Genomic DNA, 374116 nt, shown 5'->3' on the forward strand with positions numbered 1-374116 from the left:
TCAAGAGATGAATCTCGGTCAATGACATGTAAAATTAAATCCGCTTGTTTAATTTCATCATGAGCTCGCCTTATCCCTTCTTGTTCAATTTCATCTGTGCTATCCCGCAACCCGGCTGTATCAATAATATGTAATGGGATGCCATCAATTAAAATAGATTGGCGCATTACATCACGGGTGGTTCCGGGAATAGACGTTACAATCGCAACTGCTTTGCAGCTTAGCGCATTCAGCAAACTAGATTTACCAACATTAGGACGTCCCGCAATAACTATATTAATCCCTTCACGCAAAAGACTCCCTTGATGCGATTTAATTTGTAATTGATCTAATTCAGCAAGGATGACGTGCCAACGTTGTAAGATGTTTTCATCTTTTAAAAAATCAATTTCTTCATCAGAAAAATCAATCGAGGCTTCTAAATAAATCCGTAATGATAAAATTTTTTCCTGCAGGGAAAAAATAGCATGCGAAAATTCCCCTTGGAGAGTGCGTTGGGCAGCACGCGTCGCTTCTTTAGAATTGGCTTGAATTAAATCTGCGATCGCTTCCGCTTGGGCGAGATCAATCTTACCATTTAAAAAAGCGCGCTCTGAAAATTCTCCCGGTTCAGCAAGACGAGCGCCAGCATGCAGTACAGATTCAATTATCAAATCAACGACAATCGGACCACCATGTCCTTGTAACTCTAAGACATCTTCGCCGGTAAAGGATTGCGGACCGGGGAAAAATAAAGCGATACCTGTATCGATGGTTTCACCATCAGCTGCGAGAAAAGTTCGAAGCGTTGCTTGACGAGGAGGAAGTGGTTGACCGGTTAACAGGGTCGCAATGCTTTTAACTTGCGGCCCTGAAACTCTAACAATCGCAACACCACCAAAACCTTTCGGTGTTGCTTGAGCGACGATCGTGTCATTTTTTAACATTGCTACTGTGGGTAAGCTGACGCATGACATGCCATTGTTGTAAGAATGAAAGTGTATTATTAACAAACCAATACAACATCAATCCAGCTGGAAAGTCTTTAAATAAGAAGGTAAAAACAATGGGCATCGCCATCATCACTTTAGCTTGCAAAGGATCGGGTGGTGGTGGATTCAACCGTTGTTGAACAAACATCGAAAGACCCATCAAAAGTGGCAAAATATAATAAGGGTCTTTTTGGGAAAGGTCATGAATCCACAAAATCCAAGGAGCTTGACGTAATTGCACGCTTTCAACCAAAACCCAGTAGAGTGCAATAAACACAGGAATTTGAATAAGAATAGGCAAACAACCGCTCATCGGATTTACTTTTTCGCTTCGATAAAGCTCAAGCGTTGCTTGGGTTAATTTCTGTTTATCCTCGCCAAAACGTTCCTTCAATAATTCGATCCGAGGTTGCAGCATTTTTAATGCACTCATTGAACGATAGCTTTTTGCGGATAGTTTGTAGAATAAAAGCTTGATGACGATCGTGACTAAAACAATGGACCAGCCCCAATTACCAACAACATCATAAATTTTTTGCATCATCCAAAAAATGATGCCGGAAATAAACCAAAACCAACCATAATCGATAGAGAGTTTTAAGGTTGGCGATGTCTTTTCCAATTCACTTGCAATCGTTGGCCCCGCATAAAACTTAGCTTCGGTGGTTAATTTTCCTTGGGGCGGCACAGTTAACGATGGACCCATCATGCCAATAGAATATAAACCAGTAGGGGTTACGTTAGAGTAATAGTGTGATTCTTCTGAGGTATCAGCAACCCATGCACTGATAAAGTAATGTTGGATCATCGCAGCCCACCCGTCTTTAGCAACGGTATTTACTTTACTCTGCTGCAAATCTTTGAATGTTAATTTTTCAAAAGGTTTTTGTGGTGTAGAAACCGCTGCCCCAAAGAAAGTTGTTAAGCTGATTAATCCGCCTTGGCTTTCTGGTGGTGTATTCATCCGTGCAAGTTGAGTGTAACGATTGCCCACCCAAGTTGTATTTGCCTGGTTATCAATATCGTAGGCTACTTTGACTTCATAACTATCACGCGTAAACGTAAATCGTTTCGTAACCTTAAGACCATCCTTTTCCCAATTTAACCGGACAGTTAATTCATTTTGGTTAGGGGCCAACGTGTAAGTTGTTTGCTCGGGTATAAATAAAGCTTGGCGTTCTTTCGTATCTGGCCCAAGCGCACTCAACAATCCACTTTCTGCGATATATCGAGTCTTCGGATCATCATTTAATAAAATATAAGGCGTCTTGGAACCTAACGATTCAGGATATTGCAGTAATTTAACCGCAAGAATATCGCCACCTAACGTGTCGATCGTGATGCCAAATCGATCGGTCGTGACCTCGACCAATTCTCCTTTAGCATCGCTGCTTACAGCTGGAACTGCCGTGGCTGGCATCGGTGTTTCAGCTTGAGTAACCTGGGTCACCCCTGCCGATAAATCGGGCACAAAATGATTGGCATTCGCAGCCATAGTTGGGGTTGGCAAAACAAGCGCTGGATGATCTTGGTCCCAAGCTTGAAAAACAAAAAAGCCAAGGATCAAAAGTAAGGTGAACAATGTAATGCGTAGGTAATCTAACATATTCTCTAACATAGCAATCTTCTATGGTTATAAAACAGGATCATGTCCCCCAGCGTGCCAAGGATGGCAGCGGAGTAAACGTCCCACAGTTAAATAAATTCCTTTCAAGCAGCCGTATTTTTTTATCGCCATCAAAGCATAAGCAGAGCAAGTTGGGTCGAATCGGCAACAATGACCGAATAAAGCACTGAAAGCGAAACGGTAAATTTTGATTAGTGCAATTAAGATGATTTGCATGCAGAAATTAAATCTAGCCATAACTTATCAGCGGCAACTCGAAGCGCTCTTTTATCTAAGGCTGTACAATTTGAACGCAAAACCAGTGCAATATCAAGCCCTTTTAACAATTCTTTTGATTGCCGAAAGCTTTCTCGAATCACACGCCGCACTTGATTGCGAAGTACGGCTTGAGTAACTGTATGCTTTTTAACGACAATACCGAGACGAGCTAATGAGCCATCATTTTTTTTATGGAGCGCGATAAAAAAATGGCTTTTAAGTTTGCGTTGGTTTGACTTATCGAAAAGTTGAGCAAAGTCGGTTTTACTGGAAAGCCGTTCGTGCCTAGAAAAGCAGGTGTTAAACTGCAAGTCGGGCGCGACCTTTTGCTCTTCTTCGGCTAAGCACAGCTCGACCGTTTTTGGTTGCCATTCTTGCGCGAAAGCCATGGGTTCTTTTTCTTTTTAAAACACTGGGTTGAAATGTTCTTTTCATTATATCCGATCCTCTCTAGAGGGGGCTTATGTTAGGTGCTTGAGAGGAGATTGTCAAATGAGAATATACTAGCTTCTAGCTTTGTTTAGTGACGGTTTTGGAATTAGGCTGGGCAATCTGGGGGCGTTTGGACTCACGGGCCGGTAACACTTTCGACGATTGATGTATACCATGGGTATCTAGAAGAGAGCTCAGTGAGTTTTTTGTGGATAATATCAGTTCTGAAGGGTTAATTTTTTTACCTTGTGGAGGAGAATTCGCTTCCGCTTTACCCTTGCTAACTAAGGGTCCATTTTCTTTGGATGAAGATTTTTTAATGCGATCTTCGTGATTTTTTTTGTAAGATTCATTCAGAAGCATCCCCGAAATACTCATATGGGATTTTTTAATTGGAATATTATTTTCTCCAGGGGTTTTTTGGCCAATAAGCTCATTAACCCCTTCTTTTCCTAACTCTTCTTTGTTGACGCCATTTCCAACAGGCCATAATTCAGTTAATTTTGCTGCTCCTTTGAGAAGGAAACTAACACCCACCGTCACCATACCCAAAATAATTCCGCCAACGGCAACGGTTTTTATAGTTAAAGATCCTACTGAGATAGAAGAAAGTGAAAAAGCTTGGGCAATCTGACTTAATCCGGCGGCAAGTGGACCAGAAAGAACAGCGGGTAGTTTTAATAAAAGAAGAGGGAAAAGCGTGAATATAGTAATCCAAGCAGCCGCGCTCATCAGTATGCTTATTCCAACCAACACAAAACCTAAGCCCGGGTAGATACGTTGTCCAGTTTGAAATGCAATTCTCGCAGAGCGTTGTGGAGAAGTGATCGTACGAATCAATGTCTTAACCGTTTTTGCTAACCAATACCCACTCAAAGTTAACGGTATTAGCGTTCCATAACCAATTTGTTTCAGCGCCACAATGATTGATTTATTGTTAATATTATTTAACTCTTTAAATTGATTACTAGCTTTTACAAAATTAACGTGGAATATCGTTTCTAATTTATAAGGAAGATACTCAGCAATATATTTGAATGCATTCTTTATAGGAAAGAGCGCCCATCCAAACAAAATATAATATACAATTGCTTCTACTAGATTAAATTTACCGTCTTTGATTGCCGGTTTCCCTAAAAAGGAATCTTTTAATGTTTGACCTTCTTTGCCAAAAGTTCGTATAAAAGCAATTTCACGAAGAATTTTTTTATCGGTACAATGTTTAAGGGCTAAATCAAAATTAACCCCGTTTGATTCATACCATAAAATTAAAGATTTAAGATGTTCACTACGAACTGATTCTGTCCCAGCCAGAGCAGTTAAATCATCTTTATCTTCTTTGGAATTAATTAAGACAAGCGTACTACGCCACAGAATTTCAGGACGTATAATCTTGGTTAAGTGTAATTTAAGCTGATTAAGTAAAAATTGTTGTGTTGGGCGATCAAACTGTGTAATAGCTGAATAAAATAAAGTTAATGGCGTTTCATATAATGGGGAGCGCATTAATAAATTAAATTGACGAAAAAACGAAACCATAAGCGAGTTTTTAATTTCGCTTTGGTTGTCAGATAAATTCACAACATTTTGCAAATAATTAGTTATATTAGCAATAGTCCCTTCATCTTTCTCCGGAACGTGAAATAATTTTTTTATAAAAGCTTCCTGATCAATTTCGGGTAAATTCAAAATAGCTTCATGATGTGCATTCAAAATAGAAGAATTTTTATTTGAATATATATAATGTAAAAGAGAATTAAATAAGGTTTGAGATACATTTAAATTTTCTAAAGATAAAATAGTTCGATAAAAGGCTTCTAAGGGTAAGCCACTATTAAATAATGCGCTAAACATCACGACGTGGTTAGCAGGACTTAATTCAGCAATAACTCTCCAGTTAGCTTCGTGAAAATAATCAGGGTTATAACTTGTAGAATCGTAACTTAAAGATTTAAATAAAGTACTAAAAGCAAAATCTCGATGTTCACTACTCAGCGTTAATATTGCTTCATAATGCTTTCGTAAAACTTTAGGATCCTTTTCCAATAAAATTATCGAGCATAATTTCTCAAGCAAATTCTGTTGAGGAGTATCACTTAATTTTGAAATAGCTTGATACAATGCTGGGATATCATTCCTTGCCAGATACGATTCAATATCTTGCAAAGATTTACTTTGACATTGATGCACGAGGGCTTTCATTAATATTAGTAAGTTGGTTTTTATTTCGCTATCCAAAAGAGGTTCGCATGAATCTAATAATTCATAATAATGAGCGATAAGTGTTGAATAAAAAGGGGTTTGAAAAATCTGGGTTGTAAAGTCTCGAACTATCGTTTCAAAAAGGATTGCATTTCGGATGGGTCGACTTTTATTAACTATAGCTGCAAATGTCTCAACAAAACTAGCATCTCTTTTTAATTTACTGATTGCAGCTTTTTGCTTCAAATCTTGTGTTTTACCTTGGTTATAATTTTTTAAATTTGTACTAAACCGTGCTGAGGTATCATCTAACCGTTGAAATGTAGCCGGTGAGGGAGGAGTAGTATCTTGAGCATCCGAGTTTAAAAGATTATGTATTGCCTCCCAAACCTCCTGCGTTTGTTGCGTTTGTTGAGAGAGATAAAATTTGAATTGCTGTTCTTCCTCTTCCTTTGCCTGAGCAATTATATTAAAAAAGTTTTCGGGCATTTTAGAAGGATCTACCATCGCAGCAATTTCTAAAAAGCTATTACTTGGCTTAATCCAGCAGAGTTTAAATCCTTCATTTGAATAGATATAACGGTATTGTAAAGTGCCTCGAATTTGTTGAGGTGCTGAAATGAGTTCGGGTAAATTTTCGCGTAATTCAAACTCACCCTGTATTACATCCAAGTAATAATGATTGTTTTCTAAAATTAAATTATTTGTAAACTTATATTTAAGCACCGTACTGATGGTATCGGGTAGTTTTTTAAAATTATCTTGATATGTCGTTGCAAAATAATCTGTGGAATTATCTAACAGAGCATAAAGTTTTTGATGATAAGCATTGTTCACCGACATTGCTTCTGAACGGGAAAAAAATTGATGAGGTATGATGAAACTTTTTGGGTCCTCGGCTTTGAATAGATATTGAGAGATAAACTCTTTTTTTGGATCATTGCTTTTTGCATCATCTTCGTCAAAATCGTAACCTTCTAAATTTTCACGCTCTTGATTGCAATAGCTTTGGCCGCCTACTTTTAGCGCTGATCCAATGTCTCGATACAGAGAAGGTTGGGGTGAGGGATAGACCCAATTATTTTCTTTTATGTTGAGTAGGATCTGACTGGTTGCATCCCGCATTTGCTGAGAATCTGGGTTTAATTTTTCAAAGACACGTGGAATCGATTTTTCTGGTTCACTGAGAGGAATATTATTATTATCTGATTGGGTCGCGTTCGATATCGGCTTAATTTGTTTAAGAAAATCAGGAAATACGGGCGCTTCTAAAGCAAGCTTTTCTTTCCAAGCTGAAATGTGTTGTTGAATTTCTTTTTTAAATCTTGATTTCAAATTACACCCCAACCTTCTAATATTCATGCCAAAAACTTACGAGTCGTACTATATAGTTTAGTTAAAAATTCTTAAGAAAGAATGATTTGGGGAGTTGTTTAATCAAAGGTTTTTTTTATAGATTTAGCATCTATTTGATTATTAAGGAGACTAGATTTTTCATCGTAAAACTCGGCATAAAATAAAGCCGTCTTAAGACGGCTTTAAGGTTTAATCTGAATGCTTTCAATCTCCATTTCCACAACCATCCCAACTTGCGTGTTATTTTCTAGCGTTATGATAGTTGTTGTAATTATTATTGTTGTTATTGTTATTATTATTTGGAATAGGCTTTTGCTGAGCCTCCTTAGCTTGACGACCATTCAATTGCAGATTTTGTGATTCTAACGCTTGAGCTATTTGCGCGACAGTGCCGTTGGGAATGATATCCAATCGAGAACCGATGATCACAGTTGAGGAAGAAGGCGATTTGCTTTGATTAATAAATTCACGGTCTGATCCACTATCTGACAACTCGGGTGATGAATCGGTGCTCCCAACAACATTTTCTTCCTGATCAGAATTTTGAAGGTTTGGGATTGTTTCAAAATGCTGGAAGTCCATTTGGTGTGCAGAAGATCCGAGCTCATACGGTTCTTTTTCCTCATCAGTAGTGGAATTGTTAGGGCTTGGTACAAGAAGCTGGACGTTAAAATCACTTGGAACAGCACTTGCTTGTTTTGCAGATAATTTTTTAAACCCAAAATTTACAGCAACCGCGGCTAACGATGCAGCAATACCAGTAATCGCACCTGCAAAAACTGTGCCGCTGACTCCGCTAACGTTTGCAACCGGCGCTAATAAAGCTGCAAATTTAGCAAGTCCAGTAAGCATTGTGGTTGTTGCGACACCAATGTAGGGGACGCCTGCAAGACCTAGCAAGCCCACAATAGGGGCTGCGAAAATAAAAGGGATGGTGTACGCTGCAGCGGTAACTAACACACTCAATGTTAAGGCCGCTCTTGCCAAACCTTTGCTTCCGGAGACTTGATAAACGTCAGCATATGAATTTTTAGCGGATTGGATAGGCGAGAATATCGCACGTGCAATCAACCAGGGCGTCGCGGTCAAACCATAAAAGAATCCTGCTACAGTGCTGGCAGCACCCCACCCCAACTTTGCAAACCCAGAAGTTTGTTGGTAATTATGTTTGGCAATATCAAAAACATAATGAGGTAACTCTTTAATGACAAAAAGACTCATTTGCACAACCAATTTTAATGCATTTTTTGCGAACATCAGTAGAAAGGTTGGTAGAAAAAAGAATAAAACTGTTTCGTACCCATTATTCTGTCTCGGATAACCCAAAAAGTTAAGAAGGTTAAATAAAGGTGACCCTTTCTTTACTTCACGACCAAAGAAATCGATATTTTGTTCATGAAAAACAAAAGCGTTACGAAAACCTTTGTTAATACGATCAAACAATGGCGAGCCTTCTTTGCTAGAAGGCAACACTTTATTGCTGGAATTGGCACTTCCTCTGAAGTTTTTCATAACTTTAAACAGTTCTATTTGCTCGCTTGGCGCGCTATTTACTATGCTAAAAATATTATTTAAGCGATATCTAAGATTGGTTTCTTCTATAGCATTCAAGTCACCCGTGTAACTAAACTCAGTCTTCATCATGCTGTGTATTTGTTGAATAAGTGATTGGGTGAGCTCATTCCCCGCAAGGGAATCCAGTTTGGCTAAAAATGCGATGTAATTATCATAATATTTAAGAATCTCGATATTTGGGTTATTCGGTTTTAAGATCGCTTTATTAATTGCTTCTAAAGCAACGATAATATGTTCATTCAAAGGAAAGTTTTTAATTGCTTTAATATTTTTAATTAAGACCAATCCAAACTCAACTGCTGCGTCTCTTTTAACTTCATAAGAGAAGGGTGATTCCGTTCGTTGCTGTTTAGCTTGTTTAGCCATTTTAATATTGAATAAAGCCAAGCTTTGTTCATAATTGAATTTGTTAACAATAGTGCTATCTTTTTCGATAAGATCTTTACCCAGCGCTACATTACGGATCAACAGCGTCACATCAGCCATCTCTTTTTCAATTTCTTTATAAGCCTGATGCTTTTCAGTGAAAGTAAGCTTTGTCTTTCTTAATGCTTCAATTTTTGGTTTTTGACTATCGTAGAAATCAATTATACCAGTACTTGTACTCCTGCGAGTTTTGAAATATGAGCTTGAAAGGAAGTAAGTCCCAGTTCGAAACTATAGTTCCATAAGGTATCTAGCTTAGTCTCATCGTCAATCTCCGATTGGTTTAACTCATCCAAAGCTTCTTTTTCTATTTTTAAAGTAGAAAATTCTTCATGGTCCTTAATCTGAGTAATTAAGTCTTCCAAGATTACTTGCTTATCCTGTTTTCTGGTATTTAAAATATTATTATTATTAACATTGTAATCAGGTGGGGATAGTTGATTAATACCTTGTAAACCATCATTGATATCGGTCAAGCCCATCTCACTGTTAACATCCTGAATTGCCTTTATAAAACTTTGTTTGCATTCTTCAGAAGGTTCATAACTAGGTGCTTCTGGGTTAGAAGAGGTTTTTAAACTAAAGTTGTTGAGACGAGCAATAGCTTGGAAAGGAGCATCTTTTAGCGTTTTGTTCCAGATAGAAATAGTGGTTTCGTACGCATTAATTTTTAACTGATATTGAGCTCTGGCTTCGTCCGTTGCATTGTCTCTAATAAGTGTGGGTGGCAAAATCTTTGCAAATTCCAATGTAAACTTATCATAATAATTTACGCCAGCTTCAAAATATAATGATGCAAAAATCAGTCTCTCTCGGAAACTTATTTTAAAGCTAACGTCCTCCACTAATTTATACTCATCACGCAATGCTTCCTTACAAAGACGATTGACATCCAGACTTAACTCACCTTCCACATACCTTGAAACCTTCTCCTTCCTCCCAGGATCGTCTAATTTTGCTAATCCCAACGCATCAGCTTCTGTTAAATTGAGGTACCTAATTTCATCAGCCACCTGTCTGCAAAAACCTGCCTTACCTACAGCGGTATTTAAACCTTCTTTTGTGCTAAGTAAACGATACATCCCGAGCAAATAAATTTTCTGTAGCTCTAATGAAGTAAAAGGCAATTTAACTGCATTTTCAGTGGGATGAGTATCATCACCCTTGGATACATCGTGAGTAGCAGACGATTTTGCGCTAATCTGCTGTTTTTTATTGGTATTTTTTTTAGTTGAACCAAACATAGTTATTGCCCCGTGGCCTTAAGATCAAGCTTTGTATTTATACCTATTGATTATAGACTCCTATCTTTAAAGCAAGCTTAAGAAATAAAATGATAACTAGCGGATTTTTTGTTAATTATTCATCAAAAATTTTATCAAAAACTAGTTATCTTGCGGAAATAAGGACTGATATCAAAAGTCATCCCTGCAAAAAAATTGAAAACCTTGTAAATACCCTTTAAAATTACCCACTTTACAAGCCCTTGATATCTTCCAATTAGCCATTTCTCTTAAGTATGCATTAAACATCTCATGCTTATAATGTAGGTAGCGGTTTAACCACATTGGGGTTACTGAAAGATGTTTAGAAAATTGAAAAAGTACGATGAAAATAACCTAAGCATTACGGCAAACGATATTGCTCATGCTGCGCCCGGTACTTACTCAAAAATATTTAATTGCTTACTACAAGGATATGAATTTTTCTCAACGCCTCCAAGCTTTAGTCCCAAAAGTTTGCGTGAAGATTTAATAGAAGGTGGTTTATTCGTGGATGGCCACTTATTTACTGATAACTTTCAAGGAGAAATTGAAGTATTCCTTCTTGAAAAGCTTTTTAATGCTCCTACTAATTTTGATGAAATCAACAAAGCCAAAACTACAATAAAAAAATTGTTAAAGAGTAGGAATTCAGATTGCCTTCAATTGGGCTATTTTTTACTCTTAAACATTACCGGTGAAGGTTTGATTCCCGGGTACGATACTGTTAAAAATATTCGTTTAAAGAATAGCCAAATTATTATTGAAGTCATAACTTATCAAATAGTTCCTAACCTTAATGGGGGTTTTGTCATTCCTATTCCTGGTGTTTTTGTGACAACCATTGTATTTGATGAATTAAATGAAATGTTAAAGTTTTCACAAATAGATTTTAGCTCTCCCTACATTAAAAAATTGTTTGTCCCAATAAAATCTACAAATAGAGACCTTCTTGAAGACACTTCGGATTACGAAGCTAAAAAAATTACAACTTTAACTCAAACTGCACATCCCGCTCTTGCGAAGTTGGCGAAGTCGATGCTAATAAAACTTCTTAGTTTAGAAATAACCTTTAGGGATCCTAGGAATTTAGAAAACAATGCTACCGTTCAAGACTTATTGTTTTTAACACGAAGCCTTGCGGACAATCCGTTAAACCCTACCGCGTTTTTAATGCTAAATAATATTATAAATAATTCCAACGATAAATTTAAATCTCAACCTTGGCCTCATCATTTCCATGATGAATTAATCACATTGCGAGAAGTATGCCATAAGCTGCAATTATACACTCCAGAAATAACCAGCATACAAAACCATCCTCAATTAAAAATGATTCCCAATGGGCAAGAATTATTATACATTTTAAAAAATAATATAAATGACAATTTGACAGCTAGCCGCAATAAAACTTTTGAGAATAGGAATAGAAATATTGAATTAGAAATTTGGGACTTTAAATTCAAATTACAAAGTCTTAAATTTCCTAAAACGTATCAAATAGAAATGATGGAGAACACGGCGAAACCAGAAGTTACAGCTGAAGTCGAAAAATTTCATGAGATCTATGCGTTAAAGGAAACCTGGGACAATGATGATTTGTTATGGGAAAAAAATGCTCAACTTTATCAAGCCCGCGAGGATATTATCGAAGCTTTAAAGCCAAGACAAGCGAATCCTCAATTATCGTTTTTAGCTGATATTTATATGACGCTAGACACCGTGTTAAGGGGTCAGGTCATTGGTTTGTTATTAACCCAGTCGCAAAAATTTTCCTTCGCGCATAAAATATTTGCTACATTTGCTAAGCTTGTACAAACGCCCACTCATGCCAGTATCGAAACATTAAAAATGTTACGAAGTTTACTCAGTCAAGAAACTGAAACGATAACTGAGATCGTCCTTCTAGAAAATTTATTAAAAGTCGCGGGTCAGTCAGGATCTCCTATTTCAAAATCTTTAGATCAATTACGAATTAAAATGCTTGAGCTTCGGCAAGATCGTGAGGATCTAGATGATCATGGGTATAAAGAAGCTTTACTTGCCATCATTAACTTTGCGGCTGATCCTACTACAAACAACCAAACAATTTTTGATTTTTATAGACTATATTTTGATGTGGTAGAACAATCATCAAAATCACCGCTCCCTCTCAAAACGCATGTTGGCGCTCTTTTAAAAACGATTCGAGATGCTTTTTCAACAGAATTTATTACGCCTGACCATCAACTTAAAGTAATGCCTAGCCTGAATAATCTATTAAACACATTAACTGGATATTTAAAGAATCCCGAAAAACATGAGCAAGATTATTTTTCTATTCTAAACCAGTTAAAAGTGCTTCCAAGGTACAAACAATTATTGACCCCCTTTACTCAGTGTTACCAACCCCTCCCCGTGGTCTCTTTTAAAGATAGAGTTAAAAAAGGATTTACAGATTCATTTGGAGGCAATGCAATCTCTCAATCTGATAGCCCGACAGTCTATGGCTATGGCTGCGAACCTTTTGCAGGCAATATCCAAGTCAACACGAAAATGGGTGATCGTTTAGCTTATGTTTTACCTTTATTAGGCTGGCCAAGAAAAGGTCGTGGTTTGGATTGGCTTTCCTATGTTGCCGGTGGTTGGATTTTATCTCCGTTAAAAAACATTCTTAAACTTGCTACAGAATTTTTATTATTTACTATTCAAGCAGGCTTTTCCTATCTTCGAGATATAAGCCTTGTCCATTCTAAAAATCCTACTTACTCAAATAGCAAACGATTCGCTTATGCATTTGCTTCGAAATTGACTGGCGCTTTGACTAATGCTGTCACTGTGCCCTTAGCAATTGTTCGCGCTCTTATCTCACCTGTTCGATCTGCACATCTTGCTTATGAATATGGTAGTCGCGTTAACCGTGCAGCAGGTTTAGCACTAATGAGTGTGAGTATGGCCGTTAGCTTAGTAGGGTATGCTACGTTAATGTTTTTTGCGCTTCCCCTCATTCCTTTTGTAGGTATAAAAATTATCGCGGCATTAGGTGGTCTCATGAAGGCCGGCGTCACAACACCTTTCATCCCCGGAGCGCTCGTTGGTACAGGCATGGCTGTTGCAGTAAGTGCATATGCTGGTCTAGATAAAATCGTAACGCCGAAGTCGGCACCCGCTTCGCCTCATCTAGATCAAGAGTCGAGCGCCACAACCCATAACAATATGCAATCAGGCTCCAATACAAGTTTATTGGAACAGATGAAAAAAGGAACCGTTCGTTCAAAAGCGCCAGTCGTCCCAAGCGCATGTGATTCGAACAGCAGCAAGATCCCCTCAAATGGGTCTCAAACTTCTTCAAGCCTATCCAGCTCTTCTACTTTCCATCATTCTAAAGTCAACGCTCCTAGAGAGCCGTTGGATTCTAACAACAATAATGTTCCATCCAACAAATAGACTAAGAAATTCCTATTTGAATAATACTCCATTGGGTTAGCTTATGATTTTCATCAAATAATAATCCCATTGGCATTCGTCATGATCTTCGATTAAGATGCGCTTCCATTTAGGGAAGTTCGACATATTAATCTGTTTGTGTGACAAAACTATCCATTGAACAGATCTCAGCCAACGTTACTAACTTCGCTTGGAATAAATTACTGTATTGGAATCACATATGGAATCAAGAAATATTGGGTCAAATCAAATTGAAGAATTACACACTAACGTATCGCTTAAAGCTTTGTTTTTAAGTGCCTTACGATTTTGTTATGGCATCAATCAAACCGATCAATCCATTTTGAAAATTTTGGCTGGCTGGCCGCGTAAAAATAATCCACTTGATTGGGCAGAATATTTATTAGGTGGCGCTTTATTAATTCCTGCTAAAAATGTCGTGAAGTTTTTTTCTGAATTTTTACTTTTTAGTCTCCAGCAGTCACTGTATTACGGATTTCGTCACTGTAGTAAACAATTTTTTGATCCCAAAACCTCTGGAGCGATGGCCACAGCTTACGGCTTGGCGAGTGTAGGTCTTGGCCTTGCTTTGATGGCAATCCTTCCCGCTTGGTTAACCGTACGCGCATTCACTTCGCCGATTCGCTCAGCCAAAGCTGCCTATCAAGCAGGGTGCAAATTGCATCCGATCGCAGGACCGGTGATCGGCGGGCTATTAAGTCTACTAAGCATGTCGGCAACCGCCGCTGCTTGCATTAGTTTGTTTATGTTTGCTGCACCCTACGCCATTGTTTATGGCTTACCAAAAATACCGAGCATTGGCATTAAGTCAGCCCTTTACCTCATTAATCATTTTGCAAAATTGAGCATTATGTTGGTTCCCGTTGCTAAAGCATTAGGGGTAAGTGTGCCGTTGGTAACAAGCTCAGTTTTAGGCTTGGCAGCATCAAGTTTATTTGTGATACAAGGCATTGCATCACAAATTTCTGATAAGCTAGCTATTAAAATTAACAAGCCAGCTCCTGAACAGGTCAAGCGTACTACCATTCTCGAAAGCTCCAAAAAACCTTCTCGACCTGCCTTTGCATCTACCCACCAAGCTTTGCGATCCAAATTTAGCCCGAACCCTGCTTCGATTAATGAAATAGAACTTGAAACATACTTAGATTCTGAAAATGTTCGGGAAGCAACACCGCCAACCTTTAACAATCAGCCTTCGATTCCTCACCGAAATCCGCACCGAGTCACCTTTGCAGACAAAGATGATAATGATGTTCCTGAGTTTTGTGTACGACCATAGATCATCGGGTGCACATTACTTCAGGCTGGTTTGGGTTCGTAAATTCTTTGAATGAGATCCTAAGTCAAAATAAAAAAACCGGGAAGATTATGAAGGTTCCTGCTGTTTGCAGGTCCCTTACAAAACTTCCCGGTCTAATGACTTAATTGAAAAAAACGTTATCCAACTTCTTTCATGCTTAATCGAATACGACCTTGACGATCGATTTCGAGAACTTTCACTTTAACTTGTTGGCCTTCGCTTAATTTATCGCTCACTTGCGCAATGCGTTCGTTGGCAATTTGTGAGATATGCACTAAGCCTTGTTTGCCCGGTAAAATATTGACAAGCGCACCGAAGTCCATCAACTTGGTAACCGTTCCTTCGTATACCGTGCCAACAATCACGTCTGCAGTTAACATCTCAATTTTGCGGATTGCATCTTCACACGCTGCAAGGTCAGCTGCTGCTACACGCACTTCACCATCATCGCTAATGTCGACAACTGTTCCGGTTTCTTCCGTTAAGGCGCGAATGGTGACACCGCCTTTGCCAATGACATCGCGGATTTTATCCGTTGGAATACGAATACTTAAAATGCGCGGTGCATAGGCTGACATTTCTTGACGCGGACCAGGTAAGGCTTTATTCATAATTTCTAAAATATGTAGCCGGCCATCGCGTGCTTGATTGAGCGCACGTTCCATAATCGTTTCGGTGATACCATCAATTTTAATATCCATTTGTAAGGCTGTGACACCTTCTGTCGTTCCGGCAACTTTAAAATCCATATCGCCTAAATGATCTTCATCACCCAAGATGTCGGTCAGTACAGCATATTGATCGCCTTCTTTAACTAAACCCATCGCTACACCGGCAACGTGTGTTTTAATTGGAATGCCGGCATCCATTAAAGCTAAGCTTGTTCCGCAAACTGTTGCCATGGAGCTTGAACCGTTAGATTCAGTAATTTCAGAAACAACACGCACGACGTAAGAAAAATCTTTGTGTCCAGGTAATACTGCTGCAAGACCGCGTTTTGCTAGATTGCCATGACCAATTTCACGACGCTTTGGACTGCCAACCATTCCCACTTCACCCACTGAGTAAGGAGGGAAATTGTAATGGAGCATAAAATTTTCTTTTCGCTCACCGGTTAAAGCATCAATCGTTTGCGCATCACGTTCCGTTCCTAATGTTGCAACAACAATAGCTTGGGTTTCGCCGCGTGTGAATAAAGCAGAACCATGTGCACGCGGTAACAAACCGACTTGCACAGAGATAGGACGAACCGTTGTCGTATCGCGACCATCTATACGGGGTTGACCTTGAAGGATGCGGCTTCTTACCACTTCACGTTCAAGTTTATTGAAAGTATGATTCGCATCGACAACCAACTGAACTTCATCTTCTTTATTTTTTTGATCCGCTAAAAGTTGATCGAGCATTTTATCGCGTAAATCTGCAATCGCTTGTTTGCGATCAATCTTATCGTGGATTTGGAATGCTTTTTCTAAGTCATCACGCACCAATGCACTGATTTGCGCTTTTAATGCGTCGCTAATCGTAATACCTGTCCAATCGGCTGGTGTACTTTCTGTATCATTTGCTAATTCTTTAATCGCGTTAATCGCAACTTGCATTTCTCGATGCGCAAACATCACGCCGCCCAACATGACAGCTTCCGGTAACTCTCGCGCTTCCGATTCAACCATAAGCACTGCATTTTCCGTACCTGCTACCACCATCTCTAAAGCTGAATTATTTAATTCACTGATGGTTGGATTTAAAATGTATTGGCCATCAATATAACCTACGCGTGCTGCAGCCAAATGACTTGAAACGGGCAACCCAGATAACGCAAGCGCCGCTGAAGCTCCTAACATGGCAGGAATGTCCGAATCAATTTCTGGATTCATCGATAAAACGGTTGCAATCACTTGGACATCAAAATTAAAGCCTTTGGGGAATAAAGGTCGTATCGGTCGGTCAATAAGACGGGATGTCAGGGTTTCTTTTTCGCTTGGTTTACCTTCACGCTTGAAATAACCACCGGGAATTCGACCAGCAGCATAGGTACGTTCTTGATAATTAACGGTTAAAGGGAAAAAGTCTTTAGTGCTAACACCGCTATCGTCACAAACAACAGTTACTAAAACAACTGTGTCATCCATCTTCACCACAACAGCTGCGGTAGCTTGTCGAGCAATGGTGCCCGTTTCCAGTGTTACAGTATGGTTCCCATACCGAAATGTTTTTTTAATCGCAGTCAAATTAATCACCTAATTTTTTAGTTTGAATTTCAAAATTGAGAAAAACCGCAGTTGCAGCGCAACTACGGCATATAGATTTTTATGAAAGAGACACTTGATCCTAGGATAAACCGCGGATGTCCAACGCTTTGATTATACTTAAATAACGTGGAGAGTTAGTGTTTTTCAAATAGCGCATTAGCTTTCTTCGCTGACTAACCATCTTTGTTAATCCAAAACGCGTGTGAAAATCATGTTTATGAATCTTTAAATGTTCGGTTAAAGCATTGATACGGGCAGTTAATAAAGCAATTTGTACTTCGGATGAACCGGTATCATTATTGCCTTTTTGTTGGTGTGTTTTAACAATCTCTGCCTTTTGAGCGGTTGATAACGACATGAATAACTCTCCACTGCCTTCTGAATCGATAAAAGTTTGCTATTGTAGCGAGGTGTACCCGTTCCCACAAGTAGGGATTGACTTACCTTCTTAATAAGATGGCAATGACAAGGGCCGACGGGTAAGATAGCGCAAAAAATATAAAGCGGTAAGCCTAAAACCATGTGGCGTTTTTTTGTATCACCAACATTACTGCTTTTAGTGCTGATGCTCCATCCCCTAAAAGCTTTTTCAACTGCCTCGGCACACCCAGTCGGAGGCACGGAACTCTATGATCATTATCGCTATTCTATTTTACTTTATTACGGCATTACTGTTTCCGACCCTTTAACACGAATTCTGCAAGGGGAGATTCACCGGTGGCCCGAGCAAATTCAATCGATCGAACTTGATTACACCCTCGATGAAGCTAATTTCCTTCGTCGCTTAGTTAAACCACTCGTTAGTATTGTGCAATTTGCCGGGGATTTTACTGTGCGCGGTGGTGCCAACCAACCTATTATTTATGAATTGGACCCTTATTTTGCTTTCCGCTGGGCTAATTGGTGTTGGAATGATCGAGTGAGTACCTCTCTTGCAGTGGGCGAAGGTATTTCGTATGTCACCTCGATTCCCTCTCTTGAAAATAAACATCACCATCACACCAAACGCTTACTTAATTTTTTAATGTTAGAAGCAACGTTAGCTTCTCCTCTCTATCCTCGTTTCCAAGGTGTAATTCGGATTCATCATCGCTCTGGTGCTTACGGTCTTTATCAAGCTGGCAACACCGGATCGAATGATATTGGTCTGGGTTTACGCTATCTCTTTTGATTAAATCGCCTATGTCGCAAGAATTTAATTTTAAAGCCTGTAAGATTAGTTTAAATCGTGCGCAAATGTTTATCTTTGAAAATTTAACCTTGGAATTATCAGCAGGTGAAGTCTTACTTATCGAAGGCGCAAATGGCAGTGGTAAAACCAGTTTACTGAAAATCTTGGCTGGATTAATGACCGCAACATCGGGAGTCATTTACTGGCAAGGAAAGATTATTGAAGAGGGTGTAGAAAATTATCGTGACAATTTTCATTACATCGGTCATCACCTCGGTATTAAAACTGATTTAACAGTAGAAGAAAATTTAACGCTCTTTGCAAAATTGGCAGGCAAAAAATACCATCCAGCTTGTTTAACGGTAATGCACTTAAATCATAAGCAACATTGTTTAGCGCGTTTTTTATCCGCTGGAGAAAAACGAAAAATTGCTTTAGCGAAACTCATCATGATACCCAAACGTTTGTGGATTTTAGACGAACCACTAACCGCTCTAGACCACGCTACGCAAACTTTGTTTATCACACTTCTTCGCCAGCATATTCACCAAGGTGGCATGGCGATTCTTTCTTCACATCAAAAAATTTCTTTGTTAGATTTACCCTGCTCAACAATCAAGTTATCGCCATGTTAGAAACCTTACGCTTTATCTTTTATAGTGAATTAATCATTCGTTTGCGTCGAACCCAAAGCGCGCTTTTTCCCCTTATCTTTTATTTAATTGTCATGCTTTTATTTCCCCTTGCACTAACAACGGATGATGCATTATTACAAAAACTCTTCCCTGGTTGTCTTTGGATTGCAGTTTTGTTTGCGAGCCTAATCGCCATTGATCATGCCTTTCATTCCGATTTGGAAGAAAGTCATCTTGAACAATGCGTATTGGGTCATGTGCCTTTTTTTCTTATTGTGCTGACTAAACTTTCTGTAGTGTGGATTACCAGTGCTTTGCCCTTGGTTATACTGACACCGATATTAGGTTTACTGTTTCATGTGTCTTTTGCGACAACCTTAATGTTGATGCTTACCTTATTAATGGGCACACCCATGCTTATTTTAATTGGTAGTTTAGGATGTGCTTTAACCCTTAAACTCAAACAGCAAAGTATTTTACTGGGGGTTTTAATTTTGCCGCTCTGCATTCCTATTTTAATTTTTGGCGTGAATATCACGCAACAATTTATAGCAGGAAATGCCATTGCTGGACCCCTTGCCTTAATGGGGGCTTTGCTAATGACTACCGTTTTATTTTTGCCGGTGGCGATTGCAAGTGTAATTAAAATTAGCTTGGATGATTAAAGAGGGAGAGCGTCAGTTTATTCACTAACGCCCAAAATTTGCATCGCGGATTAAATTACCCGTTTCCAAGCGGTTTAAATGCCTGAATATCGGTTTGAGATCGTCCTAAAATTAAGGCATGAATATCTGCCGTACCTTCATACGTTTTCACCGTTTCCAAATTCAACATATGCCGAATAACTTGGAAATCTTCTGTAATGCCATTGCCACCATGAATATCCCGTGCTTCACGCGCAATATCGAGAGCTGTGACGGTTGAGTAACGCTTCATCATGGAAATCATCGGTGTGTCAATGCGTCCTTCGTCTTTTAATCGTCCCATCCGCAAACATCCTTGCAAACCTAACGTAATGTTTGTTTGCATATTAGCTAATTTAAATTGAATGAGTTGATTAGCCGCAAGCGGTTGCCCAAATTGACGGCGATCCAAAGCGTACGAACGTGCTGCATGCCAACAAAATTCAGCTGCACCAAGCGCACCCCACGCGATACCATACCGCGCACTGTCTAAACAACCTAACGGACCGCGTAAACCATCGGCATCTGGCAATTCATTTTCTGCGGGAACAAATACATTATCCATAACGATTTCCCCAGTAATGGAAACACGTAAACTCAATTTGCCGTGCATCACCGGTGCAGTAAGCCCTTGCATCTCTTTTTCTAAAATAAAACCTCGAATGCGGCCCGCATCATTCTTAGCCCAAACGATAAAAACATCAGCAATGGGAGAATTGGTGATCCACATTTTTGTGCCTTTTAGAACAAAACCACCCTCTACTTTTTTGGCGCGTGTTTCCATGCCCGAAGGATCAGAACCATGATTGGGCTCAGTCAAACCAAAACATCCAACCCATTCACCGCGCCCCATCGGAGGTAAATATTTTTCTTTTTGAGCATCACTTCCATAAGCCGCAATGGCTTGCATGCTTAAACTGGATTGCACACTAACAACGGAACGGTAACCCGAATCAACGCGTTCAAGTTCACGCATCATTAATCCATAAGAAACATAATTGACACCTGCGCAACCATAACCATGAATGGTTGCACCTAATAAGCCAGCTTGGCCAAATTCAAGCATAAGATCGCGATCAAAATTTTCTTGATCAAACGCTTCGATAACAGTGGGTTGTAATTTTTTTTGAGCGAAATCACGAACCGAATCTCGAATCATGCGCTCTTCATTGCTAAGTTGTTCTTCAAAAAACAAAATATCATCCCAATGATATGGGTTTTCCATTCCTATTTCTCCTACTCCGAAAGCTTGCCATCTTGAATGGTAAGGGTGCGTTGACATTGTTGACTGATGCCTTGATCGTGCGTAATGATAACAATCGTTCGACCTTCATGGCGATTTAAATTAATAAATAAATCCATGACTTCTTTACCGGTTTGTGAATCAAGCGCCCCTGTGGGCTCATCTGCTAAGACAACTTCCGGATCACCAACGAGTGCGCGCGCAATGGCGACGCGTTGTTGTTGGCCACCCGATAATTGATTGGGGCGATGATGCGCAAGATGCGCAACTCCCACTTTTTCTAACATGGCCATGGCGCGTGTTTTCGCCGTAACGCGGTCTGTGCCGCGATAAAATAAAGGAAGCATCACATTTTGCAGTGCATTTGAACGAGCTAATAAAAAAAAGGATTGAAAAACAAAACCAATTTTTTGATTACGAATAGTTGCTAGGGCTTCATCCTTTAAAGCTGAAACATTTTCTCCAGAGAAATAGTAATGACCTGAAGTTGGATGATCGAGCATGCCAATAATATTCATTAAGGTGGATTTGCCAGAGCCTGAGACGCCAATAATTGCAGTCATTTCACCTTTTTTAATTTGCAAATCGACACCCGAAAGCGCCGTAAAAGTATTGACGCCCAAATCATATGTTTTGGTTACATGTTTTAAATCAATGAGCGAGGACAATTTTATCTCCTACATTTAAACCAGATAAAACTGCAACAGCGTTCATCGTGGTTTTACCCGTTTTGATTTCAGCGAGTTTTGATTTTTTGGTAGCAGGATCAAAAATATGCACAAAAGAGTTACCATCTTTTTCGGTGATGGCCGTCATTGGAATCATGATTTGCTGGTCTTCTTGAATATCAATTTCTACTTTGGCGCTCATGCCAACGTGAATAATCTTTTGTTGCATAGAATTTAATTTCGGAACAATGACCATTGCTGAGAAATTCGGTAATCCACCATTACTAGCCTCCCCTTGTCGATCAATGCGCTCAAGCACGCCCTCCAATACATAATCAGAAAAAGCAATACCGGAAACACGAACTTTTTGTCCCACTTTCAGTTGATTCACGGTCAATTCATTGACTTTAATCCGTACTGAAATTCCTTTCATATCGCCAATGACCGCCAAGACATCGCCTTGTTTGACCGGATCCCCTTTACCAACTTTTTTATTTTCTTCTTCACCTTTAACAGAAGCTAGAATGATGCCATCAGCAGGTGATACGATGCGCAAATTTTCTGAATTCATTTGTAAGTGCATTGCAGCGGTAACTTTTTCAATATTAGCAATATTTAAACTTTCTAAATTAATTTCACGATCAGCTAATTGTTGTAATAAATTTTCTAATGTGTCTTTAGCTTGAATGTAGCCTAGTTGCGAACCGTAATAATTTGATTGTTTCGTTTTAAATTCATCTAATGGAATTAATTTATTTTTATAAAGAAATTTAGCTTCATTCAATTGTAATTCAGCATTATTGAATTCACTTTTGGCTTTGACATAAGCCAGCAAGGCAGCTTTATAATCCGATAAATATTTAGCAGAGGAAATCATAAATAAAAGTTGACCACGCTTGACTGCTTCACCGTATTGAAAAGGCATTTCAATAATGACGCCTTCTGCAGGTGTTGTAATCACCGTGGCTTGCAACGGGGCAATCGTGCCAGAATAAAATAATGTATTAGCAACATTTTCACGATTGACGGTAATGATGTTGTCTTTGCTTTCCTTTTCTGTTTTTTGACATGCTGTCAATTGCATCATTTGCACCAATACAATGAGCTTAATGATCATCCACAGCCTAACTTTCAATTGACCTATTTTCATTAAATCCTCGTTTCAATATTCCAGGTTTTTAAAGTATGACCAATTAACATGTCAAAATTGACCAGCGCTTTTAAATAACTAATGCGTGTACCCAGTAAAGTTTGTTGTGAACGGGTTAAAGCATCTTGCGCAGTTTGTAATTCTAAACTATCAATTAAACCATGCAGATATTTTTGATAACTCACTTGATAGGTTTGTTCTTGTAGACGCTCCGCATCTTCAGCAAATGCAAGCGCACGCTTTGCTGCAGCGACTAAATTCCAACCATTGATTGCACCTGTTTCTTTACTCCACTTCGTTTGTTGCAATCCAAGCTTTGCTTGTTTTAATCCAATTTGCGCACCTAACAAAGCTTGCTTCGTTAATTGATTATCAATAGGAATTTGTAAGGTTAATCCCGCACTTTGATTCCAATTGGAACCATTGAATACACTATTGGTTCCTGCTTGAAAACCGCCTGCTTGGCCAGAACCTGAGCCTGCTTTAATATCTAAATCCAGCTGCCAACGGGTATCATCTTCTGCCTTTATTAAGGTACGGGTTGTTGTGCCTTCTAAAGTCAGCTTTTCTGTTTGGTATTGAATATCATTTAGTAAGACAAGTTCCTTGGTATCGGTGAGTGTGGGGTAATGGTATTTTTGAATGAGCTGTTGAATGTTCAAAGGGATGAATTGAATCATGGTATTGGGATCAATACCAATCGCAGTTAATAATGCATAACGCGATTGCACTAAGTTATTTTTATCATTTTCTAATTGCGTTTTGGCACTCGCAACATTTGCTTCCACTGTAATTAACTCATTGCCAGCTTTACGGCCAGAATCAATAAATATTTTAGTTTGCGTGACTGATTCTTCAGCGCGCTTTAAAGCTTTTTGATCAATCGCAACCGTTTGTTCAGCGGTAACAACATCGAGATAAGCATTAATAATAGCAGTGACGGTGCTCCGCAGCGTGCCTTCTAAATTAAGGCGGGAAACAAGCTCCGAATCTTGAGCATTATAGAGCGAAGCTTCAGTGATCGCTTTGCCAAAGCCGCGAATGAGCGGTTGTAGAATTGCAAGTGAAACACCAGGATTGTAATGTTTTCCTTTCGCGTTCGTTGCATTTAATGTCACTTGCGTCCCAATCGGTGATGTCCAGGTAACCGTGGGCGAAACATTAAGGTTGCTTGTTGGTTGTACAATTTGCCAAGCACTTCGCGTCTTTCCAACCCCTGCATTTGCCGTAAGAGCATAATGGGGTAAAAATTGCCAACGCTGCACCCAAACACTGAATTTTTGCAAGGTAAGACTGGTGCGGGCATTTTGCACCGTGGGATTTTCACGAATCCCTAGAAAAATAGCATCCGTTAATGAAAGTTTCGGAATAACTTCATCTGCATATAGACCCTGCATGCTTAGCAGGGTAAGCAAGGTAGAAAGTAAGGTGGAAAAAATATACGTTGGCCATAACTTCAAAGCTTTCATTATTATTGTAGTGTCTTTTTATAATTAGAATAGGTGGAAGACGCTTAGTGTAGTGGGCGGGAGGGGGAATTTCAAATTTCCCCAGATACGACAGAATGGGGTTTTTATTTCTGATCGATAATTTCTGAGTGCCTCCCCTAAACCAAAAGTCTAGTTACCTCGCTTGCCAAGACGAGAGCGAGGACAGCAACATGGGCTAGGTTGCTTTGTTTTGCAAAGCCGAGTTTCTATTCTTCTCTGTGTTAACCTTAGGCTTGGTTTTCCAAGCGTTGCAATTCACGCTTTTGGTAAAATCCATAACCCTTTAATTTAAGTTGTATAACTACGAATCAGTTGATTCTTAACCTTGAACCGTTTAATAGCCAAGTCAATCAAGTGACTTAGCAATTCGCTATATTCCATGCCCGAGGCATGCATGAGTTTTGGATACATACTTATCTCTGTAAAACCCGGTAACGTGTTAATTTCATTAAACACAATCTCCTGTGAATCCATATCCAGAAAGAGATCCACCCTCGCCATGCCCTCGCATTCTAAAATTTTAAACAAATCTTTGGCGATCTTCTGCACTTGTAAGGCAACTTCCGCTGAAAGTTGCGCAGGAATAACCAATGCTGCGCCATGTTCATCCAAATATTTAGCCTCATAAGAATAAAATTCATGGCTGGGTTTGATTTCCCCTACAACACTTACGATGGGTTCAACATTTTCATCCAAAGATTCTAGCACTGCCACTTCAAGCTCTTGAATATTTAAGGCTTTTTCGATCAAAATTTTATTATCAATGGTAAAAGCTAATTCCACCGCCTGGCGCAAATCCTTTTCATGTTTTACTTTGGATATACCAATACTCGACCCAGTATTAGCTGGTTTAACAAAAACGGGATAGCCCAGTTCTAACACTTTAGCGACAATACTACCCGAACTTTCCTTCCAAACCGTTTCTTTAACGACAAAATGGGGCGGGACAGTAATACCTGCGAGTTGAGCCAGCCGTTTAGAAACGTCTTTATCCATTCCAATCGCCGATGCCAGCACGCCACATCCCACATACGGCACATTAGCAAGTTCCAAAAGTCCTTGAAGCGTGCCATCCTCACAAAGCACCCCATGAACCACAGGAAAAATAACATCAATAACAGGTTGTTCGCTATTGGCTTTGATAACGGCCTGAGCCTCTTGTTTTGCAAAAGGTTTTCCGACCCACTCCGGCGTAAACCACGTGTCGGAGGGTAGGGCTTTAACTTGATTACAACTTAAGCTTTGCGAGAAAATATCTTTACCCATCAACCACTTGCCTTTTTTATCGATCCCAATGGGAATAACATCGAATCGCTTTGGATCTAAATGGCGAATAACATTGGCTGCTGATTTAATTGAAACTTCGTGCTCTGAGGAGCGGCCTCCGTACAATACAGCAACTCGAATTTTATCGGTTTGTTTCATAACCCAAGGAATCCCAATAAAAACAAATAGGTTGAACTATAACTGGTTTTTTTTGAGCAGGCTACAACATTGACAAGACCCAGGATAATGGTTAAAAATAAGTCCCCGATCGCTTGGCTGATTAATATTTGATCATGTTGTGTTAATCATTGGTGTCTAGAATAGATACTATCGCCGTTTTAACTGTAGGTTAAATACATGAAATTAAATCGATTACTCTTTATTTGTCTTTTGCTCAGCTTATTTGGTTTCACCCTGCAATATTCGCAGCTGCCCCGGGGTTTATCCAATGAAGCTTGGCTTAATCAACAAACGACGCTCATTCAAGCGCAAACGAACATTGATAAAAATGTCTTACGACTTGCTCTGCAAGCATACAGCCATGCACAAAAACAAGGTGTCATTACTCGGCCCCTCTTAACGGTTATCGATTATTCCAAACCTTCATCTGAAAAGCGATTGTGGGTTTTTGATTTAAGTTCAAGAAAAATCCTGTTCAATACTTGGGTCTCTCATGGTAAAAATAGCGGCGGTGCAAAAGCACTTTCTTTTTCCAATGCACCAGGAAGTTTGAAATCCAGTATCGGGGTCTTTGTCACTGATTTAACCTACATGGGCGGAAATGGTTATTCTTTACGGATAAAAGGATTGGAACGTGGCATCAATGATAATGCCTTTCGTCGCGATATTGTCTTCCATGGCGCACGATATGTGAATCCTGATAACATAAAGAAATACGGACAGGTTGGAAGAAGTTGGGGCTGTCCAGCAGTGAGAGTGGATATGGCGAAATCATTAATTAATACAATTAAAAATAAAACGTTGGTTTTTGCTTATTATCCGGATCAGAAATGGTTAACAAACTCACGGTATTTGGCTGGTTAACTCCATGTATAAGGATATGAAAAATGAACACAAAAATAGGATTGGCTCTTTCAGCCGTTTTGCTACTTTCTTCTTCCCAAATTTTTGCGACCTCCTACACTGTTCCGCCACCCAATAGATCTTTAATCGGGCAAGTAACTTACGGCGCTGTAGGTGGTGGAGAAACGACCACTAGTCTCGCCAAACGCTATGATTTAGGCCATAACGCAATGATTAGCGCAAATCCTCACCTTGATAGAAATAACAGTGGCGCAGTTAAAATACCTTCACAGCATCTACTCCCGAGCCAAGCCCGACAAGGAATCGTTATCAATTTGCCAGAGATGCGGATGTATTATTATCCACCGGGCAGTAATGTGGTTTTAACTTACCCCATTGGCATTGGTAAAATCGGCAAAACCATCCCGATTAAAAATGCGGTAATCACGCGTAAGACAGAAAATCCAACATGGGTACCACCTGACGATATTCGTGAATTTAATTTGCAACAAGGTATTGTCTTGCCCCAAGTCATGCCACCCGGACCTGATAATCCCTTAGGTCCTTATGCGATTTACATGAGCATCCCAACTTATCTCATTCACAGTACTATTTTTCCTGAGAGTATTGGTAAACGAGCAAGTTTTGGTTGCATTCGTATGTATGAATCAGACATTCAAGAATTCTTTCCTTCCATCCAAGGGGGAATTTCTGTGGCTATCATTAATTCGCCTGTCAAAGTAGGTTGGCAGGATGATCGGCTTTACATGGAAGCGCATGAAGCGTTAGAAGAACATAGTGATGCGCCTGACGCTTCTTTACCCGGTATGGTTCAAATGATTTCTAATAAAGCGAGCGACCAACCTGTTCTTGTTGATTGGCAAATGGTTTCCTACCTTGCTCGTGAACGTGATGGTTTGCCGCATGAGATCGGTGTTCGTATTCCACGAAACTAATTCCTTCATTGTTTTTTCTCTCTTCTCATTCACATCCCAGTACTTAACTGGGATGTCTTTCTTTATTTCATTCTTCTTGAATAACGTAAATTGATCTCTGCATGTCTCTCTTACTAATAAAAATATATTTAATTCTTTTAAAGCTTGAATTAGTTATATAATAGCGACAATTTTGTGGATTAACGCTTAAACGTTATAATTATCAAACGCTTACAAGAAAAATAACCTGTGGAAAACTTTTGTAATCGCGGCAAGTTAGTGGGGATAAAATGAGTGTGCGCGAAACGCAGCCATTTAAATACACTTTATACACAGCTTATACCTAGGTTTAGAGATGAAGTTATCCACAATCACTGAATGGCTTGCTTGGATTGAACAACAAACAGCCCATGCACCGATTCAATTAGGCTTGGAGCGCGTTATACACGTTGCAACCGCACTCCAACTTTTGCCGGTTAAGCCGCGGGTCATCACCGTAGCGGGAACGAATGGCAAAGGAACAACCAGCGCGACGCTTGAAAGCATTTATCGCCAGGCGGGCATGAAGGTTGGGCTGTTTACTTCGCCTATTTTGTTTAAACATAACGAACAAGTTCGAATTAATGGCAAATTCGCACAAGATGAATATTTTTGTGACGCATTCAATCAAGTCGCAGCGCATTGTGGCGACATTGTTTTAACGCCATTTGAATATCACACGTTGGCTGGTCTTATTATTTTTTCTCAATACACTTTGGATTTACTGATTTTAGAAGTCGGTTTGGGGGGACGTTTAGATGCGGTCAACGTTGTGGATGCAGATTTAGCCATCATTACCAGTATCGGCATTGATCATACGCAGTATTTAGGTACAACCCGCGACGCTATTGCTTTTGAAAAGGCAGGCATCTTGCGTAAGGGACGCCCCGTCATTTGTGGAGACCCTAATCCCCCGGCCAGCCTTTTACAGCAAGTGGAAGCGTTATCAACACCTTTTTTTGGATTTAATCGAGATTTTTTTGTTAAAGAAGATCGATCGGTCTGGAGCTGGAAGAGCACGCATCATTTTTTTGAAAATTTACCTTACAACGGTTTTTACTTACCCAATTTAGCTACAGCGATAATGGCAACCACAGTGCTGCAATCCCAACTCCCTGTTCCTGAATCGGCCATTCACACTGGCCTCAAAAGGATTGACTTACCCGCAAGACAAGAATGGGTTCAACACATTTGGCGAGAAATGCAAGATGTTGCCCACAATCCTGAGGCTTGTGCCTTGCTTGCACATACCTTGCGATTAACAAAAAAAACCGGTAAAACGTTTGCGGTTTTTTCCATGCTTGCCGATAAAGACATCGCGGGTAGTGTGAAAGCGTTAAAATCCAGCATTGATGAATGGTATGTTGCCCCGCTCTCGGTTGTTCGTGCAGCTCCTCTTACGCAGTTGCAACAAGCATTTGCTGAAGCAGGGATCGCACAGGTGCATTATTTTGCTGAAGTGAAAGAAGCGTATGAAGCAGTTTGTCAGATTGTGACAAAAGAAGATCTCGTTGTTATTTTTGGCTCCTTTCACACGGTGTCACAATGTCGAGTGAGAAAATCAGAACGATCCTAGCTCATGGGTAAAATATTTTCTAACCCCAAAGCCTTTACCCTGCACTTTAGTTTTCCCCACCCATCAAATCCATCACTTTTAAGGCTCTTGCTGTTGTTTCGGGTTGATGGATACGAAGGTAATCCACGCCTTGTTGAGCGAGATAGAGCGAAAGGGTGGCAGTTTCGATGTCGCGGTTTGCGAAAGGTTCTTTGGAGAAAAGTGAAAGGAAAGTTTTGCGTGAGTGGCCGATTAAAATTTTAGTGCCGAGTTGTTTGAAAGCAGGAATGTGTTTGATAACTTCCAAAGATTGCTCTGCCATTTTACCAAAACCAATGCCAGGATCAAAAATAAGTTGGTCTTGTGTTAAGCCGAACTCAAGCAGCAACGCAAGACGCTGTTGTCCCCAGGCGAGCAATGCCTGGATTGGGTCTTGATCACGGGGCAGAACGCAGTCACGACGCTCTGGGAGCATGAGGTGATGCATGATCACGCATGTTATCTTGGCTTCACGCACAATTTCCCGCATGCGCACATGATCGAGTCCACTTACATCGTTGATCCAGTCAATTGAATAGGCGAGCGCTTTTTCAGCAACTTCGGCATGCCGGGTATCGATGCTAATGAGTGGCGGCAATAAAAAATCTTTTTTTATCAGTGCAATTGCTTTTAAAACAGGCTCTAAACGTGTCCATTCTTCTTGCGCGGTTAACGCTTGTGCGCGGGGGGAAGTGGATTCAGCACCTATATCAATTATTTCAGCACCTGCTTTGACCAGTTCTAATGCATGTTGAACGGCGACGTCAACTTGCACGAATTGGCCACCGTCGGAAAAAGAATCAGGCGTCACATTAAGAATGCCCATTAATTGAGGATTTTCGAGACGCTGATTTAACTGCACGGTTCGTAACGGTGCTTCGCGGGTAAATCGCGAACCCCATTTTTCTACTAATTCCGCTGCAGTTTTGCCCTGATAAGGACCAGACAAGGGAAATCGCCAGAGCGGAGCAATATCGGCAAGTGGCCACAAAGCAAATGGCCGCTCAATTAAATTCATATGCGGAACAGTCAGTGCTTCGCTTGCGAGTGTAAAGTCTTCCCAAGCAAGAATATCAATATCAAGAATGCGCGGTCCCCAATGACGAACTTCAGGTTTTCGACCGATTGACCATTCAATATTTTTTAAAATGTGCAATAAGGCAAGCGGTTCGAGTGGGGTTTCACACCGAATCGCAAAATTGAGATGCGGCCTATCCCAGTCAGAGGGTGCATGGTCAGGAAGTAAGGCATCAGATAAGTAAAGCGGAGAAACTTGTTGAACGGTTAAATCTTTTTCTTCACGAATGGCACGCAGTGCTTTGCGTAAATGGCTCAGTCGATCCCCGACATTCGAACCTAAGCCCAAAATCACCATTTATTTTGTATCTCCGTAATATTCAAAAGCAACAAAACCGGCAAGCCCTGGAATTTTCGGATGCTTTTTAATGCGGACCATGATATTGCTTGCTACAAGCACCGTCTCACGGACATGGTCATAAATAAATTTGGCCAAGTGCTCAATCAAATTAAAAAATTGTCCTTTTAACTTTGTTCGCAATTGTTGCACTAAAGTTGCATAACAAATCGTATTTTCTAAATGATCTGTAAGACAAGCGCGAGGCGGTTCATGAAAAGTTATGTGCATGCCTAATAAAACAGTTTGCGGATCTTCACGTTCGAGTTGGGACCATCCTAAATAAACATGGAGTTCTAGATCTTCGATGATCAATTTTGCTGCTGATGCATTTGCTAACATGAATTTTATTCTACAATGGTATTAATTTTTTTAATGATTTCAGGCGTCAGCTGGGCTTTCACATCGATTGCGCCCAAGTTTTCCAGTAATTGCTCTTTTTTCGTAGCGCCTGTAATGACTGAGCTAACATAAGGATTTTTTAAACACCATGCAATAGCCAGTTGGGACAAGGTGCAATTTAATTCCTGGGCAAGGTTGGTGAGGGCTTTGGTTTTATCAATAATTTGCATGAAGTTTTCCGGCACGAGCCAGCTTTCTTTGGCAAGTCGACTATCAGAAGGAATACCTTGATTATATTTACCCGATAAAATCCCTGAAGCAAGTGGGCTCCAAATGGTGGTGCCAATGTCATATCTTTTAAAAACTGGCAACAAATCCGCTTCCATGTGTTCGCGCACCAATAAATTGTAGCGTGGTTGCTCCATGGTCGGTTCGATGCAGTGTAACGCCTTTGCAGTTTGAATCGCCGTTTCTATGTGCTCAGCGCTCCACATTGATGTTCCCCAATAAAACACTAAACCTTCGCGGACTAGGTAATCTAAAGCAAGAACGGTTTCTTCAATGGGTGTATTGGGATCAGGACGGTGGCAAAATAGTAAATCCACATAATCAAGCTGCAAGCGTTTAAGTGAATTTTTAGTGCCTTCAATCAAATGTTTGCGCGAAAGACCGGTGTCGTTGGGTCCATTACCTCCCCAGAAAATTTTAGTTGAAACTACCAAGTCTTCCCGACGAAATTCTTTCAGGGCTTTCCCCATTAGAATTTCTGCTTCGCCATGGGCGTACCCTTCAGCATTATCAAAAAAATTAATGCCATGGTCGACTGCAATATGCATTAATTCTTTAATTTCATTTAACCCAATTTGTTTGCCGAAGGTAATCCAAGAGCCATAAGAAATTTCACTTAAACGTATTCCAGCTTTACCAAGCTTGTTATACTGCATCGCGACCATGCTCCGTGGGCTAATGTTTTCGTTAATTTACTCTTTTTACAGCCAAATTGCATAGAGGTCCTGAAGCTAGACTCGGTTCGCTTGCTTCAATTAGGACAAATATGGTACTGTATCGCCAAATTATAAAATATAACAACCACCCATGCTTCGTATTAGTAAATTAACAGACTATGCCTTATTGATTATGGGGCACATGTCGATCGCGCCTGTTGCTACCTTGAGTGCATCTCAAATCGCACAAGCACTGAATTTAAATGCACCAACGGTTAGTAAGATTTTGAAAATGCTTGCTGAAGGTGACATTGTACTTTCCGTGCGCGGTAGTATTGGTGGCTATCATTTAGCGCGACCGCCGGGTGAAATTACCGTGGCGCAAGTGATCACGATCATGGAAGGCCGACTCATTAAAAGCGAATGCAGTCAGCATCATGATTGCACATTGCATTCGGTTTGCCTGATGCGTGAAAACTGGCAAAAAATAAATGGCTTAGTGCAAGCCTTATTACATCGTTTTACGTTGCTTGATTTATTAAAACCCTTGTCAATGTCGGGATTGATCGATGTCAAATAAACTGATCAAAGAAGTCGTCCAAAAAAATTATCGCTATGGTTTTGTAACAGCGATTGATTCAGATACGATTCCGCCTGGATTAACGGCGGATGTCGTGCGTCTCATTTCTGCAAAAAAAAATGAACCAGAATTTTTATTGGCTTGGCGATTAAAAGCGTTTGAACATTGGTTGACGTTAAGCCCGCCGACTTGGGCGCATCTCCATCATCCACCCATCGATTATCAAGATATGATTTATTATTCTTCACCTAAATCAAATAAAGATGGACCAAAAAGTTTAGATGAAGTGGATCCAAAGTTATTAGAAACGTATAACAAGTTAGGTATTCCACTTCACGAACAAAGTATTTTGGCGGGTGTGGCAGTTGATGCTGTATTTGATAGTATTTCTGTTGCAACTACCTTCAAAGCCAAGCTCGCCGAAGCGGGCGTCATTTTTTGCTCCTTTTCAGAGGCCGTACAAAATCATCCCGAACTCATCAAACAGTATTTAGGGACAGTCGTTCCTTATCGTGATAATTTTTTTGCTGCTTTAAATGCAGCAGTCTTTAGTGACGGCTCCTTTGTGTATATTCCGAAAGGCGTCCGTTGCCCTATGGAGTTATCGACCTACTTTCGTATTAATGCTGCAAAAACAGGTCAATTCGAACGTACTTTAATTGTCGCTGATGTCGGTAGTCATGTCAGTTATCTCGAAGGATGCACGGCACCGCAACGAGATGAAAATCAATTACACGCAGCGGTCGTTGAATTAATTGCTTTGGAAGATGCACAAATCAAATATTCAACTGTGCAAAATTGGTATCCCGGCGACGAAGAGGGCCGCGGGGGTATTTATAATTTTGTGACGAAACGCGGTCATTGTCGGGGTGCGCGCTCTAAAATTTCATGGACCCAAATTGAAACGGGTTCTGCGATTACTTGGAAATATCCAAGTGTTGTAATGCAAGGTGATGACTCGGTCGGCGAATTTTATTCCGTGGCTTTAACCAACCATTATCAGCAAGCTGATACGGGAACAAAAATGATTCATATCGGTAAAAATACGCGTAGCACCATTATCTCAAAAGGTATCTCTGCAGGGTTTGGCCAAAATACGTATCGGGGATTAGTGCGCATGATGCCAACTGCCCAAGGTGCGCGTAATTACACCCAGTGTGATTCTCTATTGTTAAGCGAACAATGTGGCGCCCATACTTTTCCTTACATCGAAGTTAAAAATAAAAGCGCACGCGTCGAGCATGAAGCATCAACTTCAAAAATTGGTGAAGAACAATTATTTTATTGTCGCCAACGTGGTTTGACGACAGAAGATGCCATTTCGATGATCGTCAATGGATTTTGTAAACAAGTATTTAAAGAATTGCCGATGGAGTTTGCTGTTGAAGCACAAAAGCTATTGGAAGTTAGTTTAGAAGGTGGGATTGGTTAGAATTATATAATTATTACAACGAAGGTTAATTAGTATGTTAGTGATAGAAAATCTTTGCGTCAGCATCTGCGATCAAAATCGTAGTGCAAAAGAAATTTTGCGGGGCGTGAATTTAACAATTCGCCCAGGCGAAGTGCATGCCATCATGGGACCCAATGGATCAGGCAAAAGTACGCTTGCCAATGTACTTGCGGGCCGGGAAGATTATCAAGTCACTGCGGGGACGGTCGAATTTAATGGGATTGATTTGCTCACCTTGACGCCTGAAGCACGAGCTAATTTGGGTTTATTTTTAGCTTTCCAATATCCCGCAGAAATTCCCGGCGTTAATAATACCTATTTTTTACGAACTGCTTTAAATAGTATACGTAAACAAAAAAATCTACCTCCCTTAGATGCAGCTGATTTTCTTTTGATGATTAAAGAAAAAATTAAAGCCGTAGGGCTCGATAATACTTTTTTACAACGTGCGTTGAACGAAGGCTTTTCCGGCGGTGAAAAAAAACGAAATGAAGTTTTACAAATGCTAACGCTCGAACCCAACTTTTTGATTCTCGATGAAACCGATTCCGGTCTTGATATTGATGCTTTGCAGCGCGTCGCAGCTTGTGTCAACAGTTTGCGCGATGGCAAGCGGAGCATTTTAGCGGTCACCCATTATCAACGTTTGTTAGATTATATTGTCCCAGATGTTGTGCACGTTATGTGTGATGGACTTATTTTAAAGTCGGGTGATAAAAGCTTAGCGCTTATGTTAGAAGCAAAAGGTTATGGCTGGATCAAGAGTGAAGCAAGACTATGATTAAAGCCGCAACCGTGCTTCCCCAACCCTCTTTACTTGCACCTTTGCCCTTAAAGGATGTGCCGTTATGGATGAATCAAAAGCGCGATGCGCATTGGCAAGCTTTTTTGCAACATGGATTGCCAACGCGTCAAGATGAACGTTGGAAGTATGTTGATCTTAATATTCGTGAAGCTTTGCAATTAGCATCGGCCAAATCTATTCATCCTGCGATACAAAAATCGGACGCAGTGCTGGATGACAGTATCAATGTATCCTTTGTAAATGGTTATTTTCAGCCCCTACCCGCACCTGATTCTATTATTGTTTGCTCAATTCGTGAAGCTTTGCAAAATCACGAAATTTTGATTAAACCTTATTTAGAAAAAACATTAGATGCAAAAGATGCAAAACGTTTTCCCTTAGCTAATTTAAATGCAGCTTCTTTTGAAGATGGTTTGTTTTTATATATTCCAGCGAATTGTAAAGTGGCGCTTCCTATTCAACTTTTATCTTCTGTGTGCCTGGCGGAAACTAAAATCGCACTGCACCATCTCATTGTCGTGGATAAAAATGCACACTTGGAATTTTTAGAAACGTATCATTCGAGCATTGAATCATTAACGGTACAAAATAATGCGACGCATATTTATTTAGAGGAAGGGTCAACGATAAATTATTACAAATTACAGCATGAAAATGCTGCAGCCATTCATATTGCTTATACCTACATTCATCAAAGTAAAGCCAGCATGTGTTCTTACTATAATTTTACTAATGGCGCACATTTTTCTCGCGATGATGTCGTAATTGATTTACAGGGTGAAGGAGCATTAGCAAAAGCATTTGGTTTTTATCAATTACATCACCCTGATCAATATGTCGATCAACACTTAGAAATTTTGCATCACGCATCGCATACGCAAAGTAGTATGTTTTACAAAGGTGTTTTGTATGCGCAGAACCGTGGCGTGTTTAACGGACGTTTATTGATTGCCAAAGACATTAAAAAGATTAAAGCCGAGCAAACCAATCATAATCTCTTACTCAATAATCGCGCAGAAATGAATTCTAAGCCCGAGTTAGAAATTTATGCCGATGATGTGCAGTGCAACCATGGCGCAACGATAGGCGAGCTTGATGAAGCTGCAATTTTCTATTTACGCGCGCGAGGATTATCGAAAGACGCGGCGATTCACACCTTATTAAAAGGTTTCAGTGAAGAAGTTTTTAATACGATTGAAAATATTTTAGTTAAAACGTATCTAAAAAAATGGTGCCAAAATGAAAACGATTCGAGTGAAGCCTAATGCACCCCTGGATCACTATTTTGCGTCCTTACGCAATGATTTTCCTATTTTGCGCCAAACGAATCGTGGCAAACCGCTTATTTATTTAGATAGCGCTTCATCTGCGCAAAAACCTCAACAAGTCATCGATGCAATCAGTTTTTTTTATTCCCATGATTACGCCAACATTCATCGTGGCATTTACGAACTCAGTGAACGCGCGACCCATCTTTATGAGCAAGTACGAAGCAAAGTAAAAACTTTAATTCATGCACAATATGCTGACGAAATTGTGTTTGTGCGCGGTACAACGGAAGCTTTTAATTTATTAGCAACAACCTTAGGTGAACATTATTTACAATCGGGTGATGAAATTATATTAAGTGTAATGGAACATCATGCCAATATTGTTCCTTGGTATTTTTTACAAAAAAAATTAGGCATTCATATTCGAGTCACCCCGCTTTTGCCAGACGGCAGCTTAGATATCGAAGCCTACAAAAAATTATTTTCAGCGCGCACGAAACTGGTGAGCTTGGCCCATGCTTCAAATGCATTAGGGATTATTAATCCTGTTAAGGAATTAACAACGATTGCGCATCAACATGATGTGCCCATTATCATTGATGGTGCGCAAGCTGTCCCGCATCTCCCCGTTGATGTAAGCGATATTGATTGTGATTTTTATATTTTTTCTGGCCATAAACTTTATGGACCAACTGGTGCTGGGGTTTTATATGGGAAAGCATCATGGCTTGCCAAATTACCGCCCTATCAAGGCGGCGGTGACATGATAGAAACTGTGGCATTCGATCACGTCACCTTTGCTAAGCCGCCGCAACGCTTTGAAGCGGGAACACAAGACTTAGCCAGTGTCGTCGGTTTGGGTGCTGCCATTGATTATGTCCAACAGATTGGTATGCAGGAAATTTATCACCATGAGCAAGCCCTATTGCATTATGCAACTGCGCGTCTCAATACGATCCCAGGTTTAAAAATCATTGGCACTGCAAAAGAAAAAATGGGCGTCATCTCCTTTGTTATAGAGGGCATTCATCCTCACGATGTTGGCACCATTTTGGATGACGAAGGTATTGCAGTGCGTGCATCGCATCATTGTGCCATGCCGCTCATGCAGTATTTACAAGTGCCTGCCACGATCCGAGCTTCATTAGGTTTGTATAACAATGAAAATGAAATTGATGCTCTAGTTGAAGCCATTTTGGTTGCGAAGAGGTTATTTAGCTGATGTCGTTACGAGAACTTTATCAAGAGATGATTATCGACCATGGCAAATCACCGCGTAACTTCGGGACACTTGCTCTTGCTAACCATCGGCAAGCTGGGCATAACCCTTTATGTGGTGACAAATTAATGATTTATGTTTTGGAAAAAGAAGGTTTAGTAGAAGATGTTCGTTTTGAAGGCGCGGGGTGCGCTATTTCCATGGCCTCAGCTTCCTTAATGACTGAAGCCATCAAAGGAAAAGAACTCGCAGCCATTGACCAACTTTTTACTCATTTTCATGAACTCGTGACGCAAGGGATAGAGCCTGAAACGTCTATCGGTAAGTTAGCGGTCTTAGCAGGTGTTGCGGCGTATCCTGTTCGGGTTAAATGCGCAACGCTTGCTTGGCATACTTTAAATGCTGCGTTAAAAAATGAATCGCAACCGGTCAGTACAGAATAGGAGGGGGTATGGATCAAACATTAGAAATTATGGTAAAAGCGGCAGCTTGTAAATATATCCAAGCCAAAGTGCAGCAAGAACAAGGTGCCGGTTTACGTCTTACGATTAAAAAAACAGGCTGTTCTGGTTTTTCCTATGCTCCTTCCATTGTGACAGAAGCTTTACCGGACGATGTCGTGATTAAAATCGAAGAAGGTCTCGTTTTATTTATCGATCCAAAATGGTTATCTGTATTTCATCACCTCATCATTGATTACGTTGAAGATGATAAGTCCGGTTTAAAACAAAAACGTCTCACTTTTACCAATCCCAATGAAGGCGAGCGCTGTGGATGTGGTGAAAGTTTTTATTTGGGGGATTAATTATGCATCGTCAAACTACCATAGAAGTAAAACGCGATGTCGAAGCAGTCTTAATTCCTACTGGCGTCAAAGTGACTTTGGTGCAAGGTACGCAAGTTCATGTAACGCAGGCCTTGGGCAATGCTTATACGCTTTATGTAAATGGTAATCTTGTGCGTTTGGCGGGCAGCGAGGGCGATGCAATTGGGTTAGTGGTTCTAACCGAACCTGATGTGGATGAAATGGAAGGAAGTTTAGAAGATAAAGTATGGGCACATTTACGTACATGCTTTGATCCTGAAATTCCAGTCAATATTGTTGATCTTGGTTTAGTGTATCAATGTGAAGTGACACAAGTTGAAAAGGGTAACCATGACATTCTCATTCAAATGACCCTGACTGCGCCGGGTTGCGGGATGGGCCCAGTTTTAGTTCAAGAAATTGAAGAAAAAATAAAGCGTCTTGATACGGTTAATACCGTGCAAATTGATTTAGTATTTGATCCACCTTGGGATCGAGACCGGATGACGGATGAAGCTAAATTACAACTCGGATTATTATAATTTTGATGTGGAGAATGTTATGAGTGGTCAAGAAAGAATAAAACAACAGATTGAAAATCATTCGATTGTTCTTTTCATGAAAGGCAATGCGGAAATGCCGTTATGTGGGTTTTCGGCGCGCGCGGTTAATATTTTAAAATCTTGCGGTGCACCTTTTGCAACTATTGATGTGTTACAAGATGATGAAATCCGCCAAGGGATCAAAGTTTATTCCAACTGGCCTACTATTCCTCAACTCTACATTAAGGGTGAATTCATTGGCGGTAGCGATATTATTGCTGAAATGTATGAAGCTGGAGAATTGCAAACGTTAATCCAAGATGTTGCAATCTCTTAAATCTGACTGCCTCTAAAAGAAAAAAAACTTCCCCCGATAAATCAGGGGAAGTTTTACGTTATTTTTTACCTAAGCCAGGTGAAGTCGGTGCCATTTTGCAATGAGGATTTGTCTCAGGACTTGATCTTTTAAACAAGGGTAGATCGTAATGAGAAGCAGGTCGATGCATCGGTTTGAACTCATGTTCGTATAAAGCCACTTTTGCTTTTAACGCGGTTAAGTCATGGTTTATTTCAGGATACAGATGAGGGGTAAAAATTAAAACTCGATCATAAATACTTTTCTTTTGTTCGGTTAAGATAGCAATTTGATCCGTATCCATGTTAAGAAGATCAATCCGTTTTTCAAGGTGCTTTAATTCTTTCAACCATTCTTCTTTTTTTGTCATCATCCCAGCTCCATTTAAATGAAGTATTGAGGATAAGAAATAAAACTTAACGAAATATTAAATTTAGTGAGAATATTTGGAAGAAATCTTTTTCCACCAGGTGAGTCGTGGTAAATAAAGTAATAAAAAAATTAACACGGCAGTAAAAACAGCAGTTAAATATAAGCCAACAGAAACTGCAAGACCTACCGCGGCCGTTGCCCACAATGTTGCAGCTGTGGTGAGGCCTGTTACATAATCACCTTGGCGAAAGATGATGCCGCCGCCTAAAAACCCAATACCACTGACAACTTGCGCTGCTACTCGAGAAGGATCGCCTTCCGTTAGATAGAGTCCGACAATACCAAATGCACACGAACCAAGAGAAATTGCCCCATAAGTTCGAATGCCGGCAGACACAATATTTCGGTGACGTTCCCGTTCCCAACCAATTAAAGCCCCGAGAAAACAGGCAAATATAATTCTAAAAAACATTTCCAAATCTGCTTGTAGCGTCTGTGCTATGAGCATTATCTTTTCCTTAAGATTTTTTTTATGCTACACCACCTTCATTCATTTCGCTATTGGCTAGAATATGCGCGCGCATGGCGTGACAAGTTGCTTGCATTACATGAATATTATGAATAGCAGAGAGATGAAAATACGCAATCAAGCCTTGTTTGAATAAATAATGTAAGTATGCGCGGGAAAAATGTTGGCAAGTGTAACAAGTGCATCCTTGCAAGATCGGTGTCTCATCGCACGCGTAACATGCTTTCTTAATATGAATATGTGCAGGACTTTCACCATTCGTAAATTTAAGCCAATTGCCATCGCTGACAATTTGACCGCAGTATAAAGTACCATGCCGCGCATTTCGGGTGGGGGCGACACAATCAAAGACATCCACGCCCCCTTTGACGACATCGAGTAAATCTTGTGGATTGAGCCCAACGCCCATCGTGTAGCGAATCTTTTCTTGTGGCAAAGCGGGTACGACCCAATCAAGAATTTCAACCGTTTTTGCCATATCAAAACCAATGACTTCGCCCCCAATGGCAATGCCATCCAAGGGTTGGTTCAAAATAAATTCGGTGCTGATTTCACGCAAGTCACGAAAACTGCCTCCCTGAATGATGCCAAATAAAGCTTGGCGGTGACCGTACGGCGTGCATGGGTGGGCTTGATGCTCTTCAATAGAAGCTGTTAACCAACGGTGCGTGCGTGCTAAAGCGGCCAAGGCACGTTCTCTTCCGCCGATTTCAGGCGTACATTCATCAAAGGCCATAATGATATCAGCGCCAATAATTTTTTGGGCATGGATCGAACTTTTTGGGGTAAGGTGTAAAATTTTACCCGTTACCGGATGTTTAAAATGTGCCCCTTCTTCATCAATAACACAGATGCTGCCTTTTTTAGCCAAGCTAAAGACTTGGAAGCCTCCACTGTCAGTTAGCATTGACTTGGGCCAACCCATAAACCGGTGCATGCCGCCTACTTTTTCAATAACCTCCAAGCCCGGTGTGCAAAGCATATGATACGTGTTGCCCCCTAAAATTATTTCACTACCATTTTGGGCTAAATCTTGTGGGGTAAGGTAATTAAGCATAGCGCGCGTGCCAACGGGCATAAATGCGGGCGTGAGTACATCACCATGCGGGGTGCTCATTTGCATGACCCGCGCTGGGAAATCTTTATGTTTTCTGACGAGTTTCGATTTAAAAGTATTCATGGGGCGCAAGTTTATTTTTATTTTTGGCCTTTGGGAATGGATTTCGATAAAATCTGGCCATGACAATGAAAAAACAATTTTCTCTGATCGATAAGCTTTGCTTACATGTTGATCAAGTGCTCCGTGCTTTAAGCAACAATGTGGAAACGACAGGTAAACCCTATCCTGCTGAAAACATGCCGGATTCAGCGCTAACTGATCTATCCCGCAAAGAAGCGGCTTCGCTCATGCGCATCAACCATGCGGGTGAAATTTGCGCTCAAGCCTTATATCACGGGCAATCCTTGGTTTCCAAAAATCCAAAGCTAGCCCAGCAATTACAGCATGCGGCAATGGAAGAAGGTGATCATTTGGCCTGGTGCTCACAACGCATTGAAGAACTTGGCAGCCATACAAGTTATCTCAATCCTTTTTGGTACGCAGGATCCTTTGGTATTGGGATCTTCGCAGGCTTGATGGGTGATGCGTGGAGTTTAGGTTTTGTTGCAGAGACTGAACAACAGGTGGTAAGCCATTTACAAAAACATGGGGCACAGCTGAAGACGTTGGATGCCAAGAGTTATTGCATTGTTCAACAGATGGAGCAGGATGAGAATCAACACCGCCAAGATGCGATTCTGTCCGGGGCGAAGATATTGCCGGATGCCGTGAAGAAAGCCATGGCGATGACGTCGAAAATCATGGTGAAAACGACATATTGGATTTGATAAGGTTAAAACGATTTACTCTTCTTTCTCCACCACGTTTTTATAAATTTTCGAGCATCCTGTAAAAACGCGGTGGTAGAGCGGTAAGTTTTTTAAGCCTGTGACATTAATAAAGCACCGGCTTGGACTAGCCAAACAACCCAAACAATTTCAAGAAAATAGGGAAACCAGTGTCGACGCACGGCCCAGTAAATTAAAGTGGGAACGAGAGCGATAAGAACGGGTATCGCTAAAATCGCAAGTAACCCACGAGCTATATTGCCCGCTTGGCCGACCGTAAAGACATCCGTTAAAACTTGTGCAACCCAATTATGGGCGTCCATCAGCCATTGTACAGCTTGCTGCGCATAATTCATCGCAAACACAATCAAGGTACTTAACAAAACCAAGGCAGCAATTTGTTTTAACATAAATGTTCCTTATTTCTGACACGGTTACGAAAAGGGTAATGGGACAAGCTGCATTTGTAAACTAATCTAAGCTTTTATGCCAACGCCTTTTTCTAATAGCTGCCAAGCCCAAATAAAGAGAACGACGTTGAACGCAATAACTAAAATGAATCCAAAATAAATATTGATGTCGGAGATCCCTAATAAGCCAAAACGAAAAGTATCAACCATATTTAGAATGGGATTGAATAAAGAAAAAGTGCGCCAAATGGGCGGTAATTGTTGCAGCGAGTAAAAAACACCACCAAGGTAAGTGAGTGGGGTTAAGACAAATGTTGGGATAAAGGAAATATCATCAAAACGTTTAGCATAAATGGCATTGATAAAACCGCCTAAAGAAAAAATCATGGCGACTAATAAAGCCATAGAAATAACAATCATAAAATTATGCACAGGAACATTCGTGAAGAGAAGTGAAATTAAAGTCACGATTGCACCAACTAGCAAGCCACGAATGGTCCCCCCTAAAATAAAACCCGCAAGCATGACCCAGTTTGGCATGGGGGCGACTAACATTTCTTCTATGCTCTTATTAAATTTGGATAAAAAGAAAGAAGAAGCTGTATTCGCATAAGCATTGGTCATGATTGACATCATTATTAAACCGGGAACGATGTACTGAATATAGGTAAAACCATGAATATCTTTAATTTGGGAACCGATAAATTTACCAAAAATGATAAAGTATAAAGCCATCGTAATCGCAGGCGGCAACAGGGTTTGCGACCAAATCCGCATAAACCGCCAAATTTCTTTACTGACAAGCGTTTGTAAAGCAATCAAGACAGGATAAAAACCAATATGCTGCATAAAACTCCTATTTATTATTATCCAGTATGAGATCCATAAACAATTCTTCTAAACGATTGGTTTTATTCCGCATACCAATGATAGGAATGGAAGCTGTAGAGAGTTGAGTGAATAATTCATTGAGCGTTTGGCCACGATGTAACTCCACTTCCAATGTTGTTTCATCAATAGGATGTAAAACAAATCCAACTAATTTTGGCAATGCTGCTAGCGCATTATCCAGTTCAAGAATAATAGTTTGTACATTTAAGCGGTTAATCAAAACCTTCATGTTGGTATTTTCAATAATTTCGCCACGATCAATGATCGCCACGTTTTTACATAAATGTTCAGCTTCTTCTAAGTAATGAGTGGTTAAAATGATGGTAGTACCTTCTTGATTACGCTTGGTTAAAAAGCGCCATAAGGTGTGACGTAATTCAATGTCGACACCCGCAGTAGGTTCATCAAGAATTAAAAGTTTAGGTTCGCTCATGAGGGCACGAGCAATCATTAAACGGCGTTTCATTCCACCAGAGAGACGAAAAGCTTGGGTATTACGCTTTTCCCAAATCCCCATTTCTTTGAGATAAGTTTCCATACGTTGGGTTGCGACATGGGCTGGAATGCCATAATAACCTGCTTGATTAATGAGAATATCAGAAATTTTTTCAAACAAGCTAAAGTTCATTTCTTGAGGTACGACTCCGATCAATGCTTTTGCCTGATGTGTTTGCGTATCAAGATCATATCCAAAGATTTTAATTTTGCCTTGGGTCTTAGTAATTAAAGAGCAGATAATGCCGATGGTTGTCGATTTTCCAGCGCCATTTTGCCCGAGCAGCGCAAAAAAATCGCCTTCTTTGACGGTAAAGTTAATTCCTTTAAGTGCGGTAACACCATTGCTATAAATTTTTTGCAAATGGGTTACAGCTAAAGCATCTGTCATAGTGTTTTGATCCGTTGCAAAAGATAATGGAGCGCCATCGCGCGATGGCTAATTTTATTTTTTTCAGCAGGAGCAAGTTCAGCAGCAGCGCAATTTTTAGAAGGAACAAAAAATATGGGATCGTAGCCGAAGCCTTCTGTTCCACAAGGTTCGGTTAAAATGGAACCTTCAAAGTATCCTTCGCAAACTATCGGTGCTGGATCATCAAATGATAGCATTAATACTAAGACGCAATAAAAATAAGCGTAACGATCCCCATCGGGAATAAAGCTCAATTCTTGCAATATTTTGCTCATGTTGTCTTTTGCGTTCGCCTCGGGACCTGCATAACGAGCAGAATAAATGCCTGGACGTCCGGCGAGTGCGGGAATGATTAATCCAGAATCATCAGCAAGCGCCGGTAATTGACTTTGTTCGGTAGCATGTCGTGCTTTAAGAATCGCATTTTCGATAAAAGTGGATCCTGTTTCTTCAGCACTTTGGATGTTAAATTGACTTTGCGGAATAATGTCGATTTTTAAAGGGGTTAAGAGTGTTTTAAATTCTCTTATCTTTCCCTCATTCGCACTCGCTAAAACTATTTGCATCCCGGTTCATCCTAAAAAGAAGCCGCATTAAAGCCTGCAGACATTAAGGGATTCACTAATAAAATAATGAGTAATTGCAAGATAATAAGAGCGGGGATGGGCGAAATGTCAACGCCTGCAACGGGCGGGATGACTCGTTGTAAAGGTCGAATTAAAGGCGAGGTGAGTTGCGCTAATAAAGCGTTAATGGGGGACCGAGGTTGGACCCAAGAAAGAATGGCTTGCAAAATAATGGCATAAAAAAAAGTAAGAATAATAAGTTTGATCGTATCACCCAACACTAAAAAAATTAATCCAGAAGCAACGGGTGTTCTGCCTAACAATAAAATGAGTAAGACAAATTTTAAAGTTTCAAGCAATAGAATAATGACGATGGTCGCCAATTCAAAACGACCCACGTTCGGCAAAACTCGACGCATTGGCTTGACTAAGCCATTGGTAAACTTCACAACGAACTGGACAAGAGGGCTGAAGTAATTCGCACCCGTGTACACTAAAATAATACGGATGACTAAAATAAAAATATATAAATCAAAAAGCGTATTAATTAAAAAGACTAAAGCCCCATTGAGTGATTCCGACATAACTTAAGCTCCTAGTTGATCTGCTAATTCTTCTGAACGTTTTTTTGCAGCTTGTAATGCTTTGCTGAACACAGTTGATAAATCAGCTTCTTGTAAAACGGCTAACGCTTGTTCTGTTGTGCCGCCGGGTGAAGTTACCGCTTTGCATAATTCATTTAAAGATTGACCACTTTCCATGGCCATTTTTATCGCACCCATGCCGGTCTGCAGCGTTAAAAGCTTAGCTGTTTCTTCTGACAAACCTAACTGGACTGCTGCATTTTGTAAACTCTCCATCATTTGAAAGAAATAAGCAGGTCCGCTGCCCGATAATGCCGTGACAACATCCATAAGTTTTTCTTGCTGGACCCAAAGCACTAAACCAACCGCACCCATAATTTCACTTGCGCGTTGTTTATCGACTTCATTCACGTTTGCATCAGCATACAACGCGGTAGCCCCTGCACCAATCAAAGCAGGCGTATTGGGCATGGCACGAATAATAGAAAGGTTTGCATCTAACCAATGATGCATACTTTCTGTTCGAATGCCGGCAGCAATGGAAATAATTAAAGGGCGGCGTGCACAAAGGATGGGGGCAAGACTTAGCAATATTTGTTTAAAAAACTGTGGCTTGATAGCAAAAATGATAACTTCTGCGGCCTTAATGGCTTTTTCGTTATCGATCGTAATATGGACGTTATATTGTTGATGAAGTGAGGATAATTTTTCCTCATTAACATCACTAACCCAAATATTGTGGGGTGCGATGCCATGGTTGATTAAGCCTGCCACGAGACTACCACCCATGTTGCCAGCACCGATCATTGCAATGGTATAAGAAGCCATCATTTCCCTTTGTACGAAAAATTTTGGTCATCTTAGCAGATTGTGGGGCTAAATTAAAAAAAACCCCTTTTGGGTAAAAGGGGTAAAGTGCAGTGCAAGTGGAACCGTGAATTAACGCTAAAGCTTTTATCGACTTTGTAACAATTTAAATAAATTGTCATAACGATTATGAGGACTCCATGCATACCACCCATCAGCTCCGGCTGCTTCAACTGCTTTTAATTGAGCACTAATGTATTTCATTGTATTTTCTTGTGACATCCGGAAATGATAATTTGATAATTCAATATAAGCATAAACTTTCATCGGAACTTGGTTGTTAAATTGCTTTTTTATACCATCTAACGAGTCAAACACAGTGTTGTAAGGTTTGTTGAAATGCACGGCAAAGGGCACATAGTGGGATGGATAAACCATGGGGCAAATGGCATCGACAGTTTGTGAGAAAAGTTTAATGTTTTGGCCAATGTGCTTTGACTCACCGAAGCTCGTTACCCCGAAAACATCGATTTGCAGAGGAACCTTTTGTGCAGCAAGTTTCGCCTTGTACCACTGAATAATAGTGTGAATGTCGTGTGAATTTTGCGCAGATGGTTTTTGCTTGGTATTGTAACGAATATAATCCAATTGAATTTCTTGAGCGCCCCAATCGACAGCTTGTTGCACTAGCTTGTATTTTTTTTGCCAAATAGCCGGATCCTTAATATGGGCAGGCGTTCCACCATCTGGAAACATAACGATTCGAGCTACATACTTAATGTGGTTATCGTGGAGTAATTCTAGGTTCGCTTGATAACGCTTGGATGGTATTTCTAAGTCAACAACGAAAGTATCGATCTTGGCAGCTTTCGCTTTACCAATTAAACTGCGCAAAAATGAAGTGTTTTCGAAGTTCCATTGGGTAATATAGATTCCCTTAATTGGCTTGGGACTTAATGGCTGCGGCGGTGATGCGTAACTTGTGAGCGAAAAAAAGAAAAGAGACCAAAAAACTATTGCCTTTCCTAGACATTTTTTGATCATGGTGGCTCGGCCTTATTGTCATTATTGTTAAATGATAATTAAGTTATAACCTAATTTGGCCTCTTGTGATTATGGTACAATTAGCCTACCGACACCCTTCCCTTGGTTTAAAAAAACTCACTCCTTTGTAAGTGTTTTAGATGAAATCAATCAATTTATTTTTTTCGTTCACCAAAAATAGCCGTACCAATTCGAACTTCTGTTGAACCTTCAGCAATTGCCGCTTCAAAATCTTGTGACATGCCCATGGATAAAATGTCGAGCGCAAATCCTTCTTGACGTAACGTTTGAAAAAGTTCGAATAGACGATGAAAATGTTCACGTTGTTTTGAAAAAACTAAAGCAGGCTCTGGTATCGACATGAGACCCCGAACTTTTAAGCGTGATAGTTTTAAACAAAAATTAAGTAAGGGACGTATTTCAATTTCACTTAATCCGGCTTTTGATTTTTCCTGATTAAGATTCACTTCTATTAAAATATTGATCGGTGGCAAATTTGAGGGTCGCTGTTCATTTAATCGTTTTGCAATTACGTCGCTCGCAACGCTTTCTACCCACGCAAAATGAGTAGCTATTTTTTTTGTTTTATTACTTTGCACTTCCCCAATAAAATGCCATTCAATAGATGGCTCATTCAAGCTTTTAATTTTTAGCAAAGCTTCTTGCAAATAATTTTCACCGAACGAAAGTTGCCCTTCCGAAAATGCTTCTCTGATTTTTTCGATGGATTGGCCTTTGCTAGCCGCAAGTAATTTGACAGCCCCTTTCGGTCTTGCATATTTTATTTCATGAAGACGAATTAACTTTTTAATTTCATTCAACTTTTCTTTAATCACTTTTAATCCTAATTCAAACTGATAAGTTAGCCTTAATTATCCCATAAGCTAAGTACTTTATAATAAGGCATTTTATAATACATGGTAACTATTGATGCCCTTCAACCAAAGCACTAAGTCTGATCAGCAGCCTTACGATGAAAATAATAATAATGCTATTTTAAATTTAACTTTGAGTGATATGTCGCCCGAAATATTGCTAGCGATCTTTTCTGAGCTATCTGTACCCCATCTCTTGAATCTCATAACAAACCATTATTATCTTCACTTTATTAATTCACTTTTTTCTGACCCATCTTTTTTCTTAAAAATACTTTGTAATTCGAGCCCAGCGGAACGATTTTTGTATTTACAACAATATCCTGACTACCCTGGCCTTGATGATTCGATCAAAGTATTGAGTAATAACGATGCCATTGTTGTAGCATGTCATGCATTAACGGGTCATTTTTTAAAATTAAATCCGCACCATTTAACACAAGCAGGAACAATTTTAAAATCATCATGGCTTACAAAGCAGCAAGTTGAACAACTCAAAGCTGCTTTGCTCATTATGGGAGATGCTTTAGACAAACGACTTACGAATAATAATTTGTCAGATTTACGATTGTTACGAAATATTTTAACGCATAAACAATATAATAATTATGTTAATTTAAATGGCTTGATTCTTGGAAAGGGCCAGTTTTTAAACGTCAGCGCTCCTTTTGCAAATTTGTGCGGTATTCATTTTAACAATCATTTCCGTGTATGTAATTTTCGTGGCGCTTATTTTGTGGGAAGTACGTTTGAGAATAATATTATGGAAGATCTTAATCTTAGCGGGGCAAATTTTAATAAGACTACCTTTATTAAAACAACATGGGCAAACAATAATTCTGTTAATATGAGTTTAAAGGAAAGTCTTTTCTCAGTTGTCATGGATTCATCCATTTCTCCCTCGCTTAATTTAAAAGATGTTGATTTAAGTCATCTCGTTTTATTAAATTCCGAATCTCTTGATTCAAACGCCTCATTTGCTATTCAACTTAAGGAAAGGTCCGACCAAATTCGAATCCATCCCCAATTCCATCAACTTTCTGATGCATTAAGAAATGAAGCTAAACTTTTTATTGAGAAATTAAGTAAACAAGGTTTGGTTGGATTAGCGAAAGAGAGCGAACTTATTTTTCAAAGCTATTTTTCTTCTTACGCATCGCCGCAGTGTTTATTTTCTTTTAAAAGATCTTTAGGTAGCGACGATGAAAATTCAGAAGATGAGGACGCTAACTTACTTTTAAACTTAAGCCACGCTAATAAAAAGAGTAAGTAATTTAAATTGTTCTATGAGCCTGAGTGATTGTTCGACTCAGGCTATTTCTCCGTTAATCTAAACTGGGTCCTGCATGACGAATCGCGTCACTTACTTCAAATTTTTTGAAATTATCGACGAATTGCTGAATTAAAGTACGTGCATGTTGGTCATGTTGTTTAGGATCAGCCCACATTTTACGCGGATTTAAAAGCTTGGTGTCGATCCCAGGTAAGGACGTGGGAATATCGAGGTTGAAACCAGGTAATTTTTCAAAAGGGGTATTATTAATTTCTCCGTTTAAGATAGCGTCCACGATGGCGCGCGTTACAGGAATGGGAAAACGTTCGCCCCCTAAACCGGAAGCGCCACCTGTCCAGCCGGTGTTGACTAAATAAACTTGACTATCGTGTCCTGCTAATCGTTTTAACAAGAGCTCAGCATAAACTGCTGCAGGTCGAGGAAAAAAGGGTGCACCAAAACATGTACTAAAAGTTGGTTTGATACCCGCACCTTGTCCCATTTCCGTACTGCCGACTAACGCAGTATAGCCACTTAAAAAATAATAAGCGGCTTGATCCGGGGAGAGACGTGCAACGGGAGGTAAGACACCGTACAAATCACACGTTAAAAAGATAACGGCATCGGGTTGTTTTCCATCATTACTTTTAACGCGATTTGGAATAAATTCTCGGGGATAAGCGGCGCGAGTATTTTGCGTTAAGGATGCATCAGTATAATCGGGCAATTTAGTTTCTGGATTAAGGATCACATTTTCAATAACCGTCCCGAAACGAATCGCATCCCAAATTAACGGTTCACGTTCTTGTGACAGATCGATGCATTTGGCATAACAACCCCCTTCGAAATTGAATACGCCAAATTCTCCCCAGCCATGCTCATCATCACCAATGAGAAATCGCTTCGTGTCAGCAGAGAGTGTAGTTTTACCCGTGCCTGATAAACCAAAAAATAAAGCAGTATTGCCAAGAGCATCTGCATTCGCTGCACAATGCATCGGTAAAATATCATATTTAGGTAATAGAAAATTGAGGGCAGAAAACATACCTTTCTTCATTTCACCGGCATAGTGGGTTCCACAAATCAGTAAACATTTTTTAGTAAAATTTAAAATGACTGCCGCGTCACTGTAAACCCCATCGTCTGCGCCACTGGGTTTAAAATTCGGTACACTTAAGATGGTCCATTGACCAGGTTGATTGGTGCGGGGCTGTTCATCATCGTGAATAAATAACACATGGGCGAATAGTTGATGCCAAGCAAGCTCGGTAATGACTTTAACGGGGACGCCATACTCATCATGAGCACCCACTTTAAGATACGAAACAAACGGAATCCCTTGCTCGGTTAAATAAGTTAAGGCTTTATGCCAAAGTTTATCAAAAACTTCTTCTGATACTGGTTGGTTTATCGTGTTCCAATCAACCTCAGTTTCGGTGATGGCATCACGTACGATGAATCGATCTTTCGGAGAGCGACCAGTGCGCCCTCCTGTTTTTACAACCAATGCTCGATTTTCAGCAAGTTCACCTTCTTGACGAAGCAATGCAGCTTCAACCAAGGCTTCCATGGAAAGATTAAGATGCGCAGGTAAATTATTTAGATCAAACATTGTTTCGGGACCAACCATAATCGGGCTCCACTAAGTTCACTACATTGGATGCACAGAGGGGGCAAAGCGTGTTAACGCTGGCCCCAAAAAGATATGGCGGCTATTGTACCCGAAATTAAAAAGAAGACACTAGGGTTGTTGTGTGTGAATTAGGCAGCGCGGCGACAGCGTCGTTGGTAAGCTTGAAATCCTCTTTCGCGATAAATTTGGGCGGCGGCGAAAGGATCATTAGCTTTGATGATGCCCCGGCCCACGATTATCACATCAGCGCCATTTGTTTCAATGGCAAGTTCAGGCGTTATATATTGTTGGCCGAAAGCATCTTTACCTGTTTCTAACTGCACGCCCGGCGTAAAATTAATCCATTTGGGATCCCCAGATAAAGCGCGTTGGGTGACAAATCCCATGACGTAATCCGAGTTTGCTTTAGCCAGTTGTAATGCATTTTCACGATCACTTTCATCCATAAAGTGGCCAGCGGAACTCAGTTCAGCAATCAGCAAGAGGCCTCGACCGAGTGGCATGCCTACTTGCCTTAAGCCTTGAATAATGCCGGGACCGGGAATGATGTGTGCATTAGTTATATGCGCCCAATCAGCAATGCGGTAAATGCCGCCTTGGTATTGATGCATGACTGTATTGCCGATATCAGCAAACTTTCGATCTTCGAATAATAAAAATTGATGACGTTCTGCAAGTTTCACCAAGTCATCAATCAAGGTAGGCGTAAAATCTTCAACAATATCGATGTGAGTTTTAAGTACGCAGAGATGCGGCCCCAACATCTCAGCCAGATCAAGTAAGTGTTGGGCTTGAGTAACATCTACAGACAAGGCTAAGTTCGTCTTTTTTTCATCCATTAAACGTAACAAGCGCGCAAGTATCGCCGATTGGCTTAGGGTTGCACGCTCGGTAAAAGATAAAGTTGAAGTCATGATGCAGATCTTGTTTGGATTAAGTCTTCCACGATAGCGCGCTCGACCGGCGATACTATTTTTTCTGCTAAGAGTGTCGTGAGAATGTCGGTAAGTTTAAGCACACTTTCCGCGGGGAAATGCGCGGTTAAATTAGCAATGCCGCCTTGTTGGCGGTCAATTAACGCAATGGCGCCGGTGATGATCAAGCCACTTGTTTTTAATACTTCGGCTGTTTCTAAAATACTTCCACCGGTGGTGATAATATCTTCAATGAGTAAACAAGACTGTCCTGATCGGTATTCACCTTCAACCATTTGTTTGGTTCCATAGTCCTTTTTTTCCTTACGACGCATGACCATCGGAATTTTTTGCTTGAGTGAAATGCAAGTCGCAATAGGTAAAGCAGTGTAAGGCACACCACAGATAAGGTCAGCAGAAAAATTTTTAGCGCGCAACCAAATGAGATGGGCGACTTTTTCTAATAATTCAGGATAAGAAATGATTTTACGAAGATTGATGTATAAGGGTGACGTTTCACCACTTTTCAAAACGAACTCACCAAATTGAATAGCACCAATTTGATAAAGCTCTGTAATTAAGGCTTTATTTGACATTGTGAGACCTGTAAAAAAAAGCCATCCCCTAGGGGATGGCTTAGCTCAATAATATTACGCTGCAGCTTCGTTTTCGTTATCAGCTTTTGGCGGATTGAGTAAACCTGCCAGTTTCATCGCTCTAGCTAAACGCGTTACTCCGATACCACCACCATATCGAGTAAACATAGGTAAGTTCAAATAAGCATCCAATTCTTTTAAGACCCGTTCTTCGCCAAAGGCACTGTAAAGTAATTTAGAGTAATTACCATCAGAAAGGGTAAAGAAGTTATCACGCATTTCTTGAACATTGGAGGAGCGTTGTGCTGAGCCAATGGTTTCAATACCGTAAAGAATGACGTCGACTTTATTGTAGATACCATCTGCATTATGATGCATGTTCCAGAATGGATGGGTATGTTGTGGAAAGTATTCTAAACTCACAACATTGCCATAATCCCGTTGCATAAAGAGTTCTTGTTCTGCTTTTAACTCTTGCACACCATATTGTAAACAAGCATCGTTATAGAGTAAGGAAACAGGTGCTGGGAATCCTAGATACTCAACCAATTCAGCTTCCATCTTTTTCAACTCATTAATATCCCCGCTTGCCTCAAACTCAAACATTGGAAATATTTTGTCGTGTCGGCCTGGGATTGGGAAAGGTTCATTGCGATAACTGGTGGTTATACAAAAAACCCCGGGAACGCCGGGGTTTTTTAGTAACTCTGCTTCTAACCACATTTGACCCGTCTGCGGAAGCGGATAATTGACCCCATTAAAAATGAATTGTGTAATAGTTTCTGGATCTTCACATGCGGCAAGGATAGATAAACGCGGCTGGGCTGGAACTTCTATAAACCCTCTTTTTTCTTGAAAAAAACAACGGAGCTTTTGGATAATTTCATTGTAAGCGAAGATATCTTGCACGATTTCTTACCCCCTTTGAATGTAGTTATATTAGGCAAAATCTTTGGGATTTTATAGACAGAATTCAATATTGGCAAGGCTTTATTGCGCACACGCTTGTAAGATATTGTATCTATTTATATAAACACTGATTTTCTTTAATCACCAATTTTGCAGTTTAAGTAAAATCGACCTTATTTTACACAAATTCACCCCAAAGCGATACAGTTAACGCGTCCATTTCTCAATAAGTTTCACCTCATTAAAAAATTAAATGCCCGCAGCAAAAGTTTAGAGAAAATGATATTGGGGATCCTCAAGTGGAGCGTTTAAACCAATCAGCCTCACCCTTTTTGGCGTAATAAGCGTAATCTACATTTCTTTCTATTAGCTTTAGCAGAAGGCGACACGGAGAGTTTCTTTATATGCAGTCCTTGTCTTGCAAACCCGCGATAACCTTGTTACTTTCAGCCATAAGTTAAAAGGAATTGATATGATAAATGGAATTAGATTCCTCAGCATTGCTACCTCTTTGCTATTCATTGCAAGTGTTAAGGCAGACGTTTTGCCAGGCCCTGCGATGCCCGAGCAAGTGAGTCGGGCGCTCACAGAAGAGCGAATTGCACCGACGCAGGCAGCCCCCTCTGTCATTACAGCGCCTGAAGAAACGAAGACGCCGGGCGGGGAAGCCGCTAAAAAAATCAAATTTGAATTAAATGGGATCATACTTGAAGGCAATCATGTCTATTCAGACGCGCAATTGCGCCCCATTTATGAAAATAAACTTCATAAAACAATTACCGTAGCCGACTTATTTAGTCTTGTTCAAGATATTACAAATTATTATCGCAATAATGGCTATGTCATTTCCCGAGCTATTTTACCGCCGCAGCATGTAAAAGGCGGCGTGGTTAAAGTCCGTATCATCGAAGGATTTTTAGGGAAAATTGATATTGGTGGGCATCCCAAGGGTGCGCGATGTATTGTCCTTGCATTTGGCGATAAAATTAAGCAATGTCCTCCGCTGCAAATCAAGCGCATGGAAAAGTATCTACTGTTAGCCAATGAAATTCCAGGTGTCGATGTACGCGCCGTTTTATCACCCTCCAAGACAACAACAGGCGCAGCTGATTTAACCTTAATGACTGAAACACAAACCGTTAATGGCTATTTGTCATACGATAATTACGGTACCCGTTATATCGGCCCGCAGCAAATGACTGCCAATGTGGGATTAAATTCTATTTTTGGATCAGGGGATTCGACCCAAATTACCGTCACTAAAACGCCGAAAGGGCAAGAACTTACTTACGTTGATATTAATTATGGTACGCCAATCAATGCGGAAGGCATGCGTTGGTTAGTCGGAGGAACCCGCGCTAAAACCCATCCTTTATTTGTATTAGCACCGGTTGATATTAATGGCTTAAATGTAAATTATTACACCTACCTTAATATTCCATGCATTCGATCTCGAACAGAAAGTTTGACGTTTCAACTTGGATTTAATTATTTAGACAGTCATGTTACAACTTTTAATGAACAGCTTTACACCGATCACCTTCGTCCTATTGGAGCCAATGTCACTTATAATTTTTCTGATAAGTACATGGGTGCCAATTTAATTTATTTAGATCTTCGTCAAGGCTTACCGATTTGGGGTTACACGCAAGATACAAACCCCGCCACAGCAACTACGTCACGTCCCGGTGGCCATGCTGTTTTTTCCAAAATGGATTTTCAGTTAAGTCGCATCCAGGGAATTAGGAATAATTTATCGCTTTACGGTGTGGTCAAAGGGCAATGGGCTTGGAGTGCATTGCTGTCATCTGAACAATTTACCTTCGGAGGACCGCAAATAGGTCGTGGTTACGATGTGGCGGAGCTAATTGGTGACACGGGCATCGCCGGAAGTTTAGAGCTTCGGTATGATTGGGCGATCGGAAAATTGGCGATTCAGGATTTACAACCTTATGTGTTTTACGACATAGGTGGCATTTGGAATTCACACACTTCTCCTTCTATTATTAAAAAGCAAACCGGCACTTCAGGGGGCATTGGCTTCCGAATTTATTTCACGAAAGTTATCAGCGGCAACTTTATGTGGACCCAAACTTTTACTAAGCCTGTTGCAGCCGAAGAATTAATTGGTCGAGGTCATAAACCACGCGTATGGTTTAGTGTTGTTGCCTCATTGTAAATGGGTATATCCGTTAAAATGAATAATCTCTCAAACGGTTGTTTGAGGGATTAATTTCGTCGTAGGAACTTTCATTAAATCTAAAAAAATAAGCAGTGCTAATTGTTCGCGTTCTGTTAATTTCTCAAAATAAGCATCTTCAAAAATAGCTTTTGCACGGTTCACAAGTTCAACAGGATCGACAAAATCAGCAATATGTTTAAGCTGCGATTCCCATGCTGGGTTTTTTTCGTATTTTTCAGCCGCCTCCGTAATGGCCTCGTGCAAGCCTGCCGCTAAAAAGATGACAAGCCCTTTATCATTTTTTATTGTGCGTTGTACATAGTCTCGACATGAGTGGTCGTTACTCCATGCTTGCCAAGCATACAATAGGCTTAATAATTTGGGATGATCAATTAATCTTTCGGTGTTGGCCCAATTTTGAATTCGACTTACCGTAAATTTTTTTAAGGATAACAGTTGATCCGTTGTTAAGTCGCGATAATCAAGCGGAATAAAACGATCGGATTCCTCTTGATGTTCACGGGATTGTTCATTCAATTCATGAACAATAATGTAAATACTTTTTTCAGCTTTAGCGATCGCAGTTTGTAAAACAGTGAAACGGGTTTCTGTATCTTTGTATCGTTGCAACACATTATGAATAATACGATGAATTCGCATTGCAGTGGATAATATTAAAGGGCCGGTTCTGCCCTGTGGAAAAAGATCGCCATTATCAAATAGTGCAATAATAATGGCTTGCGTTTCCTCAAGTGGAATTGAAGCAATAACACGACTATCCAACCGGGTTAGGAGTTTGATAATACGATCGTCTTGATTTAAACGAGTTAACGCTTGATCGAAAGCTTGAGCATTTTTTGCTAGTCCAAGAATCGTTTTAAATTCATTTTCCGGTAGCGCCCCTGATTGCATGGACAAGCGAAAATAGGCATCAAACAAATCAGGACTACAAAGTCGACGCAATTTTCTTGCGAGTGCGTCTGAATGATAAAAAGTCAACTGCGGTTCATAAATGCGACGCAAGCGAGGAAAGAGTTGTTCAAGTAATGTAATAATTTGGTCGTGCGGAAAATCATGTTCGCGCGAAAGAATTTCTTCTAGGCGTAGTCGATCTTTTTTAATTTGGTCTTCATCTAAGCGATAGACTTGATCTAATAAGTCGGTAAATAAATCTTTATTATCACGGATGCCGAAATAGAGTTTTGGTAAAAAGACTTCGATCGCAGTCAGTGCAAAAAAATCCATTGGGTTTACAACATCGCGCAGTCGCGGGTAACTAAAATTGAGCGTGTTAACATAGCGCGTAATATCCCGACAATTTTTGAAAAAATATTTCAAGCTACTGTAATAAATCGAGGCCCAATAATCGAGGTTCCATGTCCCTTCGGGAACCATGTCTAATACTGCTCTAAGACGGTCGGCAAAAATATTTTCTAAATCTTCGGACAGAATGGGTGGGACCTCAAAAGGGAGTTGCACCACTTTTTCAACTAAAGCTTTACCACCGCTGCCATCTAATAAGTCAATTGCTTGGATCACTTGGTTCTTATCAAATGAAAGGACATATATGGTATTTTTATAATCTCCAATTGATTTAACAATTTGAAAAATTTGTTTGATCTCATCTGGATAAAGTCTGGAAATATTATCGATGATGATGATAATTTTATGTTTTTGCTGACGTAATAATTCATTAAGCTCAGCTTTGACGAGCGTTAAATCTCTTCCTGATTCCCAGGCATAAGCTGATTCGCGATTTCTAAAAAATAATTTTTCCCAAAAGCTTCGCTGCATTCGATAAGCTTGCGGCACGGGTTTTTGGGTAAAAAATGAAACATATAATTCTAATAAATAAATGATGCGTGCTCCCTGCGGAAAATTCGCTAGAGGCTTGAGTGTTGATGAAAGGCGACGGAAAAAATTGTAAATTAATTGACCTTGCCCTGAGTAACTCCAGGCACTGAAATTTAAAATAATAGGTTGCTCAATTTCATCTAAGTTACTTGCAGCTACATCAATTTCTTCCAGCATCATGTTAATTAGGGAAGTTTTCCCCGAGCCAGGGCCCCCAGTTAAGCCCACGACTAAGCTATCCAAATCATGATGATCCAATAAGCAGCGCGCTAAATATTTAGCAAAGAGGGAGCGATTAAGCCGATCTTGTTCGCATAAGGTAATGGGACGATCGGCATCAAACACGCGTAATTCTCCTGGTTTGACTATTTATTCCTTATCTTAGATTATATCACTTCTTAAATTGGCCCATTTTTCAATAAATCAAATACTTAGTAAAAGAGGCACACCTTGTCTGTTGCATATCTCCCCCATCCTACTTGGCAGGATGCTCTTTCTGATTTAGTGACAGACCCAGAAGAAGTACTCTCCCTTTTGCAGCTTGATAGAGCGCTCTTACCTGATTTAAAAAAAGCTGCAGAATATTTTCCTTTGCGTATTCCACGTTACTTTTTAGAACGGATTGAAAAGGGGAATTTCCATGATCCCCTGTTACAACAAGTCTTACCAAGCGGTTTAGAATTAAATGAGGTTACAGGGTATAGTGCCGACCCTCTAGAGGAAAGTTCTAAAAATCCTATTCCGGGTTTGTTACACAAATATCCTTCGCGTGTTTTAATTACCTTAACAAATGCTTGCGCTGTCCATTGTCGTTATTGTTTTCGCAAAAATTTTCCTTACGCAGATAACAATCCTGGCAAGGTAGGTTTAGAAAAAATTTTTACTTACCTCGCAGCACATCCGGATGTTAATGAAGTTATTTTAAGCGGCGGTGATCCGCTCGCAACGAATGATAAAATGTTGCAACATGTATTCGAAGGTATAAGCGCAATATCCACGATTAAACGGTTACGCATTCACACACGCTTACCCATTGTTTTGCCCCAACGTATCACCCCAGCATTCATTACCATCCTCTCTTCAATAAAACTGCCGGTAATTATGGTGGTCCATTGTAACCATCCCCGTGAAATAAGCCACGAAGTTGTTTTTGCATTCCAACAATTGCGTGAAGCAAAAGTTATTTTACTGAATCAAAATGTGCTGTTAAAAGGCGTCAATGATAACGCAGTTATTCTTGCTGAACTAAGCGAAGCATTGTTTGCAGCAGGCGTGATGCCTTATTATTTGCATGTTCTCGATAAAGTGGCAGGAACAGCTCACTTTGATTTACCTGAGGATGCAGCTTTACAGATTTATCAGGAATTAAATACGTTACTGCCGGGATATTTAGTACCCAAACTTGTACGCGAAGAACCGGGCATGCTAAGTAAAACATTAATAGGGGTGTGACTTGGGCGTTGTTGTTGTAGCCTAGTCGTTACATTTGCTGCACCCTATTGTTCCTGACGCTGCATAATAAAAGTTCTGGGCTTGACCCAGCTTTTTAAACTGTTTCAGTGTTTATCTCTTAACCCATTTGCGTTTTTCACTTTGCATTTGCTTTACATCATTAAAAGTTTGGTGAGCAAATAAAAAATATGAATGCAGACAGGGCACATTCGTTTGCTCTCTAATCCGCCAGATGGGTATTATTTTAATCAAGAAGAGAGCAAAATTAATTCACTTTTGTAATAATAGATTTTTTTCTTTATAATGCCTGACTCAATGCAAATTCCTCTTTTAATCTGCATCATTTATGAGCGAGGTTACACATTAGTTATTTATTTTAAGGATAGGTAATCTTAACTGTTTACAAAGTTTAGAGAATAGAATATTGATGAATTGGAAGTTGCATTAGTAAATTTAAAGGGAAATTTTTTGATGCCATCATGGTGTTAATTGTTCTTCTGCACGCACAGAATAATTCATTGAAGTATCTTTTCTTTTTTTACCTTGCATCATTCATGACCGCGCAAATGCTTGTTGTTTTTTTTCTGAGTGATTTGTATATTGCGTTGTTTGCCTTAAAATAGTTAGCGCATTAGTTCTACAATAATATAAGGATTGGAGGTTTTATGAAGAAACAAAAAGTAGCTTTATTTTTAGCGTCTGCTTTGGCAATGTCTGCAAGCTTTGCTGACTGGAATCAACGGATCATGTTATGTACCAATGTGAGTGATAACACATCCCCACATAGTTACCAATCCTGGTTTGTGAGCAGTGATGTATTTGATGCCAGTCATACAATAGATATCAAAAATGGTCAAAAATGTGTAGAACACATCTATAAGCATGGCCCAAAAAATATTAAATTAGGCGTAGAAGTAAAAGATGGTGATGCTGTTAATGATGTTAAATTCGTGCCAGATGCATCTTGTGCCTTTTTATACTCAGAAAATAGCGGTCGCTTTTTAAGTGATTATCAAGTTACCAGCCAACACGCTGAAACTTGGAACATTAACCTTGTTCAATCTGCTCCCGAAAATGGTTTTAAGTACGTTTATAAAATGAACTGCGCCCACATGGCGAGCTAGTTTAAGTTGTCGTCAGGGTCACATTTTAAAATAATAAGGATAACAATATGAAGAAATTAAATTTAAGTTTATTGGCAGCTACAGCTTTAATTAGTACCGCAAGTTTTGCAAGTCATCCTCAAGTTATTAATCTTTGCTTGGATGTTCATGAAAACACTTCCAACAATGCTTTCACCGGCCGATTTGTAAGTACGGATGTATTTGATTTTGGCAGCAAAATTAAAGGCGTGGGCAACGGTCGAAGCTGTACAGCGCATCGCTACAAGCATGGTCCAAAGAATCATAAAGTTGAAATTGCTGTGCGTGGTAAGAGCGTAGAGAAGGATATCAAAATATTACCTGATCACACTTGCTTGTTCTTACATAAAAAGACTGACGGTCGTTATGAAAGTAATTACATGCGCTCCAATGCAACTAATATTGCTTGGAATATAACATTGACCCAAGCTGCGCCAATGAACGGTTCTAAGTATGCTTACTACATGCATTGTGAATTAGCAACGCAGTAAGGTTTTAATTAAACTGAAAGGGCCGCCTTTAAGCGGCCTTTTTTTTGCAAGATAGGTATTTCAAATGGCTAGGGTTACAAAAAGATTGTTTTTACTATGTTGGCTTGGTTTTTTTTATTCAACAGTATGCGCAAGTCCAGTGATGCCACCTTTACGCTTGCAAGTAATCCAATCGGAAATGGTATTTGATAGTCATAACATTGCTAAAGCGAGTATCACGCGTTTAGCGCAAGGAGGCATTGGGGTATTATTAACTTTGAAGCAACCTTTTGGCGACGACTTGCAACGGATGACTTACGATACCGTCGGAAAAAAAGCCACATTAACCTTTGGCGACCGCGTTATTTCCTTGTTCACCATTCAATCTCCTTTAAGTTACCAGCTTCTTTTAACCGGCTTCAGTCAAAACGAAGCGATGGTCTTAGTTCAATCACTGAATAAAATTAAAGCAAACCAAAATCGCCGACAGAACGCGCCAAGCCTGTTAAAAAAATTAAATGAAGCAGAACCTAAGCTTATTCAAATTCGGTAAAAAAAGTGAATACTTAGTTTGTAGTATAATGATGACATCATCTTAAGGGGAGAAAGAGGATGAAACGAGTGAAATGGATTTTGTTTTTTTACTTTCTCTTAGCAACGTGTTCGATTTTCGCTTGGAATATTGGCTCTAAGGGCCGTTCTACTGGGCCTGCTTTTCATACAACTTATTTTTTAACGCCCAATAATCAATCCTTCACTATTCATGCCACTGCATTTCTTGGAAAATGGATAGACAGTATTTGTCAACCTGAAGCGTTATTGGACATGGGACAAGATGAATTGAAGACAGGGAATTATGTCGATCTCGATGCTTTTGCATTGCGCTCCCGGGTGGGCATGGGTTATACGTGCATGACAATCAATTATTTTTATCGGCAAAAAGCCACAGAAACGTTTGCTCTCTTCTCCGATGGCGTAAATTATGTGGGCTCCTATCCTTACACTTCTGAGGTTTCCATATTGTAAGGTGAGCCATGGCTAATTGGCGAACAGTTGCAAGCAAATGCAATGGTTAATCGTCGAATGTTGAGCTACTCGCGCTCAAATTCTGCAAGCAATCGATTTAACTCATTTAAGCTTCGATAATGAATCACTAACTTTCCTTTGCCTTTTGCATTACATTGAATGGCAACCCGAAGTTTGAGATGGTTAGTGAGGTTATCTTGGACGAGTTTTAAATCGGGATTAAGTGATTTGTCTTTGGATTGTTCCTGGGGTTGTTGCAAACGCCTTACATACTGTTCGGTTTCGCGTACGGATAATTCGCGCGATGCAATGGCAAGGGCTGCTTCCAGTTGGGTTGCTTCTGGTAAGGTTATCAACGTACGAGCATGGCCCATTTCTAATTGGCCACGTTCGAGCATGGTCTTAACTTCTTCAGGCAGTACCAGTAAACGTAATAAATTAGTTACACTGGTGCGAGATTTTCCCACCGCTTCAGCAACTTGCTGATGCGTCATGCCAAATTCATCAATCAAACGCATGAGTGCAATGGCTTCCTCAATGGGATTTAAATTCTCGCGTTGAATGTTTTCAATGAGGGCAATAGCGAGAGCGGCTTCATCGGGAATAGTGCGAACAATGACGGGAACGGTTGTTAAGCCTGCCATCTTGGCAGCACGATAGCGTCGTTCACCCGCAATGATTTCATAGCGGTGCTTATCAACAGGACGCACAATGAGCGGCTGAATAATCCCTTGCGTGCGGATGGAATGCGCAAGTTCTTCCAAGGCTTCTTCATCCATCTCTCTACGGGGTTGATATTTGCCCCGGACCATTAAATCAACGGAAAGCTGGGTCAGTGTGTCTTGCACAAGATGTAACGAGGTATCATCTGGACTCGTAGACTCCTTGCTTGTATATGACAATAAGGCATCTAATGATTTACCGAGGCCGCGCTTTTTTACCATAATGAAATCCTATATGACTAGTATCTAACCTAGCATGGATCATCTTAATCAAACATGGGGAGAAATGGAATGCGCTCACCTTCTGTTATCAGGATTTTTTTTGCCGTCGAGTTAGCTCAAGCTATGAAGGAAAAAATAGGAGAATATGTAAGTCAATTAAAAAAAAATGCTAAATCTCACTCTATTAAATGGACTAAAAAGGCAAATTTGCACATTACTTTGCAATTTCTAGGCGAAATTAAAGGGGAGCATGTCCCTACAATCGTCGATAATGTAAAAAACCAATTGAAAGAATCCGTTGTGAAGACGCATATCAACTTAGGCGAGGTCACTTTATTTCCAAACCCTTTTCGTCCACGCGTCATTGTTTTTGATATTACGCCTCAAGACGAATTGGCCAAGATTAGTGAGCGCGTTGGGAATGGCATTCGATTATCTCAGTACGATACAGATACGCGACCCTTTCATGGGCACTTAACTTTAGGTCGTCTCAAGCACCCAAACACCAATTTACGCTTCTTATCCAAAGTCGATCATCCTGCTGTTGGCTATATTGAAGTCAATGAAGTCGTTCTCTTTCGCAGTGATCCTGTACCAGACGGGACGGAATATACTGTTTTAGAACGCATTGAACTCGCGGAGGAAAGGTGTGTCAATTTGTCCAAACCTGGATGAGTAAGACATAACTTAGCTCTGAACGAGGATGCTTTGGTTTCTTCAGGTCAAAGTTCAGACTGCATCACTTAGCTTGCAAAGTCGCAGCTACCTAACTTCGAATTTTAGTTTATCGCAGGACTTGCCTTAGCAAGCGCCATCTTTATTACAGAATGAAACGGCTGAATAATTTAATATGATGCGTCGTTCTTGTACAAGCAGCAGACTTCTCTCCGTACTTATCGAACAAGGCATAGTGATGTCAATCTAAGCTTTAAGGGTGGATATGAAGTCAGTCATTAAATTCTCTTTGAAATTAACCATTCAGTCATTTTATGCCAACCTACATATCTTCTCTTCAATAGGATAAAATCCTTCCCATGAGCACTTACCACGTTATCAAAGATCCAGTTCACGGGACGATGCAATTTACATCCTTTGAAGATCATTGGATTAAACCTTTCATTGACAGCCCTAATTGCCAGCGGTTGCGACATATTAAACAATTAGGGATGGGTGATTATATTTTCCCGGGAGCGGTACATACCCGCTTTAATCATTCTTTAGGTTGTTGTTATGTGGCGAGTCAAATTGCCCAAAAGATTGGATTGCCAGACGAAGAAAGGCAATTGGTGATGATAGCGGGGTTATTACACGATATTGGTCACGGTCCTTTTTCGCATACTTTTGAAGATTTATTTCATCAAAAATTAATTCGTCACGAAGATTGGACACCTTATTTTTTAAGTGATTACACCACCGATTATTTTTTTCAAACTTACAATGCTTTAAATCCAAATTATCCGCTGACTGATAAAAAATTTAATCGCATTGCACAAATGATTATGCATAAAACCAGTGTGAAAGACGTTTTAAGCGATATCGTTTCGTCGCAGTTGGATGCAGATCGATTAGATTACTTATTACGGGATAATCATTTTTGTGGTGTGCAATACGGTGAATTTGATTTTCGATGGATGTTGCATTGTCTTGCTATCGTACCGACACCTGAAGGAAGACGTTTAGGTATCACGCATAAAGGAATTGGGGTAGTCGAGCATTATGTTATGGCCCGCAGGTTAATGATTCGTAATATCTATCAGTCCCAAAAAAAATTAGCTTTAGAGAATTATTTAATTCAATTGTTAGTTTTACTCGCAGAACGTATTGAAACCCATACTGCTTTCGCTTCTTTGCAAAAAACCCGATTGGGACAGTTTCTTATTGCAGCTAATGCCTTCAATCATGCTGCACGCACAACATTGCAACCCAGTTTACTAAAACAACAATTTCTCGAAAGTAATTATCAACATTATAAAGCTCTTGATGATTATGATGTTTTTGCATTATTAAAACAAATCGTTGCGCTTAAAGCTGATGACCCCGTCACGCAAATCGCCGAACGTCTTGATCAACGTAAAATGCCAAAAGTCGTAAGACTTGAGCATGTTGATATAAAAATGGCTGAAGCAACGCTAAAGGAATTTAAGCAAACTCACCTTAATGTCTATCAAAATTGGCAACTTTCTCTGATTCGCAGTCCGCATCAAGCTTATTCGCGTAAAGAAGATCCTATTATGGTGCAAAATGAAGCGGGCTTAGTTCGTCCTATCAATGAATTGTCGCTGATGATTGATGCGCTTTCCGATCAATATGAACATATTGCTTTTTTTGCCTATGATCATGCACTTGCGCAAGATAAAAGAATTTTGCATTTAGTGAAGGAGTTAACAGCCCCACGTCAGCCGCAAATTGCAGAGCAAGGCACTTAAAGTAGAAGAAACTTACCCAAAGCGAATAGTATCGGTATAATCTCAATCTTTTAATGAATAGTTGGCAATCATGGCTATCCAAGTGGTTATTTTGGCGGCAGGTCGCGGCCAGCGTATGTGTTCTAAACTTCCCAAAGTATTACATCTCTTAGCAGGTAAACCGCTTTTACAGTACGTGCTTGAAGTTGCAGAGAAGCTCTCGCCTGCGAAAAAACCTATTGTTGTATTGGGCCATCAAGCTCCCCTGATTCGTAAAACTTTTTCGCACCTCCCTATTCATTTTGTGGAACAATCCGAACAATTAGGTACAGGGCATGCTGTTTTACAAGCGATGCCTCATATCGAACCCACCGATCAAGTTTTAATTCTTTGTGGTGATGTGCCCCTGATTTCATTACAAAGTTTGCAACGATTAACGCAAACTGCGGACGATGCTTTGCACATGTTGACAGCCCATCTCGAAAACCCACATGGGTATGGCAGAATCAAACGAAATGACGATCATCACATTGTCCGTATTATTGAAGAAAAAGATGCATCAGTTGAAGAGAAAAAAATAACTGAAGTTAACCCAGGTATTTATTGTTTATCAGCCCGTCTTTTAAATCGTTGGTTACCCAATATAAAAACAATGAATGCGCAAAATGAATTTTATCTGACTGATATTATTAATTTCGCCCATCAAGATAACGTGACGATACAAAGTCATGACGTGCATTGTGCGAAAGAAATTTTAGGTGTTAATGATCGCGCGCAACTCGCGCAACTTGAACGTTTTTTACAATTGCGTTTGGTTAAGAAATTGATGGCACAAGGTGTATCGTTTGCGGATCCTGCGCGGGTTGATATTCGGGGCGAAGTTATTGCAAGCATTGATGTCACAGTTGATGTGAACGTTATTTTTGAAGGACGTGTGGTGCTTGGTCAAGGTTGCCACATTGGTCCGCATTCTCTCTTGCGTAATACGATTTTAGGTGAGGGTGTTGAAATTAAGGCAAATAGTGTTTTAGATGGTGCCGAAGTTGCAGACCATTGTACGATTGGACCGTTTGCACGTCTTCGTCCGGGAACCGTGCTTGCATCCCATGTGCATATTGGTAATTTTGTGGAAGTGAAAAATTCGCAAGTTGGCATGCAAAGCAAAATTAATCATTTAAGCTACGTGGGAGATGCTGAAATTGGGCAGCGAGTCAACGTGGGTGCTGGTACCATCACTTGCAATTATGATGGGATGAACAAACATAAAACCATTATTGGTGATGACACTTTCATTGGATCAGATACACAACTCGTCGCACCTGTCACCATTGGCACAGGCGCGACGATCGGTGCGGGGTCAACCATTACCAAAGATGTCGCAGCTGACCAACTCACGATTACGCACCGCATTGAACAACGCACAATCAAAAATTGGCGTCGGCCAGATAAAAAAGAGAGGGGCGCAGTAACAAAGGCTTAGACCTAGACAATGCAACTCATTGTCCATACCTCAAGAGCCGTAAGATGACACTGATCAGTTTACGCGTATAATACGAGCAACTAATTCCTCAGAGGATAGGATCCCATGTGTGGCATCGTTGGTGCGGTTGCAAAGCGACCCATTGCTAGTATTTTGATTGATGGATTAAAAAAATTAGAATATCGGGGGTATGATTCAGCCGGCGTCGCTGTGATTGACCAGCAAGATCGATTGCATCGTCTACGCATGACGGGCAAAGTGCGCGAGCTAGAAACCGCCTTTGAAGCGCATCCATTTCAAGGACCAACGGGCATCGCTCATACACGTTGGGCCACACATGGCGTACCCTCCGAAGCTAATGCCCACCCCTTCATTTCCCATGATGAGTTTGCCATTGTGCATAATGGCATTATCGAAAATCACAATGCCATACGGGCTGATTTAATAACCAAGGGATATCAATTTCATTCCGAAACAGACACTGAAGTTGTCGTCCATTTAATTCATTGGCACTTTAAAAAAGATAATGATTTATTATCTGCCGTTCGAAACACGGTGAACGCCTTAGAGGGTGCTTATGCGCTCGGTGTTATTGCAAAACGTTTCCCCGGTCGATTAATTGCAGTACGCCAAGGGAGTCCCTTGGTTATTGGCAAAGGCAAAGAAGAAAATTTTATTGCCTCAGATCCTCTGGCTTTATTATCTCTCACGAAGCAATTTATTTATTTGGAAGATCATGACGTTGCAGATATCACGGCCAATGAAGTCACTATTTTCAATAAAGCAGATGATTTAATTACCCGGGAACAACATATTTTATCGATCGATACCGATATTACAGAACGGGGTCAATATCGTCATTACATGCAAAAAGAAATCATGGAACAACCGAAAGCGATTGCAGATTGTTTGGAAGGACGGTTGGCCGTTGATCATATCCTACCTGCTATCTTTGGCCCAAAAGCTGATGCTATTTTTGAAGCAATGGAACATATGCAATTAATTGCATGTGGAACGAGTTACCATGCTGCACTGGTGGCGAGATATTGGTTTGAAAATATTTTAGATATTCCCTGTTCCGTAGAAATCGCGAGTGAATTCCGTTATCGACCCATTGCGCAGCCAAAACAAAGTTTGTTCGTCACGCTTTCTCAGTCAGGAGAAACAGCCGATACCTTAGCAGCCTTACGCTTAGCCAAAAAAATGGAATTTTTGGGCACGCTTACATTATGTAATGTTCCAGGTAGCACGATGACCCGGGAAGCAGATTTACATTTTTTAACCCGTGCTGGCATTGAAATTGGCGTCGCTTCGACCAAAGCCTTCACTACACAACTTATCGCTTTATTACTATTGGGATTAAGTATTGCGAGAGCGAAGGGTAAAAAAATTCCGGAAGAAAACGAATTGATTGCTCAGTTACATCAACTTCCTGCGCTAATTTCACAAATCCTGCAACAAGATGCTTTTATCGCTGATTGGGCCAAAGCATTTATGTATAAGCAAAACGCATTATTCATGGCGCGCGGTTCTTTGTTCCCTATTGCGCTGGAAGGCGCATTAAAAATGAAGGAAATTTCCTACATCCACGCCGAAGGCTATCCTTCCGGTGAGTTAAAACATGGCCCACTAGCCCTGGTTGATAAAAACATGCCCGTGATTACCGCGGTTCCGAGCGACCGATTACAAGAAAAGTCATTGTCTAATTTGCATGAAGTATTAGCGCGCGGTGGACAGTTATTTGTTTTGACTGATCTTATCAATTTAACCAAAGACCACGCTTTTGCTGATGTACAAGTATTTCAACTACCCACAGCGCACCCGCTTTTGCACCCCATTATTTACACTATTCCTTTGCAAATGTTGGCTTATCATGTGGCAGTTTTAAAAGGCACAGATGTCGATCAGCCCCGTAATTTAGCAAAATCAGTGACCGTTGAATAACCGCGCACCCATCGGAGTTATTAAGTACCCTGGGTGAATTTCAAGGACGATGCGATTCGGCGGATCAAGCTCGGCCCTTGGTAGATTAAACCCGTGTAAAGTTGCACTAAGGTCGCGCCTGCTGCTAATTTTTTTTCCGCAGCAACCTGATCGATGACACCACCTGAGGCAATGATGGGAACATGATGTTGTAAAAGATGATGGAACTTTTGAATAACTTCAGTGCTCAGTTCTTCCAATGGTTTTCCGCTTAACCCCCCTGTTTCTTGTGCATTTTTTACTGCAGTCAAACCGGGTCGTGTGAGGGTTGTGTTTGTTGCAATTAATCCATCGACTTGCTGCTTCAAAATAATATCAGCAATGGTGGAGATTTCTGTATCGTTAAGATCGGGTGCAATTTTTATCACCAGGGGAACATATTTTTGATGTGTTTGAAAAAAGTGATGCTGAGCTTTTTTCAAAGCTTGTACGAGTGCTTGCAGGGGTTCACGCGCTTGGAGATCGCGTAAACCTTGCGTATTAGGAGAAGAAATATTAATGGTGATGTAGCTTGCGTAAGGTGCAAGTTTATTAAACCCTAATAAATAATCTTGGATGGCTTGATCATTAGGTGTGTTTTTATTTTTACCGATGTTAATGCCTAACACCCCGCTATATTGCATTTTTTTTAATTGCTGAATGACGTAATCCACGCCTAAACTCGCAAAACCAACGCGATTGATGAGTGCTTGTTGTTTGGGAAAGCGAAAGAGACGAGGCTTTTGATTCCCAACTTGCGGCATCGGTACCACAGTGCCAATTTCAATAAATCCAAAACCTAATGCCGATAATGCGTCAATATATTCCCCATTGCGATCGTAACCCGCTGCAAGTCCAACGGGGTTTGGAAAAGTGATTCCCATGACGATAAGGGGATTTTGGATGGGTTTAGGAATCAACCCAACAAGTTTAAGGCGATGCGCCCATTGCAGCGTATTCAAGGTGAGTTGGTGCGCTGTATCAGGATTCAACGTAAATAAGCAAGATCGAATGAGTGAATAAAGCATAGGGCATCTCTATAACATTAAATCAGCGGGCGAAAGCTGGTTTGAAATTAAAAATTACTTCGCACTTAAATAACTCGCAATTAAAAGCTTCGTACCGACATTGGTAAAGCGGACTTTGACTTTCATATCTTCACCATCTCCTTCGCAATCAAGGACAGTCCCTTCCCCAAAAACGCGATGGTAAACCTCTTGGCCAATGCGAAATTTTCCTTCTGATTCTGCACGGTATTGATTGGGCATAGCGACAGGACGGGAAATTTTTGTGCGGAAGCGAATTTCATTAATGAATTCCGCGGGGACTTCGTGCAAGAATCGAGAAGGGCGGTGATAAGATTCTTTACCATGCATTCGTCGAACTTCGGCATAAGTCATGAAAAGTTTCTCCATAGCGCGGGTAATACCCACATAACACAGTCGACGTTCTTCTTCCATTTGTTTAGGATCATTCATGGAGAGATAATGCGGGAAAAGTTCCTCTTCACAGCCGGCTAAAAAAACAACTTTAAATTCTAGACCTTTGGCAGTGTGCAACGTCATCAACTGCACAGAATCTTCGTATTCTTCTGCTTGATCGCCACTTGATTCTAATGATGCATAAGCTAAAAATGCGGTGAGGGGCAACATGTCATCGGGAACAGTCTCTTGGATAAATTGGTAAGCTGCATTAACTAATTCTTCTAAATTTTCGATGCGAGTTAAGCCTTTTTCACCTTTCTCTTTACGATAATGTTCAATTAAACCACTCGCAAATAAAACATATTCCACTTGTTTATTTAACGGTAACGCAGTTGTTTTATCTGTCATGTCGTTAATCAGCTTGATAAAGGCAAGCAAGGACGAAGCTGCGCGGGCGGGAAAAACTTGTTGTTGTAAAAGCGCCTCTGCTGCACTCCACAAACTAATATGCTGTACCTTGGCATGTTCGCGAATGGCAGTTAGCGTGCGATCACCCATACCGCGTGTGGGACGATTTACAATGCGTTCAAAAGCAGGGTCATCATGACGATTGGCGACTAAGCGTAAATAAGCTAAGGCATCTTTAATTTCTGCGCGATCAAAATAACGTAAACCACCATAAACGCGATACGGAAGACCAAACTGCATAAGTGCTTCTTCGATAACCCGCGATTGGGCATTGGATCGATAAAGAATAGCGATATCGCGTAGTGAAAAATCACTTTGTTTCATTTCCCGAATGCGATTGACGATAAAGAAGGCTTCATCGGTATCATTAAACGCAGCATAAACCGTAATGGGTTCTCCATCATGACCTTCGGTCCATAAGTTCTTACCCATCCGTCCGGTGTTGTGAGCGATTAAAGCATTGGCTGCTTTTAAAATTGTACCTGTGGAACGATAATTTTGTTCGAGACGAATGATCTTGGCTTGCGGATAATCTTTTGCAAATCGATCTAAATTTTCGATGCGTGCACCGCGCCACCCATAAATTGATTGATCATCATCGCCGACAATCATGACGAAATTAGAATCGCCTGCAAACATTTTCAACCAGGCATATTGAATGGTGTTGGTATCTTGGAATTCGTCAACGAGTAAACAACGAAAACGCGTTTGATAATGCGTGCGTAACTCAGCATTTTCATGCAGCAAATGATAACTTTTTAAAAGTAAGTCGGTAAAATCGATAACACCGGAACGCGCACAGGCTTCTTGATAGGCTTGATAAACTTTAACAAACAATTGCTGTGTAAAGCTGCCCGTATCAACTTGGTGCGGTAATAGCCCTTCTTCTTTCTGCGCATTAATAAACCACTGCAATTCTTTCGCAGGAAATTTATCTTCATCTAAATTAAGTGATTGAATAACACGACGGACTAGTCGATATTGATCGTCCGAATCGAGGATTTGAAACGCTTGCGGTAAATTGGCTTCTTGCCAATGCGCGCGTAAAAGACGATGAGCGAGTCCATGAAAGGTTCCAATCCACATGCTCTTGGTTGGAATGTGTAATAATGAGCCAACTCGTCCACGCATTTCATTAGCGGCTTTATTCGTAAAAGTCACAGCTAAAATGTTAAAGGGAGCAATGTTTTCTACCTCAATTAGCCAAGCGATGCGGTAAATTAAAACGCGCGTTTTACCACTGCCAGCACCGGCAAGAACTAATTGATGCCCCAAAGGTGCGCGTACTGCTTCTTGCTGGGCGGGGTTTAAAGAATTCAGTATCATATCCATTTCCATTAGAGAACCTCGCTGTCGGTGCGCCGATTGGTGTTAAAAAAGGGGGAGTCATTGTAGTATGGTTAATCCGTATCAAAAAGCTTATTTTTTATTAAGCGTGGCAGATGTTAAACAACTCCCTCCTGATGAAGGCTATGAAGTAGCCATTGTTGGTCGATCCAATGCTGGCAAATCAAGTACGCTGAATAAACTAACCAATCTAAAAGGTCTCGCTCGCGTTAGCAAAACTCCCGGTCGGACAAGATTGGTCAATATTTTTGTGATTGATGATACGCGTCGTCTAGCGGATTTACCGGGTTACGGTTACGCAAAAGCGCCCAGGCGCGAACGTGAAGCGTGGCAAAAAACCGTTGATCTTTATTTGCGGGGTAGGACGTGTCTCAAAGGTGTGTTATTAGTTATGGATGTTCGCCACGCTTTTAAAGAATTAGATTTGTTGTTACTTGATTTTTGTTCGCAGCTTGATATTCCCGTCCATATTTTACTAAATAAAGCTGATAAGTTGACGCAAGCAGAAGCGTATCAAGTTATAAAAAAAGCTAAATCGATTTTGACGCATTACGATAATTCTGTTACTTTGCAGCCCTTCTCCGCAACAAAAGGAACTGGTCTCAAAGCCCTGCATATGCAACTTAATCAATGGTATGGATTTAAGGAAGGAGAGTTAACGCATGACAAAAAAACAATTACAAAAAAGGATAGTCCCAGAAAGTCCAAACCTAAAAGCCATCGTTCGTAATAAAGAAGATGAACCCCTCATTGCAGCAGATCAATCACTTCCAGAAATTACATTTCGTGTCATTATTCTTGGTACCATTTTAACAATTGTGCTCGCAGCTGCGAATGCGTTTCTCGGCTTAAAAGTGGGGACAACCGTTTCAGCCTCCATTCCTGCTGCTGTTATTTCTATGGGTATCCTTCGTTTTTTTCGTAACGCTAATGTATTAGAAAATACGATGGTGCAAATCATGGCATCGGTGGGGGAAGCTTTAACCGCAGGTATTGCTTTCATTTTACCCGCCCTCATTATTTTACGGGTTTGGGAAGGATTTAATTATTGGCAAACCGTCGTTACAGGCTTGTTAGGCGGTGGGTTAGGCGTGCTTTTTACCATTCCTTTGCGCCGGGCATTATTGCAAGATAAAACATTACGTTTTCCTGAAGCAGTGGCCATTGGGAATGTCTTAAAAGCAAGTACCCAACGTGAAGATGGCGATTTACGCTCACTCACTTTCGGAGGATTGGTGGGTGCTGCTATTGCATTATTTCAATCAGGCTTTCAAATCCTAACGGATAGTTTTCAGTTTTGGATTAAAACACCCACGATCGTTTTTGGTTTTGGTTTGGGATTATCCCCTGCGTTAATTGCAGCGGGTTACATTGTGGGCGTAAATGTTGCGCTTAGTTTATTAGTGGGAATCCTATTGGGCTGGTTAGGTGGTGTGCCGGTATTGAGTTATATCTATGGCACGACTGCACTCGATGCCAATGTTGCAGCGCTTGATATCTGGCGAGACTACATTCGTTATATGGGTGTGGGGACTATGTTGATTGGTGGACTTTGGACGTTATGCACGTTGTTTAATCCTGTAATCAGCAGCATGGCGGCTTCCTTCTCAAGTCTGCGCGCCATCCGACTCGGCAAAAAAATTGAAACATTACGGACTGAGCGCGATATTCCCATCCATTATGTTTTTATGGGTGCCGCTTTATTACTGATCCCTATTTTCTTTTTGATCGCTCACACGATTATTCCCGCAGATTCTTCCATTACGACAACATTTCGTTATTTTTTATCCGGTTTTAGTACGCTTTATATTTTATTTGGAGGCTTTATTTTTTGTTCCATCATGGCCTATTTTGCAGGCTTGGTGGGTTCGACTAATAGCCCCGTTTCCGGTTTATTAGTTTGTGCACTTCTGGTCGTCAGTCTGATTTTTATGAGCTTTTTTAATTTCTTTGGCGGCATTGATCCTGCTGTTGCTGAAAATATTGGTGTGGTTGCGGCCATTGGCTGCATGGTGATTATTGGGGCTGCGTTATCCATATCAAACGACACGATGCAAGATTTGAAAGTTGGACACATTATTGGCGCCACACCTTGGAAGCAGCAAGTTATGTTAGTTTTAGGCGTTGTGGTGTCTGCTTTTGTGATTCCACCTATTCTTCAACTGCTTTTTAATGCTTATGGTATTGGTGGTGTTTTTCCTCGACCCAATATGAATCCGGCGCAAATGTTAGCAGCACCGCAGGCTGGGTTAATGGCTACAGTTGCAAAAGGAGCATTCAGTCATCAATTGCAATGGGGCATGATTAGTGTCGGCGCTGCAATCGCTTTTTTTAGCATTATCGCTGATGAAATTTTAAAAAAACGATATGGTACCCGCCTACCCGTGTTAGCTGTAGGATTGGGCATTTATTTACCGCTTGAAAGTTCTATGCCAGTTGTGATCGGCGGTTTACTTTCTTACATTGTAGGTAACCGTTTAACCAAACTGTATGCGCATGAACGATTACCTAAACAAGAAGCAAAAATGCAACCGCACCGGCATCGGGGTTTATTGCTAACTTGTGGGATTGTGGCAGGCGCATCCCTTATGGGCGTAATATTAGCAATTCCTTTTGCGCTAACGGAAAGTGCTGATGCACTCCGCATTATGCCTGAGGCCTACATGGGCTTTGCTGGGGTCCTCAGCATCTTTGTAACAGCGATGCTTTGTGTTTGGATTTATCGCGTCGTGATGGCCCGCTAGTGTAGAAAATTTGTCCTCTAGTGTGTTTTTTTTACTCGAAAGCTTCCTCCGGTACGATAGCCAGCATGATACAATGGTCCTTATCCCCGGAGGAGGCGTGATTAGATATGGAATATCTTGAAAATCGCACGTTTGACGAAATTCAGGTGGGTGATACCGCAAGCTTGACGCGTACCCTGACTGAAAATGATATTCAAGTCTTTGCCATCATGTCTGGCGATATCAATCCTGCGCATGTTGATGCTGAATACGCTAAAAGTGAAATGTTTCACCAAATTATCGGTCACGGGATGTGGGCGGGCGCGCTCATTTCAACCGTTCTAGGAACTCAATTACCCGGCCCCGGTACCATTTACATTAGTCAAACCATTCGGTTTAAAAAACCCGTGCTGATTGGTGATACCATCACGGTGGAAGTAATCATCACGGAAAAGATTCCAGAAAAAAAGCGCGTTATTTTAGCTTGTACTTGCCGCAATCAAAATGATCAAAATGTAGTTGAAGGGCAAGCGGAAGTGATTGCACCGACCAAAAAAATCAGACGTCCCAAAGCGCTGTTACCGCATTTAACTTTGCGTCGACCGTATTCGCTTTTTGAACCCTTTTTAGATCGAGCGAAAGCCATCGGTCCACTACGCGCGGGTGTTGTTTACCCGGTCCATCCCAAAATTATTGCAGCAGTAAGCGATGCGAAAGAACGGGGTTTAATTGAGCCGGTTTTGATTGGCCCCCGTGATCGAATTTACGCTGCAGCAAAAGAAGCTAAAATTAATATTGGTGGGTTTGCGCTGATTGAAACTGAGCATTGCCATGCAGCTATTGTGCGTGGTGTGCAATTAGCGAGAGATGGAGATATAGGACTTTTGATTCGCGGCGGCGCCACCCGTGAAGAATTCATTAGATTACTTCAGAAACCTGAAAAAGGCTTAACCTTCGATACCGTATTAAGTAATGCAACAGTGCTTGATGTTCCCACTTATCCAAAAGCTCTCATTTTGACAGATACGCTGATTAATATTGATCCTTCACTCGATGTGAAAAGAAGCATCACCCAAAACGCTATTGATTTTGCGCGGGCACTGGAGATTACGGAGCCCAAAGTTGCTATCTTAGCAGGGGTTGATGCAGTCAATTATCATATGCGTTCTACCGTTGATGCGGCTGCGCTTTGTAAAATGGCTGAGCGTGGTCAAATTCATGGGGGTATTTTAGACGGTCCCCTTACGTTTGATAATGTGATTTCGATCGAAGTCGCTCGGGAAAAAGGTATTGAATCACCTGTCGTTGGAAATGCCGACATCATTATTGTACCCAATGTAGAAACGGGTAATATCTTAGTTAAGCAACTTGAATACTTAGCTGAATCGAAAAATGCCGGTATTGTTTTAGGTGGTCGGGTGCCTGTATTAATGAGTCATATCAGTAATATTTATTTAAGTTCAGTTTCTTGTGCGCTCGCCATTCTTAATACGGATTATCAACGGCGGCGTTATCACTTAGACAAGGAGTCACTATGACCGATAATAAAGAAAAAAATCATCAGGATTATTCAGATTGGTACAATTTATGTATGCAACAAAGCAAAGAATTTTTTAGCTCTGCCGATGAAAATTTGAAGAATTTTTTTGCAACCGATGGTTATTTAAACCCAGAAGATAATTTAAAGAAAATCACCGAATGGTTGAATACGCTTAAAAATCAGTGGTCGTTTTTACAATTTCCAGATGATCAAGATGGCAACGCAATTTATTGGAAGAACATGAATAAAATGTGTCATGAAGCTTCTGATTTAATGGTTGAGCAATGGGTTAAACGGACACGCTCACAACGTCCTATCCGCAATGTGCACGAACTTTATCAGCTGTGGCTTGAATGTTGCCAAGAAGTATATCAACGTTCCTTGCAAACCAATGCTTCACCAGAAAAATACGGCGAGCTCATGAATGCGGCGTTTTATTTTTGGAAAAACAATATGCCGCAGTAGGCAGAATTGGCGTGATTTTTCCAGCTTGAAGCAATGGCGAGTAAGGATTTGCAAAGTAAAAGCTGCACTGAGCGATTTCGGTGCAGTATTGAACAATCTTTTCACTACCCCCCAGTACTCAATCCCGTTGCCCGACGACAGCCCCGGGGAAGTAAGTTGCCACGCCGGCTGCGTTCACCGACGTAGTATTGCCAATCTGAAGGTTTCAACACAAAAGGTTTGGCGCCGCCAACAATCAGCAAATTTTCTTTAGGTGACAAGATAGCAAGATCTAAAACAAATTCTTCCCCGCGTTCAAGTTTAGCACTTGAGATACTCATCATTTTATTTCCTTTACCTTTTGACAGTTCCGGCAGCTCTTGCAAAGAGAAAATTAATAAATGACCTGTATTTGAGAGCACTGCAACAAAATCTTTTTCTCGTGATTTCACTAAACGCGGTGTAAGCGGTTTAGAAAATTTTGGTAAAGAAAGGGCTGCTTTGCCGGCGCGATTTTTTCCGTAGAGTTCATTTAACTTTACGACAAAACCATACCCTGCGTTGGAGGCTAAGACATAATATTCATCTCCCTCACCCATGATCGCGCTGATGAATTCAGCACCCGGTGCAGGATTTAATTTACCCGTGAGTGGTTCGCCTTGACCACGCACTGAAGGCAGCGTATGCGCGGGTAAAGAATAAGCACGACCGTGCGAATCTAGAAAGACGCAAGCTTGGTTACTGCGGCCTAAGGCTTTGGTTAAAGGTGCATCGCCTGCTTTATAGCTTAAACTGGCGGGATCAATTTCGTGACCTTTCCCGGCTCGCACCCAACCTTTTATTGATAAAACAACCGTGGTGGGTTCGGTTGGAAGAATTTCCGTTTCTTTCATCGCTTGTGCTTCTTTGCGCGCAACAATCGGCGAGAGACGTTTATTACCAAATTTTTCTGCATCGCCTACCAATTCTTCACGAACCAATTTTTTTAAACGTGCTTTGGATCCTAACGTTTTTTCAATATCAGCTTGCTCAGTGGTTAACTCTTTTTGTTCACGCCGAATTTGAATTTCTTCAAGCTTTGCTAAATGGCGTAACTTTGTATCAAGAATGGCATCCGCTTGTTCTTCAGTTAATGCAAAGCGTTTAACTAACGCGGCTTTGGGTTTATCTTCCTTACGAATAATGCGAATGACTTCATCTAAATTTAAATAAACAATGATCAAGCCAGCCAAAATATGTAAACGACGATTAATAGCTTCTAACCGATAAGTTAAGCGGCGTCTGACCGTATCTAAACGAAAATCTAACCATTCATTAAGAATGGTCATCAATCCCTTCACTTGGGGACGACCATTAATACCAATCATATTCAAATTGACGCGATAAGATCTTTCAAGATCCGTTGTGGCGAAGAGATGATCCATCAAGCTTTCCGTATCAACGCGGGTAGAGCGCGGCACAATAACTAAACGCGTCGGATTTTCATGATCAGACTCATCGCGCAAATCAGAAACGAGCGGTAATTTTTTATCCTGAATTTGCTGAGCTATTTGTTCTAAAATTTTCCCACCAGAAACTTGGTGCGGAAGTGCATTAATAATAATTTCTTCCTCTTCGATGATATAGGTGGCGCGCATGCGCACCGAACCATTGCCCGTCCTATACATTTCTTTTAAGTCAGCTTTACTCGTAATGATTTCTGCTTCAGTTGGGTAGTCAGGTCCGGGAATCAATTTATAAATATCTGCAAAAGAGGCATCTGGATTATCTAATAAATAAATTAAACCTTTCACCACCTCGTTTAAATTATGCGGCGGAATATCAGTCGCCATGCCGACCGCAATACCTGTGGTGCCATTTAATAAAACATTCGGTAAGCGTGCTGGTAGTAAAGCAGGTTCCCATAAAGTACCGTCAAAATTGGGTACCCATTCCACGGTTCCTGAAGCTAATTCACTTAATAATAGTTCTGCATAACCCGCCAAGCGTGATTCGGTGTAACGCATCGCTGCAAAAGATTTGGGATCATCGGACGATCCAAAATTACCCTGGCCTTCGATGAGGGGATAACGATAAGAAAAAGGTTGTGCCATTAACACCATAGCTTCGTAACAAGCCATATCGCTGTGCGGATGGAATTTGCCTAAGACATCACCGACCGTACGTGCGGATTTTTTAAATTTGGCAGTCGCTTTTAAGCCAAGTTCTGACATGGCATAAACGATACGACGTTGGACTGGCTTTAAGCCATCACCAATATGCGGTAAAGCGCGATCCAAAATCACGTACATGGAATAATCGAGGTATGCTTTTTCGGCATAATCTCGAACGGGAATGTGTTCTATATTATTTGAAGTTGCCATAATTATATTTCTGCCAAGTTACCTTTCTGTTCTAACCAAGTTTTGCGATCGTGCGCGCGTTTTTTGGCGAGAAGCATATCTAACATTTCGTCGGTCTTATCTTTGTCGCGCAAAATCAATTGCATCAACCGACGAGTTTCTGGACTCATTGTTGTTTCACGTAATTGAATAGGGTTCATTTCGCCTAACCCTTTAAAACGAATGACATTGACACGCGGATTGCGTTCTTTATATTCAGCACTAATGCGATCGATGATGCCTTGTTTTTCAGCAACATCCAATGCGTAAAAAGTTTCTTTGCCATGATCAATTCGAAATAAAGGTGGCATGGCAATAAAGACATGGCCCGCTGTAACGAGCGGTCGAAAATGTTTGACGAATAAAGCACACAGTAAAGTTGCAATATGATTTCCATCCGAATCAGCATCCGCCAAAATGCAAATCTTGCCATAACGTAGTGAACTTAAGTCACTTGAGCCTGGCTCAACCCCGATTGCAACTGAGATGTGATTGATTTCTTGTGAAGATAAAATTTGATTGGAATCCACTTCCCATGTATTCAAAATTTTTCCGCGCAAAGGCATGACGGCTTGAAATTCACGATTGCGTGCTTGTTTTGCAGAGCCACCAGCGGAGTCTCCTTCTACTAAAAAGAGTTCACTCATACTTAAATCTTGTGAAGTGCAATCAACCAGTTTCCCGGGTAAAGCAGGACCACTGGTAATTTTTTTACGTGCGACGGTTTGAGCTGCTTTCAAACGCTTTTGCGCATTTGCAAGTGCAAGCGCTGCGAGCGTTTCGCCTAATGCAACATTTTGATTGAGCCATAAACTAAAAGCGTCTTTAATGACACCTGAAACAAAGGTTGAACATTCTCGAGAAGAAAGTCGCTCTTTCGTTTGGCCTGAAAATTGGGGATCATGCAATTTAACTGAAATGATATAAGCACATTGCGACCAAACATCATCCGGACTCAGTTTGATTCCACGCGGCAGTAAATTACGAAACTCACAAAAATCACGTAATGCATCAGACAATCCTAATCGGAAACCATTGACATGCGTTCCGCCTTGAACAGTTGGAATCAAATTAACATAACTTTCTTCAATAATGTCGCCACCGTCTGTCAACCAGCATACGGCAAAATCCACCGCTTCCCGTTCGCTTGCAAATGAACCGGTGAAGGGTATCTCTGGAAGCCGGGGAGTTTTTCCTAATGCTTCTTGCAAATAATGGCTTAAACCTTTTTCATACAGCCACTCATCTTTCTTGCCGGTATGTTCGTCGGTAAAGGTCACTGCCAAGCCAGGGCAGAGTACCGCTTTAGCACGCAAGGTATAACGCAGCTTATTAACTTGAAAACGATTCGTATCGAAATATTTATCAGCTGGCCAAAAGCGCACGCTCGTGCCTGTTTCACCTTTGCGAACAGTGCCGATGCTTTTTAAGTTTGATGTTTTATCCCCATTAGCAAACGCAATGGCATATTCTTTACCACCCCGTTTAATTTGCACTTCCAATTTTTTTGACAAAGCATTGACGACTGAAATACCTACGCCATGTAGTCCGCCGGAAAATCGATATTGCTTATTGGAGAATTTAGCGCCGCTATGCAGCCGTGTCATAATAAGTTCGACGCCGGTAACTTTTTCTTCGGGATGGACATCAATCGGCATACCGCGTCCATTATCAACCACAGCGAGCGAGCCATCTTTATAAAGCGTTACATCAATGCGGTTTGCATGCCCTTCTAAGGCTTCATCGACACTGTTATCAATAACTTCATGGGCCAAATGATTCGGGTTATCTGTATCTGTATACATTCCTGGTCGACGACGAACAGGTTCAAGCCCACTTAACACTTCAATTGCAGAAGCGGTGTATTGACCCCGCGCAGGTTTTGCTTTTGTAATTAATTTTTTTGCCATAACTGTCGTAACCATTCCCGATTGAGTTGTAACCATTGAAGGGAAATAATAGCTGGTGAGGTTTTGATTTTGCCTTCTTGTAACAAAATAAACGCTTCATCAGCAGGTAAAATTATTGTATGAATATCTTCATTTTCTTCTTTTAAACCGTAATCACCCTCGACGGTACTTGCATCCATTTGCCCGCAATACAAATGCAAATATTCATTGCAACCTCCGGGGCTTACGAAATATTCGTGAATTCTATACAAATTAAGCAAGTTGCATCCGGCTTCTTCTTTAGCTTCGCGGATAGCGACCTCAGTCATTTTTTCAGCAGGTTTGATGATGCCTGCAATGACTTCAAGCAACCAAGGACTTTGGGGATTCGCAAGTGCGCCCGGTCGAAATTGTTCTATCAGCATGACTTTGTCGGTCACTGGATCATACGGTAAGACAGCAACAGCTGATTGTCGTTCCATCAATTCGCGTAGCACAATATCGCTTTGTGAACCGTCAAACAAGCGAAAACGCAGTTGCAAGCGCACCATTCTAAAAACACCTTCATAAAGCACTTCCCGCTTTAAAATTTCATAATCATTGTGGGTAAAAGTATTTAAGGTTGGTTTTTTCATGGTGTATTCAATTAATCATGATGTTGATTGAGGGGCGGATTTTAAGTTTAAGGCTTCAATTTGCTTTTCAAGATCGGAAAGTTTTTTCCGGGTTCGCAGTAAAACTTTTGTTTGTGTATCAAACTCTTCCCGCGTTACTAATTCAAATTTATTAAAAATTTGTAATAATTGTGCGTGACAATTTTTTTCAAAATCTTTTTTAAGGGCTTCAATTTGGGTTGGAAGCAATTCACTCAATTGACTCGCTAGATTTTTTATAAAATTGGAGTTTGACATGTCGTATCTCTTTGATTAATGCCACATCAGCATACTTGCGTTTTACTTTTTTATAAAGGGGGGCAGTTTGACTGATTGGATTTTGAATTCGCCTAACCCGAAATTTGCAAAAATTCGTCTTTTGATGACTTTACATTATAATAACGGGCGATAACCAAAACAATAAAGGTACTCCTCTTGTCACGCCTCGTCATTGCAACCCGCAAAAGTCCTTTGGCCATAAAACAAACAGAGCAAGTAAGTCAGCGCTTACGTGCGTATCATCCTGATTTAACGATTGAATTACTTCCCATCACAACACTTGCCGATCAATTTCTGAAAGTACCACTTACGGAAATGGGAGGCAAAGGGGTGTTTGTCAAAGAATTAGAAGAAGCGCTTCTGGCCCACCACGCAGATATTGCTGTGCACTCCATGAAAGATGTACCAATGGAATTGCCGCCAGGATTAAGCTTGCCTGTGGTATGTCCGCGTGTCGATCCACGGGATGTTTTAGTGGCAAACGAATTTACCACTTTCGAAGCTTTACCGCCGGCAGCACTAATTGGCACCTCTAGTTTACGTCGGCAAAGTCAATTATTGGGATTGCGGCCGGATCTTAATATTGTTCATCTAAGAGGCAATGTTAATTCACGGCTGAAGCGGTTAGATCAAGGCGAATTTGCCGGGCTCATACTGGCAGCGGCTGGTCTTAAGCGATTAGAATTAGAGAGCCGTATTACGGATTATTTTAGCCCGCAAGCGATGTTACCTGCTGCAGGTCAGGGTGCCTTGGGAATCGAATGTCGCAGTGATGATAAGGACACGTTAGGCCTCATTGAATCTTTGCAGGATATATCGACGCTCCATTGTGTTCAAGCAGAACGTGCCATGTGTACAAAACTTGGCGCAGGATGCATGGTACCGGTCGCGGCTTATGCGGAAATGCATGAGGAAATGTTGCATCTGCGAGGTTTGGTTGCAGATGAAAGTGGAGCTATACAGCTTAGAGCGGAAGCAAAAGGACATTTTACCGAAGCGGAAATTTTAGGCACACGTGTCGCTGATGCTCTCTTAAAGCAAGGCGCTGCCGCTTTACTTGCAGCCCTCAAGCAATGATAACTTCTGTACTGGTTACGCGGCCTGATCCGCAAGGTAGTCATTTGTGTGCAACGTTGCGCGCAAAAGGGTTTGAATGCGTGCATTTACCAACGCTTGTGATTGGACCCCCTTCCAATATTGTACGAGTAGAACAGGCGCTCGAAAATCTTGCTAAGCAACAGTGGCTTATTTTGATTAGTCCGCAAGCTGTCTATGCACTCGAAGCGTTTTGCATCAAAAATGGCTTAATCATATCCGACTCTGTCAATTTAGCTGCGGTGGGTGCTGGGACTGCCACTTTATTGCGCGGACTGACCCATCGGGAAGTACATTTCCCCCCGACGGATTGGAGCGCTGAGGGGTTATTGGCACTTCCTGTCTTCCAAAACGTTGCGCAACAAAAAATCATGATGTTGCAAGGCAATGCGGGTCGAGATGTGTTACTTCGAACTTTTATTGAGCGTAAAGCCTACGTGGAAGTCGTTGAAGTATACCAACGACTTTTGCCGGAAATGGATATGGAGCCCTATCAGAAGCTGCTGCAAAATCACGCTTTTAATGTTATCGTGAGCACCTCCTTTTCAGGTGTAAAAAACTTAAAAACACTGTTTGGTACAATGCATTGGGAGCGTTTAAGGCAACTTCCAGTTATCGTAGTTAGTAATCGTATCAAAGCGCTAGCATTCGAATTAGGTTACAAAACCATATGGGTCGCTAAAAATGCAAGTGATGAGGCAATTTCGACTGTGCTTGAAGAAAAAAGGGAAAGTTTATGGCAGATGAGCAAATAGTAGAACCAGAGTTGACGCAACCAAAAATAAAGCCAAGAAATAAAGGTGTTATGGCCATTTTATTTTTATCGCTTTGCTTTGCTATTTTAATTTGCGTTTTTGGCGTGTACACCCTCATTAAATCCAACCGGTTGCTGACGCAAAATTTTGCTTTTTTACAAACGCAATCGGCATTTGATGCCAAAACTTTTACCAATCTCGCGCAATCCATTGCCAGAATAGACCAAGAGACAAAACAGTCTCAAGCTTTATCCACCGAAGGCGTGCGTCTCATTAAAGAATGGCAAGAAGCGCAAAATGGTGATTTAAAGCAGTGGCAAGTTGCGGAATCAATGTACTTAGTGCGCTTGGCTAATGATTTGGTTCAACTGAGCTATAACGCTGATTCGGCCCTTAAATTATTAGAGCGGGCAGAGCTTGTCTTACAAAATCAAAATGATCCGAGTTTATTTTCGATTAAGAAATCTCTCGCAGAAGATAAGGCGAAACTAAAAGCGTTACCCCAACTTGACGTTACTCAAGTTTTTTTACAAATAACTGCCTTGGCTACGCAATTGAACCAATTGCCTTTACCTGCTACACCTTTGCCCCCCACTGGTACAAACGCAAATGCAACCATGAACACGGAAGACCCGTGGTGGCAACGCGGCTTACAACAATCTCTTAATGTTTTAAGAAAAATTGTGATCATTCGTAAAACTGATGGCAATACGCCACCGCTGGTTTTACCTGACGAAAAATTATTCTTATATCAGAATTTACAAGCTCAAAGTGAAGCGACGAGTTGGGGTTTGTTGCATCGCAATCAAATGATCTACCAAACAAGTTTGAATAAAATGAACTATTGGATCAAAACTTATTTTGCACAAGATGCTCAAGCGACTCAATCGGTTCTCGAAACCATTGCAGCATTACAGCAATTAAATGTTGCTCCGCCTGATATTAATTTGGGTGAAACTTTACAACAATTCGATGCGTATTTTCGTAATCAGCAAACAGCGAAGGCACCATAAGGGACATTATGATACGTTTAATCGTTTTTTTAATTATTCTTATTGCCTCCGTTTGGTTAGGCATAGAAATCATGCGGCATCCGGGCTTTTTATTATTGGTCTATCAACCTTGGATGATTCAAATGCCTATTTGGTTTGCTTTACTTGCAACCCTTATCATTTTTATCACCTTCTATTTAGTGATTAATAGTTTTGATCAATTACAATTTACATGGTTTCGTATGAAAAATTGGTTACGTCATCGTCGCGAACATCAATTATTAAGTAAAACGCAACAAGGTTTTTCAGCGCTTATTGAAAGTCGATATAAACAAGCTGAGCAATTATTGGTAGGTAGTGTTGATCAAACACTTGAACCGTTAATTAATTATTTGAGTGCTGCAAAGGCAGCGCATGCGCAAGCTGCTTTTGAAAGACGCGATCAATATATTCAAAAAGCTTATGAAATGGCGCCGAGTGAAACGTTTGCTATTGGCTTAACCCAAGCAGAATTGGAATTTTCGCAAAATCAATCGGAGCATGCGCTTGCAACGTTAACGCACTTGCGTCAAAAAAATGCCCGTCATCCAGGCGTCCTAAAATTACTTAAAAAAATCTATGTGCATTTAGGTGATTGGCAACATTTGTTATTAATCCTTCCTGATTTACGTAAAGCTAAATTACTGACAGATGAAGAAACGCAATTATTTGAAAAAAACATTTATTGTGAAATGTTAAATGCTGCGCAATTTACAGATGCTAACGCTGCCAAATTGATGTGGGATACGGTTCCAAAGCATCTTAGAAAAAATCCGGCTGTGATTACCAGTTATCTTCAACAATTAGTTCGCTTTCCAGAAGCGCATCAACAAGTTGAAGATCTCATTCGTAAAGTTTTGAAAACTCATTATCAAAGCGAGCTCGTTTTGCTTTATGGCGATCTTAATTTCACTCAATTAAATCGCGAATTAATTACACTCGGCCATTGGTCAAAACAATATGGCATGCGCCCAGAGATTTTATTAACCCTAGGTAAGCTTTGTGTAAAATTAAAATTATGGGGTAAAGCAAGAGATTATTTTGAAAAATGTTTAAGTCTTGGACCTAATCCCGCAGCTTCACTTGCCTATGGTGAATTGATGGAAGCTTTAAACGACAGAGAGCAAGCATTACAAATTTACCGAACAAGTTTGGAAAATTTGTTGCAACCTGCGATCGTTGTTAAAAGCACGGTACAAATTATTTAGAGGAATATTGGTATGGCTATTCTACCCATTCTTAAGTTTCCGGATCCCCGCTTGCGGATTAAAGCGCAACCCATTCAGGAGATTACTCAAGAGATCCGTCAAATTGCAGAAGATATGCGCGAAACGATGTATGCCAACAATGGCGTGGGTTTAGCTGCAACGCAGGTCGGCATTAATTGGCGTATTTTTACGATGGACGTTTCTGAGGAACACAATCAACTTTATTACATTATTAATCCTGAAATCATTACCAAAGAAAGTACGCAAGAAGATATGGAAGGGTGTTTATCAGTGGGTGGCGGAGCTTACGATCGCGTGAGCCGTGCACGTTATGTGAAAATGCGCGGATTGGATTTGGAAGGCAAACCCATCGAGCTTGAAGGTCAGGATTTAATGGCTGCCTGTATCCAACATGAAATCGATCATTTAGACGGTATTTTATTTATCGATCATCTGTCGCGTTTAAAACAAGAACGCATTCGTAAAAAAATTGAAAAATATACGCGTCGTTAATGTAGGTCGTCATTTCTTCTACCCTAGATAGGATTAATGTTATGAAAGTGGTCTTTGCGGGGACGCCGCAGTTTGCTGCGATTGCACTTGATGCTCTTATAAAATCTAAACATCGAGTTATGGCTGTTTACACACAACCTGATCGTCCTTCTGGTCGTGGACTTAAGTTAAAAGCCCCTCCCGTGAAAGAACTTGCGCTACAATTTCAAATTCCTGTCTTTCAACCCGCTTCCTTAAAAAACGGCGCTGAAGTGGATGAACTTAAACAGTTGCAAGCCGATGCTATGGTGGTTGCGGCTTATGGATTATTATTACCAGCTGAGGTTTTGCATTTATTCCCACAAGGTTGTTTGAATATCCACCCTTCTCTTTTACCTAAGTGGCGTGGCGCGGCCCCGATTCCTCGAACCCTTGCTGCCGGCGAAAGTATAACTGGCGTCACCATCATGCAAATGGACCCAGGCTTAGATACGGGTCCGATGTTTTTACAAGAGCAATACATTTTAGAGCCGAATGAAACTGCGCAAACCCTCCATGATCAACTCGCTACAATAGGCGCGAGATTGATGGTGCAAACGCTGGATCAATTAGAAAGGAATGAAATTAAAGCCCTTGCCCAAGATAATGCTTTAGCAACGTATGCGCATAAAATTAGTAAAGAAGAGGCACTTATTGACTGGCAACGTAAGGCACAGGAGTTAGAATACGAAGTGCGAGCTTTTAATCCATGGCCGGTTTGTTATACAACGTGGGGGGGCGAAACCTTACGAGTGTGGGAAGCTAAAGCGATTGATCACTACCCCGTTTCACCACCACGAACCATTTTACATGCATCAGCTCAAGGACTGGATATTGCAACCGGCCAAGGTGCACTGCGTTTGTTAAAAGTGCAACTTCCCGGCGCCAAAGCTATTCCGATTGCTGATTTTTATCACGCGAAACAAAAGGATTTGATTGTTGGAGAACGTTTTATTTGAACAAGATCGAATCCCCTAAAAATAATCAAGCGCGTTTACTAGCAGCGCGTATTATTGAAGATGTTATTGGCGGGCATGCTTTATCAGATTTGCTGGCTAATCGATTGCAACATATTCCTGAGCGCGATGCGGCTTTTGTTAAAGCACTTTGTTATGGCGTTTGTCGTTACTACGAACGACTTGATTTGATGCTTTCGCAACTATTAAAAAAACCGATGCGCGAACGCGATGTCGACGTTTTTGCCTTGTTGTTAGTTGGACTTTATCAATTGAGCGAAATGGGGACACCCCAACATGCTGCAGTTGCCGAAACGGTTGAAGCTGCAAAGCTTTTAAAAAAACCTTGGTGTGTCAGCTTAGTGAATGCTTTGTTACGTGAATTTATTCGTAACCAAGCAACCATTACAGCGCATACCATGAAGGAATTAGAGGGCCACTATGCGCATCCGCTATGGTTCATTGAAAAAATAAAACAAGATTGGCCGAACCATTGGGAATCTATACTGACTGAAAATAATGCGCATCCTCCCTTAACTTTGCGTGTGAACCAAAGCATTATTTCGCGTGATGATTATCTGCAAAAAATACAAGCTGCAGGTATTCACGCTCATCGTTTACCTGAAACAGGTGCGGGTATCATTCTTGAAAAAAGTATGACTATCGAAGCGCTACCCGGTTTTAAGGCTGGCGAATTTTCTGTCCAAGATGGTGCAGCCCAATTATGCGCACCCCTGTTAGAACTTAAACCGCATTTACGTGTTTTAGATGCAGCTGCAGCGCCTGGTGGGAAGTTAACGCACTTAATTGAACTTGAACCACTACTTGATCTCACGGCGCTTGATAAAGACCCTATTCGCTTACAAACCATCAAAATTAATTTGCAACGCTTACAACAAAAAACACGTTGTATTTGTGCAGATGCTGCCAACACAAAAGGTTGGTGGGATGGAAAAATGTTTGATCGAATTTTGCTGGATGCTCCTTGCACGGGTAGCGGCGTTGTACGACGGCACTCCGATATGAAACTCTTAAAGCAACCAGGCGATGCCAAAAAATTAGCCCAAGAACAAACCCGTTTACTCGAAGGACTCTGGCCAACACTTGCCCCAGGTGGAATACTTTTATATACGACCTGTTCTATTTTCCCTGATGAGAATCAGGCGGTAATCAATAGTTTTTTAGCTAATCACCTCGACGCGATAGAAGAAAAGATTGAAGCCGATTGGGGTATTCCAATGCCAATGGGTCGTCAAATTCTGCCCGGCATGCACCAAATGGACGGCTTTTATTTTGCGAAAATAAAAAAGAAAACAGAGTTTTGATTTTTGGTAACGAAGAAGATAGGCTGGATGGCCGAAACTCATTTAAAAAGGGAGAAAAAATGAGAATTTTAAAATTTATTAATGGAATTGCAAATGCAACACTGGGACTTGGTTTAGCAGGATTTGCTTTGCTAAAAGGGATATTGTTCAACCGTCAACCAGAGGAAATGCAAACGTCGGAATTCACAGCTTACGGACGGGGCAGCATAATGGGGGTCGGCCTGTTTGCTTTGGGAACGCAGCAAATATTTGAAGCACTCAGTCTTAAAAGAGAACAAATGCCGCAAATCGTAAAACCTGCTGAAAAAAATAAGCAGGCCATAGAACCTCAAACTCAATCCGTGATCACCCCGGTAACTGTGCCAATCATGGCGGTAATGCCTGAAATTGAGGCGGTAAAGAAAGTGCCTTTTGAAAAAAGGAAAAAATTCCAAACGCTATTTTTAAAGAATACGGAACCGACTGTTCATCACCCGCAAGCCACTCATTTTAAAAACACGATAAGAATGACAAATAAATAACGAGTAATAGGGGAAGGCCCATGCGGATTGAGTACGACGTAAAACTAGACTTTCGTGACGTGTTAATTCGTCCGAAGCGTAGTGTATTAAAAACAAGAGCCGAAGTTTCACTCGATCGAGAATTTCGTTTTAAGCATACTAAAACCATCTGGCAAGGCGTGCCCATTATAGCAGCAAACATGGATCATACCGGTACGTTTGCGATGGCGGATGCCCTTTCCAAGCATAAATTATTAACTGCACTCGATAAATTCAGCACGCTTGCTGATTGGGAAGCGTTTGCAAAAAATTCACCTGAAAATTTAGCGTTTAGCTTTGTTTCTCTGGGCATTTCAGAAAGTGAATTTACCAAACTTGAAACGATTATTAACGCAGTCGATATTAAGTTCATTTGTTTAGATGTGGCAAATGGATATACCGAACGCTTTGTTGCATGTTTAGAGCATTTGCGTGAAAAGTATCCTGATATCGTCATTATGGCAGGGAATGTTGTCACCGGAGAAATGGTTGAAGAATTAATTTTATCCGGGGCTGATATTGTGAAAATTGGTATTGGTCCAGGTTCGGTGTGTACGACGCGAGAAAAAACGGGCGTCGGTTATCCGCAGCTTTCCGCCATTATTGAATGTGCAGATGCAGCGCATGGTTTAGGGGGGCAAGTCTGTGCTGATGGTGGTTGTGCAACACCTGGTGATGTTGCAAAAGCTTTTGCAGCGGGTGCAGATTTTGTGATGTTAGGCGGCATGCTTGCAGGTCACGATGAAGGATTAGGCGAAGTGATTGAAGAACACGGTAAGCAATTCAAACGCTTTTATGGGATGAGTTCTTCCGAAGCCATGGAACGTCATCATGGCAATGTGCCGAATTATCGTGCGAGCGAAGGTCGTTCGGTGAATGTGCCATATCGAGGTGCGGTGGAAAATACCGTTTTAGATATTCTTGGGGGCATTCGATCCACTTGTACCTATGTGGGTGCTCATCGGCTCAAAGAATTATCGAAGCGCACCACCTTCATTCGTGTGACACAGCAACTTAATGAAGTTTTTGTTCCATACGATGTTGATAAAGGTAAGTAGATGCTTGGGACGCGCCTTTGTTGCAAGGATAGCGTCTCATGATGTTGATCACCAGATATACATATGCCATCCAATTTTGGATTGTTTTGCAACGCTAAAATTCCTCAGCTATGATGGCCGGCTTCGTAGACCAAGAAAAAAGGAGTGTAGAAATATGTTAAAAAAATTCCTTATGACAAGTTTTGTTTTTGTCAGTGCGTTAAGTTTGGTGCATGCTAACCCCGCACCTTATGTGGGAGCGAGCTTAGGTATCGTGACAAATACTTCGCCTGATGCTTTTACCAGTTTAACAACTTCGGGCGGCTACCCCGTTCGATCACCTTCAAATTTTCGTGGCGTACCCTTTAGTGCCTTTCTTGGGTATGGCGGCATGCTTTACCAAAATTTTTACCTTGCTGGTGAGTTAGCGGCGACGATTGGGACGGCCACCATTTCTGAAAGCGGTAGCCTAAAAACCAGCTATGGTTTTGGTGCAAGTATATTACCCGGTGTTTATTTAAGTGATCATACGATGGCTTATGCTCGACTGGGCGTGGTGAATTCCAGATTCACGACATTACAAAAAAATGTGACCGGGGGACAAGCGGGTCTCGGTATGCAAACAAGTCTAACGCAAAATGTTGATGTACGAGGTGAATACGACTTTACGGCTTATCCATCTATTACCGGACCAACTGGCCAAGTGGATGCACCCCGTTCTGATGCTTACACCCTAGGTATTATTTATAAATTTGATTAATTTCGTGCCGTACTTGCGCTATCTTATGTATCTTAAATGGCTGTTAAGATAGCGACGGCCCATGCACACATTCAGGTAGAAAATGACTGCTATTATTCTTGATCGAGACGGTGTCATTAATTATGATTCAGATCATTATATTAAATCACCTGATGAGTGGCATCCGATTCCAGGAAGTTTAAATGCCATAGCAGAACTCAATCGCGCAGGATTTAAAATTTACGTTGCTACCAATCAATCCGGCATTTCACGGGGATTGTATACGCTTGATACGCTTGCTTTAATTCATGCTAAATTGCATGACGCGTTATCACCCTTAGGCGGCAAAATTGAAGAAATTTTCTTTTGTCCTCACCATCCTGACCTTAAGTGCTATTGCCGTAAACCTAATCCAGGGATGCTTTTCGAAATTCGAAATAAACATCATTTAAAGTTAGAGGAAACGTATTTCGTAGGAGATACGATAACTGATATCAAAGCTGCTTTAACTGCAGGGTGTAAACCGCTTCTTGTTTTAACCGGTAATGGTAAAACAACGCTCACTAAACACCCAGAATATGCTAGCATTCCTTATTTTGAAGATTTAGCGAGTGTCGCCTCTCATGTCATATCAAGTAAAAATGCCAGCTAAAACAGGCTATTCTACCTTTAATCTTTTCATTCGTTCGTTCCTTTTTTCAATTTATTCATTGACTAGCATTTTTTTATATAGTTTTGTCTGCCTCCTTTCGATGCCAGCACCTGTGCGGGTGCGTTGTTTATTGCTCAGGTGGTGGCTACAAGCGTATCTCTGGATGCTCAAAAAAGTATGTTTAATCGACCATGTCGTTGAAGGTCAAGAAAATATTTTTTCGGATCGGACAGGCATCATCATGAGTAAACACCAATCCACTTGGGAGACTTTCTTTCTACCGATTCTTTTTAATGAACCGGCCATTATCTTAAAACGTGAACTCCTATGGGTTCCCTTTTTTGGGTGGGGACTCGCGGCCTCTGATCCCATTGCAATTGATCGCCGCAATAAAGCGACAGCAATGAATCAGATTATTGCCGAAGGGAAAATCCGATTAGCCCAGGGTCGATGGATTTTAGTGTTTCCAGAAGGCACCCGCGTTCCTTATGGCGAAGTAGGACATTATCGTTTGGGCGGTGCACGTCTTGCCGTGGCTACGTCACATCCTATTCTTCCCGTTGCGCATAATGCTGGGCGTTTCTGGCCGCGTCGCCAATTTATTAAAACACCGGGGACGGTGCGCATTGTAGTGGGTCCGCCTATCGAAACCAAAGGACGAACTCCCGAAGAAGTTTTAGCTGAGACTAAAGCCTGGATTGAAACGACTGTGCGACGAATTGATGGCTTCGTCGATGAATCCCCCGGTCATTAATTGTTTACGTAAACATCGTTTTTTATTCTTACCTTGTGCGCAGGATCCAATGGCCGAATCCGGAGAAATCATGTCCCGTAGAATAGAGAAAGGTACAACAACCATTTGCGCGCCATACACATTGGGTGCGACTTGATCATCTTCAAATGTAAACATGATACCGTCAGGTTTGATGTTCCAATTCATAAAATTTTTTTCCGAAGGCTGCGTTCCGGTGCGCACCATTGCGTAATTGTTTAAACGCTGCATTAATTTAGTGGCTGTGTATTGGGAGAAAACATCGAGATATTCAGCTTGTGGATTAAATAAATCAGCAAGATTTAACACGACATCATTATCTAAATCATAATTTAAAACGCGATGGTAGTGATAAGGCCGTCCCCGGCCTGCGATATGGCCCTGAAAGCTCAACCGAATACTGAGTAAATGTGCTTTGTTGTTAGCAACCATAGAGCTTGCATAATCAATGTATAAATTATTTTTATTATGTTTGCGCGGAAGTGCATAGGTATTATCTACTTTATTTTTAAAATAAATTTTACCTTCTTCCACAAGCTGTTTTATTGCCTCGTTAAAATGATCCAGCGTTTGATGATTGAATTCACTTTGCAACTGGGGGTAAACAGCTTTAATTACAATTTGTTTTTTATCATAAAAAAATTTAATGGCTGAAACTAAATAAACATCATCATAAAGGTGATAAGTTTTGGGACCTTCTTTACTGGCATTATTAGCATCAAGTGCATAAGAAGCTGGGGATGCCAACGCCATAAGCAAGATAAAAATTCTTACGACCATTGAATAAGACCCTATGCCAAAAGATATCGTGATGGTTAACGACAACCATTGCCAGTAGCTTGTTTCGCGATCACGATACCACGGGCATCGGTTTCAAAAGTTAACGTGCAAGTTAAAGCAAGGTTACCTTGGTTAGCCGGACCTTCAATGGGATTGCGGGTGACAATGACCGGTTTATTGCCGGTGTTTGCCACAGCAACGGGTGGATTGCGGCCCACATTCGTTTTGTAAGTAACTGTTCTATAAGTATAAATTGAATGACCATTACGATGATTGATGACGGTTAAAGGTTGACCATAGCGAGCCGTCATGGCTTGAATGGGCGTCCCATCCATTCGTGCAGGCGTACTATTAGAATTATTCGTTGTAGTTGCACAGCTTGAGAGTAAAATAATACATCCTAAACCTAATAAGCGGTACATTGGCTTCCCTTTTATTTGATAATAGGTAATACAGTGTCTCATAGAAAAGTCGATTATGAAATTAGCCTTCTGTCTTTTTAAATATTTTCCCTTCGGTGGTTTGCAACGTGATTTTCTTCGCATCACGCAAGAATGTGCTGATCGCGGACACGACATTCATGTTTTCACAATGAAATGGGAAGGCAAACGTCCCAATTATACCATTAACGAAATGGCGCCACGGGGTTTGCAAAATCATCAACAAGGCGCACATTTTGTTAAGCAATTAAAAAAACATTTCTCTGTCAATCAATACGATTTAACAATCGGTTTTAATAAAATACCTGACTTAGATTGGTATTACGCTGCAGACATTTGTTATCAATCCCGCATCACGCATTCACGTTCGTTTCTTTATCGTTTGCTTCCCCGCTATCGCCGGTGGCAACAATTAGAAAACAGCGTTTTTAAACGCGGTGCTAAAACAAAAATAATGTTAATTGCGCATCAACAGCAAGAAGAATTCATACGTTATTATCAAACCGAACCTGAACGTTTCTTTCTTTTACCGCCAGGTATTGTAAAGAATCAATATGATCCTAATCAGTTTAAAGCACCTGATCAAGTCCGCAAAAGTGTGCGCGCGATGTATGATATTGCAGATCATACCCATTTACTTCTTATGGTGGGTTCCGGGTTTAAAACGAAAGGTTTAGATCGAACCTTGAAGGCGATTGCAGCCTTACCTTTAAAGATTCAAAGCCGTTGCCGATTATTTGTTATTGGTACCGGTAATCCGCGGCCTTTTTTGGAGTTGGCCAAGCAACTTTATGTTGATCACTTAATTCATTTTTTAGGTGGACGGTCTGATGTATCACAATTTTTATTGAGCGCTGATTTATTAATTCACCCCTCTTATCATGAAAATACAGGCACGGTTTTACTCGAAGCCATGGTCTCTGGTTTGCCCGTCTTAACGCTGAATAGCTGCGGCTATGGACAATACATTCATGAAGCCAAAGCAGGCGTTGTGTTGAATAATCCTTTTAACCAGAAAGAACTTAATCGCGCCTTAACTGAAATGTTAAGCTCTAATCAACACGATATTTGGCGACGTAATGGGCTTGCCTATGCGGAATTGCATGATTTGTATAGCATGCCGCAAAAAGCTGCTGATCTCATTGAACGCTTAGGTTAATTTGTGATTTTTTATCTGAAGTCAGAACTTGCTCCTTATTTTAATTCAGCAAAGCCTTTGTTCGATCAACTCATGGCCTGCGAAGGTGAGCTTTTTCGTGATCAAGATGGGCGTCGTACGAAGCGTATAGTGTTAGGCCAACATACTTATTTTATCAAACAACATTTTGGTGTGGGTTATAAAGAGATTTTCAAAAATATTTTGCAAGGACGTTTGCCTATCCTTTCTGCAAAAAATGAATGGTTGGCGTTACAAAAATTACAAGACTTGCAAATTTCAGCACCGCTTGTAGTAGGTTACGGGTCGCGCGGTTTTAACCCAGCGCGTTTAGAATCATTTGTGTTAATGAAAGCTATCCCTGATGCGATCAGCCTCGAAGATTTAGCCAAACATTGGCAAGAGCGAGCGCCTTTGTTTTCTGCTAAACGATTATTAATTAAACGCATTGCTTCAATTGCGGCGCAAATGCATAACAATGGTATGAATCATCGTGATTTTTATTTATGCCATTTTCTTTTACCGCAACGACATGACGATTTAAAGACTGCCCCTTTGTTTTTAATTGATTTACACCGGGCGGGTCTACGTCAACAGTGCACACGGCGCTGGATCATTAAAGATCTTGCGGGTTTATATTTTTCCAGTAAAGATTTAAAGTTAACTTTACGTGATTTTTTTTATTTTATAAAACATTACCGCCACACTAATTTGCGTGCAGTGTTGCGCAAAGAAAAGGATTTTTGGGAAGAAGTGCAACAACGTGGAGATAAATTATACCGTGATCATACCGTTTGAAAAAAGTTACAAAACACTTGATTGGCAAAGTTTGTATCAAGCTGCCTACGGTACGTTGAAGCGCTTTAATTTAGCGTTGTCTGCTGATGAGGACTTTACCGCCAAAACTGTTTTGCGCCATGTCCCACAACGGCGGGTGGTCGTTAGCGGTATATGGCGGGGTAAAAAAGTAGTCGCAAAAATATTTATTTCCCCTAAACATAGCAAAAAACACATGGAAAGGGAATTTAACGGTAATCGTTTGTTAGTCCAAAATAAAATCCCAACGCCTTCATTACTTTTTTATGGCGCGACGTGCGATAAGCGTATCCATATTTTAATTTTTCAATGCTTACAGCATGTGCGTAGTTTGCATGCTTTATGGATGGACCATGAGCATGGAGAAACGGCAAAGCCGCAATTAAAAGCAGTGGTCATCGAACTTGCGACACAGCATGTTTTAGGCATTATTCAAAAAGATTTGCATTTAAAAAATTTTCTGGTTGGCCGTAAAATTGTTTATACTTTGGATGGCGCTCAAATTACGCATCATGCTTTAAAAATAAATAAAAAAACCAGCATTAATCACTTAGCTTTATTTCTTTCACAATTGGGAGTCGGTTGCGAAGGGTTACAAAAAAAATTATTTGAAAGTTATGCTAAAGCCCGAGGTTGGTTATTAAAACCTGCAGATACCATTGAGCTTTTCCGTTTAATTAAGCAATGGCATGAAAAACGTTGGCAACATTTTGCTGAAAAAATTTTTCGCACGAGTAATGACTTTGTTAAGCGACATACGTGGTCCATGTTATGCATGAGTGATCGAGCGTTTATTAGCCCTGAATTTAATTTTTATTTAGAAAATCCTGAAGCTTTTTTTCATCATCCAACCTGTCAAGTTTTAAAGCAGGGTCGTTCGGCGACTGTGATAAAAATTAATTTAAATGGCAAAGCACTTGTAGTTAAACGATATAACTTAAAAAATTTATGGCATCGCATTCGGCGCATGACACGCGCAACTCGAGCGGCGGTCTCTTGGCGCTTGGCTCATAAATTACAATTATTTGGCATCAAAACCGCAAAGCCCATTGCATTCATTGAAAAGCGTTTTTTAGGTTTGCGTGGTACCTCTTATTATATTTCTGAATACATCCAAGGTGAAACGGCTGCTCAGTATTTCGAGCGTCATGAAGAAACAATAACGAGTCCCATGGTGGATCGGCTTGCTGATTTGCTACGCAATTTAGCTAAATTAACGATCACGCACGGCGATTTGAAAATAACTAATATTATTATTGATGAACATCTTGCTCCGGTACTGATTGACTTAGACGGTACACAAGAGCACTTATCTTTATCAAGTTTGCGCACTGCTTGGCGGTATGAAATTAAAAGGTTTTTAAATAACTTTAATCATCAGCAAGCCCTCTACGAACAATTTAAATTGAAATTGGAAAATTAAGGGAGCGTTTTATGCACGGTATTCGGCATGCGAGTCTGTTGAAAGAAGCTTGCTTGATTAATGGTGAATGGGTCGGTGCTGAAAATCAAAAAAAAATTCCGGTGCACAACCCTTTTGATGGACAAATACTGGGTCACGTGCCGGATTGTGGCGTGACAGAAACCAAGCGTGCCATTGAGGCAGCATCTACTGCCTGGTCAAGTTGGCGTGCACTCCCAGCGCTTAAGCGTTGCGAATTACTCTGGGCTTGGTCGCGTTTAATTGATCATCATCAAGAAGACTTAGCTCGCATCATGACGCTTGAGCAGGGAAAGCCGCTAAGCGAATCCATTAATGAAATGATTTATGCCAATGGATTTATCAAATGGTTTGCTGAAGAAGGACGTAGGAACGACGGGGATGTTATTCCTTCCAATAAACGTGATCAACATCTTGTGGTCATCAAGCAACCCATTGGTGTCGTTGCAGCGATTACGCCCTGGAATTTCCCAGCTGCCATGATTACCAGAAAAATTGCGCCTGCGCTTGCTGTCGGGTGTCCCGTTGTGGTTAAGCCGGACAGCAGCACACCCTTTACAGCGTTGGCGCTCGCATCCCTTGCGATGGAAGCTGGATTCCCGAAGGGTGTTTTGAACATGATTACAGGCGATGCGCGGTCCATTGGAGCTGAAATGACGGGCAGCACTACGGTGCGTAAAGTTTCGTTTACTGGTTCAACAGCGGTGGGACGTTTATTGATGCAACAATGTGCCCCTACGATTAAGAAAATAACCTTAGAGTTAGGCGGGAATGCACCTTTTATTGTTTTTGCCGATGCTGATTTGGATAAAGCCATAGCAGGAACGATTGCTTCAAAATTTCGTAATACGGGACAAACTTGTGTCTGTGCAAACCGCATTTTTGTTCAAGATACGATATACGCTGAATTTACCAAAAAATTAGTCCATGCCGTACGACAATTAAAAATGGGTAATGGTTTGGAGTCCGGCATTCAACTGGGACCTTTAATTAACGAGAAAGCGCTAGAGAAAGTTGAGCGGCACGTTAATGACGCCATTGCGAAAGGTGGCAATGTGATCACAGGGGGCAAACCGCATGCGCTCGGTGGCTTGTTTTTTGAACCCACTGTCATAACAGAAGCAAATGCGGACATGTTATTAGCAAAAGAAGAAACCTTCGGTCCAGTCGCAGCCTTGTTTCGCTTTCATACAGAAGAGGAAGTCTTATTGCGAGCCAATGATACGGAATATGGTTTGGCTTCGTATTTTTACACGCAAGATATTGATCGTATTTGGCGGGTCGCTGAATATTTAGAATGTGGCATCGTTGGCATTAATACGGGCATCATTTCGACTGAAGTTGCGCCCTTTGGTGGTGTAAAACAATCCGGCATCGGAAGGGAGGGTTCCAAATACGGTATTGATCCGTATGTGGAAATTAAATATTTGTGTATGGGCAAAGGAGAAGTTTAATTGTTACCTATCCCCAAGATGATGTGCAAGTGTTTCTGGCAACCCACTTGCACGCTATGTAAACTAAAATTTAAAGTTATAAGCAAGGTGTAGGAAGCAAAGTCCTTCCTAACTCATCTTTTTTGACGATGCATCCGGCAGTGTATCTTCAAGCAGCGGATGTGGTTCTTTCCCCAGGGTGCTGGGTACAGGTGGCTTACTTCGAAAAAATCCTGTCGTATATTGCCACACTTGGTCCGCTTTGCTCATCATAATGGCATCACTAATTCCCGACACAGTGTTATATAAAAGGGCGGAAGGCAAAGGTGCATCTAAGTTAAGCTGTAGCACATTCATGCCGTGATCTAGTTTTGCTTTGAAAGTTTCTAAGCGATGCGCAGCTTCGCTTAACTGATTCCGTTCCCAAGCCCGTGGTAAATAAGCCCGGGGGGAATTTCCTACGAGGGTATGATGTAAGTCGGTTAAAAAAGAATGATATTTCACAATCGCTGCAAGCGTGGGATGAGCCGGTGTGATATTGCATTCGTTATATTGTTCTAGTGCTTCAATCACGTTGGTATCGTTATTATAAATAAAAAAAAGCTTATCTTGTTTTAATAAAAGTTGACGCGCGGCTTCTCGCAAACCCGTCAGATACGTTTCACATATTTCAGTATAAATATTGATTAAATACCAATGCTGCCATTCGGATGCGATGAATAAAATTTTAGGCTTGTGCGATTCGAGATGATCGGCTTTTAGTTTTGTTGCAATTAATAAATTAGTGAGATGACAGGCTTGTTTTGAAAAATTAGAAAATTGAACCATTTGTTGCAATTTTTTTTGCAGCGCTGCAAGTACTGAGGAATCAGCGGGTAAAAATTGTAGGAAAAGTTCAAGCAGTGCACCTGAGCCGAAAGGCTTGCCCACAATTTCACCCCAAAGCGAATTAGGTAAAGCTACACGCTCTTTAAGTTTGTTGCCGACGATAAGCCATTGCTCAAGATAAGAACGAATAAAATCTTTGTGCGGTGTTGAAAAAAATTCACCACCTTCTTGAAGATAAGTTTGAAGCTGCTGAACAGTTCGGATTTTATTGGAATCTAAAAAATTGAAGATCTTTTGTTGATCAGCTGCATTTATTTTTTCTTTTAATTTGGGTGCAGCAAATTTCGCATCGTAGTCTGGTACTTTATTTAAAATTAATTCAATTAAATCATCTAACGGATTGCGCTCAATTATAATAAATTTTTTCATGAGGTTTATCTATTCATTAGGGATAGGATAAACCTCATCTTAGCGCTCTATGAATTACGCATTCAAATATTAAATTTGATTCCTTGCGCGAGGGGTAATAAATTACTCCAATTGATGGTGTTTGTTTGACGACGCATGTAAGCCTTCCAAGCATCGGATCCTGCTTCTCGCCCACCGCCTGTGTCTTTTTCTCCGCCAAATGCCCCACCAATTTCAGCACCCGAGGTACCAATGTTAATATTGGCTATACCGCAATCACTGCCACGACTTGATAAGAATAACTCAGCATGTTGGAGATTCTGCGTAAAGAGTGCAGAAGATAAACCAAACCGAGAGTGGTTTTGCATCGCGATCGCTTCTTCAATGGTGTGATAACGCATGACATATAAAACGGGAGCAAAGGTTTCATTTTGGACAATATCCCAATCATTGTGAGCTTCAATGATGGCAGGTTCGACAAAATAGCCGGGTCGATCTAAAACATTTCCCCCACATAAGATTTTGCCGCCTGCCGTTTTTGCATCATGAATTGCTTTAACGTAATGATCAACTGCACCTTGATCAATCAAAGGTCCTAACAAATTTTTTTGATCGAGGGGATCGCCAATGGTTACTTTTTTATAAGCATCGACCAAGATAGGAACAAGCTTGTCATAAATAGCATCATGTACAAATAAACGTCGCGTTGTGGTGCATCGTTGCCCTGCAGTTCCTATCGCCCCAAACACAATGGCTGGAACGGCTAATTTAAAATCAGCTGTTTCATCAACAATGATGGCATTGTTTCCACTCAATTCTAACAAGGATTTACCTAAGCGTGCTGCAACTTGGGTTTTAACATCACGTCCCACTGCAGTTGATCCCGTAAATGAAATTAAGGGCAGGCGCATATCTTGCGCCATCAATTTGACAATTTTATTGTCATCGGAAACAAGCAAAGAAAAAATGCCCTCATAACCATATTGCGCTAAGACTCGATTGCAAATATGTTGCACCGCAACAGCGCAAAGTGCAGTCTTGGGAGAAGGTTTCCAAATGACAGTGTTACCACAAATGGCAGCAATAAAAGCGTTCCAAGCCCAAACTGCTACGGGAAAATTAAAAGCACTAATGACACCGACCACACCCAGGGGTAACCATTGTTCATACATGCGATGATCAGGTCGTTCTGAATGCATGGTATGACCATAAAGCATGCGTGATTGACCGACTGCTAAATCAGCCATATCAATCATTTCTTGCACCTCACCATCCCCTTCTTGTTTAGATTTTCCCATTTCAAGAGAAACGAGACTGCCTAAAGAATCTTTGCAGCGGCGGAGTTCTTCACCGAGGGCTCGCACCACTTCGCCGCGCTTTGGTGCTGGAATCGTGCGCCATGTTAACTGGGCTTCCTTTGCCGTTTTGACAATGCGCTCATAATCTTCAAATGAGGTTCGATATACACTGGCGATAGGCTCGCCTGTCGCAGGATTAAAAGAAATAATTTCATCTCGGTTTTCATCGGACCACCAATTTGTTCCTGTACTTGCGCCTTTATTTTTAGCACCCAACTGAAGTGATTTAAGTAGCTCCATTCTTTTCTCCTATGCGTAATAATCACCAAAGCGATTATTAATTAATTCATCAAATGAAAATTCTTCTTGTTTAACAAAACCGCGATATTTTTGCGGATTATTCAAGACAATGTCTGCAACGGCACAAATACCTGAAGCTGTGGTCAATTGAATGGCTGACCACCGTTGACCATTAATAACTTTGGGATAAAACTTTTTGACGTAATTTTCCTCGATCAATAAATCATCTTGCATACCGGTCACTGAAACGTAAACCAAGACAACATCTTGATAAGTTTTAGGAATGGCATGTTCAAAAATACGTTTTAACGTTTCGCGATCATCATTCAATTTTAAATCATTCATGAGAAATTTTATTTTGGCGCAATGACCTGGATAGCGAATCGTTTTATAACTTAAGTGTTTAACTTTTTTATTATAAGTTTGCGCTAAACTGCCAATTCCTCCTGAAGTATTGAAAGCTTCGTAAGTTAAACCGTCTACTTTGATTTTTTCCAAGCCTTCAAGGGGTTGGAGAAGCACTTCTTCCCCGTGTTCAACGGCATAACACGGATTTCCATACTCATTAATCAAACCATCGGTTGACCAGGTTAAAGAGTATTGCAATGCATTACTAATATTAGTGGGTAAGGCACCGACGCGCATTTTTACCGTATCTAGTTTCGGAAAATTTTGCATGAGATGGTTTGCAATGATGCTAATAAAGCCAGGTGCCAATCCACATTGTGGAACAAAAGTGCTGGATGCATTTTTTGCAATGTTAAGAACCGTTTCTGTCGTTTCTACATCTTCGGTTAAATCAAAATAATGAATATTATTTTCTGCTGCAACACGGGCAATTGGAATATTGCAATAGTAAGGTAGTGAAGAAATGATTCCTTCAATTTTGTGTTCTTTAACAAATTGTGAAATAACTTCGGCATTACTTGCATCAAGTTGCACGTAGGTAAAGTTTTGTAAGTTATCTAATCGTTTAACGAGCTTATTGTCAGCTTGAATATCGGCAAGATAAACAAAATATTCATTTGAATTAGCTAATAAAAAGGTAATCAGCGTACCAATTTTTCCTGCACCGATTACTAATATCTGTCTCGTCATGACGCTCCCTCTCCTTTTTTTTAGAAGTCGATATCATAATGATGAAGGGCATGGGAGGGAAGATTTTGTTAATGCTGGTTTGATGTGAATAATTATTACGCGTGATTGTATACGTGTTGCGCGAAATAAAGTGGATTACTATGCATTGGTTGCCGAGTAGGAAAGAAAAGTTGTAGCCAAGGTGAAGCATAATTGGGGAAGAGAGTACTTATTCCCGGTTCATGTTGTGCCTAATACACCAGGATTGCTTGCAAAGCTTGCAAAGACAAGAGGGACTTCCCTACCTGCCGCAATGATTAACTCATTGCAGGCTCATCCCTTGCAAGGATAGCGTAATCGTCTTGGCATGAGGTTGAAGATGACTCGTGAAAAGGAAATGCCCCGTATTATCTTAGCGCGTAGGTTCCTGTTCCAGTTGCAAGCAAGATTTGATCTTGATTCCAAAGCTCCATACGTGCAAAGGCTAAATGGTGCCCGCTTTTGAGTAAATATGCTTTCGCAATAAAGGTTTCACCTTTACCTGGACGCAAATAACTAACTTGTAAATCTACGGTGCTGGTTTTACTCATTATCGCAATTTGTTCCTCAACTGAGCGCTCGCTCAGACGCACAGCTGAAGCTGCCATAACCACCATGCCACCAGCCATATCAAGCACAGCCGAGGTGACGCCGCCGTGCAATATGCCGTGGAAGATATTACCAATTAAGTCTTCTTTCATCTTAAAATGCATTTCGACATCGGTTGCACTCAAATGATCAAGCGTGAGCCCTAGCATGCGATTAAAAGGAATTGCCGTAACTGCTTGCGCAACTTGGGCAAGCATTGATTGATTGTGTTGATCAGATTGCATCATTAACCACTCATAGGATCATTAGGTTTAAGTGTTGTTTTAAAAGGACTCATGGAAGATGGGCTTTTAGGAACGAGGCCACTATCTACCATTTCTTTTTCAAGGGCAGGGTTATCAACATTGGCGGAAATAACATTTAATATCGCAGCAAACTTTAAACCCAAAGGATCGGGCACGCCTGCATCAGGGTTATTTGAATCTCCAGCAAAGGAAGGCGTGGGCGCGGTTTCTTGATCGAGCATGCCAATGATGTTGCCAAATGGATTTCCTAATACAGGGCGGGCAACACTGCCAGGATTTTGCGTGTCCGTTCCATAAAATTGGAGCCGTTGTTCTTTCAATTGATCACTTAGCAACGTGCTTGTGCTCGCCATCAAAGTTATCAATTCCTTATTTTCATGCAAGCTATCTTTATCATTCGTAATTCTTGAGTTAATCAAGAACTTTGCAACTTCTTCAAGTCGCTGTTCAAATTTGACTGGATCTTTCTCATATGCTTTTTTAAGTTTAGGATCATTTTTTACAAAGTGTAAAAGCATTTTCTTTAATTGTTTAATTAATTCTTTTTTATTTTCTTCAGTGCCGGGTTTAAACAATAAGCGCATATCAAATCGATCTTTCGGATCCATATTTTTTTGCGAATGTTGCGCCATACAAATTAGAGCTAAAACATCTTTTGCATTATATGCATCGTTGATTCCCCGATCTCGAACAAGATCTAACGCTGTCATTTTGAAATGAGGATCCTTCGTTAGCGTGTCGGCAATCGTTTTGGCTAAGGTGTGTGCGTCTTCAGGTTTAATGCCTGGTAACAAGTTGCGTTGCACCATTTGTTTAATTAATCGTTCGAGTGCCAGCATTAAATCTGGTTCAGAAATGGTCATGCCCATGGCGAAGCCTCTTTTTAACTTCTCAATTACTCATTATTATAGCGTGAACCTTAACTTATCCTGAAGGCTTTACCCTAATGCGCGTTAATCAATATCTTCGAATTGCTTTACCGACGCCATTACGTAGGCTATTTGACTATCTTCCACCGCAAGATATTGATTTCAGTACTTTAATGCCCGGCATGCGAATTAGAGTACCTTTCCAATCGCGCGAGCTTGTAGGGATATTGATCAATATTGTTAACGAAACTCCAGTATTGCCGCATAAACTAAAACTCGCCCATAGTGTTTTAGATGCAGAACCTATTCTAATGCCAGATATTTTCAAGCTATGCGCTTGGGCGGCCGACTATTATCAAGCCGCCTTGGGTGAAGTATTACACGCAGCGATTCCGGTCCATTTACGGAAGGGGAAAGACTTGAGCAAAGTGAAGTCACTTCCCGCCCATCAAAGTGTTGCGATCGATCGCCCCCCTTTAAATGTAATGCAGCAAGTGGCGATCGATAAAATACTTGCTGCGAAGCATACCTTTCAAACTTTTTTATTAGATGGCATTACCGGCAGCGGCAAAACGGAAGTTTATCTGCAAGTCATTGAAGTCTTGTTGAAAGAAGATCGACAAGTTTTAGTTTTATTACCCGAAATTAGTTTAACGCCTCAAACGCTAGCCCGATTTAGTGAACGTTTTCCCGTCAAAATTGCCGCACTTCATTCGAATTTGACTGAGCGCGAACGCATGGTAGGTTGGCTTGCAACCAAAACTGGGGAAGCGAAAATTGTCATTGGTACACGCTCTGCTATTTTTACCCCTTTTAAGAATTTAGGTTTAATCATTGTTGATGAAGAACATGATCAATCTTTCAAACAACAAGATCATATGCGTTACCAGGCTCGAGATTTAGCGGTGGTAAGAGCCAATTTTAGCAACATTCCCATTATCTTAGGATCGGCAACCCCCTCTCTTGAAACTTTATTTAATGCTGAACGAAAACGTTATACTCATTTAATTTTAAATGAACGTGCAGGCGATGCCATCCTTCCAACTTTTGAAATGATTGATTTGTCGCAAACTAAAAATTCTGATTGTCTCAGCAAACCTTTATTGGCAGCCATGCGCGCGCATTTGCAAGCTGGCAATCAAGTCATGCTCTTTTTAAACCGACGGGGTTATGCACCTCTTTTATATTGCACGGCGTGTCGCTCAGTCATGGAATGTAAGCGCTGTGCTGTACGGTTGGTTTATCACTTACAACCTGGCAAATTAATTTGTCATCAATGTGACAAAGCCTACCCAGCTCCTAAAATGTGTCAAGCGTGTGGTGCGGATGGATTAAAACCCGTGGGTGTGGGCACTGAGCGTTTAGAAGAGTTAGTCCAACAATACTTCCCTACCATTCCATTGTTGCGTTTCGATCGAGATAGCACCCAAAAAAAAGGCTCATTGCAAATTTTATTAGATCAGATTCATCAGGGCGAACCCGTCATTTTGTTAGGAACCCAAATGCTTGCGAAAGGACATCACTTTTCGCAAGTCACGCTAGTGGGAATCATCGATGGCGATAGCGGTTTTTTTAGCAGTGACTTTCGTGCAACCGAACAAATTGGCCAATTGATCACACAAGTTGCTGGACGCGCTGGTCGCGGTAAAGATGCAGGAACCGTCATGATTCAAACCCATCAGCCCGATGATCCGCTGTTAAAAACGCTCATTCACGAAGGCTATGCAGTATTCGCCAAAAAATTATTAGCGCAACGGCAACATAGTCACCTTCCACCTTATACTCACATTGCTCTATTACGTGCGGAGAGTTATCACCACGCTAAAACCATTGCCTTCTTAAAAGATATCAAAAAGCATCCAGCACCGACCGGTGTTGAAATTTTGGGACCCATGTCACCTTTGCTGCCCAAACGAAAAGGATTATTTTGCGAACAGTTATTAATCAAAACAAGTCAGCGAAAATTATTGCATCACTATCTTGCCCTATGTGGCGATTACATCAGCCAGTCGGATCTGACCGCGACCATTCGTTGGTCGATTGATGTTGACCCGGTTACGATTTGAACCATATTGCATTGACCTCGCTAATAACCTTCCTTATACTTGCGCGTGCATTGCCGGGGTGGCGGAATTGGTAGACGCGCCGGTCTCAAAAACCGGTGAGGGAAACTTCATGCCGGTTCGATTCCGGCCCTCGGCATGTCATAATTCATTCTTAGTATCGTTCTACATCCTTATTTTACGAATCAGTCCCGGTGGCACAGATGGATAGCGCAGCCCCCTCCTAAGGGGCAGGTCGGCGGTTCGAATCCGCCCCGGGACGGTATGATTAATAAGGGAATTTTCAATAGAAGCTGTCGGAAAAATCCAGATATTTAGTTTTGGTGACCAAAATTTTAAATTTACATTGGTGTGCATATGGATATGGCTAAGCAAAACAAAGAAAGAGTTTATGAATCCTATGAAGAAATCGTGCAGTGGTTTGATGATGCTCGTACTAAAACTCTTATGGAATCTGAATATCTTAATTTAATCGTAAATTCTGTTCCAGCCGGCGGTTCGGTTTTAGATTTAGGTTGTGGAACTGGAGAACCTCTCGCGCAATTTTTCATTGGGAAAGGTTTCAAAATCACCGGCATTGATGGTAGCAAAAAAATGATTGAGTTGTGCAAAAAACGTTTTCCAAGTGAACGATGGATAATTTCGGATATGCGCAACATTAATTTAAACCAGCAATTTGATGTAGTTCTAGCATGGCATAGTTTTTTTCACCTTGACCAAGATAGTCAACGGAAGATGTTTAAAATATTTAGCGCACATACTAAACATGGCGGGGTTTTGGCGTTCACTTCTGGTGAGGAAGAGGGAGAAGTATGGAGTAATAATGGTGGACAAGAACTTTACCATGCTTCTTTATCTACAAAAGAATATAACCAGCTTCTACAAGATGCGTCATTTGAAGTACTAGTTCACAAAGTACGTGATCCAGAGTGTGGTGATGCGACTGCGTGGGTGGCGCAGAAGGTCTAACTGCTTATAATCATTTACGTCTCGTTGAGTGCTTGCGCAATTGTAATACCTGCCATTTGCGGAAGAGCTTATCTTTCGAGCCAGAATAGTGTTCGCTCAATATTTCAATCGCGCTAATACGATTTATTTTAAAGTGTTGATAGTTTTTTTTCTTGTCACACTAGGCAACTAATATGCGTTCATTAGTGAAGTATCCAGTGGTGAATGAGCAGACTATGTGTGTGGTTTCTTTGCCATTCTCTGACTTGTATACCATGTAAATTTTCTTTTGATTAGCAATAGCATCTCTTAGCGCAGAAAGGTCTTCTTCTGTCACGAGTTTTGATGCTGGTGGGCCTACACGTAATGAAAAAACATTTGCATTATTGTTTATATTATTAGGTATAACATCGTGTATTTTATTTAATACCATCTGTTGCAGCTTTTGATAACGGCGTATCTCGATATTGAATAACCCAGCGTGCACCTAAAAGCAAAGATTCCATCTCTGTTTGTGCACATTAAAGGTGGTAAAAAGAAAGTTGGTTTAAGTATATATCCAATACCTACCTCTCTTTCGATTTCAGCCCTTGAACTTGTAAGGTAGCAATATCACGATATGATTCGAATGCTAATTTTTAATCGCTCTGCTAGACGCTGTCCGCTGACAGGATAGCGATAACCTCTTAAAATTAGTAATAAATTTAAAAGTCGTTCAGTTCTATTCATCACTCAATCACTACTGCCATATTTTGACAGTATTATCCCTTTAGCTTTGCAGTTAACCTCTTTAACCAACCTATTTACACAAAGTTACCCACAGAATTTGTGGGTCACTTTGTTGCGGTGACTATCAACTTTTAATTAAGTGATCTGTTGGTATTGGATAAAGTGATTTTTCTAAACACTAAAACTATACAAATAAACAAAAGCAAAAAACTTAAAAGCGTCATCCAAAATAAGTATGTCGTTCTTTATGATCGCATTGCAGAAGACCATTAGTCACAGCGAAGCAAGGCGTTGATATTGCTAAATTTGTAAAAGAATTTGCACGAGAAGTTATCCAGTTCTCTTCTTTGGAAGAAAAGGTAATGATATTCATGCCTGCTTAAAAAATGAAGTTAAGCACATGACCCCGGATATATTGGAAAATCGCTTGCGCGGACGGCGTTTAGCGAAACTGAGCCCGACATTAACAAATTGCGAGAAGCGACGAATGCCGCAAGAAGGCTGTTAAATATTTATTATGCTGAAATGAGCACGACCTATTGGAAAATTATTCTCGCTACTGTTGCTCCATCTATTTTGACGAGCTTATTGATAGTGTGGTTACTGATGCCTAAACCTACATTGCCTTGAGTGATCTACAGCTTGCTCGATATGAGCTTGGAAAAACTTTTTCAGATGTCTTCAATGGGTTGCTTAAAGAAAAGCAAGATTGGTTTTGGAATAGAGCAAATGATAAGAAAAAAGCTAATCTCAATCATCCCAAATAGTATCACAATTAACCCACCTATTCCTATTGTCGATAAAGTAATTGAGTAATCACTATCAGAAAAACACTACACGATTAAATCAGGACGCTACAGCTAACTAGCTCCCGCCAAAAACGACTTGGCGGGAGAAGCGAACTTCTAATGACCCATTCTTCTTGCTGTATTTGACGCTTGGCCAAAGGCACTTGCAGCTATCTGTTCGTCTGAAATAAGTTTTTCATTGTCGATGTCTCGACACTTCTTAGCAGAATTTCCAAAGAAAGAAGAGGTGTTATTGCTGAATTTACTAGGTACTGCCTCTGTTAACAATTGTAATTCTGCTAGCTGAATCTCGAGTATTAATCTTTCTAAGCCAGCGCCAAAACCATAAGCTGAGTCAAAGCCACCTAAACCACCGAATCCTAATCCGATCCCATCGATATCCATATCATCATTACTTTGTAGTAAATCAAAAACGCTTCTGTTATCGCTATTGGTTTTTACAGCGGTGTAACTTTGCTTAATATTGTTAGTGATGGTGTTTATTGATGGTTCAACAGCACTAATGATATTTAAAAACTGATTTAAAGCTGCTTCATTTGGGATGTCGATTTTATGAAATCCACAGTCTTTGTAGATAAAATCTGGTTTAGTAAAACCATTTGCGACTAAAGGATCAATAACTGCATCGTATTGTGATTTTTGTAAATTCAAAAAAATACAAATATCACCACTGTAATAACCCAGCAATTTCAATTTTTTTATTTTTGCATCTGGTAAGGTGCTTGTATAAGTTTCACAGCGATTTAACTCGGCGCCATAAGAATAAGTATTGGCAAAAGAACCACTTTTATTCCAGCCTGGTATCGTGGGCTCTTCTTTAGAGTATGGTTTAACGCTTACAATAATTTCTGGTGCAATCGTATTGATTGAAGGTTCAATAGCACCCAAAGTTTGTAGAAAAGAAGTTAAAAAATTAATATTAGGTACGTTGATTCTATAAATACCAAGGGATTTATCATTAAAATCAGGGGCTAAATACCCTTTATTCACCAATTCATTTGTGATTGTATCAAACTGCGGCTTTTTGGTTTTGAATGCGATAATAATATCGCCATCGCGGTGGCCGACAACTTTGAGTTGTTTAATTTTAGAATCCGGATTCGTTGTATCATACACTACTTGTTGATTTTTATAGCTTACATCAGCAAAGTCACCTTTCTTTTGCCATAAAATTTCATTGTTCTCATCTGTAACGTTTATTTTTCTATTTAGCATTCAATAGCCCTCGATTTTCTAACACTCCAGATTGTAAAAGTTTAACTAATTACATAAATGTAGTTATTTTTGCTAGGAGCAAAATATATTTATACCCGTTAAATTGCAACTCTCTTTCTTTTTTATCTGTGTGTCATTTCAAAATAGAAATGTCCGTTTGAGGTATGGCCGGAAATGCTCTTATGTATTTAAGATGACGTGGAGAAAAATTATTCATTTCAAGTAATTGTTCGCGCAAGTCAAAAGCTAGGCGATCAATAATTTTTACCCCTCATCCTCGATCTTGTTGTTTTCAAAAATGCCTTGCCCTATACCCAAGCATGATCATTCCTATGTTGCTAGCTATAATGATACGCAGACGTTCAGCCTCACATTTGCTTAAGTTCAGTTAGCCAATCAGAATAACCTTCTAGTAATGCAGCTTTAGGCGGAGCAATAGGAAGCATCACAGTACGATCAACTACAGGGTATAGTCTCAGTTATAGCCAAATAAGTTGTTACTTTAAATTCTAAAGTTAAATTATTCTTATTAATAACTAACCCAAACGTTAGGTTCGATGTATGTTCCTTGATTATTCATGAAATCAATTTCTATTGGGACTAGTGCATTTTTAATAATATAAGATCCATCATCTGGAAAGCACAATCCTGTCCATTGTTCCCATTGGCTTATCGTAGCAGTAATAAAAGCAGAGCGATGACAAACATTTAAAATATTAGCACCAACGGAGATATGAGTTCTTAACCAAGGATCAAAGATAAGACCTGCCTTATTTTTCCATTTAATATATTTATCAATAGAAATTAAAGGATATAAACATTTTAAACTTGGCCTGACAGGTACAATTAGAGAAGTATATTTTTTGCTATGTTTGATTTGATTAAGATACTGAAGAAGAATTTTACTTATTCCCCGATTACGGTATTTATCGCTAACTGTAATTGATATAGCACATAAAATATTTGCTAAATTAACGTCATAATTTTCATCAAGAACTGTATTAATGACCCAACTCACTCCGTCATTGGAAAGATCAATTAACGATTTGTTCCCTATAATAGGAAGCGAATTTGCTATAGCAATAAGTTCATTGTTCTTATCTAATAAGCTTACTTGGAAGTCGGGATATAATTTATAAATTTTAAAAATAATGTCATCAGCGAGACGAATGAAGTCAGGCCAAACTCTTTTTCGTAATGCAATAATATTTTTAATTAAGTTTAATTGTTCAATACCATTAACAATATTGTACTCAGCGTGTCGATCTATAATTGCATCATTCATTTTAAAGTTTCTGCATGCTTAAGTAATGCATCCCACCAAATTGTCATCGAATTGATAGCTTGATTGGCTCCTAAAGAAATTTCTCGTTTCTTAATAAAAAGACCACTAAGTGCTTCGTGCGACATGTAATAATTTTCTTTCGCAATATCAACAAACATACCGAGGCCATCTTTATGACCTTGTTCTACACCATTCAAATGCATATCATGAAATGCTTTCAATTTCGATTTTTCCCAAAGGTGTTTTCTTCGCTTAATAACTTCGTTTGAAATATCGTGAAACACTTCATGTTCAAATATTGCGGCTGTCTCAGTTGCGTACATAGCCCCAAGTGTATAGGAAGGACAATTAGAAATTAAGTGTGAAATAGTTTCAAAAAATGCAGTCGTTGGAGTAAATTCAGTGCGTTTATCTACATCCGTTCCAATTTCAAATAGTGCTTTTTTATAGATCGCGGCATGATTTTTTTCTTCATTAAAATTTCGTAGCAACTCGTCAGAAACGCCTTTCTCGTTAAATTGCTTTGTTGTGTTAACTGCGGTTAGTAAAAAACTAGTATTTCTAAAAGAAAATTGATAATGCTCCATCATCAGCCATTCTAAAGCTTCCTCGGAGAATAAGCTTAGATTTCTTAATTGATTTTTTACATTAGATGTAAACTGATAATTGGTATTATCAATTTGGTTCGATAAAGTAATTTCGGTATTCATAAAAGCCTCGCGAGGGGTTAAAATATTTGATTGGAATTTGCAAATTTTTCGGGAATATCTTGAGCTGTATCCCAGTGCTCAACACTTTTTCCGTTTTCTAATTTAAATAAATAGGGCGCGACTATAAGTATCTGGCTCTCAAATTGACTGCACATGCAGGATAACATTATCCCCTTCTGCGAATACCCGCTTCATTTCACTATGAGCATTAGGATATTTGTCACGTAGGAGCTGATAAAAGCCCTTAATACTCAGAGCCATCAGCTGCTGTTGGATTATGTTTGTGTATACCTTGGAACCAGATATAACGAGGTAGCTTCAAAATCTTTTTGGTTGATAGTCTTGTCATAAACTTCAATGACCTGTTGTTTATTTTTTTCCAATTGAAAATCTCTCAATGCATAAGAATTTTTAATTAAAAATATGAGTGCAAAAGTAGTAAACATTGATATAGTTTTTTTAAATAATCATTTTCAACAATTTAAGTGTCACGCTCAAATTTTGCATCATTCTGCAAGGGTTATAAATATACATAGCCAGCTATGTAATAGTCAATCATTTTTAGGTGTGTTTTATTTATGGTTTTAAAAATTGATGAACATACTGATATAATCATTGGTATAGATCATGTAGGAATTTTTCCGGCCATTATTACCCCCCCTTTTTTTAATGAATTAATACTACTTCTTTTGAGGTTTAGCTAGAAAATTTCACGCTCTACCATCACTGGTGGATGTCTAGAGGTACTCGGGCACTAGACTAAAACTAGTCCCTGGTCCCCCGGTTTATACCCCCTCGGAAAGAATCATTTTTAAAGTACGGGATCCCGAATGCGGGGAGACGACAATTTGGCTTGCACAAAAAGGTTTGAATAGTTTGGCAAAGCTTCGATCATTAACCTTAAAAAAAGTGATTTGCCACCGAAGTTTTAAGGTTGGATAAATTCAACTTTGGTTGTGCTGCAATTGTTGGTATTGATAATAGGGTTTGATATAAATATTAAAATATTGCCCCGCAGAGGGTGCGCTAAGAAGTTTATCATAAATATTTTTAGGCACATTAAGGTATTCATATTCATCATGATCAATAAAGCGGATATACAATGAACTGCCGCAGTATACGCTAGCGGAGATCACTGATGACTGAAGTCGAATCCACTTAAGTATTCGAAAAAACCCTCTCCAAATTAAACGAAATGACTTGGGGAAAAGATAATCTGGGTCTTAGTCATATTATATATCAGGTGCTATCTCCAAAGGCGGCGCATTATGTTGCACATTAACTGGTCATCACCATAGAAAATGGCATTGCTGGATTTGAAAATATAGTGCAAGAAGCATTAAGCGGCCTTGCAGGTAGAATACAAGAAGAGACATTCCGACAGTGATTAGTCATTTATTCTAAGGTAATCCGGTTATTTAACATTGAAGCTCAACTGTTTACTTAGAAAAAACTTCTCCCAAAAAATTGGATATACTTGCATAACGCATTCAATGAAGCCTATCAATAATTGTTGACGTGCTTGGGCTACAAATCTAACTGAGATTTATTTAGGCTTGCTGTTAAAACTATCGCAGGCGATAATTCTAGAACTCTAAAATAGGCCCATTTCACCTAATGACCCATAAATTAATAGTTTTTGATATTGATGGGACATTAACAAAGACTAATGATATTGACTCACTGCTATTTGAAAAGTCAATTTTAGAGGTTCTTCCAATTCATTCCTTGGATACCAACTGGGCAAATTATAAGTATTCAACCGATGCTGGCATCCTTGCTGAGATTACTCAATCGACATTGAACCGTAACCCACATACTTCCGAAGTTGTATCGATAAAGACTAAATTCTTTTCTTACCTCGCAAGTGCTTTTGCTAACCATCCTTCCCATTGTCTACCCATCCATGGAGCTAAGGAGATTTTTCAAAGGCTTTCACGACTTGGCTGGGATATTGCAATAGCTACGGGTGGGTGGAAAACATCGGCACTTTTGAAATTACGATCAGCTCAAATACCTTATCAAGCAATCCCCATAGCACACAGCGATGATCATGTGGAGAGGAGGCGTATTATCTCTCTGGCCATTGAAAGGTCCCAAAAACATTATAATAAGCCCTGTTTCAAAAAAATAATTTATGTAGGAGATAGACTTTGGGATGAGCGTGCTGCAATGGATCTTGGAATTGATTTTCTCGGGATTGGCGATGATCTAGGGAGTCTAGGTAATAGGGATTTTTTCCATATTTCTGATTATGCAGATGCGAGACTAGAAGATCATTTACGAAGTCTGACTCATAGCTGATTTTTTGCGACTCATTTTACACAGATATTTTTTTATCCTTTGTTGCAATAGCAGCAGTTGAATCCACTCCTTCCTATTTCCCTCACCCGTTGATTATATTACTATCATCGCATTTCGACCGTATTTTAAAGGGAAGTTTTGTTTTGAATTGTAATTATGAAGAGCTCGATCCTGCAGGCATCACGATTGGCATAGCGGCTTTCTTTTTAGCATTATTCTATGCTTACTACTTATTACAAAAATTTAAATTGAACTTCAAGTCGATCGGTCTGATTTTATTACTGAGTGCATTGGGCCATTTTGTTGGGGCTTATGCACTTTTTGAATTCGCGGTTAGAAATGGTGCGGATTCTTGTTTTTATTTTGCCAATGCCACGATGAAAAACCAAGGCGTGGGTTATTGGTTTGCATTTATGGTTTTAGGGTATGCAAGAGAATATTTATTAGGTGACTCCTTTTTAGGGGCTTTTTTAATATCAGGCGCTATTGGTTTAGTTGCCTCAACTTACCTCGTCGTTATTTATAAAATCTTGCTCGACAAAATTTCTGGTTTCAAGCCTTTTTACAAAATAGATCCACAACAATTAATTTATCCCGCATTTTTATTAATGTGTTGGCCTTCTTATTTATTCTGGAGCGCAGGGATCATTAAGGACAATTTCGCCTTTTTAGCAATTACGATGACATTGTTTGTTATTGTCCGTGGCAGTTTAGGATTCTCCAATTTGATAACATTAGCTGTTGCTTCAGTTTTAGGATTTGTGGTCAGGCCTTATCTTTTCATTATTTTTGGTGTATCAGGATTTCTTTATCTCTTAGCAGGAAGCAAGATTAAAATACAATATAAGTTGGGAATATTGGGTACGCTATGCATGCTTTTTTCAATGCTAACACCACTTTTGAGCAGCTATGCAGAAATGGTGCATTTTAATGGCATTACTACTATAAAAAATATTGGTGAATATGCTGTTCGTCAACAAGGCTACATGGCAATTGGTTCTAGCATTCCTGTTCCTACGTCCAACCCGTATTTAATGTTTTTGTTTATTCCTTATTTAGTGTTTGCCAACTTACTTTTACCCTTGGGAATAGGTGCAAGAAATTTTATTGGCATTGTAAGTTCAATTGAAAATGTCTACCTTTTGTGGTGGATACTCTATTTTATTAAACATAGAGCTTACTGGCGAGATTTATCTAGCCGCATTAGAATAACAAAATTTTTAATGATTTATTTCTTATTCGGCATGATGTGTCTCAGTATTATGTGTACTAATCTCGGCCTTGCGATGCGCGAAAAAATTATGTACGCCCCCGCTTTATTAATTTGTATGTTCTTATGCTATGCGTATCGACGGATGGTTTTGCTTGAGCATCACTTTACCACGCAAGAAATAGAGCAGTCGCCTCAACCGCTAGAACCACTTTCTGGGGCTTTAACCAGTAAACAATAAAATTATTTTTGTTGGGATCAGGATTAGCAGGGGCTGGACTAAAAAACCTCCGGCTATGCACATCTCAGCTGTCCCAGTTTTGACGAGAACATCATAAAAAATTACGAATGGACATTAACATTATTTGGCGAATGCTCATGGGGAAAGCTGTAACTTTCAAAAATTGGACTTGGCCATTTCATTTTATCGCAGTAATCATATGTTTTTCCCCCGCAGAATAAGTAACTTGTATATGCTGAAAACCAATATTTTGTAACCAAATGCCATATTCTGTTGCGCTTCGATGCGTGCCATGCATTTCTAATAGCATGGTTATATTTAACATAGCTGTTAAATAAGGGCCTGATTTATCATCTTCAAAAAATTTTTCTAAAATGACAATAATGCCATTAGGGGGTAAATGATCGTAGACTTTTTGTAGAAGTGAAACACATCTACTTTCTGGCCAATCTGATAAAAGATATCCAATTGAATAGACATCCCCTAGGGGTAAAGAATCTGTAAAAATATTGCCTGGATAAAATGTGCCTCGCGATTGACAATGATGTTCTGTCAGCTTCTTTTCTGCAGCATTTCGAACATGCGGGTAATCCATGATTACAGCCGTTAAATCAGGATTTTTATGCAGAGCGGCGATAGCAAATGATCCATTTGCACCGCCTAAATCAACCAATTTTTTGCAACCTTTAAATGTAAATTGATGGCATAAATCAACAGAATCGTTATACCCGGAAGCCCACATGGTGGATAAAAAATCTGTGGTGGATTGTTCATTTTCATAAATATGATCGATATAAACTGCATCAAGATTGCTCTGGGTTATAGCTTCTTTACCTATTTTTTCCCATTGGGGTTGATTAGTTTTGACAGCTGGTAATAAAAAATCAAAAATTTTATAACTCGTTTTGAAGTAATGGGTAAATTTCCCACCACAATAATGGTCACTGCTACGAGATAAAAAAGGGATCCAAATTGCGTTCACATTGTAGTAAGGACCCTCTTTTTCTAACAACTTGATGCAGTGTGCACCAATTAATAATCGTTCTAAGGAAGAAAGGGGCAAGCCCATGCGCTGACTTAATTGCTCAAGTGTGGCTGGGCCTTCAGTGATTAAGTCATCAAATAGTTTTAATTCGTCGCAGACAAAGAGTATCTGGCTTTCTACAAAACCAAACATCATTTTTTCGAGCAGGATGGGCATTTTCATTGGCTAACTCGCTATGTCCCAAACCACTTCAACGTAATCATTGCGAATACCGTAAATTTTTTTATGCAAAAAACCTAACGCATCGGTATACGCAGCAATAAGCACAACTTTATCACCGCGCATGAGATCGACTGAAGCAGGCGGGGTAACACTTTCTAATTTGGTATGTTCAGCACTTAAACCGATAACCCGTAAATCTTGCCGATCGCGAGGAGCTGGCAATCCCCCAAAAGGATGCCATCCTACTGCTTTAAAGCCTGCATTTCCGATTGCTCGACTTTGATCAGTGGGCACACTAATAATTTGCGTGAGGATTAATGACCCCATTTGGTGATCATAATCTTTTAAATTAGCTTGATGATAATAAAGCAAATCACCCAGTGCACCACCGCCTGCTTGAATTTCAGTTAATACGCCCGTTTGAAGGCAATCTATGTAGTTGCAACTGCCGCCACCACTAATGACATTAACGCATATCCCTGCTGATTCAATGGCAATTTTAACAGCAGCTAAGATGTTATGTGATAATTGTGTTTCATGCGTTTTGGTAGAAGGAGGTAGGATGGGTGTATGACCTTCATAACCGGTAATCCCATCGAAAATAATCGCTCCTGTCGTTATTTCGATTTGTTTTGCGAGTCGCGCTAAGTGAACTGCCTCGCTCACAGTGTTTACGCCGCAGCGATGATGGTTGACGTTAACTTCAATCAACACGTGGATGGGCGTCTGGATTTCCCATTGTTGAACCGCAGTTGCTAAATGATGAAGGTAATCGGCGTCATCGACTGCAACACATAAACGTTTTGTTTGTTTAGCTAATAAGGAAAGACGCTTAAGGTCCGCTTCTGTCCCAACTTGGTTGGCAAGATAAATGTTATCAATGCCTGCTTTTGCAAAAAGTTCAGCTTCAGTGAGGGTTAGTAATACGACTCCATCTGCGCTGCTGTGATTAAGAATATATTTCGCAAGGTCAGGACATTTATGAGCTTTACTGGGAATTTTCCATGCAACATTTTTGTCTAACATACGTGCAGACATGAGCTTGATATTATGATCGACACAATCTAAATCTACTAAAAAAGCAGGCGTGGGCAATTCAAAAATTGATTGACCGACGTATTGATTATTGATGGATCGTTGCTGCGCTTTAATGAGGGTACCGAGTGTTTTCGATTTACTCCAACAAGTGAGTTCAATCCACATTCCCCACGGCGAAACAAGAAAGGTGGAGGTGCAAACCTCGCCGCGTAAGGGAAATTGCATAGGCGGATCTTGAATTAATCGTACTCCTGGCCATTTCGGTATAACTTTGGATTTAAGGTGCGTGATAACTTGGTCAAGATCTTGAACGGTAAATGAAATATAACTATTACCAATATCACTAAATTTATGCCATCCATTTTCACCCTGCCTGGAAGGTTGATCAGGTGTCTTCCATTCAAAAATTTCAATATATTGGGCTAGAGGATGCGCCCCACATTTCAACATGATGACATGCGGCATGTAAGCATCGGGGTGCACATCAAAAAGGGTTGACCAGCCACGCATCCCAGCGGTTGGGGTGGCATCGCGTTTCACTTCCCAACCAAATTCAGCATCAAAAACTTCCATTAAGAAGGTTGTGGCTTGCTTAGCATCGGGTACAACTATTCCGACGTGATCTAAGCCCATGTTGGTAGGGATTCCGCTAGTCGCACTTTTTGGCATGGATATCTCCTTTTTGATAATGCAAATCTATGTTGCCACTATCAGTATTTATAATAGGAGGACTTTGAATACTAAGGAATAAAGTATGAGTTTTAGTGGTAAAGCCATGTAACACAGCCGCAGGAATAGTAAAACGCATGCCTGGTTTGTAATTGATAAATTTTTCTGCTAATTGAAAAATTCCTATACCTGAAATGATATAGATTACAGCAGCACTTTCTTCATGATAATGCGTTTGGTACGCTGACTCTGGTTGCAATGCGACTAATTCAACATTTTCCTCAGTAGCATGATTGTTAAATAATCCACATTGATAAAGATCAAAAATTTCTTCGTCATTACCTTGTTTGCTCACTACCCGTCGATGCGGAATGGTTTTAAATATTTCGTATTTCATTTTTAAATTTCCTTTGCTGGTCAATACTACACGATTTAAAAAAACTTTAAATCTGGCTTGTTAGTCAGTATCTTTAGTGCTTGAATTAATGGTTCATTAGTTGGGGGAGTGGTAAATATGGCTAAGACGATTTCAGTATATTTTAATGGCACTGATGACAATAACGATGTACCCGATGTGGGCGTGATAACGCTTGCAGCTTTGTTAAATGAAATAACGGTGAAAGACGAGAATAACATTTCGATATGCCTTACGGGATGCGGAATTGATAATTCTATTATCGTGATTTAGGGGAAATTTTTTCTTTTAACTTAGAAAGACAAGTTTTAGAAGTTGCAAAACAAATTCAAGGCATCATTAATCAAAGCGAAGAGCCGATCGTTCTTAATGTTTATGGTTTTAGTCGCGGCGGTGTGGCGGCATTTTTGTTAAGCCAAAAATTAAAACAGATCTCACCAGATCGTTTGACGATTAACATTGCATCTTTAGAACCTGTCCCGGGGAATTTTATTTCAAGTGTTAACAGTGATTTGTCCATGGGGATGAAAAAGACACTCGCAGCATCGGTTGCTGATCTAACCGATTGTAAAAATATGGCCAATTTACTGGTATTATTTACCAATAGACCCTTGCCAGATATTGCCTGTCAGGCTCCAATTTTGCCTTCCTACCCGCAAACCTGTCACGCGGAAGTTGATGTAACTCCCGGTTGTCATAAAACTGCTGTGTCGTTTATTAAAACAGGCGATGACATCATTGCTAGTAATGATGAAAGCAGAATTGCTTTTCATCGCATCATAGAATCCATGAAGCGGTGGGGAACTTCTTTTGATGCAACACGATTAAATTTTGAACCATTTTTAAAATTTTCAAATGATAGTTTGAATGATGCTAACAAAGACCAATTATTAAAATTATATGGACGCGTCTTACCCATTATGGATTTTTTTGGCGATGAACATCGTGCAATGCATTTACAAAATCATATTTATACTTGTGCTACCGATAAAAAATATTTGAATCGTCATCACCAACAGTTATCTGATGTACAGAATCCAAGTGATGATGATTGTGTCTTAACGATGCTAGATCGTAATCCTAAGCCTAAAGAGTCTCAGTCTCAAGTATCAGAAAGCATGATATCAACGTCATCATCTTTTTTCACTTGTGTCGGAAATTTATATAATAGACTGGCGAAGTCTTCGGTATGGATACGGATCCTGAGATTCGACCTAAATATTAATTTAAAAGCCCAGCAAGCTAAATATTGCTGGGCTTTTAAGATGAAATGACATGGCTCTTATTGCTCTTTTTTGCGCTGATCTTCAGTTCCAATAAATACAAACGACGATTGTCGCTATGTAATACTTTAAAGCGGAAATTTTGAATACGAATGGTTTCACCGCGGTGAGGAAGATGACCAAAGGCTTGCAACACAATCCCCCCAAGGGTATCAAATTCATCATCTGAAAATTGTGTATGAAAATAGTGATTAAATTCTTCGATGGGTGTTGATGCTTTAACAATGAATGCACCATCATCTAATTTTTTGATTTGAGTATCTTCTTCATCCACGTCATATTCATCTTCAATTTCACCCACAATTTGTTCAAGGACATCTTCAATTGTTACTAAACCCGCTACGTGTCCATATTCATCTAAAACAATTGCAATATGGTTGCGGTTGATACGAAATTCCCGCAAGAGGATATCAAGACGTTTACTTTGGGGCGTAAACATAACTTTACGAGTGAGCTGACTTAATTGAAAAGAGGGTTCTTTTTTATTAAAACAATAACGTAACAAATCTTTAGCGAGCAACATGCCAATAATATCTTTACTTTTCGCGTCAAAAACTGGAAAACGCGAATGACCTGATTCAATGACAATGGGTAAAATTTCATCGAGTTTTTGATTTTTATGCACAATAACCATTTGCGCTTTGGGCACCATGACTTCTCGAACTTGCATTTCAGATACTTGCAAAATTCTTTCAATCATCCCTAGCATTTCGGTACTCAAAACATCGCGATCTCCCGCTTCGCGCAGCATCATCATGAGTTGTTCACGATCTTTGGGCAAACGGCCGAGTAGCGTTGCAATACGTTCAAACCAACTACGTTGCTTTAATTTTTGTTGTTGCTCGTCTGGGTCATCGACCATACATACATCAAACCTTTATTTTGTGTAGGGATTAGGAAACTTAAGTTTTTCCATTATTGTAATTTCGCGTGTTTCCATGACATGGGCTTCGTCTTCATCTTCATGATCATAGCCTTGTAAATGGAGCATGCCATGAATCACCATATGGGCCCAATGGGCTTGCTTATCTTTTTGTTGCTGCAAAGCTTCATCATTCACAACGTCCGCGCAAATGACAATATCGCCTAAAATAGTATGTCCCAAATCGACATCTTCGTGGACTTCAAAGGGGAATGATAAAACATTCGTATGACCCACTTTTTTTCGATAACGTTCATTCAATGTTGTCATTTCTTCTCGACTAACAATGCGAATCGTGGTTTCAGTGGGAGTCGTGACATTTTCCAGGGTACTTTTAGCCCACGTCCGCAGGTCGGTATTTTTAGGTAAAAATACTTTGGCTACGGTACGCTGAATAATAAAACGATGCATATTTTTTTAATTATTTTTGTTGTTTTTTCTCATGTTGTTCATAAGCCTCTACAATGGTTTGTACCAAAGGATGGCGAACAACGTCTGAGACTTGAAATTGAGTAAAGCTAATACCGGGAACATTATCTAACACCACGCTTGCATGAATTAATCCAGAATCCCGGCGATTGATTAAATCGATTTGTGTGACATCACCCGTAATAACCGCTTTTGAGTTAAAACCAATGCGGGTTAAAAACATTTTCATTTGTTCAATGGTCGTATTTTGACCTTCATCTAAAATGATAAATGAATCATTGAGAGATCGACCGCGCATGTATGCTAAGGGTAAAAGTTCGATGATATCGCGTTCAATTAATTGATTTACTTTTTCAAAACCTATCATTTCATAGAGTGCATCATACAAGGGTCGTAAATAAGGATGAACTTTCTGGGCAATATCACCGGGTAAAAAGCCGAGTTTTTCACCCGCTTCAACGATCGGGCGAACTAAAATGATGCGGCTGACGCGTTCAGCCTCAAAGGCTTGTACCGCACAAGCAACGGCTAAAAAGGTTTTGCCCGTACCAGCAGGTCCAATCCCGAAATTAATATCGTGTTTTAAAATGTTTTGTAGATAATGCACTTGATTCAGTCCGCGCGCCGTAATCGGACCCTTTCTAATTAAGATATCCATATGCGCATGCTGTTCTTCAACAGGTTTCTTCGTCACAGTTTGCAAATACATGTGAATTTCCTTGGGCTCTAATAAACTTACTTTTTCCGTTTCGTTGTAAAGATTATTCAAAGTCAAACAAGCCTTCTGCACAGCACCTTCCTCACCCGTCACAGAAAATGTATGTCCGCGCTGTTTAATCATCACGCCTAAGCATTTTTCAATGAGTTTGAGATGTTCGTTTAATTTGCCACAGAGGTTGAAAAGACGATGGTTATCTTCAGGATCAAGCTTTAAAGTTTCCGAATGGAGTAGAGTATTCAACGTTTATTTAGGTCCTCATATCAACCTGGATACTTTAATTATAGCCGAAAGCACTAGGGTATTTACTAGTAAAATTTCTCTTTAAGAATGAAAAATTGAAGAAAAACAAAAATTTGAGCGGTATGTTGTTGATTATTGGAAAAATTTGAACTTAACTTATCCGCTCACCCACTAAAGCATATGTTTTTGCTTCAGTGATTCTAACTTCTATTATTGTATTGATCACGGTTAAGTCATCTTCAGCAAAATTAACAATACGATTATTTTCAGTCCGTCCACACATCCGTTGTGAGTCTTTGCTGGAAATGCCTGTTACCAAAATTTTTTGCACACTGCCAATCATGTTTTGACTAATGGTGTGTGCATTAAAAGTGAGTCGATCTTGTAATATTTTAAGTCTTTGCTTTTTGGTTTCAGTGGGCACTTCATCTGTTAAGTTCGCAGCCGGTGTGCCGGGACGCGGACTGTAAAGGAAACTGTAGGATTGATCAAAGCCGACATCATGGACCAGTGCCATCGTTGCTTCAAAATCTTGATCTGTTTCGCCAGGAAACCCAATAATAAAATCAGAAGAAATACTAATCTGAGGACGAACTTGGCGGAGCTTGCGAATTTTAGATTTATATTCTAGGGCTGTGTACCCTCGTTTCATAGCAGCAAGAATGCGATCAGAACCACTTTGTACGGGTAAGTGTAAATGATCAGCTAATTTATCCACACTAGCGTAAGCATCAATAAGTCGCTGGGAAAAAGCAACCGGATGCGACGTTGTAAAACGAATACGTGCTAAATCGTCTATCGCCGAAATATATTCTACAAGGGTGGTTAAATCTGCGTGAACATTTTCATGCATCAAACCTTGGTAGTCATTAACGTTTTGCCCGAGTAACGTAATTTCTTTAACACCTTGTTGAACGAGTAAGGCAACCTCGGTTAAAACATCATCAAAAGGTCGGCTAATTTCCTCGCCGCGTGTATAAGGAACCACACAAAAACTGCAATATTTACTGCAGCCTTCCATGATCGTTACATAAGCTTGCGGCCCATCAGCGACAGGTGTGGGAAGGCGATCAAATTTTTCTATTTCGGGAAAAGTAATATCAACAATAGGGCGTTGTTTTTTGATTCTTTCATTCAGCATTTCTCCCAAACGATGTAAAGTTTGGGGTCCAAAAATTAAGTCAACGTAAGGTGCGCGTGTTAAAATAGAACGACCTTCTTGACTCGCGACGCAACCGCCTACGCCAATAATGAGATGGGGTTTTTTTAACTTCAAAGCACGCCATCGCCCCAACTCTGAAAAAACTTTCTCTTGGGCTTTTTCACGAATTGAACACGTATTAAGAAGCAGGATATCTGCCTCATCTGGATTGGTTGTTTTTTGTACTTTATGACTCATCGATAAGACATCAAACATTTTGCTTGAGTCATATTCATTCATTTGACAGCCATGAGTTTGAATGTAAAGCTTGCTGACCATTGGACACCTATTCGAAAGTACCGCGTATAATAAGCTAACTTTTAATTGTAAGGTAGTTATCAAAGTGGATTCGCTAAAATATCGGGTTGAGAAAGTCGGGTTGCCGAGCATGCGGCATCACATTTTCCTTTGCTGTGATCAAACTGTACCCAAATGTTGTGATAAAAATGTTGGGCTCGTCGCTTGGGATTATTTAAAAGATCGCTTAAAGCAATTAGGTAAAGAAAAAGAAATTGGGATTAATCGTACCAAGGCCAATTGTTTGCGCATTTGTGAACGCGGGCCAATCGCGGTAGTTTACCCGGAAGGAATTTGGTATCACTCCTGTACCGAAGCGGTTCTTGAACGAATCATTACCGAACATTTAATCAATGGCACACCTGTTAAAGATTTTATCTTTTTTCCCGAACAATGCGAATAACTCGGATATACAGCGCGGAAAAACTTATACCTGGGGTTATCATTTCTCTAGAAAATGCTCCTACGCACTATTTAATGCGGGTGTTACGCGCACGAGTGGGCGATTCCCTTTTATTATTTGATGGTTCAGGGGGCGATTTTAAGAGTATTATTCACTCGATCTCTAAAAAAGAAATACAAGTCAAGATACTCGAATTTATTCCCAAAATAGTAGAATCACCCCTTAAAATTCATTTGGTCCAAGGCATCGCTAAAGGCGATAAAATGGATTTTATTATTCAAAAAGCTGTGGAGTTAGGGGTCACTGAGATTACCCCGCTTTGCACAGAATACACTCAGTCTCGGTTACCTCCAGAGAGAGAAGCCAAGCGACTCGCCCATTGGCAGGGTGTAATCGTGAGTGCATGTGAGCAATCTGCTCGTACGCAATTGCCTATTTTAAATGAACCCATCCGATTTGCAGATTGGATGAATGCAGGTTCGGTTGCAACTTCCTTTATGCTCACACCAGGCGCCCCCCAATCTTTGTTAACTACATTACGCTCCCATCCCACCGCCCCAACGTCGATAGCGTTGCTAATCGGCCCAGAAGGCGGTTTTTCCCCCGTAGAAATCGCCGCAAGTACGGCAACAAATAGAATCCCTGTTTCTCTGGGCCCACGGATTTTGCGCACGGAAACGGCTAGTATCGTCGCGCTTAGCATTATCCAAGCCGAAGCGGGTGACCTTTAATTCGTAAAAAAATTGCTCAGACTATTGACAGATTCCATCAGTTGAGTAAAATGTCCACCTTTTTCATAGATCGGAGAAGTGCATGGCTGATGAAATCGATTTAGCAAATGATCTTATTGATAGTGAAGTTTCCAGAGCTCTATCAAAATTAAGACAAAATACGCAGCAATCAGCAGAAGGGTCGAAACTCTGCTTGGAATGTGGGGAAAGTATTCCATTGGGTCGTCAAAAGCTTGGGTTTGTGCTGTGCGTTCCTTGTGCTGAAGAAGACGAACGTCGTAAAGCTTTATTTGCCTAAAATTCCTCGATTTATCTTATTTTCCAATACGATATTACTTTTCATCATTTTACCGTCGTGATTGGAAATCACTTATAATAAGAAATGGAATTTAATAAAAGGGACGGTAATGGCGAATGGAGAAGTTTTAGGAGAATACGCCCAGGCTATTCATGAGCTTTCCGAGCGCATGGTCGCTGCTCAAAAACCTATCCGAATTTTGGATGCCTTGAAATGGGATACTGAAACGGAATTTAATTTTTTCAAAAATAAGGGTAAGCAATTACCTGCAATTGATCGCGAATTTTATCTTAAAAAAAATCCTCTTACCTTTAATCCCGAAGAAAAATTAAAAGAATTTCAGGACATTGATCGCAACATTCGACGCAAATTAGGCCAATATAGTGGCGTAGGTAGCATCATGCAGCGCATGTGTTATGAATATTGTCGAGTCGTGCAAATGCTAGTAGCACGTGGTACGCCGCTTTTTTCAGAAATTTCACAAGAGTTATATGGCAGTGCCGAAGACGCTTTTCATGTGGGTGCACCGACGTTAAAAGATATGGCTCTCCTGGTTAGTGAAACACTTACCAACCTTAAAGACCAAGTGCGCAGTGAGGATGATGCCGAAATCTTTACGAGTGAACAAGCGGTCGAAATGTTACGCGAACGTTTAGCAAAATATTTTTACGATAATGATTCAATCCGCGTTGAGTTAAGCGATGGGATCATTGCCGATGCTGCAGCCGGTGCTGAACGTATAAAAATCCATGAAGGTTTATTATTTTCCTTACGCGAAATCCGCACATTCGAAATTCATGAAGGTTGGGTCCATTTGGGGACGACGCTAAATGGAATGGCTCAGCCTATTTGTACTTTTCTCAGTAAAGGGCCACCTTCCTCCACAGTCACGCAAGAAGGTTTGGCGATTATCACGGAAATTTTTACTTTTTCATCCTACCCAGGACGAGTTCGACAATTAACTAATCGTATTAATGCGGTGAGTATGGCCGAAGAAGGCGGTAATTTTTTTGATGTTTTTCAATTTTACCGAGAACAAGGCATGTCAGATTTGGAAAGTTATCAAGCTTCGGTTCGTGTGTTTCGCGGAAGCACACCTGATGGCGGGCCGTATACGAAAGATTTAGCTTATAGTAAAGGCTTTATTCTCATTTATAATTTCATGCGGCTCGCAGTACAGCGGGGTTTAGTGAATCGGATCCCTTTGCTTTTTGTAGGCAAAACAACTTTAGAAGATTTGCATATTCTCTCTGATTTACAAGACGAGGGAATTATTACGCCACCTAAATATATTCCGCCTCAATTTAGTGATTTGGCTGCCTTAAGTGCATGGATGGTCTACTCACTGTTTTTAAACCGGCTTGACTTACGCCGGCTTGCCATTGATTTTAAAGGGTTATTGCAGTAGTTGGATGATCGAGAGATTGAGTCTCCAGTCGAACTTGCAGCAACGGGTCACGAGAGACTCACTTTCTATCGCTCATTATCCTTTTCATTTCCCCGAACGCCTGATTCGATGAATTTAATAATATCCATCGCAACATTGATTGAAGTCGCTTTTTCTATGCCTTCTAACCCCGGGGATGCATTAACTTCCATAATTAACGGACCGCGATTTGATCTCACTATATCAATACCCGCAACATTAAGGCCAATAATATGCGCAGCACGGATGGCCATGTTTTCTTCTTCATCAGTAATATCAACCGCTGTTGCAACGCCGCCGCGATGTAAGTTGGAGCGGAATTCTTCCGGGGATTTAGCCTGCCTTTTCATGGCAGCGACCACTTTGCCGCCGACCACAAAACACCGTATGTCAGCACCGCCTGCTTCTTGAATATATTCTTGCACCATGATGTTAACTTTCAAGCCTAGAAACGCTTCCAAAACACTGCGGGCGGCTTTAGTGGTTTCAACTAAAATGACGCCAATCCCTTGCGTTCCCTCCAAAAATTTAATCACTAAAGGAGGACCGCCGACCATTTTAATTAAATCTTTGATTTCATCGAGCGAATGCGCAAAACCGGTAATGGGTAAGCCAATCCCTTTTTTTGAAAGCAGTTGCAAAGAGCGGAGTTTATCTCGGGCTCTTACAATTGCAACTGAATCATTGACACAAAAGACACCCATCATTTCCAATTGCCGAATAACTGCCGCACCATAAAAAGTAACGGAGGCACCAATTCTTGGAATGACGGCATCGTAATTTTCTAATTCATTGCCCTTGTAATGAATCGTCGGTTGAGATGAAGTGATATTCATGTAACAACGCATGGTATCAATCACGTGCGCTTCGTGACCGCGAATGGTCGCAGCATCAACTAAACGTTTCGTTGAATAAAGCGCTGCAGATCTTGATAAAATAGCAATCTTCATCTTGTTGAAATCCTAGTGGTCACAAATGATCGAGCTGGGTTTACAATAAATCGTTTTCGCAAAGCACTTCGACCGAGCAGCATGCGAAATAACATATTTTCTCGTTCAGTTAATGTAATTTCAATGGGCCAAGATTGGATACCAATGGTAATCATGGTTTGAATAACATAGCGTTCTTCCTCATGACCACCTGAGTCAGTTACAACCCGCCGATCAACAATATCCGCGACACAATTGGTTATATTCTTGACATCATGCTGAAAAGGGTGGATGGCGAATCGAATTTTTTCTTGGCCGTGCTCAGTAAATGGTTCTAAGGAAAAAGCATGAAGTGCAGACGTTCTAGCGCCTGTATCTATTTTTGCTTTAATTTGTGCGATATTGAGGTCGGGTAATTTTACCCATTCTCGCCAACCAATAAGCGGATATTTTCGCAAGGGCTTCATTAACTTGACGTTTTTTTCAAGCTCTTGCATAAATTTTCCCGTTTTTAAGCGGAGTTAAGGAGACAGACATGTCTATTTCTATCCTAGCATAATTTATTGTTATAAAAGGTTATCGAGTCAGGCGACGTATTATGCCACCGACAATTAAAAAAGCGATAAAAGGAAAGCTCCAAAGTAATAAAGTGGTAGGGTTAACGGGGGGTTGTAATAAAATAAACTCCCCATAACGGCTCACTAGAAATGTTTCTATCGTTTGATTTGTTTCATTATTTAAAATCATTTGATAAATTTTTTCACGCAAGTCTTTAGCCAGTGGCGCATTGGATTCATCTAAACTTTGATTTTGACACACGACACAACGTATTTGTTTTGTCATTAAATGGAAGCGTTGCGCTGCTTGTTGATTTTGAAAAGTATAAAGATCTTCTGCAGCCATAACTTGATAGGGAGCTAAAGCATAAAAGGTAAGCATCAATAAAAAAAATTTACGCATTGTTTTCTATTTGCTTAATGATGGGTAGTAATGTTTTTTGCCAAGTTTCTGCGTCAATCACACCCACATGGCGGTATTGAATGGTACCTGTTTGATCAATCACAAAAGTCTCCGGGGTTGCATAAACCCCTAATTCGATCGCAACCTGACCTTTCGCATCAACACCTGTTTTAAGATAAGGATTGCCTTGCTGATGAAGTAACATCGTTGCTTTTTTAGGATCATCTTTATAATTTAAGCTATAAATCGGAATGTGATAGTCGTTTGCTATTTTCAATAATTGGTCATGCTCAAGCGCGCAAGCATAGCACCATGACGCCCAAACATTAAATAAGGTTACGCGATTTTTAAAATCATTTTCAGTGAGGGTTTGATCTGGAGCAAGTAAATCGGGTAATGAAAATTTTGGAATTTTTTGTCCGATTAATTGCGAAGGAAGTTCACGTGGATTGTGGCTAACAATTTGCTGATAAAGAAAAACAACAAGGCCGAATAATAAGAGAAAAGGGATAAGTAGTTTAATTTTTTGTTTCATGCCTGCGCGCTCCTCTGCGATCGACGTTGCAACAAGCTGATGCAACCCCCTAAAATCATAATTAACCCACCAAACCAAACAAGCCGGATAAAAGGTTTGTAATAAATGCGGACTGACCAGTAGTCATTTTCTAAGGGTTCGCCTAAAGCGATATAAAGATCACGAAAAATGCCCGGGTGAATAGCCACCTTGCTCATGACCATTTCCCGTACTGTATAAACTCGCTTTTCTGGCTGTAAAGAAGTGATATAGCGTTTATTTTTTAAAACGGTAAATTCGGCACGAATTCCTTTGTAATTCGATCCATCATCCCGCTTTAAATCTGAAAATAAAAAATGATATGCATTGAGCTGGATGTGATCCCCCGGTTTCAAGCGCACTTCGCGTTCTTGATTAAGTAAAGCAGTTAAAGCAAGACCCAGTACAAATATTGCAAAACCAAAATGCGCAACCGACATGGCGCGATGTTTTTTACGGGTGGCAGGTACTGATAAGATAACCCAAACAGCGAGCGTCACGCACACTGTCGTTATCCAATCAAATGAGTCATGCAAGAAAAATAAAAAACTCAAAGTCAGTATTAAACTTAACGCTAATTTCTTCCAAACCTTTTGCCATGGTAGGGTGACCGGTTGATTTTGCCAGACGCAAGCGGGCCCAATCACCATCATAATCATGGTCAGACACACCAAGGGCAACATGACTAAATTGAAATACGGTGCACCAACAGAGATCGATTGAAAATGGAGCGCTTCAATCAAGATAGGATAAAGCGTTCCTAATAAAATGGTGAGCATGGCAATAATAAGTAAGCCAGAATTTAAATATAAACTTACTTCCCGAGAGACCAGGTTAAGAGCAGAATTTTTTTGCGTGAAATATCCAGTGGGCAGAAATAAATAAATTAAAAAAGAAAGTAAGCTAATACTTGTCAGCATGAGTAAAAGAAAAACCCCACGACCTGGGTCACTTGCAAAGGTATGCGCAGAAATTAAAATGCCAGAGCGAACGAGCAGCGTTCCTAACAAGCTTAACAGAAAACAAAAAATAGACAGTGTTGCGGCCCATGCAATACCGATGTTACGTTTTTCAGCAAGCAATAATATATGGATCAGCGCAGTTCCTGCCAACCAAGGAAGCAAGGATGCATTCTCAACCGGGTCCCAAAACCAAAATCCGCCCCATCCTAAAACGCGATAAGACCACCAACTGCCAAGCAAAATACCTAAGGTGAGGAAGCACCAAGCAGCGACAGCAAACCGCCGCGTCAGGGGCAACCACACAGAAGGTGGCGCTCGCATGAGCAATGCGGCCTGTGTGATTGCAAAAGTACATGCAAAACCAACGTAACCGGCATATAGCATCGGAGGGTGAATAACAAAGCCAGGATCTTGTAAGAGTGGATTTAAGTCTTGCCCAATGGCTGGTCCTAGATTTAAAAGAAAAGGATTCGAGGTAAAGATCAAAAAACATAAAAAGCAAAAACTTACAAAACCTAAAATAGCGAGCGTGAGCGTGCCAATATCAAGTTGCTGGGGATCAGCACGTAATTGCCAACGATTTACGATGTAAAAGATCATGGTCCAGAGATTTAAAATAAAAACCCATAATAAAATGGAACCTTCGTGCGCACCCCAGGCAGCCGTTGCGCGGTATAGCAAGGGTAACGTTTCATGAGAATTAGCTGCAACATAGGCAATAGAAAAATCATTCAAGATAAAGGCGCTGATCAGGAAGAGAAATGCAAGCGTGACAAAAATAAATTGGGCGATGGCGCTAACCCGGGCAAAAGCTAAAGCATAAATATTTTTACGAAAAAAACCATAGAGTGGTACAACACTTTGCAAGAAAGCAAAAAGGCAAGCGCACAAAAGGGCATCATGACCCAAAGTTGCAATCATGTCAGTTGCTCCTTCGCGAGGGTTTGCTGAATTTTTTGTGGCATATAATTTTCATCGTGCTTCGCTAAAATCATGTTGGCCATAAAAATTCCGTCTTTGTTAAGATACCCATCTGCTACCACGCCTTTACCTTCGCGAAAAAGATCGGGTAGAACGCCTGTGTAGTTAACGGTTACCTCGTGCTTTAAATCCGTAACGGTAAATTGCACGGCTAATGTATTTGGATTGCGAATGAGGCTATGTTGTTTCACCATGCCGCCTAAACGAAAAGCCGTAGTAGAAGTTTTTTTATGAACGAGATTGCTCGGTGTGACAAAAACGTTAAGGTTTTGGTTCAATGCATAAAGCACCAAGCCACCTGTTAACGTCAGTCCAATTGCGAAAGCCATGACTATATACACTTTACGCCAGTGATACTTATTCATGAGCGTGAGGCGTAGATTGCATTACTTTTTTATAACGTTGCCATTTTTTCCACGGTTTGAACCATTCCCATAACAACAAAATAAACACCAGACCATAAGCACTAAAAACATAACCACCGTAGCCACTCATATAAAAAAAGGTTTGGATGTTATGCATGCGCTTTATCCTTTAACCAATGATAATTTTGTTGTTGCGCGATGAGTTCATAACGCATTCGCAATAATAGCACCATGCCGTAATAAGCGAGGAAAGCAACGATCATAGCAAGCAGAGGATAAAGCATGCTTTTATCGATGGCTGAAGGTGAAAAGATTTTAAGCGTTGCACCTTGGTGCAGTGTATTCCACCACTCCACTGAGTAGTGAATAATGGGTAAGTCAAGACAACCCACGAGCGTTAAAATGGCCACAGCACGTTCGCCCTCTCGTTTTTCCGCAACCGCACTTTGAAAAAGCATAATACCGATATATAGGAAGAGTAAAATTAACTCAGATGTTAAGCGAGCATCCCAAATCCACCAGGTGCCCCACATGGGTTTACCCCAAATGCTGCCTGTTATCAACGCTAAAAAAGTAAATAAGGCCCCAATCGGCGCGCTATGCCGTAATGCGAGTCCTGCAATTTTCAGTCGAAAAATAATTAAGCTTGCGGCGCACATTCCCATGACGCCATAAATAAAAAGTGACAAAAAAGCACACGGTGCATGGACGTAAAGGATCCGGAAACCATCACTTTGTACGGCATCGGCGGGCGCCAAAAAAAGACCGGCAAGCGTTCCGTAAGTAAGGGAAACCACAAATATCGCCGTTAACCAGGGTAATAGGTTGTTTGCGAACACAAAAAATTTTTTCGGCGACATCAGGCAGTACAATATTTTATACATTATAGTTAGCCTTCGTGGCAGAGGGGGAAAAGCTAGAAATCCTATCAAAGGATAGGTTGTGTGACAACTATCCTTATTTTCGACTATCAATTAGTACCTTCATACGAAACCTACTTTACCCAAATCAATGCCGTATAATGTTAGGAAAGGGGAAATGCATTTCTCTGCATCCAGAAAAGGAATTCTGCTCATGAACGTTACCCATCAACTCATTCAGTCACATTTGCAGGAAGGCAAAATGCTTCCTGATCATGAAATCCATTTAAAAATTGATCAAACATTGTGCCAAGATGCGACGGGCACGTTGGTTATGTTAGAACTCGAGGCTATGGGATTGAAACGCGCGAAGACGGAACTCTCCGCCCAATACGTTGATCATAATTTGATTCAAGAAGATTACAAGAATGCGGATGATCACTTATTCCTGCAAAGTGCAGCGGAACGTTTTGGGTTGTGGTTCAGTCGTGCAGGAAATGGGGTCAGCCATCCTGTTCATATGGAGTTTTTTGGCAAGCCCGGTAAAACCATGGTCGGATCAGATAGCCATACTTGTGCAGCAGGCGCTTTAGGGATGCTTGCAATTGGTGCGGGAGGACTGGAGGTGGCGCTTGCTATTGCCGGCCATCCCTTCCCAGTCCAAATGCCACGCGTGTTGGGGGTGAAATTAAGCGGTAAGCTACCCGCTTGGGTTAGCGCTAAGGATATTGTGTTGGAAATGCTACGTCGTCGTGGCGTCAAGGGCGCGGTCAACTGTGTCATTGAATATTATGGTCCAGCCTTAATTGATTTAGACGTATGGGACCGTCATGTGATTGCCAATATGGGTGCGGAGATGGGCGCGACTACAACTGTTTTTCCAGCCGATGAAGTGACGCAGCATTTTTTACGTATCCAGGGTCGAGAAGAAGACTTTATTACGCTAAAAGCATCAGCGGATGCAACTTACGATCTCACCGATGAAATCGACTTAAGCAAACTTGAACCTTTAATCGCATTGCCATCAAGTCCGGGGAATGTCGTTCCCGTGAGTGAAATTGTTGGTCGCGATTTGTACCAAGCCTATATCGGTTCATCAGCGAATCCCAGTTATCGAGATATGGCCATGGCAGCCTTAATGGTCAAAGCCCGCGCAATTCATACCGGTGTTTCCTTCGATATTAATCCAGCTTCTCGCAATACTTTAGAAGAACTAGCAGAAGAAGGATTGTTAGCGCATTTAATTCATGCGGGTGCTCGTATTCATCAAGCGGGCTGTAACGGTTGCATTGGCATGGGTCAAGCTCCGGCCAGTGGTCGAAATAGCTTACGTACTGTGCCCCGTAATTTTCCTGGGCGATCTGGTACGAGAGAAGATAGCGTTTATTTGTGTAGCCCGGAAACCGCAACTGCTGCAGCCTTAACGGGAAAGATTACCGATCCTCGGACGCTTGATATGGCTTATCCGGAAGTAAAACCGCCCAAGAAAAAAGTTATTAATAAAACTATGTTGCAAGCGCCTTTAGCGGAAAAAGAGGCACTTGCAACTAAATTGATTAAAGGACCGAATATTGCATCCTTGCCTGTATTGGAACCTATTCCTGAAAGTTTGAAAATAGAAGTGCTTCTTAAAGTCGGTGATAATGTTTCCACCGATGAAATATTACCTGCCGGGGCGAGAATTCTTCCTTATCGCAGCAATATCCCCAAAATTAGCGAATTTACTTTTGATGTGCTTGATGAAACTTATGCAAAACGTGCCAGCCAGTTTCGTAAGGAAGGTCGAGCGCATGCTATTGTGGGTGGTGAAAATTATGGTCAAGGTTCAAGTCGCGAGCACGCAGCTTTAGCGCCCCGTTACTTAGGTTTACAACTGGTGATCACCAAAAGTTTTGCGCGGATTCACTGGGAAAATTTGATTAACTTTGGTGTTTTGCCCCTCACTTTTGTTAACCCAGAAGACTTTGCCCAAATTCAGCAAGGCGATGTCCTTGTGATTGATCATATTCTGCAAACGTTACGTCAGGGCAAAGAATTAACGGCCAAAATAGTCGGTCGCGATCAAGAAATTTTATTACATCATCGTCTTTCACACCGACAAATTAAAATTTTAGAGGCAGGCAGTCTCATTAATTTAATAAAAAATTCAGCACCCTAGGTCGTGAATACGGAAAACGTTTCCGCGTTGCTTAAAAACCAGTAAAATACCGCAATAATAATTAAAAGAGACGGTAATGAAGTACGTTGAACATGTGAAAGAAGGATTACGTAATCTCTATTTCTCCAAACTCCGCTCTGTTTTAGCACTTCTTGGGGTTTTGGTCGGGACCGCATCAGTTGTCGCTATGGTTCTGGGAGGCGAACTTGCAACGAATGAGGCATTGAAGCAATTTAAATCCTTAGGTACTGATTTATTTGCGATCTCGCTTAATAATTCTTCTGATGATAAAAATGTTGATAGTGGTAAAGCAGAAAATTTGACGTTGCAACAATCGTTTGATTTAGTTAAATCCGATAAAGATATTTTACAGTCCGCGCCTTATACCCAAATTTATTATCCTGTTTATTATCAATCCGTGCCATTGAACGCCATTATTTTAGGTGTTACCGATCGGTTTGCAGATATTGTGCATATCAAATTAACGCAAGGACGGTTTGTTTCTGTTGCAGATAAATACGAATTTTTCTGTGTAATTGGTCGTGATGTTTATAATGCAATGAAAGCCATTTCATATAAAGATCCGCTCGGTCAACAATTGCAAATTGGCAAACATATTTTTGTGATCGTTGGCGTTGCTGATAGTTGGCCGGAAAATAGTTTTCTTTACGCCAATATCGATACTTCTGTTTTAGTCCCTATTATGGCTTCAAGCATTATCAGTAAATACGCAACAATTAATAATATTATTATGCGTCTTACTAAAGACGCAGATATCGAACGCGTCGAAGTGAATGTGACGAATGCAATTAATAGTATGGTTTCTGGCAAGCAATTGACTTATCGCAGTGCCACCGAATTGATTGCAAAGATGCGTAATCAAAGTGATATCCTTACTGTCTTTTTAGGCTTAATTGGTAGTGTTTCATTACTGGTCGGCGGTATTGGCGTCATGAACATTATGCTGGTTTCAGTGATGGAGCGTCGCCGCGAAATTGGTATTCGTTTAGCCGTTGGGGCTAAGCGTCGTGATATTAGCGCTCTTTTTTTAATCGAAGCGATTATGCTTTCTCTCGTGGGCGGTTCGCTTGGCGTGTTAATTGGAATTATCGTGGCTTACATTATTGCCTTCTTTTGGCAATGGGAGTTTACCTTATTCCCCTTGCCACCCATTGCCGGATTTTCGGTTTCGGTCGCGGTCGGTATTTTTTTTGGTTTTTATCCTGCTTATCTGGCCTCAAGACTCAACCCAATCGATGCACTCCGTTCGGATTAAGCCTTAAAAACAACTCGCTAATAACTTTTCTTTGGTGAGTTGTTGTTTTTCGTCATAGGAAAAAGTTGTCAGCATTTTACCTTCAGCCAATACAATAATTTTATTTCCATAAGTTAGAGCAATATCTAAATCATGCGTCGTTAAAATACACGTGATATGGTGTTCTTTAATTTTACGTGCAGTGAGCATCATGATTTGTTGGGATGTTTTGGGGTCGAGTGCACTGGTATGTTCATCTAGAAGTAATAATTGTGGTGGTATTGATAAACACATGGCTAAGGCAAAAGCTTGTTTTTCACCACCAGATAATGCCGTCGTTAAACAATTTAATTTTTTGCAGAGATTCGGATTAAAGTCATGCAAGTAGTGTTGCAGCGCTTCAGGTTTTAAAGGATTACCCTGACTGTGTAACAAATAATTTTCATAAAGCGTCAATGAATTAAATAAAGATTCACTACAATTTTGCGTCAGCAAACTCACTTGTTTGGCATATTTGTTTAAAGCATATTGCGTAACACATCGCCCTGCAAAATGAATTTTGTTCTTTGGCGGTGTGTGAGTGCGATTTAATAATTTAAGTAAGGTACTTTTACCCGAGCCATTACTCCCAAGCAAAATGACAAAATCCCCGCGTTCAATGGTCAAATCTAAATGTGAAACTGCAGGATATTCGCGCTCTGGAAATTGAAAACAGAGTTGATCGAGCATTAATATTGTCATGATCCATTCCCCGTAAGTTGGGACTTCCCCGCGGTCCGCAGAAAAATGATTAATACAATGCCTAAGATCATTTTAAGATAGATCGGATCAACATTAAGTCGTAATAACAGTGAGAGTGAGAAAAAATAAATTAACACGCCAATTAAACAAGCAATGAATTCTGCCGTTAAGCGAAAATGCTTTTTATAAAAGCGTGAAAAAAGATGATGCCCTAAAATAATAGTGCCGATACCAGTTAACGTAACCCCTAAACCCATGCCAACGTCTGCAAAGCCGATGGTTTGTGCGGTTAAACAGCCAGCACTTGCGGCAAGCATATTAGTGATCGCAAAACCGATTAACCGGTAGGTTTCAATATTTCTTCCTTGCTGTTTAAAATAACGAGGATTATCACCAAATGCCCGCAAAAATAATCCTAAGCGAGTTTTCAATAGGAAGAGGACTGTCAGACAAAGTGAAATGACATAGAGTGAAACCACGAACCAGCCTAATAAATCGTCCTTGGCGAATGCGTTCGCAACCAGAGTGGGCTGTGAAAGTAAATTAATATTAGGTTTACCCATGATGCCTAGATTAAGACTACTCAAAATAAAAGCAGCCAGCACACCGGCAAGTAAAGGATCAACGCGATCATTACGTTGAATACTGGCAGTTAACATCCCAGCCAATGCACCGGCTGCGAGCGCACTGATAAAAGCAAGGTAAGGAGAATAGCCTAGGGTCACAAGACGTGCAAAAATGGCTGCACCCAGCACAAAGCTACCATCGAGCGTCATGTCGGTTGCGCGCAAAATGTTATAACTAATGCTTATTCCAAATGCTAACGGCACAAAAAGGAGTGCTTGGGTCAAGATGGCAAAAAGAGATTCAAACATTATTGATCACCTAAATAGCGGACGGGATAGTGAAATTTTTTGGCGATCGTTTCTAAACTTTGAATGTCTAAATTATTTTTTGGAAAACTTTTCTTATTCACAAAAACAAGGAAATGCTTCATATCGACCATAGGCATAGTGCAAATAGACGTGCCCGATAAAACTTTTGTTGCCATGGCAGCGCCTTCCATCCCTATTGCTTGCTCTCTGACGCCCAATGCAAAATCTGCCCCATCTTTTACTGAACCTTCATCCGAAGTAATAAGGGGGATGCCCCGTTTGTGAGCCGCTTGCACGATAGTTGCAATACCGCTGACAAGTAAGGGATCTTTTAACACTAAAATTGCTTGCGGATTTTTGAGTGATTGGGTTGCGCCGTATAATTCCTGCAAACTAGGAATCATAAGAGGGGTAATAGTCATACCCAAATTTTTTCCTTCAATAACCATTTTTTTTGCGTCATCAAAAATTTTGTCAGAAGGCGTATACAGTAAAGTCATTTGCTTCAATTCGGGATAAGTCGTATGAATGAAATGAAGCATCGTTTTAACTGGGATTTCGTCGTGGACAATGTTGATGTTACAAATTTTTTTCTTTTGACGATCTGCTTCCGTATAAACTGCGGCTAAACCAATGATAGGGACATGCGGAATCATCGCAGCGGCCATTTGCGTCGGACTCGTGGTCACGGGAACAATTAAATCATAACGCTCATTTTTCATTTGTTGCAAAATCGCACGTTGTATATTTAAGTCGCCTTGGGCGTTTGCAATTTTAAAGTGAGCTTGGGGGTATTGTTTCTTCAATGCATCTACGAAGCCTGCAACAATTTGATCGAGCGACTCGTGAGCGATAGGCATCACGATGCCAATTTGTTTTTGAGAAGATGATTGTTCACATCCGCTGATCAAAATAGTCAGCGAAAATAAAAGCGTAAATTTTACAAGATATTGAATTTGCAGATAAACTGATCGATACATCACGAAGTCCTCACTCAAGTTTTTATAAAAAAGCCACCGCTTGCGAACTTAACTTCGCCAACGCCAACCTGAACCTGAAATGAGTAAAGTGAATGTACACATAGCGGGTTACTATACAATAAAGGACTAAAACCTGTAAAGCGCCCTCGACCTTTTATAGCGACGCTTGTTGCCCCGGAAGACGCTTAAGCGGAAAAAGGCCTACTGCGCTTTTGCTTTTAACCACAAATCGTGCTGAATCCTAATCCTTTTTTCTTAATACCTTCGATAATGACCGGCAATGCTGCGACGGTTTGTTCTCTTTTGTTGTAACCGTCATGCATTAAAATGACTTGGCGAGCATACGCATTCTTGATGACCCAACTTGTAATTTTTTCGACACCGGGACGTTCATAATCAAACGAATTAAATCCCATGGCAACGGGCTGCATGCCATGCGCACGAATTTCTGCCCGAACATGTTCGTTGGATGCGCCAAACGGATAGCGTAAACATTTGGGTTTGGTGCCGATGATGTTATCTACAATGCGCATGGGGGCAACAATTTCATTTTGCAATTGACTTTCTTTAATTTTGGTCAGCATGGGATGCGTTTGTGAATGACTGGCAACCACATGACCTTGCTCGTAGATGGCTTTAACCAGCTCAGGATGAGATTGTGCATTAGCGCCCACAACAAAAAATGTAGCTTTGATGTTATATTTTTTCAATATCGCTAATATTTGCTCTGTGTATTCTACCGCAGGTCCGTCATCAAAAGTCAGTGCAACGGTTCCTGGTAAAGGTTGCGTACGAATTGGCGTTTCCATCCCTTGTTGGGCAGCAAAAACGGCCGGAGCAAACAAAGCTAAAGCGAAACTTCCTAGTTTACGGATCATGATTTTCTTCCTCGCTTTAAATCGCGGGTAATTTCAGCGACATGTTTGCCTTGGTATTTTGCAATGGCAAGTTCATTTTCCGAAGGTACCCGCTTACCATCATTACCTGCGAGTGTGCCTGCCCCATAAGGAGAACCTCCGGAAATTTCATTCATTTCCATGATACGTTTTTCAGAATAAGGTACGCCTACAATGATCATGCCTAAATGTAATAAAGTCGTGTGAAAGCTCGTAATCGTTGTTTCTTGCCCACCGTGCTGGGTGCCAGTGCTTGTATAAACACTACTGACTTTACCGACAAAAGCATTTTTCGCCCAGAGACCGCCCAGCTGGTCCAAAAAGTTGCGCATTTGTGAAGACATATTGCCGAAACGTGTGGGCGTGCCGAAGATATAGCCATCAGCTTCGTTAATACGATCGACAGTAATAATTGGAATGTGTGCAAACGTTTGTTGGGCCGCTTTAGCGCCTGATTTTTCTAACATTTCTTCAGGGATTAATTCGGGAACCCGGAAAATTTCAACAGTAACATCTTCTACTTCGCGCGCACCTTCTACGATCGCTTCGGTCATTTTAAAAATATGACCATACATGCTGTAAAAGATGACTTGTAATTTTGTCGACATCGAAGCTCCAATCCCTGTGAGTTTGATTAAGGTTACATCCTACAAAATATTGGTAGCTGAGGTAAAAGAATTTTTAATATAAAACTATGATTTTTTTACTTTATTGCAGGATAAGATTTCGTTAACCCCAGAGCTTTATAATGACAGTCGGTTCTTGTCCTAAGAGTCCTTTAGATATGTTAGGTAATCGTCACCATTTATATGAAAAATTTGAGTTAGTTAGTCTCTTCCAGTCAGAAGAAGCGACCAGTTCCTTTTCCCATAAAACTCAAATTATGCGTAAACTTCCCAAAGATAACCAAATTACAAATGATCCCTTATTTTCTGTTAACTGGGTCGTTAAAGAAGCGCTGATCGCGGGACAACCCGCTTGGTCTAATTGGGTCTCAGCCTATATTGAACTTGTGACACAAGAATTCTTGAGATTATTTAATCAATGGACTCAACCTAAAACGCGTTTGCTGCTTGATCTTAACCGAAATCCTTTTATTGCTTCAAAAAAGATATGTCTAAATCCTTATAAAAATTTGTCCCCGTTTGCATTTGATGATCGGATTAAAACAAGTGACATTAATAATTTAGGAAGGATATTGGTTTTAGCGTTATTTCAAAATGAAAGAGATTTAAAATTTGGCAACCTTAATGGGAATGCTTTCGATTGCATCGTAAAGATTGATGGCGATCATAGTTTATATGCCTTGGGATTACCCTTAGATCAAAGAAACTCACAAGAGTTTACTGCGCATGACTTACAAGCTCTTCCTGATGTTGTTAATTATACCCCTTACAATTGGCTTTATTATATTAAACAGGAGAAAAGAACTCTCCATGGTAGTTCGTTTCATGCAGACTTACCTTCTTCACCTTTTCGAATTGAAATTCATAAAACAACATTAGAATTACTTCTCCTGCCTGAAAAGATGTTCGAACAATTTTCTAGTTTTTACATTCCTGAGGATGAGGTTTTTGAAGCGATCTCTTCGAAATCATTTTTTAAAGCAGTTGCGGACATGTACTTAGCAAGACAACAAATATTATTAAAAGCAGCACTTGAATATGATGCTTTTAAACTTTATTTATTTAAAGAAAACCATCAGGAGCTCATTGAAGGACTGGCAGACATGCTTACGCGGTTTCAAGGTAAAGGCAAAATAAATCCATTTCCAATATTGAATAAAACGTCGTTGATAGAAGACTTAAATGATAACCTTGCCGCATTGATGATGAAGTATGAAGTAAGTCGGCCTTTACCCAGTCAAGTGAAAAACTTTCCTAAACAAAGTGATAATACATTTAAAAAAATAAAACATAATGATCAAGCTGAAGATCAACCTATCCTATTGATTGATTGTGTAACGCTGCAGCGCAACCTTTCGAAATACTCACCTACTTTGTTTAACAACAACATCAATAATAATAACACTGATCACAACAACAAGGTGCGATCATCCCCTTCGTTGAAATAAATGCCGTTGTTGTTGCTGCATCTCTATATTAATGGAACAAGCTAAGCGGTCCTTCTGTTCGAAGGGTTTGGATGCCCAAAAAACTTTTTGGAAAATTTTAAAAAAAGAACCTTCTGAATTTTTCTCTTCTAATTTTTGCAATAAATTGCGTATCTCATCAAGCGAATCTTTAAAAGAAGGTAAAGTGGGTTGATTAAAGAAAGCCAGGATGTCATGAACTTGATCGACTTCATCCGGTAGATAAGCGCTTTTTAGTAAGCCTGTTTTTATTCCCTCAATACTTGAACTAAATAACTGTAAAGTTGACTTCTTTTTATGACTAATGGGATAAGCTTTGAAAAAGATTTCCCCCGCAGTCAGTGCAATATTACGAAGATGCTTCAAGATTTCAGGCGCGTTAGTGTCTTGAATGGGCTCATGACTTTTATTAGTAAATTGCAAATGGTGTTTTTTTAAAGTGCGGAAATCAAATTTAAAATGTTGCGGATTTCTTAAACTACAAGTTAAGGTAACATAACCATTTTCAGTGAGGTAAGCGCCAGTGTAGGGGTGGCCTGCAAATAATTTTCTTCTTTGTAAATCACCGCCACCACCACCCGCACCAATTTGGCATACCGTAATTTTTGCCGGGTCATGCGTCAATTTCTCAGGTGAAATATAAAATGTGTTGTAATAACTTAAATTATGATCATGAGCCCCCAATAAAACATCAGGCATCGTTTTCAAATACATAAATAGCAATCCCAATAATTCATTATAGGAAGCGTTATGGGTATGAAGAAGCGTTTGTAATTGTGTTAATTCCTCGGGCGTAAGATAGAAAGGCGTATCATAACCCGATGGAAAGGCTCGCTTACTTTGTGTGTAAAATAAATGATGCATTCCTACAATAGTTTTCCGGCCGGCCGCTTTACCTAATGCAAATTGTTCGGTAAACCACTTCGCTTGATTGTTATTAAGTGCTGCAAGTTTTTCAGGCGCATTATCAGAATTGATCCATGTTAAAAAATCGGCCGGGAAGGTGTTTGAATCAAGTAAGAATATTTGTGTGTCACCGGCAATAAGAGAATAAAAATAATAAGGCATTGTCCATGCCTGCATATCTTTGAGAGGAAGCTTGAGCTTTGAAAAAGTTTGAATGAGCTCTGCGACAGAATTAAACTTCGTAGCATCTTCTTCTTTGAACCGCACATTGTCAGGGACATAGTTATGTGCGGTCTCATTTAGTGCAATGATTTTACCGCGTTGGAGAAAAGGAATTTTAAAGGCTTTAAGAAAATATCGATACTCATGATTGCCCTCAACTAAAACGCTTGGAACTTGATTTATTTCCTGCAAATCCTCGCGGTAATATTTTTCATTAAAACTAGGATTAAACTCGGGGTCAAGGGGCGATGATGCACCATATTCATAAATGTTATCACCAAGGAAAACCATAAGATCAGGGCGTCGTCCTGTTTCAATAGCAGTCTTATTCATAAGTTCTGCGACTTCTCGTTGGGCATCCTTTCCTGTTCCTTGGCAACCGACAAAATTAATGACTAAGTCATCATGTTTAAAACCTGTTAACTCATAAACGCGTGGGCCAACAAGTTCAACTGCCTGTTTTGCAGCATCAACCAAAGGCATTTTGTCGATGTCTGAAATCAAAGTATTTTTATTTTCGGCTGTGTTCAATTCGCACAGAGGTTGAGCAGATTGCTGGCTATGTCGTCCAGTGGTCATAGTAGTTCCATATTGGATGAGAGAATAATTTAATGGTTGCGATTTAACTTAGAGCGAAAGATTCGTATAATCCGGCAAGTCACCCACCGTTACAATTTTCATAGCATTTGTGCGACCATGAATACCGATGGTGTCACCTTTGGTAATAATGACTAAATCACCCATTTTCAAAATTTCACGCTTTTGCAAGCAAACGACTGCAGCATGATTTAACACGCGTCGATCGATAGGCGTTGCATCAAAAGGTATGGGGTAAACTCCGCGATACAGGGTCATGCGGCGTAATGCTGATTCATGACGACTCAAACCATAAATCGGAATGTTAGAATTAACACGCGACATTAAAAGTGGCGTCGTTCCCGATTCTGTCAGCGCAATAATGGCTTTAATGCTGAGATGATTGGCAGTAAACATCGTTGCCATAGCAATTGCTTCGTCTACATATTTTAAACGGTTTTCTCTACTGCGGGGACTCGTTTTTACGAGATGGTGTTTTTCCGCACTTAAACAAATTCGATCCATCGCGGCCACTGCAAGTTCAGGATAGAGTCCCACAGCTGTTTCTCCGGAGAGCATGACTGCATCCGTGCCATCTAATACCGCATTTGCGACATCTGATACTTCAGCGCGTGTTGGAATGGTATTGTGCGTCATCGTTTCGAGCATTTGGGTCGCAGTAATGACGGGTTTATTATAATTACGGGCTAATTTAATTATTTTTTTCTGCACGGCGGGTAGCTCTGCATCTCCAATTTCCACACCTAGATCACCGCGTGCAATCATGACAGCGTCTGATGCTTCTAAGATACCCACAATATTTTGTACGGCTTCCGCGCGTTCAATTTTTGCAATGATACGTGGATTGCCACCCGCTGCTTTTAATAAAATGCGTGCTTCTTTAATGTCATCGGCATAGCGAGGAAAAGAGACGGCAATAAAATCAGCTTGTAACCGCACTGCTTCTTTAATGTCACCGCGATCTTTTTCAGTGAGCGCAGCAGCAGAAAGACCACCGCCTAAGCGATTAATCCCTTTATTGTTCGATAACTCCCCACCCACAACAACTTGGCAATGAATTTGTGTTGGTTCAGTTTTGAGAACGCGCATGACGATGCGACCGTCATCGAGCAGTAACGTATCGTTGACTCTCACATCGCGTGGCAAATCAACATAAGCAAGTGAGACTGCGGATTCATCCCCCGCTTCTTCATCAAGCGTGGTATCTAAAACAAAGTGTTGATCTTCTTTTAACGTAATTTTTTTATGCTTGAAACGACCAATACGAATCTTCGGACCTTGTAAGTCAATTAAGATCGCCACAGTTCTTCCGTGTTGCGCTGCAATACTACGCACCATTTGAATGCGTGCTTCATGCATGCTAATTTCGCCGTGCGAAAAATTCGCGCGGAAAACAACGGCCCCCGCAAGAATAACCTTTTCCATTACGTCAGGGTTATCAAGCGAAGGGCCTAAAGTGACAACAATTTTAGTACGCCGAAGGTTCATGCAACTTTATCATTTTTTGCGACACGCTCTTCTAACGCCGTTAAGACCGGAAGTTTTTTACCTTCCAGGAAAGTTAGAAATGCGCCACCGCCAGTGGAAATATAATTTATTTTATCTGCGATTTTATATTTTTCTATTGCGGCGAGTGTATCACCACCACCTGCCACTTTAAAAGCTTTGCTTTCAGCAATCGCTTTAGCAATGGCTTGCGTTCCTTTAGAGAATTCTTCAACTTCGAATGCACCAACTGGGCCATTCCAGAGGATGGTCTTGGCCTTTTTGATAATACTGGTAAAATTTTTAATGGTGTCAGGACCGATATCAAAGATTTTTTCGTTATCATCAATTTGTGAAACTAAACGTACATAAGCTTCAACGCCTTCTGTTAATCGTTCTGCAACGACTACATCAATAGGCAAAGGAATTTCTGCATTACGTTGCTTGGCTTCGAGGGTGAGTCTTTCCGCTTCGTCAATTAAATCAGGTTCATGCAAAGATTTCCCTACCGTGTAACCTTCTGCTGCGAGAAAGGTATTGGCAATGCCGCCGCCAATGATTAAGTAATCCACTTTCTTAGATAGGGAATCAAGAATGGCTAATTTGGTTGAAACTTTAGAACCACCAACAATGGCAACCACAGGATGCACCGGTTTCTCTAAAATTTTATCTAAAGCGTCCAATTCTGAAAGTAATAAGGGGCCAAGACAAGCAATCTTCGCGTGTTTGATAATGCCGTAGGTAGAAGATTCCATGCGATGCGATGTCGCAAAAGCATCCATGACAAAAATATCGCACAACGATGACATTCTTTTAGCGAGCTCAACATTGTTATCAGTTTCGCCATGATGGAATCGTACGTTTTCTAATAGGACGAGTTGATGATCGCCCATGTTAATACCGTCTAACCAATGAGTAAGGAGCGGGACTTCCATACCGAGAAGCTTGGATAAATGGCGTGCTACAGGTGCAAGTGAAAAAATTTCTTCATTGACTCCCTCAGTTGGGCGTCCAAGATGGGACATGAGCATAACTTTGCCACCTGCCTTGAGCGCCTGCTGAATCGTCGGGATTGCTGCCCGAATACGCAAGTCGCTTGTGATATGACCCGCTTTTAATGGCACATTAAAGTCTTCTCGGATTAAGACCCGCTTTCCTTTCAGATCAAAATCAGACATTTTTGGCAGTGGCATTTACTACGCTCCATAAGATAAACATAATGTTGCTGAATTTATTTCATAACTGTCCGAAACACAATACTGCTAAACCCTTAAGGCGCTGCGATGAAGACAACTAATATTCTGAAACAATTTTTTCAAATGGAAGCTGCAAGCGGCATCATTTTATTTGGAGCGACGATTCTTTCCTTTTTATGGGTCAACTCGCCTTATTTTCTTAAGCCAAACGCTGGGAACGTTGTGCTGCATTTTATCGTTAATGAGGGATTGATGAGCGTTTTTTTCTTTCTTATTGGTATTGAATTGAAGCGCAGCTTTGGCCAAGGACAGTTGCGGGGAGAGCAACTTATTTTACCAGGAATCTGTGCATTATTAGGAATGGTTATCCCTGCGCTGATTTATTATGGAATTAATATTTCGCACGAAAATCACGTAAAAGGATGGGCAATTCCAGTTGCAACTGATATTGCTTTTGCTATTGGCATTCTATCTTTATTCGGAAAACGCGTGCCTGCTGTTTTAAAACTGTTCTTACTTTCACTCGCAATTTATGATGATTTGGGTGCCATCATTATCATCGCAACGTTCTATTCTCACGCCTTCACTTGGCTAGGAATGGCGTGGGTAGCACTGGCAATAGCGAGTCTTTTCATTTTAAATCGATATGCAATTCAATCACTAAGCCTCTATCTACTCTTCGGGGGGCTGCTCTGGGTTGCTTGCCTCAATGCCCATATTCATCCCACCATCTCGGGCTGTATACTCGCATTGATGCTGCCGAATCGACCGGCTAGCGGGGCGATAAGCTTACAAAAAATTGAGCAAACCCTCCACCCTTGGGTCGCTTATGGCATCATGCCACTCTTTGCTTTCCTTAATGCAGGTGTTTCCTTAACCCTATTTAATTGGGAAAACTTAACCGATACGCTGGTGTTAGGTATTATTTTAGGTCTCTTTCTCGGCAAGCAAATTGGCGTGATGACAGGTGTTGGGATAGTAGCTTGTTGGAGGAGAAAACTTCCCCGCGATACCACATGGTTGCGTTTTTACGGAATCGCTTTGCTCTGCGGTGTAGGTTTTACTATGAGCTTGTTTCTTGGTACCCTGTCCTTCCCAAATGACAGTGTATATTTTGCCAAAGTGCAACTGGGGGTCGTCATTGGCTCATTGCTCTCAGGCATAATGGGAGCCTTAATGTTGTGTGTGGCTTTTGCTAAAACGTCCAAAGAGAGGAGTAGACTCGTTTGACAGATGCGTATTTTTCACCCTCAGTAAGTTTATCAAGACGCATTACTGGGTGGTTAATCCATTGCTTTACAGCGAGCGGTGCATGCATTGGATTACTAGCTTTACTCGCCATCTATCAACATAATTGGTTGCTCGCTTTATGGTTAATGTGGGCTTCTATATTTATTGATGCAGTCGACGGCATGTTTGCACGTCGCGTTAGAATCAAAGAAGCTGTGCCGCAAATTGATGGTGCCTTACTTGATAATATTGTCGATTTTTTTACATATACTTTAGTCCCCTGTTTCTTTTTACTCGTGACTGATTTGTTACCTGAATATTGTCGAATTTTTTGTGTGATGATTGTAACTTTCTCCTCTGCTTATCAATTCACACAAGTCGATGCAAAAACAACTGATCATTTTTTTAAAGGCTTCCCCAGCTACTGGAACATTGTGGTTTTTTATCTCTTCTTTTGGCAAATGACTCCGTTAACCAACATGTTTATCGTCTTATTGCTCGCCGTATTAAGCTTTGTACCGATTAAATACGTCTATCCTTCTCGCTTGGATTATTTAACTAATAATAAATATCTACGTTTATGCATGATTGTTTTAACTGTCATATGGGGCGTTGCGACTTGTGGGTTGCTTTGGCTTTATCCCAAGTCTAATCATTTTTTAGTTGCCATTTCGGTAGGTTATTTGGTGCTTTATCTTGCGATAAGTTTGTATCGAACTTGGGTACCGCTCAATACTGCGGAGTAACATTTAAGTCTTCGGTTTATAATGATAATAAAAGGTGTTGTGATGGAAACCGATAAACAAGCGTGTACAAAACGACGTTACGAAATTTCTCACCAAGATTTGCCACTTTCTTGTCCGCCACGCGACCGACGCATTTGGGATGCCCATCCTCGGGTTTATTTACCCATCGAAGAATTAGGCTCAGTGGTTTGTCCTTACTGTGGTGCAGAATATGTATTACAAGGATTTAAGCCTCTTGAAAAGTAGTGTTTGCCATGGCTCGTAAAATTCTTGTCATCGGCCCCTCTTGGGTTGGTGATATGGTCATGGCTCAAACGTTATTTAAATTGCTGAAACAACAAAATCCCCTCCATCAAATCGATGTGCTTGCTTCTGATTGGACGTTTTCAATTTTATCCCGTATGCCTGAAATCAATCAGGCTATTCCTCTGCCTATGGCACACGGTGAGTTACACCTAAAAGCACGGTTCCATTTAGGATGTACTTTACGCACTGCTCAGTATGATCAAGCTATTATTCTTCCTAATTCTTTTAAGTCGGCCTTAATTCCCTGGTTTGCAAAAATCCCATGGCGCACAGGTTATCAACGGGAAGGTCGTCGTGTGTTATTAACCGATCCTCGCGTGCTTAATAAGCAAAGCCATCCACTTTTGATTGAACAATATATGGCGCTTGGTTTGCCTAAAAATTCTATATTACCGCAACCGTATGCCTATCCTGCCTTCTCGATTCAACAAGAATCAAGGCAACTGACGCTTGATCGATTACACCTTCATGCTACCCAAGCACCCATTCTTGCTTTATCGCCAGGAGCTGCTTTTGGTTCAGCCAAACGCTGGCCGACAGAATATTTTGCAGAAGTTGCGCAAGCTAAAGTTAAAGAAGGATGGCAAGTCTGGTTATTTGGATCAAAGCATGATGACGCTATTACGCAAGTGATTCAGCAGGGTTTAACTGGCGGATGTCATAATTTTGCCGGTAAAGTTACGCTTGCTGAAACCATTGATTTACTTTCCTATGCTACCGGTCTTGTAACCAATGACTCAGGTTTAATGCATGTCGCGGCAGCGCTTCAAAGACCTCTCGTTGCATTATATGGGCCGACCAGTCCCAAATTTACGCCGCCGCTTTCAACCTCGGCGCGCGTTTTAAAGCAGAATTTACCCTGTCAGCCTTGTTTTGAACGTGAATGTCCTTTGGGCCATCATCAATGCATGCGTGAACTTCGCCCCCAGCAAATTTTGTCACTGATCGCTGGCTGGGGGACACATTAATGCGAGTGTTACTGGTCAAAACATCGTCGATGGGCGACATCATTCACACGTTGCCAGCTTTAACGGATGCAACTCATGCCATAAAAAATATCCAATTTGATTGGATGGTCGAAGAATCATTTGCAAGTATACCAGCGTGGCATCCAAGTGTTAGCAAAGTCATTCCGGTTGCTTTACGAAGGTGGCGTAAAAATATTTTTTCTAAAGAAACCTATCAAGGTTTGCATGCATTGCGATCGCTTCTTAAAAATGAATCATATGATCTGATTCTAGATGCGCAGGGCTTAGTAAAAAGTGCATTCTTAACTTTTTTTGCCAAAGGTAAGCGGGCAGGATTAGATTTTAAATCAGCGCGCGAAAGTTATGCATCTTTTGCTTATCAGGAAAAATATCCAGTCAATTTTTATCAACACGCCGTTATTCGCATGCGCAATTTATTTAGTCTTGCGCTTAATTATCCGCTTAAAAATACCTTACCTCAATTTGGTATTACGCCAACAACAACACACAGAGAAAAAAATCCATATCTTGTTTTTTTACATGGTACGACATGGGAAAGTAAGCAATGGCCAGAGGCTTATTGGATTCAACTTGCGTCATTGGCGCAATCTGCAAATTTTCATATTAAGATTAGTGGTGGAAATGATGAAGAAGTTGCAAGAGCGAAACGAATCGCGCGCAATATAGAAAATGTCGAAGTTTTACCTTACGTTAAAATACCTCAAATGTTTACGATTTTAAGCGGTGCGCAAGCCGTGATAACGGTGGATACAGGTTTTGGACACTTGGCTGCGGCGCTTAATATTCCAACGGTATCACTTTATGGTTCAACGAATCCAATTTACACGGGCGCATTAGGAAATCACTCGCATCAACTTGCAGCGCAATTTCCCTGTGCACCATGTATTAATCGTCAATGTCATTTCAAAGGCACCCGTGATGTTGCGCCCGCTTGTTTTGAGACCATTAAACCGGCATTAGTTTGGCAAACTTTGCAAGCGTATTTGTGATTTTTCAGCGGTCCCTGCAAATTTTAGCAATCTCCATTTCCACGACAACGTTGCTTTGAATAATTGGATATTCCTGAATCATCGGTCGCGCCAATGTTATGCACGGTCATGTTACCTTGGTCTAACCTCAAATCGCAGTCAGAGGGATAGGAAGTAATTTGAATGCGGCTATTGCTGCGAAGACCTTCCTCTGTAAGGTCGCTTGCAATAGGGAAATAGTCACCGTGACCGACATAGTTGAGTTTTCGCATATCGGGTCCTGTGTCTTTAAAATTATTAATTCCAGCATTCCACAGGTACGCGCTAACCACTTTAGCGCGTTCTTCCGATAAACATTGCTCCCATTTAGAACGATAAAAACCGCTCGTATTGCCCGAAATAACAATATTATTTCGTGGCGTGCGGTTAAGTACTTGCACTGCACTATCTAAAATGGGTTCCGCTTGGGGTAATAAGATTGCCGTGTTTGTTTCAAACAGTTTATCGGTTTGCATGTAAATGCCAATAAATCCCCCGACTTTATAGACTTGACCACCCGCTTGGAAGATGCCACCAGCATCATAACGTAACGTCGTTACATAGTAACCCAGCATGCCACCACCAATCCCGGCAATCGCCATCACAGGTTTAGGGGCGTTTAGTAATGCTGTACCACCCACACCGACCCCTGCACCAATGGCCGCGCCTGCGGGAGAGCCCGTGAGATGATTATTTGCAATAAATGGATTATAGCTACAGCCACAGATCAATTGCGTTAAAGTAAAAAGGAGGAAATAAATCGATACGCGCTTCTTCATACGCAGTTTTTGCTCGCTTTTCTGAGGACTTCGAGATGGTTTCTTATTTTGCATGGAATTCTGACTCAGGCCAACCCCTCTTTTGGTTAAAGCAAGACCATAGCAATACGGAACGCATTTCAGTAGTATAAATTTTAGGATAAATTTTGTAGGGTAGTGATGAAACAATTAATTACCTCACGGCAATTTACAACCTGGCAAATCATTCGCGCCTACTGGCAATCTGACCAGCGTTATCTCGCATTTGTTTTATTCGCCGTGATCATCGGCATGACCATTGTTTTAGTGGCTTTCGATGTTGTATTTAATTATTGGTACAATTATTTTTATAATGCTTTGCAAGCTTACGATAAAAAAGCCGCCGTTCGATTACTCATTATTTTTTTTGCCTTAGCAGCCTTTTATATTGTCTTTGCTGTCTATCGTTTTTATCTTTCCCAAATGTTTGGATTACGTTGGCGGAAATGGCTGACCAACCAATTTATTAATCGTTGGTTAAAAAATCGTGGTTATTATTATCTTGAGCAATTCGACAAACGTGTAGATAACCCTGATCAACGTATTCAAGAAGATGCAGGTGCCTTAGTTAACTTTTCGTTGGATTTAGCCATTGGCATTGTGGGAGCGGTTACCACTTTTTTTGCTTTTATTTATATTCTTTGGCAGCTTTCCGGTGTATTGACCATTCCTATAGGGAGTTTAGGTCATTTAAATATTCCCGGGTATTTAGTCTGGGTCAGTTTAATCTATGCTTTGTTAGGGACTTTAATAACATTTAAAATTGGTCATCCCCTTATTTCCCTTAATTTTGAGCAACAACGACGTGAAGCTTCTTTTCGTTATGTTGCGATGGATTTACGGACCCATGCAGAACACGTTGCATTATATCGAGGTGAGGCGCATCAAAAGCATATTTTGAAAAATTCATTTCGCCGCGTTTTAGATAATTTTTATCTCATAATCATGCGGCAAAAAATGTTGTTATGGTTTACCGCAGGCTATAATCAAGCTGCCGTTATTCTGCCTCTCGCTGTTGCTTTACCTAATTATTTTGACAAAGTTTTTTTATTGGGCGGGTTGATGCAAAGCTTGCAAGCATTCGGGCGGGTGCAAGACTCTCTTTCTTATTTAGTTAATTCATACAATCAAATTGCAAATTGGAAAGCAATTTCAAATCGACTCACTAGTTTTCTTAATCATTTAGATGAGATTGAGCATAAAGCTGCGGCACAAAATCATTTGGTCACCACCAGACATGACGAAAATTCTATCATTACGCAAGACATTAATATCGAAACACCACGCAATGAAAAACTTTTAGTGAAAGTCGACACGACTTTCGAACATGGCCAAAATTATTTAATTACTGGACGATCTGGCATCGGTAAAAGTACTTTTATTCGCGCTTTAGCTGGCATTTGGCCCTATGCCTCCGGCAATATTATTTTGCCTCGCGATCAACAAATGATGTTTGTTCCTCAAAAACCTTATATGCCGCTTGGTTCTTTGGCTGATGCTATTTTATTTCCTCATAAACACGACGCTCATTGGCAGGATGAAATTAAGCAAGCTTTAGAAGAAACCAATTTGTCGAATTTAATCCCGCGCCTGAACGAAACAGCGGCATGGTCCGAGCAATTGTCTCCAGGAGAGCAGCAACGGATTGCTTTCGCCCGTATCTTGCTGCATAAACCCGATTGGGTCTTTCTCGATGAAAGCACATCGATGTTAGATTTAGCGAATGAAGCGTCACTTTATCAGCTGGTAAAAACCAAGCTCCCTCAGTGCTCTATCATCAGCATCGGCCACCGTCCGAGTATTAATGCATTCCACCACCATGTTGTAGATTTAGAGCAATTTAGTGCGCAGCATTAAGGTAAACGTACACTTGACGTGTAGTAAAGCAACTCACTCTAAACGTTTCTATTTCTGACAAAAATTACAATACACGGTACTCCGACCTGACATACGGATTGTTTTGAGCGTAGAGGCGCAAACGCTGCACGGCAGTCCTTCTTTTCCATACACTTTAAGTTTCAGCGAAAAATAACCACGGCTTCCATCGGGACTGCGGAAGTCTCGAAAAGTTGTGCCCCCGCTTTTGAGCGCTTTTTTTAAAACACTTTGAATGGCTTTTACGAGCCGTCCGCTTTGCGCAAGGGTCAAAAGGCCGGCAGCTTTGGTTGGTTTGATACCCGCTTCAAATAAGGCTTCTTGCGCATAAATATTTCCAATGCCAACAATCACTTTACTATCCATCAAGAGCGATTTTATAGGGAGTTTTCGACGTCTAGTTTGTTCAAACAAGTAAGCAGCGTTAAACGTTTTGATGAGAGGCTCAATGCCAAGATGTTTTAAAAGTTTATGTTCGGCAAATGGCGCCTCAGTCCAGAGTAGCGCACCAAAGCGCCGGGGGTCGGTAAATCGTAAAAATGTCCCATTCTGGAAATGTATATCAACGTGATCGTGAGCGCCGGGTGCGCACGGTTCTTGATGAAAATGAAGACGTCCTGACATGCCGAGATGAAGGAGTAAAGCACCGTTTTGAAAATGAAAAAGTAAATATTTACCCATTCTGGTTAAATCTAAGACGGTTTTATTGTGTAATTTTTTATCTAAATCTGCAGGAATAGGCCAGCGCAACTTGAGTTGGCGTAGCGTCACCGACTTAATAACTTGTTGAATAACAAAATTTTTCAATGCTAATCGGGTTGTTTCTACTTCGGGTAATTCAGGCATAGGTTTAAATTTCGATCTATATTATAATGATGCGAAACCCAGACTAACTTGTTTGGGCCCATTTTTTAAGAGGAATTTTGCATGCTTGGTCTGATCCAATTACCCTGGTGGGGCTATTTGCTGGTTCTACTTGGCTTTACTCAACTTACTATTCTTTCGGTTACGATTTATTTACATCGTTGCCAAGCTCATCGTTCTGTGGATTTGCATCCTATTGTTAGTCATATCTTCCGCTTTTGGTTATGGGTTTCAACAGGGATGGTGACCAAAGAATGGACTGCTATTCACCGCAAACATCATGCTCGTGTTGAAACGGATGAAGATCCTCATAGTCCACAAACACGCGGCATTAAAAAAGTCTTTTTTGAAGGGGCTGAACTTTACCGTAAAGAAGCGACCAATGCTGAGACTATGGAGCGATATGGTGAAGGTACACCCGATGATTGGATGGAGCGCAATGTTTATACTAAACATTCGATGCTTGGCATCCTCTCGATGTTAGCCACCAACATCATCCTTTTTGGTCCTTTAGGTTTGACAATTTGGGCACTTCAAATGGGCTGGATTCCTTTCTTTGCAGCCGGTGTTGTGAATGGGATTGGACATTTCTGGGGCTATCGAAATTATGAAAGTAAAGATGCTTCACGTAATGTAGTACCGCTCGGTATTTTTATTGGCGGTGAAGAGTTACACAATAATCATCATGCTTTCGCAAGTTCTGCTAAATTTTCTGCCAAATGGTGGGAGGTTGACGCAGGCTGGATGGTAATTCGTACTTTACAAGTTTTTGGCTTGGCTAAACCTAAAAGAAAAGTGCCGGAAATTAAAGTTATTCCAGATAAAACATCTATCGATTCCGATACACTCACCGCGCTTATCACGTACCGCTTACAAGTTATGGCGCGTTACACCCGCGATGTAATGTTGCCTGCTTTGCGTGAAGAGAAAAAACGTGCAACGAATGATGCAAATAAATCCTTACTGGATTCGGATGCCGAGACTGCTTTAGTGCGTGAAGCTTCCATTATGCATCCTTCTCACCGTGCTAAATTGGCTAAGGTTTTGGAACATTTTCAATCCTTACGCGTGCTGTATCAATTTAGACTGAAGTTGCAGGATATTTGGAGCAGAAGTACCGCAAGTCAAAAAGAGTTATTAGATGCGCTCCATGAATGGTGTCAGCAAGCTGAAGCCACGCGCATTGAAACGTTACATAATTTCGCGCGTCGATTGAAAACCTACGTTCCGCAAGAAGCTAGATAACCTCATGAAATTAAGAAGTAATCTGTTAACGATTGCTTCTTAATTCTTCTTCAATTTGTCTTTTTGAAAGTTTAAAGTCAACAGCTAATCGCTGCAAACCCAATCTTTTATAGAGTAAAAAAAGAGACAGGGGGTAAAAAAAGAGGTTGATTTACTGTAAAACCAACCTTCAAGACAATCTGGATAAAAAGCGCAGATGAAGCAATATTATTAAATCTTCGTTTCTTCAAACAAAACGTGCATGCCATTCTTGCCGGTCTCGGCATTGTAAGCACGGGGATCATAATGCTTCAGCTTTAATTTCTCTGTTGTTTTCTTTTTGTTTTTTGTGGTCGTCTTAAAGGTACCCGTAGTCTTACCGGCTTTAGTTTTACCCGTGGAGAGCATTTTAATTTTATCGCGCATGGAAAGTAACCTTTTGCTTAATTTACAATTTGACTGCGTAATTTCAAGTCGTTAAGTATGGTTTCAATACCATATTTATCGATAATCCGCATACCGCGCGTGCTCACGCGTAAACGCACAAAACGCTTTTCATTTTCTAACCAAAAACGCTTATATTGTAAATTGGGTAGATAACGACGCTTTGTTTTATTGTTGGCATGTGAGACATTATTTCCCACTAAAGGACCTTTGCCAGTGACTGGGCATTTTTTAGCCATGATGTAGTCTCTATAAAAAATTCATTAAACGAAGGATGATGTTATGAGGGTGCAACTTATACCAGAATCTCCTTGTGAGAGCAATATTTTAAAGCAACCTAGCCTCAATTCCATGGGGTGATAATTAACTAGATCGAGTCAGTTTTAGGTAGGTTTATATGACGTTAAATCTTGATCGTAAACATATTATTTTAGGGGTGACGGGAAGTATCGCAGCATTCAAAAGTGCTGATCTGACCCGTCGCTTGCGAGAAGCAGGCGCCATCGTGCGAGTCGTCATGACGGAGAACGCCAAACGGTTTATTACGCCCCTCACCATGCAAGCCCTTTCCGGATTCCCTATCCATGATGATTTATTTGATCTGCAGGCAGAAGCTGCAATGGGCCATATTGAGCTCGCGCGATGGGCGGACCTTATTTTGATTGCTCCAGCAACTGCAGATACGATGGCTCGCATTGCCCATGGTACGGCAAGTGATTTATTAACGACGCTGTGTCTTGCTACACTTGCACCCCTTATGATCGCGCCCGCCATGAATCAGCGCATGTGGCTTTCCGCACCCACGCAAAATAATTTACAAATCTTGCAAGCCAATCAAGTCCACCTTTTGCAACCGGATCAAGGTAGTCAAGCGTGTGGGGATGTGGGCCCTGGTCGGATGATGGAACCGCACGCCATTGTGGATGCAGTTGCAAATTTATTTAAAACAGGAAAACTGCAAGGACAGCGCGTTCTCATCACTGCAGGCCCGACGGTGGAAGCAATTGATCCCATCCGTTTTATCAGTAACAGCAGTTCTGGAAAAATGGGATATGCCTTAGCTGCGGCAGCACATGCAGCTGGCGCGAAAGTCACGCTCATCAGTGGTCCTGTGACCCTTAATCCGCCCGAAGGTGTCGATATTATTCCAGTCAAAAGTGCTCAAGAAATGTATGCAGCCGTTATGACGAGGGCGACAACTTGTCATTTGTTTATAGGCGTTGCTGCGGTGGGTGATTACCGCAGTGAAGCCATTGCGACTCAAAAAATTCATAAAACGGATGCGTCAATGCAACTGACACTTCACCGTAATCCAGATATTATTACGGCTGTGAGTCAATTAAAACCACGTCCTTTTGTTGTGGGATTTGCAGCAGAAACAGAGGATGTGGTTAATCAGGCGAGTGCAAAGCGTGTGCGTAAGCAAATGGATATCATTATTGCTAATCGTGTCGGAGAAAAAGTTGGTCTGGGATCCGATGATAACGAAGTGACGGTCATTGATGCACATGAGCACGTTGCTTTTCCCCGTATGCCGAAAGAAAAGCTCGCCCGCCAATTGATCGAATTGATTGCACACCGTTATCAAGCGAGACCCATTGTCTAATTCACTTTTAATAGATGAGTAATTCATTATGACTGAAAGTTTAAACCATCTATCCAAGCTATCTGATTTATCGTCCAACGTTCCTGTTAACAAAACGATACAACTTAAAATTTTGGATGCAAGAATCGGAACAACGTATCCTTTACCTCAATACGAAACAAGTCATGCAGCAGGTCTTGATTTACGCGCTTGCATTGACGCGCCTTTAGCAATATTGCCGAATCAAAGCGTTTTAATTAAAACCGGTATAGCTATCTATATTGCCGATCCTCAGCTTGCCGCCATTATTTTACCGCGCTCCGGTTTAGGTCATAAACATGGATTAGTATTAGGTAATTTAGTTGGGTTGATTGATGCAGACTATCAAGGCCCGCTGATGGTTTCTTGTTGGAACCGGAGTGAAATTGTTTATACAGTCGAACCAGGGGACCGCATTGCACAAATGGTCATCGTACCTATTGTGCGGACAAACTTCGAAGTCGTAGAAGAATTTGAAGAAACCTCGCGCGGGGAAGGTGGATTTGGTCATTCAGGAAAAAATTAAAATGATAAAGGACGTTTTAAGCCCGACGATTTTTCGAGCCTATGATATTAGAGGGATTGCAGGCGATACACTTAATGCCCAAACGATTTTTCAAATCGGTCAAGCCATCGGCTCCTTAATTCGAGAAAAAGGTGAAACGCAAATCGCACTGGCACGTGATGGGCGTTTGTCGGGTCCTGCATTAAGTCAGGCACTTCGCGAAGGGTTATTGGCGACGGGATGTGATGTTACTGATATAGGGCAAGCACCCACGCCTTTATTGTATTATGCAGCACATGTTTTTACTGAGCATTCAGGCGTAATGCTAACTGGCAGTCACAATCCACCGGATTATAACGGTTTAAAAATTGTCATCCAGGGTTGTACGCTCGCCGAGGAGGGCATTCGAAATTTATACCAACGCATTCTTGAAAAACGTTTTGTTGTCGGCGCGGGCGTTTATCGTCAAGTTAATATAGCCGAACGTTATATTTACCACATGACGCATAATGTTACTTTGGCGCGTCCTCTCAAAATTGTTATTGACGCGGGAAATGGCGTCACGGGAGAAATTGCGCCGGCGTTATTTAAACAATTAGGCTGCAATGTCATTCCATTATTTTGTGAAATAGACGGTACTTTCCCCAATCACCATCCCGATCCTTCGCAAGCTGAGAACATGCAAGATTTAATCAAGGCGGTACGTGAACATCAAGCTGATTTGGGTTTAGCATTTGATGGCGATGGTGATCGCTTAGGTGTTGTGACGAGTGCTGGAGAAATTATTAATCCAGATCGATTACTCATGGTCTTTGCCAAAGCTTTATTATTAAAAAAACCCCATTCCAAAATTATTTATGATATTAAATGTACGCAACATTTGGATAAATTAATCCGCGCTCATCACGGTGTCCCTTTAATGTGGAAAACGGGTCATTCGTTAATTAAAGCCAAAGTTGCAGAAACCGGAGCGCTATTAGCCGGTGAGATGAGTGGACATTTCTTTTTTAACGATCGGTGGTATGGCTTTGATGACGCACTTTATGCAGGTGCACGCCTACTTGAAATAGTGTCGGAACAAGCTGAGCTGAGTGCCGAATTTTTTGCAGCTGTCCCTAATAGTGTTAATACCCCCGAATTAAAGATATTAGTCGAAGAAGAAGAAAAGTTTGCCTTGATGGACCGTTTGCGTGAGCAAGCTCATTTTGCGGATGCAGAAGATATCATTACATTTGATGGAGTACGCGTTAATTTCGCTAAAGGTTGGGGTTTAGTTCGACCTTCCAATACAAGTCCGTATTTGATTTTACGATTTGAAGCCATCAATGAAACGATGTTAGTCAATATTCAAAACTTATTTCGGAGTTGGTTGTTATCAGTTAAACCTGATTTAGTTTTACCATTTTAAATGACAAATAAAAATTAATTAAAATAAGCGAGGCGACTTTAAAAGGTTGCCTTTAATCGAGTTACTTATGCAGTGTCATGATTATGATATGCTTATTGTCGGCGGCGGCATTGTAGGTTGTGCGCTTGCTGTCATGTTAGCCGCGCAGAAAAATAAAAAAATTGTAATTTTAGAAACCAATCCCTCTCCACCTACCTGGTCCTCTACTCCTTACCAGCATCGTGTTAGTGCGTTAACCTTATCAACCATGCGTATTTTAAAGCACGTGGGGGTGTGGGAAACAATTGCCCATCATCGCGTGAGTTCTTTTGCTGAAATGGTGGTTGTTGATGCTCATCATGCTGAACTACATTTTAAGGCTGAAATGATCGGGGAGCCAACGTTAGGCTTTATTGTTGAAAACCAACTCTTACATTGGGCATTAGCTGAAAAAGTAAAAGCATTCGACAACATTACGTGGGTGCGCCCAGTACAGTTAAACGCTGTGAGTTATGGGGAAGATAAAGTTACATTAACAACTGAACAAGGCGTGTGTTTTTCGGGAAAATTAGCCATTGCTTGCGATGGCTCAGGTTCGTGGTTGCGCAGTAAAGCTGGCATAGCGAACCACCAAGTTCATTATAATCAATCAGCACTTGTTACTAATATTAAAAGTTCAAAACCTCACACTGCCATTGCTCGCCAATTTTTTTTGCAGAACAGTATACTGGCTTTTCTTCCGCTGCAGGATCCTTATCTTTCTTCTATTGTGTGGTCATTACCCAAAGACGACGCCCTTCGGTTAGTTGATTGTGATGTTTCGTCATTTAAAACTACATTACAGGCTATTTGTTTTGAACAACTAGGCGAAGTGGAATGGGTCGCGGAACGACAAATTTTTCCACTCACTCGTGCCAGAGCTGCAAGCTATATTCGCGAACGAATTGCATTGGTGGGTGATGCAGCTCATCTTGTTCATCCTCTTGCGGGACAAGGTGTGAATTTAGGATTACTTGACGCCGCGTCCTTGGCGGAAGTCTTGAGCGAGACACGTGATCATGATATCGGCGGAATACGTCCTTTGCGTCGTTACGAGCGTTGGCGTAAAGCTGACAATTTACCGATGCTGATGATGATTGATAGCTTAGAAAAATTATATCAAAATCAATCTTCGTTTTTGCAAGCAGCCCGTGTAAAAGGGCTGCAAAGTGTAAACCGATGGGTAACCCTTAAATCTTTTTTAATTAATTATGCCGTAGGTAACCGTCGTTATTTACCTAAGATAGGAAGCTAAAAAAAGATTGATTGGGTTTTACTGCAATTTCCGCATGGGGATCAAGTATTGCGTGAAGTTCACTCAACCCTTTGCAAAGCTGATCTAAATTAATTTCAGATGACTGCTTTCCTTTAAAAAAACCGTCAGAGGGCATGCTTTTTTGTTTTTTAATTACAGGAGTATCTTGCGTTTCATTCAAAAATTCACTTGCCTTAAGGCTACATTGAATTAATTTATCTTTTGCAGAAAATCCATGCGAATGGGTAAGTATATGCTTTAATTCACGTAAACATTGAGCAGTATAATAAGGTAAAGTTTGATTTAGATTTTTTTTAAATTGATGCTTTAGTTTTTCCAAAAGAACATCATTAATAGCTTCGATAAGCTTTTCTTTAGTCACTTCAGCATGATACGCCGTTAAACGCATTTCTTTTTTAAGGCTAATCATAGAATCAATGTGATTAGAACACGTAAATGGTTTATTGTTAATAAGTGCTAGCAACCGATTTGCATACACTTCTGCATAGAAGTGTTTTAATTTTTTTGCATAAAGCGATGTATCATTAATGATGCCTTGTTTCAGCCAATCCGTAATGTAAGGATGTTCATCAACAAGCTTGATCCCGCTTAAAGGTAGACTATTTAATTGGTCGAGAGTGAGCAACCTATCTGTCAATAATTTTAAAATTTTAGGCCGAGTAATAGCTGCACGGGTTTCTGGTTCAAATTGATGGATATCTAAAAAATTAATTATATTTTTATCCATCAAATCTTGCATTTCTTTCGTTTGTAATAACTTAGCTTTTGCTTCATCTATTCTCGTCAATGCATAAATTGGGACATCATGTGTGGCTAAATACTCATTATTAAATTGTTTGCTTAAGATAGGTTTTAAGTAAGATGGTATTTTTTTTACATCGTTAAAATTATAATCATGTTTCATAATTTTATTAATAATGACTGGCATTTTAAATATTTTACTTTGGTCTTTGTCTATATCGATAATCTGATCGATCGTGATGGTATGAGTTAATAATAATTTATTGTAAGCAATAATAAGCGGTACATGGTGGGGTTGGATTAAAAGCAAATGATCATAGGTGCATAACTTGTTCTTGATTAAATCAATAACATTTGGATCGATAATTGCATCACTAACGTTATTAAAAAAATCAATGTCAATTTTATTATTGAGAAATAAATCCAAATAAAATTCATGGGTTAAAACAAAGCTATTATTTTTATTTGATAAAAGCGAAACAAATTCTACGAGCGAAATATATTTGTTTCCCAAAAAAAAATCGAGTACATATTCTTTGACCACTTTTGCGGCATATTTATTTGCTTTAGCAGAAATATGGAGAATGAAGGTTGCCACATTAAATGTTGGATCATGAATGGGCGCAGCTTGGAAAGATTTATGATAAGTATTCGTATTAAAATATTTTGTTATATGAAAATTTAAATAAGCCTGGTCTCCAGAAAAACTGATGGATGCATTATAAATTTGGCCGGGCTTTTCAATATGACTTCCAATGACCATTCCACCATCTGCGGCGGGATAAAGCGATTTAAAAACGTTTTGATTATCATGTTGATGACTCAATTCAAGCACCATTTTCTCAAAGGCTTGTTTTAGAGATTGAAAGTGCAACGAATTAGGCGTAATCAATCCAGACAAGGCATTTTGGCAAAGTTCGAGTAAGCAGCGTCTAGCTTCACCAATTGTAATTTGATGATCTTTATCATTCATGTTTTCAAGACCCAATAACGTTTCTTGGGGTTGAAGTAAATATTTACGGAAATGATAAAAACTATTCTCTACATTGACTGGTTGTGAAAGGGCTAAAATTAACTCGTCAATTTCCTTGCTCAATTCGCGTGGGTCTTCCGAGAAATCCAATAAATATCCAATCATTGTGTTTATATGATTTTTATGTCCATCTTTTATTGTCATTATCTGCTCCATGAATATGATTTAACAAACCCGATCATATGGTCTTTTTCTTAAGAAAGACTTAAGAAAAGAAAAATGTTTCTTTCTTTTAAGCATCTTTCAAGGCGTTCATTTTAGATTGGAATCGTTATATACTTCTGCACGCAAGTCTAATCTAGAAAAGGGTAAAAAACGTGGGTAAACAAACACCATTTTATGCGCAGCATGTCAAAGCGCAGGCCAAAATTGTTGATTTCGCTGGGTGGGACATGCCGTTACATTATGGTTCGCAAATTGAAGAGCATCATATTGTTCGTCGTGAAGTAGGGATGTTCGATGTTTCTCATATGGGAGTTGTCGATATTTCTGGAAAAGATGCTGCACCTTATTTACGTTATTTGCTTGCAAATAATATTGATCGTATTACACCGGGGCGAGCAATTTATACATGCATGCTGAATGAAAAGGGTGGTGTGATCGATGATTTAATTGTTTATAAATTATCGGAAACAGATTTCCGCATTGTGATCAATGCCGGTACACGTGAAAAAGATTTAGCATGGATGCGAAAACAAAGTAATGCGTTTGAGTTAACCATCCAGGAACGTCTCGACTTGTGCATGCTTGCAATTCAAGGTCCACTTGCTTATCAGAAAGTTGCTGAGATGGATGTGATCAGTAAAGAAGATCTTTCTGCCCTCAAAAATTTTTCTTTCCTTACGTTTGACGACTGGCTGATAGCGCGAACAGGTTATACAGGTGAAGAAGGCGTTGAAATGATTTTTCCCGTGGCTTTTGCTGAATCCATTTGGGAAAAAGCCCTCGTCGCCGGCATCAAGCCATGCGGGTTGGGGTCCCGTGATACATTGCGTTTGGAAGCGGGTTTAAATTTATATGGCAATGATATGGATGAAACGGTTACGCCCTTGGAATCAAATTTAAGTTGGACGGTTGCAATGGAACCAACAGATCGTGATTTCATTGGCCGCAAGGCACTTTCCTTGTTGCAAAATCAAAACCCAGCAGGCCATATGGTCGGTCTGGTATTAGAAGGACCCGGTGTTATTCGCAACCATCAACGGGTTGTTTTTGCGAACGGTCCAGAAGGGTATGTTACAAGTGGTGGATATTCACCGACGCTTGCTAAAAGCATTGCGTTAGCCCGCGTGCCCGTGCAGATTAGTGAGACTTGTACCGTAGAGATTCGTAATAAAGCTATTCCTGCCAAAATTGTTAAACCACCTTTTGTGCGCAAAGGTAAAAAAATGTTTGAATAAGCGTTACCCATACAGATTTAATTTGGAGCATTGCAATGAGTAAAATTCCACCACAATTACAGTACACGAAAACCCATGAATGGATCAAAAAAGAAAATGAGATGCTAACCATTGGCATTACCGATCATGCTCAAACAATGTTAGGTGATCTTGTTTATGTAGAGCTGCCGGAATTGGAAAGTAATTTTGAAATGGGACAAGAATGCGCTGTGGTTGAATCGGTTAAAGCTGCTGCAGATATTTATTGTCCTGTACCAGGCGAAATCATTGAAATTAATGACGCTGTCATTGAAAATCCGCAACTTATTAATGAAGATCCTTATGGGAAAGGTTGGTTGGTACGCGTGCGTCCTTTCGATCGTCAAAAGCCTGAACTTCTTAATGCTGATGAATATACTAAAGTAGTGGCATCAGAAGCTCACTAATGCATTTATTTTTTCCTTTCACTAGCTGGTAATGAGTATGCCTTTTATCCCCCATACGAAAAAAGATGTGCAAGAAATGCTTGCTACTATTGGCATTGATAAAGTCGATACACTTTTTGAAGAAATTCCTAAAAATTTACGCATTGCAAAACTTGACAATGTTTTGGAAGGGTTATCAGAACTCGAACTCAGTCAACAAATGGAAGTGCGAGCTGAAAGCGATGCGCAATTGTTATGTTTTATCGGTGCCGGTGCTTATGAACATTTTATACCAGCGGCGGTTTGGCAAATAGCTACCCGTGGCGAGTTCATGACGGCTTATACACCTTATCAAGCAGAAGCAAGTCAGGGTAGTTTGCAATTAATTTATGAATATCAAACCATGATGGCCAACTTGATGCAGCTGGATGTTTCAAATGCATCATTGTATGAGGGCGCATCAGCGCTTGCTGAAGCTATTTTAATGGCTGCAAGGTTACATAAAAAAGACAAAGTAAAAATATTATTACCACGAACTGTTCATCCACATTATCGCCATACTGTAGAAACAATTGTTAAGCAACAAGCAATCGAATTAATTGAAGTTCCTTATCATAAGACGACAGGTAGAATTGATCTTAATCTATTAGCAAAATTTGCGACTGAAGACGTCGCGGCTTTAGTCATTCCTCAACCTAATTTTTTTGGTGCATTGGAAGCCGTTGATGAACTAACCGATTGGGCACGGGATCATAAAATTTTTTCAATTGGCGTCGTCAATCCTTTAGCAATGACGCTTCTCAAACCCCCGGGTCAATGGGGCACAAATGGTGTTGATATTGCTTGCGGTGAGGGCCAACCGTTGGGTATTCCACTTGCATCGGGCGGACCTTATTATGGATTTCTTTGTTGTAAACAAGCTTTAGTTAGACAAATGCCGGGTCGAATAGTGGGACAAACCGTTGACCTCGATGGTAAACGTGGATTTGTTTTAACACTGCAAGCGCGCGAACAACATATTCGCCGTGGTAAAGCGACTTCTAACATTTGCACTAACCAAGGGTTAATGGTAACTGCTTCAACTATTTTTATGAGTTTAATGGGCGCGAAGGGCTTGCGCCGGCTGGCTGAGCTTTCTCATCAACGTACACGCGAATTAACCGTCATGTTGCAAACCATTCCCGGTGTTCAGCAAGTATTTTCCGCACCCTTCTTTAATGAAGTGGTTTTTAAAATAAATAAACCTGCAAAAGAAGTTTTAGCCGAATTGGCTAAATCTCGAATTCAGGGGGGATACGCTTTAAGCGAAACGTATCCGGAGTTACAAGATTGCATACTCATTGCTGCGACTGAAACAAAAACGTCAGTCGATCTTGCGATGCTGCGCGATCAGCTAGCTCATTTATTAGCAGGAGGAAAGTTAGTATGTCACGGCTAATTTTTGAAGAATCACGCACTGATCGTTATGCTAAAGCCGTTTTGCCTAAAGAACCCGATCAACACTGTTGTGATGATATTCCGGAAGCATTATTGCGAAAGTCCTTGCCAGTTTTACCTGAAGTATCGGAATTACAAGTCGTACGACATTACACCCGATTATCTAACATGAATTTTTCCATCGATACACATTTTTATCCACTCGGTTCTTGCACAATGAAATATAATCCACGCGCTGTGCACGCACTGGCATCGCTGGATGGATTTTTAAAACACCACCCTCTGTCTCTCGAAGAGCATAGCCAAGGATTCATGGCTTGCACTTATGAGTTACAAGAAATTTTGCAAGCAGTTACTGGGATGCAAACTGCCTGCTTAACACCGATGGCGGGTGCGCAAGGGGAGTTTGTCGGTGTTGCCATGATTCGGGCTTATCATCAAAGTCGTGGTGACCTTCTTCGCGATGAAATTTTAGTCCCCGATGCGGCGCATGGTACCAATCCCGCATCTGCGGTGCAGTGTGGTTATAAAATTCATGAAATTCCTACGGATCATGAAGGAAATGTAGATTTAACGGCTTTAAAAGCTGCCGTTGGACCAAAGACCGCCGGTATTATGTTGACCAATCCTTCAACGTTAGGTGTGTTCGAACAGCAGATTGAAGAGATTGCTCGTATCGTTCATACAGCTGGCGGTATGCTTTACTACGATGGAGCAAATTTTAATGCCATTTTAGGAAAAGTCCGTCCGGGCGACATGGGATTTGATGTAGTGCATCTTAATTTACATAAAACTTTTGCAACGCCGCACGGTGGCGGTGGTCCTGGCAGTGGACCCGTTGTAGCTAACCAGCGCTTAACACCTTTTCTTCCTATACCTCGTGTAGCTAAAACTGAATCGGGGTTTCGTTGGCTAACGCTTGCTGACTGCCCACAAAGTATAGGACGGCTATCTGCGTTTATGGGGAATGCAGGCATCATTTTGCGCGCTTATTTTTATGCCCGTTTACTTGGTAAAGAAGGGATGCAACGGGTTTCCGAATTTGCGACATTGAATGCAAATTATTTACAAGAACGTTTACGGTCCGCCGGGTTCACGCTTGCCTACCCTACTCGCCGAGCAAGCCATGAATTTATTGTCACGTTAAAGAAAGAATCTAAATCACTCAACATTACGGCTCTTGATGTTGCCAAACGTTTATTAGATTACGGCTTTCATGCGCCCACGATGTATTTCCCGCTCTTAGTTCCCGAATGCTTACTGATTGAACCCACTGAAACGGAAACCAAAGAAGCCTTAGATGCTTTTGCAGATGCCCTTATTGCCATTTACGCTGAAGCAAAAAAAGATCCCACTCTACTTAAGGGCGCTCCCTACACGCTTCCTGTTAAACGTTTAGATGATGTAAAGGCCGCAAGAGAACTTAATCTAATCTGGCGAGGAAAATAATTTAGATTCCATTTCCATCCACAAAAAAGTAGCTCGCCACATTTCATTTCGCAAAGGCATGTTGATGTGATGGTCCTGGGTTACGCGCTTCGCGCGTCCCCAGGCTGTACATTACCACGGAAATAGTATGGGAACAGTAGCCCGGGGAACGCGTAGCGCGTAACACGGGAAACCCTCACATCCTCACACACCTTAAAACCTTTACAGTCCCACAACACTTTAACGTAAACCCCGATGATCCATCCACTCATCAAGCCGCACCCAAGGCGAACTCCCCCATCATCTGCAACCCGTGCTTCTGGTCGATCATCAAGCCAACAATGTCACGCAATGTTCACTCTAAACAAATGATGGATTTGTGCTGAAAGACAGTATCTACTTTTATTCATTAAAAATTATCTTTCCATTTACGTAGCCAGGTGAATACTTCGAGCGGGGTATTCAATTTTTCGCCTGCGTAATCTTCAACATTTTTTATCAACTCAGATACATCGCATCGGAAAAAAGGGTTGGTTGCTTTCTCTATTTCGATAGTGCTAGGTAGGGTCGGTAAATTTTGGGCACGTAATGCATCAACTGCGAGAATGCGTCTTTGAATCGCATGGTTGCTTGGTTCGACCGTGTGGGCAAATCGTAAGTTTGCTTGGGTGTATTCATGCGCGCAATACACAGCGGTTGCATCCGGTAAATTTTTAAATTGTTCAAGCGCTTTAAACATCATCGCGGCTGTACCTTCAAAAACCCTTCCGCAACCGGCTGAAAATAAAGTATCGCCGCAAAATAACATCCCATCGCCATAATAGGCGATATGATCAAGCGTATGACCGGGTATGGCAATGCATTTAAATTGAAGATGAAAAGCTTTAAATGAAAGCACTTCGTCATCTTGATTACGATGCGTTAATCCTTCAATACTTTCATTGTTAGGTCCATAAACCTCAATACCCTCTGATTTAAAAGCTTTAATACCGTTGGTATGATCCCAATGATGGTGCGTAATTAAAATGGCAACTAAACTAAGTTTTTCAGCTTCCAGAAAATCCTGCACAGGGCCCGCTTCACCTGGGTCCACGATAATCGCTTCTCGCGATTCCTGGTTAATGATCGTCCAAACATAGTTATCTTTTAAGGTGGGAATCGGTGTTATAATTAGCATTTTAATCTCTCTCGATTAGAATCTTAAATTTGTCCTGCAATGGAGTGCAAAAATTTTCCCCAAAAAATGTTAAATGTTAATACTGGAACTTTGATATGCATTCATTAGCTCCACTTATTTATGACTTAACCATTATGCTTTGCGTAGCAAGTATTGTGGCGCTTGTCTTTCAACGTATAAAGCAACCTGTGGTATTGGGCTATTTAATTGCAGGGATGATAGTTGGACCTTACACACCGCCCCATGCTCTCGTCAACGATATTCCTAATATTCAAATCCTTTCAGAGTTGGGGGTTATTTTCCTCATGTTTTCATTAGGATTAGAATTTAGTTTTCAAAAATTAACTCGGGTTGGATTTTCTGCATCCGTTACGGGGACGCTTGAAGTCGTTTTAATGATGACAATAGGATATTTCGCGGGCCGTAGTATCGATTGGTCCGTTTATAATAGTTTATTCCTCGGTGCTGCACTTTCAATTTCTTCAACCACAATCATCATTAAAGCCATTGAAGAATTAAAACTCAAAACTAAACGTTTTGCTGAATTGATTTTTGGTATTTTAATTGTCGAAGATTTACTCGCTATTTTATTACTCGTTGCGTTAACAACCATCGTTACGACGCAAAACTTTTTTTCTCTCGACATGATTAACGCAGTCATTCGTCTTATTTTAGTGGTGGGTGGATGGTTTATTGTCGGTTATTTTTTAGTCCCGCCACTTTTTAGCCGCTTAGCGCAATACATCAATGAAGAAACGTTGACGCTTCTTTCTGTCGCTTTTTGTTTATTTTTAGTTTGTCTTGCTGCAACTTTTAATTATTCAGAAGCGTTAGGCGCATTTATCATGGGTTCAATTCTTGCTGAAACCAAATTAATTTATCGAATCCAAAAATTAATCAAACCTATTCGCGATATTTTTGCAGCGGTCTTTTTTGTTTCTATCGGCATGTTAATTGATCCCCGCATCATTATTAATCATTGGCAATTAGTGCTTTATATTTCTGTACTCACCATTATTGGAAAATTTATAAGTACAACGTGTTCAGCATTGTTAACGGGACAAAGTTTTAAAACATCGATTCGGGTGGGTTCCAGTATGGCTCAGATTGGTGAATTTTCCTTTATTATCATTGCCCTTGGTGCAACGCTTGGTGTCACCAATAAAATCATTTATCCCATTATTGTTGCAGTGTCTGGGTTAACCACTTTTACAACGCCTTACTTAATTCGCGCTTCCAGCCGCTTAAGTACGCTACTAGAAAACAAGCTACCTGAGCGGATTCAATATTTTTTAGTGCGTTACGGTTCCTGGATGTATCGCATGCAATTAACCGCTTCAAAAAAGCATATGCTACGTGCTGTTGTAACGCGGCTTATCATTAATAGCATCATTATCACGCTTATTTTTACACTAACGCACTATGTTATCTTTCATAATCTCGCTTTATGGCCAGAAAATAATTGGCTGGCTAATGCTTCATTACTATTGGTTGCATTACTTCTTTCGTCGCCTTTTATTTGGGGGATGTTATTTTCAACCAAAGGCATCGCGCTAACTGAAGATGACATGGATAACTTACAAGTCACGATGTTTTTTATCTGGTTTACAACCTTAACGCTTATCGCGATATTAAGTATTGTCTTTTTTAATACATGGCTGACCTTAATTTTATTATTTATCGTTTCTGTCTTATTTTTTGTTTATTTTTTTCGAAAAATGGAAACATCCTATCGTTGGTTTGAAGGGCGGCTTTTAGATAATATCCGCACTGAACCCAATGTTTTGCAAGAGCGATATAATGTTCTTGCCCCCTGGGAAACGCATTTAGTTGAAATGCAAGTGAACAGCAACTCTAACTTTGCAGGATTAACTTTAGCGCAATCTCAACTACGTCAACGGTTTGGCGTCAATGTGGTGGCAATCTGTCGGCATGATTCAATTTTTGTATCGCCCCGTGGAGAAAACGAATTGTTAGCGCAAGATATTATTGTGGTCCTTGGTAATGATGAGCAAATTGAAGCCCTTAAGAAAGAGATTGAGCCACCTATTCAAACCAATCCGCCTAAACGTTTGTTAGATAATTTTGTATTAAAGGGTATCCTTCTGACATCGGGTCATTCATTTATTAATTTGACGATTCGCGATGCAATGATTCGTGAAAAAATTAATGGTTTAGTCGTGGGACTTGAGCGAAAACGGATTCGCGTTTTAAATCCTGATCCAGAAACCATTTTGAAAGAACAAGATTTACTGTTGGTTGTGGGTGAACGCGATAAATTAAAACACTTTCTCGAGACAAAATCATGACACAAACAATTATACAAACGGGCGATCCTGTATTACGAGAACTTGCGCGTCCCGTGGATAAAGTTGAAATCCTTTCCGCGCCTATGCAATGTTTAATTCAAGCCATGAAAGAAACCATGTGGGCAGCGCCAGGTGTAGGACTTGCCGCTCCTCAGATTGGTGAATCATTACAAATTATCGTCATCGAAGATAAGAAAGAATATCACCAGGGTGCAACACAGGAGCAGTTGCAAGCTCGTGAACGCTTTCCTGTTCCTCTTCACGTTATCATCAACCCTGTTTTAACTATTGAGTCAGCTGAGTATGTACAATTTTATGAAGGATGCTTAAGTGTTAAAGATTTCGTTGGTATGGTGCCGCGAGCACGTAATGTTAAAGTGGAAGGGTTAAATGAAAAAGGTGAACCCATAACGATTCGTGCTTATGGGTGGTACGCAAGAATTTTGCAACATGAATTCGATCATTTACAAGGCATGTTGTATGTTGATCGCATGGATACGCGCACCTTTTCTACGATGGAAAATTATTTTATGAATTGTCCATAAAGGAAATGAGAGTAATCGTAGAGCGTTTGAGAAGTTAACTAAACAATACATTTGTATGAATTGAAGTTTTAAAGATTTATGCTTGAAGTAACAAGCTTAAAAAACGGGACTACTCAAACCTAAGTAGTCCCTTTAAATCTCAACTCCGATCAGCGCGCTTGCGTTCGTGTTCTTTTAAAAACTTTTTACGTAAACGAATTGAGCTTGGGGTTACTTCGACAAGTTCATCGTCATCAATAAATTCGAGACCTTGTTCGAGAGAAAAGCGAATGTAGGGTGTTAAAATAATATTTTCATCAGACCCTGAAGCACGAATGTTAGTAAGCTGCTTTGCTTTGCAAACATTGACGACTAAATCATTATCGCGTGTGTGAATACCAACGATCATGCCTTCGTAAACCTCGGTTTGCGGCGGGATTAGCATACGACCCCGTTCTTGCAAATTAAAAAGTGAATAAGCGAGTGCAGTGCCTTGTTGGTTAGCAATGAGCACGCCACTTTGACGGTGCTGGATTTCGCCTTTAGCAGCTACCCCATAATGGCTGAACACGTGATGCATAATGCCTGTGCCGGAAGTTAAGGTTAGAAAGTCAGTATGAAAGCCAATCAGCGCTCGTGAAGGAATAATATATTCAAGACGAGTGCGACCTTTATCGTCGGATAACATTTGTTTTAAATCGCCGCGACGACTACCGAGTTTTTCCATGATTGTGCCTTGGAATTCGCCGGGAAGATCGATGATCAAATGTTCATACGGTTCGTGAACTTCACCATCTACAATTTTGGTGATGACTTCAGGGCGAGATACGGCTAATTCATAACCCTCACGACGCATATTCTCAATCAAGATGGATAAGTGTAATTCTCCCCGCCCTGAAACCTTAAATTTATCAGGATCATTGGTATCTTCAACGCGCAAGGCAACGTTATGCAGTAATTCTTGATAAAGTCGTTCCCGGATTTTTCGACTGGTTACAAACTTACCCTCTTTACCAGCAAAGGGGGAAGTGTTCACTTGGAACGTCATTGAAACGGTCGGTTCATCAACGACCAGCGGTGGAAGAGCTTCCACTTGATTGGGATCGCATAAGGTATCGGAAATTTTTAAAGCATCGACCCCCGTAATAGCAACGATATCACCGGCAGCTGCTTCGCTCACTTCACTACGATCTAATCCTAGGTATTCCAACACTTGTAAAATTCGTCCGGAGCGGGTTTGACCCTCACGATTAATAATGGTTACTGGCATATTAGTTCGCGCACGACCCCGTGTGATGCGGCCAATACCAATCATGCCGACATAACTTGAATAATCGAGGGTACTGATTTGCATTTGAAACGGACCGTCGAGATTAACATTAGGTGGCGGCACGCGTGTTACGATCGTTTCTAGTAAAGGGTCCATATCGGTGCTAGGTTGATTGAGGTCAAGCGTTGCATAACCAAGTAACGCAGAGGCATAGACCACGGGAAAGTCTAACTGACGATCATTAGCGCCCAAATTATCGAAGAGATCAAAGACTTGATCCATAACCCAGTGCGGTCTTGCGCCAGGGCGGTCAATTTTATTGATGACGACAATCGGGTTTAAACCTTGATCAAACGCTTTTTGTGTGACAAATCGTGTTTGCGGCATCGGGCCATCTACAGCATCAACGAGCAAAAGGACCGAATCAACCATCGAGAGGATTCGTTCAACTTCACCACCAAAATCAGCGTGGCCTGGCGTATCAACAATATTAATGCGGAAGTCACCCCAGCGAATGGCAGTGTTCTTGGCTAAAATAGTAATCCCACGCTCCCGCTCTAAGTCATTGGAATCCATAATTCTTTCAGTCGAATTATTTTTTTTAGAGAGACTTGCAGTTTGTTGAAGAAGCTTGTCTACCAATGTTGTTTTGCCATGATCAACATGGGCAATAATTGCTATATTTCTTAATTTTTCAGCCACAACTGTACTCGTTTTTAAGGGGTTGCTTATCTTACCTGGACCACCGATTTTTTCAACCTTCTTTGGTCAATGAAGTCAAAAAAGGTACAAGTAGCAAGCAGAAAAGGGCAGCGACAACGGAAATAGCACCATTGATGAGGAAGGCATGCGTATAAATCCCTAACGGATGGGTGAGGGAAGTATTCACCGGGTTGGCAGCGAAATTGGCTAAGTATCCCCCAATAGAAAATGAAGCAGCCTGGGCTAAAAACCAAATACCCATCATCATGCCGACATATTTTTTTGGGCTGAGCACCGTAATCATCGCCAAACCAATCGGAGAAATAAGTAATTCACCTGTCGTTTGAAATAAATAACTCGCACACAACCACCAGGGCGAAATCATTCGCTGTATAAAGTTCACCAACGATCCGGAAACATTCGGTTTGAATAAACCATTGGCACAGATGATTAAGCTTAAGCCCAAGAAAAGATGGTTTGATGCGCGAAGAAGCAGCAGCTGTAGCCTGCAATAAATAACAAGCCTCCCAAAGTAATGGCGCGTTCAAAGCCAATGTACTTATCTGCAATATAACCACCGAGGGTGGGTGTTAAATAAAGTAAGGCGCTGAAGGCGGCATATAACAAATTTGCATCATGCTCTTGAAGCTGCAACTGTTTTGTCATGTATAAGATAATGAGCGCTTGCAACGTATAAAGGCCAAAACGTTCCCGCAATTCTGTAAAAAATAATAAGTAGAGCCCTCTGCGTTGGCTAAGAGGATAGGTGGTGGGATGAGCTGCGAGGAGTTGAGATAACGAGTGTTCGGAATCCATCGATACGTTTCTCTTAAACTACATAATTAAATTGCTGTGCGAGCGCATACTCCTCAGGGGTATTAATTTCAAGAGTCTTATCGGCTACCACACAAACCCGAATATTGTAACCATGTTCCAGCACGCGCAACTGTTCTAAGCTTTCTGCTTTTTCAAGTTCAGTGGGGGACAGATGGGGATAAAGCATTAAGAAATCGCGTCTGAAAGCATACACACCCATATGATTATAAACGGGAGGATTATCTGTTTTTAATTGTTGATAGGGAATGGGCGAGCGTGAAAAATAAAGTGCATTGTTTTTTAAATTCGTGATGACTTTCACCGCGCCCGGATGATGATAGCGCTCTTGCATTAACGGATAAGCAAGCGTTGACATCGTGGTTTTTTCATCTTCAAAAAAAGGTGCAACGAGCGTATCTAACATGTAAGGCTGGATAAAGGGCTCATCACCTTGCAAATTAATGATGACATCCATTTCTGGATAAGAGGCAGCCACTTGCGCGACTCGTTCAGAGCCTGTCGGAATGGCAGAATCGGTCATATGAACTTTTCCACCGATATTACGAATCACGTCCGCAATTTCTTCACTATCGGTTGCGACAATGACATCGGTTAAACAAGATGCACGCAATGCGTTTTCATACGTCCACTGCACCATCGGTTTGCCTTGAATAGGGAGTAATGCTTTCCGCGGCAATCGGGTCGAGTGAAGTCTGCTGGGAATAACACAAAGGATATTCATCGCTACGCCTTACTTTGGGAAGGTCCAGATCATACTGAATAAATGCTTGGGTAGCAATGAAGGGGTTAAAGCGCTGGGATAAGGTTGCAAATATTCTTAAGTTACACTGCTGGGCTGCACTATTAAGGCTTGCAGCTTCCTTTTTATAGTGCTAACCCCAGAGCACGAAGCTTATCAGGGTGCATTTGTAAGTGTAACGATACCAAGCTAAGCCTATGGGCAAGGAAATTGCTTCATTTCGCTAATTTCACCCTCAAGGTGAGTTAGGTATATACTACTTCAGTTTAATAAAAAGGAAGTTTTATTAATGCTAAATTCGAAATGGATGTTTCTATTTGTTATTGCGCCAACACTTACATATGCAAATATTGATATTCAAAAATTGCCGACATCACCCTTATTAGCAGGCACCAAAGTTGTTGCAGGCGATATGAGTCAAAATGAATTTTTCATTGTAGCCCAAAATGAAAAATTGCCGCCTAACATGGCGCAAAGCAAAAAGCCGCTTGCTCAATCTTCACCACACATTTTACCTATAACCAAAAATTCGCAAGCATCCATCATGACTTTTAAACTTGCACGCTATCGATCGCCACAAAAAAATTCTCCAATCCTTGCCAAAAATACAAAATCTTTCACCTCCTTGTTAAAGCAAAACAAAAATGTGGCACTTGCTTTTAAGACACCTTAATCAATAGAGGTCTTCATGTTTTCTAGTTTTCGACGTTTTTTATTGGGAGATCCCCTTAATCCCTTAAATCCTAATGCAAGAAAGAATATTTCCTTAATCGCCCTGTTTGCTTGGATTGGGTTAGGAGCTGATGCTCTATCTTCATCATGTTACGGCCCTGAGGAATCCTTCTTGGCTTTGGGGGTGCATGCACCGCTTGCGTTATATGTCATGGGCATCATGGTGGTGACCATTTTTATTATTTCTTTTGGCTACAACCAAGTGATTGAACTTTTCCCCAGTGGTGGGGGTGGATATAAAGTTGCAAGTCGCTTACTGCATCCTTACGTGGGTTTAGTTTCAGGCGCAGCTCTTTTGGTTGATTATGTTTTGACAATTGCAGTTTCAATCGCGAGTGGCACGGATGCAATTTTTAGCTTTCTTCCTGTCACTATGGTTCCTTATAAATTATATGTGGAAGCAGGTGCTATTTTTCTCTTGTTGGTGATGAATTTAAGAGGTCTTAAGGAAGTTATTCGGATTCTGCTGCCCATATTTATCGGGTTTGTTGTGGTCCATTTTATCTTAATTGTTTATGGTATCGCAGCCCATTCCAAAGGACTTCCTACGGTGGTTCCTGCAACGATTCAAGAAACCTCTCAATTTGCCCAAGCTGTAGGTTGGATTTCGGTGCTTGGGCTCATTCTTCACTCTTACAGTTTAGGCGCAGGTACTTATACGGGTCTTGAAGCAGTTTCCAATAATGTCCAACGTTTGGCTGAGCCCCGTGTGAAAACCGGTAAACGCACTATGCTCTACATGGCCATTTCATTAAGTTTTACAGCAGGTGGTTTAATTCTCTTATATTTATTGTGGGATGCACATCCCGTACCAGGCATGACTTTAAATGCGGTCGTGTTTCATTCTATTTTGGGGGATAGTTCTTTTGGACATGCTGCTTTAATCATTACTTTAGCACTAGAAGCGGGACTACTTTTTCTAGCCGCAAATTCCGGTTTTGCTGCGGGGCCGAGTGTCCTTGCTAATTTAGCCGTGGATGGATGGGTACCCAATCGTTTTAGGCATTTATCCAATCGCTTAGTTATACAAAATGGATTAATTCTTTACGGGTTTGCTGCCGCGGGCGTTTTATATATTACTTCTGGTAAGGTTTCCGTTTTAGTGGTTCTCTATAGTATTAATGTTTTTATCACCTTCTCTTTAGCGTTGTTGGGTATCTCCGTTTATTGGATTAAGCATCGTGTAACGCCTGCATGGAAATGGCATTTTTTATTTTCAATCTTTGCTTGTTTAGTAACGACAAGTATCTTATGCGTCACCCTTTTTTATAAATTTGCAGCAGGCGGATGGTTAACGATCCTTCTAACTTCTTCCCTTGTGGTGATCTGTATCGGTGTTAAAAGTCATTATCAATATGTAGCCAATAAGTTAGAAGCTCATAGCAAAATTTTAATCCAGCCTCTAGTCGAAAAACATAGTCCGCCGTTTGCAATCGATCCAACGCAACCAACCGCTATCATTTTTGTCAATCATATAGGGGTTGGTATACACACCTTGCTCTCCATCTTTCGATTGTTTCCCAATCAATTTAAAAATTTTATATTTTTAAGTGCAGGCGCGGTTGATGTAGAAAGCTTTAGTGCAGATAGTGAAATTGAAACCATGCAAACACACGTCAACCAATTGCTGGACTACTTTGTGCGTTTCTGTCAGCAGAATGGTTATCCTGCAGAAGGGTATGCGTTATTTGGGACTGATGCAGTAGAAGAGTTAAAGAAGCTCATTGATACAGTTGATTTGAAGTATCCCAATGCTATTTACTTCACAAGCCAGCTCGTTTTTCGAAAGGAAAATATGGTTACCCGACTCTTGCATAACCAAACCCCATTAATTTTACAGCATTATTTACATTTCAGAGGGCGAGAATTAATGATTTTACCAATGCGAATATAGTGCGGAAATACAAATAAAAAAGGGGCTATCAAGCCCCTTTTATTTAATGGGCTAATTTACATCATTGCTTTTTTTGCAGAACGTTTCTTACGAGCGCCGCCTCGTTTTTTAGCAGGCGATTTTTTAACGGAGGATTTCTTAGATCTTTTTGCAGTGGATCGTTTCTTAGCTTTTCTTACACCAGTTTTTTTAGCTTTGGTGCCTTTAGCAGATCGTGTTGCAGTTTTAGCTCTGCCGCGGGTGGATTTTTTACGTGCTGCTGTTGAAGATTTTTTCTTCGCGCTTCTTGCTTTTGCCATGACAGTTTTCCTTTCTATTGTTAACAATGAATAAATTTAACATTAGCACTCGTAAAAGTATAGAACTATTAGGGAAATTACTAAGTAGAGACAGTAGGTTATCTAAAAATTACAGACGCATTACTCGTATGAAGTGTGTAAAGTTTTAGGAGAAGTACTAATATCGGCGCTAAAACTATAAATTCATTCTTTATGATATTTTTCATGATGATGATAAAAGCGGTCGCAATTTAATTTTTTTTCTCGATCGATGTTGGTAGACTGTGCGGAACTTTGATAAGCAATTTTTCGGGAAAAACGATGATCATACAACCAAAAATACGAGGTTTTATTTGTGCCACCGCGCATCCAGAAGGATGCCTTCGAGCTGTTCGAAACCAAATGAATTATGTACTAGAGCAAGGTGAGTTACGTGGACCAAGAAATGTTTTAGTAATCGGTGCGTCGACCGGTTATGGATTAGCAAGTCGCATTGTTGCAACATTTGCATCCCATGCAAAAACAATTGGTGTGTTTTTTGAACGTGCAGCTGATGAAAAAAGAACGGCTTCTCCAGGTTGGTATAACTCAGCTGCGTTTGAAAGCGTAGCACATGATGCTGGCTTCTATGCAAAGAGTATTAACGGCGATGCTTTTTCACGTGATGTTAAAGAGCAAACAGCTGATCTCATTGCTAAAGATCTTCAACAAGTTGATTTGATTATTTATTCAGTTGCGTCACCAAGACGAACGCACCCGGATAGTGGTATTACTTTTTCTTCAACGTTGAAACCCATCGGACAAGTTTTCCAAGGAAAAACAGTGGATGCATTTCGAGGTGAAATTAAAGACGTTAAGATTGAGCCTGCCAATGAAAAAGAGATCGAGGACACGATTGCGGTGATGGGGGGTGAAGATTGGGCAATGTGGATTGATTATCTGCTTGAACGTAATTTATTGGCCCACGGTGCGCAAACGATTGCTTACTCTTACATCGGGCCCGAATTAACCCATGCTATTTATAAGGATGGAACGATAGGTCAGGCCAAAAAGGATTTGAAAAATACAGCTGATCAATTAAATCAACGTTTACAATCCATTGGAGGTTCGGCTTCCGTTTCAGTCAATAAAGCTGTAGTGACGCAAGCAAGTGCGGCAATTCCTGTTGTACCTCTTTATATTTCGATTTTATTTAAATTGATGAAAGAAGCTGGCACCCATGAAGGTTGTGTAGAACAAATCTATCGTCTCTTTAAAGATTATTTGTATGCAACGTATCCATTACAACGCGATCGCGATGGTTATATCCGCATTGATGATTTAGAAATGGATCCGAAGCTTCAACAACAAGTTGCTGGGCTGTGGACGCAAATCAATAGTGATAATGTCAATACACTTACAGACATTGAAGGTTATCGCTCAGATTTTTATGAGTTATTTGGATTTAATTTCTCTGACGTTAACTATGAACAAGATGTTAACCCTGATGTAAAAATCACATCGATCACTTCATAAATTAGTGCCTTGATTAAGCTAACTTGATCAAGGCACCTTTTTTTTATCCCAATGCTTTCACAGTGACCGGGGCAACACCTTGACCGACCATACCTAGTTGCTTAGCTGCACCGTAAGAGAGATCAATTAAACGATTAGAGATGAAGGGTCCGCGATCGTTGACTGTCACAACAATTTTTTTACCATTTTTAAGATTAGTCACTTGCACTTTAGTTGGCAGCGGCAATGTTTTATGTGCAGCAGTCAACTTATACATATTAAAGCGTTCACCGCTCGAAGTTTTTTTACGATGGAAGTCACGGCCATACCAGGAAGCAAATCCTTTTTCCTCATACTGATGGCTTGAACGCATAACATGGTAACGCTTACCAAAAACTTGATAAGTGGATTTAGAGTCGACAGCTTTTTTTATCTTTTCGTTTTTAGCAACAACTTCAGTTTTTTGGATAGAAATGGGCTGAGTGTGATGGGTACAACTTGTTGTAAGAAGTAGAACTAAAACTGGAAATGCTAATCTGATCATGAAGAAACCCTCTCTCGTTCGACAGCAAGATAATGGCTTAATTGGAAAATGGCCATTGCATAAAGCTCACTGTGGTTATAACGTTTAATAACGTCGAAGTTATAAAATCCATGCCAATATTCATTTCCATAATTCGTTTGCAAAATAATAAATCGTGGATCCCGAGTAGGGGGGACCGTCATTTGCAAGGCTGCACTTTCAAGCATTTCAAAAAGAGAAATACTTTTGGGCTTGGTTAAACCCAGCTGATATTTTCCTCCGCGCATTGAAATGGGCATAGCAATGGGTTGATTTTTTTCCCAGCCATTTTGATGGTAATAATTGGCCACACTGCCAATAACATCGTCGACATTGTTGGTTAAATCTATTTTGGTATGACCAGAAAAATTCACTGCATAATGTCGAAAGCTACTAGGCATAAATTGCGGCTGACCGATGGCGCCCGCATAGGATCCTAAGATGGTTTCGGGGGAAAGATTTTGTTCACGCGCGAGCAATAAGAAAGCTTCTAATTCATTGCGAAAGAATGTGCGACGTTTACCCTCAGGTGCAAAAGCAAGATTAACTAAGGCATCGAGGACGCAATATTTACCGACAGTTTCCCCATATTTACTCTCCACTCCGATTGTTGCCACAATAATATTAGCAGGTACCCCATACCGAGCTTCAGCGCGCGCTAAAGTTGCTGCATGGGCTTGCCAAAAAGCTAGTCCTTTTGCGATACGGAGTTCGGATACATATAATTTTCGATACAAACTCCATGGTTTACGTTCCAAGGGATATTTCATTTTTGATAAAATTTGCGGTCGGGGTTTAACGGTAGTAAACAATTGCGTTAAAAATTTACTTTTAAAGCCGTGTTTCTTGACCATCATCTTAATGAACAATTTCACGTCCGATTGTTTAACGAAAGGCGTTGCGTCTGGGTTTGACCTTGATAAGGTTGCCGCGAAACTCGGCGTAAAAGAAAAAATTATCAATAGGATGACAAGAAAACGAAGTAATTTTTTGAACATCAGCGGTGGCGATTCTTTGATAATGGAGGGAGGATTTTAGCATTTTATTGCTGAGGGCAAAACCCGCTACCTTCGTCCCTTTTGCGATCAGTTGCAAACATCGCCGCCAAGCCCAAATGCAAATTATCTTGCCGTCGCTTGGTAAGCGCGCGCCATTCAATCAAGGAAGCGTTACCCTTGCACTTCCCCCATCGGGTCTTCTACGATCGACGCCGGGAAATACTTGATGCGTTTTAGGGTCGACGTAAATAGCTTCCACTGCTCCCCAGGGCGCTTCGGTTATGAATTGATAACCCCGCCATTCCAGTTGTTTTTGAATGAAAGTCGTGAATGCAAAGGGTTCAAGGAATACTTGCGAAGGATAACCTTGAAAATGAAAGCGGGGGGCGTTGACTGCTTGATCAATGGTAAGACCATCATTCAAAACATGGAGTAAAGCTAAAAGCACAGAAGTAATAATGCGTGGTCCACCCGGACTGCCAATCACTAAGAAAAGTTTATTATTTTTGAGCACGATAGTCGGCGTCATTGAGCTTAAAGGACGCTTACCCGGTTGAATGCGGTTCAAATTGGATTGAAGTAAACCAAATTGATTGGCAATATTGCGACCGGCCGAGAAGTCATCCATTTCATCATTGAGAAAAAATCCTGTGTTTCCAGCTATGACCCCTGCACCATAACGACCATTTAATGTATAGGTGACTGAAGCTGCATTACCTTTCGTATCAACCACACTATAGTGCGTTGTTTCTGGGTGTTCGGATGCAAATGGTAAGGAGAGCGCAGGTCGATTGATTTGCTGCTCAATGTCGAAAGCGACCGTTGCGCCATATTGTTTAGAAATGAATTGCTCAAAAGGTGATGCGACGAAATCGGGATCACCCAATTTATTTCGATCATGAAATCCATAGCGCATCGCTTCAATCGTGTATTGCAGCGTTTTATAAGAATGAAAACCTAATTGCTGCAGCGGAAAGTTTGCGAGGATTTGTAACATTTCACAAAGTACGATCCCACCTGAAGAGGGTAAGGGGGCGGTGATTAGGGTATAACCGCGGTATTGACAGGTGAGAGGCGATTTTAATTGAATCGTATAGCGAGCAAAATCAGCAAGCGTTAACAATCCGCCATGTGTTTTACTGGCTGCAACAACAGCTTGCGCTATTTCGCCTTGGTAAAAAACCAGAGGACCTTGCTTTGCAATGAGCGTGAGGGTTCGACCAAGATTGGTTTGACGTAGACATTCACCTGCGAGATAAGGCTGCCCTTTGTTTAAAAAAATGGCTGCAATATTAGGTTGGCCGCGAAAAAAAGTGACATCGTTTTTAAATTGCTGAGCAAGGTCAGGCGTTACTGCAAAGCCTTCTGTTGCCAAGCGAATGGCCGGCTGCATCACAACGCTACGCGGCAGTGTGCCGTACAGTGTCAGTGCCGTATCGAGGCCGAGAACCGTTCCTGGCACTGCTACGGCAAGATAACCTTGCGTTGCGAGAGCCGGTCGTACCTTGCCTTTCGGATCCACAAACATGTCCGCATGCGCTGCAAGCGGTGCTTGTTCACGAAAATTGATAAATACATTCTTATTCCCAGCTAAGTGGATAGTCATAAAACCGCCCCCACCAATATTTCCCGAAGCAGGCGCAACGACTGCTAACGCATAACCCACCGCCACTGCCGCATCGATTGCATTACCGCCTTTTTTCAACATTGCGGCCCCCGCAGCCGATGCAAGTTGGTGTTCACTTACTACTAATCCTTCGGTAGCATTTGCGATAATCGGCGTATGAATAAGGAAGGCGAAGAGATAAAGCAAAGACCATAGGGCTTTACCCATCCTATTTGCTTGTAAATTTTTGGATGAAAATAGCTTTGGCATAGAATCACTATACGCGAAGTTTATTCAATTTGACTTAAGTAGAACAAATGGTCAAAGCCCCACGATCTTGTTATCGTTTCTAACACCAAGATCATGATGCAAACGTTTATGAGGGAGAGCATGTTGTCCCTCACAGAAAAATGTTAAGGTGATATTCTTTAATCGAAGCGGATGAAGGGATTGAATATGTTTAAAAAGCTCGCAGCCGTACTGGTGCTTTTATTGGGAAGTTACACAACAACCTACGCAGGATTGCAAATCTATATCGCACCTGGATTAAGTTATATTGACGTGCATAATAATAGTAATGAACTTACCTTCCAGGGCCTTGATCCGCGATTTGCTGTGGGTGTTGGTACGTTAACGCTGGGTATGTTTTATTTTGCCCTGGAAGCATTTGCTAACCCCATTCATCCCATGACTATCAATAGTCAAGCAAATGAATTAGGTCAAAACATTAAACCTTCTTATAGTTATGGGGCAAGTTTATTACCCGGGTTCCATTTAGACGATGTTATTAGTTTATATGCACGAGCTGGAATTATTTATACTCGATTTGGGCAATTACACACCACACAAGGCGGATTACAATTAGGGGTAGGGATCGAAACCATTTTTGGTGGACCTTGGAGTGGTCGCATTGAATATACGCGTTCTCTTTGGCGCCATTATGATGGCATTGATAATATGTATGCCAATGTCGGGACGGCAAGCTTGTTATATTATTTTTGCTAATAAAAAAAGAATAAATAAAAAGGAAATCATAAAATGAATAGCTTGCTTAATTTTTTTACCCCACCTCGCAAAGAAGTTGCCTTAGAAGATGATATTGCTGCTTTTATTAAAGCTCGCGATGAATTACAAAGTGTGGATAAACAATTAGGGACAGCAGTATTGGTGGATTCATTATTGTGGATTTGTTCGAATGGCTATCTTAGCTTGATGCTAAATACTGCATTTACCGCTGGTATTTACCTTTATGCAACCCAATATTCACATCGATCGGATCTTGAAAAGCAATTCCAAAATACGCTTAATACATTAACGGAACATTATCAAAAATTCGAAGACCATGGCCCGGCTATTACGCATGACAAAACATTTTTAAAAATATTAGATTGTATCTCGCCTTTTGTTTCGTCCGATACGCTGATGCTATGGAATTTTAATCAAACTAATGGTAAAGATTTATCAGAAGCATTTAAGACTAAGCTTTCTTATTCTCCGCATCGCATGCAATTTGTTACCGTAAAAGATACAAGTGACTTACCATTTTTTAAAGTCAATGAAAAATCCCCCAGCATGCGTAAATCAAGTCTTAGTTATTCCGGTTTGTTTGAACAATTTGTTTCTGAGCTTAAGCAAGGTTGGTATGGCATTCCAGATGAAGTCCCGACTATAAAATTACAAAAATAAGGATGGTATCAATGCCACGGATGGTATTAGGGTTAATTATTGTACTTGCGTGTTTCTTTCAAGGTTGTAGTGATATTGCCATGACGGGTGCGCAAGTGGTTTATAACCGCAGAAGTATCCAAAATAATCTTACCGATCACTATTTAACGCGTGAAGCCTACCAAGCCCTTTACTTACGATCGGATCAATTTAAGGATACCCATATTGCGATTGCTAGTTATAACGGTGATATCTTATTAGCAGGACAAGCACCTAATGAAGAGAAAAAGACGCAAGCAGAACATCTGGTGAAGCAAATTCCACAAGCAAAAACTGTTTATAATTTAATATCTGTGACTCATCCAACCTCGACCATGACTCGCATGAGTGATGCATGGCTTACCACCAAAGTTAAAGCTAAACTTTTGGCCTCTTCTGAAGTTGATGCAACCCGTGTGAAAGTCGTTACTGAAAATGGTACAGTTTATTTAATGGGGATTTTACCTAAAGAAGAAGCCCAAGCGGCGGCAACTATTGCAAGCTTGACCGAGGGTGTGCAGCGTGTGGTCAAAGTATTTTCCTACTTAACGATTAGCAAAGTTTAAGGTCAACAGAATTGTTTGTATTTTAAGCGCATTATTCCTACCCTAAGCGCATATATTGTATTTCCCTCTTTAATTGCCGATACTTGGGCATCAAAAAAAAGAGGGGTTTTTATCATGAATTTTAAGGTAACTGTTAAAGGCTTGACCGATTTTAATGCGAGAGAAATAGGAGCATTTAAGATCATTTCAGATGCGCGATTATTCATTGAAAGTAAGCTTGCAGAAGATGCAACGATGAAAACATCTTTAATTTACAGCATCATGGAATATGGTGAAGCCCTCGAGACGTTTGAGCCAAGAAACCAAACAGCGCAAGCGTCCAATGAAAAAAGGTCAAGTGAAGGCGGTCAAAGTCGCGGAGCTTCTGCTGGACCGTCGCCTTTTGCAACTGCCCCTACACCAACTGGAACCCCAAAAAAATGGTGGCCTACTGAAGATGATACAGAAAAAGGCAAATCATAATAGAGACAGCACGGTGCAAAATAGGGTGCATGTGCTAGTCACTTTAACTTTAACCATGTGAATCCGATGACAGCTTATTTACTCGCTATTGATCAAGGAACGACAAATAGTCGCGTTATCATATTTGATGGGCAAATGAGTGTCGTTAGCCATCATGAATTGCCACTACAACAGACTTTTCCTAGAAATGGTTGGGTGGAGCAAGATCCCCAAGAATTGCTGACCAATACATTGCAGTGTATTGAGTCAGCGTTAAAAAAAGCAAATTTAACCGCTGCCATGATCACCGCTTGTGGAATCGCCAATCAACGTGAGACAACATTGGTTTGGAATAAACATACGGGTGTTCCTATTTATCCCGCTATTGTTTGGCAAGACCGTCGTACGAGTGATTATTGTGAGCAAAAAGCTCAATCTGCATTGGGAACTTATGTACGCGAGAAAACTGGCTTAATGATCGACCCCTACTTTTCCGCGAGCAAAATTCGGTGGTTACTTGAACATTGCAAAGGCGCGAGGATAGCAGCGGATCGGGGTGAATTATTATTCGGCACAGTGGATACATACTTATTATGGCATTTCACCCATGGAAAACGTCATGCTACTGATGTAACGAATGCTGCACGAACTTTGTTATTCAATATTCAAGCTCAAAAATGGGACAACTATTTACTTCAACAATTTGAAATCCCTGAAAGTTTATTACCGGAGGTTTTAGATAGTGCAGCTCATTATGGCGAAATTGATGCCTCCTATTTTGGCCATGCCATTCCAATTACTGCGATGATCGGAGATCAACAATCGGCATGTATTGGCCAAGCCGTGCTAACTCCTGGAACGATCAAAGGAACTTATGGGACAGGTTGTTTTGTTTTACTCAATACGGGTGAGCACCTTATACAATCGCGTAATCAATTGTTAACAACTGTTGCTTATCGGATCAAGGGAGAGCTTACTTATTGTTTAGAGGGAAGTATTTTTTCTGCGGGATCAACCATCAAGTGGCTGCGTGATCAACTTCATTTTATTGGCACGTCGGCTGACTCTGAGAAATTAGCGCGCTCAGTGACTAACACGAATCAAGTTTATCTCGTTCCGGCTTTTACCGGTCTTTCCGCACCCTATTGGGATTCGCGCGCGCGAGGCGCGATTGTTGGTTTAACTTTTAATGCGGGTATTGCAGAAATCGTGCGTGCAGGTCTTGAGAGTGTAGCCTATCAAACGCGCGATTTATTGGAAGCTATGAATAATGATACGCAAAAACCACTGACAACCTTGCGTGTTGACGGCGGGATGGTAATGAATGATTGGTTATTACAATTTATAGCCGACTTACTTAATGTACCTGTGGAGCGTCCCCAGTGTACAGAAACGACAGCGCTTGGTGCTGCCATGCTCGCAGGATTACAAATCGGTTTATATCAGACGCTTGAGGAATTAGCTTCACTTTGGCGTTTAGAAAAAAGATTTGAACCTCAAATGCCAGCTTTTGAAAGTGAAAATTTATATGCAGGATGGAAGCAAGCCGTTAAGAGAGTTTTGGAGTAGGATGATCTTCTGCTAAAAGATTTTGTGCGTTGTTAACGGCTTCAAGTTTTGGATTAACCGCCGTACGATTATCAAAAACAAAACAGTCGCCTTGATAATGCTCGCCTCCCACTTCCGTAAAATAATTTAAAATGCCACCTTCAAGTTGATACACTTCAGTAAATCCTGCATCTTGTAAATGGAGTGCAGCTTTTTCACACCGAATGCCACCAGTACAAAAGGTAACGACCGGTTTTGTTTTATCAAGATGATCCAAATGAGCGGTAAGCTGGCTAAAATGAAGAAGATTATTAATATGCACTGCTTTTTGGAAAGTGCCAATTTCAACTTCGTATTGATTACGAGTGTCTAATAAAAGAAAATCTTTTTCCATATCTAACCAATTTTTTAATTCACAAGGATGAATATACGGCGCTAATCCTTGTGTGGGACAAACTTGATTATTTTTAAAAGTAATTATTTCTTTTTTTATTTTAATTTTTAATTTTTTAAAAGGTGATATTTCGGTATAACTTTCACGAAAATTTATAGACGTAAATTGTGTATCGCGCTTTAAAAATAATTTGAACGAAACTAAATCATTTTCGCTCCCCATCAAATTAATATTAATGCCTTCATGACTTAATAAAATGGTGCCTAAGAGCGACAAGGAAGTACATTCGGATAAAAGTTTTTGGCGCAATTCATCGAGCGCTGAAAGCGCTAAAAATTTATAACCACTGATTGTGAGATAGGAACATGACATGCAATGCAGAATTTACTAAAGCTGAGACGATGGGTCAACCTAAATCAAACAGTCCCAGCCTTTATCTACCGCCAACATTTCCAAATGCTTCACAATATTCACAGGGCGAGATGCAGGTGTTAGTTCGCCAGCCGCGATCAGTACACTCGCATTCAGTACCATAAGGACAACATACTGGTTGACAACCAATGCAATCCCCGCACCCAGCAAAAGCTTGTGTACCCATAAATAAAGTGAACAGACTGAATAATAATAATAATTTCCCTTTCATATGACGCTCCCCTATTGCGAGGCCTATCTTAATAAAGGAAAGAACGGTTAAAATAATTATACCACTGAAAAAAAATATCCTTTTTTTTTGGGGTTAAGGTTTTGTTTATATTTAAAAAGATTTAAGGGGAGTTTTTTTCCTAAGAAGGGAAGAGAAATGTTAAAATAAAGAAAGGGATAATTATTAATGGATTATTATGATGCCATTAAATCATCAAGCTACAAATCAAACAACGCCCGAAATCGCTAGTAAAACTTGTGCTCATTTAATTAATCATGTTTATAAACAAACAAATTTAGCGATGGTGGCTTCGTTCTTTTGTGCAGCTATTGTTTTTTTGGGACTTATTCCCACCTTTAAATATAATTTTTCACTGTATGCTTGGTTTAGTTTTTATGCGCTTATTACTTTTTTACGGATCAGCGTAGTCTATGCATTTGAGCACAGAAATTTATCAACGCATATTAATCTCTGGCGTAATTTATATATTGTGGGTAGTTTGTTCGGTGGTATGAGCTGGGGTTTGTTAGCTATACTTTTACTCCCCTATGCAACACCTGAACAACAAATGTTAATCATTTTAATGTTGGCAGGGGTGACAGCGGGGGCGCTTCCGCTTTCATCTGCCGTGCCTGCTGCAGCTATCGCATTTCTTGTCACTTCCATTCTTCCTTTTCTTATCACCATCGCTTTATTTGGCACTTACATTCATTATTTATTTGATATGGCTTTACTGGTTTATTTACTTTATTCAATGGTGCTGGTTTTAAGGGCGTACCGATTGGTTAGAGATGCTAGTATCTTGCAATTTGAAAACGATAGTTTATTACAGCATTTGTCAGAAGCTAAAATCCAGTTGGAAAATTCCAACAAAAAATTAGAAGAAACTGCAACTCATGATGCTTTAACTAGTATTCCTAATCGCAGTTTATTTCAAAGAAAATTAGAAGAGGCCATTTTAAAAGCGCGTAAATCACAGCAACGCGGGGCTTTGCTATACATTGACTTAGATCGGTTTAAATTGGTGAACGATGTTTATGGACATGATGTTGGTGATAAATTGTTAATTGAAATTGTTGGTGAGTTAAAAAATTATTTTACTCACAATGAAGTGATTGCAAGATTAGGTGGCGATGAATTTACAGTAATATTGGAAAATATAAAAAATAGTGATGCAATTGAAAAAATTGCAGAAGAATTATGCGACATAATTGCAAAGCCAATTCAAATTAAAAACCTTATTATCAAAATTAGTGCAAGCATAGGGATTGCCGTCTTTCCTGGAGATGGTACTAATGCGGAAACACTTTTAACCGTTGCCGATAAAGCAATGTATTATGTAAAAGAACATGGTGGATCCTGCTCAAAGTTAGCAAACGATTTACCAGCCTTCCTTAGCTAACGGATTAACCTTTACGCCATAACTTAACTTGACTGCGCACCACATCATTCAAGGATCGATAATCACTATATTTTTTTCGTAACCATGCAGCACCATTGGCGTGATTTAGAGCAGCATTTTTTATTTGCTTCAAAGCAACTTCTGCATGGAATCGCTTGGCATAAGGTTCCAAGTGCTCAACAGTATTGATAATATTGTCAGTGAGGGTTGCTTGAGTCCTGGTAATAGGGTCAATGCAAATGGCATCCAATCCATATCGCGTGGCACGATAGCGATTAATTAAATAAGTTATATAAATATCTTTGGAAAGCTGTGGACGTTGATCAAGTAACCAATATACTAGTAATTGCGCATAAGCACCGAGTTCAGCCGCTTTTTCTACCGTAAGCGGCGTGTCACAAATTCTCACTTCGACAGTGCCATATTCTGGTTTGGGACGAATGTCCCAATAAAAATCTTTCATACTTTTTACGACAGATAATTCAGCCATACGCGAAAAATATTCTTCAAAACCTTTCCAAGTTAAGATCCAGGGCGGTGTCCCACTCATAGGAAAAGCACTAATAATCGCAAGCCGCGAGCAATCAAATGCAGTATCAACACCTTGTTGAAAAGGAGAAGCTGCAGAGAGAGCAATGAATTGAGGAATGTACCGTGCAAAAGCATGGCAAAGATACATCGCATCATCTCCATTGGGACAGGCAATATGAATATGCTGACCGAAGATCGTGAATTGTTTAGCGAGATAACCATATTGCTCTGAAACACTTGCGAATCGTTCGGTGGGATAAATACGTTGTTCTTTCCATTGTTGGAAAGGATGCGTGCCACCACCACAAATACCAATATGCGTTTGCAATGCTTCTTCAGCTAAAATATCTCGTAATTCGCGTAATTCTTGTACGAGCGTTGAATACGATTCATGGACGGAGGAATTCAATTCGATCATCGATTGTGTAATTTCAGGAATCATTTTGCCGGTATGATTTCGCTCGCCCACGCGCCTCAAAAAATCTTTAGCCTCCATGGCCAAATTGAAATGCTGTAAGTCAATCAATTGCAATTCAAGTTCAACGCCCAACGTGAGATCTTTATTTTCTTTAAAGGGCGGCAGTGTATTCATTTATTGCCTCCTGTTTTTTCCGTGGCCGCTTCGCCGGCATAAATAAATGACCATTGTGCAGCAACAGGACCAATAAGATTAAATATGGTCGCAACGGCAGTAATGATCACAATAAGCTGTGAAGATAATTCAGGGTTAACATTTTGCAGAATACCAGACATCCCAATTGCTAATGTTGCCATGGGCGTTAAAGCAAGACTTAATGCAAACATTTGCTGTTTCGTTAGGCGGCTTTTTTTAGCAAATAACATAATACCAAAAGTTTTAGCTACAGCGCGTGCAATTAAAAAGGCAATCACTGCCGCGGGTACAAGCCATAATCCTTTCAATTGTAATTGAACACCAGTTACAACAAATAAAATAATAAAAAATAATCGGGCTAACCAACCAAAATCGACTTCGGAAAGAATATGTTTGTAATCAAAATTACGCGCGGCAACGCCTAACGTAAAGAGGGTAAGCATGGATGACACATTTAAAATGCTGGTCAAACCAATGGCAAAAACGACCGTGCCTGCAAAAAGAACAAATTGATTTTCTTTACGCTTACCAATGAATCGAGCAATGCCTAAAATCAATACGAACATAATGAGCCCCAAACTTACAGAGCCAACCAGTCTATAGATAACGTGACCTATCATATTGAGTAATGAAGTATGCGGTGCCGTAAAAGGTAGAAAGAAAGCAAATAAGGTTAAACCAAATAAATTATTGAGACTGGTTAAAATGAGCGTACGACGTGTTACCGGACCTTCTGCAGAAAGATCGTGCGCGACCATCATCACTTCCGCAGGAGAGGTTGCAACTGCGATGGTTGCAGCAAGCGCTGAGGACAAAGGAGGCAAGTTAAAAAAACTCAAAACCATAAAAATAAACAGAAAAGTAAGCGATGATTCTGCAATGGCCATAGGCAAAATTCCTCGATCATGCCGCAACCAATTAAAATCTAAATGACGACCTAAATCGAATAAAACTAAACCAAGTGAAATATCGACAAAAAGACGCGCATAAGCAAGTAAGGAAGGTGTAACGATATCGAGTCCACCGGGTCCTACTAAAAAGCCAACAGCAATAAACCCCGTAATCGCAGGTAAAATCCGACTACGCTTTGCTAATTCGCCACCAATGAGACCAAGAATGAGTGTTAACCCAAACAAAGCAATGGGATTGAGCCGTAACGGAAATTGGGGAAAAAACAGCATGATTGCGCCTCAATTTTTGAACAATGGTTTGATGAGAATGAAACGATGTGGAGCATTGTAGGGACAAAACTACCTCACCTTGCAGTGTAAATCAATGTTGTGTGTTTGATTGCAGGATAAGGTTGGCTTGCTAGATTTGGATCACCGCGTATTCAATAGATAATAAATACCCACATAACCTACCCATTGCTTTGGACCAGTCATGGAATGGCCAAGGGAAAGTAAAAAGGAAACATCGTCAGTAAAAGCGTAACTACCACCTACATTTATTAAAGAATAAGCACCCGTGTCTTGTTCGGGAGGATGGCGCGTGGTCGTTGTTGTTCCTTGAGCATAGAGTTCCCCACCGAAAGAAATTTGATCATTCATATTATATTGTAAAACCCAACCACCGAATAAATAGTTTTGCATATCGGTACCCTGGTTGAAAACTAAACCACCCACCATAGGTTGCCCATTTGCCGAGGACTTTTCCGAACCAAAAAGGCAATTTGTACCAGGGTCTACCGTTACCTAAATTTCGACTAGCATCGCCTGTTGGTAATTCTATAGTGGGTACAATCGCAACACTTGGAAAATAAGTTGTTTCATCAATGAATTGATATTTAAATGAAGCTTCAATATCGCTCAAACCGGCAGCACGAGTCACGCGTTGTGGTATAAAGGTCAAAATTGGAATTTGTAAATGCAGTTCAACATTGGGTACAAAACCATAATCGATTTCTAAAGCGGGGAAAATGATTTGATTAGTGTGCTTTGCACTTTGTACAGTCGAATAAAAATAAAGTTGTAATTGTCCTACATCCGAAATATCTGGGTCATCGGTAATAAATGGCGCATCCGCTTGTACAATAGATGCAAAAGTTACTAGTAAAAAAATACTAATACTATGGTGATACAACGAACGAGGATGCAAAAATCTTAATAACATAGTGGGTCTTAGGGCTTTCTTCCTTTCCGATTGATGATTATTAGGATAAGGCCTACAGCTAAAGCAACTCCCCCAGCAACGGGCGAAAGATAAACTGTTTTTTCTGTATCCGCAGAAAGTTCGAGACTGCCAATTTCTGCAACTTTTTCACGCGAGGTATAGGTGAAACCATTGTAAGCTAACGAAGTGATACCAAAAATAATGAGAATCATCGCAAAAAGATTGATGAGCATAGCACGCATGATGAGATTGCTCCTGAAATAGAAAATAACAAGCCCTTGCACAGGGCCTGTTAAATAGTTCGATGTTTTGGTATTAAGCTAAAGAAAAAATTAAATTCTGCCAAAAACCAAGAGCAAAACAATGATGATTAACAATATCCCCACTAAGCCGGTTGGGCGATAACCCCATTCTCTACTGTATGGCCATGCTGGAAAAACACCAATTAACACGAGAATCAAAACAATAATAAGAATAGTATCTAACGGCATAATCGCTCCTTGAGGTCAAAATTCCTTACCTGAGTTTGGCGCGTGTAGGAAAAAAGGTCAAGTTCCTGTCCATAAGGTTATAAACCTTGTGAACCAACGGTAATTTCTGAATCAACTTCTTGCACACCATTCATACTCTTTGCCATTTTAATGGCAATGTCTGCTTGCGCTTTTGTTGCTGCAGTCCCTGTTAAGGTTACTACACCGCTATCGGTTGATACCATAATATTGGAACCGGTCATGCGATAATCTTCAATTAATTTTGCTTGTAACGTCGCTGTGATGCTTGTATCGCTTCCAGACATTTGAAGGGTAGAAATGGATGTTCCATTGGTCGACATGCTGCCGCTACCGCCACCTGCCCCCGGGGGAATATTGCCTTGCATAGAGGTATTCGCATTCATATCAGCATAGCCAGTCGAGAAAGTTAAAATCATTAATAGGGTATTAAGCATTAAAAGATGACGTTTAGTCGCAACCATATCCACTACCCCGCTTATTATTTTTCCTTATTACTCTCATCTTGAACTTGATTGAAGGGAGCGGCAATGCAGTGAAAACCCTTACGCAGTTAACCCTTTGATTAACTTGAAAGGTTGCAACGAAGGCTCGTGACCTGCGTTTTGGTTCCGGCCTGGCTAAGGTTGCCAGTGATAATAAGTGACTGACCAGGGTCGGCTTTTACCCTGCACGACAACGGGGTAGAAAGCGCTTGGACTTGCTTGGTTTGCATGTTGGTGACAAATAATCCCCGAATTTCGATAGGGTGAAAAATGGGATAAGTTTTACCCGCAGCAGCTGCTTTCATGCTGAGACAGCCAACATTAGGTATGCATAGAAAATAGCGATTATCTTTAAAGTTACCATTGATTTTAATGCGTATTTGTACCGTTTCTAAAGGTGAAGCGGAGAGGGTGAAACATTGAAAAAGCAAAATAAAAAAAGTAGCCAGGCGCATAGTATTGACCAAAATTATTTAATATGGTCAAAATATTAACAGCACGGCCTTAAGAGATTATGAGGAAGGGGTTTTTGCTAAGGTTGCATTAATGCTTGTAAATTAAAGGACCAGTATTCTTCATGACGTTACTGCCTCCCCTGCGACGACATTTAAATACTGTAAAATTTCGCTCGGATTACGGATGATACGGGTAGGCCCGCATTGGGCCAGCACGGATTCTGAGGCATATCCCCAAGTCACCGCTAGCACCCGCATTTCATTGGCAAGGGCGGCTTCAATATCTCGTGTTTCATCTCCAATATAGATGGCATCAACCGGTCTAGTGTTATAACGCTTTAAAATGTTTTTTAAGCCTTTTTTTTTGGAAAAAAAACTAGATTCAACACGAACAAATTGAAATAAAGTGTCTAATTGATTATGGGCAAGCCAGCGGGTGACATTGTCACGCGAGTTGCTAGTCAATATACCCAAAGAAAATCCTGAGGCACTTAACTTTTTAATCGCTTCAGGCATACCCATGAAAGGCGGAATCGATAATATCTCGTGCTGCATGTGCGCGCGAATCCGTTTAATGATCGTTGGTATTTTGTATAAAGGAATATTGAAATGCTTGATCAATTCACGCGAAGAAAAGTCTTTGAGTTGAACCCCTTGCGTTTCTTGGAATGCGCCTAAAGACAATTCAACAGACAATTTTGCAAACTGCTTGATCATGCATTCAAAGCTATCAGCAAGTGTCCCATCGAAGTCAAAAATAATGTGCATGAAATTTCTTATTATTATCGTAGCGTTAACAATGATACCATTGTTTGTTTTTTATTTGTAGGTAAGGAATTGACATGATAAGAACCATGAAAGCGTTTATTTTTGCCACACTCGCCTTGGTAAGTTGGAATGGCTGTGCCAGTCAAACCGGTCAATTGGTGTGTGGGAAAATACTGCCAAAACACGCAAGCTATGTTTTGAAAGGTAAGAAAAAGGGATGGGCTGAAATTTATTTATTACAAAATACGGGCAAAGAACCCATAACAGTCAATCGTGCGATAGCGCATCCTAGTGCAAGCGCTGGGTGGTCATCACAAATCGATCCTTATCATCACGCTGCACTTGCTATTACCTCTCCGCAATTTATTTTAAATTGTAATCATTCAAATGATGGTAAACCTACCAGCTGCAAACCATTACGTGTGTGCATACTAAAAAACGCTAATCAATGGAAAGTAACGGGTGAGTATTGGCTCGTTGAAAATAAAGCGACTTCAGATTTTTCGCAAGCCTTGATGCAACGATTCAAATCAACGCAATAATAACGATCACGCTCGTGCAATTCATTTCACTAGGAATTCTTGCTGCACGATTCAAATTTGCGTTTCAATCAGTAAATCCTTTTAATAATGAACAGGAAGTTTTATGAAACAGTTTCATGTGTATGGCATCGGAAATGCTTTAGTTGATATTGACATTGAAATAGAAGAAAACACGTTAGAGCGTCTCAATATTGAAAAAGGAGTCATGACTTTAATTGATGAAGCAACACATCATAAATTGCTGCATGAATTGCATGGCATACAACATTTGAAGGCATGTGGTGGTTCAGCTGCGAATACCCTTTACACCATGCAACAAATGGGTGGTAAAACATTTTACTCATGTAAAATTGGTGCTGATGATGCAGGTGATTTTTTTTATCAAGACATGGTTTCACATGGTATCCAAACCAATTTGTTGGACACCAAGCGTGAAGGCGTAACGGGCAAATGTATTGTACTGGTAACCCCTGATGCTGATCGAACGATGAATACTTTTTTAGGTGCAACCGCTCTATTTTCTGAAAATCAACTTTCTGAAAAAGCTCTATCGCAAGCAGAATTCCTTTACATAGAAGGCTATCTAGTCGCGCAACCGGATGCTTGCCTTGCCGCGATTAAAGCGCGTGAATTTGCGAATGCTCATCAAATAAAAGTCGCTCTCAGTTTATCAGATCCTAATATGGTGACTTATTTTAAAAAAGGGTTGTGCGATATTATTGGTAATGGTGTTGATGTTTTATTTTGCAATGAACGTGAAGCCCTTCTCTTTACAGCAGCAGACAATTTAACGATTGCAAAAGAAAGATTGAAAGCATTTGCGAAAACTTTCGTTATCACGATGGGCGGACAAGGTGCTTTTGTATTCGATGGCCATGAAGGTTTGCAAATTTCTGGCTATAAAGTGCCTGTGGTCGATACGGTCGGCGCCGGTGATGTATTTGCCGGCGTTTTTCTCTTTGGCATTACGCACGGACACGATTATTTTAGCGCAGCTGATCTTGCTAATTATGCTGCGTCAAAAGTTGTATCGAAATTTGGACCGCGTCTCACGCAACCTGAAGTAGAAGACGTTAGACATACGCTGACAGAATTAGTTTTATCGGCGTAAAGGTGAGCGGGATAATTTTAACGATAGGCTTCATCCACGGTAACTTGTCAACCGAACAAAGCAATTCGAGTGTTTGGGGGAATAGGCTTACCTTTACGTGATTTAATAAGAGTTCTCGTGAAGTTCTTTGGGTATGCGAATGCGCATACCCATCCTACTTTAGGATAGAAAAATCTATTTTCTGGAAATAAAGGCATTGTCTTTGATATAGAAACGTAACAATCGTTTCGCCCAATGACCTGCATAATCAACGCCGATCCGCGGACGTTTCACAATTTTAAGAACAGGCTCATCTGCGTATTCAGCAATATACAAATCATCACTCAGTAAATCATGCCCATTAAATCCGCGGTCGATCGTCAAGGCTTTGCATAGTAATCCGGGACCTTTGGTTTTGTTTTCAATATTCTTGATAGGTTCAAGTGCACGTAATAGTACAGCGGATGCTATACCTTCAGCTTCTGTTACCACATTCATACAATGGTACATGCCATAAATTAAATATACGTATACATAACCAGGAGGACCAAACATAACCCGGGTCCGTTTCGTTAAGCCTTTAGCTGAATGGGCTGCTAAATCGTGGGGGCCGAGATAAGCTTCGACTTCAACAATTTTGCCAATGTATTCGCACCCATTTTTACGATGAATTAAATATTTGCCTAGTAAGGCTTGAGCGACGATTACTGGATCACGATTATAAAAGCTGCGTGGTAATTTTTTCATCAAAAGTAATAATTCAAGTCAATTAAAGGGTGAAAGTATGCCACAACGTAAATTCAAAGTAGATTAATTATTAAGCAATATTGACTAACTCTTTGGATTTCCGGGTAAAAATTTTCCCCGGAAAAGACGCGTTATAATGGTAATTGTAATTAAAGGATGCTTATAAAACTAGGAGGGCATTATGAGAAAGCTTCTTATCGCGATAGGATGTATTTGCGCCATGTTAGCAATGACATCAGTCTCTCAAGCACAAACGGTTACACAACCTGTTAAACCCACTGCCACTCAAAATGTAACGGTAGCTTACAACGGTCAATGCCGTTGGGTTAGTGGTTTCTGGCGAAATGGTTATTGGCATCCAGCACGTAAAGTTTGTTGGAGTGGCAATTACAATCGTGGTTACAAGCGCGGCTATTACAACAAGAATCGTAGCAATTGCCGATGGGTTGGCGGTTACTGGCGTTATGGTAACTGGCATCCACGTCGCCAAGCTTGCTGGTAGATCTGAAAAATTTAAATTAGGTCACTTTAAAATAAGTGACCTAATTTATTTAGAAGGAAAGCATTTATTAGTAAGGTAAAATGACAACACGCGTTCCAGCTTCAGCAAAGTTATAACGAATCCATCGTGCATCACTCACCCGCATTCGTACGCAACCATGGCTGATATTCCCAGCAACGACATTATAGGATCCATGCAAAGCTTGGTTGCCATTGAAATACATGCAATAAGGCATAGGCGCGCCGCCATGAGGAATAGGGAATCGGAGTGAAATACATTTTCCATCGCCTAAGGCTTCAATACGATAACTACCAGTATGAGTTCGGCAAGGACTGTTTATGTCTTTACACCAATTTGCTCCCGCTGAAGCTAACCCTGATTTAAGCAATTGTCCATCCGCATCATAAGCACCCCAAGCATGAACACGGGGACTCACTACAATTACTTTTTCACCGGGGGGGTCAATATTACTGGGTAGGGCTGAAGCGGAAACTAAATTAGGGATCATGCTAAGACTTAAACAAAAAGTGAATACAGCGATTCGATGCTGTTTAACCTTCATGGCACCACTCCTTTTAATTATCCTTATAGTTCTTATTTTAGCCTAAAATTAAAACAAGAAGGGGTAATGTGATGCTTATAAATTCGCTATTGAAATGATTAGCTTAATGGTGAGACAGCTAGGGTGATATGAAACGGAACCCATTTTGCTTTGAAAAGTAACCAGTTAGGCAGGTCATATTTATTTCTAAATGTAGTCAGCGGCTTAGAATTAACTCGCAAGGCATAATAATTTTTAGTTCCAAGCGGAGCTTTAAATAATTCACAGACTTGAAAAGAAAAAGTATGATTTAATTCGACAAGATGATGAAGTTTTAATTCATCCGGATAAATAACACTAATATGAGCACCAATTAATCCTTTGCCGAAATAATCAGGTTTGCTAATAGGCTCTTCCGTCTTAGTTATCAGTGGAAAAAGCGTATGCACAAAGTCGTCGTTGATATTAAGATAAATCAAGCCATTATGCGTTTTGGCTAATGTACCCGTAGCAGGTAATTTTTTAGCAGCGGCAAGTAAAGCGGGCGAGTGTAACCTTCGAAAAAATGGATCGTTCACTATGATAAACTCCTTGCGTGTGAAGTAGACATTCGTTTTCTCGGAGTGAAATAGTGTAAAGGAGAGACAAGGATGTGGCCACAAACCCCCCTAACAAAAAAATTAAATATTCCCATTCCCCTTATTCAAGCACCCATGGCTGGCTTCGATACCGTTGAACTTGCGGCGACTGTTTCTGAATCCGGTGGTTTAGGTTCGATTGGCCTTGGCTACTTATCACCTGAAACAATTAAACAACGTATTCATTTATTAAAAAAACGGATCACTGCGCCTTTTGCTGTTAATCTTTTTGTTCCTACACATTACCAAGCGGTTGGTACAGTAAAAATGAATCATTCCGTGCAGTGGGTTAATTCAATTAGTGCACCTTTAAAGATGCAGCTACAACCACCCCATCAACCTTATCAGCCTTCCTTTGAAGCGCAAATGCAAGCGTTGTTAGATGAGAAAGTTCCCATCTTTAGTTTTACCTTTGGCATCCCCAATCAACGTTGGCTGAAAATTTTTAAGGAACGCGGTGTTATGACCATCGGCACCGCAACCAATGTGTTAGAAGCGGTCCATTTAGCAAATTCAGGCATCGATATGATTGTTGCGCAGGGAAAAGAAGCGGGTGGCCACCGCGGAACCTTCCTAACCGATCCTATGGAGAGCTTGATTCCGCTCAAAACTTTGTTGGTCGATATCATTGCTGCGGTCGATATTCCGATTATCGCTGCGGGCGGTATGATGAATGCAGATCATATCAGGCATGCACTCAATCTTGGTGCATCGGGTGTGCAGATGGGGACAGCATTTCTCACTACTGAGGAAGCAGACACGCATCCACTTTTTAAAAAGAAACTTTTAAGTTTAGTCCAAGATGAAACCATTTTAACCCGTGCTTTTTCGGGAAGACTTGCAAGGGGTTTGAATAATTATTTTATTACTCAAATGGAAACGCACCGGGAATTAATACTTGACTATCCCATACAAAACGCCTTAACGCGTCCTATGCGTGAAGCAGCTAAGCAACAAGATAATTTAGAGTTCATGTCGCTTTGGGCTGGACAAAATGCCTTTCTAAGCCGCGGCGGTTCTGCACGCGAGTTGTTAGCTAGGTGGGCGAAAGCAATGGGGGAGAAAGCAGATGTTTAAGTTTTCCGATCTCTCCGCGTTACCTACGCATTAACCCTAGTCGGTGTGAACCCTACTAAATAAAATATCTCAATAAATCAATCTTTTAGGCTCACTGATCCGCCTAGATTGATTTTTCCCCTTGATTAGCCAATACTTTGTTCGCAATTCGCCCCTTTAACTAATAATAATAAGATGAAAAATCATGAAGTCCTATTTGGTAAAAATTATCTCCCTTTTGGGGATGCTAATGCTATTAACTAATCTAGCCCATGCTGAAATCTCAACCCCGATCGCCTGGGAAAATGTATTAGCAAACTATGTCAAAGAGCCAGAAAAAGAGGGCGGGCAATTTCTTTTCGAAAGTAAACAATACGATGTTGAAAATAAAGTCAGTATTATCACGTATCAATTCACGTCGCTCACGTGGCCTCAAAAACAAAATCAAGTAAGTCACGCTACGTGGCAACATAAACTTACTTTATATTGGCCTGATGAAATCAAAAGCAGCCAATCTTTATTTTTTGTTAATGGGGGGACACGTTATCCTGAAAATGAACCGCATAAATTTTTCGCAACCCCTCAAGGATTTGTGCTTGTTGCTGCACAAACTCATACGCTTGTTGTAGAGCTGCAAGATATCCCTAATCAGTATTTGCGATTTCAAGATAACGTACCGCGTCGCGAAGATGCCATTATCGCCTACACTTGGCGTCGGTTTTTAGAAAACCCTGAAATGAATCTCAATTGGCCTTTGCATTTACCCATGGTAAAAGCAGTCGTGAAAGCGATGGATGCCGTGCAAGCCATTGCCAAACAAGAAAAAGTTATTATCAATCATTTCATGATGTCGGGTGCTTCAAAACGCGGTTGGACAACTTGGCTCACCGCTTTAGTTGATTCCCGTGTTAATGCGATCGTTCCTATAGTAATTGATATTTTAAATACTCAAGTTAATTTAGATCATATTTATGAAAGTTATGATCAAAGCTGGCCTGAAGCATTTTATGATTATTTAGTAGAACATATTCCTGAAATGCGTCACACGCCTGCTTTTACTAAACTCATGAAAATTCAAGATCCCATTGCCTATCTGAATTGTGAACAATGCGCACGTTATCGAGAGCGGCTTAGTATTCCAAAATATATTATCAACTCAGCCGGTGATGATTTTTTTGTACCGGATTCGCTCAACACTTACTTACATTTGTTACCTGGTGAAAAAACAATCCGCATTGTGCCTAATCAAAGTCATCGTATTGACCAAACAATTTTATTCGAAAATTTGCTTTCTTATTACCAAATGTTTTTAGATGAAATCAAACGCCCGCGTCTTGATTGGGAAGTGGGAAAAGATAATAAATTGCAAAGTGTAACTACAGATGCAAAGCCAATCGTTATGAAACTTTGGCAAGCAGTTAATCCTAAACGTCGGGACTTCCGGTTGGCCTCTCAGGTAACTTATACAAGCAAAGAAGTGAAAGGGAAATGTAATTTGTCAGGGTGTAAGTTTAGCCTTGAAATTATTCCACCTAAAGAAGGTTTTCAAGCAAGTTTCGCGGAAGCAACGTTTCAAAAAAAGAACGGCGGAACTTTTGTTGTAACAACACCTGTTTATATTATCGGTGCGGAACTTCAGTCATAATTTTCTCTTCCAATGAGCAAGTTAAACCTTGTTCATTGGATATTAACCCGCGAAATTTAAAACTCTTGTCTAAAAATATAAACTAATCGTTTCACTCCACATTCATTTAAGATTTCCTTCATGTAGGGCATGTCATTCACGTTGTGACTTTAAGCATAGTTTAATAATAATTCATTATAATAGTTAAAAATCCGGCAAGACCGCTTGGATATTTTTACAAATTCAAGAAGATAACGAATGAAACGAGGCATAGAAAATGGCTGCTCCACGAAGTGTTGATTCCAATGCTAGAAGAATATATGAAGGTGAAACAGCCCTGTATTCTGTTATGCAACTTTTTACAGATTGGGCTCAAGGCAAATGGATGCGTGATGAAGAAACGCTAGGTTTTAAAGGGACTTTCAAACTAAAAACCAAAGGGCCGACTGAAAATCCCTTTATTAAATTTTTAGCGTTACACCAAGATTGGATTAGTTCGAGGATAGATGAAAAAAACTCACAAATTTATCATTGCACCATTACAGATCTTGAATCCATTCCTAGAAAATTATCAAATCGAATGATTCAGACGTGTAAATTACTAGAAAAGGACTTTAATATTATTAATATTAAAGCTTACTTGCCTGAATTTAAAGAGCTTATTGAGGATGCATTCGAAAAGATTAAGGGTGATTCATTTTCCAATCTTCGCAACTCGATGGAAAGAGTTAGAATTTTCAGCAGCAACAATAATAACAATCCTGTCAATGATAATCCCAGTACAGCATACAAAACATTAATTAAGTCACTTAATAAAATAGTGCAGGTTGATTTTAATAATATTTCTATTAGTAAAATTAATTCGATTTACATCCAACTTCTTAACTTATTAACTGTTAACGTGAAGTTTTATTCAGCATCAGAACAGAAATTTTTGTGTCAACTTGAGAATGATTTACGCTTAGCCCCCAAACGGGGAGCTTATATTACAAATACTGACTCAACGATTATGACGGCAGCCATCAACCCTTTTTTAAAGAATCAGTAAAGTTAAAGTTTAACTAAAAATTTCTGCAATCATACAGCGAGCACTGCCGCCCCCAATTTTTTCAATCACATCAAGTTCAAGAACAATTAGTTTGCCAAATGCTTGTAAAAGATCACGTTGATGGTCTGTAAAAGTTTGAAAAGCACTTTTGGACATCACGATCAGAGATTCTCCGGCTTTATTTTTTAATTCAATAATATTTCCCGCCATTGCTTTCATTTGTGAAGTGGAAATAATAATCACTGTGCGCCCTGATTGTTGAAGATGGTTAAGAACACGCTTTCGTTCATTTGCGTTAGAAATAGTTTCAGCAGTAATAATGACAAACCGCTTACCAATGCTCATCATTACATTAGTGTGATAAATAGGCTGTCCATCTGCAATGCTCATGAATGAAATAATTTTAAATCCAGTCTTTTTAGAAAAATCTTTTAAAATACGCGCGCTGGTTCTTGAAGATATTGCAGCATAAGCAACCTGATTAATGCGATCAAATACCATCGAACCTGTGCCTTCCAAGGCTTGATTGGTTTTTTCATAAGCCGTCAAATCAACAATCCTTTCTATCCTAACGCCGGCCTTGTTTAAGAGCTTAGAAAGGGAGCCCAGTTGCCGTTCTTCGCGACGATTTGGGGTGAACATAGGATAGAGGACAAGCAGGGATTGATGAGGGCCCACAGTATGTGTGGTAAACCAATTGTTAGGAAAAACCGCATCAGGTGTAAAGGTTGGTGGGCTAGGCAAAACAAAGACGCGTAGACCCGCTTTTTTTAATTGCGCAACAGCTTGATTAAACTCCACCCGCGCAATTTGGGTCACCTCCGCCAGAGGAAATGGATGTGCGAAAACATTCGATTCTGCAGTTTCATGATTATATTGAAAAAAATCGGGCGAGACCATGACAATGGTATCAGTGGTTTGAACTTTTTGACCCAACACGGAGGAGGCCAAAAGAAATAATCCCATTAATAAGATTATCGGCAAATTTTACAATTTCCAGTGGATAGTGTAAATTATGATTTAATATAATATCAAAAACGCAGTCTGACTCCTATTTATTAACACACCCAATTTTTTTACAGCCTCTGGCAGTTAAGGATAACAATTATAAAAATTTAACTATTTAGAGTGCATCCCATGAATATACGTGCTCCCATTTTTGCGCCCCTCGACAATCCTTCGGAAAACAAAACAATTGACTTTATTAATGGTATTTTTTGTATCATTAACAATATTGATGGGTTTCGAATAGATTCTTTAATAGAAATCCAAGAAAAATTTCAAAAAAATAATTCTCATGATAAAAGTATTCCGTTTAACAATTATATCCAAGGAAAAATAAAGGATATGGTTTGCCGTCAAGGGCTTGCTGACAAGCTTAGTGACCCAGATCAATATGATAACTTTCTCAATAATTGTGAAGGCTTGCATAAATTAACTACTTTTGAGTTAGCTATAAGGAAAGAATGTTTAGCAAAGCTAATTGATGATGTTAAATCATATGGGAAATTTTTGCGTTTCACCTCTTATGAATTAAGTGCAGTGGCCCATGTCGTTAATGATACGCTTCGTTTTTTAGAAAATTGGAAATTGGATGAGACTGAACTTGCAGAAGAAATAAAGCTCAGTATCCATAACAAAATAAAAGAGATGCAAAATGCAAGGCTTGCTATTGCAAATTGTATGAAGCTGCAGCTCGACTATCAGCGCCAGGCAAAGCCATCCAAAAAAAATGACTGGATGCATCAAATTCTTCGTAGGTATCAAGCCATTGAAAAATTGCCTCCGCACAATCTTTGGGCGGATGAATCGATCCACGAGGCATCGTTACCTTTATTTCAAACGAATGGCGATTTAAATCGTCATCAACGCTTAGTTAAAACTTACTTTAATCAATATTGTCAAAATCATGACGTGCATACGCGCAATTACACGCTCGATGAATTGGTCACTTCAGTTGAAAATGTTTTTAACCATATGAAAGATACGGCGGAGCAACTTTATACGGAAATCGTTCATCGGTATACGGATCCCGAAAACAAAATTTACGCAAATAAATACGTCCACGATGATCTTAATCAAGCAAGAGTAAAGGAATGGTCAGATGTCATTAATGAATTAAAAAAGACTCTTGAAGGAGAGCGTCATCAATATATGCATCAATGTTTTCCATTTCTTTGGCGGCATAAATTAGTTGAAAAAAAGTTAAAAGTTGATGCACTTCATCAGTTTAGCAATATGGATTCGATTAAAACTATCCAGAATAAAGCTGCAGAATTACTTTTGCAAGAAAGTGTCTGTGCAGGTCGCTTTTCTCGCACTAAGGAATTGTTACAGTTTATTAAAGATGATCGTGATCCTAAGGATTTATTCTGGCGTAATGCGTCCCATCCTTACATTTCTTATATAAGGCAGCATGCTTTTAATTGTAAGCGATAAATTAAGCGACACATTTTTTTCTCTTTGCTGGGTCATTGACTGATTGGCGTCGACTCCGTTTTAATCGGGCAATTTTGCTTTTATAATTTGACGGGGTAGCATGTAATGCTACCGTCCAAAGATGACATTGATAGGCTTCATTTCTTCCTTGCTCAATCAAATTCAATTTTAATAAATCTGCTCTGAAAGCGGTAAGTGTTTTTCCTGATAATTTTTTTTGTAACTGTGGCTCCAAAACAATTTCAATCTTTTCTTTACTAAGACGAAAGTTTCGCAAAAATACTTTATGGACTAACTGAGTTGCAGGAGTAGGTTGATAGCGTAGTGCATCAATAAAATCGGGCGCTGGATTTAATACAATGCGTCGCTCAATTTTGACTTTACCCTGTCCAAAGTAATAATGATTAATTTTTTTAAAAAACGTTTCAATGGCAGTTTTTGCTTCTTCCTTAAAAAGCGTGAAATCATTTTTGTTGAGTTTAACGAGGTTGGGTGCAGAAATAACATTAAAGTTTTGGTCTATCAACAGAGTGCTTATTGAGTAGGCTTGCGTGTTCCAGAGAAAGGCAGCAATAATCATGTGCGATTCCTTCAATGCTTTTCTTTATTATAAATTACTTCCTAACTTTTCAATTAACTACAATTAATCAGTAAGTTATAAATAGGTAATCCAGAGATTAGCGGAAACATTGATATCAATCCCACGAAGCAGTACATTGATATGTCTCATTAGTATCGAAGGAACGATTTTATGAAAACATCATATACTGCAGCTACAGCATTGCTTTTAAGCATCCTGAGCAGCGGACCTTTATCCGCTGCGCCTTGTCCTTTCAATAATCAACTCAATTGTACCGTTGCCAAAGACATTCTTAACGATCGCGCGCCCAATGGCTTACGTTATTATGCACCCACTAATTACGACCATCGTAAATCAGGTGAGATTGGTGTATTTGATGCAACATTAGTTACGCCTTATACAGATGGTGTCAACGCGCCAGGACAATTAAAGCTAACTGCCAAGCGTATCAATGCAGGGTTCTTTAAGTCCGGTGAAATTATGACGCGTGTTAATTTAGATAAACCTCCTTACAATGCGCCAACCAAAAGTGTTCCCTATACAACGAATGATATTAAACACGGTTATTTCGAAGCACGCGTGAAGTTACCTAAATGCGACACCAGTGATGATGGATTATGTCAAAATAATAAAGCGCCTCAATCTTACACGCGCGGTTTATGGCCGTCTGTTTGGTTGCTGCCAACGAAAGATACACCTTGGCCCAGCAATGGTGAAATCGATATTTTTGAAGCCTACAAGAAATCAGAAGGTATTAATGTCGGCACGGCAGCCCTGCATTTTAATGGCAATGATCCGCGTTGTGGCGGTAATGATTGCAAAGGCATCGGTATGCATTTGCCTTTTGCCGTAACGTCAGGTCCTCTTTATGAAACATTTCACACGTGGGGTTTTGAATGGCAACCTGATCCACAAAGCAACCGTGGTGGTGTTATCATGACGGGTTATTTTGACAATAAAAAACAATGGGGACCCATACGTACTGAAACTTTACCGGGTGATGGCCCTGCGGCTATGGCACGTGGTTTTAGTGATCCAAACGGTGGTTTTTACTTAATCGCAGCTTTAGCAGTCGGTGGTCCGTATTCGGGTGCACCTAATGCGCATATGCAGACAGCTACAATGTATGTGCAGAGTATTAAAGCTTATTCGGTTGGTGGTGTAACCCCGCCCGTAGGAACTTGCTTGCCACCTGCTAACATTAAGGCAACAATCACTGCAAATAAAAAACAAGCCACGTTAACCTGGGATGCCCCGGTTAATTCAGATCCAATTAGTAATTATCAAGTGAATGATTGGCTGAATAGAGTCATGTGGAAAGGCGCTGCTAAGAAGTTCGTTGATGCATCCTTACCCGGCACCAATGGTAAATTTACTTATTTTCTTTACTCAAATTGTGGCGCCAAAATGTCAAAGGGCGTTCAATATGATTTAATGATTAAGTAAAAATTATAAACCTCAGCGTACTTAGGTATGCTGAGGTTTTTTTAAATTAAAGAGCCTTTTCGTGATAAGCCAGTAATTTTGGATTATTAATAAGAATAATTGCAGCATCCAACTTTGTCATAAATCTTTTCATTTCTTTAGGCGCACTTTTGGATCGTGCTAATGTCCATGGATTATGCGAATGCACACGCTGAATGAGCCGATCAATTGCTTCATCGCCAAATTCGTAAATGAACATGGCTAAACGCCAATCATGATATTTTTCATACAATGAGCCTAATAAGACAATGGCGGCTTCAGTTGAACGCGCTGTATTCAAACGTTCATCTAATTTCGCATTAATTATTAAACCACATTCTTTTGACATGCTGGGTGAGAATTGCCAAATACCAGCCGCATGGAAAGGATGGATGGATTCATCAAGCGGACGGTATCCGGACTGAATGAGTGGTAAGGCTAATAAATAACTGGGCATAGCATTGCGTCGTAATTGCTTTTGAATATACGGTTTATAATTTTGCATCCGTTGAAGGGATGCAAGCATTTGCAAACGCGCGTCTTGATGACTACGAATAAAATTTATTTCAGCTACAACTTCTGGTGTGACATTAAATTTTAAGTGCGACATTTTTGCAATCGTGGTGATTTCTTGAGAAGTAATACGATGCGTGGGTGTTGGCGAGGGGTCCGCATGAAGAGGCGGCATGGCAAAAAAACAACTTGCCATCACGATAAGCCATCGCAATTTGGTTTGACGAAAATGTTGAGTAAAAAACCACATCGAATTTTTTTCCTTAATGAAGAGGGAGGTTATTTTGTCGCCGTTAGAGGATTCTAATGGGCTTCATAGTAATGTGATAAGAGAAAGTGTCAATCCAAACGGGCGTTTATTTAAATTCCATTGAGCGCAATCTTGATCAAGACGACTTAGTAGCCGTATGATGACGTTTCGCGAAGCCTGTCCTTTAAACTTTAAAAAAATGAGGATTACATGCAAGATTTGCTGATTACACCAAAAGAATTAAAAGATGCATTGAAAAAAAATAATAATATTCAATTGGTTGATGTGAGGACATTAGATAAACACCTTGCCTACAACATTGGGGGTTTGCATATTCCTTTAGAAGAACTATTGGTCCGTTTGAAGGAATTGAATCCCGAACTTCCTGTGGTTACTTACTGTACAGTGGGAGGTAAAAGCATGGTGGCGCTGAATATCCTTCGCGCTAGCGGGTTTAAGTCCGTGAAATCATTAGACGGCGGCATGACAGCGTGGCAAATAGATTGTGCTTGATAACTTCCAACCTGTGTTAAGTTAACCACCTCAATACGGTCCTAAAGACTAATAGGAAAATCATGGATATTCACCCCTTAACCCAGGTCGATTATGCCATTATTTCTGCCATGCCTGAGGAGCTCGCTTTTTTCCTTGAAGCATTTTCCTCCTTTCCTTCGAAAACCATGACCATCGAAGCTTTTGAATTTAAAATAGTATCGTATTACGACGCTCGTATATTAATCGTCCATACGGGTATTGGGACCGCCTTTGCCGCCAGCGTTTTTACATTTCTTCATTGTTATTTTCATCCGCGTTATTTTCTTATTGCCGGCACTGCTGGAGGAATTAAACAAGGTTTGCAACTAAATGACGTCGTTATCGTGACGGAAGCTTTTGAAGCAGAAATTCAGCATACTTTGGAATTAGCAAAAGAAACCCCTTTTGCAAATTGTGTGTTTCATCCCATCAAAAATCAAAATTTCCCTATTTTTTATCCCGCAGATGCAGAGCTTTTAGAGCTTAGTCAGGAATTAAAGATTGAAAATATAACAATTCATCGGGGACCTTTGGTCAGTTCAAATGCATTTCCTGCTCCTCTATCCCTTTTTGCTAAAATAAAACCCTTAAATCCCTATTGCATCGATATGGAAACCTCTGCATTCTACCAAACTGCTTGGCTTGTGAATGCGCGCGTTCTTGCAGTACGAGGAATTAGTAATATTTTAAATGACGATGGTACGGATGACCAATTGCAAACTTCGGATGTAAAAGGAAGTTCGTTAGCGGCAGCTCAAGTTTTATTAGCGATTCTTACAAAATCCGTAGCCTTAGATAAAAATAAAGAAGCTAAGGCACAAAGGGTTAATCATTAAAATTTAACAACAGGTGTTTAATCGTTATGCCTATTTATGAATATCAATGTTCCCAATGCAGCCACATGCTTGAAGCTTTCCAAAATATGAGCGAACAACCTTTATCAATTTGTCCTCAATGCAATAAACCTGCATTAAGCAAATTAATTTCTTCAACCTCTTTCCAGTTGAAAGGTGGCGGGTGGTATGTAACAGATATTCGCGACAAAAATAAACCTAAGGTCAAGGAAGACGGTGAAAGCGAGACAGAAGTCAAACCTGTTGAGGTTAAGGGCGATCAATCAGTTGCATCGACAGATAAACCTGCTCAATCTGATACAAGCAATGAATAGTGAAATATCCTTAACCTAGGGTTTCAAAAGAGGTTTGGCTTCCTGAACTTGAACTGCCCCTGATTTTTTTAGGGCTTTATATCTTTCTAATGGATTTGTTTTACTATAATTAAATACTGCCCATCTATCAGCAGTAATCGATAAAATATTTTTTATGCGCGTGTCGTCGGAATTTGAAAGGGGAGATTGCAATTGGGCAATTTGAAGGGCACGATTTTGAGCCGCAGTAATGATGGTTGACCAGCTTGAAGTCTTTTCATATTTATTTGCATTATCATTTTCTTGACATAAAAATTTAAAGCGATCGTCAGGTTTATCTATTTTTAAGCTGTTAACTAATCCTTCTATAAAAATAATATGGGAGCTAGAGCTAATAAAACCGAGGGCTTTGGTTTGAAAAAAAGACCGTTTCGATTGAATATTTAATTGCTTTGAATCAGACAATTGTTTTCCATAGGCTGATAATACGGTTAATTGTAGATAGCTTGCCATGATAGGGGATTTTGATAAAAAGGTATAGTTGCCTTCTGGATACAGATTCAAAAAATTTTCCAGGAAGGCAGGAATGCTTTTGATAAAATCCCTCACCATCTTAGTTAATTCCTCAGGGCCACGATTGAGTTCAATTTCTTTGATTTGCGCTAAGGAATTCCCATGCGCTAGAACAAGAAGTAAGGCAAGTTCTGGATAAAGCTTCACATCTTGAATAAGCGTTTTTAAAGAAACTGTTTTTAGGAGGACTTCTGTTAAATATAAGTTATCGGTAATATCCTCTTTATCACGAGGTGCATGGACAAAATTCCCTTGCTGAAAATTCTTTTCTTTTGTTTTATAACTAATATTATCGTCAACTAAAATACCTTCTAGTTTCTCATAATCGGGTAAAGTACTTTTGGCGGCTACAATGAAACCCCATTTAGTGTTGCCCGTCTCTTGGCCGCTGTAGGCAATATTTTTTCCCATTATTTCAGCATCTGTTTGTTTTAAAAAGGGTCGGTGTTCTCCAAAGGCTGCATCATAACCCTTAAACATTTCAGTACGTAATAGTTTTTCATCAACGAGCGCGGTTGTTAATAAGTCTTTGGTATGACGTAATAAGATTTTTTCATTTTCAGTCAAAGGAATGCGTTGCGGATTTGCAGCAATTGAATTTAATAACTCGACTACTTCTTTGGGTGAGACATCCTCAGTTTGAACAATCAATTCGTGTTTTAGCATTTGATCCCAAGCTTCATGCACCGCTATAGTTTTATCCTCCAAAATATTGTCTATAGCTTCGATGATTTTTTCTTTCCCATAGCCATAGGTAATCCGTTGAGAAGCAAGCAATGAAGGGACGTTATTTTGATGTAATATTTGCAGAGTTGCTTTAACCAATTCAATGTTATTGATATACAAACCTGTCGTGACAGAAGGAGTTGTATTATAAAAAAAGCCGGATAATGGTTTTTGTTCGGATGACTTCATTAAAAGATAAATATTATTAAGTGGACCATCGCTATCCCATAACACAAATTGCTGCTTTTTATTATTATTAATATCGGGAATGCTCAATGCAGGTTTATTTTCTTTTAGTAAAGTATAACCTGAGCCCCTCACCATCGAATTATTATCAATTTGTTTGGTGCGAGAAAATAACCCATGCATGCTTGCTGTTTCGTGTAGCGTCATCGCTAATTCTGGATCGTGTTTTACAATTAATTTTATGCGGGATAAAATTTGCTCGGCGATAATTTTGGTTATAGAGTCGTAGCCTGGTTCTTCAATTAAAACATCAGCTAATTTTGTGAGTGAATGATTGAGGTCAGTTGCACTTAAAAATGGAGTATTATTATTACCAAATATATTTTCAAATGTTGGGGCGACATTTAAAAATGCCTGACACCATGATTGAGTTAGCACATTTTCTTGCGTAGGATTTTTTAAATCTTGGATGCGTTGATTTGCTGCTTGAAAAGCTGTCGTCAGACTTTTGATGTCGTCAGATTGGGTAATATTTCCTTCTAATAGGGCTATAATGCTTGCAAGGGGTTCATGTTGAACCTCTGGTAAAAGCTTAATCTGTGTTAAATAGCCTATCGCTAACACTTTGATCGTCATTTATAAGAATCTCCGCGCCCTGTTTTAGTATAGTTTCTCTAGAAAAGAATAATCCAAAATTAAAGCAGAATGGTTGGGAAAAATTATTCGTTTTTTCAATAATATAGAAATAGGCGAGGCACGACAGCCTCCAAATATTAAGTAATTGGCACTTTTTTAAAATAAACACTATCGGATTCTTTATAATTATCGAATCAGTGAAAAATTTTTTTAAAAATAAATTTTCATCCCTAGGTAATACAGTTTAACTAGGTTTTTTGCCAGGATAGTTTTTTGATGCATGATTATTGTTGTCATTATTATTATCATCGTCATCCTTGTTGTTGTTGTTGTTGTTGTTGTTGTTGTTGTTGTTGTTGTTGATGTTGTTGTTGTTGTTGTTGTTGTTGTTGTTGTTGTTGTTGTTGTTGTTGTTGTTTTTAGAAGTGCTTGCTCCACTTTGGAATTGCCTAAAGCTACCACTGGAATTATTTTTTTTAGCCTTGGGTTGACTATTATTATTATCATCGTCTTCCCTATTGCGTGTGGGACTATTATTATCATCGTCATCCCTATTGCGTTTGGGACGCGAATTTAAAGACATAGATGGCTTGTCTTGGGGCACACGATCAGCATGATCAGGATTAGCTATGTATTTACTATTTTCATCATCGCTTCGATCTTCTCTAACATTGTTATTGTTATCATCCTCATTGTTTTCGTCGTCATTTCGCCGGGAAGCACTTATATTTTCTTCATTATTTTCTTCGTCATTATTATCATCTCGAATATCGTTTATATCTTCATTAAGATTATTGTTATTCTCATCATCATTAAGAAAATTTTTTTGCCGTGGTCTGTCTCTGCCGTTGCCCATTAGAATTCCTCTACTTCGTTAAATGCATAACTAAATTATAAGCCTAAAAATACCTTTAAATTCTTATGCAAAAAATTAAAATAATCGGATGTTGATTCAACAAGTTAAAAAAGAGGGTGGTATGCTCGAAGAAATTATTGAGATTTTAAGATATTGAATAACCTAAGATGAGGTAAGTTAAAAACAACATTTTTTATATTTTTTATTGCTACCGCAAGCGCACAATTCGTTGCGTCCTTGGGACCGGGTTTTGGTATTTATTTTAGTATCTCTGACCTGTTTGCCTTGTGTATAAAACCATACGCCCTGTTCACGCCGGAATTCGCTCTTTTCATGAATGCTTTGGAGTTGACCATTCTCTAGATAGGAAGCAATAAACTCAACAAACCCGTAGTCCAAGTGACTTCCTGAGTCTAGGATAGTTAAAGATTCCCATGTTAATTTTTTGGCCCAAGCTTTTGCTTCCTCGACGTTGAAGTTGTTGTTTGCAGGTGCTTTCATGGTGCGAGCAATGTAGTCAATATTACTTTGCGTATAAGCTGTATAACGTGAGCGCATAAGTGCTTTAGGTGTAGACGGCTTGCTAGAGCCACAAAGGAAGGGTCCACAACATTCTTCATAATTTTTCATCGAACCACAAGGACAAATCATTTTCATGCATAACCTCATCAGATCACGCATTATAACGATCAACTTACGGAATGGGTATTGTAAAGTGAATGAGAGGTTATGATAAAAATGTCCGTTCAATTTTCGATCTGCATCCCTTCCACTAAGCTTTCCATGACGGTTTAAGAATAATGGGTTGCATCAAATTTCTCAGCTTAATTCCAGGAAAGCCCACATATAATGCTTTAATCTTATACTTAACGTTTTAAGAAATAATTTTCAAAAACGCAAGTTCATAGGGTTGGGGGAAACTTTACTATCGCTTCAGTCTCGGCTTAGGCTATAGCGTGTTAACACTTTATAATGCTAACCTTTAGATTCATTTAGTTTGTCTTGTAAGCTAAGCAAAACAATCCAGGATTTAGAGCTAGGTAAATGAGATGAGCGTATTTCGATGGGCTAGCATTTGTTGTAGTTATTTAATTTATTAATAAGGTGAAGAATGAGTAAATTAGTTTTGATAACCGGAGCATCAAAAGGTATTGGTCGGGAGCTCGCGATAGTTTTTGCAAGACATCATTATTCGCTAATTCTCATCGCTCGTAATTTAAACGAATTACAAGTGTTGCAAAGTGAACTCAAAGAAAAATATCAATGTGAAGCAAAAATTCTCTCATTGGATTTAAGCGAAGTTTCTGCCGTGTCGACAATTTTGTCAACGTTTAAAGCGGAACTTCCCCAGCTTGATATTTTAATTAATAATGCAGGTTTTGGCATAGCGAAGAAATTCACTGAAATAAGCTATCAAGATGTCAATGAAATGATTGCACTTAATATCACAGCACTTACTGATCTCACTTATCAAATTTTAACTTTCATGCAAGCCAAAAAAAGTGGCAAAATTTTAAATGTAGCTTCTACCGCAGCTTATACGCCCGGCCCTTACATGTCATTATATTACGCCAGTAAAGCTTTTGTTTTATCTTTATCAGAAGGCTTATATGAAGAATATAAAAATGACGGTATTGTTGTTTCCACACTTTGCCCTGGACTCACTCGCACTTCCTTTCAGTCTCGAGCAGGCATGAAAAATTCTGTTTTAGTAAAAGGAATGTTTCCTGGGATGACGGCAAGCCAAGTGGCAGAGATTGCATATGATGATTTAGAAAAAAACAAATCTGTTATTATTACTGGCATTTTTAATAAATTGTCTGTTTTGTTAATGAAGCTAACACCGCGTTTTGTGGGTAGAAAAATAATGGCAAAATTAAATAATGAAACCAAATAAAAATATCTTTTCGATTCCGTAATACGCATGACTATCCCTGCACCATAAAGAATTATAACCGGTAAAAATCAGGAAAGAATCGAAAGGGTTGCAGGGCCCGTGCTTCATCATAAGTGATGCTCTTATTGCTGCGAAAATTATTTTAAATATTTAACAATATATAACTTCCATAAACTGACCTATTTCATCGGAACTTCCGAGGGATAAAATGAATGTATCGAGGATTGGAAGATAAGGAGTTATTAATGCGTTAGACTTGTTTACATAATCTTTATCAGTCGTATTAAGCAAAGTCATGTGCGGATCATAATATTTTTTAATGGGCATGCTTAGGACATTGGCGATAAGGTCATGCATTTTTCGTAGAGCCTCTCCTTGCTCAGGTAATAAAGCGATCCAGCAAATCGTATCGTCACATTTATAGCTTATTTTATTAAATTTCAACACGATTGAAGTGCTATCACACTGATCGATAATTTGTTTCCAAATGGTCGCAATATTATTTTCCTCAGCTTCAAAGTGGTACAAAGTAACATGGGGTAATGAACGTTCACCAGGCAAATATTCATGTGCAAGAGACGACATTTGTTGCGCTAAGGATGTCACGGCAAAACTTTTCGAAAGGGGAATTAAAGCTAAATTATATCGGTTCTTCATGCGCAACCTATTTTTTTAAAATAAAATATCATGTGAACAAAACAATCAAATGTGACAGGAGTAAAACTAACTGAAGTTTACAATTTTTCTAATGTTTGTTTCGTTAAATCATTGTCTACATTACCTGTATTTAATGTAGTTTTGGGTTCAACCAATAAAACATGAACTTCCTCTGCAGCAATGGGTAAATGTTCAATCCCCTTTGGTACAATTATAAATTCACCTTCTTCTAGTTGCACATCTTGATCCCGAAAGCGTAATAACAACGATCCTTTTACAATATAAAAGAGTTCATCTTCATGCTCATGTTGGTGCCAAACAAATTCACCTTTGAATTTAGCTAACTTAATATAATTTTCGTTCAACTCACCCACAATTTTGGGCGACCAATGATCGGAAAATTGTTTGAATTTGTTATGTAAATTTACTTTTTCCATGTCATTCTCCTAAGTTTATCTGAGTCTCTTGATGAGCACGAGATGGATCAATTTAAAACGGTAACTGTAAATTTTTATCAACAGCTAATAATTGTTCTCGAAATAATTGTTGAATCCGTGCCAAATTTTCTCTATTGTTTGCTTCAAATCTGAAGATTAAAAAAGGCGAAGTATTGGAAGGCCGAACCAAACCCCAACCATCAATAAACTCGACCCGGATTCCATCAATAAAATTCAGGTGCGCATTTTCAAATTTAGCTTTTAATTTTAACATTTTCATCAATTCAAATTTATAATAATTATCAATAGGCAGACGAATTTCAGGCGTGTTAATACCATTTGGAAAAGTTTTAAATATCTCATCGACAGATTTTCCATGCCTTGCAATAATTTGAAGGAAACGCGCCCCAGCATACATACCATCATCAAAACCGTACCAATTCTCTTTAAAGAAAAAATGTCCGCTCATTTCTCCTGCTAAGATTGCGCCTGTTTCACGTAATTTCGCTTTAATGTAAGAGTGACCTGTTTTCCACATAAGGGGCTCAGCACCATCTGCTTTGATAACCTTTGCCAAAAGGTTTGAACATTTAACATCAAAGATAATAAGCCCATGAGGATGGCGACTGATCACATCGCGCGCGAAAAGCATAAGTAATCGATCCGGCCAAATGATTTCCCCACTGTTACTCACCACGCCTAGGCGATCTCCATCCCCATCGAAGGCTAAACCGAGATCAGCTTTTTCTAACGTTACTCTGTTTATTAAATCTTTCATGTTTTCAGGCATGCTCGGATCAGGATGATGGTGCGGGAAATGCCCATCTAATTGACAGAATAATTCCACCACGTCACACCCCAGCAGACGGAAAAGTTGGGGGGCAATATGGCTTGTAGCGCCGCTACCGCAATCAACCACTATTTTCAACGGTCTTTTTAACAGAACATTTTTTTTAATTGCCGCTAAATAATTTGGAATGATATTGAATATTTCATATTTGCCTTGTCCATAAATAAAATCTTGTTTAAGACTAAGCTGATATATTTTTTGGATAGCATCCCCTGCTAACGTCTCACCAGCAAGTACAATCTTTAAACCATTGTAATTGGCAGCATTATGACTTCCTGTTAACATCACGCCTGAGTGATACGGTAAATTGTGCGTAGCAAAATACAATACCGGCGTTGCAACTAAACCAATATCGACAACATGACACCCGGAAGCGAGTAAGCCTGCGCTCAAAGCTTCGCATAATTCAGGACTCGATAAGCGCCCATCACGTGCTACAACCATATGTGTTTCGTTTAATTTTTGAATTTCTGTGCCTAACGTTAAGCCCAATGTGTAAACAATATTTGCCGATAAATGTTCACCCACAATGCCACGGATATCATATGCATGAAAAATGGAAGAATGGATGTCAGACGTGATGGAGTAAATCATTTAACGAGAACTGTCTTGAAGGAATGCTAATAAATCTTTTTGCAGCGCAGGATTTTTTATCCCGTAAGCAATAATTGCTTTTAAATAACCTATTTTTGAACCACAGTCATAATGGATGCCCTTAAATTGTAGAGCATTTACTTTTTCTTGTAAAATTAAGTCGGCAATAGCATCCGTTAATTGTATTTCCTTATTAACGATAGATATTTTTTCTAAACATGAAAAAATTGTCGGATTAAAAATATATCGACCGACAACTGCAATATTTGACGGTGCGGCTTCAACTTTGGGTTTTTCAATGATGGAATCGATGTTGTAAATATTTCCCGCAAGCTTTGTACCCTGAATCATTCCATATTGATTTGCATGTTCTAGGGGAATTTCTCGTACTGCTACAACACTTAATTGCGTTTGTTTGTATATTTCAATCATTTGCGCTAAACAGGAATGATGATTGCCGTCGATTAAATCATCAGCTAATAAAACAGCAAAAGGTTCGTCTTTGTCGATGAGTGGTTTTGCACATAAAACAGCATGCCCAAGCCCTAACGGATCGGGTTGGCGAATATAAATGCATGTTATGCCTTTCGGTAATATTTGCCGAACAATTTCTAACGCTTTATAGTTTTCTAATTTTTTTAAATTAGCTTCAAGGGATGGATTAGTATCAAAATAATCTTCTATCGCATGTTTGCTGTGGCTGGTTACAAAAATTAATTCTTTAATGCCAGAATCAATCGCTTCTTCAACAGCATATTGAATGAGGGGTTTATCAACAATGGGCAACATTTCTTTAGGGCTCGCTTTCGTGATGGGTAAAAATCGAGTACCCAATCCTGCCACGGGGAATATTGCTTTTTTTATAATGCTCATATATTTGCCTTACTATATTTATATTACCAATTAGTAATAATAATGTCGTTCGATGACATATAAACCGAACACTCGTAACATTAATTTAGCATGGCCATTAAGTAACAGGGGTGATAAGTCATTCCAGGATTTGTTGATCATTTTCTCTGCTTGCGCTCGACTCGCTTCAATCGCACCACAATTTTGTAAGATGAGAATAATCTCATGAATTTCTTGCACATTATTAGGTTTGGCATGGATCCGAGATAATAGAGCACAATATTCGTCTAAAGGTAACAACGCATGAGCTCGAGCTACTGGATAAGTTATTTTTCCCTGCGAAATATCTTCACCGTGGACTTTTAATTTCTTTTTACCTTTTTCTAATAATTCTATATTAATAACATCATCAATTATTTGAAAAGCGACACCCACAGCTTCTGCATATTCACCAATCTTATTAATTTGTTCTTCGGAGCCTTTACCTAAAATCGCACCCATCCGCGCTAAACCTTCCGCCACTAAACCAGCTTTCATCCGATGGATAGCAAGGACACGTGACTCAAGTTTTGCTGGAGCCTCGGTGCCCATAAGGATGTCATGAATTAATTTTTCGCAATCCGCGATATCCAATGCCTGACCAATGTGAGCTGTACGTACTGCTTGAAAATATAATTCGTATAAATGGCATTGCGTTTCATAAGGTAAATATCGGTAATGTTCATAGAGCAACTGAGGAATAAAGTAAGCGATGGAGCCAGCATTAATGGCAGTTGGCGTGCCATAAATTTTATGACACGTGGGTCCGCCGCGCCGTAATTCAGATTGATCCTCAATATCATCAATAATCAATGAACCAACATGTAACAATTCAGGTAATGCAAGCAAGGGTAAATAAGGTTTAAAATCGCCCCCTACCGCACTACAACACGCTAATAAAAAATATGAGCGCCAGGCTTTTCCTTGCCGATCTATAATTTCGCGAATGGGTCGAATGATGGATTGTTCAATAATGGTAAGATCAACACCCATTATTTCTTCACTACAACCTTTAATTTCTGCGAGTTGTTGTAATTCGTTCGCAGTAATTTTTAAAGGCAACAATTTATGCGTGTGAAGCAAAACTTCATCACTGACTGCGGTAAAAAAATCTTCGATCTTAATTAGTTTATCAAATCCGGTTCGTCTTAAATAAGCAAGTCCAGTGACTTTTTCCCCATGATATAAGCCTGACACGACGCATGATCCTTCCCAAAAACCAGGTGCAAAAAAAGTAAAAGTTTCAAATTCTTGTGCATCAAGTTGGGCATTAATTTCTAATTCTAAATTAATTCCAGGGGCTTTTAAGCACCAACTGATCGGGTAAGTTGTAAAAGTGCACTTACTTTTCCAATGATTATGACGACCTAAGTTTTCCGTGAATTCAAAATGATGGGTGCTGCTAACTCCACCCGTTACATCGCTGGCTATCAGCCATTTGCTTTTTTTATCGCGACTATTTGGGTCATTGACATAGGCAGCAGAAATTTCACATCCATTACTTAACTGGATTGAAACCCATTGCTCGCCTAACTTAGTGGGTAAGTCTAGGGTAGATTTTGTTTGATGAACAACACTATATGCCCGCTCATACCATCCCTGACCTTGCGCAATGACTTCATTTTTGTTTTTACCAATTCTTACCTTTCCTTGCACAGCATTAAAGGGAATAAAATAGCTAAACATTTCTTCGCCATGCGCACCTAATATTTCGCCATTTTCCCCTTTGCATAGTGCTTTTTTCTGCGGTGAAAATAAAAGATGACACTCGATATCTTCATCGACATTCATTAATTTTAATTCATAATAACCCTGCTTTGATTTACGTAAAGTACAGTTTTCAAAGTTTAGTTCAAGCGTATCTTTCGCCACCTTTACTTCAGTTGTGAACATGCAGTCCGGTAGCAAAACGTTTCCTTGCTGAAATATTTCAGCTAATGCTTTTCGAAAATTAGGATCGGCAACTTCTTGTAGCTGCGCAAGGGAAATTTCGGAGGTAGCTTGATCGACTCTTGAAAGTTGATAATACTTTTTGGCGGTAACATCGGTGAGGGCCCAGGAAAGAAAATAGGCGTATTGCGACTTATTTGGTTCAACATCTTTGCGATATAGAATACGTTGGAAGGTAGCAAAAATAGATATATTTTTATTATTCTCAAGTTGAAGATGGCAGTTTAAATGCCACCATTCTAAGCCAGAAGTACCATGAGGCACATCAAGCAAAGTTAGGTCAATCTCGTCGTCCTGGGGGACAAACTGTTCCATGAGATACCTAAATGAATTAACGCCCTAATCTTAATATGATAACCCATCGCGCTTCGATCTAGCTTAAGATTGGCCAGATATAGTATAATAAACGTACATAATATGTTAAAAAGATAACTTTCGAACGCTCCTGTAGCAATGCCCATCGGCCTCAGCTACATTAATTGTATGGACGTTGTTTTAATCACTTTAGGATCTCGCGGGGATATCAACCCATTTATTGGGTTGGGCTTGGCCTTGAAGCAACGGGGCCATCAAGTAACGATTATGAGTTACGAGCATTATGCGGATTTAGCGATAGAAGTAGGTTTGAATTTTTTATCCTGTAGTTCAAGCGTTACTTATCAAAAACTTATCCGTCACCCTGACACCGCCCATCCGGTTCGTATCATCAAATTATTTGGCACGATGGTCATTGAACCCATGCGCGAAGTTTATCGCTTGCTCAGCACGCATTTTGACCCACAAACGACCGTAATCGGTGCGCAATATCCTTTAGTGGTGGGTGCACGCCTTGCTCAAGAAAAGCTCGGGTTTCGCATGGCAAATATTTGTTTGCAACCTTCGACCCTCTTTAGTGCAATTGAACCCGCTCGCTTAGCAATGTTGCCTGAATGGTTTTACAAGCTCCCGGTGGGTGCGAAAAAAAAGATTCAATCAATGATTTTGTATTTTATTAATAGCCAGTTAAATTCTCCCCTCAATCAATTTCGACAAGAACTCAGTTTGCCGAAGATTAAGCATATCTATCAAATGTGGCTGCCTTCACCGGAACTGATGATTGGTTTATTTCCAGAATGGTTCGCGCCCATCCCTGCGGATTGGCCAGCTCAAATTAAGTTAACGGGATTCATTAACTATAGTGGTAAAACTGAGCCACTCTCTGCAACGCTTTTAGGATTTTTAGAAGCAGGCAAACCTCCACTTGTTTTTACCTGTGGTACTTACATGACAAAGGGCAATGATTTTTTTTCAACCTCAATTCGCGTCGCTGCGGAATTGGGCGAGCGAGCATTATTACTAACTCCTTATCCAGAACAACTTCCAAGGACCCTTCCGCAAACTATTTTGCATGTTGATTATGCCCCTTTCGATTTATTACTGCCGAAAATATCCGCGCTTATCCATCACGGCGGCATAGGAACGTTAGCGCAAGCCATCGCCCATCACGTCCCCCAGCTCATTGTCCCATCGACTGCGGATCAATTCGATAATGCTTATCGCCTGGAAAAATTGGGTTGCAGTACGACCTTATTACCAAACCATTATCAGCAAGCCCAAGTTGTAGCTAAAATTAAATTTTTGTTAAATCATACGCAACAAGTAAGTGATCAAAAATACCCCATAGATTTCATCTCAGCCCTCAACGCAACCTGCCAATACTTCGAATCACTAGCCAGTAAGGCAGAGTAGCCCGGGTTACACACGAAGTTGTTACCTGGGTTCGATACTTACTTAATTCTTTTGCCAACTGCCAACACGTCACCATTGCGATATTCACAAAGAAAGTGTCCACCGAAATCAAGCGCATAGGGTTTTAATTGTATGCTGACTTTTTGGATCATTTCTTTTCCTAAGGCAAGGGCTTCCTCATTTGAATTCGCAGAAATTTGACTAGCACTTACCCACCAAGCCATATCGCTTTCATAAAAAACAGGGTTCTTAGAACCAGATACATAGTAAGGTGGTTCATCCGGATCTTTTTGCGCCACATTAATTTTTGGAGCTGCTTGTTGAATCGTGTTAATTGATGGACATGGTATTTTTTTATCGACTATTCCGGCATAAGCAAGTGGCGTTAATGCCCCAAATAATAGAACTAAGCAAACTCTCTCTATAAATCGTGATTTCATGATAATTCTCTATTATAGAAAGATACGAACCTCTATATCTTTCTTAATTGATTTTCTATTTAATGCACAACATTGATAACGGGTAAACCAAACCAAATACTGTTAAAAGATTCAATTCACTTTTTTTGCTTGATTGCTTTTCAGTAAAATACGCTAGATCACAAACTGAGAGCTATTATAGCTACTTCCATTTTTTAAAGACAGTTATTGACGTAGATTTGTTTGCGGCTTGATAGTTAGCTCTTCCATCTTTTTGTTAAATTCTTTCCTAATATTTGTTAACTCGTCAGGATTTTGCGAATGAAAAACGAGGGTTGAGTGATCAGCAAAAAAAATTGAATAAACTTCGGTTAATGTTGTTGACTTAGGTTTGTAGAATTTATTATTGATAATTTTTTGCGTTACATCATAAGTTACATTATTTATTTTGGGTTCTTTAAAGTAAATCTCCTTACACAGGGTGGTTGTATCATCATCAGTAAATACAAAGGAATCTTGGGCGCGATAAAGTAACTTTTGGTTGTGTATTGACTTAATTAAGCATCTCTTCCTAAAGAACATCGGAGCGGAAAGAGCAAGATGCTTCTCTTCCTTCAATACAATATCTTTATTAGGTTGCATTGTTTTTAGCATCAAATGTTTTGCTTCTTTAAATTTATTTAAACAAGCCAGTATGGCGTCAAAACTAGATGGGTCAACAGCTCGTTCTTTTAAACCTAACTTAAATATATTTTTTGCTTCATTTAAGTCTGCCATTTGATTAGGCGTAAAATGCGGCGCTTTGTGAGGCATAGCAAATCTCTCGTTTTAAAATTTGAAGATAAAGTAAAAATAAGATTCAAGTAAAGTATCGTGGAAAGGGCTTAGGTGTAAAGCGGTACAAGAGTTTGAGCCAAGGTCAACATCATTTAATTTTAGGTAGAAGGAAAGAGTTTCCGGGGTGTAGCGCAGCGTAACCCGGGACCTTACCCATCTAACTATTCATTACGATCACGTGACATTAATATAAAAATAAGTTCTACCTACGGGCAATTGCTTCGCTACAAGACTATAAGGCTCATGCGCACAGGTTGGAAAGATGTAAGGGACTAAATTAAACAGGTATAAGTCCTTTCGCCATATTAATTACCCGGTCGAAAAGTTATGAAAGATTTTACACTTTCATAAGCTTGATTAAGCGTGTTACTAAATAGGGTAAAAGGATTTGCCAGACTAACGTTGTCTTCATCACTTTGTACCGTGAGGGAGGGGGACGCTTCTCCAATTGTAAATGAGGGTTTTTGGTAAGCAAGTGATAATTGAAAGTCATATCTTTGCTCAAGCATTAATTTTTGTATGTTGGCGGCATTTTCAAAGGTCGTGGTTAACGCTGCACATGATTCTACAGATAATTTTGCTTTTAAAACAAAACATACACACTGACGTACTTCTTCGCTCATCAAAGTTAAAATTTTTAAACTATTATTTTTATCATCTCTGTCATTTATATTTAAAATATTGTGTAGTTGAAATATTTCAATTAAATCATTAACGTCATTTTCATTAACCTTTTGCGCTAATAACAACTTATCGCGGAGCGCACATAATGCGTTTCTAATCTCTAGAATTTCGGCACGTTCACCATTTTTTTCAGAACTAAAATTAAATAACAGCGCCTTATTTTTTTCGTTTATTTGTGTATCGATTTCTAATAAGGTATTGATATTTTCTACTAATTCTTCAAGTTTCATGAGGATGTTCCTTGCGAAAAATGCAGGTAAACCGAGTGGAATACATTTCAACTGATGTTCCTAGATGGCAACAGGGTGATTTATCATCCACTCGGCATAGTATGGAGCTTATCTAAGACAGATTAACCTAAAAAATGTTTGCATGATAAATTATTAGTTAACCCATCTTGCGGCTGTAGTCTCATCTCTTTTAATTGGTGGGTTAATTGCGATCACTGAATAATCACCCCGAGGCTTATTAACGTATACACAAAACGTTGAACCGTTAGAAAAATATGTTCGCGGCTGAGTCAATGAAACTTTAGAGGAATAATAGACCTGACCTTTCTCGAGTGCATCTTCGGATGATTTTACGTCAGGCATTTTTACCCCGAATATCACGTTCCAATCTTGATTTTTGTGATTGAAAGAATTTGATAAAAGCTCCCATTGACCAGCAATGTATGTTTTAGCAGATATAAACTTGACGGCTGTAATCGTTGAGATAGGGGGGCAGGGAGCCGCTCTTTCTGAAATACCTGCAAATGAATTTGTGCCAGTAATGATTAATGAAACAGCCAAGATTTGTTGTAATTTATTCATAAAAACTCCTTTCTATATTGAGATAACTTGCCCACGGAATATTAACGCATTTACTTTGTTATCGTTACTATCAAATGTACCCATTGAAGCTAATGTTGCGATAATAAAAAGTAGACTGTTGCATTCGGCATTGCATGTCCAGGGCTGTATGGGTAGAAAGCAGGAACTGAATCTGGGTTATTCCAAGTTAATATAACCGGATTGTCGGAGGTAATAATGGAGCCTGTTTGTTCAAATGATTGAACTAATGTCCATTTTCAATGATTTAGCGCATTAAAATTGATTCGATAAATATAAATTCAGTATTTTCCTGCATGGAAATGTTCGCTGGTTGCTTCACCATGGAAAAGCAGCTCTGTTCTCCTACCCCCAGTAGTACAACGTGGCAGCGAGTATTTTCTGGATTTTGAATAAGAGATTTTTTTTTATCAATATCGTTTAACTTCCTTGAGGCTTCTTGATGTCGCTTCAATCATTGGCTTTGGCTTCCCAAAAAACGATATGTTCATGCTTAATGGAGCTGCTTAAGTGTTCTAAGGCTGGCTCTACTTTATCCTTGCTATCAAAAAACTCGATGGAAAGAGGTAAATCTAGCGAGAGGTCGACTAGGGAGGCAGTATGATTCCCCGTATCACCAAAGCCACTAATGGCTCGAAATACGCTTATACCCCGAATTTTGGCTTCATTTTTAAGATAACTCACAATTGTGTTTAACGTATGGGATGATTCGGTTATATAAATTTTAACGAAGATTACATCTACGGTTTTCATAATTGCCTTCCTCCAATAACGCCGAGCCAAGTTGCAGCAAGACACAGAGTGACGCTGAGTAAGATATTTGCAACTCCCGCTAGGGGCGCACCATTTTCAAAAAGATTGAGTGTTTCGATAGAAAAAGAAGAGAAGGTGGTGTAGCCACCTAAAAGCCCTATTAGCAGTAATGAACGTAGCTGTGGTCCAACCCCATTTAATCTTTCAATTAATAGAACAAATAGAATTCCCATCAAAAAGCACCCGCTTACATTGACGATGAGCGTGCCATACGGGAATTGACGACCTAGAAACAGGTAGGAAATGTTAGATATCCAGTAACGAAAAACACCACCACAGCCTGCGCCCACAAAAATCAAAAGCGTATCTAACACTCGATGCCTCCTTGCAACACTGTAATCTGATTTTACATACGTGATTAACACTGCCTGAATTGTAACGTGGTTTTGACAGGTGGTTAAACGATACAGATTGATTAAATCGAGTTACAGATCGGTTACACCATCATTGATGGCGAATCGGAAGAGGGTTCGTAGACCCCGTAAGGTTTGATTCTACTATGGGCCCAGTAGGACTCGAACCTACGACCAAGGGATTATGAGTTGCTTCTAATGCGCTTTTATACACTTTTAATCACTTCGACACAATATTAATTTTTAAAAATTCACTTGTTTTAAGCTGTATTATTCTTATAATGCGTTCTACGTTCTTAGAGTGCATTTTAATTATTTCTTCGACACATATTCGACACATATTCGACACGGAAAAAGTCAGCATGAAAATAACGAAATTATTCGTTGATAAAATCCCCATTCCAATAGCAGAAATTAAAAATAAAACTGTTCAAAAGCGTTACTACGATACTGTGCTTAAAGGATTTGGTGTTCGTGCCACTTCTGGTGGTTCAAAAGCTTTCTTTGTTGAAAAATCAGTAAGTCGAAAATTGCGACGTATCACCATTGGTCGTTATCCAGAGTTAACGGTAGAGCAGGCACGTAAAGAAGCCCAAAAATTATTGGGAAAAATTGCAACGGGCATTGATCCAGTTGGCGAACGCAAAGAACACAGGGCAAAAGCTACCACACTTAAAGACGTCTTTGCTGCTTATCTGAATGTTCGAAAAGAACTTAGTTCGGTAACTATATTTGATTATCAACGGGTGATGAAACAATCATTTTCAGATTGGGCCAGCAAACCGTTAATGAATATCACCAAAGATATGGTCGCAAAGCGACATACGCAAATCGGCGAGAAAAGTAAGGCCAGAGCGAATTTATCGATGCGTTTCTTGCGGGCTATTTTTAATTTTGCTGCAGGTGAATATGAAGATGCTAATGGCAAATCACTTTTTTTGGAGAATCCTGTAAAGAGATTATCACATACGCGCGCTTGGTATCGAATTGAACGTAAACAAACCGTTATTAAGCCTCATGAATTACCAGCATGGTATAAAGCAGTGATGGAAGTTGAAGACGAAAGAAGTACAGGTAAAGCTGAATTATTGCGTGATTATTTTTTATTGATTCTATTTACAGGGCTACGTAGAGAAGAGGCTGCACGTATAACATGGGATCAAATTGATTTAACGGCAAAGACTCTTACTATTCCTAATACTAAAAACCATCTAACACATGTTCTACCATTATCAAACTTTCTATATGAGCTGTTGTTAGCTCGGCGATTAGTGTCTGACACAAATTATGTATTTCCTGGTAACGGAAAAACCGGTTACAACGTCGAACCGCGTAAAGTCATGAATAAAATTATCAAGCAATCAGGTGTTACATTCACGTTACATGATTTACGACGTACTTTTATAACAATTGCTGAAAGTTTGGATATTCCAGCATATGCTTTGAAACGCTTGCTAAACCACAAAATGAACCACGATGTTACAGCAGGATACATCATTATGGATGTAGAACGATTGCGAAAACCAATGCAGCAGATTACAGATCATTTGTTGAGCCTCATGGATGCTAAGCCTCAGGGTGAAATCTTCGATTTAAAGTCTTTAAAAAAGCCTGCTTGAAAACTGTAACCTCACGGGTTACAATATAAGGAGCTGTAATGATAAAAAGTTTTAAACATAAAGCATTAGAGCAATACTTTACCAAAAATATTAAGAAGTTATTAGATCATCGAGATTTAACAAAAATAGATCGTATTTTAGATCGTCTTGATGCTGCACATGGCATTAAAGATATGGACATTCCAGGATGGAATTTGCACGAATTAAAAGGTGTTCGTAAAGGTACCTGGAGCGTAGCAGTACGAGCGAACTGGAAAATAACTTTTCGTTTTGAAAATGGCGATGCCAAAGATGTTAATTATGAGGATTATCATTAATGAGCTCATTAAGATCAAAAAAACGTAAACCTACACATCCTGGCGCAATCTTGCGTGAAGATGTGCTGCCATCACTAAATATATCCCAAGGAGAGTTAGCGGATCGCTTGGGTGTATCCAGGCGCACAGTGTCTCAAATCCTTCATGAACATCGTCCATTGACCCCAGATATGGCAATTAGACTTGCTCATTTCCTAGGGACGACACCTGAAAGCTGGCTTAACATGCAGCAAGCCTTGGATGTTTGGGAGCTAGAGCGGAAGAATGCGCGGGTATATGAGCAGATAAAAAAGGTTGCATAGATAATATTCATTTTGAATAAAGACTTCAACAAGCTAATTAAACACTGGGGCTTTATCGACCTTTGATAGTATTGCAAATAGTTACCCATAGTTGGTAATTAGATTTTATACATGACACATTAAATTGCGGCAAACGCTTCTGTACGCTCAATGTTATTACCGAGGGTGCTTGGAACACTACCTTAGCAACCTCCGGTATGCTATAAATGCTGCACTTAATTTAACATGGAATTAGAATATGAAAATAACCTATTTCTCTGGCTTATTAGCATCACTATTGTCAAATTTTGTTTTAGCCGCACCTCTTGATCCACCAAAAGATGTTACTCTTCCATTTCAAAATGAACAAATTAATCATAGTGGGTGGAGCAATTCTCATTTAGGGTTGCTATTTGAGTACGATCTAACCCTTAATAAAAAAGTAGTTTGTACTTTTAGAGGTTTACAAAGGGGCGGGTTCTTTTTCTCAGACGGTAAAAAAATTATTCAAACGCCAAATAATTTTACTGGTCGCAAAATGACATTTACCAACAAAGGTGCAACCAATCAATCACAATATCATGTAGATTCTAAGAATCGAATTGGATTATTCGATCCCCGAAATGAAAAATCCTATGCTTCTTGTCATTATGAAGCCGATAATTAAAATTCAAACACATAGCTATCTTTGAATTTTCTTTTGCTGGCAGGTGATTCTGCTAGGACTGTTAACAGTTTTTATCTGCTAGCATTGTTCGCTCAAAAGCGCTTGTATCAATTAGCCTGGTGAAATCACGCTCAGGATAGCGATGTTTTGATGCTAAAAGTAAGAAATATTTCTTTTTTTGGATGGTCTTAGTTTTAGACAATACATGGGATGATTTGTCCATAACATTTCTGTCAGCCGTGTTGACAGTTTTTCGTGCTGATAATAACCCTTCAAAAAACTGTTTCATACGCCAAATATTTATAGCTGAAAATCCCTTCATACGTTTATTGATTAATGAAATCACTTTTATGTTAACTGCAACACGAACCAATGGCTGAGATTTTTAAGACGCGCTCGATCAGTCGGTTTGATATTCTTATAGATTTTCTTTGGTTTTCTTTGATTAATGGTGACAGACGATTGTTTAAGTTTTAGTTCAACCCCTTCGACTGCAGAAGAGGTACGTGTAGAACGAGCAACCAGCTTTTTTCGTTTAGCAGGGTCTTTAAGGTATGGATTTGTTTTGCTCAAGGTTTTGTTTTTCATAAGTTAAATTATAGCACAGTCCTGTATGTCAAGAATAAAACAAAAGCATGCTGCCTGTAATTATTCTTTAATACTTTCTATCCATTTTAGTAGTGATTTTCGAACAATTCATTTGAGTTGGTCTCATTTCAATGCAGTTTTTAGTGCGTGGAATATTATCATATCTAGGGAGTATTGGTCAACTTATACTCAGTCGAGGATTTGCAGAGTCAATGGATTTGCATTAAAAGGTGAAACTGGTTCAACAAAGAGCCTATGGGTTTTGGAACTTTGAAAATGATCGGCTTCGAATTGACGCAATCTGTTCGTAAATGGTGCCCGCTAAATGGGAAAGATCCCTTCGACACATATTCGACACAGAAATTTTAGATTTTTAGGAAAGGCTCGTAACTTGTTGATTCTACTATGGGCCCAGTAGGACTCGAACCTACGACCAAGGGATTATGAGTCCCCTGCTCTAACCAACTGAGCTATAGGCCCGTGAGGATTGTCGGAACTCGACAAGCGGCCATGATAGCTTGAAGTTTTGTGGCTTTCCAGTTTTTCTCGTTTTAAATCTGCGGATTGGCGGTTGATTCTAGGTATAAATATAAAAAGAGATTGAGTAGGGCTAAGAGGCTCAGCAGAGGAAGGGTGTAGGGTTGGAACCAGGGATGGAAATAGGCGGCCCCTAAGGTGAAGGCGAGTAGAAAAGGGAGGGCGGTGAAAGTTGCGAAACAGGCAAGGGCAACATGCTTCACTGTTACTTTTTGGCAAGCGAGCTTGATAGCGCATATTGCACTTTTTAAAAAATAAACACAGGCAACGGCCCAGCAAATTAACCAGAAAAGGGCAAGGGCGGCAGAGAGACTTTTTTCTGCTGATAAAATGACAATAAGCAGGCCACAAAGAGAAAGGATGGCTGGAAAATAAAATAAGTTAATGGAGTGTGGGGGATGGGGGCGGATTTTTCTCGCGACCAAACCTGAATAAATTAAAAAAATAAAGAGGATTGCTACTAAAATCACTTGGCTTTGTGAAAAAAAATGGCGAAGTTGATTCCAATAATTCGGTGGTTGCAATACGCCTTTGGGCAAACTCAATTGGATTGCTAAGCCCTCCTTTTCGAGAAATGTATGTGTCGTAGAAAAGGAAAGGTGCCCAGGTGTAATGCGCGCGGTCACGTTTGATTGTTTTGAATGGATGGCGCCTGTATGTCCAGCGTAAGCCAAAGGTGCTAAAGGAGAGGGCAAGCTAATATCAGCTTGAACTTTTAAAATAGGAAGTGACCATGCATAACCCGTGATCGGCCAAAATAATTCATCGTGTTGATCGAAGTAGCGGATGGCGTTTTGGACAGTGTAACTAAACCTGTAAATATATATATCGGGGTTCTGATTTAACTTGGCTTCGTCAACGATAATTTCAATGTAATACGGATGATCAATGATGGCATAGTGAGCCGGTTTATCATTAAATGAAACGTGGGTGATATTGTAATTCACCGTTTGTTTCAAGCCATGGCCATTCGTAATTTCTTTGGATAAATACCGCCGCATAGCTTGCGCTAATTTTTCTTGATGCCCATACACTGATAGGGTTTCAGTAATTTCCAATGTTGCATCAGTATTGAGTTTAATTGCGCTATAAAATCCTAAAATTTGTTCACTGGACGTTGTTGATGAAGCATAAAGATGCGTGTAACAAAAAATTGAACAGAGGAACGTGAGGAGGCAAGTTATTTTGCTCATCTTACTATTATGAGGATATCTTTCTTCTAAGGGAAGATTGGCATGAATCGCAAAAAAAACCCGCAATAAAGGCGGGCTTTTTTATCAAACGGCGAACTATTCTTGATCTTCTAAGAAGCTTCTTAGTTGTTCAGCACGTGAAGGATGTCGCAATTTGCGTAAAGCTTTTGCTTCAATTTGACGGATACGTTCTCGGGTAACATCAAATTGCTTACCTACTTCTTCCAACGTGTGATCCGTATTCATGTTAATACCGAAGCGCATTCGCAACACTTTGGCTTCACGTGGAGTGAGCGAACCTAAAACTTTTTGGACAGCTTCTGATAAACCAAAACTGGTTGCGGCATCAATAGGGGAAATAGTATTGGTGTCTTCAATAAAATCACCTAAATGAGAATCTTCATCATCCCCAATGGGTGTTTCCATAGAAATCGGTTCTTTGGCAATCTTTAAAATTTTACGTATTTTATCTTCCGGGATAATCATCCGACGACTTAATTCTTCCGGCGTAGGTTCTTGTCCGGTTTCTTGTAGCAATTGTCGAGAAATACGATTTAATTTATTGATAGTTTCAATCATGTGCACAGGAATACGAATCGTTCGAGCTTGATCAGCAATCGATCGAGTAATGGCTTGACGAATCCACCATGTTGCATAAGTTGAAAACTTGTAACCGCGTTGATATTCAAACTTATCGACTGCTTTCATCAAGCCAATGTTGCCTTCTTGAATCAAGTCTAAGAATTGCAAACCGCGATTCGTGTATTTCTTGGCAATCGAGATAACAAGACGAAGGTTGGCTTCAACCATTTCTTTTTTAGCGCGTCTTGCTTTCGCTTCACCAATCGAAAGACGACGGTTCACTTCCTTAATTTCAGCAATAGTCATGCGCATTTGTTCTTGCAAAGTGACTAATTTTTTCTGAGCCCGCTGGATGTCAGGAATGAATTTTTCTAAGTCGGCTAAATAAGTTTTATTAAGTTTTTGTACCATCCAATCTAAATTGGTTTCGTTTTGTAAAAATGCATTGATAAACGTTTTACGTGGAAGCTTTGCTTTATTGACACAGAAATCCATAATAGCGCGTTCTTGCGTACGAATTTCATCGAGCATGCTACGCATTTTGCGCGAAAGTTTATGGAATTGGCGCGGCGCCAGTTTAATGTCCATAAAGTATTTTGCTAACTCTTCGCGCTTAGCAAGATACTTTTTGTGTTGTTGATCATGTTTTTTAGCTATAGCGATGGCGTCATTATAAATTTGACGTAAACCTTCGAAGCGTTCTTTAGCTTTTTCTGGATCTAAGCCTGCTTCTTCATCAAACGGATCAGCTTCAGCATCCCCTGTTCCGCCTTCTTCGGTTTCTTCTTCCGCGGCTGCAGCTGTTGCAAGCGGTGCTGCTTCTTTTTCTTCGGCTTCTTCTTCTTCGGCAAGATCAGGTTCAATATAGCCGCTAATAATATCGCTTAACCGCAATTCACCTCTTTCGACACGATCAAAATCGCCTAACACTTCAGCGATCATTTGCGGTTGGTAAGCAAGCGTCGTTAGCATCTGATTGATGCCTTCTTCAATCCGCTTGGCGATGGCAATTTCACCTTCACGTGATAGTAATTCAACACGACCCATTTCACGCATATACATACGAACAGGATCGGTGGTTCGACCGAGTTCTCCATCGACAACGGCGAGGGCGTTTGCAACTTCTTCAGCGGCAGCTTCGTCTTCTGAAGGCTCGTTCTCTGCGAGAAGTAACTCCTCCATTTCGGGGGCATCTTCGGAAACTCGAATCCCCATATCATTAATCATCCCGATAATGTCTTCAATTTGTTCGGGATCAGTAATGTCAGCAGGTAAATGGTCATTGACCTCAGCATAAGTCAAATAACCTTGTTCTTTACCCTTTGTAATGAGATCTTTTAGACGTGATTTTTGCGATTCTTTTTGTGGATCTTGATCCATAGTTTATAACCTGTTTAGATTGGTCGCAGCGATTCTTAAGTATAAAACATTTAGGCGAATCTTACATTATCTCTCAAATGATCAATAATGTCATGTTTGCTTATTAATCAATAACTTCTTATCTTGGATCTTATTGGTCAACGCTATTTTTTCCGCATTGGTTAAACCTTCATTAGCAGCTTTGGCCAAAAGCGCTTTAATTACATTTTCTTGGTCAAAAAAAAGAAGCATGTTGACCGCGCCTTCAAATTCGGGCTTTAAGCCTGTTTGAGGAAGAGTTTGCTCAATACTAGCTAAATCCATAAATAGAGCTGCCTCTTCTTTTCCACGCCAATGTTCAAATAGGGTGCCTGTGGATATATTGGGTTTCTTTTGGATAATATCAACCAATTCTAATAAAAAAACCTTCCCTGGGACATCTGCGAGATGAAAAGGTTGCGGTAAGTATTGTATAAGATCGGGTTGTTTCACCAGCATGCTCAGCACCAACCGCATGGGGTTGGGAAGTTTTGCGAGCGCAAGGGTAGGTTTAGGTGCAGATAAAGTAGCTTCACTTGGAGAAGGCAGGCCTAGCTGATGGATTAAATCCGGCAAAGGAATACGCGAGCGGCGACTTAACCCTTCTAACAACAAATTCCTAAAAAGATTAGCGGGTACCAGTTTAATTTGTTGAAGCGCAAGCGTTGCAAAACGCGCTCTACCTTCCATGGTTTCCATATCACATTGCGTGCTCAATGCATCAAAAAAGAAATGCGATAAAGGCGTTGCTTGTTCAACGCGCGCCATAAATTTTTCTTTACCTTCTTTGCGTACCAGCGAATCCGGGTCTTCGTTGCTCGGTAGAAATAAAAATTTGATTTGGATGTGATCATCCATTAAAGGCAGCGCAATGTGGAGTGCACGCAGCGCTGCACTTTGACCGGCGCGGTCACCGTCAAAAGAAAAAATAATTTCTGAAGTATAGCGGGTTAATCGTGTTAAATGATGGGCGGTGGTTGCGGTGCCCAGCGTTGCAACTGCGCAAGTAATGTCGTATTGAAAAAGTGCAATTACATCGAGGTAGCCTTCCACCAAAATAATGCGCTCGAGTTTGCGGTTAGCTTGTAAGGCTTGATAGAGTCCATACAATTCATGACCTTTTTGAAACAGTGGTGTTTCGGGGGAATTTAAATATTTCGGTTCGCCTTGATCAATGACGCGCCCGCCAAAACCAATGACGCGGCCACGATAATCATGAATGGGAAAAATGATACGTTCCCGAAATCGATCGTAATAACCCCCTTCATTCTTTTTAATGATCAACCCAGTTTGTAACAAGTGTTTAATCTGCATTTCATCTTTGGCTAGATGATCATATAAATGTTGCCAACCACTCGCAGCAAATCCAATCGAAAATGTTTTAGCAATCGTCCCGGTAATACCACGTTTTTTTAAATAAGTAATCGCCTGCTCAGATTTTGACATTTGGTCATAATAGTAATGGGCGGCTTTTGCGGTCATATCGTATAAGTTCGGTAAAGCGTCGTTTCGTTCTTGCGTACCTTTTTCGTGTGGTACCGTCATGCCGGCAGTTCGGGCTAAAGTTTCAATCGCGTCAGGGAAACTCAAACGATCCTGTTGCATCAGGAAGTCGATGGCGTTGCCATGGGCACCGCAGCCAAAGCAATAATAAAATTGTTTAGGTTGGCTCACCGAAAAGGAGGCGCTTTTTTCAGTATGAAAGGGACAGCAGGCAAAATAATTATTGTTCGATTTTTTACGTAAGGGGATTTGAGCATTGATTAATTCAACTAAATCAATCCGAGCAAGTAATGAATCAATAAAATCACGTGGAATATTCACAGCTGACCCATTTGTGTCGTATGAAGTAATAGCGCTTTAACCCTAGTCGTTAGACGAGGTTTCAGACTGCCAGAATAACAGAGGGGTTATTGTAAAGGAGAAGGGGTAAAAAAGACATTGGGATGATGATGGAGGTTAGGAAAGCCTAGATACTCGGTGATCCAAGGTAAGTAGGAATATCGAGCGCCGTCAAAAACGCTAGCTCGCTAATCGCTCTTTGACTTTGGAACTTACTACGGTCATGTCAGCTCGGCCATGAAGTGAAGCTTTGAGTAAGCCCATGACTTTGCCCATATCTTTCGCGGAAAAAGCACTCGTTTCTTGAATAGCCGTAGTGATGGCTTGTTCTATCTCTACTTCAGAAAGCTGCTCAGGCAGATACGTTTGAATGACAAGAATTTCTGCTGCTTCTTTAGACGCAAGGTCTGGGCGATTACCCGCTTCAAACTGAGTAATCGAATCACGACGTTGCTTGATGAGTTTGTTTAAAATAGCTTGGATTTGATCATCGGAGAGGACAATGCGGTCATCGATTTCGCGTTGTTTAATAGCAGAAAGGATGAGACGAATAGTTAGCAAGCGTTCTTTTTCATGCGCTCGCATGGCTGCTTTCATGTCGTCCGTAATCTTATCCTTAATGCTCATGCAAAATCCAACTTAGGCTTATGCCGCGTCTCTCTTATTACCCGTGCCAATTGGCTGGCGATCTCGTTCCATAGCCATATGTTCGCGAAGAATTTTCTTCTGATAACGTTTAACGGCAGCAGCTTTTTTACGTTTACGCTTCCAAGTTGGTTTTTCATAAAATTCGTGGCGGCGTAAATCAGCCAAAATACCAGCTTTTTCACATAAACGTTTAAACCGGCGTAAGCTCAGTTCAAAATTTTCATTATCTCTTACTCTGACTGTGGGCATATCTCTACACACTACCTATTTTAAATTATTCGTTAGAATGCGCATTCTAATAAGCCTTTTTAAAAAAAGCAAAGAATTCGATGCGCAATATGATGAAATAATAGCACAAATTTGTGCCTTCTGAGGCTTATCCTGTAAAAACAATGTGTATTTAACACTAAATCCTACTAAAATACCCTTCTTTTTGAATCCGACCCACTATGTATGTCTTAGGTATTGAAACCTCTTGCGATGAAACGGGAATCGCTGTTTATCACAGTGAAGCGGGCTTGGTCGCTCATTGTTTGTACAGCCAGACTGAAATCCATCAAGCTTTTGGGGGGGTAGTCCCTGAACTTGCCTCCCGAGACCATGTGCAGAAAGCCTTACCTCTAATTCAGGAAACGCTCGCCCAAGCGCAATTAGAGATCAATCAGATTGACGCCATTGCCTATACCAAGGGGCCGGGGTTGATTGGTGCGTTACTGGTTGGGGCGACACTTGGCCGATCGCTTGCTTTTGCTTTAGGCATTCCAGCGTTGGGCGTTCATCATTTAGAAGGTCATTTGTTAGCGGCACAATTAGAAAACAATCCGCCTTCATTTCCTTTTCTAACGCTATTGGTCTCAGGTGGGCATACTGAACTCATTCATGCGTTAGCCCTCGGTCGTTATCATACGATTGGCGAGACGGTCGATGATGCAGTGGGGGAGGCTTTTGATAAAACGGCTAAATTACTGGGTCTTCCGTATCCAGGTGGCGCCGCTTTAGCAGAACTTGCCAAACAGGGAGATGCAAAACGGTTTACTTTTCCTCGCCCGATGCTTAACCGTCCAGGATTGGATTTTAGTTTTAGTGGATTAAAGACTTTTGCTCTGAATACGTTGCAAGAACAAGGTGATGATCCGCAAACCAAGGCAGATGTTGCCTGCGCATTTCAACTCGCAGCAGTCGATACCTTGGCTAGGAAATGCAAACGTGCGCTTTTGCAAACTCAACTCAAACGGTTGGTTATTGCAGGCGGGGTTGGGGCAAACCAAGCTTTACGAAAAAAATTAGCCATCATGTGCGATGCGCTTCACGTGGATCTTCATTTTCCACGCCCCGCTTTTTGCACGGATAATGGCGTAATGATTGCTTATGCTGGGTATTTACGTTTAGCACAAGGAGAGCGGGAAAGTTTAAAAATTGTGGTGCACCCAAGATGGCCTTTGGATCAATTGCAACCACCGCTTGCCTAATCTATTTTGTTTTTCCAATCTTTCGTTCGGTGCCATGCCATAAGTTGATCATGTTAGTTCGATGACGAACGATTAACATCAGTGCGATGCTAAACATTCCATAACAATAAGCGAGTGGCGCTTGAAAAAGCAAAAGATCAAAGGGCGCAATGAAGGTTGCGACGATCGCGGCTAACGAGGAATAGCGAAAGAGATAAGCGAGAATGAGCCAGTTGACCACCCAAAGTAACGCAACCGGCCATGATAAGACGAATAAACATCCCAATGCCGTCGCAACCCCTTTGCCCCCTTCAAAGCGAAAAAAAATAGGATAGAGATGTCCTAAAAAAACAGCAAAAGCAATGAGGGCGACGCCCTCTGGAGTCAAGCCATAACGTTGCGCGACAAAAACGGGAATGACGCCCTTTAAAGCATCACCAAGTAAGGTCAGTAAAGCGGGTAATTTGCCACCGACTCGCAAGACATTGGTGGCACCAGGATTACGCGAACCCGTCGTCCGGGGATCTGGTAAATGCCAGAGTTTACAAATGATAATTGCACTGGAAATGGAGCCAAAAAGATATGCTATGGCTATGCCTACAAGTGTTGGCCCATTTAAAATTGTACTTAAAGTCATAATGCACCCTACCAAAAAAGCAGCTTGCTAAATTACCATCTGAAAAGAAATGCGCAAAGATGTTTTAGCGGAACTGCCTTAAAGTTATGCTAGGATACTGCCACTTAACTCAAGGAGTTTTTTTGATGTCAGCGCCTTCTAGTCATCATTTAATTTGGATCGATCTTGAAATGACGGGACTTAATCCTGAAAAAGATCGCATCATAGAAATTGCAACGATTGTGACTGATTCAAATTTAAAAGTGATTGCTGAAGGTCCGCAATTTGTTATTCATCAACCTGAGGAATTATTATTGGGTATGGATGAGTGGAACACGAAACAACACCATCGCTCTGGATTAGTTGATCGTGTACGCGAAAGTGTGATTGATGAAGCCTATGCGGAAAGTGCAACGCTAGCTTTTTTAGAAAAATATGTTCCTTTTGGTAAATCACCGATGTGTGGCAATAGCATTTGGCAAGATAGGCGCTTCTTAACCCGCTATATGCCAAAGTTAGAAAATTATTTTCATTACCGCATGATTGATGTCAGCACACTTAAAGAATTGGCATTGCGTTGGGCACCTACCATTTATAATGGTTTACAAAAAGAATCCCAACATTTGGCCCTGGATGATATTCGTGATTCAATAGCTGAGCTTCGTTATTATCGCGAAAAACTTTTAAATGTTCCTTCGCAAAATTAATTGTTGTTTAAGCGCCCAATCAATATGCTCTTGAACCATTACACTTGCTGTAGCTTTGTTTCTTTCTAAAGCGGCAGTTATTTCTGCTGCAGGCGGTGCATTGCCTAAGGCAACTGCAATATTGCGTTGCCATGATTCATACCCGATGCGCCGAATGCTAGATCCTGCAGTTTTATCAAGAAACGTTTGTTCATTCCAAGCAAATAATTCCAATAAATCGATTACATGCAATTGATGGCGGGGGTGAAAATCTTTTTCATGGGTAAAGCGTGCAAACTTATTCCAGGGACAAACCAGCTGACAATCATCACAACCATAAATACGATTACCGATGAGTGCGCGCAATTCCACCGGGATGGCGTCCCGTAATTCTATGGTGAGATAAGAGATGCAACGTCTGGCGTCTAATTGCTGTGGACCCATGATGGCATTAGTTGGGCAAACATCAATGCATGCGGTACATGATCCACAATGATTGGTTTGCATGGGTGCATCTAGGGGTAAGGGTAAGTCTGTATAAATCTCACCTAAAAAAAACCATGAGCCTGCTTTAGTATTGATAAGATTAGTATGTTTACCGATAAAGCCTAACCCTGCTTTTTGAGCAATTGCTTTTTCTAAAACCGGAGCGCTATCACAAAAGGCTCGATAGCCTAAAGGCGTAATCTCGTTATTAATTTTAAGGGCAAGTTGATCTAAACGTTTGCGCATGAGACGGTGGTAATCGCGCCCTAAGGCATAACGTGAAATATAAGCTTTCGATCCATCCTTTAATATTCGAAAGGATTCAGTGTCGGGGGGGAAATAATCCATGCGTGCAGAAATAATACGAATGGTTCCGGGTAATAGCGTGCGGGGTTGCAAACGTTTACGCACATTCTTTTTCAAATAATGCATCGACCCCTGATAATTTTTTTTTAAAAATTGAAAGAAATGTTTGTGGTAGTGCTTCAAGTCCGTATCTGTGATGCCTATTTGCTGGAAGCCTAAAGCTTTGCCCCAAGCTTTAATTTGCTGAGCAATGTTACCGGACTGGGATGAATTAGTTTCAGACATGCGTGTACTATCAAGGTAATTATGGGATCATGATAAATCATTCTGCCCTATTAAAAAACACTATTGCTATAATTGGGTAGAGGAGACCTCAATGGATTTTAAATTGATTGGCAGTATCTTGTTGATTGTCGGCACCTCCCTTGGCGCAGGCATGCTGGCCTTGCCCATTGTGACGGCTCAGTTAGGTTTTTTAGGCGCAGTCGCCTTATTGGTGGGTTGTTGGTTTTTATTAACGGCGGGGGCTTTTTTAATCCTCGAAGTCAATTTGTGGTTCTCCCACCATAGTAATATGATCACCATGGCTAAAAAAACGATAGGTCCCCTCGGTCAAATCATAGCCTGGGTAACTTATCTCCTTTTACTCTATTCGTTGTTGTGCGCCTACATTGCAGGTGGCACCGATTTACTATCTCACTTAACGCACGCGGCAGAATTTAACATCCCCTTTATCGTCAGTGCAGTCCTTTTTACGACTTTCTTTGGTGCTATAGTATGGCAAGGTATTCGTATTGTGGATTACAGCAATCGCTTATTAATGATGATTAAATTCACTGCTTACTTTGCTTTAGTTGCTTTGCTTTTGCCTTTTATTTCAATTGCTCCCTTAATGAAATTTGAATTAACTTCGGTTACTTCAAGCGCAGCAATTATGGTCACCATTACCTCTTTTGGTTATGCGGCCATTGTTCCTAGCTTGCGGGTTTATTTTGCAGATGATATTCAAAAATTAAAAATTGCGATTTTAATTGGCAGCCTTATTCCTCTTGTTTGTTATTTTTTCTGGGACATGGTGATCATGGGCGTCATTCCCTTAGGGGGAAGCCAGGGATTAAATTCCATTTTAAGCTCAACCAACCCCAATAGCGCCTTGGTGAATGCTCTCATTAGTAGCACTTCGCAAGCACCGATCACTTTTTTTATTAAATTGTTTGCGTCAATTTGTGTGGTCACCTCCTTCCTTGGTGTTTCGCTTTGTTTAGGTGATTTCCTTGCAGATGGATTAGGTGTAGAGAAAAAAGGTTGGCCCAAAGTTTTTGTTTATCTCTTAACTTTTGCTCCACCCCTGCTCATTGTCGCCGTTTTTCCGAATGCTTTTTTAAAGGCATTGGAATATGCCGGAATTTACTGTGTGATTCTTCTCGTTTTCCTCCCGGCCTTGATGGCTTATCGCGGTCGTTACCTAAAGCATTATCCCCAAAGTTTTAGAGTTCCCGGTGGAAAAATAGGCTTACTGGCCCTCATGGCCATTTCCATCTTACTCATTATTTTCGCCGCCTTGACGTAATCCGGTGTTACGCCTAACTGGTCAAACAAACCGATCAATTTCCCCTAAAACCGCATAATCCCACATCTTTACATCTCTTCTTCACTTCTATAATATCCAAAGCTTATGATCAAAAAATACTTGACCTTTCTTGCACCATTTTTTAGTTTTGTGGGTTTCCCCAACCCACTTATCTCGAATTTCATCATCATTTGTGCCCTTGGCGGGCAAAATAATTAATTCAATTTTTGATCTTTTATTCACTGGGTTAGACGCTAAATGCTAATTTTTAATATAACCTTAATGTTAATTTTGCATGATAAGCTTTTAGGATTGGAAAAATAATGAACAATAATCGACTATTAGGTGGAATTTTACTGGTTGTTGGCACAACAATCGGTGCGGGGATGTTAGCTTTGCCAGTCGCAACAGCACAAGTAGGCTTCTGGGGCTCGTTAGTTTTATTAGTGGGCTGCTGGGGCGTAATGACCGCGTGCGCTTTTTTATTCCTTGAGGTCAACTTATGGCTTCCCCCTAACAGCAACCTCATCTCGATGGCTGGGGCGACCTTAGGCCGAGGCGGGCAAGCTGTGGCCTGGGTTTTCTACCTAGTTCTTCTCTATTCGATTTTGTGTGCTTACATTGCAGGCGGCGGAGATCTTTTCCATTACATCCTGGCTTCTAAAGGCATCATGTTGCCTAACTGGTCAGCCGCGATTCTCTTCACCTTCCTATTTGGTATTGTGGTTTACTTCGGTATTCGTGCGGTTGACTATGTTAATCGGGGTTTAATGTTTGGCAAGATGGGCGCTTACTTTTTGCTGGTCATTTTAATTTTACCTTTCATCACCGTTGTTAATCTGGGTAGTGGGCGATTCGAATATATTACGAATTCAACACCCATCACAGTGACTGTGGTCTCTTTTACCTGTCTTATGATCATCCCGAGTTTACGAACTTATTTTAACGATAATGTGCCAGCCCTTCGCAAAGCTATTTTTATCGGCACGCTTATCCCCTTAGTTTGTTACATTGCTTGGGATATGGTGATTATGGGTGTTATTCCGTTAGAAGGTACCCCGGGTTTAGCTAAAATGCTAAATTCTGCAAGCTCCAATAGTGATTTAGTCGCAGCACTGACCTCCATTTTGCAAAAAGATTCTATCACCGTCCTTGCTAAATTCTTCACTTCGATTTGCATGGCGACTTCATTTCTAAGCATTGCACTCTGTTTGTCCGACTTCCTCTCCGATGGTTTATCCATTCCGAAAATAGGCTTCGGTAAAATAGCGATTTTTGTAGCCACATTCTTGCCGCCGACGTTGATCGTCTTATTTTATCCAGATGCATTCATTGGCGGATTAAAATATGCTGGCATTAGCTGTTTTGTTCTCATGATTTTATTGCCACCTTTAATGGTTTGGAGCGGACGCTATTACAAGGAGCTTGCTATTCCAGGTTACCGCGTTCCAGGTGGGAAATTTTTACTCGGGACATTATTATTATTTGCGGTCATGATGATTGTTCTGGGTTTAGAAGGTTTAGTTTAATTCAATTTCGCGCACAAGGAAGTGAGCCAAATGCAAGTTGCCAACGCTATTTACCAAACCGAACAACTTCGAACCCTTGAAAAACTCGCTTGTCGTTTAGATGACATCACCACACTTGTTTTGATGCAACGCGCAGCAACTGCTGCTGCGGAGTTTATGCATCGTCGATGGCGCGATGCGCAAAACGTCGCAATTTTCTGTGGGAATGGCAATAACGGGGGGGATGGTTACGAACTAGCCCGAGTTTTGCATCACAAAGGCATTAAAGTTCAAGTCATTCAAGTTGGCGAAGGAGAGATGACACCCGACACACGAGCCGCTTTTAATGAATGTGAAAAAGAGGGCGTTGTTATTATGCCCTTCAGCGATGATATGGATGTGCATCAATTTGAGTTACTCGTCGATGCCATAGCTGGAATGGGTGTTAAAAAAACGCTTCGATCTAATATTCTCAAAGTACTAAATTTTATGCATACCTTTCGCGGACCGGTGCTTTCACTTGATTTACCGACAGGTGTTGAAGCGGACACGGGTATCATTCTTGGTGATGCGGTCCGCGCTAATGCAACGATCACTTACCTTGGCTATAAATTAGGACTGTTGACCGGTCACGGCATTGCTTATGCGGGCGAAGTGGTTTTGCATGATTTACAATTACCGGAATCACTTTTCAATGAAGTTACTCCCATCGCCCTAAAGGGTCTTTTTCCTACCTATGCAACGCGTTATCTCGTGCCGCGCCCACGAGATTGGCATAAAGGAAAATCCGGTCATGTGTTAGTCATTGGCGGTGATTTTGGTTTTGCTGGCGCACCGCGGCTCGCAGCCCTTGCAGCCTTACGCGTCGGAGCAGGTTTGGTCACCCTTGCGACTCGACCTGAACACGCCATGATGATGGGGGCAACGCAACCTGAAATCATGGCGGTGGGTGTTGAAACCGAAAAAGATTTATTACCCCTCATGAAGCGCGCAACAGCCATTGTGTTAGGTCCTGGACTAGGACAATCCGATTGGGGCTTAAAGTTATGGCGGCTTGTCATTCAATCAACGTGTCCCCTCGTTGTGGATGCTGATGGTTTAAATATCCTAGCTTCCCATCCTTGTGAGCGAAAGGACTGGGTGCTAACACCGCATCCGGGAGAAGCGGGGCGATTATTAGGGCTCGATGTTGAAGCTATTCAAAATGATCGTCTTGGAGCGGTTAAGGCCTTAGTTAGCCGATATCAGGGCGTAAGTGTTTTAAAGGGGGCGGGGACCCTAATTTATTCGGCCGATCGATTACCGGAAGTGTGTGACAAAGGTAACCCCGGTATGGCAACAGCTGGGATGGGCGATTTACTTGCTGGTGCGATAGGCGGTTTAATCGCTCAAGGTATTCCCTTACATGATGCAGCCGTGCTCGGTGTGTTGCAGCATGCAATCGCGGGGGACATCGCTATCAAAGATGGTGAGCGCGGGATGATTGCCACAGACTTGCTCCCTTTTATCAGAAGACTTAGCAATTACTCCCTATGATCAAAACCATTCCTCTTGCTGATGAAGCTGAAACATTACAATGCGGTGCTAAACTCGCTGCATGTGTAGAACCGGGTACCCTCATTTTCTTGGAAGGAAACTTAGGCGCGGGCAAAACAACTTTTTGTCGCGGGTTTTTACGGGGTTTGGGCTATCAAGGCAAAGTTAAAAGCCCCACTTATACCTTGCTCGAAGTGTATGAAGTGGCAGGTAAAGAAATTATTCATTGTGATTTTTATCGATTAACCCAAGTGCACGAGTTAGAGTTTATTGGATTACAAGATTATTTTCAGACGGCATTCGCTGTTCTTATTGAGTGGGCGGAAAAAGTCGATGAAGCGTTACCTAATCCTGATATGATTTGTCATCTCACCATCGTTAATACGAGCCGTGTCGTTAACTTTGAGGCGAAGAACTTACGGGGTCAAGCTATCTTAAAAAAGCTGAGATAGGATAAAATAATGTCCTGTCAAATATTGCCATGTTAATATTAGATAGTTTTGGGTAATTTTTATATCCTTCTTACAAGGCTTCGATGGGAATAGATGGAACTATCACCATGCGCCAACTTGTAATCATGTTTTTCCTTTTTCCCCTCATCTCGTATGCTAATACGTCTGCTCATTTGACGGGACTCAGGGTTCAATCTGCGCCTACCGTTTCCCACGTTATTTTCATTTTTGATCAACAAACAACGGGCGTGGTTCATTACTTACCGCAGAAGAAATTACTTTCTATTGAATTTTCTAATACGAAGAAAAGTTTTCAAATGCAACAAGTCAAATTTAATCAAGCTAATATTATTTCGCTTACTTCCAAGCGATTTGCTAAGGGGAAATTGCAGTTTACTTTCCAGTTGAAAGATCCTGTCCAATATAAAATGCATTTTGTTAAGGAAGCTAATAAAGTTCAATTGCAATTAACGCTAACTTCCCTCTCTAAATCTTTAGTGAAAAATGCGCCTATTACTGTCGTGCATTTTAAAAAGAAAATTCATCATCATTTAGAAAGTGATTTCCTCAATTATTTTATCAAAAAAAGTACGACGCCTCTTGCAAAGAAACAAATTAAAATTGAAGTCGTTCAGCAACCTGCAATGACTTTTGTTCCCTTTGAATCGAACAGTAATCATGCAGGACGGCGAAAAATTTTTACCGTCGTTATTGATCCGGGTCATGGTGGCAAAGATGCAGGTGCGCGTGGTCGAAACGGCGCTTTCGAAAAAGATATCGTTTTAAGTATCGCCAAGCGCTTAGCAAAAGAAATTAATTTGCAAACCAATATGCGCGCTGTCTTAACGCGTACTGGGGACTACTATGTCCCTTTACGCAGTCGACTGAATTTGGCGAGAAAAGGAGATGCTGACTTATTTGTTGCGATTCATGCCGATGCTTATTTTGATCACAAGGCCACAGGGGCATCCGTGTATGCGCTTTCGCAGCGGGGAGCAACCACTGAAGCAGGTCGTTGGCTTGCGCAACAAGAAAAATATCCCGAGTTGGATGGGGTTTCTTTTGCGGCCCTCAAAGATCGTTCACCTTTACTGCGATCCGTTTTGATCGATTTAGCGCAAACAGCAACCATCAGGGATAGTTTACGTTTGGGTACGACTTTACTAAATGCACTCGATCGCATTGGTAAGTTGCACTACCCTCATGTCGAGCAAGCGCCTTTTGTGGTGCTCAAATCGCCCGATATTCCTTCTGTTTTGATTGAAACCGCGTTCCTTACTAATCCCCGGGAAGAAGAAAAATTACGCAACGAACGCTATCAACAACAATTAGCGGATGCAATGATGCAAGGAATTCATCGATATTTTGAAAAGTACCATTGAGCTGTCTTAAAATAAAACAACTTGATCCTTTCACGCCATGCAAGTTTTAGCTTCTGCTTTCCTCGGTTGTCATTCTTGATTACCATGGCTCCATGACACAACGTATCCAAAAATTATCCTCCTTGTTAGCTAATCAAATTGCAGCGGGCGAAGTCATCGAACGCCCGGCATCCGTTGTTAAGGAATTGATTGAAAACAGTTTGGATGCTGGAAGTCGCCATATTGAAATTGATATTGAAGCCGGGGGTTTACGTCTTATTCAAGTGCGCGATGATGGATTTGGAATTCATCCCGATGATTTAATGCTTGCCCTCGATCGTCATGCAACCAGCAAAATTAAAAATCAAACCGATTTAGAGCAAATTTTAACCCTCGGCTTTCGGGGTGAAGCGCTGGCGAGTATCGGCTCAGTTTCGCGTTTGCAATTGACTTCGCGGCATGGCGATCGAGAAGGTTTGCGGTTAAGTTTCGATGGTAACTTGCAAAAAGAAATAAGTCCGGCGGCTCATCCTGTGGGCACCACTGTTGCAGTGCATGATTTATTTTATAATACGCCTGCACGACGGAAATTTTTACGCAGTGAGAAAACTGAGTTCAGTCACGTTGAAGAATTGATTAAACGACTTGCCCTTGCCGCACCGCAAATTGATTTTAAATTAAAGCACAACCAACGTTTGGTTAAACATTATTTGCAAGCCCACTCCCAAGCCGAGCAGACACAACGGTTGGCCACGTTATGCGGCGCAGCTTTTGCAACGCAAGCTATTTTTATTGAAGCTGAAGGCGCTGGCATGCAATTAAGTGGGTGGCTTTCCTTGCCACATTTTTCGCGCACTACAAATGATTTACAATATTTTTATGTGAACCAACGTTTGGTGCGAGATCGATTGATATCCCATGCTGTAAAAATGGCATATCAAGATGTGCTCTATCGCGATCGTTATCCGGCTTATGTTTTGTTTCTTACGATCGCACCTGCTGAAGTCGATGTGAATGTTCATCCTGCGAAGCACGAAGTTCGCTTTAGGCAGCGCCAAGTGGTTCATGATTTTATTTATAAAAGTATTACCGATGCCTTAGCTAAATTACATGAAGCTTCATCGAGCCATCCTATTACATCTCCTTCGCAACCTCCATCAAACATAGAGAAAAATTGGACGCCACCAGAAGTTCAAGCGGCTATGGCTAAAAACGCACCCTTGCTTTCATCTTTGCCTATCAGTATTCAACGCCAAATGCCTATGTCCACCCATCATGCTTGTACCATGCATGCAGTCGAACAGGATAGACAACCTTTAGGCGAAGCGCGCTTTCAATTGCAGGGCATTTACATTATTGCTGAAAATAGCAAGGGTTTAGTGTTAGTTGATATGCATGCAGCGCATGAACGAATTGTCTATGAGCAAATGAAACAAGCTTTTGATTCGCAAGCCATTGTGCAGCAACACTTACTGCATCCATTAACTTTGCATTTATCTGCACGGGAAGCAGATGTTGCTGAAGCCCATACGGAATTTTTTGCAAGCATTGGATTTACTTTTTCACGAATGGGCGTTGAGCAGATTATGTTGCGTACCATCCCGGAAGTTTTTTCAGGTGGGCCTCTTGATGTTTTAGTGCGTGATATTATTTCTGATTTATTACAACACGGTCAAAGTATGCGTGCTCAAAGAGAAATTCATCGTTTGTTAGGCACGCTGGCCTGTCATCATGCTGTGCGTGCGCATCGTATCTTAACTGTACCTGAAATGAATGCTTTATTACGCGCGATGGAGAGTACGGATCGCAGCAATCAATGCAATCATGGTCGCCCTACGATTGTCTCTTTGAGTTTGGCAGATTTAGATAAGTTATTTATGCGTGGTCGGTAATGCAAAATGATCACCCGCCAATTGTTTGTTTAATGGGACCCACTGCCTCGGGTAAAACGCCCCTCGCTATTGAAATGATCCAACATTTTCCTTGTGAAATTATCAGTGTTGATTCTGCAATGATTTATCGCACGATGGATATCGGTACCGCGAAGCCCACGCCTGAGGTTTTGAAAAAGGCACCGCATCGATTAATTGATATTTTAGACCCCAGTGAAAACTATTCTGCGGGTCAATTTTTACGGGATGTCACTTTCCATATTCAAGCCATTCAATCGTCTGGCAAAATTCCGTTGTTAGTGGGCGGTACTATGCTTTATTTTCGTGTCTTGCAACAAGGCATTGCTCAATTACCCCATGCTGATGGTGCAACACGAGATTCATTACAAGCAATGATAGCAGCGCATGGCATTGAAAAATTACACCAAGAACTTGCTCAGCATGATCCGGAAAGCGCGAGTCGTATAGCAAGACATGATACGCAACGCATTCAACGTGCTTTAGAAGTTTTTTATTTAACCGGTCAACCGCTCAGTCTGTTGCACAAATTGAATCCACCCACTTTGCCTCCTTATCAATTTTATAATTTAATTATTAACCCAGAAAATCGCTCAACATTGCACGAACGTATTGAGCAGCGTTTGAAAAACATGGTGGATAACGGTTTTTTAAATGAAGTAAAGATGTTATTTGCACGCCAAGATTTATCGGCCACGATGCCGTCTATTCGCTCAGTGGGCTACCGACAAGCGTGGTCTTATTTGGCAAATGAAATAACTTATGATGCGATGGTCGACCAAATTTTAGCGGCAACCCGTCAACTCGCCAAAAGACAATTAACTTGGCTTCGTAAATGGCCAGACGCGCGCTGGTTTACACATGATGATGAAGTTTTGAATGCCATGGAAAGGATAAAATTTAAGCTAAGGAACACCCCATCATGAAGGAGTAAATCTTATGCAAACCCAGCATCAAAAAATAAGTGGTGAAATTAAAGATGCAAGGGTGAAAGATGAAATGAGTAGAAGCAAAATAATACTTTTCTTTTAAACGAAATAGATTGTGTCAATTGCAAATTGCAATCTGCATAAACTGCGGTAGCAGATTTGCTCGTTATCATGAGCCACACTTGTACGAATACGTTTCAGTTTCATGCAGAAATATTAGGATGATTCAATGTTGTTTGCTTTATTCCACGGAGGCTATATTTCGTTCTCTGCAATTGAGCGGGTAATAATCCACTGGCTTCTTGTCCATGAATGCTTGCCTAGCCATTATCATCGCATCTACTTTGTTTTTTTTATCCGTTTACTCCTTCTAATGGAGGAAGAAGAAAAAAAACAAATTTATTACATAGAAAAATATACAACTAACTATTGCTATAAAATCTTAACTTTGCATTTTCATTTTCAGTTTCAATTTTATTAAGATGCTGTTCATGGTTCAACAGGTATTTTTTTAAATCTATTATTTTGTCTAAATTTGTTTCATTTTTATAAAATCTGAAATGGTGACGACGTCCCATAAATGCATTCGATTCAATAGCAAGATTTACAATATCAAATGCATTTTTTTGCGCGCTATGCCCCAGTGCACTTTTAAATTGATATAAAATCCAAGCGGCATTCAAAAGTTCCCTACGAAGTCATTCAGTTTAACAGTACAATAGGGATAACCATTAAGACCATTTTGCTAATTTTTGCATGCGCCCTAAAATACGCATTAACTCCATCTTGAACAAGTAATTTTCAAATATTTCCAGCCATTACTTCCACTTTTTGAGCAGTTTCAATACTACTGTATTGAACAACGAGATTGGGTTCGAGGATTTTCAGTATTCACTTTTTCTTTCGGTTCGAATTTAGTTTCAATGGTCTGCTTTGCGTTTTCAAATGTTTTGTTAATTGCATCTAACCTAGCTTGCTCAGCCAAAGCCTCATGTCTCCATAATTCCAACTTCGCCCTAGATTCTTCTATTTGGGCACGCATGCGATTATTATCTTCATAAATTTTGCGCATTATTTCTGCGTGCTTAGCTTCTTGTTCTGCTATCGAGTGCATGTGTGGGGTTAGATATTGATCTTTTCGTTCTTGGAGCGGTATATTATTTAAATAATTTTCAATACGTGCAGAAATATTATCAACTAATTCATCCCAAACAGATTTAAAAATTTCCTTAGATGCTTCCATAAGATTTAAAATCATCATGCAATCTGCCGGTTTTTGCATGATATTTTTATATTCAGCATCCAATACGCCATGAAACAATGAATCAGTTACGATGACCGACAAATTATTAATACACATGCGGATATTTTCTACCGAAATATCACCAAACGCATCGATGAAATCATAAATTTTTTCTTGTGTATAAACACTGCTACCAAAATCAAAGAAATATAAATGAATTTCTTGCTCAATATCAGAAAACAACTTGGAACGTGTGTTGTGGCGTGCCGCTTCTGTTTCTTTTGTATCAACAATAATTAAATTGAATGCATCGGAACCAAAGCCAAGATTGTTAATGAGATACAAGAAAATGTCATCGGCAATATATTTTAAAACATTGCGCCAATGAGCCTTATTTTTGAAATGCTCCAGATCATTAAAAATGAAAGAGTCTCCGCAAGATGATTCTCGATTTTTACGATCACGCACTTGCTTCCCTTCAGTGGCCAACGTCTTAAAGTTTTTCATTTTTAATACGGGTTCAGGATTGCCATTTATGATGGCAGTCAATTTATCGTAATCCTGCGTATACAAGCCAATTTCTTTGAATTTATGAGCTACCTGCATTTCAGAATCTATTAAAGCATCATCTCCACCCATGCGTGCTATAACGTAACCGTCCCCTATATCATAAATAGTTTTCGTTCCGCCTGAGGGTAGCGCCAACGCGTTAATTTTTTTATCATCAATTACAATCTCTATTGTTCTTTTTCCCATTCTTTTCCTATGTCATTAATGATTTTGATTTGAATGAAATATAAATAATTTAATTAGATTCGCAAGTCTTTTTCTATTTACGTTTCATTGATGAAGCATATTAAATCCAAAATCATACCCAAAAGTTGCATTGATTTAGATCACACCTCATTCCAAGCTACACTTCGCCTTACAACACTTTATTCTTGGCCCGAGCTCATAGGGTGTTTTAAAAGCCGTATTGATGGTGGACTAGCAAAGGATTGGTTTGAAAATCTCATAACGCGTAGGGTTAAACAATAAATACGCGGGTGGTGAACCCGCGAATTACTATGATAAAGTTTGGATCTTGGAGCGGAAAGTTAGCTTGGCGCGATTAATCTTGGTTCGAGGCATTCTCAGAGGATTCTGTATCTTCATCTTCTGTCCGATCTTCAACTTCGGTTGAAGCTAAACCTTCAGTTTCTGGGACTGTCGCATCTTTAATTTCAGTTGGGGTTAAATCTAAATCCTTAACTTCAGGTGTTTCGTTAAACACAATGTTTGGGACTTCGATTTCTTCAATAATTTCTTCTTGGATTTCTAGTTTGGGTTGAATCTCATTTCCGTTTTCAATGTCTATCACCTCTTCTTCGACAATAGTGGTGACTTGTAAGTTAAAGGAAGTTTCTTCAACAGCAGGTTCTTGATGATCGAAATCAGTAAAGCCGGCTGCAATTTCGCGTAACGCAACGACGGTTGATTTATCATTATCCCATGCGACTTTAGGTTCTCGACCACGCATCAATTGTCGGGCGCGTTTTGCTGCAATGATCACTAATTCAAAGCGATTTTTAACATTTTTCAAGCAATCTTCAACCGTTACTCGCGCCATGGTCTAACCTCGTACGTTATTATTGGTGGTGAGTAATCATACAGGAATGGCAGAGAGAGGTAAATATTAGGTCTTGTGCTGTACGTCCTGTTTAGTATATTTATTCATCTGCCGCGGGGGGAAGTATGCTAATGCTTTGAACCATTTGCGTGAGTCTTACGTGTTGGCTTGTACGTTTTAAACGCGTCGCTTCAACAATTATTTTTAAATCCACTAAAGCGCGAGAAAAGTCATCATTGATGATGACATAGTCAAATTCTTGCAAGTGCGAAATTGTTTCTTTTGCATCCGTTAAGCGTTTCTTAATAATCTCAGGATGGTCTTGATTGCGCTTTATCAAGCGCGAACGTAAATCTTCAAAGGAAGGTGGTAAGATAAAAATGCCTATCGCGTCGGGAAATAATTGTTTTATTTGTTGATGACCTTGCCAATCAATTTCCAATATTACATCGACTCCTTTGGCGAGGGTGCTACTAACAGTTTCTTTACTGGTACCATAATGGTGTTCAAAAATTTCTGCGTGCTCTAAAAAATCTTCCTCCGCAATCATCCGTTTAAATTCTTCGAATTCAACAAAAAAATAATTCGTACCGTGCTGCTCACTCGCGCGCTTATTACGTGTTGTATGCGAAATTGAGACTGTGATCTTGGGTAAGGATTCAACTAAAGCTTTCACAAGCGTTGTTTTTCCTGTTCCGGACGGTGCAGCGATGACAAATAAATTGCCCTGATCAACCGGGTGATTATTTTTTGATATAGGCGTCACGCGGAGACCTCCTGCTTTTGTCCACTAATGATTCGATTGATAATATTGGTGCTTGACGTAATATTACTATTCATAATCCTAACGTCTCCGCCATAAGATTGTACGATATCTTTGCCAACAATTTGATCTAAGCGATAATCCCCACCTTTCACGAGCAAGTCAGGTTTAATTAAATGTAACAATCGTTCTGGCGTTTCATCTGCAAAAGGAACCACCCAATCAACTACACCAAGACTTGCTAAGACGATCATCCGATGTTCCATATTATTGATAGGACGGCTGGGTCCTTTTATTTTTTTAATGGATTCATCGGTGTTAACGGCAACGATTAAAAAATCACCTAATGCTTTGGCCATTTGCAAACAGGTGACGTGCCCTGCGTGTAAAATATCAAAGCAGCCATTAGTAAAAATAATTTTCTTTCCCTGCGCTCGAACTTCGTTAACAGCAAGGATTAATTGCTCTTCATTGACTAATCCACAGCGGAATTGTGATTGACCCTTTAGGGACGCAAGTAATTCAGGAACGCTGACCGTCGCTGCTCCCAATTTGCTTACCACTAACCCTGCGGCAAGATTCGCAAGCGCTGTGGCTTCTGTCCATGAGCTGCCTGCTGCATGCGCGGCCCCCAACACACTGACAACCGTATCGCCAGCGCCTGTGACGTCTAACACTTCGCGTGCCAAGGCGGGCATGTGGGCGATACCTTTGGCAGTTATCAATGTCATCCCTTCATTACCGCGGGTGATTAATAAAGCTTCGATATCATATTGGATTAGAAGTGCTTGGCCTTTGGATAAAATATCTTGCTCACTCACACACGGGCCAACGACCGCTTCGAATTCTTTAAAGTTAGGCGTGATGATGGTGGCATGACGATACTGCTCAAAATCAATCCTTTTCGGGTCCACAATCACGGGTATGCCTGCGCTTTTAGCAAGTTGAATAAATTGAGCGACTGAAGCCAGTGTCCCTTTGGCGTAGTCAGACAAAATAACAAGGTTGGCCTCAGCTAATTGAGCTTGATAACGATCTAAAAGAAATTGTGGGTTATGCTGCGTCGTTTTTTCTTCAAAGTCGATACGTAATAATTGCTGATGGCGGCTGATTACCCGCAATTTAATGATCGTTGCGAGATGTTTTAAACGCTCAAAATCGCAAATCACGCCTGTGGCCCGTAATTGTTCTTCAAGAATATTGGCGGCTTCATCATCCCCGGTTTGACCAAGAAGTGTTACGTTCGCCCCTAAAGCTGCAAGGTTGAGGGCGACATTGCCTGCACCACCCGGTCGATGGTCCATGCACTCAACTCGCACAATCGGTACTGGCGCTTCTGGCGAAATTCTTGCTGTATCTCCAAACCAATAACGGTCTAACATCAAATCGCCAACCACGAGAATTGAGGCTTTATTAAAATCGGGAATTTGTGGAGGTAGATAATGCTGCATCAAAGCCAATCCTTAGTTAAAGTCGCAAAATTTTATCATTTGTATCAAAATCCTCAAGAATATGCGAATGCCTTACTTGAAAAAATAACATTCATCCCGCACCATGGTCCCCTTTTTAGCGATGAGATAAAATAGTGTTGCGTCATTTATATTCATTTTTATTTTATTTAGCCGGACCCTTCTTAGTGTTACGGCTTCTATTTCGGTCTTTGAAACAACCTGCTTATCGCGAAAGGATGGCTGAGCGGTTTGGTTTTTATGGGCAACGTTTAGACAAATCAATTTGGGTGCATGCGGTTTCCGTAGGCGAAGTCCTCGCGGCGATCCCGCTCATTAAATTGTTAAAAAGTCGCTATCCGCATCTTCCCATCGTGGTTACAACGATGACGCCGACGGGTGCTGAACGCGTTAAAAAAGCCCTGGGTAAGGAAGTCATTCATCTCTACATTCCTTATGATATGCCAACCGCTGTCCGTCGTTTTCTCCAGGCGATAAAGCCGGTCGTCGGTGTCATTATGGAAACTGAATTATGGCCCAATTTACTTGCAGTGTGTCGAGCAAAAAAAGTGCCGATGTGTTTAGTTAATGCGAGACTTTCGGAAAAATCGGCGCGTGGCTATCAACGTATTAAGGGTCTATCCAAAGCCATGTTACAAACTTTACATATCATTGCTGCACACGGGCATGCTGATGCAACACGCTTAAAAGATTTGGGCGCAAGCGAAGACAAAGTTGTCGTAACAGGCAATCTGAAGTTTGATATTGAAATTCCTGAAGTGTTAATCGAAAAAGGCAAAAACTTACGCGCAGAGTTAGGCCAAGATCGCTTCGTTTGGCTTGCGGCAAGTACTCATGAAGGGGAAGAAGAAATTATATTAGCTGCGCATCAACGTTTATGTGCGCATGATCCTCAAGCTTTGTTAATTTTAGTACCCCGCCACCCGGAACGTTTTAATACTATCGCTAAAATGGCCCAAGCTTCTTTTCAAGTGGCAAGACGAAGTCAGCAAACGGTTTGTTTACCTCAGACGAATGTCTATTTAGGCGACACCATGGGTGAGTTATTAATGATGTATGCTGCTTGTGATGTCGCTTTTGTTGGCGGTAGTTTGATTGCTCGGGGAGGACACAATATCCTTGAGCCTGCGGCACTGAGTAAACCCATTTTATCTGGACCCTCGTTGTTTAATTTTGCTGAAATTAGTGAAATGTTTATTCGAGAGGACGCCATTCAATTGGTAGATGATGCAAGTCATCTTGCAGAAAAACTCGAACAGTTAAGACAACATACAACTGAAGCCCTAACAAGAGGACAGCGTGCGCGTGCAATTATTGATGCCAATCGTGGCGCCCTCTTAAAACAATTCGATTTAATTACAGCAACGATAAGCAGTCGTTAAAGGTCACCTATAATAACGTTTGAATGAAACGTAAATCGCTATACGCTTTATTTTTATCAACAGGACTACGTAATAAATAAGCGGGATGATAAGTCACGAATAAGGGTGTACCAGTTGGTACATAAGCATGGACGGTATTACGTAAGCGTTCTAGTGATAATTTTGTTTGTAGTAAATGATGCGCGGCAATGCGACCGACAGCGAGTAATAATTTGGGTTTGATCCAGGTAATCTGTTGATGTAAATAAGGTGTGCAGGTTGACACTTCATTGACTTGGGGATCACGATTGTTGGGAGGTCGACATTTTAAAATATTAGCAATGTAAACTTCTTCCCGTGTTAAATGAATTGCATTCAGCATCGCTGTTAAAAGTTGACCCGCACGTCCAACAAAAGGTTCACCCCGTTGATCTTCATAGAAGCCAGGTGCTTCGCCAATAATCATTAGTTTTGCTTGTTCATTTCCTACACCAAACACAGTTTGCGTGCGTGTTTCATGTAATGCGCAAGCTGTACAAGTTGCGACGGTTTCCCTTAACGATTGCAGGGATTGTTCTACAGAAGGTTTTGCTGTAATCGTTTCAATTTTATTTTTATAACACCAAGGCGTGATGCCTAAGCGCTCAAGATAAGTTTTACTCACTATGAATCCTTAAACTTTACGGAAGGGATAATAACGCGGTTCCCAGAGTGTACGCTGTAGTAATTTTTTTAAATCGACAGAATCATCAACGGAAGCTAAGCCTTGTTTACGCGCTTCTTCCATGACCGCAAGCGCAACATGTAAGCTTACCATTTTAGCTTCTGCAAGTTTTGGTAGCAAAGGTGCCATTTTATCTTGATTGACAGGGGAGCAAGCGGCGAGTGCTTTGGTTGCAGCCCAAAGCATATCATCACTTATATTTTTGGCTTTAACTGCAATCGCCCCTAATCCAATACCAGGAAAGGCAAAGGCATTATTACTCTGGGCAACCCGATACCATTTACCATTATAAAGCACATCACCAAAGGGACTACCTGTTGCAATAATGGCTTTACCTTCTGTCCATTTTAATAAATCATCCGGCTGCGCTTCGGAGAGAGACGTCGGATTTGAGAGTGGCATAATAATGGGACGTTCGACCGAGGCGGACATCATTTTGACGATGTCTTCCGTAAAGGCACCTGTTGCTGTTGAACTCCCGATTAAAATAGTGGGTTTGGCATTGGCAATAACATCATGCAAAGTAACTGCATGATTATCCTGCAACTTCCACCCAGCAATCTCTTTACGCGTTCGCGCATAGGGTGTTTGAAAAGGTAGTAATCGACCATCTTCCATTAACAGTCCTGCACGATCGAGCAAAAAGAAATGTGATCGTGCAACTTCGGGTGTCAAACCGGAACGTAAGAGTGCGCTATAAATCTGATCGGCAATGCCAACGCCTGCTGTTCCTGCACCAAAGATAACGATGCGATGTTCTGCTAACGGTTTTCCCGAAGCAAGAACGCCTGCTAAAATACAGGCTAACGCGACAACGCCTGTCCCTTGCATATCCCCATTGAATGTACAAATTTTATCTTGATAGTGCGTTAAAATGCGTCGTGCATTATCGCGGCCAACGTCTTCCCAATGCAGTAGTAACCGAGGAAATTTTTTAATGATAGCCGATACAAACTGATCAATGAAGTCATCATATGCTGATCCTGAAATGCGTTCGTGACGCCAACCCAAGTACATTGGATCATGTAAAAGATGAGGATTGTTCGTACCAACATCGAGTTGAACCGGTAAAACCCGATGCGGCGTGATACCGCCACATAAACTATAAACCATTAATTTGGCGCTCGAAATATTGATGCCGCCAATGCCTTGGTCCCCAATGCCGAGCACTGCTTCACCATCGGTGACGACGGCTAGATCAACTTCAGAAGGTAAACGATTCTCTAAGATTTTATCGATTTGATCACGTTCTTTGTAACAAATGTATAACCCTTTCGGTTTACGCAATTCAAGACTAAAGCGCTGCACTGCCTCCCCAACCGTCGGGGTGTATATGATCGGTAGCATTTCCTCTAAATGCTGATTGACTAATTTATAAAACAAAGTTTCATTGTAATCATGTAAAACATTGAGGTAGATATTTTTGCCAAGGTTGGTGTGGTGTTCTTTGTATTGCATATACATACGTGCAACTTGCTGTTCAAGTGTTTCCACGTGATAGGGAAGTAAGCCGGTTAAACCGAATTCTTCACGTTCATCCCGGGGAAAAGCACACCCCTTGTTGAGCCGGGCTGTGCTTAATAAATTTTCGCCAGACAATGGCGTTTCCAGATAATTAACATGATCGTTTTCGTCTCGCACGAGTTTAAATTTCAACATAACGCTCTCTTTATCTACACCTTGTCCGAGTCTTTGTTTAAACAGAGACCAGGACGTTTGGGTCTTAATTTATTATACCCGAATCTGTGTTACGCTTAGCCCCCTAAAGCACGGTGAAGGTAGGTCTTTGTTTAATTTTGTATTCTTAGGGAAAAGTGCTCATGAAACAGAAAGCTGTCTATGCGGGAACATTTGATCCGGTAACTTTCGGGCATATCGATTTAGTCGAACGGGCGACCCGTATCTTTGACCAAATCATCATTGCGATTGCGGGCAATGAAAATAAAAAACCGCTTTTTACGGTTGAAGAGCGCGTTAAGTTATGTGAAGACGCATTTTGTCACTTGCCTAGCGTGACCGTGATGGGATTTAACTCTTTGCTGCTCGATTTTGCAAGAGAGCATGACGCCCAAGTTATCTTGCGCGGCTTAAGGACGGTGACGGATTTTGATTATGAATTTCAATTGGCGAGTATGAATCGTTTTATGAATCCGACGATTGAAAGTATTTTTTTAATGCCGGCTGAAAAATATATGTATATTTCATCCACCTTAGTGCGTGAAATTGCAGCGCTCCATGGTGATGTGCAAGGATTCGTTCCTAAAAAAGTGGTTGAGGCGCTCAACAAAAAATATAAACCCGAGGGTTAAGTGGCATTACTCATTACTGATGAATGCATCAATTGCGATGTGTGCGAGCCGGTCTGTCCTAATACTGCGATTTACCAGGGTGAATCGATTTTCGAAATCCGTCCTAATCAATGTACGGAATGTGTAGGGCACTTCGCCGAACCGCAATGCGTTGCCGTTTGTCCAGTTGCATGCATCATCAAAGATCCTGATCATGAAGAAGATGAAGCAATGTTAATGAAGAAGTACACGCTGCTAACGGGTGATGCGAAGTGAAAACTGATTATTAATTATGATTGAAAAGTCATAGATTGATTTCTTGCAAAGATGTCCTAAATTTTGAAGTCTCTTTTACAAAACCAACTCAGAATCTTTTCATCTAAAGAGAAAACTTAATGGAAGATATTTACGAACATTATTAAGATCGATGTTTTCTTTTTCGACCCCGCTCAATCAACCAACGATTCACTGCGATTAAATCATTAAAGCCGAGTGTCCCTGCCGCTTGTTTGAGTCTCAAAATACTCATCACAAAATCATATCGATCTTTCGCATATTCCGTTTGTGCTTGAAACACTTTTTCTTGCTGATTCAGTACATTGACTAAGGTTTCTGTGCCGACTTGATAACTTGCTTCCATGCCTTGTAGCGAACTGATCGTAGATTTGATGGTTTGCTTGTCGGCTTTGATTTGACTGATACCTGAAATCGTGCCGTGATAACTTTGACGTGCCTGGTTAATGCTATCCCTTAGCGTTTGTTCTAATTGTTGTTGTGCAACTTGAAATTGATATTTGGCTTGATCGGTTTGTGCATTAACCAAACCGCCAGAAAAGATGGGCAATTGAATGTTAAAACCGATACTCCGATCTGTTTGGGTACCAGGACCATTGCGATTAATTAAAGAATTGTAACCATTAATATTGAGAACGTAAAAGCGATCCATCGTAGCTTGCAAAGCTACCGTAGGAAGATGACCGGCGAATTGTTGCTTTACATTCGTGCGTGCTGCATTGACGTTATACTGAGCAGCAATAATATTCCAATTTTGACATTCAGCAATGTTAACCCATGCTTCCATATTTTGGGGGAAAGGAATAACAAGTGGAAATGCTTCGCTTAAGTAAGCAAGATTGGGATAATAAAGACCGGTAATAACGCGCAAATTTTCTTTATCATTCGCCAATCGATTTTGAATAGCGATTTCATTGGCTACGGCTGAATCATAAGAAGCTTGCGCAATGTAAACTTCTGTAATGGTTTTTAAACCCACTTGATATTGTTGGCGAACTTGCGAAAGCTGCGCATGATAAGCTCGTTTGGTTGCGCCCGCAAAACGCAAGTCGTCTTCATCTTTTAAAATAATAAAATACGCATTAGCAACTCGGATCATTAAATCTTGTAACGCGGCATTGAGCGTGGCATCCGCGCCTTTAGAAAAGGATATTTGTTGGGCAATCGCTGCAAATTGTGCAAAGTCAAATACGGTTTGATTCAAGTTTAAAGCAAGTGTGTAAGCCCGAGCAGTATTATTCCGCGGTGTTAAAGGAATGCCTGTGTCACCATCAACCTGGAAAAAAGATCCTGAAAATCCTGTCCGTGTAACAGTAGGATTAAATTGCGCCGAAATATTTGGCAAGATTGCAGCAAAACTAATGGGTACGCCCGTTTTGGTCACAAGGCGCTGGGAAATGGCTTGCTGAAAAATAGGATCACTTAAAAGAGCTTGCTTATAAACATCCAGTAAATCAGCGGCAAAAACCTCAGCATGCCAAAGAGCACAAAATGAGAAAATAAGGAGACATTTTTTTTTCCAGCTTATCTTCATAAAGGTAACCGTAATCAAAAGGCGCTTTTTAAGACCCTAGAAGATACGAGCTTTACAAAATGAAAGCAAGAAGCTTGCCTCATTAGCGCTGGAATGATTTGGTCATAAGTTGCACTGCCTGGTTAAAGGCTTTAGGGTTTTGAATCCGAGGAGGATCGAATAATACACTACCATCGTTTGCTTCGCGTGCATCGACTTGCACAATATTTTGTGTGAGTAATGCATCACTTACCAAGAGGACAGGGGAGACGTGTTGGGGTATGACGGGCCGCTTTAGGGGGGATGTTTGACCAGGCTCGTATCCTTAAATTGATGCCATAAATCCATTTGATAAAGGCTAATTTTTTTCGTAATCATTTCTAGCCCACCGACAGGATGCAAAAAGTAATGTTTTGCAGTCCAGGGCATACGAAGTTTAAGGTATGGGTAAGAAGGTAAAGCAATGAGGCGTTCAGTGAACCCTGCAATCATGAGGGCTGCATTACCCCATTTAATTTGATGGGCCGTAATGCCAGGTTCTTTCATCCTTTCATAAATGGCTAATAAATCGTGTACGGGAACCCACCAACGGAGCGGTGCAAGTGTCCATAAGTTACGATCAAGATTAAGAAGCAAATCAATTCCTGCATCACCATGTCCATGGGCTTGGTTTCTATCATTTTTAAAATCATGTTCAGCAACAATGGGGTAGAAGGTACGATGAATAATTTCATCGGCGACACGGTGCGATGCACAACCAAATAAAAAGGCAATTAACCGGGGATTACTTTTGATCGGATTGGGATAAGTATCTTTAATATATTTTGCAAAGGCATCGATAAAAGGGTCCCAATGCGAAACTTCACCATGAGTTGTTCCTGAGATATAGCCTGAATCGGGATAGTAGGATCCGACTAAATACGCATCAAAATTTTCTAATAATAATTCACGTAAGGTGGGGTCAGGTAATTGTTTAACGGCTTCCTGAGACAAATACATATGCGTGATGCCACCGGCAGCATAAACAGAAGACAGACAGGTGAACATAAAAAAAAGATAAACTATCCATACCTTTTTCATTCGGGAAAACTCCTCTTTCGTCGTATTATACTCATTCAACATCGATCCACAATGAAGGATGCAAGACATGATTTGGAAAGTTAAATTCGACTTGAAGGCTTTAAATGATCGTGCGCTCAATACCATGTCTGATTTTTTGGGCATTACTTTTATCGATTTTGGCGATGATTTTCTTGTAGCAAAAATGCCTATCAATGAACGCACGCTTCAACCTGCCGGTATCATGCATGGGGGGGCATCTTGTACGCTTGCGGAATCAATTGGTAGCACAGGGGCTAATTTAAGCGTGGATCCTACGCAATTTTATTGCGTTGGGCTTGATATTAATATTAATCATATCCGTGCGGTTCAGCATGGCGAAGTCATTGCGACTACTAAACCTTTTCACCTTGGCAAGAGCACGCAAGTTTGGGCCATTGAAATTAAAAATACTGAAGGAAAATTAGTTTCGGTGAGTCGATTAACGATGTCAGTCTTGAAAAAATAAATATTGAAATGATGTTAATTAACCATCTTAATCGCCAATCTAATCGCTGCAAGTAAACTTGTTGCATCACAATTTACGGTACCCGCAAGATCATAAGCAGTGCCATGATCAACTGATGTGCGAACAAAAGGTAACCCCAACGTTACATTCACCGCATGACCAAAGCTTGCGTATTTCACGACGGGTAAAGCTTGATCATGATACATTGCAAGCACCGCATCAAAACGTTCAAGCTGACGCGGGGTAAAAATCGTATCAGCAGAAACAGGGCCAATCAAAGTTGCAGCGCTTTTTGAAAAAGATTTTAGGGTAGGCGTGATGATTTCAATTTCTTCATTGCCTAAATAGCCCCCTTCACCTGCATGAGGATTCAAACCACATACAGCAATTTTGGGATGAGCAAAATGAAATTGTCTTTGTAAACCTTCAATTAAAATGGCAAGAATGGTGCGTAATTTAGTTTGGGTAATAGCATCGCTTACTGCTTTTAAGGGCAGGTGGGTCGTCGCAAGCGCTACTAAGAAATCCTTCCTTCCTTCAGAACCTTCCGCAACAAATAACATGACGGTTGCAAGGACCCCAGTCAACTGCGCAAAGAATTCGGTATGACCAGTAAATGGGATGCCAGCATGATTGATCACTTCTTTATTTACCGGTCCGGTAATGACGCCTTGTGCTCTATTCTGCTGACAAAGCGAACTTGCAATCGATAATGTTTCAATGACATAAGCTGCATGGCTAGACGATTTTTTCCCCGGTATAACTTTAGCGTCTAAATGAACAGGATAATATTTGAGCGTACCGGCAACTGATGCGGTTGGAGTTGAGTCTAAGTTGCATTCCGTTAAAGTGAGCGGCAATTTAAGTTGCGAACTTCGTGCGGCCAGCATGACAGGATCTGCAACAACAATGATTTCAGCAGGAAAACTTTCTTGCGCGATACGAATCGTAATATCCGGTCCGATGCCTGCAGGATCGCCCGGTGTTAATAATAGACGGGGTACAGACCTTTTTGCAGCTTTGTCCTCAGGCATTGCCCGTCCTTAGATTAAGCGCTCTGATGATTAAGTACTAAGTTTTCATGACGATGTAAGCTTGGCTACGCAATTTGGATAACCAGGTTTGCATTGCTTCTTCAAACTTGCGTTGCAGTAATAATTCTTGCGCATCTTTGCGATTCAAAATAGCTTGACTGCCTTCTTGTTTAATTTCAGCAAGTTGTAAAACATGAAACCCGTTCCCTGTTTCAATTGGAGCGGAAACATCTCTTGCAACCATTTTATTAACGACTGAGGCAAATGCGGAAGGTAATTCGGTGAGATGGAGGAAACCTAAGTCTTCACTTTGTACTGCAATGCCTGCAGCTTTTTCGTCCCCGGCAATGGTGGATAAAGGTTTACCTTGTTTTAAAGATGCCGCGATTTGCAGAGCATGCGTTTTTGCAAGGTTCCGATCAGGTTCGGTTACATTGTCAGCAAGTGGAACTAAGATATCAACTATGCGATAAGCTTTGGGGCCAGTGCGTTCGGCTTTTAAAGTCACCATGTATCGATCGACTTCCTTCGGTGTAATAGTTAATCGCGCCATCAATTCTTGACGTTGAATACGGTTCATCATCATTTGTTCGCGAATTTCATCGCGATAAACATTGCGTGCGATCCCTTCTTGTTTAATTTTCTCATACAAGGTTTCTGAACTCACATGATTTTGTTGGGCAATGTTTTTAATTGCTTCATCTAAATCTTTGTTAGTAATTTTGACGCCGGCTTGCTTAGCAAGTTGTAATTGCAATTTTTTATTGATGAGTTGTTCGAGTGCTCTTTGGCGAATATTTTGATCTTGAAAAGCTTGCGCATATGCGGCCCCGCCTTGCAACTTCACAATATCAAGTGCATGCGAAAGTTCTGATTTTGTGACAACATCCTCATTAACTACAGCTACAATTTTATCTAGCGTTTGTTCTTGGGTAGCGAATGCGCTCATACAAGCAAAACAGCAAGCCATACTTATCATTAAATTTTTTATACTTTTTTGCATTTAAATATCCTGCCCAAATTGAGGATTGTATCCAGAAATGGTGCTTAACCGAGGTGCATTATCACCGATGTTGCCGATGCCTTTTAGGGAAAACTGGATGTAAAAATCGTTACTGTACTTTGTCGTATTATTTTTATTGGGGTTAATGCCTAAAAAGGCACGGGAGGCGACCATCCTTACAGCCCAACAGCATGTGTCATATTGTATCCCATAAAATAAATTCTGCAAATGACGCCGATTAAAGTCCTGACTCCACAACCCCAGCATCGTAAGATTGTTCAAAAAAGGTGCAGGCCAGGAAAACGAAAAATCCGTTACTTTTAAGTTATTTTGGGATCCAGGGGTCACGACGCCGGAGAGAACATCCCCATTGAAAGCATAGGTGTAACCCAAGTTGATGATGTGATTATTATCAGTTTGATAATGTAAACCGAGTGTTGCGTTGTTCAGTTGCTTTGAAATAGGGTTCCATAAAACGTTGGCGCTTGCATTCCAATTCCAGTTGATTGCGTAATTCAGAACGGAGGATAGGGGTGAAAGCCGCCAATCGTTGCTCGCATTTGAAGGATTGTCCGTACAAGTGTCATCATTACAAAGGGTGACACGACGCTTAGCAAAATAAACAATTTCGCCTATTCCAAAACGGACTTTTTCTACGCCAGTTAATTGATCAATCAAACGCGTTGTTAAACCCAAGCCTAGTTGGTTCGCATCTCCGATACGATCAATGCCACTGAAACGGTTATAATTAAAAATTTGGTCATAGACTAGCGTATTGACGCTTGTGTCAAAAGTCGGGATATTACTTTGCTTATGATAGGGGATATAAGTGTAGTAAATTTGCGGTTCTAACGTTTGGCGAAACGCAAAGTTTAAGAAAGTTGCTTCACGGTTAAAAGACAATCCTGTGGAAAGATCAAAAATTGGGATAACACGATGAATGTCGTTGGGTACAGTGCCTTCCGTTTGCTTCAAACTATATTGGGTGAGTGCAAGTTGAAGACGCGGATTGATAAAAAAATAAGGCATGTAATACGGTAAGCTTATACCCGGTTGCATATGCAATCGCTGGCCGACAGGGGAAACAGTATCTGTACCCGGCGTTTTTATAAAACTAAAATTGGTAATTTCTGTGTTGATAAAATATTCTAAACCAAAAAGTTGATTTGGATAATTACCATTTAGAACAAGTTGCGGAACGCGTCGGTAGGAATTAAGGACGGGCGAGTTATTGATCGGATGAAGCGTCTGGTAAGCTTGCAGTCGACCCGTAAAATTCCAATGTTCACTTTTATAAAAAATATCTCCTTCTTGTAATAATTGATTTTGCATAATTTCATTTAAATTACTACCAAAGTTGCGTAAGTAGTAATCATCACTTGCATAATTAAAATCAATGTGACTCGACCAATGCTCGTTGTATCGTGCATCATCGCGTAAAAAGAAGCCGATACGCGTCGGGCTTGCGTTGAGAAGTCGGTTAAGTTCCGCTTGCACGACAGGGTTTGACGATTGAGTATATTGCTCATCCACACTACTCGAACGTTGAAAAGCCTTAAAGGCTCGATCATTGGGAACAATACTTAGGTTAAGGGTGCCTGCACGCAGCGCTGTAATATAACGGAAATTGTCTGAAATCATGAAGCCGCGTTTAGCAAGATAGGCCGGCATCAAGGTCATATCATAGTTGGGTGCCATATCCCAATAAAAAGGGGTTAGTAGATAAGGCCCCCATTGGTTCTTCGTGCCAGGGCGGGGCCATAAAAAACCACTTTTACGCTGCTTATCAATAGAGAAGCTGAAGTAGGGTAAATAAAGCACGGGCACACTCTTAACAAACAATTGCGCACCCTTAGCAGATCCGCGTCCCGTGTTTTTATCCAATAAAATTGAGTTTGCTTTAATTTGCCAAGCGGGGTTGCGCGGTGGACACGTACTAAAAGTTGCTTCATTTAGCTCATACACGTTCGGCTTATTTTGGGCAAATTCCTCGGCGTGACCCCAGGCTGTTAAACCTAGAACATGGTGTTCTGTAGGCGGAACCGGTAACAAATCAGTTTTGGGTAGAAGCGTCGTGCGGTAGATGATATCCATAAGGGATTTAGCTTCAGTCTCAACGGTATATCGCCCCTTTTTACTGATCACTAAAGTGTTTTGTTCTCGAAGGTGAACATCGCCAATCATTTCGACGGCACTCAGTTTTTGGGTGATGGGATCGCGATAAACGTAAGCTTTATTAGCCGTCATTTGCTGGTCTCGGCGCGTCAGCGTCACTTTCCCTTCTAAAATGGAAGTGCGTTTCGGTGAGAGTAAGCCTTCATCGCCTGTTACTTTGACAGAATGGGCAGGTCTGGTATGATCGGGAATAAATGCTTCTTCTAAATAATATCCCCCGCAATAATTCTGATTGTTTTGAATCCAGCCTAACTCTTTGGCAATCGCATTGCGTGCTAAACTTGAAGTTTGGGATTCGTTGGTTTGTGCATAGAGGGATAAGCCCACAGAAAACAAAATAATGAGTAACAGCAAGGAAGCATACTTTAACTTTTTTTGACTTAACATTTCACAATCCCAAGTAGTGTCCCTTTGGGTGATAGACGGTTGTATGCTTTATGAATAAAGGTTGCTTATAATTGTTTGGCAAGTGTAACGAAAAGGATCCCGCAATGGAATCGAATCCCATGCGAAAAGTAGCATTAGAACGCTGGCTACGTGAGCAATGTAAAATACAAAATCCGGTGTTACATCCCCTCACGAGCGATGCAAGTTTTCGTCGATACTATCGCTTGTATGATGCAGACTATTCCTGGATTGCAATGGACGCCCCGTCTCCGCTCGAGTCTTGTCCATCATTTATTGCACTTGCTAAAACATTACGTAATGTCGGTGTAAATGCACCTTTGATTTATCATCACGATTTATGCCAAGGTTTTTTGCTCTTAAGTGATTTTGGCGATTTGACTTATTTAAAAGCTTTAAACAGCGCGAATTCCGCCGTACTTTATGACAAAGCTTTGCAAGCACTTTTAATCATGCAGAAAATAAAAACAGTCGAAAATTTGACGCTTGCGCCTTTTGGCCTTGAACTCATGCAGCAAGAATGGCTTTGGCATAAAGAATGGTTTGCCGAAAAATTACTGGCACTGGATAAGAAGGTGCTGACGCTAAGCGTTGATCATTGCTTTACGCAAATTGCAGAGCTTGCGACAATGCAACCCCAAGTGTTTATGCATCGCGATTTTCATGCCGGGAACCTGATGTGGCTTCCTAAGCAGGAAGTGGGCGTACTTGACTTTCAAGATGCATTTATTGGACCTGTAACCTATGATTTAGTTTCTTTATTACGTGATTGTTATATTGATTGGCCCGATTATTTGGTGACCCAATGGGTCCAGTATTTTTACGACCAATTGATTTTAAACCGTACCTTGACCGATGTTAGTTTTGATGTTTTTTACCGTTGGTTTGATTGGATGGGGATAGAAAGACATTTGAAAGCGCTGTTTACTTTTGCACGTAAATCTATTCGGGATGATCAACATTCGTATTTAAACTTTATCCCACGAACCCTAAATTATTTAGTTTCAACGACTGCAAAATATAATGAACTTCTACCCTTGCACGATTATGCAAAAACTGCGCAAGCGGCATTTAACGAAAGGACAAGTGTATGCGCGCAATGATTTTAGCAGCTGGTTTAGGACGTCGTATGGGTCCTGTGACGCAACATACACCGAAACCGTTACTGAAAGTGGGTACGCATTATCTGATTGAATATTCTATTGCAAGTTTGCAACGTGCAGAGATCACAGAAATTGTCATTAATGTGTCACACCATGCAGAGCAAATTAAAATGCTTATCGGCAATGGAAGTAAGTATGGTGTCGATATTATTTATTCCGAAGAAGCAACCCGCCTTGAAACAGGGGGTGGAATTCTAAAAGCGTTACCGTTGCTAGGAAAAGATCCTTTTATTGTTTTAAGTGCTGATGTCTTGACGGAATATCCACTCAGTCAGTTACCGAAAGCGCCGAACGGTCTTGCCCATATTGTCTTAGTGCCCAATCCTCCTTTTCATCCCTTGGGGGATTTTGGTTTGGAGGGGGAATTTGCATCATTGAAAAATTCGCCTTTTTACACCTATGCTAACATTGGCATTTATCGTCATGAATTATTTGCAGATGTTGAGCCGGGCGTTTTTCCACTGAGCCAATTGCTAATCCCTGCTATCAAGACACGTCACATTACAGCGGAACTTTTTACTGGAACTTGGCATAACATTGGCACCCAAGATGATTTAAAAATATTTAATGCTGCAAAAAAATCTAACCTCCTTTCGCTCGTATAGTTTTTCTCCGCAACGCTTGCAATTTCGTCTGTCATTTTTTTTATAAATTTTTTAAGGATATTTATTATGGCGCTTGCCATTGTGTATAGCCGTGCATCTGCGGGTATTGATGCACCGCTTGTAACAGTTGAAGTTGATCTATCTTTTGGTACCTCAAAATTTAATATTGTAGGATTGCCGGAAACTGCCGTCAAAGAAAGTAAAGATCGGGTGCGCAGTGCCATTATTAATTCTCATTTTGATTTTCCGGGTCGACGGATTACCGTTAATCTTGCTCCTGCTGATTTAAAGAAAGAAGGGTCGCGTTTCGATTTGCCGATTGCATTAGGGATACTTGCAGCTTCGGGTCAAATTCCTAAAGAAGCTTTATTAGCATATGAACTAGGGGGAGAGTTAGCATTAAACGGCGAATTAAGAGCTATTCGCGGCGTATTGCCGCATGTTGTCGCTTGTTTGCGTGCAAAGCGTCAATTGATTGTGCCTGCAGCAAGTCGGTATGAAGCAAGCCTTCTTCCCGAAGCGCAAGTACTCATTGCGAACCATTTACTTGACGTATGCGCTCACATTAAAGGCGAACGTTTGTTGCCAGTCTGTGAATCTTTTCAATTCGATGCAATTCCTCATGACGCTTTAGATGTTGCAGATGTTGTTGGGCAACTTCACGCAAAGCGGGCGCTTGCCATTGCAGCTGCGGGGCGTCACAGTTTATTGCTGATCGGACCGCCTGGAACGGGCAAAACGATGTTAGCCAAAAGATTAGTAACTTTACTACCAGCTTTGGGTGAATCAGAGGCGCTTGCCGTTGCGTCCATTTTTTCCTGTAGCAGTGCAGGGTTTGATGCCAAACATTGGCGAACTGTGCCCTTTCGTGCGCCTCACCATAGTAGTTCCTATGTTGCTTTGGTGGGCGGTGGGCGTCCGCCACGACCTGGTGAAATATCACTTGCCCATCACGGCGTTTTATTTTTAGACGAATTGCCTGAATTTAAAAGAGAGGTTTTAGAAAGTTTGCGTGAACCGATGGAAGCGGGTTTTATTGCCATTTCTCGCGCTGCGAGTCAGGTGACTTTTCCAGCTTCTTTCCAATTGGTGGCGGCGATGAATCCTTGTCCTTGCGGCCAATTTGGGAGTAAAGAAACGTATTGTCGCTGTTCGCCGCAGCAAGTGAGTCGTTATCTAAGTAGAATTTCTGGTCCCTTATTAGATCGAATTGATATGCAAGTTGAAGTCCCTAAAGTTCCTCAAGAAGCGTTTGCACAAAAGGTTGAACATCCTGCCTACCGAAGTGACGTGTTGCGTGCAACGATTGAACAAGCTTGGCAGTTGCAATTTGATCGACAAAAAAAATGTAATGCCTATTTAAATGAGCGCGAGATTACGTGTTTAGAAATTCTACCTCAGGCAAAGAATTTGCTGCATTTAGCGATGAAAAAATTTAACCTTTCTGCGCGGGTTTATCATCGCTTAATAAAAATAGCACGCACGATTGCTGATTTAGGTGCAAGTTCTGTCATTGACGATAAGCATGTTAGCGAGGCATTGCTTTACCGAGTATTTGACCGGATTAAGGCAGCTTCGACAAATTGATCAATTTTTTTACAATATTATCCTAAGCTTCAGGATTATAATGAAGTTAGGCGTTTCGTCATTTGCGTAAGATTCAAGAGGAGATAGGCATGACGTTGACTTTTTATCCCCATGGGGATGACATGCTAAAGGGGTCGCTTGCAGACCGAATTGAAATTTTAATGGAAGCCGCGGAACGTTACAAAGCGGTTGTCATCGAAGTTTTACCCAAACCTGATGCGAGCGAAGAAGCAAAAAAACGGATGACCCCACGGGATTTGAAAGCCGCTTTTAATTGGGAAGAAATAGCCCGCGTTTTATTAGCAGTGCGTGAACTTCCGGAAATGAACAAAAGCGATAAATTAATGAAAGCGAGTTTATTGAAAAAATTAGCCGAAGTTTATGAAGTTTTGCGTGCTGCAAAAATGTCAAAACTTGAAGCTGTGCGCTTAGCTCTGATTAATGAATCTAACCAATTAGGGGGAAATAGTACTCAAATGGGTGGATAGAAACATGACTTTCTTTACGCTACTCAATGCTTTGGATCGTATGATTGCCTTGCCTATTCTTCGTCGTACCGCATTTACACCGAGAAATTGTAGTGCGCACAGACGGACTCCGAGCTTTTAATCTCAAACCCAGCACTTGAATGGGTTTGGGTTATTTAGCTTGAAAGGCTTCTACTACCGTGCGCAATTTAGCCATCGCGTTTTTCTCCAACTGACGGACGCGTTCTGCGGAAATCTGATATTTCTCCGCTAAATCTTGCAAGGTGAGTTTATTTTCCCCCAACCAGCGAGTGCGAATAATATCTTGGCTGCGGGTGTCGAGTTGGTCCAAGGCTTGGTAAATCATGTCATTGGATTGGGTGGTCCAATCGGAGTTTTCTAATTGTTGAGCGGGGTTATAGCGATAATCTTCGAGATAGGCAGCGGGTGCAAAATGGTTTTCATCGTCATCATCAGGATAGCCGTCAAAGGAAGTATCAGCGGTAGCAAGTCGTAACTCCATTTCGCGTACTGTTTCAGGTTTTACGCCTAAATCCTTGGCAATAGAATCTACTTCTTGATTGCTCATCCAGCCCAGACGTTTTTTGAGGTTACGTAAATTAAAAAATAATTTGCGTTGCGATTTAGTCGTCGCAATTTTAACAATGCGCCAGTTGCGTAAAATGTATTCGTGAATTTCAGCTTTGATCCAATGCATGGCAAAAGTGACTAAGCGCACACCCATGTCTGGGTTAAACCGGCGTACTGCTTTCATTAAGCCAATGTTACCTTCTTGAATTAAGTCAGCGAGGGGTAGTCCATAACCTAAATAGCCTTTAGCAACCCGCGCCACATAGCGCAAATGCGCAAGAATGAGTTTTTTTGCCGAAGCTAAATCTCCTTCTTTTTGCAAATTAACAGCTGCATTATGCTCTTCTTCTTGGGTTAAAAGCGGAACCTGGTTAACGTAATTCAAATAAGCTTCCAAGCTTCCAACTGGGAAGTTAATACCTACAGTTTGTAAACTTTTGCTCATAAGGAAACTCGCATTAATTGATTTTATTCGAATTTTTTCAAGAAAGACCCAAACGGGTAAGCGCCCGTTATCATACGTAATTTATGATAATTTTTCAACTAGCTGCTAAATAGTGCATCGACAAACTCATCAGCTTGAAAAGGTCGTAAATCATCCATGCCTTCGCCGACGCCAATAAAGCGAATTGGAATATCAAATTCTTTCGCGATAGCAAAAATAATGCCGCCTTTGGCGGTGCCATCAAGTTTAGTAATGACAATACCGGTTAACCCAATCGCTGCATGAAATTGTTTTACTTGGTTGAGTGCATTTTGCCCAAGGGTTGCATCGATGACGATGAGTACTTCATGCGGCGCTGAGGGGTCAGTCTTTGCTAAAACCCGCTTAATTTTTTGAAGTTCAGCCATCAGGTTCGATTGCGTATGCAATCTGCCGGCAGTGTCGGCAAGCAAAAGATCCGTATTTCTCGCTTTTGCTGCAGCAAAAGCATCGAAAATGACGGCCGCCGTATCAGCACCCTGCAATTGCGCGATAACCGGTACATGGTTACGTTCGCCCCATGTTTGTAACTGCTCAATAGCTGCCGCGCGAAACGTATCACCCGCTGCCAACATAACAGTTTTATGGTCAGCTAAAAAATAATGCGCGAGTTTACCAATGGTCGTCGTTTTTCCAGATCCGTTAATCCCCACCATCAGCATGACAAAAGGTTTGGCAGTAAAAGTGGGTAATGCTTGTACGCGTGGACGCAAAATGTTTTTCATTTCCGCTTTCAGCGAATGGAGTGCAGCTTCTGTATCGTTTAATTCTTTACGGGCTAATTGTTGTGTCAAAGAGTCAATCAGAAGCGTAGTTGTTTCAACGCCAACGTCTGCGGATAAGAGTAAAGTTTCAATTTCGTTTAATACATCACGATCAAGCAGCTTCTTGCCTAAAAAAATGCTACCAATACGATCTGTTAAACCATGACGAGTTTTGCTTAACCCTTGTTTTAAACGATTAAAAAAAGACTTCGGCGCTTCTTTTTCCGGCGCTTGGCTTACTTCTGCTATAGCAGAAGGCGGGTTTTCAGTGGTTTTTTTTCTTTTAAGAAAATCAAACATTTTCTATCCTTAAGCCCAATAAATTTGCCAAGTAATGTAGCATAATCTGGGGAAGAAGAGGGAAGCGGTGACATGAAAAAAGGTCAAGTTCGTATTATTGCCGGTATTTGGCGGGGCAGAACTTTAAAAGTACCTGATTTAGCAGGCTTACGGCCCACGCCTGATCGGGTGCGTGAAACAGTTTTTAATTGGTTGAATCAAGCCATCGTGGGTGCGCGTTGTCTGGACGCTTTTGCCGGTAGTGGCGCATTTGGTTTTGAGGCTTTGTCCCGAGGGGCAAGTTATGTCGAGATGGTAGATCAGGCGCCTTTGGTAATCGAAACGCTCAAAGCAGCTTTGCATCGTTTTGAAGGGCTTGCAACCATTTATCAAGCCCGCGTGCCTGAGGAATTGCTTGAAGTAAAACAAGCCTTTGATATTGTTTTTATTGATCCACCTTATCAAGCGGGACTGTTATTGCCAACTTGTTTTGCTTTAGAAAAGAGAAAAATGTTAGCAGAAGGCGCTTGGGTTTATTTAGAGTCAAACAGTGAAATTACGGAAGATCAGTTGCCTAAAGGGTGGCGTTTGGTCAAAAGCCAACGGGCAGGCGAGGTACATTACTACCTCGCCCGGCGTTAGTTACATTGTTTTTCGTTTCTTGTTGTCCTTGGGTTTGATTTCGTCAGAACAAGAAGAAGACGTTTCTTTCGCTTCATTCGAACTAGAAGAGGATTTTCCTTTTAAGGCCGAAGTCCATAAAGAAGGCGTCGGATTTTTTTTCTTCTTTCCGCTCGTAATGTCTTGCTTATCATCTTCTGGCGTTGAGAAGTTATTAACCTGAATGGATAGAGTTTGGGTAACGGAACTCAAAAGGTTAGGTAAGCTCTGGCTGCGATGTTCCTCAAGCTTGTGAACAATCGGTGAAGAAATTGTAGCTAGACTTTGACTGCGCTGCACAGGATTTAAAGCATTATATTCGCGCTGGATCTTCTCGCGAGAAAATGCTGCAAATCCGCCATTACGCAAAAAGGCGTCATAAAGGTTAACCGTGGTGCCTGAGTTTGGAATTAAACCCTTTAATAAATTCTCGGCAATCATGGGGGAGTTTTCAGCTACTTCAACCGATTTTTCAAATTCTGCTAAGACTGGGTCGACAACTGCATTCGTTATCGCAACGTCAGCAGTATTAACATTGTTGTTATTGTTATTATTTGGATCTCTTGAACCTGACATGTGAACCTCGTGAATTTATATTTTTATTATTATTATTTTTATTTTTGAAGTCCCTAGCATGGATCAAAGCTCATTAAACTTTAATTAAATTAGCACACAATTCTTAATTTACTATTAACAGTCAATGGATTAAGACTAGTAAATTTAAATTTAAACGCTACACTAAGGTTCACAACTTTCATCGAACCCTTCCAATTAAAAAAAAAATTGATAACAATGACGAGCTTAGAAAAAATTAAACCACGACTCTTAACAGGTGATACACCCACGGGACGATTGCATTTGGGACATTGGGTTGGATCCGTTGAAAATCGTGTGGCTTTACAAGGCGATTTTGAGTGTTTTTTTATTATCGCAAACATTCATGCTTTCACGACCCGGCTCGAAAAGTCCGCTGAAATTCATCAAAGCGTGATGGATATCGCTATTGATTATCTCGCAGCCGGCATCGATCCGACGCGAAGCACCATATTCATTCAATCCGAAGTTCCCGCAATTTCGGAACTTACGTTTTTATTGAGTATGCTTGTCCCCTATCCCAGACTCATGCGTAATCCTACGATTAAAGATGAAATTCGTGATAAAGGATTGGGTGATAACTATTCTTTTGGTTTTTTACTTTATCCCATTGGTCAAATTGCCGATATTCTCGCTTTCCGTCCAGCTGTTGTTCCCGTTGGGGAAGATCAAGTTCCTCACGTCGAGTTAACGCGGGAAGTAGCGCGGAAATTTAATCAACTCTATTGCCACGTGGATCCCCATACAGCAGATCAGGATTACGTGAAGCAGGGTGGTATTTTCCCAATTGTTGAAACCAAATTAGGTCGTACGAAAAGACTCGTTGGTACGGGAGGACCTGATGCACAAGGTCATTTATTAAAAATGTCTAAATCTTTGAATAATACAATTATGTTGGGTGATACGCCTGATGAAATAAAAAAGAAAGTTATGAATATGTATACCGATCCAAAGCGATTAAAAGCAACGGATAAAGGGTCGGTCGAAAATAATCCGCTTTGGATTTTTCATGAAACCTTTAATACGGACCGCAGTTGGGTTGAAGACGCTAAATATCGTTATGCCCAAGGTGAGATTGGTGATGTGGAATGTAAGAAAAAGTTGATTGAAGTTTTAGTCGCCCTAATTGAACCGATGCAATTACGACGTAAGCAGTTTGAAGCTGACTTACATTACGTTAAAACAGTTTTGCAAGATGGCTGTGAAAAAGCCCGTGTTAGTGCTAACCAAACTTTAAATTTAGTTAAAGAAGCGATGCATCAGAGGTATTTTTAAATGAATCAATCCGACAAGAACGATGACGAATTAAGACCCTTCCGTTTTTTAAATGTAACGATTTTGCAGTGGATGGCCATTCTTGCCATTGTTGGTATTGTTGGCTATTGGCTATTAAGTCGTTATGCATAACCGCTGTTTTTTATAGCATGATCGGCTCTAAAAAAGCGGAGGACAGCGGCTTTGCACCGGCTCTTGCCGCCCGTTCGCAAGACTTGGGTGCTTAGCTGCCCCGTCATGAAGTTCCCTTGCTCTCTGCTAGGGGAGATCCTCTATACAAATACGTTGTAAATTGGGATAAGATACCGACTTTATGTAAGGGTTTACATAAACATTAACTGCCTTGTTCTCAACGGTGATGTTGTGCAAGGAGTTCACTACATGATAAGGAAAATTCTCAATGCGTAAAAATCTACTGATTGCAGCCCTCGCGGGATTAACGATTTTAAGTATGACCTCTTGTTCCAGATCAGAAGAGAAAACAGTGACCGTGGACGAAACCCCAGCATCGACAGTTGTCACGGTTCAGCAACCTGTTCCTGGCACTGATAGTACAGCTGTTACTCAAACGACAATTACGCCTGATACCCAACCTGTCGTTACTGTTCCTGATGCATCAACCTCCTCCTCATCAAGCACAACGACCACGACTGTCGGTGATCCAGAAGCACCTACGATGCAGTCGCAAAGCGAAACTGTGGTGACACCATCAGATACCACTTCTAGCATGCCATCGACCACGACGACCACAACAACTGTGACCCCAGGGAGTAGCGATACGTCTTCATCCACTACAGATAATACAACTTCAAGTACCGATACGACTTCGACCCTAACACCACCTGTTCCATCCGATGGATCGACTTCTTCAGCTTCACAAATGCCTGATACACAGTAATTCTTCGCAACGCCCTGGCTATTTTTAACCCAGGGCGACTTGCTTCTCTCCGCCTTTTTTCCTTATCATTACTATCGCTCTTTTCTGTGATAACCTTACGCGATGTTAAAAGGACTATCAGACTTGGTAAATCGTATGCAATTTTTTTTTCTTTTATCCAGGCTTAAGCGCCACTATCAGAGTGGCTTCTATGTTTTAATTTCTTTGCTCTCCATTTTAGGTTGGGTTTCAGTCGGTTTTGCAGAAACGCCGCTCATCGATACTCAGCCCGCTGAGCCCGCGCTGATAACCACAACGACCACAACGACCTCTCCTAATCGAATGGGTCCTCGTTTATGGAATTTACAAGACGCAGATATATTGAGTGTGATCAACGAAGTTTCTCAAGAAACCGGTAAAAATTTTGTAGTGGACCCACGCGTCAGTGGAAAAATCTCATTAATTTCCAGCAAGCCCATAAAAAGTCGTGAAGTTTATCAAGTTTTTCTTTCTGTGATTGGGATGCTGGGATACTCGGCAGTTCCAAGCGGCAGTGTAATCAAGATTGTTCCAAATATGGAAAGCGGGGAGCAAGCGACGCCTGTGGTCCAAAGTCGTTACCCAAGTCGCGGCGAAGAAGTCGTGGTACGTGTCATACCGCTTGAAAACACTTCCGCAACACAGCTGATTCCAATTTTACGACCGCTTTTACCGCAATGGAGTAACGTAGCAACTTATGCACCCGGTAATGTTTTAATCTTGCTGGGACGTGCGAATAATTTAGAACGTATCATGCAAATTATTCAGGATGTCGATCGTGCTTCAAATAGTTCCATCCAAATTGTTCCTTTAAAACGTGCTTCCGCAGTTCAAGTCGCAGCTGTGTTAAATAATTTACAAAATGCAGCGCGCGCAAGTGGTGATACACCTGGCGTTACGATTGCCGTGGATGAGCGAAGCAATAGTATTTTGCTCGGCGGTCCGCGCGCCATGCGTTTACGGATACGTATTCTCATCTCTCAACTCGATTCCAGTTCTAGCACCCCGTCTGGTAACACTGAAGTGATTTATCTCCGTTATTTGCAAGCAAAAAACCTAGCCCCGTTGTTGGGTAAAATAGCGCAAAACATTGCTGGGAAGGATAATGCTGCAAGCTATGATACAAGCTCTGCTATGACCCAAGCGGTTAATGGGAATGCAACGACCACCACCAGCGTCAAAGAAACAACAATTAATAGTAGTTTTATCCAAGCAGAACCGAGTACCAATGCCATCATCATTACGGCCCCGCCGGCTTTGATGCAGGCGATTAAAACGGTGATCGCTAAATTGGATATCCGTCCTGCAGAAGTTTTAGTGGAAGCCATTATTGCTGAAATTGAAGAAAGAAATTTGCGCAGTTTAGGCATTCAATGGGGGTCAGTTGGCCCCACGGGTAAAGTTATACCGCAAGGTGGAGAAGGTGAGTCCGTCACCAGCTTTCCAACTCTTGGTGCAGGCATCATTGGGATCAAACCGCATGCAAGTTTAAAAGTCGTTTTGAGCTTGTTGGAAAATTTAAATGGTGTTGATATCCTCTCCACGCCTTCAATTGTAGTTTTAGACAATCAACCCGCATCGATTGAAATTGGACAAGATGTTCCCTATCAAATCGGCTCATACACGACGCCCACGGGCGGTAATAATGCAACCGTGCAACCTTTCAATACCTTTCAATCTAAACCTGTAACTTTAAAGCTAGAAGTGAAACCACAAATTAATTTAAGTAACTCAGTACGGCTTGCCATTAAATTAAAAAATGATTCCCTCCAAAACCCTCAAAATCCTGGTACCAGTCCCATTATTAATACGAGTAAAATTTCCAATTCTGTTTTGGTCAACAGTGAAGATATTTTAGTATTAGGTGGGTTAACCAGTAATAATAATAATGAGAGTGTGAATAAAGTTCCCTTCTTTGGGGACTTACCGATTTTAGGTCGCTTCTTCCAACAGCGTACGCGCAATGTTGCGAAAAAAACGTTGATGGTATTTATTAAGACGATCATTATTCATAACAGTCAAGACGCAAACGTTATTACGCATGTGAAATATAATTCTGTGCGTGAAACACAAGCTAATTTCCGCGAAGATTTAATTCACATTGGTAAAGAGAGGGCACCCACTTTATTACCGCCCTGGAAAAATTCTGATGATTTACCCGTTCCCTTTGAGAAAAAACTCAATTGCAACACAATAAATTGTGATTAAGCAGCGATGACTAATCCATTACGATTCGCCTATGCTAAGCGTTTTGGCGTTATTGTCAGCGAAGAAACGTCGCAAACCGCTAAAGTTTTATATTGGCAAAAGCCAGCTTTAACCGTGCTGGCTGAGCTACGCCGCCGACTACAAAAGCCACTGATTTTTGAGCAAGTCAGTGAAGCACTTTTTAATGAACATTTAGTAAAAACTTACGAAACCGATTCAGCCACTGCCATGCAAATGGCAGAAGGTTTAGGGGATTCCTTAAATCTTGCTGATCTTATGCAAGAACTTCCGAAAGCTGAAGATTTATTAGAACGCCAAGATGATGCACCGATCATTCGCTTACTCAATGCTTTGCTTAGTGAAGCTATTAAAGAAGGCGCCTCCGATGTTCATGTTGAAACTTTTGAAGATCGAGTGACCATTCGATTTCGTGTTGACGGTATTTTGCGCTCCATTTTGGAGCCACCTCGCGTGCTTGCGCCACTCATTGTGTCCCGTATCAAAGTGATGGCAAAACTCGATATTGCTGAAAAACGCTTACCGCAAGATGGTCGGATTACATTACGGATTGGGGGTCGTGCCGTGGACGTGCGTGTATCGACGATGCCCACGAATCATGGTGAAAGAGCAGTCCTTCGTTTGCTCGATAAGCAAAGTTCGCATCTTGATCTTGCTGAGCTAGGGATGGATGCGACGACATTAAGTTTACTGCGTAAACTTATTTTCAAACCGCATGGCATTATTTTAGTAACCGGTCCGACGGGTTCAGGAAAAACGACAACCCTTTATGCCGGGTTGACTGTCTTAAACGATAAAGAAAGAAATATTTTGACCGTAGAAGATCCCATTGAATACGACTTAATTGGTGTCGGTCAAACCCAAGTAAGTTCAAAAATTAATATGACGTTTGCAAAAGGCTTACGAGCTATTTTACGTCAAGATCCTGATGTGGTGATGGTGGGTGAAATTCGTGATTTAGAAACCGCGCAAATTGCTATTCAAGCGAGTTTGACGGGCCATTTAGTGCTTTCGACGTTACACACCAACAGTGCGATTGGTGCGATTACACGTTTAGATGATATGGGCATTGAATCCTTTCTCATTGCTTCGAGTTTAGCAGGCGTTTTAGCCCAGCGATTGGTGCGCATTCTTTGTTCGCATTGCAAAAAAGGCTTGCCTGCAACGGCCGCTGAATGTGAACTACTTGGCGCTCCTGAAAATGAACCTCCCCTAATTTATCATCCTGTGGGTTGCCCTCAATGTCGACATTTGGGGTATGCAGGTCGAAGCGGGGTGTATGAATTGATTATCATTGATGAGACATTGCAGGGCATGATTCACTCACGCGTAGCTGAGCAAGAGATGCGTAAATATGCGCGCGGTAAATTCATGACACTGAGACAAGATGGTTACCGACGCGTACGATTAGGTCAAACCTCGCTCGAAGAAATTATCCGAGTCGTCAATTATGATTAATTTTTTCTACGCGCTCATTTTCTCGAGGTAACAATGCCTGCATTTCAATTCATTGCAATGGATGGTCAAGGTCATGAACAAAAGGGGGTTCTTGAAGCAGAATCCCCCAAACATGCCCGTCAACTCTTACGAGATAAGACGCTCCTACCCTTAAAGGTTTACGCAACCGTTCAGAAAAAAGATCCGCAGACGCGAGATAAACCAAGCTTGTTTGCACGGAAAGCATCCCTCAATAATAAAGCGCTTGCTTTATTTACCCGGCAATTTGCCACACTTCTTGCAGCCGGGTTACCCATGGAAGAAGCAATTGGTGCGTGTGCAGAACAAACAGAAAAAGCAAAAGTGAAAAGTTTACTTTTATCGGTACGCAGTAAAGTATTGGAAGGCCATGCATTGGCTGCAAGTTTGCGCGAACACTCGGAAAGCTTTTCACCACTCTATTGCGCAACCGTTGCCGCGGGTGAAAAATCAGGGCATTTGGATAAAGTCTTATTACGCTTAGCAGAATATACTGAGCAGCAATGGCAAATGCGCCAAAAATTAAAAACCGCCTTAATTTATCCAGTTATGATCGTATTTGTAGCTGTTGGTATTGTGGGTTTCCTGCTGGAATATGTGGTTCCAAAAATGGTTGGGGTTTATGTCAATATGCACCAAACCCTGCCGACTATGACTTCGGTGTTGATTGCAATCAGTGATTTTGTTGGTGCATATGGTTTTTATGTTTTGATTCTCATGGTTGCAAGCATTATCACATTCAAGCGCTTTCTAAAAAAAAGCGTACTCTTTCGAGAACGCTTTCATCGGGCCTTACTGCGATTGCCTTTATTTGGTCACGCCATTAAAACAGCAGACACATCGCGGTTTGCCCGGACGCTTGCGATTCTCTCTTCCTCTGGCGTCTCTGTGCTAGATGCGATGAATATAGCGGGGCAATTAATTCTATCCATTCCGATTCGCAAAGCTGTTGATGTTGCCGTGCAGCGTGTCCGTGAAGGCGGCGCCATTCACCTTGCCTTGAAGCAAACTACATATTTTTCGCCCATGAGTGTGCACATGATTGCAAGCGGCGAAGCTAGTGGTCAACTCGAACCCATGCTCGAACGGGTCGCTATTACCCAAGAAGATGAAGTTTCACGCTTGATTGAAGTGGGATTGGCTTTATTTGAGCCCGCAGTCATTTTAGTCATGGGCGGAATTGTATTATTTATCGTTCTCGCTGTGATGCTTCCCATCTTCCAACTTAATCAAATGGCCGGCTAAAAAGAAGCATAGCTTGAAAGGGGAGAGTGCGATCTACTCGATAATATCGATATTCATTCCACCAAACACTTGTTCAACCGTATCTTCTGCGGCATCGGCAAGGCTATAGCCTGTTTCGCCAAACCATCGACGGATGGCAACCAATTCTCGGCCCCGTAAAAATATATAAAAGCCAAGGAAGATGACGTCCGGATCAGGACTATCAGTGTACTGGAAGGCATATCGTTCAGCATAAGGAAGGCGTTTTTTTGCTTCCGTGTTGGTGTAGGAAGAGAGAATAGTAAATGCTTCTTCGGCAGAAGGCGCTTGTTCAACTTGTTCTTGAATCGTTTCAAATTCGTGAATGCGCTGCATGAGAATTTTCTCTAACTCTTCTTCTTTAAAAAGCTCAGCAAAACCATGCGGCAGACGTTCATCGGTGCCAAATACTTTGTTAATAAAATCAGCTTTATTTATTTTGGCAATGTCTGGCTCAATTAATTTATTAAAAAATGGAACGGCTAAACAAGCGCGTTTAAATGAAGGAAGATTAATGTATAGCCTATCATCGCGGATAGTGAGTGTGCCCAGGCGCAACGGATTTTCAGGGTTTTTTCGATAAGAGTCGAGTGATTCAAAATGAAGGTCTTCGCACTCCGCTCGCCAGAACCAATTCCAAGAATTGGCATTCAAGGTTTTATCCAGGCATTGGAGTTCAGAGAGTGTTTTAATCAGGTTGTCTTTTTGGTAGAGATCATAAGTCAGCCGGATGGGTTGATAAGCCTCCCCTGTTTCGACAGTAAGAAAAGGCTTTTGCAGCCGGTCAAACATAAGGGGGAACTCCTGCTAAAATGCAACGTCCGTCTATTTTAGCCTTATTTGGGTCGGTTTTGTAATATCCCTGATCGTTTGAATTCCTCTCGAGTTTGCTTTGTGAGCATATTCTGATCCAGCTTGCCATTTTTGACTAACTGATCTTGAACCAATGGGGCGAGATGCTCAGCTGCTTTCTTAAAAAGATTTTGACTGGCGGAAGTAGCAACAATTTTACCCGTGGGATCTTTAAAAGCACTTTCGACGGCACTAATGATAATGGCTTTATTTTTTCTAATCTGTGCTTCGACCTGATTTTGCAGGTTGGCATAAATTTTTTCAAATATTTCCTTTGAGGCCTCAGTCACCTCAGTTACTTTTAAAAAAACTTCTCTGGTCGCTTCTTCGGCGTCGCGTATTGTTTTTGACATGAAAAACCCCTCATTTAATCTTATTCTTTGATTCTTAGTATAGATGCTTCTTCTTGCTCTTGAATTAATGCAACCTTAAAACTCATAATCATCCTGAAATATTTAAATGTGATAAAATCCAACGCGTTAAACTATCCATACGATTTGTTTGCAAAATGCACAATTGGTAACAGGGTTTGCACACTCATTTTTAATAATTGGTCGGGAATACTAATATGAAAAACCAACTAAAATCAATGCATTATCAAGCCCAGCGGGGCTTCACCCTTATTGAGGTCATGGTCGCGATGGTTATCCTCGGGATTTTAGCGGCGACGGTTGTCCCTAAACTTATGAGCCGGCCAGAGCAAGCCCGAATGGTGAAGGTGAAACAAGATATTCTAACAGTAGAAAGCGCACTTGACCTCTACAAATTAGATAATGGCTTTTATCCCAGCACCGACCAAGGGTTACAAGCATTGCTGACTAAGCCTAGTGGCGCGCCGGTACCTCGCAACTGGAAGTCAGATGGGTATATCCAGGATGCACCCATTGATCCGTGGGGCGTCCCTTATCAATACATCAATGATGGCGAAAAAGTTCGTATTTTTAGTTTTGGACCTAAGGGTCGAGAAGGTAATAGTGAAATTGGTAATTGGAATATGAATGAAACGGCGTAAAACGCTTGGCTTCACCCTCATTGAAATCTTAATCGTATTAGTAATAGTGAGCATCGTTGCTGGCACGGCGGTGCTCGGTTTGCAAACGAATGTTAAGAAGCATCTAGAATCCTATGCGACTGAATTTGCGCAACAACTTTCCTTTGTACGCGAGCAAGCTATCTTATTGACGCAAGTATTGGGGGTGACATTCGAACAACAGCGTCTAATACATTTAACGTTAGAAGCGGAATTGAAAAAAAAGCCGAGCTGGAAGTTAGTCGATGCTCTTGTTTTCAAATCACAGCCTCTTCCCAAAGATATTGAAGTGCTTATTAAAACGCCGGCGTTCGGCGAGACCCCAGAAAAAAATGAAGATGACGACAAAGAAACATTGAAGCCAGCCCTCGTATTTTCGACCAATGGAGATATGACCCCCTTCACCATTTTTATTGGGAAACGTGGGCAAAAACCGCATGTGGCGATAGTGGGTAGTTCGGATGGTTATATTGAAAATAAAATACTTGAATAAAAAAAATAGCGGTTTAACACTGATTGAAGTTTTAATTGCGCTCGCCATTATAAGCATTGCCGTGACTGCAATCATTAAAGCAACCACTCAAAACATTCGCGTAACGACACATTTACAAAATAAAACCGTCGCTTTGTGGATTGCAAAATCTATGACAAATGAGATGCGTTTAAATGCTAAGCGTCTAATAGGATCGCAAAACAAATTATCCCGACCCATTTATTTTTTAGACCATACTTGGTTTGTTAATGCTGAAAAGCAAGAAACGCCTAATCCTCATATTGATAAAATCATGGTAGCAGTGTATCTGCATGATCCCGAAGTGGATGAAGAACAATTACCTCTTGCTCGGATTGAAAGTTATGTTTACCAATCGCAACTTTAATAAACTTACGCAACCTTTTCAGCAAGGCTTTACCTTACTTGAAATTTTGATTGCTATGTTTATTTTTACCATCCTCTCCATGTTATTAGCAGGAGCGCTACGTACTGTGATCAACGTGGAAGCAAGAACAAGCGCGCGCTCACAATTATTACGTACGATGCAAATGGGTTTTGTGATCTTAGCTCGCGATATTGAGCAAGCGGTGAATCGACCTATTGTAAATGAGCAGGGTCATGAAGAAGCAGCTTTTGTGGGCACGCCGACAAGCTTCACCTTTACTCATCTTGGCAATGCGAGTGGTTTGAGTGGAGTTTTAAGAAGTGATTTACAACGCGTGCGTTATCATTGGCAGGAAGGAGAATTATTGCGAAGCACGTGGATGACACTCGATCAGCCGCCAGGAATTAAACCTTTGATCCATCCTTTTATAAAAGGAATTACCGCTGCACAATTTCAATACTTGGATCAACGGAATCGTATGCATGATTATTGGCCGATCAATGAAGGGTCCGATGAAATTTTGCCGCGCGCCATTAGTCTTAACTTTACGATTGCACAATGGGGAAAAATGTCGCAACTTTATATTGTTGAAGCCCAACCGATCAAGAAAGACTTAACGCAAACTCAACCCCAAGACCAATCCTATCAACCAGACCAATCAATAGAAAAAGAGCCAAGCCGTGAGTCTTCATAAACAATCAGGCGTGGTCATTGTCGTTGCACTTTTTGTTGTCGCATTAATTGCGACCATGGCTTATTTTATGATGATGCATCTTTATCGGGATACCCGTCGTACCGCTTTAATTTTGCGCCAAGACCAAGCGTCTTTTTATGCACAAGGTTCCCTTAACTGGGCGAAAGATCAGTTACGCAATAACTGGGACGTGAGAAAGCCTGATCAACCGATTGATATACTTCCGATTAAATCCCCCATTATAAAAGTTGATGGGTTCCAAATAACAAGCAAGATTGAAGATATACAAGCACGTTTCAATATTAACAATTTGCAAAATGCAGAAGTGCATGTTGATTTTAAACGTTTACTGCAAACGGTTATTCCTGAATTGAATGAAGAGCAACTCCAGACCTTATTAACTTCTATTTTTGATTGGATTAGTGCACAACATCCAGATAGTCCTACGCAACAATACTATTTGCGTCTTCCCGAACCCTATCGTCCCGCGCATCGATTGATGGTCAGTCTAAGTGAATTGCAATTAGTGAAAGGGATGACCAAGCCGATGTATGAAAGATTAAAACCTTTTCTCATCGCTTTACCTGAATCCACCAAAATTAATGTGCGTACTGCATCACCCCAAGTTTTATTAACCTTGAGCCCGACATTGACTTTAGCCGGTGCTCAAATTATTGAACGAGTAAGAAAGCAAAATCCGCTAGCGACGTTAAATGATATTTTGACTGCCGAACCTTTGCGTAAATTTCAATTGCAAGCTGATAAAACAACGTTAGATAGTGAGTATTTTTTAGTTGAGACTGAAGTCCGCATCGAGAAGCAGCGTATCGTTCTTTATACTTTATTGAATCGTAAAGCCAACGAAAATAGTGTTGATACAATCGTCATTTGGCAAAGTAAGGGGATGTGGTAATGCCTAATAAACTTGTTATTTATATTCATTCTGGTGAGCCCACCCAGTTCAGTTTTGCAATCGTCAATGGCCAAAATCAATTACAGAATATCCATCATCATCATGATTTATTGCCCCAGGAATCTTTCGAAGAGATCATCGTTATCGTACCAACAGAAGATATTTTGTTGACGAGTGTGGCGCTACCAAAAATGAGTCGTAATCGTTATCAAAGTGCTTTGCCTTTTGCCCTTGAAGAACAAGTAATTGACGATGTTGAACACTTACATTTCACCGCATTTGATTATCAACCCGATGGTCAATTACCCGTTGCCATCGTCGCGCATGAAAAAATGGCAATCTGGTTGCAAGCTTTGGATGCACTCTCTCTTAAACCTACACAAATGTTACCCTCAGTTTTTGCTTTGCCGTATAACGAAGGCCAATTGCAAATTATTGTCGAATCAAACATTCTTGTCCGTACAGGTCGATGGGCTGGATTTGCAAGTGATAGAATAAATTTTTCCCAATTCCTCCATGCTTTGCCCGTTGGCTCTGCTCCACAAGAAATTGAAGTTCTCAATTTTTCAGATACATCACTTGCAGCTTCGCAAGATAGTTTATTTACTTATCATGAAAAATTTGCAGCCTCAGCAGATTTTTTTCCAACACTTGTCCAGCATGCATTGAATTCACCCGGTAATTTATTGCAAGGCCCTTATGCCATGAAAAAAACCACGCTGTGGCGGGGTGATAAATTATTAAAGATATCTCTTTGCTTGGGCGTTGCATTATTTAGCTTACTCTTCCTCTATCCAACCGTTTCTTACTTTATCTTAAAACCGAAACTTACCGCATTGAATGCAGGAATTAAGCGCATTTATCAAAAGCAATTTCCCAAAAGTACGGCGATCGTTGCACCAAAATTACGTCTTGAAGAAAAATTAAAAAAACTTGCAGGAGGTGGGGATAAAGGAGGATTGAATCAAATTCTTAGTCATTTGGGTCAAGCAATGCAAACTGAGTCCAATGTTAAATTGAAACGATTTGATTTTCAAAATGGTCAAGCGACGATTGAGCTCACAGCTGATTCATCAGAAGATTTCTCAACCTTTACCAGTGCGCTGACAAATCAGGGCATGCTAGTCAAACAACAAAGTGCCAATTTAGTCGGTACCAAAATTAATGCTACGATACAGGTTAGCTAAATCATGAAAGAACAATATATAAAATTTAAAATGTGGTGGGCGGAACTTGCTTTACGAGAAAAACAAGCGCTTATTGTGGGTTTCATTGCTTCGACCCTCTTCTTGATGTACCAATGGGCATGGTCACCGCTGATGACTTTGAAAGATGATTTGCACGAGCAAATCGTTGCAGCGAGCAAAACTTATTCGTGGATGCAAAAAGCCGACCTTCAAATTGACGAAGTTCAAACATCCGCGCAGAAACAAAATGCTGCCTTAACACCTGTAATGTTATTAGGATTGTTGCAACAACGAATTAATCAAGCGGGACTCGCGCCTTCCTTAAGTCAATTGAAGCAAGCGCATGATGATTCCTTGGAAATTCACTTTCAAAAAGTCGAATTCGATAAGCTCATGAGCTGGTTTCTCGTCTTTGCGAAAGAAGAGCCCATTCAAGTGACGCAAATGTCAGTGGTGGCTGCAAATGAGCCTGGCCTTGTTAATGTTGATATGATTGTTGGACTTTAGCCCATTACCGTCCATATCGCTTAATCGCTTTTTTTGAAGGCATGGCATTTTCCGGTTTTGCCATGAGGCGCTCCGCATTGATAGCGGGTACAAAGCCTTGTGCTGCCGAAAGGCTAATCCAAAAATAGCCCACATCTGTATCTTGCGCGACACCATAACCATAGTAATACATGTAACCGACTGCGTACTGCGCTTCTGCATTCGCTTCACAACCACAAGCTAAAGGTAGCAGCTCTCGCATGGCTTTTTTATAAAAGCCCTCTTCAAAGAAACGTTTACCTTGATTTAAGTAAGATTTAGTTTGAACAGTTACGCGTTGATTCTGATGGGATGGTTGGACATAAAGTGTTTTGTTCGGCGTAACACAGCCAAAAAGGCAAGTTGTTGCGATCATAGGGATGAATACATTCATCCATTTTTTTATCATGATACATCCTCATTACGTGATTTAAACACTAAGCTTTCTCTTGTTAATAACAGCTTTTCCAGCTGTCCATCATTCTGCAAGATAACGGTATCCGGAGTAATATCATAAATCTTACCGCCATAGGGAAGCGTGTCACCGATGCGGTAAATTTTTGTTGGCATGCCATTGAGAGCTATATAGGCTTTGGATGTTTCCGCCTCCTCCATATTTTTTACAATTCCGGTAAGTTGAAATTGCGAACGACTTAAGGGCACTTGGGTGACTGCCACTAAAGCTGTACCAAATAAGTGGGTGTTCGGTAAGCTTTCGAGAGGATCCATTTTATCGTGTCGGGGTGTGGTGACGGCAAGGGCGGGAAGGGGTTGCTTAGCCAACTGCCAATCGCGATACCATTCTAAGCCTGTATAAACTACCGCAAGGATAACAAAAGTTGCTAAAACGCAACAAAGTGCTATCAAAAGTTTGAATTGAGATGGTATGTTTAATAACACGCTTATTTACCTTATTGCTCGAATTGGCCTATTATATCCAAAGCTTTCATAGGGTCATAGTAATCAGTGCGAAGGCGAAGATTTACGGATTAATCATTTTTTCAAAGATGGCGCATAAACATATGACCTATTTAGATCGAAATTTAATTGCCGGCGAAGAAATTCTGTTTCGGACCAAAAAGCACCATATTATCTTTTTCCTCCCTTTTGTTTGGTTTTGTCTGTGTTTCTATTTCACTTATTTTATGTGGCAAAATCCAATTTTGGCTAAACTCATCTTTGTGCCCTGGACCATGGCGGCCCTTTTTTTTAGCTATGTTTTACTCGAATATTTTACTTCTGAATTTGCAGTCACCAATAAGCGCGTCATGATGCGAGAAGGCTTTTTTTATCGTCACACCACGGAGATGCGCTTGGCCACGATTTCGCAAGTCAATGTCGAGCAAAGCTTATTAGGTCAATTATTGAATTATGGCATTGTTGCAATTAATGCTTTTGGCGCGACGGATGCCTTTTCTCTCATAGCAAAACCCTTTGTTTTTCAAAAAACAGTCCACGAACAACTTGATCAATTGACTCGTTAGAGGGTCAGCGGATGACAAAATAACCGTATTCTCCTATAATCCGTTTCTTTCTTCCGCATAAAATAGGTTAATTATGGCTCAATCTCAGCATCGACTCTTAAGAGCCATTCGTCACGAAGTGATAGACCGGACCCCCGTCTGGCTGATGCGTCAAGCCGGACGTTATTTGCCCGAGTACCGGGCCTCTCGCGCCAAAGCTGGCAGTTTTATGGCGCTCTGCAAAAATCCAGAATTAGCTTGCGAAGTGACGTTGCAACCTTTAGCACGTTTTCCCTTAGATGCCGCCATTATTTTTTCCGATATTCTGACTATTCCTGATGCCATGGGATTGGGTCTTCACTTTGTCGAAGGGGAAGGTCCGCACTTTCAACACGCTATTCAATCCGCAGCAGCTATTTCTAAGCTGACCGTACCGGACCCCGAACAACTCCGCTATGTCTACGATGCTATTGCGCTAACGAAGCAAGCATTGGGGGATAAAACGCCCGTCATTGGTTTTTGTGGCGCACCCTGGACGTTAGCCGCATACATGATCGAAGGTAAATCCGTTCCCGGTTTTCCTGGAATTTTAACGATGATGCGGGAAGATCCTGCATTATTGAAACAATTATTAAGCGTGCTTGCTGATTCGGTCGTGATGCATTTGGGCGGGCAAATTGAAGCTGGTGCCGATGTGGTGATGGTGTTTGATACCTGGGGTGGATTGCTTAGTCAAGCTGAATATAGGGTTTACGGACTTCCCTTCGTCACCCACATTATACAAAGTTTAAAGGCGGCGTATGAAACGCCTATTATTTTATTTACGAAAGGCGGCAGTGCTTTCTTTCAAGAGTTGGCTCATAGTGGTTGTGATGTATTGGGACTTGATTGGACTCAATCGTTAGGCGAAGCTCGTGCATCCTCGCAAAATAAATTAGCATTGCAGGGTAACCTTAACCCCGCAACTTTACTAACTTCTCCACCGGTCATTCGGGAAGAAGTGGGCAAAGTGCTTAAAGATTATGGCGTAGGCTCAGGTCATATTTTTAATTTAGGACACGGCGTGACTCCCAACGTTCCACCTGAACATGTACAAACCTTAATTGAAGCTGTCATTGAGTTAAGTCCGCCTTATCACGCAACTGTTGGTGAAGAGAAATCGAATCGATGCGCTTAAAGAAAGTATTACACTTGCCAAAAAGTTTAGTGTTAGTTCTACTTGGTTGTTTAATAGCTCAATTGATGGTGGCTAATAGTTTTGCTGCTAAGGAAAAACCACTTTCAACAGACGATGCTTTTATTTTTTCAATGGAAAAAGGTGCAAAAGCAAATGAAGCACGCGCCATTTTCACCATAGCGCCTGGGTATTACCTCTACCAAGATCGACTTAAATTTATAAGTACCCCGGAGGCGATCAGTAAGGTAACTTATCCACCGGGTCAAATTAAGCAATCAGAACGCAAAAGTGAAGAAGTGTATGTTGATCAGGTAACCATTCCTCTCGTTTTTAATACAGACGTCCGTTCTTTTACATTAGATGTACTGTATCAAGGGTGTTCCAAAGAAGGATTTTGTTATCCGCCCTTACGAAAAACTGTGCAAATGAACCTTGCCCTACAAACCGATGCTAAACCCCTCAATAGTTTTGCACTAAGTGGGCTTATGACGAGTCAATATGGGATTAGCGAACTTCTGTACACTCAGCAATTACCGATCATCATTTTGATTTTTATTGTTTTAGGATTATTACTGTCACTGACGCCCTGTGTCTTACCTATGGTCCCTATTCTGACCAGCATTATTGTGGGGCAAAAAGCCGCGACGCCCAGCACTAAAAAAGCTTTTTGGTTATCCTTAACGTATGTTTTAGGCATGGCGATCACTTATGCTTTTGCGGGAATTGCGGCAGCACTTCTTGGCAATTCATTACAAGTTTGGTTGCAACAACCCTGGATTATTTTAACGGTTTCCACTTTGTTCCTTATCCTCGCCTTTTCCTTGTTTAGTCGCTATGACTTACGGTTGCCAAAAAAATTACAACAGGGATTACATCGCCTAAATAGCAAAACCGCGGGTGGGCATTATATTGGTGTTTTTATCATGGGCATGCTCTCAGCCCTTGTTGTATCGCCCTGTGTCACAGCCCCACTCGTCGGTGTTTTAATTTATATTGGTCAAACGGGAAATATCGTTTTAGGCGGCACTGCATTGTTTGCACTCGGTATCGGCATGGGAATTCCGCTATTGTTGATTGGAACTTCAGCGGGACGATGGTTGCCCCGATCGGGAAATTGGATGATCATTGTGAAGAAATTATTTGGGTTCATGATGCTAGGCATGGCTATTTGGATGCTTTCCCGTCTCTTGAGCCAGCCAGTTGTGATGTTGCTTTGGGGGTTATTATTTATCACCATTGCTTTATATTTTTCCTTCGTTTTAACCAAACCGGCAAAATGGCGAGTGATGATGCAAACAGGTAGCGGTCTTCTTGCTTTCACCGGTCTATTATTTGTCTTCGGGGGCATGGGGCTGTCACAATGGCTACCTTCAGGCGGAAATTTAGGGCAAGCTCAACCTGCGCCTTCCTTTCGGGTCGTACAGGACGTTGGTAAATTTAAACAACAATTAGCCGATGCCATCATTGCGAATAAACCCGTTATTTTAGACTTCTATGCGGATTGGTGTGAGTCTTGCATCACCATGGATAAAAAAGTTTTCAATTTACCGCACGTACAAGATAAGCTTTCTGCCTACACGTTGCTACGTGCTGATATCACTGAAATGAGCCGTGATCAAGAAGATTTACTCAAATTTTTTAATGTGTTCGCACCACCCACTATTTTATTTTTTGATCCAACCGGGCAAGAAATAAATTCCAAGCGGATTGTTGGCGAAGTGAGCGCCCATGAGTTTTTAACGCGATTAAAAAATAATAGTTAAATATAAAGGATATCGCTAAAGCGAGGAGTTAATATGCCTGTCAATCAAGGAACGTCCCCTTTTCTAAATACCCCGTTAATCCAACCTTTAAACCAACTTGAAGAAACATTTAAAAATCAACAAGCAAAAATTGATACCTGGTTCAATGATCAATGGCAAACGAGTGCACCACCTTTATATGGATCAGTTGATTTACGTAACGCGGGTTTTAAACTTGCCCCCATTGATATGAATTTATTTCCGGCAGGGTTTAATAATTTAAATCCTGAATTTTTTTCGCTCGCAGTTGCTGCAGCTAAAGAAGCATTACTCGCCATCTTACCTTCCGTAAAAGAAATTTTACTCATTCCTGAAGGACACACGCGCAACCTCTTTTATTGGGAAAACATAGCAGTTTTATTAAAAATTTTGAATGACGCTGGATTTGCGGTTCGCTTAGGAGGCTTCCTCGAAGAAGCGGTGGTGATAACACTTGAAAGTAGTCAACAACTTCAAATTGAACCCTTACTACGTGAAGGAAATAAACTGAAAGTAGAAAATTTTATTCCAGATTTAATTTTACTCAACAACGATTTATCGGAAGGTATTCCTGCTATTTTACAAAATCTTGTCCAACCTGTTGTTCCACCAACTTCATTAGGATGGAGTGAACGTTTGAAATCAGTGCATTTCAAATATTATGCTGAGGTTGCAGAAGAGTTTTCAACTTTACTTGCGTTCGATCCCTGGCTCATTACACCATTATTTCGCTATTGTGCTAAAGTCGATTTTATGCAAGAACAAGGGTTAGATTGTGTTAAACATCATGCGCAACAACTCTTTGAAGAAATTAAACGAAAATATGAACAGTACCACATCCCGCATCAACCTTTTTTAATTGTGAAAGCGGATGCTGGAACTTACGGTATGGCGGTCATGACATTGCGAGATCTTAAAACACTCGACACGCTGAATCGTAAACAACGGACCCGCATGTCATCTACGAAAGGTGGGCAAGCAGTTAATCGTGTCATCATTCAAGAAGGTATTTATTCTTTTGAGTCAGTCGGTGAGGAAGGGGCAGTTGCAGAACCTGTTGCTTACTTGTGGGGCCGACAAGTAGTCGGTGGTTTTTACCGTATCAATAAATCCCGCAGTAATGATGAAAACTTAAATTCACCAGGGATGCATTTTACACCTATTGCTTTTAACGATGCCTGCGATAAACCTTGTCACAATAAAGATGATCAACCCAAAAATCATTTTTATGCGTATGGAATGATAGCCAAACTCAGCATGCTTGCAGCTGCCCGTGAAATGAAAGATCAAATAAAGCGAGTCAAAGCATGAAAAAGAAACTTGCTGTCATCATGGATTCATTCAGTCTAGTCCATTACAAAAAAGATTCAACGTTGGCTATGTTATTTGAAGCTCAAGATCGGGGTTATGCGCTTTATTTTTTAGAACAAAAAGATTTATTTTTATTAAACGATATCCCTTTTGGTCGAGCAAAAAATTTAACTGTTTTTAGAGACGCCAATCAATTTTATAAGCTTGGTGATGAACAAATATACCCGCTCGCTGACTTTAATATTATTTTAATGCGCAAAGATCCACCTTTTAATGAAGAATATATTTATACCACTTATATTTTAGAGCACGCAGAGCGTTTGGGCTCATTGGTTGTAAATAAGCCGCAATCTCTACGCGATGCCAATGAAAAATTATTTATTACGCATTTTCCTCAATGCATTCCTGAAACCTTGGTCACGCAATCCGCGCATGAATTGTATCAATTTTGGGAAAAACATCAGGATATTGTTTGCAAGCCTTTAAATACGATGGGTGGAAAAATGGTCTTCCGTCTAAAGCAAGGTGAAGTCAATGCAAATGTAATATTTGACACACTGACCCAAGGCGGTACTTTTTATATTATGGCGCAAGGATATATTCCAGCAATTGTTGCGGGTGATAAAAGAATTATTTTAATTAATGGTAAGCCTGTAATGCATGCTTTAACGCGTATCCCACAGGGCAATGATTGGCGGGGGAATCTAGCGGTTGGTGCTAAGGCCACCGTGCAACCACTCAGTGATCGCGACCAATTCATTTGTGACCAAGTGGGTCCTGCTTTGCGTGAACGTGGATTATATTTTGTGGGCATTGATGTGATTGGTGATTACCTCACAGAAATCAACGTAACGAGCCCCACCGGCATTCGTGAATTAGATGCAGCTCGTGGTATTAATATAAGCGCGATGCTCTTTGATTGTTTGGAAAGTCATTGATAAGATCATCTAGCGCTCATCCAAAGTGAAAACTGCATGCAAATTTTTCCTGGCATATTTCACCTCCCTTTTTATCACGCAGAAAATTTGTTACGCAATTTCTTTTACTTGATCATGAGGCGACCTTCCTTTATCCAGAGGCATAACAATGCATAGCTTCAGGAAACTGAGATGCTTCAATTTCTTTTACAAAATTATCTACTGCCGCTTTGATATGCTTTGCACCATCAAAATAATGTTTAACAAATTTGGGCTTGAATGTCGTATTCATCCCTAATAAATCCTGCATCACTAAAACTTGCCCATCAGTATGGGGTCCTGCGCCAATGCCAAGGGTGGGAATGCTTAATTGTTGCGTCAAAGTCCGAGCAAGTTCAGCAGGAATGCATTCCAAAACAACCGCGCAACATCCCGCTGCTTCTAATTGTAATGCTTCATTTAAAAGTTGTTCTGCACTAGCTTTGCTTTTGCCCTGCACTTTATAACCACCAAGGCCGTTCACAAATTGTGGCGTTAAGCCAAGATGACCCATGACTGGCACGCCAGAGGTTACTAAATGACGAATCAATTTTAAATTTCCATTTGCCCCTTCTAACTTTAAAGCATGCGCCCCAGCTTGGATAAGTATTTGCGCTGCTCGCATACTCTTGCTAAGCGATTGACGATAACTTAAGAATGGTAAATCACCAATGATAAATTTATGCGGCGCTCCTTTGCGTACAGCTTGAATATGGATTTGCATCATGGCAATGGTTGCAGCCGTTGTATCTTCAAATCCGTGCATCGTCATAGCGACGCTATCACCGACAAGTAAGCAATCGATATTTGTTTGAGATAATATGCAAGCGCTGGTATAGTCATAGCACGTTAACATGCTAATCTTCATTCCTTCGTTTTTCTTTTTTATCAATTCCAAAACATTCATATTTTATCCTCGTTGTTTAATTGCTGATAGCCATTCACGCAAGCTACATACACTTCTTTAAAAGGATCACGCTCAAGGGTTTGTAAATGTTTACTGATGGTCAACGTATCGCCACGCGTCAAGGGGCCGGTTAAAGCAGTTGACGCATCAGCTAATAAATTAGCTGTTTGTTGGCGAAGATAATCATGAGCGAAAGAAGCAGGAATATTAAATTCGCGCTCAAAGGTTGTGAATAATTTTAACCAAAGTAGGCAACTAAAATTACCCGCAAGCACACACATCGCATGATATTTTTCTTTCTTCGATTTATTAAGTCGAATATGCGGGTTAGGGATGCCGGGTAGCAACGTTCTAAAATCAGGCGCGTCATCATCGATAACGAAAGGAATGCTTTGATAATTATCTAATGTGTAGAGGGTTTGATTAAATGTTGAAAGCGGATGCGCGCCAAAAATTTTATCGCTGATTAAACAACCGGAACAATGAATTAACATCGCATCGGTATGCATTAAATAGGATTCAGCAAAAGGAATAATCGCATCATCTGCAATTAAAATTAAAATATGGGATGCCTTATTAATACATTGCGCTAATTTAGCAAGCCCTTGGTGACGATGCCAACATTCATGCTGCAATCCCAGCGCATTGAAATAAAACTGCACATGTCGAGCAAGTCTTCCATTACCAATGATTAAGTAGCTTATATTTTTTTTCATTGCCACTCCTCTTCGCCGCATTTTTCTTCTTCTGCAAGCTGAAGTCAAGATAACTCAAAAATTTAAAGCTAAGGAAATACTATGGATCAAGAATTAGAAAATTGGCTGGTGTTACATCATACAAATCTGGGGCCGCAAAAGATTTTCAATTGGTTGAAGCACTTTCAATCACCATCGGCGCTTCGATTTGCCACGCATTCGGAATTAGTCGATTTAGGCATAGTCTGTAAAGATATCGAGCGTTTGCGGCAATCGTATGAGAAAGATATTGCGCAAGATAAGCAATGGTTAAATGAAGCAAATCACTCCATCCTTTCTTTCACTGATCTTCGTTATCCTTTGCGCTTAAAACAAATTGCAGTCCCCCCTCTCATTTTGTATGTGCAAGGCAACGTTGCAACGCTTGCAACCGATCACATTGCGATCGTGGGCTCAAGGCAGGCAAGTTTCACCGGTCTAAGAAATGCTAAGCAATTTGCGACAGTTTTGGCGCGAAGTGGATTCACGATCACGAGCGGGCTTGCCTACGGAGTGGATGCTGCGAGTCACCAAGGTGCTTTAGATGCGCAAGGCTTAACGGTTGCAGTGGCGGGTACCGGCTTGCATCACTTTTACCCAAAAATGCATGCAAAACTGGGTGGAGAGATTATTAAGCATCGCGGGGCAATTATTTCTGAATTCTCCCTTGATACCCCACCGCTTGCCAAAAATTTCCCCCAGCGCAATCGTATCATTGCGGGGCTCGCCCGCGGTGTTTTGGTTGTGGAAGCTGCGATCAAAAGCGGATCGCTCATTACGGCGCGATTGGCTCTAGATGAAGGTCGAGAAGTATTTGCCATCCCTGGATCGATTCATCAACCGCTCGTTCGCGGTTGTCATCACTTAATAAAACAAGGTGCCAAGCTCGTCGAGAATGCGAACGATATTTTGGAAGAGTTCGGTCTAACTTTATTTAATCTCACGCCTATCGCCACGATTGATTCTCACCTCGAAAAAGGCGATGCTGAATTGCTAGGCCAAATAGACTATGAAATAACACCCACTGATGTGATAATATTGCGCAGTCCATTGAGTGAGAGTGAGGTGGCTGCAAGCCTTTTAAGATTAGAATTGGCAGGCTTTATTTGCTCAATCCCAGGGGGTTATATTAGGTGCTAGCGCCAAAATTAATAAAGTGGAAAAAATAAATGATGTTTGAAGTACTCATGTATCTCTTTGAAAATTATATGGATGGAAGTGTAACTTTAAACGCCGATCAAGATACAATTGTTTCAGAACTTGAACAAGCAGGCTTTAGTCGGAGCGAAATTAGCCGTGCGCTCGATTGGTTAGACGGTTTGAGCCGAGTTCAACAAACCGTGGACGCAGGTCCCCAACTGACTCCCCATGCGATCCGCCACTATGCCACCGATGAAAGTGAGCGTTTAGGTATTGAAGGAAAAGGCTTTTTGCTGTATTTAGAGCAGCTGAGCATTCTAGATCCCATGACACGTGAAGTCGTAATTGACCGTTTAATGGCGCTTGATTTTCGTGAAGTCGATTTAGGACGAATTAAGTGGGTTGTTTTAATTGCACTTTTCAATCAACCCGATAAAAAATCCGCGCTTTCTTTGCTTCAAGATATGATTCTGTCTGATGCATTTGATGTTCTGCATTAAGACGAGTTGAATTTTTTTTTACCAGAATGTTCTCAGTGAAGGTTCTATTTTAGCTTTATCTTTAAAAAAGATAAGCTTAATTGTTGCTGCATGTCTTGCATTCCAGCTAAATAATAGGTAGAAAATAGCTTGTTCACTCACTGTACAGACGTTTTGGGCTATATTCTATTTTAGGTACTCTGAAGGATACGTAATTTCCATGACCAATCTTGTCATAGTTGAATCACCTGCCAAGGCTAAGACGATTAAAAAATATTTAGGTGATGATTTTAATATCGTCGCTTCCTATGGCCATGTGCGTGATTTACTTCCAAAAGAAGGTGCAGTCGATCCTGCGCATCATTTTGCAATGCATTATGAACTCATTGAAAAAAATGCAAAGCACGTCGCTGAAATTGTCAGCGCGATGAAAAAAGCCGATGCGCTTTATCTCGCAACAGATCCTGATCGCGAAGGCGAGGCTATTTCATGGCATATCTATACGATCTTAAAAGAGAAAAAAGTGTTAGGTAAAAAACCCGTGCATCGGGTTGTTTTTCATGAAATTACGAAAGGTGCAGTCAAAGCTGCCATCGCTGATCCGCGTGCCATTTCTATGGAGCTCGTTAATGCGCAACAAGCAAGGCGCGCTTTAGATTTTTTGGTTGGTTTTAATTTATCTCCTCTGCTTTGGAAAAAAATACGCTATGGCTTGTCAGCCGGCCGTGTACAAAGTCCAGCTTTGCGCATGATTGTCGAGCGAGAAGAAGAAATCGAAAAATTTATTACGCAAGAATATTGGGATATCAAAGCTGATTTAATAGCTGAAAAAAAGAATTTTGAAGGTAAGTTAACGCAATATGATGGGAAAAAGTTAGAGCAATTTTCAATTCCCAATGCAGAACTTGCAGAAACAATGAAAGATCAACTCGTTAAACAAGCTAAATCTAGACTTAAAGTCATTAAAGTTGATAAGCGTGAGCGTAAACGTAATCCCGCGGCTCCCTTTATTACTTCAACGCTGCAGCAAGAAGCTGCACGTAAACTAGGATTTGCTGTTCAACGTACGATGCGTATTGCGCAACAGCTTTATGAAGGGGTTGAGTTAGATGCAGGATTTTCGGGCCTTATCACCTATATGCGTACCGACTCAGTAACATTAGCTCAGGACGCTATTAAAGAAATTCGTGAATTAATCCATAAACGTTATGGCAAAGAAAATGTGCCTGACGAACCTCGAGTGTATAAAACCAAATTAAAGAATGCCCAAGAAGCGCACGAAGCCATTAGACCCACCTCGGTTGAGCGTACACCGGAATCGGTGAAATCATTCTTATCGCCTGAACAATTCAAATTATATGATTTGATTTGGAAACGCACCGTTGCTTCACAAATGATTTCAGCAACCATTGATACGTTAACCATTGATATGGGTATTCAAGATAAACATATTTTCCGTGCTACGGGTTCTGCCATTATGGATCCCGGTTTCATGCGGGTGTATCAAGAAGGCACGGATGAAAAACCGGAAGAATTAGGCGATGAACATCTATTGCCGCATCTCAAAGTCGGGGATGAAGTAACCATTAATGAAATTAAACCTCATCAACATTTTACTGAGCCACCACCCCGTTACTCAGAAGCTACGCTGATTAAGGTGTTAGAAGAGTTTGGTATTGGCCGTCCTTCAACCTATGCTTCTATTGTTTCTACATTGCAAACCCGGGAATACGTTATTTTAGATACGAAGCGTTTTAAGCCCACCGATATCGGTCGCATCGTCAATAAATTTTTAACAAACTACTTTACCCGCTATGTTGATTATAACTTTACCGCGGGACTTGAAGATGAGTTAGACGAAGTATCAAGAGGCGAGAAAGAATGGATTCCTCTATTGGAAGAATTCTGGAATCCCTTCAAGCATCAAGTTGATAATATTTTAGAAACAGTTAAGCGAGCTGATGTTACGCAAGAATTAATTGACGAACAATGCCCTCTCTGTAGCAAGCCACTTTCCATCCGGTTGGGTAAACGGGATCGCTTTATCGGTTGTACGGGCTATCCAGAGTGTAGTTACACGCGTGCCATGAATGAACAGCCTGGTGAAGCAACCCAAGATGCTGAATTGATTGAAGGCCGTGTTTGTGATGATTGCGGAAACCCTCTTAAAATTAAACATGGTCGTTTTGGTAAATTTATTGGCTGCAGTAATTACCCCAAATGTAAACACATTGAATCTCTCAATAAACCGCAAGATACAGGCGTTGAGTGTCCTGAATGCACGAAAGGTAAAATGGTCAAACGTCAATCGCGACGGGGGCGGGTTTTCTTTTCCTGCGCGCGCTATCCTGATTGTAAATATGCGGTTTGGAATGAACCCATCAACCAAAGTTGTCCAAAATGTGCATGGGCCATGTTGACTGTTAAAAAAACGAAACGCCGTGGTACTGAACTGGTTTGTCCGCGCACTACATGTGGTTTTGTGAAACAAGTCGCTGATGAAATAACGGAGTAAAGGAGAACGCAGCTATATCACTCCCTTACTTCTAGGAAAAGTTATTCTACCTGACTCGCCTATGCACTTCTCTTCAACAAAAAATAGCAAATGGATAAAGGATATTAAAGATTAATCTAGTGTGAAATGACAACAAAAAAAAGGCGGTACTTTGGAGTACCGCCACACATGCTCAACTCAGGTCTGGCAATCCATGCCAAAAATACCGTCCCTGAACACACAAAACGAGGAGTGGTTGCACAAGTCCTTTTTTGCGAGAGTAGTCAATCCGTGACTACGAAAACAAGTATACATAAATGATCTTCGTAAGTTCCTTACGATCTTAAGCAGGTAGAAGGTTTCAATGACATTTTATATTCCTTCTTTTGAACATTTAATATGTATAATCAAAATCTTAGCTAAATAAAATTCCTTTTTAGAAGGTATGAGGCTGTATCAGTCAGGCCGATTTCCCGCTTATAATGTACGAAAATGCTTACACACCCAATGGAAATTTCTCTTAATTAGCCTTACTTTATTGCATGTCAGTAAGGCCCACCGTTATCATATCGATCTCCTTTAACGATAAGCTGCAAAATTCCAATGCCGCAAAGTGTAAGTCAGCATGATGATTCATCACCCACTACTTATTTTATGCTTAATAAAGTCCAAGTATTCTGTAGGAATAAAGAAAACTTATGAAACAGCCCATTGAAAAGCTTTTACAGAGTGTAATTAAACAAATGCAAGAAGCTGGTGAGTTACCCGCTTCTGCTGCATTTATTCAAATTGAAGCAACGAAGGATAAAGCACACGGCGATTTTGCGTCTAACATTGCTTTAACGTTGGCAAAACCTGCCCAAAAAAAACCACGTGCAATTGCTGAGCGGATTGCAGAGCTTATTCCAAAATCGGATTACATTGAAAAAGTAGAAGTTGCAGGTCCGGGCTTTATTAATTTTTTTCTTTCAAGTGCGGCCTTATCGCAAGTGGTAACAAGAATTCTAGAAGAGGGCGATCGATATGGCATTACGGAGATGGGGTTAGGTAAAAAAGTTTTAGTTGAATTTGTTTCGTCTAATCCCACAGGTCCTCTCCATGTGGGTCACGGTAGGCATGCCGCATTTGGTGATGTACTTGCAAACTTACTTGATGCCGTCGGTTTTAAAACGTATCGCGAATACTATGTCAATGATGGTGGACGTCAAATGGACATTATTGCCGTAAGCATTTGGTTACGTTATTTGGAATTTTGTGGCGAAGGCTTCGAATTTCCTGCCAATGGTTACAAGGGTGAATATGTTAAATCGATAGCACAAGCGATATTTGACGTTCATCGGGATCATTTCTGTGCTTCAATCCAAACGCTTTGTAAAGATCTGCCCCCCGATGAGCCGCAAGGCGGGGATAAGGAAATCTATATTGATTGCTTAATTGAGCGTGCCAAATCGTTGCTCGGTCCAAAGTATGAAGTCATTTTTGACTTAGGTTTAAATCAAATTCTTTCTGATATCCGAGAAGATTTGATTGAGTTTGGGGTTCACTATGATAATTGGTTTTCAGAAAAAACTTTAGTTGAAAGCAATATTGTTGATGAGGTGATAAAAAAATTACGGGCAGACAATTTTGTTTATGAAAGTGAAGGGGCTTTGTGGTTTGCTTCAACCCGATTAGGTGATGAAAAAGACCGTGTTTTAGTGCGCAGTAATGGACAACGTACTTACTTTGCTAATGATGTTGCTTATCATATCAATAAATTTGAACGCGGTTTCGATATTGCTATTGATTTATTTGGTTCAGATCACCATGGCTATATCCCTCGCATCCGCGCAGCCGTTCAGGCATTTGGCGTCAATCCGGAACGCTTACTTCCACTGCTCGTGCAGTTCGTTTCTTTATATCGACAAGGTAAGCCGGTTTCAATGTCAACCCGAGGCGGTAACTTTGTTACGCTACGGGAGTTACGCGAAGAAGTGGGGAATGATGCAGCTCGCTTTTTTTATGTGATGCGCAAGTGCGAACAACACATGGATTTCGATCTGGATCTTGCCAAATCAAAATCCAATGAAAATCCGGTGTTTTATGTGCAATATGCCCATGCTCGCATTTGTAGCGTGTTCTACCAAATGAAAGAACGGGGCATTGCTTTTGATCAAGAGCAAGGCCTGGCGCATTTAGACTTGTTAAAAAGTGCACATGAGCGGCAATTGTTAAATACAATGTCCGCCTATCCTGATACCATTGTTGATGCAGCGTTAAATTATGAGACGCATCAATTAACAAATTATCTTCGTGAATTAGCAACCGATTTTCATGCATACTATAATGCAGAGCAATTTTTGGTTGAGGACGCTGCGGAGAGAAATGCGAAACTTGCCCTTATCATGGCAACAAAGCAAACGCTTGCAAACGGATTTAAACTACTTGGGATTTCAGCACCTGAAAGTATGTGAGCATGATTAAAAGGAATTTTAACCGAAATAAGCTAGCTGCACTGCGTGAGGATGGATCCTCGCAACGCTTTAATCGTCGATCTATTATTTTGCTCGTCGTTTTAATAGCGGTGCTCGGAAGCATTTTCGTCGGGTATTATTGGCGTCATAAGTTACTCCAAAAACAAACGGTTACTCATTATATCACACAGCTTTCACCCGCCTGGCTTGAAAAAAATACCCGTCCAGCAATTAGACCTCCCGTGCAAATCGTCGCAAATACACCTTCAAAAGAAGTGATTGAATTTGAATTTTATGACGCTTTACCTGCAGTGAATTTGGTTGAGACTGAATTTAAAGTGCCAATAAAACCAGCAACCGTTATTGTCGCAGCGCAACCGGCACCTAAAAAAAATAAACCCGTTGAACGAATTATCCTTGCGCAACACCAATTTAAATCTCAACCCATTAGTAATGCACTCGATTTGGAAAAGGAACTTGCGCATCATTTAAAGCAAAAACCTTACATTCTTCAACTCGGTTTATTTCGCCAACACCAAAAAGCGATCAGTTATCGAAATACCCTTGCAGCCTCCGGATTAAATGCGCTGATTGTCAAAGTCAAAATTGGTAAAGATGAACACTTCCGATTGCAGCAAGGTCCCTTCATCACCGTATCGCATGCGAAAAGTGCCCAGCAAAAATTGCAGCAACGGGGGATTAATGCCTTAGTGCGCCAAGCTTAAATTGATCAATAAAGGCTAAATTATGGTGCCTGATTTACTAAAACATTCGCAACGCTACCTTATCACTCTCCGCTTAAGTTTATTATCCATTTTTATTCTCTTGTTTTTGCTCATGATGATGAGCTTACTAAGCTTGTTTTATTTTCATTTAACGCGGGTTGTTGATCGTGCAGCTTTATTATTAATGGATAAAGCAACTTATGCGGCTTTAGAAAAACTTGATGATGCTATCCAGTTAAATCCTGCCGATCCATTAAAGCAAATGGCTACCTTTATCAAAACACAAACGATTGGTGAAACAGGACAAGTTTTTATTCTAAATGAGCAAGGCAAACGTCTTGCGCCACTTGCGTCGACTTCCATACCTGTCGAGCGTGCATTTGCATTAGTTAGAAAATCGCATCAGTCAATGCTTCAATTTAATGATCATGGACGTACTTATTTTGCAGGGGTTCATTCCTTTACTTTACCGAATAAGCAAATTTATTATATCGTCGCGATCGCACCCGAGTCTGAATTTACAAAACAGATTCATAGCATTGAAGCGCTTTATTTAATACTTATTGTTTTAATTTTTGGCATTGGCCTGATAGTCATGTCGCATTTAGTCACCCGCGTGCTGAATCCCATCAAAGAATTAGTAGCAGAAACAGAAAAAATTAAAAATTTTAATTTAGAGGGAAAAGTTGAAGTTCAGTCGCGCATAAAAGAAGTCATTGAGTTATCAAATGCAATCGAGTCCATGAAAGGTGGCCTACGCTCTTTTAAAAAATATGTTCCTGCAGATTTGGTACGTCAACTTATTAAAAATGGCGAAGATGCAATTAGCAATAGTTCGAAACGTAACCTCACAGTTTTCTTTTCCGATATAAAAGATTTTACTGCAATCACTGAACGTTCAGAGCCGCATCGTTTAGTTCAACAATTATGTGATTATTTTGAAACCTTAACGCAAATCATTACCGTACGTCAGGGGACATTGGATAAATATATTGGCGATGCGGTTATGGCCTTTTGGGGGGCACCTGTGGCTGTCCAATACGCTTCTCTGCAATCAGCCAATGCAGCGCTTGCGAGTGTAAGGGCTTTAACAAAATTAAATCAATTGTGGCGCGATGCTGATTTAAATGCTTTTCATACGCGTATTGGCATTCATAGTGGAGAAGCAATTGTGGGTAGCCTGGGGTCGTCTGAGCGATTAAACTATACAGCTTTAGGAGATACGGTTAATATCGCAAGTCGTTTGGTTGATGTGAATAAAATGTACGGCACAACCATTCTTGTAAGTGATAGTGTTTATCAAGAAATTCATACCGCTTACCGTTTACGATTTATTGATAGCGTATTTTTAAAAGGCAAAGTAGAGCGAATTACTTTGTATGAATTGCTTGGGGAAAAAGAAGAAAAATTGCCCTTTGATGTTACGCTTTATGAAAAAATATTTACTCAAGCTTATGCAGCATACAAACAACAATTATGGCAAGAAGCAATCACTTTGTTTAATGAGTGTTTGCAAATTTATCCTAAAGATAGCGTTGCGATGGTTTTGATTGAGAGATGTGTTTGGTTGAGTTTGAATCCGCCTCCAGTTGATTGGGATGGCATTTGGCAGATTAGCTAAAAGTGAGAAACTGAGTATGATTTATAGTATGACTGCGTTTGCGCGGGTTCAACAACAAAGTGATTTAGGTCAGCTTGTTTGTGAAATGCGTTCGATTAACCACCGTTATCTTGAAATTGCATTACATCTTCCTGAAATGCTTCGTCAGTTTGAAATGCCTATTCGTGAACGGATCCGTAAACTGATTAAGCGGGGTAAAATTGAATGCACAGTGCGTTATCAAATTAGCGCGAAATCAACCGGTACGTTATTCACCCTTAATAAAGTGTTGGTGCAAGAATTGTGTCTCGCAAGCGAGGAAATTGCTAATTTATTAGTAACCCCTGCAGCCGTTCATCCAACGGATATACTACGTTTTCCAGGCGTGCTTGAAACGCAAGACACTGATGTGAGCCAATGGCAAGATGATATTTTTAAGCTAATCGAACATGCCGTACAGGAATTAAGTGAAGCACGCGGGCGGGAAGGCAAAGAGTTAAAACAATTATTCATTCAGCGTTTAGATCTCATGCAAGCTGCACTTGAAAAAATAAAAGAACGCTTACCGCAAGTCATTCTCGATCAAAATGAACGCTTAAAGAAGCGTTTTGCAGAAGTTCGTCTTGAACTTGATCCGCTAAGATTGGAACAAGAAATGGTGGTCTTTTGTCAGCGTATTGATGTTGCTGAAGAAATAGAACGTACTGAAACACACATCAATGAAATCAAGCGCGTATTAAACCAAGGCGGTGCGTTGGGAAGACGGTTAGATTTTTTATTGCAAGAACTAAACCGCGAAGCTAACACCATCGGTTCAAAATCAGTTGATTCCATCATTACCCATGCTGCTGTGGAAATCAAAGTGCTCATCGAACAAATTCGTGAACAAATTCAAAATGTAGAATAGTGAGCACGTGCAGGCATATACAAACGATGAACTAAATACCGTCTTTCAAAACACGGAGCTGTCATGCTCTGCATATAGCAAGTAGTCCAAGTGCAGCGCAGCGCTGAGTGATCCCCACGCCTTACTTAATCCGTTTTTTTTGGACGGATGAATTATAATTTTCAGGTGAAGTGGGCTTTAAGCCTCAGTGATAAAGTGATGCGTTAAATCTTCTCTTTGAAGGTGGTGAGAAAGCGGATGAGAAAATGAAACCCACCATAAAATAAAAAGTAATAATAGTTTCGCCACCAAAACCAACGTGATTTCTTTGCGGAAGCGACTTCGGTGGAGAAACTGATGGATTGACCTAAGCATGATCTTGCTCAAGCACTTTCAAAACTAAATCAAAGCGTTCTTGTGAAAAAACGCGTGCAAGTAAACGTAAACGTTCAAATACGATGTTACGCCGTAAAAACAATCCTGCCATGGTGTTTTCAGGACTATTATTTTCTTCGGCATACATCAAAAGCTTAGAAGCTGAACCCGGATCAATGGTGTCGATCGATTGTAATAATCGTAAAATTCGCGAAGTTTTGATATGAGAACAAAGTGCAACAAATTGATCTTCTTTACCCAATTCAAAATTGGATATAGTATCAAAAGTCTCCCCTAATTTTTTTATAGCTTCTTCGAGGGCGGGCGTTCCATCTAACGTAAAATCTTCAGCAGTTTCCATAAAAGAGATGACGCGATAAATCATTGCATCATCATAATTTTTCCAGAATTCATGAGAAGAAATTAAATCAAGCTTTGGCATAGTTAACCTTCAATCTTAGGGCAATGGTAAGGATTTGTTAGCACGTTGGAAGAGGCTTTGCTCATTGGTAACATTATTTGCCATGAGTAAAGTGTTCGTCATAGCTTGGGCGATAACCAATTGTTTTTGCATTTGCACCAGTTGCGTTAGCATGACAAAAACTTGGGATTCATACATTAACATTTGACGTAAAACCAATCCTAATTCCTCTGAAAAGACTTTAGTAAACCAATCTGAGCTACTCGCTTGGGTAACTAAATCATTTTGTAGGGTGGTCAAACTTTTAGTTCTTTTTTGCGGATCCGGATTATTAGGATCATCTTTCACATTAAAATCAGCATAAAGACCACTTAAAAGGTAAGCGTTGAATGATTCGACCGCCATGACGGTGCTGTAATAATTACGATAAAGGAGCTGATCTTCTGGACGACCATTCATACGCAATTCAGGCATGGGATGATTTAAAGACATACCTGCAGCATTTTTTACATAATTAAGTTTGTTATCAAAGGCAGGCGGATTTGCGCCTTCATTTCTTGGATCTTGCGCAAAAACCGGCATCCCCAACAAAGTTTGAAAAGCTAAATCATTAGCTTCGGGTAAAGTCTGGGGGGTGATATCAGCAAAAAGTTGGGTGACAATGGCTGATTGTAAGCTTGTCTGGGTCGTTGCATTTTGAACAAAGAGATTACCCAGTTGCCCAAAATCAGCTTGGATTTCGGCGACTGCGTCAGCATTGGCAGTTAACCAGCTTTCAGCCATGGCGACTAATCTTGCTAAAGCGGCGGGTAAATCATTCACGGCAACCAAGGTGCCGTAGGTATTTTCCATAATTTTTTTCAAGTAACCTTCACTGGTACTTTCAGCCCGTAAAGTTGGTAATAAAAACAAACTGACCAAGCCTGCTGTGCCGCAAAGAATGATTATTTTTTTTATGCGATTTTTTAATAAAAGCATGTGTGACTCCTTCACAAACTTTAATAAGTAATTTTCCAGGATTCTTGGGGTTGTTGTGGGGCGGCATTCGGTTGTTGTGGGGCATTTTGATTTTGAAAACCGCTATAAATAGGTTCTTGTGGTGTTACAGGTTGCACAGCCATAGGCGGGGGCGCCGGTGGTGCCACGGGAACGGGCGTGGGGGGTGCCATCGTTGGTGGTCGTTCAACCGAGGGCGGGATCGGTTTTGCTTCCGGACCAGTTGGAATGACAGGTGGCAGCGCATCTGGTGTTGGTGTGATGTCTTGGGAAGGAAGCGGTGGTGATTTTGCGACCGCTTGTTTATATTCATTCGTAAGTCGATTTTGCGTTTGCTCGCTTAATTTATTAGTAGCGGCTTTGAAGGCTTCAGGAGAAAGGACTTGCCTAGTAGACTGCTGCACAGGTTGTGTCGCTGCAGGTTTTTTTGCACTAAAATTAAAAAGTGATTGGGCAGTTAAACCTGTACTTATCAGGAAACCGATTGATAGGACATAGATATAGGGTTTATGCATCATCATCTCCGCTGACCTAAGGTGTACATTCACTCTGGGGTAGATGTTAAATGAATGTGGACCGAACCAAGATTGAGCAAATTTAAACTAATTTTAGCAATAACGCCTACGTATTGCGAGCACTACCATGTGCAGCAAAAACTTGTTCGGGACCCTCTGCTAAATCCAAGACAAGCCTTTGCGTTACGGTAAATACTTGTCTAAGATAGAATATTAATCGTCCCGGTTAGGATGAGCGAAATGTCTGTTTGGCAAGTCTTCAAAATTTCCCGCAAAACTTTTTTTAACCCCAGCGCTTGGTTTGATGTCGCTTCATTTAAAGAGGGGAATCGCGCCATTTATGATAGCGTTAATGGATTATTTAAAATTCCAGAAGCAAAGCGCACTGAGACTTTCGAGCAAGCCGTAACCCGTATGGGATTAAGTGAAGAAACCTTGCAGCGGCGACAAACGGATTACTATAACTTTGCCCTTATTCTCTTTATCCTGGGCGTGATCGTTATTTTATTTAGCTTGTATCTCCTTTTTTTCCATTTTTCCCTTTCCGGTTTTATCATTGGTATTCCTGCTGCGGGTTTATTTCTTGCTCAAGCTTTTAAATATCATTTTTGGTCTTTCCAAATTAAACATCGCAAGCTCGGATGCACTTTTGCGGAATGGCGACGCGGGCAACCTTTCGATCAAGGTAGCCGAACATGATTAGCATATTCGACATACCAGCGACAGACCAATCCATTTACTACTTAGGTCAAGTTTTTGGGCGTGTTGGAAATATCCTTCCTGTAGTTAAAGCACCCATGCTTTTAGGTGTCATGTTTAAAACTTTTAACACCCTCGTTCTCGCGGTAGCCGCCTTAATTGTTTTATACGTAACGATTGTGGGTGTTCTTAAAACGGCAGCTGAAGGTGAATTTTTAGGACGGCAGTGGAGTAGTATTTGGGTACCTTTACGCATGGTGCTAGGTATCGCAGCCTTAGTGCCGACGCCTTCAGGGTATTCATCCATCCAAATTTTAATGATGTGGATTGTGATGCAAGGGATTGGTGCAGCGGATTTAGTCTGGAATACGGTTTTAAAATATACGCAAGTGATGGGTTCCCCTTTTGCGACGGTCAGTGTTCCTACGGTGGGCGTTAGCGCTGATATGGAAAATCTTTTCCAGGCGCTTGTCTGTCAGGCCACTGCAAAAGCACCTTATGATTACACGATGCAAAGAGGTACCACCAGAGGAAGCTATTATTGTGGGATAAAAGGAAATCAGGAAACTTCTTTCTGCCAAGCGCCTGCAAATGATTTACTGAATATTTCTGGATCGCAAACGACCCGCAAGGCTATCGCTTCAACAAATACAACGCAGAGTAAATCGGCATCCTCATCCAAGCAGAATTATATTATTCAGTATCCAATTGGTCCCGGTGGATTCTGTGGCGTTTTGCAATACTGTGACGCAGATAAAATGTGTTCAACAGGTACGCTGGATGGGAAAATAGCATGCGATACATGTAAGTCACAAGCTACGAATTTGCAAGCTATCGTGACGACTTTGGGCCAAATTGCTGATCAATTTGTCCAAGCCGATTATCAATATCGTGTTTTTTATGACAAGGGCGGTAAAGCACCAGATTGGGTGGGAAATTTTTGCGCCGCCAATAATTTACAGGGACCCACAAAGTGTTGTCGCACTATTACAACATGGATCGCAAATTTAAAGCTTCCGGATAACCTTAAATCATGCGGTATTAATGATTCGTATAACAGCGGTGATGAGAATAATGCGAGTGATGAAGTGGTTAACAAAATTTATTGGCCTTACTATATCAAAGCCAATGTCACCGGCGATATTGATTTTGTTGAAGCAAGTGTTGACCGTTATATTTCAGGTTTAAATGACGCAGTTTTAAATGTCATTCAGGGTCAAATTAACAATGCCGATATCACTTCTGGAACAACCTTAGATGAAGCAAATCAGGTTGGTTGGATTTTTGCGGGTGCCTATTACTATTATCTTGCCCAGCAAGGAAATAAAAATGTGGATGCTTCGATGCCCTATTTAACGATGGTGCCCAATAATCCACGCGGATCACCTGAGTCAAATGTATTGTTTAACAAACGCAATAATTTTGAAGCTGCTGGTGCTCTATTAGCGCAGTCAGGCTTTGGTTCTCAAAGTAAATTTACCATGTCTATATCCCCTAAATTGAAAGATTTAGGAAAACTTGCGAAAGGAATGGAGTCCTCTGTCAAAAGTGTCATGACGGGGTTCATGGGTTTAATCGGTGGAAAACCGGGCGAGCTCGCAACGAATCCTTTAGCAAAACTACAAACATTGGGTTTTATTTTATTAGTTGTTGCTCAAATACTATTCTTTCTTGTTATTTATATTACGACAGGGCTCGCTCTTCTCGGTTACTTCTCTGCCTATGCTTTAGGGACGGGTTTTGATAATCCGGTGGGTGGCACGGTGACTACTTTTGCCATTATTCTTGGCCCCATTTTAGCGATGTTTTTAGGTGCCTTGTTTACTTTCGGAGCTTTACTTGCTGTCTATACACCCCTTATCCCCTATATTATTTTCACCGTCGGTGCAATTAGTTGGTTTTTATTAGTCATTGAAGCCATGATTGCCTCGCCTCTTATTGCCTTAGGTATTCTTTTACCGGGTGGGCAAAGTGAAATTTTAGGAAAAGCTGAACATGCATTAGGCTATGCGTTTGGTATTTTCTTAAGACCTGCTTTAATGGTATTTGGCATGATGGCGGCGATGTTGTTAGCCAACGTTGTTGTCACCATGATTAATGCCGGCTTTGTCGGCGTTATGTCACAAATGTATGCCAATGCTGGATTAGTCGAAGAATTACTGTTCCTTGGTGCTTACACAGGTATTGTTTTAACTGCGCTCAATAAATGCTTCTCCTTAATTCATGTGATTCCTGATCGTGTTCTCCGTTGGATGGGGGGCTCGACCGAAGAGACGGGCGCAGCTGCAGGAGAAGGTTTAAGTGGTGCTAAAGGCGGAGTGAGTCAGGCTGCCAAAGGCGCGCAAACAATCGGCGGCGGTATCAGCAAGCGATCTCAATCTGCAAATAAAGATCTTGCTGAACGTGCTCAGAAAAAGAAGGGAGCAGGCAAAGAAAGTGATGATATTCAAATCTCAGATTCTGATAAAGGCGGTGGGGAAAAATAAAAATAATGCGACGCGCTACTTACATCGTGGGCGCGTCTTTTTCCTCACGCTTGGCTTGCTCTGCAATAAGTCGATATTGACGATCGGTGATTAATCCATCTTTTAATTTTGCGTGTGCGTCGACTTCCATCGTTTGACCGTATTCTCTTACTAATTTTCTGACGACATTGGTAATGGTTAAGACGTCTGTTTCTAATAAAATATCTCGTATTTTTTCATCAAAAACTAAATATTCTCGCAAAGCAACTCGCTTACCCTCAATGGTTGGTACCAAGCGTTGAGAAATAACTAAGCGTACTGTTTCAATAATATCGATCGTTCTACCTTGACGTTCTTCGGGTGGGAACGTAATAACTAAACGTCGTATGGTTTCAGCAACACTATTACTGTGAAGTGTTGTATAGACAGGATGACCGGTCATCGCAGCTTCCATTACGGCTGCAATGGTTTCTGGGTCACGTGCTTCACCGACTAAAATGAGCCGCGGTTTACGTCTCAAAGCATTACGGACCCCCGCTGCAAAACTTGGTAAATGTCGCGGAATTTCTGATTGACTGACAATGCTTGATTCTTTTTCGACACTATCGAAAACAAATTCGATAGGTGCTTCGTATGTAAGAACTTTACGATTACTATTCACATCTTCGGTGATGCTACGAATGATTGCAGCAAGCAAGGTACTTTTGCCCGACCCCGTCGCGCCTGTAACATAGACCACACCTTGCTCAGGTGTAATCGCATCAATAATTTTAGTAGGTAACCCCATGCTCTCAAGGGTTGGGGGTTCGGTTGGAATGGTTCGCGCCGTAATTTGCAAGCCATCGTGACCTTCAACTAAGCAGCCTGTACCATTAACACGAAAACGATAACGATCAGAGCGGTTGGGTCGAATTTCATAATGCGTATCAAGATCTTTTCCGGACATGAGCAAGGTCGTGCCATTGGGGCCATACATTGCATTTAAAACTTCACTGACTTCTGTATTCGACAATTTTCTTCGCGTGACTTTTTTAAGCTTGCCAAAAATTTCAGCCATAACGGGTTCACCCGTTTGAAAGGTGATATCAGAAGCCCCTAAATTGACACAGTAAATTAAAATGTCATTGACGGCATCGATCCCGATTCGTACGGGTTCTTGTGGAAATAAGATGTCACTTTCAGTTTTGCTCATTGCTTCACCACGATGGCTTTCCATCCTTTAGCACTGGTTTGAAGTTGCGGCAATTCGACAATACGCAAGACTTGATCGTTGATGCGCATGTCACTGCCATCTCCTGTTACACCAAGTTCGGTACGCGAAACAAAAGGCGGGCTAATCATGCGCTCTTGTAATAATTTACGATATAAAATCATGCCTCGAAAATCACGCTTAAGTCGCGCCATATTTTCTTGAAAAATACTATACCCTTGTTGAATACCACGCTCCCAACCTGCTCTGATGCCTTCTCGCCACACGCGCTGTTCTGACAAGGTACGTGGTAGTAAAGTTCGATCGGGTAACCGCGGGGCTGGATATTGCAACCATAAATACTCACGCCAATTGGGCGGCGTAGTTGCAAAGCGTGCTTGTTTCACAATTTTATAAGTTCGATCTGCGACACGAATGGTATTCGGATCAGCGAGATTGAGACTAAAATCCCCTTCAACTAAAACGGGGGGAATAACACCGTGTGTTAACATCATGCCATTAAAATTGAAAATCGTATCAAGGTATTTTCGATCATCGGACATACGGGTATTCATCCGGGTCGATGCCCAAGCAAGACCCGATTGCGCCCCCATACTCAAAGCCGATTCTTGCAATGCTTGCGTGCGAATTGGACTGCCAGAGGGGTGGGAGCTTGGAGCAACACGTGCTTGCACACGAATATTTTCTAACTGATAAATATCAGTCGTATCGATCCCCTCTAAGTTGGTTTCACCCGTGTAGAAACAGCTGCACAACGTAGCAGAAAGCATTGTGCTGAGTATCAGTCGATACAATTTGGAATGATCTAGATATGCAAACAAATTAATTTTTGGCATAGCGCAATTCAATGACCCGACTGTCTGGAAAGACTACCACTGCCGCGCGTCGACCACCTTGATAGCCGACATCCCGTAAAACATCCCCAAGCATAACATTTTTTTGGTAAACAGTGACGATCACAGGTATTGCAGGTGGCGTGCCTAAAACGCGAACACGATAATCGGATGCGCGAGCAATTTGTCTCACTAAAGGTTCAATAGGGCCTGACCAATCGATGGTGGTGAGTCCTGCCATGCCATACGTAAGCGGCGCAGGTGGTGGCGCAAGTTCAGGGAGCGGATGCGCAGCTTGAGCAACTTCAGCAAGATCGACCATGGAACGGCTGATTGAATAGGAGGCTTCTGCTAAGGAGGCTTGGCTTCGTGTAACTTCATAACCTGGAGGTGGTTTAGGGGCAGCACATGCCAGTAAGGTCAAAGAAAGAAATGTTAATAAACCCCATCTTAACCGCATGTAACGTTTTCCTTAAAAAAGATTTCGCATTGCATAGTACGAAGTGTGCAGTAAGCTAAAAAAACTTGCGGCACGTTTAGATTGAACCTCTGAAATTAATCCTCCGACCATGGTATAACGAGTTTGCCGAAATTTGAATAAGTTTAAATAACTAGGACTAGACCTGTGGTTATTTTGGTTGGTTTGATGCGGTAAAAAGTTATACTTATTGAGGTTGTTGATTTTGGTTAGCAAAGCACGCAACTGCCTTGAAGGGGCTAGGAAATCGACTGTCAAAGTCTATACTTAAGTAAAAGAGGATGGCAATTATGGCTCACTGGCGCGATTCAGCAAGGAATGTTCGCTTCTTTTTCATTGATTTTAGAGCGACTTTTCCTTTATTAATTTTGCTTTTTCATATTCGAATATGGACCTTTTTATTTGCCATTCTGGCTACTTTATTTTTTACAATGTTAGAGCGGTTTGGTTTTACGCCTGGCGTTTTTCTTCGCTGGTTACGAGCTTATGTAGCAGGTCCACGCAAAATCGCACAACCGTGGTGGAAAAATTAGAATCAATCATACATCAGTTGATCGAGGGCTGTTGCATCGCCCCGCGGTGTGCCGCGCATTAATTCATTTAATACATCAATTAAGCAAAGTAGTCTTAAAACGTTAGGCGTAATGTCGTCAAAAATAACCTTTACCCCTAAGGCCGAACCTTCTGCTTCTTCAAAGGTTACGCCAATGCCGTAACCAAGACAAAGCGAGGAGAGTTGATCAGCACGGCGCGCAATGCCGGCTAATAACCCTGTATGGGAGAAAACTTCATCCATGGTCATGGGTCGACCGTTAAGGCTGTAATTGCCGTTTAGTAAACGGGCAACTTTAATCATTTGCTGTGATATATCTAATTGAGCCATAGAGAACCATTCTATTGCAAAAGCATGAACTAGCCAATGGCTGCAAACCATGCCGCAAAAGCAGGTCGAACTTCAATTTCGCTTTGCAAAATTGCTACAACCATTTCACAGAGTGGCATGCGGAGTTGGTGCCTGGAAGCAAGTTTAACCAATGAAGCAGCGTTTTGTTTGCCTTCAACCGCTTGACCAATTTCTCGCTCGGCTTTTTCGACAGTATTGCCTTGACCCAGGGCTTTACCAAAACGACGATTACGTGATAAATCATCGAGGCTGGTGAGAATTAAATCGCCTATGCCGGATAGGCCCGTAAAGGTTTCTTCTTTGCCGCCCAATACGACCCCGAGCCGAATAATTTCTTGAAAACCAAAAGTAAGTAAGGCGCTTCGGGCATTTGCACCCAAATTTAAACCGTCGCTCATCCCGACTGCTAAGGCAATTACATTCTTTCCTATGCCGCCCATTTCAACCCCGATAAGATCATCAGAAAGGGTCGTACGGAATATAGGACTGGTAAAACGATTTTTAAGCTGTTGCAAATAAGTCATATCAGTTGAAGCTAAGACAACTGCAGTTGGTAAGCCTTGTGCAACTTCTTTTGCAAACGAAGGACCAGAAAGGGCAGCAAAAATAATTTCGTTCCCTAAAATGTCTGACGCTACATGATTGAGAAGTTGACCACTTTGAGCATCAATACCTTTCGTTGCGCAAATGAAATGGTGATGTGGTTTAAGGTGAGGTTTAAGTAATTCTAACGTATGACGAAAACCAACTGAAGGGATGACAATTAAAATATCATCCACTTCATGAATAGCCGTTGCTAAATCATCAGTCGGTTTAATTTCAGCAGAAAACGCAAAGTCAGGTAAATACCGCTGATTCATCCTATCTTGGTTAAGTGCTTTAATTTCAGCGGGATCAATGCTCCATAGATGGACGATTTGTCCAAGCCTTGCAAGGTATAAGGCAAGCGCGGTACCCCACGCGCCTGCACCTAAAATTGCAATCGGCTTATGCTGCATGAGGCTTTATCCTTAATTTACATTTTGTGCAGTAGAAGAACCTTTACCAGCGGCTCCTTCGCCTTCTTGCTTTTCCATGTGTTGGGCATACAACGCATCAAAATTAACAGGCGCAAGAATCAGTTGAGGGAAACCGCCGCGGACGACGATGTCAGAAACAACTTCGCGGGCATAAGGGAATAAAATATTAGGACAAAAACTTCCTAACATTTGATGTAATTGATCATTAGGAAAACCATTGATCATGAAAACGCCAGCTTGATGAACTTCAATTAAAAAGGCAGTTTTATTGCCGGTGCTAACAGTGGCGGTGATGGATAAAACGACTTCATGTAAATTATCTTGAATACGATTACTTTTTGTTTCTAAGTTTAATGAAACTTCAGGTTTCCATTCTTCAGAAAAAGTATGCGGCGTATTCGGTGCTTCGAAAGAAATATCTTTAACGAAAATACGTTGAATTTCAAATTGTGGTTGTGTTTCGTTCGCGTTTTGTTCCATGGGACTGCCCTTTTTAACTATTATTGTAAAAGTTCATTGAGTTTGCCTGATTTGGATAAGGCGATAAGATCATCATAGCCGCCAATGCTTTGCCCATTAATAAAGATTTGAGGCACAGTGCGACGATTGTTAGATAACCGCAACATTTCATCACGTTTGTCTGCATCAAGGTCAATGCGAATTTCTTCAAACGAAATGTTTTTTTCAGTAAAAAATTCTTTTGCCATGTCGCAATAAGGACAATGTGCTTTACTGTAAATGATAACTTTAGGCATGATTTATTCCTTTATAATTGGCATTTGCGCATCTTGCCATGCACGCATTCCGCCTGCTAAAGAGAACGCATTATAACCTTGTTTTTTTAAAGAAGCGGCTACTTTCTGGGATGCTTTGCCCAATCCGCAAACAATAATAAAAGGATTTGATTTGAAGCGAGCTAGTTTCTTAGCATTTTTTTCAAAATCCTGAGGCATAATATTTTGCGCATTAATAATATGACCCTTGCGAAAGTTTTCAGCGGAGCGAACATCAATGACTTGCGCTTGCTGATGGTTCATCATTTGTGTCGCTTGAATGGGAGTAAGCGAGTTAAGTTTTTGTTTCGCTCGTAATAATTCTATAACCATGCTTAAAGCGAGAACAACAAATAAAGCGCTCACAAGTAGAGGGTGATTGCTCATAAATAGGGTAATATCTTGCATTTTCTAACCTCAAAAGCGTCATCAATCAAAAGTGGCTGGGCAAAAGATTGCTACTGTAGCGAGTCTTCCTTCATTCGGCAACCCTTAGCGTCTTGCAACACTCCAAACATGAATTGATTTAGCCCCTTTTAATTTTAAGACGCGGCAGCAAGCGCGGAGGGTTTCAGTGGTGGTAATAATATCATCTAGTACAGCAATGGTTAAATTGTGGTAATGACTACGGGCAAGAAAAGCGCGCGCCACATTCGCTCGTCTTGCGCGTGCTTTAAGAAAAGTTTGCGGTTGGGTCGCTTTATGGCGAATCAATCCCGTAAGATCGAGTGGGATTTTAAGTTGTTTACTGACTGGGCGCGCAATTTCAAGCGCTTGATTAAACCCGCGTTTTTTTAATCGATCTTGATGTAAAGGCATGGGAATGATGAGGTCAGGCAGGGCTAATTGGTGATACCAAGATAAACGTATTTTTTGGGTTAACAGTTCCCCAAAAAGTTGCGCATGATGGAGTGCTCCTGAAAATTTTAATGCCATAAGTAGCAAGGCGATGGGCTCTTCATATGGAAAAAGGGTAAAAGCGTGATCGAAAGGCGGGGGATTAGATAAACAGGTTCCGCAATGTTGCGATTGAATCTTATTTGGTAAAATTTGCGCACATTGCGGACATGCTTGCGCTACAATAGGCAAATTTTTATAACACATTAGACAAAGACTAGATTGGGTATGGGTAAAACTTGCGCATAAAAGACAAGTGCGAGGCAGGTGAATTACGTTTCTCATACCCTGAATGAAGTGAGAGAAAGACTGAATGAAAAACATCGTGTGGTCTCCTGATCAATACCAAGCAGCCAATGTTTTAGCACGCGCTGCCGGTGATGAAATGTGTGAACGGTTAGAATTAATAAAAATTAAGCCAAGGTTTGTATTAGATGTGGGATGTGGTACGGGAGAAATTTCGGGAAAGCTTGCATCGCGCTTTAAAGAAGCAAACATTATTGCACTTGATCACACCCCTGCCATGTTAAATAAAGCTAAAGAAGATGCAAGATTAAAATGCATTGAAAGTGATGGCACTCAATTGCCTTTCAAAAATGCAAGTATCGACATTATTTTCGCTAATTTTTTTCTTCCTTGGCAAACCAATATGGTTGCAACCATTAAAGAATGGCGGCGGGTTTTACATCCAGACGGTTTGTTAATGTTTACCGCTTTAGGTCCCGATACTTTACTTGAGTGGCGGGAAGTCATTCATCCCAAGGATTTACCTGAGTTGATGGATATGCATGATTTAGGGGATGCTCTACTGCATGAGGGATTTTTAGATCCTATTTTAGATATTGATCACTATACACTTGCCTACCGAGATCAAAAGAAACTGATCAGTGAGTTATGTGCAACGGGGATGTGGGCTATTGATGTCGCATCCGTAGAAAAAGGTATGCAAGGCCGCATTTTGCCTTTGGAGATTTCTTACGAACTTATTTATGGCCATGCTTTCGGTGCGCCCATCCGCAATGATACCGATCCACAGGTACAGCGTGTCCCGCTTTCCACCTTACGTGCGCAACTTAAGCAAGGTCGAGACGCTTGATTGATGCAATAGCATCGCCCCTATGCGATGCGAGACGTTAGGTGTAACTACTTCACGTCTCACATCGATCGCAGTCCATTTTTATGGTGAGTAGGATGGCGAAGTTGGGGGTGAAGCAGTTTCCATAGCAGAGCGTTGCGACAAGTCGGCATTCATCTCTATTCGTGGTGATAAAACTGCCGCGCTACGAGCGTTAGGCAAACTTGGAATCTCCAGATCATTAATATTATCTAGATTGGAATCTCGATGTGGTGCCGTTTGGGTGGGCCATTGCTTCTGTAGTTTCTGATGAATACTTTTTGTACTAAATATTTTACCTTTGCGATGTTCGCTAAGGTTAGGATTATTAGATTCCCATGACCCCGAAGCTTCTTGCCCAGTGGGCGGTACGAAAGGCAAAATCGATGAGGGGTTATGTTTAGCCCTCAAACGGGATACGACTTCCTCCGCTGCAGCACCTATTGTTGCTGCCATGAGTCCTATGATGGTTAATCCGATTATTGCACCTGACGTCGAACTCATTCCGATGCCGACTACGCCAGCACCGGCTGCAACGCCTCCGCCGATGGCTCCTAAAATCGCAGCAGGTCCTACTCCCATTGTGGCGCAACCCAATACGACTAAACTCCCAATAACGATGGCTGACGTAAGTCCAAAGAGCGCGCCCTTTAAGATTTTTTTACCACGGCGCGCCCAGAATCCCGGCAATTCACCTTTTGCAGCAGGGTGTTCTAAAACTTCCTGCTCATCCTTCTTGGCTGATCCATTTTTAGCTTCGTTAAGCGCCGCGAGGCGTCTTAGAGTTAGGTCTTTAAAAGTTTTAAGTGACTCGGTGTATTCTACCAAGTCCTTTTGGGTACCTGTTGCTAAATCGATTCGCTCCAAGGTAATGTCACGCGTCGGAAAATTTTGAAAGATGGTCGTGAGTGCATTTTGAGCTTGCTGATATTGCTTAAAATAAGATGCAATTTCTTTATCATCTTTAAACTCTTCTATCTCCTGTAACGTTTTTTCAGAGAAAATGAGATCACGATATTTTTTTTGCGAAGTTTCTAGAAGTAGATTTAATTCTTTTAAAACAAGTCGATGTTGAATAGCAACATTTAGCACTTTCGCCTGATTTTCCAATTCAGCCTCACGCTTTATTAATACTTGTTCACTGATTTTTATTTGAGCCAAATCGTTTTTTAAAACACTATTCTCAGGGTGTGGGTCAACGCTTAAGGTTGGGGATAACGTTAAGATATCTTTTTTGCATTGAGAGTAGTTGTTAATGAGTGGGCAGAGCAGAGGATCATTTTCATATTGGCGAATTTGTTTATCATTTGAATCAAGAAAGTAATTGGAGTTTAAACGGACTTTTTGGGCAGCCAATTTTTCATTAAACTGTGCAAGCGACTTTTGTTTTTGTTGAATTAAAAACTCATTCTCAATGGTATTAAATAAATCTTGGCCCAATTTTAATTGATTATGTAAAGTTTGAGTTTGGGTGCGGAGTCTCTCTAATTGATGAGTCTCATCTTGGTAGATACCTAGTTGCACAGCGCGGGATGTTTTGAGCGTTTCTCCTTTTTTTGATTTGAGGGGTAAAGATTTAGCCGCTAAAATTTCAGTTGTTATAAGCTTTGCAAAATGATATTGATCTTGCAAATCTTTCGTTAAACCTGACAAATAAACACTAAAGGCATCGCTCTTTAAATCAAACAGGTGATCATGAAATTTAAATTCAAAAGAAGATGAATCCTCATTGAGCGCCTTCATCTCTTTAAATTGATTAAATATAGTTTTAATGTAACTTTCAGCTTCTGTTTTTAAAACAGCGAGAGCGGAAAGTTTATCTTCTGATTCAACACGCGATTTGAGTAGAAAAAATTCTTTGTCTGTTTGAAACCTTGCTCGCAAACCTCGAAATTGACTTTGGATGGAATTCATTAAGATTTTTTCTTCGCTAAAATCGAGATTTTGAAATTGTAAATAGGATTGATGTTGCAGAATTTTATCGGCAAGTGTTACTTCATTTGTTTGTGGCGCCAAATGCAAATAAGCTTTTAAATTGAGATCCCACGATGGGGCAACTGCCGTAGTAATTTTCTGAGCATTTTGTTGATGTTGTTCATAGAGCGGGGTGAAATCGGCACGTAATTTCTCAGCGAGGCGTTCCGCTACATGACTTTTTACACTAAAGTGTTCGTCAAACTGGGCTAATTTACCTCGAACAATGACTTCGATTTTTGTTTTGACGAAATCCAATAATTTTTTATCGATCGCTGCATCATTAAATAAATTACTGGTAATCAGCGCGATATTATTTCGTGCTTGATTAAGGGTCGTGTAATGATCAATCTGATCTAAAAATTCTTGTAATTTGGCAAAGTCTTTACAATCACTTTGGATGGTAAAAGGATCGCATATTGTTTTGAGAGGAATGCGTGCGGACGGTTCTTTTTCTTCGATCCGTTCGGTCTTGGGTTGGGGTTCGATTGGTACGACGGTTTCTTTTTTTTGTAGTTGCTGGAAAGTATCATTAAGAACAGAAAAAAAGTTGTGATTACTAGGATGGCAGTAACTAGGAAGATCATTATTCTTTATGGATTGTAACCTGACAGTAGACTTGTCATTTTCAAGGGTTACCAAGGGTAAAATGACGACCTTGATTTCACCTGTTTCATCGCCCAATAAAACTTTAAATTCTTCTGCTGAAGCTGATAGTAACCGATACAAATAAAAAGAATGTTCGCGTGAGGCATGACTTAATAAATGACCAATCTTTATGTATGTTTCTTGAGCATCATATTTTTTTGTTGCATCGTTTGTGCTAAAAAAATCTGGATTAGCATAAATCTCTTGGTCCTTGGAGGTGGGGGTTTCGCGTATCATTAACCTTGTTGTAGTCATTTACAACCTCGTTTGAAAAAGAATAAAAGAAATTTTTATTTAATTTTTACTTAACAAATTTTTTTGTACTTTACCAGCAAAAAAAAAATTAGTAATTTTTTTTTGCAAGCGATTCAGGTTGAGCAGATAATGTTGTTTCAAAACTAAGCAAGCTGAGTTAGATAATGAAACAATTTTTTATAGGTATAGATGGGGGCGCCTCCAAGACTATTGTGAGGGTCGAAGATGACGCGGGGAATTTAATCGCGCGATCCCAAGGGGGATCTGCGAGCATTCGAATTTCTATCTTGGAGGCTTGGCGAACTATTCATGAAACTTTACTAAGTGCGTTTCGCACGCTGGAAATGCCCTGGCCTAATCATGAACATGCTTTTCATTGCGGATTAGGCTTGGCAGGGTTTGAAATTCACGCAGCGCGTATGGATTTTCTTGCCGTTAAACATCCCTTTGCCACACTCGCGTTGACCTCTGACGCCCACATTGCGTGTTTGGGCGCACATCTTGGGCATGATGGCGCCATTATTATTGTGGGGACGGGTTCGGTTGGTTTTCAAATTGAAGATCACATCGAAACGAAAGTTGGAGGTTGGGGTTTTCCGCACGATGATGAAGGAAGTGGGGCATGGTTAGGATTAGAAGCAGTTAAGCATACGGTTAGAACTTATGATGGAAGAGTTGCGCCTTCTTTGCTTAGCCAATCGATTTTGAATTTTTTCGAACAGGATTATGCTAATTTAATTAACTGGGCCAATGCGGCAAATTCAACTGGATTTGCAACTCTTGCACCACTTATCTTGGCTGCACAAGAGCAAGGGTGTCTTGCAGCCCAAGGTCTTTTAGAGAACGCTGGTGAACAACTTTATTTAATTGCGCAAGCTTTGGAAGCAAAACGCGTTAATACCCAGCACGTACTACCTTGTTCTTTATTGGGTGGCTTGGCTCAAAAAATTAAACCATTTTTGCCTGATCCATTACGACAAAATTTAATTGATCCCGCGCAATCTCCCGATCAAGGCGCTATCTTATTTATCCGCGAGCACGTTCTGCAAAAGGAGCTATCAACTGGATACCAAATTAACACTTAATTTAGAAAGCGAATCACCCCGTATTATTTTGTCAGGACCACAAATTTTATCTACAGGCCAATGGATTAAAAATCAAGCTATCGTCATCGAGGCAGGTAGAATTGCCGCAATCATTCCTGCCGCGATGCTTAAGCATCATTTTCCGGCGCAGCACATTGAATTTCCAAGCCATTACTTTCTCACGCCTGGCCTTATTGATATTCATCTCCATGGCGCAAATGGACACGATGTGATGGATGCGAATGAAGAAGCTTGGCACGGAATTAGCTTAGCTTTAGCAAAAGAAGGTGTAACAAGTTTTCTTGCAACAACCATGACAGCTGAGCCTGACAAAATTACAAACGTTTTGAAGTTTGCAGCCGGACTAAAAAAATTACCCGGTGCACAATGCATCGGTATTCACCTTGAGGGACCCTTTATTGCGAACGCCAAACGGGGTGCGCAACGTGATGTTACTGTATTTCCAGATATTGATTTATTTGAACAGTTGCAATTAGCTGCTGCCAATCAAATTAAAATTGTCACACTCGCACCAGAATTACCGGGCGCTATACCTTTTATTAAAATGTTAAAAAATAATAATGTCATTGCATCGATTGGACATACTTTTGCAACTTATGAAGAAACTGAAGCTGCTATTCAGGCAGGCGCGACACAGGCGACGCATCTTTTCAATGCGATGCGTGCTTTGCATCAGCGGGAGCCAGGCCCTGTACCTGCTTTATTACTGGCAAAAAATATTTATGCTGAAATAATTGTTGATGGACATCATTTGCATCCTGCTATAGTTGATTTAGTTTACCAATTAAAACAAAAAAACTCGTTAATCCTCGTAACTGATAGTATGCGGGCAAAATGCATGCCCGACGGCAATTATGAGTTAGGCGGTCAAACGGTAACGCTCACGAATCAGCGCGTCACTTTAGCGGATAACACTTTAGCGGGTAGCGTGCTTACGTTGCCTGAAGCCATCATCAATATGGTTAAGTTTACGCAATGTGGTTTTGAAGATGCTATTCAAATGTGTACGCTTAATCCAGCCAGCGTCTTAAAGTGGGATCATCGAATCGGGATAATTGACAAAGGCTATGATGCAGATTTAGTTGTGTTTGATGATCAGTTCGGAGTGGCCGCTACGATGGTGAAAGGAAAATTTGTTTACCAACATTAAATGGGCTAGTTATTTGGCTTACTTCGCCATACGCGTGAAACATCTTTACGTTTGCGAATTTTGCGCAGAACGCGGGCAAGATGTCGACGGTTACGAACTGCGATGGTTGCATCCACATGAAAGTGGTTACAGTCAGTTTCTTGCGCACGAATATGTTCTATATTAGATTCCGCCTCTGAAATGGCGAGGGTTAAGGCAGCAAGACTTCCACGCCGATTGACTAAATCCACTTTTAAATCCACTGAAAAATCACCTTCAATGTTTTCTTCCCATAAAAGTGCGACGTATTTATCATTATGATGATGAAATTTGACAAGGTTAGTGCATTGCACCATGTGCACTTCAATGCCTTGCCCAATCTTTACTAATCCTGCAATTTGATCACCGGGGATAGGATGACAACATTTGGCATAAGCGACTGATAATCCTTCTGTGCCGCGAATAACGAGTGGGTGCGTTTCGGGTTCAATAATATCTTTTTTGGTAATGTCGCCTAAGGATTTTGCAATTTGTTTTGCCACTAATAAAGCAGGTCGATTGCCGATGCCTACTTCTTCATATAAATGACTTATCGAATCTAAACGTGAATTTTTAACAATGGAACCAAGCACCCCTTCAGTTACGCGACTGAGTGGCAAACCATAGGGATGCAATGCTTTATCAACTAAACGTTTGCCAAGGGCCATGGATTCTTCACGCTGCTGTTTTTTGAGGAAATGCTTGATCTTACTGCGTGCTTTGCCGGTCACAATAAAGTTTAACCAGGCAGGGTTGGGCCTCGCACCCGGAGCTGTAATAATTTCAACTTGTTGACCACTAATAAGAGGCGTTGAAAGCGGTAAAAGTCGTTTATCTAATCGAACTGCAACACAAGTATTACCAATGTCTGAATGAATGGTATAGGCAAAATCAACGGGTGTTGCTCCTGCTGGCAGCTCAATAATTTGTCCTCGGGGGGTGAAAACATAAACTTCATCAGGAAATAAATCAATTTTGACATTTTCAATAAACTCTAAAGAATTTTTAGAGCTTTTATCCATTTCTAAAATACCTTTTAACCATTCGCGTGCGCGTGATTGAGCATCGTTAAAAACTTTCTTTTCTGTTTTATAAAGCCAATGCGCAGCAATACCATTCACTGCGGTTTTATGCATTTCTTCCGTACGGATTTGGATTTCAATCGGTACGCCGTAAGGACCAAACAAAGTGGTATGCAATGATTGATAGCCATTTGCTTTCGGTATGGCAATGTAATCTTTGAAACGATGCGCAATGGGCTTGTAGAGATTATGAAGAACGCCTAACACGCGATAACATGTATCAACTTTGTCAACGATAATACGAAAACCATACACATCCATAATTTCTGAAAACGAAAGATGTTTTTCACTCATTTTTTTGTAAATACTATATAAGTGTTTACCCCGACCAGACATCGTCACGGAGGGGATATTATTTTTTTTCAAACTATCGTTAATTTGATTGTTGATCATTTCCATGATTTCTTGACGATTACCCCGTGCTTTAGCAACCGCGTCTTGTAAAATTTTAAAACGTAATGGATAGAGGGAGGCGAAACATAAATCTTCCAATTCTACACGGAAAGCATGCATCCCGAGACGGTTAGCAATGGGGGCAAAAATTTCTAAAGTCTCAAGCGCCTTACGTCGTCGTTTTTCAGGCGGTAAACCTTGTAAGGTGCGCATGTTGTGCAGACGATCACATAATTTTACAAGAATGACACGGATGTCACTTGCCATCGCCATAACCATTTTCCGAAAATTTTCCGCTTGCGCTTGCGCATAATTTTCAAAGTGAATTTGGGTAAGCTTTGTTACGCCATCGACAAGATCGGCGACTTCTTTTCCAAACCGTTGTTCAATTTCATCTTCATTGACCGGGGTATCTTCTACAACGTCATGCAAAATGGCGGCTACAATAGTTTGGGGATCCATGCGCATTTGGGCTAGAATTTGGGCAACAGCAATCGGGTGCGTGATATAAGGTTCCCCGGTATATCGCGTTTGGGTGCCATGGGCTTCTTTTGCAAAATGATAAGCTTTCTCAATTTCTGTGACTTGCTCATGGCTAAGGTATTGATTTATTACATTACGTAAAGCCTCGAAAGTGCTCCCCACCTCATGTGTCCTCAATCTAATTTTATAAGCATTTGTTTTCTCTCTTTATTATGGAGGGTGTCCAAAGTATTGGCCACTGAAACATTTAACTTTAAAAGTAACGAATTGATTTATACTATGAGCGTTACCATTGAATGATTTAAGGAGGATGTATGAGAAGCGGAAAAAGTGGCTGTTTATGTCCACTCTCATTGGGACTTGCTTTAGGGATAACGTTGGCACTTTCATTTTTTTGTGGTGCTGTCTGGATGCTTTATCACGGTGTTCCCCCTTTATTTGCTACGCAAATAACAACCCCATTTACTTGGCCTGATGTATTTGTGTTTACGCTTATCGGCTTAGTTAAAGGTTTTATTTTCGGTGTTGTCCTAGCATTATTTTATGATCTATTTTATTGTATGACGTCATCACGTTGCAGAAAGGGTGGATGTGAATGTGGTCCAGCTTGCAAATGTAATGGATCATGTAGCTGCTGCGGTGCTACGACTAACTCTGTGGATATTGATCGTAGATAATGAAAGTTTGAAAGGTAGACCTAACCCTATCTCTCTACAAGTGATAACCTTGATTAAGCACTCTACAAATCAAGGTTTAAATTATTGCCAAGCCTTGATTTGTTTTTCTTCAATCAAGGCTATCCATCTTAGAGTATCAAAATGAATACCAAAAAAATTATCTTTACTGAGGGCGCGCCACGTGCAATTGGCCCTTATTCGCAAGCTGTACAATGTGGAAATACTGTTTACCTTTCCGGTCAAATTCCTTTGGATCCCATGACCATGAAAGTAGTAGAAGGTCATGTGCAAAACCAGGCATTGCAAGTTTTTAAAAATTTAAAAGCAGTATGCGAAGCGGCAGGGGGAGATTTATCTTCAATTGCGAAGCTCACCATTTTTCTTGTTGATCTTTCTCACTTCAATACTGTGAATGAAGTGATGGGTGAATTTTTTAAAGAACCTTATCCTGCGCGCTCGACCATTCAAGTTACAGCTTTACCGAAAGCTGTGCTTATTGAAATTGAAGCCATCATGGTGGTGTAAATCACAATGGGCAAGGATGAATTAGCCTCGCCCCGTGACTGTTAGTTTTTGGCAGTGATAGGGGCGGGACGTTGGTTCAGCGTATACATCGTCCGTAAAATGTTGAGCGCCTCAAAAAGTTGAAAGTCTTCCCGCGCTAAAATCATATCGTTTTGTGAGGTTAGGGTTGTTTTAGTTGTTACAACTTCTGCGCCTTGAAGATGATTTTTTAATTGATATTCTTTGATCGGTTCAATCATCGACAAATCTTCATCATTATTTGTTTTAACGACTTTCAAATCTTCAATCTGTACATCCGGTATGATGCCGATATTTTGAATCACGCGTCCTGAGGGCGTGTGATAAAGTGCGGTAGTTAATTTCAAAGCATGGGCTTTATCAAGGGGAATGACTGTTTGTACTGAGCCTTTACCAAAGCTTGTTGTACCTACAATGATGGCACGACGATAGTCTTGTAAAGCGCCTGCGACAATTTCAGACGCGGATGCGGAGCCACCGTTAATCAAAACGACCATCGGTGCACCTTCTAAAATATCTTCACCGGTTGCTTTCGCACTATATTGGGCTTCTGGTAAACGTCCTTCGGTGTAAACAATATTATCTTTAAATTTACCTTTTAAGTCTTTGCTTTCTAAAAAATTATTAGTGACTTGTACGGCTGTTTCAAGTAATCCACCTGGATTATTACGTAAATCAAGGATTAGACCTTGCAAGCGACCATGGTTAAGTGTTTTTAAGTTGAGAATGGCATCATGCATTAATCGGGAAGTCGGTTCTTGGAATTGTGTTATACGAATGTAACCATAATTTCCATCCAACATTTTACTTTTGACACTTGCGATTTGAATCACTTGACGCACTAGCTTAAAAGTTAGGGGAAGCTTTTCACCCTTGCGCAAGGCAGAGAGGGTTACTAACGTACCAGCTTTACCACGCATTTTCTCTACTGCTTCTTGCAAATTCATTTCACTAACCAATTTGCCATCGATGGCAACGATGTAATCTCCGGCTTTAACACCGGCTCGTGCAGCGGGCGTATCATCAATGGGCGAAACAATTTTTAAAATGCCATATTCTGGGGTGACTTCAATGCCTACACCGCCAAATTCACCACTGGTTGTCATTAATAATGATTTGTAAGCTTCATCGTCTAAATATTCCGAGTGAGGATCAAGCCCACTCACCATGCCGCGAATAGCATCGTCAAGCAACGCGCGATCACCAATGGATTGAACATAAAAATCTTTGATTAAAACGATCGTATTCGTAAATCGATTGATATCATCATCGCTGACCGGTTGGTTTTTTTCATTTTTAACTTGCGGTTTGATTGGGGTTTCGGCGGCTTTAGCAAATTGAGATGCAATGGCTGCTGGAAGTTGTTTCAGTGTTAAAGTTGTTTGGGCAAAAGTAGGAGAAATAACTAACAGGGAAACACAAATCGAAGCGATAAACGACTGCATGCTGTTCATGAGAAGTGCCCACCGTTTAGAATTACTTTAAGTATATCACCTCCACCTTGGCTTTATACCAGCTCAATCAAAGGCTTTCCTGTCATTTCGACAGGAATGGGCTGGTCTAATAAATACAACATTGTTGGTGCAATATCAGATAATTTGCCATCTTTCTTCACAATTTTAGCGGGACGACCGAGAAAGATAAAAGGGACCGGATCTGTCGTGTGGGCCGTATGTGGTTGATTCGTTTTAAGATCAAACATTTGCTCCGCATTGCCATGATCAGCCGTAATAATCATTTCACCACCCATTTTTTCTACTGCACGGGCGATGTCACCAAGACATGTATCGATGACTTCGATGGCTTTGACAGTCGCTGGGAAATTACCAGTGTGTCCAACCATATCAGGATTGGCAAAATTGCAAATAATCACATCAAAATGGTGTGACTCAATCGCTTCGATTAATTTCTTAGTAAGTAAGGGGGCGCTCATTTCAGGTTGCAAATCGTAAGTAGCGACTTTGGGCGAAGGGACCAATACTCTTTCTTCGAGAGGGAAAGGTTTTTCAATGCCACCGTTAAAGAAGAAAGTAACATGCGCATACTTTTCGGTTTCTGCAATGCGTAACTGCCTAAGCCCTGCATCACTAATGCATTCAGCTAAAAGATTATTAAGTGGGATAGGCGGATACGCTACGGGTAAATCAAAGCGTTGATCATAGGTTGATAAGCAAACATATTCTCCAAAATTGATTATTTTGTTTCTTTTAAAGTGCTTAAATTGAGGGTCAGTTAGGGCTTCTGTTAATTCGCGCGCTCGGTCAGCACGGAAGTTCATAAAGATAACGACGTCGCCTTCTTTTATAGGAGAGGCAATACCGTTTTTTGAAACGATCGTTGCTTGAACAAATTCATCATTTTCTCCTCGCGCATAAGCTTGTTCTAAACCTACTGCTGCGGTGTCCGCATGATAGGCTGCTTGACCGTCAATGAGTAATTTGTAAGCTGCTTCAATGCGTTCCCATCGATGGTCCCTATCCATAGCATAATAACGTCCAATGAGAGAAGCGATGTGACCGCATCCGGTTTCTTCTAAAAGCGCATCTAACCGTTGTAAAGAGACGAGTGCACTTTGTGGCGGTGTGTCGCGGCCGTCTAAAAAAGGATGCAAGTAAAGGTTAGAAAGATCTAACGATACGGCTAATTGGTGTAGTGCAAACCAGTGCATTTCATGACTATGAACACCGCCTGGTGAAAAAAGACCCAGGACATGCACCGCTTTTTGATTGTTTTTAGCAAGTTTTAATGCATCAACAAGTACTTTATTCTGAAAAAAATCACCCGTTTCAATTTCTAAGTCAATGCGAGTGAGGTCCTGGTGCACAATGCGTCCAGCGCCCATATTAAGATGGCCAACTTCGGAATTTCCCATTTGATTTTGAGGTAATCCGACCGCTAAACCGGCGCCCGCTAGTGTAGTGTGCGGCGCTTTGCTTAAAAAATTTCCCCAATTTGGTTTTCGAGCCGCAGTAATGGCATTATCAGGCGTGTTTTCGCGATCCCCCCAACCATCAAGAATGATGAGGACCAAAGGACGTGATTGAGCGCTCATTCGTGTCTCTTTGTTTTAAACATGGCGGTGGGTGGCATTGTAAATCACATTCTCTTTAACGTCTAAGCATATTGCCGCTTTAAACATTGCGACCCCCTTGCAGCAATTGTCTTTCCGTTATAACGTAAACTTTACTTCAAGGGTCAAGATGAGATCAATATGAGCCATTATAAGCTGCAAGCAAGAGGATGCGCATGGGTCAGCGTTTTTATGCTGAGTTTATGTCTATCAAGCGTAAGCTTTGCTGAATATTCAGATCAACCCATCGATGATCAAGTTTCTGATCCGTTAGAAAAAGTAAATCGCGCAACCTTTGGTTTCAATGATGGGATTGACCGCTTTTTTATAAAACCCATTGCGACTTTATACAATAAAATTATGCCAAAACCACTCAATCAAGGCATAACGAATGTTTTTTTTAATTTAGGCACTGTGACTACCATTGCTAATGATTTTCTTCAACTTCATTGGTACCAAATGTTGAATGACACTTGGCGATTGGGAATCAATACAACACTCGGTCTGGGCGGATTGATCGATGTTGGCTCTCGCGTGGGTCTAGATCCTTATGCCACTGATTTTGGCATCACACTGGCGCGTTGGGGATGGCGAAAATCAAGCTACATGGTTTGGCCCCTCTTTGGTCCAAGTACCTTCCGTGAAGGCGTAGAAATTCCTGTGGATTACTATTTATTCTCTGTTTACCCCTACATCAAACCGACGGGCACGCGCTATGGTGTCTACGGTTTAGGCGTTATTGATCGACGTGCTCAATTACTAAAATTTCAGTCCGTTTTTGACGAAGCAGCTATTGATAAATATGTTTTTGTTCGAAATGCTTTCATGCAAAGAAGAAATTATCAAATTAAAGAAAATGAACAATTAGGATTTATCACCAAAGGAAAACTTGGCGTAACGCCCGTGACGGGGGATAACGACGGTCATTCTATTGAAATAGATGATGATACAGGAAATTCATTTGAGCCAACTGCCGCACTAACCGATTAGATTGATTTGTACTACGGATACCTATGCTATGCTAAGAAGTGAGAATTATCCCCATCGAGCAGGAATAGTCGTTGTTATGAGTGATATGGCTCTCATCTTAGCATCGGTTAAAACGGCACTTCAGGAAATTGCAAAACAAAGTGCGGCTTTAGGTATCGGTTTGCAAAATGCAGCGCCGGGGGATCCATCTGGAACGCCAAATAATTCAGTACAATATCTTTTGACGACTTCTGAGAGTCTCGCCAAAATGGCTAAAGATTGCGATAAACTTTTATTACTCATCCAAGGTCACGAGGATGAGTTAAAAGAATAGTTTGATAGCAATTTATTCAAAAATAATAGACACCTTTGTTATATAACTGTTAACACGCAACTACTATAATTGCCTTAAATAGAAAGTGGTCCCTATGGCTGACGATAAAAATAAAAAAGAAGCACTACTCGAGTTGGTCCGTCAAACAATCGCAAAAGATGAAGCCTTAAGAGAAGAGTTTCAGGTAGGTAATAAATTTCGCTTTATCCGGGATAGGCTTATTGCTTTGCAAGCCAATTTGGAAGAAAATTTAGCCGCACTCGAAAAGCAAGAAAAAAAATGGGATGAAGCAATCGAAACGCATGAAGCACTTGTTTATATTTATTTATACAATGCTCAGGGACAATTATTTTCCACTTGGCAAAAGATGGTGACACCCTCGGTTTTTTACGAATATAGTGTAAACCGACCGGTCTACAGTACCAAAGCTGACGTTGATGCTTTTATCCGAAGTAAATCTAACAAATCCCATCATGGCTATCTTACTATCGCTGTGAATCAAGCGGATATTTTAAATCCCATTGCAGTTCCTGCTCAAGATACCATTGGTCAAACATTGATTCGGGTGCGTGAAGGCGCGTTTAATGTCAAAAAAGTTGTGACATTTACGCATAATAATCATGAATTTTATTTAAATGAAGATGCTGAGCTTGTTAGAAAGCCTTCATAATTCATAAAAGTCAACTTTGCTAATAGCTAAAATTCCTCCTACAATACGTTCCAATCGCGGGTGTAGTTCAATGGTAGAACGGGAGCTTCCCAAGCTCTTAACGTGGGTTCGATTCCCATCACCCGCTTATCATAGCTAAGAGGGAAATCGGATGCTTTCACATTTATACAAAATAATGGGCGTAAGCCTTGTGCTGAGCGTAGTTCTCAATGCCGGTGTTTATGCTGAAAATGATGCAGCAGTTAAAATAAAATGGGGCTATAAAGGTAATATTGGACCTTCACGTTGGGCGGAGCTTGATCCTCAGTTTGCTTTATGTGGAAAAGGTAAGCAGCAATCACCCATCAACATTATTGAAAAAAATAGTGCAGCAAAAAGTGACCTTCAAATTAATTACACATCTGCGCCCCTCGACATTGGTATTAATGACACGACCAAGCTTCAAATTGGTAAAATATCCACATTATTTCAAGACGGTCATGGTATCGAAGTTAACTTTCCTGCCGACTTGATTGAAAATATCGTCATTAATAATGAAACTTATCAGTTAATTGAATTTCATATTCATACTCCTAGTGAAAATACTTGGCATGGGCAATCCTTTCCAGCGGAAATTCATTTTGTTCATCAAGGACCCAATGGAAAAGTAGCCGTATTAGGCGTATTTGCTAAAGGGGGAGAGGAGAGTGAAGAAATGCAAATCGTAGTGGATAACATTCCCCATGATCAAGGACAAAGTCATTTAATTCCAGGTAAGAGTATTAATCCTGCGGATTTGTTGCCTGCCAATAAACGCCATTATCGTTTTCAAGGTTCCTTAACGACACCACCTTGCTCGGAGGGATTACAGTGGTTTGTATTTGCAGAACCCATTACTATTTCGCCCGCACAAATTGCGCGTTTGCGCCATGCAGTAGGAGGTAGCAACGCAAGGCCTGTGCAGCCATTGAATGGCCGCAGCATTTACAGCATAGCTGAAAGTAAGCAATCACCCGTTCAGTCTGACTAAGCTAAATAAGGAGTTTTTCTGTGAAAATTTTGCGTGTTATTGGCATTATCGTTTTAGCAATCGTGTTGTTATGTGTGCTGCTTGTCATTGGTGCGAAATTATGGATCAATCCCAATAAACTTAAACCGCGCATTGAAGCAGAAGTAAGAAAAAATACCGGTTTAGTTTTAAAAATTGATGGTGATTTAGCTTGGACTTTTTATCCAGTTATGGGAATGAGTGCGCCTCACCTTACTTTAAGTTTACCCAAAGCCACACCGTTTGTTGAATTTAATCATGTCGTCATTAAAACAAGTTTAGCGCAACTTTTTAATCGCCAAGTTTATTCCGGCGAATTAAAAATCGGCGCAACGACACTTGATCGTTTGCGTTTATCGAATGCAAGCGTTGGCTTTAAAATCAGTCAAGGCAGGTTAACACTCGCACCTATTAAAGCATCGCTCTATAACGGCGCATTAAGTGGTTCTATTGAAGCGAATAATTTTAATACCATGCCTAAATGGAATTGGAATTTACAAGCAAGAGCTGTGCAATTGAAACCCCTTCTCATCGATGTAAATGGAGAAAATAGTAAAATACAAATTTCAGGATTAGGAAATATTAATCTGAAAGCCACAAGCATTGGTACGAATCGTTTGCAATTTATTCAAAACTTGCAAGGTCAAACAAATGTCAATGTTGAACAGGGAAAACTTGAAGGTGTTAATCTTAATTACTTAATTCAAACTGCCGACGCTTTGTTAAATCGTCAAGCTGTAGGCAATGAGCCGACCACTGCTAATGAAACTGTTTTTGATCGGTTAACTGGCACAGGTTTAATTCAAAATGGTCTCATTACTACCAAAGATTTAACATTAGCTGCTAAAACTTTTACGGCTCAAGCGCAAGGTAACATCAGCCTATTGTTAGATACTTTGCAATTTCACTTACAAATTGCCAGCACGAATGTTCTTAAATCGCAATGGACTATTCCAGTTGCTGTGACCGGAAGAATATCTCAACCCACAGTCCAAGTAGATTTAGATTCTTTACAAAAATTACTAGTGAGTGACGGAGTCGATAAATTAAAAGAATCCGCTTACGAAAAAATTAAAACCAGAGTTTCTCCCCAAGCACAGCAACTGTTACAAAACATGTTGAGTCGATAATGTTTCGAGTGGTGACTTTAAATTTAAATGGTATTCGAGCCGCAGCCCGCAAGGGCTGCTTTAAATGGTTAGCGTCGACCCAAGCCGATGTAATTTGTGTGCAAGAATTAAAAGCGGTCGAAGCTGACATGTTGGCTGAATTTCAATTAGAAGGGTATGAATCTTATTTTCATTATGCAACGAAAAAGGGTTACAGCGGGGTAGGGATTTATACGCGCCATAAGCCTTTAGAAGTAGTATATGGTTTGGGATTTGATCATGCCGATACAGAAGGACGATATGTTGCAATTAATTTAGGAAAATTATGGGTTGCTTCGCTTTATATGCCTTCTGGCACATCAGGTTTTGAAAGGCAAGCGGTTAAGTTTAAATTTTTAGAACAATATGCGAGCCATTTAGGTTCGTTGCTCACTGCCAAAGCGGAATATATTATTTGTGGTGATTGGAATATTGCACATCAAAAAATTGATTTAAAAAATTGGCGTGGTAATCAAAAGCATTCGGGTTTTTTACCTGAAGAACGGGCTTGGCTCGACACTTTATTTGGTGAAATCGGATTTGTCGATGCGTTTAGGCTAGTCAATGATTTACCTGAGCAATATACCTGGTGGTCAAATCGCGGCCAAGCGTGGGATAAAAATGTCGGTTGGCGGATTGATTATCAAATAATCACACCTGGTTTAAAAGATAAGGTTAGGTCTGCAGCTATTTATAAAGATGAGCGTTTTTCTGATCATGCCCCGCTCCTCATGGACTATGATATTCTTATTTAAGAATTTTTTAAGACTTAAGCACTACAATGGAAGTTATGGGTAGCTTGGGTGAAAATTCTATGCAGAGCAGCAACTTAACAGAAGATTATATTATTGCAAATGGCCCGGAAGGGTTAAAAGAGGTTTTGCAGGCGTTATTTGAGAAAGCGTCTAACGATCCAGATTTTGCAACTGTTGACCATTTTGTTTTGTACGAATTGGGCGATCAACGCTCTCTCATTAAAGTTGATACCGCCAAAGAACCCTACCAGTTTTGGTATAACGATTTGCTAGGACGCCCAGCGACAAAGATTGTCAGGGAAACGATTGCCGATTTTCTTTGGGAGAAATTTGGTGATGGAGAAATATCATTGAAGGATGAGGAAAACGGCCATGTCAAATAGTCATGAAGAAAACATTATGGAAAATAATGTTGGGGTGAAGAAGTCGGCGACAGACATTAAAAAAGAGGAAATGTATTTCCGAAACTTCAATGATTACTTTAAAACAAAGTTAGAGCTCGCGATTCAAGACACCCTTCAAAATACCGTTCGTCCTTCCCCACTGGTCACGCCGGAAGAAGCTAAAGAGCAAATTCAAAGATGGCAACAAGCTAAAGTTTTAGCTGCTCAACGGCCTGCTACTGTTTCTATTGCCAGTTCAAGACATGGCTTATTTGCAGCGCCCAGTAAAGAAACACCTGAGATTGAGCCTAATACGCCAAGCAATGCGAAAGATCAACGCCCGAATAGATCCTAAGATTAATAGCCTGAGTAGAGCACAATCCGCTTTGCCCAGGCTATTTGCATTTAAACCTTTCTTGCATTTTCTTTTTGTATTTGTACTAAAGATTGAATACCATCACCGGCAAGATTCAATAATTGATCTAATTCTTTTCGCGTAAAAGTATTTTTCTCAGCTGTGCCTTGAATTTCAATGATCCCTTGATGCTCTGTCATCACAACATTCATGTCAGTTTCGGCATTTGAATCTTCTGCATAATCCAAATCTAAAACTAATTCACCTTGATAAATGCCTGCAGAGATCGCTGCGACAAATTGTTTAAAGGGGGATGCAACTAAATTTTTTTCCTGGACTAAGACAAGGAGTGCATCATAAAGTGCTACGCAACCGCCTGTAATTGCTGCGGTACGGGTTCCACCATCTGCTTGGATGACGTCGCAATCGATAGCAATGGTATGTTCACCCATTGCTTGTAAATTCACTGCAGCGCGTAGCGAGCGACCAATTAACCGTTGGATTTCTTGGGTTCGACCACTTTGCTTACCCTTCACTGCTTCTCGATTCATTCGAGAATGGGTTGAACGAGGAAGCATGCCATATTCAGCCGTAACCCAACCCGAACCTGTATCTTTTAAAAAAGGTGGAACTCCCGAGGATAAACTAGCTGTACAAATTACTTTCGTCTTACCACATTGAATAAGGACTGCTCCTTCAGCATATTGAGTAAAGTTGCGCGTAATGGTCACATTACGTAGTTGGTGATTATCTCGACCTGAAGGGCGCATACGTTGACACTCCATAAAAAAGGATTTAATTATATGCCTGACCTGAAGCTTGTAAAGTCAGGCTTTCACCCTTATATAGCAGTTATTCATTTGATGGTTTTTTCTTTCGTCACAGGAGTTTTATTTTGAACAATTTACACGGTACCACAATTATTTCTGTCCGCCGTAATGGTGTTGTGGTTGTCGGCGGCGATGGACAAGTTACGCTTGGCCACACCGTGATGAAATCAAATGCTAGGAAAGTACGTCGACTCTATAATAATAAAATTTTAGCAGGTTTTGCAGGCGGGACCGCAGATGCATTTACGTTATTTGAACGTTTTGAGGCGAAGCTTGAAACGCACCAGGGTAACCTCGTGCGCTCGGCTGTAGAATTAGCCAAAGATTGGCGAACGGATAGGATGTTGAGACGTCTGGAAGCGATGTTAGTCGTTGCTGATGCCAAAGCATCATTAATCATAACGGGTAATGGTGACGTCATTGAGCCAGAAAATTCACTTATTGCAATTGGTTCGGGCGGACCCTATGCAAAATCTGCGGCTTTAGCGCTGATAGAAAATACAGATTTAGATGCTCGATCGATCACTGAAAAGTCACTGACTATTGCTGCAGAAGTCTGCATTTATACCAACCTCAATTTTACAATCGAAGCTTTGGATGCATCCACAAACAAATAACAAAAGATGAGTAAATAATAATGGCTACGATGATTCCAACTACACCAACCCCTGGTGATATTGTTATTGAATTAGATAAACATATTATTGGTCAAGCTGATGCAAAACGTGCTGTGGCTGTTGCTCTGCGTAATCGCTGGCGCCGTATGCAATTATCATCACCTTTACGGGATGAAATCATGCCTAAAAATATTTTAATGATTGGCCCTACAGGCGTCGGTAAAACAGAAATTGCCCGACGTTTAGCAAAGTTAGCCGATGCCCCTTTTATTAAAGTTGAAGCAACTAAATTTACCGAAGTAGGTTATGTGGGGCGAGATGTTGAATCCATAATCCGCGATTTGGTTGATATGGCTATTAAAATGATCCGCGAAAAAGAAATGGCTAAGGTCCGCGCTTTAGCGGAGGAAGCTGCAGAAGATCGTATTTTAAATGCTTTGCTTCCGCCACCTCGCGGTAGTTTTGTGGGTGAGCCGCATGATCCTTTAAAAGAAGATTCTTCAACGCGATCTCTTTTTCGTCAAAAGTTACGTGATGGATTGCTGGATGATAAAGAAATTGAATTAGAACTTTCAATGACGCCTTTTGGCGTTGAAATCATGTCGCCACCCGGCATGGAGGAAATGACGAGTCAATTACAAAGCATGTTTCAAAATTTAGGTTCTGAACGAAAAAAATTACGTAAGTTAAAAGTTGCTGATGCAAGAAAACATTTGCGCGAAGAAGAGGCAACCAAACTTGTCGATGATGACGAAATTAAAGCCCATGCTATTGAGAGTGTTGAACAAAGTGGCATCGTCTTTATTGATGAAATCGATAAAATTGCAAAACGATCAGAATATGCAGGTGCCGATGTTTCACGCGAAGGCGTGCAGCGCGATTTATTACCCCTTATTGAAGGCTCAACCATCTCAACCAAATATGGCATGGTGCGCACCGATCATATTTTATTTATAGCCTCCGGTGCTTTTCATTTTGCTAAACCTTCGGATTTAATTCCTGAGCTGCAAGGTCGCTTACCCATCCGGGTTGAATTAAAATCCTTAAGTACAGATGATTTTGTTCGTATTTTAACTGAACCTGAAGCGTCACTTACCGAGCAATATACTGCTCTATTGGGGACGGAAGGTGTGAAAATTAATTTCACCCTTGACGGTGTTAGACGAATCGCAGAAATTGCTTGGCAAGTGAATGAGCGCTTAGAAAATATTGGTGCACGTCGGTTACATACCGTGCTTGAACGTTTGTTAGAAGAAATTTCTTATCATGCTTCTGATATGAAGGATCAAGAAATAAATATCGACGCACTCTATGTGGATGGTCGGTTACATGATCTTATTCAGGATGAAGATTTAACGAGTTATATTCTATAAATTTTATGGGTGTTAAGGACAGGTTATGGACCAAAATGCAGGCAAAAAAGCCGCAGCCTACGCGGCTTTAGAATGGGTCAAAGAAGACACCGTAGTTGGCGTTGGCACGGGAAGTACCGTTGATTTTTTTATCGAAGCCTTGAAGACGATAAAGCATAAAATTGAAGGTGCTGTTGCAAGTTCAATTGCGACTGCCAATAAGCTTAAAGCTGCTCATATTCCTTTGTATGATTTAAACGCTTTGGATGAGCTATTTCTTTATGTCGATGGTGCCGATGAAGTGAATAGCGCGAAACAAATGATTAAGGGCGGCGGTGGCGCAATGACCCGGGAAAAAATTATTGCCACGTGTGCCAAACAATTTATTTGCATTGCTGATGTGAGTAAAAAAGTTGAAATGCTTGGTCAATTCCCTATTGCAGTAGAAGTCCTGGCCGTGGCAAGAAGTTATGTTGCAAGGCAACTCGTCAAACTGGGCGGAGACCCTGTTTATCGTGAAGGCTTTGTAACTGATAATGGCAATATCATTTTAGATCTCTATAATCTGAAATTGCTTAATCCTAAGCAAGTCGAAATAAATATTAAAGAGATAGTTGGTGTAGTTGAAAGTGGTGTATTTGCACGACGAGTGGCAGACATCGTGTTGCTTGGAAGCGCAGAAGGTGTGGTGAAATTTTAATTAATAAGAGGAAAGGCACAATGCGGGAAATAAAAATTATTACTTTAGGGATTTTAGCTATTTTAACTTTATCGTCTTCTATTTATGCAAGTAATCTTCGCGGTCAAGCAGGTGATTTAGCGCAAGGTCAACAATACTATATTGATAAAGATAATGGCATTGCTTCTTATTTTAGAACGGGTAAATCTGGGAAGGTAAGCTTCTATTGCAATTTTTCTAGCAATGGTGCCAAAGCATTACTTTATCCTGGAAAAAATTTCGTAGGTAACATGACAGGTTTACTAAGGGATGGTTACAACGGTCCTTATACTTGGAGCTTACGCAATCTTCATAATGAAGAAGGCAATGTAAAAGTACGATTGCTAACCGGTAGTCATGCGGTAGTGGCGTGCAAGGAAGTTAATTAAAACCTGCTTTAAAACTCGGTTTGGATTGCAAGTTGTTCATCGATATGCGTTCGTAACATGATGACAACTTGCAAGCTAAGCGCAGGAAATCTCAGTTTTGATGAAATCTCATTCAACAGCTCACTAAATAAATAAACCGCGTCTTCCATACCGACACGTGACACCCTTTGTCCTCTACGTTACCATGTTGGAGTATGAAAGAAGTGGATGATTTATGCGTAAATTTATAATTGCTCCATCTCTACTGTCCGCAGATTTTGCTAAATTGGGTGAAGAGGCCAATGCGGTTCTTGCCGCAGGGGCAGATATGTTGCATTTGGATGTAATGGATAATCATTATGTCCCGAACTTGACAGTCGGGCCTTTGGTTTGTGAGGCATTGCGTAAATTTGGGATAACAGCGCCCATTGACGTGCATTTGATGACGAATCCTGTAGATTGCCTCATCACTGATTTTGCAGCAGCGGGTGCATCGCAAATTACTTTTCATCCTGATTGTTCTTACCATGTTGATCGTAGTCTCACGCTCATTCAAAGACATGGTTTAAAGGCTGGTCTTGCATTAAATCCAGCGACGTCATTAGAGTGTCTTGACTACGTTTTAGATAAAATAGATTTGATATTGATAATGTCTGTTAATCCTGGGTTTGGTGGACAACGTTTTATCCCCATTATCTACGATAAAATCAAAAAATTAAGAGCCAAAATTGATGCAGTAGGAAGAGAAATTACACTTGCAGTCGATGGAGGGGTCACGGTTGAAAACATTGCATCGATCGGAGAAGCAGGTGCTGAAATGTTTATTGCAGGTTCTGCAATTTTTAATCAACCCAATTATCAAGAAGTTATTACCGCCATGCGTCAACAATTAGAGTCCTTAAGCTGATGAAAAAACCTAATGCTCACCTCGGCATGCGCCACATTGCACTCAACGTAATCAATATCACAGCATGCAAATATTTTTATGTTGAATTGTTGCATATGACTTTAGCTTGGCAACCTGATGCTGAGAATGTTTACCTCACTTCAGGCACAGATAATTTAGCTCTCCACACTTTGAAAGATGCAGATCATTTTAATCAACCCCAACATTTAGACCACTTGGGTTTTTTTCTAAAAACCAGAGAGGATGTGGATCAATGGTATGACTATTTGCGTGCGCACGATGTAGAAATGAAAGCAGCGCCGAAGGATCACCGTGATGGTACGCGTAGTTTTTATTGTGCAGATCCTGAAGGGAACATTGTTCAAATGATTTATTATCCATTACCAGGTTAAGCATGTCTAAGCAATGTATCCATTTTTTAATTAGTGGCAAAGTCCAAGGCGTTTGGTTCCGTGCTTCGACCCAGAGTGAAGCGAGAAAATTAAATTTAACGGGTTGGGTTAAAAATACGGAAGATGGGAAAGTTGAAATTGTAGCTTGTGGCGAAGAAAGCCAAATCACCCAATTGCACACTTGGTTAAAGCGCGGACCGCCGCAAGCGCAAGTCGAAGAAGTTTTAAGAGAGAAATGGCATGCTGAGCAACACGCTCATTTTGAAGTCAGATGAAGGGGAGCGAACCTTGGTTATGTCTTATGCGCCCCCAGGCTCATTTGAAGATTTCAGTCTATTCAATTTCAATCATTTCAAAATCATCTTTAGTGGCGCCACATTCTGGACATTGCCAAGCAGGTGGAACATCTTCCCATTTCGTTCCTGGAGCAATACCATCTTGAGGCCAACCTTTGGATTCGTCGTAAATATATCCACACAATAAACACATAAAACGTTTATAAGTCATTATTTTTCTCGCAATTCTAATAAGCGGTCTATTATAATGTCACCCGCATTAATTTTTAACTTATTTTTCTAAGTAGACGAAAAAAAATGCTTTTATGCGCTGATGCGCACACGAGGAGCGCTGAATGAATAATTCTAAATTATTATTTGCAGAAGCAAAAAAGTATTTGCCTGGAGGGGTCAATTCCCCGGTTCGTTCTTTCTACGGCGTCACAGGCGATCCTATTTTTTTTAAAAGCGGTAAGGGTGCCTATTTAACCGATGCTGATGGTCGCCAATTTTTAGATTATGTCTGCTCTTGGGGACCGCTTATCCTCGGTCATGCTCATCCCCATGTCATTGCAAAAGTGTCAGAAACACTACAGCAGGGCTTAGGCTTTGGTGCCTCAACTGAAATTGAAGTTAAGCTTGCCAAAAAAGTTTGTGAGTTGATGCCGACGATTGAAATGGTACGTTTCGTAAGTTCCGGTACAGAAGCTGCGATGACGGCGATTCGAGTGGCGCGCGGATTTACTAAACGAAATAAAATTATTAAATTTGCTGGTTGCTATCACGGCCATGCTGATTCCCTTTTGGTTTCTGCGGGTTCAGGAGCATTAACCTTAGGAATTCCAAGTTCTGCAGGCATTCCTGATGCTGTTGCCCAGGAGACTTTAGTTGCAGAATTTAATCGATTGGATGAAGTGAAAGCTTTATTTGCACGGTATGGCAATGAAATTGCCGCCGTCATCCTCGAGCCAGTCGCGGCTAATATGAATTTGATTTTACCCAATGATGGTTTTTTAGCCGGCTTGCGTCAACTGTGTGATGAATACAAGAGCTTACTCATTTATGACGAAGTGATTACAGGTTTTCGTATCGCAAAAGGTGGTGCAACCGCTCACTACGGCGTTCAACCCGATTTGATCGTGTTAGGAAAAATTGTTGGCGGCGGTTTACCTGCTGCGGCATTCGGTGGCAAAGCAGAGATTATGCGCACCCTTGCTCCCTTAGGTCCAGTTTATCAAGCGGGCACTTTATCAGGTAATCCTTTGGCCATGGCGGCAGGGCTCGCGACCCTTGAATTACTTGAAATGCCCGAATTTTATGATGATTTAAGTGCAAAATCGCGCACCCTTACCGAAGGTCTGGAAAGAACCGCAAAGCGCGCAGGCGTAGCCCTACAAACGCGTCACATTGGCGGTGCTTTTGGCTTGTTTTTCACTGAATCTGCAACCATTGAGTCAGAAGGTGATGTAAAACGTTGTGACTTACAACTGTTTAAACGCTTTTTTCATGGCATGTTGAGCGAAGGAATTTATTTTGCGCCCTCGGCATTTGAAATTGGATTTATCTCTGCAAGTCACACTGAAGAAGACATTCAACGCACAATCCACATCGCAAGTAAAGTATTCACCGATCTTGCTACGAAACAATTCGATTTTCCTCTTAATGGTGGGGTGTAAAGGTCTAACCGCGTTAGCTCTTAAGAATTTCTTAACATTCCTATGTTAGCTTCAAAAAATATCCACGTTTCTTCTTAATTAGAAAAAAAAACAAAAAGGAGTACGCCTGTGTTTGGAGTTGGACAGTGGTTAGTCGCTAAAATATCTTCCGTAAAATCCTATACTGCAACAACCGCCGCCGGTGTAGTGGATTATGCAACATCGACAACACAGCAAGCCGCAACGTACGTGTCTAACACCACGAAACAGACAGCGGAATATGTTGGAACAACAAGTTCTAACGCAGTGCACTATGTGGCGCACTCTGCGAGTGATGCTGTTAATTATGTTACAGAGTGTGCAAGCCTCGCTGCCAATTATGTTGTCGTCACCGCACTTGATGCTGCAGTCACTGCAACGGATTATGCAAGCCTTGCACCAAAGTATGCACCGTTTATTAAACGTTACGTAATTAAAACTGTTCCAGCGATTAAAGCTTCACAACATTTTGTTTTAAGTCATTTTGATGTCAAAGAATATTGGCATGGATTTTCTAAATTCGTTGATCCAAAAATTATTCATAAAATTGCTCTTGCCCCTCAAACTAAAAAAGTTTTAAACGCTTCTTTTCGTGCAAATATTTTATATTTTATGGGACTAAGCTTACTCTATGAAGGCGGATTGAAACCGATGTTGCGAGAACTATCCCCCGCCTGGAAGGATTCTTATCCTGAAAAAGCTCTCAATATTCTTCCTGCTGCATATGCGTTTTGTATGGAAGCAGGTTTGTATTTAAGCAACACTTTTGCTTATCCGGTCATTTTAAGTAAAGCAATTGCAGATGATAATAAAGAAATAAATCCTTCATCGAAATTATGGAACAAACTTGCAACACTTTGGCCTAGCATAACCAGTATTGCTTACAACCGTACAAATTTAATCATGGCTGGCATGATGGGTTATCTAACCGGAAGTAACGCGGTAAAAAATTTTTTTATTGCTAAAGCTTATGGACAATATTACGCCGAATTAAAACTTGCCAACAAAAGTACGAAAGAACGGTATCGAATTCTAAATTCAAACAATGCCTACACATTCGGTACAGGATCTTTTGTGCTTATCGCGAGCTGGCTTTTAGAAAATCTTGTTCAACGCATAACAGGGGTTAGAAATGATATTACTAAAGCTGCAATTTTTGGGATCGTTTCGCAATATTGTTTAACGGTTTCACTTTTTAATGATGAACCCCTTACTAAAAAGAAAAAAGGAATTGATACTTTTTATCATGCCCGATTAGTCACTGATTCTTTAATGAAACAAGCGATTGTTGAAATAACTAATATGTTATTACAACCTTCAGATTCGAAAGTTTCTGTCCTGACCAGAATTCATGATGCTAAGAATCTATTTTTATTTTATCAATTTTTGTTTCCTGATCTTTTTCGTCGCATCGGATCCCTCTCGAAAATTAACCCTATTCAACTTTTCCTAGAAGTGTATGATGCAACGATAAGAAGTATGGTGAAATCCGCAAGAAATTTAACTTCGCAAACTCAAGCAGAACGCACCGCGCATTATCTTAGTTGGTTTCCTAAAAAATTAATTACACCTGAATTTAGAAAAGAAGTGGAGAGATTATTTGCTGATTTGAAAGATTTTTTTGATGGTCTTGATAAATTATTAGATCAAGAGCCCATGGCCACGTTGCATGATGAAGGCGCTTTACAAAATTTATATACGTTATATATTTTTGATCCCAAAACAATGGACCAAGAGCTCCCCAAAGTAACTATTCATGATATGAAACGTTTCCATCAATATTTTGGCGTGCGTTCTAATGAAATTTTGAACCAATGCGTAGAAAAATTAAATCATGAAACAACCCCTACAACCAAAGCCGCTCGGCAAAATTTAGCAAACTTCACTAATGATTTCAAACAAACTAAAGAAACAGTTATCCCTAGCATGCCAATTCAGACACCGAAGTTAAAACCAGAAAGCGTTCCACCGCTTGAATCAAGGAATGCACCGAAAGAAATGCCCCAACCTAAAGAGGGGGCACGTTACGACAGTATTCGAAATTCAAATTTGTTTAATATGATTAAACCTAAGCAAAATGGGATTCTACCGCACCAAGATGAAATCATCATAAATCCTGTATTAAGTAAAGTAAGTGCGCAAGGTCAAAAAGTTAACACCCTACAAGCGGGGCAAGTATCTGCAAGGGTTAGCCATCACAACCTCTTTACTCAAAAGCCAGCAGAAGAAAAACAGCCGCGTGGTAAAATCCAGCCTTCCAATTCGCCTCTACCGACTGTGCGCATATTTAAATAAAGAAAAGGTGAGAGATTCTTTTTATCGCCGGTTCAACTGTGAGCTCTCCATCTCACCCCAATTCGGCATGCTACAATAGGATATCCAGTTCTAAAAAGGACGTAAGCTGTTGAGGAAAGTTCAAGCCCTGCTAACGGTTTGGTTAATTTTTCACTTCCTCGTAGCGTATTCTGCTGTGGTTTATGAAATTGATGCGTCACCTTTTGGTACAGCTAATGCACCGTTGCCTCAATACATCAAAGCTCCTCAAGAAAAATTGATTGTAGTTGACCCCAGTCAGCACGTATTTGGTGCCTATTCACCGGAGGGAAAATTGATCCGCTGGGGCCTGGCGAGTGCAGGCAGCAGTTGGTGTAGTGATATCAATAAAAGTTGTGAAACAACACCGGGGAATTATCGAGTCTATTCACTCGGTGATGAAAGTTGCATATCGAGTAAATTTCCCTTAGCCGAAGCGGGCGGGGCGCCCATGCCCTATTGTATGTTCTTCAATGGGGGGCAGGCATTGCATGGGGCGAACGAAGTCGCTTATGCCAATACAAGCCATGGGTGCGTTCGATTACATTTAGATGATGCCCAGTGGTTGCGTTATCATTTTGTCGAACGCCCCCAAGCTGAAAACGATTATCATGGAACGCGCGTTTTAATTAAAACTTATAATGAGTTGAGTCTAAACGGGTCTAAAAGGTTGCACTACTACCAATATTACAATGCCTACCAGCAAAAATACCGGCAATTCATTTAGAATACGATAGAAGCGATGACTATGTTGGTTGCGATCTTTGTTAAAGCGAATCGAAAGAAAGCCCAGATAACCATGATAAATAATGAGTAAAGCGACCAGGGTTAATTTATAGTGCAACCATCGCATATGCATATAAGCCTGCATGTTATAACTTAACAACCAAACGCCAAAAATAAGGGTTAGAATAGCCCCCGGGGTCATAATTCCAAAAAATAACTTTCGTTCCATCATCTTAAAACGGGCAATGCTAATCGCGTCGGTAGCCATGGCATGGTAGACAAATAGACGGGGCAAATAAAATAAACCACTGAACCATGTAACCATAAAGATGATGTGAAAAGCTTTTACCCACAGCATTTTTTGCCACCTTGCTATTAAAGTGCTTCTTTCTAACAAAAATTGACTACTATAGCCATCTTTTAATTTATAATAGTCCACCATTGGAGGGTGCTATGTCTGAGCCATTAACATTTACTACACATGCTGCTGCAAAAGTTTGGGAGCTAATCAGTGAAGAAGGGAATTTCAATTTAAAATTAAGAGTTTACGTGACCGGGGGTGGATGTTCCGGCTTTCAATATGGTTTTACGTTTGTTGAACGACCTGAAGACGACGACGCGGTTGTGGTGCAATCGGTGCCAGAGCAAGAGAAAGAAACGTCAGTTCAGTTGCTTATTGACCCTTTAAGCCTTCAGTATCTGGCGGGTGCTACCATAGACTATAAAGAAGACATTGAAGGAGAGCAGTTTATTATTCAGAATCCGAATGCCAAAACTACCTGTGGCTGTGGATCCTCTTTTACCACTGAAGATGATGCGACTGAGCATTAAACGCATGGGTTACTCAAAGCCAGTTATCGAATAGGCGTAAGGAGGATGCAGTGAATTCATCCCCTGAATATAAAAATTTTATCAATTATTTCTAGCTTTCTCTTTTTGATTTTCTGAAAGATCCAGTCTTTTAACCAACGGTGAGTTGAGATTGAACGCCTGAGCTTGCGTTTTTAAGTAGTATCCAAAACCTTAATTAAGAACGATTGAGCTCAAGAGGTTGCAAAACAGCAGCCACTTTCGGCTCTTTGCACTGGCTAAAAACGTATAAAGAAAAAAGTCCGAACAACCCACATGCTGCCCATAATACTTCTGATCCAAAATGCGCCATCAGTAGTGCACCACCCCAGGGACCCAATAACATTCCTACATTGGCTGCTGTACTGTTGATGCCCATATAGTTGGCGCGACTTTCTTTCGGTGCAATATCAGCAATATAACTACTTACTGCGGGGAAAAAAATCATTTCGCCCAATGTCCAACTCATCGCTAGCAACACAACTTGCATTTTTGTAACTGCAAAGCCTAAGCAAAAAAATCCGAGCGTAATAAAGAGCCCACCAATCGTGAATGATAGGCGATAAGTCCATTTGAGCATAATGATGTTAATTAAAAATTCAAAACCTACAATCATGAGGGTGTTTAAGGTAAATAATAATCCGTAAAAACTTAAAGAAAAATTTAAATCATGGCTTAAAAAAAGAACAAGCGTCGATTCATGTTGCGCAAAAATCATGGAAATCGGTACCAGCCCCAGCAAAAATATCATGAGTGTTTTGTCTTGGTAAATTGTGTTTAAGGATAGTTTTTTTCTGGCAGGTAAGGGGGTGATTGCAGTCTTTAGAGTTGGTACAAAGCCTACCAAAAGGATGAGCGCTGCAAACAGATTAGTCATTGCATTGGTGATGTAAATTGCTTTGAAAGAGTAAACAGCGATAAATCCACCCATTGCAGGACCAATGCTCATACCCAAATTTAAAACCCACCGATACATGGAAAAAGTTAATTTGTGATAGCCAGGTTTGGAAAATTCTGCTAATAGCGTTTGTGTCGTGGGTCGATAAATCCCAAACGCAGCCCCCCAGATGATTGTGAGCAGTGTGATCCAAGCTAAGTTTTTAACGAAGGGAAAGATAAATAAAACACCGCTCGTACAACATAAAATAATGGGAAGTAAACGCTCTGGTCGATAGCATGCCAATCGTCCACTCAAGAGCCCCCCTAAAATCATACTTCCACTAAACGTGGCAAAAACAAAAGAAGTACGAAATAGGCTATATCCCAGATGCTGATTGAGATAAGGCATTAAAAAAATCATACCCATATTGCCAATTTGATGCATCAACGTAGCAGCTAAGAGTAACCAAAAATTGGTTTCGAAGGAGCGAAGATGATGAAAAGCTTCACGAAAATTATTCATAAGTAACCAATTAGAAGAATTTATTTGCACTGTGTCAAGGGTTTCTGTGAACAGAACTTGCTTTCATTTCACTCAACGTTTGATTCTCTCCAAAGTGTCAATTCGACGTCACCCATGTTAATTTAAATTCCATGTTAATTCTTATTTCAAATATCCAATGACAATAGAAAAGATTCAACGCATAGGAATTATTGGGGCCGGTTTTTCTGGTACGTCTCTTGCTTTTGCGTTAAGTCAATTAGCACAAAAATCTCTGGAAGTTATTTTATTCGAAAAGTCAGGTGATTTTGGTGCAGGTCCTGCCTACGCTACGCCTTTTCCTTATCATCTTTTAAATGTTCGCGCCAAAGATATGAGTATTTATGAGCTTGAGTCGCAGCATTTTGTAAATTGGTTAACAACACACACTGCTAAGTTAAATTTGTCTTTGAAAGCGCCGCTTGCTGATCAATTTGTTTCGCGAATGCTTTACCGATTGTACTTACAAGATTTACTAACAGAATTAAGTCTTACTTCCAATTCAAACATTAAATTGCACTGTGTCGAAGCGGAAGTCGTTGATTTAAAAACGATGAGTCATCACATCTTACTGCAAACCAAGGCGGGAGCTACTTTTACTGTCGATCAAGTCGTTCTGGCCTTAGGTAATTTACCGCCTAGCCATTTTCCTTTTCCACATGATTCCTCTATGCCAGTCATTAACAACCCGTGGGAATACCGAGCGGTTGAAAATATTCCTGAGACAGCCAATGTCATGATTGTGGGAACGGGGCTCAGTATGATTGATACCGTCCTTACTCTTCATCAACGCCGACACCGCGGCAAAATTATTGCGGTATCACGGCATGGCTTACTGCCGCTACCGCATTCTTGTGCGAATGCACAATTCACCCTGAATCCTAGTCAATTTCCATTGCGATTGCATCACTTAACTCGATGGCTCCGTAAAATGATTCGCGAGTATGAAGCCGAAGGCGGGGATTGGCGTGAAATCATTCATGCTTTTCGAAATGATGTCCCTCATGTTTGGCAAAAACTGACACTCACTGATAAAAAAAGATTTCTGCGTCATATGGTTCCACTTTGGAATGTCCATCGTCATCGTGTGCATGACGAAATTGATGCGTTATTAAAACAAATGATGTCGACTGGCCAATTGTCTATATTGAGTGGTCGTGTTTTAAAATCTGATCCGCAAGGCACGCAAATCAAGTTGCGCCATACGGAAGAAATTAAATCATTCTCAATTGATTGGCTCGTTAATTGCATGGGCCCACGGTCTTTGTTATCAACTCGCACAACCCCTCTCATTTCCAATTTACTTGCTCGGCATTTTGCAACGCTTGATCCCCTACATATGGGATTTGCAGTTAATTCAACGGGGGCACTGCAAAACAAAGAACAAAAAGATTCTAAAGTTATTTTCACCCTCGGTCCTTTACGTAAGGGCAGTGTTTTTGAAAGTGGTGCAGTTCCTGAAATCCGCAAGCAAGCTTTTGAGTTGGCACAGACTTTGCTGCATTCCTGATCAAGTTTTTGAATAAGCTTGACGTGTCTAAATGAGAGTGATTATCATTAATGACGCATTGAGTCTCTATATTTTTGACCGTTAAAATAATAACGCCCTTGCTAATCTTTATTGACCATCCATTAATTTGTTCTAGGCATTCTGTTTGATTTCTTATTTATAAGGAGCAACATGTTCCGACAGAATTTAAAAATTATTCTTATCATCTGTTTAATTTCATCATTGGGACGATTTGTACTGGATAGCTATTTACCCTCGCTGCCTGCGATCAGTCATTACTTCATGATTTCTGATAAGCGGACGCAGTTAACCCTTACGCTTTATTTATTAGGCTTTAGTTTATCTCAACTGATCTACGGACCTTTGTCAGATCGCTATGGACGAAGGACCATTATTTTAATTGGATTGGGAATTTTTTTAACCGGAAGTCTAATTTGCACTTTAGCGTTATCACCGATGATTTTACTTTTATCAAGATTAGTCGCAGGAATTGGAGCAGGTGCTTGTGGCGTACTAAATCGCGCTATTGCGAGCGATTGTTTTAAGGGAGCAGATTTTTCACAAGCGTGGTCTTATACAACATCTGCGTTGGTTTTAACGCTGGTATTTGCACCCATTTTAGGTGGTTATGTGCAGGATGTATTGGGTTGGCGTGGTAATTTTTTTATTGCTACGATATTTGTTATTGCGGTATTTATTATTATTTTGCAATTTTTACCTGAAACTAAAAATAGTTTGACACAACCCAACTTAAAAATTCGGGCGGTCATAGTTTCCTATTATCGAATTTTATTCAGTAAAACTTTCTTCATGTGTACATTGTGTTACACGTTAGCCTTTTCTGGGTTGATTCTTTATTTTCAAATTAGTCCTTTACTCTTTATTAATGTGTATGGATTAACTGCAACACAATACGGCTGGTCATCGCTTGTCATTGCAGGAAGTTATCTAGTCGGTGGCATTTTAGTGACGAAGCTTGCGCATCATCTCAGCATCCAAGCATTATTATTTATCGGTACCATTTTATTAATTAGCGGTGGAGTGATGATGTTGCTCGCTTATTATTGTAATCAAGCTTATTTATTAGCAGTTTTGCTCCCTGCCGCCGTGTATGTTTTGGGTGCGCGCATTGTCATTCCTAATGCCATTGCGGGCTCCATGGAGGAATTCCGACATTTAAACGGCAGCAGTTCTGCTTTGATTGGCTGCATTCAAATGTTGGGGTCATCGATGATTAGTTTATTAATCACAAATTTTAGTTATAAAACCCCTTATCCATTAGGGCTCTTTTTAACCGTCCTTGGCTTACTCAGCTTGACTGTGGTGTTCTTTATAAAACAACATCGTGTCCCTTGCTAACTAAATATCAGTGCGGTTAAAGCTTTTAACCGTGACGCGGTCATTGAGAAATTGGATGTCAATTTGAACATTTTTGTCTTTCCAGGTTGCAGCCGTCCCCGCAAACCCGCCAATAGCAATTTGTTCGGTTGAGGTGGGTTCGCCAAGTATTGAAATCACCTCTCTCATCGGCATATTTCTTTTAATATCATCAAAATTATCTTGGGTGACTTTAGAACAAGCCACGATGAAGAAGCTAAAGACCAGCATCAATAAAATTTTAAAATTTTTCAATGGCTTATTCCTTTTTTTCTATAAAATGATTTTTATTAATGACATTTATCCCACAGGTATCATCTTTCTCTCAAGGAAGAATAGAGTAATCAACATTTATAACTCAAGCAATCTATCTTAATAAAATCTTATAGTTACCTCCATTCAACCTAAGAAGGCGAAGGCTAACTAAACCCTTAATTCTATGTTCATTTTTGGGTTCTATACTAGTTATCAGCACTACTAATAAATGAGAAAGAAAATATGTTTGCGAACACTTTGCCCTTAATTCAATTAAATCCCACTCACTTGGAGGGCGTTCGCGATAATTTGCTGATGACGACTTTGCTTCGTCATAGCGATCAGCAGTTACGCCTGCATGAGAAGCTCAACATTCTATTTGAGTTGCGAACTAATTATTTAACTAAAGCGAAAGAAAGTGATGACCATGCTTTCTATAATTTTGTGCAATATGGTTCTCCAGACTTATTTCCGCTGGTACAAGAATTAATTAAACGCGGGTTATTAATTGAAACCCTCCACGGCATTAGATTGGAAAAACTAATTGATCAATTTATTCAGCTTTTCAAAAACGCTAAAGATCGTACGCCCGTATTATTAGATGAATATAATCAGAAACTAACTGAGTTAAAAACTGATATAAAAAAATTTCCCGTCATCTTTAAAGCGAATCACATTGACTATACTACACTCACGCGCGGCAAAAAATATCCACTGCATTTAACCACGCTGTTTTCTATGTACGACTATGAAGTTTCAATTCCCGACTATGACCTTTTATTGCGTCATCGCGGACAAGGAAAAATTGGCGTTGTTTATGAAGTAGCAGAGCCTATTCATTCCAAAAGCAAATTAGAAGGGGGCGTGTTTGGATTGATTCGTAAATTAGTTGGAAAAGTAACAGTTAAAGCTGGAAAAGCAATTTTCACAGAATATGGAAAAGATGAAGCTAAAGCTAAAAATGAATTAAATGCAAAAGATGAAATACAAAAAGCTTATACAAAAAAATCTTATATTGTCAAAAGTTCCAAAATAAATGATCCCTTAGGCAATAAAAAAGAAATTGAATATGAAGCAACTATTGCTAAAGATCTTCCCGATCTGCATGCGAAGATGATGATTGAAACGCCTGCCCAGGCCCACTTGGTCATGGAATATTTTCCTAGAATGAATTTAAAGTCAGCATTGAATTCAATGGTTGTACCAAATGACAATTATGGACGTTTTATTTTAGATTTCTCGTTACAATTAATTGCTGCTTATCAGGATCAAATTGTCAGAAGAGATATCATACATGGGGATATTAAGCCTGAAAATATTAGAGTGAGCGTTAACTCAAAAGATAAGGAAGGAAAGATCTTTAGTAACTTCAAATTGATCGATTTTAATTTAAGTGTAAAGAAAGAAAAAGCAGCGGAGTGGAACAAAGTTCAAGGTACCCCCGGTTTTGTTGCTCCTGAAGTGCTAATCAATATCGTGGGCGAGCATAACGATGTCTTTAGTCTCGGAGTCGTTATGGTGGAAACGATATTATCAACATCTGGAAAGCTTTACTTATTTAATCATTACCTTCAGCAAACGAAACAGTTAATTTCTAATATCGAAAATCCGGCTGATTTTCAACAACCTCATGCTGATCTTGTTAGGGAATTACTAGAAGTGGCTAAAACTGAAATTTATAAAATCGACCTATCTCAAAAATTGAAATTTGAATATTTTAGCCTGCTGCAGACAATGTTGAATTCTGATGTTAGCCAGCGATCTTCCTTAGAAAAAGCTAAACACATTCTTGAAGACATTAACCATCAGTTGGATATGAGAGGAGCACGACCTGGAGTACAGGAACAGGCTAACTTAGTTATCGAAAGAGCCAATCAAGCGCGCGTGGCGCTGTTAGAGATTGAAAAAAAATCTGAAGAATTGAATATTGGCTTTAACAATCACCTCGTAGAAAATAATGAACGAAACATTCTTTCACTCTCATCTCCAGAGTCATTACAGGAGGCTTTACACTACATACCTGATTCAAATTCAATTTCGAACAATAACAATAACAATAACAATAACAATAACAATAACAATAACAATAACAATAACAATAACAATAACAATAACAATAACGTAAACCTTGACGCCCTTTCCTCTAGATTTAAAACAATTTTATCCGATGCAAGCCAAGGTTTTAAAGGTGAAGCGTTGGCCATGTTGTTAGATAAACTTGGTATTGAATATCTTAAAGGTGCTTCTTCTTCGGATGAGATTGCTATAAAAATAAATGATTTATTTATGAAGTTTGAAGCAACTTTAAATCGATTGTTAGATTATTCTAGGCGTCTAGATGACCTTAGTACGGTTAAAAACCGGGAAGTTCGTGTGCGTATGAACCAACTTGCAACCGAGTTAGATGAAATATTTATCATGCATCGTAAATCTCCGGTAACCTTAGACAATTTAGTTACATTAAATGATTCTATGGAAAAGAAATTAAAGGTTTTAGAAAATAAAATTGTTGATTTAGAAAAAGAAGATGTTGCACAAATACTTATCCAGAAAAAAGAATTAGAAGCAGGTAAACTTGCTATTCTTTTTGCGATTGATCATTATAAAAATTCCACAAAATCATTCATGACGTCTCTATTCAATCGTCGTGCTTTTTCGCCGACAAGAATGAAGGAGATGCAACAGATCGTTACGATAGTACACAAAGCTAAAACTTTAGAATCGTTGACCAGAGAAGTGTCAGTCCAACTTAACGCCATGAATAATGGTCCTTTCTTTTTTAGCCAAAGTTTATTGAAAATTAACCTCGCGCAGGCTCTTAGTGATATTCAAGAAAATAGTAATTCTGTAAAGCAATCCGTTAAACTAAGGTAAGATTATTTTAAAAAAAGGTATTTCTTATGACTTTAGAAAAAGTCATTCCTACCAAAGAATTTTCTATCATTGAAACGTATTTTAAAAATAAAACCCTGACCCGCGATGATGTTGAGCTTGGTATTGGTGATGATGCTGCCTTATTAAGGTTGCCATCTGCGCAATTATTGGTTTTATCGACAGATACGTTAATTAAGGGTGTGCATTTTCCCGAAAACACGGCGGCTTATGATATTGGCTATAAAGCCTTAGCGGTAAACTTAAGCGATCTTGCTGCCATGGGCGCATTGCCTGCATGGTTTAGCTTAGCATTAACTTTGCCATTAGCTGATACAAGTTGGCTGCAAGACTTTACGCAAGGATTATTTAATTTAGCAAAAGAATTTAACGTGCAATTAGTCGGGGGAGATACGACGCGTGGTGCATTATCAATCACCATCCAAGCGCTTGGATGGGTTCCACCGCATCAGGCGCTGCGTCGTAGTGGTGCGAAAGTCGGTGATAAAATTTATGTAAGTGGCACGATGGGCGATGCAGGGTTGGGTTTGCAAGTTGCGCTCGGCAAAATGACTTTATCATCAAAAGATAATCAACTTGTACTCAATCGATTAAATCAACCTTTTCCTAAAGTAAAATTAGGTATGCTTCTGCGAACTTTTGCTACGAGTGCAATTGATCTTTCTGATGGATTGTATGCCGATTTAAATCACATTCTCACTCAAAGTCAGGTGGGCGCAGAAATTAATACCGATAATTTACCTTTGTCAGTAACGCTCAAAAAATATCTATCACCTCAAGATGCCAAAATATACGCACTTACGGCAGGTGATGATTATGAATTATGTTTTACTATTCCGCTTGCGAAGGAAATCGAATTTTTGCAAATGATACAAACTGCACAAATGAATTGCACTTGCATTGGGGAAGTTAAATCGGAGCCGGGCATCCAGTTAACTGGTTTCATTGGATCTTTGCCCACACAAGGCTATCAGCATTTCTAAATCGAGGTTACATTGATTATTGGCTTGCTCGCTGTGATTCCCGGGTTGACGTAGTCGAAATAGTATTCGAAGTGCACTTAAGCCGATCGACCCTGGCAGCAAACTGATGGTTCAAAGTATCAACTATGCCACCCTAATTCCCATTGCCTCCAACATACTGCGATTAACTTTATTGACATCATACTTTTCAACTGCTACTTGGCGGCTCACTTCACCCATCCCGCTAATTTTTTCTGGGTGTAAAATGAAATACGCCATAGCCTTGTATAAGGCGTCAACATTTTGCACGGGAATGAGAAATCCATTTTTAGAAGGAATGACAGTTTCTTTACACCCGGGCGTATCGGTGGTAATGATCGGTTTCCCCATCGCCATTGCTTCAAGGACGGTTCGCGGCATGCCTTCGTTCCAAGAAGGCAAAACGTAAACTGAGGAATCTGCGATGCTATCTCTCACATCAGAAAGCTTACCTAAAAACTCAATGTCACCTTGTTTGATCCAGTTATCAAGTTCTTGCTGGCTCACTGATTCTGGATTCGTATCTCGCCATCCTACTAGTTTGAATCGAACATGAGGATACTGTTTTTTTAGCTTGGCTGCTGCACTGACATATTCGCAAACCCCTTTACAATACAATAATCGTGCGATCATTAAAAAGGAAACGTCTGCAGGCTGAGGGGCAGGATAAAAAGCTTGGCAATCCACCCCTGAACCATTAAAAATGGCCACGGGTTTTTGCGAAGTAATTAAATTTTCTTTAATAAAAAATGCCAAGTTATCAGGGTTTTGAAAAAATACTTTGGTGTTCTGACTCAGTGCAGTTTTCAATAGTTTTCTTGCAATTTTCCCAATCAATTTACTTTTTAAATTGTGATTTGAAAAGGCATAGCCGGTTCCCGTCATGAGGGAATAAATTTGGGAAATCCCAGCAAGTTGCGCTGCAAGCGAAGCATAAACCACAGGTTTAATCGTATAAGAAAAGACTATAGATGGTTTTTCTTTGCGAAAAATGTTTCTAAGCGCAATAAGTAATTTAATATCTTTTAGCGGATTGGTGCCATTTCGTTGCAAGGGGATATCAATAAAACGAATATTTTTAGTTTCTAAAATTTTTTTTACATCAAGATCGTGTGGAGCTAACGCAACGACTTCAAAATCTCTTTTTAAAAATTCTTGCATGAGTTGCAGTCGAAAATTAATCAGAGAATCGGCATAACTTGCGACAACAAAAATTTTATCCTTCATATCAAACCTTACTTCCTTGGATTTTTTCTTAAAAGGAATTTATCACACAGAAATTTAAATCGCCATGATGCATGATTGAGGGCAGTGTGCAAAAAAGGGGTAATCAGGGTGGTCGGGACTTCATGCGATTGGCCAGAGACGGGATCGAACCGCCGACACGAGGATTTTCAGTCCTCTGCTCTACCGACTGAGCTATCTGGCCAACAAAGAAGTGCCTATTTAACCGATACATGAATAAGCAGTCAAGTAGAACATGCATTTTGATCGTTGCCTTCAAGCTTTTTTTTCACTAAGGTAGAAATTATCCATTGCAAGGGGCGAGTGATGTATACCGTGGCGATTATTGTTAGTACATTTGGTTATCACTGGGAAGAAGTTTTGACGCCTTATCTTGTTTTTGAAGCAAATGGCTGGCAAGCGCTTTTTTTCACCCTTGATGGCAAGCAGCCTACTGCCGATCCAAACAGTGTGGTCATTAGGCCTTTATTATGTCATGTGGGTTTAGGGACCAAGCCTGAGTTTGCGCCAAGCAGTGAAATTGGTTTAAAATTTTTGCAGGCCCTGCAAAATAATATGCAAGCGGTTGATGAAATTTCCATTAAAGATATTGATGCCCTCTACGTTGCCGGTGGGCATGGTGCCTTATTTGACATCAACGTTGCTTTAAGCGTACACAAAAAAATTAAAGAAGCTTTTGAAGCGGGTAAAATTATCAGTGCTGTGTGCCACGGCGTATCTGCATTGGCTTTTGTTCAAGAGAGTAATCAAGCTATTGTAAAAGGTAAAAAGATAACTTGTTTTCCAGATCTTGAAGATGATTTGTTGATCCCTTTAGGATTAGTCGATAAAAAGTTTTTGCCTCTGCCGTATCGTAACGAACAAAAATTACGGGAAGCAGGTGCTTTGATGGACGTAAGTCAACGCTTGCTTAGTTTGTTAAATCCGAGCTATTACGTCGTGGATTTTCCCTTTGTAACAGGGGTGGGACCAAAAGCTGCGCAAGACGTGGCAGAAGCTGTGGCAACGCTAGGATCAACGCCGCAGACTTTATGAATGACCAACAAACCCAGGCGGTTTCTCTGAGCCATCACCAAATAAAAATTTTTCCATCTCAGTCAGCAAAAACGTTTTGGCTTTAGGGTCAATCATGCTTAATCGGTATTCATTAATGAGCATGGTTTGATGTGCTTGCCAATTTTTCCAAGCTTCTTGGGAAATATTTTCAAAAATCCGTTGACCTAACGCCCCGGGTAAAGGTGGTGAAAGTAGTGCGTCAGCTTGCTTTTTTAATTTTTGACAAAAAATACTACGTACCATGGGATTTCCACTAGTTTAAAAAAACGTCATTATATACTGACCTGATAATTTTCAGCTAACCCTTTTAATAGCGTTAAGATGGGTTTGGGTATGCCTAATTTTTGCGGCTGCTTTAAATCAAACCAAATAGCATCGGCGGGTAAGCATTTTTTTTTGGTTAGATTAATTATAAGCAGGTGCATTTCTAAATGAAAATGCGTAAAAGTATGCCGAATGAGGGGTAACTTCTCGTAATTCTTAATTTTTACATTGAAAGTGGTTTGGCTAAATCGTGTAAATTTGGGTTCACTGGGAAGTCCCTCGACTTCGGGTAAACTCCATAGACCGCCCCAAATTCCTTGGCTCTCACGTTTTTGTAAAACCACGGTTGAACCATGACAGAAAACTAAAAAAGTAGCGCTTTTAGTGGGTAATTTCGCACTCGGTTTTTTTACGGGCAGAAGGTGGGTGAGATTTTGGTGATGGGCTTGGCACCTTTGGACGAGTGGACAGATTAGGCATTTAGGATTTTTTGGCAAGCAAACGAGCGCGCCCAAATCCATTAAAGCTTGCGTATAATCAGCAAAGTTTTTTTTCTTAGGTTGATTGTAAGCGGCCCATTGCCATAACTGTTTCTGAGCAATTTTTTCAATTGTGGGGTTTTGAAGCGCATAATATCTAGCGAGGACACGTTTGACATTCCCATCTAAAATAACGCCAGGCTGATCAAAAGCTAACGAACAAATTGCCCCAGCCGTGGTACGTCCAATACCTGGCAGGGTGGTAAGAATATCTACATCAGCAGGAAATTCACCTTTAAACTCAGTAGCTATTAATTGAGCGGTCTTATGCAAGAGCCTGGCACGTCGGTAATATCCTAAACCCGTCCAAACATGTAACACTTCATCTTCATGTGCATTAGCTAAGCATTGAACTGTAGGGAAGCGGGCGATAAAACGTAGAAAATAATCATGTACCGTTCTGACTTGTGTTTGCTGCAACATAATTTCCGAAATCCAAACTCGATAAGGCGTTTTATTAAGTTGCCAGGGCAAATTTTTGCGACCTTTTTTCGAAAACCAACGAAGTAATACTGGATAAATAGGTTGGCCAAACGGGTGTTCTAGGGGGGCGGTGGAGGAAAGTTGCAAATTTTTACCACGTTCGAGGATTTTCATTATGATGGTGAATTATTTCGTAAATTAAAGTTGCTGCAAGTTTAGCGGTCCGATGATCAACATCGTACCGTGGCACGTGCTCAACAATATCATAACTGATAGCTTTTCCTGAAGCGGCAACTTGACGGATGAGAGGAATGGTATGCCAAGGATTCAAGCCGAGCGGTTGGATCGTACTCACTCCAGGTGCAAAGGCGGGAGAGAACACATCGAGCGAAATACTCATATAAATGGAATCGTTTTCATCGATCACTCGATCAACAAAATCAAAACATTTTTCCTGTAAACCTTGATGCATTTCATCCGCTAAAATCAATTTGGTTTTTAATTTTTTTGCCACTTCAAATTGTTGGCGAATATTGCCTGCATGTTGGATACCAATGCAGTTATAGTCGAAATGCTGATGCGCTTTTTGATGAGCAATGGCGATTTGGTAAAACGCACTCTGCGCGCTAGGCTTATGTCCACGTGGCGCCGTCAAGTCAAAATGGGCATCAAAATTTATAATTCCCAGTTTTTTTTCTGCAGGATAGGCCAGGGCTATGCCTAAATAATGTCCCCAGGCTGCTTCGTGACCCCCACCTAAAACGATCGGTCGAATATTTTGCTTTAGCAATAATGCAACGACTTCAGCAAGAGCTGCCTGACTTTTTTCTAAATCATGATCTGTGCAGGTGATGTTTCCTACATCAAAACAAATAATGTTAGGATTTTGAATGGGCAGTTTAGCTAGTTTATGTCGAATGGCAGTCGGTCCCTCCGTCGCTCCCGTTCGACCTTGATCACGTCTTACACCCTCATCGCACTTAAAGCCAATCAGAGCAAAAGCTAGCTGAGTGCATTGAGGAGGAAGGTGTTCTAATAAATTTAAAGTCTGCATACGCTGGAAAAAACAAGAATCAGCCGGAATATCGGCACGACCTTGCCATACAAGCGGATCGGGCGGTGAATAAGAAGACTCCCAATTCATGAGTACCCTTTAAGATGCCTCGGCTATACGCACGTCTGCTCGCTCAAGCACATCATCGCTCCCTAAGATATTGGCGTAAGACGGTTGAAATGCAGCTAAAAATGCATAATGAACATTCTGGGAAGGAATGATCGTATGCCCAAATTCTAATTGACGTGCAGCGCATGCATCATGAATGACGGTACAAGTGAAGCCAAGGTCATATGCTGCACGCACCGTTGCATCCACCGTCATGTGCGTCATCATGCCGCAAATAACAAGGTGTCTAATTTTATTTTTTTTCAAATGGTTCAATAAAGCCGTGTCTTTGAAGCTGTTTGGATAATGTTTTTTGACAATGGTCTCACCTTTGATCGGAGCAACATTGGTATGAAATTCAGCACCCTTTGTGCAAGGTAAAAGATAAGCTGCATCGGGATGCGTGGAAATATGTTGTATATGGACAACGGGTAGCTTACTTTCACGATAAGCGTGTAAAACTGCTTGAGCTTTGTAGCTTGCTTCAAGACTTTTTTCTAATGGTATCCTTCCTTGCGGAAAATAATCATTCTGGATTTCTAACAAGAGTAAAGCAGTAGTCATACCAGGTCCCTTTTATGATGATAAATAATTTTATATTTAATCACTTTTGATAGATTTCGCAATCATACCAAATTGAAACTAAATTAACATTTTTTATTGCCTTACTTATTTTCCTGGGTTGACAGCCTCGGATTGAACCGCTAACCTCCACGCGATTTTAAATTATTACAGGGATGATTGAGCGATGATGTTTAAATTAAGGATAAGTGTTGTGACTTTAATAATAGGATTAATGAGTGTCGCTAATGCAACAGAGCGTTACCACCCACCAGAACGACTCACTTGTAAATTAAATCATTTAAACAAATTAAAATGTCATGACTTCAATCGCCGCCTCCTTATAGAAGACGTTTCAAATGCAACCCTTAGCAAAGATCGAACCGATGTTTTTAATTTCGTTTCAGGCGTTGCGTATAGTTCGCCAAACCATACGGAAACTTCTGTATTTTTTACTTACAACAATAGTAAGTTTAAAATGGTTAGATTAAAAACAATTCATCCTAGCATTCAGCCTGATCTTGCCAATCCAAATTGGAAAAAGTTTAACGATGATATTTACACCTGCAACGCAAGCTACATGGATTGCGCAATCACCTTGAATTAAAGAGTATTTGTATTTTCCTCAAAATTAAGTGAGCCAGCATACGCTGGCTTTGCCCTCCATCTTACCTAGTGCAGCTGTTTAATGCGCAAAACCTAGTAAGACAACATTTAGACGTTTGATATGGTTTGTCTTACATTTTTCAATCATATAAAAGTAAAAAATTTATGTGATCACAAGCGTTAATCTCTTGAAAATTTGGTAAAATAGAGAGATCAAATTTCAACACGGAAGTGGCGCTTATGTTTGATGTCATGAATGAAGTGTTGGCCGCTGCAAGTCGCATTCACCATTACATTCGTAAGACACCTCTCGATTATTCAATACGACTTAGCAAGCTGACTGGCGTAGAAGTATATTTGAAGTGTGAAAATTTACAATTTACTAGTGCTTTTAAAGCCCGCGGGGCTTTTAATAAGTTATTAACGCTTTCACTTGCTGAGCGCACACAAGGTGTTGTAACGGCTTCATCCGGAAATCATGGCACTGCCGTTGCATTTGGATTGCATCAGTTAAAAATGAAAGGCATGGTTTTTGTACCCGAGAATGCATCCCCTGCCAAAGTGGAAGCGATTCAGAGTTATGGGGTTCCCATTGAATTTCATGGAAACGATACGATGGTGACAGAGCGTTTTGCCAAAGCTTATGCCAAGCAACATGATCGTATCTATATCTCACCTTACAATGATCAGCAAGTTATTAGTGGCCAGGGAACAATTGGTTATGAACTTATTAATCAATTGAAATCTATTGATGCGGTTATTGTACCTATTGGGGGCGGGGGATTAATTGCAGGTATTGCAGGCTTTTTAAAACAAGTTGCGCCGCACATCCAGATTATTGGCGCCCAACCGATTAATTCTCCCGTGATGACAGAATCAATTAAAGCAGGAAAGATTATTGAAATGCACACGCTCCCTACCATTTCGGATGCGACCGCGGGCGGCATTGTGGCGGATGCTATTACTTTTCCACTTTGCCAACGCTACGTTGATCAATATATTCTTGTGAGCGAAGAAGAAATTAAACAAGCTATTGTAACCTTGATTAAGACTCACTATATGCTAGTCGAAGGCGCAGCGGGTGTAGCGCTAGCTGCATTAATAAAATGTAGCGAAACGTTACAAGGCAAAAACGTAGTTATCATTTTAAGCGGTGCGAAAATAAGCGTTGAAAATTTGAAAAGTGTTTTAGCAGTTACTGCGTAGCAAGTCTGTTGGGCAGAAAAGCTTGACCGCCTGAATGCGGTTTACTAACGCCTGTAGTCCCGGGTAAGCTCAAAGGTTTTTTTTGCAAACTACGCACGGCAAGGTATGCAAAAATTTGTGCTTCCATCGCTTGGCTATTCCAACCCATTTCATCAGCTTTAACGATGCTTGTGTCTATCCCGCATTTTTCGATTAAACGACATTTCAATTCATTGTAGATAACAGGGTTATGCCAACCTCCTCCGACTAAAACCCAATAGCGTGGTAAATCAATATTAAGCTGGATGACACTGGTTACAATACTCGCAGCCGTGAATGCTTCAAGCGTTGCACACGCATCCTCTAACGTCAGCATTGCAAGTTCAGGAATTAATGTGAGTTCACCAATATCAAGCGATTTAGGAGGGGGTAGGGCAAAATAATTTTCGCCCGCACGAAGAATGGATTTCGCAAAGAGTGCTTTTAAGACTTCATCATGAACATGACCCTTTAATCCATAATGACCGTTTTTATCCATGTGCTCTGTACCGTGTGTTCGATGTCGAACAAGTCGATCTAACAATCCATTTCCTGGTCCCGTATCAAACGCTATGAGGTCGCTATCTGCTTCACTATTCACCAAAGTAATATTAGCAATACCGCCGCAGTTAATAATCGCCGCAGGAATTTTTTTATCTCGTTTAGCGAGCGCTTGATGGTAGAGGGGCGCTAAAGGAGCGCCTTGTCCCCCCGCTGCCATATCGAGGCGCCGGAAGTCATTGACTACGGTAATCCCTATTTGATTTGCTAATGCTTGTCCGTCTCCGATAATAATCGATTTATTAATCAAAGGTTGGTGAAACATTGTTTGACCATGATAACCCACAACATCAATTTGTTGGGCTTGATAGCGCGTTGATTGGAGTAAGGCTTGCACCGCTTGCCCGTGCAAGTCGGTTGAATGTTTGATTACCATGGCTAAGTTAATTTTTTGATTAGAATCGCTATGAGCAAAAAGATAAGCGTTCAGTTCTTCAATTTTATCATTAAGCGCTAAGGGCAAGAGATGGAGTTCATCTTCGAGATAATCGTAAAGCGATTGCTGATAATTTAAGGATGCTTTTTCTAAATCACCTTTATTTTTTCTTATCGCCCATTCAGTGGCTTTTAAAAGGATAGTAAAGCAGGGGTGGTAAGGGATGTGCAATTGCCCTAAACGATCATTAATTTCAGCTTCGCCATCCGTATCGATGAGCGCTGCATCAATTCCATCCATCGATGTTCCACTCATTAATCCAATACTTAACATATTCTTTACTTTATGGTTATTAATCAGTCATTATCATAACAATAATAATTTTATTTGCCAACGTAGGTTAATGAATGGATTTTCTCGTTCCCGTGTTTTGTTGTACATTACGTGCTTAGCGTTAAGACGATGATTGATCATGGATAACCGAAAATTTTGTGTTTTAGTTAACCCCATTGCGGGAAGAGGAAGAGCATTATCGCTTGTAAATAAAATTGAAAAATATTTACAAAAACATGCGATTAATTTTCACACACACATTACAAAGAATATTCAAGAAGCAAAGGAAGCCGCGCTTGCCGGAATAAAACGTAATGAAATTATTGCAAGTGTAGGCGGTGATGGGACAGTCCGGGCATTGCTTGCCGTCATTTACGAAAATCAAGGAACATTAGCTTTGATTCCTGCTGGTCGAGGCAATGATTTAGCGCGCGTGCTCAAAATTCCATTGCATCCTTTGCGTGCTTGCCAGCTTTTGGTTCGGGGTAAAATCATTAAAATCGACTTGGCTAAAGTCAATGGTCAGCCCTTTTTAGGTATTTGTAGTTTAGGCTTTGATTCGCTTGCCAATGATATAGCGAATCGCGCACGTTTTATTAAAGGTCCTGCTGTTTATTTAATGAGTGGTTTGCAGGCGCTTTTCAAATTTAAACCCATCTCATTTAAAGTTCAGATCGATAATGTTGACATTGATCATCTCGGTTATACGGTTGCAGTTGCTAATGCGCCTTATTATGGCGGAGGCATTAAACTTGCACCCAATGCTTCGCTGCAAGATGGGTTGCTAGATATTGTGATGGTCAGTGATATTTCAAAGTGGCGTGCATTGACGGCCATACCTCATTTGTTTAAGGGGACGCATTTAGATTTACCGGGTTTTAAGGTATTACAAGGTAAGCAAGTTACAATTAATGCCCCCCAACAATATCTTGCTTATGCAGATGGTGACGCAATATGCTCACCACCTGTCAAAATAAGCTTAATTCCATCAGCGCTAAGCGTCATTGTTCCGCAATAATTAACGTGATGATGTCATTAATTTATTGAGATGAAGCGCGCGTTGCTCGTAAGTTTTGGCGAGTTGCTCATCACCTTTTTTATTATAAGCAAAAGATAGTAATTCATAGGGTTTAATTAAGTGTTCATCATTATTGCCATAAACATTTTGATAAATTTGAATAGCTCTTTTTAATTTCGCCGTGGCTTCATTGGTATTACCAATTTTTAAATAAGCTTCACCTAAGGAAAGAAAATTTCGCGCAGCATATGGATTTTGACTTGCATTTCGATGTTGCCAAAATTGGTTCACTTGCTGCAACATTAGTAGGGCTTCATCATCACGCGTGTTCATTGCTAATAAAGTGGCAGCGAGTCGATTTTTGACCCGAGCATATTGTTCATCTTTACCATTCGGAAGATGCTCATAAATATTAATTGCTTTTTGAAAGTGCTGTTCAGCATGCGTATAATCTTTTGAATCCCCATCCAGCATGCCTTTCATGCAATAAGCGAAGGCGACTGATTTAGTTTGATTCTTATGCTGAGTTAAAACTTTATTAGCATAATAGTCAGCTTTTTTCTTATCTTTGCTTTCCAAAGAGCGCGCAAATTTTTGTTCGTAGGCATAGCTTAAATGATTGTCATTCCAACTTTTTTCTTCAGATTTACGTAATAATTTACTCGCCATATCCATGTAAAGAATTGCGCGGTCTGGATGATGGTCAATATGAGTATAATAAGTTCCCATCTTATAAAGCATGCGACCTAGCGCTTCTTGATCTTGAGCTGATAAAGTTTGAAACTCTCTACGATCTGTCGCTCTGATAAAACTATCGATTTCGACAATTTTGGATTTGTTAGGAACGATGGTTGCGCAATTATTCCAGTCAAAATTAAATGTTTTTTCATACATAGCCATAGAATTAAGCGAAAGTATTTTCGGATCAAATATTTTATCGGATTCAATAACTAATTCTGTTGTGGGCGGGGTACCTTGGGCAAGGGTAGTATTTAAAGTTAAAAAGGGAATAAGAAGCGAACTTGCTATTAAAGTACAGTGATAAAACCGCATAAAGTGACTCTCCTGTCAAAGGTATATCCATTAGTGATAGTCATTGCATAGGGACGACTGATAAAAAGTATACCTCAAGCTTTCTCAATCTTCTTACCTAAAGCTTTCCTGCACCAACAATCTCCTTCGGTCTCATGCTGCCCGGGTGGTTTGCAATGTTGCATAATTTTGACAAGCGATTTCGGAACCACTCCTTCGAGCGCGCATTTGTATGCTATGGCTAAAAGTAGTCACAAGGGCATTAATAAAACAATATTAAATTGGCGCACCTGGCAAAGTTATGGCAATTTTAATATGGATTTTATTTATTTGAAAATCATTTCCTGGTAATAATGATATTCCGATAACAACTACTAGAATAAAAACGCGGTCAAGGAGAAAGATTGAACATGAAAATAGCAACCATCATTGTTTATCTTCAGCCCGACGGAATGATCTTATCAACCTCTGCTTCTAAAAACTTTTTATGGAAATCAGCAGAAGAAAAATTCATAAAAAAACAACTCTTGCCGGTTGCAGATGCGCTGGTAGGTGAGAATGGGATTCACGAATTAAGCACGCCTCATGGTGTTTATTATGCCTTTATTGCTCCTGATCGATTTGCATTTCTTGCGGTAGATGAAAAAATTCCCACCTCGATGCAGCTGGGCATTTTTGAAAAAATTCGGGTTGCAAAAACGAATCGTGAGTTAATGGTCATCATGCAAGATCCGGTGCAGGCGGCTAAAACTAAAACCGATTTAATTTTAGAACAAGTCGACGACTTGAAAAAAATTATGATGAGCAATATTGATAAAGTTCTCGATCGACAAGATAAAATTGAGTATTTACTTTTTGCAACTGAAGAATTAGCCCATCATAGTGATGATTTTAAAATGAAGGCAAGAAATTTAAAAAGACGTTCGCAATGTCCGCTATTTTTTCCTTTATTTGCCTTATTTAATACAGTTAAAGCAACGATTACAAGTTACGTATGGCGAGAGCAACCTGACCTTACGGTGGAAAATTCATCGGGCTACGACTACAAACCGACCCGATTAAAATCCTAATGGAAAACACTTGACACTTGAAATCTTTTCCATGAAAATGGCGCTCCTTTCGTTATATTTCCCTTCTTGAAGTTTGTCTCCACACGTTTAGTGATGGAACTTGTGTGCATTATCTTCATGTGTGCATGGGTCATTCATTAAACCATTCTATTTTTCTTTTCCTCCCGCAATATCACTCTTTCATTTTTAATTTATTAAGGAAAACACCATGCAAATTGCAAAAGTATTTAAATATGCGTTTTTATTAAGCCTCACTTTAGCTAGTTTTCAAACCTTTGCTCATCAAGGGAAAGGTTATCGCATTATTTCAGAAACAACGGAAACCTCTCCCGGTGCAGTGGGAGGAATTATGGATGTGACCCAAACTCGTCCACCTTTAGGATATGCATCAGCACTCGCCAATGCACCCAATCAACACTCACACCGTAACCAATATAGTTACGTTGAAGGAAATCATGGCGTCACTATTCGAAACAACACCGCACAAAATCAACTCTATAAATATATCATGGAGGTGAATTGTGATAATCGTTTGTTTCGAAGTGTCAAACATATCGAACTTTTTCCAGAAGGTACCTTTACCAACCAATCCAAGTCTTTTGTTGTGGTGCAAGAAGAAAAGGTTGGAACTTTTCCCATCAAAGCCATGACCCAAGTCATTGGGGAAAGCAATTCCTCTTTTGAAGGCCAAGGAAAACTTGTTGTAGAAGGATAAAGGCAAGTTGCTGAGAGCCGCCTTGCAAGCGGCTCTCAGTCATTATGAAATTAAAACAGAAAAATATAGACTAACGTTAGTTATTTGGTAAGCTGATCTTCGCCTAAAGAAGCTTGTTCCAAAGCTCGAATTTTTTGATTAGCAGCAGCAAGCAATTGATAAGGTTTAGCCAGCATATCATTATCCTGACCATAAACATTTTTATAAATTAAAATAGCGTTTTCAAATTCACGACGTGCATGGATCGCATTGCCCACTTTTAAATAAGCTTCGCCTAACGAGAGTAAATTTCTAGCGGCGTAAGGATCATGTGTAATTTTTCCACTGGTTTGCCAATAGTTTTTGACTTCCTCTAGGAGTGTTAAAGCTTCTTTCTCGCGGCCAGTTTGATCTAAGATAATGTGTGCAAGTCGATTTTTGGCGCGAGCATATTGATCATCTTTACCATTCGGCATTTTTTCGTACAAATGTAGTGCTAAACGGTAATTTTTTTCTGCATGATCAAAATCTTTCGCATCATTATGGATTAATCCTCTTACACAATAAGCAAAAGCAACTTCTTGATTACGATGACCGGGATATAACACTGCAATAACTTTATGGGTAAAATCAAGTGCTCGTTTCTTATCAATTACGTTTTTGGAGGCTGCAAATTTTTGTTCATAAGCATAAGCAAGATGATTGTATATCCAAGCTTTATCTTTTGGAATGCTGAGTAGTTGGTCAGCTTTGCTCAGTTTAGCAATCGCTAAATCTGATTTTCGTTCAATGTGGGTGTAAAATGTGCCCAGCTTGTAAAATATTTTTCCTAAAGCTTGACGATCTAGCAAGGATAATGTCACGGGGTCGCCGAGTGTCGCAATAAAGGCTTCAACGTTAGCAATTTTTAATTTGTTGGGTTCAATGGTGACATATCGGTTCCAATCAAAATCAAAATCCTTTTCAATACGTTGAAGCGTACTTATTTCGGCACGATGCTTAATTTCAGTTTCAGAAATGGATTCTGGCCCCGCGTTTGCTAAGTTCCAAGTGGGAACACTGGCCAGGGCAACCATCAGACAATATGGGCTAATTAATTTCAATCTCATTTTTTTCATCCTTAATTTATTTTCCGGTACGCAAAAAAGCCGTGTCTATTTCATCAATAGCAACGGCTCTTCATTGACGCAATTTCCTATCTGGGCACATCCTAAATCTAATGTAAACCTAGTTTATCAATTTATTTGAATAAATAACTATTATCTTAAATGATTAAAACGATTTTATACTTTTAATCATTTTGCTAAACATTTTTTATAATAAAGTAACTACATTTGTTTTTTTTACTTTAACTTTAATGACCCTTTTGAACATTAGACTAAAAAGGTCTTTTTATGATTTTATGCGCTCGCCGTATGTCTATCGATTCAGACATTGAAACTTCATAAGAAAAAAGCTGGTAAAGCTTAAGCGCTTTGTCCCACTAGTGGTTTTATACATAACTCTTAAGTGATTCATTCTCAATGCTTGCAGCCATTCGCTTGCGCAGGAGTGACAATGATTAATTAATTTTTGACACGCTTATGTGCTTTTTTATTGCAGCAAGCGATTTAAATGAGCATTGATTTTTCCTCACTTTTTATAAAACATTTTGGCGTAAACAGTTGGACCAAAATTGCAAAATTAAGTGGGCTCGGGAAATGATGCCGAATATCCGCCATCGACTAATAAATCTATTCCTGTGATGTATGAAGATTCGTCACTTGCAAGAAATAATGCTGCATTAGCAATATCTTGCGGTGTACCGATTCTTTTTAAGGGTATGTTGGCTTCGCGGCGTGATAAATATCCAGGATCACTTCGCAGTCGCTCATCAAATATAGGTGTTTTCACGTATCCAGGGGAAATGCTATTCACACGGATTGATCTATCGGCTAAGTCATAAGCAAAGCTTTTTGCTAATTTCACAATGGCAGCTTTAGTGGAAGCATAAATACTATGGCGTTTAAGGGTAATCGTCGCGCCACAGGATGCAATTAAAATGATAGAGGCGCGAGGGTTGAGATAAGTAAGCGCGTGTCTGACCGTAAAAAAAGTGCCGCGATAGTTGCTATCGACCATTCGGTCAAAATTTTCTTCCGTTGCGTTATCTATATGAATACGCTCTCCTACGCCTGCATTAGCTACTAAAATATCGCATTGACCATATTGCAATAAGGTTTGTTTATACAGATTCTCTAAATGCTGAGTATTAGTTACATCACCTTGAACGACCAATAGTGGGTCGCCTAGTTCCTCTTTGGCTTGATCGAGCGATTGCTGATTGCGACCAAAAATAACGACTTGTGCTCCTTCCGCCAAGAAGTGCTTGGCAATCCCTTTGCCTATACCGCTATTACCCCCAGTAATGATTGCAACTTTGTTTTTTAAACGCGTCATGTATTGACGATCTCCTAATTTAAAGTGAACTTTTATTTTTGTACTGCCCCTCAGACGCTTTAACTTTTTTAAGTTAAAAAATTAAATTGTTGACGAATTTTAAAAAAGTGTTTCCTGACTCAGAAAGAAACTTAGCTTTTTATTGAACGTAAAAACGTTTGAACTACAGCCAAAAAATGCTCGGGCTGATCAAAGGGAATAGCATGGCCAGCTTCTGCAATCTGTGCAACTTGTAAATGTGGATTGAGTTTAGTAAGTTCGGTGGCCATTTCAACTGAGACGATGGAGCCAGCATCACCGATGACAAGTAGGCTTGGCATAGCGAGCGTTTTGATCAATTGCACATAGTTAGGATTGGGTGGTGTTAAAATTTCGAAGGCATCAATGCTAGTTTGAAATCTTGCCTCGGCAAATAACTCAATAATTTCTTGTGTGCGATGACTGTGTCGAACCTGAGCTTTAGCCAGGTAATCCGCTTTTGACTGATTGAGAATCCGACGATGTTGCTCTGCCACGTCACTCTTGTGAACTTTTTCCTGGAATTGCGGTGTCAAGAAGGTGGGATCCGCTAAGATAAGTCCACGGAGTTGTCTTGGTTGCAGACTCCCAACTAAAGCGGCTGTCATGCCACCCATGGAATGACCAAGTAGTACGGGACGCGTTAATCCGAGCGTTTCAATGAGGCTCACAACATCAGCTGCGAAATTGTTATAATAGTAACCATGGCCCGGAGCGCTGGAATGCCCGTGCCCTCGAGCGTCGGGCATGACAACGTCATAATCCTCCTCTAATTCTCTCGCCAAGGGAATCCAGCAAGCTCCACTTAGCATTAATCCGTGCAATAGAACGAGAGGAGGTTTGTCACCACCGGTCCGACGGTAATGCACGTCCACTCCATTCGCTTTACAATTTTTCGTTATCCATCTAGCCATTGTTATCTCTATTCATTAATTTAATCGTATGGGTACGCCCACAATCAATAACTCGTTCAAGTTATTGATCATGCTCGTATAAGCCATGCGCACTAAACAGGATTTTGCTAAGCAACAAACTGTGATAGTAATCTGTGTCACTCATTTTAACCCGTCATTTTCTTCGCGAAGCCTTGAGGGCACGAGGTTACACGCATGGAAGGTGGCAAAGCTGCACTTCAAATCTTATATGCAAATGAACCCAATCAAGAAGCACCTCATTGCTGATAACTGCTGCAATTGTATTTGAGCTTTAATTTAAAAGCCTGCGGATTATATATTTAACTTAAGCCTAGAGGCGGTTTATTAAAATGGAAGTTAGCAATAAATCTTTTGTTTTCTTCTAAATAACTTGTAACTATTTAAAACCATATTTTATTAAGTCACTCTCTGTAAAATATAATTTGTGAAAAGTTAATGCCAATTGCATATTATTTTGATCGTTAGTCTCGCCAATTTTTTAAGATACTATCTATAAAGAGTGTGTTTTAAAGCATTAGATTAATTTTTGCTAGTATGGCGCTTTCTTTGTCACAATCCTAGTAGCTATTTTTTGATGTTGTTGGATTTTCTCAATTAGTTCTTCATGTTGTTTCTGAATGATTAAGAATAATTCTTCCCCATATTTTTGTTTAATGAGACTTTGGTTGTTAGACAGTCTAGTTAATAATTCCTTGGCATAGTTGAGAAATAATTCACTGTCATCACGAAAACTAATTTCACTGAAACCAGTATCGAGTAGCACTTGTTCATAAGATTCTTTTGTTTCGCAAACTACAGGAGCTGAGCTGCCGTTTGTTGTCTCTAAGAAAATCCAATCCGCGATCACAAATAATCCATTGGACTTTAATACTGAATTGATTTGCTTAAATAAGCTTACTTTATCAGCAACATGATTTAAAACGCCTTTGCTATATACTAGCTCAAACGTTTCTGGTTCATAGGGAAAATTGCCAAAGCTATCGTAGGTATTGAATTCTAGCGAATTAGATAAAGTTGAAGGAGCGTGGCTTTTGGCATACTGCACCATCCAAGTGTACATCTCTATTCCAGCAATATTCATTTGATATTTTTCCGCTAAATAGAATGCAACACCACCTAAGCCGAACCCTAGATCTAAAGCTTTCAGCCCTCTTATATTTAAATCTGAAAACATGTTGTCTATAGCGGTTAGCCCCCCTAGCGAGATTAAATTTTTGCCATAGATTGCTTCAAATAGTGGGACATGCTCTGGGTGATAGGCGTCAAAGTCATTTACGTTTGGGAGGCTTTCATTTTTCATACATTTCTCCAGCTAAACTGATTTCATAGATTATTTTTAATTTTCTATTTTTATTTAGAAAAAAAGCCACTAATAACTTTCAGAAATTAATGGCTTTAATTTATATAATTCTTTGTAATATTTTTCTTTAACACTCATGCTAAATAGTTTTATATTGCTAGATTACTGAATTTAAAATGGTCTTTCTACCCATGACCAAATAGCTTTAATATCCTATTGAATATAATAAATTTATAAATAAAATCACAACATAATCATATTTTTTTGTTAACTTATTTAAGTATGAAACCAAAAAATTAAAAAACGTATTCATTTTAAAAAACAACAACGCATCATATGGAATTAAATTTATATATTAAAAGTCCGTCGTGACCCTGATACCTAAAATCAACATCTATAAAAAATAAAGCCCTCACAATAAGGGCTTTAGGGTAAAAATTAACAAATTTTCTAATGGTGGTTTTTAAAATGGAATATCATCGTCGAAACTATCCATTGCAGGCGCTGCATTTCCACCTGCCGCTGCGGCAACGGGTGCTGCGGCAACTGTGCGTGGTTCAAAATTTGCGTCTGAACGATTATCCCCACTGCCTTTGCTATCTAACATTTGTAAGTTTTCAGCGATAATTTCTGTCGTAAATCGGTCAAGACCACTGGTTTTATCTTGCCATTTACGCGTTTGTAAACGACCTTCAATGTAAACCTTGGAGCCTTTGCGTAAATATTCCCCAGCAATTTCTGCCAAGCGCTGATACATTACAACACGGTGCCACTCAGTGCGTTCTTGATTTTCCCCGCTTTGTTTATCTTTCCATGAATCGGTTGTTGCAAGTGTAATGTTGGCAACTGCTAAGCCGTTTGGCGTGTAACGCATTTCAGGATCGCGTCCTAAGTTACCTATTAATATTACTTTGTTAACACCTCGTGCCATTTCATTTCTCCTAACTAGATTTTTGCATTTTATACCGTACCCTATCTTGAAGGGGATCGGTACCTTGTTGTATCGCTATTTAAATCTAAGGGCAAGCGCTCTGTGCCGCTTCTTTTAAGGCAATAAAGGATGGATTCTGTAAGACCTCACGTTCGATTTTTATATAAACAATGCCTTCTTCCGCAACAAATGTCACTTCATGAACTGCGGAAAGTTTTTGCAATTGAGCAGCAATACTTTCCCATCCTTTTAATCGGGTCGGATGCAGTTTGAGCATGTGTGTGGTGATGCGGGTGGTTTGCATAGAGAAGGCAATTAAAAGCCAAAGAGAGGCAAGCAATGCGCAACAGAGATAAACAGCTTGAAAATTGATGTGACCATACAGCCATCCACCCATCACACCGCCGACAAAGATACCGGAAAATTGCGCAAAAGAATAGAGCCCCAATGCACTTCCTTTCGCTCCAGGCGGCGCTATCTTGGATACTAATGAAGGTAAAAACGCTTCAAGAATGGAAAAGCCCGTAAAGAAGCACCCTAAGCTGAAGACGATGAGCGGTAACTGGGTTGAATATCTCCAGAGTAAAACCTCGGCCGTAATTAATAAAGAGATGCTCATTAAAAAGTAAAACCGATGTTGTTGTTTACGCTCAGCGATACTTACCATGATTAAGCAACAGGCAAAGGCGAATAATAAAGTCGGGAGATAAATAAGCCACTGATCCTCAGCTGCGATGCCGAGCGTATTGCGAAGGATAATGGGCAGCACGACGAAGGTTGCAGTAAAAAGCGTATGCAGAATAAAAATACCGATATTTAATCGAGCGAGCTGAGCGTGGGTTATTAGGGAAAAAAATTGACCGCGCGGTTTTATTTGGGAGATACGTGGCGGTGTAGGTAAAAAGTAGAGCATCGTCATTCCCATCAGCGCTAAAAATGCAGCGAGATAAAACAATCCGCCTACTGAAATCCATTGGTTAAGAATGGGGCCGATAAATAAAGCAATGGAAAAAGAAAAGCCAATAGAAATACCGGCAATGGCCATGGCTTTGGTTCGATGTTCTTCCCGCGTCAGATCAGCCATGAGCGCAAGCAATGTCGCTCCGACTGCTCCCGTACCTTGTAAGCTGCGGCCCACGATCATCCAAAAAATAGAATGAGACGTGCCTGCAATGATGCTGCCAAGCACAAATAATAATAATCCAGTAAAAATAATAGGTTTTCGCCCAAAGCGATCCGAGAGCGCACCAAAAGGAATTTGAAAAAGAGCTTGAAATAAGCCATAAATTCCCAGGGCCAACCCAATTAAGAGCGGGGTCGCATTTTGTAATCCTGTAGCATATAAGGAGAAAATGGGAATCATCATGAAAAGCCCAATCATGCGCAAAGCCATGATGGTGGAAATGCTGCCTATCGCTTTCCATTCTGTCGAAGTCATCTTAGTTTGAGTATTATTTGTCATGTATTTATTTGCGTGAGTTGGGTTAAAGCCTGGGCATTATACCTTTTGGCTCGCAAGCAAACCATAAGCGCATTGAGCCTAGGTACGCCTCGCAGATAAAAATCGTATATAATGTTGCCCTTTCTCCTCTATAGCTAACTGGTAGGTAATGAAATATATCCGTATTCGTGGGGCCAGAACCCACAATTTAAAAAATATTAATGTCGATTTACCGAGAGACAAACTAATTGTAATCACCGGGTTGTCTGGGTCGGGAAAATCATCTCTTGCTTTTGATACGCTTTATGCTGAAGGCCAACGCCGTTATGTTGAATCGCTATCAGCTTATGCTCGCCAGTTTTTGTCCATGATGGAAAAGCCTGATGTGGATCATATCGAAGGCTTGTCTCCAGCTATTTCAATTGAGCAGAAATCGACTTCGCATAATCCTCGCTCGACAGTAGGAACGATTACAGAAATCCATGATTATTTGCGCTTACTGTTTGCAAAAGCAGGGCAGCCACGATGCCATGTGCATGGACAGATTTTAGAAGCACAGACCGTGAGTCAAATAGTCGACACCGTACTTGCCTATCCGGAAGATACTAAAATTATGGTGCTGGCTCCCGTAGTGCAAGAGCGCAAAGGTGAATTTGTTGAATTGTTGCAAGAGTTGCGAGGACAAGGTTTTGTACGCGCTCGCATCGATGGTAAATTAATTGAGCTTGATCAGCCTCAGAAATTAGATTTGCGCAAAAAGCATACCATTGAAGTAGTGATTGATCGCGTGAAAGTTCGCCCCGACATGCGTGTCCGACTAGCAGAATCTGTTGAAACCGCGTTAAAACTTGCTGATGGCTTAGCCGCAGTGGGTTTGCTTGATGAGCCAAAGAAACCAATTAAAGTTTTTTCCGCTAAGTTTGCCTGTCCTGATTGTGGATATAGTTTGCCTGAGTTGTCCCCTCGATTATTTTCATTCAACTCACCTGTCGGAGCATGTCCTGAATGTGATGGCTTAGGCGTTAATGAAGTTTTTGATGCTGACTTGATCGTTAATCCCGAGCGCAGCTTAGCAGAAGGTGCTATTCGCGGGTGGGATAAACGCAATGGTTACTATCATCACATCCTAACTTCTTTAGCTAAGCATTATAAATTTAGTTTGGACGTGCCCTTCAGTGCGCTACCTAAAAAAATTAAAACTGTATTGCTCCAGGGCGATAGTGAAATTGTTCGTTTTCATTATGAAGATGATGATGGTTATAGTTATACAAAACGCAATGCATTTGAAGGGATTATTCCCAATTTTGAGCGTCGGTATAATGCAACTGAGTCTGATTTTGTTCGCGAAGATTTGCATAAGTATATAGCAGTAAAAACTTGTGAGGAATGTCACGGTGCACGGTTAAATCTTGCTGGTCGGAATGTTTTTATTAGCGATAAAAGTTTACCCGAAATCGCTTCCTGGCCAGTTGGTCAATCTAAAAAGTTTTTTGAACATTTGCATTTGCCTGGTTATCGCGGTGAGATTGCGGCAAAAATTTTTAAAGAATTAATTAGTCGGCTTAGTTTTTTAGTCGATGTAGGTTTGGATTACATTAGTTTAGATCGGAGTGCAGAAACACTATCTGGTGGCGAAGCACAACGTATTCGTTTGGCCAGTCAAATTGGTTCAGGCTTAGTGGGGGTGATGTATATTTTGGATGAACCTTCAATTGGGTTGCACCAGCGTGATAATGAACGATTATTAAAAACGTTACACCATCTACGCGATTTAGGTAATACCGTTATTGTCGTAGAACATGATGAAGATGCGATCAGAAGCGCTGATTATGTGCTTGATTTAGGGCCAGGAGCGGGGGTACATGGAGGCCATATTGTTGCAGAAGGGAAGCCTAGCGATCTCATGCGTGCTCCTGAATCATTAACGGGTCAATATTTATCGGGCAAACGGCAAATTCCCATTCCACTCAAACGTTTTCCCTTTAATCCCGAAAAACAAATTAGCTTGCGGGGTGCACGTGGCAATAATTTGAAATCAATCGATGTCGACATTCCGATTGGATTGATTACTTGTGTAACCGGGGTTTCGGGATCAGGAAAATCTACTTTAATTAATGATACCTTGGCCCCTCTAGCTGCACGATTACTGAATCGAGCTACTTCTGCTGAGCCTGCACCTTATGATCGTATTGATGGCTTAGAATATTTAGAAACCGCGGTGGTTATTGACCAAAGCCCCATCGGCCGTACCCCACGTTCCAATCCAGCCACGTATACGGGAATTTTTACGGGGGTTCGTGATCTCTTTGCGGGGACGCAGGAATCTCGCTCACGCGGCTATTTGCCCGGACGCTTTAGCTTTAATGTAAAAGGTGGACGCTGTGAAGCATGCCAGGGAGAGGGAGTTATCAAGGTTGAGATGCACTTTCTAGCTGATGTTTATGTTCAATGTGATATCTGCCAAGGGAAACGTTACAACCGCGAAACGCTTGAAATCCTTTTTAAAGGTAAAAATATCAGTCAAATATTAGATATGACTGTAGAAGACGCGCGCGACTTTTTTAGTGCGATCCCCGTTATCGGACGAAAACTCCAAACCCTGGTGGACGTTGGGTTGTCCTATATTACTTTAGGTCAAAATGCGACAACACTTTCGGGTGGTGAAGCTCAACGCATTAAACTTGCGAAAGAGCTTTCACGCAAAAGCTCAGGGCAAATTTTGTATCTCTTAGATGAGCCCACCACCGGCTTGCATTTCTTTGATATAGAGCAGCTTTTGAAAGTGTTGCACCGATTACGCGATCAAGGAAACACCATTGTTATCATAGAGCATAATCTCGATGTCATTAAAACATCCGATTGGGTTATTGATTTGGGGCCGGAGGGCGGAGCGGGAGGCGGAAAAATTATTGCACAGGGAACGCCGGAAACGATTGCGAAATCTAAAGACTCTTATACTGCTCAGTTTTTACGTAAGTTCTTAGAAGCAAAGAGAAAGTAAAATTAAACTTTTATTGAATCAAATTTAGACATTTTGTTCTTTATTTGCTATACTTTTGAGGTTGGTTAAGCTCCGCATAAGAAGAATGTGCAATTAAGTTCCTTCTGCAAACGGGCATCGCAACCAAACTAATTTTATCAACTAACCTCCGGCCTCACCTGAAAAAAGGTGCTTCGCTTTTATTTGAAAACAAATGAAATATTTTGTTGACAGTAAATTGTGAGGGTGTAGAATGCCGGACTTCTGAAGCGAATGATCTTTAACAAATTGAGAGTGAAAAATGTGCGTGCTTACCGAGAGGTGAGTGAGGAATATAGCGTATATG

General features: G+C 40.5%; 370 protein-coding genes, 5 tRNA genes and 1 pseudogene (1 of these 376 running past the window's edge). 189 read left to right on the top strand and 187 right to left on the bottom strand.

The genetic code is table 11. From position 1 onward, the window contains the following. The 8 genes from mnmE to H0W64_06430 form a co-directional block, all read right to left on the bottom strand. Positions 1 to 926 carry the 5' portion of a tRNA uridine-5-carboxymethylaminomethyl(34) synthesis GTPase MnmE gene (mnmE, locus tag H0W64_06395; protein MBA3661337.1) on the bottom strand. The gene continues 412 nt to the left of window position 1, outside the view, so only the first 926 of its 1338 coding nucleotides appear in the window; its start codon is at positions 924 to 926; the stop codon falls past the left edge of the window. Continuing rightward, positions 913 to 2589: a membrane protein insertase YidC gene (gene yidC, locus H0W64_06400; protein MBA3661338.1), complete on the bottom strand. Its 1677-nt coding sequence runs from the start codon at positions 2587 to 2589 to the stop codon at positions 913 to 915. Before yidC ends, mnmE begins: the two co-directional genes overlap by 14 nt. 15 nt (positions 2590 to 2604) lie before the next feature. Beyond that, complete coding sequence (yidD, locus tag H0W64_06405; GenBank protein ID MBA3661339.1) at positions 2605 to 2814, bottom strand: membrane protein insertion efficiency factor YidD; 210 nt, start codon at positions 2812 to 2814, stop codon at positions 2605 to 2607. Continuing rightward, positions 2799 to 3167, bottom strand: a complete 369-nt coding sequence (gene rnpA / locus H0W64_06410) for a ribonuclease P protein component (protein MBA3661340.1) — start codon at positions 3165 to 3167, stop codon at positions 2799 to 2801. The genes yidD and rnpA overlap by 16 nt, the downstream gene beginning before the upstream one ends. Beyond that, positions 3157 to 3291 (bottom strand): 50S ribosomal protein L34, encoded by a 135-nt coding sequence (rpmH, locus tag H0W64_06415; GenBank protein MBA3661341.1) that lies wholly within the window; start codon positions 3289 to 3291, stop codon positions 3157 to 3159. Before rpmH ends, rnpA begins: the two co-directional genes overlap by 11 nt. Positions 3292 to 3366: 75 nt before the next feature. Next, on the bottom strand, positions 3367 to 6825 hold the full coding sequence (locus tag H0W64_06420) for a hypothetical protein (protein MBA3661342.1): 3459 nt from the start codon (positions 6823 to 6825) through the stop codon (positions 3367 to 3369). Between the two features lie 261 nt (positions 6826 to 7086). After that, the gene (locus tag H0W64_06425) at positions 7087 to 8907 is read right to left on the bottom strand and encodes a hypothetical protein (GenBank protein MBA3661343.1); all 1821 of its coding nucleotides are present in this window, start codon (positions 8905 to 8907) and stop codon (positions 7087 to 7089) included. Positions 8908 to 9008: 101 nt separating this feature from the next. Continuing rightward, positions 9009 to 10091 carry a hypothetical protein gene (locus H0W64_06430; protein MBA3661344.1) on the bottom strand — a complete coding sequence of 361 codons (1083 nt, stop codon included), beginning with the start codon at positions 10089 to 10091 and terminating at the stop codon, positions 9009 to 9011. A gap of 339 nt (positions 10092 to 10430) precedes the next feature. On the opposite strand from H0W64_06430, the gene H0W64_06435 reads away from it, so the two are divergent. Both H0W64_06435 and H0W64_06440 read left to right on the top strand, forming a co-directional pair. Then, complete coding sequence (locus tag H0W64_06435) at positions 10431 to 13535, top strand: hypothetical protein (protein MBA3661345.1); 3105 nt, start codon at positions 10431 to 10433, stop codon at positions 13533 to 13535. 220 nt (positions 13536 to 13755) lie between these two features. After that, on the top strand, positions 13756 to 14835 hold the full coding sequence (locus H0W64_06440; protein MBA3661346.1) for a hypothetical protein: 1080 nt from the start codon (positions 13756 to 13758) through the stop codon (positions 14833 to 14835). A 158-nt stretch (positions 14836 to 14993) separates the two neighbouring features. Here H0W64_06440 and pnp read toward each other — a convergent pair whose 3' ends face one another. Together pnp and rpsO are read right to left on the bottom strand one after the other, a co-directional pair. Continuing rightward, entirely contained in the window at positions 14994 to 17087 is a 2094-nt protein-coding gene (pnp, locus tag H0W64_06445; GenBank protein MBA3661347.1) for a polyribonucleotide nucleotidyltransferase, read from the bottom strand. A gap of 100 nt (positions 17088 to 17187) precedes the next feature. After that, on the bottom strand, positions 17188 to 17466 hold the full coding sequence (gene rpsO / locus H0W64_06450; GenBank protein MBA3661348.1) for a 30S ribosomal protein S15: 279 nt from the start codon (positions 17464 to 17466) through the stop codon (positions 17188 to 17190). Between the two features lie 162 nt (positions 17467 to 17628). Here rpsO and H0W64_06455 point away from each other — a divergent pair, with 162 nt between their 5' ends. The 3 genes from H0W64_06455 to ccmB are packed head-to-tail and all read left to right on the top strand — an operon-like array spanning position 17629 to position 19579. After that, a complete protein-coding gene (locus tag H0W64_06455; GenBank protein MBA3661349.1) occupies positions 17629 to 18279 on the top strand; it encodes a hypothetical protein in 651 nt (216 codons plus the stop codon). A gap of 11 nt (positions 18280 to 18290) precedes the next feature. Then, on the top strand, positions 18291 to 18914 hold the full coding sequence (gene ccmA / locus H0W64_06460) for a cytochrome c biogenesis heme-transporting ATPase CcmA (protein MBA3661350.1): 624 nt from the start codon (positions 18291 to 18293) through the stop codon (positions 18912 to 18914). Continuing rightward, positions 18908 to 19579 carry a heme exporter protein CcmB gene (gene ccmB / locus H0W64_06465; GenBank protein ID MBA3661351.1) on the top strand — a complete coding sequence of 224 codons (672 nt, stop codon included), beginning with the start codon at positions 18908 to 18910 and terminating at the stop codon, positions 19577 to 19579. The genes ccmA and ccmB overlap by 7 nt, the downstream gene beginning before the upstream one ends. Positions 19580 to 19634: 55 nt before the next feature. On the opposite strand, the gene H0W64_06470 is transcribed toward ccmB, so the two are convergent. The 5 genes from H0W64_06470 to H0W64_06490 all read right to left on the bottom strand — a co-directional run bounded on the left by H0W64_06470 (position 19635) and on the right by H0W64_06490 (position 25573). Continuing rightward, complete coding sequence (locus H0W64_06470; GenBank protein ID MBA3661352.1) at positions 19635 to 20822, bottom strand: acyl-CoA dehydrogenase; 1188 nt, start codon at positions 20820 to 20822, stop codon at positions 19635 to 19637. A gap of 11 nt (positions 20823 to 20833) precedes the next feature. Then, positions 20834 to 21508, bottom strand: a complete 675-nt coding sequence (locus H0W64_06475) for an ABC transporter ATP-binding protein (protein MBA3661353.1) — start codon at positions 21506 to 21508, stop codon at positions 20834 to 20836. Beyond that, a complete protein-coding gene (locus tag H0W64_06480) occupies positions 21492 to 22658 on the bottom strand; it encodes an HlyD family efflux transporter periplasmic adaptor subunit (protein MBA3661354.1) in 1167 nt (388 codons plus the stop codon). Before H0W64_06480 ends, H0W64_06475 begins: the two co-directional genes overlap by 17 nt. Further along, a complete protein-coding gene (locus tag H0W64_06485; protein ID MBA3661355.1) occupies positions 22658 to 24127 on the bottom strand; it encodes a TolC family protein in 1470 nt (489 codons plus the stop codon). Before H0W64_06485 ends, H0W64_06480 begins: the two co-directional genes overlap by 1 nt. 309 nt (positions 24128 to 24436) lie before the next feature. Further along, positions 24437 to 25573 (bottom strand): D-alanine--D-alanine ligase, encoded by a 1137-nt coding sequence (locus H0W64_06490; GenBank protein ID MBA3661356.1) that lies wholly within the window; start codon positions 25571 to 25573, stop codon positions 24437 to 24439. A gap of 198 nt (positions 25574 to 25771) precedes the next feature. On the opposite strand from H0W64_06490, the gene H0W64_06495 reads away from it, so the two are divergent. The 3 genes from H0W64_06495 (at position 25772) to folC (ending at position 28987) form a co-directional block, all read left to right on the top strand. After that, on the top strand, positions 25772 to 26458 hold the full coding sequence (locus tag H0W64_06495; GenBank protein MBA3661357.1) for a murein L,D-transpeptidase catalytic domain family protein: 687 nt from the start codon (positions 25772 to 25774) through the stop codon (positions 26456 to 26458). Between the two features lie 23 nt (positions 26459 to 26481). Then, positions 26482 to 27393 carry a L,D-transpeptidase family protein gene (locus H0W64_06500; protein MBA3661358.1) on the top strand — a complete coding sequence of 304 codons (912 nt, stop codon included), beginning with the start codon at positions 26482 to 26484 and terminating at the stop codon, positions 27391 to 27393. A gap of 334 nt (positions 27394 to 27727) precedes the next feature. After that, positions 27728 to 28987 (top strand): bifunctional tetrahydrofolate synthase/dihydrofolate synthase, encoded by a 1260-nt coding sequence (folC, locus tag H0W64_06505; GenBank protein ID MBA3661359.1) that lies wholly within the window; start codon positions 27728 to 27730, stop codon positions 28985 to 28987. Positions 28988 to 29033: 46 nt separating this feature from the next. Here folC and folP read toward each other — a convergent pair whose 3' ends face one another. From folP to H0W64_06520, 3 genes are read right to left on the bottom strand one after another with little or no spacing between them, the layout of a single operon-like run. Then, entirely contained in the window at positions 29034 to 30380 is a 1347-nt protein-coding gene (gene folP, locus H0W64_06510) for a dihydropteroate synthase (protein MBA3661360.1), read from the bottom strand. After that, a complete protein-coding gene (locus H0W64_06515) occupies positions 30381 to 30761 on the bottom strand; it encodes a dihydroneopterin aldolase (protein MBA3661361.1) in 381 nt (126 codons plus the stop codon). Positions 30762 to 30766: 5 nt separating this feature from the next. Then, entirely contained in the window at positions 30767 to 31705 is a 939-nt protein-coding gene (locus tag H0W64_06520; GenBank protein MBA3661362.1) for an aldo/keto reductase, read from the bottom strand. Positions 31706 to 31856: 151 nt separating this feature from the next. On the opposite strand from H0W64_06520, the gene H0W64_06525 reads away from it, so the two are divergent. The 9 genes from H0W64_06525 to grxD are packed head-to-tail and all read left to right on the top strand — an operon-like array spanning position 31857 to position 38717. Next, the gene (locus H0W64_06525; GenBank protein MBA3661363.1) at positions 31857 to 32285 is read left to right on the top strand and encodes an SUF system Fe-S cluster assembly regulator; all 429 of its coding nucleotides are present in this window, start codon (positions 31857 to 31859) and stop codon (positions 32283 to 32285) included. Then, positions 32275 to 33717, top strand: a complete 1443-nt coding sequence (gene sufB / locus H0W64_06530) for a Fe-S cluster assembly protein SufB (GenBank protein ID MBA3661364.1) — start codon at positions 32275 to 32277, stop codon at positions 33715 to 33717. The genes H0W64_06525 and sufB overlap by 11 nt, the downstream gene beginning before the upstream one ends. A 34-nt stretch (positions 33718 to 33751) precedes the next feature. After that, entirely contained in the window at positions 33752 to 34519 is a 768-nt protein-coding gene (sufC, locus tag H0W64_06535) for a Fe-S cluster assembly ATPase SufC (GenBank protein MBA3661365.1), read from the top strand. Beyond that, the gene (sufD, locus tag H0W64_06540; protein ID MBA3661366.1) at positions 34516 to 35808 is read left to right on the top strand and encodes a Fe-S cluster assembly protein SufD; all 1293 of its coding nucleotides are present in this window, start codon (positions 34516 to 34518) and stop codon (positions 35806 to 35808) included. Before sufC ends, sufD begins: the two co-directional genes overlap by 4 nt. After that, complete coding sequence (locus H0W64_06545; GenBank protein ID MBA3661367.1) at positions 35783 to 37036, top strand: cysteine desulfurase; 1254 nt, start codon at positions 35783 to 35785, stop codon at positions 37034 to 37036. The genes sufD and H0W64_06545 overlap by 26 nt, the downstream gene beginning before the upstream one ends. Next, entirely contained in the window at positions 37033 to 37476 is a 444-nt protein-coding gene (locus H0W64_06550; GenBank protein ID MBA3661368.1) for an SUF system NifU family Fe-S cluster assembly protein, read from the top strand. Before H0W64_06545 ends, H0W64_06550 begins: the two co-directional genes overlap by 4 nt. Before the next feature lie 8 nt (positions 37477 to 37484). After that, positions 37485 to 37838: an iron-sulfur cluster assembly accessory protein gene (locus tag H0W64_06555; protein ID MBA3661369.1), complete on the top strand. Its 354-nt coding sequence runs from the start codon at positions 37485 to 37487 to the stop codon at positions 37836 to 37838. A gap of 2 nt (positions 37839 to 37840) precedes the next feature. Then, a complete protein-coding gene (gene sufT, locus H0W64_06560; GenBank protein ID MBA3661370.1) occupies positions 37841 to 38380 on the top strand; it encodes a putative Fe-S cluster assembly protein SufT in 540 nt (179 codons plus the stop codon). 19 nt (positions 38381 to 38399) lie between these two features. Next, entirely contained in the window at positions 38400 to 38717 is a 318-nt protein-coding gene (gene grxD, locus H0W64_06565; protein ID MBA3661371.1) for a Grx4 family monothiol glutaredoxin, read from the top strand. 58 nt (positions 38718 to 38775) lie between these two features. Here grxD and H0W64_06570 read toward each other — a convergent pair whose 3' ends face one another. From H0W64_06570 to tgt, 3 genes are read right to left on the bottom strand one after another with little or no spacing between them, the layout of a single operon-like run. Then, entirely contained in the window at positions 38776 to 39108 is a 333-nt protein-coding gene (locus tag H0W64_06570) for a hypothetical protein (protein MBA3661372.1), read from the bottom strand. Positions 39109 to 39168: 60 nt separating this feature from the next. Continuing rightward, positions 39169 to 39615, bottom strand: a complete 447-nt coding sequence (locus tag H0W64_06575) for an MgtC/SapB family protein (GenBank protein ID MBA3661373.1) — start codon at positions 39613 to 39615, stop codon at positions 39169 to 39171. Positions 39616 to 39637: 22 nt separating this feature from the next. After that, complete coding sequence (gene tgt, locus H0W64_06580) at positions 39638 to 40816, bottom strand: tRNA guanosine(34) transglycosylase Tgt (GenBank protein ID MBA3661374.1); 1179 nt, start codon at positions 40814 to 40816, stop codon at positions 39638 to 39640. A gap of 65 nt (positions 40817 to 40881) precedes the next feature. On the opposite strand from tgt, the gene coq7 reads away from it, so the two are divergent. Beyond that, complete coding sequence (coq7, locus tag H0W64_06585) at positions 40882 to 41523, top strand: 2-polyprenyl-3-methyl-6-methoxy-1,4-benzoquinone monooxygenase (protein MBA3661375.1); 642 nt, start codon at positions 40882 to 40884, stop codon at positions 41521 to 41523. A 92-nt stretch (positions 41524 to 41615) separates the two neighbouring features. Here the strand turns inward: coq7 and H0W64_06590 are convergent, their stop codons facing one another. The 8 genes from H0W64_06590 to H0W64_06625 all read right to left on the bottom strand — a co-directional run bounded on the left by H0W64_06590 (position 41616) and on the right by H0W64_06625 (position 47568). Further along, positions 41616 to 41933, bottom strand: coding sequence for a hypothetical protein (locus tag H0W64_06590; GenBank protein ID MBA3661376.1), 318 nt, complete (start codon positions 41931 to 41933; stop codon positions 41616 to 41618). A 66-nt stretch (positions 41934 to 41999) separates the two neighbouring features. Next, positions 42000 to 42782, bottom strand: a complete 783-nt coding sequence (locus tag H0W64_06595) for an ABC transporter permease (GenBank protein MBA3661377.1) — start codon at positions 42780 to 42782, stop codon at positions 42000 to 42002. Between the two features lie 7 nt (positions 42783 to 42789). Further along, positions 42790 to 43710 carry an ABC transporter ATP-binding protein gene (locus H0W64_06600; protein ID MBA3661378.1) on the bottom strand — a complete coding sequence of 307 codons (921 nt, stop codon included), beginning with the start codon at positions 43708 to 43710 and terminating at the stop codon, positions 42790 to 42792. Next, entirely contained in the window at positions 43707 to 44297 is a 591-nt protein-coding gene (gene rdgB / locus H0W64_06605) for an RdgB/HAM1 family non-canonical purine NTP pyrophosphatase (protein MBA3661379.1), read from the bottom strand. Before rdgB ends, H0W64_06600 begins: the two co-directional genes overlap by 4 nt. A gap of 11 nt (positions 44298 to 44308) precedes the next feature. Continuing rightward, complete coding sequence (locus tag H0W64_06610; protein MBA3661380.1) at positions 44309 to 44881, bottom strand: YggT family protein; 573 nt, start codon at positions 44879 to 44881, stop codon at positions 44309 to 44311. Between the two features lie 3 nt (positions 44882 to 44884). Next, on the bottom strand, positions 44885 to 45712 hold the full coding sequence (locus tag H0W64_06615) for a pyrroline-5-carboxylate reductase (protein ID MBA3661381.1): 828 nt from the start codon (positions 45710 to 45712) through the stop codon (positions 44885 to 44887). A gap of 123 nt (positions 45713 to 45835) precedes the next feature. Continuing rightward, positions 45836 to 46732 (bottom strand): hypothetical protein, encoded by an 897-nt coding sequence (locus tag H0W64_06620; GenBank protein ID MBA3661382.1) that lies wholly within the window; start codon positions 46730 to 46732, stop codon positions 45836 to 45838. A gap of 155 nt (positions 46733 to 46887) precedes the next feature. After that, a complete protein-coding gene (locus H0W64_06625; GenBank protein MBA3661383.1) occupies positions 46888 to 47568 on the bottom strand; it encodes a YggS family pyridoxal phosphate-dependent enzyme in 681 nt (226 codons plus the stop codon). A gap of 94 nt (positions 47569 to 47662) precedes the next feature. Between H0W64_06625 and H0W64_06630 the strand changes: the two genes are divergently transcribed. Next, positions 47663 to 48880, top strand: coding sequence for a pentapeptide repeat-containing protein (locus tag H0W64_06630; GenBank protein MBA3661384.1), 1218 nt, complete (start codon positions 47663 to 47665; stop codon positions 48878 to 48880). A gap of 52 nt (positions 48881 to 48932) precedes the next feature. On the opposite strand, the gene pckA is transcribed toward H0W64_06630, so the two are convergent. The 4 genes from pckA to H0W64_06650 form a co-directional block, all read right to left on the bottom strand. Next, complete coding sequence (gene pckA / locus H0W64_06635; GenBank protein ID MBA3661385.1) at positions 48933 to 50492, bottom strand: phosphoenolpyruvate carboxykinase (ATP); 1560 nt, start codon at positions 50490 to 50492, stop codon at positions 48933 to 48935. Positions 50493 to 50641: 149 nt separating this feature from the next. Then, positions 50642 to 51427 carry an orotidine-5'-phosphate decarboxylase gene (gene pyrF / locus H0W64_06640; GenBank protein ID MBA3661386.1) on the bottom strand — a complete coding sequence of 262 codons (786 nt, stop codon included), beginning with the start codon at positions 51425 to 51427 and terminating at the stop codon, positions 50642 to 50644. Then, positions 51424 to 52023, bottom strand: coding sequence for an orotate phosphoribosyltransferase (locus H0W64_06645; GenBank protein ID MBA3661387.1), 600 nt, complete (start codon positions 52021 to 52023; stop codon positions 51424 to 51426). Before H0W64_06645 ends, pyrF begins: the two co-directional genes overlap by 4 nt. 54 nt (positions 52024 to 52077) lie before the next feature. Continuing rightward, positions 52078 to 52935, bottom strand: coding sequence for a transposase (locus H0W64_06650; protein MBA3661388.1), 858 nt, complete (start codon positions 52933 to 52935; stop codon positions 52078 to 52080). Positions 52936 to 53404: 469 nt separating this feature from the next. On the opposite strand from H0W64_06650, the gene H0W64_06655 reads away from it, so the two are divergent. Next, positions 53405 to 55111: a ShlB/FhaC/HecB family hemolysin secretion/activation protein gene (locus H0W64_06655; protein MBA3661389.1), complete on the top strand. Its 1707-nt coding sequence runs from the start codon at positions 53405 to 53407 to the stop codon at positions 55109 to 55111. Positions 55112 to 55141: 30 nt separating this feature from the next. Here H0W64_06655 and H0W64_06660 read toward each other — a convergent pair whose 3' ends face one another. Then, positions 55142 to 57313: a hypothetical protein gene (locus H0W64_06660; protein MBA3661390.1), complete on the bottom strand. Its 2172-nt coding sequence runs from the start codon at positions 57311 to 57313 to the stop codon at positions 55142 to 55144. Between the two features lie 105 nt (positions 57314 to 57418). Between H0W64_06660 and epmB the strand changes: the two genes are divergently transcribed. The 5 genes from epmB (at position 57419) to H0W64_06685 (ending at position 61058) form a co-directional block, all read left to right on the top strand. Next, on the top strand, positions 57419 to 58420 hold the full coding sequence (gene epmB / locus H0W64_06665; protein ID MBA3661391.1) for an EF-P beta-lysylation protein EpmB: 1002 nt from the start codon (positions 57419 to 57421) through the stop codon (positions 58418 to 58420). Between the two features lie 665 nt (positions 58421 to 59085). Beyond that, complete coding sequence (locus H0W64_06670; protein MBA3661392.1) at positions 59086 to 59544, top strand: hypothetical protein; 459 nt, start codon at positions 59086 to 59088, stop codon at positions 59542 to 59544. Positions 59545 to 59591: 47 nt separating this feature from the next. Then, positions 59592 to 60053, top strand: a complete 462-nt coding sequence (locus H0W64_06675) for a hypothetical protein (GenBank protein MBA3661393.1) — start codon at positions 59592 to 59594, stop codon at positions 60051 to 60053. Between the two features lie 64 nt (positions 60054 to 60117). Then, a complete protein-coding gene (locus tag H0W64_06680; GenBank protein MBA3661394.1) occupies positions 60118 to 60585 on the top strand; it encodes a hypothetical protein in 468 nt (155 codons plus the stop codon). A 59-nt stretch (positions 60586 to 60644) separates the two neighbouring features. Further along, positions 60645 to 61058, top strand: coding sequence for a hypothetical protein (locus H0W64_06685; protein MBA3661395.1), 414 nt, complete (start codon positions 60645 to 60647; stop codon positions 61056 to 61058). 65 nt (positions 61059 to 61123) lie between these two features. On the opposite strand, the gene H0W64_06690 is transcribed toward H0W64_06685, so the two are convergent. Next, positions 61124 to 62002: a ParB/RepB/Spo0J family partition protein gene (locus H0W64_06690; protein MBA3661396.1), complete on the bottom strand. Its 879-nt coding sequence runs from the start codon at positions 62000 to 62002 to the stop codon at positions 61124 to 61126. A gap of 69 nt (positions 62003 to 62071) precedes the next feature. Here H0W64_06690 and thpR point away from each other — a divergent pair, with 69 nt between their 5' ends. From thpR to glmS, 4 genes are all read left to right on the top strand, one after another. After that, the gene (thpR, locus tag H0W64_06695) at positions 62072 to 62677 is read left to right on the top strand and encodes an RNA 2',3'-cyclic phosphodiesterase (protein MBA3661397.1); all 606 of its coding nucleotides are present in this window, start codon (positions 62072 to 62074) and stop codon (positions 62675 to 62677) included. Positions 62678 to 63036: 359 nt separating this feature from the next. Continuing rightward, a complete protein-coding gene (locus H0W64_06700; GenBank protein MBA3661398.1) occupies positions 63037 to 64428 on the top strand; it encodes an HD domain-containing protein in 1392 nt (463 codons plus the stop codon). Between the two features lie 70 nt (positions 64429 to 64498). Beyond that, positions 64499 to 65887, top strand: a complete 1389-nt coding sequence (gene glmU / locus H0W64_06705) for a bifunctional UDP-N-acetylglucosamine diphosphorylase/glucosamine-1-phosphate N-acetyltransferase GlmU (protein MBA3661399.1) — start codon at positions 64499 to 64501, stop codon at positions 65885 to 65887. Positions 65888 to 65992: 105 nt separating this feature from the next. Further along, a complete protein-coding gene (gene glmS / locus H0W64_06710) occupies positions 65993 to 67831 on the top strand; it encodes a glutamine--fructose-6-phosphate transaminase (isomerizing) (GenBank protein ID MBA3661400.1) in 1839 nt (612 codons plus the stop codon). A 20-nt stretch (positions 67832 to 67851) separates the two neighbouring features. Here glmS and H0W64_06715 read toward each other — a convergent pair whose 3' ends face one another. Further along, a complete protein-coding gene (locus H0W64_06715; protein MBA3661401.1) occupies positions 67852 to 68877 on the bottom strand; it encodes a quinone-dependent dihydroorotate dehydrogenase in 1026 nt (341 codons plus the stop codon). Between the two features lie 54 nt (positions 68878 to 68931). After that, a complete protein-coding gene (gene uvrD / locus H0W64_06720) occupies positions 68932 to 71079 on the bottom strand; it encodes a DNA helicase II (GenBank protein MBA3661402.1) in 2148 nt (715 codons plus the stop codon). 58 nt (positions 71080 to 71137) lie between these two features. Here uvrD and H0W64_06725 point away from each other — a divergent pair, with 58 nt between their 5' ends. From H0W64_06725 to H0W64_06740, 4 genes are all read left to right on the top strand, one after another. After that, positions 71138 to 71818, top strand: coding sequence for a YihA family ribosome biogenesis GTP-binding protein (locus tag H0W64_06725; GenBank protein MBA3661403.1), 681 nt, complete (start codon positions 71138 to 71140; stop codon positions 71816 to 71818). Then, positions 71751 to 73832 carry an oligopeptide transporter, OPT family gene (locus H0W64_06730; GenBank protein MBA3661404.1) on the top strand — a complete coding sequence of 694 codons (2082 nt, stop codon included), beginning with the start codon at positions 71751 to 71753 and terminating at the stop codon, positions 73830 to 73832. The genes H0W64_06725 and H0W64_06730 overlap by 68 nt, the downstream gene beginning before the upstream one ends. Positions 73833 to 73939: 107 nt before the next feature. Then, a complete protein-coding gene (locus H0W64_06735; GenBank protein MBA3661405.1) occupies positions 73940 to 75349 on the top strand; it encodes a bifunctional enoyl-CoA hydratase/phosphate acetyltransferase in 1410 nt (469 codons plus the stop codon). Next, complete coding sequence (locus tag H0W64_06740) at positions 75346 to 75816, top strand: hypothetical protein (protein MBA3661406.1); 471 nt, start codon at positions 75346 to 75348, stop codon at positions 75814 to 75816. The genes H0W64_06735 and H0W64_06740 overlap by 4 nt, the downstream gene beginning before the upstream one ends. Before the next feature lie 104 nt (positions 75817 to 75920). Here the strand turns inward: H0W64_06740 and parC are convergent, their stop codons facing one another. From parC to H0W64_06760, 4 genes are read right to left on the bottom strand one after another with little or no spacing between them, the layout of a single operon-like run. Beyond that, a complete protein-coding gene (gene parC, locus H0W64_06745; protein ID MBA3661407.1) occupies positions 75921 to 78158 on the bottom strand; it encodes a DNA topoisomerase IV subunit A in 2238 nt (745 codons plus the stop codon). Between the two features lie 2 nt (positions 78159 to 78160). Next, complete coding sequence (parE, locus tag H0W64_06750) at positions 78161 to 80086, bottom strand: DNA topoisomerase IV subunit B (GenBank protein MBA3661408.1); 1926 nt, start codon at positions 80084 to 80086, stop codon at positions 78161 to 78163. Further along, complete coding sequence (locus H0W64_06755; GenBank protein ID MBA3661409.1) at positions 80071 to 80700, bottom strand: NUDIX domain-containing protein; 630 nt, start codon at positions 80698 to 80700, stop codon at positions 80071 to 80073. The genes parE and H0W64_06755 overlap by 16 nt, the downstream gene beginning before the upstream one ends. A gap of 15 nt (positions 80701 to 80715) precedes the next feature. After that, positions 80716 to 80976 (bottom strand): accessory factor UbiK family protein, encoded by a 261-nt coding sequence (locus tag H0W64_06760; protein ID MBA3661410.1) that lies wholly within the window; start codon positions 80974 to 80976, stop codon positions 80716 to 80718. Between the two features lie 177 nt (positions 80977 to 81153). Here H0W64_06760 and hemC point away from each other — a divergent pair, with 177 nt between their 5' ends. The 12 genes from hemC to H0W64_06820 all read left to right on the top strand — a co-directional run bounded on the left by hemC (position 81154) and on the right by H0W64_06820 (position 91619). Further along, positions 81154 to 82074 (top strand): hydroxymethylbilane synthase, encoded by a 921-nt coding sequence (hemC, locus tag H0W64_06765; protein ID MBA3661411.1) that lies wholly within the window; start codon positions 81154 to 81156, stop codon positions 82072 to 82074. Then, the gene (locus H0W64_06770) at positions 82071 to 82847 is read left to right on the top strand and encodes a uroporphyrinogen-III synthase (GenBank protein ID MBA3661412.1); all 777 of its coding nucleotides are present in this window, start codon (positions 82071 to 82073) and stop codon (positions 82845 to 82847) included. Before hemC ends, H0W64_06770 begins: the two co-directional genes overlap by 4 nt. Continuing rightward, positions 82829 to 83860, top strand: coding sequence for a uroporphyrinogen-III C-methyltransferase (locus tag H0W64_06775; protein MBA3661413.1), 1032 nt, complete (start codon positions 82829 to 82831; stop codon positions 83858 to 83860). The genes H0W64_06770 and H0W64_06775 overlap by 19 nt, the downstream gene beginning before the upstream one ends. A gap of 8 nt (positions 83861 to 83868) precedes the next feature. Further along, positions 83869 to 85086: a hypothetical protein gene (locus H0W64_06780; GenBank protein ID MBA3661414.1), complete on the top strand. Its 1218-nt coding sequence runs from the start codon at positions 83869 to 83871 to the stop codon at positions 85084 to 85086. A gap of 12 nt (positions 85087 to 85098) precedes the next feature. After that, entirely contained in the window at positions 85099 to 85599 is a 501-nt protein-coding gene (gene def, locus H0W64_06785; GenBank protein MBA3661415.1) for a peptide deformylase, read from the top strand. Positions 85600 to 85640: 41 nt separating this feature from the next. After that, positions 85641 to 86576, top strand: coding sequence for a methionyl-tRNA formyltransferase (locus tag H0W64_06790; GenBank protein ID MBA3661416.1), 936 nt, complete (start codon positions 85641 to 85643; stop codon positions 86574 to 86576). A gap of 5 nt (positions 86577 to 86581) precedes the next feature. Continuing rightward, positions 86582 to 87898 (top strand): 16S rRNA (cytosine(967)-C(5))-methyltransferase RsmB, encoded by a 1317-nt coding sequence (rsmB, locus tag H0W64_06795; GenBank protein ID MBA3661417.1) that lies wholly within the window; start codon positions 86582 to 86584, stop codon positions 87896 to 87898. Next, positions 87895 to 88419 (top strand): hypothetical protein, encoded by a 525-nt coding sequence (locus tag H0W64_06800; protein ID MBA3661418.1) that lies wholly within the window; start codon positions 87895 to 87897, stop codon positions 88417 to 88419. Before rsmB ends, H0W64_06800 begins: the two co-directional genes overlap by 4 nt. Before the next feature lie 20 nt (positions 88420 to 88439). Beyond that, complete coding sequence (locus H0W64_06805) at positions 88440 to 89495, top strand: GMP reductase (protein MBA3661419.1); 1056 nt, start codon at positions 88440 to 88442, stop codon at positions 89493 to 89495. Between the two features lie 154 nt (positions 89496 to 89649). After that, positions 89650 to 90234 carry a hypothetical protein gene (locus H0W64_06810; GenBank protein MBA3661420.1) on the top strand — a complete coding sequence of 195 codons (585 nt, stop codon included), beginning with the start codon at positions 89650 to 89652 and terminating at the stop codon, positions 90232 to 90234. 82 nt (positions 90235 to 90316) lie between these two features. Then, positions 90317 to 90865 (top strand): D-glycero-beta-D-manno-heptose 1,7-bisphosphate 7-phosphatase, encoded by a 549-nt coding sequence (gmhB, locus tag H0W64_06815; protein MBA3661421.1) that lies wholly within the window; start codon positions 90317 to 90319, stop codon positions 90863 to 90865. Then, positions 90837 to 91619 carry a 1-acyl-sn-glycerol-3-phosphate acyltransferase gene (locus tag H0W64_06820; GenBank protein MBA3661422.1) on the top strand — a complete coding sequence of 261 codons (783 nt, stop codon included), beginning with the start codon at positions 90837 to 90839 and terminating at the stop codon, positions 91617 to 91619. The genes gmhB and H0W64_06820 overlap by 29 nt, the downstream gene beginning before the upstream one ends. On the opposite strand, the gene H0W64_06825 is transcribed toward H0W64_06820, so the two are convergent. Together H0W64_06825 and H0W64_06830 are read right to left on the bottom strand one after the other, a co-directional pair. After that, a complete protein-coding gene (locus H0W64_06825; GenBank protein ID MBA3661423.1) occupies positions 91542 to 92417 on the bottom strand; it encodes a DUF3298 domain-containing protein in 876 nt (291 codons plus the stop codon). The genes H0W64_06820 and H0W64_06825 overlap by 78 nt on opposite strands. Positions 92418 to 92452: 35 nt before the next feature. Next, a complete protein-coding gene (locus H0W64_06830) occupies positions 92453 to 92839 on the bottom strand; it encodes a hypothetical protein (protein MBA3661424.1) in 387 nt (128 codons plus the stop codon). 55 nt (positions 92840 to 92894) lie between these two features. Between H0W64_06830 and H0W64_06835 the strand changes: the two genes are divergently transcribed. From H0W64_06835 to H0W64_06850, 4 genes are read left to right on the top strand one after another with little or no spacing between them, the layout of a single operon-like run. After that, the gene (locus tag H0W64_06835; protein ID MBA3661425.1) at positions 92895 to 94016 is read left to right on the top strand and encodes a glycosyltransferase family 4 protein; all 1122 of its coding nucleotides are present in this window, start codon (positions 92895 to 92897) and stop codon (positions 94014 to 94016) included. A gap of 3 nt (positions 94017 to 94019) precedes the next feature. After that, on the top strand, positions 94020 to 94811 hold the full coding sequence (rfaP, locus tag H0W64_06840; protein MBA3661426.1) for a lipopolysaccharide core heptose(I) kinase RfaP: 792 nt from the start codon (positions 94020 to 94022) through the stop codon (positions 94809 to 94811). Continuing rightward, positions 94795 to 96252, top strand: coding sequence for a hypothetical protein (locus H0W64_06845; GenBank protein MBA3661427.1), 1458 nt, complete (start codon positions 94795 to 94797; stop codon positions 96250 to 96252). Before rfaP ends, H0W64_06845 begins: the two co-directional genes overlap by 17 nt. An 11-nt stretch (positions 96253 to 96263) precedes the next feature. Further along, the gene (locus H0W64_06850) at positions 96264 to 97724 is read left to right on the top strand and encodes an NAD-dependent succinate-semialdehyde dehydrogenase (protein ID MBA3661428.1); all 1461 of its coding nucleotides are present in this window, start codon (positions 96264 to 96266) and stop codon (positions 97722 to 97724) included. A gap of 108 nt (positions 97725 to 97832) precedes the next feature. Here H0W64_06850 and H0W64_06855 read toward each other — a convergent pair whose 3' ends face one another. The 5 genes from H0W64_06855 to H0W64_06875 all read right to left on the bottom strand — a co-directional run bounded on the left by H0W64_06855 (position 97833) and on the right by H0W64_06875 (position 103376). After that, entirely contained in the window at positions 97833 to 98960 is a 1128-nt protein-coding gene (locus H0W64_06855; protein ID MBA3661429.1) for a hypothetical protein, read from the bottom strand. Positions 98961 to 99022: 62 nt separating this feature from the next. Continuing rightward, complete coding sequence (locus H0W64_06860) at positions 99023 to 100537, bottom strand: aldehyde dehydrogenase family protein (protein ID MBA3661430.1); 1515 nt, start codon at positions 100535 to 100537, stop codon at positions 99023 to 99025. A 9-nt stretch (positions 100538 to 100546) separates the two neighbouring features. Then, the gene (locus tag H0W64_06865; protein MBA3661431.1) at positions 100547 to 101635 is read right to left on the bottom strand and encodes a saccharopine dehydrogenase NADP-binding domain-containing protein; all 1089 of its coding nucleotides are present in this window, start codon (positions 101633 to 101635) and stop codon (positions 100547 to 100549) included. Between the two features lie 386 nt (positions 101636 to 102021). Continuing rightward, positions 102022 to 102489 (bottom strand): thioesterase family protein, encoded by a 468-nt coding sequence (locus H0W64_06870; protein MBA3661432.1) that lies wholly within the window; start codon positions 102487 to 102489, stop codon positions 102022 to 102024. Then, positions 102489 to 103376, bottom strand: a complete 888-nt coding sequence (locus H0W64_06875; GenBank protein ID MBA3661433.1) for a hypothetical protein — start codon at positions 103374 to 103376, stop codon at positions 102489 to 102491. The genes H0W64_06870 and H0W64_06875 overlap by 1 nt, the downstream gene beginning before the upstream one ends. Before the next feature lie 77 nt (positions 103377 to 103453). On the opposite strand from H0W64_06875, the gene priA reads away from it, so the two are divergent. From priA to H0W64_06895, 4 genes are all read left to right on the top strand, one after another. Further along, positions 103454 to 105442, top strand: a complete 1989-nt coding sequence (priA, locus tag H0W64_06880; protein ID MBA3661434.1) for a primosomal protein N' — start codon at positions 103454 to 103456, stop codon at positions 105440 to 105442. Between the two features lie 52 nt (positions 105443 to 105494). Next, positions 105495 to 105578 (top strand) — tRNA-Leu (locus H0W64_06885). 49 nt (positions 105579 to 105627) lie between these two features. Beyond that, positions 105628 to 105701, top strand: a tRNA-Arg gene (locus H0W64_06890). A gap of 101 nt (positions 105702 to 105802) precedes the next feature. Further along, positions 105803 to 106408, top strand: coding sequence for a class I SAM-dependent methyltransferase (locus H0W64_06895; protein MBA3661435.1), 606 nt, complete (start codon positions 105803 to 105805; stop codon positions 106406 to 106408). Between the two features lie 591 nt (positions 106409 to 106999). Here H0W64_06895 and H0W64_06900 read toward each other — a convergent pair. The 5 genes from H0W64_06900 to H0W64_06920 form a co-directional block, all read right to left on the bottom strand. After that, positions 107000 to 107116 carry an HTH domain-containing protein gene (locus tag H0W64_06900; GenBank protein ID MBA3661436.1) on the bottom strand — a complete coding sequence of 39 codons (117 nt, stop codon included), beginning with the start codon at positions 107114 to 107116 and terminating at the stop codon, positions 107000 to 107002. A 905-nt stretch (positions 107117 to 108021) separates the two neighbouring features. Then, positions 108022 to 109140 carry a hypothetical protein gene (locus H0W64_06905; protein ID MBA3661437.1) on the bottom strand — a complete coding sequence of 373 codons (1119 nt, stop codon included), beginning with the start codon at positions 109138 to 109140 and terminating at the stop codon, positions 108022 to 108024. A 529-nt stretch (positions 109141 to 109669) separates the two neighbouring features. After that, positions 109670 to 110425, bottom strand: coding sequence for an N-acetyltransferase (locus tag H0W64_06910; GenBank protein MBA3661438.1), 756 nt, complete (start codon positions 110423 to 110425; stop codon positions 109670 to 109672). Continuing rightward, positions 110422 to 111135, bottom strand: a complete 714-nt coding sequence (locus H0W64_06915) for a DUF3865 domain-containing protein (protein MBA3661439.1) — start codon at positions 111133 to 111135, stop codon at positions 110422 to 110424. Before H0W64_06915 ends, H0W64_06910 begins: the two co-directional genes overlap by 4 nt. A gap of 944 nt (positions 111136 to 112079) precedes the next feature. Beyond that, on the bottom strand, positions 112080 to 112301 hold the full coding sequence (locus tag H0W64_06920; protein ID MBA3661440.1) for a KTSC domain-containing protein: 222 nt from the start codon (positions 112299 to 112301) through the stop codon (positions 112080 to 112082). Between the two features lie 451 nt (positions 112302 to 112752). Here H0W64_06920 and H0W64_06925 point away from each other — a divergent pair, with 451 nt between their 5' ends. After that, the gene (locus H0W64_06925; GenBank protein ID MBA3661441.1) at positions 112753 to 113439 is read left to right on the top strand and encodes an HAD family hydrolase; all 687 of its coding nucleotides are present in this window, start codon (positions 112753 to 112755) and stop codon (positions 113437 to 113439) included. 143 nt (positions 113440 to 113582) lie between these two features. Then, positions 113583 to 114890, top strand: a complete 1308-nt coding sequence (locus tag H0W64_06930) for a hypothetical protein (GenBank protein ID MBA3661442.1) — start codon at positions 113583 to 113585, stop codon at positions 114888 to 114890. A gap of 178 nt (positions 114891 to 115068) precedes the next feature. Here H0W64_06930 and H0W64_06935 read toward each other — a convergent pair whose 3' ends face one another. The 3 genes from H0W64_06935 to H0W64_06945 are packed head-to-tail and all read right to left on the bottom strand — an operon-like array spanning position 115069 to position 118201. After that, complete coding sequence (locus H0W64_06935) at positions 115069 to 116097, bottom strand: hypothetical protein (GenBank protein ID MBA3661443.1); 1029 nt, start codon at positions 116095 to 116097, stop codon at positions 115069 to 115071. A gap of 3 nt (positions 116098 to 116100) precedes the next feature. Continuing rightward, positions 116101 to 117804 carry an alanine racemase gene (locus H0W64_06940; GenBank protein MBA3661444.1) on the bottom strand — a complete coding sequence of 568 codons (1704 nt, stop codon included), beginning with the start codon at positions 117802 to 117804 and terminating at the stop codon, positions 116101 to 116103. Next, complete coding sequence (locus H0W64_06945; GenBank protein MBA3661445.1) at positions 117785 to 118201, bottom strand: cupin domain-containing protein; 417 nt, start codon at positions 118199 to 118201, stop codon at positions 117785 to 117787. Before H0W64_06945 ends, H0W64_06940 begins: the two co-directional genes overlap by 20 nt. A 117-nt stretch (positions 118202 to 118318) precedes the next feature. Here H0W64_06945 and H0W64_06950 point away from each other — a divergent pair, with 117 nt between their 5' ends. Both H0W64_06950 and H0W64_06955 read left to right on the top strand, forming a co-directional pair. Beyond that, entirely contained in the window at positions 118319 to 118492 is a 174-nt protein-coding gene (locus tag H0W64_06950) for a hypothetical protein (GenBank protein MBA3661446.1), read from the top strand. Between the two features lie 134 nt (positions 118493 to 118626). Further along, a complete protein-coding gene (locus H0W64_06955; GenBank protein MBA3661447.1) occupies positions 118627 to 119493 on the top strand; it encodes a hypothetical protein in 867 nt (288 codons plus the stop codon). Here the strand turns inward: H0W64_06955 and H0W64_06960 are convergent. The 4 genes from H0W64_06960 to miaB all read right to left on the bottom strand — a co-directional run bounded on the left by H0W64_06960 (position 119480) and on the right by miaB (position 123294). Further along, on the bottom strand, positions 119480 to 120364 hold the full coding sequence (locus tag H0W64_06960) for a CBS domain-containing protein (protein ID MBA3661448.1): 885 nt from the start codon (positions 120362 to 120364) through the stop codon (positions 119480 to 119482). The two genes, H0W64_06955 and H0W64_06960, sit on opposite strands and share 14 nt — an antisense overlap. Positions 120365 to 120379: 15 nt before the next feature. Beyond that, positions 120380 to 120835, bottom strand: a complete 456-nt coding sequence (ybeY, locus tag H0W64_06965) for an rRNA maturation RNase YbeY (protein ID MBA3661449.1) — start codon at positions 120833 to 120835, stop codon at positions 120380 to 120382. Between the two features lie 10 nt (positions 120836 to 120845). After that, on the bottom strand, positions 120846 to 121694 hold the full coding sequence (locus H0W64_06970; GenBank protein ID MBA3661450.1) for a PhoH family protein: 849 nt from the start codon (positions 121692 to 121694) through the stop codon (positions 120846 to 120848). Positions 121695 to 121965: 271 nt separating this feature from the next. Continuing rightward, positions 121966 to 123294: a tRNA (N6-isopentenyl adenosine(37)-C2)-methylthiotransferase MiaB gene (gene miaB / locus H0W64_06975; protein MBA3661451.1), complete on the bottom strand. Its 1329-nt coding sequence runs from the start codon at positions 123292 to 123294 to the stop codon at positions 121966 to 121968. Positions 123295 to 123403: 109 nt separating this feature from the next. Between miaB and H0W64_06980 the strand changes: the two genes are divergently transcribed. From H0W64_06980 to H0W64_06995, 4 genes are all read left to right on the top strand, one after another. Next, positions 123404 to 123715 carry a (2Fe-2S) ferredoxin domain-containing protein gene (locus H0W64_06980; GenBank protein ID MBA3661452.1) on the top strand — a complete coding sequence of 104 codons (312 nt, stop codon included), beginning with the start codon at positions 123404 to 123406 and terminating at the stop codon, positions 123713 to 123715. Continuing rightward, complete coding sequence (locus tag H0W64_06985) at positions 123706 to 124446, top strand: 16S rRNA (uracil(1498)-N(3))-methyltransferase (protein ID MBA3661453.1); 741 nt, start codon at positions 123706 to 123708, stop codon at positions 124444 to 124446. Before H0W64_06980 ends, H0W64_06985 begins: the two co-directional genes overlap by 10 nt. A gap of 82 nt (positions 124447 to 124528) precedes the next feature. Continuing rightward, positions 124529 to 124744 carry a TraR/DksA family transcriptional regulator gene (locus tag H0W64_06990; GenBank protein MBA3661454.1) on the top strand — a complete coding sequence of 72 codons (216 nt, stop codon included), beginning with the start codon at positions 124529 to 124531 and terminating at the stop codon, positions 124742 to 124744. A 109-nt stretch (positions 124745 to 124853) separates the two neighbouring features. Beyond that, positions 124854 to 126152 carry a flavohemoglobin expression-modulating QEGLA motif protein gene (locus tag H0W64_06995; GenBank protein ID MBA3661455.1) on the top strand — a complete coding sequence of 433 codons (1299 nt, stop codon included), beginning with the start codon at positions 124854 to 124856 and terminating at the stop codon, positions 126150 to 126152. Positions 126153 to 126217: 65 nt separating this feature from the next. On the opposite strand, the gene rimK is transcribed toward H0W64_06995, so the two are convergent. The 8 genes from rimK to H0W64_07035 form a co-directional block, all read right to left on the bottom strand. Beyond that, complete coding sequence (gene rimK / locus H0W64_07000; protein ID MBA3661456.1) at positions 126218 to 127120, bottom strand: 30S ribosomal protein S6--L-glutamate ligase; 903 nt, start codon at positions 127118 to 127120, stop codon at positions 126218 to 126220. After that, a complete protein-coding gene (locus H0W64_07005) occupies positions 127117 to 127566 on the bottom strand; it encodes an ATP-dependent zinc protease (protein MBA3661457.1) in 450 nt (149 codons plus the stop codon). Before H0W64_07005 ends, rimK begins: the two co-directional genes overlap by 4 nt. Positions 127567 to 127675: 109 nt before the next feature. Continuing rightward, entirely contained in the window at positions 127676 to 128059 is a 384-nt protein-coding gene (locus H0W64_07010; GenBank protein MBA3661458.1) for a cytochrome c-type biogenesis protein CcmH, read from the bottom strand. Beyond that, positions 128052 to 128594, bottom strand: coding sequence for a DsbE family thiol:disulfide interchange protein (locus H0W64_07015; protein MBA3661459.1), 543 nt, complete (start codon positions 128592 to 128594; stop codon positions 128052 to 128054). The genes H0W64_07010 and H0W64_07015 overlap by 8 nt, the downstream gene beginning before the upstream one ends. Then, positions 128591 to 130495: a heme lyase CcmF/NrfE family subunit gene (locus H0W64_07020; protein MBA3661460.1), complete on the bottom strand. Its 1905-nt coding sequence runs from the start codon at positions 130493 to 130495 to the stop codon at positions 128591 to 128593. Before H0W64_07020 ends, H0W64_07015 begins: the two co-directional genes overlap by 4 nt. Further along, a complete protein-coding gene (gene ccmE / locus H0W64_07025) occupies positions 130492 to 130920 on the bottom strand; it encodes a cytochrome c maturation protein CcmE (GenBank protein MBA3661461.1) in 429 nt (142 codons plus the stop codon). The genes H0W64_07020 and ccmE overlap by 4 nt, the downstream gene beginning before the upstream one ends. Further along, the gene (gene ccmD, locus H0W64_07030) at positions 130913 to 131077 is read right to left on the bottom strand and encodes a heme exporter protein CcmD (protein MBA3661462.1); all 165 of its coding nucleotides are present in this window, start codon (positions 131075 to 131077) and stop codon (positions 130913 to 130915) included. The genes ccmE and ccmD overlap by 8 nt, the downstream gene beginning before the upstream one ends. Continuing rightward, on the bottom strand, positions 131070 to 131804 hold the full coding sequence (locus H0W64_07035; GenBank protein ID MBA3661463.1) for a heme ABC transporter permease: 735 nt from the start codon (positions 131802 to 131804) through the stop codon (positions 131070 to 131072). The genes ccmD and H0W64_07035 overlap by 8 nt, the downstream gene beginning before the upstream one ends. Positions 131805 to 131994: 190 nt before the next feature. On the opposite strand from H0W64_07035, the gene H0W64_07040 reads away from it, so the two are divergent. Together H0W64_07040 and H0W64_07045 are read left to right on the top strand one after the other, a co-directional pair. Next, on the top strand, positions 131995 to 133938 hold the full coding sequence (locus H0W64_07040) for an aconitate hydratase (GenBank protein MBA3661464.1): 1944 nt from the start codon (positions 131995 to 131997) through the stop codon (positions 133936 to 133938). Positions 133939 to 134014: 76 nt separating this feature from the next. Continuing rightward, a complete protein-coding gene (locus H0W64_07045; protein MBA3661465.1) occupies positions 134015 to 135214 on the top strand; it encodes an ABC transporter permease in 1200 nt (399 codons plus the stop codon). Between the two features lie 3 nt (positions 135215 to 135217). Here H0W64_07045 and H0W64_07050 read toward each other — a convergent pair whose 3' ends face one another. The 5 genes from H0W64_07050 to wrbA all read right to left on the bottom strand — a co-directional run bounded on the left by H0W64_07050 (position 135218) and on the right by wrbA (position 139293). Next, positions 135218 to 135934, bottom strand: coding sequence for an ATP-binding cassette domain-containing protein (locus H0W64_07050; protein ID MBA3661466.1), 717 nt, complete (start codon positions 135932 to 135934; stop codon positions 135218 to 135220). Then, positions 135931 to 136809, bottom strand: a complete 879-nt coding sequence (locus H0W64_07055; GenBank protein ID MBA3661467.1) for an ABC transporter permease — start codon at positions 136807 to 136809, stop codon at positions 135931 to 135933. The genes H0W64_07050 and H0W64_07055 overlap by 4 nt, the downstream gene beginning before the upstream one ends. Next, positions 136809 to 137789: an ABC transporter substrate-binding protein gene (locus tag H0W64_07060; GenBank protein ID MBA3661468.1), complete on the bottom strand. Its 981-nt coding sequence runs from the start codon at positions 137787 to 137789 to the stop codon at positions 136809 to 136811. The genes H0W64_07055 and H0W64_07060 overlap by 1 nt, the downstream gene beginning before the upstream one ends. Positions 137790 to 138007: 218 nt before the next feature. Beyond that, positions 138008 to 138667 carry a polysaccharide deacetylase family protein gene (locus H0W64_07065; GenBank protein MBA3661469.1) on the bottom strand — a complete coding sequence of 220 codons (660 nt, stop codon included), beginning with the start codon at positions 138665 to 138667 and terminating at the stop codon, positions 138008 to 138010. After that, positions 138664 to 139293, bottom strand: coding sequence for an NAD(P)H:quinone oxidoreductase (wrbA, locus tag H0W64_07070; protein MBA3661470.1), 630 nt, complete (start codon positions 139291 to 139293; stop codon positions 138664 to 138666). Before wrbA ends, H0W64_07065 begins: the two co-directional genes overlap by 4 nt. A 140-nt stretch (positions 139294 to 139433) precedes the next feature. Between wrbA and H0W64_07075 the strand changes: the two genes are divergently transcribed. Further along, complete coding sequence (locus H0W64_07075; GenBank protein ID MBA3661471.1) at positions 139434 to 140759, top strand: hypothetical protein; 1326 nt, start codon at positions 139434 to 139436, stop codon at positions 140757 to 140759. On the opposite strand, the gene H0W64_07080 is transcribed toward H0W64_07075, so the two are convergent. Genes H0W64_07080 through H0W64_07090 form a run of 3 tightly spaced genes read right to left on the bottom strand, consistent with a single transcriptional unit; the run spans position 140739 to position 145180 of the window. After that, the gene (locus H0W64_07080) at positions 140739 to 142484 is read right to left on the bottom strand and encodes a hypothetical protein (GenBank protein MBA3661472.1); all 1746 of its coding nucleotides are present in this window, start codon (positions 142482 to 142484) and stop codon (positions 140739 to 140741) included. The two genes, H0W64_07075 and H0W64_07080, sit on opposite strands and share 21 nt — an antisense overlap. 48 nt (positions 142485 to 142532) lie before the next feature. Then, on the bottom strand, positions 142533 to 143990 hold the full coding sequence (pyk, locus tag H0W64_07085; protein ID MBA3661473.1) for a pyruvate kinase: 1458 nt from the start codon (positions 143988 to 143990) through the stop codon (positions 142533 to 142535). Beyond that, on the bottom strand, positions 143987 to 145180 hold the full coding sequence (locus H0W64_07090; protein ID MBA3661474.1) for a phosphoglycerate kinase: 1194 nt from the start codon (positions 145178 to 145180) through the stop codon (positions 143987 to 143989). Before H0W64_07090 ends, pyk begins: the two co-directional genes overlap by 4 nt. 105 nt (positions 145181 to 145285) lie before the next feature. On the opposite strand from H0W64_07090, the gene nhaA reads away from it, so the two are divergent. Genes nhaA through waaC form a run of 5 tightly spaced genes read left to right on the top strand, consistent with a single transcriptional unit; the run spans position 145286 to position 149443 of the window. Continuing rightward, positions 145286 to 146413 carry a Na+/H+ antiporter NhaA gene (gene nhaA, locus H0W64_07095; GenBank protein ID MBA3661475.1) on the top strand — a complete coding sequence of 376 codons (1128 nt, stop codon included), beginning with the start codon at positions 145286 to 145288 and terminating at the stop codon, positions 146411 to 146413. A gap of 41 nt (positions 146414 to 146454) precedes the next feature. Beyond that, the gene (locus H0W64_07100; protein MBA3661476.1) at positions 146455 to 147159 is read left to right on the top strand and encodes a CDP-alcohol phosphatidyltransferase family protein; all 705 of its coding nucleotides are present in this window, start codon (positions 146455 to 146457) and stop codon (positions 147157 to 147159) included. Positions 147160 to 147201: 42 nt separating this feature from the next. Next, positions 147202 to 147405, top strand: a complete 204-nt coding sequence (locus H0W64_07105; protein MBA3661477.1) for a zinc-finger domain-containing protein — start codon at positions 147202 to 147204, stop codon at positions 147403 to 147405. A gap of 8 nt (positions 147406 to 147413) precedes the next feature. After that, a complete protein-coding gene (gene waaF, locus H0W64_07110; protein ID MBA3661478.1) occupies positions 147414 to 148433 on the top strand; it encodes a lipopolysaccharide heptosyltransferase II in 1020 nt (339 codons plus the stop codon). Next, a complete protein-coding gene (gene waaC / locus H0W64_07115; protein MBA3661479.1) occupies positions 148433 to 149443 on the top strand; it encodes a lipopolysaccharide heptosyltransferase I in 1011 nt (336 codons plus the stop codon). The genes waaF and waaC overlap by 1 nt, the downstream gene beginning before the upstream one ends. 23 nt (positions 149444 to 149466) lie before the next feature. Here the strand turns inward: waaC and H0W64_07120 are convergent, their stop codons facing one another. Then, positions 149467 to 150240, bottom strand: coding sequence for an OmpA family protein (locus H0W64_07120; protein MBA3661480.1), 774 nt, complete (start codon positions 150238 to 150240; stop codon positions 149467 to 149469). Between the two features lie 159 nt (positions 150241 to 150399). Here H0W64_07120 and H0W64_07125 point away from each other — a divergent pair, with 159 nt between their 5' ends. Continuing rightward, entirely contained in the window at positions 150400 to 152115 is a 1716-nt protein-coding gene (locus tag H0W64_07125) for an ABC transporter ATP-binding protein/permease (GenBank protein ID MBA3661481.1), read from the top strand. Positions 152116 to 152163: 48 nt separating this feature from the next. Here the strand turns inward: H0W64_07125 and mutM are convergent, their stop codons facing one another. Then, on the bottom strand, positions 152164 to 152979 hold the full coding sequence (mutM, locus tag H0W64_07130; protein ID MBA3661482.1) for a bifunctional DNA-formamidopyrimidine glycosylase/DNA-(apurinic or apyrimidinic site) lyase: 816 nt from the start codon (positions 152977 to 152979) through the stop codon (positions 152164 to 152166). Between the two features lie 81 nt (positions 152980 to 153060). Here mutM and H0W64_07135 point away from each other — a divergent pair, with 81 nt between their 5' ends. Beyond that, a complete protein-coding gene (locus H0W64_07135) occupies positions 153061 to 154242 on the top strand; it encodes a fatty acid desaturase (GenBank protein MBA3661483.1) in 1182 nt (393 codons plus the stop codon). A gap of 210 nt (positions 154243 to 154452) precedes the next feature. On the opposite strand, the gene rpmG is transcribed toward H0W64_07135, so the two are convergent. Continuing rightward, positions 154453 to 154647: a 50S ribosomal protein L33 gene (gene rpmG / locus H0W64_07140; protein ID MBA3661484.1), complete on the bottom strand. Its 195-nt coding sequence runs from the start codon at positions 154645 to 154647 to the stop codon at positions 154453 to 154455. 17 nt (positions 154648 to 154664) lie between these two features. Continuing rightward, entirely contained in the window at positions 154665 to 154904 is a 240-nt protein-coding gene (gene rpmB, locus H0W64_07145; protein ID MBA3661485.1) for a 50S ribosomal protein L28, read from the bottom strand. A gap of 158 nt (positions 154905 to 155062) precedes the next feature. Here rpmB and coaBC point away from each other — a divergent pair, with 158 nt between their 5' ends. The 4 genes from coaBC to H0W64_07165 all read left to right on the top strand — a co-directional run bounded on the left by coaBC (position 155063) and on the right by H0W64_07165 (position 159475). Next, complete coding sequence (gene coaBC, locus H0W64_07150; GenBank protein MBA3661486.1) at positions 155063 to 156271, top strand: bifunctional phosphopantothenoylcysteine decarboxylase/phosphopantothenate--cysteine ligase CoaBC; 1209 nt, start codon at positions 155063 to 155065, stop codon at positions 156269 to 156271. 28 nt (positions 156272 to 156299) lie between these two features. Continuing rightward, entirely contained in the window at positions 156300 to 156815 is a 516-nt protein-coding gene (dut, locus tag H0W64_07155) for a dUTP diphosphatase (GenBank protein ID MBA3661487.1), read from the top strand. 1 nt (position 156816) lies between these two features. Then, positions 156817 to 158202 carry a phosphomannomutase/phosphoglucomutase gene (locus H0W64_07160; GenBank protein MBA3661488.1) on the top strand — a complete coding sequence of 462 codons (1386 nt, stop codon included), beginning with the start codon at positions 156817 to 156819 and terminating at the stop codon, positions 158200 to 158202. 67 nt (positions 158203 to 158269) lie between these two features. Then, positions 158270 to 159475 (top strand): UbiH/UbiF/VisC/COQ6 family ubiquinone biosynthesis hydroxylase, encoded by a 1206-nt coding sequence (locus tag H0W64_07165; GenBank protein ID MBA3661489.1) that lies wholly within the window; start codon positions 158270 to 158272, stop codon positions 159473 to 159475. Here H0W64_07165 and H0W64_07170 read toward each other — a convergent pair. Further along, entirely contained in the window at positions 159459 to 161414 is a 1956-nt protein-coding gene (locus H0W64_07170; protein MBA3661490.1) for a hypothetical protein, read from the bottom strand. The genes H0W64_07165 and H0W64_07170 overlap by 17 nt on opposite strands. A 173-nt stretch (positions 161415 to 161587) precedes the next feature. On the opposite strand from H0W64_07170, the gene gcvT reads away from it, so the two are divergent. Genes gcvT through gcvPB form a run of 4 tightly spaced genes read left to right on the top strand, consistent with a single transcriptional unit; the run spans position 161588 to position 165960 of the window. Beyond that, positions 161588 to 162670 carry a glycine cleavage system aminomethyltransferase GcvT gene (gene gcvT / locus H0W64_07175; GenBank protein ID MBA3661491.1) on the top strand — a complete coding sequence of 361 codons (1083 nt, stop codon included), beginning with the start codon at positions 161588 to 161590 and terminating at the stop codon, positions 162668 to 162670. A gap of 35 nt (positions 162671 to 162705) precedes the next feature. Further along, the gene (gene gcvH / locus H0W64_07180; GenBank protein MBA3661492.1) at positions 162706 to 163095 is read left to right on the top strand and encodes a glycine cleavage system protein GcvH; all 390 of its coding nucleotides are present in this window, start codon (positions 162706 to 162708) and stop codon (positions 163093 to 163095) included. Positions 163096 to 163132: 37 nt separating this feature from the next. Then, complete coding sequence (gene gcvPA, locus H0W64_07185; GenBank protein MBA3661493.1) at positions 163133 to 164512, top strand: aminomethyl-transferring glycine dehydrogenase subunit GcvPA; 1380 nt, start codon at positions 163133 to 163135, stop codon at positions 164510 to 164512. Then, positions 164500 to 165960 (top strand): aminomethyl-transferring glycine dehydrogenase subunit GcvPB, encoded by a 1461-nt coding sequence (gcvPB, locus tag H0W64_07190; protein MBA3661494.1) that lies wholly within the window; start codon positions 164500 to 164502, stop codon positions 165958 to 165960. The genes gcvPA and gcvPB overlap by 13 nt, the downstream gene beginning before the upstream one ends. A gap of 388 nt (positions 165961 to 166348) precedes the next feature. Here the strand turns inward: gcvPB and gloB are convergent, their stop codons facing one another. Next, the gene (gloB, locus tag H0W64_07195) at positions 166349 to 167116 is read right to left on the bottom strand and encodes a hydroxyacylglutathione hydrolase (protein ID MBA3661495.1); all 768 of its coding nucleotides are present in this window, start codon (positions 167114 to 167116) and stop codon (positions 166349 to 166351) included. A 95-nt stretch (positions 167117 to 167211) separates the two neighbouring features. Between gloB and H0W64_07200 the strand changes: the two genes are divergently transcribed. Further along, positions 167212 to 169425, top strand: coding sequence for a cation:proton antiporter (locus H0W64_07200; protein ID MBA3661496.1), 2214 nt, complete (start codon positions 167212 to 167214; stop codon positions 169423 to 169425). After that, a complete protein-coding gene (gene def / locus H0W64_07205; GenBank protein ID MBA3661497.1) occupies positions 169422 to 169970 on the top strand; it encodes a peptide deformylase in 549 nt (182 codons plus the stop codon). Before H0W64_07200 ends, def (H0W64_07205) begins: the two co-directional genes overlap by 4 nt. Before the next feature lie 139 nt (positions 169971 to 170109). Here the strand turns inward: def (H0W64_07205) and typA are convergent, their stop codons facing one another. Genes typA through kdsB form a run of 4 tightly spaced genes read right to left on the bottom strand, consistent with a single transcriptional unit; the run spans position 170110 to position 173479 of the window. Next, positions 170110 to 171921 (bottom strand): translational GTPase TypA, encoded by a 1812-nt coding sequence (gene typA / locus H0W64_07210; GenBank protein MBA3661498.1) that lies wholly within the window; start codon positions 171919 to 171921, stop codon positions 170110 to 170112. Between the two features lie 52 nt (positions 171922 to 171973). After that, the gene (locus H0W64_07215; GenBank protein ID MBA3661499.1) at positions 171974 to 172324 is read right to left on the bottom strand and encodes a PucC family protein; all 351 of its coding nucleotides are present in this window, start codon (positions 172322 to 172324) and stop codon (positions 171974 to 171976) included. 53 nt (positions 172325 to 172377) lie between these two features. Then, positions 172378 to 172737, bottom strand: a complete 360-nt coding sequence (locus tag H0W64_07220; protein ID MBA3661500.1) for a hypothetical protein — start codon at positions 172735 to 172737, stop codon at positions 172378 to 172380. Positions 172738 to 172750: 13 nt separating this feature from the next. Then, on the bottom strand, positions 172751 to 173479 hold the full coding sequence (gene kdsB / locus H0W64_07225) for a 3-deoxy-manno-octulosonate cytidylyltransferase (GenBank protein ID MBA3661501.1): 729 nt from the start codon (positions 173477 to 173479) through the stop codon (positions 172751 to 172753). Between the two features lie 307 nt (positions 173480 to 173786). Here kdsB and H0W64_07230 point away from each other — a divergent pair, with 307 nt between their 5' ends. Continuing rightward, positions 173787 to 174170 (top strand): hypothetical protein, encoded by a 384-nt coding sequence (locus H0W64_07230; protein MBA3661502.1) that lies wholly within the window; start codon positions 173787 to 173789, stop codon positions 174168 to 174170. Positions 174171 to 174185: 15 nt separating this feature from the next. Then, positions 174186 to 176123 carry an APC family permease gene (locus H0W64_07235; protein ID MBA3661503.1) on the top strand — a complete coding sequence of 646 codons (1938 nt, stop codon included), beginning with the start codon at positions 174186 to 174188 and terminating at the stop codon, positions 176121 to 176123. A gap of 56 nt (positions 176124 to 176179) precedes the next feature. Here the strand turns inward: H0W64_07235 and H0W64_07240 are convergent, their stop codons facing one another. Continuing rightward, positions 176180 to 176422, bottom strand: a complete 243-nt coding sequence (locus H0W64_07240; protein ID MBA3661504.1) for a hypothetical protein — start codon at positions 176420 to 176422, stop codon at positions 176180 to 176182. A 300-nt stretch (positions 176423 to 176722) separates the two neighbouring features. Between H0W64_07240 and H0W64_07245 the strand changes: the two genes are divergently transcribed. Then, positions 176723 to 177916, top strand: coding sequence for a trans-2-enoyl-CoA reductase family protein (locus H0W64_07245; GenBank protein MBA3661505.1), 1194 nt, complete (start codon positions 176723 to 176725; stop codon positions 177914 to 177916). A 43-nt stretch (positions 177917 to 177959) separates the two neighbouring features. On the opposite strand, the gene H0W64_07250 is transcribed toward H0W64_07245, so the two are convergent. The 3 genes from H0W64_07250 to ggt form a co-directional block, all read right to left on the bottom strand. Further along, the gene (locus tag H0W64_07250) at positions 177960 to 178439 is read right to left on the bottom strand and encodes a septal ring lytic transglycosylase RlpA family protein (GenBank protein MBA3661506.1); all 480 of its coding nucleotides are present in this window, start codon (positions 178437 to 178439) and stop codon (positions 177960 to 177962) included. Beyond that, positions 178436 to 179314, bottom strand: coding sequence for a lytic murein transglycosylase B (gene mltB / locus H0W64_07255; protein MBA3661507.1), 879 nt, complete (start codon positions 179312 to 179314; stop codon positions 178436 to 178438). Before mltB ends, H0W64_07250 begins: the two co-directional genes overlap by 4 nt. A 301-nt stretch (positions 179315 to 179615) precedes the next feature. Further along, positions 179616 to 181331 carry a gamma-glutamyltransferase gene (gene ggt / locus H0W64_07260; protein MBA3661508.1) on the bottom strand — a complete coding sequence of 572 codons (1716 nt, stop codon included), beginning with the start codon at positions 181329 to 181331 and terminating at the stop codon, positions 179616 to 179618. A 186-nt stretch (positions 181332 to 181517) separates the two neighbouring features. Between ggt and H0W64_07265 the strand changes: the two genes are divergently transcribed. From H0W64_07265 to glpK, 5 genes are all read left to right on the top strand, one after another. Next, the gene (locus H0W64_07265) at positions 181518 to 182066 is read left to right on the top strand and encodes a hypothetical protein (protein MBA3661509.1); all 549 of its coding nucleotides are present in this window, start codon (positions 181518 to 181520) and stop codon (positions 182064 to 182066) included. A 33-nt stretch (positions 182067 to 182099) separates the two neighbouring features. Next, complete coding sequence (locus H0W64_07270) at positions 182100 to 182747, top strand: hypothetical protein (protein ID MBA3661510.1); 648 nt, start codon at positions 182100 to 182102, stop codon at positions 182745 to 182747. A gap of 11 nt (positions 182748 to 182758) precedes the next feature. Beyond that, the gene (locus tag H0W64_07275; GenBank protein MBA3661511.1) at positions 182759 to 183331 is read left to right on the top strand and encodes a BON domain-containing protein; all 573 of its coding nucleotides are present in this window, start codon (positions 182759 to 182761) and stop codon (positions 183329 to 183331) included. Positions 183332 to 183445: 114 nt separating this feature from the next. Continuing rightward, positions 183446 to 183793, top strand: a complete 348-nt coding sequence (locus H0W64_07280) for a hypothetical protein (GenBank protein MBA3661512.1) — start codon at positions 183446 to 183448, stop codon at positions 183791 to 183793. A 66-nt stretch (positions 183794 to 183859) separates the two neighbouring features. After that, entirely contained in the window at positions 183860 to 185341 is a 1482-nt protein-coding gene (gene glpK, locus H0W64_07285; protein MBA3661513.1) for a glycerol kinase GlpK, read from the top strand. On the opposite strand, the gene H0W64_07290 is transcribed toward glpK, so the two are convergent. Continuing rightward, entirely contained in the window at positions 185322 to 186086 is a 765-nt protein-coding gene (locus H0W64_07290) for a sulfurtransferase (GenBank protein ID MBA3661514.1), read from the bottom strand. The genes glpK and H0W64_07290 overlap by 20 nt on opposite strands. A gap of 467 nt (positions 186087 to 186553) precedes the next feature. Here H0W64_07290 and H0W64_07295 point away from each other — a divergent pair, with 467 nt between their 5' ends. Then, the gene (locus tag H0W64_07295; GenBank protein ID MBA3661515.1) at positions 186554 to 187759 is read left to right on the top strand and encodes a GGDEF domain-containing protein; all 1206 of its coding nucleotides are present in this window, start codon (positions 186554 to 186556) and stop codon (positions 187757 to 187759) included. A gap of 4 nt (positions 187760 to 187763) precedes the next feature. Here H0W64_07295 and H0W64_07300 read toward each other — a convergent pair whose 3' ends face one another. The 9 genes from H0W64_07300 to H0W64_07340 all read right to left on the bottom strand — a co-directional run bounded on the left by H0W64_07300 (position 187764) and on the right by H0W64_07340 (position 193232). Next, the gene (locus H0W64_07300) at positions 187764 to 188882 is read right to left on the bottom strand and encodes a glutamate--cysteine ligase (protein ID MBA3661516.1); all 1119 of its coding nucleotides are present in this window, start codon (positions 188880 to 188882) and stop codon (positions 187764 to 187766) included. Beyond that, positions 188879 to 190084, bottom strand: a complete 1206-nt coding sequence (locus H0W64_07305; protein MBA3661517.1) for a cation:proton antiporter — start codon at positions 190082 to 190084, stop codon at positions 188879 to 188881. Before H0W64_07305 ends, H0W64_07300 begins: the two co-directional genes overlap by 4 nt. Positions 190085 to 190225: 141 nt before the next feature. Then, positions 190226 to 190495: a hypothetical protein gene (locus H0W64_07310; protein ID MBA3661518.1), complete on the bottom strand. Its 270-nt coding sequence runs from the start codon at positions 190493 to 190495 to the stop codon at positions 190226 to 190228. Next, positions 190455 to 191015: a hypothetical protein gene (locus H0W64_07315; GenBank protein ID MBA3661519.1), complete on the bottom strand. Its 561-nt coding sequence runs from the start codon at positions 191013 to 191015 to the stop codon at positions 190455 to 190457. Before H0W64_07315 ends, H0W64_07310 begins: the two co-directional genes overlap by 41 nt. 8 nt (positions 191016 to 191023) lie before the next feature. Continuing rightward, positions 191024 to 191248 (bottom strand): DUF3185 domain-containing protein, encoded by a 225-nt coding sequence (locus H0W64_07320; protein MBA3661520.1) that lies wholly within the window; start codon positions 191246 to 191248, stop codon positions 191024 to 191026. 99 nt (positions 191249 to 191347) lie between these two features. Further along, a complete protein-coding gene (locus H0W64_07325) occupies positions 191348 to 191506 on the bottom strand; it encodes a DUF3309 domain-containing protein (GenBank protein ID MBA3661521.1) in 159 nt (52 codons plus the stop codon). 77 nt (positions 191507 to 191583) lie between these two features. After that, positions 191584 to 191988 (bottom strand): BON domain-containing protein, encoded by a 405-nt coding sequence (locus H0W64_07330; protein MBA3661522.1) that lies wholly within the window; start codon positions 191986 to 191988, stop codon positions 191584 to 191586. Between the two features lie 101 nt (positions 191989 to 192089). Beyond that, on the bottom strand, positions 192090 to 192464 hold the full coding sequence (locus H0W64_07335) for a hypothetical protein (GenBank protein ID MBA3661523.1): 375 nt from the start codon (positions 192462 to 192464) through the stop codon (positions 192090 to 192092). Between the two features lie 120 nt (positions 192465 to 192584). Continuing rightward, on the bottom strand, positions 192585 to 193232 hold the full coding sequence (locus tag H0W64_07340; protein MBA3661524.1) for an HAD hydrolase-like protein: 648 nt from the start codon (positions 193230 to 193232) through the stop codon (positions 192585 to 192587). A 74-nt stretch (positions 193233 to 193306) separates the two neighbouring features. On the opposite strand from H0W64_07340, the gene H0W64_07345 reads away from it, so the two are divergent. Beyond that, positions 193307 to 193774: a hypothetical protein gene (locus H0W64_07345; protein MBA3661525.1), complete on the top strand. Its 468-nt coding sequence runs from the start codon at positions 193307 to 193309 to the stop codon at positions 193772 to 193774. Between the two features lie 103 nt (positions 193775 to 193877). Then, positions 193878 to 194885, top strand: coding sequence for an adenosine kinase (locus H0W64_07350; GenBank protein MBA3661526.1), 1008 nt, complete (start codon positions 193878 to 193880; stop codon positions 194883 to 194885). A 174-nt stretch (positions 194886 to 195059) separates the two neighbouring features. Here H0W64_07350 and H0W64_07355 read toward each other — a convergent pair whose 3' ends face one another. Continuing rightward, positions 195060 to 195611 (bottom strand): DNA-3-methyladenine glycosylase, encoded by a 552-nt coding sequence (locus tag H0W64_07355; protein MBA3661527.1) that lies wholly within the window; start codon positions 195609 to 195611, stop codon positions 195060 to 195062. A 181-nt stretch (positions 195612 to 195792) separates the two neighbouring features. Between H0W64_07355 and H0W64_07360 the strand changes: the two genes are divergently transcribed. After that, complete coding sequence (locus H0W64_07360; GenBank protein MBA3661528.1) at positions 195793 to 196113, top strand: hypothetical protein; 321 nt, start codon at positions 195793 to 195795, stop codon at positions 196111 to 196113. A gap of 67 nt (positions 196114 to 196180) precedes the next feature. Here H0W64_07360 and H0W64_07365 read toward each other — a convergent pair whose 3' ends face one another. Both H0W64_07365 and H0W64_07370 read right to left on the bottom strand, forming a co-directional pair. Further along, positions 196181 to 196675: a L,D-transpeptidase gene (locus tag H0W64_07365; protein ID MBA3661529.1), complete on the bottom strand. Its 495-nt coding sequence runs from the start codon at positions 196673 to 196675 to the stop codon at positions 196181 to 196183. Positions 196676 to 196773: 98 nt separating this feature from the next. Next, complete coding sequence (locus H0W64_07370; GenBank protein ID MBA3661530.1) at positions 196774 to 197232, bottom strand: hypothetical protein; 459 nt, start codon at positions 197230 to 197232, stop codon at positions 196774 to 196776. Between the two features lie 72 nt (positions 197233 to 197304). Between H0W64_07370 and H0W64_07375 the strand changes: the two genes are divergently transcribed. The 3 genes from H0W64_07375 (at position 197305) to H0W64_07385 (ending at position 201020) form a co-directional block, all read left to right on the top strand. Then, positions 197305 to 198369, top strand: a complete 1065-nt coding sequence (locus H0W64_07375) for a nitronate monooxygenase (GenBank protein MBA3661531.1) — start codon at positions 197305 to 197307, stop codon at positions 198367 to 198369. Positions 198370 to 198598: 229 nt separating this feature from the next. Beyond that, complete coding sequence (locus H0W64_07380; protein ID MBA3661532.1) at positions 198599 to 199993, top strand: PhoPQ-regulated protein; 1395 nt, start codon at positions 198599 to 198601, stop codon at positions 199991 to 199993. A 256-nt stretch (positions 199994 to 200249) separates the two neighbouring features. After that, positions 200250 to 201020 (top strand): hypothetical protein, encoded by a 771-nt coding sequence (locus tag H0W64_07385; GenBank protein MBA3661533.1) that lies wholly within the window; start codon positions 200250 to 200252, stop codon positions 201018 to 201020. Between the two features lie 9 nt (positions 201021 to 201029). Here H0W64_07385 and H0W64_07390 read toward each other — a convergent pair whose 3' ends face one another. Further along, complete coding sequence (locus H0W64_07390; protein MBA3661534.1) at positions 201030 to 201959, bottom strand: amidinotransferase; 930 nt, start codon at positions 201957 to 201959, stop codon at positions 201030 to 201032. Between the two features lie 198 nt (positions 201960 to 202157). Between H0W64_07390 and H0W64_07395 the strand changes: the two genes are divergently transcribed. Further along, positions 202158 to 203459, top strand: coding sequence for a hypothetical protein (locus H0W64_07395; GenBank protein MBA3661535.1), 1302 nt, complete (start codon positions 202158 to 202160; stop codon positions 203457 to 203459). A 1-nt stretch (position 203460) separates the two neighbouring features. On the opposite strand, the gene H0W64_07400 is transcribed toward H0W64_07395, so the two are convergent. Then, positions 203461 to 204039 carry a hypothetical protein gene (locus H0W64_07400; GenBank protein MBA3661536.1) on the bottom strand — a complete coding sequence of 193 codons (579 nt, stop codon included), beginning with the start codon at positions 204037 to 204039 and terminating at the stop codon, positions 203461 to 203463. 171 nt (positions 204040 to 204210) lie between these two features. On the opposite strand from H0W64_07400, the gene H0W64_07405 reads away from it, so the two are divergent. Beyond that, positions 204211 to 205485, top strand: coding sequence for a glycoside hydrolase family 16 protein (locus H0W64_07405; GenBank protein MBA3661537.1), 1275 nt, complete (start codon positions 204211 to 204213; stop codon positions 205483 to 205485). Between the two features lie 46 nt (positions 205486 to 205531). Here the strand turns inward: H0W64_07405 and H0W64_07410 are convergent, their stop codons facing one another. Further along, on the bottom strand, positions 205532 to 206266 hold the full coding sequence (locus H0W64_07410) for a transglycosylase SLT domain-containing protein (GenBank protein MBA3661538.1): 735 nt from the start codon (positions 206264 to 206266) through the stop codon (positions 205532 to 205534). A gap of 210 nt (positions 206267 to 206476) precedes the next feature. On the opposite strand from H0W64_07410, the gene H0W64_07415 reads away from it, so the two are divergent. From H0W64_07415 to H0W64_07425, 3 genes are all read left to right on the top strand, one after another. Then, positions 206477 to 206779 carry a rhodanese-like domain-containing protein gene (locus H0W64_07415; protein MBA3661539.1) on the top strand — a complete coding sequence of 101 codons (303 nt, stop codon included), beginning with the start codon at positions 206477 to 206479 and terminating at the stop codon, positions 206777 to 206779. A 62-nt stretch (positions 206780 to 206841) separates the two neighbouring features. Continuing rightward, complete coding sequence (locus tag H0W64_07420) at positions 206842 to 207636, top strand: 5'-methylthioadenosine/S-adenosylhomocysteine nucleosidase (protein MBA3661540.1); 795 nt, start codon at positions 206842 to 206844, stop codon at positions 207634 to 207636. A 26-nt stretch (positions 207637 to 207662) separates the two neighbouring features. Continuing rightward, positions 207663 to 207968 (top strand): zinc ribbon domain-containing protein, encoded by a 306-nt coding sequence (locus H0W64_07425; GenBank protein MBA3661541.1) that lies wholly within the window; start codon positions 207663 to 207665, stop codon positions 207966 to 207968. Positions 207969 to 207983: 15 nt separating this feature from the next. Here the strand turns inward: H0W64_07425 and H0W64_07430 are convergent, their stop codons facing one another. The 3 genes from H0W64_07430 to H0W64_07440 all read right to left on the bottom strand — a co-directional run bounded on the left by H0W64_07430 (position 207984) and on the right by H0W64_07440 (position 211575). Continuing rightward, complete coding sequence (locus tag H0W64_07430; GenBank protein ID MBA3661542.1) at positions 207984 to 210068, bottom strand: hypothetical protein; 2085 nt, start codon at positions 210066 to 210068, stop codon at positions 207984 to 207986. A 244-nt stretch (positions 210069 to 210312) separates the two neighbouring features. Continuing rightward, on the bottom strand, positions 210313 to 210924 hold the full coding sequence (locus H0W64_07435; GenBank protein MBA3661543.1) for a hypothetical protein: 612 nt from the start codon (positions 210922 to 210924) through the stop codon (positions 210313 to 210315). A gap of 177 nt (positions 210925 to 211101) precedes the next feature. After that, the gene (locus H0W64_07440) at positions 211102 to 211575 is read right to left on the bottom strand and encodes an SEC-C domain-containing protein (GenBank protein ID MBA3661544.1); all 474 of its coding nucleotides are present in this window, start codon (positions 211573 to 211575) and stop codon (positions 211102 to 211104) included. Positions 211576 to 212035: 460 nt separating this feature from the next. Between H0W64_07440 and H0W64_07445 the strand changes: the two genes are divergently transcribed. Then, positions 212036 to 212821 (top strand): SDR family oxidoreductase, encoded by a 786-nt coding sequence (locus H0W64_07445; protein ID MBA3661545.1) that lies wholly within the window; start codon positions 212036 to 212038, stop codon positions 212819 to 212821. Positions 212822 to 212971: 150 nt separating this feature from the next. On the opposite strand, the gene H0W64_07450 is transcribed toward H0W64_07445, so the two are convergent. The 5 genes from H0W64_07450 to H0W64_07470 form a co-directional block, all read right to left on the bottom strand. Beyond that, on the bottom strand, positions 212972 to 213478 hold the full coding sequence (locus H0W64_07450) for a hypothetical protein (protein MBA3661546.1): 507 nt from the start codon (positions 213476 to 213478) through the stop codon (positions 212972 to 212974). A gap of 77 nt (positions 213479 to 213555) precedes the next feature. Further along, positions 213556 to 213915 carry a cupin domain-containing protein gene (locus H0W64_07455; protein ID MBA3661547.1) on the bottom strand — a complete coding sequence of 120 codons (360 nt, stop codon included), beginning with the start codon at positions 213913 to 213915 and terminating at the stop codon, positions 213556 to 213558. 52 nt (positions 213916 to 213967) lie between these two features. Next, the gene (locus tag H0W64_07460; protein MBA3661548.1) at positions 213968 to 215359 is read right to left on the bottom strand and encodes a phosphomannomutase/phosphoglucomutase; all 1392 of its coding nucleotides are present in this window, start codon (positions 215357 to 215359) and stop codon (positions 213968 to 213970) included. Next, on the bottom strand, positions 215360 to 216232 hold the full coding sequence (gene galU / locus H0W64_07465; GenBank protein MBA3661549.1) for a UTP--glucose-1-phosphate uridylyltransferase GalU: 873 nt from the start codon (positions 216230 to 216232) through the stop codon (positions 215360 to 215362). It abuts the gene before it with no gap. Between the two features lie 30 nt (positions 216233 to 216262). Then, complete coding sequence (locus H0W64_07470) at positions 216263 to 218515, bottom strand: polyprenyl synthetase family protein (GenBank protein ID MBA3661550.1); 2253 nt, start codon at positions 218513 to 218515, stop codon at positions 216263 to 216265. Positions 218516 to 218653: 138 nt separating this feature from the next. Between H0W64_07470 and H0W64_07475 the strand changes: the two genes are divergently transcribed. Beyond that, positions 218654 to 219928 carry a glycosyltransferase gene (locus H0W64_07475; GenBank protein ID MBA3661551.1) on the top strand — a complete coding sequence of 425 codons (1275 nt, stop codon included), beginning with the start codon at positions 218654 to 218656 and terminating at the stop codon, positions 219926 to 219928. A gap of 38 nt (positions 219929 to 219966) precedes the next feature. Here the strand turns inward: H0W64_07475 and H0W64_07480 are convergent, their stop codons facing one another. From H0W64_07480 to crcB, 6 genes are all read right to left on the bottom strand, one after another. Continuing rightward, a complete protein-coding gene (locus H0W64_07480) occupies positions 219967 to 220368 on the bottom strand; it encodes a hypothetical protein (protein ID MBA3661552.1) in 402 nt (133 codons plus the stop codon). A 204-nt stretch (positions 220369 to 220572) separates the two neighbouring features. Beyond that, positions 220573 to 221160, bottom strand: a complete 588-nt coding sequence (locus tag H0W64_07485; protein ID MBA3661553.1) for a hypothetical protein — start codon at positions 221158 to 221160, stop codon at positions 220573 to 220575. 329 nt (positions 221161 to 221489) lie between these two features. Beyond that, the gene (locus H0W64_07490; GenBank protein ID MBA3661554.1) at positions 221490 to 222098 is read right to left on the bottom strand and encodes a hypothetical protein; all 609 of its coding nucleotides are present in this window, start codon (positions 222096 to 222098) and stop codon (positions 221490 to 221492) included. Positions 222099 to 222251: 153 nt separating this feature from the next. Then, positions 222252 to 222680: a hypothetical protein gene (locus tag H0W64_07495; GenBank protein ID MBA3661555.1), complete on the bottom strand. Its 429-nt coding sequence runs from the start codon at positions 222678 to 222680 to the stop codon at positions 222252 to 222254. Between the two features lie 468 nt (positions 222681 to 223148). After that, positions 223149 to 223451: a DUF190 domain-containing protein gene (locus tag H0W64_07500; protein ID MBA3661556.1), complete on the bottom strand. Its 303-nt coding sequence runs from the start codon at positions 223449 to 223451 to the stop codon at positions 223149 to 223151. Further along, positions 223448 to 223825 (bottom strand): fluoride efflux transporter CrcB, encoded by a 378-nt coding sequence (gene crcB, locus H0W64_07505; GenBank protein ID MBA3661557.1) that lies wholly within the window; start codon positions 223823 to 223825, stop codon positions 223448 to 223450. Before crcB ends, H0W64_07500 begins: the two co-directional genes overlap by 4 nt. Positions 223826 to 224226: 401 nt before the next feature. Here crcB and H0W64_07510 point away from each other — a divergent pair, with 401 nt between their 5' ends. From H0W64_07510 to H0W64_07525, 4 genes are all read left to right on the top strand, one after another. Continuing rightward, positions 224227 to 225483: an integrase arm-type DNA-binding domain-containing protein gene (locus tag H0W64_07510; protein ID MBA3661558.1), complete on the top strand. Its 1257-nt coding sequence runs from the start codon at positions 224227 to 224229 to the stop codon at positions 225481 to 225483. A 38-nt stretch (positions 225484 to 225521) separates the two neighbouring features. Further along, the gene (locus tag H0W64_07515; GenBank protein ID MBA3661559.1) at positions 225522 to 225800 is read left to right on the top strand and encodes a type II toxin-antitoxin system RelE/ParE family toxin; all 279 of its coding nucleotides are present in this window, start codon (positions 225522 to 225524) and stop codon (positions 225798 to 225800) included. Further along, the gene (locus tag H0W64_07520) at positions 225800 to 226102 is read left to right on the top strand and encodes a HigA family addiction module antidote protein (GenBank protein MBA3661560.1); all 303 of its coding nucleotides are present in this window, start codon (positions 225800 to 225802) and stop codon (positions 226100 to 226102) included. The genes H0W64_07515 and H0W64_07520 overlap by 1 nt, the downstream gene beginning before the upstream one ends. A gap of 238 nt (positions 226103 to 226340) precedes the next feature. Continuing rightward, the gene (locus H0W64_07525) at positions 226341 to 226748 is read left to right on the top strand and encodes a hypothetical protein (protein ID MBA3661561.1); all 408 of its coding nucleotides are present in this window, start codon (positions 226341 to 226343) and stop codon (positions 226746 to 226748) included. 61 nt (positions 226749 to 226809) lie between these two features. On the opposite strand, the gene H0W64_07530 is transcribed toward H0W64_07525, so the two are convergent. The 8 genes from H0W64_07530 to rpsU form a co-directional block, all read right to left on the bottom strand. Beyond that, entirely contained in the window at positions 226810 to 227037 is a 228-nt protein-coding gene (locus H0W64_07530) for a hypothetical protein (protein MBA3661562.1), read from the bottom strand. 59 nt (positions 227038 to 227096) lie between these two features. Then, positions 227097 to 227336 (bottom strand): hypothetical protein, encoded by a 240-nt coding sequence (locus H0W64_07535; GenBank protein ID MBA3661563.1) that lies wholly within the window; start codon positions 227334 to 227336, stop codon positions 227097 to 227099. Between the two features lie 406 nt (positions 227337 to 227742). After that, positions 227743 to 227816: transfer RNA gene (locus H0W64_07540), tRNA-Ile, on the bottom strand. A 71-nt stretch (positions 227817 to 227887) separates the two neighbouring features. Beyond that, positions 227888 to 229066, bottom strand: a complete 1179-nt coding sequence (locus H0W64_07545) for a DUF2207 domain-containing protein (GenBank protein MBA3661564.1) — start codon at positions 229064 to 229066, stop codon at positions 227888 to 227890. 96 nt (positions 229067 to 229162) lie between these two features. Continuing rightward, entirely contained in the window at positions 229163 to 231028 is a 1866-nt protein-coding gene (gene rpoD / locus H0W64_07550) for an RNA polymerase sigma factor RpoD (protein ID MBA3661565.1), read from the bottom strand. Between the two features lie 90 nt (positions 231029 to 231118). Further along, positions 231119 to 232870: a DNA primase gene (locus H0W64_07555; protein MBA3661566.1), complete on the bottom strand. Its 1752-nt coding sequence runs from the start codon at positions 232868 to 232870 to the stop codon at positions 231119 to 231121. A gap of 198 nt (positions 232871 to 233068) precedes the next feature. Further along, on the bottom strand, positions 233069 to 233515 hold the full coding sequence (locus H0W64_07560) for a GatB/YqeY domain-containing protein (GenBank protein MBA3661567.1): 447 nt from the start codon (positions 233513 to 233515) through the stop codon (positions 233069 to 233071). Positions 233516 to 233533: 18 nt separating this feature from the next. After that, complete coding sequence (gene rpsU, locus H0W64_07565) at positions 233534 to 233785, bottom strand: 30S ribosomal protein S21 (GenBank protein ID MBA3661568.1); 252 nt, start codon at positions 233783 to 233785, stop codon at positions 233534 to 233536. A 200-nt stretch (positions 233786 to 233985) separates the two neighbouring features. On the opposite strand from rpsU, the gene tsaD reads away from it, so the two are divergent. Then, positions 233986 to 235005 carry a tRNA (adenosine(37)-N6)-threonylcarbamoyltransferase complex transferase subunit TsaD gene (gene tsaD, locus H0W64_07570; protein MBA3661569.1) on the top strand — a complete coding sequence of 340 codons (1020 nt, stop codon included), beginning with the start codon at positions 233986 to 233988 and terminating at the stop codon, positions 235003 to 235005. Between the two features lies 1 nt (position 235006). Here the strand turns inward: tsaD and plsY are convergent, their stop codons facing one another. Further along, on the bottom strand, positions 235007 to 235621 hold the full coding sequence (gene plsY / locus H0W64_07575) for a glycerol-3-phosphate 1-O-acyltransferase PlsY (GenBank protein ID MBA3661570.1): 615 nt from the start codon (positions 235619 to 235621) through the stop codon (positions 235007 to 235009). A gap of 125 nt (positions 235622 to 235746) precedes the next feature. Between plsY and orn the strand changes: the two genes are divergently transcribed. Further along, complete coding sequence (orn, locus tag H0W64_07580) at positions 235747 to 236307, top strand: oligoribonuclease (protein MBA3661571.1); 561 nt, start codon at positions 235747 to 235749, stop codon at positions 236305 to 236307. Here orn and queG read toward each other — a convergent pair. Beyond that, entirely contained in the window at positions 236284 to 237363 is a 1080-nt protein-coding gene (queG, locus tag H0W64_07585; protein MBA3661572.1) for a tRNA epoxyqueuosine(34) reductase QueG, read from the bottom strand. The genes orn and queG overlap by 24 nt on opposite strands. Before the next feature lie 91 nt (positions 237364 to 237454). On the opposite strand from queG, the gene H0W64_07590 reads away from it, so the two are divergent. From H0W64_07590 to miaA, 7 genes are all read left to right on the top strand, one after another. Next, positions 237455 to 238648: a tryptophan/tyrosine permease gene (locus H0W64_07590; protein ID MBA3661573.1), complete on the top strand. Its 1194-nt coding sequence runs from the start codon at positions 237455 to 237457 to the stop codon at positions 238646 to 238648. 323 nt (positions 238649 to 238971) lie between these two features. Then, on the top strand, positions 238972 to 240177 hold the full coding sequence (locus H0W64_07595; GenBank protein ID MBA3661574.1) for a tryptophan/tyrosine permease: 1206 nt from the start codon (positions 238972 to 238974) through the stop codon (positions 240175 to 240177). A 30-nt stretch (positions 240178 to 240207) separates the two neighbouring features. Further along, the gene (locus H0W64_07600) at positions 240208 to 241692 is read left to right on the top strand and encodes an NAD(P)H-hydrate dehydratase (protein ID MBA3661575.1); all 1485 of its coding nucleotides are present in this window, start codon (positions 240208 to 240210) and stop codon (positions 241690 to 241692) included. Further along, the gene (gene tsaE, locus H0W64_07605) at positions 241689 to 242144 is read left to right on the top strand and encodes a tRNA (adenosine(37)-N6)-threonylcarbamoyltransferase complex ATPase subunit type 1 TsaE (GenBank protein ID MBA3661576.1); all 456 of its coding nucleotides are present in this window, start codon (positions 241689 to 241691) and stop codon (positions 242142 to 242144) included. The genes H0W64_07600 and tsaE overlap by 4 nt, the downstream gene beginning before the upstream one ends. 317 nt (positions 242145 to 242461) lie before the next feature. Next, positions 242462 to 243526 (top strand): N-acetylmuramoyl-L-alanine amidase, encoded by a 1065-nt coding sequence (locus H0W64_07610; protein ID MBA3661577.1) that lies wholly within the window; start codon positions 242462 to 242464, stop codon positions 243524 to 243526. 92 nt (positions 243527 to 243618) lie between these two features. Continuing rightward, positions 243619 to 245397 carry a DNA mismatch repair endonuclease MutL gene (gene mutL / locus H0W64_07615; GenBank protein MBA3661578.1) on the top strand — a complete coding sequence of 593 codons (1779 nt, stop codon included), beginning with the start codon at positions 243619 to 243621 and terminating at the stop codon, positions 245395 to 245397. After that, on the top strand, positions 245397 to 246341 hold the full coding sequence (gene miaA, locus H0W64_07620) for a tRNA (adenosine(37)-N6)-dimethylallyltransferase MiaA (GenBank protein ID MBA3661579.1): 945 nt from the start codon (positions 245397 to 245399) through the stop codon (positions 246339 to 246341). Before mutL ends, miaA begins: the two co-directional genes overlap by 1 nt. Positions 246342 to 246766: 425 nt before the next feature. On the opposite strand, the gene H0W64_07625 is transcribed toward miaA, so the two are convergent. The 5 genes and pseudogenes from H0W64_07625 to hldE form a co-directional block, all read right to left on the bottom strand. Next, positions 246767 to 247027, bottom strand: a complete 261-nt coding sequence (locus H0W64_07625) for a hypothetical protein (GenBank protein MBA3661580.1) — start codon at positions 247025 to 247027, stop codon at positions 246767 to 246769. A 164-nt stretch (positions 247028 to 247191) separates the two neighbouring features. Then, on the bottom strand, positions 247192 to 248343 hold the full coding sequence (locus tag H0W64_07630; protein ID MBA3661581.1) for a hypothetical protein: 1152 nt from the start codon (positions 248341 to 248343) through the stop codon (positions 247192 to 247194). Positions 248344 to 249028: 685 nt separating this feature from the next. Further along, positions 249029 to 249196 (bottom strand): annotated as a pseudogene (gene rpoZ, locus H0W64_07635) (DNA-directed RNA polymerase subunit omega). A 100-nt stretch (positions 249197 to 249296) separates the two neighbouring features. Continuing rightward, positions 249297 to 249953, bottom strand: a complete 657-nt coding sequence (gene gmk, locus H0W64_07640; protein MBA3661582.1) for a guanylate kinase — start codon at positions 249951 to 249953, stop codon at positions 249297 to 249299. A 5-nt stretch (positions 249954 to 249958) separates the two neighbouring features. Next, positions 249959 to 251410, bottom strand: coding sequence for a bifunctional D-glycero-beta-D-manno-heptose-7-phosphate kinase/D-glycero-beta-D-manno-heptose 1-phosphate adenylyltransferase HldE (hldE, locus tag H0W64_07645; GenBank protein MBA3661583.1), 1452 nt, complete (start codon positions 251408 to 251410; stop codon positions 249959 to 249961). Between hldE and H0W64_07650 the strand changes: the two genes are divergently transcribed. Together H0W64_07650 and waaA are read left to right on the top strand one after the other, a co-directional pair. Next, positions 251402 to 251545 (top strand): hypothetical protein, encoded by a 144-nt coding sequence (locus H0W64_07650; GenBank protein MBA3661584.1) that lies wholly within the window; start codon positions 251402 to 251404, stop codon positions 251543 to 251545. The genes hldE and H0W64_07650 overlap by 9 nt on opposite strands. Further along, the gene (waaA, locus tag H0W64_07655; GenBank protein MBA3661585.1) at positions 251545 to 252810 is read left to right on the top strand and encodes a lipid IV(A) 3-deoxy-D-manno-octulosonic acid transferase; all 1266 of its coding nucleotides are present in this window, start codon (positions 251545 to 251547) and stop codon (positions 252808 to 252810) included. The genes H0W64_07650 and waaA overlap by 1 nt, the downstream gene beginning before the upstream one ends. Before the next feature lie 7 nt (positions 252811 to 252817). On the opposite strand, the gene H0W64_07660 is transcribed toward waaA, so the two are convergent. Both H0W64_07660 and H0W64_07665 read right to left on the bottom strand, forming a co-directional pair. Beyond that, a complete protein-coding gene (locus H0W64_07660; protein MBA3661586.1) occupies positions 252818 to 253456 on the bottom strand; it encodes a uracil-DNA glycosylase in 639 nt (212 codons plus the stop codon). A gap of 6 nt (positions 253457 to 253462) precedes the next feature. Then, positions 253463 to 255172: an NAD-dependent malic enzyme gene (locus H0W64_07665; protein MBA3661587.1), complete on the bottom strand. Its 1710-nt coding sequence runs from the start codon at positions 255170 to 255172 to the stop codon at positions 253463 to 253465. Positions 255173 to 255333: 161 nt separating this feature from the next. Between H0W64_07665 and coaD the strand changes: the two genes are divergently transcribed. Next, complete coding sequence (coaD, locus tag H0W64_07670; GenBank protein ID MBA3661588.1) at positions 255334 to 255822, top strand: pantetheine-phosphate adenylyltransferase; 489 nt, start codon at positions 255334 to 255336, stop codon at positions 255820 to 255822. Continuing rightward, positions 255823 to 256077 (top strand): YfhL family 4Fe-4S dicluster ferredoxin, encoded by a 255-nt coding sequence (locus H0W64_07675; protein MBA3661589.1) that lies wholly within the window; start codon positions 255823 to 255825, stop codon positions 256075 to 256077. Between the two features lie 142 nt (positions 256078 to 256219). On the opposite strand, the gene H0W64_07680 is transcribed toward H0W64_07675, so the two are convergent. Further along, positions 256220 to 257629 carry a TolC family outer membrane protein gene (locus H0W64_07680; GenBank protein MBA3661590.1) on the bottom strand — a complete coding sequence of 470 codons (1410 nt, stop codon included), beginning with the start codon at positions 257627 to 257629 and terminating at the stop codon, positions 256220 to 256222. A 273-nt stretch (positions 257630 to 257902) separates the two neighbouring features. Next, complete coding sequence (locus tag H0W64_07685) at positions 257903 to 258688, bottom strand: zinc dependent phospholipase C family protein (GenBank protein MBA3661591.1); 786 nt, start codon at positions 258686 to 258688, stop codon at positions 257903 to 257905. Positions 258689 to 258755: 67 nt separating this feature from the next. Here H0W64_07685 and H0W64_07690 point away from each other — a divergent pair, with 67 nt between their 5' ends. Further along, positions 258756 to 259175: a PaaI family thioesterase gene (locus H0W64_07690; protein MBA3661592.1), complete on the top strand. Its 420-nt coding sequence runs from the start codon at positions 258756 to 258758 to the stop codon at positions 259173 to 259175. 14 nt (positions 259176 to 259189) lie between these two features. Here H0W64_07690 and pdxA read toward each other — a convergent pair whose 3' ends face one another. Genes pdxA through H0W64_07705 form a run of 3 tightly spaced genes read right to left on the bottom strand, consistent with a single transcriptional unit; the run spans position 259190 to position 263774 of the window. Continuing rightward, entirely contained in the window at positions 259190 to 260209 is a 1020-nt protein-coding gene (gene pdxA, locus H0W64_07695) for a 4-hydroxythreonine-4-phosphate dehydrogenase PdxA (GenBank protein ID MBA3661593.1), read from the bottom strand. 37 nt (positions 260210 to 260246) lie between these two features. Further along, positions 260247 to 261212, bottom strand: a complete 966-nt coding sequence (locus tag H0W64_07700) for a SurA N-terminal domain-containing protein (protein MBA3661594.1) — start codon at positions 261210 to 261212, stop codon at positions 260247 to 260249. After that, positions 261213 to 263774, bottom strand: coding sequence for an LPS-assembly protein LptD (locus H0W64_07705; protein ID MBA3661595.1), 2562 nt, complete (start codon positions 263772 to 263774; stop codon positions 261213 to 261215). A gap of 104 nt (positions 263775 to 263878) precedes the next feature. On the opposite strand from H0W64_07705, the gene H0W64_07710 reads away from it, so the two are divergent. From H0W64_07710 to H0W64_07725, 4 genes are all read left to right on the top strand, one after another. After that, a complete protein-coding gene (locus H0W64_07710) occupies positions 263879 to 264895 on the top strand; it encodes a phosphotransferase (GenBank protein MBA3661596.1) in 1017 nt (338 codons plus the stop codon). Continuing rightward, positions 264883 to 265560: a nucleotidyltransferase family protein gene (locus H0W64_07715; protein ID MBA3661597.1), complete on the top strand. Its 678-nt coding sequence runs from the start codon at positions 264883 to 264885 to the stop codon at positions 265558 to 265560. The genes H0W64_07710 and H0W64_07715 overlap by 13 nt, the downstream gene beginning before the upstream one ends. Before the next feature lie 66 nt (positions 265561 to 265626). Next, a complete protein-coding gene (locus tag H0W64_07720; protein ID MBA3661598.1) occupies positions 265627 to 267147 on the top strand; it encodes a YifB family Mg chelatase-like AAA ATPase in 1521 nt (506 codons plus the stop codon). A gap of 89 nt (positions 267148 to 267236) precedes the next feature. After that, complete coding sequence (locus H0W64_07725; protein MBA3661599.1) at positions 267237 to 267635, top strand: hypothetical protein; 399 nt, start codon at positions 267237 to 267239, stop codon at positions 267633 to 267635. Positions 267636 to 267786: 151 nt separating this feature from the next. Here H0W64_07725 and rpoH read toward each other — a convergent pair whose 3' ends face one another. Together rpoH and ftsY are read right to left on the bottom strand one after the other, a co-directional pair. Beyond that, the gene (rpoH, locus tag H0W64_07730) at positions 267787 to 268650 is read right to left on the bottom strand and encodes an RNA polymerase sigma factor RpoH (protein MBA3661600.1); all 864 of its coding nucleotides are present in this window, start codon (positions 268648 to 268650) and stop codon (positions 267787 to 267789) included. Between the two features lie 98 nt (positions 268651 to 268748). Continuing rightward, on the bottom strand, positions 268749 to 269753 hold the full coding sequence (gene ftsY, locus H0W64_07735) for a signal recognition particle-docking protein FtsY (GenBank protein MBA3661601.1): 1005 nt from the start codon (positions 269751 to 269753) through the stop codon (positions 268749 to 268751). Positions 269754 to 269825: 72 nt separating this feature from the next. Between ftsY and rsmD the strand changes: the two genes are divergently transcribed. Then, the gene (gene rsmD / locus H0W64_07740; GenBank protein MBA3661602.1) at positions 269826 to 270374 is read left to right on the top strand and encodes a 16S rRNA (guanine(966)-N(2))-methyltransferase RsmD; all 549 of its coding nucleotides are present in this window, start codon (positions 269826 to 269828) and stop codon (positions 270372 to 270374) included. Here the strand turns inward: rsmD and H0W64_07745 are convergent, their stop codons facing one another. Next, complete coding sequence (locus H0W64_07745) at positions 270375 to 270968, bottom strand: hypothetical protein (GenBank protein MBA3661603.1); 594 nt, start codon at positions 270966 to 270968, stop codon at positions 270375 to 270377. It abuts the gene before it with no gap. Positions 270969 to 271184: 216 nt separating this feature from the next. Here H0W64_07745 and trpS point away from each other — a divergent pair, with 216 nt between their 5' ends. The 5 genes from trpS to gspF all read left to right on the top strand — a co-directional run bounded on the left by trpS (position 271185) and on the right by gspF (position 278124). After that, a complete protein-coding gene (trpS, locus tag H0W64_07750) occupies positions 271185 to 272261 on the top strand; it encodes a tryptophan--tRNA ligase (protein ID MBA3661604.1) in 1077 nt (358 codons plus the stop codon). Positions 272262 to 272661: 400 nt separating this feature from the next. Continuing rightward, positions 272662 to 273159: a hypothetical protein gene (locus H0W64_07755; protein ID MBA3661605.1), complete on the top strand. Its 498-nt coding sequence runs from the start codon at positions 272662 to 272664 to the stop codon at positions 273157 to 273159. Between the two features lie 123 nt (positions 273160 to 273282). Then, positions 273283 to 275385, top strand: coding sequence for a type II secretion system secretin GspD (gspD, locus tag H0W64_07760; protein ID MBA3661606.1), 2103 nt, complete (start codon positions 273283 to 273285; stop codon positions 275383 to 275385). Positions 275386 to 275391: 6 nt separating this feature from the next. Continuing rightward, positions 275392 to 276861 (top strand): type II secretion system ATPase GspE, encoded by a 1470-nt coding sequence (gene gspE, locus H0W64_07765; GenBank protein ID MBA3661607.1) that lies wholly within the window; start codon positions 275392 to 275394, stop codon positions 276859 to 276861. Between the two features lie 33 nt (positions 276862 to 276894). Next, positions 276895 to 278124, top strand: a complete 1230-nt coding sequence (gspF, locus tag H0W64_07770; protein MBA3661608.1) for a type II secretion system inner membrane protein GspF — start codon at positions 276895 to 276897, stop codon at positions 278122 to 278124. A gap of 33 nt (positions 278125 to 278157) precedes the next feature. On the opposite strand, the gene H0W64_07775 is transcribed toward gspF, so the two are convergent. Together H0W64_07775 and H0W64_07780 are read right to left on the bottom strand one after the other, a co-directional pair. Then, on the bottom strand, positions 278158 to 278934 hold the full coding sequence (locus H0W64_07775; GenBank protein MBA3661609.1) for a hypothetical protein: 777 nt from the start codon (positions 278932 to 278934) through the stop codon (positions 278158 to 278160). Between the two features lie 44 nt (positions 278935 to 278978). Then, positions 278979 to 279347 carry a hypothetical protein gene (locus H0W64_07780; GenBank protein ID MBA3661610.1) on the bottom strand — a complete coding sequence of 123 codons (369 nt, stop codon included), beginning with the start codon at positions 279345 to 279347 and terminating at the stop codon, positions 278979 to 278981. 236 nt (positions 279348 to 279583) lie between these two features. Between H0W64_07780 and gspG the strand changes: the two genes are divergently transcribed. The 7 genes from gspG to H0W64_07815 are packed head-to-tail and all read left to right on the top strand — an operon-like array spanning position 279584 to position 284203. Beyond that, a complete protein-coding gene (gene gspG / locus H0W64_07785) occupies positions 279584 to 280006 on the top strand; it encodes a type II secretion system major pseudopilin GspG (GenBank protein MBA3661611.1) in 423 nt (140 codons plus the stop codon). After that, a complete protein-coding gene (gene gspH / locus H0W64_07790; protein ID MBA3661612.1) occupies positions 279993 to 280517 on the top strand; it encodes a type II secretion system minor pseudopilin GspH in 525 nt (174 codons plus the stop codon). The genes gspG and gspH overlap by 14 nt, the downstream gene beginning before the upstream one ends. Continuing rightward, complete coding sequence (gene gspI / locus H0W64_07795) at positions 280495 to 280902, top strand: type II secretion system minor pseudopilin GspI (protein ID MBA3661613.1); 408 nt, start codon at positions 280495 to 280497, stop codon at positions 280900 to 280902. Before gspH ends, gspI begins: the two co-directional genes overlap by 23 nt. After that, positions 280880 to 281596 (top strand): type II secretion system minor pseudopilin GspJ, encoded by a 717-nt coding sequence (gspJ, locus tag H0W64_07800; protein MBA3661614.1) that lies wholly within the window; start codon positions 280880 to 280882, stop codon positions 281594 to 281596. The genes gspI and gspJ overlap by 23 nt, the downstream gene beginning before the upstream one ends. After that, entirely contained in the window at positions 281583 to 282509 is a 927-nt protein-coding gene (gene gspK / locus H0W64_07805; GenBank protein MBA3661615.1) for a type II secretion system minor pseudopilin GspK, read from the top strand. The genes gspJ and gspK overlap by 14 nt, the downstream gene beginning before the upstream one ends. After that, positions 282509 to 283696, top strand: coding sequence for a hypothetical protein (locus tag H0W64_07810; protein ID MBA3661616.1), 1188 nt, complete (start codon positions 282509 to 282511; stop codon positions 283694 to 283696). Before gspK ends, H0W64_07810 begins: the two co-directional genes overlap by 1 nt. A 3-nt stretch (positions 283697 to 283699) precedes the next feature. Next, positions 283700 to 284203: a type II secretion system protein M gene (locus H0W64_07815; protein MBA3661617.1), complete on the top strand. Its 504-nt coding sequence runs from the start codon at positions 283700 to 283702 to the stop codon at positions 284201 to 284203. Between the two features lie 4 nt (positions 284204 to 284207). Here H0W64_07815 and H0W64_07820 read toward each other — a convergent pair whose 3' ends face one another. Further along, positions 284208 to 284630, bottom strand: coding sequence for a hypothetical protein (locus H0W64_07820; GenBank protein MBA3661618.1), 423 nt, complete (start codon positions 284628 to 284630; stop codon positions 284208 to 284210). After that, on the bottom strand, positions 284627 to 285121 hold the full coding sequence (locus H0W64_07825; protein MBA3661619.1) for a hypothetical protein: 495 nt from the start codon (positions 285119 to 285121) through the stop codon (positions 284627 to 284629). The genes H0W64_07820 and H0W64_07825 overlap by 4 nt, the downstream gene beginning before the upstream one ends. A gap of 122 nt (positions 285122 to 285243) precedes the next feature. Between H0W64_07825 and H0W64_07830 the strand changes: the two genes are divergently transcribed. From H0W64_07830 to gshB, 5 genes are all read left to right on the top strand, one after another. Next, complete coding sequence (locus H0W64_07830) at positions 285244 to 285705, top strand: PH domain-containing protein (GenBank protein MBA3661620.1); 462 nt, start codon at positions 285244 to 285246, stop codon at positions 285703 to 285705. A gap of 73 nt (positions 285706 to 285778) precedes the next feature. Next, the gene (locus H0W64_07835) at positions 285779 to 286861 is read left to right on the top strand and encodes a uroporphyrinogen decarboxylase (GenBank protein MBA3661621.1); all 1083 of its coding nucleotides are present in this window, start codon (positions 285779 to 285781) and stop codon (positions 286859 to 286861) included. Continuing rightward, positions 286852 to 288624 carry a protein-disulfide reductase DsbD gene (gene dsbD / locus H0W64_07840; GenBank protein MBA3661622.1) on the top strand — a complete coding sequence of 591 codons (1773 nt, stop codon included), beginning with the start codon at positions 286852 to 286854 and terminating at the stop codon, positions 288622 to 288624. Before H0W64_07835 ends, dsbD begins: the two co-directional genes overlap by 10 nt. Before the next feature lie 33 nt (positions 288625 to 288657). Beyond that, positions 288658 to 289953 carry a glutamate--cysteine ligase gene (gshA, locus tag H0W64_07845; GenBank protein ID MBA3661623.1) on the top strand — a complete coding sequence of 432 codons (1296 nt, stop codon included), beginning with the start codon at positions 288658 to 288660 and terminating at the stop codon, positions 289951 to 289953. Then, a complete protein-coding gene (gene gshB, locus H0W64_07850; GenBank protein MBA3661624.1) occupies positions 289950 to 290891 on the top strand; it encodes a glutathione synthase in 942 nt (313 codons plus the stop codon). The genes gshA and gshB overlap by 4 nt, the downstream gene beginning before the upstream one ends. A 130-nt stretch (positions 290892 to 291021) precedes the next feature. Here gshB and panB read toward each other — a convergent pair whose 3' ends face one another. Together panB and H0W64_07860 are read right to left on the bottom strand one after the other, a co-directional pair. Then, positions 291022 to 291816, bottom strand: coding sequence for a 3-methyl-2-oxobutanoate hydroxymethyltransferase (gene panB, locus H0W64_07855; GenBank protein ID MBA3661625.1), 795 nt, complete (start codon positions 291814 to 291816; stop codon positions 291022 to 291024). Next, positions 291813 to 292532: a DUF2520 domain-containing protein gene (locus tag H0W64_07860; GenBank protein ID MBA3661626.1), complete on the bottom strand. Its 720-nt coding sequence runs from the start codon at positions 292530 to 292532 to the stop codon at positions 291813 to 291815. The genes panB and H0W64_07860 overlap by 4 nt, the downstream gene beginning before the upstream one ends. An 81-nt stretch (positions 292533 to 292613) precedes the next feature. On the opposite strand from H0W64_07860, the gene dprA reads away from it, so the two are divergent. From dprA to H0W64_07895, 7 genes are all read left to right on the top strand, one after another. Beyond that, the gene (gene dprA, locus H0W64_07865) at positions 292614 to 293690 is read left to right on the top strand and encodes a DNA-protecting protein DprA (protein MBA3661627.1); all 1077 of its coding nucleotides are present in this window, start codon (positions 292614 to 292616) and stop codon (positions 293688 to 293690) included. Positions 293691 to 293719: 29 nt separating this feature from the next. Continuing rightward, positions 293720 to 294190 (top strand): DUF494 domain-containing protein, encoded by a 471-nt coding sequence (locus H0W64_07870; GenBank protein ID MBA3661628.1) that lies wholly within the window; start codon positions 293720 to 293722, stop codon positions 294188 to 294190. Between the two features lie 199 nt (positions 294191 to 294389). Continuing rightward, the gene (gene topA, locus H0W64_07875) at positions 294390 to 296684 is read left to right on the top strand and encodes a type I DNA topoisomerase (protein MBA3661629.1); all 2295 of its coding nucleotides are present in this window, start codon (positions 294390 to 294392) and stop codon (positions 296682 to 296684) included. A 677-nt stretch (positions 296685 to 297361) separates the two neighbouring features. Further along, positions 297362 to 299116, top strand: coding sequence for an arginine--tRNA ligase (locus tag H0W64_07880; protein MBA3661630.1), 1755 nt, complete (start codon positions 297362 to 297364; stop codon positions 299114 to 299116). Positions 299117 to 299118: 2 nt separating this feature from the next. Next, complete coding sequence (locus tag H0W64_07885) at positions 299119 to 299841, top strand: SPOR domain-containing protein (GenBank protein MBA3661631.1); 723 nt, start codon at positions 299119 to 299121, stop codon at positions 299839 to 299841. A 22-nt stretch (positions 299842 to 299863) separates the two neighbouring features. After that, positions 299864 to 301462 carry a hypothetical protein gene (locus H0W64_07890; GenBank protein ID MBA3661632.1) on the top strand — a complete coding sequence of 533 codons (1599 nt, stop codon included), beginning with the start codon at positions 299864 to 299866 and terminating at the stop codon, positions 301460 to 301462. Positions 301463 to 301478: 16 nt separating this feature from the next. Further along, complete coding sequence (locus tag H0W64_07895; GenBank protein MBA3661633.1) at positions 301479 to 302348, top strand: YicC family protein; 870 nt, start codon at positions 301479 to 301481, stop codon at positions 302346 to 302348. Positions 302349 to 302694: 346 nt separating this feature from the next. Here H0W64_07895 and H0W64_07900 read toward each other — a convergent pair whose 3' ends face one another. Genes H0W64_07900 through H0W64_07910 form a run of 3 tightly spaced genes read right to left on the bottom strand, consistent with a single transcriptional unit; the run spans position 302695 to position 304640 of the window. After that, complete coding sequence (locus H0W64_07900) at positions 302695 to 303144, bottom strand: phosphoesterase (protein MBA3661634.1); 450 nt, start codon at positions 303142 to 303144, stop codon at positions 302695 to 302697. Positions 303145 to 303159: 15 nt separating this feature from the next. Continuing rightward, positions 303160 to 304101, bottom strand: a complete 942-nt coding sequence (locus tag H0W64_07905; GenBank protein ID MBA3661635.1) for a hypothetical protein — start codon at positions 304099 to 304101, stop codon at positions 303160 to 303162. A 20-nt stretch (positions 304102 to 304121) separates the two neighbouring features. After that, positions 304122 to 304640, bottom strand: coding sequence for a hypothetical protein (locus H0W64_07910; protein MBA3661636.1), 519 nt, complete (start codon positions 304638 to 304640; stop codon positions 304122 to 304124). Positions 304641 to 304874: 234 nt separating this feature from the next. Between H0W64_07910 and H0W64_07915 the strand changes: the two genes are divergently transcribed. Together H0W64_07915 and H0W64_07920 are read left to right on the top strand one after the other, a co-directional pair. After that, on the top strand, positions 304875 to 305333 hold the full coding sequence (locus tag H0W64_07915; protein MBA3661637.1) for a hypothetical protein: 459 nt from the start codon (positions 304875 to 304877) through the stop codon (positions 305331 to 305333). Beyond that, positions 305330 to 307819 carry a DotA/TraY family protein gene (locus H0W64_07920; GenBank protein MBA3661638.1) on the top strand — a complete coding sequence of 830 codons (2490 nt, stop codon included), beginning with the start codon at positions 305330 to 305332 and terminating at the stop codon, positions 307817 to 307819. Before H0W64_07915 ends, H0W64_07920 begins: the two co-directional genes overlap by 4 nt. Positions 307820 to 307838: 19 nt before the next feature. On the opposite strand, the gene dotB is transcribed toward H0W64_07920, so the two are convergent. From dotB to dotD, 3 genes are read right to left on the bottom strand one after another with little or no spacing between them, the layout of a single operon-like run. Next, on the bottom strand, positions 307839 to 308990 hold the full coding sequence (dotB, locus tag H0W64_07925) for a Dot/Icm type IV secretion system ATPase DotB (GenBank protein ID MBA3661639.1): 1152 nt from the start codon (positions 308988 to 308990) through the stop codon (positions 307839 to 307841). Further along, the gene (locus H0W64_07930; GenBank protein MBA3661640.1) at positions 308987 to 309844 is read right to left on the bottom strand and encodes a type IV secretory system conjugative DNA transfer family protein; all 858 of its coding nucleotides are present in this window, start codon (positions 309842 to 309844) and stop codon (positions 308987 to 308989) included. Before H0W64_07930 ends, dotB begins: the two co-directional genes overlap by 4 nt. Further along, positions 309831 to 310301 (bottom strand): type IVB secretion system lipoprotein DotD, encoded by a 471-nt coding sequence (gene dotD, locus H0W64_07935; GenBank protein MBA3661641.1) that lies wholly within the window; start codon positions 310299 to 310301, stop codon positions 309831 to 309833. Before dotD ends, H0W64_07930 begins: the two co-directional genes overlap by 14 nt. A gap of 299 nt (positions 310302 to 310600) precedes the next feature. Between dotD and H0W64_07940 the strand changes: the two genes are divergently transcribed. Next, a complete protein-coding gene (locus H0W64_07940) occupies positions 310601 to 310852 on the top strand; it encodes a phosphoesterase (protein MBA3661642.1) in 252 nt (83 codons plus the stop codon). Positions 310853 to 310854: 2 nt separating this feature from the next. On the opposite strand, the gene H0W64_07945 is transcribed toward H0W64_07940, so the two are convergent. From H0W64_07945 to H0W64_07970, 6 genes are all read right to left on the bottom strand, one after another. Then, on the bottom strand, positions 310855 to 311175 hold the full coding sequence (locus H0W64_07945; GenBank protein ID MBA3661643.1) for a type IV secretion protein IcmS: 321 nt from the start codon (positions 311173 to 311175) through the stop codon (positions 310855 to 310857). Positions 311176 to 311231: 56 nt separating this feature from the next. Beyond that, entirely contained in the window at positions 311232 to 312221 is a 990-nt protein-coding gene (locus H0W64_07950; GenBank protein MBA3661644.1) for an NAD(P)-dependent glycerol-3-phosphate dehydrogenase, read from the bottom strand. 12 nt (positions 312222 to 312233) lie between these two features. Next, the gene (gene secB, locus H0W64_07955; protein MBA3661645.1) at positions 312234 to 312722 is read right to left on the bottom strand and encodes a protein-export chaperone SecB; all 489 of its coding nucleotides are present in this window, start codon (positions 312720 to 312722) and stop codon (positions 312234 to 312236) included. A 20-nt stretch (positions 312723 to 312742) separates the two neighbouring features. After that, positions 312743 to 312997, bottom strand: a complete 255-nt coding sequence (grxC, locus tag H0W64_07960) for a glutaredoxin 3 (protein MBA3661646.1) — start codon at positions 312995 to 312997, stop codon at positions 312743 to 312745. A 3-nt stretch (positions 312998 to 313000) separates the two neighbouring features. After that, the gene (locus tag H0W64_07965) at positions 313001 to 313423 is read right to left on the bottom strand and encodes a rhodanese-like domain-containing protein (GenBank protein ID MBA3661647.1); all 423 of its coding nucleotides are present in this window, start codon (positions 313421 to 313423) and stop codon (positions 313001 to 313003) included. A gap of 84 nt (positions 313424 to 313507) precedes the next feature. Then, entirely contained in the window at positions 313508 to 314119 is a 612-nt protein-coding gene (locus tag H0W64_07970) for a ComF family protein (GenBank protein MBA3661648.1), read from the bottom strand. A 106-nt stretch (positions 314120 to 314225) separates the two neighbouring features. Between H0W64_07970 and H0W64_07975 the strand changes: the two genes are divergently transcribed. Further along, complete coding sequence (locus H0W64_07975; GenBank protein MBA3661649.1) at positions 314226 to 315008, top strand: methyltransferase domain-containing protein; 783 nt, start codon at positions 314226 to 314228, stop codon at positions 315006 to 315008. A gap of 81 nt (positions 315009 to 315089) precedes the next feature. On the opposite strand, the gene H0W64_07980 is transcribed toward H0W64_07975, so the two are convergent. Next, positions 315090 to 317903 carry a hypothetical protein gene (locus tag H0W64_07980; GenBank protein ID MBA3661650.1) on the bottom strand — a complete coding sequence of 938 codons (2814 nt, stop codon included), beginning with the start codon at positions 317901 to 317903 and terminating at the stop codon, positions 315090 to 315092. A 164-nt stretch (positions 317904 to 318067) separates the two neighbouring features. Between H0W64_07980 and H0W64_07985 the strand changes: the two genes are divergently transcribed. Then, positions 318068 to 318988, top strand: a complete 921-nt coding sequence (locus tag H0W64_07985) for a hypothetical protein (GenBank protein ID MBA3661651.1) — start codon at positions 318068 to 318070, stop codon at positions 318986 to 318988. Between the two features lie 28 nt (positions 318989 to 319016). Next, positions 319017 to 320159, top strand: coding sequence for an N-acetylglucosamine-6-phosphate deacetylase (gene nagA / locus H0W64_07990; GenBank protein MBA3661652.1), 1143 nt, complete (start codon positions 319017 to 319019; stop codon positions 320157 to 320159). Positions 320160 to 320164: 5 nt separating this feature from the next. Here the strand turns inward: nagA and H0W64_07995 are convergent, their stop codons facing one another. After that, a complete protein-coding gene (locus tag H0W64_07995; GenBank protein MBA3661653.1) occupies positions 320165 to 322297 on the bottom strand; it encodes a RelA/SpoT family protein in 2133 nt (710 codons plus the stop codon). 152 nt (positions 322298 to 322449) lie between these two features. Here H0W64_07995 and H0W64_08000 point away from each other — a divergent pair, with 152 nt between their 5' ends. Both H0W64_08000 and H0W64_08005 read left to right on the top strand, forming a co-directional pair. Next, the gene (locus H0W64_08000; GenBank protein ID MBA3661654.1) at positions 322450 to 322812 is read left to right on the top strand and encodes a hypothetical protein; all 363 of its coding nucleotides are present in this window, start codon (positions 322450 to 322452) and stop codon (positions 322810 to 322812) included. A gap of 141 nt (positions 322813 to 322953) precedes the next feature. Then, positions 322954 to 323337: a RidA family protein gene (locus tag H0W64_08005; protein ID MBA3661655.1), complete on the top strand. Its 384-nt coding sequence runs from the start codon at positions 322954 to 322956 to the stop codon at positions 323335 to 323337. A 41-nt stretch (positions 323338 to 323378) separates the two neighbouring features. Here the strand turns inward: H0W64_08005 and H0W64_08010 are convergent, their stop codons facing one another. Further along, positions 323379 to 324809 (bottom strand): S41 family peptidase, encoded by a 1431-nt coding sequence (locus H0W64_08010; protein MBA3661656.1) that lies wholly within the window; start codon positions 324807 to 324809, stop codon positions 323379 to 323381. A gap of 53 nt (positions 324810 to 324862) precedes the next feature. Continuing rightward, the gene (locus H0W64_08015; protein MBA3661657.1) at positions 324863 to 326407 is read right to left on the bottom strand and encodes a 2,3-bisphosphoglycerate-independent phosphoglycerate mutase; all 1545 of its coding nucleotides are present in this window, start codon (positions 326405 to 326407) and stop codon (positions 324863 to 324865) included. A gap of 159 nt (positions 326408 to 326566) precedes the next feature. Here H0W64_08015 and H0W64_08020 point away from each other — a divergent pair, with 159 nt between their 5' ends. The 9 genes from H0W64_08020 to H0W64_08060 all read left to right on the top strand — a co-directional run bounded on the left by H0W64_08020 (position 326567) and on the right by H0W64_08060 (position 332066). Continuing rightward, positions 326567 to 327415 (top strand): VacJ family lipoprotein, encoded by an 849-nt coding sequence (locus H0W64_08020; protein MBA3661658.1) that lies wholly within the window; start codon positions 326567 to 326569, stop codon positions 327413 to 327415. A gap of 28 nt (positions 327416 to 327443) precedes the next feature. Next, complete coding sequence (locus tag H0W64_08025; protein MBA3661659.1) at positions 327444 to 327728, top strand: hypothetical protein; 285 nt, start codon at positions 327444 to 327446, stop codon at positions 327726 to 327728. Positions 327729 to 327822: 94 nt separating this feature from the next. Beyond that, positions 327823 to 328398: a type IVB secretion system protein IcmQ gene (gene icmQ, locus H0W64_08030; GenBank protein ID MBA3661660.1), complete on the top strand. Its 576-nt coding sequence runs from the start codon at positions 327823 to 327825 to the stop codon at positions 328396 to 328398. 56 nt (positions 328399 to 328454) lie between these two features. Further along, positions 328455 to 328525, top strand: a tRNA-Gly gene (locus H0W64_08035). A gap of 24 nt (positions 328526 to 328549) precedes the next feature. Then, entirely contained in the window at positions 328550 to 329407 is an 858-nt protein-coding gene (locus H0W64_08040) for a carbonic anhydrase family protein (protein ID MBA3661661.1), read from the top strand. A gap of 20 nt (positions 329408 to 329427) precedes the next feature. Continuing rightward, positions 329428 to 330555: an AsmA family protein gene (locus H0W64_08045; protein MBA3661662.1), complete on the top strand. Its 1128-nt coding sequence runs from the start codon at positions 329428 to 329430 to the stop codon at positions 330553 to 330555. Continuing rightward, positions 330555 to 331328 (top strand): exodeoxyribonuclease III, encoded by a 774-nt coding sequence (xth, locus tag H0W64_08050; GenBank protein MBA3661663.1) that lies wholly within the window; start codon positions 330555 to 330557, stop codon positions 331326 to 331328. Before H0W64_08045 ends, xth begins: the two co-directional genes overlap by 1 nt. Positions 331329 to 331363: 35 nt before the next feature. Beyond that, on the top strand, positions 331364 to 331711 hold the full coding sequence (locus tag H0W64_08055; protein ID MBA3661664.1) for a hypothetical protein: 348 nt from the start codon (positions 331364 to 331366) through the stop codon (positions 331709 to 331711). Next, positions 331701 to 332066, top strand: a complete 366-nt coding sequence (locus H0W64_08060; GenBank protein ID MBA3661665.1) for a hypothetical protein — start codon at positions 331701 to 331703, stop codon at positions 332064 to 332066. Before H0W64_08055 ends, H0W64_08060 begins: the two co-directional genes overlap by 11 nt. A 50-nt stretch (positions 332067 to 332116) precedes the next feature. Here the strand turns inward: H0W64_08060 and rph are convergent, their stop codons facing one another. Beyond that, on the bottom strand, positions 332117 to 332836 hold the full coding sequence (gene rph / locus H0W64_08065) for a ribonuclease PH (GenBank protein ID MBA3661666.1): 720 nt from the start codon (positions 332834 to 332836) through the stop codon (positions 332117 to 332119). A gap of 125 nt (positions 332837 to 332961) precedes the next feature. On the opposite strand from rph, the gene hslV reads away from it, so the two are divergent. From hslV to H0W64_08085, 4 genes are read left to right on the top strand one after another with little or no spacing between them, the layout of a single operon-like run. Then, a complete protein-coding gene (gene hslV / locus H0W64_08070) occupies positions 332962 to 333513 on the top strand; it encodes an ATP-dependent protease subunit HslV (GenBank protein ID MBA3661667.1) in 552 nt (183 codons plus the stop codon). 29 nt (positions 333514 to 333542) lie between these two features. Then, entirely contained in the window at positions 333543 to 334886 is a 1344-nt protein-coding gene (hslU, locus tag H0W64_08075; protein ID MBA3661668.1) for an ATP-dependent protease ATPase subunit HslU, read from the top strand. Positions 334887 to 334911: 25 nt separating this feature from the next. Next, positions 334912 to 335565, top strand: a complete 654-nt coding sequence (gene rpiA / locus H0W64_08080) for a ribose-5-phosphate isomerase RpiA (GenBank protein ID MBA3661669.1) — start codon at positions 334912 to 334914, stop codon at positions 335563 to 335565. Positions 335566 to 335585: 20 nt separating this feature from the next. Beyond that, positions 335586 to 335972 (top strand): hypothetical protein, encoded by a 387-nt coding sequence (locus tag H0W64_08085; GenBank protein ID MBA3661670.1) that lies wholly within the window; start codon positions 335586 to 335588, stop codon positions 335970 to 335972. Between the two features lie 8 nt (positions 335973 to 335980). Here the strand turns inward: H0W64_08085 and H0W64_08090 are convergent, their stop codons facing one another. Beyond that, positions 335981 to 336136: a hypothetical protein gene (locus H0W64_08090; protein MBA3661671.1), complete on the bottom strand. Its 156-nt coding sequence runs from the start codon at positions 336134 to 336136 to the stop codon at positions 335981 to 335983. 50 nt (positions 336137 to 336186) lie between these two features. Here H0W64_08090 and rpe point away from each other — a divergent pair, with 50 nt between their 5' ends. Genes rpe through H0W64_08105 form a run of 3 tightly spaced genes read left to right on the top strand, consistent with a single transcriptional unit; the run spans position 336187 to position 337525 of the window. Further along, complete coding sequence (gene rpe, locus H0W64_08095) at positions 336187 to 336858, top strand: ribulose-phosphate 3-epimerase (protein ID MBA3661672.1); 672 nt, start codon at positions 336187 to 336189, stop codon at positions 336856 to 336858. Continuing rightward, on the top strand, positions 336858 to 337250 hold the full coding sequence (locus tag H0W64_08100; protein ID MBA3661673.1) for a VOC family protein: 393 nt from the start codon (positions 336858 to 336860) through the stop codon (positions 337248 to 337250). The genes rpe and H0W64_08100 overlap by 1 nt, the downstream gene beginning before the upstream one ends. Before the next feature lie 2 nt (positions 337251 to 337252). Then, positions 337253 to 337525: an acylphosphatase gene (locus H0W64_08105; GenBank protein ID MBA3661674.1), complete on the top strand. Its 273-nt coding sequence runs from the start codon at positions 337253 to 337255 to the stop codon at positions 337523 to 337525. A gap of 58 nt (positions 337526 to 337583) precedes the next feature. Here H0W64_08105 and H0W64_08110 read toward each other — a convergent pair whose 3' ends face one another. Further along, entirely contained in the window at positions 337584 to 337760 is a 177-nt protein-coding gene (locus H0W64_08110) for a rubredoxin (protein ID MBA3661675.1), read from the bottom strand. A 121-nt stretch (positions 337761 to 337881) separates the two neighbouring features. On the opposite strand from H0W64_08110, the gene hemL reads away from it, so the two are divergent. From hemL to H0W64_08125, 3 genes are all read left to right on the top strand, one after another. Further along, entirely contained in the window at positions 337882 to 339201 is a 1320-nt protein-coding gene (gene hemL, locus H0W64_08115; GenBank protein MBA3661676.1) for a glutamate-1-semialdehyde 2,1-aminomutase, read from the top strand. Between the two features lie 108 nt (positions 339202 to 339309). Further along, positions 339310 to 341514 (top strand): hypothetical protein, encoded by a 2205-nt coding sequence (locus tag H0W64_08120; protein ID MBA3661677.1) that lies wholly within the window; start codon positions 339310 to 339312, stop codon positions 341512 to 341514. A gap of 109 nt (positions 341515 to 341623) precedes the next feature. Then, complete coding sequence (locus H0W64_08125; GenBank protein ID MBA3661678.1) at positions 341624 to 342259, top strand: L,D-transpeptidase; 636 nt, start codon at positions 341624 to 341626, stop codon at positions 342257 to 342259. On the opposite strand, the gene hemJ is transcribed toward H0W64_08125, so the two are convergent. After that, positions 342185 to 342616 carry a protoporphyrinogen oxidase HemJ gene (gene hemJ / locus H0W64_08130; GenBank protein MBA3661679.1) on the bottom strand — a complete coding sequence of 144 codons (432 nt, stop codon included), beginning with the start codon at positions 342614 to 342616 and terminating at the stop codon, positions 342185 to 342187. The genes H0W64_08125 and hemJ overlap by 75 nt on opposite strands. A gap of 95 nt (positions 342617 to 342711) precedes the next feature. Here hemJ and erpA point away from each other — a divergent pair, with 95 nt between their 5' ends. Beyond that, entirely contained in the window at positions 342712 to 343089 is a 378-nt protein-coding gene (gene erpA, locus H0W64_08135) for an iron-sulfur cluster insertion protein ErpA (GenBank protein MBA3661680.1), read from the top strand. Positions 343090 to 343285: 196 nt separating this feature from the next. Here erpA and H0W64_08140 read toward each other — a convergent pair whose 3' ends face one another. Continuing rightward, the gene (locus H0W64_08140) at positions 343286 to 344509 is read right to left on the bottom strand and encodes an MFS transporter (GenBank protein ID MBA3661681.1); all 1224 of its coding nucleotides are present in this window, start codon (positions 344507 to 344509) and stop codon (positions 343286 to 343288) included. Between the two features lie 157 nt (positions 344510 to 344666). On the opposite strand from H0W64_08140, the gene H0W64_08145 reads away from it, so the two are divergent. Both H0W64_08145 and H0W64_08150 read left to right on the top strand, forming a co-directional pair. Continuing rightward, the gene (locus tag H0W64_08145; protein ID MBA3661682.1) at positions 344667 to 346037 is read left to right on the top strand and encodes an FAD-dependent oxidoreductase; all 1371 of its coding nucleotides are present in this window, start codon (positions 344667 to 344669) and stop codon (positions 346035 to 346037) included. 171 nt (positions 346038 to 346208) lie between these two features. Next, entirely contained in the window at positions 346209 to 347396 is a 1188-nt protein-coding gene (locus H0W64_08150) for a multidrug effflux MFS transporter (protein MBA3661683.1), read from the top strand. Here H0W64_08150 and H0W64_08155 read toward each other — a convergent pair whose 3' ends face one another. Then, the gene (locus H0W64_08155) at positions 347397 to 347645 is read right to left on the bottom strand and encodes a hypothetical protein (GenBank protein ID MBA3661684.1); all 249 of its coding nucleotides are present in this window, start codon (positions 347643 to 347645) and stop codon (positions 347397 to 347399) included. Positions 347646 to 347912: 267 nt separating this feature from the next. On the opposite strand from H0W64_08155, the gene H0W64_08160 reads away from it, so the two are divergent. Further along, positions 347913 to 350543, top strand: coding sequence for a hypothetical protein (locus H0W64_08160; protein MBA3661685.1), 2631 nt, complete (start codon positions 347913 to 347915; stop codon positions 350541 to 350543). Positions 350544 to 350569: 26 nt separating this feature from the next. Then, entirely contained in the window at positions 350570 to 351544 is a 975-nt protein-coding gene (gene thiL, locus H0W64_08165; protein ID MBA3661686.1) for a thiamine-phosphate kinase, read from the top strand. A 123-nt stretch (positions 351545 to 351667) separates the two neighbouring features. Here thiL and H0W64_08170 read toward each other — a convergent pair whose 3' ends face one another. Together H0W64_08170 and H0W64_08175 are read right to left on the bottom strand one after the other, a co-directional pair. Beyond that, the gene (locus H0W64_08170; GenBank protein ID MBA3661687.1) at positions 351668 to 352789 is read right to left on the bottom strand and encodes a glycosyltransferase family 4 protein; all 1122 of its coding nucleotides are present in this window, start codon (positions 352787 to 352789) and stop codon (positions 351668 to 351670) included. Between the two features lie 129 nt (positions 352790 to 352918). Next, positions 352919 to 352991: transfer RNA gene (locus tag H0W64_08175), tRNA-Phe, on the bottom strand. 122 nt (positions 352992 to 353113) lie between these two features. Between H0W64_08175 and H0W64_08180 the strand changes: the two genes are divergently transcribed. Next, positions 353114 to 353842: a DJ-1/PfpI family protein gene (locus H0W64_08180; GenBank protein ID MBA3661688.1), complete on the top strand. Its 729-nt coding sequence runs from the start codon at positions 353114 to 353116 to the stop codon at positions 353840 to 353842. Here the strand turns inward: H0W64_08180 and H0W64_08185 are convergent. From H0W64_08185 to H0W64_08200, 4 genes are read right to left on the bottom strand one after another with little or no spacing between them, the layout of a single operon-like run. Next, the gene (locus H0W64_08185; GenBank protein MBA3661689.1) at positions 353837 to 354106 is read right to left on the bottom strand and encodes an oxidative damage protection protein; all 270 of its coding nucleotides are present in this window, start codon (positions 354104 to 354106) and stop codon (positions 353837 to 353839) included. The genes H0W64_08180 and H0W64_08185 overlap by 6 nt on opposite strands. 29 nt (positions 354107 to 354135) lie before the next feature. Next, entirely contained in the window at positions 354136 to 355263 is a 1128-nt protein-coding gene (gene mutY, locus H0W64_08190; protein MBA3661690.1) for an A/G-specific adenine glycosylase, read from the bottom strand. After that, the gene (gene hutG, locus H0W64_08195; GenBank protein ID MBA3661691.1) at positions 355241 to 356233 is read right to left on the bottom strand and encodes a formimidoylglutamase; all 993 of its coding nucleotides are present in this window, start codon (positions 356231 to 356233) and stop codon (positions 355241 to 355243) included. Before hutG ends, mutY begins: the two co-directional genes overlap by 23 nt. A gap of 9 nt (positions 356234 to 356242) precedes the next feature. Next, positions 356243 to 356815, bottom strand: coding sequence for a cysteine hydrolase (locus H0W64_08200; GenBank protein ID MBA3661692.1), 573 nt, complete (start codon positions 356813 to 356815; stop codon positions 356243 to 356245). Positions 356816 to 357026: 211 nt separating this feature from the next. Here H0W64_08200 and H0W64_08205 point away from each other — a divergent pair, with 211 nt between their 5' ends. Together H0W64_08205 and H0W64_08210 are read left to right on the top strand one after the other, a co-directional pair. Beyond that, positions 357027 to 357419, top strand: coding sequence for a hypothetical protein (locus H0W64_08205; GenBank protein ID MBA3661693.1), 393 nt, complete (start codon positions 357027 to 357029; stop codon positions 357417 to 357419). 239 nt (positions 357420 to 357658) lie between these two features. Continuing rightward, a complete protein-coding gene (locus H0W64_08210) occupies positions 357659 to 358624 on the top strand; it encodes a threonine/serine dehydratase (protein ID MBA3661694.1) in 966 nt (321 codons plus the stop codon). Here H0W64_08210 and H0W64_08215 read toward each other — a convergent pair. Further along, the gene (locus tag H0W64_08215) at positions 358614 to 359912 is read right to left on the bottom strand and encodes an anhydro-N-acetylmuramic acid kinase (GenBank protein ID MBA3661695.1); all 1299 of its coding nucleotides are present in this window, start codon (positions 359910 to 359912) and stop codon (positions 358614 to 358616) included. The two genes, H0W64_08210 and H0W64_08215, sit on opposite strands and share 11 nt — an antisense overlap. 139 nt (positions 359913 to 360051) lie before the next feature. Between H0W64_08215 and H0W64_08220 the strand changes: the two genes are divergently transcribed. After that, the gene (locus H0W64_08220; protein MBA3661696.1) at positions 360052 to 360930 is read left to right on the top strand and encodes a diacylglycerol kinase family lipid kinase; all 879 of its coding nucleotides are present in this window, start codon (positions 360052 to 360054) and stop codon (positions 360928 to 360930) included. Here H0W64_08220 and H0W64_08225 read toward each other — a convergent pair whose 3' ends face one another. Next, a complete protein-coding gene (locus H0W64_08225; protein ID MBA3661697.1) occupies positions 360931 to 361983 on the bottom strand; it encodes a tetratricopeptide repeat protein in 1053 nt (350 codons plus the stop codon). Positions 361984 to 362372: 389 nt separating this feature from the next. Here H0W64_08225 and H0W64_08230 point away from each other — a divergent pair, with 389 nt between their 5' ends. After that, complete coding sequence (locus tag H0W64_08230) at positions 362373 to 363032, top strand: hypothetical protein (GenBank protein MBA3661698.1); 660 nt, start codon at positions 362373 to 362375, stop codon at positions 363030 to 363032. A gap of 208 nt (positions 363033 to 363240) precedes the next feature. Continuing rightward, complete coding sequence (locus H0W64_08235) at positions 363241 to 363747, top strand: hypothetical protein (protein ID MBA3661699.1); 507 nt, start codon at positions 363241 to 363243, stop codon at positions 363745 to 363747. A gap of 80 nt (positions 363748 to 363827) precedes the next feature. Here H0W64_08235 and H0W64_08240 read toward each other — a convergent pair whose 3' ends face one another. The 6 genes from H0W64_08240 to H0W64_08265 all read right to left on the bottom strand — a co-directional run bounded on the left by H0W64_08240 (position 363828) and on the right by H0W64_08265 (position 370811). Then, positions 363828 to 364835, bottom strand: coding sequence for a tetratricopeptide repeat protein (locus H0W64_08240; protein MBA3661700.1), 1008 nt, complete (start codon positions 364833 to 364835; stop codon positions 363828 to 363830). Positions 364836 to 365409: 574 nt separating this feature from the next. Further along, positions 365410 to 366165, bottom strand: coding sequence for a glucose 1-dehydrogenase (locus tag H0W64_08245; GenBank protein MBA3661701.1), 756 nt, complete (start codon positions 366163 to 366165; stop codon positions 365410 to 365412). Positions 366166 to 366296: 131 nt separating this feature from the next. After that, complete coding sequence (locus tag H0W64_08250) at positions 366297 to 367097, bottom strand: alpha/beta hydrolase (protein ID MBA3661702.1); 801 nt, start codon at positions 367095 to 367097, stop codon at positions 366297 to 366299. Positions 367098 to 367647: 550 nt separating this feature from the next. After that, a complete protein-coding gene (locus tag H0W64_08255) occupies positions 367648 to 368418 on the bottom strand; it encodes a methyltransferase domain-containing protein (protein MBA3661703.1) in 771 nt (256 codons plus the stop codon). Positions 368419 to 368881: 463 nt separating this feature from the next. Then, positions 368882 to 369349, bottom strand: a complete 468-nt coding sequence (gene ssb, locus H0W64_08260) for a single-stranded DNA-binding protein (GenBank protein ID MBA3661704.1) — start codon at positions 369347 to 369349, stop codon at positions 368882 to 368884. A gap of 85 nt (positions 369350 to 369434) precedes the next feature. Continuing rightward, the gene (locus H0W64_08265) at positions 369435 to 370811 is read right to left on the bottom strand and encodes an MFS transporter (protein MBA3661705.1); all 1377 of its coding nucleotides are present in this window, start codon (positions 370809 to 370811) and stop codon (positions 369435 to 369437) included. 148 nt (positions 370812 to 370959) lie between these two features. On the opposite strand from H0W64_08265, the gene uvrA reads away from it, so the two are divergent. Further along, positions 370960 to 373791 (top strand): excinuclease ABC subunit UvrA, encoded by a 2832-nt coding sequence (gene uvrA / locus H0W64_08270; GenBank protein MBA3661706.1) that lies wholly within the window; start codon positions 370960 to 370962, stop codon positions 373789 to 373791. Positions 373792 to 374116 lie beyond the last annotated feature (325 nt).

This window comes from Gammaproteobacteria bacterium (genome assembly GCA_013816845.1).
Taxonomy (GTDB): domain Bacteria; phylum Pseudomonadota; class Gammaproteobacteria; order DSM-16500; family DSM-16500; genus Aquicella.

Coding starts and splice junctions, on each gene's coding strand:
- yidC (MBA3661338.1), bottom strand. CDS start 2,589: ATGTTAGAGAATATGTTAGATTACCTACGCATTACATTGTTCACCTTA.
- yidD (MBA3661339.1), bottom strand. CDS start 2,814: ATGCAAATCATCTTAATTGCACTAATCAAAATTTACCGTTTCGCTTTC.
- rpmH (MBA3661341.1), bottom strand. CDS start 3,291: ATGAAAAGAACATTTCAACCCAGTGTTTTAAAAAGAAAAAGAACCCAT.
- H0W64_06425 (MBA3661343.1), bottom strand. CDS start 8,907: ATGGCTGATGTGACGCTGTTGATCCGTAATGTAGCGCTGGGTAAAGAT.
- H0W64_06430 (MBA3661344.1), bottom strand. CDS start 10,091: ATGTTTGGTTCAACTAAAAAAAATACCAATAAAAAACAGCAGATTAGC.
- H0W64_06435 (MBA3661345.1), top strand. CDS start 10,431: ATGTTTAGAAAATTGAAAAAGTACGATGAAAATAACCTAAGCATTACG.
- H0W64_06440 (MBA3661346.1), top strand. CDS start 13,756: ATGGAATCAAGAAATATTGGGTCAAATCAAATTGAAGAATTACACACT.
- rpsO (MBA3661348.1), bottom strand. CDS start 17,466: ATGTCGTTATCAACCGCTCAAAAGGCAGAGATTGTTAAAACACACCAA.
- H0W64_06455 (MBA3661349.1), top strand. CDS start 17,629: ATGTGGCGTTTTTTTGTATCACCAACATTACTGCTTTTAGTGCTGATG.
- ccmA (MBA3661350.1), top strand. CDS start 18,291: ATGTCGCAAGAATTTAATTTTAAAGCCTGTAAGATTAGTTTAAATCGT.
- ccmB (MBA3661351.1), top strand. CDS start 18,908: ATGTTAGAAACCTTACGCTTTATCTTTTATAGTGAATTAATCATTCGT.
- H0W64_06470 (MBA3661352.1), bottom strand. CDS start 20,822: ATGGAAAACCCATATCATTGGGATGATATTTTGTTTTTTGAAGAACAA.
- H0W64_06480 (MBA3661354.1), bottom strand. CDS start 22,658: ATGAAAATAGGTCAATTGAAAGTTAGGCTGTGGATGATCATTAAGCTC.
- H0W64_06485 (MBA3661355.1), bottom strand. CDS start 24,127: ATGAAAGCTTTGAAGTTATGGCCAACGTATATTTTTTCCACCTTACTT.
- H0W64_06490 (MBA3661356.1), bottom strand. CDS start 25,573: ATGAAACAAACCGATAAAATTCGAGTTGCTGTATTGTACGGAGGCCGC.
- H0W64_06495 (MBA3661357.1), top strand. CDS start 25,772: ATGAAATTAAATCGATTACTCTTTATTTGTCTTTTGCTCAGCTTATTT.
- H0W64_06500 (MBA3661358.1), top strand. CDS start 26,482: ATGAACACAAAAATAGGATTGGCTCTTTCAGCCGTTTTGCTACTTTCT.
- folC (MBA3661359.1), top strand. CDS start 27,728: ATGAAGTTATCCACAATCACTGAATGGCTTGCTTGGATTGAACAACAA.
- folP (MBA3661360.1), bottom strand. CDS start 30,380: ATGGTGATTTTGGGCTTAGGTTCGAATGTCGGGGATCGACTGAGCCAT.
- H0W64_06515 (MBA3661361.1), bottom strand. CDS start 30,761: ATGTTAGCAAATGCATCAGCAGCAAAATTGATCATCGAAGATCTAGAA.
- H0W64_06520 (MBA3661362.1), bottom strand. CDS start 31,705: ATGCAGTATAACAAGCTTGGTAAAGCTGGAATACGTTTAAGTGAAATT.
- H0W64_06525 (MBA3661363.1), top strand. CDS start 31,857: ATGCTTCGTATTAGTAAATTAACAGACTATGCCTTATTGATTATGGGG.
- sufB (MBA3661364.1), top strand. CDS start 32,275: ATGTCAAATAAACTGATCAAAGAAGTCGTCCAAAAAAATTATCGCTAT.
- sufC (MBA3661365.1), top strand. CDS start 33,752: ATGTTAGTGATAGAAAATCTTTGCGTCAGCATCTGCGATCAAAATCGT.
- sufD (MBA3661366.1), top strand. CDS start 34,516: ATGATTAAAGCCGCAACCGTGCTTCCCCAACCCTCTTTACTTGCACCT.
- H0W64_06545 (MBA3661367.1), top strand. CDS start 35,783: ATGAAAACGATTCGAGTGAAGCCTAATGCACCCCTGGATCACTATTTT.
- H0W64_06555 (MBA3661369.1), top strand. CDS start 37,485: ATGGATCAAACATTAGAAATTATGGTAAAAGCGGCAGCTTGTAAATAT.
- sufT (MBA3661370.1), top strand. CDS start 37,841: ATGCATCGTCAAACTACCATAGAAGTAAAACGCGATGTCGAAGCAGTC.
- grxD (MBA3661371.1), top strand. CDS start 38,400: ATGAGTGGTCAAGAAAGAATAAAACAACAGATTGAAAATCATTCGATT.
- H0W64_06570 (MBA3661372.1), bottom strand. CDS start 39,108: ATGATGACAAAAAAAGAAGAATGGTTGAAAGAATTAAAGCACCTTGAA.
- H0W64_06575 (MBA3661373.1), bottom strand. CDS start 39,615: ATGCTCATAGCACAGACGCTACAAGCAGATTTGGAAATGTTTTTTAGA.
- tgt (MBA3661374.1), bottom strand. CDS start 40,816: ATGAATACTTTTAAATCGAAACTCGTCAGAAAACATAAAGATTTCCCA.
- coq7 (MBA3661375.1), top strand. CDS start 40,882: ATGAAAAAACAATTTTCTCTGATCGATAAGCTTTGCTTACATGTTGAT.
- H0W64_06590 (MBA3661376.1), bottom strand. CDS start 41,933: ATGTTAAAACAAATTGCTGCCTTGGTTTTGTTAAGTACCTTGATTGTG.
- H0W64_06595 (MBA3661377.1), bottom strand. CDS start 42,782: ATGCAGCATATTGGTTTTTATCCTGTCTTGATTGCTTTACAAACGCTT.
- H0W64_06600 (MBA3661378.1), bottom strand. CDS start 43,710: ATGACAGATGCTTTAGCTGTAACCCATTTGCAAAAAATTTATAGCAAT.
- rdgB (MBA3661379.1), bottom strand. CDS start 44,297: ATGCAAATAGTTTTAGCGAGTGCGAATGAGGGAAAGATAAGAGAATTT.
- H0W64_06610 (MBA3661380.1), bottom strand. CDS start 44,881: ATGTCGGAATCACTCAATGGGGCTTTAGTCTTTTTAATTAATACGCTT.
- H0W64_06615 (MBA3661381.1), bottom strand. CDS start 45,712: ATGATGGCTTCTTATACCATTGCAATGATCGGTGCTGGCAACATGGGT.
- H0W64_06620 (MBA3661382.1), bottom strand. CDS start 46,732: ATGATCAAAAAATGTCTAGGAAAGGCAATAGTTTTTTGGTCTCTTTTC.
- H0W64_06630 (MBA3661384.1), top strand. CDS start 47,663: ATGCCCTTCAACCAAAGCACTAAGTCTGATCAGCAGCCTTACGATGAA.
- pckA (MBA3661385.1), bottom strand. CDS start 50,492: ATGTTTGATCTAAATAATTTACCTGCGCATCTTAATCTTTCCATGGAA.
- pyrF (MBA3661386.1), bottom strand. CDS start 51,427: ATGACTTCAACTTTATCTTTTACCGAGCGTGCAACCCTAAGCCAATCG.
- H0W64_06645 (MBA3661387.1), bottom strand. CDS start 52,023: ATGTCAAATAAAGCCTTAATTACAGAGCTTTATCAAATTGGTGCTATT.
- H0W64_06655 (MBA3661389.1), top strand. CDS start 53,405: ATGATAAATGGAATTAGATTCCTCAGCATTGCTACCTCTTTGCTATTC.
- H0W64_06670 (MBA3661392.1), top strand. CDS start 59,086: ATGAAGAAACAAAAAGTAGCTTTATTTTTAGCGTCTGCTTTGGCAATG.
- H0W64_06675 (MBA3661393.1), top strand. CDS start 59,592: ATGAAGAAATTAAATTTAAGTTTATTGGCAGCTACAGCTTTAATTAGT.
- H0W64_06680 (MBA3661394.1), top strand. CDS start 60,118: ATGGCTAGGGTTACAAAAAGATTGTTTTTACTATGTTGGCTTGGTTTT.
- H0W64_06685 (MBA3661395.1), top strand. CDS start 60,645: ATGAAACGAGTGAAATGGATTTTGTTTTTTTACTTTCTCTTAGCAACG.
- H0W64_06690 (MBA3661396.1), bottom strand. CDS start 62,002: ATGGTAAAAAAGCGCGGCCTCGGTAAATCATTAGATGCCTTATTGTCA.
- thpR (MBA3661397.1), top strand. CDS start 62,072: ATGCGCTCACCTTCTGTTATCAGGATTTTTTTTGCCGTCGAGTTAGCT.
- H0W64_06700 (MBA3661398.1), top strand. CDS start 63,037: ATGAGCACTTACCACGTTATCAAAGATCCAGTTCACGGGACGATGCAA.
- glmU (MBA3661399.1), top strand. CDS start 64,499: ATGGCTATCCAAGTGGTTATTTTGGCGGCAGGTCGCGGCCAGCGTATG.
- glmS (MBA3661400.1), top strand. CDS start 65,993: ATGTGTGGCATCGTTGGTGCGGTTGCAAAGCGACCCATTGCTAGTATT.
- H0W64_06715 (MBA3661401.1), bottom strand. CDS start 68,877: ATGCTTTATTCACTCATTCGATCTTGCTTATTTACGTTGAATCCTGAT.
- uvrD (MBA3661402.1), bottom strand. CDS start 71,079: ATGGAAATGGATATGATACTGAATTCTTTAAACCCCGCCCAGCAAGAA.
- H0W64_06725 (MBA3661403.1), top strand. CDS start 71,138: ATGGTTAATCCGTATCAAAAAGCTTATTTTTTATTAAGCGTGGCAGAT.
- H0W64_06730 (MBA3661404.1), top strand. CDS start 71,751: ATGACAAAAAAACAATTACAAAAAAGGATAGTCCCAGAAAGTCCAAAC.
- H0W64_06735 (MBA3661405.1), top strand. CDS start 73,940: ATGGAATATCTTGAAAATCGCACGTTTGACGAAATTCAGGTGGGTGAT.
- H0W64_06740 (MBA3661406.1), top strand. CDS start 75,346: ATGACCGATAATAAAGAAAAAAATCATCAGGATTATTCAGATTGGTAC.
- parC (MBA3661407.1), bottom strand. CDS start 78,158: ATGGCAACTTCAAATAATATAGAACACATTCCCGTTCGAGATTATGCC.
- parE (MBA3661408.1), bottom strand. CDS start 80,086: ATGGCAAAAAAATTAATTACAAAAGCAAAACCTGCGCGGGGTCAATAC.
- H0W64_06755 (MBA3661409.1), bottom strand. CDS start 80,700: ATGAAAAAACCAACCTTAAATACTTTTACCCACAATGATTATGAAATT.
- H0W64_06760 (MBA3661410.1), bottom strand. CDS start 80,976: ATGTCAAACTCCAATTTTATAAAAAATCTAGCGAGTCAATTGAGTGAA.
- H0W64_06770 (MBA3661412.1), top strand. CDS start 82,071: ATGATAACTTCTGTACTGGTTACGCGGCCTGATCCGCAAGGTAGTCAT.
- H0W64_06775 (MBA3661413.1), top strand. CDS start 82,829: ATGGCAGATGAGCAAATAGTAGAACCAGAGTTGACGCAACCAAAAATA.
- H0W64_06780 (MBA3661414.1), top strand. CDS start 83,869: ATGATACGTTTAATCGTTTTTTTAATTATTCTTATTGCCTCCGTTTGG.
- def (MBA3661415.1), top strand. CDS start 85,099: ATGGCTATTCTACCCATTCTTAAGTTTCCGGATCCCCGCTTGCGGATT.
- H0W64_06790 (MBA3661416.1), top strand. CDS start 85,641: ATGAAAGTGGTCTTTGCGGGGACGCCGCAGTTTGCTGCGATTGCACTT.
- H0W64_06805 (MBA3661419.1), top strand. CDS start 88,440: ATGCGGATTGAGTACGACGTAAAACTAGACTTTCGTGACGTGTTAATT.
- H0W64_06810 (MBA3661420.1), top strand. CDS start 89,650: ATGTTAAAAAAATTCCTTATGACAAGTTTTGTTTTTGTCAGTGCGTTA.
- gmhB (MBA3661421.1), top strand. CDS start 90,317: ATGACTGCTATTATTCTTGATCGAGACGGTGTCATTAATTATGATTCA.
- H0W64_06820 (MBA3661422.1), top strand. CDS start 90,837: ATGTCATATCAAGTAAAAATGCCAGCTAAAACAGGCTATTCTACCTTT.
- H0W64_06825 (MBA3661423.1), bottom strand. CDS start 92,417: ATGGTCGTAAGAATTTTTATCTTGCTTATGGCGTTGGCATCCCCAGCT.
- H0W64_06830 (MBA3661424.1), bottom strand. CDS start 92,839: ATGTACCGCTTATTAGGTTTAGGATGTATTATTTTACTCTCAAGCTGT.
- H0W64_06835 (MBA3661425.1), top strand. CDS start 92,895: ATGAAATTAGCCTTCTGTCTTTTTAAATATTTTCCCTTCGGTGGTTTG.
- H0W64_06850 (MBA3661428.1), top strand. CDS start 96,264: ATGCACGGTATTCGGCATGCGAGTCTGTTGAAAGAAGCTTGCTTGATT.
- H0W64_06855 (MBA3661429.1), bottom strand. CDS start 98,960: ATGAAAAAATTTATTATAATTGAGCGCAATCCGTTAGATGATTTAATT.
- H0W64_06860 (MBA3661430.1), bottom strand. CDS start 100,537: ATGGAGCTACTTAAATCACTTCAGTTGGGTGCTAAAAATAAAGGCGCA.
- H0W64_06865 (MBA3661431.1), bottom strand. CDS start 101,635: ATGACGAGACAGATATTAGTAATCGGTGCAGGAAAAATTGGTACGCTG.
- H0W64_06870 (MBA3661432.1), bottom strand. CDS start 102,489: ATGATGCAATCTGATCAACACAATCAATCAATGCTTGCCCAAGTTGCG.
- H0W64_06875 (MBA3661433.1), bottom strand. CDS start 103,376: ATGGGCATGACCATTTCTGAACCAGATTTAATGCTGGCACTCGAACGA.
- priA (MBA3661434.1), top strand. CDS start 103,454: ATGCGCGTTAATCAATATCTTCGAATTGCTTTACCGACGCCATTACGT.
- H0W64_06895 (MBA3661435.1), top strand. CDS start 105,803: ATGGCTAAGCAAAACAAAGAAAGAGTTTATGAATCCTATGAAGAAATC.
- H0W64_06900 (MBA3661436.1), bottom strand. CDS start 107,116: ATGAATAGAACTGAACGACTTTTAAATTTATTACTAATTTTAAGAGGT.
- H0W64_06905 (MBA3661437.1), bottom strand. CDS start 109,140: ATGCTAAATAGAAAAATAAACGTTACAGATGAGAACAATGAAATTTTA.
- H0W64_06910 (MBA3661438.1), bottom strand. CDS start 110,425: ATGAATGATGCAATTATAGATCGACACGCTGAGTACAATATTGTTAAT.
- H0W64_06915 (MBA3661439.1), bottom strand. CDS start 111,135: ATGAATACCGAAATTACTTTATCGAACCAAATTGATAATACCAATTAT.
- H0W64_06925 (MBA3661441.1), top strand. CDS start 112,753: ATGACCCATAAATTAATAGTTTTTGATATTGATGGGACATTAACAAAG.
- H0W64_06935 (MBA3661443.1), bottom strand. CDS start 116,097: ATGAAAATGCCCATCCTGCTCGAAAAAATGATGTTTGGTTTTGTAGAA.
- H0W64_06940 (MBA3661444.1), bottom strand. CDS start 117,804: ATGCCAAAAAGTGCGACTAGCGGAATCCCTACCAACATGGGCTTAGAT.
- H0W64_06945 (MBA3661445.1), bottom strand. CDS start 118,201: ATGAAATACGAAATATTTAAAACCATTCCGCATCGACGGGTAGTGAGC.
- H0W64_06950 (MBA3661446.1), top strand. CDS start 118,319: ATGGCTAAGACGATTTCAGTATATTTTAATGGCACTGATGACAATAAC.
- H0W64_06960 (MBA3661448.1), bottom strand. CDS start 120,364: ATGGTCGATGACCCAGACGAGCAACAACAAAAATTAAAGCAACGTAGT.
- ybeY (MBA3661449.1), bottom strand. CDS start 120,835: ATGCATCGTTTTATTATTCAGCGTACCGTAGCCAAAGTATTTTTACCT.
- H0W64_06970 (MBA3661450.1), bottom strand. CDS start 121,694: ATGATTAAACAGCGCGGACATACATTTTCTGTGACGGGTGAGGAAGGT.
- miaB (MBA3661451.1), bottom strand. CDS start 123,294: ATGGTCAGCAAGCTTTACATTCAAACTCATGGCTGTCAAATGAATGAA.
- H0W64_06980 (MBA3661452.1), top strand. CDS start 123,404: ATGCGGCATCACATTTTCCTTTGCTGTGATCAAACTGTACCCAAATGT.
- H0W64_06985 (MBA3661453.1), top strand. CDS start 123,706: ATGCGAATAACTCGGATATACAGCGCGGAAAAACTTATACCTGGGGTT.
- H0W64_06990 (MBA3661454.1), top strand. CDS start 124,529: ATGGCTGATGAAATCGATTTAGCAAATGATCTTATTGATAGTGAAGTT.
- H0W64_06995 (MBA3661455.1), top strand. CDS start 124,854: ATGGCGAATGGAGAAGTTTTAGGAGAATACGCCCAGGCTATTCATGAG.
- rimK (MBA3661456.1), bottom strand. CDS start 127,120: ATGAAGATTGCTATTTTATCAAGATCTGCAGCGCTTTATTCAACGAAA.
- H0W64_07005 (MBA3661457.1), bottom strand. CDS start 127,566: ATGAAGCCCTTGCGAAAATATCCGCTTATTGGTTGGCGAGAATGGGTA.
- H0W64_07010 (MBA3661458.1), bottom strand. CDS start 128,059: ATGCGTAAATTTTTTTTATTGATGCTTACCTTTTATGCTTTAGCTCCC.
- H0W64_07015 (MBA3661459.1), bottom strand. CDS start 128,594: ATGAAACAAAAAATTAAACTACTTATCCCTTTTCTCTTATTATTCGGC.
- H0W64_07020 (MBA3661460.1), bottom strand. CDS start 130,495: ATGATTGCAACTTTGGGTCATGATGCCCTTTTGTGCGCTTGCCTTTTT.
- ccmE (MBA3661461.1), bottom strand. CDS start 130,920: ATGAATAAGTATCACTGGCGTAAAGTGTATATAGTCATGGCTTTCGCA.
- ccmD (MBA3661462.1), bottom strand. CDS start 131,077: ATGCATAACATCCAAACCTTTTTTTATATGAGTGGCTACGGTGGTTAT.
- H0W64_07035 (MBA3661463.1), bottom strand. CDS start 131,804: ATGTATAAAATATTGTACTGCCTGATGTCGCCGAAAAAATTTTTTGTG.
- H0W64_07040 (MBA3661464.1), top strand. CDS start 131,995: ATGAACGTTACCCATCAACTCATTCAGTCACATTTGCAGGAAGGCAAA.
- H0W64_07045 (MBA3661465.1), top strand. CDS start 134,015: ATGAAGTACGTTGAACATGTGAAAGAAGGATTACGTAATCTCTATTTC.
- H0W64_07050 (MBA3661466.1), bottom strand. CDS start 135,934: ATGACAATATTAATGCTCGATCAACTCTGTTTTCAATTTCCAGAGCGC.
- H0W64_07055 (MBA3661467.1), bottom strand. CDS start 136,809: ATGTTTGAATCTCTTTTTGCCATCTTGACCCAAGCACTCCTTTTTGTG.
- H0W64_07060 (MBA3661468.1), bottom strand. CDS start 137,789: ATGTATCGATCAGTTTATCTGCAAATTCAATATCTTGTAAAATTTACG.
- H0W64_07065 (MBA3661469.1), bottom strand. CDS start 138,667: ATGATCCGTAAACTAGGAAGTTTCGCTTTAGCTTTGTTTGCTCCGGCC.
- wrbA (MBA3661470.1), bottom strand. CDS start 139,293: ATGTCGACAAAATTACAAGTCATCTTTTACAGCATGTATGGTCATATT.
- H0W64_07075 (MBA3661471.1), top strand. CDS start 139,434: ATGACAGTCGGTTCTTGTCCTAAGAGTCCTTTAGATATGTTAGGTAAT.
- H0W64_07080 (MBA3661472.1), bottom strand. CDS start 142,484: ATGACCACTGGACGACATAGCCAGCAATCTGCTCAACCTCTGTGCGAA.
- pyk (MBA3661473.1), bottom strand. CDS start 143,990: ATGAACCTTCGGCGTACTAAAATTGTTGTCACTTTAGGCCCTTCGCTT.
- H0W64_07090 (MBA3661474.1), bottom strand. CDS start 145,180: ATGCCACTGCCAAAAATGTCTGATTTTGATCTGAAAGGAAAGCGGGTC.
- H0W64_07105 (MBA3661477.1), top strand. CDS start 147,202: ATGGAAACCGATAAACAAGCGTGTACAAAACGACGTTACGAAATTTCT.
- waaF (MBA3661478.1), top strand. CDS start 147,414: ATGGCTCGTAAAATTCTTGTCATCGGCCCCTCTTGGGTTGGTGATATG.
- waaC (MBA3661479.1), top strand. CDS start 148,433: ATGCGAGTGTTACTGGTCAAAACATCGTCGATGGGCGACATCATTCAC.
- H0W64_07120 (MBA3661480.1), bottom strand. CDS start 150,240: ATGAAGAAGCGCGTATCGATTTATTTCCTCCTTTTTACTTTAACGCAA.
- H0W64_07125 (MBA3661481.1), top strand. CDS start 150,400: ATGAAACAATTAATTACCTCACGGCAATTTACAACCTGGCAAATCATT.
- mutM (MBA3661482.1), bottom strand. CDS start 152,979: ATGCCTGAATTACCCGAAGTAGAAACAACCCGATTAGCATTGAAAAAT.
- H0W64_07135 (MBA3661483.1), top strand. CDS start 153,061: ATGCTTGGTCTGATCCAATTACCCTGGTGGGGCTATTTGCTGGTTCTA.
- rpmG (MBA3661484.1), bottom strand. CDS start 154,647: ATGCGCGATAAAATTAAAATGCTCTCCACGGGTAAAACTAAAGCCGGT.
- rpmB (MBA3661485.1), bottom strand. CDS start 154,904: ATGGCTAAAAAATGCCCAGTCACTGGCAAAGGTCCTTTAGTGGGAAAT.
- coaBC (MBA3661486.1), top strand. CDS start 155,063: ATGACGTTAAATCTTGATCGTAAACATATTATTTTAGGGGTGACGGGA.
- dut (MBA3661487.1), top strand. CDS start 156,300: ATGACTGAAAGTTTAAACCATCTATCCAAGCTATCTGATTTATCGTCC.
- H0W64_07160 (MBA3661488.1), top strand. CDS start 156,817: ATGATAAAGGACGTTTTAAGCCCGACGATTTTTCGAGCCTATGATATT.
- H0W64_07165 (MBA3661489.1), top strand. CDS start 158,270: ATGCAGTGTCATGATTATGATATGCTTATTGTCGGCGGCGGCATTGTA.
- H0W64_07170 (MBA3661490.1), bottom strand. CDS start 161,414: ATGACAATAAAAGATGGACATAAAAATCATATAAACACAATGATTGGA.
- gcvH (MBA3661492.1), top strand. CDS start 162,706: ATGAGTAAAATTCCACCACAATTACAGTACACGAAAACCCATGAATGG.
- gcvPA (MBA3661493.1), top strand. CDS start 163,133: ATGCCTTTTATCCCCCATACGAAAAAAGATGTGCAAGAAATGCTTGCT.
- gcvPB (MBA3661494.1), top strand. CDS start 164,500: ATGTCACGGCTAATTTTTGAAGAATCACGCACTGATCGTTATGCTAAA.
- gloB (MBA3661495.1), bottom strand. CDS start 167,116: ATGCTAATTATAACACCGATTCCCACCTTAAAAGATAACTATGTTTGG.
- H0W64_07200 (MBA3661496.1), top strand. CDS start 167,212: ATGCATTCATTAGCTCCACTTATTTATGACTTAACCATTATGCTTTGC.
- def (MBA3661497.1), top strand. CDS start 169,422: ATGACACAAACAATTATACAAACGGGCGATCCTGTATTACGAGAACTT.
- H0W64_07220 (MBA3661500.1), bottom strand. CDS start 172,737: ATGGATTCCGAACACTCGTTATCTCAACTCCTCGCAGCTCATCCCACC.
- kdsB (MBA3661501.1), bottom strand. CDS start 173,479: ATGAATATCCTTTGTGTTATTCCCAGCAGACTTCACTCGACCCGATTG.
- H0W64_07230 (MBA3661502.1), top strand. CDS start 173,787: ATGCTAAATTCGAAATGGATGTTTCTATTTGTTATTGCGCCAACACTT.
- H0W64_07235 (MBA3661503.1), top strand. CDS start 174,186: ATGTTTTCTAGTTTTCGACGTTTTTTATTGGGAGATCCCCTTAATCCC.
- H0W64_07240 (MBA3661504.1), bottom strand. CDS start 176,422: ATGGCAAAAGCAAGAAGCGCGAAGAAAAAATCTTCAACAGCAGCACGT.
- H0W64_07245 (MBA3661505.1), top strand. CDS start 176,723: ATGATCATACAACCAAAAATACGAGGTTTTATTTGTGCCACCGCGCAT.
- H0W64_07250 (MBA3661506.1), bottom strand. CDS start 178,439: ATGATCAGATTAGCATTTCCAGTTTTAGTTCTACTTCTTACAACAAGT.
- mltB (MBA3661507.1), bottom strand. CDS start 179,314: ATGATGGTCAAGAAACACGGCTTTAAAAGTAAATTTTTAACGCAATTG.
- ggt (MBA3661508.1), bottom strand. CDS start 181,331: ATGCCAAAGCTATTTTCATCCAAAAATTTACAAGCAAATAGGATGGGT.
- H0W64_07265 (MBA3661509.1), top strand. CDS start 181,518: ATGTTTAAAAAGCTCGCAGCCGTACTGGTGCTTTTATTGGGAAGTTAC.
- H0W64_07270 (MBA3661510.1), top strand. CDS start 182,100: ATGAATAGCTTGCTTAATTTTTTTACCCCACCTCGCAAAGAAGTTGCC.
- H0W64_07275 (MBA3661511.1), top strand. CDS start 182,759: ATGCCACGGATGGTATTAGGGTTAATTATTGTACTTGCGTGTTTCTTT.
- H0W64_07280 (MBA3661512.1), top strand. CDS start 183,446: ATGAATTTTAAGGTAACTGTTAAAGGCTTGACCGATTTTAATGCGAGA.
- glpK (MBA3661513.1), top strand. CDS start 183,860: ATGACAGCTTATTTACTCGCTATTGATCAAGGAACGACAAATAGTCGC.
- H0W64_07290 (MBA3661514.1), bottom strand. CDS start 186,086: ATGTCATGTTCCTATCTCACAATCAGTGGTTATAAATTTTTAGCGCTT.
- H0W64_07295 (MBA3661515.1), top strand. CDS start 186,554: ATGATGCCATTAAATCATCAAGCTACAAATCAAACAACGCCCGAAATC.
- H0W64_07300 (MBA3661516.1), bottom strand. CDS start 188,882: ATGAATACACTGCCGCCCTTTAAAGAAAATAAAGATCTCACGTTGGGC.
- H0W64_07305 (MBA3661517.1), bottom strand. CDS start 190,084: ATGCTGTTTTTTCCCCAATTTCCGTTACGGCTCAATCCCATTGCTTTG.
- H0W64_07310 (MBA3661518.1), bottom strand. CDS start 190,495: ATGCAAAACTATTTATTCGGTGGTTGGGTTTTACAATATAATATGAAT.
- H0W64_07315 (MBA3661519.1), bottom strand. CDS start 191,015: ATGTTATTAAGATTTTTGCATCCTCGTTCGTTGTATCACCATAGTATT.
- H0W64_07320 (MBA3661520.1), bottom strand. CDS start 191,248: ATGCTCATCAATCTTTTTGCGATGATTCTCATTATTTTTGGTATCACT.
- H0W64_07325 (MBA3661521.1), bottom strand. CDS start 191,506: ATGCCGTTAGATACTATTCTTATTATTGTTTTGATTCTCGTGTTAATT.
- H0W64_07330 (MBA3661522.1), bottom strand. CDS start 191,988: ATGGTTGCGACTAAACGTCATCTTTTAATGCTTAATACCCTATTAATG.
- H0W64_07335 (MBA3661523.1), bottom strand. CDS start 192,464: ATGCGCCTGGCTACTTTTTTTATTTTGCTTTTTCAATGTTTCACCCTC.
- H0W64_07340 (MBA3661524.1), bottom strand. CDS start 193,232: ATGCACATTATTTTTGACTTCGATGGGACACTTGCTGATAGCTTTGAA.
- H0W64_07345 (MBA3661525.1), top strand. CDS start 193,307: ATGATAAGAACCATGAAAGCGTTTATTTTTGCCACACTCGCCTTGGTA.
- H0W64_07350 (MBA3661526.1), top strand. CDS start 193,878: ATGAAACAGTTTCATGTGTATGGCATCGGAAATGCTTTAGTTGATATT.
- H0W64_07355 (MBA3661527.1), bottom strand. CDS start 195,611: ATGAAAAAATTACCACGCAGCTTTTATAATCGTGATCCAGTAATCGTC.
- H0W64_07360 (MBA3661528.1), top strand. CDS start 195,793: ATGAGAAAGCTTCTTATCGCGATAGGATGTATTTGCGCCATGTTAGCA.
- H0W64_07365 (MBA3661529.1), bottom strand. CDS start 196,675: ATGAAGGTTAAACAGCATCGAATCGCTGTATTCACTTTTTGTTTAAGT.
- H0W64_07375 (MBA3661531.1), top strand. CDS start 197,305: ATGTGGCCACAAACCCCCCTAACAAAAAAATTAAATATTCCCATTCCC.
- H0W64_07380 (MBA3661532.1), top strand. CDS start 198,599: ATGCTATTAACTAATCTAGCCCATGCTGAAATCTCAACCCCGATCGCC.
- H0W64_07385 (MBA3661533.1), top strand. CDS start 200,250: ATGGCTGCTCCACGAAGTGTTGATTCCAATGCTAGAAGAATATATGAA.
- H0W64_07395 (MBA3661535.1), top strand. CDS start 202,158: ATGAATATACGTGCTCCCATTTTTGCGCCCCTCGACAATCCTTCGGAA.
- H0W64_07400 (MBA3661536.1), bottom strand. CDS start 204,039: ATGATTATTGCTGCCTTTCTCTGGAACACGCAAGCCTACTCAATAAGC.
- H0W64_07405 (MBA3661537.1), top strand. CDS start 204,211: ATGAAAACATCATATACTGCAGCTACAGCATTGCTTTTAAGCATCCTG.
- H0W64_07410 (MBA3661538.1), bottom strand. CDS start 206,266: ATGTGGTTTTTTACTCAACATTTTCGTCAAACCAAATTGCGATGGCTT.
- H0W64_07415 (MBA3661539.1), top strand. CDS start 206,477: ATGCAAGATTTGCTGATTACACCAAAAGAATTAAAAGATGCATTGAAA.
- H0W64_07420 (MBA3661540.1), top strand. CDS start 206,842: ATGGATATTCACCCCTTAACCCAGGTCGATTATGCCATTATTTCTGCC.
- H0W64_07425 (MBA3661541.1), top strand. CDS start 207,663: ATGCCTATTTATGAATATCAATGTTCCCAATGCAGCCACATGCTTGAA.
- H0W64_07430 (MBA3661542.1), bottom strand. CDS start 210,068: ATGACGATCAAAGTGTTAGCGATAGGCTATTTAACACAGATTAAGCTT.
- H0W64_07435 (MBA3661543.1), bottom strand. CDS start 210,924: ATGGGCAACGGCAGAGACAGACCACGGCAAAAAAATTTTCTTAATGAT.
- H0W64_07440 (MBA3661544.1), bottom strand. CDS start 211,575: ATGATTTGTCCTTGTGGTTCGATGAAAAATTATGAAGAATGTTGTGGA.
- H0W64_07445 (MBA3661545.1), top strand. CDS start 212,036: ATGAGTAAATTAGTTTTGATAACCGGAGCATCAAAAGGTATTGGTCGG.
- H0W64_07450 (MBA3661546.1), bottom strand. CDS start 213,478: ATGAAGAACCGATATAATTTAGCTTTAATTCCCCTTTCGAAAAGTTTT.
- H0W64_07455 (MBA3661547.1), bottom strand. CDS start 213,915: ATGGAAAAAGTAAATTTACATAACAAATTCAAACAATTTTCCGATCAT.
- H0W64_07460 (MBA3661548.1), bottom strand. CDS start 215,359: ATGATTTACTCCATCACGTCTGACATCCATTCTTCCATTTTTCATGCA.
- galU (MBA3661549.1), bottom strand. CDS start 216,232: ATGAGCATTATAAAAAAAGCAATATTCCCCGTGGCAGGATTGGGTACT.
- H0W64_07470 (MBA3661550.1), bottom strand. CDS start 218,515: ATGGAACAGTTTGTCCCCCAGGACGACGAGATTGACCTAACTTTGCTT.
- H0W64_07475 (MBA3661551.1), top strand. CDS start 218,654: ATGCCCATCGGCCTCAGCTACATTAATTGTATGGACGTTGTTTTAATC.
- H0W64_07480 (MBA3661552.1), bottom strand. CDS start 220,368: ATGAAATCACGATTTATAGAGAGAGTTTGCTTAGTTCTATTATTTGGG.
- H0W64_07485 (MBA3661553.1), bottom strand. CDS start 221,160: ATGCCTCACAAAGCGCCGCATTTTACGCCTAATCAAATGGCAGACTTA.
- H0W64_07490 (MBA3661554.1), bottom strand. CDS start 222,098: ATGAAACTTGAAGAATTAGTAGAAAATATCAATACCTTATTAGAAATC.
- H0W64_07495 (MBA3661555.1), bottom strand. CDS start 222,680: ATGAATAAATTACAACAAATCTTGGCTGTTTCATTAATCATTACTGGC.
- H0W64_07500 (MBA3661556.1), bottom strand. CDS start 223,451: ATGAAAACCGTAGATGTAATCTTCGTTAAAATTTATATAACCGAATCA.
- H0W64_07510 (MBA3661558.1), top strand. CDS start 224,227: ATGAAAATAACGAAATTATTCGTTGATAAAATCCCCATTCCAATAGCA.
- H0W64_07515 (MBA3661559.1), top strand. CDS start 225,522: ATGATAAAAAGTTTTAAACATAAAGCATTAGAGCAATACTTTACCAAA.
- H0W64_07520 (MBA3661560.1), top strand. CDS start 225,800: ATGAGCTCATTAAGATCAAAAAAACGTAAACCTACACATCCTGGCGCA.
- H0W64_07525 (MBA3661561.1), top strand. CDS start 226,341: ATGAAAATAACCTATTTCTCTGGCTTATTAGCATCACTATTGTCAAAT.
- H0W64_07530 (MBA3661562.1), bottom strand. CDS start 227,037: ATGAAACAGTTTTTTGAAGGGTTATTATCAGCACGAAAAACTGTCAAC.
- H0W64_07535 (MBA3661563.1), bottom strand. CDS start 227,336: ATGAAAAACAAAACCTTGAGCAAAACAAATCCATACCTTAAAGACCCT.
- H0W64_07545 (MBA3661564.1), bottom strand. CDS start 229,066: ATGAGCAAAATAACTTGCCTCCTCACGTTCCTCTGTTCAATTTTTTGT.
- rpoD (MBA3661565.1), bottom strand. CDS start 231,028: ATGGATCAAGATCCACAAAAAGAATCGCAAAAATCACGTCTAAAAGAT.
- H0W64_07560 (MBA3661567.1), bottom strand. CDS start 233,515: ATGAGCATTAAGGATAAGATTACGGACGACATGAAAGCAGCCATGCGA.
- rpsU (MBA3661568.1), bottom strand. CDS start 233,785: ATGCCCACAGTCAGAGTAAGAGATAATGAAAATTTTGAACTGAGCTTA.
- tsaD (MBA3661569.1), top strand. CDS start 233,986: ATGTATGTCTTAGGTATTGAAACCTCTTGCGATGAAACGGGAATCGCT.
- plsY (MBA3661570.1), bottom strand. CDS start 235,621: ATGACTTTAAGTACAATTTTAAATGGGCCAACACTTGTAGGCATAGCC.
- orn (MBA3661571.1), top strand. CDS start 235,747: ATGTCAGCGCCTTCTAGTCATCATTTAATTTGGATCGATCTTGAAATG.
- queG (MBA3661572.1), bottom strand. CDS start 237,363: ATGTCTGAAACTAATTCATCCCAGTCCGGTAACATTGCTCAGCAAATT.
- H0W64_07590 (MBA3661573.1), top strand. CDS start 237,455: ATGGATTTTAAATTGATTGGCAGTATCTTGTTGATTGTCGGCACCTCC.
- H0W64_07595 (MBA3661574.1), top strand. CDS start 238,972: ATGAACAATAATCGACTATTAGGTGGAATTTTACTGGTTGTTGGCACA.
- H0W64_07600 (MBA3661575.1), top strand. CDS start 240,208: ATGCAAGTTGCCAACGCTATTTACCAAACCGAACAACTTCGAACCCTT.
- tsaE (MBA3661576.1), top strand. CDS start 241,689: ATGATCAAAACCATTCCTCTTGCTGATGAAGCTGAAACATTACAATGC.
- H0W64_07610 (MBA3661577.1), top strand. CDS start 242,462: ATGCAACAAGTCAAATTTAATCAAGCTAATATTATTTCGCTTACTTCC.
- mutL (MBA3661578.1), top strand. CDS start 243,619: ATGACACAACGTATCCAAAAATTATCCTCCTTGTTAGCTAATCAAATT.
- miaA (MBA3661579.1), top strand. CDS start 245,397: ATGCAAAATGATCACCCGCCAATTGTTTGTTTAATGGGACCCACTGCC.
- H0W64_07630 (MBA3661581.1), bottom strand. CDS start 248,343: ATGGGAAAAAGAACAATAGAGATTGTAATTGATGATAAAAAAATTAAC.
- H0W64_07650 (MBA3661584.1), top strand. CDS start 251,402: ATGCTGCATCAAAGCCAATCCTTAGTTAAAGTCGCAAAATTTTATCAT.
- hldE (MBA3661583.1), bottom strand. CDS start 251,410: ATGCAGCATTATCTACCTCCACAAATTCCCGATTTTAATAAAGCCTCA.
- H0W64_07665 (MBA3661587.1), bottom strand. CDS start 255,172: ATGTTGAAATTTAAACTCGTGCGAGACGAAAACGATCATGTTAATTAT.
- coaD (MBA3661588.1), top strand. CDS start 255,334: ATGAAACAGAAAGCTGTCTATGCGGGAACATTTGATCCGGTAACTTTC.
- H0W64_07680 (MBA3661590.1), bottom strand. CDS start 257,629: ATGAAGATAAGCTGGAAAAAAAAATGTCTCCTTATTTTCTCATTTTGT.
- H0W64_07685 (MBA3661591.1), bottom strand. CDS start 258,688: ATGAAAAAGGTATGGATAGTTTATCTTTTTTTTATGTTCACCTGTCTG.
- H0W64_07690 (MBA3661592.1), top strand. CDS start 258,756: ATGATTTGGAAAGTTAAATTCGACTTGAAGGCTTTAAATGATCGTGCG.
- pdxA (MBA3661593.1), bottom strand. CDS start 260,209: ATGCCTGAGGACAAAGCTGCAAAAAGGTCTGTACCCCGTCTATTATTA.
- H0W64_07700 (MBA3661594.1), bottom strand. CDS start 261,212: ATGCAAAAAAGTATAAAAAATTTAATGATAAGTATGGCTTGCTGTTTT.
- H0W64_07705 (MBA3661595.1), bottom strand. CDS start 263,774: ATGTTAAGTCAAAAAAAGTTAAAGTATGCTTCCTTGCTGTTACTCATT.
- H0W64_07710 (MBA3661596.1), top strand. CDS start 263,879: ATGGAATCGAATCCCATGCGAAAAGTAGCATTAGAACGCTGGCTACGT.
- H0W64_07715 (MBA3661597.1), top strand. CDS start 264,883: ATGCGCGCAATGATTTTAGCAGCTGGTTTAGGACGTCGTATGGGTCCT.
- H0W64_07720 (MBA3661598.1), top strand. CDS start 265,627: ATGGCGCTTGCCATTGTGTATAGCCGTGCATCTGCGGGTATTGATGCA.
- H0W64_07725 (MBA3661599.1), top strand. CDS start 267,237: ATGACGTTGACTTTTTATCCCCATGGGGATGACATGCTAAAGGGGTCG.
- rpoH (MBA3661600.1), bottom strand. CDS start 268,650: ATGAGCAAAAGTTTACAAACTGTAGGTATTAACTTCCCAGTTGGAAGC.
- ftsY (MBA3661601.1), bottom strand. CDS start 269,753: ATGTTTGATTTTCTTAAAAGAAAAAAAACCACTGAAAACCCGCCTTCT.
- rsmD (MBA3661602.1), top strand. CDS start 269,826: ATGAAAAAAGGTCAAGTTCGTATTATTGCCGGTATTTGGCGGGGCAGA.
- H0W64_07745 (MBA3661603.1), bottom strand. CDS start 270,968: ATGTCAGGTTCAAGAGATCCAAATAATAACAATAACAACAATGTTAAT.
- trpS (MBA3661604.1), top strand. CDS start 271,185: ATGACGAGCTTAGAAAAAATTAAACCACGACTCTTAACAGGTGATACA.
- H0W64_07755 (MBA3661605.1), top strand. CDS start 272,662: ATGCGTAAAAATCTACTGATTGCAGCCCTCGCGGGATTAACGATTTTA.
- gspE (MBA3661607.1), top strand. CDS start 275,392: ATGACTAATCCATTACGATTCGCCTATGCTAAGCGTTTTGGCGTTATT.
- gspF (MBA3661608.1), top strand. CDS start 276,895: ATGCCTGCATTTCAATTCATTGCAATGGATGGTCAAGGTCATGAACAA.
- H0W64_07775 (MBA3661609.1), bottom strand. CDS start 278,934: ATGTTTGACCGGCTGCAAAAGCCTTTTCTTACTGTCGAAACAGGGGAG.
- H0W64_07780 (MBA3661610.1), bottom strand. CDS start 279,347: ATGTCAAAAACAATACGCGACGCCGAAGAAGCGACCAGAGAAGTTTTT.
- gspG (MBA3661611.1), top strand. CDS start 279,584: ATGCATTATCAAGCCCAGCGGGGCTTCACCCTTATTGAGGTCATGGTC.
- gspH (MBA3661612.1), top strand. CDS start 279,993: ATGAAACGGCGTAAAACGCTTGGCTTCACCCTCATTGAAATCTTAATC.
- gspJ (MBA3661614.1), top strand. CDS start 280,880: ATGTTTACCAATCGCAACTTTAATAAACTTACGCAACCTTTTCAGCAA.
- H0W64_07810 (MBA3661616.1), top strand. CDS start 282,509: ATGCCTAATAAACTTGTTATTTATATTCATTCTGGTGAGCCCACCCAG.
- H0W64_07815 (MBA3661617.1), top strand. CDS start 283,700: ATGAAAGAACAATATATAAAATTTAAAATGTGGTGGGCGGAACTTGCT.
- H0W64_07820 (MBA3661618.1), bottom strand. CDS start 284,630: ATGATAAAAAAATGGATGAATGTATTCATCCCTATGATCGCAACAACT.
- H0W64_07830 (MBA3661620.1), top strand. CDS start 285,244: ATGACCTATTTAGATCGAAATTTAATTGCCGGCGAAGAAATTCTGTTT.
- H0W64_07835 (MBA3661621.1), top strand. CDS start 285,779: ATGGCTCAATCTCAGCATCGACTCTTAAGAGCCATTCGTCACGAAGTG.
- dsbD (MBA3661622.1), top strand. CDS start 286,852: ATGCGCTTAAAGAAAGTATTACACTTGCCAAAAAGTTTAGTGTTAGTT.
- gshA (MBA3661623.1), top strand. CDS start 288,658: ATGCCTGTCAATCAAGGAACGTCCCCTTTTCTAAATACCCCGTTAATC.
- gshB (MBA3661624.1), top strand. CDS start 289,950: ATGAAAAAGAAACTTGCTGTCATCATGGATTCATTCAGTCTAGTCCAT.
- panB (MBA3661625.1), bottom strand. CDS start 291,816: ATGAATGTTTTGGAATTGATAAAAAAGAAAAACGAAGGAATGAAGATT.
- H0W64_07860 (MBA3661626.1), bottom strand. CDS start 292,532: ATGAAAAAAAATATAAGCTACTTAATCATTGGTAATGGAAGACTTGCT.
- dprA (MBA3661627.1), top strand. CDS start 292,614: ATGGATCAAGAATTAGAAAATTGGCTGGTGTTACATCATACAAATCTG.
- H0W64_07870 (MBA3661628.1), top strand. CDS start 293,720: ATGATGTTTGAAGTACTCATGTATCTCTTTGAAAATTATATGGATGGA.
- topA (MBA3661629.1), top strand. CDS start 294,390: ATGACCAATCTTGTCATAGTTGAATCACCTGCCAAGGCTAAGACGATT.
- H0W64_07880 (MBA3661630.1), top strand. CDS start 297,362: ATGAAACAGCCCATTGAAAAGCTTTTACAGAGTGTAATTAAACAAATG.
- H0W64_07885 (MBA3661631.1), top strand. CDS start 299,119: ATGATTAAAAGGAATTTTAACCGAAATAAGCTAGCTGCACTGCGTGAG.
- H0W64_07890 (MBA3661632.1), top strand. CDS start 299,864: ATGGTGCCTGATTTACTAAAACATTCGCAACGCTACCTTATCACTCTC.
- H0W64_07895 (MBA3661633.1), top strand. CDS start 301,479: ATGATTTATAGTATGACTGCGTTTGCGCGGGTTCAACAACAAAGTGAT.
- H0W64_07900 (MBA3661634.1), bottom strand. CDS start 303,144: ATGCCAAAGCTTGATTTAATTTCTTCTCATGAATTCTGGAAAAATTAT.
- H0W64_07905 (MBA3661635.1), bottom strand. CDS start 304,101: ATGCTTTTATTAAAAAATCGCATAAAAAAAATAATCATTCTTTGCGGC.
- H0W64_07910 (MBA3661636.1), bottom strand. CDS start 304,640: ATGATGATGCATAAACCCTATATCTATGTCCTATCAATCGGTTTCCTG.
- H0W64_07915 (MBA3661637.1), top strand. CDS start 304,875: ATGTCTGTTTGGCAAGTCTTCAAAATTTCCCGCAAAACTTTTTTTAAC.
- H0W64_07920 (MBA3661638.1), top strand. CDS start 305,330: ATGATTAGCATATTCGACATACCAGCGACAGACCAATCCATTTACTAC.
- dotB (MBA3661639.1), bottom strand. CDS start 308,990: ATGAGCAAAACTGAAAGTGACATCTTATTTCCACAAGAACCCGTACGA.
- H0W64_07930 (MBA3661640.1), bottom strand. CDS start 309,844: ATGCCAAAAATTAATTTGTTTGCATATCTAGATCATTCCAAATTGTAT.
- dotD (MBA3661641.1), bottom strand. CDS start 310,301: ATGCGGTTAAGATGGGGTTTATTAACATTTCTTTCTTTGACCTTACTG.
- H0W64_07940 (MBA3661642.1), top strand. CDS start 310,601: ATGGCAATTATGGCTCACTGGCGCGATTCAGCAAGGAATGTTCGCTTC.
- H0W64_07945 (MBA3661643.1), bottom strand. CDS start 311,175: ATGATTAAAGTTGCCCGTTTACTAAACGGCAATTACAGCCTTAACGGT.
- H0W64_07950 (MBA3661644.1), bottom strand. CDS start 312,221: ATGCAGCATAAGCCGATTGCAATTTTAGGTGCAGGCGCGTGGGGTACC.
- secB (MBA3661645.1), bottom strand. CDS start 312,722: ATGGAACAAAACGCGAACGAAACACAACCACAATTTGAAATTCAACGT.
- grxC (MBA3661646.1), bottom strand. CDS start 312,997: ATGCCTAAAGTTATCATTTACAGTAAAGCACATTGTCCTTATTGCGAC.
- H0W64_07965 (MBA3661647.1), bottom strand. CDS start 313,423: ATGCAAGATATTACCCTATTTATGAGCAATCACCCTCTACTTGTGAGC.
- H0W64_07970 (MBA3661648.1), bottom strand. CDS start 314,119: ATGTGTTATAAAAATTTGCCTATTGTAGCGCAAGCATGTCCGCAATGT.
- H0W64_07975 (MBA3661649.1), top strand. CDS start 314,226: ATGAAAAACATCGTGTGGTCTCCTGATCAATACCAAGCAGCCAATGTT.
- H0W64_07980 (MBA3661650.1), bottom strand. CDS start 317,903: ATGACTACAACAAGGTTAATGATACGCGAAACCCCCACCTCCAAGGAC.
- H0W64_07985 (MBA3661651.1), top strand. CDS start 318,068: ATGAAACAATTTTTTATAGGTATAGATGGGGGCGCCTCCAAGACTATT.
- H0W64_08000 (MBA3661654.1), top strand. CDS start 322,450: ATGAGAAGCGGAAAAAGTGGCTGTTTATGTCCACTCTCATTGGGACTT.
- H0W64_08005 (MBA3661655.1), top strand. CDS start 322,954: ATGAATACCAAAAAAATTATCTTTACTGAGGGCGCGCCACGTGCAATT.
- H0W64_08010 (MBA3661656.1), bottom strand. CDS start 324,809: ATGAACAGCATGCAGTCGTTTATCGCTTCGATTTGTGTTTCCCTGTTA.
- H0W64_08015 (MBA3661657.1), bottom strand. CDS start 326,407: ATGAGCGCTCAATCACGTCCTTTGGTCCTCATCATTCTTGATGGTTGG.
- H0W64_08020 (MBA3661658.1), top strand. CDS start 326,567: ATGAGCCATTATAAGCTGCAAGCAAGAGGATGCGCATGGGTCAGCGTT.
- H0W64_08025 (MBA3661659.1), top strand. CDS start 327,444: ATGCTAAGAAGTGAGAATTATCCCCATCGAGCAGGAATAGTCGTTGTT.
- icmQ (MBA3661660.1), top strand. CDS start 327,823: ATGGCTGACGATAAAAATAAAAAAGAAGCACTACTCGAGTTGGTCCGT.
- H0W64_08040 (MBA3661661.1), top strand. CDS start 328,550: ATGCTTTCACATTTATACAAAATAATGGGCGTAAGCCTTGTGCTGAGC.
- xth (MBA3661663.1), top strand. CDS start 330,555: ATGTTTCGAGTGGTGACTTTAAATTTAAATGGTATTCGAGCCGCAGCC.
- H0W64_08055 (MBA3661664.1), top strand. CDS start 331,364: ATGGGTAGCTTGGGTGAAAATTCTATGCAGAGCAGCAACTTAACAGAA.
- H0W64_08060 (MBA3661665.1), top strand. CDS start 331,701: ATGTCAAATAGTCATGAAGAAAACATTATGGAAAATAATGTTGGGGTG.
- rph (MBA3661666.1), bottom strand. CDS start 332,836: ATGCGCCCTTCAGGTCGAGATAATCACCAACTACGTAATGTGACCATT.
- hslU (MBA3661668.1), top strand. CDS start 333,543: ATGATTCCAACTACACCAACCCCTGGTGATATTGTTATTGAATTAGAT.
- rpiA (MBA3661669.1), top strand. CDS start 334,912: ATGGACCAAAATGCAGGCAAAAAAGCCGCAGCCTACGCGGCTTTAGAA.
- H0W64_08085 (MBA3661670.1), top strand. CDS start 335,586: ATGCGGGAAATAAAAATTATTACTTTAGGGATTTTAGCTATTTTAACT.
- rpe (MBA3661672.1), top strand. CDS start 336,187: ATGCGTAAATTTATAATTGCTCCATCTCTACTGTCCGCAGATTTTGCT.
- H0W64_08100 (MBA3661673.1), top strand. CDS start 336,858: ATGAAAAAACCTAATGCTCACCTCGGCATGCGCCACATTGCACTCAAC.
- H0W64_08105 (MBA3661674.1), top strand. CDS start 337,253: ATGTCTAAGCAATGTATCCATTTTTTAATTAGTGGCAAAGTCCAAGGC.
- hemL (MBA3661676.1), top strand. CDS start 337,882: ATGAATAATTCTAAATTATTATTTGCAGAAGCAAAAAAGTATTTGCCT.
- hemJ (MBA3661679.1), bottom strand. CDS start 342,616: ATGCTGTGGGTAAAAGCTTTTCACATCATCTTTATGGTTACATGGTTC.
- erpA (MBA3661680.1), top strand. CDS start 342,712: ATGTCTGAGCCATTAACATTTACTACACATGCTGCTGCAAAAGTTTGG.
- H0W64_08140 (MBA3661681.1), bottom strand. CDS start 344,509: ATGAATAATTTTCGTGAAGCTTTTCATCATCTTCGCTCCTTCGAAACC.
- H0W64_08145 (MBA3661682.1), top strand. CDS start 344,667: ATGACAATAGAAAAGATTCAACGCATAGGAATTATTGGGGCCGGTTTT.
- H0W64_08150 (MBA3661683.1), top strand. CDS start 346,209: ATGTTCCGACAGAATTTAAAAATTATTCTTATCATCTGTTTAATTTCA.
- H0W64_08155 (MBA3661684.1), bottom strand. CDS start 347,645: ATGCTGGTCTTTAGCTTCTTCATCGTGGCTTGTTCTAAAGTCACCCAA.
- H0W64_08160 (MBA3661685.1), top strand. CDS start 347,913: ATGTTTGCGAACACTTTGCCCTTAATTCAATTAAATCCCACTCACTTG.
- thiL (MBA3661686.1), top strand. CDS start 350,570: ATGACTTTAGAAAAAGTCATTCCTACCAAAGAATTTTCTATCATTGAA.
- H0W64_08170 (MBA3661687.1), bottom strand. CDS start 352,789: ATGAAGGATAAAATTTTTGTTGTCGCAAGTTATGCCGATTCTCTGATT.
- H0W64_08180 (MBA3661688.1), top strand. CDS start 353,114: ATGTATACCGTGGCGATTATTGTTAGTACATTTGGTTATCACTGGGAA.
- H0W64_08185 (MBA3661689.1), bottom strand. CDS start 354,106: ATGGTACGTAGTATTTTTTGTCAAAAATTAAAAAAGCAAGCTGACGCA.
- mutY (MBA3661690.1), bottom strand. CDS start 355,263: ATGAAAATCCTCGAACGTGGTAAAAATTTGCAACTTTCCTCCACCGCC.
- hutG (MBA3661691.1), bottom strand. CDS start 356,233: ATGAATTGGGAGTCTTCTTATTCACCGCCCGATCCGCTTGTATGGCAA.
- H0W64_08200 (MBA3661692.1), bottom strand. CDS start 356,815: ATGACTACTGCTTTACTCTTGTTAGAAATCCAGAATGATTATTTTCCG.
- H0W64_08210 (MBA3661694.1), top strand. CDS start 357,659: ATGTTTGATGTCATGAATGAAGTGTTGGCCGCTGCAAGTCGCATTCAC.
- H0W64_08215 (MBA3661695.1), bottom strand. CDS start 359,912: ATGTTAAGTATTGGATTAATGAGTGGAACATCGATGGATGGAATTGAT.
- H0W64_08220 (MBA3661696.1), top strand. CDS start 360,052: ATGGATAACCGAAAATTTTGTGTTTTAGTTAACCCCATTGCGGGAAGA.
- H0W64_08225 (MBA3661697.1), bottom strand. CDS start 361,983: ATGCGGTTTTATCACTGTACTTTAATAGCAAGTTCGCTTCTTATTCCC.
- H0W64_08230 (MBA3661698.1), top strand. CDS start 362,373: ATGAAAATAGCAACCATCATTGTTTATCTTCAGCCCGACGGAATGATC.
- H0W64_08235 (MBA3661699.1), top strand. CDS start 363,241: ATGCAAATTGCAAAAGTATTTAAATATGCGTTTTTATTAAGCCTCACT.
- H0W64_08240 (MBA3661700.1), bottom strand. CDS start 364,835: ATGAGATTGAAATTAATTAGCCCATATTGTCTGATGGTTGCCCTGGCC.
- H0W64_08245 (MBA3661701.1), bottom strand. CDS start 366,165: ATGACGCGTTTAAAAAACAAAGTTGCAATCATTACTGGGGGTAATAGC.
- H0W64_08250 (MBA3661702.1), bottom strand. CDS start 367,097: ATGGCTAGATGGATAACGAAAAATTGTAAAGCGAATGGAGTGGACGTG.
- H0W64_08255 (MBA3661703.1), bottom strand. CDS start 368,418: ATGAAAAATGAAAGCCTCCCAAACGTAAATGACTTTGACGCCTATCAC.
- ssb (MBA3661704.1), bottom strand. CDS start 369,349: ATGGCACGAGGTGTTAACAAAGTAATATTAATAGGTAACTTAGGACGC.
- H0W64_08265 (MBA3661705.1), bottom strand. CDS start 370,811: ATGACAAATAATACTCAAACTAAGATGACTTCGACAGAATGGAAAGCG.
- uvrA (MBA3661706.1), top strand. CDS start 370,960: ATGAAATATATCCGTATTCGTGGGGCCAGAACCCACAATTTAAAAAAT.